This window comes from Vibrio sp. QJM3NY_35, from assembly GCF_057785915.1.
Genome location: NZ_CM173508.1, coordinates 173,015 through 634,387, shown reverse-complemented (window position 1 = coordinate 634,387; position 461,373 = coordinate 173,015). Strand labels below are relative to the sequence as shown.

385 protein-coding genes, 6 tRNA genes, 3 rRNA genes, 8 pseudogenes and 2 riboswitches (1 of these 404 running past the window's edge) are annotated in these 461,373 nt (G+C 44.0%); of the genes and pseudogenes, 212 read left to right on the top strand and 190 right to left on the bottom strand.

All coding sequences use genetic code 11. From position 1 onward, the window contains the following. From uhpT to manA (AC3CH3_RS18210), 5 genes are all read left to right on the top strand, one after another. Positions 1-1,032: the 3' portion of a hexose-6-phosphate:phosphate antiporter UhpT gene (gene uhpT, locus AC3CH3_RS18230; RefSeq protein ID WP_488538921.1), read on the top strand. 363 nt of this gene lie to the left of the window's left edge; 1,032 of the gene's 1,395 nt are visible here — the last part of the coding sequence; the start codon falls outside the window, past its left edge; the stop codon is at positions 1,030-1,032. Between the two features lie 147 nt (positions 1,033-1,179). Continuing rightward, a complete protein-coding gene (gene uhpA, locus AC3CH3_RS18225) occupies positions 1,180-1,788 on the top strand; it encodes a response regulator transcription factor UhpA (protein WP_488538920.1) in 609 nt (202 codons plus the stop codon). After that, the gene (gene uhpB, locus AC3CH3_RS18220) at positions 1,788-3,284 is read left to right on the top strand and encodes a signal transduction histidine-protein kinase/phosphatase UhpB (protein WP_032545281.1); all 1,497 of its coding nucleotides are present in this window, start codon (positions 1,788-1,790) and stop codon (positions 3,282-3,284) included. Before uhpA ends, uhpB begins: the two co-directional genes overlap by 1 nt. Before the next feature lie 8 nt (positions 3,285-3,292). After that, a complete protein-coding gene (gene uhpC, locus AC3CH3_RS18215) occupies positions 3,293-4,633 on the top strand; it encodes an MFS transporter family glucose-6-phosphate receptor UhpC (RefSeq protein ID WP_488538919.1) in 1,341 nt (446 codons plus the stop codon). 295 nt (positions 4,634-4,928) lie between these two features. Next, positions 4,929-6,134, top strand: coding sequence for a mannose-6-phosphate isomerase, class I (gene manA, locus AC3CH3_RS18210; protein ID WP_488538918.1), 1,206 nt, complete (start codon positions 4,929-4,931; stop codon positions 6,132-6,134). Positions 6,135-6,249: 115 nt separating this feature from the next. On the opposite strand, the gene AC3CH3_RS18205 is transcribed toward manA (AC3CH3_RS18210), so the two are convergent. From AC3CH3_RS18205 to AC3CH3_RS18195, 3 genes are all read right to left on the bottom strand, one after another. Further along, positions 6,250-8,931, bottom strand: coding sequence for a hypothetical protein (locus tag AC3CH3_RS18205; protein ID WP_488538917.1), 2,682 nt, complete (start codon positions 8,929-8,931; stop codon positions 6,250-6,252). A gap of 247 nt (positions 8,932-9,178) precedes the next feature. Further along, entirely contained in the window at positions 9,179-9,658 is a 480-nt protein-coding gene (locus AC3CH3_RS18200; protein WP_488538916.1) for a GNAT family N-acetyltransferase, read from the bottom strand. A gap of 146 nt (positions 9,659-9,804) precedes the next feature. Next, the gene (locus AC3CH3_RS18195) at positions 9,805-10,977 is read right to left on the bottom strand and encodes a DUF5666 domain-containing protein (protein WP_488538915.1); all 1,173 of its coding nucleotides are present in this window, start codon (positions 10,975-10,977) and stop codon (positions 9,805-9,807) included. Between the two features lie 84 nt (positions 10,978-11,061). Here AC3CH3_RS18195 and AC3CH3_RS18190 point away from each other — a divergent pair, with 84 nt between their 5' ends. Then, positions 11,062-11,730 (top strand): response regulator transcription factor, encoded by a 669-nt coding sequence (locus AC3CH3_RS18190; RefSeq protein WP_019820159.1) that lies wholly within the window; start codon positions 11,062-11,064, stop codon positions 11,728-11,730. Continuing rightward, on the top strand, positions 11,702-12,979 hold the full coding sequence (locus AC3CH3_RS18185; protein WP_488538914.1) for a sensor histidine kinase: 1,278 nt from the start codon (positions 11,702-11,704) through the stop codon (positions 12,977-12,979). Before AC3CH3_RS18190 ends, AC3CH3_RS18185 begins: the two co-directional genes overlap by 29 nt. Positions 12,980-13,049: 70 nt before the next feature. Here AC3CH3_RS18185 and AC3CH3_RS18180 read toward each other — a convergent pair whose 3' ends face one another. The 5 genes from AC3CH3_RS18180 to AC3CH3_RS18160 form a co-directional block, all read right to left on the bottom strand. After that, on the bottom strand, positions 13,050-13,307 hold the full coding sequence (locus tag AC3CH3_RS18180) for an HP1242/YdcH family protein (protein WP_009846137.1): 258 nt from the start codon (positions 13,305-13,307) through the stop codon (positions 13,050-13,052). Between the two features lie 201 nt (positions 13,308-13,508). Beyond that, on the bottom strand, positions 13,509-14,498 hold the full coding sequence (trhO, locus tag AC3CH3_RS18175; RefSeq protein ID WP_488519465.1) for an oxygen-dependent tRNA uridine(34) hydroxylase TrhO: 990 nt from the start codon (positions 14,496-14,498) through the stop codon (positions 13,509-13,511). A gap of 267 nt (positions 14,499-14,765) precedes the next feature. Further along, a complete protein-coding gene (locus AC3CH3_RS18170; RefSeq protein ID WP_488538913.1) occupies positions 14,766-15,197 on the bottom strand; it encodes a GNAT family N-acetyltransferase in 432 nt (143 codons plus the stop codon). Between the two features lie 75 nt (positions 15,198-15,272). Further along, the gene (locus AC3CH3_RS18165; protein WP_488538912.1) at positions 15,273-15,608 is read right to left on the bottom strand and encodes a 5-carboxymethyl-2-hydroxymuconate Delta-isomerase; all 336 of its coding nucleotides are present in this window, start codon (positions 15,606-15,608) and stop codon (positions 15,273-15,275) included. 154 nt (positions 15,609-15,762) lie between these two features. Further along, on the bottom strand, positions 15,763-16,911 hold the full coding sequence (locus AC3CH3_RS18160; RefSeq protein ID WP_488538911.1) for an aminotransferase-like domain-containing protein: 1,149 nt from the start codon (positions 16,909-16,911) through the stop codon (positions 15,763-15,765). Positions 16,912-17,026: 115 nt separating this feature from the next. Between AC3CH3_RS18160 and AC3CH3_RS18155 the strand changes: the two genes are divergently transcribed. Further along, complete coding sequence (locus AC3CH3_RS18155; RefSeq protein ID WP_488538910.1) at positions 17,027-17,896, top strand: AraC family transcriptional regulator; 870 nt, start codon at positions 17,027-17,029, stop codon at positions 17,894-17,896. Between the two features lie 24 nt (positions 17,897-17,920). Beyond that, positions 17,921-18,163 carry a hypothetical protein gene (locus AC3CH3_RS18150; protein WP_102328116.1) on the top strand — a complete coding sequence of 81 codons (243 nt, stop codon included), beginning with the start codon at positions 17,921-17,923 and terminating at the stop codon, positions 18,161-18,163. A 106-nt stretch (positions 18,164-18,269) separates the two neighbouring features. On the opposite strand, the gene AC3CH3_RS18145 is transcribed toward AC3CH3_RS18150, so the two are convergent. The 3 genes from AC3CH3_RS18145 to AC3CH3_RS18135 form a co-directional block, all read right to left on the bottom strand. Beyond that, on the bottom strand, positions 18,270-21,125 hold the full coding sequence (locus AC3CH3_RS18145) for an FAD-binding and (Fe-S)-binding domain-containing protein (RefSeq protein WP_488538909.1): 2,856 nt from the start codon (positions 21,123-21,125) through the stop codon (positions 18,270-18,272). Positions 21,126-21,287: 162 nt separating this feature from the next. Further along, a complete protein-coding gene (lldD, locus tag AC3CH3_RS18140; protein WP_017083007.1) occupies positions 21,288-22,427 on the bottom strand; it encodes an FMN-dependent L-lactate dehydrogenase LldD in 1,140 nt (379 codons plus the stop codon). Between the two features lie 314 nt (positions 22,428-22,741). After that, positions 22,742-24,436, bottom strand: a complete 1,695-nt coding sequence (locus AC3CH3_RS18135) for an L-lactate permease (RefSeq protein ID WP_012601186.1) — start codon at positions 24,434-24,436, stop codon at positions 22,742-22,744. A gap of 247 nt (positions 24,437-24,683) precedes the next feature. Between AC3CH3_RS18135 and AC3CH3_RS18130 the strand changes: the two genes are divergently transcribed. The 4 genes from AC3CH3_RS18130 (at position 24,684) to AC3CH3_RS18115 (ending at position 31,367) form a co-directional block, all read left to right on the top strand. Beyond that, positions 24,684-25,601, top strand: a complete 918-nt coding sequence (locus tag AC3CH3_RS18130) for a LysR family transcriptional regulator (protein WP_009846145.1) — start codon at positions 24,684-24,686, stop codon at positions 25,599-25,601. A gap of 11 nt (positions 25,602-25,612) precedes the next feature. Next, on the top strand, positions 25,613-27,673 hold the full coding sequence (locus AC3CH3_RS18125) for a prolyl oligopeptidase family serine peptidase (RefSeq protein WP_488538908.1): 2,061 nt from the start codon (positions 25,613-25,615) through the stop codon (positions 27,671-27,673). 373 nt (positions 27,674-28,046) lie between these two features. Further along, positions 28,047-29,387, top strand: coding sequence for a carbohydrate porin (locus tag AC3CH3_RS18120; RefSeq protein WP_488538907.1), 1,341 nt, complete (start codon positions 28,047-28,049; stop codon positions 29,385-29,387). A gap of 198 nt (positions 29,388-29,585) precedes the next feature. Further along, positions 29,586-31,367, top strand: a complete 1,782-nt coding sequence (locus AC3CH3_RS18115; RefSeq protein ID WP_488538906.1) for a methyl-accepting chemotaxis protein — start codon at positions 29,586-29,588, stop codon at positions 31,365-31,367. A gap of 49 nt (positions 31,368-31,416) precedes the next feature. Here the strand turns inward: AC3CH3_RS18115 and AC3CH3_RS18110 are convergent, their stop codons facing one another. Then, on the bottom strand, positions 31,417-31,620 hold the full coding sequence (locus tag AC3CH3_RS18110; protein WP_488538905.1) for a hypothetical protein: 204 nt from the start codon (positions 31,618-31,620) through the stop codon (positions 31,417-31,419). Positions 31,621-31,849: 229 nt separating this feature from the next. Between AC3CH3_RS18110 and AC3CH3_RS18105 the strand changes: the two genes are divergently transcribed. The 7 genes from AC3CH3_RS18105 (at position 31,850) to AC3CH3_RS18075 (ending at position 41,052) form a co-directional block, all read left to right on the top strand. After that, positions 31,850-32,857 (top strand): LacI family DNA-binding transcriptional regulator, encoded by a 1,008-nt coding sequence (locus AC3CH3_RS18105; protein WP_488538904.1) that lies wholly within the window; start codon positions 31,850-31,852, stop codon positions 32,855-32,857. Positions 32,858-32,875: 18 nt separating this feature from the next. After that, a complete protein-coding gene (locus tag AC3CH3_RS18100) occupies positions 32,876-34,123 on the top strand; it encodes an ABC transporter substrate-binding protein (protein ID WP_009846151.1) in 1,248 nt (415 codons plus the stop codon). 66 nt (positions 34,124-34,189) lie between these two features. After that, positions 34,190-35,176: a carbohydrate ABC transporter permease gene (locus tag AC3CH3_RS18095; RefSeq protein WP_488538903.1), complete on the top strand. Its 987-nt coding sequence runs from the start codon at positions 34,190-34,192 to the stop codon at positions 35,174-35,176. Positions 35,177-35,222: 46 nt separating this feature from the next. Beyond that, positions 35,223-36,071: a carbohydrate ABC transporter permease gene (locus AC3CH3_RS18090; RefSeq protein ID WP_016766938.1), complete on the top strand. Its 849-nt coding sequence runs from the start codon at positions 35,223-35,225 to the stop codon at positions 36,069-36,071. Positions 36,072-36,088: 17 nt separating this feature from the next. Next, positions 36,089-37,438, top strand: coding sequence for a GH1 family beta-glucosidase (locus AC3CH3_RS18085; protein WP_488538902.1), 1,350 nt, complete (start codon positions 36,089-36,091; stop codon positions 37,436-37,438). Further along, positions 37,438-38,529, top strand: a complete 1,092-nt coding sequence (locus AC3CH3_RS18080; protein ID WP_372052400.1) for an ABC transporter ATP-binding protein — start codon at positions 37,438-37,440, stop codon at positions 38,527-38,529. Before AC3CH3_RS18085 ends, AC3CH3_RS18080 begins: the two co-directional genes overlap by 1 nt. Positions 38,530-38,637: 108 nt before the next feature. Further along, positions 38,638-41,052 (top strand): glycoside hydrolase family 94 protein, encoded by a 2,415-nt coding sequence (locus AC3CH3_RS18075; protein ID WP_488538901.1) that lies wholly within the window; start codon positions 38,638-38,640, stop codon positions 41,050-41,052. A gap of 155 nt (positions 41,053-41,207) precedes the next feature. Here the strand turns inward: AC3CH3_RS18075 and AC3CH3_RS18070 are convergent, their stop codons facing one another. Beyond that, positions 41,208-42,155, bottom strand: coding sequence for an aldose 1-epimerase (locus AC3CH3_RS18070; protein ID WP_488538900.1), 948 nt, complete (start codon positions 42,153-42,155; stop codon positions 41,208-41,210). Between the two features lie 64 nt (positions 42,156-42,219). Between AC3CH3_RS18070 and AC3CH3_RS18065 the strand changes: the two genes are divergently transcribed. After that, positions 42,220-45,288, top strand: coding sequence for a GH116 family glycosyl hydrolase (locus AC3CH3_RS18065; RefSeq protein WP_488538899.1), 3,069 nt, complete (start codon positions 42,220-42,222; stop codon positions 45,286-45,288). 97 nt (positions 45,289-45,385) lie between these two features. Next, the gene (locus tag AC3CH3_RS18060) at positions 45,386-46,399 is read left to right on the top strand and encodes a LacI family DNA-binding transcriptional regulator (RefSeq protein ID WP_004732795.1); all 1,014 of its coding nucleotides are present in this window, start codon (positions 45,386-45,388) and stop codon (positions 46,397-46,399) included. A gap of 325 nt (positions 46,400-46,724) precedes the next feature. Here AC3CH3_RS18060 and AC3CH3_RS18055 read toward each other — a convergent pair whose 3' ends face one another. Together AC3CH3_RS18055 and AC3CH3_RS18050 are read right to left on the bottom strand one after the other, a co-directional pair. After that, positions 46,725-48,353, bottom strand: coding sequence for an ABC transporter ATP-binding protein (locus AC3CH3_RS18055; RefSeq protein ID WP_488538898.1), 1,629 nt, complete (start codon positions 48,351-48,353; stop codon positions 46,725-46,727). A gap of 12 nt (positions 48,354-48,365) precedes the next feature. After that, positions 48,366-48,860, bottom strand: a complete 495-nt coding sequence (locus tag AC3CH3_RS18050; protein ID WP_488538897.1) for a hypothetical protein — start codon at positions 48,858-48,860, stop codon at positions 48,366-48,368. A gap of 240 nt (positions 48,861-49,100) precedes the next feature. On the opposite strand from AC3CH3_RS18050, the gene AC3CH3_RS18045 reads away from it, so the two are divergent. Beyond that, entirely contained in the window at positions 49,101-51,461 is a 2,361-nt protein-coding gene (locus AC3CH3_RS18045; protein WP_488538896.1) for a Lon protease family protein, read from the top strand. Positions 51,462-51,615: 154 nt separating this feature from the next. On the opposite strand, the gene AC3CH3_RS18040 is transcribed toward AC3CH3_RS18045, so the two are convergent. Then, positions 51,616-52,362, bottom strand: a complete 747-nt coding sequence (locus AC3CH3_RS18040; protein ID WP_019826215.1) for a flagellar brake protein — start codon at positions 52,360-52,362, stop codon at positions 51,616-51,618. A 274-nt stretch (positions 52,363-52,636) separates the two neighbouring features. Between AC3CH3_RS18040 and AC3CH3_RS18035 the strand changes: the two genes are divergently transcribed. From AC3CH3_RS18035 to AC3CH3_RS18025, 3 genes are read left to right on the top strand one after another with little or no spacing between them, the layout of a single operon-like run. Then, the gene (locus AC3CH3_RS18035; RefSeq protein WP_029405707.1) at positions 52,637-52,921 is read left to right on the top strand and encodes a GNAT family N-acetyltransferase; all 285 of its coding nucleotides are present in this window, start codon (positions 52,637-52,639) and stop codon (positions 52,919-52,921) included. An 11-nt stretch (positions 52,922-52,932) separates the two neighbouring features. Next, complete coding sequence (locus tag AC3CH3_RS18030; protein WP_488538895.1) at positions 52,933-54,078, top strand: phosphotransferase; 1,146 nt, start codon at positions 52,933-52,935, stop codon at positions 54,076-54,078. Beyond that, positions 54,068-55,249, top strand: coding sequence for an MFS transporter (locus tag AC3CH3_RS18025; RefSeq protein WP_019826209.1), 1,182 nt, complete (start codon positions 54,068-54,070; stop codon positions 55,247-55,249). Before AC3CH3_RS18030 ends, AC3CH3_RS18025 begins: the two co-directional genes overlap by 11 nt. 107 nt (positions 55,250-55,356) lie before the next feature. Here the strand turns inward: AC3CH3_RS18025 and AC3CH3_RS18020 are convergent, their stop codons facing one another. Then, the gene (locus tag AC3CH3_RS18020) at positions 55,357-56,271 is read right to left on the bottom strand and encodes a DMT family transporter (RefSeq protein WP_019826207.1); all 915 of its coding nucleotides are present in this window, start codon (positions 56,269-56,271) and stop codon (positions 55,357-55,359) included. Positions 56,272-56,504: 233 nt separating this feature from the next. Next, positions 56,505-58,241: an SgrR family transcriptional regulator gene (locus tag AC3CH3_RS18015; RefSeq protein ID WP_488538894.1), complete on the bottom strand. Its 1,737-nt coding sequence runs from the start codon at positions 58,239-58,241 to the stop codon at positions 56,505-56,507. A gap of 91 nt (positions 58,242-58,332) precedes the next feature. On the opposite strand from AC3CH3_RS18015, the gene AC3CH3_RS18010 reads away from it, so the two are divergent. Next, the gene (locus AC3CH3_RS18010) at positions 58,333-59,598 is read left to right on the top strand and encodes an MFS transporter (RefSeq protein WP_488538893.1); all 1,266 of its coding nucleotides are present in this window, start codon (positions 58,333-58,335) and stop codon (positions 59,596-59,598) included. A gap of 87 nt (positions 59,599-59,685) precedes the next feature. Here the strand turns inward: AC3CH3_RS18010 and AC3CH3_RS18005 are convergent, their stop codons facing one another. Then, positions 59,686-60,579 (bottom strand): DMT family transporter, encoded by an 894-nt coding sequence (locus AC3CH3_RS18005; protein ID WP_488538892.1) that lies wholly within the window; start codon positions 60,577-60,579, stop codon positions 59,686-59,688. Positions 60,580-60,702: 123 nt separating this feature from the next. On the opposite strand from AC3CH3_RS18005, the gene AC3CH3_RS18000 reads away from it, so the two are divergent. Beyond that, positions 60,703-61,185 carry a MarR family winged helix-turn-helix transcriptional regulator gene (locus AC3CH3_RS18000; RefSeq protein WP_004732835.1) on the top strand — a complete coding sequence of 161 codons (483 nt, stop codon included), beginning with the start codon at positions 60,703-60,705 and terminating at the stop codon, positions 61,183-61,185. 98 nt (positions 61,186-61,283) lie between these two features. On the opposite strand, the gene AC3CH3_RS17995 is transcribed toward AC3CH3_RS18000, so the two are convergent. Next, positions 61,284-61,724, bottom strand: a complete 441-nt coding sequence (locus tag AC3CH3_RS17995) for a GlcG/HbpS family heme-binding protein (RefSeq protein WP_008220964.1) — start codon at positions 61,722-61,724, stop codon at positions 61,284-61,286. Positions 61,725-61,827: 103 nt separating this feature from the next. Then, a complete protein-coding gene (aceB, locus tag AC3CH3_RS17990) occupies positions 61,828-63,453 on the bottom strand; it encodes a malate synthase A (RefSeq protein WP_488538891.1) in 1,626 nt (541 codons plus the stop codon). A 313-nt stretch (positions 63,454-63,766) separates the two neighbouring features. Between aceB and gcl the strand changes: the two genes are divergently transcribed. The 6 genes from gcl (at position 63,767) to AC3CH3_RS17960 (ending at position 71,384) form a co-directional block, all read left to right on the top strand. Continuing rightward, positions 63,767-65,539, top strand: coding sequence for a glyoxylate carboligase (gene gcl / locus AC3CH3_RS17985; protein ID WP_488538890.1), 1,773 nt, complete (start codon positions 63,767-63,769; stop codon positions 65,537-65,539). A gap of 114 nt (positions 65,540-65,653) precedes the next feature. Beyond that, complete coding sequence (gene hyi, locus AC3CH3_RS17980) at positions 65,654-66,430, top strand: hydroxypyruvate isomerase (RefSeq protein WP_488538889.1); 777 nt, start codon at positions 65,654-65,656, stop codon at positions 66,428-66,430. Positions 66,431-66,467: 37 nt separating this feature from the next. Next, on the top strand, positions 66,468-67,364 hold the full coding sequence (locus AC3CH3_RS17975; RefSeq protein ID WP_488538888.1) for a 2-hydroxy-3-oxopropionate reductase: 897 nt from the start codon (positions 66,468-66,470) through the stop codon (positions 67,362-67,364). A gap of 242 nt (positions 67,365-67,606) precedes the next feature. Continuing rightward, the gene (locus tag AC3CH3_RS17970) at positions 67,607-68,917 is read left to right on the top strand and encodes a glycerate kinase type-2 family protein (protein ID WP_488538887.1); all 1,311 of its coding nucleotides are present in this window, start codon (positions 67,607-67,609) and stop codon (positions 68,915-68,917) included. Between the two features lie 162 nt (positions 68,918-69,079). Next, a complete protein-coding gene (locus AC3CH3_RS17965; RefSeq protein ID WP_488538886.1) occupies positions 69,080-69,688 on the top strand; it encodes a TetR family transcriptional regulator C-terminal domain-containing protein in 609 nt (202 codons plus the stop codon). A gap of 259 nt (positions 69,689-69,947) precedes the next feature. Continuing rightward, positions 69,948-71,384 carry an amidohydrolase gene (locus AC3CH3_RS17960; protein WP_488538885.1) on the top strand — a complete coding sequence of 479 codons (1,437 nt, stop codon included), beginning with the start codon at positions 69,948-69,950 and terminating at the stop codon, positions 71,382-71,384. Between the two features lie 176 nt (positions 71,385-71,560). On the opposite strand, the gene AC3CH3_RS17955 is transcribed toward AC3CH3_RS17960, so the two are convergent. From AC3CH3_RS17955 to uraH, 6 genes are all read right to left on the bottom strand, one after another. After that, positions 71,561-73,957: a hypothetical protein gene (locus AC3CH3_RS17955; protein ID WP_488538884.1), complete on the bottom strand. Its 2,397-nt coding sequence runs from the start codon at positions 73,955-73,957 to the stop codon at positions 71,561-71,563. 151 nt (positions 73,958-74,108) lie between these two features. Further along, entirely contained in the window at positions 74,109-75,347 is a 1,239-nt protein-coding gene (locus AC3CH3_RS17950; protein WP_488538883.1) for an alpha-xenorhabdolysin family binary toxin subunit A, read from the bottom strand. Positions 75,348-76,130: 783 nt separating this feature from the next. Further along, the gene (locus AC3CH3_RS17945; RefSeq protein WP_488538882.1) at positions 76,131-77,495 is read right to left on the bottom strand and encodes an 8-oxoguanine deaminase; all 1,365 of its coding nucleotides are present in this window, start codon (positions 77,493-77,495) and stop codon (positions 76,131-76,133) included. Between the two features lie 176 nt (positions 77,496-77,671). Next, on the bottom strand, positions 77,672-79,123 hold the full coding sequence (locus AC3CH3_RS17940) for a nucleobase:cation symporter-2 family protein (RefSeq protein WP_488538881.1): 1,452 nt from the start codon (positions 79,121-79,123) through the stop codon (positions 77,672-77,674). 225 nt (positions 79,124-79,348) lie between these two features. Further along, on the bottom strand, positions 79,349-80,692 hold the full coding sequence (locus tag AC3CH3_RS17935) for an NCS2 family permease (RefSeq protein WP_488538880.1): 1,344 nt from the start codon (positions 80,690-80,692) through the stop codon (positions 79,349-79,351). Positions 80,693-81,204: 512 nt separating this feature from the next. Continuing rightward, positions 81,205-81,558 carry a hydroxyisourate hydrolase gene (gene uraH / locus AC3CH3_RS17930; protein WP_019824598.1) on the bottom strand — a complete coding sequence of 118 codons (354 nt, stop codon included), beginning with the start codon at positions 81,556-81,558 and terminating at the stop codon, positions 81,205-81,207. Between the two features lie 425 nt (positions 81,559-81,983). Here uraH and puuE point away from each other — a divergent pair, with 425 nt between their 5' ends. From puuE to AC3CH3_RS17885, 9 genes are all read left to right on the top strand, one after another. Beyond that, complete coding sequence (gene puuE / locus AC3CH3_RS17925; RefSeq protein WP_488538879.1) at positions 81,984-82,922, top strand: allantoinase PuuE; 939 nt, start codon at positions 81,984-81,986, stop codon at positions 82,920-82,922. Positions 82,923-82,944: 22 nt separating this feature from the next. Continuing rightward, the gene (uraD, locus tag AC3CH3_RS17920; protein ID WP_488538878.1) at positions 82,945-83,460 is read left to right on the top strand and encodes a 2-oxo-4-hydroxy-4-carboxy-5-ureidoimidazoline decarboxylase; all 516 of its coding nucleotides are present in this window, start codon (positions 82,945-82,947) and stop codon (positions 83,458-83,460) included. Between the two features lie 138 nt (positions 83,461-83,598). Next, the gene (gene alc, locus AC3CH3_RS17915) at positions 83,599-84,585 is read left to right on the top strand and encodes an allantoicase (RefSeq protein WP_488538877.1); all 987 of its coding nucleotides are present in this window, start codon (positions 83,599-83,601) and stop codon (positions 84,583-84,585) included. Positions 84,586-84,599: 14 nt separating this feature from the next. Further along, positions 84,600-85,160 carry an ureidoglycolate lyase gene (locus AC3CH3_RS17910; protein ID WP_488538876.1) on the top strand — a complete coding sequence of 187 codons (561 nt, stop codon included), beginning with the start codon at positions 84,600-84,602 and terminating at the stop codon, positions 85,158-85,160. Positions 85,161-85,174: 14 nt separating this feature from the next. After that, on the top strand, positions 85,175-86,491 hold the full coding sequence (locus tag AC3CH3_RS17905) for a urate hydroxylase PuuD (protein ID WP_488538875.1): 1,317 nt from the start codon (positions 85,175-85,177) through the stop codon (positions 86,489-86,491). A gap of 283 nt (positions 86,492-86,774) precedes the next feature. Next, entirely contained in the window at positions 86,775-87,548 is a 774-nt protein-coding gene (locus AC3CH3_RS17900) for a TIR domain-containing protein (protein ID WP_488538874.1), read from the top strand. Positions 87,549-87,691: 143 nt separating this feature from the next. Further along, positions 87,692-87,931, top strand: a complete 240-nt coding sequence (locus AC3CH3_RS17895) for a hypothetical protein (RefSeq protein ID WP_488538873.1) — start codon at positions 87,692-87,694, stop codon at positions 87,929-87,931. 31 nt (positions 87,932-87,962) lie between these two features. Further along, positions 87,963-88,436 (top strand): GrpB family protein, encoded by a 474-nt coding sequence (locus AC3CH3_RS17890; RefSeq protein ID WP_488538872.1) that lies wholly within the window; start codon positions 87,963-87,965, stop codon positions 88,434-88,436. A gap of 267 nt (positions 88,437-88,703) precedes the next feature. Further along, positions 88,704-89,228, top strand: a complete 525-nt coding sequence (locus AC3CH3_RS17885) for a hypothetical protein (RefSeq protein ID WP_488538871.1) — start codon at positions 88,704-88,706, stop codon at positions 89,226-89,228. Here the strand turns inward: AC3CH3_RS17885 and AC3CH3_RS17880 are convergent. The 9 genes from AC3CH3_RS17880 to AC3CH3_RS17840 form a co-directional block, all read right to left on the bottom strand. Then, the gene (locus tag AC3CH3_RS17880; RefSeq protein ID WP_488538870.1) at positions 89,225-90,106 is read right to left on the bottom strand and encodes an AEC family transporter; all 882 of its coding nucleotides are present in this window, start codon (positions 90,104-90,106) and stop codon (positions 89,225-89,227) included. The genes AC3CH3_RS17885 and AC3CH3_RS17880 overlap by 4 nt on opposite strands. Before the next feature lie 288 nt (positions 90,107-90,394). Beyond that, positions 90,395-91,729: a guanine deaminase gene (gene guaD / locus AC3CH3_RS17875; RefSeq protein WP_488538869.1), complete on the bottom strand. Its 1,335-nt coding sequence runs from the start codon at positions 91,727-91,729 to the stop codon at positions 90,395-90,397. 59 nt (positions 91,730-91,788) lie between these two features. Beyond that, the gene (gene xdhC / locus AC3CH3_RS17870) at positions 91,789-92,670 is read right to left on the bottom strand and encodes a xanthine dehydrogenase accessory protein XdhC (protein ID WP_065206360.1); all 882 of its coding nucleotides are present in this window, start codon (positions 92,668-92,670) and stop codon (positions 91,789-91,791) included. Positions 92,671-92,723: 53 nt separating this feature from the next. Then, positions 92,724-95,129, bottom strand: coding sequence for a xanthine dehydrogenase molybdopterin binding subunit (gene xdhB, locus AC3CH3_RS17865; RefSeq protein ID WP_488538868.1), 2,406 nt, complete (start codon positions 95,127-95,129; stop codon positions 92,724-92,726). Further along, positions 95,122-96,567, bottom strand: a complete 1,446-nt coding sequence (gene xdhA, locus AC3CH3_RS17860; protein WP_488538867.1) for a xanthine dehydrogenase small subunit — start codon at positions 96,565-96,567, stop codon at positions 95,122-95,124. The genes xdhB and xdhA overlap by 8 nt, the downstream gene beginning before the upstream one ends. Before the next feature lie 465 nt (positions 96,568-97,032). Beyond that, positions 97,033-97,767: a GntR family transcriptional regulator gene (locus tag AC3CH3_RS17855; RefSeq protein WP_488538866.1), complete on the bottom strand. Its 735-nt coding sequence runs from the start codon at positions 97,765-97,767 to the stop codon at positions 97,033-97,035. 194 nt (positions 97,768-97,961) lie between these two features. Beyond that, positions 97,962-98,648: a DNA-3-methyladenine glycosylase I gene (locus AC3CH3_RS17850; RefSeq protein WP_488538865.1), complete on the bottom strand. Its 687-nt coding sequence runs from the start codon at positions 98,646-98,648 to the stop codon at positions 97,962-97,964. Positions 98,649-98,864: 216 nt separating this feature from the next. Further along, positions 98,865-99,527 (bottom strand): GntR family transcriptional regulator, encoded by a 663-nt coding sequence (locus AC3CH3_RS17845; RefSeq protein ID WP_341634421.1) that lies wholly within the window; start codon positions 99,525-99,527, stop codon positions 98,865-98,867. A gap of 90 nt (positions 99,528-99,617) precedes the next feature. Further along, positions 99,618-100,202 carry a HupE/UreJ family protein gene (locus AC3CH3_RS17840; protein ID WP_488538864.1) on the bottom strand — a complete coding sequence of 195 codons (585 nt, stop codon included), beginning with the start codon at positions 100,200-100,202 and terminating at the stop codon, positions 99,618-99,620. Positions 100,203-100,419: 217 nt separating this feature from the next. Here AC3CH3_RS17840 and larC (AC3CH3_RS17835) point away from each other — a divergent pair, with 217 nt between their 5' ends. Genes larC (AC3CH3_RS17835) through larB form a run of 4 tightly spaced genes read left to right on the top strand, consistent with a single transcriptional unit; the run spans position 100,420 to position 103,159 of the window. Then, positions 100,420-101,433, top strand: a complete 1,014-nt coding sequence (larC, locus tag AC3CH3_RS17835) for a nickel pincer cofactor biosynthesis protein LarC (RefSeq protein ID WP_488538863.1) — start codon at positions 100,420-100,422, stop codon at positions 101,431-101,433. A 19-nt stretch (positions 101,434-101,452) separates the two neighbouring features. Continuing rightward, positions 101,453-101,698 (top strand): nickel insertion protein, encoded by a 246-nt coding sequence (gene larC, locus AC3CH3_RS17830; RefSeq protein ID WP_488538862.1) that lies wholly within the window; start codon positions 101,453-101,455, stop codon positions 101,696-101,698. Further along, a complete protein-coding gene (gene larE, locus AC3CH3_RS17825; RefSeq protein ID WP_488538861.1) occupies positions 101,685-102,494 on the top strand; it encodes an ATP-dependent sacrificial sulfur transferase LarE in 810 nt (269 codons plus the stop codon). Before larC (AC3CH3_RS17830) ends, larE begins: the two co-directional genes overlap by 14 nt. Further along, the gene (larB, locus tag AC3CH3_RS17820) at positions 102,494-103,159 is read left to right on the top strand and encodes a nickel pincer cofactor biosynthesis protein LarB (protein WP_488538860.1); all 666 of its coding nucleotides are present in this window, start codon (positions 102,494-102,496) and stop codon (positions 103,157-103,159) included. The genes larE and larB overlap by 1 nt, the downstream gene beginning before the upstream one ends. A gap of 90 nt (positions 103,160-103,249) precedes the next feature. On the opposite strand, the gene AC3CH3_RS17815 is transcribed toward larB, so the two are convergent. The 4 genes from AC3CH3_RS17815 to AC3CH3_RS17800 all read right to left on the bottom strand — a co-directional run bounded on the left by AC3CH3_RS17815 (position 103,250) and on the right by AC3CH3_RS17800 (position 107,577). Continuing rightward, positions 103,250-104,557, bottom strand: a complete 1,308-nt coding sequence (locus AC3CH3_RS17815; RefSeq protein ID WP_341634426.1) for a nickel pincer cofactor-dependent isomerase, group 22 — start codon at positions 104,555-104,557, stop codon at positions 103,250-103,252. Positions 104,558-104,624: 67 nt separating this feature from the next. Next, positions 104,625-105,620, bottom strand: a complete 996-nt coding sequence (locus AC3CH3_RS17810) for a TRAP transporter substrate-binding protein (RefSeq protein WP_488538859.1) — start codon at positions 105,618-105,620, stop codon at positions 104,625-104,627. A gap of 189 nt (positions 105,621-105,809) precedes the next feature. Next, positions 105,810-107,096, bottom strand: coding sequence for a TRAP transporter large permease (locus AC3CH3_RS17805; protein ID WP_151417177.1), 1,287 nt, complete (start codon positions 107,094-107,096; stop codon positions 105,810-105,812). A gap of 1 nt (position 107,097) precedes the next feature. Further along, positions 107,098-107,577: a TRAP transporter small permease gene (locus AC3CH3_RS17800; RefSeq protein ID WP_488538858.1), complete on the bottom strand. Its 480-nt coding sequence runs from the start codon at positions 107,575-107,577 to the stop codon at positions 107,098-107,100. 206 nt (positions 107,578-107,783) lie between these two features. Between AC3CH3_RS17800 and AC3CH3_RS17795 the strand changes: the two genes are divergently transcribed. The 6 genes from AC3CH3_RS17795 to AC3CH3_RS17770 all read left to right on the top strand — a co-directional run bounded on the left by AC3CH3_RS17795 (position 107,784) and on the right by AC3CH3_RS17770 (position 112,690). Beyond that, a complete protein-coding gene (locus AC3CH3_RS17795) occupies positions 107,784-108,827 on the top strand; it encodes a C-terminal binding protein (protein ID WP_341634429.1) in 1,044 nt (347 codons plus the stop codon). Continuing rightward, positions 108,824-109,480, top strand: a complete 657-nt coding sequence (locus AC3CH3_RS17790; RefSeq protein ID WP_151417173.1) for a bifunctional 4-hydroxy-2-oxoglutarate aldolase/2-dehydro-3-deoxy-phosphogluconate aldolase — start codon at positions 108,824-108,826, stop codon at positions 109,478-109,480. The genes AC3CH3_RS17795 and AC3CH3_RS17790 overlap by 4 nt, the downstream gene beginning before the upstream one ends. A 2-nt stretch (positions 109,481-109,482) precedes the next feature. Further along, on the top strand, positions 109,483-110,169 hold the full coding sequence (locus AC3CH3_RS17785; RefSeq protein ID WP_050651299.1) for an RraA family protein: 687 nt from the start codon (positions 109,483-109,485) through the stop codon (positions 110,167-110,169). An 82-nt stretch (positions 110,170-110,251) separates the two neighbouring features. Next, the gene (locus AC3CH3_RS17780; protein ID WP_488538857.1) at positions 110,252-111,235 is read left to right on the top strand and encodes a 2-dehydro-3-deoxygalactonokinase; all 984 of its coding nucleotides are present in this window, start codon (positions 110,252-110,254) and stop codon (positions 111,233-111,235) included. Positions 111,236-111,297: 62 nt separating this feature from the next. Then, positions 111,298-112,284 carry a zinc-binding dehydrogenase gene (locus AC3CH3_RS17775; RefSeq protein WP_488538856.1) on the top strand — a complete coding sequence of 329 codons (987 nt, stop codon included), beginning with the start codon at positions 111,298-111,300 and terminating at the stop codon, positions 112,282-112,284. Beyond that, positions 112,277-112,690, top strand: coding sequence for an EamA family transporter (locus tag AC3CH3_RS17770; protein WP_488538855.1), 414 nt, complete (start codon positions 112,277-112,279; stop codon positions 112,688-112,690). The genes AC3CH3_RS17775 and AC3CH3_RS17770 overlap by 8 nt, the downstream gene beginning before the upstream one ends. On the opposite strand, the gene AC3CH3_RS17765 is transcribed toward AC3CH3_RS17770, so the two are convergent. Further along, positions 112,650-113,570: an IS5 family transposase gene (locus tag AC3CH3_RS17765; RefSeq protein WP_488537233.1), complete on the bottom strand. Its 921-nt coding sequence runs from the start codon at positions 113,568-113,570 to the stop codon at positions 112,650-112,652. The two genes, AC3CH3_RS17770 and AC3CH3_RS17765, sit on opposite strands and share 41 nt — an antisense overlap. A 202-nt stretch (positions 113,571-113,772) precedes the next feature. On the opposite strand from AC3CH3_RS17765, the gene AC3CH3_RS17760 reads away from it, so the two are divergent. Then, entirely contained in the window at positions 113,773-114,918 is a 1,146-nt protein-coding gene (locus AC3CH3_RS17760; RefSeq protein WP_488538854.1) for a lactonase family protein, read from the top strand. Between the two features lie 37 nt (positions 114,919-114,955). Here the strand turns inward: AC3CH3_RS17760 and AC3CH3_RS17755 are convergent, their stop codons facing one another. Together AC3CH3_RS17755 and AC3CH3_RS17750 are read right to left on the bottom strand one after the other, a co-directional pair. Next, a complete protein-coding gene (locus AC3CH3_RS17755; protein ID WP_488538853.1) occupies positions 114,956-115,582 on the bottom strand; it encodes an HD domain-containing protein in 627 nt (208 codons plus the stop codon). Positions 115,583-115,767: 185 nt separating this feature from the next. Further along, the gene (locus tag AC3CH3_RS17750) at positions 115,768-116,427 is read right to left on the bottom strand and encodes an HAD family hydrolase (RefSeq protein WP_019821262.1); all 660 of its coding nucleotides are present in this window, start codon (positions 116,425-116,427) and stop codon (positions 115,768-115,770) included. A gap of 411 nt (positions 116,428-116,838) precedes the next feature. Between AC3CH3_RS17750 and AC3CH3_RS17745 the strand changes: the two genes are divergently transcribed. Further along, the gene (locus tag AC3CH3_RS17745; protein ID WP_029405360.1) at positions 116,839-118,167 is read left to right on the top strand and encodes an anaerobic C4-dicarboxylate transporter; all 1,329 of its coding nucleotides are present in this window, start codon (positions 116,839-116,841) and stop codon (positions 118,165-118,167) included. Positions 118,168-118,347: 180 nt separating this feature from the next. After that, positions 118,348-119,412, top strand: a complete 1,065-nt coding sequence (galM, locus tag AC3CH3_RS17740; protein ID WP_488538852.1) for a galactose-1-epimerase — start codon at positions 118,348-118,350, stop codon at positions 119,410-119,412. Positions 119,413-119,430: 18 nt separating this feature from the next. Here galM and AC3CH3_RS17735 read toward each other — a convergent pair whose 3' ends face one another. Beyond that, positions 119,431-120,456: a LacI family DNA-binding transcriptional regulator gene (locus AC3CH3_RS17735; protein WP_019821266.1), complete on the bottom strand. Its 1,026-nt coding sequence runs from the start codon at positions 120,454-120,456 to the stop codon at positions 119,431-119,433. Between the two features lie 212 nt (positions 120,457-120,668). On the opposite strand from AC3CH3_RS17735, the gene AC3CH3_RS17730 reads away from it, so the two are divergent. Both AC3CH3_RS17730 and AC3CH3_RS17725 read left to right on the top strand, forming a co-directional pair. Then, positions 120,669-121,739: a cellulase family glycosylhydrolase gene (locus AC3CH3_RS17730; protein ID WP_019821267.1), complete on the top strand. Its 1,071-nt coding sequence runs from the start codon at positions 120,669-120,671 to the stop codon at positions 121,737-121,739. Between the two features lie 70 nt (positions 121,740-121,809). Further along, positions 121,810-123,198 (top strand): MFS transporter, encoded by a 1,389-nt coding sequence (locus AC3CH3_RS17725; protein WP_488538851.1) that lies wholly within the window; start codon positions 121,810-121,812, stop codon positions 123,196-123,198. Positions 123,199-123,303: 105 nt separating this feature from the next. Here AC3CH3_RS17725 and AC3CH3_RS17720 read toward each other — a convergent pair whose 3' ends face one another. From AC3CH3_RS17720 to AC3CH3_RS17700, 5 genes are all read right to left on the bottom strand, one after another. Further along, on the bottom strand, positions 123,304-123,627 hold the full coding sequence (locus AC3CH3_RS17720) for a DUF4144 domain-containing protein (RefSeq protein ID WP_019821270.1): 324 nt from the start codon (positions 123,625-123,627) through the stop codon (positions 123,304-123,306). Positions 123,628-123,658: 31 nt separating this feature from the next. Then, positions 123,659-123,925 carry a Txe/YoeB family addiction module toxin gene (locus tag AC3CH3_RS17715; RefSeq protein ID WP_488538850.1) on the bottom strand — a complete coding sequence of 89 codons (267 nt, stop codon included), beginning with the start codon at positions 123,923-123,925 and terminating at the stop codon, positions 123,659-123,661. Then, positions 123,915-124,172 (bottom strand): type II toxin-antitoxin system Phd/YefM family antitoxin, encoded by a 258-nt coding sequence (locus AC3CH3_RS17710; protein WP_017061616.1) that lies wholly within the window; start codon positions 124,170-124,172, stop codon positions 123,915-123,917. Before AC3CH3_RS17710 ends, AC3CH3_RS17715 begins: the two co-directional genes overlap by 11 nt. Positions 124,173-124,358: 186 nt before the next feature. Beyond that, on the bottom strand, positions 124,359-125,150 hold the full coding sequence (locus AC3CH3_RS17705) for a CLCA_X family protein (protein ID WP_019821274.1): 792 nt from the start codon (positions 125,148-125,150) through the stop codon (positions 124,359-124,361). 105 nt (positions 125,151-125,255) lie between these two features. Further along, positions 125,256-125,945 (bottom strand): flavin reductase family protein, encoded by a 690-nt coding sequence (locus AC3CH3_RS17700; RefSeq protein ID WP_488538849.1) that lies wholly within the window; start codon positions 125,943-125,945, stop codon positions 125,256-125,258. Between the two features lie 178 nt (positions 125,946-126,123). Here AC3CH3_RS17700 and AC3CH3_RS17695 point away from each other — a divergent pair, with 178 nt between their 5' ends. From AC3CH3_RS17695 to AC3CH3_RS17685, 3 genes are all read left to right on the top strand, one after another. After that, positions 126,124-127,455 (top strand): ferredoxin reductase family protein, encoded by a 1,332-nt coding sequence (locus AC3CH3_RS17695; protein WP_488538848.1) that lies wholly within the window; start codon positions 126,124-126,126, stop codon positions 127,453-127,455. Positions 127,456-127,594: 139 nt separating this feature from the next. Beyond that, positions 127,595-128,002, top strand: a complete 408-nt coding sequence (locus AC3CH3_RS17690; protein WP_488538847.1) for a hypothetical protein — start codon at positions 127,595-127,597, stop codon at positions 128,000-128,002. A gap of 467 nt (positions 128,003-128,469) precedes the next feature. Continuing rightward, complete coding sequence (locus AC3CH3_RS17685) at positions 128,470-129,843, top strand: carbohydrate porin (protein WP_488538846.1); 1,374 nt, start codon at positions 128,470-128,472, stop codon at positions 129,841-129,843. Between the two features lie 134 nt (positions 129,844-129,977). Here AC3CH3_RS17685 and AC3CH3_RS17680 read toward each other — a convergent pair whose 3' ends face one another. Continuing rightward, the gene (locus AC3CH3_RS17680; RefSeq protein ID WP_019821278.1) at positions 129,978-130,964 is read right to left on the bottom strand and encodes a LacI family DNA-binding transcriptional regulator; all 987 of its coding nucleotides are present in this window, start codon (positions 130,962-130,964) and stop codon (positions 129,978-129,980) included. 234 nt (positions 130,965-131,198) lie between these two features. Between AC3CH3_RS17680 and AC3CH3_RS17675 the strand changes: the two genes are divergently transcribed. The 3 genes from AC3CH3_RS17675 (at position 131,199) to AC3CH3_RS17665 (ending at position 135,236) form a co-directional block, all read left to right on the top strand. Further along, on the top strand, positions 131,199-132,638 hold the full coding sequence (locus AC3CH3_RS17675; protein ID WP_488538845.1) for a sucrose-specific PTS transporter subunit IIBC: 1,440 nt from the start codon (positions 131,199-131,201) through the stop codon (positions 132,636-132,638). 196 nt (positions 132,639-132,834) lie between these two features. Continuing rightward, complete coding sequence (cscK, locus tag AC3CH3_RS17670; RefSeq protein WP_488538844.1) at positions 132,835-133,794, top strand: fructokinase; 960 nt, start codon at positions 132,835-132,837, stop codon at positions 133,792-133,794. Beyond that, positions 133,791-135,236 (top strand): sucrose-6-phosphate hydrolase, encoded by a 1,446-nt coding sequence (locus AC3CH3_RS17665; protein ID WP_488538843.1) that lies wholly within the window; start codon positions 133,791-133,793, stop codon positions 135,234-135,236. Before cscK ends, AC3CH3_RS17665 begins: the two co-directional genes overlap by 4 nt. A 142-nt stretch (positions 135,237-135,378) precedes the next feature. On the opposite strand, the gene AC3CH3_RS17660 is transcribed toward AC3CH3_RS17665, so the two are convergent. Both AC3CH3_RS17660 and AC3CH3_RS17655 read right to left on the bottom strand, forming a co-directional pair. Next, positions 135,379-136,821 (bottom strand): AGE family epimerase/isomerase, encoded by a 1,443-nt coding sequence (locus AC3CH3_RS17660; protein WP_488538842.1) that lies wholly within the window; start codon positions 136,819-136,821, stop codon positions 135,379-135,381. 143 nt (positions 136,822-136,964) lie between these two features. After that, entirely contained in the window at positions 136,965-137,612 is a 648-nt protein-coding gene (locus AC3CH3_RS17655; RefSeq protein ID WP_488538841.1) for a glutathione S-transferase family protein, read from the bottom strand. Positions 137,613-137,710: 98 nt separating this feature from the next. Between AC3CH3_RS17655 and AC3CH3_RS17650 the strand changes: the two genes are divergently transcribed. Then, positions 137,711-138,562, top strand: coding sequence for a LysR family transcriptional regulator (locus AC3CH3_RS17650; protein WP_488538840.1), 852 nt, complete (start codon positions 137,711-137,713; stop codon positions 138,560-138,562). Between the two features lie 189 nt (positions 138,563-138,751). Here the strand turns inward: AC3CH3_RS17650 and AC3CH3_RS17645 are convergent, their stop codons facing one another. The 3 genes from AC3CH3_RS17645 to AC3CH3_RS17635 form a co-directional block, all read right to left on the bottom strand. Next, entirely contained in the window at positions 138,752-140,866 is a 2,115-nt protein-coding gene (locus AC3CH3_RS17645) for a methyl-accepting chemotaxis protein (protein WP_488538839.1), read from the bottom strand. 378 nt (positions 140,867-141,244) lie between these two features. Then, positions 141,245-142,738, bottom strand: coding sequence for a cryptochrome/deoxyribodipyrimidine photo-lyase family protein (locus AC3CH3_RS17640; RefSeq protein ID WP_488538838.1), 1,494 nt, complete (start codon positions 142,736-142,738; stop codon positions 141,245-141,247). 109 nt (positions 142,739-142,847) lie between these two features. Next, entirely contained in the window at positions 142,848-144,638 is a 1,791-nt protein-coding gene (locus AC3CH3_RS17635) for a sigma-54-dependent Fis family transcriptional regulator (protein ID WP_488538837.1), read from the bottom strand. Positions 144,639-144,993: 355 nt separating this feature from the next. On the opposite strand from AC3CH3_RS17635, the gene exaC reads away from it, so the two are divergent. Continuing rightward, a complete protein-coding gene (gene exaC, locus AC3CH3_RS17630; protein WP_004732897.1) occupies positions 144,994-146,514 on the top strand; it encodes an acetaldehyde dehydrogenase ExaC in 1,521 nt (506 codons plus the stop codon). 160 nt (positions 146,515-146,674) lie between these two features. Here exaC and AC3CH3_RS17625 read toward each other — a convergent pair whose 3' ends face one another. The 4 genes from AC3CH3_RS17625 to AC3CH3_RS17610 all read right to left on the bottom strand — a co-directional run bounded on the left by AC3CH3_RS17625 (position 146,675) and on the right by AC3CH3_RS17610 (position 150,396). Beyond that, positions 146,675-147,412: an NUDIX domain-containing protein gene (locus AC3CH3_RS17625; RefSeq protein ID WP_488538836.1), complete on the bottom strand. Its 738-nt coding sequence runs from the start codon at positions 147,410-147,412 to the stop codon at positions 146,675-146,677. Between the two features lie 217 nt (positions 147,413-147,629). Next, positions 147,630-148,031: a hypothetical protein gene (locus AC3CH3_RS17620; protein WP_019821298.1), complete on the bottom strand. Its 402-nt coding sequence runs from the start codon at positions 148,029-148,031 to the stop codon at positions 147,630-147,632. Positions 148,032-148,254: 223 nt separating this feature from the next. After that, positions 148,255-149,094 carry an S-formylglutathione hydrolase gene (fghA, locus tag AC3CH3_RS17615; RefSeq protein ID WP_488527714.1) on the bottom strand — a complete coding sequence of 280 codons (840 nt, stop codon included), beginning with the start codon at positions 149,092-149,094 and terminating at the stop codon, positions 148,255-148,257. Positions 149,095-149,247: 153 nt separating this feature from the next. Then, positions 149,248-150,396, bottom strand: coding sequence for an S-(hydroxymethyl)glutathione dehydrogenase/class III alcohol dehydrogenase (locus AC3CH3_RS17610; protein WP_488538835.1), 1,149 nt, complete (start codon positions 150,394-150,396; stop codon positions 149,248-149,250). A 612-nt stretch (positions 150,397-151,008) separates the two neighbouring features. Between AC3CH3_RS17610 and AC3CH3_RS17605 the strand changes: the two genes are divergently transcribed. Next, positions 151,009-151,758, top strand: a complete 750-nt coding sequence (locus tag AC3CH3_RS17605; RefSeq protein WP_016789467.1) for a metallophosphoesterase family protein — start codon at positions 151,009-151,011, stop codon at positions 151,756-151,758. A 258-nt stretch (positions 151,759-152,016) separates the two neighbouring features. Here AC3CH3_RS17605 and mpaA read toward each other — a convergent pair whose 3' ends face one another. Next, positions 152,017-152,727: a murein tripeptide amidase MpaA gene (mpaA, locus tag AC3CH3_RS17600; protein ID WP_488538834.1), complete on the bottom strand. Its 711-nt coding sequence runs from the start codon at positions 152,725-152,727 to the stop codon at positions 152,017-152,019. A gap of 144 nt (positions 152,728-152,871) precedes the next feature. Between mpaA and AC3CH3_RS17595 the strand changes: the two genes are divergently transcribed. The 4 genes and pseudogenes from AC3CH3_RS17595 (at position 152,872) to AC3CH3_RS17580 (ending at position 156,922) form a co-directional block, all read left to right on the top strand. Continuing rightward, on the top strand, positions 152,872-154,497 hold the full coding sequence (locus AC3CH3_RS17595; RefSeq protein ID WP_488538833.1) for an ABC transporter substrate-binding protein: 1,626 nt from the start codon (positions 152,872-152,874) through the stop codon (positions 154,495-154,497). Positions 154,498-154,669: 172 nt separating this feature from the next. Then, positions 154,670-154,982 (top strand): annotated as a pseudogene (locus tag AC3CH3_RS17590) (LysR family transcriptional regulator); the annotation flags it as partial. Further along, positions 154,978-155,208, top strand: a pseudogene (locus tag AC3CH3_RS17585) (diguanylate cyclase domain-containing protein); the annotation flags it as partial. The pseudogenes AC3CH3_RS17590 and AC3CH3_RS17585, both read left to right, overlap by 5 nt. Before the next feature lie 208 nt (positions 155,209-155,416). Continuing rightward, positions 155,417-156,922, top strand: a complete 1,506-nt coding sequence (locus AC3CH3_RS17580) for a putative bifunctional diguanylate cyclase/phosphodiesterase (RefSeq protein WP_488538832.1) — start codon at positions 155,417-155,419, stop codon at positions 156,920-156,922. A 203-nt stretch (positions 156,923-157,125) separates the two neighbouring features. On the opposite strand, the gene AC3CH3_RS17575 is transcribed toward AC3CH3_RS17580, so the two are convergent. The 4 genes from AC3CH3_RS17575 to AC3CH3_RS17560 form a co-directional block, all read right to left on the bottom strand. Beyond that, positions 157,126-158,538: a PTS fructose transporter subunit IIBC gene (locus AC3CH3_RS17575; protein WP_017104538.1), complete on the bottom strand. Its 1,413-nt coding sequence runs from the start codon at positions 158,536-158,538 to the stop codon at positions 157,126-157,128. 13 nt (positions 158,539-158,551) lie between these two features. Further along, positions 158,552-158,992, bottom strand: a complete 441-nt coding sequence (locus AC3CH3_RS17570) for a PTS sugar transporter subunit IIA (protein WP_019826380.1) — start codon at positions 158,990-158,992, stop codon at positions 158,552-158,554. 280 nt (positions 158,993-159,272) lie between these two features. Next, on the bottom strand, positions 159,273-160,490 hold the full coding sequence (manA, locus tag AC3CH3_RS17565) for a mannose-6-phosphate isomerase, class I (RefSeq protein ID WP_019826381.1): 1,218 nt from the start codon (positions 160,488-160,490) through the stop codon (positions 159,273-159,275). Between the two features lie 115 nt (positions 160,491-160,605). After that, complete coding sequence (locus AC3CH3_RS17560; RefSeq protein ID WP_488538831.1) at positions 160,606-162,510, bottom strand: PTS fructose transporter subunit IIABC; 1,905 nt, start codon at positions 162,508-162,510, stop codon at positions 160,606-160,608. A 378-nt stretch (positions 162,511-162,888) separates the two neighbouring features. Between AC3CH3_RS17560 and AC3CH3_RS17555 the strand changes: the two genes are divergently transcribed. After that, the gene (locus AC3CH3_RS17555; protein ID WP_488538830.1) at positions 162,889-163,728 is read left to right on the top strand and encodes a helix-turn-helix transcriptional regulator; all 840 of its coding nucleotides are present in this window, start codon (positions 162,889-162,891) and stop codon (positions 163,726-163,728) included. Between the two features lie 17 nt (positions 163,729-163,745). Here AC3CH3_RS17555 and AC3CH3_RS17550 read toward each other — a convergent pair whose 3' ends face one another. Both AC3CH3_RS17550 and AC3CH3_RS17545 read right to left on the bottom strand, forming a co-directional pair. Continuing rightward, on the bottom strand, positions 163,746-164,519 hold the full coding sequence (locus AC3CH3_RS17550) for a PTS sugar transporter subunit IIA (protein ID WP_017061657.1): 774 nt from the start codon (positions 164,517-164,519) through the stop codon (positions 163,746-163,748). Positions 164,520-164,526: 7 nt separating this feature from the next. Further along, positions 164,527-164,829: a PTS fructose transporter subunit IIB gene (locus tag AC3CH3_RS17545; RefSeq protein ID WP_004732927.1), complete on the bottom strand. Its 303-nt coding sequence runs from the start codon at positions 164,827-164,829 to the stop codon at positions 164,527-164,529. A gap of 314 nt (positions 164,830-165,143) precedes the next feature. Between AC3CH3_RS17545 and AC3CH3_RS17540 the strand changes: the two genes are divergently transcribed. Then, positions 165,144-167,009 carry a fructose-specific PTS transporter subunit EIIC gene (locus tag AC3CH3_RS17540; protein WP_488538829.1) on the top strand — a complete coding sequence of 622 codons (1,866 nt, stop codon included), beginning with the start codon at positions 165,144-165,146 and terminating at the stop codon, positions 167,007-167,009. 110 nt (positions 167,010-167,119) lie between these two features. On the opposite strand, the gene AC3CH3_RS17535 is transcribed toward AC3CH3_RS17540, so the two are convergent. Together AC3CH3_RS17535 and AC3CH3_RS17530 are read right to left on the bottom strand one after the other, a co-directional pair. Next, complete coding sequence (locus tag AC3CH3_RS17535) at positions 167,120-167,704, bottom strand: TetR/AcrR family transcriptional regulator (RefSeq protein WP_488538828.1); 585 nt, start codon at positions 167,702-167,704, stop codon at positions 167,120-167,122. 138 nt (positions 167,705-167,842) lie between these two features. Then, positions 167,843-168,016 carry a hypothetical protein gene (locus AC3CH3_RS17530; protein ID WP_017061661.1) on the bottom strand — a complete coding sequence of 58 codons (174 nt, stop codon included), beginning with the start codon at positions 168,014-168,016 and terminating at the stop codon, positions 167,843-167,845. A 495-nt stretch (positions 168,017-168,511) separates the two neighbouring features. On the opposite strand from AC3CH3_RS17530, the gene AC3CH3_RS17525 reads away from it, so the two are divergent. Further along, positions 168,512-170,491, top strand: coding sequence for a methyl-accepting chemotaxis protein (locus AC3CH3_RS17525; protein WP_488538827.1), 1,980 nt, complete (start codon positions 168,512-168,514; stop codon positions 170,489-170,491). A 121-nt stretch (positions 170,492-170,612) separates the two neighbouring features. Here AC3CH3_RS17525 and AC3CH3_RS17520 read toward each other — a convergent pair whose 3' ends face one another. Next, positions 170,613-171,776: an amino acid permease gene (locus AC3CH3_RS17520; protein ID WP_019826395.1), complete on the bottom strand. Its 1,164-nt coding sequence runs from the start codon at positions 171,774-171,776 to the stop codon at positions 170,613-170,615. A 436-nt stretch (positions 171,777-172,212) separates the two neighbouring features. Here AC3CH3_RS17520 and AC3CH3_RS17515 point away from each other — a divergent pair, with 436 nt between their 5' ends. The 3 genes from AC3CH3_RS17515 to AC3CH3_RS17505 all read left to right on the top strand — a co-directional run bounded on the left by AC3CH3_RS17515 (position 172,213) and on the right by AC3CH3_RS17505 (position 175,256). Next, positions 172,213-173,424, top strand: a complete 1,212-nt coding sequence (locus AC3CH3_RS17515) for an MdtL family multidrug efflux MFS transporter (protein WP_488538826.1) — start codon at positions 172,213-172,215, stop codon at positions 173,422-173,424. Continuing rightward, positions 173,399-174,367 (top strand): HTH-type transcriptional regulator YidZ, encoded by a 969-nt coding sequence (gene yidZ / locus AC3CH3_RS17510; protein WP_488538825.1) that lies wholly within the window; start codon positions 173,399-173,401, stop codon positions 174,365-174,367. Before AC3CH3_RS17515 ends, yidZ begins: the two co-directional genes overlap by 26 nt. Before the next feature lie 340 nt (positions 174,368-174,707). Beyond that, complete coding sequence (locus AC3CH3_RS17505; protein ID WP_171314357.1) at positions 174,708-175,256, top strand: carboxymuconolactone decarboxylase family protein; 549 nt, start codon at positions 174,708-174,710, stop codon at positions 175,254-175,256. Between the two features lie 114 nt (positions 175,257-175,370). On the opposite strand, the gene AC3CH3_RS17500 is transcribed toward AC3CH3_RS17505, so the two are convergent. The 4 genes from AC3CH3_RS17500 to AC3CH3_RS17485 all read right to left on the bottom strand — a co-directional run bounded on the left by AC3CH3_RS17500 (position 175,371) and on the right by AC3CH3_RS17485 (position 180,719). After that, positions 175,371-176,546 carry a MalY/PatB family protein gene (locus AC3CH3_RS17500; RefSeq protein ID WP_488538824.1) on the bottom strand — a complete coding sequence of 392 codons (1,176 nt, stop codon included), beginning with the start codon at positions 176,544-176,546 and terminating at the stop codon, positions 175,371-175,373. 12 nt (positions 176,547-176,558) lie between these two features. Then, positions 176,559-178,022 (bottom strand): Na+/H+ antiporter NhaC, encoded by a 1,464-nt coding sequence (gene nhaC / locus AC3CH3_RS17495; protein ID WP_488538823.1) that lies wholly within the window; start codon positions 178,020-178,022, stop codon positions 176,559-176,561. Between the two features lie 145 nt (positions 178,023-178,167). After that, a complete protein-coding gene (locus tag AC3CH3_RS17490) occupies positions 178,168-179,172 on the bottom strand; it encodes a LacI family DNA-binding transcriptional regulator (protein ID WP_488538822.1) in 1,005 nt (334 codons plus the stop codon). A gap of 119 nt (positions 179,173-179,291) precedes the next feature. Then, complete coding sequence (locus AC3CH3_RS17485; RefSeq protein ID WP_488538821.1) at positions 179,292-180,719, bottom strand: aminotransferase-like domain-containing protein; 1,428 nt, start codon at positions 180,717-180,719, stop codon at positions 179,292-179,294. 124 nt (positions 180,720-180,843) lie between these two features. Between AC3CH3_RS17485 and AC3CH3_RS17480 the strand changes: the two genes are divergently transcribed. After that, positions 180,844-181,743, top strand: a complete 900-nt coding sequence (locus AC3CH3_RS17480; protein ID WP_488538820.1) for a DMT family transporter — start codon at positions 180,844-180,846, stop codon at positions 181,741-181,743. 104 nt (positions 181,744-181,847) lie between these two features. Here AC3CH3_RS17480 and AC3CH3_RS17475 read toward each other — a convergent pair whose 3' ends face one another. Continuing rightward, a complete protein-coding gene (locus AC3CH3_RS17475; protein ID WP_017069797.1) occupies positions 181,848-182,273 on the bottom strand; it encodes a DUF3010 family protein in 426 nt (141 codons plus the stop codon). A 259-nt stretch (positions 182,274-182,532) separates the two neighbouring features. On the opposite strand from AC3CH3_RS17475, the gene AC3CH3_RS17470 reads away from it, so the two are divergent. Then, positions 182,533-184,170 (top strand): methyl-accepting chemotaxis protein, encoded by a 1,638-nt coding sequence (locus tag AC3CH3_RS17470; protein ID WP_029405372.1) that lies wholly within the window; start codon positions 182,533-182,535, stop codon positions 184,168-184,170. 154 nt (positions 184,171-184,324) lie between these two features. On the opposite strand, the gene AC3CH3_RS17465 is transcribed toward AC3CH3_RS17470, so the two are convergent. Next, the gene (locus AC3CH3_RS17465) at positions 184,325-184,597 is read right to left on the bottom strand and encodes a DUF3316 domain-containing protein (RefSeq protein ID WP_488538819.1); all 273 of its coding nucleotides are present in this window, start codon (positions 184,595-184,597) and stop codon (positions 184,325-184,327) included. 210 nt (positions 184,598-184,807) lie between these two features. Here AC3CH3_RS17465 and AC3CH3_RS17460 point away from each other — a divergent pair, with 210 nt between their 5' ends. After that, positions 184,808-185,677 carry a LysR family transcriptional regulator gene (locus AC3CH3_RS17460; protein ID WP_048611669.1) on the top strand — a complete coding sequence of 290 codons (870 nt, stop codon included), beginning with the start codon at positions 184,808-184,810 and terminating at the stop codon, positions 185,675-185,677. A 114-nt stretch (positions 185,678-185,791) separates the two neighbouring features. Here the strand turns inward: AC3CH3_RS17460 and AC3CH3_RS17455 are convergent, their stop codons facing one another. Next, entirely contained in the window at positions 185,792-187,453 is a 1,662-nt protein-coding gene (locus tag AC3CH3_RS17455) for a methyl-accepting chemotaxis protein (RefSeq protein WP_488538818.1), read from the bottom strand. A gap of 275 nt (positions 187,454-187,728) precedes the next feature. On the opposite strand from AC3CH3_RS17455, the gene AC3CH3_RS17450 reads away from it, so the two are divergent. The 12 genes from AC3CH3_RS17450 (at position 187,729) to phnE (AC3CH3_RS17395) (ending at position 201,356) form a co-directional block, all read left to right on the top strand. Next, the gene (locus AC3CH3_RS17450) at positions 187,729-188,241 is read left to right on the top strand and encodes an RNA methyltransferase (RefSeq protein ID WP_017061674.1); all 513 of its coding nucleotides are present in this window, start codon (positions 187,729-187,731) and stop codon (positions 188,239-188,241) included. 87 nt (positions 188,242-188,328) lie between these two features. Beyond that, positions 188,329-189,165, top strand: coding sequence for an SGNH/GDSL hydrolase family protein (locus tag AC3CH3_RS17445; RefSeq protein ID WP_488538817.1), 837 nt, complete (start codon positions 188,329-188,331; stop codon positions 189,163-189,165). 95 nt (positions 189,166-189,260) lie between these two features. Continuing rightward, entirely contained in the window at positions 189,261-190,151 is an 891-nt protein-coding gene (locus AC3CH3_RS17440; protein ID WP_488538816.1) for a LysR family transcriptional regulator, read from the top strand. Between the two features lie 91 nt (positions 190,152-190,242). Next, positions 190,243-191,250, top strand: coding sequence for an N-acetyltransferase DgcN (dgcN, locus tag AC3CH3_RS17435; protein ID WP_488538815.1), 1,008 nt, complete (start codon positions 190,243-190,245; stop codon positions 191,248-191,250). A gap of 57 nt (positions 191,251-191,307) precedes the next feature. Beyond that, positions 191,308-192,294, top strand: a complete 987-nt coding sequence (gene dgcA / locus AC3CH3_RS17430; protein WP_488538814.1) for an N-acetyl-D-Glu racemase DgcA — start codon at positions 191,308-191,310, stop codon at positions 192,292-192,294. A gap of 382 nt (positions 192,295-192,676) precedes the next feature. Then, on the top strand, positions 192,677-194,650 hold the full coding sequence (locus AC3CH3_RS17425) for an ATP-binding protein (protein ID WP_488538813.1): 1,974 nt from the start codon (positions 192,677-192,679) through the stop codon (positions 194,648-194,650). Next, positions 194,647-195,999 (top strand): sigma-54-dependent transcriptional regulator, encoded by a 1,353-nt coding sequence (locus AC3CH3_RS17420; RefSeq protein WP_488538812.1) that lies wholly within the window; start codon positions 194,647-194,649, stop codon positions 195,997-195,999. Before AC3CH3_RS17425 ends, AC3CH3_RS17420 begins: the two co-directional genes overlap by 4 nt. 278 nt (positions 196,000-196,277) lie before the next feature. After that, positions 196,278-197,498 (top strand): glycerophosphodiester phosphodiesterase family protein, encoded by a 1,221-nt coding sequence (locus tag AC3CH3_RS17415; RefSeq protein ID WP_029405371.1) that lies wholly within the window; start codon positions 196,278-196,280, stop codon positions 197,496-197,498. 302 nt (positions 197,499-197,800) lie between these two features. Next, positions 197,801-198,841 carry a phosphate/phosphite/phosphonate ABC transporter substrate-binding protein gene (gene phnD / locus AC3CH3_RS17410; RefSeq protein WP_008216587.1) on the top strand — a complete coding sequence of 347 codons (1,041 nt, stop codon included), beginning with the start codon at positions 197,801-197,803 and terminating at the stop codon, positions 198,839-198,841. A 129-nt stretch (positions 198,842-198,970) separates the two neighbouring features. Next, positions 198,971-199,741 carry a phosphonate ABC transporter ATP-binding protein gene (phnC, locus tag AC3CH3_RS17405; RefSeq protein ID WP_019821358.1) on the top strand — a complete coding sequence of 257 codons (771 nt, stop codon included), beginning with the start codon at positions 198,971-198,973 and terminating at the stop codon, positions 199,739-199,741. Continuing rightward, positions 199,729-200,553 (top strand): phosphonate ABC transporter, permease protein PhnE, encoded by an 825-nt coding sequence (gene phnE / locus AC3CH3_RS17400; protein WP_019821355.1) that lies wholly within the window; start codon positions 199,729-199,731, stop codon positions 200,551-200,553. Before phnC ends, phnE (AC3CH3_RS17400) begins: the two co-directional genes overlap by 13 nt. Continuing rightward, positions 200,553-201,356, top strand: a complete 804-nt coding sequence (gene phnE, locus AC3CH3_RS17395; protein WP_004732994.1) for a phosphonate ABC transporter, permease protein PhnE — start codon at positions 200,553-200,555, stop codon at positions 201,354-201,356. The genes phnE (AC3CH3_RS17400) and phnE (AC3CH3_RS17395) overlap by 1 nt, the downstream gene beginning before the upstream one ends. A 182-nt stretch (positions 201,357-201,538) precedes the next feature. On the opposite strand, the gene AC3CH3_RS17390 is transcribed toward phnE (AC3CH3_RS17395), so the two are convergent. From AC3CH3_RS17390 to hpf, 3 genes are all read right to left on the bottom strand, one after another. After that, positions 201,539-202,318, bottom strand: coding sequence for an HAD-IIB family hydrolase (locus AC3CH3_RS17390; RefSeq protein ID WP_488538811.1), 780 nt, complete (start codon positions 202,316-202,318; stop codon positions 201,539-201,541). Between the two features lie 78 nt (positions 202,319-202,396). After that, positions 202,397-202,552 carry a DUF3012 domain-containing protein gene (locus AC3CH3_RS17385; RefSeq protein WP_017631564.1) on the bottom strand — a complete coding sequence of 52 codons (156 nt, stop codon included), beginning with the start codon at positions 202,550-202,552 and terminating at the stop codon, positions 202,397-202,399. Between the two features lie 240 nt (positions 202,553-202,792). Then, positions 202,793-203,149: a ribosome hibernation-promoting factor, HPF/YfiA family gene (gene hpf, locus AC3CH3_RS17380; protein WP_017061680.1), complete on the bottom strand. Its 357-nt coding sequence runs from the start codon at positions 203,147-203,149 to the stop codon at positions 202,793-202,795. A gap of 420 nt (positions 203,150-203,569) precedes the next feature. Here hpf and AC3CH3_RS17375 point away from each other — a divergent pair, with 420 nt between their 5' ends. After that, positions 203,570-204,154, top strand: a complete 585-nt coding sequence (locus tag AC3CH3_RS17375) for a hypothetical protein (protein WP_488538810.1) — start codon at positions 203,570-203,572, stop codon at positions 204,152-204,154. Positions 204,155-204,569: 415 nt separating this feature from the next. Beyond that, positions 204,570-206,000 carry a YfcC family protein gene (locus AC3CH3_RS17370; protein ID WP_372080399.1) on the top strand — a complete coding sequence of 477 codons (1,431 nt, stop codon included), beginning with the start codon at positions 204,570-204,572 and terminating at the stop codon, positions 205,998-206,000. A 121-nt stretch (positions 206,001-206,121) separates the two neighbouring features. Here the strand turns inward: AC3CH3_RS17370 and glgC are convergent, their stop codons facing one another. Continuing rightward, positions 206,122-207,342, bottom strand: coding sequence for a glucose-1-phosphate adenylyltransferase (gene glgC, locus AC3CH3_RS17365; RefSeq protein WP_488538809.1), 1,221 nt, complete (start codon positions 207,340-207,342; stop codon positions 206,122-206,124). A gap of 401 nt (positions 207,343-207,743) precedes the next feature. Here glgC and ompW point away from each other — a divergent pair, with 401 nt between their 5' ends. Next, complete coding sequence (gene ompW, locus AC3CH3_RS17360) at positions 207,744-208,385, top strand: outer membrane protein OmpW (protein ID WP_019821341.1); 642 nt, start codon at positions 207,744-207,746, stop codon at positions 208,383-208,385. Positions 208,386-208,580: 195 nt separating this feature from the next. Further along, entirely contained in the window at positions 208,581-210,392 is a 1,812-nt protein-coding gene (locus tag AC3CH3_RS17355; protein WP_488538808.1) for a choice-of-anchor I family protein, read from the top strand. Positions 210,393-210,511: 119 nt separating this feature from the next. Here the strand turns inward: AC3CH3_RS17355 and AC3CH3_RS17350 are convergent, their stop codons facing one another. Further along, a complete protein-coding gene (locus AC3CH3_RS17350; RefSeq protein ID WP_488538807.1) occupies positions 210,512-211,231 on the bottom strand; it encodes an SDR family oxidoreductase in 720 nt (239 codons plus the stop codon). 274 nt (positions 211,232-211,505) lie between these two features. Here AC3CH3_RS17350 and AC3CH3_RS17345 point away from each other — a divergent pair, with 274 nt between their 5' ends. After that, the gene (locus AC3CH3_RS17345) at positions 211,506-212,411 is read left to right on the top strand and encodes a LysR family transcriptional regulator (RefSeq protein WP_050643751.1); all 906 of its coding nucleotides are present in this window, start codon (positions 211,506-211,508) and stop codon (positions 212,409-212,411) included. Positions 212,412-212,451: 40 nt separating this feature from the next. Here AC3CH3_RS17345 and AC3CH3_RS17340 read toward each other — a convergent pair whose 3' ends face one another. Next, on the bottom strand, positions 212,452-212,790 hold the full coding sequence (locus AC3CH3_RS17340) for a winged helix-turn-helix transcriptional regulator (RefSeq protein ID WP_004741127.1): 339 nt from the start codon (positions 212,788-212,790) through the stop codon (positions 212,452-212,454). A 105-nt stretch (positions 212,791-212,895) separates the two neighbouring features. On the opposite strand from AC3CH3_RS17340, the gene AC3CH3_RS17335 reads away from it, so the two are divergent. Both AC3CH3_RS17335 and AC3CH3_RS17330 read left to right on the top strand, forming a co-directional pair. Further along, a complete protein-coding gene (locus AC3CH3_RS17335; RefSeq protein WP_488538806.1) occupies positions 212,896-213,663 on the top strand; it encodes an SDR family NAD(P)-dependent oxidoreductase in 768 nt (255 codons plus the stop codon). Positions 213,664-213,798: 135 nt separating this feature from the next. Then, entirely contained in the window at positions 213,799-214,452 is a 654-nt protein-coding gene (locus AC3CH3_RS17330; RefSeq protein WP_372080407.1) for a cupin domain-containing protein, read from the top strand. 77 nt (positions 214,453-214,529) lie between these two features. On the opposite strand, the gene AC3CH3_RS17325 is transcribed toward AC3CH3_RS17330, so the two are convergent. After that, positions 214,530-215,168: an NAD(P)-dependent oxidoreductase gene (locus AC3CH3_RS17325; RefSeq protein ID WP_488538805.1), complete on the bottom strand. Its 639-nt coding sequence runs from the start codon at positions 215,166-215,168 to the stop codon at positions 214,530-214,532. Between the two features lie 154 nt (positions 215,169-215,322). Between AC3CH3_RS17325 and AC3CH3_RS17320 the strand changes: the two genes are divergently transcribed. Then, the gene (locus tag AC3CH3_RS17320) at positions 215,323-216,219 is read left to right on the top strand and encodes a LysR family transcriptional regulator (RefSeq protein ID WP_488538804.1); all 897 of its coding nucleotides are present in this window, start codon (positions 215,323-215,325) and stop codon (positions 216,217-216,219) included. Between the two features lie 129 nt (positions 216,220-216,348). On the opposite strand, the gene AC3CH3_RS17315 is transcribed toward AC3CH3_RS17320, so the two are convergent. Together AC3CH3_RS17315 and ribB are read right to left on the bottom strand one after the other, a co-directional pair. After that, on the bottom strand, positions 216,349-217,197 hold the full coding sequence (locus AC3CH3_RS17315) for a hypothetical protein (RefSeq protein ID WP_488538803.1): 849 nt from the start codon (positions 217,195-217,197) through the stop codon (positions 216,349-216,351). Between the two features lie 341 nt (positions 217,198-217,538). Then, positions 217,539-218,195 carry a 3,4-dihydroxy-2-butanone-4-phosphate synthase gene (gene ribB / locus AC3CH3_RS17310; protein WP_017054827.1) on the bottom strand — a complete coding sequence of 219 codons (657 nt, stop codon included), beginning with the start codon at positions 218,193-218,195 and terminating at the stop codon, positions 217,539-217,541. A gap of 185 nt (positions 218,196-218,380) precedes the next feature. Further along, positions 218,381-218,531: riboswitch (FMN riboswitch) on the bottom strand. Positions 218,532-218,904: 373 nt separating this feature from the next. Here ribB and AC3CH3_RS17305 point away from each other — a divergent pair. Then, positions 218,905-219,648 (top strand): phosphatase PAP2 family protein, encoded by a 744-nt coding sequence (locus AC3CH3_RS17305; protein WP_488538802.1) that lies wholly within the window; start codon positions 218,905-218,907, stop codon positions 219,646-219,648. Between the two features lie 85 nt (positions 219,649-219,733). On the opposite strand, the gene AC3CH3_RS17300 is transcribed toward AC3CH3_RS17305, so the two are convergent. From AC3CH3_RS17300 to AC3CH3_RS17290, 3 genes are all read right to left on the bottom strand, one after another. After that, positions 219,734-220,096 carry an MmcQ/YjbR family DNA-binding protein gene (locus AC3CH3_RS17300; protein WP_019821323.1) on the bottom strand — a complete coding sequence of 121 codons (363 nt, stop codon included), beginning with the start codon at positions 220,094-220,096 and terminating at the stop codon, positions 219,734-219,736. 79 nt (positions 220,097-220,175) lie between these two features. Continuing rightward, positions 220,176-220,901 carry a sulfite exporter TauE/SafE family protein gene (locus AC3CH3_RS17295; RefSeq protein ID WP_488538801.1) on the bottom strand — a complete coding sequence of 242 codons (726 nt, stop codon included), beginning with the start codon at positions 220,899-220,901 and terminating at the stop codon, positions 220,176-220,178. A 224-nt stretch (positions 220,902-221,125) separates the two neighbouring features. Further along, positions 221,126-222,337 carry an MFS transporter gene (locus tag AC3CH3_RS17290; protein WP_048611602.1) on the bottom strand — a complete coding sequence of 404 codons (1,212 nt, stop codon included), beginning with the start codon at positions 222,335-222,337 and terminating at the stop codon, positions 221,126-221,128. Positions 222,338-222,366: 29 nt separating this feature from the next. Here AC3CH3_RS17290 and AC3CH3_RS17285 point away from each other — a divergent pair, with 29 nt between their 5' ends. Then, entirely contained in the window at positions 222,367-222,516 is a 150-nt protein-coding gene (locus tag AC3CH3_RS17285) for a hypothetical protein (RefSeq protein ID WP_488538800.1), read from the top strand. Positions 222,517-222,976: 460 nt separating this feature from the next. After that, positions 222,977-223,591, top strand: coding sequence for a DUF6198 family protein (locus AC3CH3_RS17280; RefSeq protein ID WP_017065874.1), 615 nt, complete (start codon positions 222,977-222,979; stop codon positions 223,589-223,591). 59 nt (positions 223,592-223,650) lie between these two features. Here AC3CH3_RS17280 and AC3CH3_RS17275 read toward each other — a convergent pair. After that, positions 223,651-223,749: pseudogene (locus AC3CH3_RS17275) on the bottom strand (RNA polymerase sigma factor SigZ); the annotation flags it as partial. Next, positions 223,733-224,029, bottom strand: coding sequence for an ArsR/SmtB family transcription factor (locus AC3CH3_RS17270; protein WP_488538799.1), 297 nt, complete (start codon positions 224,027-224,029; stop codon positions 223,733-223,735). The gene AC3CH3_RS17270 and the pseudogene AC3CH3_RS17275, both read right to left, overlap by 17 nt. Positions 224,030-224,262: 233 nt before the next feature. Between AC3CH3_RS17270 and AC3CH3_RS17265 the strand changes: the two genes are divergently transcribed. Further along, on the top strand, positions 224,263-225,363 hold the full coding sequence (locus AC3CH3_RS17265) for a permease (RefSeq protein WP_488538798.1): 1,101 nt from the start codon (positions 224,263-224,265) through the stop codon (positions 225,361-225,363). Positions 225,364-225,466: 103 nt separating this feature from the next. Here the strand turns inward: AC3CH3_RS17265 and trmY are convergent, their stop codons facing one another. Next, positions 225,467-226,066 (bottom strand): tRNA (pseudouridine(54)-N(1))-methyltransferase TrmY, encoded by a 600-nt coding sequence (gene trmY / locus AC3CH3_RS17260; protein WP_488538797.1) that lies wholly within the window; start codon positions 226,064-226,066, stop codon positions 225,467-225,469. Between the two features lie 256 nt (positions 226,067-226,322). Between trmY and AC3CH3_RS17255 the strand changes: the two genes are divergently transcribed. From AC3CH3_RS17255 to AC3CH3_RS17210, 10 genes are all read left to right on the top strand, one after another. Next, the gene (locus AC3CH3_RS17255; RefSeq protein ID WP_019825373.1) at positions 226,323-226,847 is read left to right on the top strand and encodes a DUF3087 family protein; all 525 of its coding nucleotides are present in this window, start codon (positions 226,323-226,325) and stop codon (positions 226,845-226,847) included. Positions 226,848-227,462: 615 nt separating this feature from the next. Further along, positions 227,463-229,017 (top strand): 16S ribosomal RNA (locus AC3CH3_RS17250). A 124-nt stretch (positions 229,018-229,141) separates the two neighbouring features. Further along, positions 229,142-229,217, top strand: a tRNA-Glu gene (locus AC3CH3_RS17245). Positions 229,218-229,219: 2 nt separating this feature from the next. Next, a tRNA-Lys gene (locus tag AC3CH3_RS17240) sits at positions 229,220-229,295 on the top strand. A 25-nt stretch (positions 229,296-229,320) separates the two neighbouring features. Next, positions 229,321-229,396: transfer RNA gene (locus AC3CH3_RS17235), tRNA-Val, on the top strand. A 25-nt stretch (positions 229,397-229,421) separates the two neighbouring features. Then, positions 229,422-229,497, top strand: a tRNA-Ala gene (locus AC3CH3_RS17230). 32 nt (positions 229,498-229,529) lie between these two features. Continuing rightward, positions 229,530-229,605: transfer RNA gene (locus tag AC3CH3_RS17225), tRNA-Val, on the top strand. A 458-nt stretch (positions 229,606-230,063) separates the two neighbouring features. After that, positions 230,064-232,956 (top strand): 23S ribosomal RNA (locus AC3CH3_RS17220). Between the two features lie 87 nt (positions 232,957-233,043). Next, positions 233,044-233,159, top strand: a 5S ribosomal RNA gene (gene rrf / locus AC3CH3_RS17215). Together the 16S, 23S and 5S rRNA genes with 6 tRNA genes alongside form the textbook arrangement of a ribosomal RNA operon. A gap of 71 nt (positions 233,160-233,230) precedes the next feature. Next, positions 233,231-233,321, top strand: a tRNA-Ser gene (locus AC3CH3_RS17210). Between the two features lie 290 nt (positions 233,322-233,611). Here AC3CH3_RS17210 and AC3CH3_RS17205 read toward each other — a convergent pair. Beyond that, positions 233,612-235,195, bottom strand: coding sequence for a sulfatase-like hydrolase/transferase (locus AC3CH3_RS17205; RefSeq protein WP_488538796.1), 1,584 nt, complete (start codon positions 235,193-235,195; stop codon positions 233,612-233,614). On the opposite strand from AC3CH3_RS17205, the gene AC3CH3_RS17200 reads away from it, so the two are divergent. Next, complete coding sequence (locus AC3CH3_RS17200) at positions 235,095-235,949, top strand: glycerophosphodiester phosphodiesterase family protein (RefSeq protein WP_029405604.1); 855 nt, start codon at positions 235,095-235,097, stop codon at positions 235,947-235,949. The genes AC3CH3_RS17205 and AC3CH3_RS17200 overlap by 101 nt on opposite strands. Before the next feature lie 87 nt (positions 235,950-236,036). Here AC3CH3_RS17200 and AC3CH3_RS17195 read toward each other — a convergent pair whose 3' ends face one another. The 6 genes from AC3CH3_RS17195 to AC3CH3_RS17170 all read right to left on the bottom strand — a co-directional run bounded on the left by AC3CH3_RS17195 (position 236,037) and on the right by AC3CH3_RS17170 (position 243,025). Further along, entirely contained in the window at positions 236,037-237,359 is a 1,323-nt protein-coding gene (locus AC3CH3_RS17195) for a CoA-disulfide reductase (protein ID WP_019824651.1), read from the bottom strand. Between the two features lie 77 nt (positions 237,360-237,436). Beyond that, positions 237,437-238,843: a cation:dicarboxylate symporter family transporter gene (locus AC3CH3_RS17190; RefSeq protein ID WP_017102501.1), complete on the bottom strand. Its 1,407-nt coding sequence runs from the start codon at positions 238,841-238,843 to the stop codon at positions 237,437-237,439. A gap of 37 nt (positions 238,844-238,880) precedes the next feature. Continuing rightward, entirely contained in the window at positions 238,881-239,264 is a 384-nt protein-coding gene (locus tag AC3CH3_RS17185) for a RidA family protein (RefSeq protein WP_019824653.1), read from the bottom strand. A 24-nt stretch (positions 239,265-239,288) separates the two neighbouring features. Next, entirely contained in the window at positions 239,289-239,954 is a 666-nt protein-coding gene (locus AC3CH3_RS17180) for a helix-turn-helix transcriptional regulator (protein WP_019824654.1), read from the bottom strand. A gap of 500 nt (positions 239,955-240,454) precedes the next feature. Further along, a complete protein-coding gene (locus AC3CH3_RS17175) occupies positions 240,455-241,789 on the bottom strand; it encodes an MATE family efflux transporter (protein WP_488538795.1) in 1,335 nt (444 codons plus the stop codon). A gap of 261 nt (positions 241,790-242,050) precedes the next feature. Further along, positions 242,051-243,025, bottom strand: coding sequence for a helix-turn-helix domain-containing protein (locus tag AC3CH3_RS17170; protein WP_488538794.1), 975 nt, complete (start codon positions 243,023-243,025; stop codon positions 242,051-242,053). A 92-nt stretch (positions 243,026-243,117) separates the two neighbouring features. Here AC3CH3_RS17170 and AC3CH3_RS17165 point away from each other — a divergent pair, with 92 nt between their 5' ends. Next, the gene (locus AC3CH3_RS17165) at positions 243,118-244,473 is read left to right on the top strand and encodes a serine hydrolase domain-containing protein (protein WP_488538793.1); all 1,356 of its coding nucleotides are present in this window, start codon (positions 243,118-243,120) and stop codon (positions 244,471-244,473) included. 66 nt (positions 244,474-244,539) lie between these two features. Further along, positions 244,540-245,331, top strand: coding sequence for a hypothetical protein (locus AC3CH3_RS17160; protein WP_488538792.1), 792 nt, complete (start codon positions 244,540-244,542; stop codon positions 245,329-245,331). A gap of 115 nt (positions 245,332-245,446) precedes the next feature. Here AC3CH3_RS17160 and ppsA read toward each other — a convergent pair whose 3' ends face one another. Further along, complete coding sequence (gene ppsA / locus AC3CH3_RS17155) at positions 245,447-247,819, bottom strand: phosphoenolpyruvate synthase (protein ID WP_488538791.1); 2,373 nt, start codon at positions 247,817-247,819, stop codon at positions 245,447-245,449. Between the two features lie 178 nt (positions 247,820-247,997). On the opposite strand from ppsA, the gene ppsR reads away from it, so the two are divergent. Beyond that, positions 247,998-248,831, top strand: a complete 834-nt coding sequence (ppsR, locus tag AC3CH3_RS17150; RefSeq protein WP_048661622.1) for a posphoenolpyruvate synthetase regulatory kinase/phosphorylase PpsR — start codon at positions 247,998-248,000, stop codon at positions 248,829-248,831. A 162-nt stretch (positions 248,832-248,993) separates the two neighbouring features. Here the strand turns inward: ppsR and grxB are convergent, their stop codons facing one another. The 3 genes from grxB to AC3CH3_RS17135 form a co-directional block, all read right to left on the bottom strand. Beyond that, positions 248,994-249,626, bottom strand: coding sequence for a glutaredoxin 2 (gene grxB / locus AC3CH3_RS17145; RefSeq protein ID WP_488538790.1), 633 nt, complete (start codon positions 249,624-249,626; stop codon positions 248,994-248,996). A 330-nt stretch (positions 249,627-249,956) separates the two neighbouring features. Continuing rightward, on the bottom strand, positions 249,957-250,118 hold the full coding sequence (locus AC3CH3_RS17140; protein WP_009846296.1) for a hypothetical protein: 162 nt from the start codon (positions 250,116-250,118) through the stop codon (positions 249,957-249,959). A gap of 163 nt (positions 250,119-250,281) precedes the next feature. After that, positions 250,282-251,262, bottom strand: a complete 981-nt coding sequence (locus AC3CH3_RS17135) for a Gfo/Idh/MocA family protein (protein WP_488538789.1) — start codon at positions 251,260-251,262, stop codon at positions 250,282-250,284. Positions 251,263-251,471: 209 nt separating this feature from the next. Between AC3CH3_RS17135 and AC3CH3_RS17130 the strand changes: the two genes are divergently transcribed. Next, entirely contained in the window at positions 251,472-251,954 is a 483-nt protein-coding gene (locus AC3CH3_RS17130) for a GNAT family N-acetyltransferase (protein WP_017064907.1), read from the top strand. Positions 251,955-251,956: 2 nt separating this feature from the next. Then, a complete protein-coding gene (locus AC3CH3_RS17125) occupies positions 251,957-252,730 on the top strand; it encodes a L,D-transpeptidase family protein (protein WP_488538788.1) in 774 nt (257 codons plus the stop codon). A 42-nt stretch (positions 252,731-252,772) separates the two neighbouring features. Here the strand turns inward: AC3CH3_RS17125 and AC3CH3_RS17120 are convergent, their stop codons facing one another. From AC3CH3_RS17120 to AC3CH3_RS17090, 7 genes are all read right to left on the bottom strand, one after another. Continuing rightward, positions 252,773-253,510, bottom strand: coding sequence for a sulfite exporter TauE/SafE family protein (locus tag AC3CH3_RS17120; RefSeq protein ID WP_019824664.1), 738 nt, complete (start codon positions 253,508-253,510; stop codon positions 252,773-252,775). A gap of 159 nt (positions 253,511-253,669) precedes the next feature. Continuing rightward, positions 253,670-254,389 carry a glycerophosphodiester phosphodiesterase family protein gene (locus AC3CH3_RS17115; RefSeq protein WP_488538787.1) on the bottom strand — a complete coding sequence of 240 codons (720 nt, stop codon included), beginning with the start codon at positions 254,387-254,389 and terminating at the stop codon, positions 253,670-253,672. A 56-nt stretch (positions 254,390-254,445) separates the two neighbouring features. Continuing rightward, positions 254,446-255,756: a sn-glycerol-3-phosphate ABC transporter ATP-binding protein UgpC gene (gene ugpC, locus AC3CH3_RS17110; RefSeq protein ID WP_488538786.1), complete on the bottom strand. Its 1,311-nt coding sequence runs from the start codon at positions 255,754-255,756 to the stop codon at positions 254,446-254,448. Further along, on the bottom strand, positions 255,746-256,588 hold the full coding sequence (ugpE, locus tag AC3CH3_RS17105; protein ID WP_488538785.1) for a sn-glycerol-3-phosphate ABC transporter permease UgpE: 843 nt from the start codon (positions 256,586-256,588) through the stop codon (positions 255,746-255,748). The genes ugpC and ugpE overlap by 11 nt, the downstream gene beginning before the upstream one ends. A 38-nt stretch (positions 256,589-256,626) precedes the next feature. Further along, a complete protein-coding gene (locus AC3CH3_RS17100) occupies positions 256,627-257,508 on the bottom strand; it encodes an ABC transporter permease subunit (RefSeq protein ID WP_488538784.1) in 882 nt (293 codons plus the stop codon). A gap of 241 nt (positions 257,509-257,749) precedes the next feature. Then, positions 257,750-259,042 carry an extracellular solute-binding protein gene (locus tag AC3CH3_RS17095; RefSeq protein WP_488538783.1) on the bottom strand — a complete coding sequence of 431 codons (1,293 nt, stop codon included), beginning with the start codon at positions 259,040-259,042 and terminating at the stop codon, positions 257,750-257,752. A 303-nt stretch (positions 259,043-259,345) separates the two neighbouring features. Continuing rightward, positions 259,346-259,948, bottom strand: a complete 603-nt coding sequence (locus tag AC3CH3_RS17090; RefSeq protein ID WP_050621773.1) for a 2OG-Fe(II) oxygenase — start codon at positions 259,946-259,948, stop codon at positions 259,346-259,348. Positions 259,949-260,334: 386 nt separating this feature from the next. On the opposite strand from AC3CH3_RS17090, the gene AC3CH3_RS17085 reads away from it, so the two are divergent. Further along, positions 260,335-261,123, top strand: coding sequence for an MBL fold metallo-hydrolase (locus AC3CH3_RS17085; RefSeq protein WP_488538782.1), 789 nt, complete (start codon positions 260,335-260,337; stop codon positions 261,121-261,123). Between the two features lie 130 nt (positions 261,124-261,253). Here the strand turns inward: AC3CH3_RS17085 and AC3CH3_RS17080 are convergent, their stop codons facing one another. Together AC3CH3_RS17080 and rimK are read right to left on the bottom strand one after the other, a co-directional pair. Then, positions 261,254-261,682, bottom strand: coding sequence for an ATP-dependent zinc protease family protein (locus AC3CH3_RS17080; RefSeq protein ID WP_019824668.1), 429 nt, complete (start codon positions 261,680-261,682; stop codon positions 261,254-261,256). A gap of 32 nt (positions 261,683-261,714) precedes the next feature. Continuing rightward, positions 261,715-262,620 (bottom strand): 30S ribosomal protein S6--L-glutamate ligase, encoded by a 906-nt coding sequence (gene rimK, locus AC3CH3_RS17075; protein WP_019824669.1) that lies wholly within the window; start codon positions 262,618-262,620, stop codon positions 261,715-261,717. A 602-nt stretch (positions 262,621-263,222) separates the two neighbouring features. Here rimK and AC3CH3_RS17070 point away from each other — a divergent pair. Together AC3CH3_RS17070 and AC3CH3_RS17065 are read left to right on the top strand one after the other, a co-directional pair. Beyond that, complete coding sequence (locus tag AC3CH3_RS17070; protein ID WP_488538781.1) at positions 263,223-265,007, top strand: SgrR family transcriptional regulator; 1,785 nt, start codon at positions 263,223-263,225, stop codon at positions 265,005-265,007. 165 nt (positions 265,008-265,172) lie between these two features. Further along, positions 265,173-266,234: pseudogene (locus AC3CH3_RS17065) on the top strand (MBL fold metallo-hydrolase). A gap of 147 nt (positions 266,235-266,381) precedes the next feature. Here AC3CH3_RS17065 and AC3CH3_RS17060 read toward each other — a convergent pair. Next, entirely contained in the window at positions 266,382-266,807 is a 426-nt protein-coding gene (locus tag AC3CH3_RS17060; RefSeq protein WP_017060573.1) for a MarR family winged helix-turn-helix transcriptional regulator, read from the bottom strand. Between the two features lie 97 nt (positions 266,808-266,904). Here AC3CH3_RS17060 and AC3CH3_RS17055 point away from each other — a divergent pair, with 97 nt between their 5' ends. From AC3CH3_RS17055 to AC3CH3_RS17035, 5 genes are all read left to right on the top strand, one after another. After that, entirely contained in the window at positions 266,905-267,396 is a 492-nt protein-coding gene (locus tag AC3CH3_RS17055) for a DUF2798 domain-containing protein (protein ID WP_488538780.1), read from the top strand. Positions 267,397-267,430: 34 nt separating this feature from the next. After that, entirely contained in the window at positions 267,431-267,736 is a 306-nt protein-coding gene (locus AC3CH3_RS17050; RefSeq protein ID WP_488538779.1) for a DUF3861 domain-containing protein, read from the top strand. Positions 267,737-267,931: 195 nt separating this feature from the next. Further along, entirely contained in the window at positions 267,932-268,696 is a 765-nt protein-coding gene (locus AC3CH3_RS17045; protein WP_488538778.1) for a hydratase, read from the top strand. 191 nt (positions 268,697-268,887) lie between these two features. Beyond that, positions 268,888-270,231, top strand: a complete 1,344-nt coding sequence (locus tag AC3CH3_RS17040) for a Na+/H+ antiporter NhaC family protein (RefSeq protein ID WP_488538777.1) — start codon at positions 268,888-268,890, stop codon at positions 270,229-270,231. Between the two features lie 171 nt (positions 270,232-270,402). Then, positions 270,403-271,467, top strand: coding sequence for a helix-turn-helix domain-containing protein (locus AC3CH3_RS17035; protein WP_488539099.1), 1,065 nt, complete (start codon positions 270,403-270,405; stop codon positions 271,465-271,467). Between the two features lie 20 nt (positions 271,468-271,487). On the opposite strand, the gene AC3CH3_RS17030 is transcribed toward AC3CH3_RS17035, so the two are convergent. The 4 genes from AC3CH3_RS17030 to AC3CH3_RS17015 form a co-directional block, all read right to left on the bottom strand. Continuing rightward, positions 271,488-272,501 (bottom strand): alpha/beta hydrolase family protein, encoded by a 1,014-nt coding sequence (locus AC3CH3_RS17030; protein ID WP_488538776.1) that lies wholly within the window; start codon positions 272,499-272,501, stop codon positions 271,488-271,490. 124 nt (positions 272,502-272,625) lie between these two features. Next, positions 272,626-273,822 carry a multidrug effflux MFS transporter gene (locus tag AC3CH3_RS17025; RefSeq protein WP_488538775.1) on the bottom strand — a complete coding sequence of 399 codons (1,197 nt, stop codon included), beginning with the start codon at positions 273,820-273,822 and terminating at the stop codon, positions 272,626-272,628. A gap of 273 nt (positions 273,823-274,095) precedes the next feature. After that, the gene (locus AC3CH3_RS17020; protein WP_488538774.1) at positions 274,096-274,476 is read right to left on the bottom strand and encodes a hypothetical protein; all 381 of its coding nucleotides are present in this window, start codon (positions 274,474-274,476) and stop codon (positions 274,096-274,098) included. 156 nt (positions 274,477-274,632) lie between these two features. After that, positions 274,633-276,345 carry an RluA family pseudouridine synthase gene (locus AC3CH3_RS17015; protein ID WP_488538773.1) on the bottom strand — a complete coding sequence of 571 codons (1,713 nt, stop codon included), beginning with the start codon at positions 276,343-276,345 and terminating at the stop codon, positions 274,633-274,635. 293 nt (positions 276,346-276,638) lie between these two features. On the opposite strand from AC3CH3_RS17015, the gene AC3CH3_RS17010 reads away from it, so the two are divergent. Continuing rightward, positions 276,639-277,091: an NUDIX hydrolase gene (locus AC3CH3_RS17010; protein ID WP_016769103.1), complete on the top strand. Its 453-nt coding sequence runs from the start codon at positions 276,639-276,641 to the stop codon at positions 277,089-277,091. Between the two features lie 17 nt (positions 277,092-277,108). Here the strand turns inward: AC3CH3_RS17010 and AC3CH3_RS17005 are convergent, their stop codons facing one another. The 9 genes from AC3CH3_RS17005 to AC3CH3_RS16965 form a co-directional block, all read right to left on the bottom strand. Then, positions 277,109-277,546 carry a bifunctional diaminohydroxyphosphoribosylaminopyrimidine deaminase/5-amino-6-(5-phosphoribosylamino)uracil reductase RibD gene (locus AC3CH3_RS17005; protein ID WP_171308025.1) on the bottom strand — a complete coding sequence of 146 codons (438 nt, stop codon included), beginning with the start codon at positions 277,544-277,546 and terminating at the stop codon, positions 277,109-277,111. 202 nt (positions 277,547-277,748) lie between these two features. Then, positions 277,749-278,303, bottom strand: coding sequence for a nucleotidyltransferase family protein (locus tag AC3CH3_RS17000; protein ID WP_065205827.1), 555 nt, complete (start codon positions 278,301-278,303; stop codon positions 277,749-277,751). Further along, complete coding sequence (locus tag AC3CH3_RS16995) at positions 278,303-278,590, bottom strand: putative quinol monooxygenase (RefSeq protein ID WP_428783018.1); 288 nt, start codon at positions 278,588-278,590, stop codon at positions 278,303-278,305. The genes AC3CH3_RS17000 and AC3CH3_RS16995 overlap by 1 nt, the downstream gene beginning before the upstream one ends. A 970-nt stretch (positions 278,591-279,560) precedes the next feature. After that, positions 279,561-280,418, bottom strand: a complete 858-nt coding sequence (locus AC3CH3_RS16990) for a hypothetical protein (protein ID WP_017083226.1) — start codon at positions 280,416-280,418, stop codon at positions 279,561-279,563. Then, on the bottom strand, positions 280,418-281,272 hold the full coding sequence (locus tag AC3CH3_RS16985; RefSeq protein WP_488538772.1) for an ABC transporter ATP-binding protein: 855 nt from the start codon (positions 281,270-281,272) through the stop codon (positions 280,418-280,420). Before AC3CH3_RS16985 ends, AC3CH3_RS16990 begins: the two co-directional genes overlap by 1 nt. Continuing rightward, the gene (locus tag AC3CH3_RS16980) at positions 281,269-281,640 is read right to left on the bottom strand and encodes a GntR family transcriptional regulator (protein WP_019824684.1); all 372 of its coding nucleotides are present in this window, start codon (positions 281,638-281,640) and stop codon (positions 281,269-281,271) included. The genes AC3CH3_RS16985 and AC3CH3_RS16980 overlap by 4 nt, the downstream gene beginning before the upstream one ends. Before the next feature lie 223 nt (positions 281,641-281,863). Beyond that, positions 281,864-283,609, bottom strand: coding sequence for an EAL domain-containing protein (locus AC3CH3_RS16975; protein WP_488538771.1), 1,746 nt, complete (start codon positions 283,607-283,609; stop codon positions 281,864-281,866). An 835-nt stretch (positions 283,610-284,444) separates the two neighbouring features. Further along, complete coding sequence (locus AC3CH3_RS16970; RefSeq protein ID WP_488538770.1) at positions 284,445-284,924, bottom strand: type II secretion system protein; 480 nt, start codon at positions 284,922-284,924, stop codon at positions 284,445-284,447. Positions 284,925-285,174: 250 nt separating this feature from the next. After that, on the bottom strand, positions 285,175-287,130 hold the full coding sequence (locus AC3CH3_RS16965) for a putative bifunctional diguanylate cyclase/phosphodiesterase (protein WP_488538769.1): 1,956 nt from the start codon (positions 287,128-287,130) through the stop codon (positions 285,175-285,177). A 692-nt stretch (positions 287,131-287,822) separates the two neighbouring features. Here AC3CH3_RS16965 and AC3CH3_RS16960 point away from each other — a divergent pair. Together AC3CH3_RS16960 and AC3CH3_RS16955 are read left to right on the top strand one after the other, a co-directional pair. Then, positions 287,823-288,512, top strand: coding sequence for a response regulator transcription factor (locus AC3CH3_RS16960; RefSeq protein WP_029405609.1), 690 nt, complete (start codon positions 287,823-287,825; stop codon positions 288,510-288,512). Next, the gene (locus AC3CH3_RS16955) at positions 288,505-289,854 is read left to right on the top strand and encodes a sensor histidine kinase (RefSeq protein WP_488538768.1); all 1,350 of its coding nucleotides are present in this window, start codon (positions 288,505-288,507) and stop codon (positions 289,852-289,854) included. The genes AC3CH3_RS16960 and AC3CH3_RS16955 overlap by 8 nt, the downstream gene beginning before the upstream one ends. Positions 289,855-289,985: 131 nt before the next feature. Here AC3CH3_RS16955 and AC3CH3_RS16950 read toward each other — a convergent pair whose 3' ends face one another. Continuing rightward, entirely contained in the window at positions 289,986-290,522 is a 537-nt protein-coding gene (locus AC3CH3_RS16950) for a GNAT family N-acetyltransferase (RefSeq protein ID WP_488538767.1), read from the bottom strand. A gap of 227 nt (positions 290,523-290,749) precedes the next feature. On the opposite strand from AC3CH3_RS16950, the gene AC3CH3_RS16945 reads away from it, so the two are divergent. Then, positions 290,750-292,015, top strand: coding sequence for an HD-GYP domain-containing protein (locus AC3CH3_RS16945; protein ID WP_048608967.1), 1,266 nt, complete (start codon positions 290,750-290,752; stop codon positions 292,013-292,015). 133 nt (positions 292,016-292,148) lie between these two features. On the opposite strand, the gene AC3CH3_RS16940 is transcribed toward AC3CH3_RS16945, so the two are convergent. The 4 genes from AC3CH3_RS16940 to AC3CH3_RS16925 form a co-directional block, all read right to left on the bottom strand. Then, on the bottom strand, positions 292,149-292,598 hold the full coding sequence (locus AC3CH3_RS16940) for a PTS sugar transporter subunit IIA (RefSeq protein ID WP_017070990.1): 450 nt from the start codon (positions 292,596-292,598) through the stop codon (positions 292,149-292,151). Next, a complete protein-coding gene (gene ulaA, locus AC3CH3_RS16935) occupies positions 292,595-293,851 on the bottom strand; it encodes a PTS ascorbate transporter subunit IIC (RefSeq protein ID WP_488538766.1) in 1,257 nt (418 codons plus the stop codon). Before ulaA ends, AC3CH3_RS16940 begins: the two co-directional genes overlap by 4 nt. 10 nt (positions 293,852-293,861) lie before the next feature. Further along, positions 293,862-294,131: a PTS sugar transporter subunit IIB gene (locus AC3CH3_RS16930; RefSeq protein WP_017064872.1), complete on the bottom strand. Its 270-nt coding sequence runs from the start codon at positions 294,129-294,131 to the stop codon at positions 293,862-293,864. 284 nt (positions 294,132-294,415) lie between these two features. Then, a complete protein-coding gene (locus tag AC3CH3_RS16925; protein ID WP_050645810.1) occupies positions 294,416-294,892 on the bottom strand; it encodes a hypothetical protein in 477 nt (158 codons plus the stop codon). A gap of 613 nt (positions 294,893-295,505) precedes the next feature. On the opposite strand from AC3CH3_RS16925, the gene AC3CH3_RS16920 reads away from it, so the two are divergent. From AC3CH3_RS16920 to AC3CH3_RS16910, 3 genes are all read left to right on the top strand, one after another. Then, positions 295,506-296,714 (top strand): NupC/NupG family nucleoside CNT transporter, encoded by a 1,209-nt coding sequence (locus AC3CH3_RS16920; protein ID WP_017066501.1) that lies wholly within the window; start codon positions 295,506-295,508, stop codon positions 296,712-296,714. A gap of 340 nt (positions 296,715-297,054) precedes the next feature. Further along, the gene (locus tag AC3CH3_RS16915; protein WP_017064869.1) at positions 297,055-297,324 is read left to right on the top strand and encodes a hypothetical protein; all 270 of its coding nucleotides are present in this window, start codon (positions 297,055-297,057) and stop codon (positions 297,322-297,324) included. A 45-nt stretch (positions 297,325-297,369) separates the two neighbouring features. After that, complete coding sequence (locus AC3CH3_RS16910) at positions 297,370-297,987, top strand: class I SAM-dependent methyltransferase (protein WP_488538765.1); 618 nt, start codon at positions 297,370-297,372, stop codon at positions 297,985-297,987. Between the two features lie 109 nt (positions 297,988-298,096). Here AC3CH3_RS16910 and AC3CH3_RS16905 read toward each other — a convergent pair whose 3' ends face one another. Beyond that, on the bottom strand, positions 298,097-299,245 hold the full coding sequence (locus AC3CH3_RS16905) for a DUF3541 domain-containing protein (RefSeq protein ID WP_488538764.1): 1,149 nt from the start codon (positions 299,243-299,245) through the stop codon (positions 298,097-298,099). A gap of 283 nt (positions 299,246-299,528) precedes the next feature. Here AC3CH3_RS16905 and AC3CH3_RS16900 point away from each other — a divergent pair, with 283 nt between their 5' ends. Together AC3CH3_RS16900 and AC3CH3_RS16895 are read left to right on the top strand one after the other, a co-directional pair. Next, positions 299,529-300,884 carry a diguanylate cyclase domain-containing protein gene (locus AC3CH3_RS16900; RefSeq protein WP_488538763.1) on the top strand — a complete coding sequence of 452 codons (1,356 nt, stop codon included), beginning with the start codon at positions 299,529-299,531 and terminating at the stop codon, positions 300,882-300,884. Positions 300,885-301,047: 163 nt separating this feature from the next. Further along, positions 301,048-302,688, top strand: coding sequence for a DEAD/DEAH box helicase (locus AC3CH3_RS16895; protein WP_488538762.1), 1,641 nt, complete (start codon positions 301,048-301,050; stop codon positions 302,686-302,688). 567 nt (positions 302,689-303,255) lie between these two features. Here the strand turns inward: AC3CH3_RS16895 and AC3CH3_RS16890 are convergent. Further along, positions 303,256-304,785, bottom strand: coding sequence for a DUF3612 domain-containing protein (locus tag AC3CH3_RS16890; RefSeq protein ID WP_019823380.1), 1,530 nt, complete (start codon positions 304,783-304,785; stop codon positions 303,256-303,258). 169 nt (positions 304,786-304,954) lie between these two features. On the opposite strand from AC3CH3_RS16890, the gene AC3CH3_RS16885 reads away from it, so the two are divergent. Further along, positions 304,955-305,551, top strand: coding sequence for an aldolase/citrate lyase/malate synthase family protein (locus AC3CH3_RS16885; protein ID WP_488538761.1), 597 nt, complete (start codon positions 304,955-304,957; stop codon positions 305,549-305,551). Between the two features lie 127 nt (positions 305,552-305,678). Here the strand turns inward: AC3CH3_RS16885 and AC3CH3_RS16880 are convergent, their stop codons facing one another. From AC3CH3_RS16880 to AC3CH3_RS16855, 6 genes are all read right to left on the bottom strand, one after another. Beyond that, positions 305,679-306,695 carry a GGDEF domain-containing protein gene (locus AC3CH3_RS16880; RefSeq protein WP_248383965.1) on the bottom strand — a complete coding sequence of 339 codons (1,017 nt, stop codon included), beginning with the start codon at positions 306,693-306,695 and terminating at the stop codon, positions 305,679-305,681. A 354-nt stretch (positions 306,696-307,049) separates the two neighbouring features. After that, positions 307,050-307,262 carry a transcription antiterminator/RNA stability regulator CspE gene (gene cspE / locus AC3CH3_RS16875; RefSeq protein ID WP_004740083.1) on the bottom strand — a complete coding sequence of 71 codons (213 nt, stop codon included), beginning with the start codon at positions 307,260-307,262 and terminating at the stop codon, positions 307,050-307,052. Between the two features lie 358 nt (positions 307,263-307,620). After that, positions 307,621-308,898: a cytosine deaminase gene (locus AC3CH3_RS16870; protein ID WP_488538760.1), complete on the bottom strand. Its 1,278-nt coding sequence runs from the start codon at positions 308,896-308,898 to the stop codon at positions 307,621-307,623. A gap of 9 nt (positions 308,899-308,907) precedes the next feature. Next, entirely contained in the window at positions 308,908-310,146 is a 1,239-nt protein-coding gene (gene codB, locus AC3CH3_RS16865) for a cytosine permease (RefSeq protein WP_032548041.1), read from the bottom strand. Positions 310,147-310,825: 679 nt separating this feature from the next. After that, on the bottom strand, positions 310,826-312,049 hold the full coding sequence (locus tag AC3CH3_RS16860; RefSeq protein WP_019823390.1) for an HlyD family secretion protein: 1,224 nt from the start codon (positions 312,047-312,049) through the stop codon (positions 310,826-310,828). Beyond that, a complete protein-coding gene (locus tag AC3CH3_RS16855) occupies positions 312,043-312,393 on the bottom strand; it encodes a hypothetical protein (RefSeq protein WP_019823392.1) in 351 nt (116 codons plus the stop codon). The genes AC3CH3_RS16860 and AC3CH3_RS16855 overlap by 7 nt, the downstream gene beginning before the upstream one ends. Positions 312,394-312,526: 133 nt before the next feature. On the opposite strand from AC3CH3_RS16855, the gene AC3CH3_RS16850 reads away from it, so the two are divergent. Continuing rightward, a complete protein-coding gene (locus AC3CH3_RS16850; RefSeq protein WP_019823394.1) occupies positions 312,527-313,534 on the top strand; it encodes an AraC family transcriptional regulator in 1,008 nt (335 codons plus the stop codon). 6 nt (positions 313,535-313,540) lie between these two features. Here the strand turns inward: AC3CH3_RS16850 and AC3CH3_RS16845 are convergent, their stop codons facing one another. Then, positions 313,541-314,485: an urea transporter gene (locus AC3CH3_RS16845; RefSeq protein WP_029405525.1), complete on the bottom strand. Its 945-nt coding sequence runs from the start codon at positions 314,483-314,485 to the stop codon at positions 313,541-313,543. 80 nt (positions 314,486-314,565) lie between these two features. Then, complete coding sequence (locus AC3CH3_RS16840; RefSeq protein WP_019823398.1) at positions 314,566-315,225, bottom strand: pyridoxamine 5'-phosphate oxidase family protein; 660 nt, start codon at positions 315,223-315,225, stop codon at positions 314,566-314,568. Positions 315,226-315,315: 90 nt separating this feature from the next. Between AC3CH3_RS16840 and pdxR the strand changes: the two genes are divergently transcribed. Beyond that, positions 315,316-316,776, top strand: a complete 1,461-nt coding sequence (pdxR, locus tag AC3CH3_RS16835) for a MocR-like pyridoxine biosynthesis transcription factor PdxR (RefSeq protein ID WP_488538759.1) — start codon at positions 315,316-315,318, stop codon at positions 316,774-316,776. A 16-nt stretch (positions 316,777-316,792) separates the two neighbouring features. On the opposite strand, the gene yjeH is transcribed toward pdxR, so the two are convergent. After that, a complete protein-coding gene (gene yjeH, locus AC3CH3_RS16830) occupies positions 316,793-318,058 on the bottom strand; it encodes an L-methionine/branched-chain amino acid transporter (protein WP_488538758.1) in 1,266 nt (421 codons plus the stop codon). Positions 318,059-318,312: 254 nt separating this feature from the next. On the opposite strand from yjeH, the gene AC3CH3_RS16825 reads away from it, so the two are divergent. The 3 genes from AC3CH3_RS16825 to AC3CH3_RS16815 all read left to right on the top strand — a co-directional run bounded on the left by AC3CH3_RS16825 (position 318,313) and on the right by AC3CH3_RS16815 (position 320,429). Beyond that, complete coding sequence (locus AC3CH3_RS16825) at positions 318,313-318,774, top strand: Lrp/AsnC family transcriptional regulator (RefSeq protein ID WP_019823402.1); 462 nt, start codon at positions 318,313-318,315, stop codon at positions 318,772-318,774. Then, complete coding sequence (locus AC3CH3_RS16820; protein ID WP_017070979.1) at positions 318,768-319,688, top strand: LysR family transcriptional regulator; 921 nt, start codon at positions 318,768-318,770, stop codon at positions 319,686-319,688. Before AC3CH3_RS16825 ends, AC3CH3_RS16820 begins: the two co-directional genes overlap by 7 nt. A gap of 126 nt (positions 319,689-319,814) precedes the next feature. Further along, positions 319,815-320,429, top strand: a complete 615-nt coding sequence (locus AC3CH3_RS16815; RefSeq protein ID WP_488539098.1) for a LysE family translocator — start codon at positions 319,815-319,817, stop codon at positions 320,427-320,429. A 109-nt stretch (positions 320,430-320,538) separates the two neighbouring features. On the opposite strand, the gene AC3CH3_RS16810 is transcribed toward AC3CH3_RS16815, so the two are convergent. Beyond that, the gene (locus AC3CH3_RS16810; protein ID WP_488538757.1) at positions 320,539-321,702 is read right to left on the bottom strand and encodes an alpha/beta hydrolase; all 1,164 of its coding nucleotides are present in this window, start codon (positions 321,700-321,702) and stop codon (positions 320,539-320,541) included. Positions 321,703-321,750: 48 nt separating this feature from the next. Further along, positions 321,751-321,981 (bottom strand): hypothetical protein, encoded by a 231-nt coding sequence (locus AC3CH3_RS16805; RefSeq protein WP_017061777.1) that lies wholly within the window; start codon positions 321,979-321,981, stop codon positions 321,751-321,753. A 273-nt stretch (positions 321,982-322,254) separates the two neighbouring features. Between AC3CH3_RS16805 and hcp the strand changes: the two genes are divergently transcribed. Together hcp and AC3CH3_RS16795 are read left to right on the top strand one after the other, a co-directional pair. Further along, complete coding sequence (gene hcp, locus AC3CH3_RS16800; protein ID WP_488538756.1) at positions 322,255-323,916, top strand: hydroxylamine reductase; 1,662 nt, start codon at positions 322,255-322,257, stop codon at positions 323,914-323,916. A gap of 111 nt (positions 323,917-324,027) precedes the next feature. Then, entirely contained in the window at positions 324,028-325,107 is a 1,080-nt protein-coding gene (locus AC3CH3_RS16795) for an FAD-binding oxidoreductase (protein WP_488538755.1), read from the top strand. 239 nt (positions 325,108-325,346) lie between these two features. On the opposite strand, the gene AC3CH3_RS16790 is transcribed toward AC3CH3_RS16795, so the two are convergent. Beyond that, positions 325,347-326,783: a glyceraldehyde-3-phosphate dehydrogenase gene (locus AC3CH3_RS16790; protein WP_488538754.1), complete on the bottom strand. Its 1,437-nt coding sequence runs from the start codon at positions 326,781-326,783 to the stop codon at positions 325,347-325,349. Positions 326,784-327,676: 893 nt separating this feature from the next. Here AC3CH3_RS16790 and AC3CH3_RS16785 point away from each other — a divergent pair. Next, positions 327,677-330,241 carry an ATP-binding protein gene (locus tag AC3CH3_RS16785; RefSeq protein ID WP_488539097.1) on the top strand — a complete coding sequence of 855 codons (2,565 nt, stop codon included), beginning with the start codon at positions 327,677-327,679 and terminating at the stop codon, positions 330,239-330,241. Between the two features lie 32 nt (positions 330,242-330,273). Here the strand turns inward: AC3CH3_RS16785 and AC3CH3_RS16780 are convergent, their stop codons facing one another. From AC3CH3_RS16780 to AC3CH3_RS16770, 3 genes are all read right to left on the bottom strand, one after another. Next, the gene (locus AC3CH3_RS16780; RefSeq protein ID WP_019823418.1) at positions 330,274-330,510 is read right to left on the bottom strand and encodes an SMP domain-containing protein; all 237 of its coding nucleotides are present in this window, start codon (positions 330,508-330,510) and stop codon (positions 330,274-330,276) included. Between the two features lie 164 nt (positions 330,511-330,674). After that, on the bottom strand, positions 330,675-331,301 hold the full coding sequence (locus tag AC3CH3_RS16775; RefSeq protein WP_019823420.1) for a D-Ala-D-Ala carboxypeptidase family metallohydrolase: 627 nt from the start codon (positions 331,299-331,301) through the stop codon (positions 330,675-330,677). A 197-nt stretch (positions 331,302-331,498) separates the two neighbouring features. Further along, positions 331,499-331,813 carry a DUF496 family protein gene (locus AC3CH3_RS16770; protein WP_004730049.1) on the bottom strand — a complete coding sequence of 105 codons (315 nt, stop codon included), beginning with the start codon at positions 331,811-331,813 and terminating at the stop codon, positions 331,499-331,501. A gap of 195 nt (positions 331,814-332,008) precedes the next feature. Between AC3CH3_RS16770 and AC3CH3_RS16765 the strand changes: the two genes are divergently transcribed. The 5 genes from AC3CH3_RS16765 (at position 332,009) to luxQ (ending at position 337,213) form a co-directional block, all read left to right on the top strand. Next, a complete protein-coding gene (locus tag AC3CH3_RS16765; protein ID WP_488538753.1) occupies positions 332,009-332,209 on the top strand; it encodes a hypothetical protein in 201 nt (66 codons plus the stop codon). Positions 332,210-332,265: 56 nt separating this feature from the next. Continuing rightward, a complete protein-coding gene (locus tag AC3CH3_RS16760; RefSeq protein ID WP_488538752.1) occupies positions 332,266-332,922 on the top strand; it encodes a YceH family protein in 657 nt (218 codons plus the stop codon). After that, positions 332,923-333,237, top strand: coding sequence for a GIY-YIG nuclease family protein (locus AC3CH3_RS16755; RefSeq protein ID WP_019823424.1), 315 nt, complete (start codon positions 332,923-332,925; stop codon positions 333,235-333,237). It abuts the gene before it with no gap. 308 nt (positions 333,238-333,545) lie between these two features. Then, on the top strand, positions 333,546-334,640 hold the full coding sequence (locus tag AC3CH3_RS16750) for an autoinducer 2-binding periplasmic protein LuxP (RefSeq protein ID WP_136973815.1): 1,095 nt from the start codon (positions 333,546-333,548) through the stop codon (positions 334,638-334,640). Then, positions 334,640-337,213 (top strand): quorum-sensing autoinducer 2 sensor kinase/phosphatase LuxQ, encoded by a 2,574-nt coding sequence (gene luxQ, locus AC3CH3_RS16745; protein ID WP_488538751.1) that lies wholly within the window; start codon positions 334,640-334,642, stop codon positions 337,211-337,213. The genes AC3CH3_RS16750 and luxQ overlap by 1 nt, the downstream gene beginning before the upstream one ends. A 119-nt stretch (positions 337,214-337,332) precedes the next feature. Here luxQ and AC3CH3_RS16740 read toward each other — a convergent pair whose 3' ends face one another. Continuing rightward, positions 337,333-337,992 (bottom strand): PilZ domain-containing protein, encoded by a 660-nt coding sequence (locus tag AC3CH3_RS16740; protein ID WP_488538750.1) that lies wholly within the window; start codon positions 337,990-337,992, stop codon positions 337,333-337,335. Between the two features lie 193 nt (positions 337,993-338,185). Between AC3CH3_RS16740 and AC3CH3_RS16735 the strand changes: the two genes are divergently transcribed. Further along, positions 338,186-338,536, top strand: coding sequence for a HopJ type III effector protein (locus AC3CH3_RS16735; RefSeq protein ID WP_019823432.1), 351 nt, complete (start codon positions 338,186-338,188; stop codon positions 338,534-338,536). Between the two features lie 133 nt (positions 338,537-338,669). On the opposite strand, the gene AC3CH3_RS16730 is transcribed toward AC3CH3_RS16735, so the two are convergent. After that, on the bottom strand, positions 338,670-338,978 hold the full coding sequence (locus AC3CH3_RS16730) for a DUF1289 domain-containing protein (protein WP_019823434.1): 309 nt from the start codon (positions 338,976-338,978) through the stop codon (positions 338,670-338,672). Positions 338,979-339,137: 159 nt separating this feature from the next. Between AC3CH3_RS16730 and yegD the strand changes: the two genes are divergently transcribed. From yegD to AC3CH3_RS16710, 4 genes are all read left to right on the top strand, one after another. After that, positions 339,138-340,490, top strand: coding sequence for a molecular chaperone (yegD, locus tag AC3CH3_RS16725; RefSeq protein ID WP_029405526.1), 1,353 nt, complete (start codon positions 339,138-339,140; stop codon positions 340,488-340,490). Positions 340,491-340,982: 492 nt separating this feature from the next. Continuing rightward, positions 340,983-342,041 (top strand): porin, encoded by a 1,059-nt coding sequence (locus AC3CH3_RS16720; protein WP_488538749.1) that lies wholly within the window; start codon positions 340,983-340,985, stop codon positions 342,039-342,041. A gap of 287 nt (positions 342,042-342,328) precedes the next feature. After that, on the top strand, positions 342,329-342,961 hold the full coding sequence (locus AC3CH3_RS16715) for a fumarylacetoacetate hydrolase family protein (protein WP_488538748.1): 633 nt from the start codon (positions 342,329-342,331) through the stop codon (positions 342,959-342,961). 150 nt (positions 342,962-343,111) lie between these two features. After that, positions 343,112-343,744, top strand: coding sequence for a LysE family translocator (locus AC3CH3_RS16710; protein ID WP_488538747.1), 633 nt, complete (start codon positions 343,112-343,114; stop codon positions 343,742-343,744). A gap of 106 nt (positions 343,745-343,850) precedes the next feature. Here the strand turns inward: AC3CH3_RS16710 and AC3CH3_RS16705 are convergent, their stop codons facing one another. Further along, a complete protein-coding gene (locus AC3CH3_RS16705; RefSeq protein WP_488538746.1) occupies positions 343,851-345,557 on the bottom strand; it encodes a phospho-sugar mutase in 1,707 nt (568 codons plus the stop codon). Positions 345,558-346,010: 453 nt separating this feature from the next. On the opposite strand from AC3CH3_RS16705, the gene coxB reads away from it, so the two are divergent. From coxB to AC3CH3_RS16685, 4 genes are read left to right on the top strand one after another with little or no spacing between them, the layout of a single operon-like run. Next, the gene (gene coxB, locus AC3CH3_RS16700) at positions 346,011-347,213 is read left to right on the top strand and encodes a cytochrome c oxidase subunit II (RefSeq protein WP_488538745.1); all 1,203 of its coding nucleotides are present in this window, start codon (positions 346,011-346,013) and stop codon (positions 347,211-347,213) included. Continuing rightward, on the top strand, positions 347,210-348,871 hold the full coding sequence (gene ctaD / locus AC3CH3_RS16695; protein WP_488538744.1) for a cytochrome c oxidase subunit I: 1,662 nt from the start codon (positions 347,210-347,212) through the stop codon (positions 348,869-348,871). The genes coxB and ctaD overlap by 4 nt, the downstream gene beginning before the upstream one ends. Before the next feature lie 11 nt (positions 348,872-348,882). Continuing rightward, on the top strand, positions 348,883-349,512 hold the full coding sequence (locus tag AC3CH3_RS16690; protein WP_488538743.1) for a cytochrome c oxidase assembly protein: 630 nt from the start codon (positions 348,883-348,885) through the stop codon (positions 349,510-349,512). A 38-nt stretch (positions 349,513-349,550) separates the two neighbouring features. Then, the gene (locus tag AC3CH3_RS16685) at positions 349,551-350,435 is read left to right on the top strand and encodes a cytochrome c oxidase subunit 3 (protein ID WP_488538742.1); all 885 of its coding nucleotides are present in this window, start codon (positions 349,551-349,553) and stop codon (positions 350,433-350,435) included. Between the two features lie 19 nt (positions 350,436-350,454). Here AC3CH3_RS16685 and AC3CH3_RS16680 read toward each other — a convergent pair whose 3' ends face one another. Next, complete coding sequence (locus AC3CH3_RS16680; RefSeq protein WP_017064837.1) at positions 350,455-350,685, bottom strand: DUF2909 family protein; 231 nt, start codon at positions 350,683-350,685, stop codon at positions 350,455-350,457. Between AC3CH3_RS16680 and AC3CH3_RS16675 the strand changes: the two genes are divergently transcribed. The 4 genes from AC3CH3_RS16675 to cyoE are packed head-to-tail and all read left to right on the top strand — an operon-like array spanning position 350,573 to position 354,219. Further along, positions 350,573-351,520: an SURF1 family protein gene (locus tag AC3CH3_RS16675; RefSeq protein WP_488538741.1), complete on the top strand. Its 948-nt coding sequence runs from the start codon at positions 350,573-350,575 to the stop codon at positions 351,518-351,520. The two genes, AC3CH3_RS16680 and AC3CH3_RS16675, sit on opposite strands and share 113 nt — an antisense overlap. After that, a complete protein-coding gene (locus AC3CH3_RS16670) occupies positions 351,513-352,121 on the top strand; it encodes a hypothetical protein (protein WP_488538740.1) in 609 nt (202 codons plus the stop codon). The genes AC3CH3_RS16675 and AC3CH3_RS16670 overlap by 8 nt, the downstream gene beginning before the upstream one ends. A gap of 60 nt (positions 352,122-352,181) precedes the next feature. Beyond that, on the top strand, positions 352,182-353,237 hold the full coding sequence (locus AC3CH3_RS16665) for a COX15/CtaA family protein (RefSeq protein WP_019820262.1): 1,056 nt from the start codon (positions 352,182-352,184) through the stop codon (positions 353,235-353,237). Further along, entirely contained in the window at positions 353,227-354,219 is a 993-nt protein-coding gene (gene cyoE, locus AC3CH3_RS16660; RefSeq protein WP_488538739.1) for a heme o synthase, read from the top strand. The genes AC3CH3_RS16665 and cyoE overlap by 11 nt, the downstream gene beginning before the upstream one ends. Before the next feature lie 133 nt (positions 354,220-354,352). Here cyoE and gbpA read toward each other — a convergent pair whose 3' ends face one another. Beyond that, positions 354,353-355,819 (bottom strand): N-acetylglucosamine-binding protein GbpA, encoded by a 1,467-nt coding sequence (gbpA, locus tag AC3CH3_RS16655; protein ID WP_488538738.1) that lies wholly within the window; start codon positions 355,817-355,819, stop codon positions 354,353-354,355. 72 nt (positions 355,820-355,891) lie between these two features. Next, positions 355,892-355,981, bottom strand: a riboswitch (cyclic di-GMP riboswitch). Between the two features lie 348 nt (positions 355,982-356,329). On the opposite strand from gbpA, the gene AC3CH3_RS16650 reads away from it, so the two are divergent. The 15 genes from AC3CH3_RS16650 (at position 356,330) to AC3CH3_RS16580 (ending at position 376,698) form a co-directional block, all read left to right on the top strand. After that, positions 356,330-356,683 carry a hypothetical protein gene (locus tag AC3CH3_RS16650; RefSeq protein ID WP_017630160.1) on the top strand — a complete coding sequence of 118 codons (354 nt, stop codon included), beginning with the start codon at positions 356,330-356,332 and terminating at the stop codon, positions 356,681-356,683. Positions 356,684-356,783: 100 nt separating this feature from the next. Further along, positions 356,784-357,455 carry a DUF3313 domain-containing protein gene (locus AC3CH3_RS16645; protein WP_488538737.1) on the top strand — a complete coding sequence of 224 codons (672 nt, stop codon included), beginning with the start codon at positions 356,784-356,786 and terminating at the stop codon, positions 357,453-357,455. 12 nt (positions 357,456-357,467) lie between these two features. Next, the gene (locus AC3CH3_RS16640) at positions 357,468-357,710 is read left to right on the top strand and encodes a DUF3820 family protein (RefSeq protein ID WP_488538736.1); all 243 of its coding nucleotides are present in this window, start codon (positions 357,468-357,470) and stop codon (positions 357,708-357,710) included. After that, on the top strand, positions 357,679-359,697 hold the full coding sequence (locus AC3CH3_RS16635; protein WP_488538735.1) for a recombinase family protein: 2,019 nt from the start codon (positions 357,679-357,681) through the stop codon (positions 359,695-359,697). Before AC3CH3_RS16640 ends, AC3CH3_RS16635 begins: the two co-directional genes overlap by 32 nt. 414 nt (positions 359,698-360,111) lie before the next feature. Then, positions 360,112-360,369, top strand: a complete 258-nt coding sequence (locus tag AC3CH3_RS16630; RefSeq protein ID WP_488538734.1) for a hypothetical protein — start codon at positions 360,112-360,114, stop codon at positions 360,367-360,369. Further along, the gene (locus AC3CH3_RS16625) at positions 360,362-361,516 is read left to right on the top strand and encodes an AAA family ATPase (RefSeq protein ID WP_488538733.1); all 1,155 of its coding nucleotides are present in this window, start codon (positions 360,362-360,364) and stop codon (positions 361,514-361,516) included. The genes AC3CH3_RS16630 and AC3CH3_RS16625 overlap by 8 nt, the downstream gene beginning before the upstream one ends. 6 nt (positions 361,517-361,522) lie before the next feature. Then, positions 361,523-362,602 carry a hypothetical protein gene (locus AC3CH3_RS16620; protein ID WP_488538732.1) on the top strand — a complete coding sequence of 360 codons (1,080 nt, stop codon included), beginning with the start codon at positions 361,523-361,525 and terminating at the stop codon, positions 362,600-362,602. A 96-nt stretch (positions 362,603-362,698) separates the two neighbouring features. Next, complete coding sequence (locus AC3CH3_RS16615) at positions 362,699-365,311, top strand: hypothetical protein (protein ID WP_488538731.1); 2,613 nt, start codon at positions 362,699-362,701, stop codon at positions 365,309-365,311. 9 nt (positions 365,312-365,320) lie between these two features. Beyond that, complete coding sequence (locus AC3CH3_RS16610; RefSeq protein WP_488538730.1) at positions 365,321-365,746, top strand: hypothetical protein; 426 nt, start codon at positions 365,321-365,323, stop codon at positions 365,744-365,746. 70 nt (positions 365,747-365,816) lie between these two features. Beyond that, positions 365,817-366,044, top strand: coding sequence for a hypothetical protein (locus AC3CH3_RS16605; protein WP_488538729.1), 228 nt, complete (start codon positions 365,817-365,819; stop codon positions 366,042-366,044). Between the two features lie 67 nt (positions 366,045-366,111). Beyond that, on the top strand, positions 366,112-368,490 hold the full coding sequence (locus AC3CH3_RS16600) for a hypothetical protein (RefSeq protein WP_488538728.1): 2,379 nt from the start codon (positions 366,112-366,114) through the stop codon (positions 368,488-368,490). Positions 368,491-368,612: 122 nt separating this feature from the next. Next, positions 368,613-371,981, top strand: coding sequence for a hypothetical protein (locus AC3CH3_RS16595; protein ID WP_488538727.1), 3,369 nt, complete (start codon positions 368,613-368,615; stop codon positions 371,979-371,981). A gap of 200 nt (positions 371,982-372,181) precedes the next feature. Continuing rightward, a complete protein-coding gene (locus AC3CH3_RS16590; RefSeq protein ID WP_488538726.1) occupies positions 372,182-373,123 on the top strand; it encodes a 3'-5' exonuclease in 942 nt (313 codons plus the stop codon). Positions 373,124-373,288: 165 nt separating this feature from the next. Beyond that, positions 373,289-375,214, top strand: coding sequence for an ATP-dependent nuclease (locus AC3CH3_RS16585; RefSeq protein ID WP_488538725.1), 1,926 nt, complete (start codon positions 373,289-373,291; stop codon positions 375,212-375,214). Beyond that, a complete protein-coding gene (locus tag AC3CH3_RS16580) occupies positions 375,211-376,698 on the top strand; it encodes a UvrD-helicase domain-containing protein (protein WP_488538724.1) in 1,488 nt (495 codons plus the stop codon). The genes AC3CH3_RS16585 and AC3CH3_RS16580 overlap by 4 nt, the downstream gene beginning before the upstream one ends. A gap of 197 nt (positions 376,699-376,895) precedes the next feature. On the opposite strand, the gene AC3CH3_RS16575 is transcribed toward AC3CH3_RS16580, so the two are convergent. Both AC3CH3_RS16575 and AC3CH3_RS16570 read right to left on the bottom strand, forming a co-directional pair. Beyond that, positions 376,896-378,665 (bottom strand): LPD7 domain-containing protein, encoded by a 1,770-nt coding sequence (locus AC3CH3_RS16575; RefSeq protein ID WP_488538723.1) that lies wholly within the window; start codon positions 378,663-378,665, stop codon positions 376,896-376,898. 10 nt (positions 378,666-378,675) lie between these two features. Further along, complete coding sequence (locus AC3CH3_RS16570; RefSeq protein WP_488538722.1) at positions 378,676-379,035, bottom strand: plasmid mobilization protein; 360 nt, start codon at positions 379,033-379,035, stop codon at positions 378,676-378,678. A 481-nt stretch (positions 379,036-379,516) separates the two neighbouring features. Between AC3CH3_RS16570 and AC3CH3_RS16565 the strand changes: the two genes are divergently transcribed. Together AC3CH3_RS16565 and AC3CH3_RS16560 are read left to right on the top strand one after the other, a co-directional pair. After that, on the top strand, positions 379,517-379,906 hold the full coding sequence (locus AC3CH3_RS16565; protein ID WP_488538721.1) for a hypothetical protein: 390 nt from the start codon (positions 379,517-379,519) through the stop codon (positions 379,904-379,906). Between the two features lie 571 nt (positions 379,907-380,477). Continuing rightward, complete coding sequence (locus tag AC3CH3_RS16560) at positions 380,478-383,528, top strand: hypothetical protein (RefSeq protein ID WP_488538720.1); 3,051 nt, start codon at positions 380,478-380,480, stop codon at positions 383,526-383,528. A 696-nt stretch (positions 383,529-384,224) separates the two neighbouring features. Here the strand turns inward: AC3CH3_RS16560 and AC3CH3_RS16555 are convergent. The 7 genes from AC3CH3_RS16555 to AC3CH3_RS16525 form a co-directional block, all read right to left on the bottom strand. Next, complete coding sequence (locus AC3CH3_RS16555) at positions 384,225-384,491, bottom strand: hypothetical protein (RefSeq protein ID WP_488538719.1); 267 nt, start codon at positions 384,489-384,491, stop codon at positions 384,225-384,227. An 85-nt stretch (positions 384,492-384,576) separates the two neighbouring features. Further along, entirely contained in the window at positions 384,577-385,050 is a 474-nt protein-coding gene (locus AC3CH3_RS16550) for a hypothetical protein (protein ID WP_488538718.1), read from the bottom strand. Then, complete coding sequence (locus tag AC3CH3_RS16545) at positions 385,037-385,363, bottom strand: hypothetical protein (RefSeq protein WP_488538717.1); 327 nt, start codon at positions 385,361-385,363, stop codon at positions 385,037-385,039. The genes AC3CH3_RS16550 and AC3CH3_RS16545 overlap by 14 nt, the downstream gene beginning before the upstream one ends. Positions 385,364-385,499: 136 nt before the next feature. Continuing rightward, positions 385,500-386,450 carry a hypothetical protein gene (locus AC3CH3_RS16540; RefSeq protein WP_488538716.1) on the bottom strand — a complete coding sequence of 317 codons (951 nt, stop codon included), beginning with the start codon at positions 386,448-386,450 and terminating at the stop codon, positions 385,500-385,502. A 143-nt stretch (positions 386,451-386,593) separates the two neighbouring features. After that, positions 386,594-386,908, bottom strand: coding sequence for a hypothetical protein (locus AC3CH3_RS16535; RefSeq protein WP_488538715.1), 315 nt, complete (start codon positions 386,906-386,908; stop codon positions 386,594-386,596). Positions 386,909-386,924: 16 nt separating this feature from the next. Then, positions 386,925-387,710, bottom strand: coding sequence for a ParA family protein (locus AC3CH3_RS16530; RefSeq protein ID WP_488538714.1), 786 nt, complete (start codon positions 387,708-387,710; stop codon positions 386,925-386,927). Positions 387,711-387,925: 215 nt separating this feature from the next. Then, positions 387,926-388,855, bottom strand: coding sequence for a hypothetical protein (locus AC3CH3_RS16525; protein WP_488538713.1), 930 nt, complete (start codon positions 388,853-388,855; stop codon positions 387,926-387,928). A gap of 224 nt (positions 388,856-389,079) precedes the next feature. On the opposite strand from AC3CH3_RS16525, the gene AC3CH3_RS16520 reads away from it, so the two are divergent. After that, positions 389,080-389,394 (top strand): hypothetical protein, encoded by a 315-nt coding sequence (locus AC3CH3_RS16520; RefSeq protein ID WP_488538712.1) that lies wholly within the window; start codon positions 389,080-389,082, stop codon positions 389,392-389,394. Between the two features lie 1,385 nt (positions 389,395-390,779). Further along, positions 390,780-391,562 carry a hypothetical protein gene (locus AC3CH3_RS16515; RefSeq protein ID WP_488538711.1) on the top strand — a complete coding sequence of 261 codons (783 nt, stop codon included), beginning with the start codon at positions 390,780-390,782 and terminating at the stop codon, positions 391,560-391,562. Between the two features lie 286 nt (positions 391,563-391,848). Here the strand turns inward: AC3CH3_RS16515 and AC3CH3_RS16510 are convergent, their stop codons facing one another. Next, a complete protein-coding gene (locus AC3CH3_RS16510; protein ID WP_488538710.1) occupies positions 391,849-392,214 on the bottom strand; it encodes a hypothetical protein in 366 nt (121 codons plus the stop codon). Between the two features lie 634 nt (positions 392,215-392,848). Here AC3CH3_RS16510 and AC3CH3_RS16505 point away from each other — a divergent pair. Then, the gene (locus AC3CH3_RS16505) at positions 392,849-395,788 is read left to right on the top strand and encodes a UvrD-helicase domain-containing protein (protein ID WP_488538709.1); all 2,940 of its coding nucleotides are present in this window, start codon (positions 392,849-392,851) and stop codon (positions 395,786-395,788) included. A 90-nt stretch (positions 395,789-395,878) separates the two neighbouring features. Continuing rightward, the gene (locus tag AC3CH3_RS16500) at positions 395,879-396,766 is read left to right on the top strand and encodes a bacteriophage abortive infection AbiH family protein (protein WP_488538708.1); all 888 of its coding nucleotides are present in this window, start codon (positions 395,879-395,881) and stop codon (positions 396,764-396,766) included. 165 nt (positions 396,767-396,931) lie between these two features. Here the strand turns inward: AC3CH3_RS16500 and AC3CH3_RS16495 are convergent, their stop codons facing one another. Beyond that, positions 396,932-398,656 carry a hypothetical protein gene (locus tag AC3CH3_RS16495; protein ID WP_488538707.1) on the bottom strand — a complete coding sequence of 575 codons (1,725 nt, stop codon included), beginning with the start codon at positions 398,654-398,656 and terminating at the stop codon, positions 396,932-396,934. 51 nt (positions 398,657-398,707) lie between these two features. Continuing rightward, the gene (locus AC3CH3_RS16490) at positions 398,708-399,781 is read right to left on the bottom strand and encodes a DUF4297 domain-containing protein (protein WP_488538706.1); all 1,074 of its coding nucleotides are present in this window, start codon (positions 399,779-399,781) and stop codon (positions 398,708-398,710) included. Between the two features lie 206 nt (positions 399,782-399,987). Here AC3CH3_RS16490 and AC3CH3_RS16485 point away from each other — a divergent pair. Both AC3CH3_RS16485 and aroG read left to right on the top strand, forming a co-directional pair. After that, positions 399,988-400,110: pseudogene (locus AC3CH3_RS16485) on the top strand (putative quorum-sensing-regulated virulence factor); the annotation flags it as partial. 313 nt (positions 400,111-400,423) lie between these two features. Continuing rightward, on the top strand, positions 400,424-401,476 hold the full coding sequence (gene aroG, locus AC3CH3_RS16480) for a 3-deoxy-7-phosphoheptulonate synthase AroG (RefSeq protein ID WP_488538705.1): 1,053 nt from the start codon (positions 400,424-400,426) through the stop codon (positions 401,474-401,476). A gap of 112 nt (positions 401,477-401,588) precedes the next feature. On the opposite strand, the gene AC3CH3_RS16475 is transcribed toward aroG, so the two are convergent. From AC3CH3_RS16475 to AC3CH3_RS16465, 3 genes and pseudogenes are all read right to left on the bottom strand, one after another. Next, complete coding sequence (locus tag AC3CH3_RS16475; RefSeq protein WP_488538704.1) at positions 401,589-403,013, bottom strand: phosphohexomutase domain-containing protein; 1,425 nt, start codon at positions 403,011-403,013, stop codon at positions 401,589-401,591. Between the two features lie 15 nt (positions 403,014-403,028). Continuing rightward, entirely contained in the window at positions 403,029-404,564 is a 1,536-nt protein-coding gene (locus tag AC3CH3_RS16470; protein WP_029405293.1) for a mannose-1-phosphate guanylyltransferase/mannose-6-phosphate isomerase, read from the bottom strand. A 106-nt stretch (positions 404,565-404,670) separates the two neighbouring features. Next, positions 404,671-405,276: pseudogene (locus tag AC3CH3_RS16465) on the bottom strand (mechanosensitive ion channel family protein); the annotation flags it as partial. Positions 405,277-405,731: 455 nt separating this feature from the next. On the opposite strand from AC3CH3_RS16465, the gene AC3CH3_RS16460 reads away from it, so the two are divergent. From AC3CH3_RS16460 to AC3CH3_RS16450, 3 genes are all read left to right on the top strand, one after another. Beyond that, positions 405,732-407,012 (top strand): mechanosensitive ion channel family protein, encoded by a 1,281-nt coding sequence (locus tag AC3CH3_RS16460; RefSeq protein WP_171307990.1) that lies wholly within the window; start codon positions 405,732-405,734, stop codon positions 407,010-407,012. A gap of 217 nt (positions 407,013-407,229) precedes the next feature. After that, positions 407,230-407,703, top strand: coding sequence for a hypothetical protein (locus tag AC3CH3_RS16455; protein ID WP_488538703.1), 474 nt, complete (start codon positions 407,230-407,232; stop codon positions 407,701-407,703). Between the two features lie 839 nt (positions 407,704-408,542). After that, a complete protein-coding gene (locus tag AC3CH3_RS16450; protein WP_488538702.1) occupies positions 408,543-409,094 on the top strand; it encodes a hypothetical protein in 552 nt (183 codons plus the stop codon). Between the two features lie 343 nt (positions 409,095-409,437). On the opposite strand, the gene AC3CH3_RS16445 is transcribed toward AC3CH3_RS16450, so the two are convergent. Continuing rightward, positions 409,438-409,641, bottom strand: a complete 204-nt coding sequence (locus tag AC3CH3_RS16445) for a hypothetical protein (protein ID WP_488538701.1) — start codon at positions 409,639-409,641, stop codon at positions 409,438-409,440. A 45-nt stretch (positions 409,642-409,686) separates the two neighbouring features. Continuing rightward, positions 409,687-409,908, bottom strand: a complete 222-nt coding sequence (locus AC3CH3_RS16440; RefSeq protein WP_488538700.1) for a hypothetical protein — start codon at positions 409,906-409,908, stop codon at positions 409,687-409,689. Positions 409,909-410,148: 240 nt separating this feature from the next. Here AC3CH3_RS16440 and istA point away from each other — a divergent pair, with 240 nt between their 5' ends. The 5 genes from istA to AC3CH3_RS16415 all read left to right on the top strand — a co-directional run bounded on the left by istA (position 410,149) and on the right by AC3CH3_RS16415 (position 415,526). Next, positions 410,149-411,168 carry an IS21 family transposase gene (gene istA, locus AC3CH3_RS16435; protein ID WP_488538699.1) on the top strand — a complete coding sequence of 340 codons (1,020 nt, stop codon included), beginning with the start codon at positions 410,149-410,151 and terminating at the stop codon, positions 411,166-411,168. Then, the gene (gene istB / locus AC3CH3_RS16430; RefSeq protein ID WP_046209544.1) at positions 411,165-411,959 is read left to right on the top strand and encodes an IS21-like element helper ATPase IstB; all 795 of its coding nucleotides are present in this window, start codon (positions 411,165-411,167) and stop codon (positions 411,957-411,959) included. The genes istA and istB overlap by 4 nt, the downstream gene beginning before the upstream one ends. A gap of 681 nt (positions 411,960-412,640) precedes the next feature. Continuing rightward, positions 412,641-412,940: a hypothetical protein gene (locus AC3CH3_RS16425; RefSeq protein WP_488538698.1), complete on the top strand. Its 300-nt coding sequence runs from the start codon at positions 412,641-412,643 to the stop codon at positions 412,938-412,940. A gap of 67 nt (positions 412,941-413,007) precedes the next feature. Continuing rightward, positions 413,008-414,717 (top strand): metallophosphoesterase, encoded by a 1,710-nt coding sequence (locus AC3CH3_RS16420; protein WP_488538697.1) that lies wholly within the window; start codon positions 413,008-413,010, stop codon positions 414,715-414,717. Positions 414,718-414,785: 68 nt separating this feature from the next. Further along, positions 414,786-415,526 carry a hypothetical protein gene (locus AC3CH3_RS16415; protein ID WP_488538696.1) on the top strand — a complete coding sequence of 247 codons (741 nt, stop codon included), beginning with the start codon at positions 414,786-414,788 and terminating at the stop codon, positions 415,524-415,526. Positions 415,527-415,966: 440 nt separating this feature from the next. Here the strand turns inward: AC3CH3_RS16415 and AC3CH3_RS16410 are convergent, their stop codons facing one another. Both AC3CH3_RS16410 and AC3CH3_RS16405 read right to left on the bottom strand, forming a co-directional pair. Beyond that, positions 415,967-416,338, bottom strand: coding sequence for a hypothetical protein (locus AC3CH3_RS16410; RefSeq protein ID WP_488538695.1), 372 nt, complete (start codon positions 416,336-416,338; stop codon positions 415,967-415,969). A gap of 124 nt (positions 416,339-416,462) precedes the next feature. Continuing rightward, positions 416,463-416,894 carry a hypothetical protein gene (locus AC3CH3_RS16405; protein ID WP_488538694.1) on the bottom strand — a complete coding sequence of 144 codons (432 nt, stop codon included), beginning with the start codon at positions 416,892-416,894 and terminating at the stop codon, positions 416,463-416,465. Between the two features lie 208 nt (positions 416,895-417,102). Here AC3CH3_RS16405 and AC3CH3_RS16400 point away from each other — a divergent pair, with 208 nt between their 5' ends. Further along, positions 417,103-417,747, top strand: coding sequence for a peptidase M15 (locus AC3CH3_RS16400; protein ID WP_488538693.1), 645 nt, complete (start codon positions 417,103-417,105; stop codon positions 417,745-417,747). Between the two features lie 76 nt (positions 417,748-417,823). On the opposite strand, the gene AC3CH3_RS16395 is transcribed toward AC3CH3_RS16400, so the two are convergent. The 3 genes from AC3CH3_RS16395 to AC3CH3_RS16385 are packed head-to-tail and all read right to left on the bottom strand — an operon-like array spanning position 417,824 to position 419,876. Continuing rightward, positions 417,824-418,162: a type II toxin-antitoxin system RnlB family antitoxin gene (locus AC3CH3_RS16395; protein WP_488538692.1), complete on the bottom strand. Its 339-nt coding sequence runs from the start codon at positions 418,160-418,162 to the stop codon at positions 417,824-417,826. A 1-nt stretch (position 418,163) separates the two neighbouring features. Further along, positions 418,164-419,237 carry a type II toxin-antitoxin system RnlA family toxin gene (locus tag AC3CH3_RS16390; protein ID WP_488538691.1) on the bottom strand — a complete coding sequence of 358 codons (1,074 nt, stop codon included), beginning with the start codon at positions 419,235-419,237 and terminating at the stop codon, positions 418,164-418,166. A gap of 42 nt (positions 419,238-419,279) precedes the next feature. Beyond that, on the bottom strand, positions 419,280-419,876 hold the full coding sequence (locus tag AC3CH3_RS16385) for a tyrosine-type recombinase/integrase (RefSeq protein ID WP_016788355.1): 597 nt from the start codon (positions 419,874-419,876) through the stop codon (positions 419,280-419,282). A 110-nt stretch (positions 419,877-419,986) separates the two neighbouring features. On the opposite strand from AC3CH3_RS16385, the pseudogene AC3CH3_RS16380 reads away from it, so the two are divergent. The 4 genes and pseudogenes from AC3CH3_RS16380 to AC3CH3_RS16365 all read left to right on the top strand — a co-directional run bounded on the left by AC3CH3_RS16380 (position 419,987) and on the right by AC3CH3_RS16365 (position 427,258). Then, positions 419,987-421,685: pseudogene (locus AC3CH3_RS16380) on the top strand (type I restriction-modification system subunit M). Next, entirely contained in the window at positions 421,675-422,973 is a 1,299-nt protein-coding gene (locus AC3CH3_RS16375; protein WP_488538690.1) for a restriction endonuclease subunit S, read from the top strand. Before AC3CH3_RS16380 ends, AC3CH3_RS16375 begins: the two are co-directional and overlap by 11 nt. Before the next feature lie 2 nt (positions 422,974-422,975). Further along, positions 422,976-424,025: a DUF4917 family protein gene (locus tag AC3CH3_RS16370; RefSeq protein WP_488538689.1), complete on the top strand. Its 1,050-nt coding sequence runs from the start codon at positions 422,976-422,978 to the stop codon at positions 424,023-424,025. 8 nt (positions 424,026-424,033) lie between these two features. Beyond that, complete coding sequence (locus AC3CH3_RS16365; protein WP_488538688.1) at positions 424,034-427,258, top strand: type I restriction endonuclease subunit R; 3,225 nt, start codon at positions 424,034-424,036, stop codon at positions 427,256-427,258. 47 nt (positions 427,259-427,305) lie between these two features. Here AC3CH3_RS16365 and AC3CH3_RS16360 read toward each other — a convergent pair whose 3' ends face one another. Continuing rightward, positions 427,306-428,523: a ParB N-terminal domain-containing protein gene (locus AC3CH3_RS16360; protein WP_171307978.1), complete on the bottom strand. Its 1,218-nt coding sequence runs from the start codon at positions 428,521-428,523 to the stop codon at positions 427,306-427,308. Positions 428,524-428,639: 116 nt separating this feature from the next. On the opposite strand from AC3CH3_RS16360, the gene AC3CH3_RS16355 reads away from it, so the two are divergent. Next, complete coding sequence (locus AC3CH3_RS16355) at positions 428,640-429,797, top strand: C-type lectin-like domain-containing protein (RefSeq protein WP_171307977.1); 1,158 nt, start codon at positions 428,640-428,642, stop codon at positions 429,795-429,797. 357 nt (positions 429,798-430,154) lie between these two features. Here AC3CH3_RS16355 and AC3CH3_RS16350 read toward each other — a convergent pair whose 3' ends face one another. From AC3CH3_RS16350 to AC3CH3_RS16330, 5 genes and pseudogenes are all read right to left on the bottom strand, one after another. Next, positions 430,155-431,525: a site-specific integrase gene (locus AC3CH3_RS16350; RefSeq protein ID WP_171307976.1), complete on the bottom strand. Its 1,371-nt coding sequence runs from the start codon at positions 431,523-431,525 to the stop codon at positions 430,155-430,157. Then, complete coding sequence (locus AC3CH3_RS16345; RefSeq protein ID WP_171307975.1) at positions 431,525-432,055, bottom strand: hypothetical protein; 531 nt, start codon at positions 432,053-432,055, stop codon at positions 431,525-431,527. Before AC3CH3_RS16345 ends, AC3CH3_RS16350 begins: the two co-directional genes overlap by 1 nt. An 11-nt stretch (positions 432,056-432,066) precedes the next feature. Then, positions 432,067-434,481: an integrase gene (locus AC3CH3_RS16340; RefSeq protein WP_488538687.1), complete on the bottom strand. Its 2,415-nt coding sequence runs from the start codon at positions 434,479-434,481 to the stop codon at positions 432,067-432,069. Continuing rightward, a complete protein-coding gene (locus tag AC3CH3_RS16335; RefSeq protein ID WP_488538686.1) occupies positions 434,475-436,808 on the bottom strand; it encodes a hypothetical protein in 2,334 nt (777 codons plus the stop codon). The genes AC3CH3_RS16340 and AC3CH3_RS16335 overlap by 7 nt, the downstream gene beginning before the upstream one ends. Before the next feature lie 143 nt (positions 436,809-436,951). Further along, positions 436,952-437,467, bottom strand: a pseudogene (locus tag AC3CH3_RS16330) (mechanosensitive ion channel family protein); the annotation flags it as partial. A gap of 186 nt (positions 437,468-437,653) precedes the next feature. Between AC3CH3_RS16330 and AC3CH3_RS16325 the strand changes: the two are divergent. Together AC3CH3_RS16325 and AC3CH3_RS16320 are read left to right on the top strand one after the other, a co-directional pair. Next, entirely contained in the window at positions 437,654-438,310 is a 657-nt protein-coding gene (locus tag AC3CH3_RS16325) for a potassium channel family protein (protein WP_019820412.1), read from the top strand. A 19-nt stretch (positions 438,311-438,329) separates the two neighbouring features. Further along, positions 438,330-439,697 carry a TrkH family potassium uptake protein gene (locus tag AC3CH3_RS16320; protein ID WP_017065604.1) on the top strand — a complete coding sequence of 456 codons (1,368 nt, stop codon included), beginning with the start codon at positions 438,330-438,332 and terminating at the stop codon, positions 439,695-439,697. Between the two features lie 98 nt (positions 439,698-439,795). On the opposite strand, the gene msrB is transcribed toward AC3CH3_RS16320, so the two are convergent. Next, positions 439,796-440,938 (bottom strand): peptide-methionine (R)-S-oxide reductase MsrB, encoded by a 1,143-nt coding sequence (gene msrB, locus AC3CH3_RS16315; RefSeq protein ID WP_488538685.1) that lies wholly within the window; start codon positions 440,936-440,938, stop codon positions 439,796-439,798. A 201-nt stretch (positions 440,939-441,139) separates the two neighbouring features. On the opposite strand from msrB, the gene AC3CH3_RS16310 reads away from it, so the two are divergent. Further along, entirely contained in the window at positions 441,140-441,538 is a 399-nt protein-coding gene (locus tag AC3CH3_RS16310) for an OsmC family protein (protein ID WP_488538684.1), read from the top strand. 130 nt (positions 441,539-441,668) lie between these two features. On the opposite strand, the gene AC3CH3_RS16305 is transcribed toward AC3CH3_RS16310, so the two are convergent. From AC3CH3_RS16305 to phnW, 4 genes are all read right to left on the bottom strand, one after another. Continuing rightward, entirely contained in the window at positions 441,669-442,733 is a 1,065-nt protein-coding gene (locus AC3CH3_RS16305) for an OmpA family protein (protein WP_019820418.1), read from the bottom strand. A gap of 340 nt (positions 442,734-443,073) precedes the next feature. Further along, positions 443,074-443,892, bottom strand: a complete 819-nt coding sequence (gene phnX, locus AC3CH3_RS16300; RefSeq protein WP_488538683.1) for a phosphonoacetaldehyde hydrolase — start codon at positions 443,890-443,892, stop codon at positions 443,074-443,076. Positions 443,893-443,976: 84 nt separating this feature from the next. Beyond that, a complete protein-coding gene (locus AC3CH3_RS16295; protein ID WP_488538682.1) occupies positions 443,977-445,416 on the bottom strand; it encodes an aspartate aminotransferase family protein in 1,440 nt (479 codons plus the stop codon). Beyond that, on the bottom strand, positions 445,416-446,519 hold the full coding sequence (gene phnW / locus AC3CH3_RS16290) for a 2-aminoethylphosphonate--pyruvate transaminase (RefSeq protein ID WP_488538681.1): 1,104 nt from the start codon (positions 446,517-446,519) through the stop codon (positions 445,416-445,418). The genes AC3CH3_RS16295 and phnW overlap by 1 nt, the downstream gene beginning before the upstream one ends. A 350-nt stretch (positions 446,520-446,869) precedes the next feature. Here phnW and AC3CH3_RS16285 point away from each other — a divergent pair, with 350 nt between their 5' ends. The 6 genes from AC3CH3_RS16285 (at position 446,870) to AC3CH3_RS16260 (ending at position 454,299) form a co-directional block, all read left to right on the top strand. Beyond that, a complete protein-coding gene (locus AC3CH3_RS16285) occupies positions 446,870-447,880 on the top strand; it encodes a putative 2-aminoethylphosphonate ABC transporter substrate-binding protein (RefSeq protein WP_488538680.1) in 1,011 nt (336 codons plus the stop codon). A 119-nt stretch (positions 447,881-447,999) separates the two neighbouring features. Next, positions 448,000-449,421: an FAD-dependent oxidoreductase gene (locus AC3CH3_RS16280; RefSeq protein ID WP_488538679.1), complete on the top strand. Its 1,422-nt coding sequence runs from the start codon at positions 448,000-448,002 to the stop codon at positions 449,419-449,421. 227 nt (positions 449,422-449,648) lie between these two features. Further along, positions 449,649-450,758 (top strand): putative 2-aminoethylphosphonate ABC transporter ATP-binding protein, encoded by a 1,110-nt coding sequence (locus tag AC3CH3_RS16275; protein WP_371694639.1) that lies wholly within the window; start codon positions 449,649-449,651, stop codon positions 450,756-450,758. Positions 450,759-450,778: 20 nt separating this feature from the next. After that, positions 450,779-452,488 carry a putative 2-aminoethylphosphonate ABC transporter permease subunit gene (locus AC3CH3_RS16270; protein ID WP_488538678.1) on the top strand — a complete coding sequence of 570 codons (1,710 nt, stop codon included), beginning with the start codon at positions 450,779-450,781 and terminating at the stop codon, positions 452,486-452,488. A 68-nt stretch (positions 452,489-452,556) separates the two neighbouring features. Continuing rightward, positions 452,557-453,261, top strand: coding sequence for a phosphonate utilization transcriptional regulator PhnR (gene phnR / locus AC3CH3_RS16265; RefSeq protein ID WP_004730140.1), 705 nt, complete (start codon positions 452,557-452,559; stop codon positions 453,259-453,261). Positions 453,262-453,396: 135 nt separating this feature from the next. Then, positions 453,397-454,299 carry an EamA family transporter gene (locus AC3CH3_RS16260; protein ID WP_488538677.1) on the top strand — a complete coding sequence of 301 codons (903 nt, stop codon included), beginning with the start codon at positions 453,397-453,399 and terminating at the stop codon, positions 454,297-454,299. A gap of 133 nt (positions 454,300-454,432) precedes the next feature. Here AC3CH3_RS16260 and AC3CH3_RS16255 read toward each other — a convergent pair whose 3' ends face one another. The 3 genes from AC3CH3_RS16255 to AC3CH3_RS16245 form a co-directional block, all read right to left on the bottom strand. Then, the gene (locus AC3CH3_RS16255) at positions 454,433-455,215 is read right to left on the bottom strand and encodes a siderophore-interacting protein (protein WP_488538676.1); all 783 of its coding nucleotides are present in this window, start codon (positions 455,213-455,215) and stop codon (positions 454,433-454,435) included. 200 nt (positions 455,216-455,415) lie between these two features. Beyond that, positions 455,416-456,894: a peptide MFS transporter gene (locus AC3CH3_RS16250; protein ID WP_488538675.1), complete on the bottom strand. Its 1,479-nt coding sequence runs from the start codon at positions 456,892-456,894 to the stop codon at positions 455,416-455,418. A 414-nt stretch (positions 456,895-457,308) separates the two neighbouring features. Then, positions 457,309-458,679: an L-serine ammonia-lyase gene (locus AC3CH3_RS16245; protein WP_488538674.1), complete on the bottom strand. Its 1,371-nt coding sequence runs from the start codon at positions 458,677-458,679 to the stop codon at positions 457,309-457,311. A 307-nt stretch (positions 458,680-458,986) separates the two neighbouring features. On the opposite strand from AC3CH3_RS16245, the gene AC3CH3_RS16240 reads away from it, so the two are divergent. Beyond that, on the top strand, positions 458,987-459,865 hold the full coding sequence (locus AC3CH3_RS16240) for a YdcF family protein (protein WP_019820443.1): 879 nt from the start codon (positions 458,987-458,989) through the stop codon (positions 459,863-459,865). 4 nt (positions 459,866-459,869) lie between these two features. On the opposite strand, the gene AC3CH3_RS16235 is transcribed toward AC3CH3_RS16240, so the two are convergent. Next, a complete protein-coding gene (locus AC3CH3_RS16235) occupies positions 459,870-459,992 on the bottom strand; it encodes a hypothetical protein (protein ID WP_488538673.1) in 123 nt (40 codons plus the stop codon). A gap of 39 nt (positions 459,993-460,031) precedes the next feature. After that, positions 460,032-460,292, bottom strand: coding sequence for a putative hemolysin (locus tag AC3CH3_RS16230; RefSeq protein WP_017059521.1), 261 nt, complete (start codon positions 460,290-460,292; stop codon positions 460,032-460,034). A gap of 367 nt (positions 460,293-460,659) precedes the next feature. Between AC3CH3_RS16230 and AC3CH3_RS16225 the strand changes: the two genes are divergently transcribed. Further along, complete coding sequence (locus AC3CH3_RS16225) at positions 460,660-461,178, top strand: NUDIX hydrolase (protein ID WP_017059522.1); 519 nt, start codon at positions 460,660-460,662, stop codon at positions 461,176-461,178. The last annotated feature ends 195 nt before the right edge of the window (positions 461,179-461,373 follow it).

Sequence of the window (461,373 nt, the reverse complement as noted above, 5' to 3'; positions counted from 1 at the left end):
AGCTTATTCATGATGGTTGCCTTCTACGCATTGAGTGGTTTCTTCCAAAGTACGGGCGGTCCTTCAAGCTACTCAACGATCACTAAATGGACGCCTCGTAACAAGCGTGGTTCTTACTTAGGCCTTTGGAATATGTCGCATAACGTGGGTGGCGCAGGTGCGGCTGGTGTTGCTCTGTTCGGCGCTAACTACCTATTTGATGGCAACGTGATCGGTATGTTTGTGTTCCCATCAATCATTGCGATTGTGGTTGGCTTTATTGGTATGCGCTTTGGTAATGACTCTCCAGAAGCCTATGGTCTAGGTACGGTTGAAGAGTTGTTTGATGAAGAAGTCAGCGAAGAAGATACGGCTGCTGAAGAAAATCAAATGACTAAGAAAGAGATCTTTGTTGAATACATCCTGAAAAACAAAGTGATCTGGTTGCTCTGCTTCGCGAATATCTTCTTATACATTGTTCGTATCGGTATCGATCAATGGTCTACCGTTTATGCGTATCAAGAGCTAGGTCTATCAAAAGAAACCGCGATTTCAGGCTTCACTCTGTTTGAGGTTGGTGCACTGGTCGGTACGTTAATGTGGGGTTATCTGTCAGACCTTGCGAACGGACGTCGTGCTTTGGTTGCTTGTGTGTCACTTGGCCTGATCATCGTTTCTCTAGAGTTCTACCAGCATGCGACCAGTGAGTTCATGTACCTAGCATCACTGTTTGTACTTGGTTTCCTTGTGTTTGGTCCTCAGTTGCTGATTGGTGTTGCTGCAGTAGGTTTCGTACCTAAGAAAGCAATCAGCGTTGCGGATGGCGTTAAAGGTACATTTGCTTACTTAATTGGTGACAGCTTTGCCAAACTTGGCCTAGGTATGATTGCAGACGGCACACCTATTTTTGGCTTAACGGGTTGGAAAGGCACGTTCGCAGCGCTTGATACGTCAGCTGCTATTTGTATCGTACTGCTGCTATTCGTTGCGGTTGCGGAAGAGAAGAAGATTCGCCACGCTAAGAAAATACACTTAGCGTCTCAAAACGCGTAGCGAGTCTCACGTGCTTTATTGGTTTAAAGCACGTGAGATGATACCAATCGTTAGTTCGATTCAGTATCATCTCTATTAATAAACTTAATTTTAGATAGCTCCTTTTGGGGCTATTTTTCTTTCTTACTCTTAATTTTGGTTAATATCATGATTAATGTTGCGCTTGTTGATGACCACGTCATTGTTCGTTCGGGCTTTGCTCAATTACTCAGTCTTGAAGCTGATATTACGGTCGTGGGGGAATTCAACTCTGCGGCAGAAGCGCGCCTCGGATTGCCAAGTTGTCACCCTGATGTCGTGATCTTAGATATCTCAATGCAAGACGAAAGTGGCCTGAGCTTATTGGAAGAGATTCCTTCTGGCATTGCCAGCATCATGTTGAGCGTTCATGACTCTCCGGCGATGGTTGAGAAGTCATTAGAGTTAGGAGCCAAAGGTTATCTCAGCAAGCGCTGTAGCCCTGATGAGTTAATCCAAGCCGTACACACGAGCGCAAATGGTGGCTGTTATCTCACGCCCGATATCGCTATAAAGCTTGCGACGCCCATGAAGAATAAAGCCTCTTTAAATCAACTCACCCGCAGAGAAAGCGAAGTGTGCCAGTTATTGACAACAGGGCTCGATGTGAAATCTATCGCTGTTGAGCTCGGGGTTAGCCATAAAACGGTGCATGTACATCGAGCCAATGCGATGGACAAACTCAATGTTAAGAACAACGTCGAGTTAGCTAAATTGTTCACACAAGACCAGTACTAATGCGTTCCTATCTAGCCACCTCCCTGTGTGGGCTTTTTATGGCTGGCTGTGCATGGTTCTGTTTATGGGTTATCGCCTTCTATTTCATTAATGACCCTGAGTTAGCCATTCTGCTTTTCCCATTCTCACTTCGATTGGGAATGACGCTGCACACTCGCACCCACTATTGGCCCGCTATCTATATTGCAGAGTGGGGGCTTGCGATTGCTTTAGCTCTGCTACTTGATGAACCTCAATGGCTGACGATACTCATCGCCAGTGGGTTGAGTATTCCTGCCACTCTAATTGCCAAGCGTTATTATTCTGGTGACCAAAATCGTCACTTGTTAGTGATGGCGAGCTTAATCATGGTCACAGCATTTATTAATGTTGCCGTGGTGGGCTCTCATGTACCAGCCGTTTACATGGTGTGGTTAGCGAGTATCACGGGTGGATTGATGCTGGTGCCTATGTGTTATCTGGTCTGGAACTATCTATTCCAAAATAAGTGGGCGCCGCTGAGCTCTTACTTAATCCATAATGTTGTAGAGTTCAAAATCCGCCACATCGCTTTATACAGCGTCTTGTTGGTCGCCAGTATTTTGATACAAACCAGTTTGCCTGATGAACTAAGGCGCTTCGCCCCGTTCTGTATGGCCATCCCTATTATCTTGCTCGCCGTTCGTTACGGATGGCAAGGCGCTCTGCTTGCAACAATGCTAAATAGTGTCGCGTTGATTGCAGCCCACAGCGGAACATCCAAACTCGAAATTACCGATTTGCTTTTGTCTCTATCTGCTCAAACCATCACCGGTATACTGCTTGGTTTAGCGGTTCAAAAGCAGAAAGACCTCAACTCGAAATTGCGAAGTGAACTTTCCAGAAATCAAAACCTTTCACGACAGCTAGTAACAGCGGAAGAGTCGGTTCGTCGTGATATTGCGCGTGAGTTGCATGATGAAATCGGCCAAAACATCACGGCAATTCGTACTCAGGCAAGCCTTATTAAACGCGTCGATGCCGCTGAAATGAGCGTTCGCTGTGCGGGTACCATTGAGTCATTGTCTTTGAATGTTTATGACACCACCAAACGTCTACTTACAAAATTAAGACCTAAGATGCTGGACGATCTTGACCTAAAAGATTCCGTGGAACAGCTTATTCGAGAGATGGAGTTTTCGGATCACGGCGTTGATATCCAGTTAAATTGGCAAGGTGATTACTCGTGTTTGAGTGACACGCTTAAGGTCACTATCTTCAGGCTGTGCCAAGAATCTCTAAACAACGCCTCTAAATACGCCAAGGCGAGCGAGATTAAAATTGAACTGATTTTAGGTGACCAGGCTTACCTTCAGATATCAGATAATGGCGTTGGTTTTACAGCGCAAGATCTTCTCAAGGGAATGGGTGTTCGTGGTATGCAAGAGCGTGTTCAGGCGCTCGGCGGCAAGATGACAATCAACGCTAATGGCTCATCTTCGGGTACCAATATCAGCGTTACATTACCTAAAGTGTGAGAACGAATATGTTTGGATTTCTGCGCTCAACAACGTCAAAGAGTCATGCTCTAACAGATGATGAAGTCAATCAGAGTTATCGCTACTGGCGTCTTCACATCATGATAGGTATGTATGTCGGCTATGCTGGTTTTTACTTCACTCGTAAAACCTTTAATTACGCCGCGCCTGCCATGATCACCGACCTTGGTTTGGACAAAGGCGATATTGGCTTAATTGGCACGCTCTTTTATCTTTCTTATGGCTTGTCGAAATTTATCTCAGGCACGATATCGGATCGTTCAAACCCGCGCTACTTTATGGGTCTTGGCCTAATCGCGACTGGTCTGATAAACATCGCGTTTGGCTTTTCGAGTTCGTTAGCGGCTTTTATCTCGCTATGGGTACTGAATGCATGGTTCCAAGGTTGGGGCTGGCCATCGTGTTCCAAGTTATTGACGACTTGGTATTCTCGCTCCGAAAGAGGTTTTCGCTGGGCAATCTGGAATACAGCACACAACGTTGGCGGGGCGCTAATTCCTATTCTTGTGGGTTATCTAACGCTGCAGTTCAGTTGGCGAGCTGGGTTTATCTGGCCGGGTGTGATTGGCGTTTTTATTGGACTTATTGTCTGCTGGCGTTTACGTGACAAGCCGACCACCATGGGATTGCCGACGGTAGGGAAGTGGCGCAATGATCACCTGGAATTGGCGCAAGAGAGCCATGGGCAAGGGTTAAGCTATCGAGAAATATTGAAAACCTATGTGTTCAGCAATAAGTACATTTGGTTGCTCGCCTTTAGCTATGTGCTGGTTTACATCGTAAGAACGGCGGTCAACGACTGGGGTAACTTATACCTAACCGAAGAACACAATTACAGTTTGATAAACGCTAACGCTGCGTTGTCTCTGTTTGAGATTGGCGGTTTCGTTGGTTCACTTGTTGCTGGGTGGGGCTCGGATAGGCTGTTTGGTGGCAACCGCGGTCCAATGAACATCTTGTTTGCCATCGGCATATTTCTTTCAGTTTCTGCATTGTGGTTGATGCCTTTAACCAACTTTGTGTTTCAAGCGGCTGGGCTGTTTTGTGTCGGCTTTTTTGTTTTTGGTCCTCAAATGCTTATTGGCATGGCGGCGGCAGAATGCTCGCACAAAGACTCTGCTGGGGCGGCGACAGGCTTTGTGGGCTTGTTTGCTTACATGGGTGCAGCACTTTCTGGTTATCCATTAGCGCTCGTTCTAGAAACATACGGTTGGAGTGGGTTCTTCATTACCATCTCTACTTGTGCGGCCGTTATTGGCTTGCTGCTGTTGCCTTTCCTACAAGCTCAATCGCCTCAGAAAAGTGCAGAGGTTCGCTCTGGCTTTTAAGGACTCTTCCCGATAACAAGATAGTCGCTGGTGTTTGTATTGTTGCTTGTATCGCTGCTGTAACCAGTGCGATACAAGCAGCTATCTTATTCTCAGCGCTTTCTACTAGTGATATTCAAATGTGACTCTTTTCACGCTTTTCATTTATCCCCCATGTTTCTAAGAATTTTTCCTAACACGTCTAAGACCTCATCTCATGTGGGTTTTGGTCGCCTTCTGTAGTCTTTCTAATTTATTTACCTTATTAGAATTAGCTCTCTGAATTGTGTTCAAAGGGCTCATTACGGAAAGCGCCATGTCACTCAGCCACTTCTCTGAACACTCATTTTTCCCAATGGAAAACACCATCCAAAATTATGCATGGGGGAGTATTTCTTCGATACGTGAACTGTTTGGCTTTAAGAATGAGTCACAAGAGCCGCAAGCAGAAGTTTGGATGGGAGCGCATCCGAAAGGTTGCTCAATGGTCAAGCTGGACCAACATTTGATGCCACTATCTGAGCTGATTAACAAGAATAAACCGGCTTATTTGTCTACTGATATTGCGCAGGAGTTCGGTGAACTGCCGTTTTTGTTTAAGATCTTGGCAGCAGAAAAAGCGCTGTCTGTTCAGGTCCATCCAAACAAGCACCAAGCAGAAATTGGCTTTGCGAGAGAGGAACAGGCACGCATTCCTCTGACTGCAGGGTACCGCAATTACAAAGACTCGAACCACAAACCTGAATTGGTCTACGCGATCACTGAATATCAAGCGATGAATGGCTTTCGAGAATTCAATGAAATATTAGGTTTGTTCAAAAAGTTAGATTCGAGCGAGCTGGCTGGTTTGGTCGATGAGTTTGGTAACAATCTTGATTCTCTAGGTTTAGAAACGTTTTTCCGTGACCTTTTAACTCTAGATGACCAACATAAACACCGAGCATTAGAGCAACTTCTGACTTATGCAGTCGCTCACCAAGATCAATCTGAATTTGCTTTGGTTGTTCAGCTTAGCCATCAGTACCCGAACGACATCGGTCTGTTTTGTGTTCTGTTGCTGAACTTGATTACATTGAAGCCGGGTGAAGCGATGTATTTGAATGCGAACACTCCGCATGCTTACATTAAGGGAACTGGGCTCGAGATCATGGCAAATTCAGACAACGTGCTAAGAGCCGGTTTAACGCCAAAACACATTGATGTCCCTGAATTGGTCGCCTGCACAGAGTTTACGCCAATTCCGTTTGAACACTTGTTATTAGTGCCCTCCAAGCTGGGTCAATGTGATAGCTATGATATCCCGGTCAGTGACTTTAATTTCAATATCTTTCATAGTCCCAAGCAAGAAGAAGTCATCACAAGCGGCGCTGAAATCTTAATGGCGATAGACGATGATTTAACGTTAATGAGTCAGAAAGGCGAGCACTTAACACTCACAAAAGGGCAATCGGTGTTTGTTCCTGCTTATATTGGTCATTACGAATTAAGCAGCAAAGGACGAGTGGCAAGAGCGTTTAATTAAGGGAGTGGTCAGCTGGAAATGCCATCAAGTTTTGTAAATGGATAGTTTGGCTTAAAGAGCTAGTACGAAAAAGAACAAGCCAAATTCATATTGGCTTGTTCTTATTATCTATCGATTATTGAATAGAAGGTAAGCTAGCTGCTTCCATATTAATCGACATGCTCCAAGATTGTTCCTCTCGAATGGACTTAATTGATCCTCGGTTTGTAAGCCAAGTAGTTTGAGTATCAATAGGTCCGTAGTCTGCGAACTGTGTCTCACTTGTTACTTTACATGCTGCAAAAGTACCTGCAGGTACAGTGATTTCCTCTTTACCTAGGTAAGTTTCTTGGTAGTTGAAGGTGGATAGAAAGTAAGTTTGCGCATCGATAATGTCGCTTAGTGAGGTCTCTACAGAAACGGTTCTTAATCCAGGGTACTCTGTTTCACCGAATTCACCGCTGATCTCGTCATACCAAGAGTCGTATTGTGATGTTAGCGGTGCATTGGTTGAGGTTCCGAAATCTACCATTTGATTGATGATTTTTTGGTTGTCAGCTATTACCGGTGGTAATACGACCTTAGCCGCCCCCCATCCTAATGAGTCATCAGAGTTAAAGCCTTCTTGACCTAGATAGTGATCATCAGAGCTATATGAATACTCATACCCCATTAAAGCACCTTCCGAATCTTTGATATCGATACGCGTTTTTTCTAGGCTACCCGTTAAGTCAGAAATCCAATTTGGGAGTCCGGTGACTAACGTAACGTCATTCAGCCAAGAGAAAGTGTCACCCAAGTAGGTAAACTCATAAGTGAGGTTCTCTGCAACAGGAGCTTCTTCCCACATAGGCGTGCGTTGTACATCGTAAACCGTGACGTCATTAGCTGTAGCAATGAACTCAGCATCCGGTAGCGAGTCAAGACAAGCCTGTAGGTTGAGAGGGTGTAAAGGTTGTGGTGTTAATGCGTTATCCAAAATGAACTGCTTAGTCGCTTCGTCAAAAACATAAGCCTCACTGCCAGCTTCTTCAATCTCTTTGTAGGTAATACGCACAAAGTCTTCGACTACAGAAAAGTAAGCGGAGTTATCTTCTTTTTGGTAATTAGACCATGTCGCTTGCGAGTGGATAGATTCAGGAATCGTAACTTGACGTAATACCTCGCCATTCAAAGATACATCTTTCCATGACCCGAGTTCTGATAATTTAGAGAATGTAGAATCTAAATTCCATGCTCTTGTATAATAAACTACGGTGCCGTTAGAAAGCAGCTGTGCAAATATATCAGCACTTTCCATGCCTGCCATTGGAATTAAATCTGCGTGATTGTTAGACGCTGTGTCATGACGGTCTGATTCATCTTCAGCAATGGTCGATGCTAAAGTGGCAAGCCATGTATCGCTGCCATTCTTAAAGGCGCTAATGCCGTTACACATGTTATTGAGTGCTTCATAGCGGTCAGGGTTATACTCAGCACACCAATCACCTTTGTAAAAGGTATAAATGTTGTCGTTGATGTCTTCTACAGACAATTTGTATGCGGTTGTGTTGTCAGGGAATTTTAAACCTACTGGCATAATGTGAGACCAAACGTTCTCATCATCCGTTTGATCCATGATGGAACGAACATTAAGCCCACTGATATCTAATTGCTTAGCGCTAGCAACTTCACTAAAAATCGAGCTTCTAGATTCTAGAATTAAGCTGCCGTCTTTGTTCGGCTTAATGCTGGTTAAGGTATCATCGCTCGCTTCCCAACCGTTTTGTCCTAACACCATGCTATTTGTGTCAGGTGTATCTTCAAACTCAACAAATTGCTCAGCAAAGTAATCATAAATATAACTGGTATCGGTAACTGAGTTATCTGCATCAGACTTCAATGTTCCATAGGCAACTACTAAATCTTTGCCAGTGTCATTATCGCCGCCAAACCAATTGATACCGTCTGTTTTGATAAGCTTCGCGAGGTCAGCATGCTTAGAGCCTTTATTTGCCTCATTTTCTTTAATTTTATCTTCGAGATTAGAGTCATCAATGGCGATGTGATCGCGATTAATGCTGCCAGCAATGTCGCTTGGGTTGAAGTTTTCTCCAGCTGCTTCAATATTTTTTACGACTTCCTCGAGGACTCGAGTGACTTCTTCATTAATCAATGCGGTGAGTGCTTCGACAGAAATACCGGCGCCCGCTGCTGTTTCTGATAACGCATCCGTGTTCTCTGCCATGACTGAAGCGGTAACTTGAGCAACGCGGTGTAGGTTTTCAAAAGCCGCTTTTTGTGAATCGGCTAAGTCATTATTGTTTTTGGCTTCGATATAATCTTGCGTTAAATCGAGTGTTGTCCCCAACTTCTCTTGAATAGCTGTTTTGGCTTCTTCTAACGAAGAGCCACTCTCGATTTCATTTTGAATGAGAGTCGTTAATGGGCTAATAAATGCGGATTTTGGAGGTGCAGTTAAGCGATAGCTCTTGCTTAGAACGACACCTGGGTTATCGGTATCGATGGTTTGCCCAGCAACCACTTCGATCAACAGAGTACCTTGTTCAAGTTGTTCTTGAGTTAGATTATCAATTGTAAACGAACCATCGTCACCCGTTACGGCACTTGGCTCATCCTTATCACAAACTTTATTGCTGTTTAGATCCAAACACGCATTGGCTCCTACCAAATAGCCATCAGCGGCTTTTGCTGTTAAAGACGCTGAAGTTGCTGTTGAACCGCCAGTATCAGTTGTGGAGCTATTTGAACTGTCGCTACCACATCCTGCTATCCCTAGGGCTATTGCCACTGCTAACAGTGAACGTTGACCATTCATGTTAGTTCTCCTATTAAGTTATTGATAAAAAATTATTACTCTGGAATCAATCGGGAGAATGTCATTGATAAATATGACTATTTATAAATTGAATGCCATTGATGAGAAATGTATCAAAACGGTATATAGCGGAAATAGCAGGAGTGTTTATTCTAGAGACATATCTAATTAGCTGAGTTATATATGCGAGTGATATCTATAGTGAATGTTTAGTGCTTGTAATTTACATACTTATCAATTGTAATTATTATATATCTAGTTGTATTTTATAAACTTTTGTAGCTAAGGTGATAAAGTGAGCATCACTGTGATCAACAATTTGATAGCCAAGTGCCTGATAAAAACTGATGGCGCTGGTGTTACTTCTAAAGCTCGACAGAGTGACTTGGTTTCGTTGTTCTTGATGGGCTTTGTTGTGGATGAGTAACATGGCTTTTTTACCAAGAGACTGACCTTGGTATTGAGGGGAAATGATCAGCAGATGAATATGGTATGTGTTTCCATAAGGCTTAAAGCAGACGAGTCCGACTCTTTCGTTTTTATGGTATATCCAATGAAACCAAGAGGGATGGTAATCGTTTAAAAGTCGCTTACGTTGGAAGTCGTCCTCCCAGCCGAAAACGTTATCTACGTGTATGAAAAGCCCCTGCTTAACAAACGCAAACAGTTCTTCGAATTCGGAACTTGGAACGAGTCGGAGTTGTATATTCTCTTTTTTTATTGCCACTTTACTTCCTTATCAAACGCCTTTTAATAAGCAAACAGTAACATAATTGAAAAGGTAGGCTGCACTTTTAGTGTGGGTTGTTTTGATGCAAAAAAGCCACGCGTAGTGCGTGGCTTCTATACTTAATATCAAGAATGTTCTATGCGTTAGTCGTTGTCTTCTGCTTCGATTTCGCTTGCTATGTACTGGTTATTAACCTTGTAAGCTTCTGCCTCAATACGTTGACCATGTAACGTATCGAAACTTAGACCATCTTCATAGCGAGTATTTTGGTTAACGTAGATAGTTTGATTGCCAGAGAACGTTTGAATAACAAAGCTCAATGCTTCGTCATTGGTGCTCTGAACTTCACCTTCAAAATCAACGTCATTATCATTCCAATCTTGTGAATCATCGTTGTGTTCAAATTCTATTTCGGTAGCAACATTTTCGCCGTTAGATTGTTCCGTTGTTACTTCGACTTCTGTACCTACGGTCAAGTTTGATTGGTTACCATCTTCGTAACGAGTATTGTCATTGATAAAAAAGCGACCTTTGTAGCTTAAATCAAATGATGATTTGTCGTTAGCTACCCAAGTAATAATACCTTCAATTTCTGTATCATTATCGATCTCATCAAAATCTTCGACTTCCACTTCATCTGCTTTCAATAGAGAGCCAGCCATTGAGCCAGTGACTTCAACCCAAAGACCGTTAGATAATCTATTGCTGCTTCCACCGTTGTCGATGTGGGCAATTGAATAATCAACACTTAGATTAGCACCAAGTTTGAAAGTCGATTCATTTAAATCGCTTATTAGCCCTTCAACTTCAACGGATTCTGTCAAGTTAGAGTGCTCAAACTTAACAACAGAAAGTACTTTGTAACCTGCATTCGCTGTTGGTAAAGAAGAGACCATAACCCAATCGCCATTTTCAATTTCACGTGACAGATCTGTAAAGGTCAATGCGATGCCATTGACTTTAAATGTGCCATTATTGTGGTTGGTGTCTGAAATAAGACCAACGATGGTCGGTTCAAGACCAACTTGAGCCCCGCCAGTGTGAGCTGAAGCGCTACGAGCATTAGATGAAATAGAGACCATCATGTTCTTTTCTAAGTCTGCAATAGCCACGTCCTCACCCGCGTAAGTGGCGCTGTCTACTTGATAGCTATAGCCATTCACAACAATGGTGTTGCCAGAAACAGAGTCAATGGTACCTTGAATTGCTGATGGAGCTTGCGTGTTGTTATCGTTGCTTCCATTGCTATTGCTGTCACTACCGCCACAGCCAGTTAGAATTAAACCGACAACCGAAATCAGCGCTAACTTTTTCATCTATATACTCTTTATTTAGTTTATTGAGGGTGTATCTTATAAACTCAAACGTGAAGCACTCGTGAAGAAAGGTGAAATAAATCGATGAAAGTTTTGATCGTTGATGACAGCCACAATGTTGCAGAAACCATTGCCGATTACCTAGAGTTGGAAGGGATGGTGATCGATTGTGCTTATCATGGTGAAGCGGCATTGAAGTTAGCGTCTGAGAATCATTATGACGTGATTATCATGGACATCATGATGCCTAAATTGGACGGCATCTCAGCTGTTAGAAAGTTAAGAGAAGAGGTGCAGTGCCCTACGCCAATTCTATTTTTAACCGCTAAAGATAGGTTGGACGACAAAATCGCTGCCTTTCAAGCGGGCGGAGATGATTACTTAGTTAAGCCTTTCGCCATGCAAGAGCTCAGTTTAAGGCTCAACGCATTGGCAAGCCGAGGACCACGTCAAGGTATTGGAAAGCAGGTTTTTGCCGATATTACTCTCAACTCGCAGACAGACGAGGTATGCCGAGAAGGTAGGCTTATTAAGTTGAGTCGTATTCAGCTTAAGATACTAAAAGTCCTTATGCGCCATGCGCCAGCAATTGTTTCAAGAACTGAAGTGATTGATTCTGTTTGGGGTGATGAGTCGCCAAGCAGTGATGCACTGCGAAGTCATATTTATGGCCTGCGTAACGCGCTCGATAAAGGGTTTGAACATTCACGATTAGAGACTATCCATGGACAAGGTTACCGACTCAAAGCATAACGCCTCAAGACACGGCGATTACCCGAGCATTTACCGAAAAATCCGTCGCAGCTTTGGTTTGATGACCTTGGTCATGTTTGGCCTTTTCTGGACAGTTATTTATATCGCTGAAAACCAGATGGAAGTGATCAGCCTGCACCACTGGCTAGACACCGAAGCTAATCGTTATACGTCTGAATATCAGTTGCTTGGCGAAGATGCGTTGTTGCCGAATGAAAATGAGTTTTCAACCTATTGGAGTGAAAGTGAATTGCCCATTTGGTTAGCTCGCTACAAAGAGCCCGGTTTCTATGAACACTTGCTAGGTACGGAAGATAAACACTTTTATGTCTTTGAGCACCCATCAGGCGAAGGGTTAATGTATATCTTGTTTCAAGATGACGCCGACGACTACCTCGACGAGTATGAATGGAGTCTCCACAATTACACCCTCATACTTGGCGGTTTAACGTCCATTTTTATGGTTTTGTATGGAATCTATGTTGTGCGATCGCTGTCGAAGCCACTCAATCAGATAGAAAAGAAAATTGGGCAAATGCACCCTGAGCAGCCAAGTTTTGAAGTCGAGACGTCTTACTCTGAAACACGACACATTGAGCAAACGCTTTTAGATTCAAAGAATCACATTTCAGGATTTTTTCAGCGGGAAGAGGAGTTCAATCGATTTGCCTCTCATGAACTTAGAACCCCGATAATGGTGATAAAAGGGTCGGCTGATCTGCTAACTAAGGTACCCAATCAACCTCCTGTTGCGTTAAAAGCGATTAATCGCCTGCAAGAAGCGAGTGAACAGATGCGAGTGCTGACTGAAATGTTTTTGCTGCTTGGTAAAGAGAGTATCGATGAGCACCATTTCGGTCACTATGACCTGGAAGTCGAAGTTCGGAATCAGCTGCTTGAAATGGCGCCTTTGTTTGCCAAGCAGGATGCGAGTTATAACCTAGACGTAAAAGGGACTGTCACTGTGTATGCGCCAGAGAGCTTTATTACTATTGTATTGAATAACTTAATTAAAAATGCGTTTAGCTACAGTGTTGGCGATGTTGGAATTGTGGTGACAGGTTCTCAATTAGTGATCACTAACCGTCATGATGGCAATGATACTTACAATGCAGGCTATGGTTGTGGTTTAGTGATTGTGCAACGAATCTGTGAGCGAATGGGTTGGAGTTTTGAAACTCAAGATGATGGACTTCAGTTCAGTACTTACTTAGATTTCTCAGCGGATAAGCAAGCAGGTAACCGGTAGCTTCATTATACAAGAGACCTATCAGAAGGTGAGTAGTGTGGCTAAGTTAGCCACACTAGCATATGAGTCGTTATACGATCTTAAGCGCGTGATGACGCGTGAGCTGTTTGTGTAGCGAGTCTTTTAGCTCCATGCGTTCTACTTTGAGGTTGTGCATGCTGTCGTCATCGATAGGGCTGCCAGAGATTTCTAGCTGACGGATGTCATAGTCGAGTTGGTGGTATTTTTGCATGTCTGCTTTGAATTTTTCGTCGTCGTGGTTGAGCTGAACAATGTCTAATTTAAGATCTGGGAAATCTAAGATAAAGGCATGGTTTTCATTGAGCATTGGCACTTCCTCTCTAGTCGAATTATTAACAGTATAGAAGCAATTTATCGAAAGAAATGTGGTTCAAAACACAAAGCCGTAAAGCGATCAAAAAAGGGCGCAAACTCGAAGAATCATCTTCGAACTTACGCCCTTTTGTATGTATATAGCTAACTATTTGTCGTTACATGTTTAGAACTATGTGTGTTGAAAGCAGAAAGCTTACTTCGCTTTCTTACCAGAACGTTGCTGCTCTTTATGTGCAAGCTTCTCTTTCTTACGTTGATCGATAAGGTGAGCAGCATCGCCACCTACGTGGGTTTCGCCACGAGCATTCGACAGTTGGACTTGCTTTTCACGTTCACGGAAACGCGCTTTCTGCTCGTCGCTGTGCTTATCAATACACTTAGGGCAGCTTACGCCTTTCTCGAAGTGCTCAGAGGCTTTGTCTTCGTCAGTGATTGGCAGACGACACGCGTTACACACATCGTAGCCGCTCTTTTCTAGCTGGTGGTTAACTGCAACACGACCGTCAAATACGTAGCAGTCGCCTTCCCACATGCTCTCTTCTTCAGGTACTTCTTCTAGGTACTTAAGAATGCCGCCTTCAAGGTGGTAAACCTCATCAAAGCCTTGCTCTTTCATGTAGGCTGTTGATTTTTCGCAACGAATACCGCCAGTACAGAACATCGCGACTTTCTTGTGCTTCTTAGGATCAAGATTTTCTTCAACGTACTGAGGGAATTCACGGAAGGTTTCTGTGTTTGGGTTTACAGCATTTTTGAATGTACCGATATCGACTTCGTAGTCGTTACGAGTATCAACCAAAATTACATCTGGATCAGAGATGAGGTCGTTCCATTCGTTTGGTTTAACGTAAGTGCCGACAACGTGGCGTGGGTCGATACCCTCAACGCCCATGGTTACGATCTCTTTCTTAAGCTTAACCTTGGTGCGGTTGAATGGTTGTTCTTCGTTGAACGACTCTTTGTAAACAACATCAGCCAAACGAGAATCTTGTTTGAACCATTGAAGAAGAGCGTCGATAGATTCGCGCTTACCTGCAACGGTGCCGTTGATACCTTCACTCGCAAGTAGCAAAGTACCGCGGATTTGGTTGGCTTCTAACACGTCAGTTAGTGGCTGGCGAATTTCTTGGTAATCATCAAGTGCTACGAATTTATACAGAGCACATACAACATATTGAGACATGGTTTTTCCTTTCTGCGAGCTGGAACGTAAATCCAGAGCGTTGCCTTTTATGATACAGACTGAGTTTAATTCACTCAGGTTTGCCCATATTGGCTTATTAAAATCCGCCGCAGTATAACCAAGCCAAGGAAGGACAAAAACCAACCAAAAGTAGGGCTATTTATCATTTTGATTTGTGTGGTTTTAGGTGTGTGGAGGTGGTAGCTATTTGATAAGCAGTTTTAGCTCAGATAAGTAGTGTTATCTTGTTGCTTATTGAATATTTGGCTACGAACTTATGTTGTATCTCATTTCAATGAGCTGGTGTTCCCCGACGATTTCTACTTCACGAATGAACTCAAAGCCAAACTTTTCATAGTAATTCTTTAGGTACTGATGAGCGTGGATTTCAATTACTTTAGCACCATGTTCAGAGGCATGTTTTAGAAGTGCCATGACAATTTCAGATGCGATACCAGATCCTCGATAAGGCTGTAGAACAGCAACACGCGCCATAGTTGAGTGTCCTGATTCATCAATGTGCAAGCGTGCAGTAGCGACTAAATTATCTTCATCGGTGATGAGAGCATGATGTGAGACAGGATCGAGCCCATCAAGATCCAATATGTGCGGTATGCCTTGTTCAACAACGAATACTTGATGACGAATGGACTGTGCTTTCGTTATCAATTCTGGGTTGTTACCAATCACCAATTCCATTTCATTGCTCCATGCTGCTAACGAATGTTGTGAAAATACCCTATTTGTGAGGGGCTGTACGTTTGTAACTTGTCCTTAAACTAAGGCTTTTGAATAGCTGCTTGTGTCTATGTCGATGATCTCTACGGTCAGTGAAGCATTGGATAGTGGAAGAGCAAGTAATTGATCCAAAATGGACCTAGAGAGCATCGCTTTGACGCTTTCGTTACGCCCAGACAAAATACGCACAGAGACATGCACGAAGTCTTCTTTTACTTCACCTGTTTGGTAATGCTGGTAGGCAATGCTGCGTACTTTGATGTCTTCTCCTGTTGGTGAGAACAACTGAGATTCCATCGCGCCGAGAAACACTTTCTGATTGAGTTGCTGGCCATCAATAGTGGATGAGTGTTCGATAATACAATGAGGCAAAGTGATGTCCTTTCTGTGTTTTATAGCGACCTAAAATTAAGGCCAATGTGACTCTCTTGTTGAGAATGACATTGGCCCTTAATGCTGATTCGTTGCGGCTTTATCGGCAATAAGCCGATCAGGTAATCACCAAAGCGGTCAGTATCGTCAGCGATTACGCTTGGTTCAGTACTTCCGCTAAGCGTTTCACCGCTTCTGTTAATTCTTCTGGGTTAGCGTTAGTGAAGTTTAAGCGCAGTGCAGCTTTAGCTTCATCAGCCTTTGGATAGAATACTGGGCTTGGTACTACCGCGACGCCATTCGATAGCAAAGTCTTAGCTAATTCAAAAGTGTCGTACTCTGGGATCTCAACCCAAATGAACATCCCGCCGTCTACGGCTTTTAACACGCAATCTGCAGGCAGTTGTTTTTCTAGCTCTGAAAACAACACTTCATAACGAGACTTGTACAGTGTGCGAATGTTTTCCATATGTACGTTGAAGTCTTCATGCTTTAGAAGACCAACAAGCAGAGCTTGCATGGGAACACTTGAGTGCAAGTCAGCGCCTTGCTTCACTTTGATCAGTGGCTCAAGGTAGCTGCGTTTGCCTGTTACCGCACCAATACGTAGACCTGGCGATGCAATCTTAGAGAATGAACGAAGAACGATAGAGTTATCAGGGCAGAACGAAGAAACCAACGGCAGTTCCGTACCAGTGAAACGTAGCTCACGGTATGGTGCATCTTCAATGAAGGCTACGTTGTATTTGATACACAGCTCAGCCACTTTTTGACGAGTTTCTGTTGCCCAGCACACGCCGGTTGGGTTGTGGAAATCAGGTACGGCATAGAACATTTTCGGCGCTTGCTGTGCAAAGCACGTCTCTAGTTCATCTAGATTTGGCCCAAATTCTGTTTGAGACACGGTTGCAATGTTTGCTTGAACTAAGCCAAACACTTGCATCGCACCTAGGTAGCTTGGCGCTTCCATCACAACCACATCACCCGGGTCAACATACGCACGCGCAATCAAATCCAAACCTTGCTGAGAACCGGTACAAATCATGGCCGTGTGTGACTCTGGCAATTGGTAGCTTTGTGTTAGGTGATCAAGCAACGGGCCATAACCGGCGGTCGAACCGTATTGGAAAACTTCAGGCATGTTCGCTAGGTTTTCTAGCGTAGGCTTCATTAAATCGATAGGGAATGTTTTCGCATCGGGTAAACCACCGGCCAACGAAATAACATTTGGATCGCTTGCGGCTGCGAGGATCTCTCGAATGTATGAAGATTGAATCTGTTGTAATGACTGTGCGATTTCCATGTGTTGTGTCTCGTCGTTTATCGTTTTTATTCTATCGCTTGATATTACACGGCAATTGTAAAAACTGGCGTGTCCGTTTATGCTGTTAAACATGTCCATTTATGCTATTTAAACGATGTCACGACAACACATATCCCGAATCAATGATGTTTTGTTCCATATTCACCAAGACATCAGTCAGCCTTTGTCGGCAAAAGCGCTCTCTGAGATTGCTGCGTATTCAGAGCAACACTTTCATCGCACGTTCAAAAGTGTGGTTGGGGAGTCGTTGCATCAATACATTCGACGCACTCGAATGGAGTATGCAGCCAATCAATTAATGTTCGATACCAGCTCGTCTGTGGTTGAGATCGCCCATAAATGCGGCTTTAGCTCTGTGTCTTCGTTTAGCCGAGCGTTTAAAGCGACTTTTAATATGTCGCCCGGAGAATGGCGTAAGCATGATTTACAGATTGCAGAAAAACCTTACCTGAAAGATCCCGAAGTGGCGGCGGGTTATTTGAATGTGTCGCAGCGGGAGTTGCCGGAACCTAAAATTGTTGAAGTATCAGACCGAATGGCAGCTTATGTTCGACATACTGGTTATAACCGCTCTATTCGCAACGCATGGTTGATATTGAAAGCGTGGGCGAACTCGGAACAGCGTGACTTTTCGAGCCAATTTGGTTTGCATCACTCAAACCCTGCTTGGGTTGAAATGGATCAGTGTCGCTATGTAGCCTGTGTCGCGATTGATGAGCCGATTAAGTATCGAAGTGTGGTGAACCAAATGGTGATTCCAGGCGGTTTGCATGCGGTGTTTCGACTTAATGGTCGTTATGGTGAGCTGCTACCACAGATCAGTATGGTATTGGAAAAATGGTTACCGGCTTCTGGTTTCAAACAGCGTTCGACTCCTGCGTATGTGCATTATCATCGGAACCATTTTCTTAATAGTGATGAAGTGTTTGAGCTTGATTTCTACCTCCCTGTGAGTTTTTATTAGTAACCCCGTTTTTGAGGAAAAATTATGTATCTCGTTTTGTATTGCCACAATATTGGTATGACCGATTTTTCATTCTTTGAAACAGAAGATTTTGATAAAGAAGAGGGCTATATCGTGCGAGGTAAGTGGCCGAATGAGAAAGCGTTTCGTGATTACTTAACCAAAGAGTTTGGTGACATGAGCGAATTCCAAGTGATCGACTTGATCGCCAAAGGCGCAGAAGCAGAACATTACTTACCAGAAGAGTTGATGCGCCTAGCTCTCTAACCGTTAGCTCAGTAGAACGTTTAAAATCGAATAAAGAAATGGCAGCCTGATTGGGCTGCCATTTTTGTTTTAAGTTAGAGCAAATTGCTCTGTACTAAGAGTGAAGCTACTGCGCCACTTCGTCCACTAAGTACAAGATGGATTGATACGGAATGCCACTGTGATGTGACAAACCGATCTCACAGGTTCGACTGTTGCTGAATCCACGAGTACAGTTGCTCGGCACTTGTTCTTTGAGTGGATGCACTGCCGCCTCATTCAGCTCTGGCGTGGTAAAACCTTTGTCACCCGCCCAACCACAACACTGAATATGCTCAGGAACGATGACCTCTTCGGTACACGCTTTTGCAAGGTTCAACATCGCGCCTTCCAAACCCATTCGACGAGAGCTACAAGTCACATGCAGCATCACGGTTTCTTGCAGCGGCTCAAGTGTCAGGTGTTCAAGCAAGTATTGGTTCACAAACCCTGTCGGCTCTAATACCTCTAACGGTTTGGTGAACTGTTCAATACTGCGTTTAGCACATGGACTGGTGTCCATTAATACTGGGTATTCACCCTGAAGACTTGCTTGCCACAACACTTCTTCGAGCTGTTGTGCTTTAGATTGGGCTAAATCGGTCATTCCTTTGCTGTCGTAAGGCATGCCACAACATTGGTCATCTAGCTTTTTCGGAAGAATAACCTCAAATCCGGCTTTGTTAAGCAAAGACATAGTCACTTCAGTTAGGGGACGTTGGTCGCCCGCATCGCTTTGTTGTCCCATAGTTCGACTGGCACACGAAGGCAGGTAAACCACCTTCTTATGATTGCTTGAGGATTCTGCCGTCGCTGGTGATGAGACTAGCGAGTGACTGTTGGATTGTGGCATCTCCGGCATCCAAACCGGTGTCGCACCTTTAGTTATTGAGCGCAAGCCGTTGGTTAGCTTGCCGACGGTATTTGCGCCTAACACTTTACTCGCCACTTGGTTGGTTTTGAGGCCGGCCTTGGTCAGCTTGGTGGTGGTCGAGAAATGATCCGCTGTCCACTTAGCGATAGGTGTGAATTTCTCGTATTTGGCAATACGAAGCTTCTTAATTAAATCACCGGTGTTGATTCCCACTGGGCAACGCTCGGCACACAGGCCTGTCGCCGCGCAGGTATCAATGCCTTGGTATTCAAAGGTTTTCTCTAGTTCGCTTGCTTCTATTTCCTCACCTGCAGCACGGCGGCGTTGTAACTCACGGTACAACACGATACGTTGGCGTGGCGATAGGGTTAAGGTACGAGACGGACAAACAGGCTCGCAGAAGCCACACTCAATACAGCGATCGACAAGGTCGTCGGCAGCAGGCATTGGCTTCAAATTTGTGATGTGTGAATTTGGATTGTCGTTAATAATAACGCCGGGGTTGAGCAGTCTTTCTGGATCAAACAAGGCTTTGATTTGTTGCATCAAGGCGTAGCCATCTTTGCCCCATTCCAATTCGACATAAGGCGCCATATTACGGCCAGTGCCATGTTCTGCTTTCAGTGAACCTTGGTATTTCACCGCGACCAGTTCGGTAACGTCATCCATGAAACCGCCGTAGCGATCAATTTCTGTTTGGCTATCAAAGCCTTGAGTAAACACAAAGTGCAGGTTGCCTTCGAGGGCGTGACCAAAAATAATCGCTTCACTGTAGTCGTATTTATCGAACAGCTCTTGCAGCTCTCGAATACCATTAGCAAGGTTTTCGACAGGGAAAGCCACGTCTTCAATGATAACGGTCGTACCGACTTCACGCACTGCGCCAACTGCTGGGAACATGCCTTTTCGGATGCCCCAAAGAGTCGCGACTGTCTTTGGATCGGAAGTGAAAGGCACTGATTTAACAATCGTGTAATCAGCTAATGCATCCAAAATTGATTTACATTGTAAATCTAAGTCCTGCTGGGAGCTGGCGTGTGATTCAACTAAAATCGCCGCCGCTTCTAAATCTAAGCTCGGCATAAACGCAGGCATGCCCGGTTTGTCAGCTACTGAACGAAGTGCTCTGCCATCCATCAATTCCACCGCAGCAACCGGCGTTTTTGATAGCGTAGTCACGGCTTTACTGGCTTGCTCTATGTCGGAAAATACTAACAGAGCCGAAGCTTTGTTCGGGTGTTCGATCACCGTGTTGTAGGTAATCTCAGCGATGAAGCCTAGCGTGCCTTCAGAGCCAATCATCAGGTGTTTGATGATTTCAATTGGGTCGTGGTAATCGACCAAGGCATTCAGAGCGTAGCCAGTGGTGTTTTTGAGACGGTATTTGTGACGGATTCTGTCTGCAAGTTCTTGGTTTGACGCTGTCTGTTGATGTAATTCAACAATGCCTTCAAACAGTTCTTTGTGCGATTGCTTGAATGCCTCAACACTTGCGTTATCTGCCGTATCAAGCAGGGAGCCATCACTCAATACTATTTTCATGCTCTCAACGGTGCGATACGAGTTTTGCGCAGTACCACAACACATGCCGCTGGCGTTATTCGCCGCGATACCACCGATTTTACAGGTATTGATAGAGGCTGGATCTGGGCCGATTTTACGCTGGAAAGGGGCAAGGTATTTGTTGGCATCAGCGCCAATCACACCCGGTTGAAGGATGATCTGATTGCCTTTGTCGACGATTTCGTGGCCACGCCAGTCATCGGTCAGTGTGATGAGGACCGAGTCTGAAACGGCTTGTCCTGAAAGGCTGGTGCCCGCGGCGCGAAAGGTAAAATGAATACCGAGTTCGCGACAGCTTTGAATGGTGAATATCACTTCGTCTAAGTTTTTGAGCCTTAGAACCATTTTCGGCACCAAGCGATAAAAACTCGCATCGGTGCCGTAAGCCAAGCGCTTTGCCTCTTGAGTGACAATGCGCTCTGTGTCTATTTTTTGAGCCAGTATCGCTTCAAGCTGCTGATAAGCTTGTGCGTCTATTACTCGCTCATGGTGTGTGGTTGTCTCCATCTTTGCTTCCTTGTGCTTCTTATTTGGCACTGATTTGTTTTTATTTTATTTTCCAGTGCTTAAACGGTGTCACAACGGCAGTGTAATTGCTGTGACACCGATTGAACTTCAGTCTAAGTAGACCAAAGCATTAGTCCGAATCCGAACCTAAGTCGTTGAGGTTTAATCTAGCCCCACTAGGGAATCACGGGTTAAGTCTTTGATTGTCTTGGCGCCAGTTAGAGTCATCGCAACGCGCATCTCTTTGTCATATAGGTCGAGTAGATTCTCAACACCTGCTTGTCCTTGCGCTGCTAACGCGTAGACGAAAGAGCGACCAAGCAAGGTGCAGTCTGCGCCCATCGCCATCATGCGAACTACATCTAAGCCAGTACGAATGCCAGAGTCGACCAGAATCTTAGTGTCGCCTTTTACCGCGTCTGCAATTGCAGGCAGTGCTTTAGCACTTGATAAAACACCATCAAGCTGACGACCACCGTGGTTTGAAACTACGATACCGTCTGCGCCAAATCTCACGGCGTCTTTTGCATCTTCTTCATCAAGAATGCCTTTGATGACCATCGGGCCGTCCCAGAAATCACGGATCCACTCTAGGTCTTTCCATGAAATTGATGGGTCGAAGTTGTCACCCAACCAACCGATGTAGTCTTCCAGTTTGGTTGGAGAGCCGCGGTAAGTAGATATATTGCCAAGATCGTGTGGTTTACCCAAAAGGCCAACATCAACGGCCCAGCTAGGATGACGCATAGATTGAAATACACGACGAATTGCTGCATTTGGACCGCTCATTCCTGAGTGCATGTCACGGTAACGAGCGCCGGGTACTGGCATATCAACGGTGAAGACCAGTGTCGTCACGCCTGCCGCTTTGGCACGTTCCAATACGTTCTTCATGAAGCCACGATCTTTTAGTACGTAAAGCTGGAACCACATTGGGCGCTCAATCTTAGGTGCGACTTCTTCAATCGGGCATACCGATACGGTCGACATCGTAAAAGGGATGCCTTTATTGTCTGCGGCTTTTGCAGCTTGTACTTCGCCACGTCGTGCGTACATGCCTGTTAGACCAACGGGTGCTAAGGCAATCGGCATCGCGAGCTTTTCGCCAAACAGCTCAGTTTCCAAATTCAGATCTGACATGTCATTGAGGACACGCTGCTTGAGCGCGATCTCTGCAAGATCGGCTGTGTTGCGGCGTAGGGTATGTTCACCGTAAGAACCGCCGTCAATGTAGTGGAAAAGAAACGGTGGTAATTTCGCTTTTGCTGCGGCGCGGTAATCAGTCGATGCGGATATGATCATAATTTCAGTCCTAAATTCTTGGGATGTTGCCCTTCTATGAGAGCTTGGCTTGGGCTGCTTTAATTCTTTAAAAAGTAAGCGTTGGTTCTTTCTTAAACAGTGAAGCGATTAACTAGTTAGGCAATTAATCGGTGAAGCAACTAGTCTATGAAGCAAATAAACAGTGAAACAGTGAAGCAATAAAATGGCGTTAATACCCGAGGGTGTTGATGTGTTTTAGTATCCATTCCGAAACTCATCAACTGTCTTATTAGACGGTGTTGCAGTCGGGGAATTGAGTATTAACGCCAAGTGCTTTTGTAACGACTTATGGTTTACATAAGTGCGTCTGTCATTTTGAAACCGTAGATAACCACTAGGCCGATGATTCCGGTCATCACCAAATAGTAGAACGTTGGGATGATAGTCTTACGTAGTGTTGCGCCTTCGCGTCCTAACAAGCCTACGGTCGCCGATGCGGCTACCACGTTGTGAATTGCAATCATGTTACCTGCTGCAGCACCAACGGCTTGCAGAGCAACAACCACTGCACTAGAGATAGACAGAGTTTGTGCTACTTCGAATTGGAATTGGCTGAACATCATGTTTGAAACGGTGTTTGAACCTGCAATGAAGGCTCCTAACGCACCAACCGTAGCACTTAACGCTGGGAATGCGCTGCCGACTAGGTCAGCTGCAAAGTTGGCAGTGGTTACTGGCATACTTGCTAAATCAGCGCCGTTCACGCCAGAGTTAATAAAGATACGAACCATTGGGATGGTGAACACCAACACAAAGCCTGCGCCAATCAGAGTCTTGCTCGACTCACCAAAAGCTTTAGCCAGTGGTGTTGCGCTGCGTGATTGCATTAGAACAGCAACCAGTGCGACGAAGACCAAGATACCGCCAGGTAGATACAGAGGTTGAATCGCTGTGCTTACGCCTGTCTCGCCAAGGATGTTGCTGAAAGAAAGGCTAACGCTCTTAAGCAGGCCTTTGAACTCAGGGCTCACACGGCTTGCAACTAGAGTGACAGCGAGCAGCACGTAAGGTGCCCACGCCATCGCCATGCTCATTTTTTTATGGCTTTGGTTGTTGTCATCAAGATCGATTTTCAAAGAACCTAGCCATTCTGCTGGCCACTTATCTTCGCTTTCGAAATCCCATTTTGATTTAGGTACTAGGAAGCCACGTTTTGCTGCTGTTACAACAATAGCAAGGCCAACTAAACCACCAATCAGTGATGGGAACTCAGCACCTAGGAAAACACCTGTTAGTGCGTAAGGAATGGTGAAAGCGGCACCTGCGAACAGTGCGAATGGCAGGATATCAAGACCTTCAGTCCAGCTTTTGTTCTTACCGAAGAAGCGAGTCAGCATCATCGCCATCAATACAGGAATCATCACACCAACGCAGGCGTGGATGATTGCAACACTTGATGTGATCTGTTGTAGGTAAGCATCCCATGTTGAACCATTGGCAATCAGGCTTTCACCGATGTTGTGCGTATCCAAACCTTTGTTTACGCCAACGATGATAGGTGTACCCACCGCGCCAAACGATACCGGCGTAGATTGAATCATCATGCCCATCAGTACCGCGGCTAACGCTGGGAAGCCAATTGCAACCAATAATGGAGCGGCGATTGCAGCGGGTGTGCCGAAGCCAGACGCACCTTCAATGAATGAACCAAAACACCAAGCAATGATGATCGCTTGTACACGACGGTCTGCTGATATGTCAGTAAATCCGTTGCGGATGGTGGTGATAGCTCCGGTGTGTTTCAAAGTGTTTAATAAGAAGATGGCGCCAAACACAATCCAGAGAACCGACACGGTAATGCCGAAGCCTTGGAATACTGAAGCTAACACGCGAGTGCTAGACATATCCCATGCGAATAGGGCGATAGCAACGGTTAATGCAAATGCCACCGGCATCGCTTTTTTTGCAGGCCAGTTAAGGCCAACCAGCAGAATCGCTGCAACAACTATTGGCGAAAAGGCCAATAAAGCTAGTAGAGTTTCACTCATGGGTACTTCCTCGTACTTGTTTTCAAACGTTCATGTTTGAAGTGAATAACACGTCATTAGTTTTGTAGGTGTAATCTGAATCTCATGGATTCAATTGTTGTAATTAGAGTCGCTTTATTTGTAACCGATGTGATTGCAAAAGCTGTTTTTGTAATTGTTTTGTTAATTTGGCGTGAATTTACCCCTTTATTTTTTATTGATATAGGGAAATAATGAAAATAATTAATTCCAAAATTGGCATAATCAAATGCGAGCAGACGATTTGATCCTGTTTTCACAGGTAGTAGAGCTAGGTAGTTTTAGTAAGGTGGCGGAACAAAATAACCTTACAAATTCGGTAGTTAGTAAGAGAATTGCGCGTTTGGAAGAAGAGATTGGCGTGCAGCTATTATATCGAACCACGCGTAAATTGACCCTGACCGAGGCGGGTAAGGCAATGTTACACGGAGCCAAAAATGTGAAGCAGGCGGCTCAAGAGGCTATGGACGCAGTTTCAGGCTTTGGTGAAAATGTCAGTGGTCATATCAAAATGTCAGTGCCTACTATCTCCGGAGATTTGATTCTCGCAGACGCTGTTGCCGAGTTTTGTAATATGCACCCAGGTTTAACGGTCGATATGTCTCTTAACAATCGATTTGTTGATTTGGTTGAGGATGGTCTCGACTTGGTCATTCGAACCGGTTACTTGGAAGACTCCAGCTTAATTGCCCGTCATATATTGGATTCACAATGGGTGGTATGTGCCTCGCCATCTTATATCGCTAAGAACGGGAAGCCGATGCAGCCCAAGGATTTGGTCGAGCACAATTGCTTGCAATACGCTTATCAAACGACAGGCGCCAGTGAGTGGCAGTTCTTACACAGTAAGGATGGCTGTACCGACAACGACAAATACATCGTGCGTGTTTCGGGTTCATTTTCTACCGACAACGCGACGGCATTAAGAAAAGCGGCGCTGGGCGGTCATGGTGTGGCGTATGTGCCACGTTGTCTGGTGTATCACGATATTCGCAATGGCCAGCTGGTGGACATCTTCCCTGATTTAGTTGGTAAAAAACTGGGTATTTATGCGGTGTACCCCTTTACGCGCCAGCCACCGAACAAGATTAAGTTATTGATTGAACACATCAGAACGCGTTATCTGACGATTTCACATTATTTTTAATAAGGATCACGATGAGCTATTTAAAAGAGTATCAATTTCCAGTCACCAACAAACAGATCGTCAGCGATGACTATTTCGGTCAGATAATCGAAGACCCATATCGCTGGTTAGAAGACGACAGAAGTGATGAAACCGCGCGATGGGTGGCGAGTCAAAATGAAGTCACATTCGATTACCTTGCTCAAATCCCGTATCGCGCAGAACTGCGAGAGCGATTAGCGAAAGCGCAAGACTACAAAAAGAGCTCACAGCCGTTTGTGCGAGGGGATTACACCTATTTCTATAAGAATGATGGTTTGCAGAATCACAGTACTCTTTATCGTCAGAAAGAAGGCATGCAGGTTGAAGTGTTCCTAGATCCGAATACCTTCTCGGAAGATGGCACTACATCACTGGGTTCGGTGTCGTTTTCTAAAGATTACAGCTTAGTGGCATACAGTATTTCAGAGGGTGGTAGCGATTGGCGTAAGATCTTTGTGATTGATACTGAGACTAAACAGCAGCTTGAAACCGAAATCACCGACGCTAAATTTACCGGCATTTCTTGGTTAGGTAACCGTGGCTTTTATTACTCTAGCTATGACAAGCCAGACGGCAGCCAGCTTTCTGCACGTACCGAACAGCACAAACTTTACTTCCATGAGTTGGGTACTGAACAAGCTAGCGACAAAGTGATTTTTGGTGAAGATAGCGCTGAACAACACCGTTATGTGTCGGGTTACACCACCGAAGATGACCGTTACTTGATCATTCTAGGGCGAGAGTCGACATCGGGTAACAGACTGTTCTATATCGATTTAAACTCAGCAGAACAAAAGCTGAATACGCTGATTGATCATGTGGATAGCGACACTTATCTCATCGATAACCAAGATGAGACCTTCATTCTATACACCAATCTTGATGCGCCTAATGGCAAGGTGGTGAGCTTTGATACTCGCGATGGGAAATGGCTCGAAATCATCCCAGAAAAGCCACAGCCATTGGATATCAGCACGGGTGGTGGCTACTTGTTTGCTCACTACATGGTCGATGTGGTGTCTAAGGTTGAGCAGTTGGATTACCAAGGTAATCGAGTTCGTGACATTCATTTGCCTGGGCTGGGAACGGCCAGTGGCTTAGGTGGAAAAAACGAGCAAACTCAGCTTTATTACACCTTTACCAACTATGTAACGCCGCCAACGATTTTCTCTTTTGATGTTGAATCTGGAAGCTCTGAAATCTACCAACGCTCTGAGTCTCCGTTTGAGTCGGATCAATTTGAGTCTAAACAAGTCTCCTATACCTCGAAGGATGGCACTCAGGTTCCGATGCTTATCTCTTATAAGAAGGGATTAGTGTTAGATGGCAATAACCCAACCATGTTGTACGCCTATGGTGGCTTTAACGTTAGCCTAACGCCTTCTTTCTCGGGGACGGTTGGCAGTTGGCTAGAACTGGGTGGCGTATATGCGGTGCCGAACCTGCGTGGCGGTGGTGAGTATGGTAAGGCGTGGCACAAAGCGGGTACACAACAACAGAAGCAAAACGTATTTGATGACTTCATTGCCGCAGCCGAGTTCTTAATCGAAGAAAACTACACCAGCAGTGATAAGTTAGCGATTCGCGGCGGTTCTAACGGAGGCTTGCTGGTAGGTGCTTGTATGACACAAAGGCCAGAGCTGTTCCAAGTGGCTCTGCCTGCGGTTGGGGTGCTAGACATGCTGCGTTACCACACCTTCACGTCTGGCGAAGGTTGGGCGTACGACTATGGTACATCCGCGCAAAATAAAGAGATGTTCGAATACCTGCTTGGTTATTCTCCGGTTCATAATGTGGTGCGTGGCACGGACTATCCTGCGACATTGGTTACCACCGCTGATCACGATGACCGTGTGGTACCGGCTCACTCTTATAAGTTCATCTCAGAACTGCAAGATAAGCATGAAGGCGGTGCGCCCGTGATGATTCGTATCGATGTTAATGCGGGCCATGGTGCTGGAATGCCGCTGAGTAAAGCGATCGATCTCACTGCTGATATCTACGCATTTACCCTGTTCAATATGGGAATAGAGTCCCTAGGTTCAATCTAGAAAATACTTAATTTTAGATAACTGGGTATTTGACTCAGTCCAAAAAGCCTCAAAATCTGCCTTAGATTTTGAGGCTTTTCATATATATGAAAATCAATCAAATTCACATCCAATTCTCTTTGTTTTTCTACACCCTTTTCCGTGATAGCCGCCACCATTACTGATGAAATGAAAGCGATTTCAAGCTGATATATCACGCATGTTTATTCATAACTTATTGATCTAAATGTAGTAGTTTTCCCCGTGAATTTTCTAAAAGTTTCATGACATTTAAGCTGATTTATCAGTGTGAACAGCGACCAACTTTTCAACTCTTTCATTGCTTAATATTTCCCTGTTCGATGAAAACTCAAAAAAATAATAGGGAATTACAATGCAAAAATTTAAGCTTTTGCCAATAACGGTCGCAGTGGCGGCTTCGCTTGCTTCACTCTCTTCTTTTGCTGCAGAGACGGATCTTGCTGCTCTAGAACAACGAATCCTAGAGTTAGAATCTCAAGTTGGGGATATCAAATATGTTGATGACCAACAACAAGCGGTTCTAACGGCTGAAACAAATGTGCCAGATGGCATTGTCTTCTCAGGTTATGCTCGTTACGGCGCTCACTACAAGAGCGGTGATGAACGTTACGTAGACATCGGTACAACAGGTCGTTCTGTCGGTCGTTTAGGTAACGAAGCTAATGGTGGTGAGGTTCAGCTAGCTAAACTTTTCGAAGCTGACAATGGCGCTATCTGGGACATCGTATTCATGGCTGACCACTGGGAAGCTGACGCTTGGGCTGACGACGGCGGCTTGAGCATGAAAAAAATGTACGCTGGTGTAACCAATGTATTTGAAAGCCAACCAGAACTTTACATGTGGGCTGGTCGCGACTTCCATCAACGTCCGCAACAAGGTTTGAACGATTACTTCTGGATGACACACGATGGTCAAGGCGCTGGCTTCAACAACCTAGATTTCGGCGGCGCGAAGCTGGATATGGGCTTTGTAGGCCAAGTGAAAGGCGGCCTCGTAAATGACAACGGTCGATATGCTGTGACTGCAAAACTGCACAGTATCAACGCTGGTATCGGTAACCTAGATCTTTACGCAAACTACGGCTTTGCTTCTGATGAAGCTGATACTTCTACTACGACTGAGTATGTATATAACCCTCTTACAGACAAAATGGAACCAGTGGTAACACCGGGTCAAAAAGTAAGTGATGAAACAGCATATTTAATCGGTGCTACTTTAGGATTAGGCGAGTCTAACAAGTTAGTTATGAAGTACGGTGACGGTGCAGATTCATCGGTATTTGAACTTAAAGGCGACTACCAAACTTTCTACGCAAGTTTAGAAGGTAACTACGCAGCATCGGATAAATTCATCATTGATTACCTAGTGTCGTACAAAGACAACTCTGGTGCAGACTTAGCTCGCGATAACACTGAGTATGCGGGTATCGTTCGTCCACAGTACCAATGGGATGACGTTCATTCTACTTGGTTAGAAGCGGGCTACGGCATGGTTGATTACGATGACGACGGTGAAGAGAACGCATGGAAAGTAACCTTGTCTCAAAACGTTTCTCTAGGTGGCTTACCTTGGAGCCGTCCAATGCTTCGCTTCTACACAACCGTGGGTGATGTAGAAACGAAAGGCAACACAGTGAAGACAACCAATGTTGATACATTGTCGTTCGGCGCAATGTTTGAAGCTTGGTGGTAATCAACAGGTAGAAAGAGCAACGCTTTGAATTAGGCATATTTTCAAAGCGTTCATGTTGAAATAGCCATACGTTACAAATAGTAAGTACATACTGTCCATTTTAGCCCTAAAGGCAGATTGATTAGGGCACGTTAAATAACTCCATTCTTGGGCACATTTTATGTGCCCTTTTTTTCGCCACTAGATCAAGGAATAACGATGAGACTTTCTTCTATTGTGTCTCGAGTTTATTTAGGTTTCTTCACGCTGATCGTGATCATGCTGGGTAGCGCATGGTTGAGTATTAGCAGCAATAAGAACATAACCTCACACATCGAGACCATCACTCAACAAGCCACCCCTTTAATGCTCCAATCCTCCACGCTTACCATCCGTTTTTTGGATATTAACCGAAGCTCCATTCCTTATTTATCAGCGGATTATGTTGATGAGTTAGAGCCACTCAAACAAGTCGTTGTAAACAACATCGAGCAATATCAGCAGCAATTGAATTGGTTTGAAGGCAAGAGCACGGCAGGGTCGTCTCTTGAATCCATACTCCAGAATATTGATGAAACGGGCGTTGCTACCATCGATAAGATAGACCAGACCTTAAACTTATACGTTTCTTATTTGGATACGAAAGACCTCGGTTCGATGGAGCAGGCGCAATTTCAATCGGTAGTGGGCCAGCTCAACAATACCTTGGTGAATCAACTGGCGAGCGCGGGCTCAGATGCAACGCAAAAAGCAGTAGAAGCATTACTGGTTCAATTGAGCTTGATTGCGGCAGAAGCCAATGAGGCTTTTTCACTGCAAACGTCATCGGAAGTTCGTGGAGTAGAGCGACGCCTGCAAAGTCGTCACGAGCGATTTAAAGAAGCTGTTGCTAATTTGGAGGCGCAGGATCCGGCTTTAGTGCGACGGAGCAAGCAGTCTTTGTCACTGCTCGCTTCCCATGCCTTTTCAGCGCCAGGCTCAGTGTCTACGCACATGGAAACCGTTAAGTTGCATGAGTCGATAGCTGAACAAAGAGCTGAAATTGAACAGGCGATTGATGTGCAGCTAGGGTACTTCGACGAACTTTCTACGTACGCCGAACATACCGCAACAAACCTGTATCAAGAGTCGATGGAATCATCCAATCAAGCCCTTTTGATGCAGGTAATTATTTCGATTGTATCGGTTCTGATTGCGCTTTTGATAGGCGTTAATATCGCAAAAGGCATCCGTAAGCCAAGTAAGTTGGTACAAGGTGCGTTAGACCAAACCAATCAAACCGTAATGGTGGCAACGGCGATGGAACAAATCGAATGTTCCGTGACTGAAATAACTCAAGCGGCCAACCAAACACTGACTCTGGTGACATCGGCTGTCACCAGTTCAAGCGCAGGGCAGCAAACCATGGGCAAGAATGTTGACCTAATGGGCGTTTTGGAAAGTAAGTTGGCAGAATCAACAAGCACAATCGACAAACTTGAGAAAGAGAGTGCTAGCATTGGCTCCATTTTGGATGTGATATCTGGGATCTCTGAACAAACCAATTTGTTGGCATTGAACGCAGCCATTGAAGCGGCGCGCGCGGGAGAGCAAGGTCGAGGGTTCTCTGTGGTGGCCGATGAAGTTCGCGTGTTAGCGGCCAAAACCAATGCCTCGACGCAAGAGATACACAACAAGATAGAACAGCTGCAAACCAGTTCTAAATTGGCGGTGGAGCAAATCAATCAATGTGTGGTGGGGATGGTTCAATGTGTTAAGCAAACGGGCGAAGTGAATCACTCAATATCGACGGTCTCTGATCTGCTCAATGAGGTAGAGCAAAGGAGCCATCAAATCGCGACCGCAACCACGGAACATCAAGTGGTTGCTTCTCAAGTCACACAAAACATCAGTCAGATACACACCTTGGCAGAGGACAACTCTCAACGATCTCAAGTTTTGTTTTCTCATGGTCAACAGCTTGAAACCATGTCGCAGCAGCAGTTCTCACTAACTCAATAGTTTAAGCTTGCGGAGCAGTCCGAAAACAAAGTGTAGACACTACTTGAGATTACTCCGTTATTTCACGCCCAGCCTTTGCTGGGTGTTGTTCTTTCATGTTTTTGACAACGGAAAGTGAATTAAAAGTGCCTTGAAATGTTCCCATACAATTTTGTATGACCATTGAAGCAGTAGGGTCAATTTTATCCAGTATATTACCGCCTGCTGGGTAGGCATCCCCGAACAACGCCAGAGATAAATGGAATTTAAGCATGTTTGCACATGCTTTGGGAATCAGTAACCAGACGCTGTCTTTATTAGGTGTGCGGTAATCTCATGAAACAGTTTCATGGCATGAAGTGAATCTGTAAGCGCTTTCATGGTTTCCACAACTGGTCTTTTTAGCCCCAAGTTTAGTGTGATGACACTCACTTCAACTAAAACGTAATTTCTTAATAATCGTTTTGTAAGCGGTTACAAGCTAATGAAGTATCGAGGTTCGAGTGGCGACAATTAAACACGTATCAGAACATGCAGGTGTGTCTCAGGCGACAGTGTCTAGAGTCATTAATGGCACTAGCAGAGTCAGTCATGACAAGAAATTAAAGGTTGAAAAAGCGATCAAAGAATTGGGTTATCGCCCGAACTCTATCGCTCAAGCTTTGGCGTCAAGTCGTACCGGTAGTGTTGGCGTTGTTGTTCCAGAACTTGGCGGTTCTTTCTATTCAGGCATCTTGCATTGCATAGAAGAAAACCTACGCCGCTTTGGTTACCACGCTGTCGTTACAGCGGGTTCGAACACCGAACAAGGGCAGCGCGAGTCGGTGGAGTTTCTGCTGGGGCGTCGTGTTGATGCTTTGATTCTTCATACTCAACTGCTCAGTGATGATTATTTAATTGAATTGGAAGAACAGGGGACCCCTGTGGTTTTGATTAACCGCTTCATCCCAGAAATGGCGATGAGTTGCATTGATATTGATAACGAAGTCGGGGGGCTACTCGCTACTCAATATCTTTTGCAAAAGGGACATACAGATATCGCGTGTATTACCGGGCCTTTAGATAAAGCAGATGCTAGGGGGCGTTTGCAAGGTTATCGAAAGGCTTTGGAAGAAGCGGGTGTGCCATACGATGAAGCTTTGGTCTCAGAGGCGGGGTTTACCGAAGAGACTGGCATCAGCGCTATGAAGAAGTTGATCAACCGCAAGTGTCGGTTCACGGCCGTATTTGCTTCAAACGATCACATGGCATTTGGCGCATTCGAAGTCTTACATCAGGAGGGGTTGTCTGTTCCGAAAGATGTATCACTGGTGGGCTTTGATAACACCATCTTCGCGCGTTATCTGACCCCTAGTTTGACCACCATTAACTTCCCCATTGAAGAGATGAGCATTGAAGCAGTGCAGCTCACTCTGCAAAAGCTAAAGAAAATAAAACATGACGTGAACTTTAAATTGCTGCCGACGTTGGTCACTAGAAACTCGGTATCGGATTTACCAGTTACCCTATAAAAATATTAAGGATAGAACATGAAATTTAAGACCTTAGCGCTTTCATGCGCGGTTGCTTTAGGATTAGGTACAACAGCTGCAAATGCAGCAGACAAAGAAATTCGTTTCGACGGTTTCCCTGATTTCGATAGCAGCCTAAAGGTATTACTGCCTGATTTCGAAAAGGAAACGGGTATCAAAGTTGATTACCTTATGAACAACCACGGTGACCACCACACGAAACTGACAACGAACCTTGCAACGGGTTCTGGTGCGGGTGATGTGATTGTTGTGGACGTTGAGAAAATTGGTCCATTCGTGGGTTCTGGCGGCCTAGTTAACTTGTCTGAAAACTACGGTGCAGATAAGTACGAAGAACGATTCGCACCTTACGCATGGGCACAGGGCAAAGGCGCTGATGGCGATATGTACGGCATCCCTGTCGACCTTGGTCCTGGCGTTATGTACTACCGCACTGACGTGTTCGAAAAAGCCGGCATTAATGTAGAAGACGCAATCAAAGATTGGGATTCATACATCGCTGCTGGTGAAAAACTGAAAGAGCAAAACGTACAACTTATCGCTTCGGCAGCCGATGTGGCACAAGCGATTATCTTCACGACGGTTCCTGAAGGTGAAGGTCTGTACTTTGATAAAGATGGCAACCCAGTTGTGACATCAGAGCGTTTTGTTCATGCTTTTGAAGTAGCAAAAGAGATTCGCGACAAAGGCTTAGACGGCCGCATTCTGGCTTGGTCTAACGAATGGTACGAAGGCTTCCGCAACGGCACATTTGCAACTCAACTTTCTGGCGCTTGGCTTCTTGGTCACCTAAACAACTGGATTGCTCCTGAAACTAAAGGTAAGTGGGCAGTAGAAAACCTACCTGATGGCATCTACGGCAGCTGGGGTGGTTCATTCCTTTCTATTCCAACTCAATCAGAAAACCCAGATGAAGCTTGGGCGCTTATTGAATACATGACGACGGATCGTGAAGTACAGCTTAAACACTTCGAAACGATTGCTGCTTTCCCAGCGAACATCACCACGTATGACGATGAGCTTTTCCAAGAAGAGATGGAATTCCTAGGTGGGCAAAAAGCTCGTCTACTGTTTGCTGAAGTGGCACAGAACATCAAACCAGTATCCCCAGCACAAGGCGACCACGTTGCACGTTCTATTATCTTAGAGAACGCTTTGATGGAAGTACTTGATGAAGGCAAAGACATCAAGACTGCGCTTAAAGAGGCAGAGCGTCTAATCAAGCGTCGCACGCGTAATCTTTAATTTGTTTTTACTTTAAGTAAGTGAGGAAGCGTGGATAACGCGCTTCCTTTTTAAGAGGTCGTTACTATGAATCATACAGCGAGCACAACGATAGAACCTGCGGACAAAAGCCTTTTTTCTCGTCTAAATTTGAAAGCGCTTACACCGTATGGATTTCTTCTGCCGTTTCTGATCATTTTTTCTGTATTTGGGATCTTCCCGCTGTTGTTCTCTGTTTACCTGTCGTTCCACGAGTGGAACCCGGTAAGAGGCATGGATGCGATGGAGTTCGTTGGTTTTGAGAACTATCACATTGCTTTAACGGACCCATGGCTATGGCGTTCATTGAAGAACACGCTTTGGCTAGCGATCACTTCAGGCGTGGCTCAGCACTTAGTCGCTATTCCAGTGGCTTACATGTTGGTTTCAATGGGTGACCGTATGCGTCACTGGTTAACATCGGCGTACTTTCTACCGTTCATTACATCAACGGTCGCAGCGTCACTGATTTTCTTCAATATGTACTCTCCTAACTCAGGAATAATCAACCAAACGCTAATGGCTCTCGCCGATAGCACACTGTTTGGCTGGGCATTCGCTTGGGTTAACGATTTCCAACCAATCCGCTGGCTAGACGATGCCACTATGGTGAAACCGTCAATCGCAATCATGGTGTTTTGGAAATACACCGGTTTTAACATTGTTCTGTACACCACAGGTTTGATGACGATTCCGAAAGACATTTTAGAAGCAGCTCGTATGGATGGCGCTAATGCTTTCCGCCGCTTCTGGAATATCTCACTGCCTATGATTCGTCCGTTTATCTTCTTCGCTATCACAATGACCATCATCGGCAACTTGCAGATGTTTGAAGAACCGTTCGTTTTAACACGTGGTACGGGTGGTACAGGTCAATCTGGTTTAACCATTTCGATGTACCTCTACAAAGTGGGTTGGGAATGGTTAGAAATGGGTACAGCGTCAGCAATCTCTTGGCTGCTATTCGCTCTCATCGCAACGTGTACCTTGGTTCAATTTATATTCTTCGGTAAGAAAGGCTTAGGGGAACATTAATATGTCGACATCAATTAAGACAAATACCTCACCACTAAGTGGCCTAATGCCAAGCGAACGCAGCATGTACATCATGACTAAGATCTTGATGGTTATGCTCGGCATATTACTGGTTGTGTCAGCGATTATTACGGTATTCCCGTTCGTGTGGTCAGCCTTGCTTTCAACACGTGACCGTTCAGAAATTTTTGGCTCGGGCATCAGTTTTGCCATTGGCGATAGCTTAGCGGTTAACTACGCAAAACTGCTGGAAATCATGCCGTTCTGGAAGGCGATGTTTAACTCTATTTACGTGGCCTTCCTAGGCACAACTATCTCGCTGCTGTTCTGTAGCATGGGTGGTTACGCGTTTGCAGTGTTTAAGTTCCGCGGCAAGAACGTGCTGTTTGGCATGTTGGTTGGCTCAATGGCGATTCCGCCTGTGCTTAGCTTGATCCCTTACTTCATGATCGTGAAATTCTTAGGCTTGTTGGATAACCACATGGCGGTATGGCTACCGTTCACTACGACACCATTTGGTATCTTTTTGATGCGTCAGCACGTGATTGCATCGATTCCAAAAGAGCTACTTGAAGCAGCGAAATTGGATGGTGCTGGTGAGTTCAGAACGTACTGGAGCGTGGTACTGCCACTGATGAAGCCTGCACTGGCAACGCTTGCGATTGTTCAGTTCGTTTTCTTCTGGAACATGTTTATGCAGCCTCTCGTGGTGCTAAATAACCCAGATAACTATGTTATTACGCAAGCACTTCGAAGTGTTCAAGGTATTCCGAATACGCCATGGGGCGCGGTAATGCTAGGTACCACAATTTCTATTTTACCGCTCGTGATTACTTACTTGTTCGCATCGAAACAGATGATCAGTGGTTTAACGTCCGGCGCAGTCAAAGGTTAGGTTTAAGGGTTATAACAATGAATAAATATCAACTTCCAAGTGATTCAAAGTTACGCAGTAAGGAATTTGTATTCGGTGTCGCGACATCTTCATACCAAATTGAAGGCGGCGTTGAAGAAGGCGGTCGCACACCGTCTATCTGGGACACTTTCTGTAAGACGCCGGGCAAGGTCGATAACGGCGACAGTGGTGATGTGGCGTGTGACCACTACCACTTGTGGCAACAAGATATCGAGATGATTCAAGGCTTAGGCGTTGATGCTTACCGTCTCTCTATTGCATGGCCGCGTATCCTTCCACAAGACGGTGTGGTGAACCAGCAAGGCCTTGAGTTTTACGGTCAGATTATCGACGAGTGCCATGCTCGTGGCATGAAAGTGTATGTGACTTTGTACCACTGGGATCTTCCGCAATATCTTGAAGACAAGGGCGGCTGGTTAAACCGAGAAACATCTTACAAATTCGCTGAATATGCAGAAGTGGTGAGCAAGTATTTTGGCGATACCATCGACGTATACACCACGCTCAATGAACCGTTTGTGTCTGCGTTCCTAGGTTACCGCTGGGGCGAACATGCGCCGGGTATCAAGGGTGAGAAAGAGGGCTACTTAGCATCTCACCACCTAATGTTGGCTCACGGTTTAGCAATGCCGATTCTTCGCAAGAATGCGCCTCATGCTAAGCATGGAGTGGTATTTAACGCGACTCCAGCTTACCCGCTAACGCCACAAGATCAAGGCGCCGCAGACTACTGTGAAGCAGAGAACTACCACTGGTTTATCGACCCAGTATTGAAGGGTGAATACCCACAACTGGTCGTCGAGCGCCAAGCGATGAACATGCCAATGATCCTTGAAGGTGATTTAGACATCATCAGCGCACCTGTCGATTACATCGGTATCAACTACTACACACGCAATGTCGCTCGCTTCAATGAGAACGGCGATATTGAATCGGTGAAACAAACTGAAGCTGAACACACTTACATCGGCTGGGAGATCAACCCACAAGGTTTAACCGACTTATTGGTCAGACTGGATGCTCGCTACGAAAATATGCCACCTATCTACATTACTGAAAATGGTGCTGCGGGCAACGACGAACGTGTAAACGGCCAAGTGATGGACGACCAACGAGTTCGTTATTTCCAAGGTCATATCGAAGCGGTTCACAACGCAGTTGAAGCGGGTGTGAAAGTCGACGGTTACTTCGCTTGGAGTCTGATGGATAACTTTGAGTGGGCATTTGGCTACTGCCAGCGTTTTGGTATCGTCCACGTTGACTACACCACCCAAGAAAGAACATTGAAACATAGCGCAATTGCGTACCGAAATATGCTTCTAGAGCGCGCTGAGGAGAACAGATAATGGCTAAAGTAGAATTTAAGAACATCAAGAAATCATTCGGTGATGTTGAGGTTGTAAAAGAGTTTGATTTTACGGTTGAAGACGGCGAGTTCGTGGTTTTCCTTGGCCCATCTGGCTGTGGTAAATCGACCACGCTACGTATGCTTGCCGGACTTGAAAGCATCAGCTCTGGCGATATCGTCGTTGGCGGTAAAGTGATGAACAAGGTCGATGCTAAAGACCGTGACTTAGCGATGGTATTCCAAAGCTACGCACTGTACCCACACATGACGGTTTACGAGAACATCGCCTTTGCACTAAAACTGAAAGGCATGCCGAAAGCGGAAATCGACGTAGAAGTGCTAAAAGCGGCCAAAATGCTAGAGCTTGATCCACTACTCAACCGTAAGCCAAAAGAGCTTTCTGGTGGTCAGCGTCAGCGTGTAGCAATGGGGCGTGCGATGGTTCGTACTCCTAAGGTTTTCTTGTTTGATGAGCCGTTATCTAACCTAGATGCCAAACTGCGTGGCGTGATGCGTGAAGAGATCAAACACCTACACCGTGAACTAAAAACCACCACGATCTACGTAACCCACGATCAGATCGAAGCGATGACACTGGCGGATCGCATCGTGATCCTGAAAGACGGTTATGTTGCTCAAGTTGGTACACCAACCGAGGTGTTCCAGCGTCCTGCAAACAAGTTTGTCGCGCAATTCATTGGTAACCCGTCAATGAACATGTTGGAAGCAAAACTGATTGAAAAAGAAGGCGAATACTTCGTTGAAATTGGAGATGTTCATATCCCACTGCCTGAGCGCTTTAAGTCTCTGGCGTCTAAGAACCTAGCGCTGCATTTTGGTGTTCGTCCAACAGACATTCACCTACGTGCCGAGCAAGTTGACCACGACCGCGTGCTGCCATTCCCTGTGAAAATCAAAGACAAGGAATTACTGGGCGCAAGCATTCTTCTGAAAACAGAAATTGGCGGTCAACCGCTGATGGTTGAAACCCAAGCGGCTGAAGTGGATGTAAAAGATCTGACGCTTTACTTGGATTTGGATGCTTTCCACTTGTTCGATGCTCTCAGTGAGAACTCGCTAGCGAGCTAGCCAATTACGATCTAGCCAGTCAACTTAAGTCAGCCATTGAGCTGACACCAACCAACTTACGACAAATTGTTTTGGCTCCTCCTGATTTGGGAGGGGCTAGGGATAGTGATGATGAAATTCGGATATTTTGACGATAAAAACAAAGAATACGTAGCAACCACACCGTGCACACCGATCAAATGGTGTAACTACGTGGGCACATTAGATTTCGGTGGCATTGTAGATAGCAACGGCGGCGTATTGCTGTGTAAGGGCGATCCGGCACTCAACCGCATTACTAAGTACATTGCTCAACTGCCAAACTCAGACTTCAAAGGCTCGACCCTATACCTTAAGGTGCGTGATGAAGCGGGCAACGTAGAGGTGTTCTCACCTTTCTACACGCCAACTTTAAAGCCATTAGACAAGTTTGAAAACCACACGGGTTTGTCATACACCACCATCATTGCAGAAGCCTTTGGTGTGCGTTGTGAAGCGACGTTCTTTGTACCAAAAGCTGACCAAGTACTGCTACAAGACATCAAAGTCACCAACATTTCAGACAAAGCGCTACACGTTGATGTGGTGCCTGTGTACGAATTCACACACTTCGATGCGCTTAAACAGCTACTCAATGCGGACTGGGTTCCACAAACCATGACGCTAAAAGCACACCAACAAGAATCGGGTCATACCGTGCTTGAGCAGTATGCTTTCATGAAGCGTGACTACGCGGTGAACCTGATGACAGCGGATCGCCCTGCGACGTCTTTTGATGGTGATCGCCAATCGTTCCTAGGTAATTTGGGCTACGGTACATGGGCAGCGCCAGAAGCACTAAACAATGATGAATTAGGCAACACCGAGTGTTTGCGTGGCGACAACATTGGCGCACTGAACCTGCGTCTAGGTTGGTTATCTCCAGAGCAGACCGAACGTACGATTGTACAAATCGCGCAAGAACAGAGCCTAGAAGCAGCATTGCCTCTATTGGCTAAATACCGTGACCATCAAGTTGTCGATTCGGCTTTCGCTGAACTGGCTGAACACTGGGATGGTTACCTACAAGCAGTTCAGGTTGAAACGCCAGACCCAGCAATGAACTCAATGCTTAACGTACATAACCCGCGTCAGTGTCACACAACCAAAAACTGGTCTCGTTACTTGTCTCTGTATCAGCTTGGTTATGGTGCTCGTGGCATCGGTTTCCGTGATTCTTCTCAAGATACTTTAGGCGTAATTACTCATATGCCAGAAGAGGCGCGTGAGTTCATTGAGCGTCTGTTGTCTGTTCAGAACACCAACGGTTCTGCGATGCATCAGTTCTTCCCATCAACCATGGAAGCGAACGCGGGTGACTCACGTGAAGAAGAAGATCGCCCGGATTACTACGGTGACGATCATCTGTGGATCATCTATGCGGTGACTCAATATGTGAAAGAGACAGGCAACGCTGACTTCTTGAACAAAGAGATCCCGTTCTATCAAAAAGACAAAGCGGGCAACCCAATCGAAACGGGAGCAGTTTGGAACCACCTGTGCCGCGCGATTGAATTTACCTACACCAATACTGGTGAGCACGGTCTACCGCTGCTAGGTTTTGCAGACTGGAATGACACGGTGAACCTGCCAACGGGTGCTGAGTCGATGATGGTAGCCAACATGTACGGCAAAGCCCTGCTCGATATGCTGGACCTTTGTGAGCTACGTGGCGAAGCGCAACTGACGACTAAGTTTAAAGATCAGTACCAACAGATGCAGAGCACGGTCAATGAGTGCGGCTGGGATGGTGAATGGTTTGTTCGTTACTTTGATGAGCAAGGTTTGCCAATAGGCTCTCACAAGAACGAGCAAGGGCAGATTTACACCAATGGTCAGAGCTGGCCTGTAATTTCAGGTTTCGCGACTCAAGAACGTGCAACTCAAGCGCTAGATTCTGTTTACAACAAGCTGAACACCACCAATGGCATCAAGCTTTCAACACCTGGCTACAACGGCTTTGATCCTCAGCTAGGTGGCGTTTCGACGTACCCACCAGGTGCGAAAGAGAATGGCGGTATCTTTTTGCATTCAAACCCATGGGTGATGATCGCAGAAGCGAAAATGGGCAACGGTGAGCGTGCTTACGAGTACTACCGTCAAATTAATCCGGCTTCGAAGAACGACGATATTGATACCTTCGAGTCAGAGCCATACTGCTACCCACAAAACATTTTGGGCGACGAACATAAACAGTTCGGCCTAGGTCGTAATGCTTGGTTGTCTGGTACCTCATCTTGGACATACGTTGCAGGTACGCAGTGGATCCTGGGTGTTCGACCTGAAGTTGATGGTTTGCTGGTGGACCCTTGTATTCCGGCTGAGTGGCCGGAGTTTAAAGTCCGTCGTCAGTTCCGCGGTGCAACATACAACATTCATGTCACGAACCCGAATAACGTGTGTAAAGGTGTGGTTGAGATGAAGGTAAATGGTGACCTGATTTCAGGCAACAAAGCACCGGTGTTTACCTCTGGCGAGCACACAGTCGAAGTGGTTTTAGGTTAACAAAGAGAAGGGCGCGTTATGCGCCCTTTATTGCGCTTTCGTTTAGTTTCTTTAGTTTGTTTTTTACGTTGTAGTTTTCGTTAGCAATGCGTTCTCAGGGGGGCTGGTTTCACGTTTAGCAGTTGCTTCAGCTTCGTTCGGTTACTTTGGTTGCTTTATTGTGGCTGATAGGCAGCTTGACATTGCCAAGTGAAGGTTTGAGACTGGTTCGGGCTAAGCGTCAATAAGCCAATTTGGTTATTGAAAGCATCGGCAGGGCAAGTCATTGGTTCTATTGCAATACTTTGCTCACTCGTTGGGGTGTACAGCTGAACAAATGGGTAGCTTGCATCTTGTTGATAGTGAATCGCGGCAGATGAATCTGAGCGTGTGAAAGTCAGTTGGTTGCTTGTCTTCGAATCAAATTCAAAGCAGTGGTTTAGGCTTTGATTGGTTAGGGAATCATCCAAAGACAAACGGTCAAAAGCCTGTTTTTCACCATTAGGCAGGTCGTTCTCGTGTATGACCTCAGCACAAGGTGACATGGTAAGCCTACACTGTTTCAATTCAGTGCCAAGAGAGAAATAAGGGTGCCAAGCATCACCGAATGGGAAGGCGAAATCACCACAATTAGAGACGGTTGTCGAGCAAGAGAGCTTGCCTGTGATGTCGATAGTGAAGGCGACTTCAAGGTTAAAAGCGAACGGGAAAGCAGGGTGCAAAGATGACGTTTGATACTGCAGCGTCACACTGGCTGACTCATCATTGGCTGCGCTGTTTGTGATTGAAAAAGGTTGGTTGTAGAGCAGGCCGTGTACGGCGTGATCAGACCAAGGAAAGTTAGCTGGGAGTTGATGGTTTTGGTTATCGAAACTGTAACGACCTAAGTTTAAACGGTTTGGAAAAGGGAATAATTTAGCACTGCGGGAAAAGAACGGATGTTGGTTGATCAGTTCATCATAATTCTGATAACCACAAATAAAAGAGAATGGGCTGTTGTTTACAATATATTTATTGATAACAGAACCAAATCCATTGATTATTTGAAGTTCTATACCATGCTGGTGGCTTATTAATGTGACAGAGTCAATATTTCCAAATTTTTCATTTATAATTTTAAACATGTTGATGTCTCCATTTTAAAAAGATATTAACAAGAAGAAAAAAATATTCAATGGCGGTTTTAAAATGAATAATAAAATTCCATATACAAGCTATTCAGGAAATTCAGAACATCTTTGCAAAAAAGGTGATGCAGTTGAATTTATTCAACCTTGGTACACACCAATTTCTACCACACCAGAAAATACCGGTATGGCGGTGGGCGGTATTGGCAATACATTTACACTGACGCCAAACGGTAACACGCCAAACTTCAGCTTTATTCCAGGTATATTTGTTGACTGTTCAGATCAAGTTATTAATTTTAATGATTTTTATTCTTCAGTTATGGATGTGCCAACCATTGATACCCTTCAGATTCTTAACGAACAAGAGCTCAGTGTTCACCTGAATTTCTACCCGGCATTATTCGATGGCAAGAGAATAGATAATAGTTCGAATGCGATTAACATCATTCGTAGTGCATTAAAAAATTGCAACTTCTATAAAGAAAATAAAGAGAGCTTTATAAAGTGGAATGTTGAGTTTTCTAATAAGACTCAAATGTTAATTGATTCGGATTCATCGTCGATTGTTTGTCAATTATATGTAGCCTTAGATTTCTTTAATGGTTTATTAATAAATGGTGCAACGAGACAGCTATCACTAACTGCGGGAAATAATGGTGATATAGAAAGTGTTAATGGTCGCGATATAGAATATAAGGCTTTATATCCATTAGCTGAATATCAATATAATAGTTTTGACGGTATTAATATCAAGCGTAAGGTTGTTTCACCGATCGTTAAGGACGATAAACGCCTCTGTTCTTTACCGATGCACTGGAACCACTTTCAGTTAACGAATGATTCACAGCAAACTCGCGTGATTACGCTTGCTCAACCTCTGCAAAATCTGATTGGTTCAACTTACCGAAAAGGTCGCGATGGGATCCAAGATTCGGCATGTACCTTATCTCAAAACCCGATAGCTCAGCAGCATCAAGCGGTGAATGTAAACGGTGAAAGCCACAGTTTTACGGGTGTTCAGCTCACTAGTCAGTCTCCGTATCGAAGTGACATTGAGGGTGAGGTGGTGTTTGGTGTCCAAGCGGATAACCACTTGTTGGGGTCTGGCAAGGTATCGGTGTCTGTTAAGCCGACGCTTTATACTTCGAAAGTGACCCAGCAAACAGAGTTCGCACTGAAAACAGGCCGTACTAACACCGAATTTCAAACAGGGATCTACACTGGGCGTGAAGCATTGAGCGCATTGGTTGTGGTTCAGGTTGAACTGGAGCCGGGCGAATCCGTTGATCTGCGTTTCGCTCAAGTAATGGCTCACAGCAAAGTGATGCTTAATGGTTGGCTCTCGGATAAGGCTTACACTCAATTCTACCCGCAAGCGAAACCGGCTCTGCCGATGTTAGAAGATGTTCTGCCAAAGCTCGAAACCATTGAGCAACAGATCGTTAAGCAACAAGAGGCCTTTCTAGAGCAAGCTCAAAGCAAGATATCACAGCCTGAATCAGCACTGCGCTATGCGACGATGGCGATGAATTCATTGTCTTTCCTAGCCGAATCAACGGTATGGGATAAAGAAGACAAGTTCTTGGTGAAAGAGTGTGTCGATTACCCATTCTTTAATTCTCTGGATGTTTATTTCTATGGCTCATTCTCTCTGCTTTATTTGCTGCCTGAGCTTGATGGCTGCGTGATGAAAGAGTTCTCGAAAGCCATTTTGGCGGAAGACTTTACCGAGCGTCGATACTGGGAATACGAAGCGACACCGAATGCTGAATTGATTGATCAGAAGTACCAAGGTGTGCGCGCGATTCGAGGTGCGGTAATCCACGATTTGGGTAGCCCGTTCGACATTCAGCCTGACGCGTATAGCTGGCATAATGTTAAGGAATGGAAGGACTTAGCACCGAAATACATTCTGATGGTGTACCGCCATTATCAAAAGACACAAGATATCTCTGTGGTTGAAGAGTGCTGGCAGGCTGTCACTGAGAGCATAGATTTCTTATCGAATTTGATTGCTGAGGGTGACGATTTACCACTAACCCGTGGCACAGACGATACCTTTGATAACCTCGCGTCTCACGGCATCTCTATTTACTGTGCGAGTCTTTGGGTGGCAGGTCTACAAGCGGCAAGCGAACTTGCAAAATTGATGAATGAAAGCGAGTTAGCCGCGGGTTACTTAACGCGTTCTAAAAAGGCGCTGGCGACAGTTGAGCAAAGCTTGTGGGATGAAAAAGAAGGCTACTACCACTTCTTCGTCACTCCCGTTCAAGCCAAGCATTTAACAGGTAAGAACTATCAAGCACTGGAAATCTTAGGCCTGACTTTGACGGGCGATGCGATTGCTGACAAGAGCACACTCAATACCTATCTTAATGAAACGGATACCTCCATCAACATCAGTAAAGTATCTCAAAGAGTCTCTAAGAAACGCTTTCTGAGTGAGACCGCGCCTCAAGCCTTTACACAAGAATACTTAGATTTAGTGCCAGATTCCGACAACAGCTTTGGTGATGCTTTATTGGCAGACAGTTACTTAAAGCTAATCGGGCTAGAAGGTATTTTCCCACAAGAAAACATCCAACGCGCACTAGACTATGTTTATAAGCACAACTTTGAAATCAACAGCCCTAAGCTAGGGGTTGCGAATATGACGCTGGCCGACGGTTCGCCGCATGAAGCGTTCCAAGCGCAAGACGTGTGGATTGGCGTACAGTTTAGTGTTGCGACAGCGTTGAGTCTAGCGGGTAAATCGCAGCAAGCAGAAACATTAATGGATACCGTGTATACCGCGCTGTATGACTATTCAAAAATTCCATTTGCCGCACCAGAAGGGTTCAACTGTTCTGTCTCTTTCAATGAGCAAGAACTCTCAGAGTATTTTAAATTGCCACAAAATGATGCGAAAAAGTGGATTACTGCGCTTAAATTGCAAAAGTGTGTGCTATCTGACGGTCGAGTGAGTCCAGATCTGACTAAAGACAGTGATAAATTTGTTAGTATGTTGCAAGGTGAAATTTCGGCGGAGCAAGCCATCGTTCTTCATAAATGGCTGTTGAGCACTGGGTTGAAATATACCGCAGGTCGTTATTTCAGACCGGGGATGATCTTCGCCTACATGTATTAACTTAATGATATGAGTTTCAACAAAAGCAGTGGTATGCAGGTTGAAACGGGTGGGGAGCTTTCTGGCTCCCCAGATGTTACTGGATTAGGGTATCGAGATGCGCACTAAAACAAAAAAAACAACAGTATACGATGTAGCAAGACTGGCTGGTGTTTCCCCAAGCACGGTTTCTCGTTTTCTTAATCGAACCACTTATGTGTCGGATGATAAAAGCCAAAACATTGAGCAAGCCATTAAAGACACGGGCTACAAACCTAACTTCCAAATGCAAGAAAACACCAACCGACGCTCGCTCACTATTGGTGTCTTGGTGCAACACCCTGATAGCCCCTACACCAGTCGTATCCTTAACGACATGGAAAAAACGCTGATTGCTCAAGGTTATTCATTAGTGATCGCAACAGGGCATTGGCAGAAAAAGTTAGAAATGCACGCGTTGGAGTATCTGGCGAAAAGTAACGTGGATGGCATGATCATCGTGACAGGAAGCATTACGCAGGAAGAGATTGCTAAGTATGCACAAGACATCCCTATCGTGATGGTTGGCTACGATTTTGTTGAGAATAATGTCCGCTCGATCAATATCGACAACGTGCTGGGTGGCTATATGGCAACCCTACATTTACTGCAACAAGGACATGTGAATATTGCTCATATTAAGGGGCTTTCAAGTCAACCTGATTCGGGAAATCGCTTTGAAGGCTATAAGAAAGCACTTCAAGAGGCGGGCATAAAAGTGATGCCAAAACTCGTTAAACAGGGTGATTTCAGTAGTGAGTCAGGCTACGAGAAAACCGTTGAATTGATAGAGTCGAAGGTTCACTTCTCCGCCTTATTTGCTGCTAATGACCAAACGGCTTACGGTGCGATTAAGGCGCTGTCTGACCACGGTTATAAAGTGCCAGAAGATGTGTCTGTGATTGGCTTTGATGACTTGCCTACGTCTAAGTATTTCACGCCAGCCCTGACGACGCTGAGACAGCCGATTGAAGAGATTGGCGAGGTGTGTGCGCAGTCGATTCTGAACTTACTCTCCGGCGAGAGGCATGAAGCTCGACTGCCACCCATTGATTTAATCGTCAGAGAGTCGACCAAGTCTCTATATCGATAGTTGGCAATGAAATAATTTGATGTCGTGAATGAGATTTCAAGACGAATAATTTCCCTTCAGAAACGAAAAATGTCGCATCCATGCGACATTTTTCTTTTGGCGGCCAAACCAGTTTTGCTATATCCATTCTAGAGTGCAATCCACTCTACTCTTCATACTTGAAGCTGCAGCGTTGTTAACTGCCTAAGTTCACCCTAATCAAATAGAACACCTATGTTCATAGGGCTGAACTTATTTGTTTCCTAGCTGCAACTCCAATTATTTTGAGTAGCGATACATATTCAGAATGTACTTATGAGACGCTGTTAATCTTGATTAGTTCCCTCTAAGCGGCATTTTTTTCCGATTTATTTTCTAAGTCGAATGACGCCGCGATGAGTTTCTTGGTGTAGTCATTTTTCGGTGCATTGAAAATCTCTTCTGCAGATCCCTCTTCCATCACTTCACCTTTCTGCATCACGAGTACGCGATCCGATAGTGCCTTCACTACCGAGAGATCGTGGCTAATGAACAAGAAGCCGATATTGTGCTTTGCTTGAATGTCTTTTAGCAGGTCGATCACGGTCAGTTGCACTGAGCGATCGAGTGCTGAAGTCGGCTCATCTAACAGAATAAAAGATGGCTCAAGAATCAACGCGCGAGCAATCGCGATACGTTGCCTTTGCCCCCCAGAGAACTCATGCGGATAGCGGTTAATTGAATTGGATTCTAAGCGAACCTCAATCAATGCTTTGCGAGCTCGTTCTAATCTTTCTTTCTTGGATAGATGAGGTTGATGTACCGTTAAACCTTCAGTGATGATTTCCCCAACGGTCATGCGTGGTGATAAAGAACCATAAGGGTCTTGGAATACCATCTGTACGTCTTTCTTGAGCTTGTGACGTTCTTTATCGGTTAACAAACTCACATCTTGGCCTTTGTAAACAATACGTCCGGTACTTGGCAGTAAGCCGATCAGTGCTCGTCCTAGTGTTGATTTGCCTGATCCAGATTCACCAACAATGCCTAACGTTTCACCTTGTTTTAGGGTCAATGAGATGCCTTTTACAGCTTCGAAATATTGACTCTTACTCTTAATGAAGTGGGATTTCACCAAAAATTGAACACGGATATCATCGGCACACAGTAGCTCTGGCGCCGATGCTTCTACAGGAACCTTAGCGCCTTTCGGAATTGAGTTGATCAGCATGCGTGTGTAATCGTGCTTAGGATTTTCGAATAGCTCTTGAGTGAGTCCTTCTTCGACCAACTCCCCTTTACACATCACGAGTACTCGGTCGGCAAAGTGTTTCACTACACCGAGATCATGGGTAATGAACAAAATCGCCATGCCCATCTTGCTTTGAATTTCTTTGATAAGAGAAAGCACTTCAGCCTGAACCGTTACATCTAAAGCCGTAGTCGGTTCGTCTGCAATCAGAATGTCTGGTTCATTGATCAGAGCCATTGCGATCATGATGCGTTGTAACTGGCCGCCTGAAAATTCATGTGGGTATTTGTTATATGCCTGTTCTGGCATTGGTAGGTGTACAAGGTCGAAAAGTTCGAGTACACGCTGTTTCGCTTGAGATTTCGATACATTGCGGTGACACATAATGGCTTCCGCCACTTGAGTACCGACACGCAGGTATGGATTCAAAGAGGTCATTGGCTCCTGAAAGATCATGCCGATTCTATCGCCACGAATCGACTGCATTTCTCGCTCAGTTTTGCCAAGAATCGATTGACCTTCAAACTCGATGTCTGATTGCTCATCGATAATCGCGTTATCAGGCAGCAAACGCATCAGCGCGTTGGAAGAGACGGATTTACCTGAACCTGATTCACCAACAATGGCCAAGGTTTCGTTTGAGTTAAGGGTAAAGTTAACCTTTTTTACCGCATCAATGATTCCATCATTGGTTTTGAAACTTACGGAGAGGTTATTAACTTTAAGAATGGCCCGGTCCGACATGATATATCCTTATCAATTTAAGACATTAGGTGAAGATTGAACTTCTGACGTTGTTTTTAGTTGCCCAAAATGGTGATGAGCACGTTGAATTTGTTCTAGTTCGAGCATCCAATGCGAACTGCGCTGAGCACTACAAAAAGCAATCAGGTGATTGAGCAGGTCTTCACTCTGCTTTTCCAATAGTCCATAGGTGCGTTGAATCAGCTCAGTGCTTTCAAGCGAGATAAATTGCATCAGTGCGTAAGACTGGTTCAAGGTATCAAAGGCTTGTTGATGCTGTCCTAAACGGTTGAGAATCTCAGATTGAGCAACGCTTGCGTCTCTTAGCCCTGCAAGTAGGCAAGCAAACTGGCATGGTTTGATATCGCTTTGGTATGCCGCATCTTGGACGTGATGTGGAAGAGAATTGAGAACATCACCATAAAGGCGTTGTGCTTCTGGCCAGTGACCTTGCTCCATTAACTGTTTAGCTTTTAGGTATTGCATCCAGCATCGTTCAATTTCCATGTCCACATCCTCAATTTACAATATCTGAAAATGTTAATGATATTTATTATCAATTGCAAATTAAAATCATTCACATGTTAAGTTGGTGAATTAAAACCCTCGATATTCGTAAAAACGCGCCAAATTGTGCGTTATTTGTTCGGTTGAACAGCTGTGTAGCGTAAGTCACTAAATTTGTAGGAAATTACATCTACACTGATTTTATCTACACCCAAGTAATGAAGGACTAAGGAGGCGGCGATGGCGATGCAAAGACTCAATACAGAACAGCTGTATCAGGTAGCGGATTTAGACAAGCTACCATGTAAGTCGACCAAAGAACTGGCTCCAATTGACGAAATCGTCGGGCAAGAACGGGCACAAAAGGCCGTTGAGTTCGCGATGTCAATCAAGGAAAAGGGTTACAACATTTATGCGATAGGGCGAAATGGTCTGGGTAAACGCACCATGATCTTGCGCTATCTAAACCGACATCCTCAAGAAGTTCAGGAGCTTTTTGATTGGTGTTATATCGCGAATTTTGAAGATATTCGTACACCTAAGGTACTCAAGTTACCAAGAGGTGTCGGCAGCAGCTTAAAACAAGACATTGAAAAGCTGATGCGTAAATTGCTGAAAGGTATGCCTCTTGCGTTTGATAACGAGATGTACTTTAGCCGTGCTGATAGGCTGAAAAACCAGCTGGCAGCCAAGCAACAAGCCGCGTTAGAAAGCATCAGCCGAGAAGCGAAAGAGAAAGGTATCAACCTGACGATCACCACTCAGGGGGATTACCAGTTTGTCGCGATGAATGGCGATGATCTTCATACCGAAGAGAGCTTCGATCTTCTTTCGGAAGAAGAACAAGACCAGTTCGATAAAACCATTGATGCCTTGGAAGTTGGTCTGCGAACCATTTCTCGTGAATTGACGGAACTTGAAGAGACGTACACTGAGAAAATTCAAAAGCTTAATGACGATACGGCGCGAGATGTGATCACTCATTTCATTAAGCAATTGAAGAAGGATTACAGCCAATATCCAGAGATCAAAAAGTACTTAACGGCACTGCGTAAAGACATTGTCGATAACGCTGATATTTTCCTAGAAGAAAGCACAGAGCAAGCCGAAGTTGCAACAGCCTCTTTGGATAAGAAAATGCCGCGTCGCTACAAGGTTAACGTGATTGTGAGCCAAAAGGAGGAGACTCTGCCGATCGTGGTTGAAGAGAATCCTAATTATCACTCTCTGTTTGGCTATGTAGAAACGGCGACGTTCAAGGGCACCGTATTTACTGACTTCTCATTGATTCGCGCAGGTAGCTTGCACAGAGCCAACGGTGGCGTATTGCTGATGGATGCGGTGAAGGTACTTGAGCAGCCATATGTTTGGGAAGGCTTGAAGCGAGCGCTGCGTTCACGTCAATTGAGTTTCACTTCATTAGAAAAAGAGGTGACCTTAACGGGCGCGGTATCGCTTGATCCAGAACCGATTCCATTGGACGTTAAGATCATCCTGTTTGGCGATTACCGAACTTACCAACTGCTGCAGCATTACGATGCAGAGTTTGGTGAATTGTTCCGTGTGACAGCCGATTTCGAAGATGAGATGAAGCGTACTCCCGATTCTGAAATGCATTACGCGCGCTTTATTTCGAGCATCGTGCACGACAACAACATGCTGCATTGTGACCGTAAAGCGATCGCTCGCATCATTGAGCACAGCTCTCGTCAGGCGGGTGACCAAGGTAAATTGTCTCTGCACTCAGCGCACATTGCTAATCTGCTTCGTGAGTCAAACTACGTGGCGAGAGGCTCAAAATCGAATCTAATTCGTGCAACGCACGTCGACCAAGCGTTATCTAACCAACAGATGCGTGTCGGACGACTTCAAGACAGTGTGATGGAAACCTTCACTAACGGAACAACGCTAATCCATGTTGATGGTCAGGCGGTTGGGCAAGTGAATGCGCTTTCTGTACTTAGCACGACGGATCATATGTTTGGTGCACCGAACCGAATCACGGCAACCACTGCTTACGGTGATGGTGAAGTGATTGATATTGAAAGAAACGTAGACCTAGGTGGTAGTATTCACTCGAAAGGTGTGATGATCTTGTCGGCTTACCTTTCTTCAGTATTTGGTAAGACAGCCAAAGTCCCGCTCACTACTAACATCACCTTCGAGCAATCGTATGGTGGCGTCGATGGTGACAGTGCGAGTATGGCTGAGTTCTGTGCGGTAGTATCAGCGTTTTCTAAGCAGCCAAACCGTCAAGACATCGCGATTACAGGCTCGATGAACCAGTTTGGTGAGTCTCAGCCAATTGGTGGAGTGAACGAGAAAATTGAAGGTTTCTTTGATGTGTGTGAAATCAAAGGGCGTTCAAACGAACAAGGGGTGATCATCCCACGTTCAAATGTTCACAACCTGATGCTGCGTAGCGATATCGTGAAAGCGGTTGAAAAGGGCGAGTTTAATATCTGGGCGATTGACCATGTAACAGAAGCGATTGAATTGTTCACAGGCAAAGCCGCTGGTGAAGCAAGTGATGAGGGTAGCTATCCAATTGATACTATCTTTGGTATCGCCCAAGCGAAGCTGAACGCACTGCGTAAATAGCGAATTTGTCTAATATCTAGATAAGCAACCAAAGCGCAAAAGCCATCGATTTTAGAATCGATGGCTTTTTTGATGGTTACGATTTGGGTCGTTAGTGAGCCATTTGTACTTGGTCAGCTTACGGCACTTGGTGAGCGTAGTGTCTTAAGAGACGTTAACCGTTTCTCAAGCAGAGCTTGGTGCCATCGAACTTCAGTTTTGCCAACAAGTGTTTAGCGTTAGCTCGGCCAATATCATCAAATTCCACACCGTATCGAGCATAGTGCGTCGATTTCTGCAGGTTACAGACGATGCCTCTCAATGGCGGAATCAGCGGCCCATTGTAGTTCTCAGGAGTAATCTCAATAGACACTCGATCGGCAATCTGAATTGCTCGCGAGGTTGGCGAGGTCACGAAACGACACCCACTTTTCGATAAGTCTCTTATCTCACAGTTTGCTCGTTGGTCGTTGAAGATGATTCTTGAAGCTAGATTCACTTCATATCGGGTCTCTTTACGCAGCTGAGTCACTTGCATGGTACTTGGTGTAGAGAGCACTAAAATCGGAAAGGGTTCGCCAATCCTATGGTGAATTTGGCTTCTAAAGTGGATAAGCGCCCCTTCACCTCGCAGAGAATACGCACGAGCGGTCATCCAAAAGCCTTCTTGAAAGAAAAAGTTCAGATCTTCATTGGATACCTCGGGAACCTCAACCACAATACAGTTATCACTGTGCGTACCGATAAATTTGGTGGTGGCGAGAAACTTCGTGCCAACGGGAGTCGAGACATTTAATGTCAGTTCACTGCCGTGCTCAATCATGGCCAGCGCATCAGTGCTATTGATAGTGGAAACAGTGCGATTACGAGGGTCTTGAAGTGCCTGATTATGCTCCAAAGGCTTCGTCAGGGGTGCGTTCATTATATGTTCTCCATGCGCCAACATGCGTCTGTTAGTTATATTGGTAACTTGCTAACAAGGGGTTATTACGTGCTAGATTGTGTAGACGTACTCACATAGATTTATAGAGTGCCTTCTATCATTGCTGATTTTATATTAAGCCGATTGCACTGAATTATTTACTGTGTTTGTAAGTACTTAGTTTTATTTATATGCACTTGCGTTAGTCTATTACAAGGAACTCATACTTCAAACTTTAATTGTTTGTCGTATCAATTATTTGCAGGAGTTGAGAATGAAGGCAGTAAAATGGGTTCAAGAAGAGAACCAGATCACAGTTGAGCTAGAACCGAACCAATTCGCGGTTGTTAAGTATCAGAAGGAAGGCGATGTATTGCACATTACCTCGACTCGCATTCCTGATGAACTGCAAGGCAAAGGCTTTGGCAAGGTGATGATGGAATCAGTCTTACCTGAAATTGAACAGGCTGGCTTCAAAATTGTACCAGTGTGTAGCTACGTGGTGCACTACATGAATAGGCAAAAACACTGGTCACATCTTCTATCCGATAAAGCATAGTAACGAGTTATATGTCTCAATCAATACCCTCAAACAACCTTGCTCAACCACAAGCGAGTTCAAGTCAAAGTCAACTTGAGCTTTATCAAAAAATAGCGAACTCACTGGGTTGTCATCAAGGGCTTGATGTTCAAGTTATTCAACGCTTGTGGGGCGGTTACGGCGAGTTAGTTCGCTTGGTCTTTGCTAAAGATAATAGTGCTTCGATGAACAGCGTCATCGTTAAACATGTCGCGTTGCCAGATAAAACTGAACATCCCAAAGGCTGGAACACTAAGCTTTCTCACCAACGCAAAGTTCACTCTTACCAAGTGGAAACAGCATGGTATCAGTCGTTCAGTCAGCAATGGGATGAGCGGTGCCCAGTTCCTGTGGGACTGCACTGTGAATTGAATGAGAACGAATGGCTTATCGTGATGCAAGACTTAGCCGAAATCGGTTTTCCGGTAACTTCTCAGTTTGATGTGCTTGCTGTTTTTGATGCTCTGGCAAACAAAGATACTCAGTCTGATCTGGCGTCTGGTTACACGCGAGAAGAGCAGAAACAACGCGATGCTTGCCTTAAATGGCTCGCTAATTTTCACGCGAAGCACATCAATATCAATCAAGAACAGTCGGCGTCATTGTGGCAAGTCGGTACTTATTGGCACTTAGACACACGTCCTGACGAGCTCAATGCCTTGGCTGATTTACCATTGAAGAACCAAGCCAAGCACATCGACCGTTTATTAAAAGAATGCCCATATCAAACCTTGGTACATGGTGACGCCAAGCTCGCTAATTTTTGTTTTGATTCTGAAAGCGAACGCGCGGCTGCGGTCGATTTCCAATATGTGGGTCACGGCTGTGCGATGAAAGACGTGGCTTTGTTCATGAGCAGTGCTGTTAGGCCGCAAGATTGCGCAGAGCTTGAATCAGAAGTCCTAGATGCTTACTTCCAACACTTGAAAGAAGCATTAGCGAACTATCAACCACAACTTTCATTCGATGAAGTCGAAGCCGCATGGCGACCAATGTTTTACGTAGCGTGGGCTGATTTCCAACGTTTCGTAAAAGGTTGGAGTCCAGAGCATTGGAAGATTAATCCTTATACTGAGCAGTTGACCTTACGAGTGCTCACTCAATTAGACGAACAGGAGTCCGTTAATGTTCGATAGAACCGCGAGCTGGAAAACGCCGCAAAACTTCTTATTACTGATTTCGATTGTTGTCCCTATCGCGTTTTCGAGCTGGATGGCTCTGTTGAATAACTTCGTGATTGAGAAAGCGAACTTTGATGGTGCCGATATTGGCTTGCTGCAAAGTGTTCGTGAGATCCCGGGCTTCTTAGCGTTTACCGTGGTGTTTGTATTGGCCTTCATTCGTGAGCAACGCTTTATGTTGATATCGCTGGCGATGTTAACTGTAGGCACTGCGATTACCGGCTTATTCCCTTCACTGACAGGCCTTTTGCTTACCACTATTTTGATGTCGACAGGTTTCCACTATTTTGAAACGCTGAAGCAGTCTTTGTCACTGCAATGGCTGAGTAAAGAAGAAGCGCCAGAGATGCTAGGCAAAATGATCTCGGTTGGTGCGCTTGCGTCTCTACTCACCTATGGCTCTATTTGGGTGATGCTAGAACAGCTAAAACTCGATTTCGCTTGGGTATATGGCATTACCGGAGGCATTGGTTTCATTTTAGTATTGGTGATGACCTTTGGCTTCCCTGAGTTTCAAACCAAGACCCAACAGAATAAGAAGTTAGTGCTAAGGAAGCGTTATTGGCTCTACTACGCACTGACGTTTATGAGTGGCGCGAGAAGACAGATCTTCACCGTGTTTGCAGGCTTCTTGATGGTAGAAAAGTTCGGTTACTCTGCTGCCGATGTCACGTTACTGTTCTTAGTGAATTACCTGTTTAACTTCTTGTTCGCGAAACGCATAGGACGATTCATCGGTGTGGTGGGTGAGCGCAAGGCGTTGATCTTCGAATATGTTGGTTTGATCGGTGTGTTTGTTGGTTATGGCTTAGTGCAAAGCGCTGAGTGGGCGGCGGCACTTTACGTGGTCGATCATCTGTTCTTTGCTTTGGCGTTAGCGATTAAAACCTACTTCCAAAAAATTGCAGATCCAGCAGACATGGCCTCAACCGCAGGTGTCTCTTTCACCATCAACCATATTGCGGCGGTTGTTATCCCAGTCGCGTTTGGTGTGATTTGGTTATCGTCTCCTGCAACGGTTTTCTACATTGGTGCGGTGATGGCGGCGGTTTCTTTAGCTCTATCTTTAAACATTCCGAAGAAGCCTGAAGAGGGCAACGAAGTACGAGTGTTTAGCTGGCGTTAAATAGGTATAACCCTGACGAAATAAACAAAAAGCTCCAATAGCGATATTGGAGCTTTTTGTTTATGTGGGATATGTATATCTAATCCGCAAAATAGGTTTCACGCGGATCAGTTTCTTACGGTTTTTAATTCGGTACGCAGCTTGAAAATTCCCTTTGGTGCCTTGGTGAGTAAAATGCCGCAAAGTAGGGGGATCATCATAAACAATGATTGTTCAGACAGAACTTCACCGTTGACGTAACAAGATATTAGCAGCGCTACTACCGGGAAAATCAAAAAGCAGATAGACGCTTGGAAAGGGGTCGAAACCTGCCCTAATTTGAAGTAAGCCACAATGCCGCCAACACTCGCGACAAAACCTAGGTAAACGACGGCAGAGATTGAATCCCAAGTGAAAGACTCAACATTCACGTTTTCACCCATCGCCGAAACGGCAAATAAGAACAGAGCAGCAATCAGGCTTGGAACGGCGTTGTAAGTCAGCACTTCAATACCTTTGCAGTGCTTTTGAACTAGCACATACATAACGGCGTGAATTGCAACCGCAAGGCCTAAGCAAACCGTGCCGATTAGGTAGTCATCGCCACCCATCTGCATTTCGTTACCAAGAATTAAGCATAGGCTTATAACCGCAGTAACTAGCCCGAATATTTGATGCTTCGCTAAGCGTAGACCAAGGAACAAGCCCGACATCAGCATCACAGCAACTGGCATGTTGGCGAAGATGATCGAAGCCAAACCAGAAGAGATGTATTGCTCGCCGTAGATCATCAAAGTAAACGGAATAGCGAAATACATCAGTGCCACAATCAGCAGCCATTGGCGTTTACCTTTAGGAAAAAGTAGAGGTTGATTGAACACTTTAGCCAATACGGCAAGTAACGGTGCGGCCAGTAAAAAGCGTAATCCAGTGGCAAAAATAGGTGGGATAGAATGCAATGCCACTTCCATTGCGAACCAAGTGGTTCCCCAAATTAAGCAAACAGAGACAAAAAGCAAGATAGTTAGCGACTTCGAATTCATGGTGACTACTCATTAATAATTATTTTAAATCATAGGCTTGTAGCGTCTTAATGACGTGGCACAGTATAAGGAGGTAGTCGGAGAAAAATTTTGTCTTTTTATCTCTAATTTGAGTTTTTAATGGAAATTAAATCTCTAATATGACCATTGAAAAGTAAATATTTTCATCAATTGATGGCTATATAAAGTCATTGTTCTTTGTGAGGTTTAGTTTAGGTTGAGAATTAACCTATTTAGCGGCGCATAGTGATTTGGTTAAAATCAATCCAACCGTTCGCCAACTGTTCCACAGGGTTCACGGTTTTGGCATAATTGAGCTGCTGTTTCACGTGGAAAATTGGTCGATAGATTCCGAATGTGATCAATTGCGCTTCTATGTCTAGGAAGACAGGTTGTCGTTGTTGGTAATCGGTGATTTTCCAAAGCCGTTCAAGGCTTTCATCTCGCCACTGTTTTTGCTCATCAGTGAGGCACACTTCTAATGCGATAGAACTTTGTAGCCACCCCATCCAGCTGCTATCGAGGTTATCTGAAAACACTTCGCCGCTAATTAATATGTCAGCATCTTTTAGGTTATCTGGCTGACAAAATTCAGGGAACTCGAGCACTTGATATTCGCAGATAAAACCAAGTTCATTTAACAGCTCATAATAGTGGCGAGCCATTTTTATGTGGTCAAACAGCTGATAGGTTAGAATCTTTAACGGTTGTTTTGGCTTGCTAAGCTGGTCAGCGAATTGTCGAGTCATTTGTAATGGGCTTTTGTTATTCGCCGTTTCTATCTTTGGCTGTGTTGATTGATTGGACGTCGATAGCATCCCCCCGGCGTAGCCGACAGTGTCCAGAGGTATGTCTTTCGCGATCCCTAGCAAACGTAGTAATTCACTCAGTGATTTAAGGTGTTGTGGGTTTGATAGCCAAGTGTGTCGATGTGGGTTTATCAAAGCGTACTCGCACCCCTTTTCCCACTGTTCTATTTCGGCAAGCTCGTTGGATATGGATGAGTGTTGGTAATGTGGGTGTGAGTGAACAATATCGCAGTGCATTTCATAGTCTTTGGCTTTATCACCAACATTCCAAATTTCTATACCGTCTACCCAAGGTCGGTGACCATGATAGTGTTTGAATGCTTCCAGTCTGGTTAGCCATTCGGACTGTTCCACTAATTTAAAGCTGCCGCTACCAATAATTTTCCCTCCTACTTCTTTTGCTACACCCGCAGCTGGGCACGATAGCAATGACGGAAGGTAGCCTGTGTTGGCATTGATATCGAAACAGAGGTGAAGCGGATCGATAACAGTAATAGCGGAGATGCATTTAAATTGCTGACTATTGTGATGACTGCTGTCTATCAGACGTTGAAAGTGTGCTTTGACGTCTTGCGCTAGAATCGGTGAACCGTCATGAAAGACTAAACCTTTACGTAGCGTGAAGTGCCAACGGTGCTCTGTTTGGTACCAATCAATGGTAAGATCACCATCAAACGAGTGAGTTGACTTGTTGAAACGTAGTAAGTTACTAAAAAGGTAGCTAGTGATGTGAGCTTCAGTGCGTCGTGTGACTTCAATAGGGTCCAGACTGTGTGTCCCTCGATAAAAAGGGATTTGCAGAATATCTAGTTCAGTCGGCAAGCTTTGATAGCGGCTGATATAACCCAGTAAAAACTGATCCCGTTGTGATTCATCAACCAGATCCAATGCTTGGTCAACTTTATTCTCAGAGAGCAATTCATCTATTCGTATCTCAAGCTCACTGTCCAAGCTTTTTAATAGCGTGAGTGTGGGTAGGTTACCTCTGCCAACTCCCGACTTCCAGTCAACCCAACCTTCGCTGACTAGCTTTTTGATCACCAATTGAGCGTTGCGTCTGGTACAACCTAGCGCATTCGTTATTTCAGTTAAAGAGAGTGAAGTCGGTTGGTTAACGAGTACTCGATAACGTAAAAATGCCAGAGCCTTCCAGTAATGCATAAAGGTGAAATCCTTGTTTAATCTTTCTATTTTTCTTCATCTTTTAATCTCGATAATAGAGTTATTCGGTTGTTTTTAAAAGGAATGAAAAATGGAAAGTGTAAAAGGTGCAGGGGTATCACCCTCTATTTGGAAAAGCTCAAGCTTTATTGTTTTGTTCTCAACGGCGTTCTTTGTTGCCTTTGGAACCAAGATTTATGACCTTGCTTTGCCCTTGTTGGTTTACGAGTTGACAGAGTCTTCAGAGATGATGGGTTGGATGAGGGCCGTTGAATTTTTACCCAACCTACTATTAGCTCTGTTCATCGGTGTTTGGGTTGATAGGTTCAATAAAAAGCAGTGGTCACAATGCATGTTGATCGGGCAAGTGGCAGTATTGGTCGTTTCTTATACTGCAGTGAGATGGTTGCAGAACCCTTTGTACGCACTGTTTCCGTGCGCGTTCCTGATGATGGCGTTTAACTATGGTTACCACAATGCGCGTATTGGGATGATGAAAAATGTTTTACCTCAGCACATGCAAAATACCGCCACCGCGAGAATGAGTTCTTTGTACAGTTTGCTAGAAACCGTTGGCCCGGTTTTGTCTGGGGGGCTGCTTTTATTGTCTGAGTTACATAACGTGTTTTTGCTTATTGCGGGGATGTATGTGCTAGCGTTTTGGCAGCTCAATAAACTGGAATTCAAGCCATCAGCCCCCGTCGCTCAACAGCCAGTGCTGAGTGCGCTTAAAGAGGGGTGGTCGATCTTATATGCGAATAAAAACATGTGGCACATCACCTTAGTCGTGATGGTGATCAATACCACGGGTGCAATTTTCTGGATTCAAGCCATTTATTTTGCCAAAGCGGAATTAGCGCTCAGTCATATCGAGGTTGGTTACTTGATCGCAGCGTCCGGCGCCGGGGGCTTATTAGGTTCTTTTACCGCGGATAAGGTTCGAAAGCGCATTGGGCTTGGCGTGCTACTTATTTTGTCTATTTTGTTAGAGGCGTTTGGATTCTTGTTCCCTGTATTGCTGAGCCAAAGCTATTTATTGCATGGATTGACTTCAGCGCAAATTGTTGTCATTGAAAAAGGCGTATTGATGATGTCGTTCTTATGGGTGAGTGCGATTGGCGTCTACAGCAGCATTTGTATTTGGAGCTATCGACAAGAAGCATTCGAGGAAAAGCATCTTGGTCGTGTTGCTGGTATTACAGGGTCTTTGTTTAAGCTCTTGATGCCATTTGGTTTGGCTGCTTCTGGTTACTTAGTGACGGTGTTTGGTTTACCGGTGCTCTTTGTTAGCTGTTTTGTTGCTCAAGTGTTGGCTGCCTTTGGGCTGATGATGACCAAGGTTCGATATATTGATTAGATTTAGACTTTGGCTTAAGTTTTGTAACGACCATTAATAAGTAACGCGCCAATTTAAGGCGCGTTTTTACAATTTGGTTTGCAGCTTTTACTGCGTAACAGGCTTAACTTGTTTGGACTGTCGGATTGCCAGAATAAGTTGCGGAAGCAACGACATCACGATCATGCCGGTCATTAGCGAGTACTGTACCGCAGTAAAGGATTCGCCCATTAACACCATACCTGTCACGATGCCCGCTACTGGATTGGCGATGCCACCAAAGGTGAAATCAACCACCGTCATGCGTTGCAGTAGCCATACATACATGCCGTAACCCAGCGCTGTGTTTAGCCCAATTACCCAAACCAAGCCCATTGCGTTGCGAGTATCGAAATGAGTCACCGCATTCATGTAAGGCTGCGGGTCAATGAAGGCATGAACGCCAGACGCGACAGACAAAATTGTACCGCCCAAAATTAGCTGCCATGTGAGTACCTTCCACCAGTGCATGCGATTACCCAGTGATTTGGTAATGCTGCTGCCGATAACGATACACATGATCGCGGCAAACATTGCACCCAAACCGATAGGGTTCAATGCGATTTGACTTGGGTTGAATAGAATCCACGCCAAGGTGATTAAGCCAATACCAGAAAGGGCTTGAATCAAATGCGGGCGCTGCTTTTTCACTACCCAATGGAAGATCATTGCGAACACAGGTACAGAGATCATACCCACGCCCGAAATCGCTGAAGGTAGGGTTAATGCCATCACGAAGATCAAACCAAAGAAGGTTGCGATGTTGATAAGGCCTAAAGTGAAAATGATTTGCCACTCGCCTTTTTTCGGCAGTGTCGGCTTTACCGCTAGCAATAACAAACCAGCAGGTAATGCACGCAAAGCACCTAATAATAATGGTGGCCACTCCTGTAGCGTAAATTGCGTCACTGCATAGGTTGTTCCCCAAAAGAACGCGGGGATCATTGCTAATAATATGTTCATCTAAAATATCTTTACATTAAGATAACTGTTGTGTGAACTGTATACTGAGAACTAGTGGTTGTAAAGTATCTTTATGTTAAACTAGTTTAAAGTAATCAGACTAACAACGGAGCGAGATTGCAAATGGATGCTATCGACCGCGTAGTAGAGCAATGGGCAAAGGAAAAGCCTGAGCTAGAAACTGAGCCTATGGCAATGATGGGCCGAATTATGCGTATTGCCAAGTATATGGAGACGCAAGTTGCCGAGCTTCATAAAAAATACGACATGAAATTGGGTGAGTTTGATGTATTAGCCACCTTGCGACGTTCTGGAAAACCCTACCGACTGACGCCATCTGAACTGATCGGATCCATGATGCTGACATCAGGTGCGATGACCAATCGCCTTGATAAGCTAGAAGCTAAAGGGCTGATCAGCCGTGAACACAGCAAAGAAGACAGACGCAGCGTGAGTGTCCAACTAACCAAAGACGGTCTTATTCTGATTGACCAAATGATGACAGAGCATGTCGAAACGCAGAAAAAGCTCGTTAAATCATTGTCTACTAGTCAGAAGAAAAATACTAACCAGCTGCTAAAAACATGGTTGAGTGCTTACGAGTAGTTTTGCTGATCTTCCTTTAGATTCATAAAAAAACCGAAGCTGTCTGGCTTCGGTTTTTTATTCCTGTCTAAGAACTTCAAATACAGCGAGTTGGCTAGTTATGCTTGCAACATCTCATCACTAAACAGCTCTGCGCAGCCAATACCGTTGATGGCGCAGCTTTCATCGATGTCTGATATGTCACCGCTGACGCCGATGGCTCCAAGTACCGTTTTGTCCTTGTCTCTAATGAGTAGTCCCCCAGGTACTGGCACCATGTTTCCGTGTGCGAGTACGTTCACGGCGGAGATAAATGCTGGCCGGTTGTCGGCATCTTGGGCGAGTTTTCTAGAGGAACAACCCAGTGCGAGTGCCCCCCACGCTTTAGCGATCGCGATGTCTGGTCGCATCATGCTAGAGCCGTCTTGACGTTGCAGAGAAATCAGCTTGCCACCGCTGTCTAAGACGGCGACCGTCAAAGGTTCTGTGTGGATTTTGTTTCCTGCTTTTAAGGTTCCATCGATGATGGTTAACGCTTGTTGTAGAGTCAAACTTCCCATGTTATCTCCTAGTTTTTCAAGGGGCATACGTACCAAGCTCAGCCAGCCAATCATTACTCTTGTTTGTGAATATCATTGACTGATTCAGCTCGGTACAAGAGTCCTAACTGGACTCTTGTAGTAGCCCATAGCTGGGTAAAGTTAGGAAGGCAGCGAACTCATCGGCTGTAGAAAGTTGATAGAAAAGATCGGCTGTCTCTTCAAATCGACCAGCTGCATAACGTGAGTCTCCGACTTCATGTTTTATCGTGTCTAGCTCTTGGTAAAGCCAAGAGTGGAACAGTTGTTTGGTAAAAGTTTGGCCGTCATCAAGTGTGACTCCGTGGTGGATCCATTGCCAGATGTTAGCTCTTGAGATCTCTGCGGTGGCGGCATCTTCCATCAGTCCGTAGATAGGTACACAGCCGTAGCCTTGGATCCAAGCCTCGATGTAATACAGCGCAATACGGATATTCTTGCGCACGCCGGCTTCGTCGCGGCTGCCTTCACATGGTTTAAGTAAGGTGTCGGCATTGATGGTGTGTTCAGGGCTTTGGAAATCCATTTGATTCACTTTGCCATCAAGATGCTTGTCGAAGATCGACATCGCTAAATCAACTAGGGCAGGGTGCGCGACCCATGTGCCATCGTGTCCGTTCTGAGATTCTCTTTGTTTGTCTTCAATAACCTTGGCGGTAACACGCTCCATCTCTTGTGGATCTTTTGCTGGAATGAAGGCCGACATACCCCCCATCGCCAGTGCCCCACGAGCGTGACAAGTACGAACCAGCAGCTGGCTGTAAGCGTTCAGGAACTCTTGATCCATGCCGATCCCGTGACGGTCTGGCAAGATACGATCTTTATGATTTTTCAGAGTTTTGATGTAGCTGAAGATGTAGTCCCAACGGCCGCAGTTCATCGCAACGATATGATCACGCATGGCGTACAAGATCTCTTCCATTTGGAAGACGGCAGGTAGAGTTTCAATCAATACGGTCGCACGGATGGTGCCTTTTGCTACGTTGAAATAGTTCTCGGTGAAACTGAAAATGTCGTCCCACCATTGTGCTTCTTCCATGCTCTCTAGCTTGGGAATGTAGTAGTAAACGCCTAAGCCTTGCTGCGCACGTGATTGATAGTTGTGGAAAAAGTACAGCGCAAAGTCCATCAAACAACCAGCGATAGGTTGATTGTTGAATTGAATCGATTGTTCAGGTAGATGGATTCCACGAGGGCGAGCGATTAATAACGCAGGGTCGCTGTTTAGCTGGTAGTTCTTTTGTTTCTTCTCATCAAAATAGCTGATGGTGCCTAAATTGGCATCTCTTAAGTTAATTTGCCCTTCGACCATGTTGGCCCAAGTTGGGGAAGACGCATCCTCAAAACAACACATGAAGACTTTCGCACCTGAGTTTAATGCGTTGATCACCATCTTTCTCTCGATAGGACCTGTGATCTCTACGCGACGATCCAGCAGCTCTGGCGGCGGCGTTGCCACTTTCCACTCTTTATTCTGGCGAATGGAAATGGTGTCTTTTCTGAAATTGGGTAACTCACCCTCGTCATATTGAGCTTGTTTTACGTCGCGGTCACTTAGCAGGGCATGACGACGATCTCCAAACTTATTGACGAGAGCTTCTAAGAATTTTAATGCATCTTTAGACAAGATCTCTTTGTACTCGGAGTTGTCCATCTTCCCAAGTACCTGCATACATTGTACTTCTTCTCTCTCTTTTACGTCATTCATCATTGTTGTCTCCTTTAAACAATACGATGTCACTTTGTATACAAAATGCTCTTTTTAAGGATATTTATATTGTAGAAATTGTAAACAAGCAAACTGTGTTTAACATTTATTTATCATTTAATCTTTTTGTAATTTATTTTCACGTAAAGATATTTTATGTAAAGCAATGAATTGTAAGCTTTTCAGGATGAGTGCGTACTTAATGTGATGGGTTGATGTAACAAAATTGTTTCATTCTGGGGTTGATAAATAGCGAGGATGGTTCATAGTACACAAAAGTTAGTTTAATTGTATACAATCTGAACTGGAGGTTCGAATGGCAATTATGAAAGCGATTGAAGCAGCGGTAGAAGTGCTTAAACGTGAAGGTGTAGACATCGCATTTGGTGTTCCCGGCGCAGCAATAAACCCTATGTATGCGGCTATGAAAAAGCTCGGAGGAATCGACCACGTCTTAGCTCGTCACGTAGAGGGTGCATCCCATATGGCTGAAGGGTACACGCGTACTAATCAAGGCAATATAGGTGTGTGTATTGGTACCTCTGGCCCTGCGGGAACGGACATGATCACGGGCCTTTATTCTGCGTCTGCAGATTCGATTCCAATTCTATGTATCACAGGCCAAGCGCCACGAGCACGTCTTCATAAAGAAGATTTCCAAGCGGTCGACATTGAATCTATCGCTAAGCCAGTGACTAAGTGGGCAACCACGGTACTGGAACCTGCACAAGTGCCACGCGCATTTCAAAAAGCCTTTCATTTAATGCGTTCGGGTCGTCCGGGGCCAATCCTGATTGATCTACCGATTGATGTTCAGCTGGCTGAGATTGAGTTTGATATCGATACTTATGAACCACTAGAACCTTATAAGCCGCAAGCAACCCGAGCGCAGGTTGAGAAAGCATTAACCATGATGTCTCAATCGGAAAAACCGCTGATTGTATCGGGTGGTGGCGTGATCAACGCAGGCGCATCAGAGTTGCTACAGCAGTTTGCTGAAATCACCGGCGTACCAGTGATTCCAACCTTGATGGGGTGGGGTTCTATCCCTGATGACCACGAGCTAATGGCAGGCATGGTTGGGCTACAAACCTCTCACCGTTACGGTAATGAAACCATGTTGAACTCTGACTTTGTGTTTGGCGTTGGTAATCGCTGGGCTAACCGTCATACCGGCTCTGTCGATGTTTACACCGAAGGTCGCAAGTTTGTTCATGTCGATATTGAACCGACTCAAATAGGCCGTGTGTTCTGTCCTGATTTAGGCATTGTGTCAGATGCAAAATCAGCACTTGAGCTAATGGTTGAGGTTGCACAAGAGTGGCGTGATGCTGGCAAACTACCAAATCGAAATGCTTGGGCAAGCGAGTGTCAGGAACGTAAATCGACCATGCTGCGTAAAACCAATTTCGATGAAGCGCCAATGAAACCGATGCGCGTTTATGAAGAGATGAACAAGGCATTTGGTCGTGACACTTGTTATGTGAGCACGATTGGTTTGTCGCAAATTGCTGCCGCTCAGTTCCTGCATGTTTATAAGCCGCGTAACTGGATCAACTGTGGTCAAGCAGGCCCGCTTGGTTGGACAACACCTGCCGCACTGGGTGTACGAGCGGCCGATCCAAGTCGCGATATTGTCGCTATCTCTGGTGACTACGACTTCCAGTTCATGATTGAAGAACTGGCGGTAGGTGCGCAGTTCAACTTGCCATACATCCATGTGTTAGTGAATAACTCTTACCTAGGTTTGATTCGCCAAGCTCAGCGCCAATTTGATATCGATTATTGTGTACAACTGGCGTTCGATAATCAGAACGCACCAGAGCTTGAGGGCTACGGTGTCGACCATGTAGCGGTTGTTGAAGGCCTTGGTTGTAAGGCGATTCGAGTTCGCGAACCAGACCAAATTGCAGCAGCATTTGAGCAAGCTAAAGAGCTCATGAACAAGCACAAAGTACCGGTGGTTGTTGAGCTGATTTTGGAACGTGTGACCAATATATCTATGGGCGTAGAGATCAACGCCATCAATGAATTTGAACCGCTTGCCGAAAGCAGCAGCGATGCACCAACCGCGCTAGCGTACAAGTAATCACGAAGTAATGTGTATCCGTAGAGCGAGATTGAGCTCTACGGAAAGCCTCCAATAGAGCGAGGCTTCACCAAACCACATTAGCTTCATCAAACAAAGAGTAAGGACAGAATCATGGCAAAATTTGCAGCAAACTTGTCAATGTTATTCACGGAAGTTGATTTTATGGATCGCTTTGAAGCCGCCGCAGAGGCAGGTTTTCAAGGCGTCGAATACCTTTTCCCATATGCCTTTGATGCGGATGAGATTAAACAAAAGCTTGATGCTAATAATCTAGAGCAAGTGCTATTTAACTTGCCTGCTGGGGATTGGGATGCTGGCGATCGTGGTATTGCGGTTGACCCAGCACGCGTTGAAGAGTTTCAAGCAGGCGTACCTAAAGCGATAGCCTATGCCAAGAAACTTGGTTGCAAACAGGTGAACTGCTTGGCGGGCATTGTACCACAAGGCGTTACTCCGCAAGACGCTCAGGCGACCTTTGTGATTAACCTTCACTACGCCGCAAATGCGTTAGCTGCAGAAGGTATAAGCTTAGTGATTGAAGCGATTAACACACGCGATATTCCGGGCTTTTTCCTAAACACCACGGAGCAAGCGAAAACCATTATCAAAGAGGTAGGGAGCGATAACCTTTCTATCCAATACGATATCTATCACATGCAAATTATGGAAGGCGATTTGACGCCGACCATGCAACAGAACATTGGCCAAATCGCACACGTCCAACTGGCTGATAACCCAGGCCGACACGAACCGGGTACCGGAGAAATCAATTACCCATTTGTGCTCAATTATCTTGATGAGCTTGGCTATCAAGGCTGGGTTGGCTGCGAATACAAGCCAAAAACAACGACGACAGAAGGCCTTGGTTGGCTACACCAGTACCGTTAATTGCGTCTGGTAACCCTCAAACGTTAAGGAGAACAACATGTCTAAAATTGCATTTATCGGAACTGGCATCATGGGTAAACCTATGGCGAGTAACCTTCAAAAAGCAGGTCACGATTTGATTCTGTCGGATCACTTTAATGCAGCACCTGCCGATCTTGTGGCAGCGGGTGCAACGGTCTGTCATTCACCAGCGGAAGCGGCTGAAGCAGCTGATATCATTATCCTAATGGTGCCGAATACCCCTCAAGTTGAAGATGTCCTGTTTGGCGACAACGGCGTTGAGAAAGGTCTAACGGCGGGCGGTGCAGCTGGAAAACTGGTTATCGACATGAGTTCGATCTCGCCTATCGCCACCAAAGCAATTGCAGCGCGAATCAATGAAGGTGGTGCTTCATACCTTGATGCTCCGGTATCTGGCGGCGAAGTAGGCGCTATCAATGCGGCGCTGACTATCATGGTGGGCGGTGAGCAAGACGCGTTTGATAAAGCTCGTCCTCTGTTCGAAATCATGGGCAAGAACATCACGCTAGTAGGCGACAACGGGGCGGGTCAAACCTGTAAGGTCGCCAATCAGATCATCGTTGCTCTGAATATCGAAGCCGTATCTGAAGCCTTAGTGTTTGCTTCAAAAGCCGGTGCTGATCCAGTACGCGTACGTCAGGCTCTATTGGGTGGCTTTGCTAACTCTAAGATCTTGGAAGTGCACGGCGAACGCATGGTTGAAGGCACATTCGACCCTGGCTTTAGAATCTCACTTCACCAGAAAGACCTCAACTTAGCGCTAACTGGCGCACAAGAGCTAGGGGTTGCACTGCCGAATACGGCTAACGCTCAAGAGCTGTTCGGCGAGTGTGCCGAAATGGGCGGTGAAGGTTGGGACCACTCTGCGCTTATTCAAGCGATTGAGAAACGTTCTGACCACTCGATTCGTTAATCTAGTTAACGGTTTGTCCGTTTAGTGGTTAGTCAATCAACCGATTATCCGTTAATTAATTAGGGTTGCTATCTATTCGTAGCCCAACAGTTTATTTATAAATCGCGTAGTTTCGTCTCCTTTTACACGCGTTCCTGATACGAGGCAGAGGTTGAAGTTGTTCCTTTCCAACTTGATCTTAGCAGGCACCCTTTGGCCTTGTATCGGGGTTCTTTTTTTCTCCGTCAACTAAGGAGTGGCTGATGGACATTGATGCTAAGCAGTTTTTGCAAACCCTTTTCTCAAGTGCTGTTAATCAGGCGCTACCTAAAAATCACATCGAACCTTTTCTTCCTCAAGATATTTTTTATCGCTCTGCTAACCAAGCTGGGCGAACTGTGGTGATAGGAGCAGGAAAAGCAGCCGCATCAATGGCAGCTGAGCTTGAAGTGGTTTGGCAGGCAAAGAAACAACAAGACCTTGCGTTGCGTGACCTTGAAGGTCTCGTCGTGACCCGTTACGAACACACCGCACCTTGCGAACACATTGAGGTGATCGAAGCGGCACACCCCGTCCCGGATGCCATGGGCTTAGAAGTGAGCCAACGTATGTTGGAATTAGTGAACGGCCTGAGTGCTGACGACACCGTTATTTGCCTACTGTCTGGCGGCGGTTCTGCTTTGCTAAGCCTGCCCGGTGGCGACATCAGCTTGGCTGAGAAGCAACAAATCAATAAGGCGCTGCTCAAGTCGGGCGCAGCCATTGATGAGATGAACTGTGTGCGTAAACACTTATCGTCTATCAAAGGTGGGCGACTAGCGAAAGCTGCGTATCCAGCAAGAGTAGTCTCTTTAGCGATTTCAGATGTGCCGGGTGATGACATTAGTGTGATTGCCTCTGGCCCAACCGTACCCGACACCACGACGCGTTTTGATGCGATGGCAATTTTAGAGCGTTACCAAATAGAAACACCACGCTCGGCATTTGAATGGTTAAATAATCCAGAGTCAGAAACCGTTAAGCCAGATGACGTCTGTTGGAAAAACGCAGAGCACCATATTATTGCCACGCCGATGTCGGCATTGGAAGCAGCCGCGGCAGAGGCCGAAGGTTTAGGTATTCCTGCTTATGTGCTGAGTGACTGCATTGAGGGGGAAGCTCGAGATGTAGCGAAGGTTCATGCTGCGTTGGCCAAGCAAGTGGCCAATCACAAGCACCCATTCGAGACGCCTTGCGTGATACTTTCCGGTGGCGAAACCACAGTAACTGTTAAAGGCAATGGTCGTGGTGGGCGTAATTGTGAGTTCCTTTTAAGCTTGTATAACGAGTTAAAAGGGCAGGAAAACATATTCGCTCTGGCGGCTGATACTGATGGCATTGATGGTGTTGAAGATAATGCAGGTGCGTGGATCACGCCTCAAACATGGCAACAAGGTTCGAGCCTGTCGCTTAAAGCGCAAGACTATCTCGATGCCAACAACAGCTACGATTTCTTCAAGCAAGTCGATGTGCTTCTTACCACGGGGCCGACGCTGACCAATGTGAATGACTTTCGCGCAATATTGATTCTTTAACTTGAACAGTTCAAAACACGGTATGGAATGGTCGCTTCTTAACAAATAGAGCGGCCATTTTATTGTTATCAATGCGGTGACCTTGAGTTCTGAGATTATCTTCTGGACTAATGAAGCACGTTGATTACTATGATTTTAGTAACGAGCTGTAAAGGATACAATATGTCTAGGATCAGACAAAAGAATCAAGATTTAATCATCGAAGTCGCGTGTGAACAATTCGCTACTCATGGATATGCCGCAACAAAAATGGCTGATATCGCGAAAGCGGCCGACATCCCTAAACCTAATGTATTCTATTATTTCAGCTCCAAAGATAAGCTCTATAATGCCGTTTTAGAAACCGTCACTCAGCCCTTACTGGAAGCGTCACGTCCGATTGAAGAGCTCAGCGACCCTGTTGAAGCCTTGTCTCAATATATTCAAACCAAGCTGATCATTTCTCGCGATCATCCGCACGCCTCTAAGGTATTTGCTAACGAAGTGATGTCTGGCGCTAAAGTATTGCCGAAAGATATTGGTGACGAACTGTATAAGCAATCCCAGATGATCCTCGATAAGTTCTCAACTTGGTCAGCACAAGGCTTAATGGATGACGTTCCTGCACACCACCTGATGTTTACCATTTGGGCGGCCACTCAAACTTACGCCGATTTTGGCTGGCAGATTTGCAGTGTAATGCAGAAAGATCAGCTCGATGATAAAGACTATGAAGATGCCGCTGAATTCATCACCCAGCTAGTGATTAAAGGGTGTGGAGTGAAAAGCTAACGTTATTTGAATGTTTTTTTGGGTCTGCGATTGCTGGCCTTTTTTGTTTGTGCATGTGAGTGAGCATATGTGCAAAGCTACTTTTGTGACCTGTTGTGCAATAACTTATTTATCTTGAATTTGGCTCGATTAGGTATGCCATTTTATTTAAAGTTAGCGTTATAGTATCGGCAAAAATTCAATTACCTCATTTTTATTAAAGCTAGAAGCTAATATTAGACTTCTATATTTATTACACGCACAACATTAAGGTTTAGCAATGACGCTCAAAAGCTTGGCATGCACCATCAGCGCAGTTCTACTGGCAGGCTGTGGTTCGACGGTCGCGACGCAAACATACAACGCCGATCTGATCATCACCAATGGACAGGTTCTCACGATCAATTCAAAAATGGATGTGATTGAAGATGGCGTTGTAGTGGTGAAAAACGACCAGATCATCGCAGTCGGTAACGAGGATTTAATGACTCAATATCGCGCAGAAAAAGTGATTGATGCTCAAGATGGAATCGTCATGCCGGGCATGGTCAATGCTCACAACCATTTACCTATGATCGCGTTTCGTGGCCTAGGGGAAGAGGGCATCTCGAATCGTCTGTTTGCTTACTTCTTCCCTCTAGAAGCCGAAAAGTTAAGCCGTGAACTGATTTACAACGCGACTAAGCTAGGCAGCATCGAACTGGCACAAAGCGGCGTGACCACTTATGCCGATATGTATTACCACATGGATGAGATGGCGAAGGCGACCAAAGAAGTTGGCTTGCGCGCCGTGTTGGGCGAAACCGTGATTAAGTTCCCGGTGGTCGATGCCAAAGAACCTTACGGTGGGATTGAGTATGCCAAAGGCTTTATCGAGCAGTACAAAAACGATGAGCTAATCACGCCGGCGTATGCGCCACATGCGGTGTACACCGTGAGTAAAGATAAGCTTCAAGAAATTAATAAGCTATCGGCTCAATACGATGTGCCAGTGCTGATTCACGTTGCTGAATTTCCGAATGAAGAAAAGCGTATCAAAGATGAAACTGAAGCCACGTCACCAGTCGAATACATGGATGAAATCGGTGTGCTCGATGAGCGTGTAGTGATTGCTCACGGTATCCACCTTTCAGAGAACGACCAAAAGCTATTGAAACAGGCTGATGCGGGTATCTCATACAATCCAATGGCGAACGCCAAAGGTGCGACAGGAATAGCTCCTGCGTGGAAAATGTACCGAGCTGATATGCGTATTGGTTTGGGAACCGATGGCCCCATGAGCTCAAACCAAGTTGATATCATGCGTACCCTAAGTTACGCAGCAAACATGCAACGATTGAAGCATTCCGATCGCACCATCATGATCCCTGAGCAAGTGATTGAGATGGCGACATTAGGCGGTGCGAAAGCTTTGCACATGGAAGATCAAATCGGTTCTCTTGAAGTCGGAAAGAAAGCAGATATCGTGATTGTAGAGACACAATCAGCGAACATGATGCCAAATTACGACCCATACGCGACTTTGGTTTACCAAGCGAACCCAAGCAATATCGACACCACTATCGTTAACGGTCAAATCGTAATGGAAAACCGCGTGATGCAGACGGTTCAACTGGATGAAATCCGCCAAAGTGTCGATGAGTTTGAAACTGATATCAAAGCGTTTGCCAAAGAGCTTTCTAAGAAGGCGATTAAGTCTAAGAGTTTGATGGACTAAGACGTAAACTTGATTCTAAAATCGAATAGAGTGAATGAATAAGTAAGGCCGACATCATGTCGGCCTTTTTGTTACGAACTCTCTCCAGAACCTTACTCCTTGAACCTCGGTTCTTTGGATGAAATCGACGCTTGGTTAATTAAAGCAAGGCTTCGGCTAACTAAAGTAGTACTTAGCTAATTAGAGCAACTGTTGCCGTTAGGAATACCGCTACCTAAGAACTCGACGCGAATTTGTTCGACATCTTTTAGGTACTGGTTGTTCGTTTGTTCGGTTTTATCAAAGTTGTTGAGCGTGACATTCCATGATGAAAACGGAGTGGGTTGGAAGTAGGCGTATTCGAATTTATTCGCCACGGCACCATCGGTGATGATGCTAACATCGTTGGTGGTTGGATCATCTAGGCGGTAATAGAACGCGCGTGAAACAGGGTTAGAACTGAACTGATAGTCCTTGTTCTCATATCGGTCTAAATAATTACCCGAACTGGAAACTCGTAAGTTGAGTTGCTTGCCATAAGGTAAGTTTTCCCCTTCTAAGAACACTCGTACCGTGGAAAGCCTAACGCGGTCAAACGAACACAATTGGACTTGTTCTAATGGAATAGTGAAGTTTAGTTGTCCGGTTGTTGCAAAGCTCTCTAGTTGCTCGGGGCTAGAAATGGTGTAGTTGTCGATGGTGAAATCTTGTGGTGCTGGTTGGAAAGAAGACAGAGCATTTACATACTCACTTTCGACAGTAGCCAAATCAAATTGGTAGTCCAAGTAGCTTTTATTCAGAGAAGGCGTAACTTCGCTTGGCTTCAATGCCCAATATTCGTACGCCTGAACATAGTTAGACAAAGCAACGAACATCGGACGCTTGAAGTGCATCAATACTCGTGATAGTTCACGTTCAATCGAATCGAAGCTGTCGGTGTCTACTTGATAACCCTCGATCGCATCGTTCAACCTTTGCTGTTGATTGATAGTCACATTATTGGTGAGCAAGAGGTCTACCAACTTCGCTTGCTCGTGAGCAAAGTTAAGCTGCGTGATGTTAATTGCCTTACCGAGCAGAACCTGCTTTTCGAGTTCGAGTAGGTATTGTCTTGCTCCTTTGATACCTAAGCTATCGGCATATCTTAAGTTGCTGCGGATCTCGGTGATCATCAAATCCCACGCCAGATTGCTTTCATTGATGGTTGGGATGTTGAAGTTAAAGCCATCCATAGCTTCAGATACCTTCTGGAGCTTGATGGTTGATTTAATATCCGCGGTTAACTGAGAAATGCCAGAAATCGTTTTGGTCACGCTATCAATAATGCCTGTGACGGACTTGATGTTGGTGACGAGGTTTTTCGCTTTTTCTAATGCTTCAGGTGTTTTAGCCAATTGCTCGGTTAGGTCATTCACACCAGAAAGGTTGCCTGTGAATACCCCACTCACGGCACTTCCAATTTCGGCTATTGCTTTGAATATTGCTAGAGCCACATTGAGTTGTTGTTGGGTTTTCCAATTCTCGACACCAACTAAATAAGTGGTTCTTGAACTGAGAGTGACCAGTTCTTGTGCTTTATATTGGCTATCGACCTCGGTCAGGCTATCGCCTATCTTGTCTATGTTGGATTGGGTTTGTGTGATGATCGAACTCTGAGCGCGTAGAACGTCTTCGATGTTAGCGAGTGCTAACTTGGCGGCTTCAATCTTGTCTTCAATGACCGTGTTTCTATCTTGAATAATGTCCCATTGAGTTTGATACGCGATCATAGCGTTCAAATAGGCTTCGTATTTATCTTGATATAACACCTTGTCGAGATAAGGAACGTAATTGCTCTCTTTGGTGCTGAAGCTAATGAATTGCTTGAACGCGACCGTTTGTAGGTAAAGGTCGGAAAGAATCGGATCGTCTTCAACCACTGAACCTGAGTAATGCAAGCTTTGTTCAATCCAGTTGATGAGGTCGAGGCTAAGCTTTGGGTTGGTATCGTATAAGCTGGCTGCCATATCAAACGAGCGATTAACAATGTCTGTAAAAGGTTCAGTAGCCAGTTTCATTTGCCCAGTAATGTTCGAGTCAATGGTCGTTCTTCGGTAGTGTTCTCCTGCCAATACCACGGACTCGCCATCACCAGTTTTTCCTGTTAGGGCGTCTCGTGTAATGCTGCCATCGCTTTGGAAAGCGAGCACATTAATGGGTGTTTCTATTTCGCCGGCAATCACAGAAATTGAGGCTGCAGAGCCTTGCTGTCCGAGCACAAACGTCGGCGTGCCTTGGCCAACGATTTTTCGCGCAAAAATAAGGATGTTTTGGTTGTTTACAAGCAAGTTGAAATTCTCTGGAATTTCAATGGTATCTGCAAAAACGACGATTTTTGAGGGTTGAGTGACGTAAAGGTTTTGTTCTGCTATCCAATCACTGAGGTTGATGTGTAAATCGGATGTGGAACGAGATAGAACGCCGACATCGGAATAGGCCGATTGAACCCAAGTTGGGTATTCGGTTGAATTGGGTAAATTGTTCAGTTCAAGCCAATCGCTAGAAAAAGCCTGTGGAGAGAATGAAAGAGAAATAATAATAGGTAGAAGTCTCATATTGATGTCCTGTCGAAATTAGTATTTGCCAAATTTTGGGTAGCAGAAGCCAGCACCTTAATTTTGATAAGGTGTGGCTTTCTGTTAGAGATATATTTTTGGCTATTGCGTTATATTTTTTGTGTTTTTATATGATCGAGAGGTCTATGGACTATTCCATTTCTTGGATATATGCATTGTTTGCGAACGCTTTTGCTTTCTCACTAATATTACTCCAGTTACTTTCTGCAACCGTTGTATTGGCAAGAGCGCCTATTGCGCCTAGCATTGCGTCGTCTTTCATGATGTCTGCATTATTCTGGGCTTGTTCTAAGGCAACGAGCAGTGAAGTAAAGTCGGCATTCATTTTCTGCCAATTTAGTTTCAGCTTATTAATATGTGGAATCGCATTTTCTATTTGTTGAGAAATCATATCGATACTCTCTGAAGAGCGATGATAAGAGTTATATATTTTCTGTGTGTAAGTTAACTGTTCTTGAAGCTCTTTTACTTCGTTTTGTAATTCGTTACGAAGCTTACGCGCTTTTTCTGCTTTATCGCCGTATACACCCATGATTGGTCCTGCAACCAGAGGGAACCATGCATAAGTTACTGCGGTAGAGGCGACCGTAACATAGTGAGTGTAGTCTTTGTTGAGTTGAGTGATACGTGCATTGATGTCATTCACTCGTTGTTGAAGCGCGCTGCCATCATCGCTTAGGTAACCGTTGTGAGTGCCTTCTAATACATCTAACTGCAATTTTTGTGTATCTAATGTAGCTGAAAATTCCAATAGGTTACCGCCAACGTCAGACACTTCTTGTTGGTATTTCATGGAAAAACTCTGCAGGCTTTTCAGGTAAGCGATCGCCACCTTTCTATTGCGTTCTACCGCTTCGATATCTTCCGGGAGCGGCGAGAATGCTTTGGCCAGCATTTCATTCAAAGCATCGCTAAGTGGGTTAAGCATGTAGTCTTTAATTTGGACGTAATTGGCCAAGCTTAATGAAAGACCAACGATGCTTGGATAAAGATCTTTTTTCCAATAAAAGGCGGTATCGTGAATATTTGAGTATTGCTGAACCAGTGCTTGGAAATTAGAGAAAGGAATGTCGTTAGGAATACTTAAAGTAGATTTCATACTGGCTTCTGTCAACGGCAGCGCTAAAGCGCCTTCGACATACGCTTGGATTTGATACCACTCTTGTTGCTTAAGAATAAAATTGTCGGTCTCTAGATCGATAAAACCCCCATTTTCACCGATGATCGTGTCGTAGGTGACTTGAGGTATGTTTTGTTCAGCTGACGCTTGGTTGATTTGAACTGGAGCTGCTTGAGAAGTGAGTGCAAAAGAGGAAAGTAGCCCAATCGAAATCGAAGATAATACGAGTGTTTTTGTGATTTTTTTCATTATTTAGCCCTGTTAGATTTGTTATTAGCTTTTTGCAAAGTCAATAATTCCCTACCATTTAGATGGTATTTTTAAATATTTATGAAGGGTTATTGAATATTTTAATATTGTTATTTTTGTGATTATTTTTTGTTCTTTAAAATTAACCTCTTTAATGTGTTTTTTGTTTTTATAAGATTTGGCCAATCTATAGCAGATTTATAATGAAAAGTTCTATTTAGGTCACACATTTGGATTCATATTGATCGTTTGTTGATCTATTGAATTTAATGATATTTGAATCATTAGTTTTGGTTCTTTTGTCAGGCTAGGTATGGAAAGGTCTCGAGAGGTTTTCATTCTATTCATAAAGGTGGTAAGTGATAAAAATATAATTATCGCCATTATTCGTATTATTACTAAATCTGTTGATTAATTTGATGAATATATAAATAGAACGAACGTTTTAAATTTGATCTGTGCCAAATAATGTACGGGTTATTTGATATTTACCGAAGGGGTTATGAGTGATTTTTTATTAGTGAATGTTTTATTAGTCAATCTTATATTAGATAGAGTTAAATTAGGTTTTATTTAATTATTGGCGGTTTATGTTTTTGGTTTATTGAGTCGAAATTATTTAGGAAATAGATTGATAAATAGACTGAGAGGCATCAGGTTTACATTTTTTGGGATGATTTGGGATGATTTGGGGTGTTTTCGAATCATTGCGGACGTTTATGGAGTTTTGCCCATCAAAGCCACTCGCTTTGGCTTGCAGTGTTTGATGGGCAAGTGTTTCAACTAATGGTTATTCATCGCCAATTTACCAAGCTTCATTGCAGCAGCATGGTGGCGGTGCATCAGTTGCTCCATGTCTACGCCAATAACGGCACCATCATTCACTCGCCATTTTCCGGCTACCATCACTTTATCCGCTTGTTGAGCACCACAAAGTAGTAATGCAGCCAGTGGGTCGTGGCTACCAGAGAAACGAATATCATCGAGTTTGAACATTGCGATGTCGGCTTGTTTGCCAACCTCTAGCGTACCAGTGTCGGTTCTGCCCATCGCGCGTGCCGAGCCCGATGTCGCCCAGCGCAGTGCATCGAGGTGTGAAACATTGGCAGAACCGTATTGCAGGCGCTGTAAGTACATCGCCATGCGCACTTCGGCAATCATGTTCGAACCGTCGTTTGAGGCGGAACCATCCACACCCAGTCCGACTTTTACGCCTGCTGCTTCAAGGTCGTTGTTCTTACAAATACCGGAAGCCAGCATCATGTTGGACGTCGGGCAGTGGCTAATGCCAATACCTGCTTTGCCCAAGCGTTTGATCTCTTCTGGGTTGAAGTGAATACCATGAGCAAGCCAAGTGCGTTCGTTCAGCCAACCCACATCTTCGAGATAATCGACAGGGCGCAAGCCAAACTTCTCAATACAGAAGTCTTCTTCATCCAAGGTTTCGCATAGGTGAGTGTGCATCATCACGTTCTCACGCTCACTGATCTTAGCGGTTTCTTTCATTAGATCGGTGGTGACTGAAAACGGCGAACAAGGCGCGAGTGCGATTTGAATCATCGCCCCTTCATCACGCTGGTGGTAATCGCGGATTAAGCGTTCACTGTCATCAATGATGGTCTGTTCGGTTTGAATGGTGTGTCGTGGAGGTAGTCCACCTTCATCTTCCCCAAGGCTCATGGAGCCGCGAGTGAATATCGCTCTCACGCCTAGTTTCTCTGCGGCCTCGACTTGTAAATCGATGGCGTGCTCTAGTCCGTCTGGTAGCAAGTAATGATGGTCTGACGCTGTCGTACAACCTGACATCATTAGCTCAACCAGCGCCAGTTCAGTGGCAAGGCTCATCATCTCAGCATCGAGGTTAGCCCAAACAGGGTAGAGGCTTTGTAGCCAATGGAAGAGTTCTTTATTCAGTGCGCCGGGGTAGGCTCGCGTTAGGGTTTGATAGAAGTGGTGGTGCGCATTGATAAGCCCAGGAGTCACAACATGACGAGAGGCGTCGACGCTGTAATCTACGGGTAAGGTTGGCTCTTTGTGTTTGCCAACCAGCTCAATGATTGTATTACCTTTAATGACAATACCGCCTTCTGCATCAGCCAGTGAGCCAGTGTAGATTGCGAGAGGATTCTTAATCCAGATGGTTTCCATTCATAGTAGTCCTTAGCCATCTCAGCCTTTTCAGGGAAGAGGGTCTTTATTGGTATTTGCTGTTGAAAGATAAATTCGAATCAGGGGGCGTTAAAACGTTCAACGCTCTAATCATTCCCTGATTCTGTGAAAATCGGTTTTACGCTAGTCAGTGAACCAGTTAATTAGGGAATCAGCTAGTTCGTTTTTGGCTCAGGATTTTCTGATGCCGCTTGAACGTCTGCTTCTGTACTTGCTTGTTGAATCTCTAATTGCTCGTCTGAGTGTAGTTCTTCTTCAGCCTGTTCTTTCATTTCTAGCTCAACTTGCGCTTGGCTCTCGGCTAACGCTTCTTGTTCTTCAGCTTTTGATGATTTTGGTAACACAAGGTTTAGCAGAACCGTCATGATGGTGCCTGTGGTAATGCCCGAGTGAAGGAAGTTCGCCAAATCATGCGGTAAGTGTTGCAGCAATCTGGGTTCGAAAGTTACGGCCAAGCCAGACGCCAAACCGACACAGATTACCAAGGCATTTCGCTTGGTGTCTGCGGCCTTGATCAACATGCGGATACCCGCGTAGGCAATCATACCGAACATCACGAAACCTACACCACCCAAAACAGGTTTCGGAATTGTGACGGCAATTGCGGCTAATTTCGGGAATAAACCGCCTAAAATTAGTAAACCGCCTGTTGCAGCCACTACATAGCGACTTGCTACCCCTGTGATACCTACAATGCCGACGTTTTGGCTGAATGACGCCAATGGCATCGCTGTTAAAATCGAAGATAAGGTACTACCAAGGCCATCGCCCAGCAGCCCACGTTTTAGATCTTTACCGCTGACTTGGGTTTGACAGTTGTTGCCCAACGCCATGAAGTCACCCGTTGCTTCGGCGATCACCACGATGTACACCAAGCTCATGCTGATGATGGCACTGGCAGAAAAGGTAAAGCCATATTTGAAGGGTTCAGGTCCGCCAACCCAAGCGGCAGAGCTGATTTGTTCAAGGTCGACCATGCCGAGCGACAGCGCCACAATGTAACCACCAGCTAAACCAATCACGATAGCTGAAGCGGCAACCGCGCCTTTACAGTAAACCGATACGCCAACCACAATCCCCAAAGAGACCAGTGCTAGAAACAGTTTAGGTAGCGTGGCGAATTGTTCGGTATTGGCTGGGGAGTCTCCGACCCAATTCATGGCAACCGGTAAAATGGTTAAGCCGATTAGGGTAACCACAACACCACTTACCACGGTTGGGAACAGCTTCCGAACCTTGTCCATATAGAAGCTGGCACCAATTACGACAAACGAGCCGATAAGCGCCGAGCCCATGATAGCGGCGACACCACCTTCGTTACCGATTGAGATAGCGACACCTAAAAAGGCAAAGCTCGAACCCATAACCACGGGCAGTCGAATGCCAACAGGGCCAAAACCGAGACATTGAGCGACGGTCACAATACCTGACGCTAGTAGCGCCGCATTGATCAGCGAGACGATCTCTGTGTTAGGTAGGCCGATAGAAGCGCCGACAATGAGGGGAACAGCGACGATGCCACCAATCGAGGCGAGCATGTGCTGTAAAGCGAGTAGGAAGGTTAAGCCGTGAGGCGGTCTTTCATTTAGGGTGTACAGAAGTTTCATTTGATATTCCTCTGCCTGCGTTTCCGTTTACAGGCGATTGGCGGTCAAATAATGACTTCTACAAACTGCGTAGGGTCATAAAAAAGATGCACGGAATCGGTAGGGGTTATGCTCTCTCGTCATCAATGCAATTAGCTTTCTTAAAAATCATGTTGTTGCTTGGCTTGCGAACGAGCCAAGCAACGCTGTGAGCAATCAAGAAGCGACTGCTCAGGAGCTATAGGGTTAACCGATGAATACTAGCTTGGCGATGAAGATAGCCGCTAGGAAGTACATCGAAATTGAGATGTCTTTTGTTTTGCCTGTCGCCAATTTCAGCACAGTGTAGGTAATGAAACCCAGTGCGATACCATTGGCGATAGAGAAGGTCAGTGGCATCATCAGAGCAGTAATCGCTGCTGGAGCGCCGTTGGTAAAGTCTTTCCAGTCGACGTGCTGCATGCTGCTCATCATCACGAACGCCACGTAAATCAACGCGCCAGAGGTTGCGTAAGCGGGGATCATGCCTGCAAGTGGCGATAGAAAAATCGCCGCTAAGAACAACACGCCAACCACAATTGCAGATAGGCCAGTTCGCGCACCTGCTGCAACGCCTGCGGCACTTTCTACGTAACTGGTGACTGGCGGACAACCCACACACGCACCTGCCACACTTGAGATACTGTCGGCTTTCAGCGCTTTGCTTAGTCCTTCGATCTTGCCTGTCTCAGGGTTCGTCAGATTTGCACGCTCAGCCACGCCCATCAAAGTACCTGCGGTATCGAACATGTTGACGAAAAGGAAAGCCAAGATAACGCTGATCATTGAAACATCGAGAGCGCCCATAATGTCCATTTTTAGGAATGTAGGCGCTAAGCTTGGTGGAGCCGCGAAGAAGCCGTTGTAATGCACTAAGCCAAGCATCATGCCGACCAGAGTCACACTCAAAATTCCGATTAACACGGCACCAAATATTTTACGCTCACTGAGTACCGCGATGATCAAGAAGGCGATAGCGGCCAGTAGAGCTTCAGGTTTAGTAAAATCCCCTAAAGAAACCAAAGTCGCTGGATTTTCGACGACGATGCCCGCTGTTTTAAGGCCAATTAGACCTAAGAATAGGCCAACACCCGCTGTCATGGCATAACGCAGACTCACCGGAATACTTTCGATTATCCATTGGCGAACCTTGTAGAAACTCATCCCGACGAACAAGATGCCGGAGATAAACACTGCACCCAACGCCACTTCCCAGGTGTAGCCCATTTCGCTTACTACCGTGAATGAGAAGAAGGCATTCAAGCCCATGCCCGGTGCAAGGCCGACAGGCCAGTTCGCAAATAGTCCCATTAACAAACAACCGATCGCAGCACCAATACAGGTTGCGACGAATACCGCCCCTGCATCCATGCCTGACGCAGCCATAATTTGTGGGTTAACGAAGATGATGTAAGCCATAGTGGCGAAGGTAGTCACACCCCCCATTAATTCATCTTTCACGCTGCTTCCGTGGGCCTTAATTTTAAAGAGTTTCTCTAAAATTCCGTTATTCGCGTCTTGGTTGAGTATTTCTGTTTTACTCTCACTCATGTCAGCAAGTCCTTTTATGTTGTGATCCATTTATTGAATACAGCGAGATTTCAATATTAAGTTTTAAGGTTTTTTCCTAGCCGTTATTTCTTTAGTTATCTGTTGTTTAGTCATCAACTATCTAACTAATAACGTTGTTAGTATTTTTATATGAGCGTGTTGAGGGTCTGTTGACCTTTCGCGGTTAAATTTTGTTCGAGATAGAATCGTTTTAGGCGCGGCAAGGAGTATGTAGCCTAGTCACTCTAAGTAAATACTTCTTAACAAAGCATAAAACGATTCTAGCCGAACCCTTCGGGCAGCCTTTGTGGTTCATTTCTACTGCGTTATCGGCTTCTCATGTAGGCTAGCTACACATCAAAGCCTCTGCCTTGTAGAAATTTTCCACAAAGCGCTGCAAAAATCAGCTCGAAAGGCCAACAGACCCTACTGAGCGCGCATCATTTTAGATGCACGCACTAATCTGCTTAATATTTGTCGGTGAGCCTAGTTCAAAGCTCTAGGTCACGAGACTAACTGCCCCGATAGGTTGAGAAACTGTAAGGTGAGACGAGAAGAGGAACGTGATAATGCGCTTCTGGATCATCTAGACCAAAGCGAATAACAACATCGTCTAGGAAAGGCACGCCATCCAATTCCACACCCTTGCTTTTGTAGTAATCCGCTACGTAAAACACCAATTGATATTTCCCCGGTTGGAAATCATTCCCTGCCAGAATCGGCGCATCGGTTCGGCCATCGGAGTTAGTGATCACCGTCGCCAGCTTTTCTGTTGAGTCTTCATTGACCTTATAAAGATCTACTTTGATCTCTGTGCCCGGTAAGCCGTGAGTCGTGTCTAATACGTGTGTTGTTAATCTTCCCATAGTCCTTTAATAGCGCTTTTGGCGCTCCTCTGTTCCGTGGTTTATCTGTCTGTTTCGACCTTGCAAAGAGTGTAACTGGTCACTTTGTTATCACTAACTATGTACGAACTGTACACAATTAGTAAAGAGAATTGTTGGAAAAATGTTAACCATTGTATCGTTTTTTCTGAATTTATAGATCTTGATTATCGTTTTTTTGCGAGTGTTGGTTTTGTTAAGTTATTGTTTTTAATTGGTAACGATGCTCAAATTTAACTTGAATAACAAAATCTTTACATTGAGGTAAATAATTGTATACAATAAATGTACAGGGGTAAGGTTGCTCGGTTTTGAAATAACCAACAGCGGAATCACCAATAGAAGAATCATATTGATGAACCAGCTAAACAGCGGCTAAGCCAACCACTTATGTTAGGAGTACTTGGATGAATAAGGATTATTCAAGAAATTTGATCGGTTACGGAGCGAATCCTCCGAACCCTCAATGGCCAGGTAATGCGCGCGTCGCGGTTTCTTTTGTATTGAACTATGAAGAGGGCGGTGAGCGTTGTTTGTTACATGGAGACGACGAATCTGAAGCCTTTCTCTCAGAGATCCCGTCAGCACAACCGATCAAAGGCGAACGTCACATCAGCATGGAATCCATCTATGAATATGGTAGCCGAGCGGGTGTGTGGCGTGTTCTTCGCTTGTTCGATGAATATGAAATTCCACTGACTGTGTTTGCGGTCGCTATGGCCATTGAGCGTCACCCAGACGTAGCGAAAGCTATGGTCGAAGCGGGGCACGAAATCTGTAGCCACGGTTATCGCTGGATCGACTATCAATACATTGATGAGTCTGAAGAGCGCGATCACATGACCAAAGCGATTGAGATCATTCAACAAGTGACGGGTCAGCGCCCGCAAGGTTGGTACACAGGTCGAACGGGTCCAAATACGCGTCGCTTGGTTGCAGAAGAGGGCGGTTTTCTTTACGACTCTGATGCCTATGATGATGACCTACCTTATTGGCACACCGAGACTGGTCATCCGCAATTGGTGATCCCATACACTCTCGATGTGAACGACATGCGCTTTTCAACCGCGCAAGGCTTCAACTCTGGTGAGCAGTTCTTCCAATACCTAAAAGACACGTTTGACACTCTTTATATGGAAGGCGAAACAGCGCCGAAAATGATGTCGGTTGGGTTGCATTGTCGTCTGATTGGTCGCCCCGGTCGTATTGCTGCATTAAGACGTTTCTTAGATTACGTAAAACAGCACGACAGCGTGTGGTTATGTCGTCGAATCGATATCGCCAACCACTGGCTCCAGCATCATCCTTATCAACCAAATAACGCTATTCATCAACAGCAAAAGTAGCATTGAAGCAAGGAGGCTTAACGTGACAGAATTTCGATCATGCCAACCAACAACCATGGACCGCGATACCTTTGTCGCGCACTTTGCTGATGTTTACGAACACAGCCCGTGGGTTGCAGAAGTGGTGTATGACCAAGGTTTGAATGCCGAAGACGACCATATCGAGAATCTTCATCTGAAAATGGCATCGATCTTGTTAAGTGCAGACCAAGGCAAACAGTTGGCTTTGATCAACGCTCACCCGGATTTAGCCGGTCGAGCAGCAGTAAACGGCGAACTCACCGAGTCGTCGACCAAAGAACAAGCGGGGGCGGGCATCGACCAGTGCAACGCCGAAGAATTTGAAAAATTCACTTCTTACAACAACAGCTACAAAAGTCGCTTCAATTTCCCTTTTATCATGGCGGTGAAGGGAGCCAATCGTTACCAAATTCTTGAGTCGTTCGAGATGCGATTAGGAAATGATAGTGAAACTGAGTTTGCTACGGCGATTCAAGAGATCAACAAGATCGCGATGTTTCGTCTCTGGGATATGTAAGTTAACGGAGTTAACAGCTATCTCAGCCCAGTCTTAGTGAGCCAAGAGCTTTGTTTATCAAAGCCTTATTGAATAAAGCATAAGCCACTAAGTTCTCATTTTATTATTACTTGATTAATTGGATAGGATTACACGGACATGACCCAAACATTTGAACAATTCATAAACCTTGCAGACGAAAAACTCGGCGCAGAAGCTACCTTCGCAACAGACGATTTTTTCGCCGATAAAAGCCGTCTACTCAGCCACGCAGCGCCAGAGTGGAAAGACGACTTATACGACGATAACGGCAAGTGGATGGACGGTTGGGAAAGCAGACGTAAACGTGGCGAAGGTTATGACCACTGTGTCGTTCGCCTTGGCCTAGCTGGCACCATTGCTGGCGTTGATATTGATACCTCATTCTTCACAGGTAACTTCCCACCTTCGGCATCAATTGACGCGTGTTATTCACCACAAGGTGAACCAACGGACGCAACAGAGTGGCAAGAAATTCTGCCTTCAATGGCGCTACAAGGTGATCATCATCATCTTGAAGCGATTGAAAGCGACCAAGTATTTACGCACCTACGTTTGAACATCTACCCAGACGGCGGTGTCGCGCGCTTACGTGTTTATGGCCGACCAAGTGTCGATTGGGAAGCAATAGATTCTCAGCAACAAGTTGACCTAGCATCGGTTGAACACGGTGGCCGAGCACTCGCATGTAGCGATGAGCACTACGGCAACAAAGCTAACATCTTAGGCCCAGGCCGCGGTGAAAACATGGGTGACGGTTGGGAAACAGCGCGTCGTCGTACGCCGGGTAATGACTGGGTTATCGTGGCACTAGGCCACCCAGGCAACATCGAACGTATCGTCGTGGATACTGCTCATTTCAAAGGTAACTACCCTGACAGCTGCTCAATTCAAGCGGCTTACGTGAAAGGCGGTACCGACGACCAAGTAGAAACACAAAGCCTATTCTGGCGCGAACTCTTGCCAGCACAAAAGCTGCAAGCGCACGAGATTCACGAGTTCATTTCTGAGGTAAACGACCTTGGTGCGATTACCCACGTACGTGCAAACATATTCCCAGATGGTGGTATCAGCCGTTTGCGTCTATTTGGTACGAAAGCGAAATAGGTAAGGAAATGAGTATGAGTAATGGAATACGTCGTTTATCAATCGAACCGTTAACCAAGCAGGCTTTTGCTGAGTTTGGCGATGTTATCGAGTCCGATAATAGTGATTTCTTCATGATCAACAGTGGATCAACACGTCGCTACCACAAGTTAGCGACAACGGATGTACAAGACCAAGACGGAGAAGCGATCATCAGCATCTTCCAGGCCACACCGTTGAGTTACCCACTGACCATCAAAATGTTAGAGCGTCATCCACTTGGCTCTCAGGCATTCGTTCCATTACTTGGTCAACCCTATTTAATTGTTGTTGCACCAAAAGGCGATAACCCAACGTTAGCCAATAGCCGAGCTTTCTTGAGCAACGGCCGTCAAGGAGTGAACTATCACAAAGGGGTGTGGCATCACCCAGTTCTCGCGCTCACCGATCAAGACCAGTTCTTGATTGTCGATAGAGGCGGAGAAGGACACAACTGTGATGAAGTTTATTTCGACAGCGACCGAGTGGCATTGCATTTGGACGATCTGCCAAAGGAAAACAACAAGGAAGAGCAACGCTTAACTAAAGCGTTGTGATACAGGAGTTTATTATGGATCCGCATGTTACAGAGTGGTTGAATTTAGCGATTCGCTGGATTCACATGATTGTTGGTGTTGCGTGGATAGGCGCATCATTTTACTTTGTTTGGCTAGAGAACAACCTTAACCGAGTTAACCCTAAAACGGGCCTTTCAGGCGACTTATGGGCGATTCACGGCGGTGGTATTTATCACCTAGAGAAGTACAAACTTGCACCACCAGAAATGCCAGAGCACCTGCATTGGTTCAAGTGGGAAGCCTACTTCACGTGGATTACCGGTGTGTGTCTACTGGGTGTCGTTTACTACCTCAACGCTGAGATCTACCTGATTGCACCGGGCTCTGGCCTTGATTCAACAACGGCAATCGCGATTGGTATTGGTTCATTCGTTGCTGGTTGGTTTATCTACGATTTACTGTGTGACTCGCCATTAGGTAAAACCCCTGTGTTGCTTGGCGTTGTGCTGTTTGTGCTGCTCGTCGCTGCAACCTATGGCCTAACTCAAGTGTTCAGTGGGCGTGGTGCTTACATCCACGTGGGTGCCATCATTGGTACCATCATGGTGGGTAACGTATTCCGCGTTATCATGCCTGCGCAGCGCAACTTGGTGAAAGCGATTGAAGAGAAACGCGAACCGGATCCGGCATTGCCAGCGAAAGGTTTACTACGCTCTCGTCACAACAACTACATGACACTGCCAGTGCTGTTCATCATGATCAGTAACCACTTCCCAAGCACTTATGGCTCGGAATACAACTGGTTGATCCTTGCTGGCTTAGCGATCTTCAGCATCTTGGTGCGTCACTACTTCAACACCCGTCATGGTAGTCAGAAGTTTGCATGGACCGTGCCAGTCGCGGCATTGGGTATGATTACTCTCGCGTTTGTTACCTCACCTTACGCGAAAAAACAGATGACTCCGGTTGTGCAAACGCCAGTGGTTCAAGAAGCGCAAGTGAGCGCGACAGAATTGGCTCCAGAAGAACTTGCTGCGAGCAGCACTGCTGCACCAACGACAGATGCTCAACAGGCTCCAGCACACGCAACGCAATCTGCGAGTGCAGGCGTCAGCTTTGAAACCATCAACAAAGTCATTCAAGAGCGCTGCTCTGTGTGTCACTCATCAACCCCTAGCCATGCTGCTTTTGCTGCTGCGCCAGGTGGTGTGATGTTTGATACGCCAGAAGAGATTAAAGCCAACGTCCCAAGAATTGTTGCTCAAACGGTAACAACTAAGGTGATGCCGCTCGGCAATATGACTCAAATGACTGATGAAGAACGCGCACTTATCGGCACTTGGGTAGAGCAAGGCGCTACGCTTCAATAACCGTACTTTGCAATAACAGTACTCAGCATCCTTTACCTAAGAGCATGAGTCTTAGGTGAGGCTTGGGGAGAGTTTGGTTTACGGGCACGCGCCAAACTCATCCCACCCTGTTTCCCCGGTTCCTATAACCGGGGCTTTTTGTTTTTGGAGCAAAGGAAACGTAGAAATACTATTTAGTTAATTACATATGTGTGTATATGTCACTTAGAGTGTTTTCAGTGTTTGAGTAATAATATGCCAAGCTATATTATATGCAGCTAATTGCTTTTTTAAGGTGTTTTCAATGAGAAAACCTAGAATATTTATAGCGTCTTCAGTAGAAAGTTTGGATGTGGCAGAAGCTATTAATGTCAATCTAGATCATGAATTTGAGGTTACTATTTGGAAAAATGGCACTTTTAAGCTTTCCTCCACTAGTGTTGATGACTTAGTTGCAAAGTCATCTTCTGTTGATTTCGCGTTATTTATTTTTGCTCCGGATGACATTGCTATGATAAGAAGTCGAGAGCAACATGTTGTGCGGGATAATGTGCTTTTTGAAATGGGTTTATTTGTAGGAGCTATCGGGAAAGAGCGTACATTTTTTATTAAACCTCGAAATCAAGAAATGCATTTACCAACAGATCTTCTTGGCTTAATGCCGGCAGATTATGAAGCTAATCGGAGTGATGATGATCTTGTTTCTGCAACAAATAGAGCTTGCTCATTAGTTAAGGCTGAAGTTAAAAGGTTAGGTTTATTGAATAGAGAATCCCTGAAAGCTAACACGGTGTTGGAAGTTAACTCTAAAAACTATCCTATTACTACAGTAGATCTAAAATTCTTATCGGTTGTTCTTTCATCACACACATCTCGCCCTGATGGCTTGGACTTTTTCCAGATTTGTAATGATGTTCACGAGTCAGATAGTTTAATCAGTTTGGCTGCAATTAAATTGGAACGTCTTGGTTATATTGAAAAAACCATCGAGCATGATAGTTGGGGGAATGGCGTATATCAATACTCAATCAATGAAGCAGGGATTGATTTATTATTGGGTTCAGATTTAGCGTCATGATGTTTTAGTTAAGTAATCGTATAATGTACTCAATGTAACCGCTTTGAAGGGAGTTTAACCATAACAGGTATAGTAAAGCTTCTTGGTATGAATCCCTACCCATGGCATTTTCTGTTCTAAATTGATCTTATTTAGGACAGAAAATGGAAGACTTAATAGTTGCGTATTTTAGGGCATTGAGCTCATTCTTTAGGTATCTGCTTCAGTCGTTTTTGATTGAGCTCATTGGTTACGGTTCTGGCTGGATAGTCTGTAAGGTATTCACATTAGGGCGCTTCCCCCCATTGATTCCAACTGAAAAAGAGCGAACCAGAATCTCTTATATCGGGGCGATTAGCATTGCGTTATTTCTAATAACTATCGGTGTGTTCAATAGTTTTTAATGCTCAGAGCCAGCCATAGAAGTGAGGAAGTATGAAATTCTACCCTGCTGAACAATACCAAGCTGCTTGTCATGAAATGTTTGCTCGATATGAACGTGATATTAAGAAGCTACTCCCTACTGCGAGAGTCGAGCATGTCGGCGCATCCTCGATTCCATCGGCAGTATCTAAAGGCGACTTGGATATATTCGTCGGTATTGAATCGAGTGAACTTGAGTACGCCGCTGCACAACTCACGACACTCGGCTTTAAAGAGAAACTCGATACCTTAAGAACGCCAGAACTGTGTATGTTGGAGTCTACATCTGGGGACGATGTGGCGTTGCAAGTGGTCGCCAATGGTTCTGAGTTCGAATGCTTTCTACGGTTTCGTGACAAACTACGTGCGAATCCGGCATTAGTTCAGCAATACAACACCCTCAAAATTGCTTGTGAAGGTTGGCCACAAGATGAATACCGTGAAAAGAAGTCGGCTTTTATCGAGCATGTGTTGGCTTTGAAATAACGACACGTTTTAATTGGATGTTATTCATCCAAATTTTAACTTTTAGTGCTGTTTTTACTTTCCCCTTACACTCTTTTCAAATATCGAACCTAGTATCAATTTACTCTTTGTCATACAGGCAAGTAACTCATTATGAAGCACTTCTTCGATAGCGAACTCATGCTCTCTAGCTCCTTGAATTTCGTTTTGCTATCACTAGGGCTAACGCTCATCTTACATATTCCAATTTGGTGTGGCTTCAACTTGAGCCGACGCAAATGGAAATTGATGGACTATTTATGGCCGCTGCTCGCGGGTATCGGCATGCTGGGTGCAGTGTCTGAGATTCGTGCGAAAGTAGCGGGTGATTGGGTTGAAACGGAACAAACCAGAGCGGTGGCGATTTTAGAATCGGTTCAGCAGTTCTCTTTGGATAAATTAAGAAGCGACATCTGTACAGGTCAGCCGTCTTTGGACTCTCACGGACAGCACCATGAGGCGTGTTTGTGGTATTTGAACACGGCTATCACATTCAAAGATGTCGATTTCACTCTGTTGCCCAACGCCGCTGATTTCACGGTTCCTGCACCTAGCGTATCGCTGGTGGAAAGCGACGCCGTGTGGGTAAGTGGCATGTTGAGTCAGTATGAAAAACAGAAGAACCAATACATTAAAACCAGAGAAGCGCAGGTGAAGCAGCCACTAGAAAGCATCTTCTGGTATGTGAGTCCTTACTTAGTCTGCTTCGCAATTGCGTTGCGTTTGACGAAAGTGACCGCAGAGCTCAAATTGGATAAATGTGCAAATAATTAGTTCGATAAAGACAGCGCGAAAGACAGCAAGATAGGCAAAGTAACCACGCTCAGGAAGTTACCGAACAACACCATAGACGCGACCTTGGGTGGCTCGACATTGAAGCGTTCTGCGAACAGGTAGTTCATCACGGCGGGTGGCAGCATGGTGAACAGCACCATCATTTGCAGGTGCAGTGTTGGTAGCGGAATAAAGAAGTAGATGATGGTAAAGGCGATGGCGCCAGTAAACAGCGATTGGGCCGTACACAGCAAGCCAACCTTTAACCCACTTAGCCTCAAGTTAACCATTTGCGAGCCCAGCGACAATAGCATGATTGGCACGGCAGCTTGGCCAAGTAGCGATGTGGCTTCGTAGATTGGATTCCATACTGCAATGCCAGATAAGTTGAGCGTCATCGCTAATGCGGCGGCTAAGAAGATCGGCATCTTGAGGATCTGCTTGATCGGATTGCCATCGCTTAATAGCGCCAAACCAACACTAATGTGCACACACGCCGACACCACAAACAGCAGTACCGCAGGGGCTAATGCGCTCTCGCCAAAGGTATACGTGAACAGAGGAATCGCGAGGTTGCCACTGTTACGAAACATGTGTGGCGGAGCCCAGGCTTTGAAGTTGAGCTTAAAGATCTTACAGATTGGAATCATCAATAAAGCAGGTACCAACACCGCGACCAAAGAGGCGGTGATGAGTGGCAGTTGTTCTGTGTCGAGAGGCATGGTGGTCAGCGATGCAAACACTAGCGCAGGAATACACACATCCATGTTGATGCGATTGATCGGTTTGAAATCGGGCTTGAGCCAACGACCCACCGCAAAGCCAGCACTGGCTAAAGCAAAAACGGGAAACAGAATGCTGACGACCTGTTCGAACATAGAATTCCTTTCTAGATTGAGTGCTTCCATTTAGCTGAGAAACGAATGTTTTAGAGAGACGCTAAAGTGAAGTATGAAGTCGAAATGTATAAACATTAACCTATCAATATAATGACTTGGCGTCACCGAAGATCGTTGTCTGTGAGCGGTTAATTTATATTTCTTTGAATGAAGCACAAAAAAGACCAGTGGCATCAGCAACTGGTCTTTCAAGGCTAGATAAATCTGGACGGATTATATAATTAACGACGGCTGTCGCTGCCTAGCGATTGTTACTCGGTTTTAAGCCTAACTAACGAGCTTCTTGTAATCTTTGAAGTTCACATCGTAGGCCTTTTCGCCGTAGATGTAAGTCTCGCTAACGGTTCTGTCGTCACCCAAGCTCATTAGTACAAATAGCTTCTCTTCAAGCTTGGTGGTTTGTTCCATTCTAAAGCGCATCAGCTGAGTTGCGTGTAGATCCAACACCACGAAATCCGCTTCTTTGCCCACTTCCAAGTTACCAATCTTGTCTTCTAAATGCAGCGAACGTGCACCGCCTAGTGTTGCCAAGAACAGCGACTTAGCCGGGTGCAACTTCTTATGCTGTAGCTGCATGATCTTGTACGCTTCACTCATTGTTTGCAGGATTGAGAAGCTGGTGCCTGCGCCTACATCAGTACCCACGCCGACACGAATACCGTGATCTTCCATCTCTGGTAATCGGAACAAACCCGAGCCTAAGAAAAGGTTAGAAGTTGGGCAGAAGGCGATGGCAGATTCAGTATCGGCAAGGCGTTTACATTCACAATCAGAAAGGTGAATACCATGAGCAAATACCGAACGTTTGTGCAGCAAGCCATAGTGGTCATACACATCTAGGTAGCTGTCGCGTTCTGGGAACAGCGATTTCACCCACTCGATCTCTTTCTCGTTTTCAGAAAGGTGAGTGTGCATGTACACGTCTGGGTATTCTTCTAGCAGTTTACCGACAGTAGCAAGTTGTTCTGGTGTGCTGGTTGGCGCAAAACGAGGTGTCACGGCGTAAAGCAAGCGACCACGGTTATGCCATTTCTCGATAAGTTCTTTTGAGTCTGCATAGCCTGATTCTGGAGTATCGGTGAGGTAGTCTGGCGCATTGCGATCCATCAATACCTTACCCGCGATCATGCGTAGGTTACGCTTCTCGGCTTCTTCAAAGAACACGTTGACGGACTCTTTGTGTACCGTGCCAAATACGAGTGCAGTGGTGGTGCCGTTGCTTGCCAATTCGTCTAGGAATAACTTCGCCACTTTGTGTGCGTAAACCGGGTTTTTGAAGCGCTTTTCTTCTGGGAAGGTGTAGTTCTCTAACCAATCAAGAAGCTGCTCACCGTAAGACGCGATCATCCCTGTTTGAGGGTAGTGGATGTGCGTATCAATAAAGCCAGAGGTGATCAGTTTGTCTTTGTATTCTTTTACTTCGAGTGTTTTAGGTTGGCGAGCTAATACCTCGTCGGCAGGGCCCAAGTCGACGACATGGCCGTTCTCAACCACTAAAACACCGTCTTCAAAATAGTCGTAAGACTCATCGATACCGACATCTTTTGGGTCGGCGACACTGTGTAAAATACTGGCGCGATAAGCTTTGCGTTGGATTGTCATGTTTACTTCCTTTTAATGACTTCAGCGACGTTATGGCCACTGAAGCTTTGCGACTTGTGTTAGGCGATCTTCTCTTCCAATGGTGGTTCGCCTACGTCGCTTGGTTGACTGTGTTGATCGGTCAAATCCTGATTTTGATAGTGTTTGGTTGGGCGCTTTTGTTCAAGTGCTTGGCCTTGATAGTGTGCGATCAATTCACCTGCAACCGATACCGCAATTTCCGCAGGGTGTTTGCCATTCACAGCGCTAATACCAATAGGGCAAAGCATAGTTTCAATTTGTTCTTGGCTGTAGCCACGCTGCTCTAAGCGGAAGTCGAACTTCTTGCGCTTAGTCAGAGAACCAATCATGCCAAAGTACCGGCTGTCTTCACGGTCGATAATGGCTTTAGTTAGGTCAAAATCGAGCTGGTGGTTGTGCGTCATCACGAGGTAATAGCTGTTCGGTGGCATGTGTTTCACTTCGCCAACCGGATCGTCTGAGACAAGCTTCTTCACACCGTGTGGCAGCGTTTCAGGGAATACTTCTTCGCGTTCATCAATCCAGGTCACACGGAAGGGCAGGGTCGCAACAATGTGCAGCAGCGCCTTTGCCACATGGCCTGCACCAAACAACACAAGGTGATTCTGTTGAGTGCCTATTGGTTCAAAGCTCAATGTAGCCATACCGCCACAACACTGGCCTAAACGAGCACCTAGGTTGAAGCGTTCCACTTTGAGTGATTTTTCGCTGGCAATCAGCATCTCGCGCGCCATTTTAGTGGCCACATGTTCAAGGTGACCACCACCAATCGTAGCGATGATTCGGTCACGAGTGACAAGCATCTTGGTACCCGCATCACGTGGAACGGAACCTCTGTCTTCAAGCACTGTCACCATCACACATGGTTCGTAGTTCTCTTCCAGTTTTGCCAGTTCGTGAATCCAATTATCCTTAAACATATGTCCTCCTAAATCCCTTCTGTATTTCCTACGCTAAACGAGCGATATGAGCCCTAAGCCGTTTCTGATTGAGCATCGACCGAAGTTGGAGCCGTTTCAGTGACTTCCTGAATCGCCATCAGAATGCGTTCTGGCGTTGCAGGTGTGTTGAGCTTAGGAATCGCGCCATCGACAGCGACATAGCTGATAGCATCTTTCAGTGCGCTCCATACCGACATACCCAACATGAAAGGCGGTTCACCCACGGCTTTCGAGTTGAAGACTGTGTCTTCTGGGTTGCTACGGTTTTCCAAAAGGTGCGTTCTGAAATCAATCGGCATATCAGCAATCGCAGGGATTTTGTAGCTTGCAGGGCCGTTGGTCATTAAGCGGCCTTGCTGGTTCCACACCAACTCTTCCGTTGTTAACCAACCGACACCTTGCACAAAGCCACCTTCGACTTGGCCTATATCAATCGCCGGGTTCAATGAAGCGCCCACGTCATGCAGAATATCAACACGCAGAATCTTGTTTTCACCGGTTAGGGTATCGATGATGACTTCTGAACAAGAAGCACCATAGGCGTAGTAGTAGAACGGACGACCACGCGCCTTCTGGTGATCGTAATAGATCTTCGGAGTGCGATAGAAGCCAGTGCTTGATAGCGAAATTTGATTAAACCAAGCCAGTTCAACAAATGAGTTGAAGGTCATGATCTCATCGCGGATCTGCACCATGCCATTCTTAAACACCACCTCTTCTGGGGACACTTTGAAGTGTGCAGAAGCGAAATCGATCAGGCGCTGCTTAATGGTTATTGCGGCGTTTTGCGCGGCCTTACCGTTGAGGTCGGCGCCCGATGAGGCTGCGGTTGGTGATGTGTTCGGAACTTTGTCTGTGTTTGTAGCGGTGATCTGTATACGTTCGACATCGACTTGGAACTCCTGTGCCACGATTTGTGCCACTTTGATGTTCAAGCCTTGCCCCATTTCCGTACCACCGTGATTCAAATGAATACTGCCATCGGTGTAGATATGGATAAGCGCACCTGCTTGGTTCAAGAAAGTCGCAGTAAACGAGATGCCGAATTTCACCGGTGTGATAGCAAGACCTTTCTTCAAGATAGGGCTCTGCTTGTTGAACTCAGCGATTTCTTTACGACGTGCGTGATAGTCACTGCTGCGTTCAAGCTGTTCGGTTATCTCAGGTAAAAAGTTGTCTTCAACGGTTTGGTAGTAATGGGTTACGTTACGGCCTTCTTCGCCGTAGTAGTTCGCCTTACGTACTTCCAAAGGATCTTTTTTCAGGTAACGCGCAATCTCGTCCATGATGTGTTCGATGGTCATCATACCTTGCGGGCCACCAAAGCCGCGGTAAGCGGTGTTCGACGCTGTATTGGTTTTGCATCGGTGACCGACCACAGTTGCATCGCCTAAGTAATAAGCGTTGTCTGAGTGGAACATCGCGCGGTCGACGATAGAGCTTGATAAATCTGGTGAGTAACCACAGTTACCTGCAACGGTAATGTCGGCACCTTGAATCACACCATAGTCGTCAAAACCGACGGTGTATTGGTTGTAAAACGGGTGTCGTTTACCGGTTTGTTGCATGTCTTCGTTACGCAGCAGGCGCATTTTGGTCGGTCGACCTGTAAGGTGGGCAATCACCGCTGCCATACAGGCAGGAGAGGCTGCTTGAGTCTCTTTACCACCAAAACCACCACCCATGCGACGCATATCAATCACGACTTTGTGCATCGGCACGCCAATCACTTCCGCAACCAGTTTTTGAACTTCGGTTGGGTTTTGTGTAGAGGTGTAGACGATCATGCCGCCATCTTCGGTTGGCATTACGCTACTGATTTGAGTTTCTAGGTAGAAGTGTTCTTGTCCGCCGATCTCTAGGTCACCAGAGATCACGTGCTTTGCTTTTGCCAATGCGGCTTTCGAGTCACCACGATGTTGAGCGTGGCTCTCTGTCACGAAGTGCTCTTTTGCCAGTGCTTCTTTGACATCAAGAATCGCTGGTAGCTCTTCGTATTCAATAATGGCTGCGTGCGCGGCTTTGCGTGCAGTTTCTAGATCGTTAGCTGCTACCGCAATCACAGGTTGGCCGTAGTATTCTACTTTGCCATCTGCAAGCAGTGGGTCGCCCGGTAGGATTGCACCAATATCCAGTTCACCTGGTACGTCTTTCGCTTGGATAGCAATTGCCACACCTTCAAATTCGTAACACGGTGATAAATCTATCTTGGTGATGTTGGCGTGTGCTTGAGTGCTCAGGCGTGCGTAAACGTGCAGCTGATTAGGGAACTCTAGGCGGTCGTCAATGTATACCGCTTCGCCCGTGACTTGCTTGGCTGCACTGTCATGTTTAACGCTTTTACCTACGCCAGTTTTTAGGTCTTGTTTTGCAATGGTAACCATCTCTTCGTGAGTCATCGCATTGCTCTTGTGAACAGAGGAATTTGATTTAGACATAAGACGTTACCCTTGTTTCGATTTGGTTGTTTTTGTTCTGTTGTTCAATGAAGTAACGACGCAACATATTGGCCGCCGACAATGAACGGTATTCTTGGCTTGCACGGAAATCAGATAGCGGTTCAAAGTCGTTATACAGTTCCTGCATCGCTAACTTAATATTAGCGTCTGTCCACGGTTTGCCTAATAACGTGTTTTCACAACGCGCCGCGCGCTTAGGCGTTGCAGCCATACCACCAAAGGCGATACGAGCGTAAGAAACCTTGCCATCTTCAATTTGAATATCGAACGCACCACATACCGCAGAGATGTCATCGTCTAAACGTTTAGACAATTTGTAAGCTCGGAAGCTGTCGTTGGTTGGCTTAGGAATGATGATCTGTTCAATGAATTCACTCTCTTTTTGCGCCGTCACTTTGTAGCTGATGAAGTAGTCTTCAATCGGCATGGTACGTGACTCGTCGCCGCAACGAAGTTTGATCTTCGCGTTCAGGGCAATCAGTAGAGGAGGGGTATCACCGATAGGCGAAGCATTGGCTACATTACCGCCGATGGTGCCTTGGTTGCGTACTTGCAATGAAGCGAAGCGATGCAGTAGCTCACCAAAATCTGGGTAGTGCTTTTTCAGTAGTGAGTAAGAGTCACTGATTGGAAGGTTGGCACCAATGATTAAGTCGGTGTCTGTCTCTTCACATACCTTCATGTCTTCAACAAGGTTTACGCTGATCAGTGTTTCAATCTCGCGATGGAATTGCGTCACTTCCAATGCTAAATCCGTACCGCCAGCAACCAGCTTAGCGTTCGGGTGGGCTTGAAAAAGCTTGGCCAGCTCATCGGTGCTTTTCGGGGAAAAAGCTGTGAGGTGACCAAGGCGTAAGTTGGCCTCGGTGTCTTGAATACTTTCTAGCTTCTTGATGGTGTTGCGTTCAAGCTCAGCAAATTGGTCGATTAAAGGTTGGTCTGTTGAAAGCGACATCGCGGCATCAACAATTGGTCGGTAGCCCGTACAGCGACATAGGTTACCTGCCAGTGATTCCATGACGTCTTCTTTGCTCGCATCGGGTTTGTTTTTGCCTAGCGCGAACATTGACATGATGAAGCCCGGCGTGCAGTAACCACACTGTGAACCGTGAAAATCAACCACCGCCTTCTGTACTGGGTGCAATGAGCGATCTCGATTTTGCAGATCTTCTACCGTGATCAGTTGTTTGCCATGCAGCGCTGAAACGAACGTAAGGCAGGAGTTCACCGAGCGATATTGCAGTTGTCCATCAACCACTTCACCGAGAACTACCGTACATGCGCCACAGTCGCCCGACCCACAACCTTCTTTTGTACCCGTTTTATTTATCTTGGTACGAAGGTAGTTGAGCACTGTCATGTTAGGTGACAGACTGTCTTCACGTCTTATTTCCTGATTGAGCAAAAAAGTAATCAAGAGACCTCCTTGTATTTCGACATATTTCCATGTGTATTCTTTTTGACTTCTAGGTCAATAATTATCCATCCTGACCCTGCGGTCAACTATTTATTTACAAAAATGCAACAACATTGCGATATTGTAGATTGTATACAATTCAAATTTATATTTAGTTGTATGTTTTATAAGGGTTTTGGTTGATGGCGAATGGTTTTATGGCGTGAATGAATTGATGGCTATGTATACAAGATAAAGACAAGGTTTATGGTACTGTTGGAAGTGATTCTGTAGAGGCTAAGATCGTTGTTGAGGCTAGAATAGGCAGTGTTTTAGATGGATGTGAGCCGATCGTCGTCTTTATTTTTAGGGGAGAGTGCATAAAAAAGAGAAGTAAACGCAGAGGCTTACTTCTCTTACTTTTTTAACAGGAGATTGTTAAAAAAAAGTTGTTGAATGATGGTTGTTAATCGCTTCTTGAATCGTCTATGACTTACTCTTAAGCAGATCTGAGAACACGACATGCAGATCACTAGAAGCTGTGCTGCTGTCTAGGTTGAGCTTCGAACGAATGTGGCTTAAATGCTCTCGCATTAGGTCAACGGCTTGCTCTTCATCGCCAGACTCTATCGCATCCAGCAATCCTTCATGCTCATCCAAAGAGCAGTTTGAGTGGCTACCGGTTTCATACTGGGCAATAAGCAGAGAGGTTTGCGATACCAAGCTACGTTGGAAAGCCAGCAGTGGCGCGTTCTCAGCCATTTCAGCCAGTTTGATGTGGAACTCACCAGATAAACGTAAGCCAGAACCATAGTCACCTTGGTCAAAGGCGCAGTTCTCTTTCGCGACCAGTTTTCTACACTCGTCGATTTGGGCTTTGGTTGCGTTTTTAACCGCTAGCTCAGTGATAGCAATTTCCATCACTTCACGTGCTTTAAATATCTGCTTGGCTTCGTCTACTGTTGGGGCTGCAATCACAGCACCTCGGTTAGGACGGATCACCACAACTTGTTCTAAAGAGAGACGCAGCAAGGCACGACGGATAATGGTGCGGCTAACACTAAAGATTTCTGCTAAGGCTTCTTCGCTTAATTTGGTGGCTGGTGGCAGCCTTTGTTCTAGTATCGCGTCGAAGATATGGCAGTAAACAACATCGTCTTGAGTCTGGCCTGTTACTTTCGTTTTTACACCTTTGGAGACAGAATTTTTGAGAACTGTCATAGAGATAAGGACCCTTGTTTAGTCGAGTTGGCTTGGTCGAGAATAATTCATGAGTATTACTCTATATTGTATACATTTATCTATACAATGCCACTGGATGAAAGTGCGATGCACGCTTATTTGTTAATGACTTATAACATTTAGTTTGCAGTGAACTGTGTGCAATCTAGAGCTTTAAGTCATTCTTCTCAAAACTAGACGCGATTATCACCGCAGCTGTACGCAACAATCTGGCTTATTTCGCTCAAGCTACGGCCTGATTGTTGTTGCCATTCGTTGAAGGCTTTGCCCGCTGCCAGTTGTGCTCGCTTGGTGTTACGACCGCTATCGACCACATCTGTACTGCGCAGATGCGCTTCAACGTCAGAAGATAGGATAAAAGTATCTTTGCCCATTTGGCGCAAGGTGTAAGCGCCAGTATTACCGCCCAAACGCTTGCCGTGTTTTTTCAGGTAATCCCAGAGTTCTGTAATGCGCTCTGATGGCCACTCGGCAACCATTTGTGAGAATGAATCCGCCTCACGCTTGGCATTGTGAATCATGGTGGCGTTCGCAGGGATGGTCATTACCTTGGTGAGGTGGCGAATAATACGCGGGTCTTGTGCTTTCTGTTCCCACATTTCATTCGGCAGCATCAGCATTTTTTCGATATTGAATTCAAAGAACACTTCTTCAAATTGCGGCCACTTCTTTCTCACCACATTCCACGAAATACCACACTGGAATACCTTCTCAGTAAAGGCTGCAAGCCAACGGTCGTCGGTGATTTGTGATAACTCGGCTTGTGAAAGAGGCGCACGAACAATCTTTTCGAGCTCGGCTGCTCCGCCTTTACGGTGAGCCGCACGTTGGTAGATGGTTGAAAATTTTTCTTGAGTCATGAACATTTCAAAGTGAGCAATAGGTAACCATTGATATTGGGATTAATAACGTAATTTCAAACGGCTAAGGGGATTAACCTATTTTTATTTAAGATATACAAGATAGTAGCGTTGGGCTAAAGGTGTTTAATACTAAGTGAGGGAGCTTTAAAAGGGTACAGCTAGATATGGTGGAATAAGCTGCCAGCTTATGGGCTAAGGGGCAGCTCTAAAAAATTAAGCACTTTTATTTAGTACACAAGCATCGATGATCGATTTTATATCCAATACATGTTGCTGTAAGACTGATTGCGCTTCACTGACGTTGTTGTTGCTCAGTAATTGATAGATTTTTCTATGATCTTCTAGAATGTCGTCAAACGCGTCTTCTGTGCTCGTTAGGTGGCTACGGATAGCACCAATGTGGAATTGGACGAGTTGGTAGCTCTTTCTTAAAATTGAGTTATCACAGTATTTAAAGAAGGACTCGTGAAATTCACCATCTAGTAATAAGAACGCTTTAAAGTCGTTGTTTTTGCGCTTGTGTTCCATCTTAACAATACAGATCTCAAGGCTTTCTAAAAATTCTTGAGGGTTGTTTTTAATAGATTCTGCGATAGCGATAGGCTCTATATAGCTTCGAAAATTACAAAGCTCGACAATCGATTTTTCATCAGGTTTAAAAACAAAGCTGCCTTTTTGAGGGATAATGTCAATCAACCCTTCTTGTTTCAAGATAAACAAGGCTTCACGCACGGGTGTTTTACTAACGTTGAATGTTTCTGATAGTGAAGCTTCCGAGAGTGGCTGTCCGAGTGACAGTTCACCACTCACAATAGAGTAGCGTAAATTTTCAGCCACATTTTCAGTTAAGCTTTTAGGGCGAGTAATACTCTTCAATCTCGTTACCTCTAATAAATTATTTGTTCGGCATTTTACCCGATTGCTTATCACTATACATCAATTAAACAGTGAACAGTAATCGCCATATTAAATAGAAACGAGTGCACCAATTAGCAAATACATGCTGCCTACAACCATCGATATTTTCTTTATATGCGAGTGGTGCATTGTCAGCTTTCCACAAGCAACCCCGAAGTAGTAGATTGCGATGCTTGAAATGCATACCCCAATGATGAATGGCATGCTTCCCACGGAATGAGGAGCTTCTATTAAGTGGGTATAGCCATGAACCATAGCGATGGCTGCCGTACACATGTAGGTAACTTTTTCTAATGGTTTCTTCAGCAGCCCTAACATTACAATGACTCCAGTTATGACAATGGATAGAGTAATTAACGATTCGAAAGCTTTAATAACCCAGCCACCGCTAGCCACTAAACTGCCAACTAACAAAGCGAATACAAGGGTTGCTGCGGTGTATTCTCTTATTCTTGCATTGCTTTTAGCGTTTACTGCAGCGGCAATTCCGATACCTATCATTACTAATGCATGGTCCCAGCCAGTTAGAGGGTGTAACAAACCACTAGCAATACCTGAATGTGATTCGACGACGTGTGCAAACGCTGTAGGGGAAGCTAGTAATAGCCCAAGCAGCGTAAAAATGATCTTCATATATAACGGTTCTATTTAAGTTTTTGTTCATCTAACATATCAGATGTTAGGTGGTTTTTGTAAAGCGATTGCCGACAAGTGGATATGAGTCACAAATGCCATTTTTGGCTTGTTTGGAGTGTGGGAATTCACTCTTATCAAGTTTAGTATGGATGCTAATATGTTAGATATAGTAGAGAGTGTTCTGTAGTAGTACGAGAAGCTCGAGGGAAACAATATGCACATTCACCTAGACTTGATTGGTGGTATCGCCGGCGATATGTTTACAGCAGCAATGCTTGACGCCTTGCCTGAGTTGGAAGTTGATCTGTTTAATGACTTGGAAATCATTAAAGATCAGGCTCAAGTTGAATTCGGTTTAACACCAGCAATGGATAAGGGACTATCTGGAAAGCGATTTAATGTTGAGTTAGCACCATTCCACGATCATAGTAGTCATAGTCATAGTCATAGTCATAGTCATAGTCATAGTCATAGTCATAGTCATAGTCATAGTCATAGTCATAGTCATAGTCATGAACATCGGAGCTGGGAACACATTCGTGAAATGTTAGTTAACTTACCTATAAACAGTGAAGTTAAATCGAATTCTGTAGGTATTTTTGCACTTTTGGCTAAAGCTGAAGCGGAAATTCATGGTAAATCAATTGAAGATGTTCACTTCCATGAGGTAGGTGCTTGGGACTGTATTGTAGATATCCTTTCTGCTAGTTGGTTGATCCATTATTCGAAGGCAGAATCATGGTCATGCTCTTCGATTCCATGGGGAGGTGGAACAGTAAAATGCGCTCATGGTGTCATTCCTGTACCGACACCTGCCACAATAAAACTATTGAAAGGTTTTACTATTGTCGATGATGGTGTCATGGGAGAGAGAGTAACCCCAACCGGTGCGGCAATACTTGCGTGGCTGCAGCCTTCTTTAAGAATTCCTAAGTCTGAAGTGCTATGTAATGGCTATGGGTTTGGTCAGCGAGCTTTACCTGATAGGGCAAACTTGCTTCGTGCTACGGTGCTTAAAACCGATAAATTTGAAGCTTCACCAACTCAAAATTCTGTTACGAATATTCAGTTTGATATAGATGACATGACCAGTGAAATGCTTGCTATTGCACGGGAAGAGATCCGTCTACAGCAAGGCGTTCTAGAAATAACAGAGGTGATTGCTCATGGTAAAAAAAACCGTCATATCAGTACGCTTAATGTACTTTGTGAGCCATTAGCGCCATGAAACTGTAATCGACTTTATTTTGTCTCATACTTCGACAATTGGTGTGAGGTATTGGGAATGTCAGCGTACCGTTTTACCTCGTGCTCATCACCAAGTAGAAGTTGCTAAGCAAAATTATGATGTGAAAACAGTGACTCGACCAGATGGGAGTGTAACCAGTAAGCTTGAGTCTTCTCATCTTGAAGGTTATCAACCGACAAACTACCAACAAAAATTGACGTTAAAAGCCTTAGCAGAAGAGGTTTCTCATCATGACTGCAACTAATAATGACTTAATCAAACTTAGCGACTATCTATTAACGTTAAGCAAGGTAACAGTAGCAACCAGTGGGGGAGTCGACAGCATGACTCTCGCGTATATTGCTCACAACGTGCTAGGAAGTAACGCGAAAATCATTCATTCTTTGTCTTCCGCAGTATCCTCACAAGATACTGAACGTATTAAAAACCATGCTGAGAAATATGGATGGAATTTAGAAATCGTCAAAAGTGGTGAACTCGATGATCCTCATTACCAAAACAATCCAGTAAATCGATGCTATTACTGTAAATCATGCTTATATAGCACTTTGGCGAGTTTTCAATTTGGTGAGCTAGTTTCAGGCACAAACTTGGATGATCTTGATGATTATCGACCGGGTTTAATTGCTGCAAAAGAGTTCAGCGTTAAACATCCTTATGTTGAAGTTGGAATTGATAAAGCAGCAATTCGTTCGCTTGCTACGTATTTGAACTTAGATGAGTTAGCCACTTTACCAGCATCTCCATGTCTATCGAGCCGGATTGAGACCGGAATACAGATAAATGACACCAATCTAGGCGCGGTTCAGAAAGTTGAGAAGTACCTGCGTCAATATTTCCCGAATCAAACGCTACGTTGTCGAGTACAACATAACCAGATAGGTATCGAAATTCAGCAGGATACATTCGCTACACTGTCAGAAAGTGAAGTAACCACAATGACGAAAGAGATTGTTCAATTAGTTCGAGATTCTTTATCAGAGCTTCCGATTCAGTTTATGCCATATAAAATGGGCAGTGCTTTTGTAGGTGCAAAGTAATGGCGGATATTATTATTGATTTTGAACGTCGTGCACGTTGCGGTGTAGAAGAAGCAATTTTCTGTGCTAGCAAATCAATGGATCAAATAGAGAAAATAGTAAGGCTAGGGGAGCAGCAACAAACCTCATTATTGTTTACTCGCCTAGAAAAAAGTAAATACGCGTTACTTTCACCACAAAGTCAGCAGAAGCTGGACTACTGCGCGACCTCGAGGACTGCAATCCTGAATGGAGCAGTAGAAATACCTCGAGTATCAAACTATCCAATTGCCATTGTTTCTGGAGGTTCCTCCGATGCTTCTGTATGTCAGGAAGTTTTGAGAACGTTAAACTATCATGGTATCGGAGCCACTTTATATGAAGATGTTGGAGTGTCTGCACTTTGGCGTTTAACCAATATTTTAGATGAACTGAATAAAGCTAAACTCATCATTGCAGTAGCTGGCATGGAGGCGGCGTTACCAACCGTATTATCTGGGCTTATTTCACAACCGATCATAGCGGTGCCAACCTCTGTTGGGTATGGGGTCTCTGCAGATGGCCAACTAGCGCTGAATGCGTGTTTGGGTAGCTGCGCTGCCGGTTTAATGACAGTGAATATAGATAATGGTTTTGGGGCGGCCTGTGCAGCCATTAAGATGATTAATAGCTTTACGCCACAGTGATAATTTTGATGTAGCCTAAGGCTATCGAATCAACATTTTGGTGGGATAACCCAAGTAAATAATGGGAATCCCACTTACTTATTTTAGTTATTACAGATGTGAAGGTGCACTCCAAGGTAGCAACTTCTTGTTACTATCAAATTGGAACTTTTGGGATTCAGCCTTTAAACTTGCCTGCTCAATTCCTTCTATTACCGATGCTAAGCGTTCAGATACATAGATAGTATCGAGTTCCAGCGTGTTTTTTATCCATACAATTTTTGCTTGACGAATGTCGTGTATTGCGGCTGTTTTTAATGCAAAAACAATTGCTTCATAATCACTATTCATCACCATTGGAATTTTTGCTGTGGCTAACGTACCGGCAGTTGCTGCATTCGTATACATGGCTGAAAGGTCTAGCCCTTGCACAAGTTCTCTTGTTGTAATATCAGCCATGCCAATACCCACTCCGTTACCGTGTGTGGCTTCAGTTAGAGACAGTACAACTGTGCTTCCAATGTTGGGTCCTTCGAAGCCAGACACACCAGAGCCAGGCTTTCCTGTGACGTTTGGGTCCATTCCTTCACCACTGATGTTCTTACCTATTTCCTGGATGATTAACACATCGATATCTGGAACTAGTAGTTGAGCAATGTTTTGTTTAGCTTTTGCGAGGTAGATGGGCTCACAATTCAGAATATCTTGTTGTTCGACAACTTCGATGTCCATCAACTCATCATAAGCATTCTCGATAAGGCCAATTGCAAATGGGACATGAATTTGATCAAGTAGTCTCTTGCCGGCTTCAGGAATCACCGTATGGAAATTATGAAACCCGTATCGATGTAAAGAAGATGCGCCAAGGTGGTTACCCAAGCCAATACATAGCATTTTTAGCAAACCGCTCTCTACTTGCCCTTTAAAATCTGCGTGAGGTTTTATTTTATTGCAGAGAATGATGCCATCGGCATCCATTGCCATTTTATCTAGATAAAGCGGCACACCATCAGGCATTTCGCATACTTTCACTACATTCATGGAAGAGCGAATTTCTGTGCCAATTGATGCTTCAGTAATACCATAGGAAGCAAGAATTTTAACTTGTCCTTCGGCGTTTGCCGAGCCATGGCTGCCCATAGAAGGTACGATAAACGGATGTGCTCCGTGTGACTTTAAAAACTTGACCGTTTCTTGAAGGACAGGAATAAGGCCTGAAATACCACGACTGCCGACCGTTATTGCAAGAGATTGACCAGCAAGTCGTTCTGGGTTTGGGTAAGAGTTCAGAGAGCGTTTCACATGCTCGCTGATATCGTGAATTTTATTGCGTTGAAAGTATTGATGGACTTCCATCATTTGTGGCAATTCACATTCGAAGCCACCATCCAAAGTGAATTCTATTTTTTTTTCAAACATAGCGTTCCCCAATTAGAAAAAGAGAGGACGAACCCTCTCTTTAAAATATGACCGGCTTTAATAAAAATTAGCTTTGTGTCGAATTCTCTTTGATTGCTTTCATCCAAGTATCATACACATCCGCACCAAGCTTGTTTTTGTACTCTTGACGAACAGGTTCTGTAGCATCAATAAACTGTTGTAGGTCGGCTTCTGTTAAAGAGTTAACTTGAGTACCAGACTTTTTGAATGATTCAATTTGAGCTCCTTCCTCTTGAGTAACCAGCTCTTGTTGGTAAATCTCGGCATCGCGCATCGCTGTGCTAATCAGCTGCTGATCGTCTTGTGATAACGAGTGCCAGAACTCAAGGTTCATTGCTGGGATATAGAAAGTGATCACGTGGCCAGTCAGGCTGACGTAATCTTGAACTTCGTAGAAGCGTTGAGAATAGATATGTGCGATTGGGTTCTCTTGGCCATCAACGACACCTTGCTGAAGACCAGAGTACACCTCACCAAAGTTCATTGGTGTTGCTGTTGCATTCAAAGAGTTGAATGTTTTCACGTGAGCAGGGACTTTCATTGTACGAATCTTAAGACCTTGCAGATCTTCTGGAGAGGTAATTGGTCGCTTGCTATTCGACACGTGACGTACACCATTTTCCAGCCAACCTAGGCCTTGCAGGTTCATATTGTTTAGTCTGTCTAGCATTTTATCACCAGCAGCACTATGAACAGTATCGAGTGCGACTTGCTTACTTGGATAGATAAACGGCAGTTCTACAACGTCGAAAGATGAGTCCCATGAAGAGTAAAATGATGACGGTGATACAGCCATTTGTAACATTCCAGATTGAACACCTTCGATCATTTCACGATCCGGTCCCATTTGAGAGCTTGGAAAGATCTGTACTTCAAACTCGCCTTGAGATTTAGTTTCCACATCTTTTTTGAACTTTTCTAAAGCTCGGTGTAAGTGGTAATTCTCGTTGGCACCATGGCCAATTCGGATGGTAGTTGCAGCAAGAGCTGAAGTAGAAAGTGCAAGCATTGATACAGCAGCAGTTAAAACGAATTTGTTCATGATATTCCCTTGTAGGTGTTCAGAGTTCTATTTTTATATGGTCCAACTTCGCACAAATGTTGGTGACATCTGATATGTTAGATATTACATGGTGGCTTTTATTTTGCTGTGAGGGGAGTCACGCTAATTAATAAATATAAAAAAAGCTTCAGAATTAATCCGAAGCTTTATTTAGTTACTCTTTAATATTTACCCCACTAACCGAGTGAGAAATAGTGATAATTCAGGGATAAAAGTGACTGCTAGTAGCAAGGCTAGCATGGAAATTATAAATGGTATCAGGGCTTTAGATATTTTCTCGATACTTACATTAGATACTTGGCTTGCCACAAATATATTTACCCCTAAAGGTGGAGTACAGAATCCAATGGCTAAGTTCACGGTAAGAATTACACCAAAGACAATAGGGTCTACACCTACTTTAACGGCAACAGGTAACAATATAGGCGTCAAAATAATAATTGCTGATATAGTTTCCATAAACATGCCGATAATCAATAACATAATATTAATTAGAAGCAATATAATAATCGGATTGTCAGAGATGTTTACCAATGCTGTTGCGACTGCGGTAGGTATTTGTTCAAAAGTCACTAATCGACCAAAAGCCGCCGCAAAGACCACTAATACTAATATTGTTGCAGAAGTTAATGTAGAGCGTGCAAATATGCTTGGAAGATCAGCAAAGCTGATTTCTTTATAGATAAATAAACCGCAAACAATAGCATATACAACCGCCACAGCACCCGCTTCTGTTGGGGTAAATATACCGCCATATATACCACCAAGAATGATACCAGGAACAATAAGAGCCCAAATGGAATCTTTAAATTGTGATACGACACCAGACCAACTAAATGGAGTGGGTTCTACATCCATAATAGGTTGATTTCGTACAACGATTCGACTCATCAGCATGAATGTTAGGCCGAATAAAACACCCGGAATGATACCGGCTAAGAATAGTTTGCCGATCGATACTTCTGCAGACACACCATAGATAATAAATGGAATACTTGGTGGGATCATGACACCAATCATACCTGCTGACGCAGTTAGTGCTGAAGAAAAGTCCTTTTTATATCCTTGCTGAGTCATTGAAGGAATAATATTTGAACCAATTGCAGCTACAGTTGCTGGTGCAGATCCTGAAATAGCAGCAAAGAACATAGAAGCAATGACGTTTACGTAACAAAGTGATGCGCGGATGTGACCAACTAAAGAATAGGCAAAGCCAATGATTCGTGCAGATAGTCCGCCTTTTTGCATTAAATCACCTGCCAAAACAAACAGTGGGACAGCAATTAATGGGAATGAGTCTGCTCCTGTTACGATTGAACGTGCCATTAAACTGATTGGCGGAGTCCCGTCAACGAAGCTCATTACAAGCAGAGAACTTATACCTAAACTCATCGCGATAGGCATGCCCAGCGCTAAAAGTAGACCTAATGCTACGAATAAAATAATACCTGACATATTACCCCCCTATCGGTAGTGATGTTTGAGCTGGTTTAGCTACGTAAAACTGAATGATGCGGAAAACGGATAATAAAGAACCGACAGGGGCGGAAGCATATAAAATCGCAATTGGAAGGTTCAATACTACCGACTTTTGAGAAAGAACATATGGTAGAGAAATCAACTTATAAGACTGATATGTCATGATAAGTAAGAAGACTATGACAGAGATGTCGATGACTACCTCTAAAGCCGCTTTTGCTTTAATTGGAAGCAAGTCTTGGAAAAAAGTGACCTTAACATGCTTTCGTTCTTTGAAAGCATAAGAAATGCCTATCCAAATAAACCAAATGAATGTCCAGAGCGTAAGCTCTTCAGACCACGATAGTGCGTTTTGAAATACATAACGCATTATTACTTGTACTGTTATTAGAAGAACTACCCCCGCTAATAACGCGCCCCCCAAGGCAGCTTCCAAATTATCATTTAACCATTTCATACTACTTCTCGCTATGGGATGTTGACTGATATGTTAGATATCATAGGGTCAATTATCTTACAAAAGAAGATTTATTAAGCATATTTAGCGTAATTGGTCGGGTTTTAAGGCTTTGATCACAGTTTGGCTCTTTGTGTATTTTCAAAGGGATTTTAGCTGATATGTTAGATCTCAGATGTTAGATTGCGAAGTAAAGGAATAACAGAATGACAGAACAAAAGAAATTCAAAGTCTATGTTTCCGATTTTGATTACCCAGATTTAGACATTGAGAGAAGCGTTTTAGAACCAATCGGTGCTGAAGTTATTGGCCTTAACTGTAAGACTGGTATTGGGCTTGGCGAATTGGCAAAGGATGCTGACGCGATTCTTCAGCAGTACGCGAAAATTCCTAGAAGCACTATTGAGCAGCTGGAAAACTGCAAAATAATCTGCCGCTACGGTATCGGTGTAGACATCTTGGATGTCGAAGCCTGCTATGACCATGGCATCAAAGTATCAAACGTACCGGATTATTGTATTGATGAGGTAGCTGACCACTCTATTTCATTGGGACTAACTCTGTTTAGACGTATACCTGCATACGACAAGTCGACTCATGAAGGGAAGTGGCACTGGGATATTGACGGTCTAGTTCCAAAGCGTTTTCGCTCATCAACTTGGGGACTAATAGGTTTTGGTCGCATTGCTCAAAATATCGCCAAGAAGGTCACTGCATTAGGCTTTAAGGTCGTTGCCTTTGATCCGTATGTTTCTAGTTCATATATGAACACATTCGGTGTTGAAAAAGTGAGCCTAGATACGTTAATCGAAACATCGGATGTGGTGAATGTGATGTGTCCACATACACCAGAAACAGACCGATTAATCAACGAAGAACGCCTAAGAAAAATGAAGCCTAATGCGGTCTTAGTGAATGGCGCACGAGGTAAGGTTGTTGATAATAAAGCGCTTTATAAAGCACTGACGGAAGGGTGGATTGCATCTGCTGGTTTAGATGACCCAGAGGAAGAGCCTGCAAAATTGGATAACTGGAACCCTGCAGATAACCCAATCTTTGGCCTAGATAACTGTGTTGTGACACCTCATGTTGCGTATGTCTCTGAAGAAGCATTTCAAGAATGTCGTCGCATAGCTGCTGAAAACGCTAAAGCGGTACTGCTTGGTGGTAAGCCGTTGGATCCAGTGCAAAGAGTGAAAACGCCTTTGTCTGAACAAGCTAACAAAAAACGAATGGAACAGCCCGCATGATGAGAGAAAAAACACTTGCTGCAATTGAAGAGCATAAAGTTTTTGCCATTGTGCGTGGTATTTCCGTTGAAAGCCTTCGCCCAACAATGGATGCACTTTATGAAGGTGGAGTCCGCCTAGTTGAAGTGACCTTTGACCGAAAAAATGGTGACGAAAACACTATTGCTGCGCTTGAAGTACTTAGTAGTGAATATGCAGACAAACTCATTTTTGGTGCAGGAACAGTAACCACGGTTGAGCAAGTTGAAACTGTAAAAGCAATCGGAGGCAGCTTTATTGTCTCCCCCGATTTCAACGCCGATGTTGTCGTGGCAACACGAAATGCTGAGTTGGTATCTTTACCTGGTGTTATGACCGCCACAGAGGCTGTGCAAGCACATGATGCTGGAGCTGACTTCATTAAGCTATTTCCCGGAGGGCTTCTTGGCCCCGAGTATTTGAAAGCATTAGCTGCGCCTCTGTCTGACTTGAAGTTTATCGCTGTCGGCGGAGTGGATAGTAACAATATTCCTGAGTTTGCCAAAGCGGGTGCTGTTGGTTTTGGAATAGGCTCGAACCTTGTCAACAACACGATTGTTGATAAAAAAGAATTTAACACAATTTACGAAAACGCTTGTCGCTACAGCCAAGCAATACAACTTATTAGGAAGTAAAAATGGAATACGCAAAAAAAATCATTAACCCTCGTCCGCAAGTGAATGAAGAACTAATTGCTAAATGTGCTGAAATGACAGACGTTTTGAGCGTCAGTGCGGTATTTAGTGATGCGTTTAAGCGTGACGGTGTTATGGATCATGAGATCAAATTCCGCTCGTCAAATAAACCATTCATCGGTACTGCACTAACAGTAAAACTTAAGCCAGGCGATATCGTAGATTGTCTACCAATTTTTGATATTGCTCAGCCGGGCGACGTTATTGTTATCGATGCAAACGGCACTCCAAATACGTCAATCTGGGGTGGCTTGATGTCTGGTCTAGCTCGCGCTGCTGGTGTTGTTGGCGCTGTTGTTGATGGTTCTGTACGTGACACTGATGAGTCGAAAGTTCTTGGCTTCCCAATCGCGTCTCGTTCTGTATCACCTCGTGCAGCTCACTCGGCAGAAACTGGTCGTACTGAACCGATTGAAATTAATGTACCTGTAGTGTGTGGCGGTCAAATCGTGAACCCGGGTGACCTTGTTGTTGCTGATGAGCTGGGTGTTACTGTTGTTGCTTACGAGCATGTTGAGGAAGTATACCCAGCAGCTAAACAGTTAGCAGAAAACGAGATGAAGGTTCGTGAAGAGATTCTGAACGGCGCAACGGTAGAACAACTACTTGCTAAATTCGGTCGAATTTAATTGCTCTTCATCGGTAATTTAAACGAATTACCGTCAGTCAATTGAGGGGTAGCGCTGCTGCCCCTATTTTTAGAGAAAGTGTATGATTATTACCATAGATGCAGGAACAACTAATACGCGAGTTTCGCTTTTTGAAGGAAAAAAGCGTATTGGGATCGTTAAGGCGGAAGTCGGTGTGAGAAATACGAGTATTGATGGGAATAACACTCAACTTCTGTCTACTATTTCTCAGGCTATTTCACAGCTTACATTGGAACATAATGTAGCTAACGAAGACATTGAAGCTATTCTTGCTGCTGGCATGATAACGTCAAACTTAGGGTTGGTTGAAGTACCTCATTTAGTTGCTCCCGTATCATTACAGGACTTCTCCAACAATATCTTCAGTAAAGTATTTCCAGAGATATCTGAAACGCCAATTCACTTTGTTCCAGGGTTGAAAAACTTAGATACCAATAATATCAAATCAGTGGAAGGGCTTGATATTATGAGAGGTGAAGAGGTAGAGGCCTTAGCAATAGCAGAGTTATTCGACATTAACCATGACGCAATTATTGCGCTACCTGGTTCTCACTCTAAATTTATTTCTATTAGTGCTTCACAAGCTATCAATGGTTGCTGCACAACGTTAGCTGGTGAGTTGAATTCAATTATTACTCATCACACAATATTAACGAGTTCACTACAAGATAAATTTGCTAATGAACTGTGCAAATCGTCGCTTTTAGCTGGTTATGGTGCTGTTGAAAAATACGGTTTAGGCCATGCTCTCTTTACTATTCGATTGAAAGAGCAGTTTGGTGGAGAAAGTCATCAACAATTAGCAAATTACCTTGTTGGTATTATTTTACATTCTGATATTAAAGCGCTGAAAAGTGCCCCTCAATTAAAGTTTACACCTGATACTCCAATATATATTGGAGGGAAAGGGTTACTGTGTGAGGCTACTGGTGCGCTAATTCGTTCCTTATATCCAGATGTTAAAATTACACATTGCAATGAAGTTGAAGACCTTTCTGCGATAGGTGCAATGTATGTAGCTCGACACTCCGGGCTGATTCATTAACTTAGTCGTCAATAAAAGCTTCCCTAAATTCGTGGAAGCTTTTTTATCATAGAGATATAAAAATGAAAGCTGTTGCTTATAAATCAAGCAAGGATGAGTTTTCTTTGTGCCAATTACCTGCGGTTCAACCAACAAGCGATGAAGCTGTTGTGAAAGTGTTGGCTTGTGCGCTCAACCCCGTTGATACAAAAATAGTTAACTGGCACGAGAGTGCTCCAGAAATGAGTAATAGTTTTGTTGTAGGGTTAGATGTTGTTGGCGAAATAGTACAATTACCGCAAGCTCCATCCGAATGGAAAATCGGCGATAGAGTTCTTTTTCATGGTGATATGCTGCGTCAATATGGTGGGCTTTCTGAGTATACGGTGCAGCGAGTTGATGCTTTAACGCACTTACCTAATGTTCCAATTGATGTTGCGGCATCCACGCCCTGTGCAGGGTGGACTGCATGGCGAGCACTTGTTGACAGGCTGAATATACAAACAAAAAATTCTATATTTATTGCAGGCGGTGCAGGAGGTGTTGGAAGTTTTTCCATCCAAATTGCCAAACATTTTGGTGTTAAGAATATTATTGTTTCGTGTTCAGGTAAAAACACAGAGTACGTCAAGAGTTTAGGGGCTACCCATGCCATTGACTATAATAAAGCAGATATAAAACAAGAGGTTTTTTCTATAACAGGTGATCTTGGTGTCGAGGTTGCGCTTGATTGTGTTGGCGGATCTTCAGAGCAAATATGTGCAAACGTGCTGGAATATGAAGGTCAGATGGTTGAATTGGTAGAGACCGCTAATCTTACTACTTATGAGTCCGCGAAATTGAGAGGCATTACCCTCCATCAACTCAGTTTAGGTGCAGGATATCGAAATGGAGAGCAAGGTATTCAAGGAATCGTTAAGGCAGGGAACGCATTTAATTCATTATTGAATTCGAAAAGCATCCAAGCCCCTAAGATTACTCATATCACTTTGGAGGAAGCTGGCGACGCATTAATGAAAATGCGAGACCAAAGAACCGTGGGTAAAATCGTCGTTATGTTTGATGAATAGCACTATGCTGAGCCGTGTACGGGGGGAGCTCTATTTACTGTTTGCCACATTATGTGCTGTGGTCGGTTGGCTAGCGTCAAAGTTTGTTTTACAAGAAATCTCTAGTGGGGCGTTTATCGCTGGTCGCTTTATTCTTGCGAGTCTATTGCTACTGCCTTTCTGTTATAGGAAGTTAAGAGCACTACCTTCAATATTACTGGTTAAAGCAGCCTTGGTTGGGTTACTGCTCGCTTCTTCTATACATCTTTGGGTTTATTCTGTACGTATAACAAATAATTTGTCTGAAGGGGCTTTTATCATGAGCTTAGCGAGGCTTTGTTGCGTAATTAAATTTATAGATAGAGCTACCCCATTTCGTGTGTTTCTTAGTCAATACGACAAGTTTCAGGCATACCTAACCCAGTAAGCTTGTTCAACGCTTTTATCATCGCGTAAGTCTCACCCACCTGCGCATTGTAATGTCTTAAGCTCAATCGTCCTCCTAGTAACTGTTTAACTCGATACATCGCTGTTTCTGATAGTGAACGTCTGTGGTACCCATACCGCTCTTTCCAATACTTATTTGAGCCGTATAACTTCTGGCAACCCACGGCGAGGTTTCGAGGATGACCACGCTCCCAGAAGGCTGCCCCTTCTCTTGGGGGAATAAGCGCAATGGCTCCCTTAATCTTAATAGCAGCATGACACAATCTCGTGTCGTAAGCTCCATCACCAGACACCTCAAGGATACTTCGGCGTGTTTGTTTCAGTAAGTTCGGGAGGACTTCTCCATCTGTAACCGTCGATAAACTTAGCTCGGCTGCGATAATTTCATGAGTGCTTGTATCAACGGCAATATGCAGCTTTCGCCAAACTCTACGCTTACCATCTGTCCCGTGTTTTTTGACTTTCCATTCACCTTCGCCATAAACCTTTAGGCCAGTTGCATCAATGGCCAGGTGCTGTATTGCTCCTCTCGCTTTAGTCTTAAATGAGACCTCAACTTGCTTTGCTCTACGACTGATGCAGGTGTAATGCGGACAACTTAATGGAACATGGGCAAGCCTAAATATTGAGTCGATAAACCCTTGCAGAGCTCTCAGTGGCATAGAAAAAACTCGTTTCACCATGAGCGCTGTCGTGATAGCTAAATCGCTGAACCGACGTGGCCTCCCGCGCTTACTCTGTTTGCTTTGCGCCCACCCGTTTATTGCCTCTTCATCAATCCAAAAGGTCAGAGAGCCACGGTTAATAAGTGATTGGTTGTATTGCTTCCAGTTGGTTGTTTTGTAACGAGGTTTAGGCATAGAGCTACGAGAAGGAGTGAACGTAGCTGATCAGATCGTAGGCTCTTGATTTAGTTCCATTGAATTACGCAACAAAGCCGACCAACTCAAATGAGAATAAAGGCACAGAACTAAAATCTGTTAAAGCATAGGCTTTGAACTTACACCCGAGCCACTCATCAGGTTCGGGTGTTTTCAATAATTTTTGATAAATGGCTCTATTATGAATAATCAGTACCTTTACGTAGCAAGCTACACTTACCCTCACTTTGCACCAGGTGCCGCTAGTGTTAGTGAAGCGAAGGGAATTTCAGTCTATAAGATTGAAGCCAATGATTTATGCTTAATACAAGTTATGGAAACGCCAAATCCATCATTTATAACCACTAATGCCGACAAGTCGATGCTTTACTGTGTAAATGAGTTGGGTATTGACGGCTCAAGCCTTGATGGGCGAGTGAGTGCTTTCCGCATTGACCGTGAAACCGGGGAGCTGAGCTTTGTTAATACCCAATTGACGAACGGGAACTGGCCTTGTCATTGCGAAGTGAGTACTGATGGGCGTTATTTGCTTGCTGCTAATTATGGCTCAGGAAACTTTGTTTCATTGGAGATTAATACTGACGGTTCATTGGGGGAAATTGCCGATCAGTATTACAACGAACTTGAAGGGTGCCGAGTTGAGATAAACAGGCAGTCTGCGGCACACCCACATATGATTTTGTCAGCTTCTGATGGGAAGTATGTTTTCGGTGTTGACCTAGGAAATGACCAAGTGAACTCATGGTCTTTGACCCCGGAGGGTAAGTTTGTGCCGGCGGAAGTTCCTGTTGTAACGGTTGCTGCTGGTTGTGGGCCAAGACATATGGTTTTTGCCCCAGATAATCGCTATGCATATGTTCTAAATGAATTATCTTCGTCAGTGGATTGCTATAAATTTGACAATGAAAGGGCGTCATTCATTTGGGGGCAGACACTGTCTTTATTACCAGAAGGTTCTATTTATTCCCTACCTGAATTTGATCCAAATAATCCAGGAAAGGTTCCTGAAGGTAGCAATACCGGCGGTGAAATTTGTATGAGTTTTTCAGGGGATTATTTATACGCAACAAACCGAGGGATGAATGCTATTGTCACTTACTGTGTTGACAAAGTAACAGGCTTGTTGAAAGCCATTGATTGGATATCGACAGAAGGCAGAGCGCCTAGAGGAATGGCTTTGGATCCAACAGGGCGCAACTTATACGTTGGCAATCAAGATTCGGATACGATTGTCCGTTTCAATATTAGTGAGGATAACGGAAGGTTGTCAGAAGCTTCGAAATTAGTGACAAATTGCGCTGTACCAACTGACTTTTCATTTGCCTAATGCTTATTAGGCAAGTGAGCCCTTAAGTTGCCTGCCGTTAAACTTCGGCGCCCAATTGTTCAAGAAAGCCACGCATGTAGTCGGTGCGATTGTTCGCTTCCAATTTGGCGGATTCTGTATTCATGGTTTCAGCGAGCTTGAACAGCTTCACGTAGAAATGGTCGACGCTGTAATGCTTGTCATTCAAGTCTCGATGTTCAGCGAACGGGTCTTCGTGGTTATAGAGTTCGGCATTGAAACTTTGACCAACGTATAGACAGCGTGCAATGCCAATCGCACCGAGAGAATCTAGGCGGTCAGCATCTTGAACAATCTGTGCTTCCAAGGTTTCTGGTGTGATGTTGGCGCTGTAGCTGTGCGTGACAATCGCATGATGGATCTCGTCGAGATAAGACGCCGGATACTCGATAGATTTGAGGTAAGAGATCGCCTTGTCTGCTGCCATTTGCGAGCTTTTGGCTCTGTCTGGGTGATTCTTAGGAAAGGTGAAGCAGTCATGAAGATAAGCGGCAGGCAGAACGACTTCAAGCTTAGCTTGTTCTTGAGTACATAAAGCCTTGGCAGTTTTGACTACGCGCTTAATATGGCTGATGTCGTGCGCTGCATCTTGTGTCATCTCTTGCTGTGCAAAATCAAGCAGTTGGCTTTCAAATTTTTCTATCACGCGTCTCTTTCTCCATTATCAATATTGCTTCTCGATTTCCATCGTTTCACATCGACTTTAACAGTTTCAAGCGCGAGTTTTTATCTTTTATAAAAGGAATACCCACAAAAAAACCGACTCTGTGAGTCGGCTTAATAGAAAGGTTATTCTGTGTTGATTAAAGCGTTATCAACGGTAATCAGAGCTTATGCGGCGGCCTGTTGTAGCTGCGCCAATACATGATGCAGCGATGGGCTGATCGTGTGGCCAAGCGCTTTTACTTCTTCGCAAGGTTCAACCAAATCTGGAATTTGGAAGCTGATCATGTTCGCTGCCATTGATGCACGAATACCGTTGTTTGAGTCTTCAAACGCTAGGCAGGTTTCAGGTGCAACACCTAAGCGTTCTGCCGCTAGCAGGTAGATCTCTGGGTGAGGCTTTCCGTGAGTCACTTCGCAGCCTGTGCTTAACGAGGTGAAGTACGAATCTAAGCCAGCCAGCTCAAGTTTCTTCTTTGCGATATCAAGCTGAGTGGAGGTCGCGACCGCAATTGGAATGCTGTTTGATTTTAGCCATTCAAGCAACTCAATCACGCCGTCTTTTACCGGGATTGCTTGGTTTTTAACGATTGCACTGTAGCGCGTGCGCCATTCGTTATTCAGCGCTGGGTAGTCTAGGTTTTCACCGTAGCCATTTCGAAAAATCTGTTCGATGGTTTTTGCGTTACAGCCAATGATGCCTAGGTAGACATCTTGCAAAAACGGAACACCTTGCGCGTGACATGCTTCTTCAAAAACCTGCATACAAAGTCGCTCGGTGTCGAGCAGCAGTCCATCCATATCAAAAATAGCAGCTTGAAAATTCATATACGTGGTTCTTTCTGTGTTGTCGTCGTGAGGGAGGGTATTTTGACATAGTGTCTAGTGATAGGCGAGTCAGCGTTCAGTAAGAATGTATCCAATCGGCTCGGTAATATGCTTCTGAATGACTTGAAATGTGATTGGTTGTGGTTGGAATAATATCGTCCAGTTATGAGCCTGATATTTTATAGGCCATCTAGATCTAACAGAAACAATTATGATTATTCCACATAACAAACCGAGCTTGTGTGTCTTGCTTCTTATTACATTTCATAAACTTACAGGTCGGTTTGCGTGACCATAATCTTATAAAAAACAATTAACGGGAGCCTGCAACCATAGTGTGACCAATCAATAAGTAAATGGCTGAGCTTAGGGAGAAAATAACATTAGTCCACATTTTTAGCAGGGTTGCTTATGTTGTATTTTGAATTTCTATTTTTATTAGTCGTCCTTTATATCGGGTCTCGGTATGGCGGTATTGGCTTAGGTGTTGTTTCTGGTATTGGTTTGGTCATCGAGGTGTTTGTCTTCAAGATGCCACCAACGTCTCCACCGGTCACTGTAATGTTGATCATCCTCGCTGTTGTTACTTGTGCCTCGATCCTCGAAGCGGCTGGTGGTTTGAAATACATGTTGCAAGTCGCGGAAAGGGTACTGAGAAAGAACCCGAAACGCGTCACCTTGATAGCACCGTTCGTGACTTACTCGATGACTTTCCTATTGGGTACTGGCCACGCGGTTTACTCAATCATGCCAATCATTGGCGATGTTGCGTTGAAGAATGGTATTCGTCCTGAGCGTCCAATGGCAGCGGCATCAGTGGCGTCTCAGCTAGCGATTACGGCTTCTCCAATCTCGGCTGCAGTGGTGTATTACCTCGCGCAACTTTCCGATGTCCAACACTCCATTACTCTGCTTTCCATTTTGATGGTGACGGTTCCTGCAACGCTGTTCGGCACACTTTTACTTTCTCTGTATAGTTTGAAACGTGGTAAAGAATTGAACGACGATCCTGAATATCAAGCGCGTCTAAAAGATCCTGAGTGGAAAAAGCGCATCGAAAGCACCACTGCGACGTCTTTGGATGAAGTGCTGCCAACTTCGGCTCGTAATGCCGTGTTGATTTTCCTGTTGTCGATTGTCGTGATTGTTATCGTGGCGATGGTGCCTGAGATCAGAACCATCGTAGACGGCGACAAACCAATCAAGATGTCGGTGATCATCCAAATGATGATGCTCTGTTTCGGCGGTATCATCTTGCTGGCAACCAAAACTGACCCACGTGATGTGCCAAACGGCGTGGTATTCAAATCGGGTATGGTGGCGGCGATTGCTATCTTCGGTATCGCTTGGATGTCGGATACCTACTTCCAATACGCAATGCCTCAGTTCAAATCTGGCATCGTGGAAATGGTGACCAACTACCCATGGACGTTCGCGCTAGCGCTATTCATCGTATCAGTTGTGGTGAACTCTCAAGCCGCTACTGCACGTATGATGCTACCGGTTGGTCTTGGCTTAGGACTAGACCCAGCCCTGCTTATCGGCTTGATGCCAGCGGTTTACGGCTACTTCTTCATCCCGAACTACCCATCAGATATCGCAACGGTTAACTTCGATGTCTCTGGCACCACCAAGATTGGTAAGTGGTACTTCAACCACTCATTCATGTCGGTGGGTTTAATCGGTGTAGTAGGTGCATGTTGTTTGGGTTATGCGCTAGCACAGATTTTTATCGCTTAATGTATTAGCTAAATAACAAACAAAAACAGCGCCTGAATTGGCGTTGTTTTTGTTTCTGACGCTTGAAAAGGTATGTGAATTAAGTAAAAGGCAACTTAGATCAAAATATTAGCTAATATTATTAGTTGCAAGTGGGGTAGTGGTGATATAACGCTATTTTTGTGAGACGAAGAGGCACTAATGATTACTAACTTTGAGCAATTAGAGCAAGACATGGCATCCACTCCATCGTTTGATGGTCAGTTAGCTAAACTGGTCCACCTCAAGAACAGCAATGGAATGAGTGTATCCTTCATGGATATTGGAGCTACTTGGCTGAGTTGTTCTATGCCAGTGAATGAAGTAGCTCGAGAGGTGTTACTTCGCTCACCCAATATGGCTGAACATATGGAGCAGAGCTCTTATTTTGGTGCGATTGTTGGGCGTTTTGCAAACCGTATCGCTAAAGGCCAATTCGAACTTGAAGGGAAGCGCTACCAACTCGGGGTTAATAATGGTGAAAACTCATTACATGGTGGAGTAGAGGGCTTTGATAAAAAGCGTTGGAGCATTGTTGAACAAAGTGCACAAAAGGTAGTGTTTACTCTTCATACCAAAGATGGTGATCAAGGGTATCCGGGTAATCTTGGTGTCAAAGTTACCTATTCTCTAACGGATGACAACCAAGTATTTATTTCTTATGAAGCCAATACTGATAAGACTTGCCCCGTTAACTTAACCAATCATGCTTACTTTAATTTGGCTGGTGAGGCTTCTGGTTCGAAAAGCTTGGATCATGTATTGCAGTTGAGTTCAGGCCATTATTTACCGACAGATCAAGGCTTAATACCAACGGGAGAAATAAAGGCGGTTAAGGATACGAGTTTTGATTTTTCACACGCAAAGCTCATTGGGCGGGATTTTCTGACTGAGTCGGACCAGAAAATGGCTGGTGGCTATGATCATGCTTTTGTGTTTCAGCCTGAAGTGACCGATGGAGAGTCGGTTGCAGCGGTTCTGGTTGCACCTGCAAAAGAAGTCGTGATGAAGGTAAAAACGACGAAGCCTGCTATTCAGTTTTATTCGGGTAACTTTCTAGCAGGGACGCCTGGTAAGAGTAAAAATTATGAGTTGTACGATGGTCTTTGCTTAGAAACCCAATATTTTCCAGATGGTCCTAATAAGCCAGAATGGGGACCTAACCGCGGGCTCCTGAAGTCTGGAGAGCTTTATCAACATCAGACGGTTTATCAGTTTAAGTTTTAGGCCCTAACTATTGGTGGGCTATGTGCCCACCTTATCCGATGGTGTTGAGGATGTACGAATAATCAATTCTCCTTCCACTTTTCGTCTACTGGATAACAAAGGCTGAGCCTCAATTTGCGCCATTAAGGACTCAATCGCTAGCTTGCCCATATCTGAGTAAGGTAATTCAACGGATGTTAACGCAGGAAAACTTTCCGATGCGATTTGTTGGTTATCGTAGCCAACGACCGCGACATCTTGAGGGATCTTAAGCCCTAGTTCAGACAGTGCTTGATAGCACCCCATCGCCATGTAATCACTGCCACAAAAGATAGCTTCTGGTGGTTGAGCTAACTTAAACAAAGCTAATGTCTGCTGATGTGCTTCTTTTAATGACCAGTTGGCCTCTGCTAAGTAATTGCTGTTCGGGACAATATCGGCATCAATTAGTGCCTGACGGTAGCCTTCACTGCGTTGTTGGCTCGCAAGCATCCAGTTTTCGCCCGTGAGCATAGCAATACGACAATAGCCTTGTTGGATAAGGTGAGAGACCGCTTTGTAAGCACCGATCATATCGGCAGGTAAAATGCTTGGTGCATCGCTATTGCTTTCGTTTGTGCAGTTTAGGAGCACGGTTGGCAGAGGCATATTGACCCGTTGTTGTTCAAGTTCACGAGTCATGCTCGATGCGTACACCAAGCCTGCATAATCTCCGCTGTTGATTTCCACTTCAATTTTGCTCGCTAGCACTTCATCGTGGCTGTAATTGAAGATCACTAAAATAAAGTCGTTCGCCCAAGCCTCTTCACGCGCTGAGTTTATAGCATCAATAAAAGGGTCATAACTCGATAACCCGTTGACAACCAGTGCTATTTTATTAGGTCGACCCAGCGCATGAGCGACTTTCTTATTTTTGTAGCCAAGTGATTCGGCGGTATCGAGCACTTTACTTTTTGTGGTGTCTGCAATTTTTACAGACGTTGAACCATTAAGTACCAGTGATACCGTTGATTGAGACACACCTGCCGCTGCAGCAATGTCACTCATAGTGATTTTTTTAGCCATCGTAAATTTCAACCCAACTTAGTTAGCTAAAGATATTAGCTAATTATCAGCTTTCGATCACCTGTTAAAGATGGGGATCACAAAAAGTTGTCCGAGCAGTCTGATAGTTGTGATTGCTCACTCGTTTTTAATCTTAGATAGTAGCGATAAAAATGCAGCTCATTATATTAGCTAATATTATTAGTTAATAATTTAGTTTCAAGGTGAGTAAGATGAAAAGATGGTCTGAAGACAAAGCGTGGCAATGGCAACAACAACATGGATGGTTACGTGGATTTAATTACTTACCAAGGACGGCTGTAAACTGGAACGAAATGTGGCAAGCCGACTCATTTTCACCAGAAATAATGGAACAAGAGTTGGCTTGGGCGAGAGAGGTTGGCTACAACACACTGCGTACCAATTTGCCTTTCATTGTGTGGCAAGTCGACCGCCAAGGACTGCATGAGCGCATTGATCATTTCTTAGATATTTGTGAACGAAACCAGATTAAGGTGATGATGACCCCAATGGATGATTGTGGATTCTCCGGTGACCATCCGTATCTAGGTCAACAAAAAGCCCCTGTCCCTGACCTGCATAATAGCCAAGCTGCGGCCAGCCCAGGTCGTAATGTTGTAATGGATAAGTCACAGTGGGGTGACGTTGAAACTTACATCCGTGACATTATCTCGACTTATAAAAACGACCCGCGTATTGCGATTTGGGATCTGTACAACGAGCCAACCAACCGTATGATTTTTACCACCACTGGTGAGCTAGCTTACGATGAAGAAATGGAGATGTTCAGCCACGAGTTGATGGAAAAAGCGTTTGAGTGGGCGCGCGATGTGAACCCGACTCAGCCCCTAACGGTGGGTGCATGGCATTGCCCTAGTATTCTCGACCGTAGTTTGCCTATTTTTGAGCATCCAACCGATCGCCGAGCGATGGAGCTATCGGACATTATCACTTTCCATGCTTATCTTCCGTTGGATTTGTTCCATGAAGCGCTGAAAGTTGTGCAAGCGCACAATCGCCCGATGATGTGTACCGAGTGGTTAGCACGTCATGCACAATCTTCCTTACATGAACAGCTGCCAATTTTTAAAGATAAGAATATTGGCTGCTATCAATGGGGATTAGTGAAAGGTAAAACACAAACGCACCTTCCTTGGCCTGAAATTAAACGCAATGACGTTAACTATGCCAGTCAGTGGTTCCACGATCTGCTTGATGAGCAAGGACAGCCATATGATGCAAGCGAAGTACAGTTGATTCAAACACTCGCAGAGGTGGAATAACTGTCATTTAGCCGGCCTAGAGAAAAAGGTCGGCTTCTAAACTAGAATCAAATCAACCGAGACGTGAACAATGACTACTATAAAAAATAGATTGAACAATAGAGAGCTGATTTCTTATTTCGGCTATGGCGTGGGCCAATGCTTTAGTTTTGGCTTGGTTGGCTCGTTCATCTTATACTTCTACACCGATATTCTCGGTATTTCGCCGATTGCTGCGAGTACCATATTTCTTATTGCACGAGTGTGGGATGCTGTTAATGATCCGTTGATTGCTGGCTATATGGATACGTTAGAATCTCGCTTCGGTAAGTTCCGTCCCTACATGTTGTTTACTCCATTTTTGATTGTATTGGTGACCATCGTTGCCTTCTATAATATCGATGCGGACATGTCGACTAAAGTGATGTATGCAGGTATCACTTATATTCTGTGGGGTACTCTTTATACCATCTCTGATGTGCCATTTTGGTCAATGTCGTCGGTGATGACTGATGAGCCTCAAGAGCGTGCCAAAGCAGCAACGTGTGCCATGTTAGGTGTTAATGCTGGTATTGGCGCAACGCTGGTTATTTTTCCTAAATTAAGCGCATTTTTTGCTGATGGTCGTGCTGATCAAGGTTACTTACCTGCTGTTATCGTATTGATGGTGGCAGGTCTGCTGTTTATGCTGAACGGTTTCTACAATACCAAAGAGCGTATTTCGACGGCGAGCTGTGAAAAAGTAACACTGAAAGATACTTTTCAAGCGGTACGTAAAAACAAGCCATTATTCTTCATCTTGGCTGCATTCTTTATGAATGTGTTCTTCAATCTAGTTAATGGTTTATACATTTTCTTTTTCACCTACAACATGGGCGATGCAGGTTTAGTTTCATTGATTGGTACTATCACTTTAGTCAGTGCTATCGCGTGTTTAGCGACGCCAATCCTAACTAAACGTTTCAAGAAGAGAGATATCTTTATTGCTCTATGTGTGTTGGAAATTATCGCACGTGTTGGTTTTTATCTAACAGGTTATGACAACACAACGGTGGTGATGATGTGGCTGGCAGTAGTAACGGGGCTCTTTATGATGACTAACCCGCTTATTTCAGCGATGATTGCAGATACTGTTGAATACTCTTACTACCATAGTGGTAAGCGTACAGCAGCGATAACTTTCTCTGGTCAAACATTTACAGGTAAATTATCCGTTGCGGTAGCAGGTGGTTTAACAGGTCTGATCCTGACAACTATTGGTTATGTTCCAAATGCGGACCAAACAGAAACAGCATTGAATGGCATGTTCTTTTGTATTGCTTTACTGCCGGCTTTAGGGGCTTTGGTACGTATATTTATTATGTCTCGTTATACCTTTACTGAAGACCAGCATGCAATTTTACGCGAAAAACTTGAGCGTGGTGAGTTTGCTGAAGGGGTTGTTGATAAGTCAGGAATTACGCACAAAGCGACGTCTTAGTTGTTGAGGTTATTACCACTCATTGCACCCTAGAAAACAGCGTCTAAATTGGCGCTGTTTTTGTTTGTTCTGATTCGAATATAGGTTTCGAATTGATAACCAATATTAACGAGGCTCAAACGCCAAAGATTGAATTGCTTCTTCAATCGTCAGGAAGTGGATCTTCATCAGGCACACTTCTGCTTTTTGGAACTCGTGATTTCGAATCAGTTTGGTCACGCTTTCAACCGAATACTGGTTGGCTCGTTTAGCTAGAGACAGTTGGTTAGAACTCGATTGAAGCGAATAGCTGTCGCCAACTGAATCAATCAGGTAATCATCTTCACCTAAGATCATCTCTGAGCATTCCGCTTGAAAATCTTGTTCGGACGCGACGTAAATAAGCTCATCGTCACCGTCGAGTTTTACCAAAGATGGCCAACTGATCATCACTGCCCTTTCTATGTGCTGCTTACTGCTTTTAATAGTGGTGACGACAAGCAATTATGTAAAAGTTATCGTCATCTGCTTTATACACTAATCGATTCTTGTCATCGATTCGTCTTGACCAAAAGCCAGACAGGTTGCCGACTAGTGGCTCCGGCTTTCCAATCCCTTCAAAGGGCATTCTTTTGGCGGCTTCGATCAACTTATTTAGTTTCTTGAGCGTTTTCTTGTCTTGGGTTTGCCAGTATAGGTAATCTTCGCAAGCATTATCTGTAAATACAATTTTTCGATCATTCGTCATTATTCAATTCTCGAACGGTTGTATTTCCGGCTTCGAGTTGAGCAATGGATTCAGCCAATCTTTCAGCGTTTTTAGGCGAGCTCATTAGGTACAAGGTTTCTTGCATTGAATTAAAATGATCAAGAGACATGACAACTGCATCTTCTGAATCGCGTCTGGTTATTACCGTAACATCAGAATCGTCTACCACTCTATCGAGCACAGACTTAAGGCTATTTCTGGCCTCAGTAAAAGAAACAATATTCATTACTTATTTACCCTGTTGTTTTTGGATATGTTTAATCTTTCTATATACACAGAATAGTTAATCATTCATGAATTAACTATTCTACATGTTCTGCTTGTTGTACATGTTATATCAGAGGTTACACATGATCAACTTATGGTACATGTCATTCATTGTAAATATGCAGAGAGTTACTGACTCAAAATGTTATTTACTCAAAGATCGCCCTAATGGTGCGAAGTAACCTTGCAGGGCTTGGTATATCTGTTTGCGATGCGCCATATCAGGATACACGGGGTACATATCAGGCTTGGTTGTGCCATCCACTAGATAAGCGTTCTTGATATCGGAACACGATTCAATCACGGATTCAAAAGCGCGCGCCATCATCTCTGTGGGTAGTGAGAAGTAACGGGCAGACATCGCTTTGTCGGCAATAACACTTCGCGCCACATAATCGTGTTTGTCCAAGTTATTGTCGCTAAGCAGTGTGGCATCAAACAGAGACATCAAACTTTCGTTTAATGGATGAGGTCGCACCTTTCTATCGTGCAACCAACAGTCGCTGGCGAACAGGATCTGCTTGCGAGGGCCCGAGGTATCGCCGATTTCAAACGCTTTCTCTGCGATATAGTGGTCAAACGCATGCCAAAACTCGTGTGCGAGCGCGCCAGCTCCAGCGTTCTTGGCGAGGGCTAATTCTCTCTGGTTTGGGGCGTAGTGTGCTTGTACGCCTTTTCTGCCACCACTGCCAAACGCTAAGCCTAATGTGCCACGAAGGCCAATTGCCTCTGGTGGCAAAGCCAAGATGTAAGCCAAGTCGGCTAGCGAGTCGAATATCAGATTTGCGGCCAACTCTTTTTCTTCTTTCGTGACCCAAGCCCCCACACGAATGCTGCCCATACCGAAGGTCTGTTTGATGTCCATAAAAGACACCTGGTCGCCGTGCCGGTAGTCTGGGCCTTCGCGCGTTTTGTATTTAAAGTGAGTTAACTTCAAAAGGGTCCTTGGAAACAGACGTAAGAATGAATGGGGTGCTCAGCGAGATGCATCTCTTGGAATTAAAGGACGTTAGCACTTTTGATAGCAAATTGCCGAACAAAATTAGTCTAGATTAAGTTCGAACGCTTCCCATGAGGTTGGGTTACCTTCGCGAGTGAGTGGAAAGAGTGGCTGTTGTGGTTTTGCATAGCTTAATCGGTGCAGTCTTTGAGTTACGTGGTAGCTATCAAGCCCTGATACCGTGACCAAATCCAACGCTTCTAAATCAAGGTAGCCATCCGGCATCACGGCGCGTTTGGGTGCGTGAATCGTTATAACTTCACCGATCAACATTTGCGTTTGATTGCTTTCGATTGTGATCTGTTCTTTGAACGCTAACCCTATCTTTAAACTGCTCTCCAAGACGAAGGGAGCGGGGAATTTGTCGTCATAATAGGCCGTTAAGCCGACCGCGTTGAATTCTGAGACTGGTTTAGGGTAGCGAGCCGAGGTTTGATGGGCCTTTTTAACAAAGTCAGCACCAATGCTGTTAACGGTGAAGTACTTTGTTTCTAGAATGTTTTCTAGCGTATGACGGCGGCTTTTATCTGGGCGAACAATAAAACCAAGCAGTGCCGGATCAGACCCTAGGTGAACCACAGAGCTCACCACAGCAAGATTTTCTAACCCTTGTTTGTCACAGGTACCAATCAGGTTTGCGCTCTTGAACCCCGATAAGGAGTTAATTAAGCGAGCGCGCTCTCGCTGATCCATCGCTTGTATATCTTTTCTTGAAAGGGTCATGTCCTTCATATCTTCTCTTCTTCTCATTTTTGTTTTCGACGACTTGTTCACTAACCAAATCATATTTACGCGGAAGCCCCCTCTAACGATCAGCTGAGCGTGTGCCTTTGCATAGATTTACGTATGTTGACGTCCCTTTACATCACGCAAGCTAAAGTAATGATGTCGTCTTTATGAGTGTTAAAAAATGAAAACAGTCCGCAATATCATCTGGGCAATGATTGCCACAATGTCAGCCTTTTGGTTTGCGATGGAACCGCAACTTTTCGCTTCAAACAATGTCTTTGAATGGCGCTCTGCCATGATTCAGTACTCGGGTATGTTGTCTCTGATGTTAATGTCCATCACCATGATCTTGGCGATGCGTTTGCCTATGGTTGAGAATTGGATCAAGGGTATGGATAAAGCGTATCGAGTGCATAAATGGCTCGGTATCGGTGGTGTGGCGCTGGGTGTCACACACTGGTTGTGGTACCAAATCCCTAAGTCACTGGTGACGTCTGGCGTATTCGATAAGCCTGTTCGACACGATGGTTCAGGGACACAAGCGGTGCTGACTGGCTGGGAATCGTGGGTCAATGAACTGCGCGGTATTGCGCAAAGCATCGGCGAGTGGGGTTTTTACTTATTACTCGTTCTACTTGTGGCGTCACTATGGGCGGCAGTGAAATACAAACCGTTCAAATTGTCACATCGCCTGATGTCGGTCGCGTACCTGTTTATCGCTTTTCACTCGGTAATACTGCTCAAACATGCCTATTGGGGACAGCCTATTTATTACCTAACGGTGGCATTTGCTTTAGTTGGGTCTATTGCAGCGATTTACAGTTTGTTGGGTTTGGTTGGGCGTCGTAATCGGCATTCTACTTCCGTTGTATCCACTCGCTACTTTCCAAAAGCAGAAGTGATGGAGTTAGTGTTAAAGCCAAGTACATCATGGCGAGGCCACGAAGCAGGGCAGTTTGCGTACTTGCGTTTCGGTAATGAAGACCCGCATCCGTTTACCATTGTTTCTGGCAGTAAAGACTCAGAGCTACGCTTTTTGATCAAAGAGCTGGGTGATTTTACTAATGGCCTATATGAACGAGTGAAAGCGGGCGATGCGGTTACGGTTGAAGGACCCTATGGTCGACTTGATTTTGACCTAAGCAAGCCACAAATTTGGATTGCTGGTGGTGTCGGGATAGCGTCGTTTTTTGCAATACTTGAAGCGCTCAAAACAGAACGAGATCATCCTCGTATTGAACTGTTTTATTGTACTCGCGGTGTTGATAAGCAATTAATCGATGAGTTGTGGCACCTTGCACACGCGGTTGGTGTGAAGTTGACCGTGATAGACACCTTACATTCACCTCAACTGAACGCCGGAAGAATTGTCAATCAATGTGGCGACCTCAACGAATACGAGATGTATTTCTGTGGGCCGGAGTTGTTCTCTACATCACTGAAAAAAGAATTAGACACCTATCAATTTGATATTGAAAAGCACTACCACGAAGAGCTGTTTGTGATGCGTTAAAGCCAACTATTGGAGCTGTGATTGTTAAATTAGTCAATCGGCACAGTGTAAAAAGGCGTAAAGTCACTCAATTTGTTATTGCAGCGGTTTGCTATTGAGCGATACCATATAAGGCTGTTTCTTTGGTAAAGATGTAATTATGTCAGATGAAAAACTCGCACTCGAATGGATGCGCCAACAAGCTCATAAAGTTGACCCCTACGTTATCGATCCATCGTTTGATGAATGCGTTGAGTTGCTTGATCCTGCCTTCAAGAAAGACAAGAGTGTTGCTCAACTCAAGTATCTGTTATCAGAAGCCGATCGCCGAGCGGGCGCGGCCGAGCGTAAGCATGCAGCCTTAAAGTATGCCAAAGAAAAAAGCCCAAATGCTGGTCAGATTCTGCGTCTGCAAAGCAAACTTCAACAAGTCCAGCTTGCACTAAAACTCGCGACTGGCGACAACAACATGACCATCTCTCAGTTCTGTTCAGAGTATGACGTGACCAAGCGTGACGGCAATACGGCATGGAATGAAAAGTTGGTGGAGCAAGGGAAGAGAAAGTAGTCTTTTAAACGCTTTACTTTTCTAAAACTGTCACGTTAGTTAGTGTCATACACTTTTCGAAAAACGACCTATTGTTACCAACGAACGCCTTTTAAAGCCTGAAAAACCGCTTCTCAGGCATTAATTTTTATAGCCAACCCGTTGCATTTTTAGCGCATTTCTTATTTATCGTACTGGATTTTGTCTCTATTTTTCTGAGAGATCTAATGTGCGCGAGACACAGTTTTTCGCCCATTAATCAATTTCACTTGTGACAAAGTTATCAGAATTATGTATTTTCGGTAACGTTCCCGAAATTATCGATCTATCATCCACTCAGATACAAAAGTGAAGTAATCAACACGACTGATTTCTATTTCTTCTTCGATATAGAGCTTATACATCAAAATCATAAGCCGAAATGCGCTTACGAATTATTTTGGGAACGTTTGCAAACAATCCAAAACAATTAACGTGAGAACATAAGAATGAAACTACACACTTTAGCGGTTGCTGTAACAATGGGGCTAATGACTACATCGGTATTAGCAAGTGAAGACGTTGCAGCATTAGAGCAACGTATTAATGAATTAGAACAAAGAGTTGCACAAACGGAGCAGGTTTCTACCGAAGCCAATGAAAAGGCTTCTTCGTTTGAGTTTCACGGCTATGCACGCTCTGGGTTATTGATCAACGACGACCTAAACGGCGCGACAGGTACTGGTCCTTACATGACAGCGGCGGGTGCGATTGGTGCACCAGTTGGACGACTTGGTGTGGAAGATGATCATTACGTTGAAGCGAACTTGATTCATAAGCGCTTTGCGGATGATGGCTCTAGTGCCTTGTTTCGTATCATGTTAGCCGACAGTACTGAAACAAATAACGAATGGACAGCCAGTGAAAGCCAGTTGAATGTACGACAAGTGTATTCAGAACTGAACGGTCTGAGCATGTTCTCTGAATCCGAAGCGTTTTCTGAAGCAACGTTTTGGGCGGGTAAACGATTCGATCGCGACAACTTTGATATTCACTTTTTCGATTCGGATATTGTCTTCTTATCAGGTACTGGTGCGGGCGTTTATGACGTTCAGATGAGCGACAACTGGAAAGCGAATTTCTCTATTTATGGCCGAGATTTTGGTGAGATTGATAGCTCGTCAACAGATGTAGAAAACTACATTGCAACCATGAATAACCGTATTGGCCAATGGCAAGTGATGTTGAGCGGTATGACCTCAGCAGACAACGATAGCCGCCTAAATGGCGCAGCTGAAAGCGGTGTACACGCAATGTTTGCATACCATGGAGACAACTTCTTTGGTCTGAGCGAAGGCTTCTCTAAAACGGGTATGTTAGTGGGTAGCGGCCTAGGTGCAGAGCTAAAAGGCATCGGTTCAAATGGTGATCTACTGGATGACGCGAAAGCCGTTCGCCTGTTTAGCTACGGTGTCACTCGCATTGGCGACAACTGGCGCTTAGCACCTGCATTAATGGCAGAGCATAGCCAAGACCGTCTGAAGAAGAATGACGAGTTCACATGGGCTTCTTTAAACGTTCGATTAGCTCAAGAGTTCTCAGAAAACTTTGAGATGGTTTACGAAGGTTCATTGCAATACATGGATTTAGACAACTCGACAGAGCAAGCGAGCGGCGGTTTCTACAAAGCGACAGTTGCACCAACACTCAAGCTTTCAACTAGCACTGGTTTCTTTGACCGACCAGAACTGCGTTTCGCTGTGAGCTATGTGGATTGGAGTGAAGACCTAAATGGTTACTCGATCAGCACTGAAGCAGATGCTGCAACGATGGGAGAGGGCGGCGAGGTTCTGTTTGCACTGCAGATGGAAACTTGGTTCTAATTGCTTGATATATCGTTTAGATAGAGAGTGTTACTCATGATGTGATAGTCGCATCACCAAATGCCAACCTTATCGTTTCAACTCGAAGGTTGGCATTTTTTATCTTGGGATAACCTGATCTCTGAAATAAATCGCTAGCAAGACTCTCGGTCAATAGTAGTGAAGGTCAACACCATCTTGCTCATTTCAAAGCCTTTTTTCTCAATACGGTCGAGTAGCAGCTTGGCTCCATTTTCTCCCGCTTTATCAAATGCATAGTTAAACGTAGACAGCGTTGGTGTGCATACTGAAGCAAGTTCATCATCACCCACACCGAGCACCAAGACATCCTTTCCTGGAACGAGGCCCGCTTCTTGAATGGCTCTGATCGCACCGATTGCGATACGGTCAGTTGCGCAGAACAGGCCATCGAGCTTGGTGTGCTCTTTTAGAGACTGTTTAGCCAGTTGGTAACCTGACTCTATGGTGAAGTCGCCACGGGCGTGAAATTGCAGTGTGAGGTCGTTAAATTGAAGCGATTGAGCGAAGCCTTCCGATCTCATCTTATCAACCGCAATATCATCACCTTGCACACCGATGAATCCCATATGTTTACAAGCTTTCGCTATGAGGCGATTACCCGCTTCAAACCCTACGCGAGTGTCGTCGTGCACAATACTTGGGATGTTAAACATTGACCCGTCTTGACCCACCAATACCACCGGCACAGCAGAGCTTTGAATCGCTTTGACCAATTGGTTGTCGAGGTGGGTCGCGTACAGGATGATGCCTTCAACGCGCTTTTGGTTAAATATCTGAATATATTCAAGTTCTTTGTGGTGTGTTTGGTGTGTGCTCGCTAATAAAACATGCTTGCCCGCTTGCTCTAAGACTGCGGTTAAACCGTCGACACCTTGAGAGGTAGCGTGGGAAGAAACCCTAGGGACAATCACACCAACGAGATTGGTTTTCTGAGATTTCAAGTCTTTAGCGACTTGGTTTGGGAGATAGCCACACTCTTCGACCGCTTTACGCACCTTCACCTTGGTCGCGTCTTTTACGCCATACTCATCGTTGATTACTCTAGAAACCGTCGACTTGGAAACTCCAGCGAGACGAGCGACATCATGAAGACTAGCCATTATTCATTATCCAATTGTAATTTTGGTTTTGGGATTGTTTGCAAACAGAGCATCAAATTTACCTGTTACTAGGGGATTTTAACCCTGTATTCTTATCCTAGGGAGATAATTTGAAGATCATTCTCACACTATTGAGCAGTTATCTTTGATCATTTGTTATTTCTAGGCAAAGATTTGTTTTGCAAACGTTCCCGAAAATTCAAAAGCTCAAATGATAATCCAATGGGGTATGTAATGAATTATCCAAAAATAGCAAAAGAGCTGCTTTCTCTATTAGGTGGTAAAAGTAATATCACCGCACTCGCACACTGCGCGACTCGTCTGCGTCTTGCGGTTGCAGACCAAGATAAAATTGATGAACAGGCGATTGATAACCTAGAAGGGGTTAAGGGCCAGTTTAAAGTGGCAGGTCAATATCAGATCATCTTTGGCTCAGGCATCGTAAACCAAGTTTATGCTGAGCTGGCTAAGCTGACTGAAATGACGGAAATGTCGACCAACGATGTGGCGTCTGCAGGTGCTGACAACCAAAATATTCTGCAACGCGCAGTGAAAGGCCTGTCTGATATTTTTGTACCAATCATTCCGGCGATTGTTGCTGGTGGTTTGTTGATGGGTATCTACAACCTATTGACGGCTCAAGGTTTATTCATTGATGGCAAATCTTTAATCGACGCTAATCCGGGGTTGACCGACTTAGCAAACATGATCAATACATTTGCTAATGCTCCTTTTGTGTACTTACCTATTTTATTAGCATTTTCAGCGAGTAAGAAGTTTGGTGGTAACCCATACCTTGGCGCGGCTTTAGGTATGTTGATGGTTCACCCAGACTTGCTTAACGGCTGGGGCTTCGGTGGCGCATCGGTTTCGGGCAGTATTCCAGTTTGGAACATTTTAGGTTTCGAAATCGAGAAAGTGGGCTATCAAGGTTCAGTACTACCCGTTCTTGTTTCTGCTTTTATTCTAGCGAAAGTTGAGCTTGGCCTACGTAAAGTTATTCCTTCGGTTCTGGATAACTTGCTAACGCCGCTACTGGCTATTTTCGTGACTGGCTTACTGACATTCACGGTTGTGGGGCCATTTACACGTGACATCGGCTTCTTACTGGGTGACGGTCTTAACTGGCTATACAATAGCGCTGGCTTTATTGGTGGTGCGGTGTTTGGTTTGATTTATGCGCCGTTCGTTATTACTGGTATGCACCATAGCTTTATTGCTATTGAAACTCAGCTGCTTGCGGATATCGCAACGACTGGCGGTACCTTCATCTTCCCTATCGCGGCGATGTCTAACGTGTCACAAGGTGCAGCGGCACTGGCGGTTGGTTTCATGAGTAAAGATAAGAAAATGAAAGGTATCGCGATTCCTTCTGGTGTGACCGGTTTGCTTGGTATTACTGAACCTGCAATGTTCGGTGTGAACTTGAAGCTTCGCTATCCATTCATTGCTGCGGTTTGTGCAGCTGCGGTTTCAAGCGCGTTTATCACGATTTTCAATGTGAAAGCACAAGCACTGGGTGCGGCGGGTATTCCTGGCATCATCTCAATATCACCAGAAAAAATTGGCTACTACGTGGTAGGTATGATTATCGCGTTCGTGACTGCCTTTGCTCTGACCGTTGTTTTAGGTCTGCGTGAGCGCAGCAAGCAAAACATTAAAGCAACAGCTTAACGTTTATCCCTAGAAGTGAAGCCCCCCTTTTCACTTCATTTCCTAAGCTTTGGGGTGCTAGCTAGGTGATTTGGCTTAGCTAGCCTTTTTTATATTTTTACATGACAGCGTGAAGTGTCACCTTGCTTTCGGTTGCTACTGCTTTCGATTGCTATCGCTCTCGGTTGTCATGATTTTCAGTTTTAAGGTAAGAAAGATGAATCAAGTTTGGGTAACTGGAGACGCCGTCGTCGACCTCATTCCGGAGACTGACGCGACATTATTGAAATGTCCGGGCGGTGCTCCTGCCAATGTCGCGGTAGCGATTTCTCGCCTTTTAGGCAAAAGCGCATTTTTCGGCCGAGTGGGTAACGATCCGTTTGGCACTTTTATGGAAGTGACTCTGCAAAAGGAAGGTGTGGATACCGAGCGTTTGGTGAAGGACCCTGAACAACGCACATCAACCGTGGTGGTTGATCTTGATGACCAAGGCGAGCGCAGTTTTACGTTTATGGTTAAGCCAAGTGCCGACCAGTTTATGTCTGTTGAAGACATTCCCGAATTTAAGAAAAACGAGTGGCTACACGTCTGCTCAATCTCTTTGGCTAATGAACCAAGCAGAAGCAGTACCTTCGAAGCGATCCGACGTATGAAAGCCGCGGGCGGTTACATCAGCTTCGATCCAAACCTTCGTGATGAAGTGTGGCAAAACCCATCTGAAATTAAGTCTGTGGTCATGAAAGCGGTTGAATTGGCTGATGTGGTTAAATTCTCAGAAGAAGAACTGGATTTCTTAACCGATTCAACTTCGGTGGAACAAGGTTTGGCTAACATTGCAGATCTTAACAACACGCTTGTTTTGGTTACGCAGGGCGCGAAAGGGGTTTGGCGAGTATTTGAAAACCAAGGTGTGTTGATTTCAGGTCGCTCAGTGACGCCAGTGGATACTACAGGCGCAGGCGATGCTTTTGTTGGCGGCTTACTTGCAAAGCTTTCTCAACATGAAGAGTGGAATAATCAACAAGTCGTTGACTCTGCAATCCAGTGGGCAAATGGCTGTGGTGCATTGGCAACCACGCAAAAAGGTGCGATGACTGCACTTCCAACGCAAGAGGCTCTCACTCAGTTTATTCAAAAAGACTCTTCAAATACGAATGCCGCAGAGGAGAGTGTATGAGTTTGAATTCGAACTGGACAGTAGAGCAAAGGTACTGTCGCGTAGAGCAGATTTCTCAAGACAGTATGGATGCGATGGTAAAACAGCGTAAGCAAGATTCTGGATACCCTAGTTACCATATTGCTCCCAAATTTGGCTTGCTGAATGACCCGAATGGTTTGTGTTACTTCAACGGCGAGCATCATATTTTTTACCAATGGACGCCGGTTGGCCCTGTTCATGGCATGAAGTATTGGTATCACCTGTCTACAAAAGATTTTGTTCACTTCGAAGACCATGGCATTGGCTTGCACCCAGACCAAGATTACGACTCTCACGGTGTTTACTCTGGTGGTGCATTGGTTGAAAACGACAATGCATTGTTGTTCTTTACGGGCAACAAGCGTGATGAAAATTGGTTGCGAGTGCCAACTCAATGTTTTGCCAAGATGTCTGTCGACGGCAAAATAGAAAAGCACGGCGTGGTTATCGAAAACGATCACTACACCGAACATTTCCGCGACCCAAAAGTGTGGAAACAGGGCGACGATTATCTGATGGTTGTGGGTGCTCAAACGCCTCTAGAGACTGGCTCAATGGCGCTATATCGCAGCCGAGACCTGATCAATTGGCAGCATAAAGGTCCAATTCAAACTCGTTACAACGATCTTGGCTATATGTGGGAATGCCCAGATTTCTTTGAAATAGACAATCAGTCGGTGATGTTGTTTTCTCCACAAGGTGTGTCTAGCGAAAACCCATACGATTTCAAAAACATTTACTCGGTGGCTTATATTGTCGGTGACAGCCTAAATCTAGATTCGGTAGAACTGGAAAACCATCAAGATATTGCGCAGCCAGATTATGGCTTCGATTTCTATGCACCACAGACTTACTTAGATGATAAAGGTCGCCGCATTCTGATTGCTTGGATTGGTCTGCCTGAGATTGATACACCATCTAATGAGCATCAGTGGGCGGGCATGTTGTCTTTACCACGCGAGCTTCACATCCAAGATGGCTATCTGGTGCAGTGGGCTCTACCTGAATTGAAAGCGCTGCAAGGCGAAGCGGTTACGGTTGAGAGCGTTCTTGAACTGGGTACAACCAGCTTCATGGTTCAGCTTGAAACGGAAACGGACGAGTTTGAGTTAACGCTTGCAAATGCTGCGGGCGAGAATATCGTGTTCAGTGCTACAGAAACGGAGTTCATGCTTGATCGCAGTCAGATGTCTCAACTTTACGCGGAAGAGTTTGGCTCAGTGAGAAAAGCACCGAGGTTGAGCACCAAGCAAACCATCGAAGTTTATGTCGATAAGTCAGTGATCGAAATCTTTATCAATGGCGGTAAGCACACAATGACCAGCCGTTTCTTCATTGATGACTTGAGTTCATTGTCGATGACTGGTGACGTGAACACCGTTTATCACTCGATGAACCCAATTAAAGGGTTGGACGACTAACCTCCGCTTATCTCCATCAAGAAAGCCGCTGATCAACAGCGGCTTTTGTTTGGTCTGCGACATCACTATTGTGTTAGCTCTTTGACCTTGTCCATTCCCCGTTGCCCTACATCTCAAGTCCATTTAGAGCAAACAACCAACGCTAAGGTCGAATGTTATTAAAGCTGACCTTCTGCGTACCATCTCCAGTGTTATTCAACTTAACCAAATCCCCTTGATAGTAGTAAGGCTCCATTGGCATCTTGCTGTCGGTTGGCCTTGCGTAGTGAAGTACAGCGGGTTTACCTTCCTCTTGTCGAGCATATAAATAGCCAATCAAAGCGTGTTCAAACTGATGGTAACCGTTGCCCCAATGAAAAGCCTTGGTGCGCTTAGGTTCAAGCCCTACACCACCATACTGATGATCGACCCATACATCATGAAACGTCGGTAGCGTGTATTGCAGGACTTCTTTCATTGAATCATCGACAAGCGATACCGTCATCGCAGCTTGGTCGAGCTCTGCCCACTCCCATGACGAAGCCCAGTTCGTGTTTGGCCTGCTTTGCCAGCCCGTAATCTCTTGTCCTTTCCACGCTTGTTGAAGTTCTTCGCCAAAGTATTGGGATACATCGACGAACTCTTTTTGATATTGAGCTTGGTCTAAGGTGTGCTTCATCCCTTTGATGCCAAACTCTGTCCATTCAGAGTTATTCAATGCTTGGCCTGTAAGGTAAGTCATCCAATACGCTTTGATAGTGTGCCCAAAATCGTTGTGATTGGCATTCGGCATCATCGCTGCTTTGTAGTGAATTGCACCGTAGAAGCGATGTTCATCTTCAGAGTGATAGTGATCAATCATGGCTTGTGTGAGCCAGTGTAAGTCATCAAGCCATTTTGATTTAACAGGCTCTTGCAGCAAAGGGGCGACTAACAACATGTAGCCGTTAATTTGATCAAGTTGTGCGACAAGCTCGCGTCGTTCTGCACTGCCATCCTCACCGTCAGCAAGTACCCATGCAAGACCACTGTTGTCGCTAAGTCGATATTTATCAAAGATAAAAGCTTGTTGGGCGATGAGTGCCTGTTCTACCTTTTTGTCTTGGGTTAGGTAGTAATACATCGCGAGTCCAACCAACGCATACGCTTGATCTTGAGAGGTACGTTGCTGCCAATTCTGACCTGCTTTGCCCTCTTTTATGTAGCCAATAAAGCCACCATTTTGCTTATCTTCTAGTTGATCAATGAGGTAGTAGGCGCCTTGTTTGGCAAGCGCTAAAGCCTGCTTGTCTCCGGTAAGGTGGTAGAGCACGCCATAGGCATAAGTTTGACGTGATTTCATGCGCGTAAACTCTTTGCCGAAGTGGGGAGTGATCCAGCCTCTGTCTAATTCAGGACACACATCAGAAACATCGAGCAAGGTACCGTCATCACAACGAAATGTCGGGAAGTTGCCTATCGGTTCTCCCTGAGCACTAGGCATTAGCCAGTAAGGTGCCAGCCCTTCAGAAGCATGATTGATCCAGTCTTCTCCAGAAGGAAGAGGGGCGTTGGCAGATACGGCGAAGCTAGTAATACTGAGTAATGCGATCGTTGCTCGTAACATGATGTTTATCTTAACTATTTGAATTTCTTTGAATATAAACAATCACATCTGCACATTGTGATTAGGCGATCACAATCGACCAAATTAATAAGGTTTAGATAAAAGCTCACAGACTAGTGAGCCTTGGAAGGGTGTCTTGTATTTTATACTGGCTCACCCGCCTCATCTTCTTCAACTACATCGGTTTCTAAGCTTGCCTCTGTTAACCATTTTTGTATTGATGGGCTGTTGAGTACGCGTTGCTGGTATTGTTTTGCTTTTTCTGAAAGCTCTATTCCATAAGTTTCTACACGCAACGCCACAGGTGCAAACATCGCATCGGCAATCGACCATTCACCAAACAACCATCCTTCAGGGTATTGTTCCATTTGTGCTGACCATATTGCATCAATACGTGCGATGTCTTTCAATGCGTCTTCACTGAGTGTGAGCTTTCTTTTGGCGCGGCAGTTCATCGGCATTTCATTTCTGACGGCAAAGAACCCAGAGTGCATTTCTGCGGAAATTGCTCGGGCATGGGCGCGTTCTTTCACTGAACTGGGCCATGCTGCGCCGTTCAAGTGGGCGTCGTTAACGTATTCGAGAATGGCCAATGAATCCCACACTGCAACGTCACCATCAACTAGGGTTGGAACCTTAGCCGTTGGCGTCACTTTCGCCAGAGTGTCGTAAAAATCAGAGGTGAATAGCTTGAGTTTGATGACTTCTGCATTGAGGTTGTAGTTGTCGAATATTAGCCATGCACGCAGTGACCAAGTTGAGTAGTTCTGGTTTCCAATATAAAGCTGCATCCTTGCTTCCTTGCGTTTAGTGAGTATGCATTTGAGCTTAGGGGATTGTATTGCGGCGCACTAACGGATAATTTTGATGCAATACATTAATAAAAACGATGGGTGGTGATTTCAATATGGATATTGATGCTTTGCGAGGTTTTCTCGCGTTCGTAGAAACCAGTAGTTTCACACGTGCAGCGAAACAGATAAATCGCACCCAATCGGCATTCAGTGCGCAGATGCGTAAGTTGGAAGAAGAGCTCAACGTGACTCTTTTCCAAAAAGAAGGACGTAATTTAATACTCACTGAAGCAGGTTTGGCGCTGCGTTCTCATGCCGAACAGTTGGTCGCGCTCCACAATACAGCCCTCAAGCAAGTAAAGCGTTACGAAGACAAACAACCTCTGCGACTCGGCTGCCCTGAAGACTACAACGATACTATTCTGCCGAAAGTGATTCGCCTGTTACAGCAAGCAGAGCCTACCTGTTCTATTCAAATATTTAGCCTGCCCAGCACTACGCTCAGAGAGTGGCTGGATGATGGTCGTTTAGATGCCGCGATTGTCACTAGAGCGCCCGATAGTGAAGAGGGTTACTGGCTGACTCACGATACCGGAGTATGGATAAGCAGCCCTGATTATGTGTTTGATGAGTCTAAACCCGTCCCATTAGCCTTGTTTCAGACCGATTGTAAGTATCACGCTGCGGCAGTGAATGGTTTAACCAAGCAAGGCACGCCTTATCAGTTGTTGGCGTGTAGCAATACGGCTTCTGCACAACGTGCGATCGTTAAAGCCGGATTAGCCATTGGCGCGATAGGTAAGCTGAGCGTGACTTCAGATTTGAAAATTCTTGATGATATGCCGCCGTTACCCTCGGTTGATATTGTGCTGATCTTAGCGAGCAAGCATCATCCCGTATTGGACAAAGAAGTGCTCAATCAACTTGTCGAGTTGGACTCTGATTAGCTTGTTTGTTGGGATAGTTTATTTAGAAAGTTTTGTTAGGCGAGCTTGGTTCCGTAAAATTTAATAGATGAGCTGCAATCGATGAGTTTGAAGTTGAGTGGGGATTAAGAAATGAATAGGCCGAGAACATTACGTTTCTCCGAAAACATGGTGTTTCTCGGCCTAGTTGTTGTGAGACGTTGTTGGTAATTAAGAAAGCTTAAACTTGCTTAACTCACCGTGCAAATCTCCAGCTTTTACGGTCAGTTCGTTACTGATTGCTACTGATGATGTCATGGTGTCCATCACTTCCACAGCGGTGTCATTGATGATCACTACATTGCGGTTAATCTCTTCTGATACTGAGCTTTGCTCTTCGGCAGCCGAAGCAATCTGATTGTTCATGTCGTTAATCACTTCAATTGCTTGGTTGATTTCAGACAAGGCGAGGTGTGCAGCTTGAGTTTCGCCTTTGGTATCGTTCGCTTGCTTCTGGCTTTGCTCCATCAATATCACGATAGATTGAGTCTCTTGCTCTAGGCGAGCCAGCATCGAGCGAATCTCTTCTGTCGAGCCTTGAGTGCGATTTGCGAGGTTACGTACTTCATCTGCCACGACAGCAAAGCCTCGTCCTGCTTCACCCGCACGGGCTGCCTCAATAGCCGCGTTAAGCGCAAGTAAGTTGGTTTGTTCTGCAATGCCACCAATCTCGCTCAAGATACCCTGAATAGCGGTGCTCGAATCGACCAAATTTTGTGTTTGTTGCTGTGCGTCATTGACCTGAACAGCCAAGCTGTCTACCGCGCTGGCGGCATTGTCCATGCGTGTCATGCCATTAAGGCTGTTGCTTTGTACTTGGCTTGCTGCTGCGGCTGCTTGAACGGCTGAGCTTGCCACTTCTTGCGCAGTCGCACTCATTTCATTAATAGCAGTGGCAAGTGAGTTTACCTCGTTAACTTGAGAGTTCAGTTGATCACGAGAAACCTCAGCACGTGCCTGGCCTTCAGAGGCATTTTTATCGACTTGATCGGCCGTTACCATGACGGTAAGTAGCATCTCTTGCATACGAGATAGGAAGGTATTGAACCAGTGTGCAAGCTGCGCGGTTTCATCTTTTCCTTTCACCTCTATGCGATAAGTTAAGTCGCCTTCACCTTGTGCTGCATCTTTAAAACGCTCTACTAAGTTGTTCAGAACCTTGCCCAGAGAGTTGGCAATGAATGCCATTGAGGCAATACCTAGAATAGCTGCGATGATCCCCGCCCACACACCTTTTTCAAGCGCTTTCGAATTCTGAGCATCACTCCATTGTGTGTACTCGTCGACGCTTTTTGTAAGGTGACTACTGGGAACGGACACCATGACTACCCATGGTGCGTCACTTGTCTCGATAGCCGTAATCGCGTATTCATCGCCACCGAAAGTGACAAGGCCAGCGCCTTGGCGTTTAGCGATAGATTGAATCTTCGACCATTCTTTTTCTAGCTCTGGTGAGACTCTCTTACCCACCATGTTTCCAGCACTGCTGTTGGCTAGTGTGATGCCTTTCCATGAAGTGATAAGGATCTTACCCTTGCCATCAAATAGGTTACGTGCAAACAATTCACTCTGGCTTTGCAGTTCGAACAAAGACAAATCAAAGCCAATTGAGCCAATGATTTCTCCGTCTTGTTTGATTGGTTGGCTGATAGTGGTGATGAGCTCTTGTTTACCTCGAACCGGATAGAAGTACGGTTCCATAACAAATGTCTTACCGGTTTGGTAAGGCATTAAGTGCCAGTCGTCTTTGCGCTCTCCGTTACTATTTAGTTCTGTATTGCTAAAGCTTTCCATTGCAACGGCATCAAAGCTATTTTGGTCATTTGGAGAGAAGAAAGGCGCAAGGTAGCCCTGACTGTTAAAACCTAATTCTGTGTTAAAGCCAAGCTTGCTGTCCAATTCAGTTTGTTGAGGCCATGTCTTATTTTCCCAAACCATGTAACCTGCAAATACAGCTTTGTTTTGTGCTTCCAAGGCGGCAGTAAACTGTTTAACGATAAGGTCTGCGCTTGCGTTGTTTTCTGAACTTAGCTCGATGATTGAGCGTGCTTGTTTTAGGTTTGCTAGCACAGGATCAAGTTGGTTAGCGATATTTAAACCCTGTTGAAGGGCCGTGTTTTGTAAGTCCGTTGTAGTGGCATCCGTTAGCTGCATTTTTACTTTTTCAGTAACTTGTTTGTTCACATCGGTAAATGCGTTGGTCGTCATCCCCATTGCGATCAATAGAGTGAAAGCCATCGCCCCACCCGCACTCACCGCAATTCGCGTGCGTATACTGTTAAACATAAGATCCCTGTAACCAAATAGAGGTAGTTTTGCAGAGATTTTAAACAAGATAAGTGAATGGAAAATTCAAGATAATGAACACAAAAAGAATAGGGAGATCAAAATTATAAATAGGATTGCATAACGTGTAGTTTTGGCTTTGGTCGCAACGTTTAGAGGAAGATGAAAATTATCATTTATCAATTGCTAACCTTTTGTATTTATTGGTTTTAATGATAATTAGGACAGCTTGATGTTTTCCTAAGGCTGCGATTCAGCTTTTCTAGTTTGTGACCGTGTGTCGATTACTCATTATATGACAACGGTCACAATTAATTTTATTTAACCTAATGAATTACCACTCTTTTTGTAAGTGATTTAAAGAGGGGACACGTTGTATTAGCTCGCCCGTGTCGATTTGCTTTGCTTCTTCGATGGCCTGACATGGCGAGCCAAAATACGGCTTCGTTCTTGTTTCACTTCCGTCTGCTTTCTCCATGACCATAAACGCACTCGTGCCTCTTTAGCGCTAGCTTCAAGATCGACGACTGGATTAAGGTAAGGGGATTCTGGTTCAAGCTCATGCATCATGACTTCCATAGGCGTCATCTTCCAAGGCTCAAATAGAAGTGGAGTGGGTATGTCTGAAAGTTCTGGTACCCATTTTCGGATGAAGTCTCCTTTTGAATCGTGCTCTTGGGCTTGTTTTGTTGGGTTGTAAATTCGGATTGTGTTGATGCCTGTTACCCCGGCTTGCATTTGAAACTGTGGGTAATGAATGCCGGGCTCAAAATCGAGGAACAGTTGCGCTAAGTGTGTGACACCATCACGCCAGTCCATGTTCATATGGTGAGTGAGAAAGCTCACCAGCATTGAGCGCATGCGGAAATTAATGTACCCCGTATGATGCAGGCAGCGCATACAGGCATCGACCAATGGCACGCCTGTCATACCCATCTTCCATGCCTGAAAATGTGTGGGATCTTTTACCGTTTCTTTTTGTAAGAGCGCTTCGTAGGCGTGATTGATACAGCGATATTCCATCGCGCATTCCGATTCAAACTTCTGCATGAAATGACAATGCCAGTGAAGCCTTGAAGAGAGCGCAATCAAGCTGCGACGAAACCCTGCGACTTGCCAGTGCCCCAATAGGTGTTGATAAACCTCACGCAGCGATATGTTGCCCCAAGCTAAATATGGAGATAGACGTGTACAGGCATGTCGCGAGGCTTCTGGGCTTGAGATACTGCGGTAGTAATCTCGACCACGGCGCTCAAAGAAGTCGTGTAACGTTGCCCATGCCAGTGCACTTCCGCCCGTTTGTATGCCGTTACCTTTGGTTAACCATGCTTCTGGAGGTTCCATAGCTAACTTAAGCTCTTCAGTATCGAGGGTATACAGTGATTCCGTGGTCAACTGACTTTTTGCTATGGGCGTGCGCATGACACTGTTCCAGTGCTTGTCCCAACCGATTCGGTCTTTTGACCCTCTCACGACAGCACCCTGAGCGGACTCTTGCCAATGGATGTTGTGTTCTTGAAACCATTCAGAGATTTGCTTGTCACGATCGAAAGTACAATTTAAGCCTACCTCTTGATGGGAGAATACATTTTGGATGTGGTAACGAGATTGGACCGCTTCGAAGCAGTCGATAGCGTTACCATGGAGTACTGAAACCTGATGCCCGTATTCTTTCAATGACAGGTTCATACACTGGAGTGACTGCCAAACAAATCGCCAATGCCGCTCAGAATAGTGGGCATTGTTTAACAGCATGGGTTCGAAAATGTAGAGCAATATCGTTGGGTGTTTATCAGATAAAGCATGTAGTAAAGGTGCGTGGTCGGTGAGTCTTAAATCTCGCTTTAGCCACACTATGTTGATTGTTTTCATCTGAGCCCTCGATTGTTTTGAAGCATTACGAATCAGAGGGCAAAATGTCTCACTGGAAGTGAATTTTATTTATTGATAACGCAGGGCAGTCGCAGATCGTCAGTGGTGATTACTGAAGAATCCCCAAGCTTTTCAGCTTTCGATAAATGGTATTACGGCTGATGCCAAGTATCCGCGATGTCTTGCTTATATTACCTTGGTTAGCTTGATAGGTTTGTAGCAAGGTTTCTTCAACGGTACTTCTTAAATCGGACTTTGGCCTACCTTCGATAGCATTGGTTGTGATGAACTTATGATGATCATCTTGCGCTAATGACGTGAGGTGTTGAGCAAGATGGCTAGGTACATGTTCTAGCGTGAGTATTGCTTCGTCACTGGCGAGTAGGGCGGCGACCTTAAGTAAATTGTCTAATTCACGTATGTTGCCCGGCCAAGAATAGGCGCACAGCAAAGTCATTAAGTTCGGGCAGATTGTCTGTTCGACTTCTGCGTATTTACGATGAATGTGCTCGATTAAGGCGTGCTTGTCTTGTCGGTGTTGCAAACTTGGCAGAGTAAAGGCCAAGCCATTCAGGCGGTAAAAGAGATCTTGTCGAAACTCTCCGGTTGCGACTAACTGTTCTAGGTTTTTATGCGTGGCAGCGATGATCTGACAATCGACTTGGTAACTCTGATTTGAACCTACTGGCACCACGGATTTGTCTTGCAGAACATGCAGTAATCGGCATTGAGCTTCCAAAGGCATGTCGGCTATCTCATCTAGAAATAAGATCCCTTTATCTGCCTGGCGGATCTTGCCTTGGAAACCTTTGTGACTGGCGCCAGTAAAAGCGCCCGGCGCGTAGCCAAACAGTTCTGATTCGATAAGATCTTTCGGTAGTGCACCGCAATTTACTGCTACTAAGGGTGAAGATTTACGCTGGCTTTGCTTGTGCAGTGCCTTAACAAATTCGCCTTTTCCAACGCCCGTTTCACCTAGGATTAACAGGCTGACCCCTTTATCGATAACTTTATTAGCTTGCTGCCAAGCGTGTTCTATCTGTTGTTCGCCATGGTGCAAATCGCACGATGCTGAAATGGAACGCATACGCTTGGTAGTAGTTCGTTTGAGATGCTGTTTCTCAAACACAAAGGGCGTGTCTAATGAGGTTCGGTTGAAGAGAGTGTCGATGCACTCGCCGACGATTGAGGTTTGATCCAGCAGCTGAGAGGCAACTTGATTGTGCGCCACTACCTCACCAGCTTCATTGGCTATCACTATCCCTTGCCAACCACTGTGCAGTAGTGATTTCTCACACGCGAGGTCAATACGAGTGGTACCTTGCGGGATGTGACTCAGTAGCTGGTTCTCAACAAGCTGAACCATATTTTGAACCAGTAATTGGACGGAGCTGTCGTGTTGTTGCTGCTCGCTGGTGATGTCCAATATGCCAACCATTTGACCTTGATGGTCGAACACAGGGCTTGCTGAGCAACTGATAAATCGGTGCTGGTGGATGAAGTGCTGTTCGCCAATGATGGATACGGGCTTGGCTTCAACAATGGCGGTGCCAATCGCGTTAGTGCCTTTCAGTTGTTCCTGCCAACATGCCCCAGAGCTGAGTGCAATTGACGTCAGTTTCTCTTTAAACCGCTCCTGTCCCCAACTTGCCAGAATTACACCCTCAATATCCGTCAGAATCAAACGACTGTCAGTGCGTGCAAACATCTGATTAAACAGAGGTAGAGCATTACGTTCGACGATTTTAATCAAGTCAGACGATTGATGACGTCGCTGTTTAAGTATCGATTGTGGCAGGCGAATGTCTTCGGGAAGTCGTCTCTGTTTTAGACCTGCTTCTGTGCTGCGGTGCCAAGAAGACGAAAGCCAATCTGAGATGTTTGCTTGTTGAAGGTGCATGACTGTTCCATGTCGTAACAGTGAGGGTGTACCAATTTGGAACAGTTGAACACTGGAGTGGTTTCCATACGGCCGTTCAATGCCAACTCACTTTGGGTTGTAAACGTCTGGTAATCATAGTTTTACAATTTATTAACAACAAGTTTTGAAGTTCTGGCGTGTGATTTGCGTTGTTACTGTTGTGAAGAAAACACGAAGTATCAGTGTTTTAAACAGAAAGCATAAACATGGTGGCTCTCTTCTTACGAGCTTTCTTCTCACGAGATCTGTTCTCAAGGGAAGTCGCCATGCTAGCTCGACAACATAAGCTTAATAAAGAATAAACAACGACTAAAAATCAAAGAAGGATCTAACTATGATTTACGCACAGCCGGGTAGTGATAACGCAGTGGTGAACTTTAAAGCGCAATACGATAACTTTATCGGAGGCGAGTGGGTGAAACCTGTTAGCGGCGAGTATTTTGATAACACTTCCCCAGTGAATGGTCAGGTGTATTGCCAAGTGGCACGTTCAACCGAGGCGGACATTAGCTTGGCACTCGATGCAGCGCATGCCGCTCGTGCTAGTTGGGCTGCGACGAGCGTTACTGAACGTTCGAACATCCTGCTTAAAATTGCCGACCGCATTGAAGCAAACCTGGAAGAAATCGCAGTCGCTGAGACGTGGGAAAACGGCAAACCTGTACGTGAAACCTTAGCGGCCGATATCCCGTTGGTTGTCGATCACTTCCGTTATTTCGCGGGTTGTATTCGAGCGCAAGAAGGCAGCGCAGCAGAGCTAGATTCAAACACGGCAAGCTACCACTTTCCTGAACCAATTGGCGTAGTAGGGCAGATCATTCCTTGGAACTTCCCGATTTTAATGGCGGCTTGGAAGCTGGCACCAGCACTGGCAGCAGGCTGTTGTGTGGTGATGAAACCCGCCGAACAAACACCAACATCGATCTTAGTGATGATGGAAAAGATCGCCGATCTTCTACCTGCAGGCGTCGTCAACATCGTGAATGGTTTTGGTAGCGAAGCAGGCCAAGCATTAGCAACTAGCGATCGTTTGGCTAAGTTAGCATTCACAGGCTCCACAGAAGTTGGGCATCATATTCTGAAATGTGCGGCTGAAAGCTTGATTCCATCAACGGTTGAGCTTGGCGGTAAGTCTCCAAATATCTATTTCCCAGATATCTTTAACCATGAAGACGAATACCTCGATAAGTGTGTCGAAGGCATGCTGCTTGCGTTCTTCAACCAAGGTGAAGTGTGTACCTGTCCATCACGTGTGTTGATTCATGAATCGGTCTACGACAAGTTCATCGCCAAGGTAGTTGAGCGTGCTCAAACCATTAAACAAGGTAACCCGTTAGATACCGATACTCAGGTTGGTGCACAAGCTTCTAAAGAGCAGTTCGATAAGATCTTGAGCTACCTAGAAATCGGTCGTCAAGAAGGTGCGAAAGTGCTAACAGGTGGTGAAATCGCGCAGCAACCAGATGATCTCGGCAACGGTTACTACATTCAGCCAACCATGCTGGAAGGACACAACAAGATGCGTGTGTTCCAAGAAGAGATCTTCGGCCCAGTTATCGCAGTAACGACGTTTAAAGACGAAGCAGAAGCACTAGAGATCGCTAATGATACCGAGTATGGCTTGGGTGCTGGCGTTTGGACGCGTGATGCAAACCTAGCGTATCGCATGGGGCGCAACATTGAAGCGGGGCGTATTTGGGTGAACTGTTACCACGCGTACCCAGCACATGCCGCGTTTGGTGGTTACAAGAAATCGGGCATTGGCCGTGAGACACACAAGATGATGCTCGATCACTACCAAAATACGAAGAACCTGTTGATCAGCTACGATACGAATCCGCTGGGCTTCTTCTAATACAGGTTTGTTCTAAGACGGATTAGCTTTAAGTGTTAGATAGTTGAGGGAGTGAAGAATAACTAACAACGCAGTCGGCTTAATCAAGAAAAATAAAAAGTGAAAGCAAAACCAAAACGCTCAATTCATTTGAGTTGGGCGTTTTTATATCTGAATCGTTCTAGCTTTGTGAAAAGAAGATCTCTGGCTTGTGGACAGGGCCATAGTTGCCTTCTAGCTGAATGAGTTCCAAACCTTGCTTTTCTATCAGAGAACCAACCAATTGGCGGTTAAACGGGTAGCTGTCGGGGTTGTTAATATACTCTTCAACATCAATCCATTTAGCTTCTGCAATTTCATCAGTGTCTTGAATCGCGATATTTTGAGTTTGAGCGATAAGGTGACAAATAAAGTAGAGGTTTGATTTACCGAATTGATACGGGTGTCTTGTCGCCATGCCAACCACAGAAACGAACGTTGCCTCGATACCGGTTTCTTCCAATGTTTCCCGAACTACCGATTCCTCAATACCTTCACCCAACTCAATATGGCCGCCAGGTAATTTGTAGCCTGTCATACCGTGCTCTTTAATCATCAGCACTTGATTATGTTCGTTGGTGATCAATGCGCCTGCGCCCAAGGTGTGGGTCGGAATGAAAGGCACAAACTCTACAATCTCGGATTTGTGGATCAGCGTAATCTCGTCTTCTAGACAGTTGTGAAACACAAAGCCAAGTTCAGTCGCCACTGGAATAAGGTGCGAGAGCGAAATAGGCAAGCTAATCCAAATTATGCCTTTGTTATTCTGCTTTGAAAATTCGGTGATCTCGCTGAGTTCGGCATTGAAAGAGTCAGCATCGTGAGGGGCTGTTGCTGGGTCGATGATGATGCCGTTAAATTTGTCGAGCGTAAATTCCACGGGTGATCCTTTATTATTTTTGATTTATTGGGAGTCGAGCATAGGTGGAGCTTATCGTATCTTAAGGGCTTATAAAACCTGCTCTGCTTGTAGCATTTTTAGAGTACGGCAGTCGTGGGTAAAAAGTGAGGGAGAGTGTAAAGCGGGCGGCTTGAAACAAAAACTGCGCTTGGAAGCCAAAGCGCAGTCTGAAGATAAATCTTATCTAAGGTTTACACTAACGAATATAGTTTGCATCAACACTTACGTACCAGTGCTGAAGCTTGCCGTCAGATTTTTTGATCCACAAATCGTTGGTGTAGCTCTCGATCTTACCGTTAACCGTTAAATTGAACGTGTTCTCGTCGAATTCGCCAAGCTTCACGAACTGGTCTGTGGTAATCAAAAACGGGTCCATGTCGTCCACGCCAACCACATCAGAAATCACATAGTAGTGGTAAGTCAGCGGCTTGCTCGCGTCATTCGGATTGCTGCGATACGCCACAAGCTTGAATGGTTCCGTTAATGGAACGTCGAGCGTTTGTTTGTCCATGGTCGCTGGAATCGGGATAAACAGCCAAGCGGTAAATAGACCGCTTAATAAAACCATTAGGAAGAAAAGAGTCTTAATTGCTTTCATAGCAACCTTCAAAATAGGTGATGTTGAAGGTTGCTATAATAACAGGTTTGATTTGCTGATTGTAAGAGTATGAATAAGTGAAGGAGATACCTGTCTGTTAGGAAGTTTGAATGAATTGACACACTGTTCACAACCCTTGGTTTACATTGATCTGTGCGAGTAATGAACAGGCATAAAAAAGCCCGCACCTTGCGTTTACAAGGTGCGGGCTAAATTCATCTGGCTACTTGTTTAAGTAAGCCGCGTGGAACTCAATGTGCTCATCAATAAAGCTAGAGATGAAGAAGTAGCTATGGTCGTAACCTGGCTGCATACGTAGCTCTAAATCGGCATTGGTTACCTTAGCCGCTTCGACTAATTGCTCAGGTTTAAGCTGCTCAATCAGGAAGTTATCGGCTTCACCTTGGTCAACCAACATTGGCAGCTTAGTGCCTTTGGTTTTCAAAAGCTCAGAGGCGTCGTACTGTTTCCATTCTGCAATATCTAAGCCTAGATATTGGTTGAATGCTTTCTGTCCCCAAGGGCATTGCATTGGGTTGGTGATTGGGCTGAATGCCGAGATAGAACGGTAGCTATCTTCGTTCTTGATGCCAATCGTTAGGGCACCGTGTCCGCCCATGCTGTGACCAGAAATCGACTTCACTGAAGTCACAGGGAAGAAAGACTCAATCAAGGCTGGAAGCTCTGTTACCACGTAATCGTACATGTGGTAATGGCTGTCCCATGGTGCTTGAGTGGCATTCACATAGAAGCCTGCACCTTGGCCTAAGTCGTAGCTTTCATTGTCGGCAACACCTTCACCACGTGGGCTAGTGTCTGGTGCGACAATCGCGATACCTTGTTCAGCCGCAGCTTTGAACGCGCCAGCTTTTTGCATGAAATTTTCATCGGTACAGGTTAAGCCTGATAGCCAATACAAAACAGGAACTGGGTTTTCTTTGCTTGCATTTGGCGGCAAGAAAATCGCAAAACGCATGTTGCAGTCAAGCGTTGCAGAAAAGTGGGTATATTGTTTGTGCCAACCACCAGCAACCTTTGCTTGGCTAATGTTTTCGATTGTCATCTATTGTGCTCCGTTAGGTTGATGGCTTTGGGGAATAACATGTCTATATCATTTAAAGTTTCACCACCCACCGGGCAGGAGGTGGTGAAGACAGTTTGTTGCTTTTCATTCATAGCTTTGGCCTCGACACCTAAGTATCGAGACCAAGGAGAATTACTTATCCATATGTAGAACAGTACGGATAGATTCACCTTTGTGCATTAGGTCGAATGCTTCGTTTACGTCTTGCAGACCCATAGTGTGAGTGATGAACTCTTGAAGACCAAACTCACCTGCCATGTAGCGGTTAACGATTTCTGGAAGCTCAGAGCGGCCTTTAACACCACCGAAAGCAGAACCACGCCATACACGACCAGTCACTAGTTGGAATGGACGAGTTGAGATCTCTTGGCCTGCACCTGCAACACCAATGATGACTGATTCGCCCCAACCTTTGTGACAGCACTCAAGCGCTTGACGCATCACGTTTACGTTACCGATACACTCGAAAGAGTACTCAACACCACCGTCTGTCATCTCAACGATAACGTCTTGGATTGGTTTGTCGAATTTAGTTGGGTTGATGCAGTCAGTCGCGCCAAGCTGTTTTGCTAGCTCGAATTTGCTCTCGTTGATATCAACACCGATGATGCGGTCAGCACCAGCCATGCGAGCACCAATGATTGCAGATAGACCGATACCGCCTAGGCCGAATACAGCAACGTTGTCGCCTTTTTCAACTTTAGCTGTGTTTAGTACAGCGCCCATACCTGTTGTTACACCACAACCTAGAAGACAAACTTCTTCAAGAGGTGCTTCTTTGCTTACTTTCGCTAGAGAGATCTCTGGAAGTACTGTGTACTCAGAGAAAGTCGAGCAACCCATGTAATGGAAAATTGTTTCGCCATTGATAGAGAAGCGGCTTGTACCGTCTGGCATTAGGCCTTTACCTTGCGTTTCACGAACCGCTTGGCATAGGTTAGTTTTACCAGATTTACAGAATTTACATTCGCCACACTCAGCTGTGTAAAGTGGGATAACGTGGTCGCCAATCTCAACACTTGTCACGCCTTCGCCAACCATTTCAACGATACCGCCACCTTCGTGACCAAGAATAGAAGGGAAGATACCTTCTGGATCGTCACCTGATAATGTGAATGCGTCAGTGTGACAAACACCAGTCGCTACGATACGAACAAGAACTTCACCTGCTTTTGGCAGTTCAACGTCAACAGTTTCACGTTTTAGAGGCTCACCCGCTTTCCAAGCGACCATAGCTTTAGATTGGATATGAGTTTGACCAGGTTTAATTTCGATTGTCATTGGATGTTTCCTATATATGTCAGTACAGCGGATAACCGTGCAATTAAATTCAACCCGTTAAGCGTAGTTGAGCTTAATTGTTTCCGCTCTCTCGTTTTGTTGGAGCTAGTATAGGTGCGAGTACATTTTTTGATAATCCCCTTAAATAGAAAATGATTATTACGTATTTGTAATAATTCGCGTGTTCAGAGGAGTTCGGAGAGGGGGAGTTACTCAGAAAATGTAAGAACATTCTGGGTAGCTTTCTATGGAAGGCACTAATTGGAAACAAATGGGGAGTAAGTTAATAGCCTATGTGACTTGGTATGGTGGTCATCAATTTGTTTTCGAAGTTTGTGGGTCACTAGGATCTCTAACTCATTTCTGCCCCTTTATGAGTTTGCGCAACAGAACGCTGGTAAATCCTGCCAGAAAATAGCCCGACTTTTATTAATGACAGACCGCGAAACACCGATGCGCGGAATCTCCCAATTCCGAGCATATAGCACTCGTTTTCTCAGATAACATCACTTCACATAACTATGCATTGGGTTCGTAATCACTTCGGGCTTCATTGTCTAGGGTTTAACCTGTAAGATATTGATTTATGGTAGTCAGGAGCAAGGTGATTCTATGGAAAAATATGCAGTGTTATCAGACATACATAGCAATGTATGTGCGCTAAAAGCTGTTGTTGAAGATGCACGGTCAAAGGGAGTGACCAAGTTCGTCAACCTTGGAGATATCTTCTATGGGCCACTTGCTCCTAGAGAGACATATGACTATTTATGTGGGCTGGACGCTATCACTATATCTGGAAATCAAGACAGACAAATTTACCAATCCTCCGCATCAGAGGTTGCGTCCAATCCTACAATGCAATTCATTCTTGATGAGCTAGGCGAAGCTCCCCTTGAATGGATGAGGGCTCTTCCATTTGATTTAGAAATAACGGATGAGATTTACGCTTGCCATGGCACACCAGATGATGATCTTATCTATTTATTAGAAGATGTTACCAGCGGACATGCCTCGGTAAGAACCGAAGTGGAGATTCGTGGACTACTGGGTCAAGTATCCTCAAAGATCATTTTGTGTGGTCATACTCACACACCTCGTTGTGTGGAGCTATCTACCGGACAAATAGTAATAAATCCCGGAAGTGTTGGACTACAAGCATATGCAGATGATGAGCCAATTCCTCATATTATGCAGAACTATACACCTAGAGCCTCTTATGTGATTTTGGAAAAACAAGACAGTGAAGTGTGGGATATTTCATTCTGTAGAGTTAAGTACGACGTAAATACTGCGATTGAGCAAGCCAAAGCAAGAAACCGCACTGACTGGGTTACATATCTAAAAACTGGTAGGTGTGAATAGCCTAGCTGATGCATGTTTGCTATATCTGTAAGCACATTTCAACAGATTGTGATTGAATATGCTGTTTCATGAGATATAAATTGATGCTGTAAGCTGGATATGTCGTATTGTTGATGACAGCTTTTGTCCATTTCCGTTCACGGACGGCACCTTATCAAGCGGTGCCGTTCTGTGTTTTAAAATACCAGAAGTTATCCGAAGGGTAGATTTATCCCGTTGCGCCAAACTCGTTTGTGTCCAAAAATGAGTTAGTAATCTTTAAACAACCCCCTCACACCCCAACACCGCCACAAACGCATCTAAATATTGCTCGATAGTCAGATCCGCAGAAACAGGTGGTAGCTCCACGGTAATACACGGCAGGTTTCTTTCTTGGCACCATGTACCGAATGAACCTGGGGTTTCGTAATCCACGTCTTCGACGAGTGGTAGGTTGAACTGCTTGCCTAGCCAAGAAGCGAGTTCCGATTGGGTTGGGTCGTCGACCATGGCGAGTGGTTCGTGGAAAGATATGACGAATTTGGGTTGGCGTAGTTCAATGAGGTTGATGAGCGACTGCACTTCCGGTTCAAGTAGATCGGCTTGTCCCGTTTTCACTTTTACATCTCTGACTGGTGTGTGAGAGCTCCAGCGATAAACGGTGCCATTTGCTGTCCAATTTTGAGTTGGGAAAGCGCGGTTGAGATCGACTTGGTTAGCGTTGGCACGGGTACCTAACTGATTACCATCTGGGTTCATCGACAGAATCACATCGTGTCGCAAGTTAGCTGCTGGCAAGCTTCTTAGCGCGCACGACAAACCTGCGATAGACGCGGTTTCATCGCCGTGTGTGCCTGCCAAGATTAGACCTCGAGATTCGCTTTCTACTTGCGCGGGGAAATAGAGCAAGGGTGCGCCCAATACCGAATTTCCATATGGCAGCGGCTTTATTGAAAATGCAGCTCTTTCCGTTCTTGGAATTAAACTCACCTTTATCTCCTGATTGATCAAGTACTATCAAGTATTAACGATTACACACACCTACTTAAATAAACTAAAGCGTTAAAACTCGTCAACCGTCGCATTGTTAATTTTATTACTTGCTTCAAAGATAGGCTAGGAGAGCAAAAACATATGGATTTTAAGAAACATTCAACGGCTTTACTCATTTCATCTCTATTGACCCCTTTTATCTCAGTAACTGCCGTTGCTGACACATTGCCTGCGGGAACTTCTCTGGCGAAAGAACAACACTTAGTGCGCGCGAATGATGCAGAGGCTGCGACACTAGACCCTGCGAAAGCTGAAGGCCTGCCAGAAATGCACATTCTACGTGACTTGTTTGAAGGTTTAGTGATTCAAGATCGCGATGGCAATATCACCCCAGGTGTTGCGGAATCTTGGGAAACCGAAGACAACCAGACGTTTGTATTCCATCTGCGTAAAGACGCGAAATGGTCGAATGGCGATCCGGTGACGGCCGATGACTTCGTGTATGCGTTAAGACGTGCGGTCGACCCGAAACTCGCTTCTCCAAACGTGTGGTACCTCAAGCTCACCAAAATCAACAATATTGCTGACGTAGCAGAAGGTAAGAAGCCCGTTGAAGAGCTCGGTATTTCCGCTGTCGAGAAGCACACGGTGAAGTTCGAGCTTGATAGCAAAGTGCCATACTTTGTGGCGATGACGGGCCACACATCCATGATGCCTGTTCATAAGGCAACGCTAGAAAATAGCGATAAACCGTGGAGTAACCCTAAGCAGTTTGTCGGTAATGGCGCGTTTGTTTTAGACGAATGGGTGGTTAACGAACGTATTGAACTGAAGAAGAATCCTAACTACTGGGACAGTTCAGATACTAATCTAACCCAAGTGACTTACATTCCGTTTGAAAACCAAAACGCTTCGATTAACCGTTATGCGGTGGGTGAGGTGGATATCACGTCTGATGTGCCGACACACATGGCGCAGCAGCTGAAAACAAAGTATCAAGACGCTTATACCGCCGTCCCTCTACTGTGTACTTATTACTACGCATTCAATACCACACGACCTCCGTTTGATGACGCGCGAGTGCGTAAAGCGGTGTCGTATTCCATGATGCGTGACGTGATCACCAATGGTGTCACTCAGGTGGGTAACCTACCTGCTTATACCTTTGCTCATGAGTACACGGCTGGCTTTGATGCGACTCAGCCTGAATACAGCACATGGACTCAAAAGGAACGTGACCAAAAAGCAAAAGAGCTACTGAAAGAAGCGGGGTACGATGCAGCTAACCCATTGGATTTCAAATTGCTCTACAACACCAGTGAGTCGAACAAGTCGATTGCAGTGGCCATCGCTTCAATGCTCAAAGGCAACCTAGGCGCGCAAGTTGAGTTAGAGAACCAAGAGTGGAAATCTTACCTAGTATCACGTCGCCAAGGTGATTTTGATGTAATGCGAGCGTCTTGGTGTGGCGATTACAATGAAGCGTCGACCTTCTTGAGCTTATTGCGTTCTGAGTCTTCGGGTAACTTTGCCCGTTACAACAACGATAAATACGACTCTGCAATGGACAGCGCACTGTCAGCAACCAACGAGCAAGATCGCCAAGGTTTCTATGATCAAGCGGAGCAGTTACTGGCTGAAGATATGCCTATCGCGCCAATCTATTACTACATGCAGGCTCGCCTAGTGCGACCAAGTGTGGGTGGCTTTGCAAAGAACAACGTGGAAGGGCGCATCTATTCTAAGGACCTCTACATCAAAGAATAGATAGGCCGGATGCGAGTTCAGGCCTAACGCATAGATATAAGAAATAGAAGAAAAGGGACGTTGATCATAAATATTTGATCAATGTCCCTTCGTCATTAATCTGTAACTGGAACCGCAAAAAACTGAAACCTGATTGAAGTATTTTTCACTTTTATTTCAATCAGGTGAAGCTATGTTACCCCCTCTACGTGCTCTTGTTGCGTTCGAAGCTGTTGCTCGTCTTGGTTCCATTGGCGCGGCAGCCCGAGAGCTTTGTGTCACGCAAGCGGCGGTGAGCCAACAGCTCAAAAGTTTACAAGCTTTTCTCGCCTGCCATCCTTCTATAAGAAATACCCTTTATCAGGCTCGATATTCAGTTGGTGGACTGGCCATCAACCAACACTTGCCTGAATGTCGATATCGAACTGACTAACGGCAAGGTCGAAAGCGAAGACACTCATTGCGAGCGACTGTTTCAAGAACATTGGCAGTTTGTGTGTAGCCCTTTCAGAGAAATTACGCTCAGCAATTCAGAAGATCAAATTTGAGCAACAACCAACTCTAACAATTACGTCTAGTTTTGGTATTAGCTTGCTATCAGAAAATGAAAAGTGGAAAGACTGTGTCGTTCGCGCTGATAGGGCGCTTTATCAAGCAAAGCTTAAAGGACGAAATACAATTGTAATTGAAGAGTCATACCCGGCATCAACAAAAGCGATTGGCAGCTCTTAGTTTGGCTAGAGCTAATATTCTCACAAATTGTTCTTGGCATGTTTTAGCCTTAAAAGGTTTTCGTCGCGCAGAGTGATGACGAAAATCGGTAAACAAAAGTTAAAAATAAAAACGCGAGTGGTAGATTGCGATTTATGTTGGTGCTACGTTATGAGCAATTTATAACATATAAGTCATGACACATTAGACTGAGAGATAGCAGCTAAAGATGAACAAGACAAAAAGATATCCGGCCAACATAGTATTCAGTTACTTAATACTGTCATCTTTATGGGTTTTATTTTCTGATCTCGCGGTCGAATCACTATCAAATGACTTGCGAGAACACGCCTTAGCACAGACAGTCAAAGGCCTGGTATTTATCATTCTAACGTCTGCTTTGTTATGGGTAATGGTTCGGAAAAATAATCGAGATTTAGAGAGCGCTAACGATCTTGATAGTGTCACTGGGCTTCATAGCCCATCAGTTTTTTATCGATATTTAAACAAAAGGCTAAAAAAGTCCCAGTCCAGTGACCATTATGTCCTCTTCTTACTCGACATTGATAACTTCAAATCTGTAGCTGATCAGATTGGGTTCGAAAATACGAATTTATTTTTAAAAGACATCGCCCGATCGATTGAACTTCCTATTGAGCATCAACCACTTTCTTCACGGGTACATTCCGATGGTTTCGCATGTTTAGTCAAACTCGATGATAAGGAAGATATTGAATCCTACATTGCTCTCGTACATCGTAGATTTAACCAATGTGCTTATCGTTATGATATCAACGCCACTTGTTGTATTGGCGCGGCTCTATTCCCCTCTGATGGAAATAATGCCAAGCAACTTATGGCATCAGCAACCCACGCCTTAACTGAAGCAAAGAAAAGCAAGAATACGATTGAGTTTCATGACCCAAAGCTCACTGAGCTTGAACGTCAACGTCAAGAGATGGTGCAAGAATTACGTAAAGCGATTGATGACAAAGCGATTGATATTGTGTTTCAGCCTAAATACAACATTGAAAGTAAATTTGTCGCTGGCGTGGAAGTGTTGTCTCGTTGGACGCATGAGCGCTATGGTGTCGTTTCACCGGATATCTTTGTCGCGCTAGCAGAAGAGAATCATTTTTGTCGTGATTTGACTGCGTTAGTTCTAGAGAAGACTGCGTCACAACTTAGGGCTAATGGCTTGTTAGGGAATGCGCTTAATAGTGTCTCGGTCAATATTTCAGCGGTAGAGCTAAATAGCGTTGATGACATGAACCATCTGGATGAATATCTACGAAAGGATCCCGAGTTTGCTCGCTTACTTTGTCTTGAAATCACTGAAACCGCTATTTTGAAAGATATAGATCAGTGTGCAATCGCTGTTCAGAAGTTAAAAAAACAAGGGGTATCCTTTTCGATAGATGATTTCGGTGTTGGCTACACGTCTTTTGGTATATTTAGCAAATTAGATGTAGATGAAATCAAAGTCGATCGCAGTTACATCAATGGGTTAGAAGATGATTATCGTTCTAGAGCCATAACGTCTGGTATTATTGATATCGCGCGAGGGTTTGGCATTAATGTCGTGGCTGAAGGGGTTGAAAATGCTCAACAGTTGTCAATTTTGAAAACGTTAAATTGCGAACAAGCCCAAGGTTATTATCTGGGCTACCCGATGTCCTCCAAACAGTTAAAAGTAAGTCTTACCCCTGAAAAAGAACCATGTTCAACAACATAACGTAATATTTTTTCATCTAAGCGACAGGGATACAGATGACTTGTATCGAGAAGGATACTGTTAGCCTAACTATAAAAAATCCCCATTCGTTGATAAACGAATGGGGATTTTAGTTACTAGGGGGTAGTTACTTTATCAATAGTGAGCATTCACTAATTTATTGATTCTTTTAGATAGCTTTTGGCTTTAGATAACCTTTGGCTTTAAATAGCGACCATAGTCGCGGCTTTCTTCATCGCTTCCTTAGTCGAGCATTCAATCACGTTCGCGTTAGCAAAGCGGTGTGCGTCTTTTACTTGAATATCGTGAGCCAAGATAACCAGCCTTGCGTTAGCCACATCTAGGTCGCTGATGCGGTTCTGAATGCCGTTTTGACCTTGTGTTTCTACCTTAATCTTAAGGCCAGCTGCTAAGCCTGCTTTCTCTAGTGCTTTTGCCGCCATGAAGGTGTGTGCAACACCAGAAGGGCAACATGTTACGGCTACGATGTCGTACTCGCCTTCGCCTGCTACAGGAGCTGTTTGAGCTTGTACTGGCGCTTCAACCATGTCTTCTTCGGTTTCAACCGCTACTGGCTTCCAGAAGCCAACGATAACCGCCGTAGTTAGTGAACCTAGCGCAATACCGACGACGTACATTGGAATATTGCTTGATACTGGCGCAGTGATTAGGCCGCCCCACGGTGCGTGCAGTAGAACGTCTGTCATGAAGCCGAATACACAACCCACGATACCACCGGCAACGATTGAAGGAAGTACGCGCATTGGGTCGTTCGCTGCGAACGGGATAGCACCCTCAGAGATACCGATAGAACCCATGATTGCTGCTGCTTTACCTGCTTCTTGCTCTTGTTTAGAGAACTTGTTTTTGAATAGGAAAGTCGCCAGTGCCATGCCTAGAGGTGGTGTACAAATTGCGATGCCTACGCCGCCCATTAGCCAAGGTTGCGTGTCTACTTGAGTTTGAGCAAATAGGGTCGCTACTTTGTTGATAGGGCCGCCCATATCAAACGCCGTCATACCACCAAGGATTGTGCCTAGAACCATCTTAGATGCGCCAGCCATTGAAGCTAGGAACTCGTTCATTGAAGACATGAACAGTTTGATTGGCTCACCGATGCCCCATAGTACGATACCTGCAGAGATTAACGTGCCTAGAAGCGGGTAGATGAAGTAAGCACCCAGCGCCGTCATGTTTGCAGAAAGCGGGATCTTCTTAAGCTGGAACACCACGCCACCGGCGATAAAGCCTGCCACGATACAACCAAGGAAGCCGCCGCCCATGTCAGCCATGATGCCAGAAGAGATCATCGCAGGTGCTAGTGCTGGTTTATCTGCAATGGAGTAACCAATAAAGCCGCCGAGAATGATTGGGAAAAGAACAAGGCCTTTGATACCGATATTAGAGATGTCTGCCAGCAAGCCGTCTGCTGGTACTGCACCTTTGCCTGATGCCATGACCGCTAACGCCAATAGAACACCGCCAGCTACGATGAAAGGCAGCATGTGTGAGGTTCCGAAAAGCAGGTGGCCTTTCATGGTACTAAGGATTTTTTTAAAGTCGCTACTACTGTTTTTATTATTGGTATTCGTAGCTTGAGTTGTTAGGGTGCTCATAATTTTCTACGCCTTATGAATTAATTAAAATATTAAGGATCTGTTGTTCGTCTTTTGCGTTATGGATATCTTGAATAAATTCATCGCTGAATTTTCCAAATAGTTCTTGTAGTACATAAATATGATGGTCAGCACCGTTATCGGGTGAGGCAATCATAAAAAATACGGTTGGGTTAATGCCGTCTTCGTCGCCATACTCAATACCTTCACGTTTAACACCGACTGCAATTGCCGGCTCAGTGACAGCCTTGCTTTTTGAGTGTGGGTAAGCGATGCCGTCCATCGAGGTAATGCTTTGAGATTCACGAATTTCGATATCTGCCAAGAAGGCTTCTTTATTACTGATTCGGTTGTTCTCAAATAACATGCCTGCCAACTCTTTAAACAGCTCTTTTTTATTATTCGCTTGAAGGTTGTTATTAATTAAGTTGACGTTAGTTAGCTGTGTGATCATTTATTAACTCATTCACTATTGAAGTTCTTGAATTAAAATTAATGGATTAACCCGATTCGCGAAATAGCAAATAAAAGCCCTCCACTGTACATTTGTACCAAGCAAAATTAAGTGTGATTTGCATCATTCATCCAGTGTGAGATGAGTCATATTTAATGGTGTACTTCGGTGTTGAAATAACTTTCTGTAGGAATAAAAAAGCTGTCGGAAGAAAAGAGCTATAGAAAAAAATGCCCCGCATGAGCAGGGCATTAAGACTTTGTACTGATTTGTGAGGGAACTAGCTGTAAGCGCGCGCTACGCGTCCAACGCAATCCAGTTTGTAACTCTCAGCATAAGCCGGAATGAATACCGACTGGCCTTTCTCTATCACGCAGGTTTCGCCACATTGGTGAGTGAGCACCATAGACTCGTCGAGCGGAAGCAGGATCTCTGCCCCCTCAGTGGTGATCTTTCTTTGATGTGAGTTTTGCACGATAGAGAACTTAAAGTCCTCAACTGGAATTTGGTATTCCATCACATCACCTTGCTCAATCGGGCTGAGCAGTAATCTATCCGCAGGCTTTTCATTAAATCGAGTACAAGAAACCAGTTCATTCACGTCCATGTACTTAGGCGTTAACCCTGCACGCAGCACATTGTCTGAGTTCGCCATGATTTCTAAGCCCGTCCCTTTGATGTAAGCGTGGGGTGTCTCTGCATCTAGATACATCGCTTGCCCAGGCTTTAAGGTGATCACGTTCAATAACAGCGGTGCAAACAGGCCTACATCACCTGGGTATTGATCTTCCAGTTCTGAAATCAATTGGAATACACGTTTATCAGAAAGCTTGGCCTTCATCAGCAGCATGGTTAACGCCATGCCTTTTTGCTCGCCTTCCAGAGACAACAAGCTTGCAAAGAAGCAGGCTAATCCATTAGGCGTTTGGTCGCCCGTGAGGTCGTTGACCATCGAATGCAACTCAGGAATGTCGAGGTAATCAAAATGCTCAAGGATCTCACTGATCGACCTAAAGCCATTCATCGCTGTGTAGTCGGTTAGGGCGTATACCAGTTCTGGCTTGTGATTAGGATCCTTGTAGTTGCGGTTGCCCGCTGTCATCGGAATACCTTGCTGCTCTTCAAGAGCGTAGCCTGATTCTGCTTGTTGCTTGTTTGGGTGAACTTGAACAGAGAGTGCTTTCTCTGCTGCTAATACCTTAAACAGATACGGCAGCTCACCAAAACGACTCGCCACTTTCTCACTTAGAAACAGGTTTAGGTTCTGAGAGATCAAGCTCGATAGGGTGGTCTGCTGCCCGTTATTGTTCACCATAGAACAACCATTGGGGTGAGCGCCCATCCAGATCTCCGCTTGCGGCTCACCAGATTGGTTATCAATACCAAACAGTTGGCTAAACGAAGAAGGGCTACCCCATGCGTAATTCTGAATCACGTTGGTCATAGGGTAGAAAAAGCGTTGCACGAACGAGTCGTTCGCTAAAGAAAAATCAGACATCGAAATCACCATGAAGGGAAACATGGCTTGAGCTCTATTCGGCCTATTTGCAACTAAAGTATTAGCTACTAAAAAAGTAGAGTAGAGGTGCTCAAGCCATTGGAGTTGAAATGGCTTAAGCCGCTGCTGTCGTTAGCTTGGCTTTGCGTAGATTTTTAAGCGCGATACAAGTAACCGCAGTTACGCCCGCACCCGATACCATGCATAGAAGAGCGAGCATTGGGTAGTTCATTGCGCCTAGTAAAGCGACCACTGGACCACCGTGGGCAACGCTGTTGGTGATACCAAATGAGAACGCCATAACCGCTGCCGTCATTGAGCCAAGTACATTGGCAGGGATAACCGACATCGGGTCTTGAGCTGCGAAAGGAATCGCACCTTCAGAGATGCCCACCAAGCCCATCGCACCTGCTGCCTTACCCGCTTCAATTTCAGAAGATTCGAATAGGTCGAACTTACGGCCAAGTCTGGTTGCGATAGCCATACCCAGTGGAGCAACAGGAATTGCACACGCCATCGCACCCATGAATTGAGTTTGACCGCTGGCAATCATGCCGACCGAGAATAGGAATGCCACCTTGTTGAATGGACCGCCCATATCGAAACCGGCCATACCACCAAGGACAATACCTAACAGAACCACGTTACCTGTGCTCATGCTGGTTAGCAGCGCAGTAAGGGCATCCATCAGCCCAGCGATAGGTGCGCCAATAACAAAAATGAACAGACCTGCGATGAACAAAGAGCCAGTGATCGGAGCGATCATGATAGGCACAAGTGGTTGAACGAATTTGTGGTAGTTAAATGAGGTAATCCATTTAACGAAGTAACCGACTAACAAGCCTGCGATGATCGCGCCAATGAAGCCAGTACCTGCGTCAGCACCATAGAAAGAGCCGTTGTTAGCAATCCAACCACCGATAAGGCCAGGGGTTAGGGCTGGACGGTCAGCAATCGCGTAAGCAATGTAGCCAGCCAAGATTGGAATCATCAGGGTGAAGGCAACCACACCGACTTCTAGAATTTGGTTCCACATGCTGCCAGCAGGAATTGCCATGCCAGATTCACTTGGTTCGCCGCCAATCGCCAGTGCAAGGGCAATCAATAGGCCGCCAGTCACCACGAATGGAATCATGTGTGATACGCCATTCATCAAGTAGCGATAAAGGTCAGAACGCGCTTGTGATGCTTTCTCTACAACAGATTGATTGGTCGGTGTTTGTTCGGCTTGGTAGCTAGGTGCGTTGAGTGCTTGTTTAATCAAGCCTTGCGCGTCTTTGATTGGCGCTTTTACGTTGGTTTTGATCACGCGCTTTCCAGCAAAGCGAGCCATGTCGACTTGTTTGTCACAAGCAACAACGATAGCGTCCGCACGTTCGATTTCTTCTTGAGTTGGGCTGTTTTTAACCCCGATAGAACCGTTGGTCTCTACCTTGATGTCGTAGCCAAGAGCCGCCGCGCCTTTCTCTAGTGCTTCGGCTGCTAAATAAGTGTGTGCAACGCCAGCAGGACAGCCAGTCACGCCAATGATGAAGCCTTGCTTCTCAACGTTGGTTTCGGTTGCTGATGGTTCAGGTTTGGTAAGCAGTAGCTCTAACGCCGTTTGTTCAGAGTCAGCATTCATGAAGTTTTCGATAAAATCTTCTTCAATCAGTTGTGAAGAAAGCTCTGCCAGTACTTCAATGTGATGGTTGTCGCCGCCATCGGGAGACGCAATCATAAAGAACAGTTTTGATGGTTGACCGTCATCGGCACCGTACTCTATGCCCTGCTTGTGGACACCGATAACAACCGCGGGTTTGATCACCGCGCTGCTTTTTGCGTGTGGTAGAGCAATGCCTTCTTCAAACCCGGTATTACCTTGCTCTTCTCGCGCTTTAATGTCGGCAAGAAACTGTGCTTTGTCTGAAATTCGACCTTGTGCGTACAGCACATCTATCAGCTCTTTAAATACGTCTTCTTTGGAATTGGCGCTAAGCGATAGCTTAATCAAACCTTGATTGATCAGTGTTGTGATCATAATGAACCCCTACTCTGTTTTTATTCTGTTAGGGGTATTCTGGAATCTACAGCTTGCCTTCTGTAGTGAAGAAAAAATGCATTTACTGGATGATTGTTGCCTTCTAAATGGAGTGTGACTTTGATCGGTCGAGTGGTCGTTTTTAGGATGGTGTTGACAGACTTTAAGATGTGTTGAGGCTTTTATTTATAAGGGCTGTAGCGTATTTTTTTATCCAGTCAGGAACATGCTAGGTCAGTTTCGTTACTGGAAATTTATTTCCATGACTGGATTTTTGTAACCTAGATCTCAAATTGTGATTTTGCTCAATAGCGCTATGTTTCACTAAGGGGTATATCTATTCTCGTAGCCTTATTGCTGCCCACTAGAGTTCGAATAATGATATTTCATGACTTAATCTCGTCTGTATTAAATGAGCGAGAACCGTTTCATAACATCTGGTTTGCGGGAGATTTCCATACGCCTTCAGCATGCAGTTATCAGGTGAACTTTCCACGTTTAGAGTTAGTGCTAGACGGAGAGTATATAAATGAAATGGAGAGTCATGATCGTAAGATCACCAACGTTATCGCCAAAGCAGGGGATGCGATTTTCATTCCACCGAACTGTTGGAATAAGCCGAATTGGGATACTGACTGCTCAGTGCTGAGCATGCTGTTTGGTCGTCGTCAGCTTGGTTTAAGCTTGGTGAGCAAGCACAAAGGGGAAGAGAGCTTTTACGACATTCAAAAGCACAGTATTCAGACTCGCTCGGGTTTTGCGATAGATAACATTCTAGAGGCGCTTAGCTCGTTAGCGCGCGAGAGTAACAAGCAGCCGATGGATGAACTGCTACTACAAGCGCTGCTGCAATACAGTAAGACGATGTTGGATGCGCCTGTCGAGAAATCTCACAGCCGCGTGCAGGATGTGTATCAAGGGATTTGTATCTACATTCAAGAGAATTTCCACCGTCAAATCACCCGAGACAGCATTGCCTCACGCTTTAGCATTTCATCCAATCACTTGTCGCGAATGTTCCGTCAACAAGGCCACATGACGCTGGCAGAATACATCACCCGTGTTCGAGTCGACCGCGCTAAGTTCATGCTCAAAAAGTACAACTTCAAGCTCAATGAAGTGGCATTACGTTGTGGCTTTAAGGATGTGAATTACTTCTGTCGCGTGTTTAAGAATCGCACCGGTAGAACGCCGACTGAATATCGAGGATCCATCTAGAACTAACGAGCTGGTAATCAAATCAGGCGTGACGAGATGTACATCAACAGAGCTTGTAGGTCGACACTGCTTCGGGTCTTTTGCAGACGCTCATTGACCTGATCGTGAAGGAGGTTTCTAGTTAGGTTGGTCGCCGCCACAATGTGCTCTCGTTGTGGCTTGGTTGGTAGAACAAGAGCAATTGCGACATGCACTTCGCCGATACGTGATGCCCAGTCAATCGGGTCGTCACTGACGATAACCGCAATCGAGAGATCTTGAGTCGATTCAAACATCACATGCGGCAGTGCGATACCCGGTGACACGCAGGTTGAAGAGCGTTCCTCTCGTTTAATGAATGCCAGAATCAGTTCATCTGGATCTTCTGGATAAACAAGGTGAGCGAGCCCTTTTAAGCACTCAAATTTGGTCAGTTGGGTTTGCGCCTTAGCGTGGTGCCATTTGATATCACAAGGTGGGCATATCTGTGGCATTCTCTGGATCAAATCGCTAGAGAATTCATGGTTCACTTGCGAACCAACCATGTCGTAATGTTCTGCAATGACGTCTTTGAGAACGAAGCAGGCAAGCTCCGCATCAATACCAACCGCGGTTATCTGACACAAATCACCACGAAGTAAACCTACTTGCAGCATCGCGACGGATTTTGAGAGATCAGCGGTTCGATTTTGAGTGATGTTGATAATGCGGATGTTGCTTTTGAACTTCTTCGCTAAGCGAGTCAGCGGCTGCGCGACATGTGAGTTCGCGGCAGGATCGTTAACGAAGAAGGTGATCTGGTATTCGTTCATCAAAAGTTTAAGTTCGACAATGCTTAATAAAGACTTTATCGACACTCAACAACACCTCTTCCATTGGAATAAATACGGTTTTAGCTGGGTCAAATCGGCTTGGTTGTTCGATGTCGATGTCAGAGACGATCAACACTTTGTCTGCGAGGGTAATATCTTGGGCGGTCAGTAAGTTTTCAATACCCATAGCGCCTTGCGTCTCAACCTTGATTGAAACGTTGAACTTAGGGGCTGTTTTATTTAGAGCATCAGCTGCCATATAAGTATGCGCAATGCCTGTAGGGCACGCAGTTACCGCTACAATTCTCATTATTATTCTCGGCTTAATCTCATCCCTGTTACGTTACAAAAGCTACCTTGGAGAAGCTATCTTGCATGGAAAATCCAGTATAGAAAGCTCGCATGGGGGAGGGACGATATTGTTATGGGTTCTGTGGATTTTATGGATTGGCGTTTTTTATTCCAAGGTGAAAGTCACACTCTGAGTTCTTGGTTACAATAATCCAGTTAATGCACCTTTCGTCCTATATATTGAGTGCCTTCACACCGTTAATCTTTTCATCTTATTAACCTTATCACTTACGTAATTACTTCAGTCTGAAATCAGGCGAGGCAGAGCAGCATATGGATATCACCAACATTATCGAGCCCGAGATTATCTGCTTAGATTTGAAGGCAGACTCTAAGCAAGCGGTATTTGAAGAGCTTGCTGAGATGCTTGATTCAGCAGGAAAGCTCTCCAGTAAAAGTGATTTCCTTGTTGATTTGTGGAAGCGAGAAACCATAGGTAATACAGGTTTTGATGATGGTATTGCGATTCCACATGCGAAAAGTTCTGCTGTCGCTAAACCAGCAGTGGCGGTTGGAGTTAGCCGGTCGGGTATTGATTATGGCGCAGACGGCGGCGAGCTGTCGGATGTGTTCTTTATGCTCGCTTCACCAGACAACAACGACGATCACCATATCGAGGTACTGGCTCAGATTTCGACCAGACTTATCGAAGATGGCTTTGTTACAAAATTAAAGGCGGTGGAGTCGGTCGAGGAAGCTCAAGAGCTGTTTCTCGAAGCCAATTCTGAATCTTTCGATAGTTACGCCTCTAGCCATCATGAAGTGTATGTCGAACCACTAAGCCCTTGGGCACAATCTCTTAATCGCCTCAAAGAACACTTATTATACGGCACCTCACACATGATTCCTTTCGTGGTTGCAGGTGGTGTGCTTTTGTCTTTGTCGGTGATGATGTCTGGCCATGGCGCAGTACCTGAAAGCGGTGTTCTGGCTGACATCGCACAGATGGGCATCGCAGGCTTAACCCTGTTTACTGCCGTACTAGGCGGCTACATCGCCTACTCAATGGCCGACAAACCGGGTTTAGCACCCGGAATGATTGGTTCTTGGGTTGCGGTCAATCAATACAACACTGGTTTCCTTGGTGCGATTGTGGTCGGCTTTTTCGCGGGCTTTGTGGTTAATTTACTCAAGAAGATCAAACTGCCAGACAGCATGATCTCGCTGAGTTCTATCTTTATCTACCCCTTAGTTGGCACCTTCATTACCTGTGGCGCCGTGATGTGGGTGATAGGTTCTCCTATCGCGTATGTGATGCTTGAGATGAACCAAATGCTCACTGGCATGGCGGGCTCAGGGAAAGTGGTGTTGGGCAGTATTTTAGGGGCGATGACGGCCTTTGATATGGGCGGCCCAATCAACAAAGTGGCGACGCTGTTTGCTCAAACGCAGGTAAACACTCAACCTTGGTTGATGGGGGGCGTCGGTATTGCCATCTGTACGCCACCGTTAGGCATGGCTCTTGCCACTTTCATATCACCTAAGAAATTCAAACGAGACGAACGCGAAGCCGGAAAAGCGGCGGGTATTATGGGAATGATTGGCATCAGTGAAGGTGCAATCCCATTTGCAGCGGCTGATCCTGCACGTGTTCTGCCTGCAGTGGTTGCTGGTGGCATTGTCGGTAATGTGGTTGGCTTTATGTTCCATGTTATCAACCATGCACCATGGGGCGGTTGGATCGTATTGCCAGTGGTTGATGGCAAAATTGGCTATATTGTCGGAACATTAGCGGGCGCGCTGACAACAGCCTTTATTGTGATACTACTGAAAAAGAATGTCGTTGAAGACGAGTCGCGATTGAATCGAACAACAGGTGGTTCAGTCACGGAAGAAGGGTTGGCTGATGTGCTGGCTGTTACTTCTTGTCCATCTGGTGTTGCCCATACGTTTCTAGCGGCGAAGTCTTTGGAAAAGGCGGCTCATCATCTCGGGGTTAGAATAAAAGTTGAAACGCAGGGCGCCAGCGGGATAGGCAATCGCATCACACAAAAAGATATTGAACGGGCGAGGTTGGTGATCTTCGCTCACGACGTGGCGATCAAAGAAGTCGAGCGCTTTGCGAACGTCAAAACCTTAGATGTCAGCACCAAAGAGGCGATGCTCAATGCGCAGGCGTTGATTATGAGGAAAGTATAAAAGCAATCGGCTTTAAGATTGGCTGAAAAGCGATAAATAAAAAGACGCCCAAGTATTAGAGTAATACTTGGGCGTCTTTTTGTAGGTCTGAGCTTATATAAGCTCAGCTGCTAAAAAGGGTGGTACTTGAAGATGTCTTCAACCATTGAGTTGAGTAGTTCTGTGTCATCGCAGGTTTTTGCATAAGTGCGTAGCCCTGCAATTTGAACCTGAACGTGGCGAGCAAGTTGAGCGGGTTCTCGATCTTTACTTATCTCACCTAAATCTTGCGCTTCGGCAATCTGTTTGGCGAACTCGCCTTCCATTATTTTGAGTGATTTCTTTGCTTCGCCCAATAATTCTGCGTGTTCATCCGTCAGTTCAGCAACGGTTTTAGCCAGCATACACATGCCGTTAGGCGCACTCTGTTTAGATTCAACCACCGCGCGTTTGATAAAGCTTTCAAGCGCTTTAATTGGAGAGCCTGTCTCACTGCGGAAGCGGTTCAAATTGAGAATGCCGAGTTCGGTATAGCGAGCCAATGTCTCTTTAAACAAGCCTTCTTTGCTGCCGAACGTCGCGTAGATGCTGCCCGGGCGCATATCAACCACGTCTTGCAGGTTACGCATAGAAGTCGCATGAAAGCCCTTTTCCCAATACAGGTTCGTTGCTTTATCTACTACGTCTTGTCTATCGAACTTAGCGGTCTTAGCCATAACATCTACTTCATTAATCTGAACATATGTTCAATATTTTATGCTGAACGCCCGTTCTAGTAAAGGTGTGTTTGGCTGCTTTGCACAGGCTTAGTACATAAAAGAGTTAATAAAACGTCTCGATCATCAGGAAATCTCTTAATCATCAATAACTTCTACGGTCTTGTGCTGAGCGCCGTAGTAAGTGCCTTCATCGATGGTGTACATCAATGTTGCTTCGCACTCTGGACAATCGAATTCCTCATTGGGCTCAATGGCCGCTTCTTCTACCCATTCCCAACCGATATGTTCTTCGCAAGCGGGACAATCCATACAATGTCTCTCAGTTTTTGTCGCATATTTATTGCGAATCTCTACTTTAATAATTCGGCATTATACATATTTAGTTAACGAGGAATAGACAGTTAATCAGCGCAGAATAGGGAGTTGGCTAGTTGTGAGTCAATCGCTGGTGAGCGTTGAATCTATATTTAGTTCTGAATATATCGTTTTCTCTGAGCACATAATTGGTGCGGAATTACCCCTTTTGGGTAGTTAAAATGTGTTATATTTCAGTCGCTTGCGTCAATTAAATGTTGTTGCGCGTGTTTTTGTTATCGTTAGGTCGCTTAGCTAACAGTTTTATCGGTAAGTCAATGTGTTTTGTAAAGTTAAATGTTACCTTCATCGCATCGCGATCTGTGTGGCACGGTAATTGATGCACATTGATCAAGTTGAATAATTATACAGTCACAATTGAGGCGCATCTTATTAAGGATGTGCGAGTTAGATGACTGAAAAGATTTGTTAGCTGCTAGGGAAATGATAATGAAATTAACCGATATGTCTTTTAAGCAAAAAATCATTGCTTTGCTTATTTTACCGATCTTGGGATTTCTATGGCTTAGCGTTTCTGCGATTTCGAAAGGCGTAGAAACCACCAGTGAATTGTCTTCATTAAACCAACTTACCCGTTTGTCGGTTGTGTACAGTGAACTTGTGCATGAGTTACAAAAAGAGCGTGGAATGACGGCTGGGTTCATCGGCTCACAGGGCACTAAGTTTGTCAGTGAACTACGTGCACAAAGAGCCAGTGCAGATAATAGACGTAATCTGAAAACCGAATACTGGCAATCTGCTGAAATCGATTTACCGCAGATCACTCGGCTGAACACTGAAATAAGCCAAAGCCTAAATCAAATTACTTCTATTCGAAATCGAGTCGATTCTCAATCGATTCCTCTGTCTGAAGCTTTGGGTTACTACACCAAACTCAATGCAAAGCTGCTGAGCGTATCGGCGTTAATTGCTGAGCTTAGCTCTGATGCTGCCATCACCACTGAAACCATCGCTTACTACAACTTTTTACAAGGTAAAGAGCGAGCAGGTATCGAGCGTGCTGTCCTAAATAATACCTTCTCTAAAAATGAATTTGGCCCAGGCATGTTGGTTAAATTCATCTCTTTGGTGACTGAGCAAAATACGTACTTCTCAAACTTTGAGGTATTGAGTAACCCAGCTAACGTTCGTTTCTTTGAACAGCAATTGAATGATCGTTCGGTGGCAGAAGTAGAAAAGCTACGTGGTTTGGCTGAATCTAAGATGAGCGGTTTTGATGTTGATCCTGTGTACTGGTTCTCGCAATCTACCGCGCGTATTGTTCAGCTGAAGAAAACTGAAAATCACCTAGCACAGTCACTCATCGCACTGACAGAGACTAAAATGTCAGAGGCGCAGTCTACGATGATGATGAGTATTGGTCTGTTTGTTTTGATAACCTTGTTCGCGACCTTTGTGAGCTATAAGGCGATCAGCGACCTAACGATGAGAGTAAAAGACCTTACAGTGATGTTGTCTAAGGTTCGTAATGACAACGACTTAACAGTTCGTGCTAAGTTCGTTGGCAACAGCGAGCTTGGACTGATCTCTTCGGCACTCAACGAAACGCTAGAGAAGTTTTCGAATGTCATCGATAACTTGTCTCAATCGAGTTTGACCTTGGCTTCTGCCGCTGAAGAAACATCACAAACCTGTCACTACAACTCGAATACATTGGTTCAACAACAAGACCAAATTGGCTTGGTTGCAACGGCGACAGAAGAGCTATCGGCTGCGGTGAACGAAGTCGCGGCGAAAACACAGCAGACAGCAAGCTCCGCTAAAATGGTCGATGAGCAGTCGCAAGAAGGTTTGAGCACAGTCCAAGACTCTTACCACTCGATCGAGAAACTGGCATCTGAAATTAATGACCTAGCTGAAAAGATCACGCACCTACACGAAAGCAGCAACAACATTAACAGTGTGATTGATGTGATTAAGTCCGTCGCTGAACAGACTAACTTGTTAGCATTGAACGCGGCAATTGAAGCGGCTCGTGCGGGTGAGCAAGGCCGCGGATTCGCGGTAGTGGCTGATGAAGTTCGCACGCTAGCACAGCGTACTCAACAGTCGACAGCTGAAATTGAAGGTTTCATCAGCTCGCTACAGTCTGATGTGCAAACCGCGTTTAATGTGATTGATAACAGCAAGAAGATGTCGTCTAAAGCGGTTGAGGATTCAAAAGAGGTCGAGCACACTTTACAAGGAATCTCAGTATCGGTAAGCGAGATCTTTAGCATGACTGAGCAGATCGCAACCGCGACCGAAGAGCAAGCGGTAGTGACTCAAGATATTGCTCAAAACGTTATGGCAGTAGAGCAGAAGTCGACAGAATCTACGACAGGTGCAACGCAAATAGCTGCAACAGCCAAAGAACAAGCTCAGTTAGCAGCTTCATTGAAAGATATTGCGAGTACGTTTAAGAGCTAACTAGCAAGCACTCCAATAAGAAGTAAAATGCCCGTTAGTCTCTACTTTTAATAGCAGGACTAACGGGCTATTTGTATCTGCTGTCTTCTAAATGGCAACAGATAGTCCATTCAATTGGGATCTACCCCATAAACCAAGACACGAAAATCAAAGCGCCAAAACCGAATGTTGCCATTAGTGCTGTGTCGCCACCAGCTGCTGTGTAGCTGCCCTCGGTTTGTAGGTGAGGGAAGTCAGGCCTACGAACTTTAACTACCATTGCGAGTGGCCCCCAAATAGCTAGGAACACCAGCACCATGCCTGCATAGTCGAGCATGCTGACGAATTGGCTAGCAAACAATTCAGCCAATACCAAAGGCAGTACAAAGGTCAGAGCGTAAGCCATTAGCTTGTTGTTGGTTACCGCGTCTTTGTTTTGGTCATACAGCGCCATAGACACGCCGAGGAAAGAAGTCACCAAGGCTAAAGCAGAGAACAGCGCAATCACCACTTTCAACCAAGCAGATTGGCCGCTGAACGCAGAGATCAACTCAGAGATATTGTGGAACTGGCTGATCGCGTCTGTGCCGAGGTTGCCGATAATCGCGAACAACCAAGTTAGGTAGCAAATTAATGGAATCACTGAGCCAAGCAGAATCATATTGCGGATCTGCTTTTGAGTCGCTTCACGGTTGTAGATAACCAGTGACGGGATCACCACCATAGAGGCAAAGCTAGTAAAGATAACTGCGCTGTATTGCACTACGTCGTTGGCCGTGTATTGGCTGGTTTGAGTTAGGTAATCAAGGCGAATGTTGCTAAATAATGACGCGATAACGATAAACAGCATCACGACCATCAAGATGAATAGCCCGCGATTCAGTTTGTCGATATAAGACTTGCCCGAGACTACGATAGCACCCATCAATAGGCTGAAAATGGTATACGCAACAGATGCTGATACATCGACACCAACGTCGAGCAGTAGCTTATGAATGATGTCACCGACACCCAAGATATAAGCGATCAACATGCATACTAGCAACAGGTAAAAGAGTGCATTGATAAAGTGTTTACCTTTGCTGCCCAGAGTGAGGTAAGCAACACTGCTCATGCCACTGTTGTCTTTAGTTTTAGTGCATGCTTCTGCCAGGAGGAGTGCAGAGTATGTGGTGCCGATAAAGATAAGTAGCATCAGCACTGAGCTGATCATGAAGCCAAATTGGGCCAACACCATTGGGATAGCCAACATGCCAGCCCCTAATGCAGTTCCTGACAGAATCAAAGAACTGCCGAATAATTTCATATTCAAGAAAGCAACCTCAAAGTGTCCAATTAATTTTTTGTTGGATTGTAAATATTTGTTGCCAAGCCTAACAAATTACTCAGTAAAGTTAGGGGTTAATTTCTAATAAATTTTGAATTTTTCTAAAAAATTTAAGCAGGAATTTCTGGTGTATATGTGTGGTTGGTTTAAGTATTCACCGAGTGACTGATTTTAGCGTTCTGATAACTTTTGTAAATTGATCACCGAGTAATATTCTGTGGTTTATAGCTGATAAATCGGTGTCTTAATTTCAGCCGAATTGAGTCAAAACCTTGCTTATTTCGTTAATTCTTGTCTATCGCCTTTTCCACATACTGAGGGTTTGTCGTAAATGGAAATATCCGTTGTCGCAGAAGCCACTCGGTAGTTTGGCGTTTCGCTCTTATTATCCTCACACCAATTATGTGGGGTTTTTATGTATCGTTTTCTGTTTTGTAGTTTTGCGCTTGTTCTTTTGTATCCAACGGCGATTGACTTGTATCTGGTTGGCTTGCCCCAAATTGCAGCGGATTTGAATGCCTCTGAGGCGCAGCTTCATGTCGCGTTCTCTATTTATCTCGCAGGAATGGCAACCACCATGTTGTTTGCCGGCAAATTTGCCGACAGTGTAGGAAGAAAGCCTGTCGCGATTTTCGGTGCGATTGTCTTTGCGATCTCTTCGATGTTAGGCGGAATCGTCACTAGTGCGGAACCGTTTCTTGCGGTTCGTTTTTTCCAAGGTGTTGGCGCGGGGTCTTGTTATGTGGTGGCATTCGCCATACTGCGAGATGTGTTAGACGATCAAAAACGCGCTAAGGTGTTGTCGATGATGAATGGCATTACCTGCATCGTACCAGTACTTGCTCCTGTGATTGGCCACCTAATCATGACGGTTTACCCGTGGCCCAGTTTGTTCACGACAATGGCGAGCATGGGAGTGGTGGTGTGTGTGTTGTCGGTGCTCGTGCTAAAAGAGACTAAACCGAAGGTTACAGAGTCGGTGTTAGTAAAAGCTTCCTTATCTGAGACATCTCAATCAACTTCAACCGAAACGTTTAGAGACCCGTTGTTTATCAGTCGTGTGATCATGACCAGCTTAGGCGTGACGGCTATTCTGACTTACGTGAATGTGTCTCCAATGCTGATCATGACAGAGCTTGGTTTCGACCGAGGTCAGTATTCTTACACCATGGCACTCACCGCTTTGGTGAGCATGTTGGTTTCCTTCTCAGCTCCGTTTGCTTTGAATGTGTTTAAACAAAAGAACCTGATGCTGACTTCACAAGCGTGCTTCGTTATGGCGGCCATTTTGTTGTTTGCGTCGATTGATGGCGGCTTAGGCCATTACGTCACGTTGTTGGGTTTTGCTTTCGTGTGCGGCGGTTTCTCACTGGGTTTTGGTGTTGCGATGAGCCAAGCGTTGAGCTGCTATTCACAAAGAGCAGGAGTAGCAAGTTCGATACTGGGCGTTTCTCAGGTGTGCACGTCGGCACTGTTTATCTGGTTGATGGGTGTTATCGGGCTAAGTGCATTGAATATGTTGGTATTTATATTGGCTGCTGGTGGAGTTATCAGTATTGCTCTAATACTATGGGTAGATCCTTCCCAAGTTAAAAGTGATTATGAAGAAGCCACTAGCTCGTCTTGATCTAAATCTGTTGTTCACTCTGCAATTGCTGCTGCAGGAACAGAGTGTTTCGAAAGCTGCCAAAAAGCTCAACGTCACGCCGTCAACGGTGAGCAAATCACTTACTAAACTTCGAGATTGGTTTGATGATCCTTTATTTGTAAAGACACCAAGAGGTTTAACACCAACGCCACTTGCGCTGAGTATGGCGAAAGATCTTCAAGACTGGCTGCAGATCGGTAGTCAAATATTGACGACACGTGGTGACGATGCCCCAAAAGATCTGCGTTTGAATCTAGAAGCAGAATCTCCTCTGTCGCTAATCATGCTCAATGAGCTGACGCAAAGCGTGTATCAACGCTACCCAGACGCGAAAATCAAAATGCGTAATTGGGATTATGATTCGATTGATGCCATCGTTCGCGGTGAATCTGACATTGGGTTTTCTGGGCGAGAAAGCCATCCGCGTTCGAAAGAGTCCTTAGACGCGCTGCCATATTTCATCGACTTCGAGGTTCTGTTTCACGACTTGCCAGTGGTGTACTTGAGAAAAGATCACCCAGCGTTACAAGAAGAGTGGAATCTTGAGGCTTTCCTTAAATATCCTCACATCAATATTGTGTGGGAGAAAAGCGAAACATTGGCGCTGGATGAAGTGCTTACCGACTTACAACTAGACCGAAATATCGTACTGACTTTAGCTGGCTTTGAGCAGTCACTATTTATGACAGCTCAATCAAACCACACAATGACTACCGTGGCACCGAATTACTGCCGACGTTACGTTGAACAACTTCATCCTAATCTTACTTGTCTGCCTATTCCTCTAGATGAAGAGAACGCCAAAAAGCTGCTGATCCCGTTCACCATGATTTGGCATAAACGCAATGCTTACAACCCAATCGTTCTATGGCTAAAAGACACGCTTAGAGAGCTTTACCAGTTTGAAGGGAAAGCTCTCTAACCTTGTGATGAGATTAAATGTGATTAGGCGACCTGAAGGTTTGTACCGTTAATATTGATCGTTGATTGAAATAAGAATTCAGAGTTAGAAGCGAGCCCATCAGATGTTGTCTGATGGGTTTTTTATTTAAATCATACGGATAGGGTCAGAACTTCTCAAATGAATACGGTTATTTCTTAATTGTTGATTCGATAAATAGCGTTAATCTGAACGATTGTTCAAATTAACGCTTGAACGGTCGTTCTATTTTGATCTATATTGTTTTCACGCCAACGGAGAACAGTCATATATCACTCCGATTGTGAATCAAATTAGTATAAAGAATCGAAAGGAATAGAACATGAGCAACTTTAAAATTCACTCAGTAGAATCAGCACCAGAGCAAAGCAAACCCATTCTTGAAGGGGCTGTAAAACAGATGGGTCGAGTTCCTGGTCTTTTTGGGGTGATGGCTGAATCACCTAATACTCTCAAAGCTTACACGCAGCTTCATCAAGCATTTAGTGATTCGTCTTTTGATGCTGATGAGTTAACCGTGGTATGGCAAACCATAAATGTTGAGCACGAGTGCCATTACTGTGTGCCTGCGCATACTGGCATTGCACATTCAATGAAGGTTGATCCTGCAATCACCGAAGCACTTCGTAATCGCACCGCACTGCCAACTGAAAAACTGCAAGCATTGCACGACTTCACGTTAAGCATGGTACGTAATCGTGGCAATGTGCCTGAAAGTGAAATGGCAGCATTTTTCGAAGCGGGCTATGGTCAGCAACAGGTATTAGAAGTGATTCTTGGCTTGTCTCAGAAAGTGATCAGCAACTACGTAAACCGCGTTGCCAAAACGCCAGTAGACAAAGTATTTGAACAGTTTGCTTGGGAAGGTTAATTCCCATTGAACTAAGTAAAGAGTAAGAATAATCAAAGCCCCATTCGGTTGAGTGGGGCTTTGTTGTATTGGTTGGGTTACGTTTTCTAATTACTTATTTATCTATCTATTTATTTATCTATCTATGCCTAATGCCGCTTTGAGTCGCACCAAAGCGTCTGATAATACTTTTTCAGGACACCCTAGATTCAAGCGAATAAACCCTGAACCTTCCTCGCCAAATGCACAACCCATGCTCGGTACAATGCCGGCTGCAATGAGTTTACGTTCTAGCTCTGCATCGCTCAGTTTCATTGCACGGCAATCTAGCCAAGCAAGATACGTCGCTTCGGGTTTTGTGAAACGAATATGAGGCAATTCTGCTTTTATGAATCCGTTCAGCGTTTCTATATTGTCTTGCAGATAGTGTTTTAAGTCTGTCAACCAAGTTTCACACTCTTGATACGCAGTGGTGGCCGCTGACATTGATAGGCTGTTGAAGCAATCCATGCCATGAGCATCCAAACGACGAACAAACTGATCCTTCAACTGCAAATTAGGGATGATAAAGTTCGAAATTCTCAATGACGACAAACCAAAGGTTTTACTGGCCGCTGTTGCGACAATAAGTTTGTCGGTTAGTGAACTTGGCAATTTCAATGTGGAGTGAAATACATTGGGTGCCAGTGTTAAATCGCTCCAAATCTCATCACTGATCAGCCATACATCATGTTTTTTACAAAGCTCGGCAACTTGCGTTATCTCTTGCTCATTCCAGGCTCTTCCTGTCGGATTATGAGGATTACAGAAGATCAAAGCCTTTGCGCCACTGGCGAAACAATCTTCCAAATGTGCAAAATCAAGCTGGTAGTGACCATCAGATTCAATCAATGGGTTGTTTAGAACTCGGCGATCATTGAGTTCGATGATCTTACGAAATGAACCGTAGCCTGGGCTTTGAATAACTATCTGATCATTCACTTGTGTGAGCATTTGTAATGCCATAGCGATACCGGGCAATACACCATGTATTGTCGTGATCCACTCTTTTTCGATCTCAGTGTTATGTTGGCTTTTGAACCAATCAATCACAGCTCGGTAATAGTCATCCTGACGTTCTGAGTAACCAAAAATACCATGCGAGATATCTTGCGCTAAACGGTTGAGCACTTGCTGAGGTGCTTGGAAGTCGTAGTCAGATACCCACATTGGCAGTAAGTCAGATCCTTCCAACCCTAGTTTCTGCTCCATAAAGTCCCACTTTACCGACCCTGTGTTTCGGCGGTTAATCGTATTGTCGAAAGAATTCATAAGATGTGAGCCTTACTTAGTGCTGTGAGCTAGAGATGTTTCTACTGAGTCTTCTAACTGTTCAGGCTTTGCGCGTGCAATGCCAAACCCAGTGAAGCCATAAATCAGAGCGAAAACGACACCGGTGTAACATTGGATTGCCCAAGGTAGGTAATCTAGCGTCGCTACACCTAGTGTGCTTGCCATGTAAATACCCGCAGCAGTCCAAGGAACCAGTGGCTCAATAATCGTGCCCGCGTCTTCGATGGTTCTTGATAGGTTTTTAGTATCTAGCCCCATTTTACGGTAAGCGTTTTGGAACAATTCACCTGGAATAAGAAGAGCTAGTTTGCCATCTGATGTCGTGAAAACTACGGTAATAGTCGCGATCACTGTTGATGCGATAAGCTGCCCTGTTGAGTGGATAAGATGCAGGAAACGACCCAGTACCACATTTAACGCGCCCGTCAGGCTTAAAATACCAGCGAAAGAGAAGGCACAGAACACCAGTAGAATGGTGCTCATCATTGAGGACAGGCCACCACGGTTAAGCAGTTTTGATACGTCTGGGATTAGCCCATCAGTCACTGTTCCTTTTGCTTCAAACAATGAAACATTGAAGCCGTCGACATAAGCTTGGAAGCCTTGTTGTAGAGAGAACCCTTGTAGAACCATTCCCAGTACAATCGCTAGTGCTGAAGCTCCTAACATTAGTGGTAGAACGGGTTTCTTAGTTAATGCACCCCAAAGAATCATAACTGGCGGAATGATAAGGAAGATGCTGAAGTTATAAAGGCTATCTAGCCCCGCAAGGATTTGCGTTACTTTTTCCGGTTGACCAATGTTTGCGACATCAGCGCTTTGTCCTGCAAAGAAGAAAACCACAGAAGCAATCACAAAGCCTGGTAGCGTCGTGTAAAGCATGTGCTGAATATGTTCGTACAGTGTGGTGCCCGAGACAACAGGCGCAAAGTTTGTTGAATCAGAAAGAGGCGAGATCTTGTCGCCAAAGTAAGCACCAGAGACAACAGCACCAGCTGCGGCTGCAAGTGATACATCCAAGCCAGCAGCAACCCCCATAAGTGCCACACCAACCGTCCCCGCAGAGCCCCAAGAAGTACCCGTACATACCGATACAATCGAAGTCACAAAGAAGGCGGCGATGAGTATGTATTCAGCACTGATGACTTTAAGCCCCCAGTAAACCATGTATGGGATGGTGCCGCTGATCATCCAACTGGCAATGAGGCCGCCTACGGAAACTAAAATCAAAATGACGGGCATGGCTTTAGCAAGTTTCTCAACAATGGCGTTGATGATGTCATCCCAGTTATAGCCCATTTTCCAAGCAATGCATGCAGTGAAAGTTGCAGAAATCAGTAGTAGCACTTCAATGCGAAGTCCTAAAACACCGTATCCAATAGCAAGCAACGCAAACATAACGGCTATAGGTGCTAGTGCTAATCCGAACGATGGTAGAGGCTTTGAGTTATTCATATTAGTTGTCCTCAGGTTAGTGTAGGGTTTGTTCGGAATGGATAATAAGCGCGCTCTGAAATCGAAAGTGCGACTTCAACACTGTTTTCATGTAAGCGGTTACATGAGGTGCATACATGAGATTTTAGTCACATTTTGGCTGATTTTAGTGCTTGATTGGCGTAACTGTCTGTCTTTCGACTAAGGTTGCTTCGAATTTATGTTGTTTCGGTGGGGCGTATCCAGCTGTCTTCAACTTGATGGCGAGGTTAGCTGCGTAGGTCGACATTTCATCAATGGGGTTGTGCATTGTGCTTAATCGAGGGTAGAGATAGCGAGCGAGCAGCACATCATCAAAGCCGATCACTGAGATATCATTTGGTACAGAGATACCTTGATCATGCAGGCTAGTCATTAAGCCTGCAGCCATTACGTCATTAAAGGTGACAGCGGCTGTAACCTCTGGGCATTGGCTTACCAATATATCACCGGCGGCTTCACCACCAGACTCGCTGAAGCTTTGGCTGATGACCCAGTTAGGTTGTACTTCGATGTTGGCTGCTTTCATTGCATCTTTGTAGCCTTCTAACCGATCGGTTCTGTCTTGGATGGGAAGATCACTGGAGACGTAAGCTATTTTTCTGTGTCCAAGCTTAATAAGGTGTTGCACCGATACCTGAGTGCCTAGTCTATTGTCTACCCATACTGAGCGATTGGATACTTGAGCGATGGTGCGGTTGAGCAATACCATGGCGGGCAACTGAGCTGTGTAACGTAATAGCGTAGCGTCATCGAGCATTTTCGAGTGAACGACCATTGCCTCACAGCCTTGGCTGATTAGGAAGTCGAGGCCTTCTTTCTCTCGCTGAGCATTGTGCCCGCCACTCACCACAACCAGCTGGTATCCGTTTGTTCTCGCGACTTCTTCAACGCTCTTGGCAACAAGCGCAAAGAAAGGGTCAGCTAAGTTGCCCGTCAATAAGCCTAACGTGTTGCTACTTCGACTTGCTAAAGCCGTAGCACGTGCGTCTCGGTGGTAGTTGAGTTCTTTGATTGCACGTTCTACGCGCTCCAACGTGATAGGTTCGACATAGCAGGTACGGTTCATTACTCGTGAAACGGTTGCTGTTGAAACTCCGGCAAGTGCCGCTACATCTTTGATAGTTGCCACGTCGAACTCCGCTAGGCATAGAAAGGCTGCGAGTGTAGCGAATCTTTGCTGTTGAAAATGTTAATAAGGTCAAAGCTTGTTAACGCCAATTCTATGAGTTTAGCTAGGTCTAGCGATATTTAGCACGTATGTTTGGCGATTATCTGAGCTAACATCACCACGCCTTCTTTCCACTCTTTACTCTCTTCTATGTTTGCTACGGTGAAACGCAAACAATTTTTATATTGGTCATTCGTCCCAAACACGGTGCCGGGTAAGATCCCGAGCTTATGCTTCAAACAATCTTGATAGACCGCATAACTGTCGACCGATTCTGGCAGTGTTATCCAGTTGAGAAATGAGCCCTCCGGTTTTGACAAGTGGTAGCACCCAACAAGGTGTGGGTAGCTATCCAGAGCTTGTATTAATAGACTTTGGAATTGTTTTTGATTGGTTTGATAGAGCCGTTTCATCTTAGATAAATGACTGCGGTATTTACCTGTCGTGAGAAACTGTCCGACCGCCGATTGCATCAGATTGGAACTGCCCATGTTGTCGCAAAGTAGATACTTCTCGACTAAGGGCTGATAGCGCCCTGACAGTAACCAACCGATTCGCAAGCGTGAGTCTAAAGTCTTAGATAGCGAGTTCACGTAGATCACGCGATCTTGGTCATCAAGCTCTTTGAGGCTCGCGATTGGTGTATCGAATGCCAAGCTACCGAATACATCGTCTTCGATAATCGGTAAAGATCCGGTGATCTCCAGCAAGGCATTTCGATTAGCTAGAGGCATTCTTGAGCCAGTCGGGTTGGTAAAGTTTGGTGTCAGCAGCAGCGTTTTCACTTCCCATTTGTCCAACGCACTCTGTAGTGATGGAATATCGATTCCGTGGCTAACACTGCTTGGTATTTCTAGGGCTTGCAAACCAAGTGATTCGAGTAAAAGTAAATTGCCGAAGTAACACGGTGACTCTACGGCCACGATGTCACCCGGTTTGGTGAGTGCACGTAAAGCCAAACTGATCGCCTGTTGAGCACCGTGAGTAATCGCAATCTCTTTCGATCCCGCGGGAACACCTAGATCATGGGTGATCTTTAACAATTGCTTTACTAATTGCTCGTCACCGGGAGGGAGTTGATAGTAGCCCGGAAGTTGAGTTTGCAAACGGCTATGGCGACCGATTTCAGCGTACAAGCTACGAATCGCAGGATTGTTGATGTTCGGGTGTGCAGAGCCAGCGAGTAGCTTCAAGCGACCTTTCGGACGAGAGAGTACAGATTTGGTGACCGACAAGAGGTCGACTTTTTGAGGTTGGCTGGGCGCATCCCAACTTGTGGTGTTGGGTGCTTTAACGCGATAACCCGACTTGGGAACTGAGTACACCCAACCTGTCGCTTCCAATTCTTGATAGGCGCGAATCACGGTGTTCTTGCTCACGCCAAGTTGTTCGCTCAATTGACGAATTGAGGGAAGGCGATCGTCTGGATGAAAGAGTCCTTTATCTATCTGAGCCTTAATATGTTGTTCGGTAGCAAGATATTTATTGCCGCTGAGTTCTGCTTCCACGTTGTTTTCCCTCGTTGCTCATTTTTAATCTGTAACCATTTAAAGTGTTATATCTGTATCTTTATTAGTTATCTGTACCCAACTAAGGTAACAGCATTGATGAAGAGTTGACCAGAGGTTTGTAATGCTGATTAAAATGATTCCGTTCGTGTTTGTAATATTGTGGTCGTCAGGCTTTGTTGGCGCACGTCTTGGCGTGGAATACGCCGAACCCGCAACGTTGCTTTCACTTAGGATGGTAGCCAACGTGGCGCTGTTCTTAGTTTTGATTGCCATTCTTAAGCGTCGTATCCCTCGTGGTCGAGCATTCTTCCACGCTAGTGTGGTCGGCATCTTGATTCATGGTTTCTACCTTGGTGGCACCTATCTGGCGATTGATATGGGTATGCCCGCCGGGCTGAGTTCTCTACTTGTTGGCTTGCAACCGATTCTTACCGCATTGATTATGATCAGCTGTACTTCGCAGCGTTTTAATTTTGCACAGTGGTTGGGATTAGCGCTTGGTTTTGCGGGTATCAGTTTGGTGTTGATGGGCAATATTGAATGGCAGTCAGACGACCAAAAAGGCTTGGCAACATTATTGTGTTTGGTTTCTTTGGTGGGTATTACCTGCGGAACTTTGTATCAGAAGCGCTTCTGTCAGGGGACAGATATGGTCGGCGGTGCGATGGTGCAATACTTGGCTTCTGCTGCGCTGTTTCTACCGTTCGCAATGCGTTACGAAACTATGCAAGTGAACTGGACTGTAGAATTCACGTTGACTCTTACCTGGCTGGTGGTGGTTCTGTCTTGCGTTGCCATCCTCTTGCTGCTTTACATGGTAGAACACGGTGCATCTTCAAGTGTGGCCTCAGTGTTTTACTTAGTTCCACCTACGACAGCAATTCAAGCTTGGCTTATTTTCGGTGAGTCGTTCGACATTTATGGCGCGATGGGCTTCGCCTTGTCTGCCGCTGCGGTTTATTTGGTGGTGAGAAAGCCAGAATGGATTAAGGCTCGCAGACGAACAGTGTTAGAGCGGTAGTTTGTATACCAAAACTCATTCTACTTAAAGCTGATGACTAGAAACAAAAAAGAGCCTGAATATTCAGGCTCTTTCTGTATCAAATATTGGCTAGCGACTTTTGATTAGCGCTTCATCAAGCAAGCGTATGCCGTTGTAAACGGTGCTTCTTGGTATTGCTTAAGGCCAGTTTCTTTGAACTTCATCATTAGAGGATTACGCTTAAGGCTCTCTTTGATGTCTGCAGGTGATACAACGGTTACGTCTAGGCCGTCGATCAGTTGAATTGCTGCTTCTAGTTTGAAACCAAAGCCACCGCCAGCAAATTTGCCTTTAGTTTGGCGTTGACGAATCACAACTTTGTCTACTTGGTAATCTTCCATTAACTTTGCAAAAGAGAATTGAAAGTCTTTCATATTCTGTGTGTCGTTTGCGTCGCTAATTGAAACTTTAGAAACTCGGCAATCAGGAATGTTAAATACACCATCTGATAGAGAAAGAAGACAGATGACTGCATCGTTACCTTTGATTTCAACACCACAAATTTTCATGTTCTTACCTACTTATTTTAGAGCCCTACATTATGGTGCTATTTCTCACACTTCTCCAGTATTTGCACGTATCAGCGGCAAATAAGTCTAAATAAGAGAGTATTTTAGTCACCGAAAGTTAACCTTTGATTGAAAAAACACCACACGAATTTACGGTATCGTTTGCTATGAGATGAAGCTCACAAAAGCTTAGCGGGATTTCATATGTGTGCTGTATATTGCGCGCGCATCCCTATTTGAAGTGTGGTTATTAATCCCAATGAATATCAATAATCTTTCGATTAAGAGTAAAATCGCGATCCCGCTGTTGGTGATTGTGATTGTTTTTTCTACCGTTACTGTGCTCAACGTTATCAGATCAAATGCTCAAGCTGCGATTAATAATGAGCTCAATAATGTGGTTCAGCCAGTGCTAGATAACCTAGAAGATGGTTACCGAGATATTTACCAAATTATCGCTTCGGCACAAGGCCTGTTACTTGCTAAAGACCAAGCGGCAATTGAGTACCAAAAGTTTGAATTTAAAGACAACGCTTACAAAGCGGTTCCTCGTTTTGAAAGTGTCGAAACCTTGTATCAAGCGGGCGTGTTGGATCCATCTTCACGTGGCGAGTTAGCAAAGCTTGTTAACGCGATGAGTAAGTGGGTGGCACTGCACGAGCCAATGTTCGCTGATCCAGCAAACGCAGACCAATACAATATTGATTACTCACCAGCGCTTGACGCAGAGTTTGCGATCATTCGCACTCAACTGCGTGATATTCGAACTCTGATCGAACTGAAACAGAAAGAGCTTCGCCAGCAAGCCGGTGACTCTATTGAATCGAGTAAGTTGATCATTGAAGTAGGTATGGCCGTTGCTGTTTTCGCTGCACTTTTCGCTATGTGGTTATCAAATCGCTTTATCGTTCAGCCAATCCAGAACGTAGAGAAAGCGATGAATGAGATCGCATCGGGCGACGGTAACTTGTCTCAACGTATGAAGGTCGAAGGTAATGATGAGATTGCTCGTTTAAGTTCTGCTTTCAACCAGTTTGTTGGCAAGATCCATGTCACCGTGGAGCAAGTTATTCTCACATCGAACGCAGTACGTGGCGAGATGGAAAACATCAAATCACTCACGCAAAGTGTTGCTGAATTCTCGTCTAATCAACAGCGAGAAAGTGAAGTGGTCGCGGCTGCAGTTCATGAAATGCAAGCAACCAGTGAAGTGGTGAGTGGTAACGCATTAGATGCGGCAACCGCAAGTAACGTTGCAAACCATGAAGTGGAATCGGCTGATACTACGCTTGGCTTAACTGTTACTTCGATTGAACGCCTTGCGCAAGATATCGAGAACGCAGGTGGTGTGGTTCAAGAACTAGATACAGACGTGAAGAACATCGCCTCAATCCTTGGCGTGATCAAAGGTATTGCAGAACAAACTAACCTACTTGCTTTGAATGCGGCGATTGAAGCGGCACGAGCGGGTGAACAAGGTCGTGGCTTTGCGGTTGTGGCTGATGAAGTTCGTGCGCTTGCGAGCAAAACTCAAGACAGCACTGGCGAAATCCAATCAATGATAGAACGCTTAGAAGTGGGTGCTAAACACGCGGTTGGTGTGATGACTGAAAGCAAAGTGAGTGGCGAGAAAACCATAGTTCAGGCAGGAACGGCGGCGTCTTCATTGAGTGAGATTCGCAACTCAATCGGCAAGATGAACGACATGAACACGCAAATCGCTACAGCCGCTTCTCAGCAGTCCCAAGTGTCTGAAGAAGTGAATAAGAATGTTCAACGCATCGCAGAAAGCACCATGCAAATGGTTGAGATGGCGAGCAGCGCAGAAAATGCATGTATGGCATTGGCAGAGCAGTGTGAAGCGCTTGATAGCCTGGTATCTCAGTTTGAAGTTTAATCTTCAAAAGTAAGCAGACGAATATGAGCTGATAATGGTTGCTCGTTTTGGGCTCCATTAATCAGCGCTTAACAAAAAAAAGCCCGTGCTCTATGAGTGCGGGCTTTCTTTTTGAACGTGTGATCGGTTTTTGGACCAAATCAATCATTCAGTGTTAGCTGCTGCGACCGTCTTTGTATGTGTAACGGTAGTCAACTTTTACGTTCGCTTGGTAATGAACATCGCCGTTCATGTTAGTGATTTTTTTCACTTCCATGTTCGCGTCATCAATCTTGAACGAATCGTATTTTGTTGTTTGTTGGAACTGTGGCAGTTCTCTAGAAAGCTCAAATGGTGTCTTTGCGCTTAACTCATCCATAAGGTTAGTTCCTGCAAACGCTGTGGTGCTGAGTACAAGAGTTGATGTAAGTATGATTAACTTCTTCAAAGGGGATACCTTACTTTGTTGTACCAGTGTTTTCGAGATTCTCACCCTAGCAATAGGGGATGAGGTTAATGTTAGGACAAAAATATGGTTCTGTAAGGGAATAACTATGGGTGCCGAAGATTAATGCACAGCGCATATCAAGCAAGGTGACACTGATATCTAACTTCAATACACTGTATGGGTAACCAAAGTTCAGCATAAGGTAAAGGCATGGCCAATTGGGAAGGGGTAAGTGAGTTTGTTGCAGTTGCAGAGCGTGAAAGCTTTACTGGTGCGGCGCAGAAGCTTGCTACGTCGGTGGCTCAAATCAGTCGTAGGGTGGCAAACCTCGAAGAACGACTCGCAGTGAAACTGCTCAATCGAACGACTCGAAAGGTGTCTCTTACAGAGGCTGGGCAACTCTATTATCAGCAGTGTAAGTTGCTGGTCGAAGGTTTAGAAATTGCTGAGCTTGCGGTCACGCAGATGCAATCCACACCAAAAGGCTTACTGAAAGTCACTGCGCCTGTGACTTATGGTGAGCGCCAACTCGCCCCAATACTCCATCAATTCTTAAAGCTTCACCCACAAGTAGAGCTTGAGCTGATGCTGACCAATCAAAAGCTCGATCTCATCGATTCTGGTGTTGATGTTGCGATTCGTCTTGGCCGCTTGGAAGACTCAAGCCTTGTGGCAAAGAAGCTGTCTCAACGCCAACTTTATGTATGTGCAAGCCCTGAATATATTGAACGTTATGGCGAGCCGCATACATTATCAGAATTAAATAATCACCAATGTTTAGTCGGTGGATTTGAACATTGGCGTTTCAAAGAAAATGGACGCCCTCGCTCAGTTCGTGTTAATGGACGCATTAAGTGCAACAGTGGTTTAGCTTTGTTAGACGCCGCTAAGCAGAGCATTGGCTTGGTGCAGTTGCCTGAATACTATGTGAGTGAAGACCTTGATTCTGGTGAGTTGGTTGAGGTGCTGTCCGATTATCGAGATGACAAAGAAGGGATCTGGGCGCTTTATCCTCAGAACCGCAACTTATCTTCAAAGGTTCGTTTGCTGGTGGACTTCCTTTCTGAGCAATTGGATTAGTGTATGGCTTAAAGCCTCCACCGATAAAAACGGGCTTCAGAATAGAGATTCTGAAGCCCGACGTGTTTTAGGGTTAAGTCGCGTTTGGTTACAGCTTACTAAACCGAAAATGTATTAGACGGTGAAGCGATCTACCAAGTGATACAGCTCATTTGCACGACTGTTGAGGTTTTGGCTACCTGTACGGTTTTGATTCGCGAGTTCTGCCGATTGTGAGCTTTGGTCAGAAATCACCACTATGCGTTGAGATATCTCTTGTCCTACAATATTTTGCTGTTCAGTGGCTGTCGCAATAAGCGAGTTCATGTCCATGATGGTATCAATCGACGCTTGGATCTTCGCCAGTGCTTCGGCTGCGGCATTCGCTTCTTCCACGGTTTGCGCACTTCGGCTTTGACTTGAATCCATTGCTTTCACAGCAGCATCTGAGGCAGCTTTAAGTTGCTCTATCATCTTGTGAATGTCGCCAGTGCTCTCTTGAGTTCGGCTTGCTAGTTTACGAACCTCATCGGCAACCACAGCAAACCCACGCCCTTGTTCACCTGCACGCGCAGCTTCAATCGCGGCATTCAATGCGAGTAGGTTAGTTTGCTCTGCAATGTCTTGAATCACCGTCAGTGACGACGAAATGTTTTGTACATCACCCTCTAATCTAGATACCACTGTGTTGGCTTCTGACACTTCGCTAGCAAGACCAGCAACAGAGTTGGCAGCAGCGTTCACTATTTGTTGAGCTTCTTTGGCATTACCCTCTGCAAGCTTCGCTGAGTCAGCCGCCTGGCTTGCGTTACTTGAGATCTCGTGTGCTGTTGTTGTCATTTCGGTCATTGCTGTTGCAACTTGTTCAGTCTCTTCACGCTGACCAGTGGCAATTTCATCAACCTGAGCGGCGCGAGAAGACATACTGCTGGTTTCAGCGACAACTCGCTGGCCTACATCGCTTACGCTGCGAATGATGGTTTGCAGGCTTGCTACAAAGGCATTGAAGTTCTCGCTGAGCTTAGTGAATTCGGGCGCTTTGAAGGTTTCCATTCGAGCGGTTAAATCGGCTTCACCACTTGCGAACGCGCTGATTGAACGGTCAAACTGTTCAAGTGGCTTCATAATGGTGCGGTTCACTGCGACTGCAAACACGGCAACCACAAGAGCGATTAAGCCACAGAAAATAGCGATGGCAGTGAGTGAGCTTTGCAGTGCAGCGTTCGAGCTCTCTTTCATTTCTGCGATGACCGCATCAATGTCGTCAGTATAAAAACCAGTGCCTAGCATCAAATCCCATTGTGGGATGAATATCGAGTAGCTGAGTTTAGGTAGGGCTTCAGATTGACCAAGTTTTGGAAAGTAGTAAGTGGTGAATTCACCAAGTTTTGAGTTCTTTATGAGGTCACGAATCAGGTAATTGCCTTTCTTATCTTGCAGATCGTAATAGTTTTTACCAATGCCATCGTTGTTTTGCCCGACAACGACTCGAACACCTTTCGAGTCATAACCAAAAATATAGCCAGACTCACCATATTCTAACGTTCTTAATGTTGGTAAGGCTTCTTCTAAAGTTGCACCTCTTTCCAAGAACGGGCTGATAGAAGATTGAGCCATTTGCAGATACGCTTTGAGTTCCTTTTCTTTCATCGCCATCATATTGCTACGCGTCGATTCTACTTGTTGTGCGGTTAGCTCGGTGCTCTTCATATACGTCACGCTCATCATCCCGATTGCCATCAATAGCAGTGGAATGAAAGAGAGAATATAAAGGCGGTTTTTGATGGTTAGGGTCATGTCACGCTTCCTGTGTGATTGTCTCATGCAATTTTCAACACATTATTAATGTGGTTTCAAAATGTAAATGGGCTTGTTGTTTAATTGTTACCCTAGAGTGTTTTTGTTTTATAAATATGATGGCGGTTAGATTTTTTTGGTGAGAAGCCTTGCAACTAGAGGCTTAAGCACGAAAAAGTGAGTTTGTATCGATGCTTTTGAATTCGACGCTGCTTTGTTAGAATGCGACGCTTTGTAGCACCCTGCTATGTCTATTCGTTAAGTGAGAAAGATTCATGAACAAAAGCCATGTGACTATTGGTTTAACTAACCCAAAGAGCCCGACAAACGTTGGTGCTGTTATGCGTGCGGCTGGTTGCTACCAAGTCGACGAAGTTAAATACACAGGGCAACGCTACGAAAAAGCAGCAAAATTTCACACCGATACCAAGAGTGCTGCACGTACTATCCCGTTGACCGGTGTCGAGTCGTTTTTAGACAATCTTGATCCAGAAACTAAGATCGTTTGTGTGGAACTAGCAGAAGGTGCAACACCACTGCCACGTTTTAAACACCCAGAGAACGCTATCTATATCTTTGGCCCTGAAGATGGTTCGATTTCTCAAGATGTTGCGGATAGAGCGGATCACGTTGTGTACGTTCCAACGGTAGGTTGCATGAATTTAGCGGCAACAGTGAATGTGCTGCTTTACGATCGCCTTGCAAAATCTGATGAAATGGATGAGAGCAACGAGCTGATTAAGAAAAGCCGTGATAACCGTAATCATCTGCTAATCAAAGAAAAGTAAATCTCTGCTTCTAGTGTTATCTATCCCGTACGCAATCGGATATTATCTTGAGTTCATTACTAGATAACTGAAGGGTTAGATAACACCATGGAAGACAAGCAATTACTTGCCGCGCTACAACAACACCCTGTTCTCGATCTCTATCAGTTATTCCAAGAAGTTGGTCAAAACCGCTCTCTGTATGCATTACTAGAGAGGTTATCTTCCCTTAAAGAACATCATCAACTGAATACTCGTCTTAGCCCTTTTAAGCCTCATATCGAAGGATTGCTGGCTCAATTCGATAGCACCACACCGGATAGCGAAATCCTCAAGGCAGTTGCTCTTCAGTCTGAGATTCAGCAACGAGGCCACAGCATGAGTCGTTACATCATGACATCAGATAATCATCGTCATTTTTCACCTCAAGCGGATTTGGTGATGTTTGGAGACTCGATCACTGAGTGGGCGCCGTGGGCTGATATTTTCCGTGATATTTCTATGGTTAACCGCGGCTTGGCTGGTGATACCACAACCGGCATGTTGCGACGTATTGACACCACGTTAAACGTGAAACCAAAGCTGGTATGTTTTATGGCAGGGATAAACGATTTAGCGCAAGGTTACAGCGTTGACCATATCTATCAGAACTATATTGAGATGCTTACAACATGGAGAGCTCAAGGTATTACTATTCTTGTTCAATCAACGCTGCACGTAGGCAATAAACTGCAAGGTTTAAATCCGTCGGTTGAACTGCTCAATAGCAAGCTAAGCGAGTACTGTACACAGCAAGGCATTGCGTTCTTAGATGTGAATTCAGTATTGTCACCTAATCAGCTTCTCTCGAACGAATACTCGTGTGATGATCTGCATTTGAATGCGAAGGCTTACCAAGTTTGGGCAGAGGTACTTCAACCAACGATAACAGAGCTACTAAAATAAACTCAGGCAAAAAGCTAGCTAGACCGATAAACAGCTTAGCCAATACCAGAGAATCCAAGCTCTAGATTTGTTTCGTGAACCATAAGGACATCAATGTGAACCTCAGACAATTGGAAGTCTTTTACGCCATTATGCAGACCGGAACCGTATCTGGAGCCGCGCGCAGCTTGCATGTGTCGCAACCAAACGTGACCCGTATTCTGGCGCACACTGAGCAACAACTCGGGTTTGGTTTATTCGAACGAGTTAAAGGGCGCCTAGTACCAACGGTTGAAGCGAAAACCTTGCTGCCAGAAGCTGAAAAGGTCTATCAGCAACTGGGTCAATTTCGTTCTTTGACCAACAAAGTCAAGCAAGGACATCAGCATTTACGCATTGGTGCGCCACCGATTCTGGCGACTAAATTGCTGACTCCGGTGATCGCTCAAATGTCTCGCGAGCAAGAACTCTCTTTTGAGTTGCTGACCGCAAACCGAGATGAGTTGTGTGAAAGTTTACTCAAGCATGAGCTTGATATTGCTATCGCGTTTGGCGATGAAACGCCGCCTGCTATATTAAGTGAAACGCTATTAACCGAATCACTAAAGGTTTTGGTGCCATTCAACACGGTTGAGCAGTTACCCACAGAATTAACGCTAGATGATTTGATCAATTATCCGCTGCAAATCATCGGGCTTGATAGCCGCGATCCATTAGGCCTGCTGTTACACCGAAGCCTTATTGCGCGCGATCAGCATTACCACCACCCTATATCGGTACGTGGGTATAGCGCGGCGGCGGAACTGGTCAAGCACCAAGCAGGTTTTGCGATTGTTGATCCGTGGACGGCAGAGCAGTACAAAAATGACGATTCGGTTTGTGTGTTGCCACTTCAACCAGATATCCAATTCTCGGTCTCGATGCTTTGCGCAGAGCACACCCCTCAGTCGATTTCCGTTAAGCAATTTATCGCTTCATTGAAAACCCATGCTCACCCTATAACTTAAGGTTATAGGCACGCGATAAATAAGCATTCGGCAGCTACCAAATCCTTAATTAAAGTAAATCCATACAAGGACTTATTAATTAGGAATGCTCATGTCGATCGCTCAACCTTACCTTCTTTTTCTAGGGGATGTTACTGACCCACTCGCTGCAAAAACAGCTCGTGGTATTTACCAATGGCGACCAGAAATCTGCCTAGGTCAACTGCGTTTAACGGGTGATACCGTTTCACTGGGGTTAACGGACATGACCCTGCAAGAGGTGCAAGCGCAGGGTGCGAAGACGCTAGTGATTGGTACCGCAAATCCGGGTGGTGTTATTCCTGATTCTTGGCAGTCAACTATTATGGCCGCTGCAGAAATGGGATTTGAGATTGCATCTGGCATGCACCAACGATTGAGTGAATTTTCACCGCTTGCTGACATGCAGCAACAAGGATTGACTAAGCTTCATGATGTACGCCATTTTGACGGTGTTCTTAATGTTGGTAACGGAAAGCCTCGTCAAGGTAAGCGCCTGCTTACTGTCGGATCAGATTGCTCAGTAGGCAAAATGTTCTCGGCATTAGCGATTGAAAAATCGCTTAAACTTGCGGGGACATCTGCTCAGTTTAAAGCGACAGGGCAGACCGGTATTTTGATTGAAGGCAGCGGAATTTCGATTGATGCTGTGGTTGCGGATTTTATTTCCGGCGCGGTTGAAGCGATTAGCCCCGAATTTACCGACCATGATTGGGACATCATTGAAGGCCAAGGTTCGTTGTTCAATCCGTCTTTTGCAGGCGTGAGTTTGGGGTTATTGCATGGCGCGCAAGCCGACGCTTTGGTGTTGTGTCACGAAGTAGGGCGACCACATATTCGCAACCTTCCTCATGCGCAATTACCAAGCATAGAACAGACGATTGAAGCGAACTTGCAAGCCGCGCGATTGACGAATCCAGATGTGAAATTGGTTGGTATCTGCTTGAACACGTCGGCAATTAGCATTGAAGACGCTGAGACATTATGCCAAGAATGGACCACACTCTATCAAGTGCCCGTGACGGACCCTGTGCGTTTTGGTGTACAACACATTACTGATCATTTGCGACATTCACTTTAACGACTACATCATTTCTACGTTTCCATTTGTTAAAGCGAACATCAACCGAGTGAAATTATGAAGATTACAGCAGAACCCATTACTATCGCGATGCAAACGGCTTTTCGCATCTCTCGTGGCAGCCGAACCGAGTGTCACGTTGTTCGTGTTTACATTGAACATGATGGCAAACAAGCTCAGGGCGAATGCACGCCTTATCCACGATACGGCGAGTCATCGGAGTCTGTGTTAGCGCAAATCCAACAAGCGTCTAATGCACTTAAAGCCATGTTTGAACGCGGCATTACCGATCCGGCAGAGTTAAGAGATCATCTTCAGTCTTTATTGACCGGAGGGGCCGCGCGAAATGCGGTCGATTGTGCGCTTTGGGAGCTTGAAGCTCAGCAGAACGACCAGACCTTTCCTAATAGCTTGTTTGAGTTGCCTGCTCAAATCGTGACTGCAATGACCGTCTCGATTGGCACACCAGAAGCGATGGCGACTCAGGCTCGAGACTATGTCGCGAATGGTGCGAAACTTCTGAAAGTGAAGCTTGATGGTGAACAAGTAGTAGAGCGTGTGTGCGCGGTACGAGAAGCCGCGGCAGATGTTCAAATTGTATTGGATGCCAATGAAGCATGGACAGGACTGAATCTCGAAGAGTTGTTCGATCAACTGACAGAATTTGATATTGCGATGATCGAGCAGCCGTTACCCCAACAGCACGATGCCTCACTGGCGCACATCAAGCACCCGATACCATTGTGTGCTGATGAAAGTTGTCATACTACTTCACAGCTCTCATCGCTGTTGGGCAAGTATGAAATGGTCAACATCAAACTCGATAAAATGGGCGGTTTGACTGAAGCATTGATACTTGCAGAAGAAGCACAAAGGCTCGGTTTTACTCTGATGTCTGGTTGTATGCTTGGTACTTCTTTGGCGATGTGTGCAGCTCTGCCTATCGCCGTTCAATCTGAAATCGTCGACCTTGATGGCCCAGTCTTACTTGGCCAAGACGTTTCTCCTGCTCTGACTTATCGCGATGGGATGATTATTCTCTAAGTTCGTTGAGCCTCGGGTTAGTCGATGGACATGGCATAAATGAAATCGCATGAGTGAAAGCTTGTGCGATTTTTTAGAGCTCTAGTCCTTAACTTATTAAATAATCAAAGGTTTTTGCTGCTTGATTGAGCGTGCTATTCATATAATTTACGGGTTTATTGATAAAGTAATCACGTTTCTGTCGGTGCGGTCACTTTCTATCATCGCAAAACAGACAGCTCAAGTTTTATAAAACAATTGTTATGATATCTTATGTGAAATGTTAATGATTACTCTTCATTTAATAGTTTCACTAAAGCTATTCGATGCAAACCTAAGTAAGGCTCACACCCTAACTAATTGAATCATTGACAGTTCCTGTTGATTATTTGATGAGAAGAAGGTGGGGCGAGTGAGTAGTCATGTCTCCGAGGTTGTAGAAAATAAGGATAGTTTCGAGCGCCCGTTCTCGATCAAAATCCCACGTCGTAAGTGGTTTGGTTGGAAAGGTATTGAGCTGCGCTTGGTACTTGCGTTAGCCATGCTATCGATGACTACTATCTTCCTCTCGGTTGTCTCCAGCTTTACTTTCGATGATTTAAACCAACGTCTTGTTGAGCTAAAGGAGAGTGAAATCCCGGCCTTAGATAATGCTGCACGCCTTAATGATATGGTGCGAGTGATTATCACAACATCTTCTCAGCTCAGTGACGCTGAATCGAATTTAGAGCGCAAACAGGCGATGCTAAAAATCGAAGACGCTATTTCCGTGATGAATAGCGTTATGGTTCAGTTCCCGGACTATCACTCCTATTTTAAAGATCTTATCGCTCAAGTTAATAACAGCCTTAGCTTGTTGTATCAAAGTGAAATTGAGTCAGAACAGCTCAACCAAGAGCTTCGTAATTTGCTCGAAGGTTTTTACCCTCTATTGCAGCAAGCCAGTGACTCACTCGATAACTTGCCAGAGTCTGCCAAAGATCAAATCCAGTACACACAGCTCAAGTCTCTGCTTTATTACCAATTAGGCTTGGTCGAAAAGCTGTATAACGACTCCAGTTTTAATGAACTGGATTACACCAGTTTGCGATTAGAGCAGGTAGGGGAAGAGTGGTGGAAGCTCTGGGTCAGTGGTGATTTAAGAAGTGATTTTCCTCAATTAGATCATCAACTCACGGTGATTTATAACCTTGCCTCAAGCGATAGCAGCTTGTATGGAATGAAAAACAAAGCGCTCGATCATCTTTATCAAGAGCAATACTTCCTGCAAAACAGCCGCGAGCATTTGAACCAATTAACCGTGCAGATCGAAAGCAACACCAGCAAGGTGAATAGCAATATTGACCAATCGATTCAGCAGGCGCAGCAATCTTTGCAATCTAACCAGCGTCTTTCTCTCTTCCTTTCTCTATTTAGCGTGTTGGCTGCCGCTGCTATTTCATGGTTCTACGTGCGTAAGAGCATTTTGGAAAGACTTTTACAGCTTAAAGACAACATGTTTGCGATTTCTACCGGCCATTTAGATACCGAAGTGTCCATTCGTGGCAAAGACGAAGTGACGCAAATGGCCAAGTACCTAAAGGTATTCCAAACCACGGCAAAAATCGTTAAGCAAACCAACCGAAAATTAGAAGCCGAAGTGGAAGAGCGAACCCTAGCCGAAGCCAAGCTGCGAGTGACTCAAGATGAGTTAATCCAAGCCGGAAAACTGGCTGCATTGGGGCAACTCAGTGTTGGGATCACTCACGAGATCAATCAACCTCTGACGGCTGTGAATAGCCACGTTCGAAGTGCTCAGCTTTGGCTCGGTAAAAATAGACCAGACAGAGCACAAGAGAATCTTAAAAAGATCGAAGTCCTGCTAGAAAAGGTGGCTGCGATTACTCGTCACTTAAAAGCCTTCTCACGTAAGAGCGATGGCAAGATTGATAACGTGGAACTAGAGAAGGTGATTGGTGATGCGATTGATCTGTTTGAAACCAGACAAAGCTCAGTATCGATTCAGTATTCGCCCCAAAGCGACCAGATGGTTCGAGCCAACAGCATACGCTTGGAACAAGTGCTGGTGAACCTCATCAGCAATGCTCTGGATGCCATTGAGCATAAACAGCAGCCTCAACTTAGTATTGCTACGCAAGAGCTTTCGAACACCATACAGATTTTGGTTAAGGACAATGGACTGGGCATACCTGAAGAAGATATCCCGTATTTGTTTGACCCATTTTATTCGAGCAAAACAACAGGTAAGGGGCTCGGGCTCGGCTTGTCTATTGCATACAACATAATAAAAGACTTTGGCGGCTCGATTCACGTGGAATCGGTTGAACACCAAGGCACCACCTTTATCGTCACTCTACCAAAAGGCACAGGTTCATGATTTTAGAAAAACACATAGTTCTTATCGACGATGAAATAGATGTCGTCGAAGCCGTGAGCGAAATGTTAGAGCTAGAAGGGTTTAGTGTCACCACCTTTACTGATCCTAACCTTGGCCTAAAGTCGCTTAAAGCGAACAGTCAGTCGGTTGTGTTGTGTGACGTGCGCATGCCGAAAGTGGACGGTTTGACGTTGTTGAGCTCAATCCAACACCGTGCCCCGAATGTGCCCGTTTTATTGATGAGTGGTCATGGCGATATCCCAATGGCGATCGAAGCGATGAAGCTGGGCGCTTTCGACTTTCTGGAAAAACCGCTTAATTCGAGTGAGCTGGTGGAGAAGCTTGATTTGGCGATTGCCCAGTGTCAGCACAGTTGCCCGTCAACCTCGGATGGCGATGGGCAAGAGGATTTACCGATTGAATCTGTGGTTATTGGCCAATCAAAAGCGATGGATACGATGCGTAAGCAAGTGCTCGCTTTAGCGCATACCGGTGTCGATACTATCATCAACGGAGAAACGGGAACGGGCAAAGAGGTGATAGCTCAAGCTCTGCATCAATTCAGTCGTCGTAAGACTAAGCCATTTGTCGCGATTAACTGTGGTGGCATGACAGAGAGCATTATTGAGAGTGAGTTGTTTGGCCATGAAGCGGGTTCGTTTACTAGCGCGAACAAGAAGCGCATTGGCAAAATAGAACAAGCCAATGGCGGTACTCTGTTTCTCGATGAAATTGAGAGCATGCCGATTGCGGTACAAATAAAACTACTGCGTGTGATTCAAGAGCGAATGATTGAGCGTGTTGGTGGTAATGAGTTGATACCTGTCGACATCGTCGTGGTCGCAGCCAGTAAAGCCGATCTTGTGAGCTTGAGTGAAACGGGTGAATTCAGAGCCGATCTCTTCTATCGCCTCAATATTGCTAGCTTAAACCTTCCCGCACTGCGTCAACGCAAAGAGGACATTCAGGTGTTGTTCCGCCACTTTGTGATTCAAGCGAGCCACAAATACAAAACACGCCCATCAACGATTTACCCCGAGCAGATTCAGCAACTATGCCGACACGAATGGCCGGGTAACGTGCGCGAATTACGCAATGTCGCTGACCGATTTGTACTGGGTATTGTTGGTGATGGCTTCGATCTTCAGTCACCGATTTGTGAGTCGTCCGGAGAAGATTTTGCCTTTGAAAAACAGATGGAGCAGTACGAACGAAATGTTCTGACTGAGGCGCTTATTGAAAGCGCAGGCAATATCAATGAGGTCTCTAGCAAGCTGAACCTGCCACGCAAAACGCTTTATCGAAAAATGAAGAAACATCAATTGGATAAAGAGAGTTTCAGGGCCTAGCTGGTTCAGTTGTTTGTTAAATGGAAAACCAAAACTAAAAGAAAAAGCACAAGACAACAATGACCCATTTAACTTTTAGTCGAATGGCTAACCGTTTCAAGTAATTGTAATAAAAGGGCTTTAACATTTGGCACAATGCGTGCAATCACTACATTGTGGCATACGTTCACATGAGATTATTCGGTGTTGAGCCCAAATTTATATGACGGTTATCCAACACTGAATGACCGAATAAAGGAAGTTAGAAAAATAATTGCTTGTTGCAAGGAGATACAAACATGAAGCAAATACTGAAAGGTTCGATTGCTCTGATACTCGGCGTTAGCTCAATGACAGCATGGGCGGCTACAGAGTCAGCAAACCTAGGACCTCGTCCCCTCTTTTTAGTCAACAATATGGACGAGAGCCCTTTGAAAACCAAGCTGCTCAGTTGTAGCGAAGGACCATTTCATCGTAGCGATTTTTCTATTGGGCATCGCGGAGCTGCAATGCAGTTTCCCGAGCACACTAAAGAATCTTACTTAGCGGCGATTCAGATGGGAGCGGGTGTCGTAGAGTGTGATGTAACCTTTACTAAAGATAAGGAATTGGTGTGTCGGCATTCTCAAAGTGACCTGCACACCACAACCGATGTTTTGGCGCATCCCGATCTCGCTAAGAAATGTTCAACACCGTTCACGCCGGCTAACCCAGCGACAGGCGAAGATGCCCAGGTTGAGTGTCGTACCTCTGATTTCACGCTAGCGGAGTTTAAGACTCTTAAAGGGAAAATGGATGGTGCGAATCCAAAAGCCACCACGGTTGAAGAGTACATGAACGGGACTCCAGGTTGGAGAACCGATCTCTACAGCCAAAGTGGGACATTGATGACACACGCAGAAAGTGCGGCATTGTTTAAAGAGCACGGCGTGAAGGTCACACCTGAATTGAAATCGGCAGCAGTAGACATGCCTTTCAATGGCTTTAGTCAAGAGATGTACGCGCAAAAGTTGGTGGATGAACTGAAACAGGCGGGCTTCGAGCCTTCTGATACTTACCCACAGTCATTCAACTTGGATGATGTGAAGTACTGGATCAAAGAAGCACCGAAGTTCGGCAAACAAGCCGTTTATCTTGATGACCGTGTTTACGAACAAGCGGACTTTGTCGCGTCCGTTGAGAATATGAAAGAGCTGCACGATGCGGGTGTGAATATCATCGCACCACCTCTGTTTGCTCTGGTTGATTTAGACGAAAACAACGAACTGGTTGCGTCTAACTACGCCAAGCTTGCTAAGGATGCTGACCTCGACATTATCGCATGGACATTGGAACGTTCTGGCCCATTAGCGCAAGGTGGTGGTTGGTACTACAAGAGCGTGAAAGACGGTATCAACAATGACGGCGATATGATGAAAATGCTTGATGTGCTGGCACAAGATGTTGGTGTGATGGGCGTATTCAGCGATTGGCCTGCAACGGTAACTTATTACGCAAACTGCATGGACAGCGACGCTTAGGTTCTTCTGAGTGCGCTGTTACGCCCGCTAATTATGGCGTTTGTATAGAGAGCGCTAAACTAAAGAATAACAAAAGAAAAAGCAGTGAACCAAAGAGCCTTCGGGCTCTTTTTTTAACCACTGAAATCGACGGGACAGAAATGACCCAAATGATGGGTTTTGAGTTGGACACGAATGACTCAAAAGTAATTTTAAAGTGAGGGTTTTTATTTAAGTTGCTGAAATTAAAGATATAAAAAGGTGGCACAAAGGCTGCAGTAGTGAAGGTGACTTTCAACAATAAGTAAAAGTAAGGTTTGAATATGAAAATCAGTGTTAAAGGACTGTTAATCGCTAGCTCATTGCTACTTCCTTCAATGGCTATGGCAAGCGACTGCTCTAGCCGTGGTGTGTTAGACGATCGATACTGTGATGAAAACCAAGATTTGGTGGCCGATTCACCAAAGAACCCAGATGAGTGGAACGACCCAAGTACGCTTGTATTTACCTACACGCCAGTAGAAGACCCTGCGTTGTACAAAGATGCGTTTGCGGATTTCCAAGCTCACCTAAGTAAAATCACGGGTAAGCGAGTGATTTACTACACAGTTCACTCGAACTCTGCGCAAGTAGAAGCGATGCGTTCTGGTCGATTGCACGTTGCAGGTTTCTCTACGGGCCCAACAGGCTACGCAGTTAACTTAGCAGGTTACGTTCCAATTGCGGTGAAGGGCGATGAGTCTGGCTTCCAAGGCTACAACCTAATCACGATTGTGCGCAAAGACAGCGGTATCAATACTATGGCTGATCTAAAAGGCAAAAAGGTTGCACACACTTCTGCATCTTCCAACTCTGGCAACCTAGCTCCACGTGCGTTATTCCCAGCGAAAGGTTTAGTGCCAGATGAAGATTACAAAGTGCTTTACTCAGGTAAGCATGACCAATCGATTCTAGGTGTCTTCAATGGAGACTATGACGCAGCACCGGTGGCATCAGATGTTTACGATCGTATGGTCGCTGCAGGTCGTGTCGACGATTCTGAGCTGAAGATCATCTACCGTAGCCCGCGTTTCCCAACATCTGCTTTCGGTTACGCTTATAATTTAAAGCCAGAGCTTGTTGAGAAGATCAACGAAGCTTTCTTCAGCTACCGCTTTACTCCAGAGATGAGTGCATCATTTAAAGGTGCAGACCGCTTCTCACCAATCAGCTACAAAGAAGAGTGGGACGTGATTCGTGATATCGCCCACGCGACAGGTACGGCTTACACCAAAGCTGGTCTTAAGAAGCTCGCTGAAAAAGATGCGGCTAAACGCGCAAAGAAAAAAGCAGCTGAGCTAGCAAAACAAGCAAACAACGGCTAGTTCTTCACTCAGTTGGAAGGCTAAGTTTTAGAAAGACTTAGCCCTTTAAAAACATTTACCTCAACTAAGAATCTATGCCCTCGCGGGTAGGGCATAGATCATTCCAAAATTCGCACAAGGAAATGCAGTATGGCCGTAGCAAGCTATGAAGGAATAAAGATAAACAACCTTTTCCACGAGTACGTCGCAGGCAAGCCAATCCTTAAAGGCATTAATATAGACATCGGTGAGCCTGGCATCATCGCGATTATCGGCCCATCTGGTACCGGTAAAAGCACACTTCTACGCTGTATAAATCGCCTTAACGATCCAAGCCAAGGTGAAATCATTTTTGATGGCGCAGACCTGACTCAATTAAAAGGCCAAGCGCTACGTAAACAACGTCGACACATCGGCATGGTGTTCCAAGAATATAACCTCGTGGAACGTTTAACGGTTATCGAGAACGTGTTAAGCGGCCGTTTAGGCTACATGACGGCTTGGAATGCGTGGCGTCGTAACTATTCTCCACAAGATTTAGCAAAAGCGTTTGAGTTACTTGAATTTGTTGGCCTGCAAGATTTTGCAAACCAACGTGCCGACAGCTTGTCTGGCGGGCAAAGACAGCGTGTCGGTATCGCTCGTGCGGTGATGCAAGACCCTTACATTCTTCTTGCTGACGAACCGACGTCATCACTCGACCCGAAAACCGCGGTTGAGATCATGGAGTTGATGGAAACTTTCGCTGAGCAGAAAAATATTCCTGTATTGGTGAACATTCACGATGTGAACTTAGCTAAGCGTTACGCCAAGCGCATCATCGGTATGTGTAATGGCAAAGTACATTACGACGGTAGCCCTGAAGGTATTTCTGAGGAAGATCTAAAAATTATCTATGGGGGTGAATCATGGCTGGATTAAACCCAAGTTCATCGCCAAGCGTACCGTCAAATCAGGCGTCAGCAAAGCATGAAAACCCATTCAAGGTGTCATGGACAAACCGTGCGATTATCACTGGGATCGTGGCTTATCTGTTTTACAGCTTCTCGACGCTAGGGCTTACCTTTGATCGTTTGATCATCGGTTTTGGTGAAAGTGAGCGGTTACTATCTCGAATGTTTCCGCCTGATTTCTCGCGAACCAGTTTACTACTGAGTGGGTTAGCGGAAAGCTTACAGATTGCGATTATCTCAAGTTTCTTTGGCATCGTTATTTCACTGTTTTTAGGCTTGCTAGCCGCGAGAAATATGATGCCTTCAATCGTATCAACGCCCATTCGTGGATTTATTGCATTGTGTCGCTCTTTTCACCCAGTGATCATCGCCATCTTGTTTGTGAAAGCGGTGGGCTTTGGTGCTCTGGCAGGGATATTGACCTTGGTATTCGCATCCATTGGCTTCATCGCTAAGCTGTTCGCTGAAGCTATCGAAGAGATCTCTTTTAAACCGGTTGAAGCGATTAAAGCAACCGGTGCCAGTTTTATCAGCGTCATTTTGTATGCGGTAATGCCTCAGGTATTCACGCGTTTTATTGGCTTTGCTAGCTACCAGTTGGATTCGAATCTACGTAACTCAACCATGGTTGGCATCGTGGGGGCGGGTGGCCTTGGCGGTACATTGTTCTCGGCATTCCAACGTTTTGACTACGACTTCGTCGCGGCTATTTTGATCACCATTATCGCACTGATTCTTGTGGGTGAATTTCTTTCCAACATTGTTAGGAGAATCTTCTAATGACAACTGCATCTATCGATAAAGAGTGGCAGCGTTTTACACCAAACGAACGCGTAGCTCGATTTGCCGTTTACCTGAGCTTAGTGTGTGCGATTGTTTGGTCTTGGCAGACGGTTGAAGTAATTCCAGAGTTCCTATACGACGCGCCAGCGCAGTTTGCTGATATGTTCGAGCGTATGGTGCCAGTGGACTACGCTTTCTATCCTGAGTCGATTCACGCAGCGATGATTGAGACACTGCACATCGCGACGTTAGGTACCTTGTTTACCTTGATATTTGCGATTCCATTGGCGTTGTTGAACGCGCCAAATATCACACCTAATAAAGCGCTGAACTGGGTGGCTCAATTCTTTCTGGTGTCTTCACGTTCTGTGAACTCATTGGTTTGGGCTTTGTTGTTTATCGCACTGTTTGGCCCCGGTGTTCTCGCAGGCATTATGGCAATTGCTATTCGCAGTATCGGCTTTGTGGGGAAGCTGTTAGCGGAAGCGATTGCCGAAGTGAACATGGGGCCTATCGAAGCTCTGCGCGCAACCGGCGCTTCTTGGATGAGCATCTTGCTTAAAGGGTATTGGCCGCAAGTTATGCCCGCATTCTACTCCATCGTGTTGTTCCGTTGGGACATCAATGTGCGTGAATCTGCGGTATTGGGGTTAGTGGGCGCTGGTGGTATTGGCGTGGTGCTAAACGATGCGCAGAACCTTTTTGAGTGGCAAAAAGTTTCGATGGTATTAGTGAGTATCTTCGCAGTGGTTATCGTTGCAGAAGCAGTGGTGATCCACATCCGTAACAAACTCATATAAACATATAGTGAAATGCAGCGTGTTTTGTGTTTTGTGTGATGTGTCGAAGTTAAGAGCTTATCTAGCATTTTGAAGCTCAAACGACCCTAGGTACTTCGGTCTACCTAGCGGTCGTTTTTTATGTCTATTGAGTGACTTAAGACCTTGTTAGAAGTAGAAGGGCGTGACTCGTTTTTAAGTGTCTAGCTTTTAACTGCCAGCAGCGAATCCACAAATTCTGCAAACCCATAGCCACCAGGCTGCGACATGACCCTGCTTGGATGATGCTCTAGCTTATCCCAATAATGTTGAATGTTTGCCACGCCAACGGTAAGTGGAAGTGATTCGAACATCTGCTGATCATTCATTGAATCGCCGACATAGCAGGCTTGATTGTGGATTTGCTCAAGCGATAAGCCTTTATTAGCAAGGAAACGGTGCACGGCGTTTTTCTTTGAGTGTTCGCCGTACCAAGCGTTGATATGAATCGAACTTGCCGTCGCGTGTGCGCCTAAAGCGTGTATTCTTTCGAGTACCGCTTGAACAGTTTCAGGATCAACAGGCTTACGGTTTTGGCCGATATCAATCGCGACCTCACACAAGCGGTAAGATTGATCCAAAGTTAGCGAAAGGTCGGGGTAACTCAACAAGATCGCTTCAACTTCTTGTTTTAGCTTTGCTTGGTTCTGACGCACTTGTTCTAGCGGTGTTTCAGATGAGAGTTGTAATGCACCATCTTGCTTCTCTAGTAAGAAGGCGCCGTTCTCTCCTAGCACGGCATCGACAGGCCAAAGCTGCGCAATATGGTCACACCAACCAGCACAGGCTCCCGTTACAGCGACCACTTTGATTCCACTGTCTCTCAGCTTTTGTAACGCAATTAGGGTTTCTGGAGGCAATGAGCCTTGCCAAGTGAGCGTGTCATCGACGTCGGTTAATACCCATTCGATGTGCTTCCAGTTGTTGTCTAGTTGGTGTTCCATTAAAACTCACTTATGCCATGGATTGTTCTACACAGAGCGTATTAATTCAGCTCAATGTAGAATTAGAAGCTAACGTGATTAGAAAATACAGTGCTTGGCAAAATCGCCCGCTTCATTAGCCGTCCAGTCACCTTTAGGCTTTTCTTTCATATCCGCACACCAAGCTTCACTACCAACCTCGGTACAAGCCATTAATTGAGTAGCAAGGAAAAGGATCAACGCGACTTTCTTCATAATAAACATTCCGTTGTGGTCTAAATTTCTGTTTATAACTGTATCAAATCCCACAAGTGATTGTTATAGCTGCTAAGAACTTAAGGGCGTTTAAAATGATGTGGGTTTGAGCTGTATTCGAGAGGCAGTAAAGAAGGGAAGGTTTCCTTGGATTTAAGATCGAAAAAGCCAGCGACATGTGCTGGCTTTGAAATTCTTAATAAGTGTCTATTCGTTATTTCGCTTTAACTACTTATCGATTTATACCAATTTCATCTCTTGGATGATGTCCGAAGCAATCTCTGGCTTCGTGCTTGTTGGTTTCTCGTGTAGGTCGGCTTTCAATTGTCCCTTACGGTTACTTAGGCCCGCTTCAAGTTTCTTAAGTGCTGCAGCGATAGCTGGGTACATAACATCATCTGTCGATTTTGCTGTTACTCGTACACCTTCGTAGTTGGTGAATACTTCAACCTGATGTTGACCGTGTTCTTTAGTAATGATGATGTCGCAACTGATCAGTGATGGGAAATGGTTAGATATCTTCTCGAATTTACCTTCGATGTCTTTGCGTGACTCGTCGTTAATTGATACATGATGTGTTTGAACATTTATTTTCATAAATCATACCTTTCCAATGACTGTGTCATTTAAACGTAGCAAACATCGGATAGATTAACCAACTGAGAATTAGCACATGTGTGATTGACTTCAGTGTTATCAAATATTCTCTTGTTACTCCCTTGAAAGTCCGATGAACTGATCGCATATTATGTTTCGTGAATTTCAAACGTGTTTAAAAATCCCTCACCTTTGAAGTATTACTCCAATTCACTCTTTCAACTTAGTTTTTATCGCCCTAATCACGCATTACTCCAAATACTTATTCTAGTCTTCTTTTATAAATCCACATCCATTTTAGTGAACAAAACATATCTGCTCTGTCGATATCACAATTACTGATATAAAGAACAATGATATATTGAGATGAATTTTAGTACGGGATACTCTAACGGCTTCGTTAAACTTGGATTTATTAACATGAAAATGCCTGTTAAATTCGCTGTAATCGCAGCTTCCCTTTCTTTCGCTTTTAATGTTTTTGCTGCCCCAGTTGAATTTCAGAAGATCCCTGAGATCATGCAGCAATTTGAAACGGCAGAACTGTACGTTAAGAAGTCGGTCACCTTAGGCCGTTTACCAGCCGAGTCTGAAATTGGCATTGATTTTCCTACTTATGTTTCGGATGGAAAGGGCAGTTACAGCCTAGAGACAAACAACGTAATGACAGATTCTGTTGTTATCGCAAGCATGCCGAAAGCGATTGTTGATGATGTTTTCAACCAATGGCTAGTACCTAAAGATACGTGGATCAGCAGCTACGGTTCTTTGCCAACCTCGACCACTGAATTTAAGCCGTTTAAGCGTATTAAAACCATCAAAGCCATTAAGATTGATGCAGAAATGCTGAAGCTGTTAGGCAGTGAAGATGGCAACACGGCGATGATCAAAGTGAGCTGGGATGAGAAGGGAATGAAGGTCTATAAGGATGGCTACTTAGCAGATTATGAGTACGGGATTGCCCCTCATGAGATGCAAGAAAACTACGAATTAGCACCTAAGTAACTCGATTCGATTGCAGAAAAGCGCCTTGCTTATTAGTGGGCGCTTTTTTGTTGCTCACCAAAAATATGACGAAAATCACACTTTTCTGACAATTAATGACTCGTTGTGCTAGTATGCGCCGCTTGTCTTTGTAATTGATAAAAAACGCATTACCAAAACAGACTTTTCTGTTTACCTGCTTGTAATGACCTCATTCAGTTTGGCCTGACTTGGCTAAACATCTGCATTTTGCTCGGACGCAAAGAGAGTAGTACTCACTACTTCACTATGTACATTTGAGAGCACCATCTATCAAAGGCCTTTTTGAAACAGCCTAAATTAGCGCGAACTTAGTTCAGCGTGAAGGGTTTCGTTTTTCCAAAAATCCCTCTCGGTGGCTAAGTGATCCTTAGTTGCTGACAAATAAGGAGTCTATATGACGACTACGGTATCTACATCCGTACCTACATCTCAAGCTGGTAACGCAGCGCCGACGGAGAAAGAAGTAAACCACCCGTTTCTCTCTTTGGTTATCATGGTGATCGTTGCTGCAATCGCAACTTACTTCATCCCTGCTGGTGAATTCGAGCGAGTGGTCATGAATGGCCGCACGGTTATCGACCCAGACAGCTACACACAATTGACCAGCAACCCAACAACATTAGCCTCTTTTTTCGAATCATTTTTTAAAGGCTTCAAATCCGCTTCTGGCGTGATGGGCGTTGTGGTATTTGTGGGTGGTGCTTTTGGCATTATCAAACACATGGGCTTGTTAGACGCATCCGTTGTTGCATTAACCACTAAGCTAAAGAAGCAGGGCTTGTACGTGATTGCACCTGTGATCATGACGGCGATCTTCTTCAACGTTACCTTCACCGGTATGCGTGAACTTGATGTCATCTTTATCTCTTTGATGATCCCGATCTGTATCAAGCTTGGCTATGACGCGATCACGGCACTTGGTGTTGTTTTACTGGCAAGTTGTGCCGGTTTCGCCGCGGCTTTGGCTAACCCATTCTTTACGGGTATCGCACACACAATCGCTGAACTGCCTATGTATTCAGGCATGTGGTATCGCTTTATTGTTGGCATGTTCATGTTACTAACAGGTGCTTGGTATGTACTTAACTACGCGCGCAAAGTTAAGCAAGACCCAACCAAAGGCTTGTTGCACGGTACGGGTTATCACTACGAATCTAACGTTGAAGCGAAAACACTGACCACACGTGAAAAGCTTGCGGGCATCGCGTTCTTGGGCGTGTTCGCATACATGATCTTCGGCACGTTGACGATGGGTTTCGGCTTCACTGAGATTGCAGGTGCATTCGTGGCGATGGCGATTATTCCAGGTTTGGTGGCGGGCTTATCTCCGAACAAGATTTGTGAGTACTGGACCAAAGGTGTTAGCGATGTATTGGTTGCGGTACTGATCATCTTCTTTGCTCGTTCAGTGCTAACCATTATGGAAGACGCGAAGATTGTTGATTCTATTATCTTCTATCTTGCACAGATCATTTCTGGTAGCTCTAAACTTGTGGCAGCAGCAGGGATCTACTTCTCGCAGGCTGCGATCAACCTATTCATTCCGTCTGGCAGTGGCCAAGCGGTGATTACCATGCCTATCATTATTCCGTTGGCAGATATTGGTGAAGTGACTCGTCAAGTGGCGGCACTGGCTTCTCAATTGGGTGATGGTATCTCTAACTATATTTACCCAACCAATGGTGGCTTGTTAGCGGTATTGGCTATTGCAAAAGTGCCTTACACCAAGTGGGTTCGTTTCTTCTTGCCGTTGTTCTTGTTTTGGTCGGTAGGCGCTTTGGTTTCCGTTGTGATTGCTCAAATGATTGAGTTAGGGCCTTTCTAAGGTTTCTGTTTAATCGAATACATGGACAGTTAAGGCTTAACTGAAGCTGTGTGATTAAATAAGAAGGCAGCGAATTCGCTGCCTTTTTTCGTTTAAAGCAAAGCTACGCCAACGTTAAAGGTTACTCTTCAAATTGGTAAGAAGAGGGCACCACAATCACGCCTTGTTTTGATATGTGGAAGCGCTTGGCGTCGGCAAGGCTATCTATGCCAATTTGAGTCCCATCTGGTACTCTAACGTTCTTATCGATGATGCAGTTTTGTATGTGGCAATTTTTTCCAATCTCAACATCTTCAAACAAAATACTATCAATCACAATTGCGGCATTACTGACTTTCACTTTAGGGAAGAAGATAGAGTTTTGCGCCGAACCACCTTCAATCACTACCCCATTCGCGATCATCGAGTTGATGAATATCCCTTGGTTCCCCTCTACAGAAGCGATGGTTCGCGCTGGTGGCAGTTGCTGGTCATAGGTGCGAATTGCCCAATCAGGTTGATATAAATCGATAGGCGAAGCTGGTTTTAACAGGTCCATGTTGGATTGGTAATAAGAGTCGATAGTACCAACATCTCTCCAGTACGCATCTTGGGTCACTCGGCCTTCTTCATCCCCAAACTTGTATGCGTAAACACTGTTGTTGCCGACCAATTTAGGAATGATGTCTTTACCAAAATCGTGGCTTGAGTTCGGATCTTCTGCATCCGCCAATAGTGCTTGAGTCAGTACTTCCTTATCAAAGACGTAAATACCCATTGAAGCCATGCTTCGAGTTGGCCTACCAGGTACACATGCAGGGTAACGTGGCTTTTCGGTAAAGTTATTGATCTCTAGAGATTCATCTATCTCCATCACACCAAACTCTTTGGCTTCATCAATCGAAACCTCCATGCACGCCACAGTTAGGTCGGCCTCGTTCTTTTTGTGCTGCTTGAGCATTGGTGCGTAATCCATGCGATAGATATGGTCACCGGATAACACCACCACATGCTTGGCTTCACTGCGCGAAAGTAGGTACAAGTTTTGATAAATCGCATCGGCAGTACCGCTGTACCAGCTATCACCCGTTCGCATTTGTGGGGGAACATTGGTGATGTATTCGCCGAGCTCGGGGTTAAGCACCGACCAACCATCTCTCAAATGTTTTTGCAAAGAGTGAGACTTGTACTGAGTCAGCACTAAAATTTGGCGTAGCCCAGAGTGTAAGCAGTTCGCGAGAGTGAAATCGATGATTCGATATTTGCCACCAAAAGGTACCGCAGGTTTTGCACGGTTATCGGTGAGAGGGGAAAGCCGAGAGCCAACACCGCCGGCCAGAACGATTGTTAGAGTGTCTTGCATGATCAGAACCTCAATGTATTTATGATTATGAACATAGACTTGCAAGCACTAAGCCAAATGTAACTCATTGAATATTATACGAGGCGAGATTGATTCTTGTTGTTCTGCACCAAAATGATGCGTGCGAGATATTGGCTTGCTCTATTTTGATCCAAAAAAGATCCGAACAAAGTGAAGGGATTGGATTAACAAAATGACGCACGGAAAAGCTGCATTACAAAACTGTCAATAAAATGAAGGAATAAAGTGATCGGGTCGATATAAATTTACATAAATAATCACAACTTTTCACAAATTGATTTCCATCAATAAAGTAGGGTTATTCTATGATACCTTGCACGCAAAATAAGAAATGATTACTCATTCACCAACAAAGATTAAGCCCCCAAAAGGAAACTATAATGAAAAAAACAGTATGTGGTATTGCGGTTATTGCGGCTCTTATGTCAACCAATGTTCTTGCTCATAAAGAAGGTGATTTCATCATCCGTGCAGGTGCAGCAACGGTATCTCCAAATGATAGTAGCGGTGCTGTGTTAAATGATCCGAATACAGAGTTCTCTGTAGATTCAAACACTCAGCTTGGTTTGACTTTCGGTTACATGTTTACTGACAACATCAGCCTTGAAGTACTAGCGGCAAGCCCATTTTCTCACAACATTTCTGCTACTGGCCTAGGTGAAATTGCTGATACAAAACACCTACCACCAACGTTCATGGTTCAGTACTATTTTGGTCAAGCAAATAGTGACTTCCGCCCTTACGTAGGCGCAGGTATCAACTATACGGTATTCTTCGATGAGTCATTGAACCAAGGAGCGAAAGATCTAGGTTTAAGCGATTTATCTCTTGATGACTCTTGGGGTCTTGCTGCAAACATCGGTATGGACTACATGATCAATGAAGATTGGTTCTTGAATGCATCGGTCTGGTATGCAGATATCGGTACTACTGCAAAATATAAGTTTAACGGTCAACAGTTCTCAACAGACGTTGATATCGACCCATGGGTATTCATGATCGGTGGCGGTTACAACTTCTAATCCACGATTCAGTTTACTAAGGCGCTCAAGCACCAGCCAGCTTGTGCGCCTTTTTTTATTGTTAATGAATTAGTCACTGTAACGCTTTGTTGTTATGGGTAAAGTAGACCTATTGTCGTCATCTATTGTTAACAAAACAGAAAGATAGCTGTCATAACCACCTCATAAAATCGCGATTCAAATTATGGAGGATATATGAATCGTAAATTTAATAAGCTGGCATTATTACTGCCTATCGCGGTAAGTTCTGCTCTAGTAGGCTGTTCTCAACCAACATCACCAACGACTGCTACGCCATCTCAAACATCACTTGATGCTTTTAGCCTTCAATGCCAATCCATCGAGCAGCCAAGCGCTTCCAATGCTGAGGTAACTGGAATCAGCCTAGTTGGCCGTTCAATTGCCGACGCCCCGTTTGATACTTCTGCAGCCGAAATCGTCAGCTACGATTCATGTACCGACAAGCTTTATGTTGTGAACGCTCAAGCTCAGAAAGTTGATGTGTTATCGATGGACTCTGACAGCGCACCAACATCTGCGGGTTCTATTGATCTTCAATCAGCGGCTGCAGCTTCTGGTATTGATATTGGTGCAGCGAACAGTGTGTCGACTCATCAAGGATTAGTTGCTGTCGCGATTGAAAATGCCGACAAGCAACAAAACGGCATCATTGCACTTTATCGTTCAGACACGTTAGAGCTGATCACTACTTATGCGGCTGGTGCATTACCGGACATGGTGAGCTTCTCGAAAGATGGTCGCTACATTGCCTCTGCAAATGAAGGTGAGCCGAATGCGGATTACAGCATTGATCCTGAAGGTTCAGTAACGCTGGTGGATTTAACCAATGGTCCTTTGCAAGCGACAGTCACTCAGATTGATTTCAAGGCATTCAATCAAGGTCAGCCTCGCCATGCAGAGCTAACCGATAAGGTTCGAATCTCTGCGCCAAATGCAACCATTGCTCAAGATCTTGAACCGGAATACCTAACGTTTGCGGATAACGGAAAACTCTACGTTGCCCTTCAAGAGAACAACGCTTTGGCCGCGATTGATGTGGCGAGTGCACAAGTGGATGCGATTTTTGGTCTAGGCGGAAAGCCTTGGGATAACGCTAAGCTAGACGCGTCAAACAAAGACAAAAACATCGGTAATCTACAAAATTACGCGATGTTAGAAGGTCTTTACATGCCAGATAGCATCACTAGCTACAGTGTTGAGGGCAACACCTACATCGTGACTGCGAACGAAGGTGATGGTCGTGAATATGGCATCAAGACCACGCAAAAAATGTGTGATGAGAAAGGTTTCGAGTGGGATGGCGATGACTATCAAGGCACCGAAAACTACGCCACGGAAAAAGACTTTTGTATCGCGTATGTCGATGAAGTACGCGGCAAGAAGTTAGACGTTGATGCTAACCACCCATTAGCTGGAGCATTGATAGACAACAAGCAACTTGCACGTCTTAAGGTGATTAAGCCACAAGGGACACTCGCTGCTGACCAAAAGGTTCAAGCATTCGGCAGCCGCTCGTTCTCTATCTGGGATGAGTCAGGAGAGTTAGTGTTTGATAGCGGCGATGATTTTGCTCGAATCGTACTTGATCAAGATCCTGCAAACTTCAACAGCACCAATGATAACAACCAAAGCGGTGACGATCGCAGCGATGATAAAGGGGTAGAACCTGAAGCTATTGAAGTCGCTGAGATTAACGGTAAGCACTATGCTTTTATTGGTCTTGAGCGCCAAGGTGGCATCATGGTTTACGACGTGACACAGCCTGAAAGCGCAAGTTTCATCAGTTACTTGAACAACCGAGACTTTACACAACCAGTGTGTACCAAAGTTGATGAAGACGGTGATTGCGACAACGATACTTACAACTCGAAAGCGGGTGACCTAGGTCCAGAGTCAATCAAGTATTTCACTCGCTCTGATAACCACTTTATTGCGGTGGGCAACGAAGTGAGTGGTAGCACGTCAGTTTACCGAGTTGAGTTCTAATCTCGCTTATTGCTAACAATTTGATTGAATCAAAACAAAAGCGCCACGACTTGTTAAGTCGTGGCGCTTTTTTATTTCATCGCTTATTTCATCGTTGATCTAGTCGCGATAGCAAAGGCCTATGGCTGTTGCTTAGTTGGTGCTAGAGCGATTTCACGGATACATACGTTCTGTGGTTGTTGGTAAGCGAATGATACAGCGCGTGCAATATCGTCAGCTGCCAATACACCGCCCATGTCTTCTTTCCAAGAATCGTAACCGTCTTTGATCTCTTGAGATGTTGTGTGAGACAGAAGTTCAGTCTCAACAGCACCCGGTGCGATAGTAGTAACACGAACGTTTGAAGCGGCAACTTCTTCACGAACGTTCTCAGAGATTGCGTGTACCGCGAACTTAGTACCACAGTAAGCAGCGTGGCTTGGGAATGTTTTCTTACCCGCAATTGAGCTGATGTTGATGATAGTACCTGTATTGCGTCCCATCATAGGAGCAAGTACAGACTGCATGCCGTTTAGAAGACCAATTACGTTCACATCGAACATTGTCTTCCATTCTTGAGCGTCTTGAGTGTCGATTTGACCAAGAAGCATTGCACCTGCGTTGTTGATAAGCGCATCGACAGGGCCAAACTTCGCTTCACCTTGTGCGATTGCCGCATCAAAAGACGCTTTGTCTGTTACGTCTACTTTCACAGATAGAGAGTTTGGTAGGTTAAGCGCTTCAAGGCGGTCAACACGACGAGCTAGAAGTAGCAGAGGGTGACCTTCATCGCTTAGACGACGAGCGATTGCTTCACCAATACCAGAGCTTGCACCTGTAATTACGATTAGTTTTTTCATTGTATTTCCTCTGTACTTTAATTGCGTCGGTTGGCTACGACGTATTGTTTAAGTGCATTCGAATCAAGTGCTTGTTGCCTTGCTTCGTTGCGATGGAGGTATATTAAGGAAAATAGCATTGTTGATATATAGCGCTTTACTTGAAACACTGTTGCTGTGGTGCAACAATAAAGGTGTTCACTTTATAGCTTTATAGCTTTATAGCTTTATAGCTTTATAGCGTCATAACTCTATAGCTTCATCATCTTTAAATTTCACAAGCAAGCTGGCGACCATGCTCAATCAAATTAACCTGTCTGATATTCGTTCTTTCGTGCTTATCGCTCGTTTAGGTAACTTCACTAAAGCGGCGGAGGAGCTTGATGTGTCGCGCTCCCACGTTTCACGCCAAGTAAGTAGCCTAGAAAAACAGATGGGCGTGACATTGTTTATCCGCACTACTCGAACCTTGAGGTTGACTCACGCAGGGCAAGATCTGTACGCGAGATGTGAACAAGCTTTAGATAATATAGACCAAGCCTTGATTGCTGCTGTGGACGATGTCGAAGAAGTGCGCGGCGACATAAAAGTAAACTGTGTCGGCGGCTATTTGGGTGAAGTGATCATCGCGGATCTGGTCAATGAGTTCATGCAGCTCTACCCAGACATCAGCATTAGCCTTGATTTCAGTAGTAACCGAGTTGATTTGATTGAAGATGCTTTCGATATCGCTTTTCGCATGGGAAGCCTAGAAGACGCGGGCTTTATCGCAAGAAAGCTGTTGGACATAGAGATGGGGACACTGGCAAGCCCTGAGTATTTCGCTCGCAAAGGAAAGCCAAATCACCCTAAGGACCTTATCCATCATGATTGCTTAACAGGCTCGGTGCGTAAGTGGAGTTTTCAAGCGTTGGACGACACCAAGAAAACGGTCGATGTGCATGTTACGGGCAGGCTGCAATGTAAAAATGGCCGAGTGTTGGTGCAAGGTGCGAAGTCGGGTAACGGGATTATTCGAGTTCCCACTATCTATTGCTTACAAGAGCTCAATGACGGACAACTAGAGCAGGTGTTTGATGAGTGGGTGGTGCCAAAAGTGGACTTTTCAGCGATCTACCATCGAGACCGCTATCAACCAAGTCGAATTCGAACCTTCATTGATTTCGTAAAAGGTCGCTTTGAGCAAATGCCCGTGAGCTAAGTGTGTTTGCTGTTTCTGCTATCCGTTTGACTGGTTTGCGCTACATCTCGTCGATTTCGTTTTGTAGACTTTCCAGTTGATCCAGAATCAGTAAGAACTTCTCACCAAAGGGCGTCACTTGATACTCAACTCTTGGTGGGAGTTCGTTGAACATTTGCTTGTCTAAAATCCCGAATTCCACATTTCGCTTCAAACATTCATTCAGTACCTTGGTCGATAACCCTTCGACCGAACGCACCATTTCACCGGGGCGATTTATGCCATTTGCCAGTAATTGGTAAACCGTTAGTGACCATTTACAGCCGTAGATGGTTTCGACCATGCGAGCGGAACGCTCTGGCGCCGATTTTCTTGAAAAAAAGTTTTCCTGATTTTTCATAAAGATGTACCAATAAGTACCTACCTAACCGATTTGTACTTACTATTCATAGTGTTAGTTCAAAGCCTAAGATTACCACGTTCACATGACTTAGGAGATAACAAAATGAACTTCACTAAAAATGGTATTGCAGTCGTAATTGGTGGCACAAGCGGCATGGGCTTTGAAACAGCGAAGCAGTTAGTCGCTCAAAACATCCATGTGCTGGTTGTTGGCAATAACCCAACTAAGTTAGATAAAGCGGTGTCAGAGCTGCAATCACTAGGCCACGCTTCAGGCTGGCAAACTAACCTTTATGATGATGCCAGTGTGTCTCGCCTTATTGCGCATTTAGAGTCGCTCGAAGAAGGTATTGGTTACCTTGTTAATGCGGCTGGTTACTTCAACCCTAAAGCGTTTATTGATCACCAAGAGTCTGATTACGAGCAGTACATGCAGCTTAATAAAGCAACCTTCTTCATCACTCAAGCTGTCAGCAAGTTGATGATCAAGAACGGCGGCGGCAGTGTAGTTAACGTTGGTTCTATGTGGGCGAAGCAAGCAATCAAAGCGACACCATCTTCTGCCTATTCAATGGCTAAAGCTGGCCTGCATGCATTAACACAACACATGGCAATGGAACTGGCTGAGCATAACATTCGTGTGAATGCGGTGTCTCCGGCTGTGGTTAAAACACCGATTTACGAATCTTTCATTAAACCTGAAGAAGTGGATCAAGCGCTAGAAGGTTTCAACGCGTTCCACCCGATTGGTCGAGTAGGTCTACCGAAAGACATCGCCAATAGCATCTCTTTCTTACTATCAGACAGTGCTGATTGGGTAACGGGTGCCATCTGGGATGTTGATGGCGGTGTGATTGCTGGTCGTAATTAATCAGGATTCTTTTTAGGTGGCTATCGCGCAGGCAAAATAGCAGCGAGATGGCCTCTTTGATCAGTATTCGCGTAGAATAGAAACGAGAAAGACAACAATAATAATTAAAACGATAACAAGAATAAGGTCGGCATTATGTTCAACATGGACTTTTCAAAGAGACTGGTTATAGAAACCGACACACTAGATTGGGTCGCAAGCCCTGCTAAAGGGGTTTGGCGTAAGCCACTTGAAAGAGAAGAGAAAGAATCGGGCCACACGACCAGCGTGGTGAAGTACGATCCTGAATCTTCGTTTTCTGAGCACCCACACCCACAAGGCGAAGAGATCTTTGTATTAGATGGCGTGTTCTCAGATGAAACGGGTGATTTCCCTGCTGGCACTTATATCCGTAATCCGCCGGGCAGCGCGCATTCCCCATCCAGCAAAAATGGCTGTACGATCTTGGTTAAGCTCAACCAGTTTGATGCGAGAGACTTAACTCAAGTTCGCATCAATACGCTAGAAACGGAATGGTTACCTGGTATTGGTGGCTTACAAGTGATGCCGCTGCATGAGTTCGAACACGAGCATGTCGCGTTAGTGAAGTGGCCAGTTGGTGAACGTTTTCAGCCGCATCGTCACTTTGGCGGTGAAGAGATCTTTGTGTTGTCTGGCACCTTTAAAGATGAACATGGCGAGTATCCAAAACACACATGGATGCGCAGCCCTCATATGAGCGAGCATTTTCCATATGTGGAAGAAGAGACCGTTATCCTCGTGAAAACGGGGCACTTGCCATTGGATTAGAGGAATGCTCCATATAAAGATGAAAAAGCCGCATTGCTTTGAGCAATCGGCTTTTTCAATTTTCACATATGGGCAGACTAGTAAGCGACACCAATACGTTGACGCGGGAACTTGCCAGCTTCTAGTTCATCAATCATCGCAATGGCGTAATCGCTGACGGATATTTTGCTGTTGCCATCTTCGTCGGTGAGCAGTTGATCACCACCAGTGCGGTAGGTTGATAGCTTATCGCCCGGGAAGATTTCTGCTGCAGGGCTAATGAACGTCCAGTTAACTTCGTTATCAGATTGTCTGAACACTTCAAGCGCTTCGCCCTGTGCTAGCGCTTCGTTTTTGTAATCCGCAGGGAAGTCAGGAACAGTAACTAACGGAATGTTTGGCGCCACTTCTAATGAGCCTGCACCGCCAACCCAAAGTAGGCGCTCGATACTAATGCTCGGTAATGTTTCCAGCAATTTAGTCGCAGTGTTTTTTACGATGTCGTGATTGCCCAAAGCACGTCCGCCAATCGAAGTGATTACTGCATCAACGCCGGATAGTGCGCTTGCTAGATTTGCTGCTTCATCTTGTAAATCAAATGAACGAACCTCAACATCGCGGATTTCTACACGGCTTGCATCTCTTACAACAGCAACAACCTCGTGTCCGCGAGCTTTAGCTTCTTGAGCGATGTGACTACCAATCCAACCTGATGCGCCTAATACTGCAATTTTCATAATGTCTCTCCAATTATCTCATTTATTGAGTCTGTTTCTCGACAGCCATTGCAGTCTAATAGCTCACTATATTGCGATAAATATCGTAAAATGATGTAGATTGTATCTATATAGTTATCTAATAGGCTTAGTTCAGTGGATAAGGAAAAGTGTGATGGATAGATTGACGGCGATGCGTAGCTTTGTTGAAGTCGCAAATTGTGCCAGCTTCACTCAAGCAGCTGAGCATTTGGATATGAGCCGTTTACAGGTTTCACGCCATGTTCAAGAGATCGAAGGGTGGCTAAAACAGCGGTTGTTGCACAGAACCACTCGTAAGGTGAGTTTGACCGCGGCAGGAGAGATTGCCTTACAGCGCTGCGAGAAAATACTCCATGAAACGGCGGAGTTAGAAGTGACCGCACTGAATCAAACCGATGCTCTTTCAGGTGTGATTCGAATTGCTGCTCCGATTGGTTTAACTCAGCACATGTTATTGGATGTGGTTGAACAGTTCACAGAGCTTCATCCCAATATCACGGTAGAACTTTTTGCTTCTGACCGTTTTGCTCAGCTGGTGGACGACAGAATCGATATTGCGCTGCGCTATACCGATCAACCTGACGATAGTTTGATTGCTCGAAAGCTAATGGAAATTGATTCGGTGGTGTGTGCATCGCAAGCTTATTTAGATAAACATGGTCAACCTAAAACGGTCGACGAGCTTCGACAGCACAATTGTTTTCGCCATTTGAGTGTTTCTAAGTGGGATTTCGTTAAGGATAATCAGCATTTTTCGGTCGAGGTGTCTGGCACTATCAAAGCCAATGATGTTGGAGTATTAACCCGCGCTGCACAGCATGGTAAAGGGGTTGTTCGATTGCCCTGTGATTTAGCCAATCCACTGATTGCGGATGGCAAATTGAAACGAATTTTGGATGATTTTGTTTCACCGAGTAGTGTGCTGTGGGCGGTGTATTTGTCTCGTAGTTATCAGCTGCCGGTTGTGCGTCAGTTCATAGATTTTGCTGCCGAGGTTTGGTCTAGCGATATCAAGTCTGGGGATGTTTGAAACTTCATAGGCAATGATATAGCAATAGAATTTTTAAAACTCATAAATACAAAAATCCGATATCAATGGTGATATCGGATTTGAACTCAATAATTCAGAGTTCCAGCACGCTCTCCTCTCACGAAGTCTTTACATGTAATGATGTACGGATAATCGGGTATTTATCACCTTTTCGTTTACGTCTGGTAAAGGCTGATACAAGTTTCTAGTGATGTCGGATAATACTTGGTCGTAAACTTGCGATACCACAGTAGATATATCACTGGTTAATTCGTACATGCTATCTGCTGGTTGGGTTGCTTCAGTACTTGATGCGATCTCGGTGAGTGCATGCATCGCACGTGTGCAAATGGGAGATCCACTGCTGATAGGGCAGATAATCGATAATTGGTTAAGTTTGCGGTGTGTTTGAGATGCGTAGAATTTGAATCTCGCGTACTCCTCAGGTTTCTCCATATCAGGTATGCACATGCGTAACTTGGTCAGGATCTCCATGCAGTCTAAGATCTGTTGCCAATTCATGTGATACTCACGGCTCATGTCTTCTCGTTCAGACTGAATCAGCCAGATGATCATCACTTCATCCATTAAGAACATGCTGTGACGTATCGTTTTGCCATGAATCGATTGGTTACGCACCAAGCTACGGTTTTGCCAGTCACTGTGCATGGCGATGAGCTTGAGGTGATAGATGCGATACATAGGGCGGCTATCAAACGACACATGGGACTGAAGCAGCTCAGAGACTTCAAGTATGTTGTCGTAAATCTCGTTCACTTTGCGAATCGACTCACTAGACAATTTATATGCTAGAGCGTAATGCGTTGCTGCGCGGTGTTTGCGTGATAACAACAATAATTCTCTAAGCAGAACTAAGGTTTCAAACCGGTGTGATAGCGCTGTTTGTCTCTTCCTTGAGAAATGAAACAGGGCCGCAAGTACTAATACGGATAAACCCACTGAAATAACTACAAACATATTCAACTCCTAATATTTGTATACCTACTTAGTGGTAGTGCAGGCACCGTGCCAAAATAAATAAATGTTATATTTCAGTTGCTTATGATTTATCTATAATTATGGATGATCAATTATGGTGCATGAGTTCACCATTCGAGTGAATGTTTCTCATGTTTTGCAGGATTTTTTGAGAGGTTAGTCGCCGGTGGGGAGATGGAACTTAGATTTCAGTGTAGGAAATGAAGAAGGCCTCACCCTTTATATACTTTTAACTAGAAAAAGCAGTAAGAGTGAGGCCTTTCAATGTTCATTTCTGAGTTTCGTTAGCTTAAGTGCTAAGAAGCGTTTAGCACTAAACGTTACGCAAGCTTAAGATCGAACTCAGTGCGGTACATCACCATATCTTCAATGGTCAGTACTGGCATGTTGTGTAGTTTGCCGAAAGCAACGATCTCTGGCGCTTTTGCCATTGTGCCGTCTGGGTTGGTTACTTCACATAGTACGCCAGCTGATTGAAGACCAGCCATTTGCATAAGATCCACAGTACCTTCTGTGTGACCACGGCGAGCAAGTACACCACCTTTACGCGCGCGTAACGGGAATACGTGGCCAGGGCGAGCAAGGTCAGTAGGCTTAGCTGTTGGGTTGGCAGCTGTCTTGATCGTTGTTACACGGTCAGCGGCAGAAACACCTGTTGTTACGCCAACTTTTGCTTCGATAGTGACGGTGAACGCAGTTTGGTTTGCGCTGTTGTTATCAACAACCATAGGTGGAAGTTCAAGTTGGTTTGCTTGCTCGTCAGTTAGACACAGGCACACAATGCCGCTGCATTCACGGATCATAAGCGCCATTTGAGCATTCGTCAGGTGTTCTACTGAGTAGATGATGTCGCCTTCGTTCTCACGATCTTCATCGTCAAGTAGCAGTACGCCACGACCTTCGCGTAGAGCTTGCAGTGCGTTTTCAACGCGAGTGATTGGTTCGCCAAATTCGGCAAGTAGTGAAGACTGATTCATGGTTAAACTCCTAAAATATCACCAGAATCAGGGCTGTATGAGGGATCTCAACCGAGCACGACAAAGCCTACTCATTACAAGAGGCTTTAGCTCATTATGGTTTTATCCAAAACGAAATGCACCCGTCTGAGTTGGAGGCATCAACCCAATAGATAGGTGCGCCTTTCCAACTTAAACGAGTGTGTTTCCATTCTCTCTCATCCGGACTATAACCGTCGGCTCTGGCATCTCACCAGATCTGCTGACCTCGACGAATCGAGCGCTCGCGGGCTTATCTTTAGATTTTGTTAAGGACATACCGCCGGTGGGGAATTTCGCCCCGCCCTGAGAATAAAAATTAATAATTTGTTTTGCTTTGAAAGCAGACCAGATGGTAATCCTTTCGATAGTGGATTTAAAGGACTGACAGCAAAGTTTTTCAGATTCTGCCTTTATAATCAGGTAAGTGTTCACTTTATCGGCAGACCTTGGCGTGTGGTGTTTAGCCGGGCGCAGGTTATGTTTAGTGGGTTTTGATGTCTATATGTGCACAAGTGGATGGTCTGTATTATTGGTGATGAAGTGACAGTTCATCAGCTCAATACTCAAGAGGCCCCTTAATCGATTATTGTTACACCATGACGGCTTACTGACCGTTTTGACATAAAATTGATATTGGCGATGCTAAGCTGCGATAGCATCCGACCACTTTATCTCAAAGATCTTAGCCATGACTTCTCTGTTCTCTAACAAATCCAAAGGCTTATTACTGCTCGTTTTAAGCTTGTATTCTCTAGTACCCTTTTTGATCTTTGGATCTGACTTCGACCTTGGAAGTGCTGTATTGCCTTTCTATGGTGCTGTGATGACATTCGTGACTTATTCAGCGGGTAACCAAGGGTTCCTAATCACACTCGCGACTCTCTCTTTGTTGGTCCTGACATTAAAGTTCTCAAAAGCAAAGCTAGTGAGTCTTTGTTTGCAGCTTGGTATTTTATTGGTGTTAAGCTTTGCAGCAAAGACATTCCTTAAATCATCAACGGAGAGTCCACGCCCATATACTGAGTACTTAGTTACCCAAGAAGTGGTTGATATGCCGGAGTTGTTTTATGAACTGCCACTAGAAGAAAAGAACGTGGCCATTGAGTCAGTAAAAGATAAGGTCAGCGAGTGGCGAACTCGTCATTGGCATGGCGAAACAGACTATTCATTCCCGTCTGGACACATGATTTTCGTGGGTGTTTGCTTGGCATTCTTTGGTGGGTTGTTCTTAGAAGCGAAGCGTTTTTACCTTGTAGGTGGCATGTTAGCTTGGGCTGGTGGTGTAGCGTATAGCCGTGTTTGGCTTGGTATGCATCGTCCTGAAGACTTAGCGGCGTCTATCGCCTTTGCGGGTTTAATGTATTTATTGGTGCCACTGATTCCAACGCAAAAGATAGAACCTTTATTGCCCAAGTTTTTAAGAGTCACCTAAGTTTTTAAGAGAGGCTTAAGGTTTTAAGAGCTGCCTAAGTTTTTAAGAAGTGCATAATTCTATATTTAACAAGCAGAGATTCTGGCTACTGATTGAGCCCGAGTTCTGCTTGTTTCTTTTTGGTAAGCCCCAAAGACACAATTCTGTGTGACTCAGTGAGGTAGTATCTTAGTTCCTCATCCCTTTCTGATGTGCTCTCAAAAAGCTGAATCCACTTCATGCCACGAGAAGCAAAGTAGGGTGCGGGTTTATAGCCCGGCTCTTCTTTGAGAAAGTCGAAATTCTGATCGGATGCCTTGAAGATAAACGCAGGCTCATTTTTCGGCCCCCAACCACCAATCGCAAACACCTTGCCGCCCACTTTCCAAACGTGAGAGTTATTCCACTGCATCACATAGCTGGTTGCAGGCAGTGATTCACAGAATGCATTGAATTCGTCGTAAGTCATAGAACGTCCTTTTATCTATTGGCTGTTTGATCTGTGGTTTTTAAGATGTCTTTTTTCTTCCAGTCTTTATCGCCAATAACTAGCCAGCGAACCCCTGCCAAATTGCCGTAAAGCCACTGATAGAACATAGCAGTAATGAACCAATGCGTATCTTCTCTTTAGGGATGCTTTGTGTCGTCATCAATGCCACTTTGTAACCCAACCAAGCAGCAGGCAGCAAAGGTATGGTGATGATTAAGTGGTGCATGGTGAAGAAGCCAATTGGGATTTGAATAATCAACGAGATGATCGAACTAAACACGAAAAACGCAGAAAGGTTACCACGAAGCTGATTGGCATCTTGGTGTTGGAGCAGCAGTGCCATCGGCGGACCACCAATACCCGAACTGGTGCCAAAGAACCCAGAAAAGAACCCCGCAATACCCATCTTAGTTGGGGTTGGTTCGAGTCTAAAGGGCAGTAGGCTAACAATCACGGCAAATACCACCAATAAGCCCAACCATAGTGATAACACGCTCGTTGAAACCATCACCAACAAAGCCCCGCCTGCTAGTGAGCCTGGAATGCGGCCCAGCAATGCGATTTTTAATCCGCCAATAGAGATATTTGCTCGATGTTTAAAAGCGTTGAATAACGAGATAAACAGACCGATTAAACAGATAGGCGCAGGTACATAATCTGGAGAGACCAAAAACAGCAGTGGGGCTGCAACAATGGCCAAACCAAAGCCGATTGCGGTTTGCACAAACGAGCCGACAAAAATGAGTGCCATTGCGATAAGGACAGTCTGATCTATGTATTCCATAAGCCTGCGGATTAGTTTTAAAGGAGCGGGTGGATACTATAAATGAAAACCAAAAGAATAGTCTTATTATTCAGTGAGGTTTATGCCAGTTTCGCTAGTTATAATTTCTATTATAACGACCAACAAAAAAGCGAGTGAGTATCTCAGGATGCTTCCTTTCAATACTCACTCGCTTTATTGGAACGACTTGTTGTTTACGCTAGTGGGGGAGTCAGCATAAAACGTTAAGCCATTGCCAATTTCAGTCGCTCAATGGGCTTGTCATTGATTGGTAAATGGATAAGTGCTGCTGCAAATGCCAGCACCACCGTTGACCACCAGATTGGCTCGTAAGAACCGTAGTAATCGTAAATACGACCACCCACCCAAGCGCCTAAGAAGCTACCCACTTGGTGAGTAAAGAACACCAAACCGTACAACGTTGATAGGTAACGGGCACCGAAGATCTGACGAACTAAGCCAGACGTTAGCGGTACTGTACCCAACCAACAGAATCCAATGGCCGCACCGAAGATAGCCGCAGTTGACTCAGTCACAGGCAGAGTCACAAACGCACCGATAACCACAGTACGCACTAAGTACAGTGCAGACATAACGTGGCGTTTGCTGAATTTGTCACCCATTACGCCCCAGAAGTAAGATCCGAAGATGTTGAAGATGCCAACGTAAGCCAGTGCCATCGCAGCGCTACTCGCTGGTAGGTCTTTGTCTGCTAAGTAGCTCGGTAAGTGCGTTGCGATAAACATTACGTGGAAACCGCACACGAAGAAGCCCGCGTGAATCAACCAGTAACCTTTGTGAGCAAACGCTTCAGACAGCGCTTCTTTCAGTGTTTGATTCTCTTCAGCTTGCGCTTGTTTGTTTGAGGCTGCTTTAGGCGCTCGCATAAACAGGGCAAAAGAGATCATCAAACAACACAGTACGCCAAACACTTGCATCGCACTTTGCCAATCAAACTCGTTCAGCATGTATTGTGCGCCCGGAATTACCGCGAACATACCAAATGAACCTGCAGCTGTGGTTAAGCCAAACGCCTTAGCTGCGTGCTCTGCCGGTACAACTTTCGCCACTGCACCAAGCACGATCACATAACTTGTCGCACTTAAGCCAAGGCCAACGAGTGCACCCAATGAAACGTAAAGCATGCTCGATTCGGTAGAAATTGAGGTAAGAAGCAAACCCAAACCGTAAGCACATGCACCCGCGATAATGATGCGTCTTGCTCCCCATTTGTCAGCAGCCATACCAACAAAAGGTTGGAACACGCCGAACAATAGGTTTTGTAGCGCAATCGCAAAGCTGAAAAACTCGCGACCTGTACCGAAATGCTCTGAAATTGGCATCATGAAAATGCCGAATGATTGTCTGATCCCTAGACTGATAATAAGTGTGCCTATCCCTAGCCATACCAGTAAAGGAAAACGGAAAATGCTCATTCTAATACTCTTAAATTAATGGTGGTGATGTGAGTGGTCTTGCGCTGACATGTGTTGGTCAGTCATCTCATGGTGATGTTCGTGTCCAGAATGCTCATGCGCTGATTGCTGGTGGCAGCCACTGCTCACGGCATGCTGAGCCAAGAGATCAATCAATGGCTGACTGTGATGCACAATAACCAAACTAATGACGAGAAATAGCGTCATTCTGGCCAGTTGGGCAAAAAGAGATTGTGAAAACATACGGTGTTGACATGCGCTCAATGTTGTAAGAAGTCGCGCATCATAGTGATGAGTAGGTTATGTATCAAATGACCATTTGTGATGTAGTCTATGTGTTTTATGCATAGATTATCGCTTGATTGGAATTGGGACAAAACGTGTTCAATAAATAAGAAAACTTGAAGCTCGTTGGTTAATACAAACAACTATCTAATTAAGAATGAAAGCCTAAATTAAGGTTTATAACTAGCTGTTTAATTTAAGTTTTCACAAAGCTGTAAAAACTAATATACAAACTAATCACTAAGCAACATTGCTCGTTCACTCGACTTATCTGTCAAACATCGTAAATTTGGTCATAAATCGTTTCAAGACTACTGAAACACGATGTTAAAAGATTCAGGGAGAGTCATTCACATGGATAAAGATCATAACCTTCGCGAAAACTTACTGGCACTGATCTTAGGTAGCGCACTGGTTTCACTCGGCGTTATCTTTTTCAACCAAGTCGGTTTGCTCACCGGAGGCACGGCTGGTCTAGCGATCTTCATTACCAAAGTAACAGACCTAAGCTTTGGCCAAGTATTCTTCGCACTTAACTTACCTTTCTATATTTTGTCGGTTGCTCGTATGGGCTGGCGCTTCACCATCAATACGTTTATCGCTGTTTCGATTGTTTCGTTCGCCGTGGATCACTTGTATCACGTGATTCAAATTGCCGAAATTCATGCATTGTATGCAGCTTTACTTGGCGGTGGCTTGATTGGTACCGGCATGCTGGTGATTTTCCGACATAAGATGAGCTTAGGCGGCTTCAACATTCTGGCGTTGTTCTTACAAGAACGTTTTGGGATTCGAGCGGGTAAGGTTCAGATGGCATTAGACTGCACGATTGTTGTGCTTTCTCTGTTCATTGTTGATGTGTCATTGGTTCTTCTGTCTGTGCTTGGTGCGATAGTCACCAACTTGATTCTAGCAATGAATCATAAACCGGGGCGCTATCAACCTGTGGTTAAAGCAGAAGCAGCATAGTTCGGTTCGATCAAGCACTCGATTCGCAGATTATGAAAACAACAAAGCCAGCATCAATTGCTGGCTTTGACCTTTGAATGCAGGAATGACTTTAATGCTTGCTGGTACTTGGCCCAGACTTGTTCTAGCTTCAAAGGTGCATTAGTTGCACTGTTCATTTACGCAACACTCGTCTTGTAAGAAACCAATAACCCCTTCTAGGCATTCATATTCTGCGACACAAAAGAGAGTTCTGCCTTCACGTCTTTGGCTTATGAGGCCTGCTGATGCAAGGCTTGATATGTGGTGAGATAAAGTAGAACCGGGGATACCGAGTTCTTCTTGTAGGCCGCCAACCGCAATGCCTTGGTAGCCAGCTTTAACGACACTTTTATAGATACTAAGGCGAATAGGGTGGCCCAGCTCTTTCAGTGCTTTTGCTACGACTTCTAAGTTCATATTAACTCCTCAAGATTTAATTTCGATAATAGTCGAAATGACGATCGAATTCAAATATAAAAACAGTGAATACGTAAGTCATTGAAAGTTTTTTGATTTGAAAATTAATTCGATTTTTATCGAAATAAAACTTGATCTGTAACTATTTATTTCTATAATTCGAGAATGTTCGAAATTAAGGGTCGGGTACTTTCCTCATAGAGTTCGACCTTCAATCCTGTTTGGAGTTAATTATGAGCAATGAAATGTTAACAATGCTAAAAGACGCGCTTGATATGTTTGCTTTCTTAGCAGTAGAGCTAATCATCCTTTTCTTGGCAATTAGCTACATTGTTGGGATTCTGCAAGAGTTCCTTACGCCTGAGAAGATTCAATCTATCTTGAGCTCACGCAACGGTAAGGGCTATGCGATTGCCGCATTACTGGGTGCGATTACACCTTTCTGTTCATGTTCGACCATTCCTTTCCTAAAAGGATTGCTGCGTGCAAGAGCGGGTTTCGGTCCAATGATGGTGTTCCTATTTGGTAGCCCGCTATTGAACCCAGTGATCATTGGTTTGTTTGTGATTACCTTCGGCTGGCAAGTTGCTGTGTTCTACTTCCTTGTAGCAATGACGGTGTCTGTAGTGGCTGGTTACGCTCTTGAGAAGCTTGGCTTTGAGCGTTACGTAAAACCTGAAGCGTATGAATCAACAGCTTCAGCTTCAAGCTGTGGCACTAGCTGTGGTGACTCTGCTCCTAAGAAAGCAGCACCGTTTAAAGCGGAATCTTCATGTGGTACAAGTGCATGTGGTGAACCTGCACCCGTAATGGCGAAAGAGACATCTTGCTGCGATTCTAAAAAAGAAGAGCCACAAGTAACGGTTTCATGCTGTTCAGCGGATGGAAGCGCAACAGCTGAAATCGTAGAGAAGAAAGAACCTAGCCGTTGGATGAGAATTTGGTTCTCAACTTGGAAAGACTTTAAACAAGTTTTCCCTTACCTAATGATGGGTATCGCGATTGGTTCATTCATCTACGGCTTCATTCCTACAGACCTCATTGTACAGTACGCTGGTGACGGTATGTGGTATGCGATTCCAGTAGCAGCCGTGATTGGTATTCCACTGTACATTCGTGCTGAAGCGGTAATCCCACTAAGTGCAGCTTTAGTACAAAAAGGTATGGCGTTGGGTTCAGTAATGGCATTGATCATTGGTAGTGCAGGCGCAAGTTTAACGGAAGTTATCCTGCTTAAATCAATCTTTAAGAATCAAATGATTGCAGCATTCCTATTCGTTATTCTAAGCATGGCGATGGGGGCAGGCTTCCTATACAGCTTCATCTTTGGTTAATCAGGTCTGATTTCGAGATAACACCGTTGACATCAAGAGATAGATAATAAAAAAGAGCTCACTTAGTTGAGCTCTTTTTGCGTTGAGACTATTAGTTCGGAGATTAGAAACCGCGAATATCAAGCTCATTGTTGATCAACACCACACACTGAGAAGCGAACAGCATGTTCGGACCTAAACTGATTTTCTCTGTTCCTAAACGCTTTAAGCTGTTGTAGCTTTTCTTTGGCATAGGGATGTGGTCAGTTAGAAGGAAACATGGGTTTTCAGCAATCGATGCGTCACGGATAAAGTCGCCTTTCTTATCCATCATGTACAGTTGGTGGTCTTCAGCTAGCTCTTTAACCAGCTTTTCAAAACTCATAGTACGAACAGTGATGCCCGGCTCAACCTGACGCGCCTGTTCTTTTGTCATACCTTGAGAAGCGTCAACCGCTCTTACTACCGCTGATAACAATGCAGACTCATGGAAGCCGCCAATGTTGGTGATCTCGTTTGAATCAAATGTAATCGTACGTGAAAAGTCTTTAGTACTTTCTAATACAAGGTGCACGGTGACATTCTCACGGTGAGATTGAGCAACGAAGATCGTGTTCATCAGGGTATGAGCCAGAATCTCAGTATGAGCATCTTGCCCAACACCTTCTAAGATAAGTTTGCTCTCTGTAGGGGCTGCGCGAGCGCGTAATACAAATGAACGCATGGAATGTACCTTGTCAGTATGTGATAAAGCGAAACGGACTTTATCAACATGAATTGATGAATAATCAAAATTGTGGCGGTATGTAACTCTTTTCTATTAATGAAGTCAAATGGAGTTGCACTTAGCACCAACCCGCGAACTTTGAGTATTAAATAGAGAATGACCACATTACAAGACGGTAAGGGTTGAAGCGAACCAATGTTTACATAGATAGTATGCGCAAAATTATAAAGTGACTTACATAAGGAAGTTGTCGGTGAAGTTACAGAAGATTAATAAAGAAGAATATAGAAAGAAGATGAACCTGTTGTTGGTGTCATTAGTTGGGTCACTTGCATTGTTTGCCATTGTATTCGGCACCATTCTGATCGAATTGTTTGGCTCGGCGACTTCAATTACTGGTGAATCGACAGGGAACTTTCATTTGAACGTACTTGGGGTGATCTTATCTGTCGCTTTGAATGCGTTTATCGCAAGCCGAGTGAAAGGGCATGAGTATTTCAAAGAAGCGCTTTATGTTTGGAACCTGAAACAAATCCACAATCAAATCTATCGTAAGCTCAAGCGCATTCAGCCAAAAGCGGAACAAGGCGACCGAGACGCGCTGACCATTCTTTACTTCTATTACACTACGCAAAAACAGGTATACGACCTAGACAATAATACGTTAACGATAAAAACGGTTCAGCAGTCGCTAGATAACATCGTAGAACTGAGTGATAAATGGAGCATTGAACTAGATATAGAGGTATTTTCGAAAGATCTAGTCGCGAAATATTAAGTGATATGCCTGTAATTGTATGAGCTTTGACCTGTGAAAGAAGCTTTTGACGTAAAAGTAGACGCTTAAGCAAATTTTTTGAATTTTTATCAAAAAAGAGGTTGCCATGTTTTCGATGATCTCTATAATGCCGCCTCACTGACACGGCAGACGCCACAAGGCCTCAGCGGTAATCAGTAAGACGGAAAGTTCGAAATAAATTAATTTTAAAAAGTGTTTGACACTTAAGATTAAATCGCTAGAATTCACGTCCGCTTTCAAGGGTTTCTTTGTAAAAAGAAAGTTTCGATAAGCAAAGCTCTTTAACAATTTAAACCTATCAATCTGTGTGGGCACTCGTTGATGAATATCAAAACGTTATTGGTTCTTTTTCGAAAGAGCGTAATAACAGTTACTTCGGTAACAAATTGATTTCAATGAACTGAGTGACCAATACGAATAACTACTTTCTCTTGTAGAAAGAAGGTATTTGGCACAGTCAATTCATTACCATTCTGTTCCTATTTATTTAAGAAGAGAGGGGTAATAGCTTTAGAATTACATGTTCATCAATCTTTTTTGAAAGAGCAATGAATATTAGTTTTGAAGTCAGTATTCGTTGAGTCACAAAATCTTAAATTGAAGAGTTTGATCATGGCTCAGATTGAACGCTGGCGGCAGGCCTAACACATGCAAGTCGAGCGGAAACGACACTAACAACCCTTCGGGTGCGTTAATGGGCGTCGAGCGGCGGACGGGTGAGTAATGCCTAGGAAATTGCCTTGATGTGGGGGATAACCATTGGAAACGATGGCTAATACCGCATAATGCCTACGGGCCAAAGAGGGGGACCTTCGGGCCTCTCGCGTCAAGATATGCCTAGGTGGGATTAGCTAGTTGGTGAGGTAATGGCTCACCAAGGCGACGATCCCTAGCTGGTCTGAGAGGATGATCAGCCACACTGGAACTGAGACACGGTCCAGACTCCTACGGGAGGCAGCAGTGGGGAATATTGCACAATGGGCGAAAGCCTGATGCAGCCATGCCGCGTGTATGAAGAAGGCCTTCGGGTTGTAAAGTACTTTCAGTTGTGAGGAAGGGGGTAACGTTAATAGCGCTATCTCTTGACGTTAGCAACAGAAGAAGCACCGGCTAACTCCGTGCCAGCAGCCGCGGTAATACGGAGGGTGCGAGCGTTAATCGGAATTACTGGGCGTAAAGCGCATGCAGGTGGTTCATTAAGTCAGATGTGAAAGCCCGGGGCTCAACCTCGGAACTGCATTTGAAACTGGTGAACTAGAGTACTGTAGAGGGGGGTAGAATTTCAGGTGTAGCGGTGAAATGCGTAGAGATCTGAAGGAATACCAGTGGCGAAGGCGGCCCCCTGGACAGATACTGACACTCAGATGCGAAAGCGTGGGGAGCAAACAGGATTAGATACCCTGGTAGTCCACGCCGTAAACGATGTCTACTTGGAGGTTGTGGCCTTGAGCCGTGGCTTTCGGAGCTAACGCGTTAAGTAGACCGCCTGGGGAGTACGGTCGCAAGATTAAAACTCAAATGAATTGACGGGGGCCCGCACAAGCGGTGGAGCATGTGGTTTAATTCGATGCAACGCGAAGAACCTTACCTACTCTTGACATCCAGAGAAGCCAGCGGAGACGCAGGTGTGCCTTCGGGAGCTCTGAGACAGGTGCTGCATGGCTGTCGTCAGCTCGTGTTGTGAAATGTTGGGTTAAGTCCCGCAACGAGCGCAACCCTTATCCTTGTTTGCCAGCGAGTAATGTCGGGAACTCCAGGGAGACTGCCGGTGATAAACCGGAGGAAGGTGGGGACGACGTCAAGTCATCATGGCCCTTACGAGTAGGGCTACACACGTGCTACAATGGCGCATACAGAGGGCAGCAAGCTAGCGATAGTGAGCGAATCCCAAAAAGTGCGTCGTAGTCCGGATTGGAGTCTGCAACTCGACTCCATGAAGTCGGAATCGCTAGTAATCGTGAATCAGAATGTCACGGTGAATACGTTCCCGGGCCTTGTACACACCGCCCGTCACACCATGGGAGTGGGCTGCAAAAGAAGTGGGTAGTTTAACCTTTCGGGGAGGACGCTCACCACTTTGTGGTTCATGACTGGGGTGAAGTCGTAACAAGGTAGCCCTAGGGGAACCTGGGGCTGGATCACCTCCTTATACGAAGATACTTACGATGAGTGTCCACACAGATTGATTAGGTTTAAAAAGAAAAAGAGATGAAGAACTCCCAAGGTTCTTCAAAGTTTGTTTCTGCTTTTTAAAGTGGAGATAAATTAGCAGTGTCCCGTTCGTCTAGAGGCCTAGGACACCGCCCTTTCACGGCGGTAACAGGGGTTCGACTCCCCTACGGGATACCATTGGGTCGTTAGCTCAGTTGGTAGAGCAGTTGACTTTTAATCAATTGGTCGCAGGTTCGAATCCTGCACGACCCACCATTTCCTCCCAAGGAAATAAAATTTGGGGCGATTAGCTCAGTTGGGAGAGCACCTGCCTTACAAGCAGGGGGTCACTGGTTCGAGCCCGGTATCGCCCACCATTTCCTCCCAAGGAAATAAAAATATGGGGCTATAGCTCAGCTGGGAGAGCGCCTGCCTTGCACGCAGGAGGTCTGCGGTTCGATCCCGCATAGCTCCACCATTCTTTCTCCATGAAGGAATCAAAACTATCATGGGCGATTAGCTCAGTTGGGAGAGCACCTGCCTTACAAGCAGGGGGTCACTGGTTCGAGCCCGGTATCGCCCACCATCTTTAAGCATTCTTTGGTGACAATAGTCTAATGAGAGTCTTTAAAAATGGTTTTGAAAGTTTAAAACTTGAAAAACTCTTGCTCTTTAACAATTTGGAAAGCTGACTGATTACTTAATTGGTTTTCACTTTAAAAAGTGAAATCAAACAGCTCAAGGCTGTGATTAAGTTAATCAAATTTAAAAGTTCTCAATGTTTATCTGCTCTTATTTATTAAGAACAGTATAAACACAACAAACACATTCAAGTGTCTTGTATTCGAATGATCAGAAATGATTGTTCATTTTTTGATTCTACTTTTTATTAAAAAGTGGAAACAAAAAGTAAATTGAGTCCGGCAAACAGTTATCAGGAATTAACCCTTCTTGATGACAACCAAAAACCTTGGTTAGTTGCCATACTAGTTTGTTTTCGCTTTTCAAAAGCGAAAGTAAAACAGAAACCCTTTCGGGTTGTATGGTTAAGTGACTAAGCGTACACGGTGGATGCCTTGGCAGTCAGAGGCGATGAAAGGCGTAATAACTTGCGATAAGCCCAGATTAGGTAGTAATAACCTTTTGAGTCTGGGATTCCTGAATGGGGAAACCCACTTACATAAGTAAGTATCCTGTTGTGAATACATAGCAGCAGGAGGCAAACCGGGGGAACTGAAACATCTAAGTACCCCGAGGAAGAGAAATCAACCGAGATTCCGAAAGTAGCGGCGAGCGAAATTGGATTAGCCCTTAAGCTTTTAATGATGCAGGTGAAGAGTCTGGAAAGTCTCGCAATAAAGGGTGATAGCCCCGTAACCGACACATCATAATCAGTGAAATCGAGTAGGGCGGGACACGTGATATCCTGTCTGAATATGGGGGGACCATCCTCCAAGGCTAAATACTACTGACTGACCGATAGTGAACCAGTACCGTGAGGGAAAGGCGAAAAGAACCCCTGTGAGGGGAGTGAAATAGAACCTGAAACCGTGTACGTACAAGCAGTAGGAGCACCTTCGTGGTGTGACTGCGTACCTTTTGTATAATGGGTCAGCGACTTAATTTTAGTAGCAAGGTTAACCGTTTAGGGGAGCCGTAGGGAAACCGAGTCTTAACTGGGCGTACAGTTGCTAGGATTAGACCCGAAACCAGGTGATCTAGCCATGGGCAGGTTGAAGGTTGAGTAACATCAACTGGAGGACCGAACCGACTAATGTTGAAAAATTAGCGGATGACTTGTGGCTAGGGGTGAAAGGCCAATCAAACCTGGAGATAGCTGGTTCTCCCCGAAAGCTATTTAGGTAGCGCCTCGGACGAATACTACTGGGGGTAGAGCACTGTTAAGGCTAGGGGGTCATCCCGACTTACCAACCCTTTGCAAACTCCGAATACCAGTAAGTACTATCCGGGAGACACACGGCGGGTGCTAACGTCCGTCGTGGAGAGGGAAACAACCCAGACCGCCAGCTAAGGTCCCAAAGTATAGCTAAGTGGGAAACGATGTGGGAAGGCTCAGACAGCCAGGATGTTGGCTTAGAAGCAGCCATCATTTAAAGAAAGCGTAATAGCTCACTGGTCGAGTCGGCCTGCGCGGAAGATGTAACGGGGCTAAGCTATACACCGAAGCTGCGGCTACGTACCTTAGGGTATGTGGGGTAGGGGAGCGTTCTGTAAGCCGTTGAAGGTGGTCTGTAAGGGCTGCTGGAGGTATCAGAAGTGCGAATGCTGACATGAGTAACGATAAAGGGAGTGAAAAACTCCCTCGCCGGAAGACCAAGGGTTCCTGTCCAACGTTAATCGGGGCAGGGTAAGTCGACTCCTAAGGCGAGGCCGAAAGGCGTAGTCGATGGGAAACGGGTTAATATTCCCGTACTTCTTACAATTGCGATGGGGGGACGGAGAAGGCTAGGTGGGCCTGGCGACGGTTGTCCAGGTTCAAGTACGTAGGCGGAAAGTTTAGGTAAATCCGGACTTTCTTAACGCTGAGATACGATGTCGAGCTACTACGGTAGTGAAGTCATTGATGCCATGCTTCCAGGAAAAGCCTCTAAGCTTCAGATTGTAAGGAATCGTACCCCAAACCGACACAGGTGGTCGGGTAGAGAATACCAAGGCGCTTGAGAGAACTCGGGTGAAGGAACTAGGCAAAATGGTACCGTAACTTCGGGAGAAGGTACGCTCTTATCAGTGAAGTCCCTTGCGGATGGAGCAGACGAGAGTCGCAGATACCAGGTGGCTGCAACTGTTTATTAAAAACACAGCACTGTGCAAAATCGTAAGATGACGTATACGGTGTGACGCCTGCCCGGTGCCGGAAGGTTAATTGATGGGGTTAGACTTCGGTCGAAGCTCTTGATCGAAGCCCCGGTAAACGGCGGCCGTAACTATAACGGTCCTAAGGTAGCGAAATTCCTTGTCGGGTAAGTTCCGACCTGCACGAATGGCGTAATGATGGCCACGCTGTCTCCACCCGAGACTCAGTGAAATTGAAATCGCTGTGAAGATGCAGTGTACCCGCGGCTAGACGGAAAGACCCCGTGAACCTTTACTACAGCTTGGCACTGAACATTGAACCTACATGTGTAGGATAGGTGGGAGACTATGAAACCGCGTCGCTAGATGTGGTGGAGTCGTCCTTGAAATACCACCCTTGTAGTTTTGATGTTCTAACGTTGGTCCCTGAATCGGGATTACGGACAGTGCCTGGTGGGTAGTTTGACTGGGGCGGTCTCCTCCCAAAGAGTAACGGAGGAGCACGAAGGTGGGCTAAACACGGTTGGACATCGTGTGGTTAGTGCAATGGCATAAGCCCGCTTGACTGCGAGAATGACAATTCGAGCAGGTGCGAAAGCAGGTCATAGTGATCCGGTGGTTCTGAATGGAAGGGCCATCGCTCAACGGATAAAAGGTACTCCGGGGATAACAGGCTGATACCGCCCAAGAGTTCATATCGACGGCGGTGTTTGGCACCTCGATGTCGGCTCATCACATCCTGGGGCTGAAGTCGGTCCCAAGGGTATGGCTGTTCGCCATTTAAAGTGGTACGCGAGCTGGGTTTAGAACGTCGTGAGACAGTTCGGTCCCTATCTGCCGTGGGCGTTGGAAAATTGAAAGGGGCTGCTCCTAGTACGAGAGGACCGGAGTGGACGAACCTCTGGTGTTCGGGTTGTCATGCCAATGGCATTGCCCGGTAGCTAAGTTCGGAATCGATAACCGCTGAAAGCATCTAAGCGGGAAGCGAGCCTTGAGATGAGTTTTCCCTGGCACTATAAGTGTCCTAAAGGGTTGTCGTAGACTACGACGTTGATAGGCAGGGTGTGTAAGTGCTGCGAGGCATTGAGCTAACCTGTACTAATTGCCCGTGAGGCTTAACCATACAACACCCAAGGGGTTTTGTGGACTCAAAGACAGACCTTGAATGAGTTTGAAGAGAATTTAACAGCTTTCCGAATTTTAAAATTTGCTTGGCGACCATAGCATTGTGGACCCACCTGATTCCATGCCGAACTCAGAAGTGAAACACAATAGCGCCGATGGTAGTGTGGGGTTTCCCCATGTGAGAGTAGGACATCGCCAGGCTTTAAATATCGTTACCTGTGTATACATGTAACAACATCTACAGTGTACAAATCTGTTGATGACAATTTGTTGGAGGGATGGCTGAGTGGTCGAAAGCACCGGTCTTGAAAACCGGCAACCGTTAATAGCGGTTCTAGGGTTCAAATCCCTATCCCTCCACCACCTTTGAAAAGCCCGCTGAGAAATCAGCGGGCTTTTTTCTTATCTGTTTCAAATCATTATGTATCATCCAAATATTTACACACGCACTTAATTCACTTGCGGATACTGTCAGAGCTTCCTAAATCATCTCATTAGGCTGTTTGCTAACAAAGTTAATGAAGCTCTTGGATAAGTAAAATCGAGCTGATATCAGCTTACATAGTGATAAATAAGAGACAACTTGATGTGCGGAGAAGGTTGCTTACTAAGTAACTTTATGGTGTTCAGAACCTTCTGTGCCAGTTGTTCGCTTAGTCGATTTTTTTTATCTTAAACTCACTTGTTAGCACTGAGTCGTACTCTTTTCCTGTGTACTTGGTATTGAAGATACTTTTGTTTTGCTCTGTCTGTTCTGAAGATATTCCTATCCATTGTGCAAATGTGTCTGAAAAGTCTCTCAGATTGTATTTGACCGAATGTATTTTCGTTTCTTGTGGGTCATTACTCATTGCTATGAAAGGTACTTCTACTGCCTGCCTAGAAAAATGTGAGCCAGTACCGTGAATTAGATACGGTGGAACGTTTACAGACGTTAGGCCATGATCCGAAAAATAAATGATTTTATATGTTTTATCATGCATCGTGAGTAAGTCTCTAAGCTTCTCTATAAAAGCCACGCCATAAGCCACTGATTTTGAATAGCATTCTAGGTATTTGTTATCTGAGGGTTTTAGTGAAACCTCCTCATCAAATCTCTTACAAAAGTCATAGTGTGACCCCATGGTATGAATGAAAATGACTTTCGGTTTATTAGTTTCTTCACGAATCGCCTTGATCACTTCTGGTAGGAGAATATTATCGGGTTCAGCTTTATCATAAGACGTATTTTTATAATATTGGTAATGAGCCCTACTCGCGATTGCGGATACCTGTGTCTCGTATTGCCCGATCTTAGCTTGATTTGATATCCAATAAGTTTTCATTCCAGCATCATTAGCAAGATCTATCACATTTAAGCCTTTATCATGCCTGTTTACATCTAGGCTCTTTGATAATATTCGAGGAACTGAAAAATATGTAACAACGGATGGGGAAATAACACCATTAAATATGGCCGCTCCTTTTATCTTTCCATTCTCTTCGTTATACGATGGGTAGTAATTTTTAATAACAGATTCACCAATATTTACGATATAAATATCCTTTAATATCTTATTTGTATGGACGTTCTCCCATTTTGAAGAGATTATTGATTTTCCTCCTTCGAGAAGAGATAGTTCATAATATAAAGAAATAGGTTTAATAACTGTAATTAGTCCTAAAAAACTAAACCACACTTCATGATGGATTGTTTTTAAGTATTCTTTATTAAGGTATGTCGTCTTTTTATTATCATGTAAGCTATAAAATTTTGTGATTAATATGCTGGAAAATAATATTAACATAATTAATGAAAATGACTTACCAACCTTTCCTAAGGTAATGTTAAATGATAAAAAAAGTAGAATGGAAAATATAGTAATCTTTACATATGTTATGACGCTAATGATTTTTATATGTTCAAGTGCTTCACCTCGATTAGACTCTAAAACCGAACCTAAGACACCTAAATCTAAGCTGAGAGAGTTTAACCTTAAGTAGAAGTCGAAAGTCATTATTACCGTGAGAAGAAGAAATACAAATCTATTACCGACAAATGCTATTATAGTTGCTATAAATAACATGTTTAAACTCAATATTGACAGGGTAAACCATACATTATCATCAGCCCCAGTTCTCAACAGGTAAAATGTCATGATACTTAAAGGAATCAGAGTCTTAATATCAATATTTTGTCTAGTTCTCATATGTTCTTGGGTAGCTTTTTTTATCGGCCCTTCGATGAGTGTAGTCATTGATGTATGGAGAGGCAACGTAAAGGCATATCCAAATACGCACAATAATATCTCCAATATTATCGTTAATTCAGGCAGTTTGATTGCACATGCCGGCGGGGGAATCGATGGTTTTAAATATACAAACTCCTTAGAGGCTGTAGAGAAGTCGATAGAAAGTGGTTTTAAGATGATAGAGCTAGATCTTCTTGTATCGTCGGATGGAAAGATCGTCGCTGTTCATGACTGGAACTCTTTCCATATGATGACTAATTCTAATAAAAATGGTCCTATTGCTTCAGAAGAGTTTGAGTTAAAAACAATTAACGATAATTATCACACTTTAAATATTTCAGAGGCGATTGAAATTTTAAGTGAGAATGAGGTTGTATTAGTTACGGATAAAATAAAAAATCTTGCCTTGCTTTCAAAAAATATAATAGATAAAGATAAATCTATTATCGAAGTGTTCAGTATAGATAAATATAATGAAGCAATAGAGTTAGGTTTTAATAACGTCGCATTAAATATAGATCTAAATACACCATTTATTCTTGAGTGGATTGATTTAAATAAAATTAGGGCTGTGACGTATCGGGGTGATAACCTTGGCTCGCTTGGGAGTGAGTATAAGAAGGCGATAGAACTAAGCAACATGGGGGTTTCTTCCATGATCTATTCGACAAATGATTTAGACTTGGATGGTATTAAAGCTTCTGGAATCGGAAATTTTGCGTTATATGTCGACTTTGTTCTTCCATCAGATGAACTATAAGATCGTAGGTTATCTAAAAAGCAGAGCTTAATCGCTCTGCTTTGATGTTGAAATGAATATTCTTTGGGACTAGTACAACTAGCTCGCTTACTTAGCGACGTTACCTGCCACGTTCAGAGCATCCCATGTACGTGAAAATGGGGGGGCGTAACAGAAATCCATGTAGCCTAATTCTTGTGTGGTCATTTTAGCGGTTATAGCTACCGCTAGTGCGTTAATACGGCCAACCGCTCCTTTCTTACCTACGATCTCACCACCTAGAAGAACCTTGGTCTCCGGGTGATAAACCAACTTCACCTTAATGTCTTCTTGGCCTGGGTAGTAATCGGTTTGGTTCTTATCTGAAATCGTTGATACTTTCACATCCAAGCTGTGTTCTTTCGCCAGAAGTTCATTCACGCCAGTACATGCCAGTTCGTAATCGAGCACTTTCAAACAAGATGAACCCAAGAAGCCCGACATATAAGTATCTTTACCTGCTAGCTTGTCTGCCATCATGCGTGCTTGCTTGTTGGCAGTAGTTGCTAGAGGAACATAAACGGGTTTGCCTAGTGCCATATGATGGACAACGGCACAGTCGCCGACAGCATGGATGTAAGCATCTTCAGTGGCACCATATTCATTCACCAACAGAGCGCCGTTTGCAGCTTTTGGTAGTTCGAATGCTTCAGTATTTGGTTTGAAACCGAGTGACAGGATAACGATATCAGCTTCTACATTGCCGTTATCTGTTTCTACGATGTAACCACCTTGCTCGGCATCGCGAATCGCAGACACGCTGCAACCGGTTTTTAGCTCTGCACCGGATTCACGAATTGCACCTTCAACCACTTCAATGATCTCAGGGCTGAACTGACGGCTCATGATGTGTTGCTCACGTTCGATAATCGTCACGTGCTTATCCAAGCCATGTGCTGCATCAAAGACTTCCAGCCCTATAAAGCCAGCCCCAATAACACACACACGCTGCTTGTTACTATCCTTTAGCGCTTCCTTAACCGCCAAGCCATCTTCCATACTTGTTAGTGTGTATACGTGTTCTGGATTGAATTCACCGAATGAAGGCACAATTGGACGTGCGCCTGTCGCAATCACCAACATATCGTAATCGATAGTGCTCTCTACGTTTTGGTGACGCACCGTAATCTGTTTTTCAGTGCGGTCGAACGACACCATTTCCGTTTCTACACGTACATCTAAACCAGATTTGATGGCTTGCTCTGGTGTACGAGAAATCATTCGTTCGGTGTCATCAAACATGCCGCCTGCAAAGTAAGGTAAGCCACAGGCTCCGAAAGAGATGTAGCTACGCTTATCTAGAACGATGACTTCGTCTGATGGCTGATTACGTTTGTACTTTGCTGCGAAACTCATACCCGCGGCGCTACCGCCTATAACAACAACTTTCATATTTACTACCTAAATAACCTGAACTCAGGAAAAACAGAAGAGCACTCACGTGGAGTGCTCTTAATTAAGTTTGAGAATTATACTGCTGCTTCTTTTGATACTGTCGCTGTAACGTCAGCGTCGTATTGTTCAGTATCCAATGAGCCATTCTTCTTCGCTGTAAGAACGCCTGACAACATAGAGCCTGAGATGTTTAGCGCTGTACGAGCCATGTCAATTAACGCTTCGATAGACACTAGAATCGCGACTACTGTGATGTCTAGACCCATGATGGTCAGTACCGCTACTGCTGCGAACGTTGCACCACCACCGACCCCTGCGATACCGAATGAAGCAATTGCGATAACAGCGATCAGTTGTAGGATGAAGCTCAAGTCTACAGGCATGCCCATTACTTGTGCCGCCATGATTGCTAGCATAGCTGGGTAGATACCTGCACAACCGTTTTGACCGATACTGGTACCAAATGTTGCTGACATGTTTGCTGTTTCTTCGTCTACACCTAGGCGTTGAGTTTGTGTTTCAACGTTTAGCGGGATAGCTGCCATGCTTGAACGAGAACCGAAGCCGAACACCAATACTGGCCAGATTTTCTTCATGAACTTAGCAGGAGAAAGACCGAACATTGACACCATCACGAAGTGGATGCCGAACATAACGCCAATTGCAACGTAGCTTGCTAGAAGGAAGCGGCCCATCTCTGCAAGTGCGAACAGGTCGTTTGTCATCATGAACGTGGTCATCAGAGCGAACACACCGTAAGGCGTTAGCTTCAGAATTTCACGAACCATTGAAAGCACCACTTCTTTTGCAGAGTTGATAAAATCAACGAAGTTTTGCACTTTTTCAGGCTTACGGTTTTTCACTTGAAGGATACAGTAACCAAGGAACATACCGAACAGTACAGTTGATAGCGTAGAAGTACGTTGAGAACCCGTTAGCATGTCAAAGATGTTGGTTGGAATGATAGACAGAGCCATACCTGACAGACCACTGCTCGCCATTGCGTCTTGTGTTGCTACCAGTGAATCACCGCGAGCTTCAATCGCACTGTTTGTGCCAATTGTGCTTACTAGTGCGTTCGCATCGATACCAAATAGGTAAATACTTGCGATACCAACGGCTGCTGAGATTGCACAAGTGAAAAGTAGAATACCGATGATTTTTGGTGCGATACGAGATAGCGCGCCGCCGCCTTCCACGTTCATGATCGAAGAGATCATCGCCACAAACACAAGTGGGATAACAATCATTTGTAGAAGTTTGATGTAGCCTTTACCGAACACTGAAATCAGTTCAGCAAAGCCAGAGGTCGCAACGTTGCCGACACCGAAAACAAGTTGAATTGCGCCACCGAACAACAAGCCAGCAGCAAGCGCACTCAGTACGCGGAAGTTAAAACTTTTCTTTTGCTTTTTGAAGTTCGACAGCAGTGCGTAGAACCCAAAGAACAGTACGCTTAATGCGATAAATGAAACGCTCATGAGAATCTCCTATGATACCCATTAATACCTAAGTCGGTTATTTTTTGTATGCGATGGCTTCAACTTCAACCAGTGCGTCTTTTGGTAGTCGTGCTGCTTCAACACAAGAGCGAGCTGGTGCGTTTTCTGTACCAAACACTTCTGTGTACACTTCGTTAAAGGCAACGAAGTTCTCCATGTCAGATAGGAAGCAGGTTGTCTTAAGCACTGTGTCCAGTCCCGCATTACTCGCTTCTAGTACAGCTTTTAAGTTTTCTAGCGACTGACGAGCCTGCTCTTTGATGCCGCCCTCAACAAACTGCATGGTTTCTGGAACGAGAGGTAATTGACCTGATGTATAAACTATGTCGCCGTAAGACGTACCTTGTGAGTAAGGGCCGATAGCTGCAGGTGCTTGTTCAGTGGCAATGATCTGTTTCACGATGTAACTCCTAAATTATTGGTTTTATTCTGATTTAAATTCACGGATAAACTTGTAAACCGCCTGTCGGCTGATCCCAAGTTGCTCTGATACTTGTGTAGTCGTCTCTTTTAGCTCAAATACGCCGTTATCAAATAAACAACGAATGATGGCTTTATTGCGACCTTTGGAAGAAACCGACTCGTCTTGGTCAACCTCGTTAACTGCTGAACTCAATGCTTGTTGAATCACGTCGTTTGCATTGTTGCTGAATGTTTCGCTGACAATGGCTTGCGGCACATTGCACTGCGGCATCAGTGTTTTGACGATTTCTGGGAATGGGAAAGATAAGTTCATGTTGATACACAGCATGCCAATCGGCTTTTGTTGTGGACCAGCCAATACGCAGGTAGTCGATTTCAGTAGGGATCCGTCTGCTGCATTGGTGAAATAACTCTTTGGAGAAACTTCGCCAGTCTTCTCGAATGCACTCCACATGCGTAAACCTAAATCGGTGATCGGTGAACCAATTTCACGCCCCGTATGATGACCATTGACGATCTTCACGACTGAGTTTTCTAAGCTCTCAAAGGAATGGATGACTACTTCACAGTAGGGACCAATCAAATCGGCAATTGTGTCTGCTAAGCGGAAGTAATTGCTTAAGCATTCTCTGTCTTCATCGGTGAATCGAACTTGTTTTACATTCATGATTTCGGTTTACATTTTTGAACTCAATGACTGAAATCTACTCCTTTGGTGGTATTTCCACAATACGCAGTAAACTTCTGTAAACCTGACGTAAACGTCTAAAACATCAACAAATCGTAAGTTTTAGAGCTAAATCACGAACGAAATTTGAACGTGATCACTCGAAATAGGTAAATCAGGTTTAATTTCTTAAACTTCATCAAGATTTACATATTTAAAACCAAAGGTTGCGTTATTGAATGTTTTGATGATCTAGGACAAGTTCTAAAGGGCGCTTAGAATTGGATTGATTGATGTTTTAGATGAGTGTGGATTAAGCATTCGCTCTGAGAATGAGATGACGGTTGATTGGAATTTTGTTCAATTGAAAGCAAGGTTGGGTTAGAGAGGCTATATTCGTGAAAGAGGTTCATCGGAGGGATGTAAATTAGAACTTAGGTATTAAAAAAGCAGCCTAAGTGGCTGCTTTTTCGTTCGTAACGCTCTAGCTGTTCAATTACCTATTTGGCTAGCTTGGCTTCTACTTGCCCAAGAGCGCGTTGGTACATAAACCATGCACAAGTGCCGGCAAGTACATTACCTACCATGGCACCCCAGAATAAGCCTTCAATGCCAGCAAGCTGAGAGCCAACCCATAGGCAAGGTAAGAAGAAAGCAAACAGGCGGAGTGCTGATATCGTCAAGGCAGTATAAGACTTGCCTAAAGCGTTAGAGATAGAAACCATCAACATACAGATACCCAAAGGCCCTAAACTGATAGGAACGATAAGTAAGTGGTAGTTCAAAATCGTTGAGACTTCGCTTTCACTGGTCATTAGGTTTGCCAGTCCGCCTGAAAACAACCAAGTTACTAACGCTACCACCAACTGGAAACTCAATACGAATATCACTGCAATCTTAACGAGCTTGCGTATGTTTTCGAGGTTGTTCTCTCCTAACATGCGGCCAATCATTGGAGGCATCGACATAGTCAGTGCTAACACGGCAACAATGGAGAAAAACTCAAAACGAGAACCCAACGCCCAAGCTGCAACGGCTGCAGTCCCATAGCCAGCAAGTAGCTTGGTTGCGAACATTGATGAAATGGGTGGTAGCAATTGACTGATCATGGCAGGTCCCATGATGTTACCGATTGAACGAACACTCTTGCCGATATCAAGATCGTGCCAGTCGAATGTAATCCAATGCTTCTTCGTCACCTTAGGAGCAACGATAAAGATACCCGCACCGAACGCCAAGATGGTCGCAATCGCGGCTCCGTTGATGCCCATGTCGAGCGTGAATATGAAAATCGGGTCCAATATCAAGTTGATGATGCTGGTCGCGATCATCATCGAACCGGGCAGCATGGTATTACCATTGGCACGACACACACTGTAGAAAAAGTAGAGCAGTGCGCCTGTCCAAGAGCTTACCAGCCAATAGAGCCAGTAAGAATCAATGATCGGCAGTACCGTCGGTGGTGCATCGAGGAGTTGTAAAATAGGACCACGCAACAGATAGATGATGACCGAGAACAGCGCGACACTCACACTGCCCATCGCAACGACTAATCCGCCGAGCTGTTTGGCATAGCGTATCTCGTTAGCCCCAATAGCTCTCGCGATCACAGCCGTTGTCGCGATGCCTAGTCCGACTTGAATCCCGATAATGATCATCTGAATTGGTAGCGTGAAGCCTTGAACCGCGAGCGGCAGTACGCCTAACTGGCCAATAAAAGCACTATCTACAAGTTGGAAGCTCATCAGGGAGAGCACCCCAAACAGCATTGGCCATGTCATTGTATAGAGTTGTCGGCCAAGAGAAGGCGAGGGAGTTGCGGTCGTAGAATTCATAACACTCTTATCAGTCTTGAAGGTAGGTTTGTCGTAGTGACAATCCACTCAATGAAGAATTGCGTAAAGGATAACGTAACGTTAGCTCGATACCAATAAATGTCATTAAATCTATCGATATTACCTTTGCACAGTTTCATCGGTATGTGGGCATTGTGCAATGCAACTTTATGCGCTCGCTTATTGAAATTTAAGGTGTCGTATCTTGTTTCTGAGTTTTATATTGCGGATTGGGTCTAAAGGTTTTCCATTCGACTATTTCTAATGTTTCGCTTTATCCCGATAACTTGGTGGTGTGACTCCAACCCAACCTTTGAATGCGCGATTGAAATTACTTAAGTCGCTGTAACCTACTTGCCAACTGATGTCTTGAACAGAAAGGTCGGTCTTTTCAAGTAGCTGTTTTGCCTTAGCCTCCCGAACTTGTTCTTTGGCTTCTTTAAAGAGAATGTTTTTGCTCTTCAGGTTTCTCTGCAGCGTTCGTTTTGTCATGCCGAGCATGGTCGCAAACCACTCAATATTGAACCAAGGTAGAGTCGCATAGGTGTCTATTAATGTCTCGACAGCGTGATGCCAATCTTGGGTACTATTTCGTTCTGAAATGGCACGATAATCATCGGGCAGCGGAATCGAGAACGCACCGTATTGCTCTTCAAACTGAATATCAGAATCAAAGAAATGCTTAGGTAATTTACGTGCGCTGTTGTGCTTAGAGACCAACTTGGCGTGTGATGGTTGCCAGCGACTGTCAATGAACTTACGGCATAGGCTAATCACCGTCAGGGCGCGAAACCATTCGGCTTGTTCAAAACCTGAGGTTGATGGGTGATAGCAACTTCGATGACACAGCCACCACAACCCATCGCTTTTTTCCGTCCATATGGTGACGTGATTACTTAAGGTCGATATTTCAGTAATCAAGCAGCGTACAGCTTGCTCTAGTGAAGTGCATTGATCAATTTTTCGGTCTAGCTCAGGTGATAATTGCTCTAGAGAGGCCCTACGTCCAACCTCAATCCCTATCGAATAACCAAACTTCCGCTCAAGGCCGTGAATGAAGCGAATCACGTCTTGTGTAGGAAGCCATTGATTGGATTGTGTTAGCTCAATGGGTAGACCGCACGCATCGGCGACGGTGCGCCAATCCAGTCTATGTTTGTCACAATACTGAATATATGGAGCAATGTTACTGGTCGAAGTGAGCAATATGCTGGTGGTGTTCGATGATGCTTTCATTGTTTTGTGCCTACCATTAAATGTCACCAAGTGACCTAATTAAGTGTAGCGCATCTCCCTATACTTCTCCTAACCCAAACAGGAGAACAATTATGAAACTTAAACACATTGCCGTTCTAGTATCGTTAGCAACCGCATCATCATTTGCTCTTGCAGCAAACCCAGTTGAAGAAGCTCTGAAAGTTGAAGGTGCTCAAGTTACCTTGACCGTGAAAGAGGCGAGCACAGCATTTACCCCAAGTTTTACTGATTCTGCTCGTGAGTTATTCAATAACTTTCATTGGCAAATGGGCGGCGACCACAGCGTTTACTACAACATGCACATGAGTGAGTTTCTACCAACGGCACTGGCGGCTCCAAACGAAGAGTACAAGCCTTTAGTCAAAAATATCGACCCACGACTCGCTGCACTCAAAGTTAATACTGAAAGCAAAGGTCAGTTGACAATGGATGAGTACTTGGCGGATGAACAGTTCCGTACCCAAGGCTTTATGTTGATTCACAAAGGGGAGATCGTTTACGAAGCTTACCCAGGTATGAAGCCGACAGATACGCACGTTTGGGCATCCACAGCAAAAACCACGGTTGGCACTGTGATCGCGATGTTAGTGGAAGAGGGTAAAGTCGACCCTGAAAAAGAGATCGCTGAGTATGTTTCTGAATTGAAAGGAACGAACTGGGATGGCATCACAGTACACCAAGTTCTGAACATGTCGACCGCTCTAGACAATGAAGAGACATTAGAGTCTATCTTGAACCCAGACTCTGATGTGGTGCGTTTCTTTGCTGCATCGTTCAACTCACCTCGTGCAAAAACGGGTGAAATGGAAACTTGGATGGAAGTGGCTCAAGGTGCACAGAAACTGGAAGGTGAACAAGCAGGTGACCACTTCCGTTACGCATCTATCAACACCATGGTGCTGACTAAGTTAGTTGAAAACGTTGAAAACAAAACCTGGACTCAAGTGTTCGAAGATCGTGTTTGGTCAAAAGTGCACGCACGTCAACCAATGCAATTCAACTTAACACCGGATGGCATGGCGATCGCGGTTGGCTTGGTTTCATCAACTGTAGAAGACATGGCGCGCTGGGGAACACTATTTACACCTAGCTGGAAAGCGGTGGCTGATGAGCCAGTGGTGTCACAAGTTGTGATTGATCGTATCCGCAACGGCGGTGATCCAAAAGCATTCGTAGGTACTAGCAAAGAGAGCAGTTCACTGCACGCATACAACGAAAAAGCGGACTACAACGCATACCAATTCGACTATGTGTTCAATGACGGTGCGATGTCAAAAAGTGGCAACCTTGGCCAGTTCATTTACATCGATCCGGAACGTGACTTTGTAGGTGTGATGTTCTCAACCAACCCTTACCACTCAGGTTTTGGTGAGAATAAAGGCCCTGCACTAATGCGTTCAGCAGCAAAACTACTTGCTGACAAGTAATCTATTTATTGCCTAACAGGATGTTCCAGGCTTCAAGGAGGAAGCAAACGACTTTCGAGAGATATAATGAAAAAGTTTGCTCTATTAATCCCGTTGAGTTTAGGTCTAGCCCTTCCTGCTCATGCCGATTCTGATTCCGAACGTGTTATCGATCCTGCTGATGTCACTAAAGTTTATACTCAAGCTGCATTGATGTTTAATGGTAGTTCAGATATCCAATTTCAAGGGCAAGTTTCTGGCGGTTTAGAAAACGGTCAACAGTTTGCCCTACTGGCTGAAGGGACGTTTGTCGATGAAAGCAACACAGCGCTTCGCGATCCAGACAAATTCGGTACAGAGTATAGTAACTCTAGAATCCAGTACTTCCATGTCTTTGAAACGGGGACGAAAGCTACGCCTAAAGTGGGTCTTTCTTTAGATTATATTAATACGCGTAACAGTATTAAAAATGACTTATTGTCGGTTGGCGGTGTTGTTGCGATTAATCCAGCTTATACCGGTGGATTCCTTGTGTTTCCAAGAGCAGGGCTGATGACAGGTAGCATGGAGATCCCTGGCGTCACTTCATCTAAAGATGATTTAACGGGATACTCGCTTGGTTTGATTACCGCGAAGCATCTCGGTGACTCTGGCGCTTATGTGTCTTTAGTCCCTGAGTGGCAGGATCTTTCTGGTGATGATATCGACATGCAAAACTTCTCATTTAAAACATCGTTAAATGTGCCGATGAACACTGCAAGAACTTGGTGGTTGAATACGCGCTATGACATTACCAAAGCGGATGTTGATGTGAAAGGTGTGTCAATGCCGAATGGTTGGCAAACCGAGGCTTGGGTTGGTGTGAGATACTACTTCTAGCGCTTTAGCCAGCTAATTTGCAAAGAACCTAAAAAAGCCAGTCAACGTGACTGGCTTTGGTCGTTTAGGTACCGCGTGAAGCGTTGCTTATTTACTTATTTACTTATTTATTTACTTATTTATTGGCAACGTTACCTAGCTTCAACCACGTATCGATAACCGTATCCGGGTTTAGTGAAACAGAGCTGATGCCTTGCTCCATTAACCACTCTGCTAGGTCGTCATGGTCTGATGGGCCTTGGCCACAAATACCCACGTATTTACCCGCTTTGGTTGCAGCATCGATCGCCATTTTCAGCATTGCTTTCACGGCTGGGTTACGCTCATCGAAGAGGTGTGCCACATCGCCTGAATCTCGGTCGAGGCCAAGTGTCAGTTGCGTCATGTCGTTTGAGCCGATAGAGAAGCCATCGAAGTACTTCAAGAACTCATCAGCCAAGATTGCGTTAGATGGTAGCTCACACATCATGATCACTTTCAGACCTTGGTCGCCACGGCGAAGGTCGAATTTAGCCAGAATGTCGATAACCGATGCCGCTTCGCTTGGAGTACGAACGAATGGGATCATGATTTCAACGTTCTTAAGGCCCATTTCGTTGCGAACGCGTTTGATCGCTTGAGTTTCTAGCTCGAAACAGTCTTCGAATACTGGTGAGATGTAACGAGATGCACCACGGAAGCCTAGCATTGGGTTCTCTTCATGCGGTTCAAACGTTTTGCCGCCTACAAGGTTGCTATACTCATTCGACTTAAAGTCAGACATACGTACGATCACACGCTTAGGCCAGAATGCAGACGCGATAGTCGCGATGCCTTCTGTTAGCTTGCTTACGTAGAAGTCGATAGGATCTTTGTAGCCGCGAATACGTTCGCTGATTTCTGCTTTTAGCTCGTCAGTTTGTGCATCGAAGTTCAATAGGGCTTTCGGGTGAATACCGATCATCTTGTTGATGATGAATTCAAGACGAGCAAGGCCAACACCTTCGTTTGGAATCTGTGCAAAGTCGAATGCGCGATCTGGGTTACCCACGTTCATCATTACTTTGGTTGGCAGCATTGGTAGCTCATCAACTTCAGAACGTTTGATCTCGAAGTCAAGTTCGCCGTTGTAAACGTAGCCTGTTTCGCCTTCTGAACATGACACTGTCACGGTATCGCCATCGTTTAGGCTGCTTGTTGCTGTACCACAACCAACGATTGCTGGAATACCTAGCTCACGAGCGATGATTGCTGCGTGACAAGTACGACCGCCACGGTTTGTAACAATCGCAGAGGCTTTCTTCATCACAGGTTCCCAGTCAGGGTCTGTCATGTCTGTTACCAGTACGTCGCCTTCTTGAACCAGTGACATTTGGTCTAGTGAATCAACCAAGCGAACAGGACCAGAGCCGATACGTTGACCGATCGCACGGCCTTCAACTAGCACATCGGCCTTGTTGTTCAGCTCGTAACGCTCGATAACGTTTTGGTCGCTTTGAGAACATACCGTCTCTGGGCGAGCTTGAACAATGTAAAGCTTGCCATCGATGCCATCTTTCGCCCACTCAATGTCCATCGGACGTTGGTAGTGCTTTTCGATGATCATCGCTTGTTTTGCCAGCTCTTTGATCTCTTCGTCGTTCAGTGAGAACTGATTACGCTCTTGCTCATCCGTATCAATGATGTCGACTTGCTTACCGATCTCTTGGTTGGTTGAGTAGATCATCTTGATCAACTTAGAACCAAACGTCTTCTTAACGATAGGGTAGTGACCCGCTTCTAGCATTGGCTTGTGAACGTAGAACTCGTCTGGGTTCACAGCGCCCTGTACCACCATTTCGCCAAGACCCCAAGAAGAAGTGATGAACACCACTTGGTCGAAGCCAGACTCTGTATCAAGTGTGAACATCACTCCTGAAGAGGCTTTGTCTGAACGAACCATGCGTTGAATACCCGCAGACAATGAAATGCCACGGTGGTCAAAGCCTTGGTGTACACGGTAAGAGATAGCGCGGTCGTTAAACAGTGACGCGTAAACGTGCTTGGTTGCTTCGAGTACAGCGTTGATGCCTTTTACGTTAAGGAAGGTTTCTTGCTGGCCTGCGAAAGAAGCATCTGGAAGATCTTCTGCGGTTGCCGATGAACGAACCGCTACAGACAATTCTTCGTTGTCTTCAATTAGCTCGCGGTAGTTCTCACGGATGTCTTGCTCTAGTGACTCTGGGAAGGGTGCATCTAGAACCCATTGTCGAATCGTTGCACCTGTCTTACGCAGTGCGTCAACGTCTTCAACATCAAGTTCATCAAGTAGTTGGTGAATGCGCTCATCAAGACCTTTGTAATCAAGAAAGTCGTTAAACGCATAAGAGGTGGTAGCAAAACCATTAGGTACAGAAACACCAGCATTGGACAGGTTAGAAACCATCTCGCCCAGTGAGGCGTTCTTACCGCCGACTTTGTCGACATCTTCCATGGATAGGCCATTGAACCATAGGGTATTATTTTGCATTTATTTCTCCAGAAACATAGCGAGCATTGTAGGGATTTAAAGGCAAACGATTACGTATCAGTTTAAAAAAATGTAAATTATTTTTTAAAGCTGTGGGGGACGTAATAGTCAGCAGGGTTTTGTTATATATATTATGGTTCCCATCCTACTCAAAATAATTTTAAACATTAAATAAAAAATGCAAATTGATATTCAAAGTCGTGATGTATTCTATGTTTCTGATGGAACGGCCATAACATGTGAGACTTTAGGACATGTTGTTCTAGGTCAATTCCCTTTCAAAGCCAATGAAAAAACCTTTCCGTTTGTGGAAAGTGAGGACAAACTTTCTGATTTATTAAAAGAGATCGAAATTTCGTATCGCGATAATGGAGTCGAACCATTGGTGTTCTTTTCAATCGTGATTCCAGATATCAAGGCTAAGCTGCTTGAAGCGCCAGCACACTGTTATGACGTGTTGGAAAGTATCGTTCAGAAGGTTCAGGATGATATTCAGATGGCTCCTGTGCCTAAACTGCAACGTTCACGCAGTGTGAACAAAGACTCGGTTAAGTATTTCGACCGTATTGCTGCGATTGAATACACACTCGCACACGATGATGGCATCACGCTTAAAGGGCTGGAAGAAGCCGACATCATCTTGTTAGGTGTATCTCGAAGCGGTAAGACACCAACAAGCTTGTATATGGCGATGCAGTTTGGTTTGCGTGTAGCGAACTATCCATTCATCCATGACGATTTAGCACGCTTGAAGCTGCTGCCTGAGTTTGAGATTTACCGACATAAGTTGTTTGGCTTAACCATTGACGCAGAAAGGCTGACGGAGATTCGTGAGAACCGTTTAGCGGGCAGTGAATACGCGAGTGATTCGCAATGTTTGTATGAGCTACAAACAGTAGAGGCGATGTTCCGTCGTGAAGCGATACCTTACATCAACACGTCTTCATTATCGGTTGAAGAGATCTCGACACGAATCTTAGAGCGAACTGGTTTGAGAAGGCGCCTGTTGTAGTAACAAGATCTTGGTGTAACAAGAGCTTGGCGTAAAAAAAGGCTTAGTCAGATCGAAATAATGGGCAGCTAAAAGAACATCGAAGCTAGCAGGGCAGTACCTGAGAGCTTCGATTTTTTGTTTGTGCTCGTTGTAATCGCGCTAGCGAATCAAAGACAGTTTTTAGCGAAGTAAAGAGAGCTTAAGCGTTTCGCTTTGCTTTTCTAACCAACGTTCTAGCGCTGGTGGCCATGTGAGGCTTGGCTCTACGCAGAAACCGCGCAACATAGAGAAGTACACCGCTTGGTCGATAAGAGGCAGTGACGACTCACCATTTTCTAGGTTCAGAGGTAGCTCTGCATCTTTCAGAAGCGGGTTAATCTGTTCAACAAACTGCGGCGTTTGCTCAATCAGCTTATCGAAGTTTAGTTCTTCGGTTTCTTTGGCTGCGCGCCACGCTTCTTTGCTTGCTGGTGATTGGTATTCAGCAAGATCCAGTTTCCACCAACGTGGCAAACCGATGCGCTGGCTTAGTGGGAATGCGCGAGTTTGGAACACAGTGACTTGCTCTGATGGTACACGTTGCTCGTCACTTGATTTTAAGTCCATAAAGTACGCGATGATATCTAGGCTCTCAGCCATGATAGAACCGTCGTCTTTTTGTAATACAGGCACCATCTTTTTACCGATCAGATCGATAAGCGTTTGGGCGTCATCATAATCGACAGAGACAAGCTCGATGTCCAAGCCTAGAGATTGAGCAATGTAGGCTACTCTTGCACAGAAAGGGCAGTGGTCGTAAATATAAAGCTTCATAGCTTCCCTCAGTTCAGGTCATTATAAATATAAGATAATGCTAATGTACCAGAAAGTCTTGCGAATACTAAGCGTCAATAAACGCTAAGCATCTATAAACCGTAGGCATCAACAGACAATAAGTACTTGGTGTACATACTTTTTGATTGATTCTATTGTCTGTTGGATTCGGTTTTACTGCAACGAGTAAAGTAACGGGAAGGCTGTTAAGGAATTGCAGGCATAAAAAAGGCCCTGGCTGTTCACTCTAATGCAGAAGAGTGAAATCAGCCAAGGCCTCAATTTTGTTACCTTTAGCAGAGTGACTACTAAAAGAGCGGAGTGGTTAAACTATGCTTTTTTAAGGTCTTTTGCAGGGTAAGTAAGCGTCATTATTGCGCCTTCTACTGTTGTAACGTGAACGTAGCCGCCACCAGCACTTAGGCCAATTACAACCATTTCACCTAGCTCAACACCTTTTGTTGCTACAACGCGATCATCAACTGAAAACACTTTACACACCTTCAATAAATTAAATTAATACGATAGATATCGAACGCGGATTTAAACAGATGGTACCCTAATCGACTAATCCGGTTGTTTGTCGTAAAGATTAAATTTAGTTATGTATAAATCGGTATTTGTTAAAAATCAGCTGGTTAACCTAATGGTGATGTTATTTATCGACTGGATAAACGACACCAACTTGCTGGCGCATCTCTGTAATTAACTTGGCAACGGTTAAAGCGCGAAGTTTGGCTTGAGCTTGAGTTTCTTTATCACCCTCAATGCAACCTCCAAAGGCTTGTGCTTCGTAGCTCATTGAGTTTTCGCTTTGTGCTTGAGTGAGACTTTCAATGCTGCCATCACGGTAGCGGATCTTAACGTCGGTGCACTCTGCGATGTGATCGATAATGATCGCTCCCTGTTCACCTTGGATCTCGCTTGGCGCATAAGAGTCGCTGACTTTAGAGTGCGCTAGGGTTACGTCAAACTCAGGGTACTGGAAGATCGCGCAGCCATGCGCATCCACTCCTGAATCAAGCAACTTTGCAGAAGCTTGAGCATTTTCAGGCTTACCGAACAGAGCAACCGTTGCAGCTACACAGTAGAAGCCAATATCAACTAATGAGCCGTTCGAGAAAGCTGGATTGAAAGTGTTCGGGTTCTCGCCGTTCAGGTATTTCTGGTAACGCGATGAATACTGACAGTAGTTGATGTGCGCTTTGTGTACCTTGCCGATTTTTTCTAGGCCGAGTTGAACTTGCTTAAAGTTTGGTAGGAATTGAGATTTATACGCCTCAAACAACACCACACCGTTTTTCTCAGCCACTTCGAACATGCGTGTTGCTTCATCAATGTTTGATGCAACCGGCTTTTCACAGATAACGTGTTTACCGTGCTCCATCATGAAGATGGACTGTTCGCAGTGCAGTGAGTTTGGTGAAGCGATGTACACAGCTTCGACCGTGCTGTCATTGGCTAAGGCATCGAGTGAATCGTAGGTGTTTTCAACACCAAATTCTTGTGCGAATTGTGCAGCGCTCTCTAGGTTTCGTGAATAAACCGCAGCCAACTGCATCGATTGTGATTCATGTGCAGCTTGAACGAATTTTTGTGTAATCCAATTGGTTCCAATTACAGCGAACTTAATCATAGAGGTATCCAGTCGTTAGTGTATTGATTCTGCAGAGATAGTAGCACTCAAAGGCTGGCAATGTGCCTGAGATTTGCGGAACAATTACCCCAAACTTAGTGCCTAATATTAATAACCTGCCTTCACAGAGCATCTGAGTCGACCAGTGTAACGGTGCACAACTAAGCCATTTTTGCTAAGGTGTTATTGAATTCAAACAAGGTGATGATATGCAAATTCGGACAGCCAAGGTAACTGATATTAACGCGATCTTAGCGCTCTCTGAGCAGATAAACCGTCAACATCATCTTGGTGCACCTATGGTATTTGCGCCAGCGTCACAAGGTTTGGCCGACAGTGAAGAGTATTGGTTAGGCTTGATGCTTGACCCACTTGGCGCTTTCTTGGTTGCAGTCGATGACAAGCAAGTCGTCGGCTTTTTAGCGGGTAAGGTAACGCAGAACAAAGGCGTCAGTTTTATTCAGCCGCACAAGGTGGCAAGGGTGAATACGATTGTGGTGAACGACCAGGTTCAGAGTAAAGGTGCTGGTCGAGCGTTAATGAAGTCGTTTAATCAATGGGCTCAAGCGAGAGGTGCGATAGAACTTAGGTTAGAGGTAATGGAGTTTAACCAACAAGCTCAGGGTTTCTATGAGTCTTTAGGAATGGAAACTCAATCACGAACCATGTCTATGCGTTTTGAGGAGATCTAAAGGTGCGTCTGTTTTTGCCTTTATCACTGTGTTTACTGTTTATGGCTTCGAAGGTGAATGCTGAGCAGGTTGTGGTCGAGAAAATAGTTTCTGACGCGACCGCTATCGAAACCATCGTATTCGAGTCTGCACCGGCTCATTCTCAACGTGTCTCAACGTCTTCATCTAACTCAACCTCTTCCACCAGCTCAAACTCCAAGCATGTGATTATTGTCGATGATGTTCTTAACAGTCGCTCTGATGAAAAGGTTGCTCAGCTTTCTCAAGGGGCATCGAAACGTCCACCTCAAAGTTCCTCTCGACAGTTTTACAACGTACCAGATAGCGCTTCTGAGATAGATTTGCTGTCGCAAGTGGTCACCTTAGTTAAAGTCGATAAATCGAAACGTAGGATGTATCTGCTTAAAGGTGAGGAGGTAATTCAGGAGTTTCGCATTGCGCTAGGCAAACAACCGAAAGGGCATAAACGCTTTGAAGGGGACAACCGAACGCCTGAAGGGAAATACCAGCTCGATTATGTGATGGAAGAGTCGGACTTTTATCGCTCAGTACATATTAATTACCCGCAACCTTCGGATATGCAATGGGCAGAGCAAAATGATCTGGATCCTGGAGGGAACATCAAAATCCATGGCATCAAAAACGGAGAGCACCGTTCACCGAGCTTTATTCAAAGCTTTGATTGGACGGATGGGTGTATCGCATTAACCAATCAAGATATGGATGAGTTTCTCCAACTTGTAAAAATGGGTACCCCTATCCATATCGAATGGTAGGTATCGGTACCCAATTTTCCTGAACAGCACCGCTAGAGCCAGTTACAGCAAGACTCGACCTGCACTGAATATCGCAATCACGATGAGCAGGGCAATGGTGACTGGTTTGAACTTCGCTCCGCCAAATCTCTCGAACAGTTTAGAACCGACATAGCCGCCAAACATGCTACTTGGTAGGAGTGCTAGAGTAAGCCAGACCACATCACGGTCGACTAACCCCGCGATAGATGCCGATACAAACGCACTGGAATCTGCCAACACAAAGAACGCAATCAGGCCTGCTCTGGCAATGTGGGGTGCGACTGGGCTTGCCAATGCATGCGTGCCAATCGGAGGCCCTGACATTGAAGCCGCGCCGTTCATTACACCCGCAAGGCTGCCCAGAATATAGGGAGCAAATCTAGGTTCACTTTTGTACTGGAACCCTTTGTAGATCATAAGTGCAGACGCAAAAATGAAGGCACTAATGATCAAAATTATTGTATCTTGGCTAACAGACTTGAGCAGAAGTAAGCCGACCGGAGTGAAGGCTAGACAAGGGATAAACACCTTTGAAACCCAGCGCCAGTTTACGTGTTTTCGAACCTTCGGTAGCAATTGGATATTGCCCAATAGGTCGATAAGCATGAAAACAGGAACCAGTTCGATAACGGGTACGAATAACGCACTCAACGGCAATGCCACTAAAGTGAAACCGAAACCTGAGAAGCCACGAACGATAGCGGCAAAAATGAAGATTGCACCCAAAATTGGGAAAGTTGGACTAAAAATGAGATCCATAAATTAAGTAACCAATAAAGCTGCCTAAATAGTGCGAGCTAATGAAACCAAGTGAGCAGCGGAATGTACTCCTACTCACTTGTGTTTGCTACTTAATTTTAAGGTTTATCGAGGTAAATTTTCCCGTCTTAAACGTTTACTACTTTGGTATTTGTTTGGTCAATTTTTCGCGCTAAATCTATCTGGAAAATCAGTGAATATCGCATCGACGGTGGATAGGAATTTGAACTTAGACGGATCATTGACGGTGTAGCACCATGTTTGAATCTTTGCTTCGGCAAGCGTATCAAGATCATCCTGATTGACGTTTTCGTAATTCATATGACAACTGAACGCTTTCACCTGATCAATAAGCAAAAGATCGTCTTGAGAGAGCTGCTCTGTGATCACACCAACGCGGAATCTTGGTAAGTGGCGAGCCATTTCTGCAACAACTTCATGGCTGAAACTTGAAAGCAGCACTCTATCGGTGTCTATGTTTGAGCGGATCAGCTCGCTGTGTAGAAGATCAACGACATGAGGAGCTTGGTGTCGGCTATCGACTTTTATCTCTAGGTTAACGCTGAGGTTATGTTCTTCAACAAGTTCAAGTAACTCGCTAAGTGTGAGTATTCTTTCTCCTTCGAACTGTTCTGACTTCCAGCTACCAAAATCAAGCTGACGCAGCTCTGCCAATGTGTGTTCATCAACACGGCCCTTGCCATCACTACAGCGCTCGAGAGTGTGGTCGTGGCAAACGACAAGCTCATCATCCTGAGTTTGCTGAATATCGACTTCAATCCATTTCAAGCCAAGTTTAGCGGCTTGTTCAATACTTGCTTTGGTGTTTTCTGGGTGAGTACCCGCTACACCACGGTGACCTACGATGATAGACGACATAATTAATCCTTCTTAAAGACGCACCGTAAAAACGCATTAAATATCAGTGTACTCGATTAAGCGAGAGCCGTCGTTATGCTTGTCGTCTCTTCGCGTGACTCTTGTGAAGTAAAGTTATTCGGTTGAATACGCTTCCCACTACTGTCGAAAATATGCAGGTTGGATTTATCAATGCTTAATCCGAGTGGCAGTACTTGGCATAGTGTCGTTTCTGGCGTGACGGCGATAAAGGGTTGGTCGTTCACCAGGCCATGAACCAATTGATTCGGCCCCAACGGCTCAACCACATTGATACGCAGTTCGAGAGGCAAGGTGTTCATCTTTAATTCGGAACAAACCTCAGAGTGTTCAGGGCGAATGCCAAGCGTGATAGTCGCGTTCTTAACGTGCGCGTACTCTGGCAGATACATTTGTTGATCGCCGATTTCAAGATAGCCATCATCGAGCGTGGCAGTTAAGAAGTTCATCGCGGGGCTGCCAATGAAGCTTGCCACAAAGGTGCTGGCAGGCTGGTGGTAGACCTCTCTTGGTGTGCCGACTTGTTCAATTTGGCCTTTGTTGAGAACCACAATTCTATCTGCCAGTGTCATGGCTTCGACTTGGTCGTGGGTCACGTAAACACTGGTTACGCCTAGCTCGCGCTGCAGCTTTTTGATTTCTAATCTCATGTGTGCGCGCAATGAGGCATCTAGGTTAGACAAAGGCTCATCAAACAAGAACAGTTGAGGGTCGCGAACGATCGCTCGCCCCATGGCAACACGCTGGCGCTGACCACCTGAAAGCTTGGCTGGCTTGCGGTCTAAGTACTCTTCGATTCTTAGTGTCTTGGCGACTTTCTCAATCTTCTCTTCAATCACGTGTTGGCTGACACCTCGGTTCTTTAAACCATAAGCGAGGTTTTTGTATACCGTCATGTGAGGGTAGAGTGCGTAATTTTGAAAGACCATTGCGATATCTCGCTGAGCGGGCTTTTCGTTATCAACACGGCGGCCACCCAAGTGAATCTCACCGCCAGAGATGCTTTCCAGCCCCGCAATTGAACGTAGGATAGAAGATTTGCCGCAGCCCGATGGGCCAACCAATACAAGAAATTCACCCTTTTCGATATCAAGCGAGACATCTTTCACTGCACGATGACCATTCTCATAAGTCTTTACCAAGTTTTTGATGCCTAACATGGTAGGTGCTTTGTGCGTATGGTTGTGAGTGGCTTGGGTGTGCCCTAACGTTTGTTTTAACTTTGGCATCGGGGTTTCCTCTGTATTTTTGTGGATAGTTTGGTGAGAAGGCAGGTGAGACATCTTGTACTCAGCGAGTGATTGAATGCGGTTATCGTTCATTTGATTTGTGTCGTTATTATTTTTCACTTTCTACTAGCCCTTTTACAAACCAACGCTGAAATAAAACCACCACTAAAACGGGTGGCAACATAGCTAAAATCACCATGGCAAAAACATAGTCGTAGCGCGGTAAACTGGTTTCATTGATGTTGTTGAGTACTTGTTTGATGCCCATCACGATCGTGTTGTAGCCTTCGTCCGTGGTCATCATGATTGGCCACAGATATTGGTTCCAACCCACCACAAACATGATGATGAAGATTGCTGCGATCATGGTTTTAGACAGTGGCAGTAAGATGTCGACAAAGAATCGAAACGGACCTGCGTTATCTAGCTGAGCGGCTTCTAGCAATTCATCGGGGATGGTTTTGAAGAACTGCCTAAAAAAGAACGTCGCGGTGGCTGAGGCAATCAAAGGCAGAATTAAACCTGTGTAGCTATTAAGAAGCCCAAGCCCAGCGACAACCTCATAGGAAGGGATAATGCGCACTTCTAATGGCAGTAAAAGCGTCACGAAGATCAACCAGAACCAAGCTGTAGCATAAGGCAATCTGAAGTAGACCAAAGCATACGCGGCCATCATTGAAATGATGATCTTACCGATCGCAAAACCTAGCCCCATGATCATTGAGTTGGCGATCATTTTGCTGGCGGTGACTTCGCCACTGAAGCCCATGCTTTTGTTCCAAGCTTCGCTATAAATGGCCGTAAAGTTATCGCCTGGAAGCCATTGCAGGCCTTCGCTGATAATGGTGTTTGGGTTATGCGTCGAGCTGGCGAAGATTAGCCAAATAGGGACCAACATAAACAGCATCCCAGCAATTAAAATTAGGTGGTCAGAGACCTTATTACTTTTCATAAATAACTCCTGTCGCGTTAAAATCTAGCTGTAGTGGGCTAGTAATGAACACGCTTTTCTACAACGCGAAACTGGATAAATGTAAGAGTGAGTACTAGTAGCAACAACACAACTGACTGCGCAGAGCTGCCGCCTAAATCTGCGCCAACAAACCCGTCTCGATACACCTTGTACACCAACGACGTTGTGCCACCACCCGGGCCGCCATTGGTCATGGTGTCGATCACGCCAAAGGTTTCAAAGAACGAGTAGGTGAGGTTGATGACCAGAAGAAAGAAGCCTGTAGGTGCGAGTAGCGGGAAAGTAATGGTCCAGAAACGTTTTGAGTCGCTGACGCAATCGAGCATCGCCGCTTCTTTTACGGCGTAAGAGATCGATTGAAGTCCAGCCAGAAAGTAGATGAAATTCACCGAAACCTGTTTCCACACTGAAACCAGAATCAGAGCAAACGTGGCATCCACAGGGTCGGTTTGGAAGCTAAAGTCCCAGCCTATAACCGCAAATATCTCGGTAAACACGCCAATGTGTGGGTTAAACAAGAAAGCACCGATTACGCCTGCAATCGCAGGAGCAACCGCGTAAACCCAAGTAAGAGTGACCTTGTAAGCGCCTTGTCCGTGAATGATGTTGTCGGCTTTTACGGCGAGCAGCAGCGCTAAGGCAAGCGATAAGAAAGAAACCACAATCGCGAACATTAAGGTGAAGCCAATCGAGTTCAGATACTCGCTCGATTCGAATAGAATCTGATAGTTTTCGAACCACACGAATATTGATGAGGTGCCCCAAGGGTCTTCTAGCATGAAGGACAGGTAAACTGCCTTTGCTGCTGGGTAGATAAAGAAAACCGCAATGATGAGTATCTGAGGCGCCAAAAATAGGTAAGGCAGCGGAGAGTGAAAGAATTGCTGACGTCGTTCCACAGGGTAATCCCCAAAAATTAGTGACTGTTATCACTGTTAGTTACGGTGAGCACTAGCGCGATATCAAGGAATGCATCCAGTTGAGTTGTAGTTTTTGGAGCAAGAAATGGCGCTAGTGATGAATCTCCTCACTCCTTGCCATTGCGTTTTTAATGACGCAGTGACAAGTGGTGAGGAGCAATGAACGGCTTTGGGTTGTTAAGCCTTTAGCTCAGTAATCTGCTTTGGTTAAAAAGCTAAATTAGTTCATCGTACGAGCGAAGCGTTTTAGCAGTTTGCTGCTCTCATCTTCGACTTTATCTAGGCTGTTCTCGACGCTAGAGCGGTCGGCGAAGATATTGTCGAATTCACGATGCATCACTTCACGAATTTGAGGGTAGTAACCTAAGCGGTAGCCCTTAGTCCACTCGCCCGATTTTAGGCTTAGCTGCTTTACGCCCACTTCTGCGTCTGGTTGTTCGTTGTAGTAGCCAGACTCTTTCGCTAGCTCATAGGCAGCTGTTGTTACAGGTACATAGCCAGTGGTTTTGTGCCAGTAAACTTGAGTTTCAGGCTTAGTCAGGTAGTCAAAGAACGCTGCGACACCTTTGTCTTGTTGCTGGTCATGGCCATTTAATGCAAACAGAGCGGCACCACCAATGAAGGTTAAGCCAGCATCAGGGTTAACCGAATTCCAGTATGGAAGGTAAGTTGTGCCTAGCTCGAAAGGTACGCGGTTACGTAAGCCACCGAATGAACCTGAAGAACCCATCCACATTGCCACTTCTTGACGCTCGAAAGGCGTTTGGTTTGCATCCCAGTCGCTGCCGTAATACTTGTAGTAACCGAGATCTGACCACTCTTTCATCTTGCTAACGTGCATCATCATGTCTTTGGTGTTGAACATGATCTTAGTGGATAGGCCATCGTAGCCGTTGTTCTGGTCAGAGACTGGCAGGTTATGGCGAGACTTGAAGTTCTCGAACATGATCCATGGCGTTAGAGATTGAGAAAACGCAATGTGGCCTTCTGCTTTCAACTTCTTGGCCACCACTTCTAACTCTTCATAAGTCTTAGGCGCGTCGGCACCTACTTCCGCAAGAAGGTCTTTGTTGTAGTAAAGAACTGGGGTCGAACTGTTGAAAGGCATACCAATCATCTTGCCTTGGCTGTCTGCATAGAAGTTACGAACGCCCGCTAGGTAGTCGTTCGAATTAAAGTTGTAGCCAGACTCAACCAGAATATCCTGTACCGGTTTGGCGACGCCTTTAGCGTTCATGATGGTTGCAGCACCGGCATCGAAGACTTGTAGAATGTTAGGAGCTTCGCCTGCTCGATATGCTGCGATACCCGCTGTTAAGGTCTCTGTGTATGAACCTTTGTAGATTGGCGTGATCTCGTAATCATCTTGTGACGCATTAAAGTCGGTCGCAATTTTGTTTACTGTTTCTCCAAGCTGGCCGCCCATTGCGTGCCACCAAGTGACTTGAGTCGTTGCGAACGCTGGCATTGCCGCTGTCGCAGAAAGAACGCCTGCCAAAATTAGCTTATTCATCTTCGTTTCCTTTTGGATGAAATCGATATTGATGTATTGGATTAGAGTGTTAACGAGACGGTAGGGGTGTCGTTTGAAGCTATCTTGAACAGGGCGTATTTCACTTACGTGGCTAAACCGTTTCACTGATATGAAAGATTCATTTCGATTTTATTTAAGAAAAAAGTTATTGATGATTTTGATATTTACTAAGTACGGTTTTTGAGAGGTTTGTTGTTCGACTTTGCTCAATACTTGGTCAATAAAAAGCCTCTCGCAGGAGAGGCTTTGAATAAGCTAGAGCTTGTAATAATCGGCTTTGTTCTAGTGTGCGATATCGAGTTGGTTGTCTTTTACGCCGTTAATGCGGAACCAACCTGCAATACTGAATCGCTCTGTGTTGGTTGGCAGTACCTCGTGTGGGAACTGTTCAGATAAGAACACAAACAAACGGCCGGACTTTGGTGGAATAGTCGCGATATGGTTGTCTTTTAGGTCGTAAACCACAAGTTCACCTGCGTCGTCTTCTGTCCACTCGTCATTCATGTAGAACACAGTAGTCAGGCGGCGGTTCTCATTGCCCTTGAAGCAGTCTAAGTGCTTCTGGTAGAAGTCGCCTTTTTCGTATTTAGCAAAATGCGCTTCGTACTCGAACAGACCCAAAAAGAACGCTTGGTTTGCCGCTAAACGAATTTGTTCCATTTTGTCTAGAAACAGAGATGCTGGCTGACCCATATCGCGGCGCACCCATTGAATCTTGTCGCTACGGATGGTCGACTCTCGGGTTACTTCATCGTTACGGCCAATCCTAGCCTTTTTCCAGTTCTCTGGAATGCAATCCCTCAATGCCACCACTTCTTCTTGAGTTAAGAAGTCATCCCAAACGAAATAACCTTGGGTAGAAAGAGCATCGATTAATTGGTTCATGTATAGCACTCAGACAATAAATTAGAGGCGCATGTATAGTCCTAATAACTCAGGTCAACAAATCACATGTTTTGTCGTTACGATAAATGGTGCTGGAGGCTTGAATCACAAGGCCTATAGAGCAAGGTTTACGGCAATGCGGGCATTCGATAATGCTGAAAATATCGGATGCAATTGATCCTCATTTTTGTAATGTGTCTTCATTGTTCTGAGTTTAATTGGATTTGAGTAATATTGGATTTGAGTAATTTAGTGGATACAAATGGAAATCTAGATTCGAGCTTTCTATCTGGTTTTAGATTGTTGTTTTTAACAAAATGATCACAATTGAAGGTGAGTTTGCTATTGTGTAGGTCTGACCAGTTGTTTTATCACAAGGAGCGGTTTTGCAGCTGCATACTATCAAAGGCTATATCCAAGACATGTATCTCGTAGAGTATCCCGATAGGTTGCTGCTACTTGATGGTGCGTGCCGTGCGGATATACCCCATCTTAGGGATTTCATTGAAGATGAGCTTGGCCGTGAATTCGGCGACCTACACACTGTGGTTGTTACACACATGCACCCCGATCATGCAGGGGCAGCGCATACGCTCAGAAAGCTCACTAATTGTCATTTGGTGGCAGCAAACCGAGATAAGGATTGGTACCACGGCCTCGATGGCATATTGATGCATTTGACCGATCTGGCATTGGCTCGGTGGATGGCGAATCGATTGGGCAAGCCCAAAGCAAACCTGTGGTATTCAAGAAAGTTGAAGCCGGACTACAAGCTTTCAGATGGGGATAGCATTCCGGGGTTTGATGATTGGTTGGTTCTAGAAACGCCGGGCCATACCGACCGTGATCTCTCTGTCTATTGCCCATCACACAGCGTTGCTTATGTGGCCGACTTGATGGTCGAGGTCAAAAAGAAGCTGATTCCGCCTTTCCCAATTTTTCATCCCAATAAGTATCGAGCGTCAGTATCACGTATTTATGACATGCAGCTCGATACCTTGCTGGTGGCGCATGGTGGGCAAGTCGATTTCAGTCAGAAGGCTTTTAAACATCTCTTGATGAGTGCACCAAGAAGGCCTGTTACTCATTGGCGAGTGACGAAAATCAAAACCAAGAAATTACTGTTATCGATTTGGCGATTTGGTTTTCAATCTCATAGTAAATCGAAGAAATAGATCAGAAGTCTGAATGCAAAGTCGTGTATTCAGAGCTGAAAGTAGAAATAGAAAAATAGATAGCAATAAGGCCAGTCATGAGACTGGCCTTATTTAGTTATAACCTGTGGAGCGGTTACGATGACTCTGATTAGTGAGTCAGCAGGAATTCACCCGCTGGATCAACAATCACTTTGTCACTCATGCCTTGACGACCAAGCAGCATCATATAAGTCATATCTTGACGGTTGCTTAGCGTAATATCGATAGGCCATTCCTGACCGCCGATTTTTAGCATGGTTTCAATCACACAACGGTGTTCAACTTCGCCGTTCGATGATTTGATTCTTTTACTTGTTTTCAGCTTTGCTTTGCAGCGCACTGTCTCTTCTAGGTGGTAAACGTCTGGGTGAAGATCGAATTCAACGAAGTTCTCACCGTCTGTTTTTACACATAGTAGATTGTCTACGTGTAGAGAAGAGGTTTTAGCCCCTGTATCAACACGTGTATGTAGTCCAGTTATCCCTAACTCTGGTAAGCAAAGTGCTTCTGTATTCCCTATGATCATTTTATTGTTCATGTCATTTCCAATCATGAGTTAACGGCGTTAAATCAGCCTTTGCCACGAGTACGGTTAGCGTTTGGTTTTGCATTTTTTTCGATGAATTCGAAAATCATGTCTGCTACATCTTTACCTGTCGCTTTCTCAATACCTTCTAGGCCAGGAGAAGAGTTAACTTCCATTACAACAGGGCCATTCTTAGATTGTAGAATATCAACACCACATAGGTTTAAACCCATGATTTTCGCAGCATTGATTGCTGTAGCGCGTTCTTCTTTGGTTAGTTTAACCAGTTGAGCTGTACCGCCACGGTGCAGGTTAGAGCGGAATTCACCCTCACCAGCTTGACGCTTCATCGCTGCAATTACTTTGTTGCCAACAACAAAACAACGGATGTCTGCGCCATTTGCTTCTTCAATGAACTCTTGAACCAAGATGTTCGCTTTTAGGCCCATGAATGCTTCGATAACGCTTTCTGCTGCTTTGTTTGTTTCAGCTAGAACCACGCCGATACCTTGAGTACCTTCAAGAAGCTTGATAACCAGTGGCGCGCCACCTACGTTTTTGATCAAGTCTTGAATCTTATCTGGGCGGCTAGCGAAACCTGTTTTTGGTAAGCCAATGCCTTTGCGAGACAACAGTTGTAGTGAGCGCAGTTTGTCGCGAGAACGACTGATTGCAACTGACTCATTGATACAAAAAGTGCCCATCATTTCGAATTGGCGAACAACCGCAGTTCCGTAAAAGGTAATGGAAGCGCCAATACGTGGAATAACAGCATCGTATTGAGGTAGCTCTTCACCCATGTAGCGAATCTTCGGATTGTTACTCGCGATATCTATATCACAGTGCAGCGTGTCGATAACATCGACCTGGTGACCACGTGCTTCTCCAGCCGCTTTTAAGCGAGAAGTAGAGTATAGATTTTCGTTGCGAGAAAGAATTGCGATACGCATGGCGTTTCCTTAGTTAATACCTGATTGGTAACTGCAAATAAATGAGTTGTTAGCTGAGCTTTCAGTTTTTCTGAGGCTCCTTGCTTGCTTCGGGGCGAACCTTAAGGCTTTTCGTTTAACTAAGAAAACGAATTAAATTTGTCGAGTCGACAACAGAAATTTATCGAATGCGTGAGCGATTGGTACAACTGGGTTGGGAGGGGATTTGGAATGGAAAAGCGAGTTGAGACCTAACTCATATTGGGGGTAGGAGCCTATTAGGTTGTGCTCAACTCGCGTTAACTCGGTGCTTAAAAGTGTACTAATAACGCCAGTTACATAGCTCTATAAGTGTTCGTAGTGCTTCTCTTTCGAGCTTGCTACAGGTGCTTTTTAGCTTATTAAGATAGTATTTTCTCATGATGATTACTTCTCTTGTATTAGGCTTTGGTGGGAACTCAAAGTTCCTTGCTGACCCATTAATTATGTCCATTTAACAGGAAGTAATAAACAGACGGTTTTTTTGTAAGTTGTTCCTGTTTTTGTCTTTTATCGTCACTTAAAGACAAATGTGTTTTACAATCGGCTTTATGAGGAAGGGTTGTTTCTAAAAGGTTCATTATTTGTCTGATCTAAACATGATGCGTTACTACACTCGGCTGGATTCGTTCGAGCCTAACCTCTCACATTCGGTTACCTTAACTGAGGTCGCAGATAAGCTGTTCACCAGCTTGCGCCATGCACGAACTTTGTTAGGCAAGATGCATCAGGCTGAATGGGTGGTGTGGGAGCCAAAAGTCGGCAGGAATCAACGTTCTAACCTGACATTGCGCTATAGCAATCAAGAATTGACTCAACATGTTGCTAGTAAACTGATAGAGCAGGGCAAATACGAAAAAGCACTCTCAATTCTAGACAATGACCGCGCTGTATTTGGCTCTCTCCTCCAAGAAACCTCTGGCGCGACGATGCGTGAAGGGCTGCTGCACGTTCAATTAACCTATAAACGTAAGTTCGAAGATCTGTTCCCGCACCATATTCATCGTAGTAGTGAGCGATTTTTGATCAGGCAAGTGTTCAGTTGTTTAGTGACTTGTAATGGCAAAGGCGAGTTGAAGCCTGAACTGGCGCATCATTGGCAATATGATGCTGAAATGCTCGTTTGGACTTTCTATCTGCGCCCGGGACTTACTTTCCATGACGGACAGCCTGTGGATGCTAAGCAATTAGTTTCGATGTTTTCTGCGTTGCAAACCTTACCTTTCTATCAGACAGAGCTCGCCCATGTCGCTTCAGTTTACAGTGAGCAGCCATTGAGGATCAGCTTTCAACTCACCAAAGCAGATACCGGCTTTGCTGGTTTACTTGCTGGCGTTAAATATTCGATTCAACCCGCAGCGCAAGTCACCCGTGAACCGTCTCCATTAAGTTCTGTGTCCCATGCTGTTATTGGTACCGGTCCATTTAAAGTGGTTGAGACCAACAATGAACGAATCAAACTCGCCGCATTTGAACACTATTATGGTTGCCGCTCGTTAACCGATGAGGTGACCATCTGGCAGTTTGAAGAATCAATGTCGGGCAGTGCTCGTTTTGATGACAGCCAAATGCAAGTCTCACCTTATGAAGACTCGTCTTGTTTTCATCAACTCGGAAAAAGCGATGCGGAGCTGGTGTCTGCAGAGACTGATGGCCTTCGTAGTCGGGTCGAAGATGGTTGCTTGTTTATCCTGTTCAATCAGAATTCAACGGCAAACTCGTTAAGCGATGAGCAGCGTAAATATCTCTCCGGGCTCGCCAATCCGCAAGCTATTTTGTCTCAATTGGAACAAAATCAAGGGTTGTTCAGCGTGTCTTTAGCTCAGAATATATTGCCAAGCTGGCAAAAGTTGTATCGAACGCCGTCGAAAGAAGTTCAATTACCTAAAAAGATGACCATAGCCGTTTACAATTACTACGCCCTATATAGATGTGCTATCTGCGTGTCAGACATACTCAAACGATATGGTGTGGAAGTTGAGGTGAATACGTATAGCTTTCGAGAACTGGCTCAGCTATCTCAGAGTGGTGACCTTAAAGAAGACTTGGTGTTGTGTAACCTCAATCTCGATGACAATGCACCTTCTTCACTGTTCTCGTGGTTGATGAACGATCCTGTTTTGCACTCTGCACTAGGAGAGATGAACAGCGATTGGCTGAAGCAGCGCTTAGATCATCATAAGGCATCGGTTGAACTGCCGAATTACTTGGCAGAGTTGGAGCCCGTTGCATCGACGCTGATCTCGGATTATTGGTTAGTGCCTATGTTTCATCACCTACAAACCGTGCGTTTCCAAGGTATTCTGAAGAATGTAGCCATCACGAACTGGGGTTGGCCAGATTTCAAGAATGTATGGTCTGCGGATTAATATTTCTAACTAAATAGATTCACTATTCTTTTCTAGCCGATCTCGGTAGGTCCACATATAGCTAAAATATAAATTACACTAACCGGTTCACTTTTTCGTTTTGCTATGTAAACTAATCAGTGTAGTTTTTGCGTTGGGATAGACCCAATGATTAAAGAGATACCAATGAAAAAATATCTATTACCGATTTTAGGAGTACTTGCCGTGGTCGCTATCGTAAGCCCAGGTTCACAATCAAACGACAATCTAGATAAGCTTCCGAAGAAGTTTGCTAACAGTGAGTTGGAATACAAATTGGGTATGTCTGATATTTTTTCAATCTTGAAAGCTTACGTGACTGTGGAAAGAAACGAGCCAGTGCCGCGCGCTGCATTGCCTCTGATACCGATGACAGCCGAGCAGCTGATCGAAGAACAAGACGATGTCGCTTATCGCTTGGGTCACTCAAGCGTGATGATGAAGCTGGATGGCAAGCTAGTGATGACTGATCCTGTGTTCAGTGATCGCGCATCGCCAGTGCAATGGATGGGGCCAAAGCGCTTCCATCCAACACCAATCTCATTACAAGAACTGCCTGATATTGATGTGGTAGTGATCAGCCACGATCACTACGACCATTTAGACAAAGGTGCCGTAAAGGTATTAGCCGGCAAAGTAGGGACATTTTTGGTGCCACTCAGAGTCGGTGCTCTACTAGAAAAGTGGGGCGTGGATAAAGCAAAGATCATTGAGTTGAACTGGTGGGAGTCGGCAACCGTTGCTGATATCGAGTTCACTTTGACGCCGACACAACATTTTTCTGGGCGTGGCTTACTTGATCGTGACCAAACACTGTGGGGGAGCTGGGTCATTAACGCTTCAGATAAGAAAGTCTTCTTTAGCGGTGACTCTGGTTACTTCAGCGGTTTTAAAGAGATTGGTGACCGCTTCGGGCCGTTTGATTTAACCATGGTTGAAACGGGCGCGTATAACTCACTTTGGGCGGATATTCATATGTTCCCAGAGCAGAGTGTTCAGGCGCACATTGATCTGCAAGGTAAGGTGATGATGCCAATCCACAACAGTACCTTCGACCTTTCTATGCACGATTGGCAAGATCCAATGGAACAAGCACTGGCGATAAGCAAATAGCGAGACGTGCAAATGGTGAGCCCTGTGATGGGGGAACGCCTAGTGATCGCAGAGCCAGTCCCCGTTCAAGCGTGGTGGAAACTAGCATCGAATTAGAGCTGTTACCTAATTAGAACTGGCATCTAATTAAAACGGTCATCTAAGTTAGAGGTAGCCATACCGCTAATCTATATCAAATCAGCTCATACAAAAAACGCCACCGATCTTACGATTCGGTGGCGTTTTTTCGTTTTATTTTTAAGATCAGCTTTCTAAGTTCTGCGCCATTTTCTTCGCAATTTTTCTGAATTGTTCTAACTCGTCTTCGGCCATGCCTTTGGTCATTCTCTTCAGCATGTCTCGATCGATATCCGAGACCTTACTCATGATCTCTTGACCCTTATCAGTCAGAACCAATAACTGGCTGCGCTTGTCTTCCGGGTTCGGAGACTTCTTCACAAGTTCCTGATTGATCAAGGCATTAATGAGCCGAGTGACCTGTGCTTTATCACGATCTAAGAAGTGTGCGATATCGATAGCGGTACATGGAGACTTCTTAGTAATGATCTTCATGACACGAATGTTCATAGGTGCGATCTCTGAGTCTAAGCTCTCAATCTGTTCGCTCATTTGACGTTTCAAAGAGTGCACTAAACGAAAGATAGACTCTAGCGATGTGTTATCAGACATAAACGATCCTTAGAAATATAGTTGACACTATCAACTACTTTATTTATAGTTGACATTATCAACTTAATTGTTCGTAAATTCAAGGCAGGAAATAGATATGACGATTCAAGCAACTCTAACGCCAACTCTTCCTGAGCAAAAAGGCACACCGGTTTTATACAAAATTTTGGTCATGTTGAGCTTAATGCTGACGATTGGCGGCAGTTTAACGGCCGTGATGACCTACATGAATGTCGGATTCGGCGAGGCATTTATTGGCAACTGGCTTTCTTCGTTAGCCCTTGTTGTCGTGATTATGATGCCAATCGGCATGGTGATGATGACTTTGGTGACTAAAGTCACTGCTAAGGCGTTGCCCAATTACGGCGAGAAAGCTCGCAACCTAATCGTGGGATTGATTATGGCTTTTATCATGGAGTCCATCATGGCATTTGTAACAGCGGCAAATAATATTGGATTTTCGGATACATCGGCGTTTACCAGTGGATGGTTTAATGGATTTATTGCTGCGCTTCCTATTGGCCTTACGATCATGGTCGTGATGTCGATGACGGTTAAACCTAAGCTCGAACGATTCATGAAGAGCTAGCCAAAACACTTTTTAAGCATTGTAGGAGATCCACATGACAGCATTCACAGGCAAACACAATAACTACCGTATCACTATCGAAGAAGTGAACATCAAAGAAGATCGTGAACTGCAAACCATGCAGTTTGAAATTGAAGACAGAGAAAACATGTTCGCGATTGTTGAGAAGATCAAACAAGACAGCGGCTTAGACGACCAATCAGCAACGCGACTAGGGGTGAGCATTCGATTACTCGGCCCAATGATGATGCAAGATAGAAAGCACCCTCTGTTTGTTGATTTCATGCCTCACTTCAGAAACTTCATGCAAAACCTGAAGAAGACGTTAAAAGGGCAGTAAAGCCTAATCATCAGTAACACACCGAAAAACCAGTAATGAATTTACTGGCTTAAATCAACATAGTTTCAGTTGTTTGCGTCTAGAATATGCGGAAATTAATGGCTGAATTTGCGGTGTTGCTTCGTTGCTTAATTGTCTATTCAAGCTTCAAGAAATCCGATACTATACTGGTCATAAAAATAAAGGTGGTATTATATGATGAATGTATTTAAGCAAGCAGCTGAAGAATTGCTAAGTCGCCGCGTTGCGGGAACCAAAGCACCAAGATTGGACGAACAGTACCGTCCGAATAACTTGGAAGATGCGCTAAAGATCCAATCATCAATGATCGATCTCAAGAGCGACAAGGTCGGTGGTTGGAAGTGTTTGCTTCCTTTAGCTGAAGACAAGTTCATTGTTGCGCCTATTTTCTCGGGTAGTGTTCAACAAGGCGAGGTTTGCGAACTGTTTGCAGACAACGACGTAGTACGTGTTGAGCCTGAAATTGCATTTACACTTACTAAGAGTCTGCCTGCAAGCCAAGAAGGCTACAGCGAAGAGCAAATCAACGAAGCGATCGGTTCTTGCCACATGGCACTTGAGTTAATGCAATCTCGCTTTGCTGATGACAGTGGTGCCGAGTTCTACGAAAAGCTTGCTGATGGCCTAGTAAACCAAGGCCTGTTCATTGGCCCAGAGATTGACCGTGAAAAAGCGTTCACTTCTGCTGAGATCAACATTGAAGTGACTCAAGGCGAACAAGTTCAAGCATTCGCAGGTAAGCACCCAAATACATTACCGCTAAGCCCAATCTACTGGCTGATTAACACCATGACTCGTCGTGGCGTAGATTTCCAAGCAGGTGAAGCAATCATCACGGGTTCTTACTGCGGTGTCGTAGAGATGGGATTCGATAAACCAACAACCTTCCACTACGAAGGCATTGGTGAATACCAAGTGACGTTCAAGCAAAAGTTATAAAGCTTGTTATCTACTTGATCTGTTATCTAAAGGCTGCTTACTTGGTTAGTAAGTAGCCTTTTCTATTATGTGATGTTCAATGGCGTGCTTATTACTTTGCATTAAATTGGGCGTTTAGACGTCTAGACGTTGACAAGCTCTAAGTGTGACATTAGTCTGCTCACCTTCCTGTTCTATTGCGTTGATGTTCCATGTCCAATTCGAAAAATTCTAATGCTGTAATTGCCCCTTCTGCAGTTGCGCTTATCCCTCTGATCGTGTTCCTAGCGCTGTTTATTGGCGTAGGTACGTACTTGTCACTGCAAGGCGTCGATTTTGCTTTCTATCAGCTTCCAGCTCCAATTGCAGCTTTGCCTGCTGTGATGTTGGCGTTGTTGCTAAGCAAAGATAAGTTGAACCGCGCTATCGAGCAATTCTTGGGTGGAGTTGGTCACAAAGACATTATCGCAATGTGTATGATCTACCTATTGGCGGGTGCTTTTGCGGCTGTGGCTAAAGCCTCTGGTGGCGTTGACGCGACCGTAAATCTTGGCCTATCGGCTATTCCGACAAGTATGATTCTACCGGGTATCTTCCTTATTTCTGCTTTCATCGCGACAGCAATGGGTACGTCGATGGGTACCATCGCTGCGGTTGCCCCTGTTGCGCTAGGTATTGCTGACTCAGCTGGTATGAGTATTCCTCTGACTGCCGGTGTTGTTTTAAGTGGCGCGATGTTTGGTGACAACCTGTCTATTATCTCTGATACCACGATTGCCGCGACACGTTCGCAAGGCTGTGAGATGAGAGACAAGTTTAAAGAGAACATCCGCATTGCACTGCCTGCTGCTCTTATCGCGATCGTCATCTTTGCTTTCAACAGCACGGCAACTCAGGTTCCTGAAACAGGCTCAATCGAGTGGCTAAAAGTACTGCCGTACATCACCATTCTGATTCTTGCGGTATCGGGCATGAATGTATTCGTTGTGCTGACGATTGGTATCTTGCTGGCGGGTGGTGTAAGCCTAGGCTCTGTTGAGAACTACGGTTTGACGGATTACGCTCAAGATATCTATGCAGGCTTCGGTAATATGCAGGAAATCTTCCTACTATCGATGCTGATTGGTGGTTTGAGTGAGCTAATGCGTCGTCAAGGTGGATTGGCGTTTCTGACTAACTTGGTAAGTGGTGTGATTCGTGCGTTTGGCTCTTCACACTCTAAGCAAGCGAATGGTCGTGCGAGTGAGCTAGGTATTGCTGGCTTGGTGTCTATGGTGAACCTATGTACGGCAAACAACACGGTAGCGATCATTGTTTCAGGTAGCGTGGCTCGCCAATTGGCAGAAGAGAACAACGTGTCTCCGCGTCGCTCAGCAAGCTTGTTGGATATTTTCTCTTGTGTGATTCAAGGCGTGTTGCCTTACGGTGCGCAGGTATTGCTATTAGGTTCGGTATTTAACCTATCGCCTTTGGATATTGTAGCCAACTCGTACTACTGTTTTGCTCTTGCAATCGTGGCTGTAGTCGCTGTGTTTATCAAACATCCAGCACGTTAAGTGGCTAACGCTTAGTAGTAATTGACCAAACTCAGTCGTAACTGGCTTTGATAAGAAGGCTCCTTAATAGGAGCCTTTATTACATCTGATGAATGGATTACCATGAATTCAAGTTGTCATCGATATCTATTGAATTATCGAGGCTATGTACTCAGTTATTTAAATGGAATTTTGATGCTCGCCATTCCCCTACCATTTATTGCAGCTCTGCTGTTATGCGTCACGGCTGTTTTGCTTAGATATCGTTACCCACAAACAAGCCAAAAACCGTTTTGGTTTATTATGTTGTGTGCGTTGATGATTACTGTTGTTGGGCTACGTTGGACGTTTGATATTGCGTTGTTCCGTTTCTTACAACCGGTTCTAGGGGCAAGTGTACCTGTGGTGGCATGGCTCTGCTTTGCGGGAGCTCATCGAAGTCAACCTTTGTCTCTTTTGCATTGCTTAGGCCCAGTGGTTGTTCTAGTTGGCTCCTTTTCTTATTCGTATATTTGGGGTGGAACGATTGATCTATTATTGATCTCGCTATATCTCGGCTATGGCTGCTTGTTGTTGAAATCATCGTTTAACTTCCCAGAGCACGTCAGGCTGAGTGATGTATCGAATGTTTTGTATGCTGAGCGTACGGCAGGTATAGCCTTACTGTTTTCGGCTCTAGTGGATAGCATTATCTCGTATGATATTTTGCTGCTTAACGCACAACACACCGACTTAATTCTGTCTATTGGTTACCTAGTTCTTATTCCCGCAATTGTTGGGGCTGTGGTCGTTGTCAGTACCAGTACGTCTCCGACTCCGAAAAAAAATCAACAACAGAGCGAACTTTCAACGCTAAATAGCATACAAGACGAAGTTGAGGCATTGATACCAACGGTGAGCTTAGACGAAGACAAAGAAGTCACGCAGATCGTCGCTAAGTTTGATGCGTTAATGAAGGATCATCAGGTGTTCAAAGATCCTGACTTGTCCCTGAATCGAGTGGCGAGAAAGCTAGGTATCCCAGCTCGAAAAATATCGTCTGCGGTTAATCAAACTCACCACCAGAACATTTCAAAGGTGATTAACGCCTATCGAATTGAGCACGCTAAGACTCTCCTGATGCAAAGTGATGAAGCGATAACTGATATCTTCCTTAGTTCAGGCTTTCAGACCAAGTCCAATTTCAATCGCGAGTTTTCAAGGATAACTGGGCAAACTCCGAGTGAGTATCGAAGTTCGCCGCAAGTGTTAGATTGAGTGTGTTTGCTTTCCGTTTATCAATTCAGAAAGCTAACGATGTCGTTTAAGATCAATTGATGTAGCTGGTCGCGTGATGTACCAACGCCATCTTTACAAATAATGCCATCGCCTGGCACTTCTTCTTCAAGCATCGGTACTGCCCCAGCTTTGCAACTTTGAATGAAGCTGAAATGGGTAGCGCTTTCGTAGACCTTATAGCGTCTTAAATTAAGAGGCATGTGCTCAGCAATGTAGCCAGATTCTAATGCCTGAGGTAGATCCCCAATATCAATTCCAGCCGCCAATATTAAGGTTGGCACTGTAACGTCATTTAAGCTGCCGACTGAGAAGCTGCGAGCAAGCCCCAAATCAAGGCTAACTAAACGTTGAATTCGAGGGTCTGATAGGTCTTTTTCATTTGGTTCAGCTGGTTGGGCTTGTGATAGCCCTAATTCATCAGACAGCCCACAGGTACGCGGGTTAGGGTATATAAGACACTCGGCTTCAAAGGTCGCTCTATCTATTTTCGCTCCTGCCAATTGCATCACTGTCCAGCCTCCTAGCGAGTGTCCGATTGCAGTGATATTGTTGGCGTTAACAGCTTGCTTCCATTGAACTTCGCTTAACAGGTAATCGATGGTTCGAGTGATATCTCGCGGCCTCTCCCACCACTTGGCCGCTTGCTCTGGAGATTGGTCGAAAGAGGTGGTTCCCGGATGGTCAGTGGCCGCTACGATGTAGCCACGACTCGCAAGTTCGGTCGCCAACCAGTTTTGGTTTCGCCAGTTTCCTCGGTAGCCGTGTGATAGTAGTACAACTGGAAAAGTGCCTGATTGAATCTCTCCATCTTTGATGACTTGCGTGCCGAAGAAGGCTGGGTTATCGGCAATCAAGGTTGTGTCTGATGCATCTAGTGTGGGATACCAAATGGCAGTGTTTAGCGGGCGATTAGGATCGTCAGTTAAGGTGACTTGAGTGAATCCGACATCGGAAGCGATGACAGAAGAACTAAGGAAAAGTAGGGATGTGAACAGTAAATGTGTCCATTTCATAGTTTAACTCCAATTTAGGTGATTGGAGCCAACATGCGCTAAAGCCAGTGAGGGCGAGACCTAAAACACGATCGAGGACGCCCTAAATCGTGTTTGAGTACAAACTTAGTTATTTTGGATGCGCCTAATTCAGCTTATTAGTCACGAACTCTTTGTTTCTGACCATTAGCCACATCAGGCCGCCTAACGTACCGACGGATAATTGAATAAAGCCTAGGTTTTCAATCAGTGAATCTGGGCGGATTGAAACCAACACCATGCCAAGCGAACCACAAATCATGCTGAAGAACTGTATCAGTGCGACGGCAGAGCCCGTGTCATGATCTTGTTGATTCAACATCAAGTTGGTACCCGGTACTCGCATGATGATCGCCATTAATGTCGCTGGTGCAGCGATGAACATGAAGAACCAAGGGGACAGGTCGCCAATGGTTAGAGTGAAGATTCCCGCAAGCGCTAATAAAGCAAAACATCCTGAGATGACCTTTTGAACCGGCATTCGGTAGGACAACTTCATGTAAATTGTTGGACCAAATGAGGCGCACAATGCATTGAATGCGAACGCGTAACTAAACTGTTGTTCGGTCAATCCAAAGTGATCGATGTAGATATAAGAACCCGCTGCAAGAAAGCCCATCAACGCCATCGGTATGATAGAGAAAATGACCAGCAGCTTGACGAACGAGCGGTTTTTCATGACCACGCCCATTCTTCCCCATGAGCGGAATATGGAACCTTGGTATTTGTTTTCGAGTGTTTCTTGGTAGCAGCAAGCTAATACTGACGCAAATGCACCAAAAATGGCGAGCGTGACAAACATCATTCGCCAAGAAGCAATTTTCAGTAAAAAGGCGCCAAACACAGGCGCAACCATTGGTGCGATGATCACCAGTGACATGATAGTCGCCATGATCTTTTCACGTTCTCGGCCGTCATAAAGATCTTTGACAATGGCAGTCGCGATAACGGTGATGGCACTGCCCGCAAAGGCTTGGAATACACGAGCACCAATCAACTGTTCGATGCTATTGGTCATCGCGCACAATATGCTCGCGACCATATAGCCCGCTAATCCAATCAATAGGATCGGCTTACGACCAAATTTTTCGCTGAGCGGCCCCCAGAACAAAAGACCGATGGCGTAAGTAACGAAGTAGCTGCTCAGGGTTAGGTTGACCATGGATCGATCAGTATTAAACACCTCGACCATCTGCGGAAGCGCAGGTAAGTAAAGGTCGATAGTCAATGGAGGGAAAGCACTTATTATGACGAGAAAAAATAGCATACCGGTCTTTCCCAGTACTGGTTGTGGTCTCTTCAAGGTGGCTCTCCGTTGTCCAAGGTAGGTTTTTAATTGATGTGATATTGATATACAGAAGGCTAGGCACGTCAGACAAGAAGGATAGAGTCGTTCAAGAATATGGTGAAAGTATCGATGAGCTTATCTCTATGAGTTCGAATCTACGAAGTCGGTCTGCGCACTGAATTGTATTACAAAACATTATTACTTTTATAGCTAACGAGTTCAATCAGTTAGTAGCAGGGTGGCTTGTGATCGCCAACGACACATTGTAATGATTATCGATTTGGCTTGTTATCTTTTCTTTGGGCGTTTTTCGACTAAACCGTTACGCTCTAAACCACGTCGAACGCTGCTGCAAAGCTTACCAAAGCGGCGCAGTTCCTCGAAGTTAGGGCCTCGGCCAATGGAAATACTGTGCTCCCAATACATTAACTCACTGTCGACCATCTCTAGTAGTTTCTTAGAGCAACCCGAGCAGTTTCCTTTTGGCCCACAGATAAACGTCTCCGATTCGTAAAGTGGGAGTTCGTTTTTAACTTCTTCAATTAAGCTTAGCATTGCCAAATTTAGATTAGGCTTTTTGGTTGCTAGTGGTTTCAAGCTTGGTGCTTGCGCAGTTATCAAAGAAGAAGTTTGTGTGTTGTGGTGCAAATTCAAAGCAGCTGATGACATATCAAAGGCCTCAAGGAGAGAAGAAGGTGGGCATGCTACTCTTCACAACAAAGTGAATCTTGATGTAGTGCAATAAGCGTGGAGATATACCCAAAAGAGGTAGGAGCCACAAGCGGTTGTGACTCCTTTTTTAAAGCTCGGTACTAATGAGATATTTTAGAATTCAGCATCGAACTGGAATTCCATCCACTCTTTGGTGATTGGGTGGTGCAGTGCGAGCCTTTCTGCGTGTAGGTGAAGACGGTCAGCTTTGTTGCCATACAAGCCGTCACCGACGATAGGCATGTTAAGGCCTTCTTCATGTGAACAGTGAACACGCAACTGGTGTGTACGCCCTGTTTTAGGGTGCAGGTAAACCTTAGTGGTCTGCTCGTTTCGCTCAATCACTTCCCACTTTGTTTCTGCAGGCTTGCCGTGTTCGAAGCAGACAATCTGACGAGGGCGGTCATACAAGTCACCACGCAATGGTAGTCGAATATAGCCTTCATCTTGGTCTAGCACACCTTCAATCATTGCGACATATCGCTTCTCAACTTCACGAGTAATGAACTGCTTCTGTAAGCTTTTGTTCGCACGTCGTGTTAAAGCAAATATCAGAATGCCAGAGGTCGCCATATCCAAACGGTGGATAACAAATGGCCCTTCAACATCTTGGTGCATTTCTTGAACGCGTGTGTAGGCCGAGTCTTTAATGTTTTTACCCGGCACGGATAGAAAACCTGATGGTTTGTGTACTACAACAATGTGCTCATCTTGGAACAGAATATCCAGCTCTTTTCCTTCTGCTGGGTTCTCTAGCAATGGGTTTGGATCGACTTCTAGACCTTTCATCATATGGCCTAAAATCGGTACACACTTACTTTGGCAAGAGGCGTAGTATTTCTTGTGTTTGCGAATTTCAGATTTCGGTGAACGGCCCCACCAAAACTCAGCCAGTGCCAGCGGTGTGTATCCGTTCAAATACGCATATTGCAGAAGTTTTGGCGCCGCGCATTCACCAGAACCGGCTGGTGGAATCTTGTTTGGCGTATTTTCAAAGATCTGGTTAAGGTCTTCGACATTGCCTTCCGCATTTTGGAAAGCGTATTGTGAAAACAACTTGTGTTGGAGCTGATGAGAGATGCGTGCTCTTTGCTTTTTGAGTTCCGCTATTTGAGTCGTAAATACGTCAACTTTACCTTGAAGCTCATTCAGAGTTTGTTCCCAGTTGAGTTTAAGGTACTTCTGCTGATTCTTGTCGGCAACACTGGCTTTGTTTAGTTCGTTATTTAGCTCTTCGAAAGCTTGCTCATCAAGGTTTTCTTTGCCTTTTTCACGTTGTTCTTTACGTATTTTTCGACCTTCTATAATTAATAAACGCTGAGCTTCAATCTCTTGTTCAGCTTGTGCTTTCTGTTGTGCTAATTGTTCACACAGTTCAAGGTAATCAGCGTTTGCTTGCAGCGCTTTAAATTTCGCATTAACAGCCATCATGTCGGCCGTGTCTTGATGGAAAAAACTGTCGCTGCTGAGCATGTCGAAGACTGGCGGTACAAAGTGAGGTAATAAGTTTTGATCGGCGATTTTACCAGAGAAAGCAGAGAAGTAACCCAATTCACCTTCTGGACTTCTTACTAACAACACACCAAACATTTTGCCGCGACCAGCGTCAGAATCCAGTCCGAAGTCATGCTGCCAGTCGGTTTGAGTTTCTAGATATTGTTGAAGCTGATGAGAAGCGATTTCACACAGTGCGTGTGGTTCGTAATAGAACGGGAAGGTGAAACGCTCAGGCAACGAATATGACTCGATCGGCTGTTGAAAGCGAGTGAAGCAATGCTCAGGTGTGTGGCTGTTTTCTGAGTCGTGCGTTGGTTTGGATGAGTGCATATTGTCGTCTTACTACTTATATCGTGGTGATAAATGGTTGTGAGTCTACTGTGTATGTTTAAAGGCTTTAAACACAGTACAAGGCGGCGATTCTACTCTTTATCGAAAAGCGCCTCAAATAAGAAATGGTTCTATTACTGGATAGCTAAGCGAGATGGTTAACATTGAACCCATGAGCTATGGCTTGAACTTCATTAATTGATGAGTAACTTCTCGTTTTTAATCATAGAAAACAATTTAACAAACGAAGGGTGGTAGCCTTGCCGCCCTCTTGTTCAACCTAAGGTAACGTTATGATTCCACTCAATACTTCGATTGTATCTGGTGTCGCTATTTCAGAGATCGACGGACAAATGAAAATGCTACTTATGAAGCGTGTGAAGGGCGAGTTTTGGTGCCATGTCGCAGGCTCGATTGAAGCAGGTGAAACAGGCTGGCAGGCTATCGTGCGCGAGTTTGAAGAAGAGACCCAAATTAAAGTGGAAGCCTTGTATAACGCGCAGTTTCTGGAGCAGTTTTACGAGGCTCACGTTAATGTGATTCAGCTCATCCCTGTGTTTGCGGTGCTATGCCCACCCAACCAAGCGATTGAACTGAATGACGAGCATACGGAGTACCGTTGGTGCAATTTAGAAGAGGCAAAAGCGTTAGCGCCATTCCCCAACCAACATGCTGTCTACGATCATATCTGGTCGTATTTTGTCGATAAGCCAGTCAACCCGCTTTACCGAGTGAAATTGAACTAATACTGGTTGTTTAAGATCTAGGACCTACCAAGGTAAGGGGATAAAAAGGCGCTCACTTGTGTTTGGCATAACCCCACATCCACCTTCACGCCGTGCGATTCAAGGATCGCAACACCACGACCATTATTACGAGGGTCTGGGTCTAGCATCGCCACCACTACGTGTTTAACACCGGCTTTAACCAATGTATTGGCGCAAGCGGGTGTTCTGCCTACAAATGAACATGGCTCTAAAGTTACGTAAGCGGTAACCCCTTCCATTTCTCCGTCCAATCCGTCGTCATAGCTATTGAGCGCTTCGACCTCGGCGTGGTTTCCGCCGACTTTTTGCGTGTACCCAACAGACACCACCTTATCGTTCTTAACCAAAACACAGCCCACTGGCGGGTTTGGTTGACAGTCGGGTAGGGCTTGGCGCGAAGCTTCAAGAGCTTGCAGCATGTATTGTTGGTTCATGGTCGTTACTCAGTATGACGAGAGAGCGCAGCAGTGAGTGACCGCGCGCGGTTGATGACTTGGTTAGTTACTAACTTACTAAGCTAATAAGCTAAGCAAGTGGGGGCATGTTCGATCTGATTGGGCTTTTAGTCAATGGTTTTCATTTTGAATCTGGCTGCTAGTTGACTGTAGCCGCTCATTAACTCACTGTGGTTAATCGTTAACTGTGACCAATCGCTAATTTGGGCCAATGAGTTAACCAGTTCTTAGACTGAACTCGTTGGTCAAACACGTCTTTGCTGCGATTGGGGTTCGGTGTGATCTTCAAATCAAACAAACTCTCTAAACCAAAAGATGAAATACACTCGATGTCTCCATTAAGATTTTGCTTTACGGCGACTGCGGTTTCTTTCTCTGGCCAGTAACTCATCGCATCCAATGAGCCTTGGTAAGGTTCATCTCCATTTCTAGTGTGCATGCAGGCTTGATTGCGAACTTGCCAATGCAGTTCGGGTAAGCATTGTTTAAGCTGAGCCTCGTATCTAAAATCCGATTCGTAAGAGGTATCAATGGGATCAAAGTAGATCACATCAATATCATTGAGTGGAGTCGGGGAGGCATAGCCATGTAGGTGATCCCAAACGAGGTTTCTCACAAAGCCTGCAGCAACATAACACTGCGGTAAATCCAACTGAGAGACACAGTCTAAAACCTGCATTCGTAAGGGATCCTGTTTGATCAACGTGACGATACTATTGGCAAGCGGATGTATCATTATGATGTCGGAACATCGGTGACTTGATAATGACGAGTCACGTTCTTGGAAAGATCACCCCATTCAGACGTTTTTACTCGCTGTTGGTGCGCTTCGAATGCTTCTCGGCTAGTGAATTCTTCATACACTTCAAAGCGATTAGGTTGAAGCGTGCTTTGACTGACTCGAAACACGATACAACCAGGTTCTTCCAATGTCAGTTCTTTGTGTACAACCAAGGCTTGTGTGACGGCTTTTAGGTCGTTGTCTGGCACTAGAATATGCCCTTGCAGAATTACTTTACTCATAATTACGTCCATTTAATTTTATTCACTACGGCTTTCTTCTATAAAAAGCTCTACCCATTACAAACATAATCCCATTTTGATGTTGTGACGTATAGGCTGATGTGGCGATTAATTGTTCACATTGAAGATAGGCTTGGTTACGCTGTAACTTTTAGGGTAAGGTGAGTAATAAAAGATAGGATGTTGGAACTAAATCCGCGTTGGTCCGGTCTATTAAGTACGTATCATTGAACTGTATTGATACTGAAATGAATTTGTCATCTGAGATAACTAATCTAAATTTCGAACAACGGCTTAAGATATTAAATTGAGCCATAGTTGATAGCTAGGTCATACTTTGATGTAAATGGTACTCAAAACTCTATAAATTTTGTGATTTGTATCATTGATCTGGACATCAAACACCGTTAGATTCGAATGGTTGGCAATAAAAATAGCTCATGAAGAGCAGTTAAAGAAAAGGAAATATCCCTTATGAAAAAAATGAGAAGAGCACAGCTTCATCGCGTTCGTATCCAATACTGGAAAGACACGTCAAAAGAAGCATCAAAGAAATAAGCTTTAAATCGTAAAGCTTTAAAAGCTAAAAAGCTTAATCAAATGTAAAACGCAACAAACTGATTTCATTAGCACTCTCAAGGACCTTCATCTGGTCGGCGACTAACGAAATCATCCCCAAAGAGCTGGCAGGCATCAACAACAATGCAATTCAATGTCAGCTCATTAATACCTCCTCTAAGTTTATCTTCGTTTGTTAAATCTATTCCCCTAAACTAAAACTGTTTGTTTCTTGTTTCTTGTTTCTTGTTTCTTGTTTCTTGTTTCTTGTTCCTTGGTTTCGCACCCCTGTATTCGTTAAAGTCCTGATAATAAAAAAGCTCCTGATTTCTCAGAAGCTTTGATTTAGATTTTGATATCTGATGTGGTTACCTGCTCGGGAGAGATAACACCAACGTCAGCAGCTAATGCGTTAACGTTGGAAGAGCGTCTTCAAACTGACATCATCGGTTCGGTTCAGCTTTAGGCTCAGAAGATAGCCACCAACACCAATCAGTGCGTAAATACCTAGAGATAAAATCGGCGCTTCTGCAATCGCACTTAATGGGTTGCTTGCTATGAGCACATTCATTGGTAATGACGCGATGAGAGATAGGAAGTCATTGATGCCATAGAACCCAAACACGGCGACAGAGAGGAACTTAATCGCATAGCTTGAGATGAAAATGACAAGCAATGGAGAGTTCACCAGCTGCGAAATAGCTAGAGTGACAGTTGCCAGTGGTAATAAAACCAGTGCAACTAACATCATTCTTCCAAAAAACACGACCCAGTTACTCAGCACATAAAACAGAGATTGCTGCTCAACCAATAGCGCCAGTTGTTGCTCACTTGAGACGTTCAATATCCAGAATAGAAAATCTGCGAACAGCACTAACAACGCACAGATAGCCGGAATAACCACTAAACCGAAGCCTAGCTTCACGCCGTGAGTCATTGCGTTGGATACCGGCATACTTCTCCAAAACATTGAACTGCCTTCTTGGCGTTCTTTACGCAGCGTTTTAGGGATGTAAAGCGTCGACAGGATCAGTGAAATAAGGCCCGCGCCAAAGTAGATCACTGAGTTGAGATCTTGTGCGAACTCTCTGTGAATGTCGCTCACGTCACCGTTCACTTGCATTTCGAAGAAAAATTCATGTTGCGCTGCGCCATTAAAGAACAGACCAACGAACAGTAAGAAACCACATAACGCGACAAACAGAGGCAATCGAGTGTTAACTTTGTGCTCGATGAGTTCTTTTTCTAGCATGTAAAAACTTGGATGCATTATGCCTTCTCCGTCTGTGTTGCAAGGAATAGGTCTGCTAGACCAACGTTATAGATGTTACCCAGTGATTCAACCTGCGCTTTGTATTGACCTTCTAATAGCCACTTAGTCGTCCCTAACCCAGGCTGAGAGGTGAGTGGGTTAAGTTTCTGTATCTTGCTTGAATGGTTGTTTGCGACTTCGATAATGAAGTAGTCGTGCTCGATGTCTTCCATGCTTTTTTGCAGGACACAATGACCTTGCTTCAAAATCAGTACATCCGTTAATAGGTGTTCAATTTCTGAAACCTCATGGCTTGCAATGATCATGGCGCGTTCACCGTCGTGGAACCATTCTAGTAGGTGGCGATAAAAAGTATCGCGGTACAGCAAATCTAAGCCCAGCGTTGGCTCATCTAATATCAACACTTGAGTGTCAGTCGCGATGATGATCGCGAGATGAAGTTGTACTTTCATCCCTTTAGAAAGCTGTTTGATCTTAGAAGAGAGCTTAATGTTGGTGCTGCTTAACGTGTGTTCTGCTTTTTGTTTGTTGAAGCTAGGGTGAACACCTTGTGTGTATCGAAGCAGTTGTTTAACGGTCATCCACTCTGGTAACACGTTAACATCTGAAATATACGATAAATGCTGCATGAGCTCTGCGTGCTGGTGGATAGGGTGGTAGCCGTTTACTTCAATCTCACCTCGATAGTTGTGGCCACCAAGCAGTGATTTGATCAGTGTCGATTTGCCCGCGCCATTGTGGCCCAGAAGCCCAAGTACTTGCCCTGGCTTTAACTCGAAGTTGATGTTCTCGACACCCACTTGATTTGAATAGGTTTTGGTTACGTTTTTCACGGAAAGTAAAGTACTCATGACTTGTCCTTTATATGTTGTGCTAGCTGTTCCACGAGTTCTTCGACACTCATATCAATGATGCTTAGCGTCTCAGCGATGGCTGGGATCTGTGTGTTGATGAATGATTGGTGTGCAGACTCTTTCAATTTTTGAAGTGCCCCTTCGGCCACATACATACCTTGGCCGCGTTTTTTCTCTACCAAGTCTTCATCTACCAGTAACTGATAGCTTTTCATGACAGTAAGGTGGTTGATCTTGAGATCGGCAGCAACCGCACGCACAGAGGGTAATGCTTGTTGCTCTAACCAAACACCTTGAAGAATTTGGTCACTGATCTTTGTGGCAAGTTGCCTAAAGATCGGTTGGTCGTCTTTCCATTCGGTCATAATTAAAACTGCATGGTGATATATATGTGTATAACACTAACCTTTTTATACGATTTGGCAAGGGTTTTATGAAAATGGATCGGATATCTTTATTTTTGGATAAAGCATGTTTGGCGGGGAGGGTACTTGAAGCCTACGTCCTTGTGGGCTTTCAAGCAGCTGTATGAGCGATGATTATTTGAATAGGCAATGGTTGCTCATCAAGATTTTTATTAGGCAGAGCCTATTGCTCCTCTGAGTCATTGGGCCGGCTATATAGGTAGCCTTGATGTAAGTTGTAGCCTAGCTGACACAAGATGTATTGCTGCCTGCGCGTCTCGACACCTTCATAAATCATCGTGATATTTGATAAGCGTCCAATCTCAGAGATATTAAGCAATACACCCTGATGATGCTCTCCTGACTCGATATCCTTAACAAAACAACGATCCAGTTTTAGATAGGCCGGAGAGATAACATTGATGATTTCGATGTTGTTATTGCCTGTACCAAAGTCATCCAGAGCGATAGTGATACCAAGCTTTTTGATATCCTTAATGTTATCGATAACCTCGCATCCATAGCCAATGTTCGAATATTCAGTAATCTCGACGACAAATTCATTCGCTTCCATCGCGGCCAAATGCTCTCTGAGCCTTGCGAAGTTCGACCCCACCAAAGCGCTCGGACACACGTTGACACCATAGATCTCATGGCTGTTGTGTAATTTGGCTTTTCTGACCGTCTCGATGAGCAAGATAGTGTGAAAGGTGAGTAAATTGGTGCGTCTCATGGTGTTGATGAAGCTTAAAACGCCAACGTTACGAACTCGAGATAACAACTCGTAATACAGGACGCTGTTGTCTTCGGTGTTGATGATGGGCTCTTCTTCAAAGGAGATGTGTTTCCAACGAAACAGGTAGATCATAAAGCCCAGAATATAGGAGCGATAAAGCAGTGTGGCGAGAATCAGAGAAAGCGCAGTCCACAGTACGACAATATCGTCACTGTAAAAGGTAATGGTTGCGCCGGTTGGCAGTGGTGTTTGATAGATAGCTTTACTTTCTTCACCAAGTTTCAGAATGTAATAACCATTCTTCTGGATCGAGACCGAGTCGACTAACAGAGGCAATAGTGAGTTTTTGTATCGAGCTTCAATAGAGCGTGTAGAAATACGCACCGTAAGGTCAATGTCATGCTTAGTGTCTGCGAAGCGTGAATAAGCGAAATCGGCACTATCGTAAAAGTCATCAACTTGATCAAGGTCTACCATTTTCGATCGTGTTTTGGAGATATAACATGAACCATAAGACGTAGTCATGATGACAGAATCCAGGTTGAGCGAATGCCTTAATGAGTGCACAGCCCCTTGGTTATCGCAACCATAGAGCATGATTTCTTCAACAATATGTTTGGTGTTTTCGTTGTATTCATCTGCAATCTTCGTCGTATAAAGGATTTGGAAAAAGTAGACAACGAATAGGAAAAAGGAAGAGATGGTGAACACGGCTATCAGAGCCTTGAGCAGCTCTCGATGATAGGTGTTGAACATCAGTTTCAACATCCCGAACTGGCTGGGCTTGAACTGGTTGATGTCGTACTTAGGTGCGATACGGTTGGTTGAGCTTTTATCGAGATCGATAAAGTAACCTACCTTATAAAGGTTAGAGATAAGTTCGCTATTATTATCTACCTTCGCTTTTTTACATAAGATTCGATATTTCTTTCTTATAGAAGCAATAATGTTTTTTAACGCGTATAAACTAAACTCTTCATCAAAGTGTAATTTAAAAGACTCTTCAACATCTCGTGCAGATTGAGGGTTTGATATTGACGAGTGTTCAATAAGGTATTTGAAAACAAAACTCTCTTTATTATTAAGAGTTTCCTCTGATATCTTATTGCTGTCTCTTTTTATGTATATCTTTTCTTCATTGTAGATCAGTTGCAAGCTCTCATTATTGTTATTTATATTGAAAGAACAGTGCATAGCTCAACTCCTAAGCGATAGTTATTATATTTGTGTGATGGATATGTGATGGCTGGGATTGTCATTCAACACAAGAGTTCGATCTAAATAATATAACCAAAATGTCACCATTTTCTCTTAAGATGTTGATACTAATCGCAGAATTTGGGCTTTAACGAAAGGTTATGGAGATGTTCACCCAAAAGTTGAATTTATAAATGAAAGCCAATGATTTACAAGGGGTAAAGGGGATTTATCCATTTGTTTTGGTATTTATCCATTTCACAGCTTCTACGCGGTAGGTTTAGCGACTGGATTTAGAGGTTTCTAATGTAGCTTCTGATGGTATTCATTCAGATTATCGATGTGTCAGATTTATCAGAATTTTTCAGGATAAAATTAAATTATGTCAGTTTATGTGATATTAATATAATTTAAACGGCTTATTGTTTTTGTGATTTAATTAAATTAATCAATGATAGAATTAATTATATTTGTTGAATAATTGACTTTAATTTATTCTATTACGAAGTTTAAATAATGAAACTTTAAGATGGGATATTTAAAATAGGGAAAGGGTGATGTTTATCATGAGGTGTTGATTAAAGGATTTTAATGGGATTATCATTGACATATGTATCAAATATGTGTGCATGTAAATATTCATCGGCTAGTGATGAAAATAAGATATGAATGAGGTTGGTGTTATACCATGAGCACTGCCTAAAAGTGTAAGTAGCAACAAGTTAGATCAATTCGTGTTATTTTTGAGCAAATGTTAGCATAACCACATGATATTCAAAGATCTGTTGCGGTGGCTTTGTGTTAACTATGAAAGCGTGCAATCGTTGAGTATTTAACATGCACCATCAAGCACCACGATTTGCGGTTCTTTTTCTGGCTGGTAAAGCACCTGACAAAAGTCTCCTTCTGGCGAATAGGTGTAGTTTTTGGTGTCGAAAGAGATGGCAGCTACTCTTTCTGCATTGCTGCCAGAGTCTACTTCTTTGTTGATGACATGAAGCTCTGTTGCGTCGATATTGAGTAGTCTTCTTAGTGAGTCAACATAGGCGATTGGATAGCCGTGGCAGACGTAGTAGGTCTCAATCTCCGTCTTTTCAACATAGTTGCATTCATCCTCAACGCCAGCAATCGCTGACTTCGCGTAGATCATATCGATACCCGTGCGAAGGTTACCAGCCACATCGTGTATTTTACTCGCACGAGCACTTCCTTGAACGTCTAAGAACTTGACCATAGCTGTCGCCGAAACGACCGATAAAATTAATACAGAGATGATGAGTTCTAAAAGAGTGAAGCCGTTTTGTCTGTTCATGGTTACCGATTATTTGCTCTGCTAAAGGGACGGAATGAGGGTAATCTAAATACCAAAGTCATTACAGTTAGTGGGTATAATAGTTTGGTGTTTTATTGTTTGAGTTTCTAAGTAATTTTCTTTATAAACAATAATTTAATTGTTTTTACTTACTGTTAAACGCTATGTAAGCATACGTAAGCGTGCACACCCACAGCAGCCGATTGTTTAGGAAGCATTCAAACGACTTAATTTATTGATAAATAAGTCTTTAATTGTAGATTTGTCGACAACTCAAAAACTGACTTTCGACTTCATTTGAGGGAATTGGTTTACTAAATAAAAATCCCTGAAGATACTGGTATCCACAATCGATTAAGAACGCTTTTTGCGTTTCGGTTTCGACACCTTCAGCAACCACTTTTAGCCCCAATTTTTCACAGATAGCATGGGTGGCTTGGACAATCGCTTTGCTCCCTTTGTGTGAACCGTGGACAAAGCTTTTATCGAGTTTTACGGTGCTAATCGGTAAGTCATGCAACATCGATAGTGACGAGTAGCCTGTGCCAAAGTCATCAAGGTGAAGTTCAACACCTAATTTAGAAATATCGCTTAATGCTTGCCTGACTTCACCGTGCTTGAAAATCATCGAAGATTCGGTGATCTCAAGGGCGATGCTTTGAGGTTGGATATTATAGAAGTTCAACATTGCTAATAGCTGCTCGGCAAAGGTGGCGTGCATCTGAATACTCGAAATATTGATACTCATCATCAACTCACTATCAAACTCACGTTGCCATATAGATAGCTGTTTGAGTGCAGAGTTAAGAACCCATTTGCCGAGCGGTACAATCTGCCCTGTCTCCTCCGCTAAGCTAATAAACTCATCAGGGCCGATGTTACCTAGCTCTTTGTCCGACCATCGAAGTAAGGGTTCAAACCCTTTTACCTTGTCGCTGTTGGTGTTCATGATCGGTTGGTAGTGAAGGTTGAGATCGTCGTTTTCGATGGCGCGTGCCAGTCGGTGGCGGATCTCCACTTTGCGATGCAGGGTTTGTGCTAAGTCTGGGGTAAACGTTTGGAAGCGGTTTCGACCATTCGCTTTTGCAAGATGCATCGCCATACCCGCTTGCTTTAGCAATGTTTCTTGGTCAACCGCGTTATCAGGGAAATGCGCGGTACCTATGCTGCAACCGACAGATAAACTGCCGATGCCTCTGATATGGAAACTTCGGTTTAAGGCATCAATGATGCGAGAGCAAAGTAGTGGGATATTTTGATTTCGGCAGGTGTGGGCAATCACAATGAATTCGTCGCCACCAAATCGCCCTATCATGCATTTCTCATCAACCAACTGTTTAAGGCGTTCACCAACCTGTTTGAGTAGTTGGTCTCCGACAGTGTGCCCATAAGTGTCATTAACTAATTTGAAGCCATCAAGGTCGACAAACATCAATTCAAACGGTGAGCGATAGGCAATGCTGGTTTCTAGAAGGTTGCTGATCCCACGGCGATTATAAAGCTCCGTTAAACAGTCGTGTTCTGCGTTGTATCTGGCTTTTATCAGTTTCTCTTTTTGCTTTGTTGTACAGGTTAGGTTTAACAGCAGTTCGCTTTTATCAAAGAGCCACTTTCCTTGCACATCAAAATGGTGTGTCTTGCCATCTATTTCGCAGCTGACTTCTTCTAATATCTCTCGGCCTTTGCGCACGGTAAACAGCCATTGTGCTGCTGTCTCTTCACTTGAAACGAAGTCGGATAGGGTGCTAAACGGTGAGCCGTAGTTGTGAAAAAACGCGGAGTTAGCACTTACTACGCTTCCCGACTTATCAAATAGAAGGGAGAGGTTTGAACCATCAGAGCAAGCGAGGTCGTGCCTTAAACTGCCTTCTTCAGCGACGACTTGTACCAACATACCCGTTCGACCATCGTGCAATGGGATCCCAGAAAACAGACATAATGCACGCTTCGAAATGTAGTTGGGAGTGAAGTTCCACCATGTCTTGATGCTTTCGTTGCGTAGAAATTGCCTTTGGTACTCTTCCAATGTCGCTTCGATTGCTTTTGACATCTCGACACTAAAGTCACGTGATGTCAGCTCAAATAGAGATTCAGACTCCCATAGAGGAAGGGCGCTGCTGTTTGCCCAAGTTATTCTCTTATTATCAATGTCATATATCCAAATTGGACACTGGAGATGCTCGAAAGGTTGATAACTTGTCATCATATTGAACTCGGTGAACTGATATTTTGGTCGAACAGCGATCACCGAAATCGTGTGTTCGGTTGTCGCGCATCAAATTGGATTCTGGTTTCTAACCGTCAGTAGAAGACGATATTGAAATTAAAGCGGTGGTGGTCAATAACAGTGAAAGCGTTTTATTCATCTTAAAATAGGCCCTGTGGAAGTAATTATTGCGTAATATTGAATCTATTTATTAATGGGGTGAATGTTACTTTAATAAGGTATTGCTTAACAGAGTCCACCTCACGATGAAAAATGGAAAGCTCTGAGCGTAGGATTAGGTAATCGATTACCTTTGCTTGTAAGTCTATCATATTGAATTTTCTATCCAGTAAATTGAGATTTTTCAGTATTATTAACTGTTATATCATTGGTGTATGGATAGTTGGTTTGATTGGGTTTTGTAAACGCATCAAATGTAAGTGCGCGTAAGAAAATAAAGCAAATGTAAGCGGGTGGTAGGCGATTAAAACACAGCAAATAATGTGCTCTGAAGGAGGAAACCTTGATAAACCAAGGCGCACCGGTTGTTGGTTCTCTATTCTGTAAACGTGTATGTACAAAAGTGATTACTATGTTTTGCGTACGGTAAATGTAGGGCTCTGATTCCAACATTGATGATCTATGACCAGTATATATACTGCCTTCGCTTTTAATAAATACTGGTGATAGGAATGTCGAAAACCAAAGTGCTCATTGTTGAAGATGACCAAGAGATAGCTCGTCTAACGACGCTTTACCTCGAAGCTGAAGGTTACAATGTTAGCGTTGTTCATGAAGGGAACTTGGCACTTGAAGCGATCCGCAGTATTGAACCTGATTTAGTGCTGTTGGACTTGATGCTTCCAGGGATGAGCGGCGCGCAAATTTGCCGTCAAGCCCGTGAGTTTTACAATGGAATGATTTTAGTGCTAACGGCTTCCGCCGATGAAATGAGCGAGGTCAGCTTGTTTAAATTTGGTGCGGACGATTACGTTGCCAAACCGATTCGTGGCCATGCCTTGTTAGCGCGAATTGAAGCGTTATTGCGTCGAGCGACTCCCGTAACAACTGCGCAAGAAACTACGGCTGAAAAACAGTGCGATATTGTAATCAACAGCTCTGCTCAAAGTGCCACGCTCTACGGCCAAAACCTTAAGCTTACTTCTGCTGAATTTGAAATCTTAAACCTTCTCGTTAATAACATCTGTCAGGTCGTGACTCGAGATCAGTGCTGTCAGTTATTTAGAGGGATAGATTACGCGTTCAACGACCGCTCGATTGATATGCGAGTGTCTGGTTTGCGCCGAAAGCTACGTATTCACGCCAAAGACAAACAGTTGATTCGTACGGTTCGCAACAAGGGGTACATGCTGGTTGCGTAAGTTCATTGCTACGAAGCTTCGCTCGGTTTCGATGTTTGCTCGCTTATACCTTGGGATTGTGACTGGGATGTCGGCAACGATATTTTTGTTCTTGAACCTTGGTGAGGGGCACATGCGACGCACCGAGATCGAAACCTTCCTCAATGATGGCATCTACTTTGCGGAGCAGTATGTTCGTCAACACAATCAAGAAAACTCACTCTATAAAGAGCTCGATAGAACAGGCTACCAACAATTTTATATCTTCAATTTGCGCCTGTTGGAGAATTGGTCGGGCGAGGCGCCTTGCCAACAATGTGAGTTATACACAACCTTAAACGGTGTGCCGATATATCTAAGTGATGACAACCTCTATTCGGCCGTGTTTCAGCTACCAAACTCTAAATTCAGTTTTGGGTTCAGTGAGGTAGGGGACTTTTTCTCTCATGACATTGAATGGTACGAAGACTCAGAACGACACTTTTTGTTAGGGCTGTTGTTGGCTGTGATTGTGGCGATTGGAGCAAGTGTTTACTTACCTGTGAGGCGTTTTCAAGAAAGAATAGAGTTGCTCGTCGAGAAGCAGAAACAGTTTGGTAAGGGCAAGCTTAGTACTCGATCTGACATGGACGACATCCATCCTGTTTCTGATTTGGCCAGCAGTTTTAACTTCATGGCTGAAGAGATCGAAAGCAAAGTAAAACAAAGTCATATTTTCGCTCAAGCTATCCCACACGAAGTACGAACTCCGCTAAGTCGTATTCAACTGGCGACCGATATCCTAAGAAGGGGAGCCCCCGATAATCATCAGGTTCTTTTCGATGACATTGATACCTACATTGAGGATATCAACGAGCTCACGTCAGAAATCATCATGCTGTCGAAGTTGAATGTCATGGATAACTCTTTCTTTGAGCTCGTTAAAGTGACCTCCGATCTTCGTGAGTATTGCCTAGACCGAATTCGTTACTCGAAACTAGACAATGCCACCTTTGAATCTAAAGTACAGCTAGAGTGCAAGATTAAGTGTGATTGCTCAATGGCACGCTTGGTGTTCGATAACGTTCTCAAGAATGCGGGTAATTACACACAAGACCAAGTGTGGATGACGTTAGATGAGAACTCAGAAAACTGGCTGGTGGTGATTGAAGACAATGGTTCTGGAATACCAGAGAATAGGCGTGATGAGGTATTCCTTCCGTTCTCTCGACTAGACTCAAGCAGAACGTCGACCACCGGTGGATTGGGGTTAGGCCTCGCGATTGCTCTATCGGCGGCTAAAAAGCTTTCTTGGGATATCAAAATCGACGACAGCAACCATGGTGGTGCCAAATTCAGTATCGTGATTCCTAAGATCGCATAAGCTGGAGCTTTAAGAGCTTTTCAGGCTCGTCAAATAACAAAGCCACGGACTTATGCCGTGGCTTTTTCATATTCCGATTCACAAGCGAGTGACTTCTTAGTTACTACTGCTTAGAGCTTAGAGCTTAGAGCTTAGAATTTAGAGCGATGAAGGCCATAAATAGCGTGGTCAACGATGCGACCATTCAAGTTCTCGTTACGCGTGATGATACCTTCTAACGTGAAATGTAAGCGCTCACAAACCTTACGGCTGCTTTGGTTACCAGTTGCGGCTGATATCTCGACCTTTTCCATATCTAACTCATTGAAAGCAATATCAATCAGCTTCTGGACAACGCGCGTCACAATCCCCTTTCCTTGGTATGTCTCAGATAACCAATAACCTATGGTCACCTTTTGCTTATCATGATCAATGGTATTGAAACTGCAGTTACCGACGACCTTGTCTTGATACACGATTGCACAAGTCATGCTCTTCCCTTCCGCATAATCGTGTAGCGAGCGTTGGATGAAGAGCCTAAAGTCTTGCTCGGTTTTACAATGTGGCGGCCACACGAGCCATTGGCTTAGGTACTCACTCTGGCTTTGTGAGATTTCCGCGTAGTGAGAAGCGAAGCTCTCTTCAACCAATGCGATGGAGAGTTCGTTGTCGATAACCGTTTTAAACATGTCTTTCCTTTTCTTATGGCTGCTTAACTTAAGCGAATCTTAGTCGGCAGGCTATAATGTCGCATGATTTTTAATATGCAACCACTTGTAGCACGGATTTTTCGTGATACGTTAGATCTATCACGAAACTCATTAAACCTTACAATAGTTGTGTATATAATCATTAGCTATGCATTAGTATTAACGGCCTAAATATATAAAAACTATAAAAATGCTAGGCTTAAATAATGAATCAACATTGCCAGGACGTGACCGTGGACCTAAGGAAGGCTCTATTCGGTATTGCTAAGGCGCTTGATAACGTCGGTTTCGAAAGTAAAAATCATGGACAGAGAGTGGGCTACATCGCGTATCGATGTGCTCTGAGTGTGGGGTGGGAAGAAGAGCAAGCGCAGCTCGCGTTTTCGTTAGGCTTGATTCACGACTGTGGTGTCTCGCAAATTGATGAACAGCTCAGTTTAACGTCTGGGTTTGTACCTGACTCAAGCTATCACCATTGTCAAAAGGGCTACCAAATATTAAAAGAGTGTCCAGTTCTTTCTATATTCGCTAAGCCGGTTCTTTATCACCATACTCCGTGGTCTGAGCTAAAGGCTATTCATATCAGCGAGTTAGAAAAAGAGTTAGCAGCTATCGTGATGCTTGCTGATAGAGTGGATTATCTATACGGCATAACTTCTTCTGATCGTTATGGAAACCTAACACCCGATGGCAAAGCGAGCATCATTGAACGTTTGACTGAACAAGCCGATGAGATGTTCGAAACCAACCTTGTTCAACACATGTGTGAGTTGGTCGACCTAGATGATTTCTGGTTTTCTATGGAGATCCCATACATCGAGAACATGAGGGATAATTTTGAGCCTGTGCCATTCTTCTCTCAACAGATGTCGTTGGATGAAACAGTGGCCTTTGCCGAATTTATTGCCAACGTCGTTGATACCAAAAGTTCGTTTACCTTTAAGCACTCTTTGAAGGTTGGGCAGCTTTCAGAATACCTCGCCAAACAGCTGGGTTATTCATACACCACTCAGCGTAAACTCTATCTGGCTGGGTTGGTTCATGATATCGGTAAACTGCAAACCCCTAATGACATTCTGCATAAGCCGGATTTACTTACTGAAGAAGAGTATTGCTGTATTAAACGCCATGCAACGGACACTCGATTCGCATTGCAGGAGTTGTTCAGTTCACCTCAGGTTTGTCAGTGGGCATCTAATCACCATGAAAGGTTAGATGGTTCGGGTTACCCAATGGGCAAAACGGCTGAAGAGTTGGATCAACCCAGTCGAATTGTTGCTGTAGTGGATGTGTTTCAAGCGCTAACTCAGTCTCGCCCTTATCGTGCAGGTATGACATTAGAAGAAACACTCGCTATTTTGACGGACCACGTTGATAATTTTAAGTTGGATCGAGAAGTGTTTGAGTGCCTTAATAAACACGCGCAATATTGCTTTGAATTATCAACAGATAAACGAATGTACGCGTTTTAACGCCATTAAATGTTTTCGAGGTGTGATGCCTAAATTCATACTCGGTCGAAATGACGAAGCACCAGAAACAGAAAAGCGATAGCCGAGGCTATCGCTTTTTTCATGGGGGCTTATCAGGATCTTTAGATCGAGATTAGTATCGCTTTAAGATCTCGATGATCGCTTGCTCAGTTTCCGCTGCGATGATGGCATCAATGTCATCATCATTCTGGAACAACTCTGATAGCGCCATAATCGTATGGATGTGGCTATCTGAGTCCATCGCTGCCAGAGTAATCGAAAGGTAAACGTCACCGTTGTCTTCTGACTCTAAATCAACACCCTTCTTGAATACCGTTACTTGCAGTGATGCTTCGTTCACACCATCTTCAGGGCGAGCATGAGGCATCGCAATCTTTGGTGCTAGAACATAGTACGCGCCAATGTCCTTATGCTTTTGCTTGATAGCTTCAACATAGCTTGCTTCAATTTTGTTGCTCGCTAGCAGTGTTGAACAAGTCACATCAATTGCCGCATCAACCGTTAGGTTTTCTTCAGAGTTGATGATAACGCCTTGGTTACCAATTAAATCGAATAAGCTCATGAAACAATCCACCCTAGGATAAGACCAACAACACCGAAGTCGAAGTCAGCAAACGTTGTCGCTTCAAGACCAAGGCCACCCAGTACTGGAAGCAGTAGCATTGGTAGGAAAGAGATACACAGACCTTGCGTGAATGAACCAAGAACTGCACCGCGTAGACCGCCTGTCGCATTACCGTAAACGCCTGCTGCACCACCTACGAAGAAGTGTGGAACAACGCCCGCTACAATGATTGTCCAGCCAAGCGCGCCTTGAACTGTCATTGCTAGTAGACCAGCAGCGAAAGAACAAAGGAAACCGATAAGTACCGCGTTTGGTGCTACAGGGAATACCATAGGGCAGTCTAGAGCAGGTTTTGCGCCCGGTACGAGTTTGTCAGAGATACCTTTGAATGCAGGAACGATTTCAGCTATCAGCATCTTCACACCTTGCAGTACGATGTAAACACCACCGGCAAATACAAGAGACTGCATGAAGGTGAATACTACCCAGTTTTGACCGCCTGATACTGTTTCAACAAAGTCACCGCCAGCAACAATTGAAGCAAACATAAAGAAGATGGCCATTGTTGTTGCTACAGCAACGGGCGTATCACGCAGGAACATTAGGCTCTTAGGTACGTTGATGTCTTCTGTTGATTTTGAAGTGTCACCAAACTTGCTACCAATGTAACCCGATACTAAGTATGAGAACGTTGAGAAGTGACCCATCGCCAGCTGATCGGTACCCATCACTTTCTCTGTGTATTTCTGAGCAAGTGCAGGCATGATAACCATCAGTGAACCTACAATGATCGAGCCGATTGCGACTAGAGCAGTGCCTTCGATGTTAGCTGTAGACAGGATTACCGCTACCAGCATAGACATGAACATTGTGTGGTGACCCGTTAAGAAAATATATTTTAAAGGAGTAATACGAGCCAATAAAATATTCACAACGAATGCGAAGAACATAATTAGAGCCATTTCATAACCGAATGCTTCTTGTGCTAATGCAACAATTGCTTCGTTATTTGGAATAACACCACTTACGCCGAATGCTTCAGTAAATACAACTGAGAAGTTATTTAGTGCGCCAACAAGAGCACCAGCACCAAAACCTAAAATTAGGAAACCCATTACGGTTTTAATTGTGCCTTTTAGAATGGTAGAAACATCTGCTTTTTGTGCAACTAGGCCAATAAAAGCAATTAAACCTACCATGATCGCCGGCTCTTTTAATAAGCCGAGCATGAACTCGAAAAAGTTTTGCATAATTTTGACCTTACATGAAAGTTTTTAGTTGTTCTTCAATTGATGCTTTGTCAAAAATATTTTTAAGGCTGATGATGTTCTCTTTACCAGCGTCTTTTAGTTGGTTTGCAACGTCTGTTGCTGCAACCCAAATATCCGCATTGCTTGATGCTGCAGATGATAGATCTTCGTGATCAACTTCTGCTTCGAAACCGATTTTTTTAGCGACTTCTTTTACTGCCATTTCCATCATTAGAGAAGTACCAAGGCCGTTACCGCAAACTACAAGAATCTTTTTCATAATATTTGTCTCAATTGGATTTTAGGGGTTGAGAAACTTCGTTCTCTTATTGTGTGAGAGCATAGTAATGGAAATATTCAGATTTCAATAAGATCTTCATCACAAAGCTAAAATGAGATTGTGATGGAGATCTCGTTAATTTGTAGTAAAGATCCAGAGTGAGACTTTGATCAAATTTAACTTTTCACTCGAATATGCAACGTATTTTATTGAGAAAGGCGGGCTTAATTAATTTTTATATCAGAATATAAATCTATAGAGGCTTTATTGTAGAAAATAGAGAATTAATCGTATCGACCGTAGTCAGTAAGCATTTTCTTAAGCATGCTATTAACGTCTTTGGTCTTTTTATTTCTTTTAGTCAGTTGGCTAAGAGAGGTTGGTTTTGGCGAGGTAACATTTTCACTGTCAACTTCTTCAGTTTTATCTTTCATTTTCTGTACGGCAGGCAATAACATTCTAATTTCTTCGTTATTGGCATTGGTCAGGACGACAATATTTTCAGATTCAACTTGGGTTATGGTTAATATCCCGTGTTTAACCGATTCAACCTTTTCACCAATCATAATTGATTCAGGCGCAACAGAACGATCGGTGAGTTGACCTGTACGTAATTTTGCCGCACTAATAGCGCGGATATTTCCGGTATTTTCAAACGCGACAATAACAGTATAGGTATTATAATATTCAACTACTGTCACATAGCCGTGTCTATTTGTTTTGAATCTAGCTCCATTGTTCATGTCGTGCGGAGCTTCCATTTTCTTCACGTGTTTCCTCTCTTAGTCTCGATGGCTGTTATATCTAATCAGCTCTATTGGTATTTTATAGATAATTATTTGGTGAGATCACACAAAGTATATACGCATCTAAACTTAAGATGAATCTTGAAGTCTCGGGAAATGAGGCAGAGCACAGAAAAGCAGTAAGAATCACACAGAATTAACCGAGAGGTTACGCTCACATACTTAAAGACTTAACATTACAAATTCAACTCCCTACAGATTGTTTACAGTTTTGAAGCACGGAAATGACGACAAACAATGTATTTTGCTTAATCCTTGACCGCGCGATCGTTTGCGTCAAAAAATGTGATGAAAGTCTCACTTAACTGTTTATACTTCTTTTCCGGTTTTAAGCCGGTGCTTAGCCAATACAAGCCGTCACATGGATATGTGAATGACCCCACGGACCGGACCAGCTACGTTCCACTGCTTGTATAAGGTGATTTTTTACATGAACAACTCGTTGTTACATTCGCTAACCCTGTTAGCTCCTTCATCGCGTAGCGTTTTGCTTGCGGTTCTTTGTCCTGTTCCTTTGATGTCATTTGCTTGGCTCATGCTCACTCTTTAAGGATTACTAGGACACATTATGAATATTCTATTTGGTTTTGTCGGTGTTCTTGCACTGATTGCTTGCGCGTACCTGCTATCTGAAAGTCGTTCTTCAATTAACTGGAAAACGGTCTCTCGTGCACTATTACTTCAAATCGGATTTGCAGCCTTAGTATTGTATTTCCCATGGGGACAATTGGCGCTAACAAGCCTAAGTAATGGTGTTTCTAGCCTGCTTGGTTTTGCAGACGTTGGTATCGCATTCCTTTTCGGTGACCTTGCTACTGAAGGCTTCATTTTCGCGGTTCGCGTGCTTCCAATCATTATCTTCTTCAGTGCTTTGATTTCTGCGCTTTATTACTTAGGCGTTATGCAAAAAGTGATTCAAATCTTGGGCGGAGCGGTGCAAAAACTGCTGGGTACAAGTAAAGCTGAATCTCTGGTTGCTACAGGTAATATCTTCCTTTCTCAGGGTGAGTCTCCTCTCCTTATTCGTCCCTTTTTAAAGTCTATGACTCGTTCGGAACTGTTTGCTGTAATGGCCGGTGGTATGGCGTCGGTAGCGGGTAGTGTACTTGGTGGTTATGCTGGCCTTGGTGTTGAGCTTAAATATCTTATCGCTGCAAGCTTTATGGCGGCTCCGGGTAGTCTGTTAATGGCAAAGATCATTGTTCCTGAGCGCAGCACACCAAGTGACTACGATCATATCGAACTCGATAAAGCTGACCAAAGCAACGTGATCGATGCACTGGCAAGCGGCGCAATGAACGGTATGAAGGTAGCGGTAGCCGTTGGTACTATGTTGATTGCATTCGTGAGTGTGATTGCGATGGTGAACACGGGCCTAGAAAGCTTAGGTGAAACGTTTGGTTTTGCGGGTATTACGCTGCAAGCTATCTTCGGTTACCTGTTCTCACCACTAGCATGGCTGATCGGTATCCCGAGTGATGAAGTATTGATGGCGGGTTCTTACATTGGTCAGAAGATCGTAATGAACGAGTTTGTTGCTTTCATCGACTTCGTTGAGAACAAAGCATTGCTATCTGAACACAGCCAAGTGATTGTGACGTTTGCTCTATGTGGCTTTGCTAATATCGGCTCTATTGCGATTCAGCTGGGTTCTATCGGTGTGATGGCGCCAGAGCGTCGTGCTGAAGTTGCTAACCTAGGTTTGAAAGCGGTAGCTGCTGGTACGCTAGCAAACCTAATGAGTGCATGTTTAGCGGGTATTTTCATCTTGCTTTAAGCTAGATTCAGCTAAAGCGCCTAAATTGAGTAAAAGCGGATATCTTGCTTACGGAGTTAACGTGAGGAGGGGGTCCGCTTTTTTGTGCCTGTTAATCAGGCTAAATCTGGTTTTGGCTGTCGACTGTGATTTGTCTATAGTGAGTAAAAGCTCACTCGGAAGAGTAATAGAGCCACGTTCTTTTATCCGATATACTTGAATATCATCAGGTTGCGTTTAATAGCATTCGGCTTCAATTAAGAAAATCCGGTTTCTATTAAGAACACTCGGTTTCGATTAAGAATATTCCGTTCCGACTAATAGTACGGCAACCAAGATTAAATTAACCAAGGGTCTCTCCATGAACATTCGCGTTCTCATCGGTCTTATTGTTACCTTCATTGGCTTGTTTGCGATGGTTTACCTAATTGCTGGCGGCGCTCAGTTTCCTATCTACCAGTGGCCAAAAGAGGCTTATCTCGGTTTGGTGTTCAGTGTCGTGTGGGGGGCAGGTGTCGCAGCGTCTGTAGCGTATTTCTTCTCGGCATTGGTATTTGTCACTGTTGCCGTGGTTTGCTATGCGATCGGTTATAAAATTGGTGGGCTCTTTTCTTCAAGTTCTAAAGCTTAATCTTATCAAGGTGTGCTGATGTTCATTGAAGTAGGGCTGATTTGAATGCACTGGCTCGATCGTTGGAAGGTGTATCGCTATCATCGAAAACAGACTAACCGCTCGAATGGCGACAAGGCTAAAGCTTTAGGTTGGACTAGCGAAGAGAGCCAGTTGTGTCGCTTTGAAGTCATTGCACGGTCGACTGATTTTGAGAAGAAGAGTGTTTTGGATCTGGGGTGTGGCTATGGAGAGTTGTTTGAACTGCTCGATAGCATTTACCACATTCAATCATACACAGGCGTTGATCAACATGCCGATTTTCTAAAACAGGCCAAGCAAAACTACACGGAAGCTCGCTGCAAGTTCATTGCGGGTGACATGAGTAATATAAACCTAGAAGCACATGATGTGGTTATCGCCAGTGGCTCATTGAATTATATCTCTCGCGACTCGGATTATCTGACAAACATGATTACTCGCATGTATGAATTGGCGAATCAGACGGTGATTTTTAATCTTCTCGACTCAAGCCAGTATCCTTCGCGTAATACCTTGATGAGTTATCACCCTCAAGGTGTCTATCGTTTCTGTAAAACGCTCTGCGATGATGTCTATTTAATGGAGGGCTATGCAGAAGGGGATTTCACGATAGTGATGAACAAAGCCGTGTCAGGAGCTTGATGGATGGCTGTTCTCGGTTTTGAACATATATTATTAATAGACATCAAAAAGCCGCAGGCCTCGAAGGGTATGCGGCTATTTTGTTCTATAGAGACCCAGTTAGGTGTAACTATTTACTCAATGGCTGGTTTTCAATGAGCCCGTAAGGAATCGTTGTAAATACTTTTGGGTTGCCCTTGAACGTCGGTGCTTCGTTCACTTGTTGCCAATCGAGCAACATGATCGCAAGCACGTTGCGGTGTTCACCATACTCCAGGTCAAAATCGCCAGCAATTGAAGGGATCATGCCTTGTTTCTCATCGATAGATGCTTGAATCGCGAGTCGAGTTTTCTCTACTACTGGATCATCTTCTAAACCTGCCAATAAGAAGATTAATCCAACCTCGGCAATCACATCTTCTTTCGCTCGAAGCAGAATCGTATCGATATTTTCCCTAAAGTAATCGTAGATCCATTGATGATCTTGTTCGCTTACTTGATGCTGATAGTATTCAGAATCGCCAAAGATGACGTGTGTCATACCATAGATCTTGTTGCCGAATTGCTGGCTTGAGAGCTTTTTATCTTTATCGTCTGGGTACGCTTTCTTGAAGGTATCGACGAAATCATCAACGACATCCTGTTCACCTAGCTGGCGCAGCCAGTATACCTGATTAGCTAATTGAGCCGCCCACGCTTTCACCATGTCTTCATTAGTCACGTATCGTGAGAAATCATAGCGACGAATGATTTCGCGCAGCTTGGCATCGTTTTTGTGCTCTAAACCGTACTCATTGGCACGCGCCATAGAGCCAAGAAGATCAACGCCAAGGTAGAGGTATTCTGGCATGTGCTTGGTGATGTTGTAGCGTCGAACACTGCGCTCATCGCTATCGCCAACATAAGATGCAACGCGCTTTTCTGAGTAGAGTACGATTTGTTCCATGGTTTGAACGTCATTCGACAGGGCGTTGAGCTTGCTTGCCACTCGTGCCATGTCACTCCATACCGCAGCAGAATACTTATCATCTAATGTCTGGCGATACATGCGTAGTCCGTAGTGACCCTCTTTGAATGCAGGCAGGGTGTAAAGTTGGCTTTCGTAGGTAGCGCGAATGAGGTCAGCTGATTGCTTGAAAGATTGTTCTTGAGAATTGAGCGAATCGGCTTGGGATTGAATACTCGATACATTTGTCGCCAGAGCGTTCTCTTGTGCGTGAACAGCGACCGTAATTGAGGCCGATAGTAATGTGCACAGTGTAATCGTTTTTAGCTTCATGTCGTGAGGTACCAAGCTGATTAATAGTCTATGTAAAATAACATCGATGAATCCTTTAATGTAAGGTTTGAGTCAATACAATGTAAGCTTTATAAGGTTTACTAACCCTTTTTGATTAAGTAATTAGTATAGTTAACAGGCCTGAAGTGATGAATGGCACAATATTTGATAGATAGTAGACGTTAGTATAGATTTTTAGTGACTTAGCGGCATACTGGAGCAATAAGCCAGAAATGAGCCGTTATAAGGCAGTATATAGAACAAAAGTGTTAGAGGTTCGTAAATGCCAAGTGGTTCTAGCAAGCAGTGGTCTGCCAAAATAGTATCTTTTCTTTTTTTCCTTACGATAGTAGGCGCGATTGAGTTTTTTCACGCCAAGCAATTAACTTTTCTTAAAAACGAATCGTATTCAGAGGCAAAAAAGCAACTATCCATTATTCGTTCTCGGATTGAAGTCGCGATCGTGTCGGATATGTATATCCTCAATAATTTCTCGACTTTAGTGACCATTAACCCTGATGGTGAAGTGAAAAACTGGGACAAGATTGCTGAGAATATCATTCAAGATGGCTTCCATATTCGACTTATCGCACTCGCCAAAGACGACATTCTAAATTTTGTTTACCCTCTGGAAGGTAATGAGCAGGTCCTAGGTATTAATTATCGCGATCACCCAAACCAATGGGAGTCTGTAGAGATAGCTCGTAATCTTGGCAATACGTTTATTGCGGGTCCCTTTGAGCTGTTTCAAGGAGGGCAAGCTCTTATTACACGTACTCCGATCTTCCGAGATCCGCCTTTCAATCAAGATTACTGGGGTGTATCCAGCGCTGCTATTGGCTTAGACGAGCTGTTTGAAGATGTCGGAATCGGGAAGATCGAGAACAAGTATCAACTTGCGATACGTGGTAAAAACAGTTCAGGTAAAGATGGCGCTGTCTTTTATGGTACTCAGGATGTGTTCGATAATGCGTTTGCCACCGAACAGGTAAGTTTCCCATATGGTGGTTGGTACCTTGCTCTTTCTGGTAACGAACATGTATTAATGGATGAACCTTGGTACCGAATCCAAGCGGTAAGGCTAGTAGGTTATTCCATAATGATAGTGCTGGCGTTTGCCTTCTTTACTATTTATCGCCTGTACCGCATTGCAGATAGCCGCTCAATGCATGATGAGCTAACGATGTTACCGAATCGTCGATACTTCATGTATAGCCTCAAGCAGGCCTTTAAAACTACTCAAAAACAGCGATCGAGAACGTTTGCCGTTGTAAATATCGACCTCGATGGGTTTAAAGCGATCAATGACACTTATGGTCATGCAGCTGGCGATCAGGTATTGATCGAGTGTGCAAACCGAATTAGGAGTGAACTACGAGTTTCAGATATCGTCGCAAGGATAGGCGGTGATGAGTTCTTAGTTTTATTGCCACGCATCATTGATGATCAACACGTATCGTCGATCGTGACTAAACTACGAAAGGCGATGTGCGCGGCGCCAGTTGTGTACGAAGCGCACTCTATTTATCTCAGAATCAGTGTGGGTTGGGTTATTCACAATAGTAACTACAATAATGTCGATGCGCTCTTGAAAGCCGCTGATGAAAAAATGTACGAACAGAAGCGACAAGTTATCTAGGTTGAATTTTAGCTGCGATTAGAATTTAGTTGCTGAATGGGGGGAAAAGCCTCAGAATACCGCGCTTTGCTCCGTATCAATGTATTTGATGAGCAAAAGCTGAAGCAACGCACTTTTTAACGTGTTGCTCATACTAAATGTTATTCAACTGAGAAAATAATCTATGAGTTTTACCTCCCTTGGCCTTTCTGAACCGATCCTTAAAGCTATTGAAGCACAAGGTTACGATAAGCCATCACCAATACAAGAGAAAGCCGTGCCAGCTGTCCTAACGGGCAAAGATGTTATGGCCGCTGCTCAAACAGGTACAGGTAAAACTGCAGGCTTCACGCTACCTATTCTTGAAATGTTATCGAAAGGTACTCGCGTACGTCAGAACCAAGTTCGTGCGCTCGTGCTAACGCCAACTCGTGAGCTTGCTGCGCAAGTGAATGGCAGCGTAGTGAAGTACGGTATTAACTTACCGCTGACTTCGACGGTAGTGTTTGGTGGTGTGAAGATTAACCCTCAGATGCAAAAACTGCGTAAAGGTAGTGACGTGTTGGTGGCAACACCTGGTCGTCTACTTGACCTATACAACCAAAATGCAGTGCGTTTTGACCAACTAGAAATCCTAGTGTTAGATGAAGCGGACCGCATGCTAGACATGGGTTTCATCCGCGATATCCGTAAGATCTTAGCTTTCTTGCCTAAGAAGCGTCAGAACCTACTGTTCTCAGCGACGTTCTCTGATGATATCCGCAGCTTAGCGAAAGGCTTGGTGAACAATCCTGTTGAGATTTCAGTAAGCCCTGCAAACTCAACGGCAAAAACGGTTGAGCAAAGCATCTACCCAGTAGACAAAAAGAAAAAGAGCGCAATGCTAGCGAAGCTAATCAAAGATAACGATTGGCGACAAGTGTTGGTGTTCAGTAAGACGAAACACGGTGCTAACAAGCTTGCTCGCTTCCTTGAAGAGCAAGACATCACTGCGGCACCTATCCATGGTAATAAGAGCCAAGGTGCACGTACTAAAGCCTTAGAGAACTTCAAAACAGGTAAGGTACGAGTACTTGTTGCAACTGATATCGCCGCTCGTGGTATCGATATCCCGCAACTGCCTCAAGTAGTTAACTTCGATCTTCCTCATGTATCAGAAGACTATGTACACCGTATCGGTCGTACTGGCCGTGCTGGTGAAGTAGGCAAAGCGATTTCATTGGTTTGTGCGGATGAAGTGGGTGAACTGTTTGGTATCGAGCGTCTTATTCAACAAGTGCTAGAGCGTCGTGAACTGGAAGGTTTCTCTCCAGTAAACAAGTTACCTGAGTCTCGCTTGGATTCACGTCCAATCAAGCCTAAGAAACCGAAGAAAGCAAAACAGCCACGTGAGCATGCTGATGGTCAACGCTCTGGTGATAACGCTCGCGGGCACAAGCCAGCAGGTAAGAACAAGCGTCATGTAGCTGGCAATGGCTCAGCGCCAAAACGTAAGCCAACATCAGGAAAGAAACCGGCTGAAAACAACTCAGCTGCGACAGGTGAAGATAAATCAGTAAGAAACAACGGTAGCAACTTTAAGCGCGGTAGTGCGGGCAATAAACCTGCTGCAAATAACGCGGATTCTCAGAACACTCTGAGCAAACCAAGCGGTGCGGGTAAATCTAACGGTACTGGTAAGCCAAACAACGCGGGTAAACCTGCAGGTAAGCCGAAGAAGTCTGGTTACGGCGGTAGTTACGGCCCAAGCAAGTCGTCAAATAAGCCGACAGGCAACAAGCCTTCACCGTCGAGAGGCCGCTCTAAGCCAACTCCTCAGAAGTAGAGTCTATTCGATAGACCATAGAGGTCGAATAACGAGAATGTCTCAAAGGAGAGTTCTCGTTGATTAGTTAATTTCTACTATCTAATTCAAATAAGCGCGAATATTGAATTTCAATGTTCGCGTTTTTTTATGGGCGTTGTTTAGGGTGTTGTGTATGTTGAGTAGCCGTTTATGTTGAGTAACCTAGGAGAGGTTTATTGCTTGTTTAAAGTGATTGAATCTAAGGGAAATATGGCATTTCGGGGAAGTGTAATGAATCTTTAATGATTTATTAATAACAACATAATCACTAGCGTTTTTGTTGAATTTCGCAATTTGCAATTCCAGTTTGCAAAACAAACAAGGATATCAGGCTAATACGTGTCCAGATGCGTAGTAAATACGTGTTTTAAAAGTTGGCACGTATGCTGCATTAGTAGTGGTGACCCTTCTTAAGCCGAGGGTCACCTAGCCAACTGACGTTGTTAGTGAACCTTTTTTGTTCACACAAAATATATGACCAATCACCCGTTTTGTGATTGGTTTTTTTTTGCCTGAATTTTAGGTTCTATTTTTTGTTATTACTTTTTACTCACCACACTTCGAATAACAGCTTGGTTGACGTGGGCATTCTCCACCTCTGGAGCAGATAAGCCTCGCCTCTGTCTCAATCCCACGTTCAATCCAATTTATATTTAGAATCTTGGCTATTGTCGTGAGATCTTTTTTGATGTTACGCGGAATTGCCACAGAGCCACCATTGTTAACGCATGACGCTTTAAGCTGCTCTGCTATGTCTCTTGAATTACCGCCTTGAGCATCAATCGCAGGGTTGAGATCTATACCAGCACACAGCACACGATTGTTACCCGCAGGATCTGTCATATTGATGGATTCACAGCAGTAGATTCTTGGTTCATCACCCACGTTCAAAATGGAGATTTGAGCCGAGCTTCCCGCTCGAGGTTCTGATAATCGACGGAACACAGCCCAATGTTGACATGGGTCAGCGACCGTTCTCATATTTCCCCAAGGCAGTGGAATCCCGTTTCCGCGATATACCGCCTTGAGTTTCCCCGGCCCATAAGCATCAAAGTAGTGCCAGTGAGGGTAGGGCGATACTACAGTCATTCGACGCATCGCAACAGAGGGGGAAACCCCTGCTCTTTTGTGAACGTCGATTTCGTAACCAGTGCGGTCGAGTAGCTGTCTAAACGGAACTTTCGGACACAGAAGTGCGCCAGCAAAGAAGCTAGATTCAAAGTCTCGCCATGCTTGAAGAATATCTTGGGAGTTGAGCTGTGAAGATCCCGATACCTGGTTGTCGTCCCACGTGTTGTTGTTACCGACCGACAACACACTCTTTAGACCTTCTTTGCTGTGCAGAATGCAATGACCGATATAAACCGAAAGGTCGTATTTCAGACGAGTTGGATACTCTTTAAGAATCTCGTTTAAGAAGATTGTACCGGGAGGCTCAAAGAAGGAGGTCACTAACTGCTTAGCGTTAATTCCGAGCTCATCGACGACGTCTTGCGGCGTTCGCGTTACCCAGCGGATGTTGATTCCTAGGCTTCTAGCGATGTCTATCAGGTCTTCGACGCTGAGGTTAAGACGTTTTAAGCCGACTTCCTCCGCAGCGCGCTCAAGGTCAGGGAAGTGGTTCTGATTGCTCTCTTGGTGTGCTCGAATCAAGAGGTGAGCAAACTGGCGGCCTGAAATGCCCGTTTGTGACAGCATCTCAGGAATCGCAATTTGCAGGATGTCGTTGGAGAAAAGGAAGCTTGGCTCGAGTGCCATGCCACTTATCCCACCACGATTCCCTTTATCAGGAGCAATGGCTTGTTGTTCAGATTCGTCATCGAGGAACCACGTCGGATTCTTCTGAAAGACCTGTGCAATCACTTCCAGCATATCGATACTTGGAACTCGCTTTCCCCGTTCAATCATTGAAAGGTAAGAAACGGAAGGTGCATATTCTGGGTTGATCCTAATACAACGCGCAGACAGATCTTCCATCGTTAAATGGTTACGTTTTCTTAGGTTACGTATTTTCGTACCTAGGAAATGTGACTGACGAACTAAACTTTTTGACAAGGCCATATTTGTAAAATTCACATTGTAAAATTTTTGTTGTGAAATTGTATGTAAAAAAGCGCTAATCTACAAACTAAGCAATTCACAAAATGACAAATAAATTAAACGTTAGTTTGGAATAATTGCTCTAGGACACATTTTTGCTGTAGAAATCGGTGGTTATCACCGGACTGGTCAAGAGGGAAAGACTATGAATATGCTTACATTCGATAAAACAGAAATCCAAAAACAATCAAAGCCATTTATCGCTGAAGCTGTCTTTGCCGTGGAGACAATCAGTGCCAATCAGCAAACTGAAAAGCAAGTGAAAGCAAAGCAGCTGCTTGATCGACTATTCCCACTAGAGAATGGCTCGCATCAAGACGTAACCAGCTACCTAGTCGATTACCGTCATATTATGGCTTACTTTAAAGATGGTCAGCACAGCGGTTTGAAGCACCCTAAGCAGTTTGTAGCTTATATGGGTGAGAAGAACGACCCAGACTCTATCTTGTTCCGAGATGGCAGTGGCAGTCACCTAGAGGTGATGTTTGGTTGCCATAAAGGGACAGGTTGTATTGAGCTAGTAGAAATTGATGATATTCAGTTGGAATCATGTACCACGTTTGGCCAATCACCAATGGAAGCAACAACCACAATGCGTGAAGAGACCATTGCAGCGATGCGCCACTGGATCAGTTTGATTCAAGGTGACGCAAAGGGTAAACCAAAGGCATGCAGTGAAGATAAAGAGTTCAGAGCAAAGAGTGGTGAAGACTACTGCCTGAATTATTGCTTCCAGATCTAACGGTGAAACCTAGGTAGCTAAATCAATTTACACAACTAAAGAAAAAGCCCCGAAGATAATGTCTTTGGGGCTTTCTAGTTTAAATACGAGCCGACTAATATGTCGATAAGAGCATTGTTGGTGTGTTTTACAAAGGCATGACTCGGTTACGGCCAAGTGATTTCGCTTCGTAAAGTAGCTTATCAGCACGCTCGATCAGCGATTGAGCTGATTCACCGGGTTCAAGTTCAGCGACACCAAACGATGCAGTGATACTGCCGACTTGTTGACCACTGCGGCGATCTTTGATCGACAGCTTTTCTAGAGAGCGACGATTGGTATCAGCGAGTTGACGAGCAATACGCAAAGACTTGTTAGGCACAATCAGCGCGAACTCTTCACCACCAAATCGATAGGCAGAAATACCTTCACGGCAACTTAACTTCAGCTTGCGAGCGATCCCTTTAAGCACCATATCGCCAAACAAGTGGCCATAGGTGTCGTTGAAATTTTTAAAGTGGTCGATATCGAGAAGAATCAGACACAAAGATTGTTGTGCTTCACACAGGGTTTCTATGTCACGGTCGAAAGAGCGACGGTTATAGAGTGTGGTTGTACTATCGAAGAGCGCATCTTTCTGCACTTCTACCAATTGAGTTTTCAGCTTGGTGATCTCTGAGGTTGCAGAGTTTAGCTGAGAGTTTAAAAACTGAGTAGAGTGACGAATATGACGGGATTCAGACACCAGCTGTCGAACTAAGGACATGACTTCATCAATAGATAGCCTTTCATTATCAACACGAGCCAAGTCCTCGAAGCTTTTATCGATCATGTCAGAAAAAGCGGAGGTGTCGGTCAGGGTGTCATTCATTGAATTGGAAACTTCAGAAACTAACAGTTCCAAATTAGCGCGAAGGTCATTGATATTGGTTTCGGATTTGCTGGCAACATAATTGTTGTATAGCTGCTCACCAACGGCAGGAGGACAAATACCGTAGTGTTCTAAAACACCATCCATGTCTTGAGTCAGCTGGGGAATAGCGTTATCGACATAGGTGTACCAAAGTGCGTAATTTGCAGGTGTCGTTGACACCCTGTTCTTCATCATAAGAGGCACCGCTTTTTTTAGATTTGCGGTGGATTTCTGAAATTCGTCTTTGTTCATTATTTTTACTGCAGATACCAAAACAACTAAGCCACTTGCGAACAAGGTTAGCGGATTTCGAACGTCTTTGCTTTAAAAATTATATGATTAGTGGATGAGGATTGGATAAATGACTCATTTTTATTATGAATATCGATTGCGTATTCATAAGTGTAATCTAATGGATTGTTCTTTAACCATATTTGGGCTTATCAAACTTTCGAAATAGAGTGGGTTCGTATCAAAACATTGCTGAGAAATGACTGTTGTTGTCTAGGGGAAGCTTGTATCGAGAGGGGAAATGTTTATAAGCAGGCATAAAAAAGCGCCGATAAAAATCAGCGCTTTAAAATTCTTTTTAGCTATAAGAGCTAATTATTGAGCAACAACGTTTGCTGCTTGTAGGCCTTTTTGACCGTTTTCAACTTCGAAAGAAACCTTTTGGCCTTCTTTCAGAGTTTTGAAGCCTTCAGAAACGATTGCACGGAAGTGTACGAATACGTCAGCGCCGCCGTTGTCTTGAGAAATGAAGCCGAAACCTTTCTCTTCGTTAAACCATTTTACAGTGCCAGTATTTGTGTTAGACATAATTTGTCCCTTATTCATAAATTTTCTAAGTTGTTGATTGCATTTAATGCAATGCGCTGATAATTGAATTATTTAATATTGCTAAGAAATAAGGAAAAACTACTTACAAAAACGGGTAACGATTTTACATGTCAATTTTTTACTATTCATCTAACTTAAATAACTCCGGCTAACAGAGCGAGAGCATGGTAACACAGTCTTTTGAGATGTACACGCATTGCTTTAGAAATTTGTGCTTTTTTTGTCATACCGTGCGAATGTACAAGATTTACACTGATTTAGTGATAGTTTTGTCGCTTCGTCCAACACAACAAAAGGAAGCATCTCAGCTTCCTTTTGATCATTAGTATAGACGATATTAACGCTTAAAGTTGATATCTTCAGTTTGATCTAAATTTATTTTTGTTTTCGCTGGTTGAGTCTCTGCAATCACCTTACCGTGGCGTATTGAGTACTGCACTGGTACTTGGCGGCGCACTGCATCAAAGCCATTGTCAGCAGGAAGAATCAGCAAGCTACCTGGCTTACCTTCTTCGATGCCGAAGTTGTCTTGGATGTTCAATGTGCGAGCAGAGTTCTTGCTGATTAAATCAAGTGAGTTGTTGATTTGGTCGTAGCCCATCACCTGTGTCACATGGAGTCCCATGTGCAGAACTTGAAGCATGTTCGCTGTGCCCAGTGGGTACCATGGGTCAAACACATCATCGTGGCCAAAACAAACGTTGATGTCTGCTGCTAGCATCTCTTTAACGCGCGTTACACCGCGGCGTTTCGGGTAATCGTCGAAACGGCCCTGTAAGTGAATGTTCACTAGCGGGTTTGCCACGAAGTTGATACCTGACATCTTCAATAGACGGAACAGGCGAGATGCGTAAGCACCGTTGTACGAACCCATTGCAGTGGTGTGGCTAGCAGTTACTTTCTCGCCCATTTCAAACTTATGAGCAAGGGCTGCTAATGTTTCCACAAAGCGAGATTGTTCGTCGTCGATTTCATCACAGTGAACGTCGATCAGACAGTCGTACTTGCGTGCAAGCTCGAACACGTAATGCAGAGATTCAACACCGTATTCACGAGTGAATTCGAAGTGAGGGATAGCACCGATAACGTCAGCGCCGATCTTCACTGCTTCTTCAAGCAACTCTTTACCGTTAGGGTATGAAAGAATGCCTTCTTGAGGGAATGCAACGATCTGGATGTCGACCCACTCTTTCATCTCTTCACGAACTTCAACCATCGCTCTTAACGCAACGAGTGTTGGGTCAGACACATCAACGTGTGTACGAACGTGTTGAACACCGTTAGCTATCTGCCATTTCAATGTTTGCTTGGCACGAGACTTTACGTCTTCGATTGATAGCAGTTCTTTACGCTCAGCCCAACGCTCAATACCTTCAAACAAAGTGCCAGAGATGTTCCAGTTAGGCTCACCAGCAGTTTGAGTAGTATCAAGGTGGATGTGCGGTTCACAGAAAGGAGTAACTGCAATGCCACCTTCAGCATCAAGGATGTCGCCTTGATGATTGATTTGCACGTCATTATCGAGAATGCGAGAAAATTGACCATTTTCAATCAGAATCTGTTTCAAGCCCTCTTGGTCTTGAAGTTTCGCGTTCTTGATTAATAAGGTTGTCATAGTGTGTCCTTAAGCGGCCTGAGATTTCAGAGCTTTTTTGTTCAATAGAGGATTAAGCACGAGGTAACTGATTGCACCACCTAACACTGCGTTCAAAGGAACAACGCCAGGTAGGAAGTGACCAGCGGCTACGCCTGTTGCTACCGCGATAATGCCAGCCCAGTTAACTGTTTGGAACTCTGCATTTGCAAAATCTTTGTAACGTTTACGGTTCGCGAAGAAGTCGGCGATGATTACGCCACCAATTGGTGGAATCGCCAGCGAAAGGAAGGTTAACCAACCAACGAAGTTGTTGTATAACCAAAGTGCGAAAATCGTACCGATAATGCCGTTAATGATAGACATTGTAGTACTTGAGCGACCAGTGATGTTAGATAAACCAAGGCCAGATGCATAAAGTGCGTTTTCATTGGTTGTCCAGATGTTCAAGCCAAGAACGATGATTGCTGGAAGCAGTAGTCCTTGTGCAATCATCACATCTGAAATGTCTGATTGGCCTGTTGCTGCTGCACCGGCTGCGCCAAAGATAAACATCAGCGAGTTACCGATGAAGAATGCAACCATTGTGATTAATACTGCGCTCGCTGGCTTTTTACCAAAGCGAACAAAATCGGCCGTTAGCGTACCTGCACTAACAAATGAACCTACAACCATTGCTAAGGCCATTGAAAAGTCCATTGGAGTTTCTGGCTTAATCAGTTGTAGCTGTTCTAGTCCGCCAACGCTGTCTACCGCAGTCAATACTGAGTAACCACCTAGAATTGCAATCGCTGGAACCGCAATCGCTGAAAGCACCATTAGCGCTTTAATACCGAAGTACACCGTACCTGTCATCAACAGGCCTGACACAATAATCAAAGTGTTGGTATCAATGCCCGTTGCTTTTTGTACTGGAATAGCAAACATCGCAACACCCACACCAAACCAACCGACTTGTGTACCACCAAGTAAAGCAGAAGGAAGCCATGAGCCTTTAGTACCGAAAGAGAAACGAGCAAGAAGGTGGGTAGAGAGGCCAGTAGATGAGCCGATGTAGCCAAGAAAAGAAGTGTAAATACCGAGGATTAGGTTACCGATGAGAACGGCGAGGAAGAAATCGTTGAATGAAAGACCTGTCCCGAGTGAACCACCTGTCCACATACTTGCAGAGAAGAAAGTGAGTCCAAGCATTACCATGGTGAGTGAAGCGACTCCTTTCCTAGCCGATGTAGGAACCGGCCCTAGACTGTAGTTATTATCAGCAGCCATTTTTTACCTCCGCAAATGATCAAAATTAAAATTAACGGTCGCCGTATTGCAGGCAAACGTGCGCATTATGGTGATATAAATAACATAGTCAATGCTAATTTTGTCAATAAGGGCCCCTAAAAACCAGTTATTGCAGTAATTGTCTTGTAAAACATAGGATTATTTTCTGCCTTTATTTTAAAAAAATAAATAGAAAACGTTTTCTATAACGGGTTAGTTATCTGCTGTTCTTGGTTGGCTATGAATGCTTATTATTATACGTCTGAATGGGTGTCTGTATCGAAAAAGAGGGCGGTTGGCCAAACTGCAGGCAAAAAAATAGCCAATCGCAATAATCGCAATTGGCCTATATATTTTGTGAACAAGAATAGGTTCACTAACAACGTCAGTTGGCTAGGTGACCCTCGGCTTAAGAAGGGTCAATATATACATTGCAGTTAGTGTGCCAACTTTTAAAACCACGTAAAACGGCAGTTTTATAGCAATCTGGTGCGTATTTGAGCGCTTAATTTGCGTTTTGGCAGTGCCAGATTGCAAAATGCAATTGCGATTTGCAACTTTAGAGTGTTTATTCGTTTTTCGGGTTTGTGTTCTTTCTGGCACGAATGGTGAAATAAACAAAAAGCCCGTGCGATCTAAGAGCGCACGGGCTTGGGTATAGCTTCACCAGTGGGGGGTATTAGATGGAGTAGAAGAAGTACAGTTGAGACTTCATTCTAATGATGATCCCGCGTATTACGTCTAGGAACGCCATAAAGCTGATAGGCTTCTCACCGCTTACCCACGCTAATCCGACAGAGCCAACAGGAATATCGTAACCCTCTGCCTCATCAATTTTTAAACGAACAAAGTGGTGCTTGTTCTGAAGGTTTCGACCTGTGGTGACACGCACCTGTTCATCGATACCGAGTAAGCTCGCCTGTGCCTCACCCGTCGCCTCGACAATGCCTTCTACGGTTGCCGAGAATATCTTGCCAGGGTAAACCGCCGTCGCAAATTCTGCAGGTTGACCTACTTTGATGTTACGAATCGCTTGGTGGTTTACTCGCATCAACACGTACTTCTCTTCAGTGTACATTTGAATACGAGGCATCATTGAAACGCGCTGACCTTCACGAAGAATAAAGTTAGTCACAAAGCCATCTGTAGGAGCGGTGACTTTAGTACTGTTAAGATCCCATTGTGCTTGAGCCAATGTTGCCTTCGCTGAATCCACCTCTGTTTGCTTTTTACTAACGTTAGTTTCGGCTTTGTGAATGTCGAGCTTCGCATTTTCTGCATCGACTTCTTTCTTGCTCAGTTGAGATTCCAGCGTAGTCACATTGTGAGTCGCTAAATCTACCTTTGCTGTTTGTTGGTCGATGTCAGTTTCGGTGATCGTGTGTTGTACGACACTGTTTTGTTTCTGGTAACGATCAAGCGTTTTAGATTGCAGTACTAAGTCGGTTTTCGCTGACTCTATTTGTGCAATTGAAGCTTTGATGTCCTCTAGCGCTGAGCGATAGCTTACTTTAGCAATGCTGACTTCTTGACGAGCTGTGTCTAACGCGACCTCAGTTGACTCAAGTTGAACACTTGCTTTGTCTCTTGCAATCACATATTTGGTGTCGTCAATCTCATAAATCAGTTGTCCTTCAGCCACATCTTGGTTGGGATGGATATGGACTTTCGTTGTTTTACCCGACACATTGGTTGAGTCTGGACGCAATTGAATGTGCGGAGACTGAACAACCGAACCGCCCGATAAATCCATCGGAGTAAAGTTGAGTAGGCCTACCCACACAAACAACAACCAAGATGTGCCACCGAGGTACGCAAACGCTTTGGTGCCTTTATTCCAAGGCATACCAACCAGTCTGAGTAAATAAATGAACAGTGCCCAAATGGCTAAGCCTTCTAACATGCTTGGCTCTCCTCATCTTGCTTGTCGGTCGTCGACTGTTCCTTCGGTGCAGCTGGAGATTTCCATGTATCTCTTAGGTTGATGATGGCTTTTTCCATATCAACAAATGCCAAGATTACTGCGAGTACCCATACCCAGTGCCATACGAAGCCAATCCATGTTAATGCGGTAATCAAACCGAGCTGGTGATGATCTTTACTGTGAGCTTTATTGATTGGTAATTCATGCACACGCCAGAACCCGTAACATGCTGCCGCGATGGTTGCGACCAAAACTACGCCAGCCACTACGTGTAGTGCAGTATCTGCGCCTGTTCCGACAAATGGGACACTAAGTAAACTCATTGACAAACCCTAGGTTAAATTGAGCACCGAGTGTGATTGATATCAGATTTATAGGTTGCAAATTTACTAATTACTTTAATAATGAGTTTTATATGATTTGATCTGTAATTTGGATTTCTAGGCGTAGTCGCAAATGAACAATTGTAACTTCCTAAGAGCATTAGGAATTTTAGGTGTATATCAGTATGCAGCGGCCAATCGTGACTTAGATATGGACTCTTTGGGCATTCCAAAGTCAGTATTTGCTAACGCGATGAACCTGATTCCAGTGAATGAAGTGGACCAATGGTATGGCTTACTCGAACAGAAAACCCGCGATCCCGACATTATTTTGAAGCTGGCTGATAGGGTGGATATTGAAAAGTTAGGGCCACTTGCGAACTGGTTTTTCTCTGGTCATGACCTTGCTTCTACGATTCGTCGAGTCAATATCGGGTTGCACTGTTTACAGTCGGGGGCTTTCTTATATGGCGCGCAAGTTGGGACACTCATTAAATGGTGTTATGACAACCCTGAGTATTCTGAGGTTGGAAAAGTACACGATTCCGTGCGTATCGCGATTTTTATGATGAAGATCCTAAGGCGTTACCTAGGGCCCGACTTCAAGCCAGCAGCCGTATCCATTGCAGGCTATCGTGAGAATACTGAGCTTTATCACGAGTACTTTGGGTGCAATATCCAGTGGGGACAACCACGTACAGAGGTTTGGATTCCTAGTAAGTCGAGGTTATCGATTAATCAATCACCAAGCGTCGGTAAAATGGGTTTGGCGATGAATTTTCATGATTTAGACAATTACCTCAACATGCCAGATGCAGGTGATGAACATAAGGTGACCTATGAGATGATCAACTATAGTCGTCACTTTGGCCTTCCTACGTTACATAAAGTATCCAGTTTATTAGGGCTTTCTGAGCAGCAGTTTCAACGCCGTTTGCATAAGTTGGGCGTCAACTTTTCAACCATCATGGGTTATGCACTGAGCAATGTGGCAGTGGAACTGTTGAGCTATAAACTCCCGGTCGAAGAGGTCGCGAAACGTTTAGGCTACACCAATGTGGCAAGCTTTAATCGAATGTTTAAAAAGCACCGTGGCTTAACGCCTAAGCAATATGTTGAACGATTTTGGACGGATCTATAGGTTATTTTAATAGGCCAAGCTTCGCTTTTGTAATAAGCCTGATAAGTAAACCGCAGCCCAAGTGCTTAGAATGAAAGGTGCTGTTAATGGCAGCAGTGCCAAGGTGTGAAAGCCTAGAGTAATAAGGCAACTCAACAGAATACCTAAGATGACGAATGGCCAAGCTATTCTTGGGCAAAGCACCAAAGCTAAGGTTGCAAGAATCGCGTTGTAACCATAAAGACCTTGCTTGATCAGTTCGTTGTCAGCACTAATCAGAGAGCTAAATAGGGTACTGATCAACACCGCAAGCAGCATCCAAACAGCGTGCTTTATGCTGTACAGTGCGATTGCGACCAAGATAACCAATCCGGACAATTCATTATTGATAAAGCTGACTTGGCTGATCCCTTTTAGCATGGTCACCACAAACGTTGGTAAGTCGGTTTCTGCATCTGTACCGATATCAATGAGTGGCATTAACGCAATGCTGGATGTTGAAAATGCAGAAAGCTCGAAGGTTGACTGGACAACATAAATTCCCCAAGAGGTGATAACAAAGGCACTGGTGTAACCGCGGTACTTTTTAAAGCTAAACACTATCTTAGCGATTGGAACGGTGAGTAGGGCACCGAAGACCGTCACAACAGCTAGTATTGGGGTGACTCCAAAGAAGTTACCAATGAACAACCCGATCAGTGCGCCATTTAAGGCATACATACCACTATTAAGATCATGAGTTGTTTTTCTGTTGGTGTTAATGCTGTTGGTGTTAACACTGTTATGGATAAAGCGAGCTAATGTGTAACTGCAACTGGCACCAAGTAAAGTAAGACAAGCCAGTGGAATGGATTCAATAGAGATAGCTAACAATAACAGAAGGGATGTTACGACAGATGGTGTGAAATAGACTTGCCCAATACCATTGAGCAAGCCTTGAAGTGGAAGAGTGTCCTTATTTGTGTTCATCATCTGGCGACAGAATTTCATTATGTTAAATTTTTGATACGCCAGATTGTATACAACTATTCTTGGTTGACCATCTTCGTGTGTTAATTCTGATACCAACGTTCACCATAGGCTTGTTGGTAATCTGGCTTTTCAATGATTCCTTCCTGTTCTGGTACTGTTTCTAGTGGCCCAACAACGGTTCGGTAAGGCAATACGCCTGCCCAAACGGGAACGTCCATATCAGCTTTGTCATCATTCACACCATGCTTTCCAATTTTTACCGATGCTTCGGTTAGTGGAATCGCCAATAACTCGGTGGCGGTGAGCTCTTTTTCGTTACTCAGCCTAACCTCATCGGTTCTTCCCGGTGCTATCTGCTCAATGAAGATGTTCAACAAGCGATCCTTTTCTTGGTTGTCATCAATGACTGAAAAAGAGCCGAGTACCACTGCAGAACGATAGTGAGCACTGTGATGGAATGCAGAACGAGCCAACACCCAACCATCGAACAGAGTGAACGTTAAACAGGTTGGTTCTCCTTTCTTTAAGCCCTTCAGCAAGCGGCTGTTTTTGGCGCCATGAATATAGACCATGTCATCCACTCGCCAAGCAAGCATAGGGATAACCATCGGGCCGTGTTCGCCTTGCAATGCGATGTGTGCGATTAAGCTTTCATCAATGATCTGATGCAGTTTCTCTTGTTCAAATACGGCTTTGTGAGCCCCTTTCTTAATCGTGGTTCTTTTCGTGTTAGATAACATAATCGCTCCTTAATCATTGCCTTTTGATCAATGTAGCGATTAACTGGTCTATTAAATAGAGCCACTTTTAAACACTACTTGGATCCAGTTATGCAGCCTATTGATGTCGGTGACCTACAGTTAGATGGACAAAACGACACGCGCCAAACCGCCTTGTTTCATGCGATCCGAGAGAAGATCGTTCGAGATTTATGGAGCAAAGGCAGTAAGTTACCCTCAACACGTAAGTTGGCCGTAGAACTGTCGGTAAGCCGAAATACGGTGATCTATGCGTACGAACAGTTGGTCACGGAAGGCTACATCGAGAGCAGACAAGGCTCAGGCTTTTACGTGTCGGTTGAACAGCCGGAGCATTTTCTCAGTTTGTCTCAGTCGAGCCATATTCAGAGTTCACATGACTTGAGTACAGAGGCTGATACACCAAGTGGCGCAAGAGTGACCCCCAATGACATTAACCGAAGTTTTGCGCCGGGTGTCCCTGATCTGGATGCATTCCCGTTTGCGAAATGGCAGAGGCTGCTGCAACGCCATTCTACACGTCAGAACATTGCGGGTAATCAAGAGGTTCAGGGAAGCTTGGCCTTGAGGGAAGCATTGAGCGGGTATCTTGCAAGCAGTCGTTCAGTTCATTGTTGTGCCGACCGAATCATCATCACCGCAGGTGCGCAGCAAGCCATCTCAATCGGATTAATGGCAACGTTAACGATGGGCGACAAAATCCTTGTAGAGGAACCCGGTTATCGACAAGTACATAAAATTATCGATCTGTTGAGACTAGAGTTAGACGGTGTAAATGTGCGTGAAAAGGTGGGGCTAGATATTGAGAAAGTGTTGGCCAGTAATGCTAAGGCTCTGTATGTCACACCGAGTAACCAATACCCAATGGGCACGACTTTAAATACTGAACAACGCCTTAAACTGATCGACTGGGCCAATCAACATCAGTCATGGATCATTGAAGATGACTATGACAGTGAGTTCCAGTTTGCTCATCGCCCTTATACCAGCATGCAAGGGTTAGCGGGAAAGTTGGGGTTCGATGATCGCATCATCTATGTCGGCTCTCTGAGTAAGGTTATGTTCAATGGCCTTCGATTAGGGTACTTAGTGGTGCCAGAAAGTCTGGTGGCGAAGTGTCTTGAGATCAAAGACGCGTTAACGGGAGACACGGCGTCCCACACGCAGGAAGCTTTGGCGGATTTTGTTCGAGAAGGCGATTTGCTGCGTCATATTAGAAAGATGCGTCGGTCATACAAACTCAAGTATGAAACCATGATAGAAGCGATTGAAAGCGAGTTTAACGGTGATCTTGAAGTGATCAGCCAAGCGGCGGGGCTACATGTGACCGTGAAGTGGTCCAATGGAATATCTGAAACTGAATGGAGTCGTAGAGCTGAGCTTGAAAATATCATCATTCGTCCGTTTGATTTTTATGAATATGGATCAAGTGATGCTCGTGATTGGAGTGGGGCGGTGCTAGGGTTTGGAAATATCCGTTTGGCTGAGATAAAGCCGAAGATCAAACAGATCGCTCGGCTTTTTTATCAGTGATATTGGTAGGTATCGTTTACAGCTTGTCGACAGAAACGGTGGGTTTACCCAACCACTTTCGCCAAGGGAGTGACAATGTCACAAAAATAGTCACGGCATAGAGCATCGACCAACTTAAACAGATAAACACCAAGGTACAGATGACCAATGAAAGCATGGCTGTGTATCTAGATGCGCCTGTTAGTAATCGGCAAGCGGCTAACATTGCGAGCAGATAAACCAGAACAAAAATACCGTTGGCGAGCTTGAGAAAGAACTCAAGGTCTAAATTAGACAGCTCACCAATCACACACGAAATAAGCACGACAAAGCCAATTGCTAACGTTGGGTAAAGCGGTACGCCGTGGCTGTTCAGTTGAGCCATTCGACTTGTAGGGCTGTGTTGGCGAGCTTGAGCCCAGATCATTCGTGATAGGCTTTGTGTGTAAAGGTTTAGGCTGGCAAAGCAAGCAAAGAACCCCAGTACGCTGATGACAGTTTTGAAGCCATTGCCAAACAGTTGTTCTGTTACCCAAGGGATGGATGTGGCGTCGAATTCAGGTGAACCGTAAGCACCCAGTTTAAGAATCACCACTGAACAAGCCCAGTACACTAACCCCGCAACAAAACAGCCTGCAATGATGGCGATTGGGAAGTCACGTTGTGGATTTTTGAACTCCTCTCCCATGTGAGCAAAAGCTTCTATTCCGACAAAGCACCAAAACATGACAGCCAAAGCTGCGCCGATAGACCACATCGAATCGGACGAGATGGCTGGAAGAGCAACATCGGCTACCGTGATGTCGGCTTTCCAAACAAAAGCGCTAACCAAGGCAAAAATCGACAATGCGATCACGGTTTGCAGTCGGCCAGAAGATTTACTGCCCATCAAATTGACGGCAATAAGCAGGGCGACAGTAAAGGATTGAGCACCCAGAGTAGTGTCGAGAGGTGCGGGTAACAATTGTTGTGCAAAACCACCAGCCAGTGCAATGGCCGCTGGAATACCGACAGGAATAACACTCACAAACAACCAAGCCACGCTTGTTTCTAATCGCTCGCTAAACGCCTGACGCACAAAATAGGCAGTACCACCTGCATTCGGGTAGCGTTTTCCTAATGCTGCGAAGGTCAATGCAATCGGGCAAATAGCGATAAACAAGATTAACCAAGCGAGTAGAGACAGCTGACCTGCAATACCTGCTGCGATCGCAGGGATCATAAATAATCCCGTGCCTAGCAAGGTCGTCGAGAGTTGTCCGATTCCTGAAATAAGCGTGATTTCTTGTTTGAGTTGTGTCATTCGCTCTCCTAGCTATTTGATTCTGGTCACGGTCTTCCAGTAACTTTCTTCTGGTGTGTGTGAAGTTATGAATGAGAGCATACATTGTCGACATCAATAATACAGCTAGCGAAACGTCTTAAGACACCGTCATTTTAACGGTATTAATCCGATTCAGCGTGAAAGTGTCGGCTGTCAGAATGGCTGTTATAAGTCGGAAAGTTGTGTCAAATTAGGCGTTATAAATAGAACAATAAATGGAAAGAATCAGAAATATGGATAAATTTGATCGCCAGATTTTGGATATTCTAAAAACCAATGCACGATGCTCAGTGAGTGATATCGCCCGAGATGTCAGCCTCTCGCGCTCGGCAGTGAACGCCAGAATCAAGAAACTGGAAAGCGACAAAGTGATTACGGGCTACTGCGCTCAAGTGGCAGAGCCTAACCATACGAAGAATGTGTGCGCTTATATCTTGTTGAAGTTCGACATGTCGAGTAGTGACCATAGCTGTGAGTCTTACGCGAAACAAATCCAGAGTATTGATGAGGTGCAATGGTGCCACTCGATTAGCGGTGAGACCGATATGATGCTTTATGTTGAAGTGGAAAGCATGGAGAGCTTGAACCGAGTTCGCGATCAGCTGCAAAGATACCCAGATCTTCGCCACTTAATGACTCATACGGTTTTGGCCGAGTTTTTCAACAAACAGAATGCGACGGTGCATTCATGTTAGGCAATATCAACTTAAATCTACTGCGCTCACTGCATGTACTTCTTGAAGAGTGTCATGTGAGCCGTGCCGCCCAACGTTTGCATATCACACAATCCGCAGTGAGCCGCCAGCTCAGTCAGTTACGAGATTTATGTGGCGACCCTTTACTAGTCCGTGACGGCAATAAACTGGTGCCGACCAACCGTGCATTGCTACTCAAAGGCAAACTCGACGACTTGCTTGGCGAGTTTGACCACCTGTTAGATGATAAACCCTTCGAACCGCAAGACTGGCAGGGTGAATTGGTGTTGTCTTCGAGTGATTATGTGGCTCAGTATATTCTTCCTGTGATTGTTGCAGAGGTGTCCGCTGAAGCGCCGAACATCAATTTGGCTTATCGATTGTGGCAGCCCAACTACCTTGAAGCACTGAACGAGTCGGGGATTCATTTGGCTTCCAGTATGTTTCCCACAAAGCCTGAACATGTCTCAAGCATCAAACTTGGCGAAGATAAGTCGGTGTGTTTGATGCGCAAGTCGCACCCATTGGCTCAACAAGCGGTTTTGAGTGCAGAAGATATTGTTCACTATTCTCACATCAAAGTGACGGGTGGCGGAGATAAAGACAGCTACGCGGACATAGCATTGAAGAAGCAAGGGCTGAAGCGAAGAGTGGCTTTGCAGGTCCCGTTCTTTTCATCCGCTGGCACTGTGCTAATGCAAGACGACTACTTGATGATCGTGCCAGAACATATCGCTTACAACCTAGGTCGACACCTCGATACTACCTACTTTTCGTTGCCATTTGATACGGAAATGCATACCTATTGGTTAATGTGGCACCCTAAATATGACAACGACTCTGCCCACAAATGGGCGCGAGAAAAAGCATTCCAAGCCATGCAAAAGTCGAGTTACAATATCAGTATGACTTGAAATCATAAGTATGATGATAATCTTTGATTTCAAATAATACCTCCTGCGGATTATGGTAAGTGCCAAGTATTGAGTATTAAGCGTAGAGCGTTCAGCTGGAACGCTTTATTTATTAGGAATGGAATGATGACAGTAACAATTTGGTTTTCTTTATTAGCGATTTGCTTGTTGGGGGCAATGTCTCCGGGCCCAAGTTTGGCGATGATCGCTAAACACAGTTTGGCTGGTGGCCGTATGAACGGGCTTATCGCAGCTTGGTCACACGCTGCTGGCATCGGTATTTATGCGTTCGCAACCATTGTTGGTTTAGCTGTTGTGCTTGAGCAATCCCCAATGTTGTTTAAAGGTATTAGCTTAGCGGGTGCTGCTTATCTGCTTTATCTCGGCGTAAATGCGTTGCGTTCGAAAGGTGGTGTTGCTGCGAAATTAGAAGCGGGTGAAAAGATGAGTTACATGCAGTCTGCTCGTGAGGCTTTCTTGATCTCTATCTTGAGCCCAAAGATCGCATTGTTCTTCATCGCTCTGTTCAGCCAATTTGTCGCATTGGGTAATGAGCTGACCAATCAGGTTATCATTGTCTCAACGCCACTGATTGTCGACGGCCTTTGGTACACCTTTATCACCTTGGTACTGTCTAGCCCGTTGATTATTGAACGTATTCGCTCGAAAGCTCAGTTGATTGATCGACTATCTGGCGTGGTGTTGATCTTGCTTGCTGTTCGTGTGGTGTGGACGATATAGCAGTCGCTCATACTAAGACAAGATCCTATATACATAAAAAAGGCTCACTAGACGTTATCTAGTGAGCCTTTTTGAGTTCTATGGATTGGTTTCGAAAGGCTTGAGCTTATTAGCCTTCAGAGTTCAGCACGGCATCTAACTTCGCCATCGAGTCTGAGAAGTAGGGGTTATAGGTCAAACGCGCATGGTTCTTCCCTTCTTCACGATATCCCCATGCTGAGTACCAAACTTCACTTGTCGCGTTACACTCGGCTTCAAAGCCTTCAGCCTGACCATTAGAACAGATCTTCTCGCTACCATTGATCCCGTAGTACGGGTTGCTTGGCGAGAACAATAACCCCATGTGAGAGCCGTTCGAGATACGTTGCTCTGGAATCTTCATGCTGTATTGAACCGCGCGAGGATCGTCGAGTGTGGTCTCTCCTTGCCAAACCAACACATTGTTTGGGTTTGGCATAGACTCAGTAAACGCTTGTTGCACGAAGCTGGTGTCAATGACACTGTCGCCTTCACTCATCATAATAAACACCGGCTTATCGAAGTGTTTATCTTGTAAGTCTTCGCGAACCACTTCCGATGTCTCGTAGTAAACCGAGGCGCCATTCATTGGTAGTGAGTTGTAGCGAAGCACATTGTCTTCAGGATCTTGATCGGCCCACGTAACGAAGTAACTTGCTAGCCCTGCATATTGAACCGCAGACGAACTCGGTTGGAACGCAGGAGAGAACAGCAGTAACCCAGAGATCTTAGGGTCGTTCATCGCCTGTGAAGTCACTAGGTTCGCGCCTGTTGAATAACCGCCAAGCCACACAGAATCATATTCTTGCTCTAGCAACTTAGTGTGGTGAGCTACCACGCCCTGCCAATCTTCTAAGTTTGGCTGCATTAAGTCACCAACACGGCTGCCGTGACCGGGTAGTAATACCGTTCTCACTAGATAACCTTGTTCGGCTAAATGTGTCGCGATGTCTTTAAATGAGTAGGGTGAATCCCCCAATCCATGAACCAGTAGGACAGCCTTACCGTTCGGTGTTGCAGGTTGGTATTCGGTAGGTGAATTGAGTTGAATCTCTAGTTGCTTGTCTTTGGTCATGAACACACGGTTTTTCAGTAACCAATCTTGAGTGTCGTTCACGTAGGCGTCAAAGCTGTCTTGCTGATAGCTAGGTAAATCTGGAGAAGTTTTGTAAGCGGGTGCAGTGGTCTCGTTGGAGCAACCAACGAGACTTAAAGTCGTTAAAGCAATGAGCGTAATAATGGTATTTCTGGTCATTATTTAATGTTGTCTCTATCGTGTTTTATCTTCAAGCAAAAGCTTAAACTATTTTTTGCTTGAAAGGTCTTCGTATTCACCTTCAATAACACCGGCATCATTGGTTGATGACTGACGCGTGTTCATATGAGCTGCGAAACCTTGTTTCTTCATTTGATTCTGAATGCGCTTGCCAGTAATTAAAGCTGCAATAGCCAAAGGAATAGCAAGAATCAAGCTTGTGAATAGCGCCAAAAGGCCAGTAAACAATGCAACAATCGTAACTAATATATTTTTCATATTCATTCCTCTCTTTCTATGTTGTTACTTTATCGCTTCTATTCTGAACGAAACATGAACGTCGTTAAATATTCTTCAAGAGTCACTATGACACAGGTGTGTGTGGTTTGCGGGTTTATATGTAGTCATAAACACGCACTAAAAATATGGAATTTAATCAAGTCTTTTAAAATCAACAACTTAAAAGTTGGCACGCTTGATGCTCTATAGGGTTTGGAATAAGTCACTGTAAGCAAAGTACTTACAGTTAATAAAAATTACTGGAGCCCTTATATGTTCTGTATTCAATGTGAACAAACAATTCAAACCCCAACCGTAAAAGGCTGTTCTTTCGCACAAGGTATGTGTGGTAAAACTTCGGAAGTATCCGACCTTCAAGACGTGTTGGTGCATTCTCTTCAAGGTGTTTCTTTTTGGGCAAATTTAGGTCGCACTTGCGATGTTATTGATACTGAAATTGATGAGTGGGCGCCAAAAGCGTTTTTCGCAACTCTCACCAACGTTAACTTCGACCCTGCTCGTATCATCGAATTTGCACAGCAATCTCACGAATTCAAACAGCGTTTAGAGCAACAGGTACGTGCGGCTGCTACATTGATCGGCTTTGAAATCCCAGCACTTTCGGCTGCTGCGCAATTCGATCTTCCAACAGATTCTTCAGAGCTATTGGCACTTGCACCTCAAGCTGCGGTAAACCGTGGTCACGACTCTCAACATGAAGATGTGATTGGTCTTCGCCTTCTTTGCCTATACGGTCTAAAAGGTGCGGCAGCATACATGGAGCACGCGCGTGTTCTTGGTCAAACTGACAATGCTATTTTTGCTGAATACCACGAAATCATGGCTTTCTTAGGTACTGATCCATCTGACCTAAAACAACTGCTAGATACATCTATGCAGATTGGCTTGATGAACTACAAAGTAATGGAAATGCTGGATAAAGGTGAGACAGATACATTTGGTCACCCTCAACCAACAACCGTGAACGTGAAGACTAAGAGAGGTCACTGTATTCTTGTTTCTGGCCACGACTTGCATGATCTAGAAAAGATCCTTCAACAAACGGAAGGCAAGGGTATCAATGTTTACACTAACGGTGAGATGTTACCTGCACACGGCTACCCTGAACTGAACAAGTACCCACACCTTGCGGGTAACTACGGCAGCGCTTGGCAGAACCAGCAAAAAGAGTTTGCGAACTTCCCTGGTGCTATCGTAATGACATCTAACTGCCTACTTAACCCAGATGTAGGTTCTTACGCAGACCGTCTGTTTACGCGTAGCATCGTAGGCTGGCCGGGTGTTGCACACCTTGAAGGCGACGATTTCAGCGCAGTAATCGACTGTGCACTGGCGCAAGAAGGTTTTAAACACGACGAGATCGAGCAAATGATCACTGTCGGTTTTGGTCGTAACGCATTGATGGAAGCGGCACCTGCGGTTGTTGAGCAAGTGAAAGAAGGCAACATCAAACATTTCTTCCTAGTCGGTGGTTGTGACGGTGACAAATCTGAACGTAGCTACTACACAGACTTCACAGCTCAAGCGCCAGAAGATTCAGTCATCTTAACGCTTGCGTGTGGTAAATTCCGCTTCAACAAAAATCAATTCGGTGACATTAACGGTATCCCACGTCTGCTCGATGTAGGTCAATGTAACGATGCTTACTCAGCTATTCAGCTTGCTCTAGCACTGTCTAAAGAGTTTGATTGTGGCATTAACGAACTTCCGTTAACGCTGGTTTTATCTTGGTTCGAGCAAAAAGCGATTGTTATCCTGCTTACTCTGTTCGCTCTTGGTGTGAAAGGTATTTACACGGGCCCAACAGCGCCAGCTTTCCTAACAGAAAATCTACTAAAGATTATTCAAGACGAGTTCGATATGCGTTCTATCTCAACGCCAGAACAAGATCTTAAAACAATCTTAGCGGCTTAATTTAGGCCAACTCAAAGCCCCGTTGTTGTGACGTTTTTCTAAAACAGACAACGGCGGGGTTTTTTAGATTTAAATCTTTAGTCATTTAATCATTAGCAAGGTACACGAACTATGTATGCATGGTCGGATAGCGATTCAATCAATTTAGTGTGTTTAAAGAAATGGCACGAGACGCCAGATACGGTCAGCTTTGAGCTTGGCCGCATTCCACAAGACTTACATTTCAACTTTAAGCCAGGGCAGTTCATTACCTTGGGTTTGGATATGCCGACGAAAACCGATTACCGTGCCTATTCTGTAGCATCTTGTCCTGAAGATAACCGCCTGAAGCTGACGGTAAAGCGTGTGGAAGGTGGTTTGGTTTCGAACTTTATTGTTGATGAACTTGATGAAGGTGATGAGGTTTCTGTATTGAAGCCAGCAGGTACGTTTAACTGTATTGATTGCATGCCAACGGCAACACAGAAAGTAACGCTAGTGAGTGCAGGTTGTGGTATCACACCTGTGATGGCGATGGCAAAGTATTGGTTGGCTCAAGGTAGTGATATTGAAATCGATTTTGTTCACATGGCACGTAATCGACGCGAGACCATCTACTTTGAAGAGCTTAACCAACTTGATGAGACACATGCGAACTTCAATTTAAGATTACTGCTGAAAGACAGTGAAGGAACAAAGGCTCCTCAAGGCCGATTAGATAAGAATTGGTTAGTGAAACTGAGCCCAGATATCTTAGATAGAACGGTTTATCTGTGTGGGCCTGTAGGCTTCATGCAAGACATAGAAAACTACCTGAAAGAACTTGAGTTCAACATGGATAACTTTTATCAAGAAAGTTTTACTCCAGCGACTCAAACTAATGATTCACTAGCCAATAGCAATACTGCTTCAGAAGAATCACAAGCGGAAGCGTCTGCGGATTCAAATGGTGCTGTTAAGGTGTTTGTTCCTGCATTTGGTAAAGAAGTGGAAGCTGATGTGGGCACCCCGTTAGCTGATTCACTAGAAAAAGCAGGGGTTCCAATTATTATCGCTTGTCGTAATGGGATTTGTGGTTCGTGTAAGTGCAAAGTGACCAAAGGATCTGTGGAATCAAGCAGCCAAGAAACATTGACGCCAGAACAGATTGAACAGGGCTACGTGCTCGCATGTTCAAGTTCGATTCAGTCAGATGTTGAGGTGGAGTTATAACAGACGCGAAGCTGTGCAAGAGTGATGAAGACAAGGTCTTGTCATAGCGATAAAAGTTAGAGCGCTAGATGTAAAAAGGCCACCTAGATCAGTTAGAGAGAGCAGATCTAAGTGGCAACCCTCTTGTTTATACGGGGGAGCAAAACAAAAGGGGTTGCGAAGCCCATACAGACTTCGCAGATATAGTTATTATGTTGTGGAGCTTGTCGCGATGGACGTATCTACAAGAGCGAAGTTTATTAAACTTCTGGGTATGTCTTGTAGCGTACACCCATCATCTGTTCCATACAGTGAACAACTTGGCAGCTGTAGCCAAACTCGTTATCGTACCAAATGTACAACACGGCACGGTTGTCTTGTGCGATAGTCGCCACACCGTCAACCACGCCTGGGTGACGAGAGCCAACCAAGTCCGTAGATACAATCTCAGTCGAGTCTGTGTAATCGATTTGTGCAGACAGAGTAGAAGATAGCGCCATTTCACGCAGGTACTCGTTCAACTCTTCTTTGTTTGTGCCTTTCTCAAGGTTTAGGTTCGCAACTGCCATTGAAACGTTTGGCGTAGGTACGCGAATCGCATTGCCTGTTAGCTTACCTTCCATCTCTGGCATCGCTTTTGATACTGCTTTAGCAGCGCCAGTCGATGTCAAAACCATGTTCAGTGACGCAGCACGACCACGACGATCACCCGAGTGGAAGTTATCGATTAGGTTTTGATCATTGGTAAATGAGTGCACCGTTTCGATGTGACCAGACAGCACGCCAAACTTGTCGTGAACCGCTTTCAATACTGGCGTGATTGCGTTAGTAGTACAGCTTGCTGCAGAGATGATGGTGTCTTCTGGCTGAATAACATTTTCATTTACACCAAATACCACGTTCTTGATGTCGCCTTTACCGGGCGCAGTCAGTAGAACTTTCTTCGCACCGTTACACGCAACGTGCTGGCTCAGGCCTTCCGCGTCACGCCATACGCCTGTGTTATCAACCACAAGTGCGTTTTCAATACCGTAAGCCGTGTAATCCACGTCTTCTGGTTTGTTTGAGTAGATAACTTGGATGAAGTTACCGTTAACGATGATCGCTTTGCGTTCTTGGTCTACAACAATGCTGCCGTTGAATTGGCCGTGTACAGAGTCACGACGAAGCAGGCTTGCACGTTTTTCTAGGTCGCCATCTTTGCCGCCACGTACAACGATTGCACGTAAACGCAGTGGGTAACCCGGGCCACTTTTCTCGATCAATAGACGAGTGAGCAGTCGGCCAATACGACCAAAGCCGTATAATACAACGTCACGAGGTTCTGTCATGGCATCGCCTTCAAGCGATTCAATGAGTGCAGTTTGTAGGAAATCATCCAACCCGTGTGTGTCTTCGCGATCTTGCCAAAATGAATGCGCAAGGCGACCAACATCAATACGACATGGAGACAAGTCCATAGAGAGAAGGTGTTGAATGATAGGTTGAGTCTGTTCTGCTGTAAGAGGAGAACCAGTGTAACGTTTTGCGATGCGGTGAGCTTTGATGATGTCGATAGTTGTCGCGTTAACTAAGGTCTTACCAAAGAGGATAACTTCTACGCCTTTTTGACGGTATAACTGACCTAAAGTTGGAGCGATGGATTCAGCAATGGTTTGACTAGTTTGCCAATCTAGGAGGTGCTTTTCGGGACTCATCTTTACTCGGGACCTTTCACGTTAAGTTTCTGCATTCATGGCGGTTGTAGGGAAGCCAATCAGCATAGGGGATTTGAGGCATCAGGCTGTGGTCTTTATTGCCACTTAAATGTGCTGATATGCCTTGTGTGTAACTTGTAATTTTTATGTGGCAGGATTGTAAGGTACGACGGGTTATTCTGCTAGGAAAAATAAATGCAGACAAAATATCTTTAAATTGGCTTGACATTAGCCATAAATCAAGATTTGAACGTCGATAAAGACTATTGACTTTAACAATCTGTAGCACTTATTTTTCGTCAAAAAATACTCAATTCAAAAGATAATATGTAATACGGGTAATATTGAACATTAAAGGTGTGATCGCTAACTCAGGTTACACGTAAACAGTAAACGACAAATAAGGGAATTAACCAGTATTGTTGTTCGACCTTTGAATAAGTCTAGTTTGAGCGTGAAAAGTGCATCACGCAAACGATTGGATGTCACAATTTTAACCTAACTATCCGCTTTGTTAGCGCGCAGAGTCATTATTCACAGTCTAGTTGAGCCGCGAAATGTGGCCGTTCACTTGTTATGCGGGTGATAATAACTGGAGAAAACGTCTTTTGTATACATTTTGCTCACTGAAACCTCGCTTGTTTAAACCAGTCTTAATAAAAGCACGCCTTTCCGCTTTAAAGCACTTTTCTGGATACCAGTTGGCTTTAATTTTTCGTTCTGGGCTCAGAGTATCGTTTGTTCATATCCAATTTGATCAATAACCCTCTGTTAATGTCCTATTCTTAATTTGGGCTAGGTAAATTACTTTCGGGAAGGGAGTCGTTATAAAAATGATAAACATGTCAATTAGATGGCGTCTTATTTTTCTTTCCACGGTTTCTGTACTCATTATGTTCGGGTTTACAGTGAATGAAGTGCTTAAGAACGATGAGAAGATGAATCACCTTGAAACAACGCGTATTAAGGTTGAAGCGCTTCAATCTTTTAATACGGTTTCAAGTGATGCTTATCGATGGTTGATGCTGTCTAATGATTCCCCTGAGAAAGGTCAGTTGCTTTTAACACTGCAATCAGCGCTGGATAGACTGACTCAGTATGGAATGCGACTTCAACAGTTTGACAGCAATTGGAGCATTGATCCTCAGTTAGCTGAATTGAAAAAGCTGTTGATGAGCCTAGCGAGTGCGCCTGAAACCACAGACAACAGACAATTGACAGAGCGCGCTTTCGACTTGTTAAAAGACGTGCTGATGGAGCTGTCTGAATATCGTATGGCCTTAGTCGATGAAAATATCGGTCAAGCGGAAGCGATGTTTATCAATCTTACGCATTATGTGTTTTGGACTCAGAGAGAAGCGTGGTTAAGCTTCAGTTTGTATCGCTCCCCAGAGTTTAAAAACCAATACTTGCTTAGCTATGTCGGTGCTCTAGAGAGGCAGCAACAGCTATTAGATACCGTTTTCCGTTCGGATACGCGTTCTCCAAACATTAGACAGTTGTTAAACGCTGTTGCTAAAGATGAATTCCAAGACAAATTTACATCTCGAATCCTCAAAGGGGACTTTTCATCACCCGAAATCTATCAACACTTGAAAAGCTTAGAGATTAAAAAACGGGCGATTTCAAACGCGATTGGCGCTTACACCAATCAAATACAGTTTGAACTGACCAAGAATATCGCGTTGCAGAAAAGGCAAACCTTGGTCATGACGTTGCTTATACTCATCGCTTCTGGTGTTTTGATGTGGCTTGGGGTTGCGACATCTCTGCGCTTAAACAGAAACCTGTCGATTATCTTGAAAGGTGTGTCGGAATGCGCTGATAGCTACGGCCAGCCAAAGGTGATTCGTATCCAAGGGAACGATGAGCTTGCCGAGTTCACTGAAACCCTAAATCGAGTGATGGAACGCAACTATCTGTACAACAAAGAGTTGATAACAGCAAAAGAAGACGCGATTTCGGCTAACAAAGCCAAAAGCGCATTCTTAGCCAATATGTCACATGAAATACGCACGCCACTTAACGGGATCATTGGCATGGCTGAGATCTTATCTCAAAGCCAACTGAGCCCAAATCAACAAGAATTACTGGGGGATATCGAATCGTCCTCTCACTCTTTACTGGTGCTGCTGAATGACATACTCGACCTGTCTAAAATCGAGTCGGGTAACTTGATGTTGTCACCACACAATGTTGATTTGCGAGAAGCGGTTTATGACTCTGTGAGTGTGATTCAGTCGAAAGCGATAAGTAAGGATATTGAGCTCGACATCAATATCGATTATCAAACGCCGTCACAACTGTTTTTCGATGAGTACCGCGTGAGACAGGTGCTGACCAATCTGCTTTCTAATGCCATCAAATTTACGTCTAAGGGCACGATTACTACGGACATTGCTTATACACCTATGTCTATGGGCAGGGGCAAGCTTGAATGCAGTGTGTCTGATACTGGAATTGGGATTGAGCCAGAGAAGCTAGAGTCCATATTTGAACCTTTCACTCAAGAAGATGGCAGCATTACCCGCCAATTTGGTGGTACGGGGCTAGGGCTTGCGATTTGTCGACAGCTTGTTGATTTGATGGGTGGTTACATTACCGCGCGTTCAGTGAAAGGAGAGGGCTCTGCATTCACGTTTTGTTTGTATGTCGATATTGTAGAAGCGCCTGTTCAAACTTTTGATAACCTGAGCCGAGCGACCATCATATCGAACTCTTTCAATTACCTTGATCAACTTGTTAAAGAGTGTGAGCGTTTGAATGTTCGAACTAATGTGGTGTCATCCATTGCAGCCCTGAGTGAAAGTGTCAAAGAAAGCGACTTCATACTTTATTGTCATACCTTGCATCACTCTATGGAGAAAGATCTTGCGACGTTGAAGGCGATATATCCTTTGGCTCGCGTCATCGTTTGTCAGCATCACCTATTTAAAACCAACCTAATCAGAGAAACGGTCCACTCGACTCATACCTTGCCATTCTTGGGCCGACGTTTCTTAACCAGCTTACAATCTCTCGATGTCGGCGAAGAGCAAACGCCTCAAGTGGAAGCAAAAGATGAAGAGGTTCGCTCTCTGAATCGACGAATTTTGATCGTTGAAGACAATCTGATGAATCAAAAAATAGCGAGCTTCTTCCTTGAGCAAGCGGGTTATGAATATTTGATTGCCAGTAATGGCCAAGAAGCGGTGGATGTCATTACCCAGGGAGCTCAGTTTGATGCCATTTTGATGGACTGCATGATGCCTGTTATGGATGGTATAACGGCGACTCGTGCGATTCGTCAGTGGGAAGCCGATCAACAAGTCACACCATTACCCATCATAGCTTTAACCGCCAGTGTTCTAGAAGAAGACATCAAAGATTGTTTTGAAGCCGGTATGAACGCCTACTTACCTAAACCCTATAAATCTCACCAGCTGTACGATCTTTTCAGTAGCCTTGATATTGTCTAAGGGCTCCCTTATCAAGGCTAGCGCGACGCTACTTAACGAACTTCCAATCCAAGGTTGTATTGTGCAAGGCAACGACCGACATAGCTGATTTTCAACAAGGCTGCGACTAAGATGGTGCTGATGTGGGCGACGATTTGAATTGGCAGTGAGAAGTGATCGGCCATTGGATAAGCAACGATAATACTGAGAAGCATAAACAAGGTTGTGATAGCTAGACTGAAGTTTGAAACAGAAAGCAGAGTTTGAAAGCGTTGAGTCATCATCTTCATATTGAATTCCTAATTGCTATTAATAATTATGATACTTGTTATTAATAGCAATTAGCGTTCCAGTTTTAATTTAATCATTAAATCAAGTGGTTAAAGTGTTCTGTTAACTGTGTGAGTCATAATGACTTTATTGGCTATCATGTCTTTATGACTCTGTGGTGTGGTTACCACTGTCTAAATCCGCAAGTATCGATGTGGAATCGAACACCAGAATACAACCCCAGCCCAACGTTATTTTTTTGCCCAAATTCAGCATGAACCTTTTTAAGTTTCACGTGCAGATCTTCGCGAGTAATATTATTCGCAGGAACTAAGTCTAAGGCGCAGAATTCCAAGTGTTTACTTCGCAGTGCACCACCAGCTTGTTGATTGTAGATATTGGTTCGCTCTCCGGACACAGGGATAACAACACCGATTTCAGGCTCAATATATTGTTGTATGTACTTCAGGGTATTGATCATGTTTGGCACATGTTTCTTATTTGGGAGGGTAAACAAGGTTGTATTACTCATTGCCCAATCCGTCCCTTGCAATAGAACGAGATGCAGAGGCATGCTCTGAGTGACGCCATTGTCCTTGAGTTGTTGTCCGATCGCTCTCACTTGGTCTTGAGCGTGATTGAGGAGCATCCAACCTCGAAATGCTGATCGGGTCGGAACCTTGTAGCCATGAACATCGACCACGAGATCGTCATAAGTGATTTCGGTTTCTTCGGTATAAAGTTTCTCAAATTTTTCAGGGTAAGGTTGTGTCGTTGATAACGCCAAGGTAATCAGAATACTTCCGTACATAAAGTCTCTCCATCGCTAGTGTACACTCGTTATTTAGTTTGATACTGCTGTTGAGTTTCATTCATTTTGCTTAGGTACGCTTAAGTCTAGACGGTTAGGTTTAGACGCTTAAGTATAGACGCTGGAGTTTAGGTACAAAAAACCCACTACTAAGAGTGGGTTACTAACATTGTTACAAGTAAATTAGCGAAGTTAGATTACTTCTTACCTTGAGTTTGCTTGTCTTCTTCTGTCAGTTCACGAATGCGACGGCTGATGTCACGGCGAGCTTTAGAAATCTCAGCGCTCTTGATGATGTGGTCATCAACACGGTCTTCGTAGTCAGCTTTCATATTTTTGATAATGCCTAGGATTTCGTCGTGAGTCATCTCTGGCTTGATGTAATCAAGTAGGTTATCAAGAAGGTCGACACGCTTGCGGTTGTCACGAACTTTCTTTTCGTTGTCTAAAAGTTCACGCTTAAGTTTGTTCTTACGTCGTGCTTGGTTAACAATTTCAAATACGCTGCTCATAGATTCCTTTTCCTATTCGTCAAATACGTTGTCTGGTTCTGATTAAAGCACATCAATTGATGATGTAACAGTCTTTAGATCAAAGCAAAAGTAAGGTTGTTTAATTATTCGTCACTCTCGCTGATGTGTGATTGTTTTTATCTTGCCGTTCAAGTTAGTATCCCATGTAGATACTGCATTGATACGAAATGTGAAATGAATCAACAACAATTGGAAAACGACGAATTGGACGACAATGTCACTGAATCTTCAGCAGAACAAAACAAGCTTCGTGATGCGTATGTACAAGAGCGTACTTATTTGGAAGTCGTGGAAATAGAGCTAAACCGTTCTAAGATCATAATGATTGATGAACAGGGCAGAAAGAAACGAGTACCAATTTTGTCTGAACACTAGTTACTGCATTGTTAGGTGTTGAGATGGAATTATCAAAATAATAAAAAGGAAAAACGATGAACACAGTACTTTCCCCAATTGAAGCGAGAATTATCGGTTGTTTGATCGAAAAAGAAGTCACTACTCCCGATCATTACCCACTGACACTGAACAGTTTAACCACGGCATGTAATCAAAAGAGTAACCGTGAACCTGTTCTCTCTCTTTCTGAGTCAGATGTTTTAGATGCGGTTGATGGTTTAATCGGACGTCGCATGGTGAGTGATGAGAGCAGCTTCAATAGCCGTGTTAATAAGTATCAGCATCGTTTCTGCAACACTGAGTTCGGTGATCTGCAATTTACAGAGCAAGAGAGTGCAATCATTTGCTGTATGTTACTGCGCGGCGCGCAAACGCCTGGTGAACTTCGTACTCGAACGGGTCGCCTTGCAAACTTTAGTGATGTGAAAGAAGTCGAAGCAACATTAGACAAACTCGCTGCAAGAGAAGCAGGTGCCTTGGTTGTGAAGCTGCCACGCGAAGCGGGTAAACGTGAATCACGCTACCAGCACTTGTTGAGCGGTGAAGTGGATGTTGAAGCGTTTGCGACGGCATCAGTAAGTGCGGCTGCCCCCTCTGCAACGAGTGAAAAGTTTGAAGAGCTTGAGTCTGAAGTTGCAAGCCTACGAGCAGAAGTGGCAGAGCTTAAGGCTCTGGTTGAATCACTGCTTTAAATGTCAGATGCTGATAAAAATGCGGATTGGGTCGTGTACTTGATCCGCAATCGTCACAATGCCCTTTATTGTGGCGTGACGAACAATCTAGAACGTCGATTTGAACAACATCAAACCGGTAAAGGCGCCAAAGCTTTAAAAGGTAAAGGCCCGCTAAAGCTGGTTTGGAGTTTTGATGTTGGCTCAAAAAGTGAAGCATTGAAAACCGAATATGCGATTAAGCAATTGCCCAAATCCCGCAAAGAAAAACTGGTATCACTCAAACTGATTATTGAGTGGCAAAAAGACAAAATTCAATATATCGAAGTCTCATAATTCATAGCCAAAATGTTTGTTATTGATTAAATCTTAATAATGTAAAGGACTATAATAAATCAATCTAAGCTTTTGAATTTAAAGGTTAATTAATTCTAATGTGAATGGGCTGAAATCATGATTGAACTGGTCGTTCTTAATCTCCATTCCAAATTAATATATTGCTCATTTAGAATGTCGTTCTAATTAGTGTTAGACGCTATCATTTATCATCGTTGTCCTACATAATATCCATTAGCCATACAAAGAGATGGTGTCATGCTAGGTTAAAAAATGAGCCAAAGTAGCTCATACAAAACGAGAAAAATATGAAACGTTTACTGATGTTGTTTGGACTTGCCGTATTTTCTGCGTCCGCTCTCTCCCATGGTACTCATGTCCTCAATGGGTACTGGGAATACCAAGATTATCTTTCCACTTTTCCAGAACAAAGAGCATTGACCGATAAAATGGTCGAGGCTGTACAAAATCACCCTGTGCCATTGAGAAGAATCCAAGACGAACCAATTACGATTTCCGTGGTGTATCCGGGCCAACAGATCTCGGATTACTGGGTTCGTAATATTCAAGCTTTTGAGAAACGTCTCGATAGGCTGAAGATCCGCTACCAAATAAATCAAGTATTTACCCGTATTAATGCCGATCTCGCGCAGCAGAGTATTTCGTTGCAAGAAGCGATTGAAAACAAGACGGATTATTTGATTTTCACGCTGGATACCACGCGCCACCGCAAGTTTATTGAACACGTGTTGACCTCTACTGACACCAAACTGATTCTTCAAAATATCACGACGCCAGTGCGAGCTTGGGCAGATAGACAGCCATTTATGTATGTGGGTTTTGACCATGCGACAGGCAGCTTAAAGCTGGCGGACTATTTTAAACAAGTAAGTCCACCAGACAGTAAGTATTCTGTTTTGTATTACTCACAAGGCTATATCAGTGATGCGCGTGGGGATACTTTTATCCATGAAGTGAATACTGATACCAACTTTACCCTTAAGTCTTCGTTTTACACAAAATCAAACAAAGACAGTGGCTACCAAGCGGCTAAAATCAGCATAGAGAACGATAAGGATCTAGACTTTATCTATGCATGTTCAACGGATGTCGCTCTCGGTGCAATGGAAGCGATTCGTGAATCGGGCCAAGACATCTTAGTGAATGGCTGGGGAGGCGGCTCTGCTGAACTTGAAGCCATTGCAAGGGGCGACCTAGATGTTACTGTCATGCGTATGAACGACGATACAGGCATTGCAATGGCAGAGGCGATCAAGTGGGATCTAGCCGGTTTGGAAGTGCCTACCGTTTACTCTGGTGAATTTGAAATTGTCACCAAGGAAGATTCCCCAGAACGTATTTCAGAACTTAAACAGCGAGCATTTAGGTACTCAGGTCACTAATGAAGAAAAGCTACGCCAGTACACCTAGAAACACTTTAGCTAGACTCATTACGCGTATCGTTATTTTGGTGATAGGCGTGATGGCACTTGGCGTGCTTATTCATAATTATGAAACCAGCAGTAATATCGTACAGCAAGAGACGAATCGAACGGTTCAGCAAACCTCAAGCCTGATCCAAAACATGTTTGATTATCGTTTGTCGGTGCTGCAAATCCATCAAGACAGTAGCTCACACAGTGAAACTCTCAGAGAGTATTTTGATACGGGTAATGACGAGACTCTGAGCTACTTTTTCTTTGGTGTTGACCAACGTGAACCGGATCATGCACCAGATTTACGCTTTGTCTCAACCCACGATGGTTTGGCTTGGGAAGACGGCAACAGTCAATTTTATGGTTTGGATGAGTCCAACTTAAAGCATATTTCTGATGAGGTTTCGTTCAGCAGTAATTGGCATTTTATTAAACTGAGGACAGATATAGGTAAGCGTCACTTGTTGGCTCGCCGTACCCCTATTGTTGATAACGCTACTGGGGAAGTCCTTGGTCAACTCTATATCGCCATTGTGCTTGATAACAACTTCTCTTTGGCTGAGTCAATCCAACAGGGCAGTAATAGCGAAAATATCGTGATTGAAGCGCACGGTACACCGGTGACATCGACATTCAGTGGTGATGAAAGCTACACCATTACTGACATCCTCAATTACCAAATGTACGAACAGTTGCCGCGTCATTTCGTTACCATCGCAACCATTAAGATTAATGCTGTTGAAACTCCTTTAATCATTCGAGCTGTTCAAAAAAATAATAATTTCATTGCGTTAGAAGAGAATTATCAGCGTGCGATCATCGTGGTGATTGTGGTGATCATATTGATGTCTTTTTTTGCTCGAACTTGGATTCAAAAGAGAGTCTCAGCCGAGCTTGATAAGCTAATGGACTTTACTCGTTCGGCAAGTGCTAGCGAAGAGTACAACAAGTTCGATGGCTCTAACATTTTCGAATTTCATCATATTGGTTGTACTCTTGAAGACACCTTTGAGCGCTTATCTGAACAGAATCAAAAATTCCAAGATCTCTTTAACTTTGCTCATTCGCCTATCTTAGTTTGGTCTGAAAAAGGCGATTTGATTCAGATGAACCCCGCCGCTCGCATGGCGTTGTTCGATGCTGATGACAATTATGGTCCAATTGCCCAAGAGTTTGAGCATCGAATGCTACCTAATATGCAAATGGTGGTTCAGGGTTCTAAACTGACGGGTATTAACGTACCCATTGGTGAAAAGGTGTTTCGTTGGAACATGTCTGCTATTCGCGTGGAACACGGCATCACAGGAGTGGTGGTACAAGGGCAAGATATTACTAAGCTTATCGAGGCGGAAAGACAGGCTGATCGAGCAAGAGAAGAAGCTGAGCATCTTGCGAATGTGCGAGCAGACTTCCTAGCTAAGATGAGTCACGAGATTCGCACGCCGCTCAACGGTATTCTCGGTGTGTCTCAGCTGCTGAAGCGCTCTATGCACAATGAAGATAATCGCGAGCAGGTGGATGTACTGTGTAATAGTGCGGAACATTTACTGGCGGTACTTAACGATATCTTGGACTTCTCAAAAATTGAGCAAGGGCAGTTTAATATTCAAAAGAAAGACTTCCGTTTAGGGGAGTTAGTTAATACTTTAGACAGCATCTATCGACCGCTGTGTGAAGATAAATCCGTCGAATTTACCATTGTGAATCACTTGGTTGATGACATTGAAATCAATACCGACCAAGTACGCCTCAATCAGATCATGTTTAATCTGTTGAGTAATGCTTTTAAATTCACTCATCAAGGCGGTATCTCCGTCAGCTTTGAGCTCGAGAGCATCTTTAACTCCGATCACGCCAGCTTAATCGTGCGAGTGCAAGATTCCGGAATTGGTATTGATGAAAGTAAAATTGATGCTGTTTTTGAACCCTTTGTTCAAGCCGAAGAGACCACCACTCGTGAATATGGTGGCACTGGTTTAGGACTTACAATTGTAAAAAATCTGGTCGATATGCTAGAAGGGGACATTCAAGTCCGCAGCGTGATAGGTCAAGGCTCAGAGTTCACGATAGAAATTCCAGTGGTCGTACACGCCAAGCCGCTATTAGTCGATGCTAAGCAACAAGCTGAAGTTGAGCCAGAGGCGTTGTTTAGTCGACCTTTGAATGTGTTGCTGGTGGAAGACAATCACACCAATGCCTTTATTGCTCAGGCTTTCTGTAAGAAATATGGCATGGTCGTCACTTGGGCAAAAGATGGCTTAGAAGCGATAGAGATGGCTAAGACGATTACCTATGACTTGATCTTGATGGATAACCAGCTCCCTAATCTTGGTGGTGTTGAAACCACTCAGCAACTAAGAGGTGAAATTGGTGTGTCTGCCCCTATTTATGCGTGTACCGCAGATGCTCAAGAGTCAACTAGAGACAGCTTTATGGCCGCAGGGGCGAATTACGTGATTGTAAAACCGATTAAAGAAGAGTCGCTGCACCAAGCGTTTGTTCATTTTAAAAACTCATACTGGAATCACACAGAGCACTAGGTTTTAACTTAGCGCTCTTAAACGGACTCTATTGAAGAGGCGTGGCTAACTTGTTGTCGCCACACAAATCCTGATGAGTATATATTTATATAGAACCTGTTTTTATATCGAGTCTGTCTTTATATAGATCCTGAGACAAAGGCTTGTTCCAATAGCAACGTTTTCAACTCATCACTCATATCTAGGTGTTCAGGAAATTGGATACCTAACAGCCAGCCTTGTCTTTGCCTTTTCTTACTCACCACTTTGTAGACCAGATCGTCACCTAAGTACTCATTTAAGTCGGAATTAACTTTTATCTTCCAGCCGACATCAATATCTGATTGCTGCGTAAGATAGATACCGCAGCCTGACGCTGAAAAATCGATCAGTGTGGCATCCAGCGACAAGGTATCAAAAGTGACTTCACAGCTGAAACGTACTTTATACCTTTCGTGTTCACGAATAGGCTTGGTTGCAAAGTTTGAGGGTGGGCGAAGGAAGATTAGATGTGCTGGTGAGGTGATATGAGCCAGTAAATTGGTTTTGAACGCGACAATGTGCCCAAGTTCGGTGTCGGTAATCGCACGAACAATAATATCAACGTTTGTGAGCTTTCTCAGTGTCAGTGCTTCTGTCGCTTTTTGCGTAAGCTCTAAGATAAGGTACTGATCTTCTTTGTGTCCGATATAAAGTGTACTGATCTGGATTGAGTCGTCTGGGCCAAATTCCAATACACCTGCTGTTTTTGTACCTGGCTTTAGGTATCTGAACAGTTCTAAGTTTTTATCTTTATGCATATTCGTTACTGAACAATGTTAATCGTTTGATAAAATAATATAACGTCCTGATAAAACTATGTCATTAGTTTCATTGAGGTAATTAGCAGCGTACAACAAAAAATGAATCGTTATCTCAAGTAAACAACGGCTTACTCTTGTCGTAAAACAAGATACACTGCTGACAGATATATACTTGATGGAGAAATAGTAAATGGAACTGGAAACCTTATTGAATACTCTGGCTGAAACGCCAGAAGCCGTGCAATTTGAAGATACAATGCAAGTGATCGAAGCTCACTATGATTTTTGTGAGCGCGAATTTCGCAATGGTGAGGTCGTGAATGCAGCAGGGCAGAATAATGGTTCGTGTAAGATTTTTGCTTTTGGATTAGAGCAAGGCCTATCAGCAGAGCAAACTCTTGCTTGTTTTGGTCAATTTTATCGTAACGACGTGCTAGGTTTTCCTGAGAACAGCGACCATCAAAATATTCGTAACTTTATGGTTCATGGCTGGAATGGTATCCAGTTTTCTCAGCCTGCGCTGGTTGCAAAAGCGAAGTAGACACTAACCAGGTAGCTATCAGGTCGAAACTTAATCTCAGTATTTTGAAGCGAGAAAATAACCTCTCGCTTTTTTGTCTGCGTTGCACCAGCTTGTAACTTGTTAACTAGTAACGAGCTGAATAGGTTCTAAACTACTGAACAGGCAGGGCAGACAAGCACTTGCGGCATAGACATGCTCCAGCCTTTGGAATATCGCTAGTATCTCGTTTTTCTAGGTCAAAACACCAACACGTCTCTTTGCCCGCACTGATATCGCATTGAGCTAGCTCATTACACTGTGGACATTGGTGAGTCGAACTCTCGCCACTAAGGTTATCCATGACTGACGTTCGTTCGTTTTCAGATAAGCCTTTCCAGCCTATAATCTCATCCATTGTTCGAAAGCAGCCACTACACATTCCGCCATTATTTTTACAAGCCGCTCGGCAAGGTGTTTTCATTTATCTAACCTGTGATTCATTTGGGCTGAAATGTAGCATATTTGTTTCTTCTTGAAGAGCCGTTAGGCTAAGAAATTACTCAGTTAAATTTAGAAATGACCTCGTAATTTTTAGGCTTTTCATGTAGCATCTCGCCCCTTTTGTTGAGTGGGGGATATTATGTTTATTGGATTTGATTATGGAACAGCGAACTGTTCTGTCGCGGCGATGGTTAATGGAGAGCCAAGCCTGTTACCGCTCGAAGGTAACAACCACTATATTCCCTCAACCGTGTTTGCGCCTACCCGTGAGAGTGTTTCTGAACACCTCTTCCGCCACTTGAATATCAAGCCGAGTGATGCGATCGGTGAGCAAGTACTACGACGTGCAATTGCGCAGAACAGAGAAGAGAGCATCGACCTAGTGCCAGAAGACATGGCATTTGGTCAGGCTGCATTGGACTTATACTTAGAAGACCCTCGTGATGTTTATTATGTTAAGTCTCCTAAGTCTTTCCTTGGCGCAAGTGGGTTGCATGATGTTCAGGTGAGTTTCTTCGAAGATTTAGTGTGCGCCATGATGGCAAATATTAAACACCAAGCTGAGCGCACTACTCAAGAGCAGATCAAGCAAGCTGTCATCGGTCGACCAATTAACTTCCACGGTCGAGGTGGTGAAGAGGCGAACAGACAAGCTGAAGACATCCTCACTCGTGCAGCTAAGCGTGCAGGCTTTCTTGATATTGCGTTTCAATTTGAGCCAGTAGCCGCAGGTCTTGATTATGAAAGCACCTTAACTGAAAACCAAACGGTATTGGTTGTGGATATCGGCGGTGGTACCACCGATTGCTCATTATTAGAAATGGGACCAAGTTGGTCTGGGAAGGCAGATCGTACTCAGAGTTTACTTGCGCACAGCGGGCAAAGGGTAGGAGGAAATGACCTCGATATCTACCTTGCTTTTAAACAACTGATGTCGCCTTTTGGTATGGGCAGCAAAGGCATTTCGGGTATCGATATGCCACTGACTCAATTCTGGAATCCAATTGCGATTAATAATGTTGAAGCTCAAAAGAATTTCTATTCAAGAGAAAACCTAACAGCATTGAAATTACTTCGCAAAGAAGCGTCAGAGCCTCAAAAGCTAGAACGTTTGATGAAGGTTTATCACGACACTTTGGGCTACGGTATTGTGCGTAGAGCGGAAGAAGCCAAGATTGCGCTAGCAGAATCCTCTCAATATCGTGCTGCGATTAATGTTGCCTCCGAACTGGTCGAGGTGGATATCTCAATCGAACAGATGGTTGAAGCGATTGAAACACCAAAGTCTAAAATGATTGAGTTGGTTAAAGAAGCGATTCAACAAGGCCAGAAAAAGCCAGATGTCATCTACATGACGGGTGGTTCTGCACGTTCGCCTATCCTTCGAGAAGCGGTACAACAAGCTGTACCGAATGTGCCTATTGTGAGTGGTAATTACTTCGGTTCAGTAACCGCAGGTTTAGCTCGTTGGGCTGAGGTTTGCTTCAAATAAGAGTCCAATGATGAGTTATGAAGGGCAACCAGTCGCTGATTGGTTGCCCTTTTTTTGTTTTTTCTCTAATGAACTTGCTATTGAGCGATTTTTCCTAGCTCAAATTGGGATTTGTTTCGCAAAACTAAATATTTCAGTTGAGTTCTATGTGTTACAAAATGTTTCAAGGTTAAAGGTTCACCTCTAGATGGTCTGATGAGTTATCTTGGATTTGGATTTTTAATGCGTTTTTAGTGATTATAAAATCAAAAAAAATCAAAATGATTATCTCAAAGAATGAAAAGAATCACCAGTTATTTTCGGGTTATCTACTTGTTTTTAAATGATTTTTTGTTTTTTATGGTGCAATTTTTTTTATTTTATATATTTTAATGCAACTTTCTTGTCATTCGTATATTAGGGTTTCTCTACTTGTTAAATGCAGGTAACAACTTCTCCGTAAGCACGAGGTTGTTAGTGAATAACTCACCCAGTTACATAATGGATATGACAATGAATAAGAAACTTTTAGCGCTAGCAATTTCTGGTGCAGTATTTGGTACACAGGCAGTTGCAGTAGAACTTTACAACGAAGACGGCACTGCATTTTCTGTAGGCGGTCACGTTTCAGTAAACGTAAACGGTTCTGAAAAAGATGATGCTTCAGTAGGTACAAACTCTCCACGTATCAACTTCAACGCTACTCAAGAATTGGGAAATGGCTTTACAGCTGACGCTAAAGGCGAATGGGCACTTAACTACCTAGATGGCGGTGATGATACATTTACTACTCGTCTTGGTTATGTAGGTCTAACTCATGATGAGCTTGGTCGCGCAGTTGCTGGTACTCAGTGGGCACCATACTATGATGTAGCAGGTTCTACAGATATGCCAATCGCTTTCGCGAATGATTTCCTATACGACAACCACGGTGCTCTTGGTACTGGCCGTGCTGACAAAATGTTAAGCTACCGCAACGCATTTGATCTGGGTGAAGCTGGCGAATTTAGCTTTGGTCTAGGTTGGCAAGGTGATAACGATGTTACTACTGAAACAGAAACGGTTGGTAACAACGGTGTAGTTATTACAACGCGTTCAACTGCATCTTACGGTGATCGCGTTCAAGCAACTCTAGGTTACTCTATTGCTGGTGTTAAACTAGGCTACGCGTTCAATACTGGTGACTTCACTGAAGGTGGTGTTTCTAAGACTGCTGAGTCTCACCTAGTATCTGCTGCATACGGTTCATACGGTTCAGGTTTATACCTAGCGGGTATCTACGCTTCAAACGAAAACATGAACGTAGGCCTTGAAGAAAGCACTGCGTACGAATTGCTAGCAGCTTACGCTCTTGCAAATAGCCTAAACCTAAGCGTTAACTACGAAGTAGTTGAAGGTGAAGCAACGAAAGGTGCTGCTACACAGACAGACCGTGAAGAGTTAGCTCTACAAGCTGAATACAACTTCACTAGCAACTTTGTTGGCTACACTGGTTATCAGTTCGATCTAAACGACGAAACTGGTTACAAGTCTGACGACAAGTGGACTCTTGGTGCTCGTTACTACCTGTAAGCCGCTAACTAATTTAGCATAGTGTTTACTCCTTAAGTTTACCTTTTAGGATACTGTCCTAGACACCATGCTAAGCCCTCTCAAACCTTTTGGTTGGAGAGGGCTTTTTTCGTTTAGAACTTTTATCTGGATTGTTATTCGTACTGCTGCGATCTTCGGATAAAAGTATTTAAATCATTGAATTGAGCTCAAGATCAGAATTTAGATATTGGTAACCATCTTGTCGAAGACTCTGTTTTTATGATGCGTTAAACTCTGCACTCCAAAAAATAGTTCAGGGATAAACTATGAGCAGCGTTGTAGGGCAGGAACAATTGATGAATTCGAAACGAACCGCAACACCAACTAAAGTGTTGTGTGTTGGACGTAATTATGTCGATCACATCGAAGAACTCAATAACGCAATCCCAGACTCTATGGTGGTTTTCAATAAACCGAGCACCAGTGTTACGTCATCTCTCTCTTCTTTTCACCAAGAAGCCCTGCACTATGAAGCTGAAATCTGCTTCATCGTTGAAAATGGTCAATACTCAGCGGTAGGTTTAGGGTTAGATCTTACCAAACGTGAATTGCAAAGTAGCTTAAAAGCGAAAGGCCTGCCTTGGGAACGCGCCAAAGCGTTTGATGGCTCAGCCGTGTTTAGTCGCTTTGTTCCAACAGATAACCTAGATATCACAGACTTAAATCTGGAGCTGTTTATTAACTGTGTTCGCGTTCAAAAAGGCCACGTTGAGCAGATGCTATATTCCCCACAAACTATCCTCGAAGAGCTATCTTCTTACACGACCTTGCTTGATGGTGATGTTGTCATGACAGGCACACCCAAAGGTGTTGGCGAGGTGCATCGAGGTGATATCTTCCTCGGTCGTCTAAAGTGTGGTGAAACGACATTGATTGAGATCGAGTGGGTAGCGAGTTAATTAATACTCTATATTCAGTTAATAAGTTGGTGTAAGTGGTTAAAGTTGGTTTTTAATTCGAATATATATCCTCCTTACAACTAATTGCATCTGGAAGGGTGTTGGTAATTGATATAAAATCCGCCTCCGTTTTTATCAATACTGAACCCCATGATCGACTTAGCCATCTTACCTGTTTACCTAACTGCTGTTGTTGCCCTTCTTCTTTTGCCTGGCCCTGATATGTTACTCATTGCGAGCTCGAGTATGAGCTACGGCCGTAAGGTTGGTGTGTTTGCAAGTTTAGGTAATGCGACTTCTGGAATCATTCTGACAGTATTGGCGGCAATGGGTGTTTCAGCATTGATTGCGATGAGCCCAATAGCTCTAAATGCCCTTCACCTGTTAGGCGGTACCTACTTATTGAAAATGGGGTGGGATTGCCTTCGAACAGAACAGGGTAACGCGCCTGAGTTAAGCGATAACTTTGCAGCAAAAGCCTACTACCAAAGAGCGTTAATCAGTAACCTGCTTAATCCTAAAGCGCTGGTTTTCTTTGTGATGTTTTTGCCACAGTTTGTATCGACGAACATTGAAGCGACTTCTGGTGAGCAGATGCTTGTTCTAGGTTTATTGTTGAATGTTCTCGGCTTAACGTTCAACTTTTTGCTGGTGGCTTTAGTGGGTACGATTGGTAAGTCTCTCGTAGAAAACGCAAAGTTTCGTACCTATCAACAGAAAGTGATGGGTGGAGTCTTCATCGTGTTGGCTATCTGGATGTTGTCGTCTTTCTTTACTTCGTAGACGAATCAAATCAGACATATTCTCGTGGTTAGCCGCTGAGACAAAAATGGACGCTTCGAGCGTCCATTTTTTATATTTAACCGTTATATGTTGAACGCGCTAACTGCTATGAATTTAACTCTTGTTGGTGCTGTTCAATCAGTTTCTCCATGTACTTCTCACCGCGCAGGCGAGTGTCTTCATAGGTTTCTGTCCCTTCAAACTTTGTCACCGTTTCATAATAGACCTTCACTTTTGGCTCTGTGCCTGAAGGTCTTACGATGATGCGTGAACCGTCTTCGAGATGATAAATGAGTACGTCACTCGCGGGCAGGTTAATTGCCTCGGTAGCCCCACCGACAATAAAGCGCAGAGAAGACTGCAGATCTTCAATCACAGAGATAGCGACACCGTTGATTGCTTTAGGCTGCGCTGAGCGGAGCTTAGAACCAATCGATGGTGAATCTGGGTCTAGGGCAATACTTCGTTGAGCGTTGGTGTGAACCCCATGTTCAAATGAAATCTGAGCGAGGAGATCCCAAACCGTTCGGCCTTGAGATTTTAACTCCTCAACCAATTGAGCAAACACGACAATAGCCGATAGCCCATCTTTGTCTCGTACCTGAGTGCCAATTGTGTAGCCTAACGCTTCTTCATAGGCGAACAAGAGCTCGTTCTGCTCATCTTCTAATTGCATGCCAATATTCGCTAACCATTTAAAACCTGTCAGCGTTTGGAAATAAGTCGCTCCATGAGATTGAGCCACTTTTTCAAGCAAGGTTGAAGATACGATACTGTTACCAACTAATTGGTTTTTGGTATGCGGCTTTGAGAGTAGATAATGAGCGAATAGCACGCCGACTTGGTCACCTGTTAGCATTTTGTATGAGCCATCATCTGTTCTCACTGCAACCGCAAATCGGTCTGCATCTGGGTCATTGGCACAAGCAATGTCGGCATCGACACTTTTTGCTAAGTTAACCACCAGATCCATCGCGCCTTTTTCTTCCGGGTTCGGGAAGTTGACGGTCGGGAAGTTACCATCGGGCTCTCTTTGCTCGGCGACGCTGAATACCTTATGGAAACCAGAATCATGAAGTAGATCCTCAGCCATTTGTGCGCCGACACCATGCATTGCGGTATAGGTGATAGTGGTGTTCGCCGATTCGATCTCTTTACTCACGTATGGGCTCTGATTGATCGCAGCGCGGTAGGTTTGATAATAGCCTTCAGTTAACCACACCAATTTTCCTTGCGTTTCAGCGTCACTTAGGCTCATTAAAGGGAGCGGCTTGGTTGATGCGATATCGATTTCAGCGGCAATGCCTGCATCGTGAGGAGGAATGATTTGAGCGCCATTCTCCCAGTACACTTTAAAACCATTGTATTCCGGTGGGTTGTGGCTGGCCGTCACCACAACGGCAGCGGCGGCGTTGAAGTGTTCAATACCAAAGGCAACGATAGGGGTCGCTGCGACATTCGAGGTTAGGTAAACCTTAATGCCTAAAGCCGTGAGCACGGAAGCGGTATCAATCGCGAACTGCTTGGAATCTAAACGGCCGTCATAACCGACGACCACACCGCGGATGGTCGCATTGGCGACATGTTCGATTAAGTAGTGGCCGAGCCCGGTTGCTGTTTCCTGTATGACTAAACGGTTCATTCGATTTGGGCCGCATCCAACTTTTCCTCTAAGCCCTGCTGTTCCGAACTCTAATCGTTGGGTAAAGCGGTCTTCAAGTTCGTCGTGCATTCCCTCATCGATGAGGTGTTGAAGTTCTTCACGAGTTCTTGGGTCTGGGTCTCTCGCTAACCAATTCATTGCATCTTGCATAATCACTAAACCTTTTAATGTCTGTATGACTTACTGTTGATTTAATTTAAGTGATATTGATTATCATTTCTATGAAAGCAATCGTAAAACTCGATATAAAATAAATTCCAACGGCAAGAGGGCACGTAGATTAAGCCACTTCAAATAATTGACTGTTTAGTAAGTAAACTTACCTTGAACAATTGGATATCACTAACTAGCCTTTTACATAAATATAACAAAATTTAACAAATTCGCCGTTTTTGAATCTTTCATGGAAACCTCCAACGCTTTTGAACTGTATTAGTTCTTAGGTGATGTGAGGTCAGCAGTCCGCTTACAGGCCATTTCCATGTGAGTTGTAGATTGAGATTCAGCCTTTTCATGTGTAGCCGGAATAACAATGAATGTTGTCCAGCTCGCAACGACATTTAGGTCGCAAGTATCCAATTAGGAAGGATAAGGAGAGCTCTTTTGAAAAGATTACTGGTTAGGCTAGCGTGGCTTTTGAAGAGTTTTGTTGTGCTTTTAGTATCGCCTTTAGTGCACGCAAGCAGTGATTACAACATGACTCAAGGCGTCACTGAGATCAGTGGTAAGGTGTATGAACTTCATATGCTGATCTTCTACATCTGTTGTGCGATTGCCTTTGTTGTTTTTGGTGTGATGTTTTATTCGATTTTGAGGCACAGGAAATCGAAGGGCGCAGTTGCTGCCCATTTTCATGAAAGCACGAAAGTCGAAATTGTTTGGACCATCATCCCTATCATCATCCTCATCGCTATGGCGATACCCGCCACCAAAACCTTGATCGCGATGGAAGATACCTCCCAATCAGATCTGACCGTTAAAATCACTGGTTCACAATGGAAATGGCATTACAGCTATTTTGGTGAAGACGTCGAATTTTTCAGCCTTCTAGCGACCAGTGATAAAGAGATTGAAGGCCTCGAAGTGAAAGGCGCGCATTACTTGCTAGAAGTTGATAAGCCGCTTGTACTGCCTGTTGACCGTAAAGTTCGTTTCTTGATGACTTCCGATGATGTGATTCATTCATGGTGGGTGCCAGCATTCGCCGTTAAGAAAGATACCATTCCGGGTTTTATCAATGAGGCTTGGACTAAGATAGATGAGCCTGGTGTCTACCGAGGGCAGTGTGCAGAGTTGTGTGGTCGTGCCCATGGCTTCATGCCAATCGTGGTGCACGCCATGGAAGAAGATGAGTTTGACGCATGGCTAGCGGAGCAGAAAGAATTAGCGATAGCTGAACAACAAGCCGCGAAAGATGCATTAGATGCGTCACTTTCCTTGGCGGAGTTGAATACCATCGGTGAAGAGGTTTACAAAACTCGATGTGCGGTTTGTCACCAAGCAAACGGTGAGGGCATTCCCGGAGCATTCCCTGCCATCAAAGGAAGTCCTATAGCCCTTGGTGATGTGGATGTTCACATCGACACCATTGTTTATGGTCGTGGCGGTACGGCGATGCAAGCGTTCGATAATCAGTTAACTGAGAAAGAGATCGCGGCGGTAGTGACTTATCAACGAAACGCTTGGGGTAATGACACCGGGGATATTGTTCAGGCTTCAGATATCAACGCTTATAAGGCGAAGCAAGAAGGCAGTTCTGAAAGCTCAACGGATGATGCACAAAATGATGCTAAGGATCAGTTATGAGTTCATCAATCAATAAGCCGGTGAAATCGGCTCCAGCAGAAGATCAAGTACTGAGCCATTCTGCGGAAGGCACCTTGGGCAATAATGATTTGCCTGTTGATGATCACGATTCACATGCGGCACCTAAAGGTTGGGCTCGTTGGCTGTATTCAACCAATCATAAAGACATTGGTACACTTTATTTGTGGTTCAGCTTTGCAATGTTCTTAACGGGCGGCGCCATGGCGATGGTGATCCGTGCGGAGCTATTCCAACCGGGTTTACAACTTGTTGAGCCAGATTTCTTCAATCAGATGACTACAGTCCATGGTTTAATCATGGTATTCGGTGCCGTAATGCCTGCATTTACGGGTTTGGCTAACTGGATGATTCCGATGATGATCGGTGCACCAGATATGGCGCTGCCGAGAATGAACAACCTCAGTTTCTGGATCTTGCCTTTTGCGTTTCTAATCTTAATCGGATCTTTGTTTACAGAAGGGGGCGGCCCGAGCTTTGGTTGGACCTTTTATGCGCCACTCTCGACAACTTATGGCCCAGACAGTACCGCGCTATTCGTATTCTCAGTTCATATTATGGGGATCAGTTCGATCATGGGGGCGATTAACGTGATCGTAACCATAGTGAACATGAGAGCGCCGGGTATGACTTGGTTCAAGCTACCGATGTTCGTATGGACATGGTTAATTACCGCTTTCTTGCTGATAGCCGTGATGCCCGTGCTCGCGGGGGCTGTGACTATGGTACTGACCGATAAATATTTTGGGACTAGCTTCTTTGATGCCGCTGGTGGTGGGGACCCGGTGATGTTCCAGCACATATTCTGGTTCTTTGGGCACCCCGAAGTGTACATCATGATCTTGCCATCTTTTGGTATTGTCTCAGCCATCATCCCTGCATTCAGTGGTAAGCGCCTGTTTGGTTATCACTCGATGGTTTATGCGACCTGTAGTATCGCACTGTTGTCATTCTTGGTTTGGGCACACCACATGTTCACCACGGGTATGCCAGTATTTGCCGAACTGTTCTTCATGTATTGCACCATGTTGATAGCGGTGCCGACCGGTGTGAAAGTCTTCAACTGGGTGGCGACCATGTGGCGGGGTGCTTTGACCTTTGAAACACCAATGCTGTTTGCGATTGCCTTCATTGTTTTGTTTACGATTGGCGGGTTATCTGGATTGATGCTCGCTATCGTGCCAGCTGATTTCCAATACCACGATACTTATTTTGTGGTGGCTCACTTCCATTATGTTCTGGTAACCGGTGCCGTGTTCTCGATTATGGCTGCTGCCTATTATTGGCTGCCTAAGTGGACCGGACATATGTACGACCACAAGCTCAGCCTGTGGCATTTCTGGACGTCGGTGATTTCAGTCAATGTACTGTTCTTCCCGATGCACTTTTTAGGGTTAGCGGGTATGCCGCGTCGTATTCCTGATTATGCGATTCAGTTTGCTGACGTTAACCAAGTCGTGTCGATTGGTGGTTTTGCGTTTGGATTGTCTCAGCTAATTTTCTTATGGCTAGCGATTAAGTGCGTAAGAGGGGGAGAGCCTGCGCCAAGTAAGCCTTGGGATAGAGCTGAAGGTCTTGAATGGACAGTACCAAGCCCTGCGCCTCACCACACCTTTACTCATCCGCCGAAAGTGGATTAGAGGGCAGAAACATGAGTGATAAGCAAAGCGATCCCAATCAAGATAAAAAACAACCTAAGCGCCTGTCTAATAAGCGATCGACCAAAAAGCTGACGGGCTACTTGGTGTTGAGCGTGGTTGCGATGTTTGGCTTCGGTTTCGCTTTGGTGCCGCTCTACGATGTGATGTGTGAGGCCTTAGGCATCAATGGTAAAACTAATACTGTTTCAGCGGTGCAACCTCAGGGAATGCAGCCAGACTACTCTCGTACGGTTCGAGTCGAATTCATGTCCCACATCAAGCCAGATATGCCATGGCAGTTTTCGCCTGAGGTTCGAGTGTTAGAGGTTCATCCTGGCGAGGTGGTTCAAACTAACTACATTGCCAGAAACCTTTCTGGAGCTTCACTGGTTGGCCAAGCCGTACCATCGGTTTCTCCGGGAATGGGAGCGACCTATTTTAACAAGATGGAATGCTTTTGCTTTAATCAGCAACCATTGGACGGGCACAAGAGCGTCGAAATGGGTTTGATATTTTACATTGAGCCAGATATTCCAGAATCGATACATACGCTTACGCTCTCTTACACGTTATTCAATATCACGAATGAGGTGGGTGCAGCGGCCAATAAACCTGAGCCTAACGTACTCGCAAGTAACTAGGGATTTACAGAACCAGTATCAACATAAGGAGTTGAGCGATGAGTTCTAAAAAGGAAGTTTATTTCGTTCCACATCAAAGTCACTGGCCATTAGTGGGTGCTGTAGCACTGTTTTTGGTCGCGGTTGGCGCTGGCTTGACGGTGCAAAACATGGGTACCGACGCCGCAGGTGGTGTGTTTGGCAAAGCGGTGTTGTTAGTCGGGTTTGCAGTGCTGCTTTACATGCTCGCAGGCTGGTTTAGTAATGTGATCACGGAATCATTAAGTGGAGTTTATTCTGAGCAGATTTCTCGTTCTTTTAGACAAGGAATGAGTTGGTTTATTTTCTCTGAAATCATGTTCTTCGGCGCTTTCTTCGGCGCGCTTTTCTATGCTCGTATGATTTCTGTGCCTTGGATAGGTGGTGCGGGCAATAATGAAATGACCCATGAAGTATTGTGGCCTATGTTCCAATCAATATGGCCACTAACGACTACCCCTGATGGCGTAACGACACAAGCCATGCCTTGGCAAGGTATCCCGCTTAAGAACACCATTATTCTGCTGCTTTCCTCTGTGACGCTGCACATGGCACATATCAGTCTTGAACAAAATAAGCGTATGGCCTTGATCGTCTGGTTGGAGATAACCATTGTTCTGGCTGGCTTCTTCCTGTTCTTCCAAGTTGAAGAGTATCTTCACGCTTATCAAGAGATGGGGCTGACACTTCAGTCTGGCATCTACGGTAATACCTTCTTTTTGTTGACTGGGTTTCATGGGTTACATGTCTGTTTAGGGACGATCTTTTTGATTGTGTTGCTGGCAAGGGTTGCGAAAGACCATTTCAATCCGAAAGACCACTTTGCGTTCCAAGCGGGCAGTTGGTATTGGCACTTTGTTGATGTGGTTTGGTTAGGGCTGTTTGTGTTTGTTTATGTGCTTTAACGGTTGAGCCTATAGGGGATTAATAGGGGCGAGGGTTGGGAGTTATCACTCCTGATCCCAAAGCAAGTAATAAAAGTAGCACGACAACGGCTGACCACATGACACGACGCCCCAAGAAGTGACTGAGTCTTTTTCCATTGTGTTTACCTGAGGCGATTTGGATTAGACCTTTCATCAAATTGAAAGCGATAAAAAACAGCAAAGCGACCAATACGACTTTAAATAACAGAACAAAGGTAGATGACGCCATAGTGATAACTCCAAACCGATTGATTGATGATGAACACAAGTTCCGCAGTAAAGGTTTTTGGATAGCGGTTGTTTTAACTGTGGTTTCAGTCGGCGCTTTAATCAAGTTGGGTTTGTGGCAGTTAGATCGAGGTAACGAGAAATTACGTTATGAACAGCAATTAGTTGAGAGAGCACAGCTCTCGTCACAACCTTTAGGTGTCGTTATTTCTGAGTTGCGAGAGCTGGATTTATCTGGTCAAGAGTCATTAAATCCTCAAACCCTAAACGGGTTAAAGGCTGATGTTGAATTAGTCAATACGAGCGGCTTGATGCTCTTGTTAGACAACCAGATAAACCAAGGAACGGTAGGGTATGTAATTTACATGTTGGGTGAGGTTCGCTTTGAAGATGGAAACCAGTTCTTAGAGGCTGAAAAACAGTTGTTGATCGATCTTGGGTTTGTTCCGGCAAGTAATGACAGAAGAGAACTACCGCAATTAGGAAGTATCACTGTACCAACCAAAATGTCAGGGCACTTGTATACACGCTCGGTGAATCCTTTAAGTCATGAGTTGGGTTTAGAAAATACGACACCGAATAGAATCCAAAACCTAAACATAGCAGCGCTATCACAGTATACAGGACAAGAAGTGCTGCCCTTTGTCTTTCAACCTCAGAGTTTAGATTCATGGCCCTATGAAATGTTATGGCGTCCAACGGCGATGAAATCTGAGAAGCATTTTGGTTACTCATTTCAATGGTTTGTTATGGCTGCGGTACTTTTGTTTTTGATGTTGTTGATTGGCTATCGGTACCTAAAAGCAACACCTATCACGAGGAATAAGGATGGATAAATCTCAAGCACAAGTGAACAGGGAAATTACCGAGGCAAACATGGCTGAGCTCAGAAGCCGTCGTACTAAAGGGCGCTTGGTATTAATTGGACTTGTTTTAATTTTCGCTTTGCCAGCCATTATCGCCAAAGCTGTGCTGGACCAGAATTGGTACACATCAGGTGTCACTAACTCGGGCGAATTGGTCGAACCAAGAACTACACTAGCGGATTTCGGCGTAACGGTACCCATGGCTGGAGAGGGTTGGGTTGTGGGGTATATCGCGCCGATAGAGTGCGAAAGCTTGTGTGAACAACAACTCCATTATTTGAATCAAAGTTATTTAGCGTTAGGGAAAAACAAAGAGCGAGTGACGGCCGTTGTTTTTGTATCTGAGGGTAACTCGTTATCGGGTTCGCTTGATAAGCCGGATTTGTCTTTGTTAGCTGGTGGAGATCAGTTAAGTACCGAGTTTGCGCCGGCTTCCATTGTCATTATTGACCCGCTAGGACAGCTGGTTATGGAGTACAAAAGCGTTTCGGAACCGTCGCAGTTAGTCGGGCAATCCAAAGGTATGATTCATGATTTAAGAAAGCTACTTAAGCTGTCACGAGTTGGGTAGTTGATGGCGAAAATGCTTGAGCTTAAGCAGCGAAAGGGAATAAGTATAGGGAGATAAGTGATGCAGAATAAAGCCCCTGATTTACTGATGCTTGTGATGAGATTAACTATCTTGTTAACCCTTACCGTGATTGTTCTCGGAGCTTATACACGCCTGTCTGATGCTGGCCTTGGCTGTCCTGACTGGCCGGGTTGTTACGGTAAGATCACCGTTCCGTCTGATGCCCAAGCGGTGAATCAAGCCAATCTGCAATTTCCCGAGCGAGCTCTCGAAGCAGACAAAGCGTGGATAGAGATGATACATCGCTACTTTGCAGGAACATTAGGCCTGCTTATCTTTGTTGTAGTCGCTTGGTGTATTAAAAAGAATATTACTTCGATTGGGCTTCCTTTGCTTATTTCAGCCACTGTGATCTTTCAGGCTTTGCTTGGAATGTGGACGGTGACTCTCAAGTTGATGCCCGTTGTGGTTATGGCGCATTTGATGGGGGGCTTCACGTTGCTGTCACTGTTGTGTCTGCTCTATTGTCGTTTGTCTCAATTCCAAAGCCGTTTTGGCGAGGCCTCTTATTCTCCAACACTTAAATTTTGGGCGCTGTTTGGGTTACTTATTGTGGTTGGGCAGATACTGCTTGGTGGTTGGACATCGTCAAACTATGCCGCTTTGGTGTGTACCCAATTGCCTATTTGTGAAGGTAACTGGATGAGCTACCTTGATTTCAAAAATGCGTTCGATTTTGCTCAACACGGCCATGATAACTATGAGTTTGGTGTGTTGGAATATCCCGCGCGATTAACTATACATGTCATGCACCGGTTCGGGGCTATCGCTGCCACACTTACGGTGTTGATGATTGTTTATCAGCTTTGGAAGCTTGAAAAAGGACCGCAAAGAAAGCTGGCTGTCACTTTGGCGATAGTGTTGTTTGCACAGGTCAGTTTAGGGATCAGCAATGTATGGTTTCACCTACCGATCTCGGTAGCCGTTTTGCACAATTTGGTGGCCGCTCTGTTACTTGTCACCATGGTTGTTACAAACTTTGTGGTTTGGCAACGTCAACCGAGTGAGTACTTGATGAAGAACGATGTATTACAAGGAGGTAATCATGGTCACTAGAACATCAACACAACATGGAGTGGTGGTTCAAGGCGCAGCTTTAAGTCAAGATCTCGCTGCCAGTCAAGAGATAGCAACCAACGGAGAAAGTACTCCAAAAAATGAGCTGGCCTCGAAAAACAAAGCTACTTGGAAGGTCTATTTAACGCTGACCAAACCCAAGGTAGTGGCTTTGATGCTGCTGACGGCCTTAGTGGGTATGTGTTTAGCGGTGCCTAACGGATTACCTTTACAGCAAACTCTTTTTGGAATGATCGGAATAGGGTTGATGGCAGGCTCAGCGGCTGCGTTTAATCATTTGATCGATAAAAAGATCGATGGGCAAATGACTCGCACAAACCGACGCCCTTTGCCGTCAGGAGAACTCAGCAGCGTACGGGTGTTCAGCTTTGCTGCAGGCATTGGTTTACTTGGCTTTGTCACATTAGTGGCGTGGGTTAATCAACTGACCGCTTGGTTAACCTTTGCGAGCTTATTAGGCTATGCGGTGATTTATACCATGTACTTGAAGCGAGCAACGCCGCAAAACATCGTAATAGCAGGGATTGCAGGCGCGATGCCGCCGTTATTGGGTTGGACGGCGGTCACCAATGAACTGCACTCAAACGCTTGGTTGTTGGTGATGATCATCTTTATTTGGACACCTCCGCACTTTTGGGCGTTGGCGATTCATCGTCGTGACGAATACGCTAAGGTGAACATCCCGATGTTGCCTGTGACGCATGGGATCGCCTACACCAAAACATCAATTCTGCTCTATACCTTGTTGCTTAGCATCGTATGTATATTGCCGGTGTTGGTTGGCATGAGTAGCTGGATATATCTGAGTGCTTCTTTGGTGTTAAACGGCGGGTTTGTTTATCACGCTTGGATACTTAAATATCGTGATGAGCCTAATATGGCGATGAAGACTTTTAAATTCTCCATTTATCATCTCATGATCTTGTTTGTCGCTTTGCTGGCTGACCACTATCTACTTTGATAACTGATGTTTCCATTTTAATAACTGGTGTTTCTACTTTTACTGAATAAGAAAACGGATGCTCTGGGCATCCGTTTTTTGTTTTGCTGATTACTAGCACGTACCTACTAGAAAGTAAGTGGCTGGCTAGTAATTAGTCAACTTTGTTCCAAGCATCTTGCCAGTGTGAACCAACACCTGGTTCGTATTGAGTTGCTGTTGGAGTCCATTGAACGCAGTAACCAGAGTATGGGAACTCTTTACACTGATAAACGCCACCATCGCTGCTCAGTACCTTAGTACCTGCTGTGTAAGACTCGATGCTCTCAGGAAAAACGAAGTCGTAATCGCCTTCGGGTGGCGGTGTTTGCTCGTCCATTAGGTGGAAATCAAGCGTGTTCTGATCCACTAAGTTACCTTGCTCATCTTTAGTCACAACCACAAGCATGTGGTGGCCAGCCTCCGATTTAGACAGAGTGAGTTGAACATCTTCAACTTGTCCGTCTGCCAGTTCTGATTTTTGAGAAGCAAGTGCTTCGCGGTGATGGTTGTACACCGTCAGTTCTGCTTGAACATCGCCGGTTGCTTCTAAAGTTAGATTAAGCTGTGTTGGCTGATTTTCGTCAATAATGTATTCAGACTCTAAGCCAGTCACTTCTAGCTCATGGTCTGGTTCTGGAGTATCAATCTTGTAGCCGATCTCTACGCTGTTAAAGCCTGAACCTGATTTTAAGTAAATAGGGTTCGAACCGTATACAGGAGCGAAATCGCCTTGGCCGTTTAATTGACCTGCTTTGATTTGCGTCTGCTCTTGGTTGATCTTTGATGCCAATGCATAAGACCAGTTGTTTGCTTTGCCTTGCTCGTTGCTTTCAATCACTAGCTCAGTGCTGTATGAAGCGTTCTCACCAGACTGATCGAAGACACGAGTGTAAACCGCATCACCAACGTTCAGATCTTGAGTTGGGTTGATCTGACCGCCTTGATCCCAATCCGGGATGATAGGGCCGTCACCATCAAATTTCACATCGATAACGTTGTAGAAAGCTGCAGCAGTGTCACCCACATCCCATACAGCAAGGATCACTTGATAACCTTCGCGCTCTGGAACATTACACAAGTGGCTTACTTGCATCGGTGGCTGTTCCATATTGCCTTCAACAACACAGAATGGCGTTAAATCAAAAGAACTGCGTGCCAAAGGCTGGTTTGGGTTCCAGTCAGGTTGCGTAATGTAGTATTTCCAATCGCGGGTCTTGTGGTTAGCTGTGAATGTCCACTCGAAGTATTGAGAACCAGACTTGATAGGGCGTTTAACCCAGCGGTCTGCGGTTTGTTCGTCTAGTGCTGCTGCTAAAGAAGATTGCGCACTGGCAATTTTTCCATCAGCAGGGCCGACTTCCGGGAAGCCTTCAGGGCCTTCTACACTTTGTGGTTCGTATTGGATACCACCACAGTTGGTGTTTTTCTCTTGCGTATCACTCGCAGGGAACTTACATAGGGCAACACGGCTCTCAGCTATGCCATTGTTGTATGCCGAGACATAACCGTGACCGAAGCTTGCACCGCTTACGCTAAGAAGCGATAGCGCGATGAGTGATTTTTTTGGGAGTTGTTTCATTATTTGTCCTTACTGTATTTGGCCGACAAAAAAGAGAACACTCCGGCATGCATTGACACTTAAATCCTATTAAGTGGCGGCCCCGCTATCATAGACAGAATATTTGTCGACAGACCGGTGGCTTTGCGTCCTATTCTTTCAAATAGTTTGCCAGAAGTGCGTTTGAGCAACCGAAATGTAGCCAACCAGTTTTATAAATGCGAATCAATAGATTGAAATGTGGAATGCTAATCTCGAACTTTTAATTCTTAATACAAATTAACTTGCTATATGTTTCGTTAGTTAACGTATAAATTATTGATATAAATAAAGAAAGTATTTAATCTTAATTGCTTTTGTGAATGCTTTTGTGAATGCTTTTGTGAATGCTTTTGGGTTTTTGTGTTCTGCTCTGTACAACAATTGCACTCATATCAAAACCAAACCTTTGGTTTCCATTAACCGAACCCTGACATGTCGTGTATGAAAAAACGGACAATTGATTGGTATGAATTATATAAAGGAGTCGGTATGGAATTCACAGAACAAGACAGAGATGCGTTGTATCAAACGTGGATGTCACAAAAATCGCGAATGCGAATTACGCAGATGGAGTTTTCAAAAAAGCTAGGAATGAACCAGCTTGATTTCTCTAGAGTGTTAAGAGGGGAGACGCCATTGACCATGTCTTTCATCAGTCACTTTTGCCGTTTACTTCATTTGGAACCAAGGAATGTATTCCCTTCGCTAAAAGAGGGTAATGAATCGGGCCCTAAAGTGGTCTACCTGAAAAGTAGAATGAGTGTTGATGGTGAGATCCAAAATGCTTATATTGAAGGAAATCAAGTGATTGTAGAGTACGCTCACACTGTTCAACATGATTAATTTTAGAGTTAGCTCTAATTTTTAACCCCTTTTTTCTACAACCTTCTCACATAGGGTATGGCATACTTAGTTAGGTTCCTTAATTTTAGCTAAGTGCGTTATGAACTCTTTAAAAGTCCTTTTGCTTGTTGCAACCAGCATTTTCTTGTTTGGTTGTGCAGGCGGCCCAATTAGAACAGCTACTAAATTTACCAGCTACGAAGATTTTCAGGCTGGGCCTGTCGGAGGCGTCGACTTGGTTTGGGCAAGGGGTGGGCTGCGTGACACACAGCGTTTGAAATCCAAGTTAGATGATTACGACTCTGTAGTGATCGACCAAATTTTTGTTTTAGCAGAAGAAGGTTCGTTGGATCAGGAAGAGATTCAGGAACTTACTGAGCACATGGTTTCGCGCTTGGAAGAGAAAATATCGCCTCATAAAACGATTGTCGATGAACCGACAGGAAAAACGCTCCGCTTGAGTATCGCTCTGAGTAACGTTGAAACGCCTAATCCGATCTTAGCTGTAACGAGCAGCGTTCTGCCATTTGGCCTTGCGATGTCAACTATTTCTAAGGTGACAACTGGCCAACACACCAATGTTGGGAGTGCGAGTGTAGAGTTATTGGTCAGTGATGCTCAAGAGGGCACACCACTGTTTGCAGCCATCGACCGTGAAGCGGGTAACAAAGATTTTTCAACCATGATTGATTCGCTGGATGATGCCAAAGACGCGATCAACTATTGGGTTGAACGTTTAGGTGATACTCTACACAACATAGATGACGCATAGAAAGAGCGAATAATGCTAGAGAAAGAGAACTTGATTAAGTTGGCTCGAATGCAGATGCCATTTGGAAAGTACGCGGGTCGTACACTGATTGACCTGCCTGAAGAATATTTGCTGTGGTTCGCAAGAAAGGAACAGTTTCCTTCGGGAGAGATTGGTGATTTAATGAGGTTATGTTTAGCCCTCAAGGTTGAGGGCTTAGATTCTATAGTGAAGCCTCTTAAGAATGAGAACTATCCCAAAACCAAAAATCTATAATTATGCTCGCGTCAGTACCACTAAGCAGCTAAAGGGCGTTGGTCTAGAAACACAGCAACAGAGGAGTGTTCTTGAACGTTTATCGCAAGAGCATAACCTTCCTATTCACGACGAGGACTTCGTCGACGAGGGGTTAAGCGCCTACCATGGCAATCACAAAGACGGTGAGTTTGGGGCTATTATATCTCGCGTTGAGAGTGGTGAAATAGCTCATGGGAGTATTCTAGTTGTTTTCTCTCTCGACCGTATTTCCAGAGAAGCTACAAATGTCGCAATGGCTCAGCTACTGGACTTCATCAATAAAGGCGTAAGAGTGTATACGCACATCGATGACAAAATGTACGATTCGAGCAGCAAACTTCTTTTCATAGATCTTATGTATTCCTTTTTGACAATGGAGCGTGCTAACGAAGAATCGAGAAGCAAGTCGGTGCGTATAATCAGTGGTAAAAAAATTGCATTGGAACGCTGGTATGCAACCGGAGAACCGCAAGGTGCATTAGGGCGATGTCCATTTTGGATAGATCAACCTACTAACTCGTTTAACATCAATGCTGATGGAGTAAAAAAGGCCATTGAAATGAAGATTAATGGTTACGGCGACCGAAGAATTAAAAAATTTCTTGATGCTAACTATCAGTACAAACCTATCAGAACAGGCAAAATACACGACAAAAAAAATTCGTGGGGTATTGGTTCTATATACCAGTTGTATCACAAACATTTACGTGCCCTGATTGGACATAAAGTCTGTACGGTAGATGGAAAAGAACATGTCCTTGAGAATTATTATCCGCCGTTGATTGATGAGAATACATATCGACAATTAAAATTACTCAGCAGGGTAAAGGAAGGTCGCAATGCAGCTACTGGGCGCATATCTCTGCTCAAGGGCATTTCTAAATGCGGTATTTGTGGCGCGGCAATGAGTACTGCTGAAAGAAGTGAAAAGCTTAAGCGTTACTATTGTAACCAGTCTGGCAAAGGTGAACATGGGGGCCAGATCTTCAATGCTGATGTTTTGGAGATACTAACATTGTATATTTGTCGTGATGCATATCTCGTTGAATCAAACAATGTAGATGACACTGATTTGGAACAGCAGAGGCTGAAACTGGAGATTGAGCTGTCTGAGCAAAGAGCTAGCCTAGAGTCGCTACGCGAACGCTACAAAAAGAAACCTAATAACACATATTTTGACCTCATTGAGGACTGCGAGGATAAAATTACGGCTTTTGAAGAGGATCTAGATGCGCTGAATACTGATAGTGTTGAGTTTACTGAGGATGAACTATCAGGTTTGTCAGAAATCTTTTGTGATGAACTTATTGCTAATCATCGTAACCCTAAACGGCTTGAAATAAAAAAATTATTACGTCGATTTATTTCCTCAATTGTATTTAACCGAAACAAATTACCGTGTGATCACAACAAAACTGGCATGGCAGAGTGCATTGATATCACATGGAATTTCAAAAATGGTCAAAAACGACGTTTAGCTATGCTGCCATTTGAATACACTAAAACCCATGGTGGTAGCAAAGAGCTTTACCTCCCGTTTGTATACACATATGGCTGTAACACTCCAATGGATGTTAATCTTGATAAAGGGCTTATTTATGCAGCAATAGAGAGGTTACATGCTAATAATTTGACTAGCTACCTATATCCATCGAGAGGACGCTATCAATGGGAGGGGCTGAATTTAGTTCAGGGTGTGCCTTTTTGGGCACCTCTTGATTCTGCGTGGTTTCCTTCGGGAAACACCTCTTTTTTTACCGACAAAATTAGCAGTAGCGATATATCCCTATTGTTAAACTACTGGCCTACTGGTGAGGGCAATTCCGATCTTCCAGAAAGCCTATTTAATGACCTATCTACAATATTCGGGTTTTCTGAAGGCCCTGATTTTTTTGAGGTTCTGAGATGTCATTATCTTGATCAGGAGCTTAGTGTCGCTATTGAGGATGGCCTGTTTTTATCTTGATAAGAATGGGTGATGATTTGTCCTCCTTTTCAGCACGCCGTTGAACTAACCCTATCAAAACCTGTGTCAGCGAAAGCTGGCACTTAGATCAGATCTTAGGTGTGGTCGATAGTAGCCACACCTATAGATATATTAGAAATATTAGAGACGTTTTTTCGATTATGCTCGGATGCCCCGTTGTTATTGGGCGGAGCAGGGTTTTTCTTAGGTGTTTTTTGTCCCTTGTTTTCGGGAATTTGTCCCTTGTTTTCGGGAATTTGTCCCTTGTTTTCGGGAGGTATATAAAGCTGGTTTAGTATTAAATTGGTTTGATCACATTTTTAAAATAATTAGTAAAAGCTCTTGATGGGCGTGAAAATAGTTATTACCATTTTCACAAGAGCGCAGAATTGTGCACGAATTAAAAGTTTTATAATGAAGAATGAAATCAATTGCAGGGAGCTTAAGCCTTTAGTTAAATTAGGGCTTATTGAAAGCGTTATAGTTTTCAATTCGAATGTTCATCACAGAAGAGTAAGTATTAAAATTAATTTAACTTTTGATAATGATTCATATTTTCTAGTTGGTATAAATGACAGCAAAGAAATAGCATTTAGTAACACTAGAGCTTTAGTTAAATACCTTAAAGACTTAGGTATATCAAAAATAGAACTAGGTGATGGTGATGAATAATATTGAGTTCCAGTTTGAGCTTATTAGTGGGTCTGACCACATATATAACTTTAAAAACAACTATGGTTCAATAGTTGTGAAAATGCCTAAGTTTCTAACAGAGTCATTTAAAAAATTCTTTCCTGAAGCTACGTACTCACAAAAAGCAGGGGCGTGGCTACTTGCAGATAGCTATCAATCTCGATTAATTCAGTGGGCTACAGCTATCAATGATTCAGCTAATGAGCGTCATATTGAGTTGGCTGGCGAGCTGAGTAGTAATGAGCTTAGTTCTATAGCCTCTTCGGTTACTAGAAGTACAGAATTTAAGCTTAGAAAATCCCTGACGTCTCCCGAATATTTGGAACAAGAGCCACCTAAAATGGATTTTGTGTTTGGTGGTTTGCAGGCTGGTACTGTTGCATCTTTGGTTGGCGGAGGTGGTACTGGCAAAGGGTTTTTCTGCATGAGTCTGCTGTTAGATTTAGTTACTGGAATTGATTGTTTGGGTCTAGATATTGAACGTAAATCAGAGCGTTGTGCATTTATAACCTACGAAGACAACGAGACAGCTTTATTTAACCGACAAGATCCATTGATGAAGAGTATTGAAAGCCATCCAAGCGTAGCTAGTTACAAGAAATTTTGGAGTCAGTGGGTGCATATAGAGTCCATGGTAGGCGAAACTCACCATCTGATTGATTCAGAGGGGGTTAAGAACGCGAAGCTGATTGAGCAGATGATAGATCAGCTTATGGGATTTCGATTAGTGATATTGGATACCTGCTCTTTGATTCACGATGGTGATCTAATGAGTGACTCCGATATGAAAAATTTCATTTCGGCATTGGGAGATATAGCTAGAGGGACTGGTGCTGCCGTTATTTTCACTCACCATGTTAATAAAACCTCATTAACTAATGGTAGTCATGCATCAACAACTGCGTCTAAAGGGTCGGCTGTTTTATCTGATAATGTTAGATATCAAATAAATGTGAGTAAAATGACAGATGCTGAAGCGGAGCGCTTCGGTATTAATAATGAGTTCATGGATGACTATGTACGCTACAGTGTACCGAAGGAAAATTATACTAAATCAAAACCTAATCATTGGCTTAAGCGCCATGAGGGAGGGATTTTAAAAGTTGTAGATATAGAAAACGAATAAATAGCGATGAAGTCTAATAATGAATCACCTAAAAACAAATTGAAGACAGAAAAATTTACGAGTTATCCAGTGAGTAAAAATTGCCCTATATTTCATCAGCTATCTGCTATATTTAAGCCTGCTATTAGGCGGGAGGCTATTTCTACGAGTGATACGGCTGCTATTGAAACTTTAAAGACAGTTGTTGAGTTTGGTCTTGGTACTTTTTCTGTTGAGTCGGATGAGCACATAAATAATATTGATCTAGATGTGTTTCTCGCAATATCGGCTATTGCACGAGACGATAACCGCAGATTAACAGCCCAGTCCGATGATTTACTATCTCCTTTTTCTAGTATTCCATCAAAAAAAGGGGCTAAAAAGAACCTAATAAATCCAAAGGATGAAAACTCACATGTAGAGGACTCCACCCCTGCGACTATTGAGATTTGCGCCAGAGAATTAGCTAATGAAACACTAGCAAGTGGAGGGAATCAGTTACAGATGCTCAATCAGGCCATAAGGAGGCTAGCAAATGTTAGAGTTGAGTTTGATGGCAAGCGTTGGCAAGGCGTCTTTAACCTGCTGAGCTACTTTTATTGCAAAGATTCGCAGATCTATACGATTGCTATCAACCCAATTTTCTCATACACGATATGCAGCGACACAGCAACCTATAAGCTTGTTGATAGACGAGAACGCAACAGGCTAAGTCAGACAGCGAAATCTCTGCATCACTATCTATGTGGAGTTATGTTCCAAGATGAAACCCGCTCAAATCTGTGTATAGATGACATCATAACTAAGGTGATCATAAGCGATAGAACAAAGAAAATTCTTGAGGATACTCAGCTCAAAAAAACGAGCAAAAAACGTCATTCAGAGTGTGAATCAGATGAAGAGCGAGAGGAGCTTATCAATGTACAGTCACTGGTGCGTAACGCAGAAAAGGAATTTCGGACAGCCAGAAGTAAGGTCGTCTCAGCCCTAGTTTCAGAAATCAACTATTTAGATGGTTGGTCAGCAACAGTTTCGGGCAGGGGGGCAAAACTTAAGGCCACTATAACCCGACCACCCTCAAGAAAAGCAGTAGAGAAAAGGAGCTAACAGGCTCTTTTTTTATTATTAAAACTTAATAAGGTTATGAATGAAATTTGTACAAGCGTATTTTAAAATATATAATTTTATTAAATAACCTGTTTAATGAGTTTTATTCCCCGCCTTTTTGTTTTATTTGCGTTAGCAATGTCCTTCGCTACCCCTTCAGTGGCTCAAGCCACTACAAATGGGCAGTGTGTTGTATCTGACTTTACTCGAATAGAACAGAAGTACATATTAGCCACGCTAGGAAAAGAGGCGGCTAAATATTTCACATCCAGCGATAAAGTGAAGCAACAGGTTGCTAACTTGACGGCTGAGCAGGTTAAGGGTTGTGTCGACGATATCCCTTCTGTTTCTAGTTCAGCTACAAAAAACTTACTGATAGCAACAGTTTTGCTGTCATTAGGATTGTCGGGTCTCATCATTTATTCAACACTTGGGAATGCTTCACTGGGAATGATGTCTGAGACATCATCTAACCCCTACAAAAAAATCCCTCAGCATACGCTGGTATTTTTAGCTATTGTTTTGAGCATTCCGTGGGGTGCGTTGAGTTCAGATCGTCACGATGATTCTGATATGTCTCGTTATTACTCACCGTTAAACCATTTGATGTTTTATGCCTTCGGTCAGGCAGCAGAAGTTGCCTCTAGAATCGATTCATTATTTGTTTCTCCAGCGCAAGCGACTATGCCTACCTACATTACTCCTGACGCCTCATTTTTGGCATTGCGCAGCAGTGAGATCAACGATTGGGGCTATGAGGAAAACGCTACGTCTCAAATCCTGAACTATGCAACATGTCTTGTTTCAGAGGTGGATGGCACGAGATTGAATAATATCGTTGATGAGGCTAACGTCACCTCATTAGCATCCACGCTAAAAATTGAACTGGGTAATACAACTAACGGCTGTTATTTCTCATCTACGATGCCAAGAAACGAGTACACAGTAGGGCAAATTCAGAGGCTAGAAGGCTCGGTGGCGGCAGAGCGCTATCAAACAGAGGAATTAGAGGCATTTAGGAGTGCTGTATTGTCTGCTGTCCAACAAGCGATTAACTACAAGATTGCACAATACAACGCTATTGGTCGCGCCTATTTTATTAAAGATCGGGACTTAATGGTTAATGTTGCGGCTGATTGGTGGGAGTCCTGCCCCTCAGAGCTAGCTGAGATAGTCGCCACTAACAATGATGATTTTAATATCTCATCGTTGATTTCGAGTGACCGACATGCTGAATTGTGTTTATCCAAGCAGTTGGTGTCTAAGTTTTACCCTGTTGATTTTGAATTCAAGGGTCGGAGAGTTCCTTATCAACCAACTCCAGACGGAGAGACGTTGGCTGAGATAGCACACAACGCTTGTACTATTGAATCGAGTGCAGATCAAGCGGCATTATTTGATTGTGCAGTGGCAATGGAGTTGTTTGCTACTGATGAACATCAAGCTTATATAAATGAGTTAGGGTGGGCTGTTAAGCCCCTGAATGTACTAACACTACTGAAGCAAGTACAACCACCGATTGAACCTCAGGCGAGCCTTGCTAACTGGCAATTTGAGAGTGGTGTTTATGAGTCAGACTCATCGAGCTATTCCTCTGTAAATCGCGAAATTAGAGAGCGATTTTATGAAGCAATAAACAACACAAGTGTAGGGCGCACAGCATTAAGTGATTTGTTGAAACGAGGTCAAGAGCAATCAGATTCGTTGGTCACAGACCTCTTAGGTGTGGTGGATTTTAAGACCTGTTTAACGACTCCCAATCAGTTGATATATGCCAATGATGGTAGCGTTAGTCAGGTGTGTGGAAGTCCGTTAAGTACGTTGAATTCACTAGGTGACGAAATGATAAAAATGTATGTGGCCTTACAGGCTGGGCACCATCTCATGCCGATGATTAACAAGGGGGTTAGCAAAGTTAAACCCCAAAAAGGTAAGAAAAATGATGGGAAACTCTCAGATAAAAAGTCATCAGGTGGTGTCCTAGCCGCACTGTCTAGCGTGGCAGGTGCTAGCGTTATGGGGATTTTAGCGCTAGATATATTTAGCTCAGAGCCAGTATTGGAGCCGTTCTCATACACAGCAAGTGGCAATTTGATGATGCTCAGTAGCACTGCGGCCTTTATTATTGGGGCAGGTGCAACGGAGGGGGTTGTTAGTATGTCGTCATGGTTATTGTTAACTGGTCTATTTTTGAAATTTGGGACTCCAATGCTCTTTGTTTTTCCGTTCTTTTTGGCGCTTATAAAGCTCCTTTTAAGTGCTATGCAGCTTACTATGCAGTTAGTGTTGGTGGTTCTTCAGCCACTCGTGGAAAACAGGGGTATAACTGAAAAATATCTATCGCTTGTTAGTAGGGTTGCATTACTGGTGTTAAGTCTGTGTTGTTTACCTCTATTCTTCTACCTGTCGGTATTAAGCACCGAGCTGATTTTGCCAGTTTTATTATCTACGGTTTCACCATTAGTGGATAATGCCACCTCAGGAACAGGGTCAGTGAGCGCAATCGTATTTTCTGTTTTAATTTACAGCCTGTTGTATATGGGGTTTGTTATCGTCCTGTTTTACAAAGCAATAGACGTTCAAAAAACGGGCTATGAGGTAATTAAATCTATATTCACTGACAGTGGAGCCTCAAACCTTGATGACAATATCAGTCAACAAGGCACTAACGAATCGAAATCGATAATGAAAGATATAAGTAAAAAATAAACAGTATATATGAAACTAATTGAGATAAATCACTACATAAGTGAGCTAGAAAAATCTAAACCTATGGCGGCTCTAGAGAAGGCAAGGAGGTTAGGTGTGAGCTATCGTGTTTTACGCTATAGGTTAAGCTCGGAGAATCCAATTTACATTAACCCTGAAACGCTGACACATTACACAGCAAGCGGTAAGTATCTATCCCTGTCAGTATTCCATGGAGTAGAAAAACCAAGGGATGCTGTTATTGAATTAAAAGAGCTTAATTGGGTAATCAATAACCAAAAGCCAAAAAATCTTAGCGTATCGAAACTGGCGATCAAATCAGGGTTTAAGCGCTCAGCATTTGCCTCTATGTTAAAGATATCGGGGCGTGATTTGTGGGTATGTGTTTCTAGTGGAGAGATTTTTACGCCAATAAAAACCAGAAAAAGCAGCTAAACTTCAGGTCTGATATGAATGTAATATGTACAAATTAACTTTAAGTTGTTATAATTAAAGAAGTAAAGCTATGAAAAATATAAGTAGAGGTTTCGGTATGGTTGGAACATGGTTAGCAGAAAAAAGAGCAGAGAATAGAGCTAAGCCCGTAAAACGCATGGGGTTAGGATCAAAGATCCTGCTTGTGCTAGTCCTTTGGTCGCTAGGTTGGTTTATTAATGGGTTTAATGGCTCTAGCTTCATGAACTCAATGAGTTATGCATGGGAGCTATTCCTAGATGGAAGGTTAACATGGTGATAGTGATTGCATACAAAGGGTATTAGTGTCCACCTAATAAAAATTTCAAAAAACAAAATGAGAGGAGATGAGATATGTAGTTTGTTTGTTGTCTGCGTTATTGTTTGCGCTACCAGTGAGTGCGAGCGATTCTGCGAGTAACGCTGATAAAATTGAATTTAATGCTAGTAATGATGTCATCGTCGAAATGATGCGAGGTATTTTTCCGCGCCGCGCTGATGTTGCGCTCGATTTCATACCTTATTCATGGCTAGATACATTTAGTGACAATGTAACAGATACTTCACCTCACATTGTTTTAGATTCCCATTCCCACACCTATTACAAAACAAAACAACATCTAAGACCTGAAAACCTCCCTCAAAACCCGAACACTGTTGTTGAGTCCCTTTATGATGCGTTAACTGATTGGAGTATAAAGATAATCGCATTATTAATGGTTTGCATTCTTGCGCTAAAAACCTACGAGGCGAATAGATTGATGGCCTCAAATTCAAATCGAAGCAAGGAAAAAATAACGAAAGCTTACCTCAAAACCATAGGCTGGGGTTTTATTCTGCTGTTTTTGCACCCTTCTGTTGGGGGCGGTGTTGCTCTATTTACTGTGGTGCCTCTTATTGTTGGGTTCTTCGCTGTCTTTACTTGGTCAATATTATCCGTGAGTAATGATTCTGGCTTATCACTGCTTGCTGCAATGGAAGTCGATGAGAGCGCCTATAGTAATAAGATCGACATAGGTTTGAGTAGATTACACAGAGATATCTATGAGGTTGTCGCATCTAAAAATATACACGACGCCTTACTTGATACATCAATCAAGAGAAATCAGTTTAAAGGTGGTGGTGCGATTGCCTCAAATACAGCACTTCTCGCTATCGGTCAGGCGCAAATCAACCTAGAAAAAGCGCGTGGCCTAACCTCTTTCTCAAAACAGGATTGCCTGCTTGTTGATAACTGGTCTCAAGAGGCATACACAAATCCTAAATGTGCGTGGGTTTTAGAGCCGTCAACAAACAATGGGGTTATCGATGCGAGTCTCAGAGTAAACTATCAAAAGCCAATTGCTTATGAGTCACTGTCGAAAGAAGAGCAGTATATCCATTCAAAAATCGCTGAGTTGATTAATCACGAGATAGCAAATATGACTGCCTACAAAAAAGCCGAGCAGTGTGTTGGTGTCCATGGGGTTAAAGCGCATATTCGTGATTTAGAAGATAGTTTTTTTTGTGCCAAGCGAACTGGTTCTAACTACATCGATGAGGGGAAATTTTATGGGTATGAAGCTACAGATGGGGGTTATTACAGCGCAATTTCTGAGTTTGATAAGGTCTCTGATAGGTACAGTTTTGAGGATTTTGATAATGAACTAGGTGCCGTTATTAAAGATCTTTACGATCACTTTGCTCTAATTGAGCTGGATAACGTCAGAGGTTCTATGATGGAGCAATACAATCGTGGCGCAATGCTAAATACTGCCATATTGTCACAGGTAAGAGATAGTAAGCGGAAGGAGTATAGAGCAGCATTTGATATCGCAACAGGTAAAGTGGATGAATCCTTAAAGAATGTTTATAGATACATTTTGTCATACCATGCAATGCATTCTAAAAAACTCACTAACTTTAATGGTTCAAGGGATGATGTAGATAATTATCTGTTAAAGTATTTTCCATACGCTAGAGGAGCTTGGTTTGATAATGAAAATATAGTTGATGCTTCAATTTTTAATATTATTAAATCTGAAATTCCAAAAGTTGACGGCTCTGGTATAACAGGAGAAATTCTCTCCTTTGCCAAAACATACATAGTGTTAGGGGCGGTGTTGACTATGGTTGATTTTATCTCTGAAGAGCTATTTGATAAGGAGTTAATGTTTGTTGGTCAGGCAGGATTCATTTCTATATTTTTAGGGTTGTTCGCAATAATGGTTTATCTGTTTTTGTTCTTCGCTTTTATATTTAAGGTTGTGAATCAACATATTGTTTTGCGAGCGCTGCTTGCACCACTACTGTTTGTGTTGAGTGTTATTAACTCATTGATAGATGAAATTAAAAACTTAGATAATGATGCAGAAGGCGCAGATTTCGTCGGCGCTGCGTTTGTTCGCGCAGAGGTATTGAACCCCCTACTAAAGCTAGTAACAGCCTTTGTCGCTTATTCGTTATGCTTTATATCACTGACACCTATCGCGTATGTTTCTCAGCAAATGATTAGTATTATGCCGTGGTTTGCGGGTGAAGGCTTGATGACTCAAATATTTTTAAATGTGGGTATATATCCCTTAGTGTTTTGTATCCTTGGTTATTTTATGTGTTATAAAGCTCCCATATTTATATATAACTGGATTTCTTCTCATATTGACGACCCTATGGGTGATGTTGAAGAGGGAACTGATACACTTATCGGGTTGTATAAAAAAACAAAAATAAAAAATGTAATGAAGTAGAAAGAAGCCCACAAAAGTGGGTTTCGTTTATTAATGTAGGGGTATGAATATATTTAAATGTGAATGAAATTTGCACAAGTGTAATGTCATTATTTATACTTAGATTAAATAATGATTAAAATATGCGCTACATACCCACCATTAATAAGTTGCTAATTAAAGCATTTATATTGACCATCCTGATGATTTTTTCCGTCAGTGCTTCAGCATCTTCAAATTGTGAAAATGTGTTTGATGAGAATAATAAGGTGGTTATTGATGGCGTTTGCAAAGACGATGTTTTATTAAACTCTTTGAATATTTTTTCCTCACATTTGGTTGAAAATAATGAGGCAGCAAGCAGTGTCTATCAATATATAATTAATGATGAAATCATTCCCGTTTCTTACAGCGCTAAGGTAATCGGGGAGGTTGTTTATAACCTGATGTATGGTATCTCGCACATAGGAATGATCATACTTGTAGTGGTTGTGTTGTGGCGAGTTTTCTGGTCTTTTTCTGAGGCTATGAGAGAGGGTGGACGCTCGAATTTTTTAGAGTTTGTTTCCCTAAAAGACTTGTGGATACTGGTTGCAGTCCCACTGGTTATACCTTGGGGCGGTATTGGTATTTCTGTTTTAGCTCTATTTGCAGGACTTCTATTTTCAATTCTATGCAGTGTTTATATTGCTCAGTTTGGATGGTCGCTAGCGCTACCAGCGTCAGCAAATTTAGTTGATGGTAGTGAGGTTGAAATATTTGCTCCACAGGCAGAGGAGTATGCTGTTAGCCTTGTCAAATCACTATCGGTTGCTCAAGATAGCGCTGTGTATGGTTCTTTTTTGTCGGTTGAGCCTGAAAATGCCTTATTGTTAACGGGTGAGTCCTCCACTGCTCAAGGTTGGTTTGGTGGGATATGGAGATTCTTCAGTAGGGAAGAGCGTGACCCCACTTTTGAAGAGGTTTACACGGGCTTATTTAGTGACAATTCATTTACGATGAAGATGTCTGCTCCCCGAGCTGGTAAATCATCATTAACCAATGTTGAGCTGTACAGTGGTAAACCAACAGAGGAGAACACAACCCAATCACCACTCTTTGTTCAAGAGCATACTCTAAACCAGATCTTTAAAGCCGCTAACGCTTTTTCAATAACACATACTGCTCCCGAGTTATCAAAGGCTGCATTTAAAAGTATCGCGAGTAGCTCTAGATTAAATAAAATTGCCAATGGGGCACTGATAGCGGGTGACGACATGGAAGCGGTTAGGAAGGCTTCTAAAGCGGTTTCTCAAGAGGTTTACCTCTTAGTTAACGAGATAATAGAGGAACACCCAGAATCTCACCCTGCTGCTGTAGTCAATGGGTTACAAGGTTTTTTAATGGGTAACTACTCTGTCCGTGCTACGCAAAACGGGTGGGGTCATGCGAACTATAATTTTAAAGCTTTTGAGATACCTGAACCAAAAGAGGATGAACCATTTTTCAATATCCTTCAGTTGGTCGGTAACGTTTTAGAGACAGCAAGGCGAGTTCAGTGTATTCGATTTTTACCAGACGCGGCGAGCGAGATAGAGTCATTTTATAGACTGGCTGAGCGCGGTGGTGATACTGGTATAGAGTTTAGAAAAACATCGGGTGTGGGGCATGTTTTCCCTATCTGTGTTCACCCAAATGGCTCTGGTACTCCAAAGCTACTATTGAGCCAAGAGTCTCAAGATCATGCGTTTGCGATCTACAAGCACCACACATCAGGCAATGACGCCTCAACGCTATCTCAAAGGCTGGCTGATTTAAAACGCGAGCTAGAGCATGGTAGAGAGCTGGGCGATACTCCAGAGGTTGATTTACTTATTGCTCAAGCCAATGAGGAATTGGCTGTCGTTAAAAATTACTTCTCAATTCTAGGTGCGTCATCAAGATTTGCTGTCGCAGAATACCTAGCAGGTAAGGATTCTGAGTTAAATTATGAAGTGGACTCGGGTATTGTCAGAAAAGGTGCGCTAGGACTGCCAATGGGGTTTTTATCGACTGGGCCTAGGCTCAACGCTTTTTTTGATGGATTATCGAGCGCAGAGCCGAACATATCCATTAGCAACAATAGCGAGCAGGAGACGAACTGGATAGCTCGTCGTGAGCTAAGCCAGCATGTAGATCGTCAAATGTCAGCGGTCAATGTCAATCGAGACATTGAATTGTTATTTACTGCTAATGCTGGGGAAAGATTGGCAACTCAAGGAGCGGGTTCAGCCGCAGAGGAGATCAGCAGCTTTTTTGTGCTGAACGCTTTAGAGCATTTGATACCTAACAGTGAAAAATTGGCTACCGCTCTTGATTTGAAGGCTGATAATTTGGCAGCGGGACTTGTGGGGTGTAGCACTACTCAAACGTGCATAGGATTCCAAGGCCACCCTCTTCATGCTGTTCAGGAATTCTCAGTTGGGCTATTTAATGGTGCAATAAATGTGCTAATGCTAGATGCAGTCATGCAGAACCTCAAGGGTTTGATTTCAACCCTGACAGGTAGTGGGGAGGTCGATGGTGGTTTAACTGATCAACTGATGAGTCACGCTAAAAAGCTGATCAGTAAGGCGATACCAGTAGTTTCCGCTATCGAGATGTTTGTTAATATTGCGGCAATGATAACATCGCTGTTGGCTAAGGTTGCAATTCCTGCGTTGGTCGTGGCAGTTGTTGGATCAATAGTGATCACAGTTCAGGTGCTTTATTCATACCTAAAACTTGTGCTGGAAGGTATTGTAAGAGGAGTCTCTACAATGCTAATGCTACCAATCATGATCGCGCTGAGTGTTATTCAGATTGATGGGAGACCATTGTTATCCCCAGTTGTTATTCTGAAATGCTGTTTGAGTGCTATGTTGTCAATTATATTGATCCCTGTGTCGGTGATTATCTTTGCATACACCAGTATGGCGGCAGTCTTCATCGCTAACACAATTGGGGGTGTATTGATGCTGGGCGTGATGCAAATGGACAGTGGCGATCTAGTTGTTGCGTTGGTTGCGATAGTTAGTACGATAATATGGCTTCTGCTCGTACTATTCGCAGTTTATGCCTCGCTAAAAACAGCGGTATCTTCAATTTCCTACTCGTTAAAAATGCTGCAACTCGATGATATAGGTACTCAGATCACTGATGACCTTGGTTCGATTATTGCGATAGGTGCATTGTCTCATAAGACTCGCGAGGTACATCATGTATCTAAAAATATTGGAGCTGACATAAAGAAACGTAAATCGGAGCAGGCCAGAACACCTAACGGATCATCGAGAGCAGAATCATCGGTAGAGAGAGGTATTGCTCAGGTTAAGAAAAATACTCAGCCAGAGCCTTCTAAAGTGACTAGCTCTGAAGCGGTTAAGGGTAAATCGTCAGAGATAAAAAATCAGGATGAAACTCCGAGTGAAATACTTAGCAAATCGTCAACACCAGAGACTAAAAAGTCAGTAGAAGTCAAAGGTTCGGATACGGCTCCGCAAAGCGATACATAATCAAAATTCTTATGGTCAAAACTCCTCCGATTGGGGGAGTTTTTTTGTGCCTGAAAATGGCAGTTGTGTGAAAGAAATAAACTTTTTGATATTAATATATAAATTAATTTATATATTAATATCAGTAGCTTAGGTGTGGGTTTTGCAGTTGACAGGGGATGATCTCAGTTGTTAGCTTTCACTAAAATAACGGTGAATTTATGAACGCTATCGACTATTACAACGACAAGATTAAAGGCTTCGAAACGATGAGTTTTGAGGAGCGCAGAGAACAGGTTAAATCTCTCGGTTTGGATGATGCAAAGGCGCACACTAAATCAACTCTAAAGGGCATTTTTAGGGTCAAGCCAGCTAAAGATGCAACACCATGCAGTAGCTATAAAAATGACTACAAAAAGATCGTCAATCTTTACTACCTAAATCAATGTATCCCCATGAAAGCACTACCTCAAAAACCACGTTCTGAAGCCCAAAAGGCTGCAACACAAAAAATGGTCAGGGCTAATGCTGAGAACTCCCCGAGAGGTAAGGCGATCAGGCTATGTAAATCACTTATTGAAGATCGTGCAGTCGTGATAGATACCGAGACAACGGATCTCAATGGTGTCGTGATTGAGGTTTCAGCGGTGTGCTGTGCAACGAGGGAAGTTTTGTATTCAACCCGAGTCTACACCAAGCGCACCATCAGCCAAGGGGCGTTTGATGTGCATGGTATTAGCTCTGACATGCTGAAAGATGCACCTAAGCCTGATGAGGTTTATCGAGAGCTAAAACAAATCTGTGAGGGGCGTAGGATAGTGGCCTTCAATTCTGAGTTTGATTTCTATGCTTGTAAACGATCATTTCTACCACGCGCAAAAACACCTGATCTGACGGGGCTAGCATTGTTACAGGCGCACAGAGAGCAGAGAGAGATTAACGAAACGTGTGAGTTACTCGGTGGTAGTCATGAGCGTTGGGTTTGCGCTATGTATGATATAGCCTCACCTATACTCGGTTCTACTAACAGACACGGGAGCATCAACCTAGCTAGAGCAACTGAGCTTGCTAAAGTTCGCTGGGAGGGTGAGGCTCATAGTAGTGATGCTGATGCATTAGCAACGGTTGATCTGATTAGAGCATTAGCTGGGTGTGAAATTTAAGGGAACTAGTTTAAATACAATCTATCAGCTCCGTTCCCACGATGTAACTAGAACTGGCAAGTTATCATAAATCGCTCTGCCCCATTTCGTATAGAGTAGTTGTAAGTAACAATTAGAGAACGCCCTGATTGACCTACTTTTCCTAATGCTTGTATTATGCATAGAGTGGATATTGCATTTGTAGCTATTCACTCTGTTGATTCGTCTCTTTGTTGTGAGGAAAGATTAGTGCATATATGTAAGTTAACAGCTAAGAATTATAGATCTCTCAAAGATTTCGCTATTAATTTGAAACCAACAACATTAATTATTGGTGAAAATAACATAGGGAAAACTAACCTGTTGAGTGCCTTATCTATAATTCTAAATAATGAGATTGTTAGCTACATAAAAAGAGGGTTATCCATAGATGACTTTAATTATGATACATTGCGGGATTTCCAGAAATCGGTAGCTAATACTGCTATTGAACCGAAGGAAATAAACTTTCCTTCAATTATTATTGAGGCAACTTTCACAGACTTCCAAAATGATGATGAAGAGGCTTTAGTTAGTGAATGGTACGAAGATGATACTCATAAGACTGCAACGTTAAAGTACGAGTTTTACTGTAATCTAATAAATAAAGAAAAGTGGGTGAAAAGTGTTAGAGAATCACTTCCAGCACTGAATGATGAACTAGATTACAAAGAGAAATTAAAACTCAATCAGTTGAGATTAGATAGCGTTGAGCTGCCAGTTAAAGATTATAAGTACAGAATTGAGGCGGGATTAGGTGGAATCAAACCTGATAGCTTTCAGCTTGCCCCTATCAAAATAGACTTCCTTGATGCACTAAGAGATGCAAAAACTGAATTATCTTCGTCTAGAGAAAATCGACTTCTGTATAGGATACTTAATAATCGAAATGATGATGAGTATACTGATATAAAATCGAGCGCAGATAATCTTAATAAGTCGATAAAGGCTGATAAAAATGCACTTGCTTCAATAAAAAATGATATTACTACACTTTTGGATGTGCTTTCACTAGAAACAGATCCAAGTAAAAATAATATTAACTTCAGCTTTTCAAATCTAAACTTAAGTGAACTGCTGAAAAAGATTAGTTTAGAATACGGTGATAAGCCAATAACTGTTGAAAATAATGGCCTAGGTAGGAACAATCTACTCTATATGGCTCTTATATTATCTCATATACAAAGTAAAGCGGATGCTCCTGATTTTAGGCTTGTTGCAATTGAGGAGCCGGAGGCTCACATAAGCCCAATTTTGCAAAAGCACTTTGCTGAGAGTGTTACTAGCAATGGTTTTTTTAATGAAAAGTCTAACAGACAGATAATTTTAACTAGTCATTCAACTCATATCTCATCACACTTAGATCTAGAAAATACAGTTGTTATGTTTAGTAATAATGGGAAGCTTGACTCCCACTACCTCCTTGACGGAGTACCCAATAATGCGGCTGGTAAAAGAACAAAAAACTATTTAAAAAAATGGTTGAACGCTACAAACTCAATAATGTTCTTAAGTCGGCGGGTGATTTTTGTTGAGGGTATCGCTGAACAGATACTTATCCCGAAGCTTTTTGAAATGCACTTTGGATCAAAACCAGAAAAAATGAACTGCCAAATAGTTAACGTCAATGGAGTTGCGTTTCGAAACTTCTTAGAAGTGGTCAAGAATGGGTACTTTATTAAATCTACAGTGATAACTGATAGCGATGCAGAAAAAAAGACTAAAGATCGCGCTATAGATTTAAAACAAGAATTTGACAGTGATTATATTAAGGTCTGTATTTCAGAGGAAACTACCTTTGAAAAAGACCTTATATCGACTAATTCTACAGGTGCGGGCAGGAATAGAATTAGGGATGCAATTAAAAATACACGTCCAAATAAGTCAAAGGAGCCTGAAATTGCGGCGAAATTCAAACGAAAGCTCGTTGCCCAAGATATTTTTGAATTGATTGATGAATATAAGTCTGAATTTGCATTTGATTTATTTAATGAGCTAAACGAAAATAGCAATTTTACAATTCCCACTTATATCATAGATGCCTTTGATTTTGTAGTAGGAGATATTAATTGATATCAGTTACTTATGCTGGCGCTGGTGGTGGTAAGACAACTAGTATGGTCAAATCCATCATCGAGAAAGTGTCTGATTTAGATGCAAATAGATTTTTGTGTGTGATTACATATACAAATGATGCTACAGCAAGTATTAAGAGCAAGCTTTCAGAAGAAATTCAAGTACCTCCAAATATCTTTGTTGGCACTATTCACAGCTTTTTATTTCGGTTTGTTTTCAAACCTCATTTCCCTAATGGTTCAGCTTATGCAATAGTTTCTGGATTACCTAAGAAAGAAGATGAAATTTCTGCATATATAGCGTGGGCAAAACGAAAGATAGAAGACCCCGTCCATCGTGAACGAGTGATAGCTAAAAAATGGAATGGCCACAAAGAAAAAATCTACAAAAAACTCGATGAATCGAACTTGATCACTAATGATCTTCTAGTAAAGAAATCCAAAGAGCTAGTATCAAAATCTAAAATTCGCAAAGCTTTGTCTAGAAAATTGCAGTATATATTTGTAGACGAGTATCAAGATACATACAAATGGTTGCACGAAATCTTCCTTAATATATATCGTGGGGGTAACACAGAACTGCACGCTATTGGAGATCCTAATCAATCTATCTATGGGTTTTCCTATGGAAGTTCAGAAAATGGTGCTCAGAGACCAAAATCATTCGAAGATTTTCCATTATGTCAGTTGAAAAATACTTGTGATAACTATGCAAAAAAAGACATAAACTATCGTTCTTCTACAGAAATTGTAACTTTAGCTAATATATATAATAAATCATTTCAACAAGAATCTGACAAAGGCTCTTTTAGCTCAGTTTTCGCTATTGAAAATAATGAGACAGCTCAGATACTTCAGCTATTTTATGAAAAAAGAAGGTATTTAGGACTATCTGGAAGTATCTTCTTTCTATCAACAAACAACAACTCCTTGTTGCCTTATGAAGAGAGTCTTAAAAATGACTTAGGTTATAAAGATAGAAAATGTATTCGTACATTTGAGAAATGTATAGCTCAATATGTTGGCCTTAGTATTACAAATATTTGTTCTGAAAATAAAATTACTCGTATTCAATTTCGATCTCTAGCGATCACCTTGAGTAAAGAGAGTAAACTAGATCTAGAAAAAATCAAACTGGCCTTTAAATTAAAGTTTGGTGAAAAATTAATCTACTCGAATCAGAATCTGGAAAAGCCATCTATACAGGTTCAGAACTTTAGTGATATATCAAGAGCTTTAACTATCCATAAAAGTAAAGGACTGGAAGCAGAATCTGTTTTGGTGTTATTTAACTCAAACAATCATATAAATAAATCATTCAATAAAAAGGAACTGATGGAGTCTGCAACGGATGACGATTTGCGATTGATTTATGTCGCAATCACGCGAGCACAAAAGCTACTTGTTGTAGGTTGCAAGGAAAAAATATCACAAGAGTCGAAAAGGCTGCTAGAACAACATGATATTCATTTTATCGATTGAGCTTAATAAAAACACCCACTTCACAAGAACTTTTTACTAAACCAAGCTAGAGCAGAGTTTCTAGCTTCCCACTGTATAATTGTGAGTTACGATACCAGAACGCCGACTGCAACTAATCATTAGATGCGTATGGGTGAGTATGAGTCACTACAACTACATCTAAAGGCAGCTAGGCTTCCCCAAGCCTAGCTGTCATTTTATAACTTTGGCCTATTGCTATTTTTAGGCTCTGGTTTGTGTGTGTTCGTATTCGCGCCGCGCGATTTTTCAAGCTGCCTCATCGCCTCATCAAGTTTGTATCCACCAAGCTTGGTTAGGGCATCTAAGCCGTTGAACTTCTTACCTTTAATGATGAATACGGTATGACGTTTTTTATTGGTCGTTACATGCGAAACACTGATTCCTTTCTTTCGCAGAAGCTCTATCACAAGGCGCTGGTTAACATCGCGCTTCAACCTGTCAATCTGAGCCTTGGTCTTGGTTATCCGTTCCTTAGAATGAGGTGGTTGGGTGAACTTATCGGTTGGATTAGTTTTGATTACGACTTGTTTTCCTGTCTCGCAATTAGGCAGTGAGCGTATCACTTTCTTACCTGCTGCAAGCTCGCAAATTCGCCTAGCCCTTTGGCGCTCAGCAACCTCTAGAAATTCACTATCACCACTAAAATTTAGTGTATCTAAAGGCCAGCCTTTGGCCTCCGCCATCTCAAGCATGAGGTGGACAGCGGCAAGGCGTTTTGCGTCTGTGTTTAAGTTGTCTGTAGTGATTTTTTGACCGCTATCTACAAGCCTTACCTTGTGTTCTGGCTGCCAGATAACTTTGTGCTTAGTATCACGGTCAATAAAGCACTTAGAATCACCTAACACATCAGCTCTGAGCGACACTGAATACAGTCGATAAAACGCACGTTGAGTGTTTGTTGTATCGCTAAGATATTGCTCGACCTCTTTGATATAGTGATCGGATTTTCGCCAAGCTGCGGTACTCTCCGTAAGCTGTGTTGGGTCATTTTTTTTGTACTCAGAATTCTTGCCTTGCTTGATAAAGCGTTGGTGAGATTTCTTGAGAAATGACTCCCTAAACTTTTCATCGTCTCTGATACGTTCTAGATCGGCCTTGAGTTGTTCTCTGCGAGTTTTGTACCCTTCAGTGTCGATATCTAGGTTAAACTTATCAGCGTAAACTGGTTCCAAGCACCTAAATTTTGGCCCATTCAATCTTATAGAGTCCATGTCTTTTATATTTGTTTTCAGGGTTAGATACTTGTTCTTACCTGAACCTTCTCGGAAGACTCGCAACTGCACATCATGATGCTCATTATACTGATCGATTACGTCCAGAATTTCCTCGTAGTTATCAGGCGGGTTACTCTCAAATTGAGTAGCTAAAGCCTCAGCAATCTTACCTCTAGCTGACAGCTTTTTGGTCGGCTTAGGTGTGTCCCAATTGATGTATGTGATCGGATCATCTAACCCATATTTGGCACATATTGCTGACTGTCGGGCAGCATTTTCTCGCTGAATATTTGGCACAGAGATCAGGCGATTTCCTGTCCTAGGATCAAGGTGGCTCAGCCCACAATGGAAATGCATAAAGTTCTCAGAGTCATCGTTGTATTTGACCTTTGGTAAATGACTTTCGATGTACATAGTGAGTTCACTTGGCGAGCGGTGCGGATACAGTAATTGCAAGTAGTCGAATGTTATGTCCTGCATCAGTTTGATTTGCTCATCAGGTGCAAGGCGCTTCACTTTTTTTTCATCATTTCCTGAGAACGAAAAGGTTATATGCTTGTAGTGAGAACTCCAATTTTGACGGTGCTTTCTAGTGAAATTCACAGCCTGCTCGAACTGGTTGATATCGCCGTAAACAGGTGTTCGAATGTCTTTTTCGTCACGTAGTCCGCCTTTCCCACGGCGGAGGTAATTTGGTAAACCTTGGGACTTATTTGAGAGTTTAATATACATATAGCTGAAGTTAATCTTTTAGATACTTGTCTTTTTCAATAGCTAGTTCATGAACAATCATCTCATTCATAGCTGATATCTCATGCAAAATCTTAGCTGCTAAAGTGTCATTTATCTCTCCAGCTAAAGCCGCTGAGTTTAGTCTATGCGCTAGTTGGTTTAGATTGTTTCCGTGACGACCAATGATGTGAATTCTTGCTCGGTCTAGTGCTTCATTTCTTGGTCTTAGTTTGATGATTTTTACGCCACTTAATGCCTTTCTGCAAAGTTCAGAAAATGATATTTCTGAATCGCACTGAAGTTTAAAATTTTCGTATTCATCTAGCGGCAATCTAAAATTAACCACTTTGTCTTTTTTGTCTATCTCCATTTGTTTTTATTTTAGTTTGAATCTTTATATAGCGCCGTAGGGCGCAACCGAATTTATTCGGCGGGTATTTAGGGTGGAACCCTGAAGGATGCCCCTGTTTGGAGCCGATTTATCGAGCGTAAGACAGGGAGGGCGTCCCTATACTTAATAGTTTACTAAACGCTTATTGAATTCGCAATATTAAAGACTCTTATATAAGTTGAAATTTATTTTACGCAAGTTAAACGAACTGAATATTGAGCTAATTTAAGCTTCAATCAAATTAAACATGCTGAACTTAGTCATTAAGCACCCTGAATTCAACTATTCACGAGTTGAAAATTCAATTTCAGACTAGCTAAACAAAGTGAAACTTCCTGATATATCGAAATTTAATAAGCTTTACCGTTTGTTTTACATTAAGCTAAATAAGTTGATAACCATCTTTAACCTACCGTTGAACAAGCTGGAATTATTTATTAACCTTTAAATAAAAGCAATTATGGAAAACGATAAAAGCAATAAAGATGAGGCTGTATCAATAACCTCTCTAGATCTTGAGCAAGAAAAAAATGCGAAGGGTGTTAGTGACGCTTTCATGAAAGCTCTCGATGAACAAATAAAGATAGATCGCGAGACTAAGAGCGGAAAGAAGACTAGGCACGATTACTGGTGTGAGAAACTTAACACTATTAGGGATGTTGTAGTGAAGGCGGTTAGTGAGGGGTATAGCGTTAGAGCTATACAGCAGATATTACTAAATGGATTTATTAACCCTAAAAACAACAAGCGCTACATATTAGATGTGCCTTATCAACATTTGCGAAAGTATATTAACAACCTACCAGAGAGAAAGGTAAAAGATAATTACAGCAAAGGAGTTGAGCAATGACTTAACAATGGCAATAAAAAATATTAAACTTATAAAAAACAATCACGAAAATGAATATGTTAAATAGTGAGTCGAGCCTGGTTGATAAGATATCAAATCTTACATCTGAGAAAATAAAGAAGCCAAATGCGCAAACTACTAGGGTTAGATATATAAAAGAAAATATCGAACTATATTCTAGCATAGTAAAGGCAATAAAAGCGGGTGTATCCAAACAGGCGATAACTAAGCTTCTTAACGAAGAGAATATACTAATTGATAATAAGTCGGTGAAGTTTGAAGTGAGAGACTTAACGAAGGCGCTAGAGGCCGAAAGAAGCATTAAAAAACAATCTCGCAAGAAATGAAAAAAACAATTTTAAACGACCTCTCCCTTAGTGAGCAAGAGAAGTTAAGCTTGCATGTGAAAAATGAGTGCTCTGAGATTCAAGATAGAATATCAGAACTAGAGGCTGCAAATTGCAGACTTAAAATTGTTATTAAAGCTAATGGTTTAGTAATTGAGTCTTATAAGCATACGTTGATAAAACTAAATGAGGCGACTGACGCCTATAAAAATAAATAAGGAGCCATGAGAAAAGCATTATCACGTTGTTTGATCGTTTTATTAGTGGCTTCTTGCGGAATAGCGACAGCGGCTGATAATAATCTCAAAAGCAGTATAGAAACATGCGCATCAGCATTTCACCAAGATGGTGAGAGGTTAGCTGTTAAGCCATTTGATTCAACTTTATGCGGTGAAGATCCGCTGGTGCGGTTTATGTTTCAAGTATTCCCTGTGGCGAGCGAATTTGTATCATCCCCTGCGATATTTAATTTAGAAAATCGTGAGGTATTCATTGAGCACGCTTTGAGAGAGAAAGAAGAGCGAAGCTATTCAGTTAGCCTATCAGCGGTTGAGCAAAGCAGTGTGGAGATCGGTGAACTATTTCGAACTCTTGCTAAGTTCGTTTTCGCATTCTTTATTGTTGGTGGTATGTACAAAGCGATGGTGGCTGGCGGTACAGTTAGCGACCTCAAGGGGTATGTCGCTGTATCATGCATTTGTTTCATCCTAACCTACCCGATTTCTTTCGGTGGACGTATAAATCCTGAGGGGAAAAGTAGCATCGTGGCAGCCTCAACAGTAGGTCTTACATTTGCGGCATCGGGTTTTAGCAATCAGTTGATTAGTTCTGTCACTTACCTGATGAGTGTTCGCGGCCTAGAGCATGAGCTGGCAAAAGGTGTAGCTATTGAACCAGACTTAGCCGAGCCTTACGCGCAAGCGAGAGAATGGACTGAGCAAGCAATGTGTTTAGACAGTATCGCCATCAGTGATGTTTACCGTTCTGCCGATCAAGAGCGCATGCCAGCTAGGGCGAGTATTATGAGAGGTGGTCAGCTTGAGGTTATTGGTTTTAAAGGGGGTGGTGTCAGCTCAAGGTTTAAAATTGATGTTGACAAAAACATTATAGAAAGTGGGTGGAGGCTTGATGATGATGAACACAGATCTTTATGTGTGAGTCAAAGTTTAACGCCCCCGAGCGTTAATGTTGAGCCTGAGCTTGCTAAGTTAGCTGTTGAAATAGTGGACAAAATCGCTATAAACGATCTTAAGCGTGGAAATTTAACTGGCGCTTGGGGAGAGCTTATTTCTCATATTGATGATGAGGCTTCACCCGCCGAAAAGCTTAACGCCTTAAACTACTTATTTTCTCGCGTGCTATGGAGATTTGATGGCGGAGATGTCTCTACTAATGAGCAGTCGCGCCAGCTATTTAATAGAAAGGCTGAGTTATCATCGAGCCTCGCGAGAGAGATCCGCGCTAGTCAATGCTATACAAATTACCGTGGATTTCAGGATTCAGAGCTAACAATCAAAAAAATGAACAATGGTAGTGTTGGTGGCTCAGAATTTTCTCTTGAATGTGCAATAGTCCGTGATTCTAAACTCCAACCAATATTTGATGGTGACACTAGTAGTGCTCAAGACTTTGCAAACAACGGGTTAGTTTTGATGAGTGAGCACCCGTACAAGACGGTAGAGATTCACGAGGCGCTGATGGACACATTTAAACCTGAGGCATTAGTAAAGCAAGTGCTGGTCAGTCTCCAAGCTGAAATTTTGGTAGAAAATGCCATTAGTGAAACAAATGATAATGGGTTTTATGACCGTGCGATTGAGACTCGCACACAGGGTGTGATGATGTTTGGGGTTCGGGGTATAAGGCTCATGGAGTCTTGGTTGAACGCAAAGGGGGTGTTGTTAGATAGCCAACCGCCGACGGTCAATATCGAAAGCTCTATCGCGAAAAACAGTTTTTATGTGGGCGAAAACGGTTTTTTACCCCGCGATACTGACATGACAATGTCAGAGATAATAATGCCTGCTTTTATTTATCATGTTCCTAGCTCAACAAACAGCAACAGTGCAGCCGTGTCACTAGTTGAGAGTCAGTTAAATGCTCAATTTGACGGTGGACAGGGTGGTACAGCCGCGAGCAGCATTGTAAAAAACACAGGGCAGCTTTACGAATCGGTAGGAGCTGAGACCACAAGAACGCAAGCCGAAATTCTTGATGAGAGCGCAGCTACGATCATTGACTCAATGGCTACAACGACAGCGCTAAAAATCACTAGCTCAAAGGGGCTGACCGAGGGAGAGTTAACTAGATTAACCTATGAAATGTGTGTTAACCCTAGAACAACGGCGAGTGATATCAGCGCTCTGGGGATAACAGCAGGTGAATACAACGCTCTTTGTAAAAAGAACTCGATGTTAGCCATCTCTCGTTATAAGGAGCTTGGCTACACAATGGTTGATCACACTGCGGCGCTGATGATTGTGGGGACTTCAGCTATCGCTGGTAGTAAAACTCTAAAAGCAATAAAGAGTAAAAAGTCCGATAAGGGCGCTAATATAAACAACTCTGATTCTGATGGGAGTATTTTAGGTTCAACGTTACCTAAGGGTGCTTTACCAAGTGGAGTAGAGGCTAAAATACTAAGTGCTGTTGCAGCTCTGGTTAACACTAGCTGGGTTCAATACATTGGATCATTGTTAGTTGGGCTGAGCCTAATTTTTGCCACGGTGACGACAACTATCTATCTGTTACCTAGCCTGCTATACAGTTTCGGCATGGTATCGCTTGTGTTTTTCATGGTTATATTTTGCGTTTTGAGTCCTGTTGTTTGTTGTGCTCTAGTCATGTTGGGAGGAAGGTTTGATCAGGTTAAAAAGCCCATAGCGTCTGGGATTGCGAATCTCCTTCTGAGGCCAATGCTGATGGTAGTGATGCTTTATGTTGCGGTGGGCGCGGTGCAGTTAGCTGATTTGCTTGCAAACCTTGTTAGCGTGAATGCGATGGGAGAGAACGGAAAAGGGTTGGGGTTCGCAGGGAGCCTAGTATTTAATATGATTTTCCCTCTGATTAATCTCATGTTTGTATTTTGGTTGCTGAGATCCGCTATTAGCCAGTCTTATCAAGTTGCTGATAGGTTAGCCTCGACCATGGGAGCTACAAAAATGGGCGGTAATGATGAGCAAGCAACTAACACAGCAATCGTTGCAGGGGCTGAATCAGCACAGCAAAAAACGAAGGCGGTTGGAGATGCTATTGCCAGAAATGTAACTAAGTGATGCCTATTTGACAAGTAAAAAACCCAGCAGAAATGCCGGGTTTTTTAATGTCTGGTGTACGGCTTTATGGCTTTGAAAGCAAGGCTATCGTTGAGTTAATTTTGCACTAATCTAATAAAAAGTATCATATTGTCATGGCTTTACTCGCCCAGACCCACCGCTTAACATGATGGTAATGAACGGATAATTCGTAGGTTAACTATGTATATTAAAAAATTTATAAATGAGGCGGGTGAACTGTTGGTTAAGATCCCTAGGACTCTAGAGAGAGATTTTAGTCAGCGATTTCCTAACGCTAGATTCAATCGATTGGGGAAATTCTGGGTAGTTCCTGTCGAGGAGTGTGAATTAGCGCAGAAATGGATTAATGATGTAAGAGAGCGCCAATAGAAGATGAGGCGTTAGCGCCTCATCTTTGGGTTAGGCTGAGGGGTTGGCTTATTGATGCTGAGCTTAGTTACATCTTCAGGGTTGTGAAATACGAATGCATCATCTACCTTTGAGCACCTTGATGATGGGGTGCCGCTTTTCGTTAGTTTCGGTGAGTCGGTTGCTGTGATAGCAACCTCCTCTCCTACTTTTGGGATAATCATGATTATCGATTTTAACGCCAGCCTCTTGAACTGTGATTGCCATGACAGTCACCATGGCAATCCACGTGGCAGTGACCTCCGATGCCTGAGCCGCTAGAGCGGGTTACACTAGCGCCCCTTGTTGGCTACTCTGAAACCCACTTGAAAACCCATCCATCAATACTCTTGAGCTACCGCCTGTACTAACAGCATAGGTTTGGAGGAGAGAGACTTCCTCCTCTTTGATGTTTTTAATCAGTTGGTCAAAGCTGCTATTGATCATGGCTTTGGCTGTTGGTGTGTTTACTAATGCGTTGACCTCATCAAGTCGATCTTGGTTTACATTGTCGAGATCGATTAGGTTTTTTGTTTCGATTTCTGATGTTGTCATCGCGCTTACTGTGGCGCTTAATATAGCTAGATTAATCATGTAGTTATGTTTTATTTTTTTATTTCTTTCTTTTTTTTGTAGCACCCTACTTTAGAGAGAGCTTAAACACTAGTGTTGTAAACACATGAGGTATAGAAAACCCAAGCATTAAACCTAGTGTTGAGGAATCAACTGTTGCTGATGTTGCAAAATTCACAATGAAGAGAAGAGCAAAACAGGCTAATCCAATGTAAGCCACTAACCTAAAAACACTCGGCGGTTCAAAAAACTGCTCGAAGCATGGGTAAGCATCAGTCTCTTGCGGAGATCTTCTTCTTTTCAAGGGGAGTAAAGGTAAAATCAAGGCTGTTGCTAAAGCTGCATAAATCAACCAAGCAAGGTACGCTGTGTATGGGTATGAGACCGCCAGACCGAGTAGTATTACTGCTATATAACCCACCGAGCTTAAAGAGATTAAGCTGTAGTACGGATACTCAGATTGAAAAATTGTTTGGTGTGTGGCTTTAGGCTTCGTAAGCCCTCCCTTAGTTAATCCATTATGGCTGTTAAGTGTTGTCATTTTCTCTGTTTTTTAAATTTTTAATCTTTTGTTTTGCCTCTTGTTCCGATGTTAATAACACAAATGAATCTCTTACATATAGTGGCGTGAGGCCATAATAAGCGAGAGCATCCTGTTCACTAGAAAACGTTTTAGTTGGTGGCGAGGCAACCAGCAAAAACTCAATCAGGCTATCAATTTCGGGCTGAATAAACTCTGGAAGCTCAGCCATAATAGGATCGCCGCCATGTTGTTCTAAAAAGGTTTTAGCTCTCGTCGATAGGTGATCCAACGCAAGCGCTTGAATAACACTGTAGTAATAGCTGTTTTCCATTTGTCTTTTTTCTTTTTATACATTAAGTGTACAAATTAATTTCACATTCTCAAAGGGAGTGAGTGAAATATCTTATAAATCATACATATAATAATAACTCCCTCACCTCCAAATGTAGGCAATACATATGTATTGCCTACGAGTATGTATAGCCATTTCTGTACGGTTTTAGTATCCCAACTTGATGTAAATCACTTAGCACATCTGAAATCACATCTCTTTGAGCTGTAATTTTGGCCTGCACTCCCCTGATGCTTGGGATCGCCTTTCTTGAGACAATTAACTCTTTGATGTCGATTTTCAACTGCTCATCACAACGTGTTTTGGCTGCAAAAACTTCACTCTCATTTTCTAATTCGACTGCTCCTGAGTGTGTGTTGGCTGTATCTAAAGTTGACTGCGAAACCACGTCAGCACAAGGGTTTGAGCACTCATTTTTGTGAGTGTGTTTGAGTGTGTTTAACTGTGCAGACAACGGTTTTTTAACTGCATGCATTACTAAAGTCAGAAAAACTGAAACTAACTCAAGGCACAAACTTGCGACTAAAGAGATCTCCTTACCGTAGCGATCAACCACAGACTCATCAGGCGAAAGGTTAGCTAACTGAACCGTCAAGCTAGCCACTTTAGCGTTAAGAGGAGCAATCTTGTCTAGCGTAGATGAAGAACGTGATATCAGGTTTGCGTCTTGTTGCCTGCTCGCGAGTGTGCGCAAATCATCAATTTCTCTCTCGTAGCTCTCTATTTGAGAAGATAGGGCAATATATTGCTGAGAAGTTGCTTTTGCAGCTTGTACACCGTTGTCGATTGCGCTCATTGAAGCAACAAATGAAACTGTTGATAATGTAAGTCCGAGTGCGCCACCGAACAATGCAGACAAGAACATTTTTTGTCGCCAGAGGAAAACAACGAATATAGGGCATAATGTTTTGCAGGCATCGAGGATTAGTCCCATCGAGGCCATTGTTTTTGGCTGATTGAATTCTTTACCTAGATTTTCCATGAACTGGAAAGTAAGCAGGGCAGAGAGAGATGCAGCAGCAACTGCTAAGAGTAGGGATGTGATTTGTACAAAATGATTATTCATAGAAGTAGTGTTTTTAGTTTATGTATTACATGTGTAATACATAAATAATTAGCAGTCCACCCCTAACGAAAATAAAAACAAAAAAAAGTGTATTACATATGTAATACACCATCAAATAGAGAAAAATACTGTCAATTTATCAACTACATTTCATCAATGAGCTTTAACAATGCTTCTTGATCGATATCATCTTTCATTTCAGTCAATGCTCTCATGAGTTTAGCAGGCGAGACTTTACGCTTACTGTCTTTCTGTAACTCTTCTACCCAACGATTTACAGCCGCTTTATCTTGTAATGATAATCTCATGGTTAGTGGGCTGACCTTGTAAGTTGTCGTAGTTTTCTCGTTAACAGTCGTGAGACGGCGCTCTTTTTTACTATCTGTTTTTTGTTCATCAGATTGTTTTGAAAGATTAGCTAATGATGATTTAGCGCCTCTCGATTTAAGTTTGTTCATAATATTTATTCTAGTTTTATATACTTAGTATTGATTTTAGCTCAGTGGCTAAAGCGCGGTAATCGTTGTTAACAATCGAGCCTTTCTTAAACAACCGAACGGGCATGGAGCAAGCGTTCGCTTTACCGACATCTTCGCTTCTGCGAATTTGGGCTTTAAGCAAGTTTTGACTAATAGATTCTAACTCACCATCAATAAACTCATTGATAATCGAATTCCGAGAATCAACCTCATTGCGCAAGACTCGGTATTCAAAATCATCCAATATTTCCTCCGTCGCTTCTAGCAATGGCGCTATACCATCTAGAGAGAACGCTCCCGAATCAACTGTGATAAGAAGCAAATTTGAGGCTTGAATAGCGTTGAGAGTTGTAAGAGAAAGATTTGGTGGAGTGTCAAGGAGAATCACATCAAAATCTTGCTCTAGCTTACCTAACGCTCGCTCCAAGATTCTTTCACGATTGATTTTAGTGAGAGATGTTTCGATGATTCTGCTGAGTTGATAGTCGGCAGGTATAACAAAAAGATTCTCAATTTCCTTTTCATCGACAAGGGCAGGGCGCACCAACTTGTTGATATCGGCAACTTTTGGCTTATCAAACAAATGAGCAATTGTCTCCTCAAACTCAAATGCCCCTTTACCACCGAGCAATGTTTTTGAACAGTTGCCTTGTGGATCTAGATCGATGATTAAGACTTTTAATTTTCTTGAAAACTCAGAACCGAGGTTTACACAAGTACTTGATTTACCAACACCTCCCTTCTGGTTGGCTACTGGGATTACTACATTTTTCTGTTTCATGATATGATTAATCTGTTGTGTATTACTTATGTATTACATATAGCAATTAATAATCAAACATGCAACTCTAGCCATCCATTCCGAGCAAAAAAGCCCTACAGTTTTAGCTGAGTAGGCTCTTTGTGTACTTAGGGATAAATCTAAGCTGTTTAATAAGTTTGCAGCAGCATAAAACATAAGGGGCGTTAGCCCCTCTCTTTATAGCAACAAAACCTCTATAAAAACTTCTCAGCAATCGCTTTCTTTCCCTTGGGATCAGACGATTCCAAACGGTCTTTTTCTGGATAATAGTAACCCGTAACCGAAAGATCATAATCTCCAATATCTACTCTAATCGAAAGCTCCGTACCATCTCCCCACGTATCGCGTACTTGTGATTTACAGATCTCACCATGTAACTCAAACTCGAATTCGCCTTCTTGTTTTCTATAATTAGTGAGTGCAGCTTTTAACAAGGCTTCGGAGATTTTTTCTCTTTTTTTCTTAGAGAACATCTCTAGGCTCCACTCCTTGATTGGGCCATACATACCGCTTGCGTTAAGAGCATCGAGGATTTTTCGCATATGCCCACCTGTGAACTGATTTACTAGTAATGATGAGCGTGAGCCATGGGGACTACCCAGTAAACAACTCCTTAGGTTCCACCATGTTTCGGCAACTTGAGCATCTCTAGCGTTCTTAGCCAACTCTTGAACACACCACGCCAGCGCATCTCGACTACGTATAGTGCCATCACCCTCTAACTCGACATCAATTGCCTCAACAATCACTGGGTAAGCATGGTCACTGTATAGAGCAACATCTGTACGATAGGCATGTAGACCAACTAATTGATTAGCTTCACTCACCAATTTATTGGCAGCCTCCTCTGAGTAGGGGCAGGTCACAAAACCTCGGACAAACGAAATAGTGTGGTCAGCACCTCTGTACAGTTGATTTAGTGAGCTATCTGAGGTTGATTTTGCATCTTGAGGGATCATTAGTATCGGATGCCAATCAGGATAATGATCAATTGAGTTACCAAGGCGTTCCAACAACCGACTTAGTTCAGCTTGCGCTTTGTCTCGGTCACTTAAATTTTTTGTTAAATACTGTAGTGCTGCTGCATTTGACTCTGCTGCAGCAACGGGAAAACGAAATTCCATACAATCACCATTTACGTAAAGTTCATTACTTACGTAAAATGTATCAGTAGCGGTAGTGCGTTGCAACACGTAAAGTATAATATTTACTCAATAGTGTTTTAAGGGTATACCTCTATAACACCAATAATAGAAACCAAGCCCAAAAGAAACTGACAAGTTGATCAAATGTGGCGAGGGTGGTTAGGGAGAAAAACAGTGTTACCTACAAAAAATCGGTGTGGTTTATGACAAATATGAGCGAGCTAACAAAGTATTTTCGTGAAGAGCTAGATGATGATGCGCTCTACGAATATCGTATTGATGATTTATCGATGAAGGGGGAGCGAGTTGATTTTTTGCTAACCATAGTCTTGTATGATGAGCACCACCTGACACCGCTGAGTAGGTGGCGGATCACTTGTAAATATTGTTGTGGTGTTTATATCGACAAGTGCGAAATTCATAGAGATTTTCGCCTAAAATATGACCTGTTGATGATTGGTCGGTCATCATTTAAAGGCAGCCATTTTAGTTGCGTGAGACTAGGAGATTTATCGTGACATTGTTCGGTTTCTGGAAAGTGGTCTCTTGGCTTCACTCGTACCATCACTAGCCAACCTATATTTCGGTACTTAGAGTCATAGGTAGGGTAACTTTTCTTTATTAAAAACGTATGCACTAATCTAAATTAGAGTATTTAAGTCTACTTAAAACAATAGCTTGCGACTAAGTTTTAGTCCCGTATACTCATGATTGCCACTCATGGTAATGTTTCAAACGGCGTACATAGCTGACTATAATACACAAAGCTAAAAAGCAATGGAGGTTATCGATGCAAGTTGAGTTGACTAAGGAGCAAGTAAACACGATCTTATTTCTTATTAGAGCAGAGATGAATGGTATTTGTGGCGATATAGGGTACTCCGAGCTATCAAAAATCAAGAGCGTTCTTGAGCAAGAACTAGCTTGCTCAAATTCGACCTCTTTAGATGATTCCGCGTAGACGTTGAGGTGCTATGGCTTAGAATGGAATATCTAAGCCGCTTCTATCCCTGAGATAGTTATGGCCTCTCCTCTAGGAATGCACATCAGGGCTAGATAACCTAGAATTGTTACGTAACGAACCTAACCCTCGTTGAAGTTAACCAATTGAACCATTGCCCTGTTTAGCCAAAATTTAGTGGATTAGTTATGTCTCATGATTATGATAAAGGCGACACTGCAATAGTCGCAAAGGCTCTTTTGAGGATGCTTACTCTTTGGGGGCTGGATGATTCGACTCAACTCAAGGTGCTTGGGATGCCAGTTAGTGATAGCACAATGTTACACGACATGAGGGATGGCATTCATGGCCTACCGGATGATCAGGATGTCAGGTCACGAGCAAGACACTTACTAACAATACATAAGCGCCTCAGAATACTCTACCCACGAAATAGAGAACTGCTCTATGGTTGGGTTAACATGCATAACAAAAAACTTGATGAACTAACACCTATTGATGTAATGATATCTGGGGACTATCAGAGGGTGATAAAACTGTTGAATCAACAGGTTCAGCGTTAACGCCTCGGGGGGCTATGTTAACTGCTGATCTAATCTACATTGGCAGAGATATTATCCAGTATTAAATTCCTGAACTGAACAACACCAAACTTACGATTTGTCTTTATATCTGGAACTTATGTTATGAATATAAAGGGCCAGTGCAACAAATTGCACCTAACTGCAAAAAATAGACAGAATAAGCTGGAAGGGCATTATATTACCACACACTAAGCAGCTACTAACTGTAATTATACTTCCCCATAAACCCTTGTAAAGTCAGATTTTAATAACATAAATTAGACTTCAGTATCAAATCATAAAATACACTCTCAAAAACATCATTTATAACCCATTAGCTCAGTTATAGTGACAGCTCTACTAAATTACAGGAGCAGAGATGAGCCATTATAATGAGTTGGAAACACATCAGGAGTTCATCGATATGGGTAACTACGGTGGAGCCACTCCCTTCAGTGCACCCATACAAGAATTATTGTGTGGCAAGGTTATTAACCACTTCCAACTGTTTCAGTCATGTGGGGATAGCCCAAACTCCACCGTCCACATTGGGCAATTTGAACTATTGGATAAAACTACTAATCAGATCTTATTGAAAATTAGATTTGGTGACCCACTTAATCCTGAACCACCACTGGTAGGGCGCGGGTTGTACGTAGAACATGTTCATAGCGATGTTTATGCGCAGGGTATCCTTGTGGGTATTGTCATAAATCAACTATTCAAGCAGTGTTCAGACCTTATGTTCGTTAGAATCTCTCGTTCTATAAATCTGTCGAGATATTCTTGTACTTTAAACAGTTATGAGCATCGATTTTTTACACGACCCAACACTCGCACTGTACAAGATTATATTCCTGATGACATGCGGAAATTAACGAGGGTTAATGCTCGGGAGTTATTGATTGCGTGGGGAGCTACTGATGTTCAGATTCACGACATTACTATGAATGACGATATGAAGGCTCTCAGCGACATTCAAGCGATTCAGGATATGTTAGATGTAACATTTAATAACCCAACAAATCGGAATGGATTTATGTCTATGACTAATCGCAACCCGCCATTTCATGGTCTTACTCCTATCGAGTATCTAACAAAAAATCCAGCTAGAGCGATAGAGATTGCAGAGCACATTCGCTCAATAGGAATACCATGGTAGTCGGAGTGGAGAACTACATATGAATGAGTTTATATTTGAACACTTACCAGCTTTTTTTGGGTTGGGCTTGGGGTTAGCTGTTGGTATGCCATTAGGAATGGTACTAACGCTCCGCAACTTTAAGAAAAATAGAGGAAAGTAAGCTCCTTAATCAATCGTCATTTTGCCTGACTATTGAACGTTTTGAATGATAGTTATAAGATTACTGTGTTGGCGGGGATTATTGGAACGGCTCCCAACTCCGCGACGCCTAATGAGGCTCAGCCGATAGGAAAACCTAGCATAACTACGTGCTAGGTTTTTCATTATCATCATACCACCCCATTTCCTGATCAATTTCTGATAATTCGGCGAGAGACTCTAGTCGTAACTCCCGAACATCAGCCTCAAAACCATTTATAGTGTCCTCTATTGAACGTGTCGTATTGCCAGCCCCTTGATTTAGGCCAATACCATGACGTAGACCTATTGAAAGGAATTCATACAACTCATTGAGCGCTTGAACACTGGCTGATTCACATGGAATAACCCTACCGATGAGTTCAGCTAAACCCATTGGCTCCACCTCATCTATGCCTTTTGCCTCAAGAGCAAGCAACAATCTATTTAGGTTATTACGAAACTCTCTCAAACTGATGTTATCTGGTCGCATATCTATCTACCTGCCTTATGTTTATGTGCAACAAGAGTTTAACAAAATCTTAGGGGAATGTATTGCCGAGCAGCCTGTTTAACTAAGGGGTTATAATTTTTATTCTCAGGGCGTTTATCAGTGATAAGGAACCAGCTTATAATGCATACCGCTCTGGCGTTACGTTTTGCTTTGGGATAAAGCGTTAGGAGCTATACTTTATAGAAATTTTGCCCCCTTTCCCTTTATAGTTTTCAGCGTTAACATGTGCGTTCCAAGATACTCGAAATTTACCCAAATCTTGAGCATGTGACGATAACAGGACTCATGCAGTGAAAATGGTTTTTTAGGCTGGTTTGCTCGCTTCGAGACAGTAGTGAGGTAGATACAACTAGTCCAAAACGTTTGCGCCCAAAGGTCTGTTGTTGGGGCATATAGTTTAGGAGTCCCCGAAAAGTGTGTTGAATCATACTTTCAGAGGAAATAATCAGAATCTACTTTTGGAATACGTTAGCCAATAACTAAGCTCTTTATGCCAGTTTTGCCGAAATTAAGGTGTCAGTCTTTATATCAACTTAGTTGAGTGTGAGTTTTTGTTCATTGCTTATGCGTTCTATGGCATCATACTTGTTTTGTAGTGGTACAAGAATATTGAATGCCTCAGAAGATCATAAAATCAAGAGTAAGCCTGCTTGGTAAGTACAAAGGAGTCGTGTTCGGGAAGCATTCCCTAAAGGTGGTAGATAAGTCATCATTGAGAACAATCAAGTACTCTGACATCCTCGGTTTCTGTACTATAAAACGTTCGATTTTGGGTTACAACCTTCGGGTCGCTACTGACGACGGTGTGGTTGTTATTGGTGGTCTGAGCCATAAAAAGACCATTACGCAATTCAACGCCATTAATCGAGCAATTCAAGTAGCAATCGAATCCAAAATAACGAAGACCTACACTCGCTTTTCAAAAGCCGCAGTTGGTCAATATCTGCGTGAGTCGACTATCCCTGATGTTCAAGCGATCATTGAACCAATAGTTCGGTTGTTCAACAAGACACCTGATGCTTGGGAGTCACACCTATCAGGTGAATCACTACAAAAGATTAAGAAGCTATCTGAGTTAAGCCCAATCTCAAGCTCTGCAAACTATCTGAGAGAGTTGCACGTTGGTAGAGTGCTAAGTGCCCGTAAAAACTTCTACGATAGCATTGAGAGCAATCCACTTACTGAAGAACAACGATTATCAGTAGTTCAGCACGATGACTTTAATATGGTTCTTGCTGCTGCTGGGACAGGCAAGACTTCCGTTATGGTCGCAAAGACAACAGATATTCTTGAAAGAAAATTGGCTAAGCCTGAAGAAGTAATGGTGTTGGCTTATGGTAATGCCGCTGCAAAAGAACTTCGTATTCGCTCAAAAGAGCGACTAAAAGCAGCGAATATCCACCACTATGACCTCGATAAGCAAATTTCTACGTTTCATAGCCGTGGCTTTCAGATTATCGCCGCAGCACAGAAACAATCGGTGGAACAGTTCCGTAAGTTGAACATGAGCTGGTTAGTAGAAAAGCCTGCATTGCTTGAATTCATAAATAATTGGCTCGTCACTTTCATCGAAGAGAATGAGGAAAACCTTAACACTTTCATTGAGACTGTATATTACGCATACAACCCATTCCTATCCGAGTCTGAAGAAGCCCACCAAGAAGCATTGAAAGGCAAGAAGTACATCACGCTGAATGGCGTTGAGGTAAAAGGTTATCAAGAGGTACTTATAGGCAACTGGCTATTCAAGAATGGGATCGAATACGTGTATGAGCCTGATTACAGCAATCGTCTTGGTATCAATATTGGTTTTCCATACCGTCCTGATTTCTATGTAAAACCTGTTGAGGGAGCAATCAGCGATCAGATATACATTGAGCACTTTGGTATTGATAGAGAGGGCAATACGAGAGCTGACATCAATAAAGCTAAATACAATCAAGGAATCAAAGACAAGAAAGATCTTCACGAACGGATGGAAACTGAGCTGGTGGATACTTATCACTATGACTGGTGTGAGAGTAATCTTGAGACGGTGCTGGAAGCGAAGCTGAGGGCATTAAATGTAGTCCCTAAACCAATATCGAAAGAAGCGATTCTTGAGGCTGTAAGAAAGCAAGACTTCATTAAAAATGCTGTTAATGAGCTTTCCGAAACGCTATCAGCGGTTCGTTCAGAGGCGATAGAGGGGTATGAAATCCAACGTCGCTTGGAGGTCGCAGAAATCCAAAATGCCCGAAGTCACATGGAATTGATTGAGGGGTTGAGACAAGCCTATGTAGGTGAGTTGCGCAGCCGAAACCAGCTTGATTTCGACGACATGATCCTTTTGGCAACGCAGTATTTGCAAAAGGGCATGTTTAAGCCTGAGTGGAAATACATTTTAGTTGATGAGTTTCAGGATATCTCTGTGTCTAGGTGGAACCTCTTGATGGAGTTGTTGAAAGCATCAGGCTCAAGTCTCACTGTAGTAGGGGACGATTGGCAGGCTATCTATGCGTTTGTTGGTGGTAAGCTCGAATACACGACTAGATTCCAAAATAACGTTGGTAATCATGCCCTGACCAAACTACAAAAGACATTTCGATATAACAATAGTATTGCTGATACTGCTGGTGGGTTTGTAATGAAGAACCCAGAGCAATACCAAAAGCAGATCGTCACTCATACCCAAGCTGAATCATCAGAAGTCTTTCTGATTGACAACTATGATGCCAATGAAAAAGATCCTACTGAAGCTACTTTGAATGCTGTTGACAAAGCAATAAAGGAAATCTTAAGAGAGGATCCTGATGCTTCAATTGGTATATTGACTCGCTACCGAAAGAGCAAAACAGCAGCCGCCCAACGTTTTACCAAGAAGCGTGGGTTCAAGAATATGAAGTTTTGGACGTTGCACGGTTCGAAAGGCTTGGAGGCGGATTACTGCTTTGTTCTGGATTTAAACCAAGGATACTTCGGATTCCCGACTGAAAGGAAAGAAAACGAGATTGTAAGTGCGTTGATGCCAACAGTTGATATGTATCCACATGCCGAAGAACGACGCTTGTTTTATGTAGCGATCACTCGTTCGAAGAAGCGTTGCTATCTGGTTACCGACCCGAAAGAACCATCAGAATTTGTCCTTGAGTTACTAAGTCCAGAATATGACATCAATATCGTGTCGGAACACTTCACTCCAGAGAAATTAGCTGCAAGGAAATGTCCTAACTGTAAGACAGGCTATCTCAAACCAAAGAAAGGTGAGCGTGGCACTTATGTATGTTCGACAGGGCTAGGCTGCCTTACTGAAGCGGTTGACTGTGAATGCTGTTCTGATGGCCTAGCAGTTAAGAAATCGAGACATGGTGAGTGCCTAATTTGTAAGTCTAATTTCCAGCTATGCCCTCGTTGTAAATCCCCCAAAATTACGAGACTAGGTAGATATGGTGTTTATGTTGCCTGTTCTGGTTACAAAGGTGAGGAAAATGAAGATTCATGCAAGTTCAGGGGCAAGCTATCCCCTAAGTTGAAAGGCAAGATTGGGGCGAACGAGCGTATCCCTTACTTTTGAGTTTTGTGGGCTAATCATGAGATTAGGTGATTATTGCTTGGTGTAATATGCAACTTGTAACTTTGAAATAGTATCTGTAGGAGTATTGGCGTGACAACTTTAGTGATAATCGGTAATGGTTTTGATATTCAGAATGGATTACCAACAAGTTATTGGCACTTTCATCGAGATCACCATGATGACCTAGACGAGCATTTTGTCTTTTTCCCTGATTTTTACGATGATCAAGAATGGTCTAACTTTGAAGAAAATTTAGGTGTTTTCAATGAGGATGACTTCAGCGAACAAGCAGTGTTGCAGCCAAGCTTAGATGAACTGGCGGACTCTTCCAGTAGCTTGCTGTATGGCTATGAAGATGAGATATCTATCAAAGTAGATGAATTGGTGGATGCAGTAACAAATACGTTCAATACTTGGATAAGAGCAATAGATATAACTACAGCCTCGCAATTATTTGAATTTTCAAATGGTTCTAAGTTCATTAACTTCAACTATACATCTACTCTTCAAGACATATATTCAGTTCCTGAAGAAGATGTACTGCATATTCATGGTAAAGCCAGATGGAACGTCATATTTGGTCATGGAATCGGAAGTGGCAACCAATCTACATCAATGCCTTGGAATGAAGAGGAGCCTTGGTTCGATGAGTCTCATAGAACAGTTGCTTCAGTAACAGATAAGTTTCACAAGCCAGTAGCTGAGATATTAGAAAGTCATCGTGCTCAGTTAGAAGGCTACGGAGATGTTTCAAAAATCATTGTGATAGGCCATTCGATAAATGAAATCGATGTTCCTTACTTTAGATGCCTCTTGGAGGCCTATCCTGATGCTGCTTGGGAAAACTGGAATTATGGAGATGGTATATCGTATACCCATGACAAGCTACTAACACTAGGTGTGCCAGAAGCTAGACTGACTTCATTATCGTCTAGTGATCTTGGAACAACTTATCCGATAACTGGGCGGACGAGGTAGTTGGTGAGTGTATTCAGCTTGTTATGTGAATTAGTTTGAATGTAATCTGTCGGTTTCGCTTCCACGATGTAACTAGAACTGACAGGTTGCCCTAAATCAGTTCTGCCCCAAAACGATTTAGCTAAAGGTTCTAAAAAAAAAAGCTACCCGAAGGTAGCCTTTTCATTAGCTGTTGCTTAAAACGACTTGCTCATATTCAGCGCGAAGTTGGGCATAATGCTCATGTTGCAATAGACGGTTGTCGCCTAGCTCAATGATATGAGCATCCTGTTTATAGGTGGATAAGGCGTCGTTGTCCATAGCACATAAAATCACTTGATAGCCATTAGGGATATTCTCAGTGACAACATCCATGACTTGCTCATATCGATGCTTTGCCTGCTCTTGTTGGTTAGGAGTATCGATAACAAACGGAGCTAGTTGGCAATGATTAGCATGATTAATCTGGCGAAGAACGGCTAGCTGGTAGGCTAGTGTACCTCGTGTTCCTTCTGCTGCACCGCCACCAAGGATTTTTTTATAATCCATCGGTGCCTTGACATCACTTAGGTTAACTCCAGTAGCTGATAACGCGTTGATGCTTTCGACTAAGTTGCCCATAAATAGCTCGTTCAGCTCGTCCTTATCTTTCTTCTTAACAAGCTTGCGTTGCTCTTTCTTTATGTCTTTCTGCTTGTCCTTAGCATGTTGCGATTGAAGTAGATAGCTTTCTTTTTTCTGAACAACGCTACTGTTGACTTTCTTTTGGGAAACAGCATGAAGAGCTTGCTCAAACGCCTGTTGTTCATTGGATTTATCTTCAGGGGCATCCTCTTTTAAATACTTTTTATTGATTCGCTCGATTTCAGAGGCTACAAAAATCAACTCTTCTGCTAACTCTGCACGTTGTCGATATTTAGATTCAAGTGCAGCCTTAATGCTATTTGCTTGTTGCTCTAAGCCTTCCTTATCAGCTAAAAGCCCCGCACGACTTAGCAGGGAGTTATCGTGTTCAACACCACATAAAGGGCACTCTAGAGAATCTGATGGCACGTTCTCTACTGCGAAAGTGTAATCTTCGTCAAGCTCTCTTGCAGAAGTGCTAGCGATAAGGTGTTGTTGTTCTAAATCATGGATTTCATTTGCTAGCGCTGATTGTTGCTCAAACAGCTCAGATTGGTGAGCAGAAAACGCTGTTAAATCTTTTTCAATCTCCTGCTGAATAGACTCTAATTCTGCTTGAGTAACAGCAATAGTCGGCTCTGGCGCTACCTCTTCAAGGACACTAATTGCGTCTGCAATACGACCTACTTGTTGATTAGCTTCTTGTTCTATAGCTTTTTGCGCAAATACATCTTCTTCGAGATCAAAGTGCTCACTTGGCAAGTAACCACAGAAGTACTTGATTAAGGTTTTTTTGAAATTACTGTATTGACCAAGCCCTTCAAACCCATTCCATGGTTCATCCCAACTTTTCTTTTGGTCGATGTAGAATGGTAGGAAGTAAAAAGCAGGAGGAGGGCAATCAAGGCCATCTTGCCTATTTGCGAGCATAAGATCAAAACCTACTTCTTCTGCGAAATCTTCAGCAAATTGACCTGTTACTTTAGAGTACTTCGTTAATGCAGTACCTTTACGGCCAAAATAAATACCATCTGCGTAGCGGCTAACAATGTATTCCTGTTGATTTACCTTGAAGTACAAGGTGGCCTTAACGTCATTTGAGTTCCACTCTTCGTCAAAATGAGGCTCGCAACCAATGGCCCAGAATAGATTTTTTACTAGTGTTGATTTGCCAATACTATTGTCGCTTCCGGTAACGAGATTGAGTCTCTTCGGAAACGTGAATTGATTCGCCAGTCTTTTCGAATCGGACAGTAGAACTAGACGTTGAAATTGCAAGCCTTTCATTTTTATGCTTCCTAAGATTTCTAATCAATAATTTGTAATTATTTTGCATCATTAAGCCTTTAATAAGCAGTAGATGACTTCTAACAACAGTTCATCTTGGTCATTAACCTTCGAAAGTAAGCCATTGAAGATGGCTTGTTTGCTTAGAGCTTCAAGATAAGTACTATCGTCAGCATAGTTATTTTCATCGACCTTGCTATGAGATTGTTTAAATACGTTCGTAATCTCAATATCTAGTGCGCTCATAAATCCAGCTCTTCGTAGTGCTAGTAAAGCAAGTTTACTCTTGAAAGTGCGCTTTTGTTTTGCTTTCCAACCTAACTCTCTTGCTAAGTCGTCAAAGTCACTTTTTAAATCATCGACACATGGGTGAGTTGTATGCTGAGTGATCACGTTATGTACTTCAGTGGAAGTGAGAGATTTCTTCTCGATAAGTCTTGCCCAATCTCTATAGTCATATTCTACGCGGCCAATTCGTCCCATCTCATCAACAACAGAGCGATAAATGTTTACAGGGTTGCAAAATGCTCCGGGGAACAGCGCATTTACGAGACGTGCAAAGTGAGACAAAACATAATCTTCCTGATTCTTTAACTGTATATCAGGGACAATAAACTGTAAGTGCTCAGGTAGCACTTTAATTCCTAGCTCATTATCAATATCTTGAGTCAAACTTGCCAAATCACTTTCGGCAATGTCTCCAACCTTGATCACGTCCAGCTTCAACCCTTTATCAAGGTTTAGGCTAAACCCGCTTGAGGAGACCAACCCAATAGTTGTAATTCGGTCTTCATATTCTGTATTGATGCAAGAGCTAAGTAACTTCCCTAGAACCGAGTTCTTAAGAGTATCATTAGCACCTTTTTTTCTGTTGGTCAGAGAAGCTGGCGTATACTTAGCCTTCTGGTTTTTTACTTGGTAAAATTCAAATTGAGCTTCATCTGCATCTAAGCTATCTGCAATTACAACATCCTCATGATGCTCAATTAGTAATGCATACTCTTTCTTGTTCTTGTGCTTCTCAATGATCTCGCACAACGCCCAATGAAATTGGAAATTATACTTACCAAAGGTGCTTGCCCCTGCGGATTCTCGCTGAGCTTCTGCGAGTGGATTGTCTGCCATATGACCTAAACCAACTAAAAGTGATTTGTACTTTTAATATGCATGTTAGCATACAATATATTTCTAAATCATTTTATCTCGTTGAACTAGCTCATGAATTTCAAACTCACCTCTTCAAAAGTGAAACCAAACTCATTATGTCCAATAGTGAGCTAAAGTAGATCGACTCATGTTGTGAAGTGTGTCGCACCTCCAGAAGGCAACTGTATTTTTTTTGGTTCGATAAAAAGGGATTCCCGTCTGGTGAACTCGGCGATTTATTAAAACTGTGTCTTGCTCTGAAGATTGAAGGGCTTGATAGTGTCGTCAAGCCATTGAAAAGAATGTAATTAAATAAAAGCTCACGCTGATCACGTGAGCTTTTTTGTTTTTAAGTTCGACACAATTTTACATACATGATGTAGCTTGAATAATGGCTCTTCGTATTTTCTTATAAAATACGCAATCAATAGTGTGTAAATAATGGTATACAGGGTGTTTTAAATATAAAACACAAAAAAAATTGCGTTTATTTTTAATTAGTGATTGAAACTAGAGTTTTTACTAGTTAAGTTACAGGGAACAAGAAGATTAGTGCTGATAGAAAGTGACGTGAGACAACGTACATTCAGCTCAAGGATAGAAAAAAGGAAGAAGTAAGCAATGTTCCAGACTGATGATGTAAGAATTAACAAAGTAAAAGAGTTATTACCCCCTGTTGCTGTTTTAGAAAAGTTTCCAGCGACAGAAGTTGCTTCTTCTACAACCTTTGAAAGCCGCAAAGCGATCCACAATATTTTAGAAGAAAGCGATGACCGCTTGCTTGTTATTGTAGGCCCATGTTCTATTCATGACACAGAAGCTGCTCTTGAATACGGTAAACGTTTGAAAGTGTTGCGCGATGAACTTGGTGATAACCTTGAAATCGTAATGCGTGTTTACTTTGAAAAGCCACGTACAACAGTTGGTTGGAAAGGTCTAATTAATGACCCGTACATGAACGATACGTTCAAGCTAAATGATGGACTTCGTCTAGGTCGTAAGCTACTGCTGGACCTAACTGACATGGGTATGCCAACGGCAAGCGAATTCCTAGATATGATCACGCCTCAATACGTTGCTGACCTAATCAGCTGGGGTGCAATCGGCGCACGTACTACAGAATCTCAAGTTCACCGCGAACTGGCTTCTGGCCTATCTTGCCCAGTTGGATTCAAGAATGGTACTGATGGCAACATCAAGATCGCAACAGATGCTATTCGCTCTGCTAGCGCTTCTCACCACTTCTTATCGGTAACTAAGTACGGTCACTCAGCTATTGTTGAGACAGCAGGTAACCCTGATTGTCATATCATCCTACGTGGTGGTAAAGAGCCAAACTACAGCGCAGAACATGTTGGTAAGATTAAAGAAGAGCTAGCAGCTTCTGGTCTTCCACAAAAAGTGATGATCGATTTCAGCCATGCAAACAGCTCTAAGCAGTTTAAGCGTCAAATGAACGTATCTGATGACGTAAGCGCACAAATTTCTGGTGGCGACAAAGCTATCTTTGGTGTGATGATTGAATCTCACCTTATTGAAGGTCGCCAAGACTTGGTTGACGGCAAAGCTGAAACTTACGGTCAATCTGTGACTGATGCATGTATTGGTTGGGAAGATACTGAGACAGTACTTCGCCAACTGGCAGACGCTGTTGAAGCTCGCCGTAACAAGTAATCTAATTATTACAGCCAGTCACTAAGCGGCTGAAAATTTAAAGCCCTTATTAGCAATCGCTAGTAAGGGCTTTTTTGTAATTCTTAGTTATAAACTGAAAGTATCAGTATTCTTAAATGAGAAAAGACAGTAACTCGTCGACTTTAAGTGACAGTAAAGTTCTATCTTGCTTGGTTTCCACGTTGAGGCGTATTAATGGCTCGGTATTGGACTTTCTTAAGTTGAAGCGCCATGTGCCCATATTGACGCTGATCCCGTCTGTGTGAACGATTTCAACGGCATTATCTTGGTAGTGCGATAACACGCAAGCCATGACTTGTTCTGGATCTGAGACTCTTCGATTGATCTCCCCAGAAGAGGGGAATCTATCTATACTGGTACTCGTTAATTGGTGAAGAGATTGTTGAGTTTTACTAATCAACTCAATCACTAACAGCCAAGGAATCATTCCCGAGTCGCAATACCCAAAATCACGAAAGTAGTGATGTGCACTCATTTCTCCACCGTACACCGCATTCAGCTCTCGCATTTTTTCTTTGATGAGCGCATGCCCAGCTTTGACGCCAATAGCGTTTCCACTAAGCTTGTTAGCAACTTCAATCGTGTTCCATGTCATACGCATATCATGCAACACAGTGGCGTTAGGCTCTTTAAGTAAGAATGCTTCGGTGAGCAGACCAACGATATAGTAACCCTCAATGTAATTACCTTGTTCATCAAAGAAAAAGCATCGGTCGAAGTCTCCATCCCAAGCAATTCCAAGGTTGGCAGAATGCTCTAAAACGGCATCTCGAGTGGCTGCTTGGTTCTCTCTAATCAAAGGGTTTGGAATACCATTTGGGAAGTTTTCATCAGGGTTATGATGAACTTTGATGAAGGTGATAGGGACACCGAGTTCGTTAAATTTATTCTCTAAAGCATCAATGACATGTCCTGCAACGCCGTTTCCTGCGTTAACAACAATCTTCATCGGTGACAGCTTTGATGGGGTTATGTACGAGAGTAAGTGGTCTACATAAGGAGTGAGAATGCTGGTCGATCGGCTAGAGTTATTTGATTGTACATGACCGACAGATAAATCACTGTTCAGCTTTTGATTCAATACTTTAATGCGTAGTTTGATTTCATCTAAGCCACTGTTTTTACTTATTGGGCTAGCGTCCAAGCCGACCAATTTCATTCCGTTGTAATTGATTGGGTTATGACTTGCCGTAATTTGGGTTCCGCCAATGGCGCCAAGGTGGCGAGTTGCAAAGTAGACTTCTTCAGTCCCTGTCATTCCAAGGTCAACGACGGTTATTCCAGACTCGATTAAGCCTTTGGTCATGGCTTCTTGTAATGAAAGGGACGTTTCTCGGTTATCACGACCAATCACCACTTGAGCCAAGCCATCGAATGGGGTTTCAGGCGCAGCAGACAGGACGTATTCGCCAAATGCCTTACCGAGCAGGTAGGCTAGTGGCTCATTGATTTGTTTACCAATGACGCCGCGGATATCGTTGTTCTTAAAGCAGCTCAGGTCTAATGTTGGTTTCATCGATTTGTCGCTGCTTTATTTCGTTTGGTTGTGCTTTGATGACTGGACTTGTTGCTTGCGCACGTCTCGCCCATAGCTGTCTTGATATCGAATGATGTCGTCTTCACTTAAATGACTGCCTGTTTGTACTTCAATCATCTCGAGTGGGAGATCCCCTGGGTTTTCTAGGCTGTGAATATGGCCTAAAGGGATGTAAGTGGATTGATCTTCTTCAACCAGATAGGTTTTTTCATCGTTGGTCACTTTCGCAGTACCCGCCACTACTACCCAATGTTCCGCTCTATGGTGATGCATTTGTAACGACAACTTGTGACCGGGTTTTACGGTGATACGTTTAACTTTGTCGCGTTTGCCTAGATCGATTACATCGTATTTACCCCAAGGTCTAAACACTTCGCGGTGATGAACATGTTCTGTGCGATTTGCTTGATTCAGCTGGCTGACAATCGATTTCACGCCTTGAACTTTGTCTTTATTCGCAACCAATATAGCGTCTTTGGTTTCGACAATAATCAGGTTATCGACGCCTACCGTAGCAACCAGCTTATTTTCAGCATGGATGTAGTTGTGTTGAGAGTCGACGGTCAACACATCACCTTCAATGACGTTATTGTGCTCATCTTTTTCGCTTACATCCCAAATAGCAGACCATGAGCCAATATCGTTCCAGCCGGCATCCATCGGGATCACTGCGGCGTGTGAGGTCTTTTCCATCACGGCATAATCGATAGAATCACTCGGACTGCTTTTGAATGCTTCAGCGTCTATACGGATAAAGTCGAGGTCGGTATTTTGCTTTGCAAGAGCGAGTTTACAAGCCGCTAATATCTCAGGGTGGTGTTCGGCGAGTTCTTCAACATAGCGTGATGCCTTAAACATGAACATGCCACTGTTCCATAGGTATTGTCCCGAATCAATGTACTGCTCTGCAGTTGCTAGGTCGGGCTTTTCAACGAAGCACTCTATGGCGTAGGCGTGATTGATTGGCTGCTCTGTCCTATTAGTATCAGTTTTAACACTGGAGGAAAGAGGCTCTCCCTGCTTGATATAGCCATAGCCAGTCTCTGGGGCGTCAGGTGTTATACCGAATGTCACCAGTGTGCCTTGTTTTGCATAATCAACACCACGACTAATCGCTTGTTGGAATTCAGAGGTTTTCGCGATGTGATGATCAGCAGCCAGCACTAGCAAGATAGGATCGTATGCGCTTTGTTCTTTAAGCGCTGGTTTACTTAATGCCTTTAAGGCGGCAAGCGCAATAGCTGGGGCTGTGTTTCTACCGACTGGCTCTAACAGTATTCCACTGTGTTGGATATTGGATGCTCGAGCTTGTTCAGCGGCAATAAAGCGATGTTCTTCATTACAGATAATGAAAGGGGCATCGCATTTACTATCCATCAAGTGCTCTTCAAGACCTTGCAGGCGTTGAAGCGTTTGCTGAAGCATTGACTGCTCACCGGCTATATTGAGAAATTGCTTAGGGTAAAGCTCGCGAGACAGTGGCCAGAGACGACTTCCGGAGCCGCCGGCTAGAATGACAGGTAAAATCATAGCGTGGTAATTGGGTGCTTTAAAATACTGGCGCCATGTTACCACGCTTCACTCTTTTTCATTATCGATAACCCATTTAGTTACCTATAAACAGTAGATACGCTGCTTATTGATGACCTGATGGATTTGAAATAGCCATATCTTGAACTTCGCTAAAACCTTGCGGGTCGATTTTGAGTGTTTGTGTTGGGAAAGCGATATCTGCATTGTGCTTGTGAATGATTGCTAGCACCTGCAGTAGCACATCTTGTTTCACTTCATGGTATCTCACCCAGTTGACCGTTTTGGTGAAGGTATAGATAAAGAAGTTCAGCGTTGATGGGCCAAACTTGTCAAAGTTAACAATGAGCGTTTGCTTAGCATCGATATCTGGGTGCGTTTCAAGCATGGCTTTTACGTCATCCACGATAGCAGCTAACTTGCTCGCGTCTTCGTAACGAAGCCCAAAGGTTTCATTAATTCGGCGGTTTAGCATTCGCGATGGGTTTTCCACCACAATGTTACTGAATACTGAGTTTGGCACGTACAACGGTCGTTTATCAAAGGTGCGAATAATGGTCATGCGCCAGCCAATACGTTCGACAGTACCTTCGATTTGACGGTCGGGAGAGCGAATCCAATCACCGACTTTAAAAGGTCGGTCGAAGTAGATCATCATGCCACCAAAGAAGTTCGAGAGTAGATCTTTTGCTGCCAAACCGACAATCAAACCTTTTCCTAATACTGAGTTTTACTTAGAAATGTTGTCAATTGGATGTTGGTAGTTCTGTCCTAACTTGTGAAGCATATCGACTCACATGCTAGTTAAACGATAGGAGGCTCATTGGCACATATGGTTGTTCAATTACTTATGTCACCTCCTCAATTTTACTTTCTAGGCTAGTTCCTTCTTATGAATGTATATTCAGTTATTCACTATGTTGGAGGTTTATCGGTGATACTTTACTGCCATTACAGGTATAGTTTATTTCCCCCGTTTACCTTATCCAATCGTTCATTTTTTTACTTGATCTCAAATCATGAAACAAAGCATTTCTACGACGTTTTATCTGAAGAAAAAATCATTAACAAAATAAATAGTTATAAGCATAAATTCTTACATGTACCAGTCGTAGATTTATAAGTAACATATGGTCCACGTATCAATAATTTAAAGTTGAGATTTCAATGTCTAAGTCGTTTGAAGATTGGCTCAGTCAATACAACATTCAGCTATCGCTCTTAATTCAAGTTGCAGAAGCATTTGGCTTAATCTTATCGATTGCCATTGTGATTCATGTCGTATTACACCGTGTTGTCGTGGTTTGGTTGAAGAGTCGTGCTTCTAAATCTGAGGCTTTTTGGCGTCATGAGCTATTCAGTGGTAATTTATTCAGTCAAATAGCTTTGCTTATTCAAGGGGTAGTGATCGGTATTCAGGCCAATTTATGGCTCTCACAAGAAAGCGCTCTTCGTGAAATGTTAATTATAATAGTCGAACTATGGGTAGTTCTTTATGCCATGTTATCGATATTCTCACTACTCAATGTGATCGATGCACTACTCAGTCGCACTCAGGTGGGGCGTAACATGCCAACTAGAGGCATCATCCAGAGTATTAAGATAATTATATTTGTGATTGCAGCTCTGCTATTTACCTCCATTTTAATCGGAAAATCACCAATTATATTGCTAAGTGGTTTAGGTGCCATGACAGCAGTAGTTATGTTGGTATTCAGAGACCCAATTCTTGGTTTAGTAGCAGGAGTTCAGCTCTCTGCCAACAAAATGTTGAGTGTAGGGGATTGGCTCGAAATGCCGAAATATGGCGCAGATGGTGATGTTATTGATATCAGCCTCACCACAGTAAAGATACAGAACTGGGATAAAACCATCACCACAGTCCCAACTTACGCTCTGATTTCAGACTCATTTAAAAACTGGAAAGGGATGACAGAGTCGGGAGGGCGACGGATTAAACGTAGCGTGATGATAGATGCAACAAGTGTTCACTTTCTCAATGAAGTTGAGGTGTCAGAGCTAACCAAAATACAATTATTAGAACCGTATATCAGAGGCAAAGTAGAAGAAATTACGCTCTACAATAATCAACACGATGTAAACAATACCAGATCTATCAATGGTCGCCGACTGACTAATTTGGGTAGCTTCCGCGCGTATCTAGAGCGCTATTTACATGCACATCAAGAAATTCATAACGATATGACTTTAATGGTTCGTCAACTAGCGCCAACGCATGACGGTATTGCCATGGAGGTTTACTGTTTTACTACCACAACAGTATGGGGTGATTATGAGCGTATTCAATCAGACATTTTTGATCATTTGTATGCAGTTATGCCAGAATTTGATTTGCGTGTATCTCAGACTCCAACGGGTAGTGACTTTCGTCAGTGGAATCAAGATAAAACTAATTTAGCTTCATCAGGTCAAGTTAGTAATGGCTAGTTTAAATGAATAATGGTGGGTAATTACTTGCCCGTCATTTTTTCTTTATTAAAGCTTCAAAAATACTTAAATCACTATGGAACAAGAGCTACTTAGTGCTACTACCCTAAAGCGTTTCCGCCCCTAACTCTGTTATCGAGTGGTTTACTGCGTTTTGCTGGTAACTCATAATGCTATACATGAGCTGAAAAGACAGGGTTATGTAAAGTGAGGATGAATGAAGAATACAACCCCACAATCTATCGTCCCTAATTTGGATAAGTGGCCTGTTGGCTCGCATGAGCGTCTAATAAATGGGTATTGGGAGTTGGGTATGATGAGGTTTCATACTTTCACCAATGACTGTGGAGAAGACCTCCAGAATACATACAATTGCATCAACAATCGATTAGGGGTTCAAACGATCTACATCGACCTTCTCTCACTTGCAGGTGAAGATTACAGAAACAAGTCGCAAATCATGGATATCATTCGAAGTGACAAGCCAACGTGGATCTGGTTTATCAATTGCGAGACGCTTCTAAATGGTTCTCTACCTAGCTGGCTGCGATCAATCCTCACCACATACAATGCAGATCATATTCGAGTTACTTTTGTGCTCGATAATCAAGAGCAGTTCAGCAGTATATTCCAGCGCTATTCTGCGCCACTATATCAATCGACTATAGCTCTCGATCTTCAGAGGAGCTAGCTCAGAATTGTCCAGAGACGTGCTTGACCTCTACGGTGATAGCACTCATTGGGACAAAAGCGCCTTAGCTGTTATGCTCTAACCCGTGTTTTAAGCGCTTACACAGTTATGATAAACCACTTCTTAATATTAGAAGGGGATCGCACTTAGAAATTGAATTTTCAGGTATGGTATGGGTTTATCTATATGATTTTTATAAAGATATTGGCTAGAGGCTAAAGTGAGAAGAATTTACATCATAGTAATGTTGACCTTACTTATGGGTTGTGCAGGAAGTCAAACTCATTTGAGAATATTAGAATCTGGAGGGGACATACGAACGGAATTATCGGATACAGATGAATATGATTACAAAGTATATATAAAAAACACTATAGACTTTGGTTGGGATGGTGGTGACGAGAAAGATCGGTTAAACGCTGTTCAAATGATGTTTAAAGACTCGTGCCGTTCTGTAGATGTTCTAGAACAAACACCGATTCACCGAGGTGAGTACGGAATAGGCAAAGAAGCTATAACTTGGGTCATGAAAGTAAAATGTACAAGATGATTGAACACTAGAAGTACGGCTCGATAAATCGAAGTGTAATGGGGGTAGTGAATTTGACCAATAAATCAAACTCTCGTAAGTAACTAATTAATAAGGTTAATTTAAGTTTGGCAAAGTTACTGACTCACAATGGTTCAGAGGCGTGTTATTACGCTATGCTTAGGGACCAACTGGGGAGGGAGAGCTTCCAACTCAGTTTTTAAGACCGATTTCAGTCAGTTCGAACAATAAAGGCTCTTACTTCCATCCTCTGGAACGTTTCTCGTCATATTTAAATGGAAGTGACAATATGAAAAAGATTATTGGATTAATCACTCTTGCTTTGGCTCCATCAGGCTTCTCCAACACGAGCCTTGAAGGTGTGGTCATTATAGATTTTGACAACAAACGAGGCTCGCAGTTTGCCTCCGTCTACCCAAATCATAAGAGTCTCACGCTATTTGATTTTAGGGCTAAGCCAAGACAAGGCTCAAGCATGACCCTGAAGCCAAGAGCTAAAGGCGAAGACATAACCTACTTGACCTACATATCTCCTCACCCGCAGAAAAAAGGCCAAAAGACCTTGATGATCATGCTGCCCGAACACTGTGATGACATTGAAGCTAACGGCCTATATGACGGAATGAGCATAAAAACAAATAATCAGAATGTTAGGTACTCGTACAATTGTCATGAGGATACCCCTTACTTGTGGCCTTTCTCTAATCAAGGTAATGAATTCGTGATAGATGCATTCAAAAAGAGCGCGAACGTTTCCTTTGAGTTCCCGCACCAGTTTTTGTTCTTCTCTGCGCATGGTTTCACCAAAGCTTGGGCTGAGTTTGGTGGTAATGCGCTCTAGATCGTCAAACCTCCAAACAAAAGGCGCTTGATGGTGGGGCTTTCGGTCCGTATTTTGTGAAATATTAATTTAAGAGTTTGTGTAGCTCATTTAAGTCGAAAGACGTGCTTTTTCTCCCCAGTGATAGCCTTCCTTGGGGACAAGATCAATTTAGTGCTTTTGATCTAAGTTGGTTCAGCCCCCAAAGTATATGCGCCATTTCTGAAAATGTGTTAGATGCTTCAACACACCGCCAAGAACCAGATTGAGTAATGTAATAGAAGAAGCTTTGAATCGTTATTACAATTCAAAGCTTCATAATTCATCCAGCCTATTGTATGCCTATATCTGTGGTTTCAAAGAATCACTTTAATGTATCAATATCTTGTTTTTCTTCAAATGATGGGATATATGGACCTCCTACAATCGGAGGTTGACTGACATATAGCTCACAAGCTTGTGCTGTTGCTGGACCAAAAATAATCTCATCGGAAGGGCTTAAGATTGAATCTACTTTTCCTATTCTTAAGTTAGCATCATTTTCCTTCTGGTATACAACATAAAGCATACTTATCTCCTTGTTTACTTCATCTGAACAGGTCTTGTCCCTGCCTCAGGTGGTGCACTCATAATTTCTGCCTCGCGTTTTTTTTTGAGCTATGAACTCATCATATGCTGCTTTAGCTGCTGAAGGGTTGGTTTCATTCATTTTTACAATCAATTCAGCAGTTTCTTTGTCTCGACCATAAGAATTTACGTCTTGTATTATGGTGCCCATATTATCTAAAGCGGCATTATCCATTTCTTCTCTACAACCATGGTTAATAGCAGACATGACATTTTCCTTCATTAGTGTGGGTAATATTTAAAGTTACATAATTAAAGATAGTGCCACGCTTAAGATGTTGTTCAAAAAAAGAAGATAAAGTTGATATTTATCAATTTCTTGTGATGCATTGAAATGCTGATTGTGCAGTTATGTCAGCGCCGATGTAAAAATGACCCACTAACGCCGATTTAAAATTGACCCACTTGAGGCAAACTATCCGTTCGTAAATGGACAAAGCGGCGGATTATGATCAATCAGGAGCAACTAGTGGAAATACATGTTTTACATCAGCAAGGGTGCAGCATCCGCCGTATCGCCAAGGATTTGGGTATCTCAAGGAATACCGTTCGTAACTATCTCCGTGATAGAAGCAAAGCCCTCGTGTACCCCGAGCGTCAATCGCGACCAACTAAACTTCAGCCATACCATGACTACTTGCGTACTCGCATTGACGCAGCAAAACCGTATTGGATACCAGCAACAGTCCTACTTCGTGAATTAAAAGCGCTTGGCTATGAGGGCGGTATAACGATGCTCAAGGAGCACATCAAGCAATACAAACCTAGCACGCCAGTCGACCCTGTGGTTCGATTCGAGACAAAGCCTGGTGAGCAGATGCAGGTCGACTTCACTACCATCACGCATTACGGCGTACGTGTTAAAGCCTTCGTTGCAACGCTTGGTTATAGCAGAGCGACCTTCGTTCGCTTTTGCGAGCGAGAGCGACAAGAAGACTGGGTTGAAGGTCTTGAAGAAGCGTTTGAATACTTCGGTAGCGTACCCAAAGAAGTTCTCTTCGATAATGCAAAAGCCATCATGATAGAACGAGATGCTTACGGTGAAGGTGAACACCGATGGAATCCTATGTTGCTCACTGCCGCTAAGAAGTACAACTTCAAACCAAGAGCTTGCCGCCCTTATCGCGCAAAGACCAAAGGGAAAGTGGAGCGATTTAACTCTTACTTGAAAAGTAGCTTCGTTACTCCGCTTGCAGCGACACTCAAACAACACGGACTTAAAGTCACCGTCGATGTTCTTAATGGGCATATCGGCGCGTGGTTAGAAACCGTCGCTCACCAACGGATCCACGGTACGACGGGTACAAAGCCTCAAGTTCTCTTAGATGAAGAGCGCTTTACACTTCAACCCCTCCCGTCACCGACACGCCTAATGGTACCGCTAACAATGGGTGATAATGTAATGCCAGTTGAGAGCTTCCAACACCCACTCTCAACCTATGACGCGCTGTTGGAGGTACGAGTATGAACCTTCAAATGAATCGCATCGAAGCGGCCTGTGCAGCGCTGAAGTTACAAGCTATAGGTCAGGACTGGCCAAGACTGGCAGAAGTCGCTAATAGTCGTGAGTTCAGCCTAGCCGATTACTTAGAGTCACTTCTCAACGCAGAGCTTGATGCGAGAGCTGAACGCACAAGAGCCACGCTGACCAAATTCGCCAGCTTCCCTATGGAGAAAACATTCGATGACTATGACTTCAAGTTCGCAACAGGCGCTCCAAGAAAACAGCTTAAGGAGCTAACAGGGTTAGCCTTTATTGAGCGAAAGGAAAACGTGATATTACTTGGCCCAAGTGGCGTTGGTAAAAGCCACCTTGCTGTGAGCCTTGGTCAAATAGCGGTTCAAAAGGGTCTAAAGACACGCTTCATCACAGCAGCAGACTTAATGCTTCAACTGTCTACAGCAAAAACTCAAGGCAAGCTTGAAAGCTACCTGAGACGAAGCGTGCTCGCTCCAAAGCTTCTTATCGTCGATGAAATCGGATATCTACCGTTCGGCAGAGAAGAGGCGAACTTGTTCTTCAACGTCATCGCTAAAAGATACGAGCAAGGCAGCATTATCGTGACCAGTAACTTGCCGTTCTCTCAATGGTCAAATGCGTTCGCCGACGATACGACACTGACGGCGGCGTTACTGGATAGACTTCTTCATCACTCGCACATCGTACAAATCAGTGGAGAAAGCTATCGATTACGAGGAAAGAAGGCGGCTGGAACCATACCAACGGTTCTAGAGAATCTATCTGAAAGTAGAAGTTAATTACGTGGGTGGGTCAGTTTTACTTCGGCGATAACGTCGATAAGTGGGTCAATTTTAAACTGGCGTTGACAGTTAGGCTGAGTTAGATTCAAACATCTACGAATAGTACACATGAACTGCTATGTGGCTATGCAAAAAGCGTGGGGGTCCTTCTGCAACCTCAAAGGTAATCGAACATGTTAGTCACAAATACCGTTACCACCAATGTGACCAACGCCCAACGCTTATCTAGTACAAGAAGAGCCATGTCAAAATGACAACAAGCATTCATGCGGATGAAGGTAAAATTGGGTACTTATAATGATGGTGGCTTTAAAATATTTCTATCAAGAACCTTCTTGCAGTTCCCAGACTTGAAAGTTCCGGCTGTTCCCTCAAGGCATCGCAGACACAATCTGGGACAAGAGCGCCTTAGTGCTATTGGTCTAAAACATTTCTGCCCCAAAGCTTGCTAGCATGTACAACTATCGTGATTGACTCTCATAGCTTTTCAACAAAAATAGCTAATCTCAAATTACTAGAGGTTCTATGCGAATTTTCCCCGTACTTTCTTTTAGACTGACCAACCAGAGTCACACAAAGCGTTGATAGCTGTTGAGTTTTACAATCAATCTCTGCAACCTAGATAGGATAAACTGTTTACAAAAGACATCCCCTCGCACCGTGAAACAAGGAAGCATGATGAGCAATAAAAAAAGAGCCAATAAAGCCCGACTAAATCAAATAGAACAAACAGAGCAACCATTGCGAGAGATGCACAGTGAGCTATTCCCCGAGGAGTATGACCACCTTTACGACAGTAATATCGAGGTCAAAGCGCGCAATCGAGGTGAGAACCCAATGAGTGAAGATTACCAACGAAAAGTGAATCTGCGCCGTTTCGCTATGGGAGTTGAACCTTTTGGCGGCTGTGTTGGTATAGAAGCAACTGAGGGCTTAATTACTAGTTGGCAATATTGCGAAGATAAAATCGCACAATAAATAGTGGGTAATGCAATATTGCCCCCATAATTCGATAATCATCAGTGCCAGTAGTAGGAGTAACCCCTTGGCTTTTATTGAAACCAAATATATCTCAACCCTGTTCAGCGAACTAAACCATTATAGCCTGCGTGGTAACAGCGCGTTATGGCAGGCATTACAGGTAGAGCTAACTACCAATAACATTTCATACACAGCAGAAGCACTGCTCAATAGGGTTGATGAGTATGTGGCAACGTTGCTAGTGAATGGTTGCGACTCTGAATATAGCAGTGATGTAATCTATATTGAATCTCTTAATCAAGGTGGTATGTCGGGTGGGCAGTTTGATGTTCGTTATTGGCAAGAGGTAATGCGCCCAACGCTTCAGAAGCGATGTCAACAACTTGAAAATGGGCTATGCTTTAAGGCTGATAATGCGCTTGAAAACCTATTCTTCATTGGCGATCTTCATGCCCAGCAAGAAAAGCTAACCGCACTACTCGACAGCCAAGGCATAGAAGCATCGGGTAAGGAATCAGACACTACCCTTATCTTCATCGGTGACCTCATTGATAACAGTCCCCATTCAGCAACAGATCATATCGCTACATTGAACTTGGTTAAAAATTTAGTCGATAAGCAACAAGCGTTTTGCTTATTAGGAAATCATGAATTTAATGCAGTGGGCTGGTATCTAAAAGATGCTAACGGGAAGCACCTTCGTGATCGCAGCAAAGTGGGTAATCAAAAACAACATGCTCGTTTTCTAGCTCAGGTTGGTGAGGATTCACCATTACATAAAGAATGGGTCGAGTGGTTTATGACCTTGCCTTTGTATATTAATTGCGGGGATATACGCGCAATTCATGCTTGTTGGCATGAAGAGAGCATTGAACGTTTGAATGTGTACCTCAATGCCGATCGCTCTCTAAAAGTTGAACACTGGCCTAATGCGTTCGATCCTGATCACGAACTGTATGATTTGATTGAAATCTTACTGAAAGGCCCAGAAGTGATTCTTCCATCTGGCTGCAGCTTTTATGATAAAAACGGTATTGAGCGTAAACATATTCGGGCTGCTTGGTGGAAAGATGAATATAGCGTAGAGACTTATCGTGATTTAGCCGTGGTACCAACGGGCCAAGCCGATGTTATCCCAAATGTGGCATTGGAACGGTCTGCCAAGGTATTTATGCAACAGCCGCTACTATTTCCAGTAGTCGTTGGGCATTACACTTTAGCCCCGACACCGTTTCCTGCATGTCTAAGCGAGCAGGTGGTGTGTGTGGATTTTAATGCCGCGAAGGAAGATAACCCTTTAGTGGGGTATAACGCTTATCTACCTTATTGGGATGAGTCACCAAACGAACTCATCGATGACAATGCTTTTGTGAGTAACGATGAGTTAAATAGCGTTGAGGTTGTCGCTAGCGGTATCACTCAAATACTAAATACAATGCTCGCAGCGCTACCTGTGCCAAAAGTTGACGAAAGATTTTCTCGAATGGTCAATGAAGTACTGTTAACTGAGTGGGACCCAATTGGTGTTTATGACCCTTGTGGTGACGAGGAGTTAGCAATTGAATACGTTGATTATGAATCTCCAGTCGTACAATTAGCACAGGCGGAGAACACTAATAACCTAGCGGCCTATTTACTACTTGTAGAGCGCCATGTTATTGGTATTGAAAGAAGCAATTGCGAACACCAATGCGCTAAAATCGCACATAAGCTAGTTTGTTGCTGGCAAGATCAGCAAGTTAAAGGGAGTGATGATTTTTCAGGTGTGTTCTAAATAATGGGATATTGTACATTTCGATATCGTTAATATCACCAGAGTAGATTTTTTTAAAAAGGCAAAGCATGACTGATAAGCACGACATTCTATACATAATGCGCTCGGTTCATATTGATGGGCGAATTTTTGTTAACGACAAAAAGGTAGGTGTCACAGGCAAGGGGAATGCAACGTTAAAAGCGCGGATTTCACAGCTTTCAAGCACAAAAAATAACTTTGGGGCGCAATGCATAGCGGCATGGAGGGTACACCCTAGAGACAATAACTCAGCTTTGCATTATGAGACACAGATACACAAGGAGTTGATCAACCAAATGGTACCTTGCTCATTTGGGTCTAAGACAGAGTGGTTTTATGACGACGGCGAAAATCAAATAGATGTAGTACAGTTCGTAGTCGACTTCGCGGAAAGGAATAATCTACAAGCAGTAGATGTTGGCAGGCTACAAGATGAAAATGCAAAAGCATTATCAAACAGAGCAATGAAAGCTTGTTTTAAAAATGTGTACTCTTTGGTAAGTGCATTTTCAACAGCTCAAATATCAAGTCATAACCTGACGTCGGAGTGTGTACGCATAACTACATCTGATGGTCGCTCGTTTCACATAAATGTTAGAGCTGACCTAAACAAGCAAAACATTAGCATTAGTAAAACAAAGCACGATATTGAGCGGTACAGTGCACTATGCAAAGAGGAGTCATTTGTTTTTGTGATCTCTAAACGAAGTGGCAACATTAAGATATTCGTTAAGACTCCACGTCAAATAGCAAGAGTAATTGATGCTTTCTTTCATGAGGGGGTGTGATCTTAAGCTGTGACCAATCAGCCACTGGATCTGTTCGCATTATGCAAGTTTCGAAATGAAAGAGTAAGGCTGCCTTAACCATCAAAACTGGATATGAAACTAAGTAATTTTGCCAAATCTTTATTAACTCGTGTTTCGTTAGTGATCGGTATTTCCAAACTCATGCTGTCCAGAACTGGTACAGTCGGCACGTTTAAAATCGAAATTGGACACCTACGAGCTTGCTGCTCAGTTAACGCATTTTTGCCCCATTACCCGCTTCGGACAAAATGTTATTGTTCGTAAATAACCAGAATTTGCCCAAATAGAGCTTATGTGGTGACAACAAGGCTCACATCGCAAAAGTGATTTTTTACGTTGGTAAGCTCGCTTTGGGACAAAAGCGCCTTAGATCACCTCCCTATATTGACCAGAAGGCAGCCTTTGTTGAGCTAAGTGCGCTAAAGGTTAATGATGCTACAAGCACCGTAGTCATATTGATGCATACTATAAATCGCACCATTATAGAACTCCACTTCTCGATACATTAATAGACCTGAAGCTGTGTTTATCCAATAGGTACTTTTTCGATCAAATGGAGTGGTATTGGATGGCGATCTAGGGTATCCATCAAAAGTCAGGTAGAGGTTACTATCACGTGATGCAGCCTTAACTATCACAGCTTCTTGAAGTGCATTGTTAGCATGCTTCTCCAAAGTATTAGTTGAGCTGTCAAACCTAAACATGTAGGTATTAGGACAACTTGCAATCCAACTCGCGTATGAATTCGCTGTCAGAACAATCAGAGGCAAAGATAATAAATAACGTTTCATGTGGCTCTCGTAAATGTGATACAGGCATTCTCTAGTGTATCTACCTTGTAAGTCGCTGTACAACCCCAGTGCTGAGCCTGACATCAGGAGATAATAGGGTGTATTGGTATGGGACAAAAGCGCCTTAGAGTGATCGCAGAGCTTCAGTTACGCTATCCACAGTAAGAACGTTGCAGTAAACCCTCGATGTCGAGTCTTTGTTGCTGTAGAGCTGGACTTTACAGTTGCTATTGTTAAAGTCCATTTTTACACCCCAAACATCTCCTGAGTGAGGGCGATTATCCATCAATTCCTCTGTAATTAGGCTTTTGATGTCAGAGAGTGTTATCAGGATAAACTGGTCAGGCACCACTCTTACTAAAAGGTACGCACTTGTAGATAGACGGTCGAGATTGACCTTACGTAAATCAAACCAATAACCACCAGTGCTATTTTGAGCAACTGATGGTGATATGACGCTTATTGCCTCTTTGAAAAATACAGTCGTATTTGAGAACTGCCTGAAACCATTATTTGTAAGCACTTGGATGTTGTGATGTCTTGTAGACTCAGTCATCATTTCCTCCTTGTTCAAGCTGAGATAGTACCTCTTCAATCGACACAAGACCTTGAAGTTGCCTTAGTTTAGATATGGAAATTTGGTCTTGTCCATTATTCAGCAGAGGCTTCCCTGCGAAATTTTCGAAAATTCTAGCTCCAGAATCATTATAGACAGGGCTTCACCTTCGCAATAGGTCTAAGCTCATAGTTTTAGGAGGTCAATAATGAAATCACCAACGACAGTCAGAAAGCTAGAAGATTTGGGGCGAGTCCAACTTTCAGAAAGCTACTTCATGCGCGATTTTTTATATTCTGAAATTTCGCAGATAGAAATGATACCTAACACCCCCGACTACCCAGACGTTGCAATTGAAGCTGGAAGAAACCTATGTTCTCAATTACTTGAACCTATCGAAAAGGCATTCGGTCGGATTTCGATTCGTTCTGGTTATCGCTCTCCTTTAGTCAATGCCAAAGGTGCCGAAAATGGTAATCAATACAGTTGCGCCAGTAATGAAAAGAACTTTGGTAAGCATATCTGGGACTATCGGGATAGAGATGGTTGTTTAGGAGCGACAGCTTGTATTGTGGTGAACTCGTTTACTCCTTATTACGAACGTACCAACCATTGGCAAGCTTTGGCTTGGTGGATTCATGACAATATACCTGAGTATTCAGAAATGTATTTCTTTCCGAAGTTAGCTGCCTTCAACTTAACTTGGAGTGAAAGTCCAAAGAAAGTAATAAAAAGTCACATTACTGGTTCTCGGGGAGTTCTTACTAAACCCACAATGGCAAACTTCAAAGGCAGTCACGCTGACGAATACGCCAAACTTCTAGAAGAGCTACAAAATGAGCAGGCTACATGAAACCGCCGTGCTTTGGGTTGGCGGTTTGGGACAAAAGCGACTTAGGAGCAGTGAAGATAAGTGGACAATCGCCCTACTAGGAGAGGATTGATGCTGCTAAGTAGTTAGGGTTTTGCTCGAAATAAGTTGTCTGTAGAAGCTTTAGGTCTTCGTATAGATCGGAGTTGTTAGTTTCTAAGATTTTGTAAGTATTTCTGACAAGTTTCCTCCCATTAAATTCCATCGTAATAAAACGATTCCATTCATCACCATTAGAGGAAAGAAGATCAAAAACCACTAGTTGGGATTTAGGTCCAACTTTACTTGCCAGCTCTAATGATATATCAGACAGGTTAGACAACGGGCTTTCGAAACTCGTAGCTGTAGCTAGAGTCAATGCCTTGTTCTTTAGTCGTAGCTGTCTGATTGATATCATATTATCTATACATCTCTATTATCAATTCATGTGCATTTTTGGACAATGCGATTAATTGTTCGAAGTTCCCCAGCAAGCGACTGCCTTCAGTTATATCAGTCATGTGAAACAACCCATGACGATGTTTGTGATACCAACTATAGGCATCTCCTAGTTTTGAGCGTACTGCGGCATCAGGAACATTCTGTGAATAACCTGCACTTAGAGCATAGCTCCCGGGTGATAAATAGCTAAAAAAATCGCCTAATTGACGCCCATCGATTTCAACACCGCTGTTAGTGAGCCTATCTTTCACAGCACCCTCCAAGGAGCGAAGGTCTGGGTATAGGAGTAAGGAGTAGTCAGGTAGCACAGGGGTCGCGAGTTTAACACATATGCTTGACAATAGTAATTTCCGTATTGTCTGGGGAAGTTTTTCGCTAACTTCTCCAAACTCACTTTCGAGAAATTGCTCCGCCATTTCAATACGCACTATTTCTGCTCTACTATCATCTTGGCGAACTAGCACTTTGTCTAAACACGATAAGTCCAGAAGTTCACTCAAAAAGTAAATGAATTCCCGATAACATGATAAGGGTTTCCCCTGAATCTGGAGCTTATGAGTCCCTTTATGGTGAGTTACTGTGATTGAATCTTGATAAGTGTTCGAGGTTAGCTTTGACACTCTTCTTGAAGAAATATCTTCCTCAATGATTCTTTCTACATGCTCAGATTGTTCGAGTAGCTCTTCAAATACAGGTTCGATATCTTGCTCGTAGATTCCTATCAAAACCAAGTTAACAGTTTGAAACTCATCAGGGTGGATGGTTTCGTATAGAGTATCAGCTATTGCTTTACCTAACTCTTGGTTCTTGCCAATCTTATACTGTAGGGTACAAGTACCACACTGATTAAAATGAATATCTAGTGTTGAGTTTTCGAGACCGACTCTACCTACTACGGCTCTGCGACCATTACCACCCGGTCGCTGATCGAGGTGCCTTACCTCTAAAGAATTTGCTTCCACAAACTGTAGAATCGTAGCGTCAATGATTTCCCGGTTCAGGTTAATTCTTTGATAGTTTCTTTCTTCCATTGCTCTGCCAATTTTTCAAATATGGGGGAAGGGATAGTTTTATTACGTCTCACAACTCTCTGAAATCCTTAGTGCATCTTCAATCTCGACGCCAAGGTATTCAATCGTACTTTCTAACTTAGCATGACCAAGAAGTAATTGAATAGCCCTAAGATTCTTGGTTTTGGCGTAGATCAAAGAAGCCTTGGTTCTGCGCAGGGAATGTGTGCCGTATTGGGTTTTATCTAAGCCAATATCAGTAACCCATCGATTAACCATGGTTGTGTAGTAATGGTACGAGATGGGCTGCCCTTCACGGCGTGGGCTTGGGAATAAATAGTCTGTTGGCTGTAATGAGTTTTGAATGATCCACTGCGACAAGGTCTGTTGAGTCTTGGGGGTGATCTCGAAGTGTACTTCCTGTTGGGTCTTCTGCTGTTTAACGATAGTTCGTGACATAACACAACCACTGCGACTGACATCTTGGACTTTCAAGTTACGTAAATCACAGGATCTCAACTTGCAGTCGATGGCTAGATTGAACAGTGCCAACTCAAACAAGCGTTCCTCCAATTCAAGTCGAATACGGATGCGCCAAATGTCTTCTAGCTTGAAGGCTTTCTTCTGACCTACACGCTTTCCTTTATTCCAAGCTTCCATAATGTGCTCCTTACTTCATAAAAATGCTCTTTAAGTAAGGCAGAAATCAAAGACAATGCTGCATCCAGTGGTATGATTGACGGAATATTTCTATAACAAGAAAACTTCCAATGAATCAAACAGAACAACAGTATTTGAAAGAGCTTGAAGGCAAGCTTTGGAACGCAGCAGACAAGCTACGCTCAACGCTAGACGCAGCGCAGTACAAACATAGGTCTAATCTTCGTTAAGTACGTCTCTGATGCGTTTAAGCTGCGTCAGGATGAGATCAAAGCTGACATCGCTAACCCTGAGCACGAATACTACTTAGATCCTGCTGACTTCTCGGAAGAAGAACTAGCAGAAGAGATTGCTATTGAACTGGAACAACGTGACTTCTACACAGAGAAAAATGTGTTCTGGCTACCGACTGAATCACGTTGGCAGTTCCTGCAAGATAACGGCCCTGTGGTGATTGGCGGTGCTGATCTTGAAGTGGACGGTAAGACTAAGAAGATTACTTCTGTTGGTCATTTAATTGATAACGCACTTGAAGGCATTGAACGTGAAAATCCTAAGAAACTTAAAGGTGCTCTCAATAAGTCATATTCTTCATTAAAGATTGACCAAGCTAAGCTCAATGAGCTTATCAACCTGATTGCGACAATCCCGTTTGTTCATGCTGATCTAAACAGTAAAGACATCCTAGGTCATGTATACGAATACATGCTTGGTCAATTTGCACTGGCTGAGGGTAAGCGAGGCGGGGCTTTTTATACGCCAGCCTCTATCGTAACGCTGATCGTTGAAATGATTGAACCGTTTGAAGGCCGTGTCTATGACCCTGCAATGGGTTCTGGTGGTTTCTTTGTTCAATCAGAGAAGTTCATTGAACGTCATGCGAATGAGAAGAAAGTCGACGCACTAACGCAGAAACAGAAGATCTCTATTTACGGTCAAGAGTACAACCATACAACGTGGCAGCTAGCGGCGATGAACATGGCGATCCGTGGTCTTGATTACGACTTCGGTAAAGAGCCTGCAAGTACCTACACCAACGTACAACACCCAGATCTTCGTGCTGATTTCATCATGGCGAACCCTCCATTCAACATGAAAGAGTGGAACACTGGTGTTGATGATAACGACCCTCGCTTCAAATACGGGCAACCGCCATCAGGTAATGCTAACTTCGCATGGATGCAGCACATGCTTCATCACCTAGCACCTGAAGGCTCTCAGGCGCTTCTGTTGGCAAATGGCTCTATGAGTTCAACGACCAACAATGAAGGCACTATTCGTCAGGCATTAATCGAGAATGACTTGGTTGAATGTATGGTAGCGCTTCCCGGTCAACTGTTTACCAACACACAGATCCCTGCCTGTATTTGGTTCTTAACCAAGAACAAGAACCCTCGTGTTGATAAGGCTGGTCGTAAGTTGCGTGGTCGTAAAGGTGAAGTTCTGTTTATCGATGCCCGTAACCTTGGTTTCATGAAAGACCGTGTATTACGTGACTTCAGCTTTGATGACATTAAGAAAGTAGCTGACCTATTTCATGCATGGAAAACAGGTGAAGAAGTTCATGGCTTAGCTTATGAAGATCAGGCAGGTTTTTGTAAATCTGTAACGCTAGAAGAAATTACTAAGCATGATTTTGTTCTGACTCCCGGTCGTTATGTTGGCGCTGTTGAGGAAGAGAGTGACGGTGTTCCTTTTGCTGAGAAGATGGAAAAACTGACCTCGAAATTAAGTGAGCAGTTTGTAGAATCGGCAACGCTAGAAGCAGAGATCAAGATGAACCTAGCGGGGTTGGGCTATGAGCTGTAATTGGCCTCAGGTGAAACTTGGAGAACTTGTTGAAATCACTTCAAGTAAACGGGTCAAAATGGCTGACTACGTTGAAAAGGGAGTTCCTTTCTTTCGCTCTAAAGAGGTAATAGAGCGTTACAAAGGAAATGCGATAACTACCGAATTATACATAACGGAAGAACACTACCAAACTATCAAAGATAAATTTGGAGCGCCTGAAGAAGGTCATATATTACTTACATCGGTAGGCACTCTTGGTATACCTTATCAAGTACAGGCGAATGATAAGTTTTACTTTAAAGATGGAAACTTAACTTGGTTTAAAGAATTTGCCGATGCCATCGATGCGGAGTTCTTATTTTATTGGTTAACATCTCCAATAGCGAAAAGAAAGTTTGATGAGATAACAATCGGCTCAACACAAAAAGCACTGACCATTGTTGCCCTTAAAGGGATTGAAATTGATTTGCCACCCAAAAATGTTCAAAAGCAAGTGGTGCAAATAGTTAAATCTTTAGATAAGAAACTCTCAAACAATCGTGGTGTTAATCACACTCTAGAACAAATGGCTCAAACCATTTTTAAATCGTGGTTTGTCGACTTTGACCCTGTGAAAGCTAAGATGAATGATGCGCTACCAGAGGGTATGGATGCTGCTACTGCCTCGCTATTCCCAGAAAAGCTCGTTGAGTCTGAGTTGGGTTTGATTCCTGAGGGGTGGGAAGTAAGCACCTTATCAAGCTTGATTCAGCTTACTGGTGGCGGAACTCCAAAGCGTTCGGAAGAAACATATTGGAATGGTGATATCCCTTGGTTCTCAGTTAGAGACGTACCATCGGGAAGCAATGTATTTGTTGTTGATACCGATGAGAAGATTACCGAACTTGGTTTAAATAAATCCTCGACTAAGTTGCTTCCGAAAGGGACAACAATTATCACAGCTCGTGGTACGGTTGGTAAACTAGCCCTCGTCGGCACTGACATGTGTATGAACCAGTCTTGTTATGGCATTCGAGGTAAAGAGGTTGGTGATTTCTACAATTACTTTAATTTGAATGAGGCGGTAAGCACTCTTCAACGCAATACTCACGGGGCTGTCTTTGACACGATCACCACCAAGACATTTGATACCTACTCAATGGCATTTAGTGGAGCAGAGCTTGCTAATCAATTTGACACATTAGTGGCTCCTCTTCTTCAAAAAATTGAGGCAAATGTACGCCAAAACATAGAGCTTGCAGCGCTACGCGACACCTTACTTCCTAAATTGCTTTCCGGCGAAATCGAGTTAGGTGGCGAGGGCTGATAATGATAGATGTGTATCAGTGGGATGAGATAAATGCCGATTACTCAGGAGGAGCGATAATACTTGGTAACGGCTCTAGCATGGCGATATCTAGCCAATTTGGTTATGGCTCATTGTTTGACGAAGCAAAGCGAAAGGGGTTTATTTCTACTTCGGTTCAAGGAGTATTTGATAAATTTGATGTAACAGATTTTGAATTAGTATTACGTCGCCTCTGGCAAGCTAAACAGGTTAATGATGCTTTGGGTATTGAGCATGGGTTGGTAGAGGATTCGTATCAGCAGGTTCGGTCTGCGTTAATAGAAACAATCCGCGCTACACATGTGATATATGAAGATGCAGAACCCCACTTAGAGCATATCTATAAGTTTTTGAAGCAGTTTAAAACTGTAATTTCTCTGAACTACGACCTGATTGTTTATTGGGCGGCTATGTATGGAAACCGAGAGTTAGGTCGTTGGTTTAAAGATTGTTTTGTACCTAATGTATTTAGCGATGACTGGGACACTTATAGGGAACCATATGGTGCTGATGGCGCAACTCTATATTTTTATCCTCATGGAAATTTAGTTTTGAAGAGGAATGGCTTTTCAAGCGCAAAAAAAATTAGGGCAGGCAGCGAAAAAAATTTACTTGAGAGCATTCTTTCTAAATGGGAAGAACAAGACTTAGCCCCTGTGTTTGTCTGCGAGGGTACTAAAGAGCTAAAAGAAAATTCGATTGCTAGTTGTGATTATCTAGAGAAAATTTATTACGAAGTGATGCCTAATCTCGAATCGACTTTGGTTATTTATGGCTGGGGTATCTGGGAGCAAGACGAACACTTACTTAAACAAATATCGAAAGCTAAACCAGCTAAAGTTGCAGTGTCCGTATATCAAAATGATCAAACATATATGGGGCGAGTTCATAAACAGCTAGTCGACATCGGCGTTTCAGATGTTGTCTTTTTTGACTCGGAAAGTTCTGGTGTTTGGAATCAGCCATCGTCTGAATACCTTGAGAAAAAAAAGGTTGAAGAAGAAGCTGTTCAACGCTTATTTAAGAGGTAGGGATAAATTTGATCACTGAAGACCAGTTAGAACAAGAATGTATTAGATGGTTCGCCGACCAAGGTTACCTGTATAAAAATGGCTATGACATCGCACCTGATGGAGATTCTCCAGAGCGTGATGATTACCATCAAGTTGTTTTAAAGCAACGGCTATTAAATCAATTAGCAATCATCAACCCAGAGCTTCCGATAGAGGCACTGAATGATGTGGTTAACACGGTATCTTCCCCCGATACGCCAATTCTGATTAAAAACAACCGCGCCTTCCATAAGTTTGTGATTGAAGGGGTGCCTGTTGAATACACGGCAGTTGAAGATGGCGAATCGAAGACAAAGCATACTCACGCTCAGTTAATGGATTTTACGACGCCAGACAACAATGAGTTCCTTATCGTGAATCAGTTTACGATTACAGGAACAAAAGGTAATCGCCGTCCTGATGTTGTGGTGTTTATTAACGGACTACCCATCTCTGTTATTGAGTTAAAAAACCCAGCCGATGAGCATGCCGACATTTGGAATGCCTTTAACCAGCTTCAAACCTACAAAGATGAAATTTCAGATCTATTTGTTTTCAATGAAGCGTTGATTGTTAGCGATGGCTGGACGGCTCGTGTTGGTTCATTGACTGCAAATAAAGAGCGATTCTTACCTTGGAAAACCGTCGCTACAGAGGACGATAGACCGTTATTAGAATTTCAATTAGAGACGATGGTTCGTGGCTTCTTCAAGCAAGACCTATTACTCGATTACATCCGTTACTTTATACTGTTCGAAACTGATAACGACAAAATTATCAAGAAAATTGCAGGTTATCACCAGTTCCACGCGGTGAGAGCGGCAGTTGAGGCGACGGTTCGTGCCGCCAATACCTCAGGTAACTTTCTTGAGAGCACAATACCTGCCCTAGAAAAGATTAAGCAAGGTAGCGGTAAAGCTGGCGTGGTTTGGCATACACAAGGCAGTGGCAAAAGTATATCTATGGTTTGCTACGCAAGTAAGCTGTTACAGCAAGCATCCATGAATAACCCAACGATCGTGGTGGTGACTGATCGAAATGATCTCGATGGTCAGCTTTACAACACCTTTGGGATGGCGCAAGAGACGTTAAAGCAAATACCTCAGCAAGCGGACGACCGAGGTGCGTTACGTGAACTGCTTTTAAATCGCCAATCTGGCGGCATCATATTCACGACGATTCAAAAGTTCGCTTTATTAGATGAAGAGACAGAGCACCCTAGGCTATCTGAGCGAAGTAATATTGTTGTCGTTTCTGATGAAGCGCACCGCAGCCAGTATGGCAACAAGTCAAAGATGGTTGAAGTGAAGGACAAAAACGGCACTGTAACGGGTCACAAGTACGTTTATGGTTATTCCAAGTATATGCGTGACGCATTGCCTAATGCTTCATTCATAGGCTTTACAGGGACACCTATCGCTATGGATGACAAAGATACGCGTGGTGTTTTTGGTGAGTACGTCTCTATCTATGATATTCAAGATGCCGTTGATGATGGTGCCACTGTGCCTATCTACTACGAATCTCGCCTCGCTAAGCTTGATATTAACCAAGATGAAATTGAGCAGCTTAACGATAAAGTTGAAGATGAAATCGGTGAAGATGAAGAAGCGGCAGATCGTGAAAAAGTAAAATCAGAATGGGCAACGCTAGAAAAGTTGGTAGGCGCAGAGCCTCGCATTGAACAAGTAGCAAAAGATCTGGTTGAGCACTTCACTACTCGAACATCGACATTTCCCGGCAAGGCAATGATTGTCTCGATGAGCCGAGAAATCTGTGTCGATCTTTACAATGCTATTGTGGCAATTAAACCAGAGTGGCATCACCCAGATACAGATAAAGGTGCAATCAAGATTGTGATGACTGGCTCTGCATCAGACAAAGAAAAGATGCAGCCTCACATCCATGATAAGAAAACCAAAAAACTATTCGAGAAGCGTTACAAAGATACTGAAGATGAGCTTCAACTCGTTATCGTTCGAGATATGTGGTTAACAGGATTTGATGCGCCTTGTTGTCATACCATGTATATCGACAAACCAATGAAAGGGCATAACCTGATGCAAGCTATTGCCCGAGTAAACCGTGTCTTTAAAGACAAGCCCGGTGGTTTGGTTGTCGATTATATCGGTATCGCTAATGAACTTAAAAATGCGCTAAAAACCTATACCAACAGCCAAGGTAAAGGACAACCCACCGTCGATACGGCAGAAGCGTTTTCAGTCTTGATGGAAAAAGTTGATATCATTCGAGGTATGTTCGCAACACCTGTTGATACAAAGGTATTCAATTACCGTCCTGACTTTGAAACGGATGCATTGCGCTTGTTACCGGGAGCAGTAAACCATTTGTCGGGTTTATCTCATACTGATGCTAATGGCAAACAAGTCAGAGGTGGTAAGAGACGTTTTCTTGATGTAATGGCAGCGTTAACTAAGGCGTATTCTCTATGTAATACCATGGATGAAACTCAAGGTTATAAGAACGAAATTGCCTTTTACTCTGCGATTAAGACGGCTTTCATCAAGCATTCAACGGTAGACAAAAAGCGCACCGATGAAGAACGCAATACAGCGTTAAAGCAAATTCTAAATAATGCAGTTATAGCTGATGGCGTTGATGATATTTTCTCTATGGTTGGGCTTGATAAACCAAACATTGGGCTTCTGTCTGAAGAGTTCTTAGAAGATGTAAAGAACATGAAAGAGAAGAACCTCGCAGTAGAGCTGTTAGAAAAGCTACTTCGTGATGAGGTTAAATCTCGCATGAAGAACGACGTCGTTCAGGAGAAGAAATACTCTGAACGTATTATGTCTACGCTTCAAAAATATCATAACCGCAGTATTGAAACGGCTCAAGTTATCGAAGAGTTGATTCAATGGGCGAAAGAGATGCAAGAAGATGGAGAGTTACTAGATAAGCTCAACCTTTCTGTCGACGAAATTGCCTTCTATCGTGCTTTGGTCGACAACGAGTCCTCGGTTAGAGAACTGGGTGACGACAACTTACGTAAGCTTGCTATTGAATTGACTCATCAACTGCGTAAGTCTGCCACGGTAGATTGGCAAAAAAGGGATAGTGTTCGTGCTCGAATGCGTAATCTAGTGCGTAGATTATTGCGCCGTTGGAAGTATCCGCCAGATGCTGCTGAAGAAGCAATTAAGCTTGTGCTTGAGCAAGCTGAAGTGCTGGCAGATGGGTGGTATAAGTAGCCAGAAATAAGAAGGGTAACACTTAAATGCCGTTACCCTTTTTGTTTTTACATCATCTGAATATTTGCTTGGTCTTGAATGCGCTTAGGCGTTGCTCCCTTGGCTACACACGGGATCGTAAAAGCTTCGTTGATATTACCCGCACCCGGTAAAGGGAATTTATTACCATCTTCATCTTTTTTATAGCGAGCGACGCGCTTAACTGAGACCTTGTTGCCCACGATAGGAATGTTTAAGTAGGTATTCCAGCCTTTGAAAATTGAAGAAAGACGGCACAATAATGAATAAGATGTTGATTCATGAACCAACGATTGAAGATATTTTCGCACCTGATACTCGATATCATTCTCAGATTCTAAGCCAATTGAAGAAATCAAGCGTGTTAAATACAACTCTGGTGTGATTGGCAAGTGCTCTAACTGAGACTCTTGCAACTTCAACTTAATCAAGTAATGTGCAAAAGCGTAGATTGGTTCCGATGCTTGGCTCTCCTGCTTGTTTCTTTTTAGCACTTTTGAAACAAAATCTACAGACAGGGCGAGTTCATGGTTCTGTTCAACGTATTTAAGAATCTCTTCAGGCTGAAATGATGTGCCTTGAGTGCCTCGGAAAGCAAAAGGATTCGGCATCGTTTCAAAAGCTTTGGCTAACATTGCAACACGAGAAAGAGACGCCGCATTCACTTCCACCCCTGCCATTTCGAGAACTTGTGCACGACTTCGTGTGTTGCCTACATCAATGTTGGCAAAACTTCGTTCATCAATAACATCGTATGTCACTGTTGCAATAAAGCCGACTTGAGCTTCACAAGCTGCCTCTAGCCTATGGTGGCCATTCAGAATTTCACCCTCATGGGAGATGATTATAGGCTCTCCTGTGAGGCACCATTCTCCTTTTTTCATAGCTTCTGCGTATTTGTTCACTTTGGTTTTGCTTAGTCGACGATTTTTATTGTTTGTATTTATCACGCCTCTTCTAGAAAACTGGAGCATATCACGAGCCAAAGAAGGGCTTATGTAAATATGAATATGCTTTAACCCTGTTTCAACAGATCTTAATCCACTGTAATACTTGGCTTTAGACTTAAATATCGCTTCCGTTTGTTGAGCGGTTAAGTTTTTCCCTGTCGTCTCCAATAGCTTGGTCGAGCTGGCGAGGTAGCTTCTGGAAGTCACTTGATCGTAGTGATCTACAAGTTTATTAGTGATGGACGCTTCTATTGAACAATCAAGTGCATCATTTGCAATCGGGTGCTTATCGCTCATATTGAATTCTCGTGTTTTTTCTTGGTCTTGCTAATCATTGATCAGACGATTGGTCTGATCAATGATTATTTTTATTTTACACTACAAAGCTACATGTAATTAATGAGATTGGTTCATTGTCTAAGGTCAAGTTAAAGGGGAAGGTGATTTCCTATGGAAGTCAGCCAATAAAGGCTCTTGTAACCTTTATTTCTGTAATTGAATTAAGTAGTTACGTTGAAACAGCTAAGCCACATGAAGCGTTGAAAATGTTGTTCAATGCAGCGCAAAACGCAACCAATAAGAAAAAAACACTCACCCTTCAGGGGGATATAAAAAATGAGGTTCTATCTGGTGAATTAGGAGTTCCTCTATCGTTGACTGTTGTCGTTAGTGGTGACAGTGAAGTGCGCGAGAATAAATTTGCTACTGAAATTGAATTCGAAAGAAGTAAAGCATTCGTAATTGGTAATCTATTGACATATAACGCACTCCTTAATCTGACAGGCTTAAAAGCCCCGTTGTTTTCATCTAGGGTCAGCTCAAGTGACTTGCAAAAAAATAGTGTTTTTCGACAACTACTAGCGACTCAAGATCTGATGTTAACCATTGTTTTTAGCGAAAATGGTTTTAGTGAAGATGACGTGAAGTCGTTATTCTTCAAACATAATAGGCGAGAGTCGGAAGTTCATTTAACGCAGTTCGCAGATACGGATTCCTTTCCTTTGCAAAAAGTAGTGTCTCAGTTAGGTAAAAATCTAGCCTTAGATGACTTCGGCGGTATATCTAATCAGACAAAGCATGTACGAGCTTCAGAAAAATACATAACGACGGAATATATTTTGTTCAAAGTACTCGTTGGTTCTGTATGTGGTGAGAAAGCTCAAGAGCGGGCTAAAATGTCAGATGATATTACTTTGAAAGATTGTGGTATCTTTGTTCAGGCTTATTCAGATATATACCAACAGTACGTGGAAACCTTTTTTAGAGCATGGCTAAGTCCGATTAACGAAAACCATGAGTATAACAGGCAAGGTTTTAGGTTATCTGCTCAGATATGGCAAGCCTTATCATTGGTTATTAATGAGTTAGCCTTGGAAGGGAAGACAATAGATGAAATATCATACGCAGGATCGCAACTAGGCAAGCTTGATTACGGAAAACGAGCGAAGCACTGGGAGAATTGTGACGTGATGCAGTTAGATTCCAATGGCAGGCTTTTTAAAAACGGCGCGAAGTCCACACGTGAGTTTAAGTTAGGGTTGAAAGACTACTTCATCAAAATAATTGAGTGAGTAGCTAGCCCACTATCTAAGAGTTGTTACCTTGTTGAATGCTGCTAATGTTCGCTTTATTATCTGAATGCATAAATATGCGCTGGTCAATTCTTCAGTGCTTTTTATGAGCCTAACAACATGCACCACTTTTACAGTCAACAGCTAGTTTAACATTAGTTTCATGCTCCGTGTTATACGTGGAAACTTGATAAGAAACGGAGGGATGAGATCAAAGAGAAGCTTGCAAAATCAAGGTTAGACGTAACTGAAAAGAAACAGTTGGGGTAATTTGCCGGGTACATGTCTACGTTAATCCCAATGCCGCTTTTTACCTGTCATTATTGGTATCAGGCTAAATAAGCCCAACATTGTGAGCTAACTGCTAGAGGATGGATTGATGCTATCCTCAATATCCATTTCGAAACTATCTAGCAACCTCTCAAGCTCGACAATTGCGACCGTAGCTGTAAGCTCTTTACTCGAAATTTGCCCTTTTAATACTTCTACATTTCGCTTAACAAGTTCTACACTCGACTTTAGAGATACTGCATTGTAAACCTTTGTATAGCCATTAATTTCAGCAAATGCGAGGTTAATATAAATATCCAACGAAGAGAGATTAGTGTGACCTGTCCACTGCTGTAGTTGTAGCTTAAATGTATGTGTATGAAGGATATGTTTTCTAAAATCGTCCTTATCGTTCACCTCTTTCGTAGTCAGAATAAGTTCTTTTAGTTTGTCAGTAATAAAGGCGTGTCGCCATAAGTGAGGGTGAACTTCACCCTTAATATTTAGCTCCTTCTTCCATTGATTCATATACGTTGTCCATGAATCAGGAGAGAGACGTTGACCAGAGGTTAAGCTGATAAATAAAAAGTCATGTTGCACCTTCTTTTGTCTCATAATCTTCTTTCGAGTCTTAATGTATGGTGCAACCAAAGATAGGAAAACGTGCGGCACAGGGATCGTTCGAGAGTTGTTACCATCCTTGCGTTTTAATGTGGGTATCTTCAACATACCACTACGCCTAGCGGCCTCATAATCACTCAATTTAATTAAACAAAGTTCACTGACACGAGCGCCTAATTGCTCCATAGCGCTGTAGAGCGCCATATCCCTACGTCTTCTGTCCTTACTCTCTTGTCGTGATACAAAATCCCAAACACGAAGGGCATCATTTACCGAAACAGGGTGTCGCCTTACAATATCATCTTTTGTTGGTATCGCTGTGTGGGAGACTTTAACGCCCTCGATAAACCCATTATCCCCTCCCGATCTACGCTTATAGACCTTCTCTTGTAATTTAATCGAGTTCTCTTTACCCTTGCCGATAAAGTGGCTCAAATCATGAAAATCCTGCACAAACTGTAAGAATTCAAGGCAAGTATGAGCAATTTTTATCACTGAGTTGTTCTTGCGTTTTCGTTCACCTAGAGGGGTTCTTTCCGCTTGTAATGAATGCACAAAAAGCGTGAATGTAGAGTTGTTTAATTGGCTGAAATGATTTAAAAACGGTTGTGTTTCAACGTATCGAACAAGGTGAATAATATCGTGGGCGTAACCACGAAGCGTACCTTTTTTTAGACCTCTCGACATAAGCATGTGTATATAGGCATTAGCCTCGTAGCAAGGCGTATGATTACTGTAGGTGATGAAAGGCATATCGACAGGCTTTCGAAAAACCAGCCTCCCGTCTAAACCAAGATGATCCCACAGTTTAAAATCTTTAAGCTCACGAACAGCCATTACACCTCTCCATCTAACGTGTAGCTCATCTTAGCTTGAAGTTTTAGGTTGTAGGTTCTATAAAGCTCTTGACGCTCTTTTTGATCACCCTCATGCATTGCTAATTGCTTTAGTTTGGAGCGCATTTCCATAACTATATCGGTCAGCAAGGCGTTACTACATTGCGCAGTATCAAGTTGAGCTTCAAGTTCGGAGACTTTAAGTTTTAAACCGATAGCTGTTTGTTTATTACCTTTAATAGATTTTTTATCATGAAGAACGCCCTCAATCGCCGATTTAGCGTTGATGCGAAGTTCATCAAGGGCTAAGAAACCTCTCTCTAAAAGCGCTTCTGAATTACTTTTTAGGGTATTTAGAGAGCATGACGCAATATTTCTCTCTGGATTTTCGTATTTAGCAATGCCAGATTGAGAGGTTAATGCCTTTAGCAACTCCGCATCGCCCTTGAACTCAGTAGGTGAGGTGATTATTTCTCGCAAGAACGTCTCTGTTTCAAGTATCTTCGTTTGATTTTGCTCTAAAACTTTCATTCGCTAAATCCTTAATCTAAGTCTTTTATTTTTAGTAAGAGGTTGAAGTCCTTAACTTCCTCTCCGTCAACGCCCTTTACTGTGAAAAAGTCTGGCTCTAACGTAATTAAACCTTCATCAAGAAGTGTAAGCACCTCAGATTCAACATCCTGTTCTTTTTGAATCTGGCTAATAGTAGGAACGGTTGAATAAGACTCATCATCGTAATCCTCTGCCGCTTCACTAAGTGTTAGGATTGTTATCGGGGTTGAGGCGTCACCCGTTAATCGCTCAGCAATTATCTCACGAAGCTCTTCAATACCATCAAGATCGGCAATGTCTGATTCTGGGTCAACGATGCCACGCACAATCACACTTGCCTTCGCTCCGTTTAGTACCTCGCCCGTCTCGGATTCAGATATGTAACGGTATAGATGTTCCATATCGGTATGTGCAAGCATCCAGCGAAGCGAGTCCATGCCGTCAAAGCCTTTCGACCAGAAGAATGCCATCGCAAAAAAGCGTCTGAATTGGTGCTGACGCACGTAGTTCCTGCGATACTCCCCATCAGGGTATTGAACTAAATCCGTTTCGAAAAAATCACATGCAGCATCAAGATATCCATTAAATGTGTCTACGGCGATAGGTGATAAATGACAACTCTGGGAATCTAAAACATTGAAGAGAGACAGTTTTTTGTGATCTAGCTTTAAATCCATTGCTTTTATATTGAACTGCTCAAGACGCCAAATGAGTCGAGCAATAGAGAGTGGAATCGGTCTTTCTATAGTGGCGTTCTTTTCACTGTCGCCCGACTTCTTAACCTTGAATACTAAATTATATTCAGATTGACTTCCTTTTTCTGAAAAGGGGTCAATATTAGGGGAGAGGTTTTCATGCGATTTCAGATTGACTAATTCATCTTGTCGCCTTGCCATGATTGCACCTACGAGTATCTGTATTGCACCTTGGAGTACCGAAAATAGATCAAAGAGACTTTCATTGTTTCTTATTTTACCGTAGCGACTTTCATCACTTAGTGTGAAGCGTTCGATTTGTTTAACCCCTTTTTCTTGGTAATCACTGCTCAAGCAATTTACCCCGCCAGCTTGAAACCAGTAGCCCCGCTCTTTAGAAGCCATATTTCGATGTCGGGCTTCATCAAACGCTTTGGTACCTACAATAGGGCGAAGTCGGTTGGAGTTCGCTACTATTGATTTATCTTTCCCCTCTGAAAGTTGAGTTAGTGTTTCATCCAGTAGATTAACTGTGCTTGTACCTTCGGGAAGGTGCTCCATTGCAAATTCGAAGCACTGCTTAATTAAATTAAATACGAATTTAGGCGGTAGTGTTCGTGTTCGTCCTGACTTTTTGATGTCAACCAATAATCCAACGCTACGACTATTAAGCTTTTGGGACATTAAAGGTGGCTGAGCAGCATCCTTACGTTCAAGGCTGGTATAAATCAGGTTCAGTGAAGAGAGATAGGCTGAAATACCAACCTCGCTCATGCCTGATGAAGTATCAGCATTTTCAACCGCACGGTACTCAGTTATTTGCGCAGTCCCTTTAATGTGCAGTTCTGGATAACTTCTCAACCCAATAATATCGTGATAAAGCGCTTTACCCTCAAATAACAACGCGATAAGCCTTGCGATATTGCCGCCGTATATATAACCTCTGGCAGTTGTTTTATAAAAACCCTGCTTAAAAAGCCACGCACAGGCTTTTTGGCGATGCTTTAAAGACAAGCGAGTGTCATCGTAATGAGTGGTTTCTAATATATGTGGGTAGCTATCTTGAAATTGTTGAACTTCGTCGTCTGAAATCTCATCACTGACTTGATTAAGAAGAACTTCGGCTCGCTTATCAAAGTCATACACACCATCAATGCGATTCTCGGCTAATTTCATTAGGATATTACGCCAGAAATCTTCGTTCACATTTTGTAGTTGGTATTCCGCAAGTTTTAACGCTTTGGAGTTCAATAAGATAGCGTTGATAAAAAGGATAACCCGATTAAACGCACCACTGGCTGTCGCGTTCTTTACTAGTTGACCACCATTTTCAAAGGGGTTACCAACCGCCAAAAGCCAGTATTTAAAGGCATTTAAGAGCTTTTTATGGGCTTTATCAGTCAGATTCTTCCCGTCATCCAAATAGACGCTATCCCAATATATGGTTCTAGGTTTACTCTTGAACTTGACTACCCATTGCGCGTCTTCAAAGCTCGACTCTAACCACTTAGGCTTTTTTTCGTCATAGTCGTAAATGCCAGTATGCGAGTTCGCTAGGATGTCTAGCACTCGGTAGTCATCGTTGAATGCTGAATAATTGATAACATCTCTAACCACATCAGAATCCAAACCATCAAGAAGGGAGTGGTCTAATACAATATCCTCTATCAGTTGAGCTGTTTGGTTATTATTAATGTTGACATTTAACATACTAACGCTCCACTGATTAAGTTGGTGTCTATTTTATTGTTGGATGCAATTTCGTACATATCCATCAGCTCCGCATCACCTTGATAATTACTGCTGGTCATTAGGGAGTCAGTAACGAACACGGCTGACTGATACCAATGAGAAACAACGTCTAAAAAATTCACCTCGTCATCAGAGTTTTCAACAATAAAGCGAATTGCCATTAACAACTGTAAGAGTGATGTTGAAATTGTGTACGCAACCTCATTAAAAGCCACATCAGCATTGTTGTGGCCTGCTGCCTGTTGCCTGAAACCATGATCGAAATGCTCTGGAACACCACTCAATCCATGATTCTCTAAAAATTCTTGAATATCTTCTGCGCTCATATTTACGGCTTGCAGCAAGTGTTTAGAGTCCTTTAAAGCTTCGAGTAGAATCGCATTTTGGAACTGTCGCACCCATCTGGCATTAAAGAAGTCCATCAAAGGTTTAGGTAAGTACGAAGCAAGTAATTTCGGATCTTTACTCTTATGCCCTAATGCTTCGGCAACAGCGTCCATTGATTGACTTTCAAGATAGATTTGAAAACCACGATGCCTTCTCACGGAGCGCAATGAGTAAATTTCCGTAATCTCTATGGCGTCTAATGGGGTGATGTTCAAATTTTCATCCATCAATTTTGGTTCACGCAACCAATCGGGAAACTCAGTATTATGAATCTTAGAGTTATGGATGTAATGGATAGGTAATACAGAAATTGGTGTCGCAGTGAGCATCATTTTTCGCCACCCTTTTCCCCCTTGGTTTTTCAAATAATCACGAGCCATCTGAGTATGCTGTATTAAAAACTCAACCACCGACTTACTGAACTCATTAAGTATCACTGTTTGCTGTGCGTCATTTGTTCCTTTACGAGACTTATAACTCACCGCAACATACTGACCGTTCATTTCCTTGTAACCTGTTTGATTGCCATTTTTATCAAACAGACACCACTTATCAATCCAGCTAGGCGTAATTAGAGGGTGCTCCATGATAAGTAATGTCAGCAGCACATGAAGTGTTGATTTAGTAGGGATATTCAGTTCTTTTATGAGTTGCGGCGTATTGCCTTTAAAGCCTAAGAACCGTAGGTACTCCGCCCTTCCTTTAATCCCATAATGGGAGAACGTAGCAATAGTATTTTCAAGCTCATCCTCACCACAATAACCATAATAATCGGAGTTGTGTTTAACACTTACAGGCTTCACTGAGCCTATTTTCACGTACTCTTGGTTTCTCGCTTCACGCTCTATAAGTTCTTTAAACTTTAATTGGCACACATGCTTGATATGAGACATATCCCTATCCAATCGCTGCGTGATAATTTTAATGGTTTCTTGGTCCTTGATTTTTAAAGGGATATTCGCGAACCAGCGAAGAGCTTCTTCTTTTTTTGGCTCTCCGCCAATAGAAAAGGTGGGTGCTTTGCCCATTGGATCTTTCCACGCAGGGATAATGAAGGGCTTAAGTGGCTCATCGAAAATGCCCGTGTCGATAAAGCACTCTTTATAGATGCCAATTGTATTCTTCCATTTATTATGGAAGGACTTGGGGCTGAGCTGAGAAGCTTGAGAGAGAGCCAAATTGATTTTATATATCTTATGAAAGAAGGCTTGGGTGTGATTTCGACTGAGACAGGTTTCTATCGTAAAGCCGTTGCGTTTGGTATAGGCACTCGCCATGCCTATGAATAGATTCTTAAGGTTAGTGATGCTACCTCTAAGTGTTGTACTATTCTGCTTAAATGCGTAATTGTTAATGGCCGAATGAATTTTATCCGTAAAAGACTCCCCAAATGCAACATAAATAGCGTCTAGATGAACTTCCTGCTTATTGCCTTCTTTTGATTCAACGCTCCAACCGTTCAGATATTTCGCTTTTGTCTGATCAACCTTAATCTCACAAAACTGTTCAATACAATTTGAGATATCCTCTGCAACTTTAACAGTAGAAAAATTGATGTTATCAAACGTTAATTGCTTATCCTGTGCGATGCGCTCAAATACTTTTTTATATTGCAGGCAGTAACCGTATTTTCCTCTTAACGTTAACCTGTCGTTTGAGTAGATGAGACCTACTAATAACTGAAAATGTTGATTGAGCATTTTCGAGTCATTTAAAATATCCAAGCCTGAGTAATTACCTTGTTTCATTAAGTAGCAGTAGGCTTCATAAATATGCACTAATACTGACTTACTTTTCCCACATTCTACAGCATCAATTACAGACACTACATAGGTAGAGTACCCAGTCGATAACGCCCCTTTTATTAGTGAGAGTTCAGAAAGTATCGCAGTATTCATTTTCTCACCATAAATTTGACAACTAAATTGATACTATCTGTCACTCTGACAAGTGTCAATGTGCCTTTGGGTGGTTTTTATCTATTTTATCTTTCAAATTTAAGGGTTTAGATAATAGTGATAATAATTTAGCATCAGGATTACAAGCCACCCACACCACCAAAGGTCAGAAGGCCAGACAGGCTGAGACCGAATGCTTGCATGATCGTAAGGCCGCCCATCACCATAAAGAACAAGCGAGCGACTTTCGCTATAGCTTGTACTGTGGTTTCGTCTCTGGTTTTTTGCTCTAAGACATAGGCTTCTGTGTTAGTGATCATTCGTAAGGTAAACCAAACGAAGGTACAGATAATTAATATGTTCTTAAGTGTTTTTAACCAGTTGATTTCATTGCCAAACTGGTCTTGAAGGATGAGCCCGACAGATACAGTAGCAGGCCAACACCAAAGTAACGTGCTGACAGGGGTTTTTAGTGCCTCTAGCAGTAGATCGTCCCAGTGAAATGGGGTTTTCTGAACCAGAATTTCTAAGCGATTATGGATAATTCGCCAAGCTACCCAAGCGAGAAAACTCGCAATAGTGATGAATAGGACGCTGTTTGCCCAATCACTATGGCTCTGGTTGATGTAGGTTTGTACTTGGGTTATGAATTCATTCATTGTGTGTGCTGCCGCAGAAATTATGAATTGGAAATTAGCAGAAACTCGAGTTGTTCTCTACCTTTATAAATCAAGCGATTATGACAATAGTATAACCTTATTCTTGCAGAACTAACTTTTTTTGAGATAGAAACTAATGTAGGTTTGGCTATCCCGTGTAATTAAAATTTCTAAACAGGATTTCAAATGAGCGACAAACAATATGCAGTTATCGGTTTAGGGCGATTTGGTTTATCTGTTTGCAAAGAGCTACAAAGTTCAGGCGCACAGGTACTCGCCGTCGATATTGATGAAGAGCGAGTGAAAGAAGCGGCGGCTTTTGTTTCACAAGCGATTGTTGCGAACTGTACAAGCGAGGAGACCGTCAAAGAGTTAAGACTCGACGATTACGACATGGTGATGGTGTCGATTGGCTCTGATGTTAACTCAAGTATTCTGACTACTCTGGTGGTAAAAGAGTCAGGCGCAAAAGCTGTTTGGGTAAAGGCGAACGATAAGTTTCACGGCAAGATCCTTTCTAAGATTGGTGCCGACCATATCATCATGCCCGAGCGCGATATGGGTATTCGTGTTGCGCGCAAGATGTTGGATAGACGCGTTCTTGAGTTTATCGATCTTGGCAGCGGCTTGGCGATGACGGAGATTGTTATTGGTTCTAAACTGTTGGGTAAGAAACTTGGCGACCTTAAGCTGTGTAAAGAAAATGGTGTTGAGGTACTTGGCTTCAAGCGAGGACCGAACCTCACTAAAGCACCAGAATTGGATGTGAGTTTAGAAATTGGGGATGTGGTGATCATCGCTGGGCCGAAAGAGACCTTATCTAGAAAGCTACGCAATTGGTAATTGGCAATAAGGTAACAGTATGAATTCGTTAAAACGAAAAGGTACTTTCTACACGCTTAAGAGTGATAAAAAGCCGCGTAAAGGCTCTGAACCTAAGATTATCCTTACGAGTTTCTTAGGCGTACTTATCCCCTCTGCAATATTGTTGACGATGCCTGTATTCTCCGTGACAGGCCTAAGCTTTACGGATGCACTGTTTACAGCAACCTCGGCGATCAGTGTGACAGGTTTGGGTGTTGTCGATACGGGTGAGCATTTCACCTTGGCGGGCAAAATCTTACTGATGTTCTTGATGCAAGTCGGCGGGTTAGGGCAGATGACCTTATCTGCAGTACTGCTATACATGTTCGGTGTTCGGTTAAGCCTTAAACAACAAGCACTCGCGAAAGAAGCGCTTGGCCAAGATCGTAAGATTAACCTTCGCAAATTAGTTAAGAAGATCATAATCTTTGCATTAGTGGCTGAATTTATCGGTTTTGTATTGCTCTGTTTCCGCTGGGTGCCTGAGATGGGATGGTCAACGGGTAGCTTTTATGCACTTTTTCATGCGATATCAGCATTCAACAACGCAGGTTTTGCACTGTTTTCAGACAGTATGATGAGTTTTGTTGATGATCCATTGGTGATCTTCACGTTAGCTGGTTTGTTTATTTTCGGTGGCTTAGGCTTCACAGTCGTCGGCGACCTATCGAGTAACTGGCGTAAAGGTTTTCGACATCTTCATTTACACACCAAGATTATGCTAACCGCCACTCCGACTCTATTGTTGGTAGGTACGGTATTGTTCTGGCTGTTGGAAAGAAATAACTCAGCAACCATGGAAGGATTATCGACTCAAGGGCAGTGGCTAGCCGCATTTTTCCAGTCGGCTAGTGCTCGTACTGCTGGCTTTAATAGTGTGGATTTGTCTCAGTACACTCAGCCTGCATTGTTGGTAATGATTGTACTGATGTTGATTGGTGCAGGTTCTACCTCAACAGGTGGTGGTATTAAGGTTTCGACCTTTGCAGTCGCTTTTGTCGCAACATGGACCTTCCTACGTCAGAAAAAGCACGTGGTGATGTTTAAGCGCACTGTGACTTGGCAAGCGGTAACAAAGTCGTTGGCCATTATTGTGGTAAGTGGGGCGCTATTAACCACCGCGATGTTTTTGTTAATGCTTACTGAAAAGGCAGCGTTTGATCGAGTCATGTTTGAGGTGATTTCTGCCTTTGCAACGGTTGGTTTAACGGCTGGCTTAACCGCAAACCTGACTGAGCCCGGTAAATACATCATGATTGTTGTTATGGTGATTGGACGTATCGGTCCTTTGACCTTGGCTTATATGCTAGCTCGCCCAGAACCTTCCTTGTTGAAATATCCAGAAGACACGGTGTTGACTGGTTAATTAGGTTCACGGGCTGATAAATAAAGCTCTGTCAATAAAAACAAAGCCAGCGATATGCTGGCTTTGTTGTCGTAGGCTGACCGTTAATTGCTGAATGCTTAGCCCTCAAACATCTCAACGTATTCTTCGTAGCCTTCTTCCGCTAATTTATCCGCAGGGATAAAGCGCATTGCGGCTGAGTTCATGCAGTAACGTAAACCTGTAGGTTTAGGGCCATCTTTAAATACATGACCTAGATGAGAATCACCAAATTTACTGCGGACCTCGGTTCTTGGGTAAAGCAACTTGTAGTCGGTAGTGGTTACGACATAAGCCTCACTGATTGGTTGCGTGAAGCTCGGCCAACCTGTACCTGATTTGTATTTGTCTTTTGAAGAGAACAACGGCTCACCAGTAACGATGTCGACGTAGATACCTTCCTGTTTGTTATCCCAGTATTTGTTATCAAACGGGCGTTCTGTCGCGTCATCTTGTGTTACATCGTACTGCAGTGCGGTTAGCTTCGCTTTGATCTCTGCATCAGACGGCTTGACGTAGGTCTTAGCATTAGCTGTCGCATTTTTGCTGTCGATGATCTGACGGATAGTTTGTGGATTCTCTTTTCTATCGTCCCCGAAGATTTTATCTAAGTACTGGTCACGACCTGATGCGTAGCGGTAGTAGTTATAACGAACTTTACTCTTCTTGTAATAGTCTTGGTGATAGTCTTCCGCTGGCCAGAATTTTTCAAATTCAATCAGTTCTGTTTTTAGTGGTTCACCAAAGATATTAGCTTTGTCGATCTCCATCATGAAGTTCTGAGCAACATCTTTTTGTGCTTGGTTATGATAGAAAATAGCTGGTCGATATTGAGGACCTCGGTCTACAAATGAACCTTTGTCATCGGTTGGGTCGATGTGTCTGAAGAATTGGTCAAGAACCTGTTCATAGCTAACAACATCAGGGTTGTAAGTCACGTTGATCACTTCGATGTGACCAGACTTGCCTGAGGATACTTGTTTGTAGGTTGGGTTTTCTAGTTTACCACCAGAGTACCCAGAGATAACGTCAGTGACGCCTGTCAGCTTTTCTAGGTCGGATTCTGTACACCAAAAACAACCACCAGCCAGTGTCGCGATTTCACTTTTACCTGAATTAGCTGTTTTATCCATTGTATTGGCAGTGCCAGTCTGGCTTACAAACAGCGAAATCAGTGGTAGCGCAACCACGAGTGATACCAATATTTTAGATAATTTATTCATAGATACCTCATCTTGACGTTCTTCTCATTCGATTTTGAATGTACGAATAGAGACAGGTTTTAGATGGAAAAAATTGCATCATTCATGAAAAAAATATGTCATCGAGAAAATCTTGCTCATAAATGCCGCCAGTAGTAGGGTGTCGGTACTAACAATAAATAATAGACAGTGATGGCGGTTATCGGTCATCTAAGGAACTGTATGCAAGCAGAAGTTAAATGGGTCGAAGGCTTTAAATTCTTAGGTCAATCTCAATCAGGTCACTCTGTCGTGATGGATGGAAGTGGTGGTGCTACTGCGCCAAGCCCGATGGAAATGGTGTTAATGGCTGCTGGTGGTTGTAGCTCTGTTGATGTGGTTGATGGTTTGAAATCTGCAGGCCAGAACATCACAGGCTGTAATGTAAAGCTGGATACCACACGTAGTGAAACCGCGCCAAAAATCTTTACTGTGATTAACATTCACTTTGAAGTATCGGGTGACAACCTTGATCCTGAGTTAGTTGCAAAAGTATGTGCTGACTCGCTAGAAAAATACTGTTCAGTATGTCTAATGTTAGGTGCTGGCGTAGAAATGACTCACAGCTGGGAAATCGTTTAGTTTTCGGATTGTACAGCTTGGCTTTGGGCCGTTACTTTACGGCTTACGGCTTATTAGAAAGACAGATAAAGAAAAGGGCGGAGCATTTTGAGTGCTCCGCCCTTATTATTTCGGCTAAGGTAGAGTGCTGTTATTCAGCAGTTTCTACGATAACTTCTTCAACTTGTACTTCTTCTTGGTATTCGAAACCAGGGATCGTTGCGTCGACACGACGGTTTTGAGCACGACCCTCAGCAGTATCGTTTGTTGCTACTGGGTTTTCTTCACCTTCACCTGTAGCAGTAATACGGTCTGCTTCAATACCTTGCTCTTCGATGTATGCAGCTACAGCGGCAGCACGTTTCTTAGAGATCATCATGTTGTACTCAGCTGCACCTGTTGAATCGGTGTGACCAACTACATTGACTGACGATTGAGGGTAAGTTTGCAGCACTTCTACTAGTGGCATTAGAGCAGTTTCACCCTCAGTTGACAGTTCAGTGCTGTTTGTCTCAAACATGCCTTGAGAGAAGCTTTCAGTTTGCGCTTTAATTACAACAGTCTCTTCTTCAACCACAACGGCTTCAGGTTCTGCAATTGGTTCAGCTGGAGCCTGTGTTACTGCTGCTGCAGTAGCTACTGTTGCTGCTGAAGCTGTCGTGTTACCTGTACCGAAATTGTAGCTTAGACCAATGGTAACAAGGTTAGAGTTAAGGTCTTGGATAATCTTATCGTCAAAATCATCGAAGTATTGATATTCAACTCTAAGCGCCCAATCGTCTGAAAGCTGTTTCTCGGCACCGATACCTAAGGCTAAAACAACGTCGTCTTCGTCATCGTGCATGATGTAAGCAGGACCTGCTTTAAAGAAGATATCAAACTCTTGTTTAATCGCTAGTCGATACATTGGGCTTAAAGAAATGGCTACGATAGAATCGCTGTATCTTTGAGTCGCTCCGTTGTTGTTAAAGCTGGTTTCATAATCACCTAAGTAATCTGCATTCAATTCTAGAGCAATGTTATCGGTAAAGTTGTAACCACCGTAAATACCGCCCGCCACTGAATCATCTTCACAATCAATGTTGTCGATACAAGCGCTATCTAGCCAACCCATGCCAACTTTTGCGCCTACGTATGTCGTTGCGGCAATTGATGGAGCAGCAGCGAAACCTGAAGCAGCTATCACAGCACACATGATTTTTGACAATTTTTTCATAATCTTATCCTTGGATTAACTCTTATTGTTATCTGAATGAGCCTTTAAAGCGACGACTTACTGATTGGGACACTGCAACAGTAGATCGTTCAAGGCGTAGATTCAGGTCGAACCTATCTTGGAACTGTTATTACATTGTTAGTGCAGTTGCTTATTATGGTCAATGAAATTGTTAAAATTTATATATTTAAGGTGCTATTTACAGAGGTTTTTGTCAATTAATTGTTGTCTCAAATATTGGAAACAAAGAAACCTCGTATCATTTTTAGGTGATACGAGGTTTCTTTTTATGTGTGCGGATTATTGGGCTATAGGCCCTGATTTGAAGAAGTTACAGGAGTTATGGGCGCTCACCTGCCAGCAAACGCTTTTCAATATCTGCAATGACACCTGGTAGGTCTGCAATGGTATCGATTAGGTAGTGAGGGTTTGACTTGTTTAGCTTAAGGCTCGCTTTTTCTCGTGCTGCTGCCAGTGTTGTTTCGTCTGCATCTAAGTATTCTTGATACGTTAAGCCTGCTTCGTTGCCTGATAACACAAGACCTACCGTCCACATGCCTGCGTTGTGACCTTCATCAATGCCCGGGGCTGCATCATCCACTTTCACACAGGCTGCAACGTTTGTTACGCCTAGGTCAATCACGTTTTTAAGTGCCATGAATGGTGCAGGGCGACCGCCTTGCGGTAAGTCATCAGTCGCTACTACGTTGTCTGGTCGATAGCCGTAATCTGCTGCTGCAGGGATGAGTACATCCATTACTTCACGGGGGTAACCAGAACATGAACCGATTTTTACGTTCTTCTCTTTTAGGTTATTCACCACTTCAATCGCGTTTAAAATTGGCGCTGCGTGGTCAGCTACTTTCGCTTTTTGAAGAGGCATAAATGCCGCATAGATTGCATCAACGTCTTCACTGGTCATCGAGCGCCCAAATTGGGCATTCCAACGCGCATCAACAGCCGGGATTCGACCCACTGCTTGGATGTGGTCCCATTTGCCGATCCCCATAGGTTCACGCGCTTCTGCTAAGTCGATATCAAAGTCGAAACCTTGTCTGAATGCTTCAACGAAAATACTGGTTGGAGCAAATGATCCAAAATCAACGATAGTGCCAGCCCAGTCAAAAATAACCGCTTGGATAGGTGATGTTGTGTTCATAGTCGTGTCCTATTTCTGTTCTCTCCCGGCTCAGGTTGTTCTGGGAGACGAATGATTGTTTTAAGTTATTGGTTAGATGATGGTTTAAAGGTATTCAAAGTCTTTACAGACTTTTGCTATCGCTTTTTCGAATACAGACAGAGCGACTTCTAGTTCGCTGCGGCTGATGATCAATGGTGGGCTCAACTGAATCACATTACCTTGTGACACCTTGAAACTCAGGCCATCGTTTAGACATTGGTACAGCACTGCTTCTGCTTCATCGAAAGCTCGGGTTTTGGTTATGTGGTCGGTGACCAATTCAACGCCCCAGAGTAGACCGATGCCGCGAACGTCACCAATGACTGGGTACTTCTCTTTCATTTGAAGCAGTTGTTCACGCACGAATACGCTGTCCGCTTGTACTTTTTCAAGTAGGTTTTCTTGCTCAATCACTTCCATGGTCGCGAGTGCTGCCGCGCAACCGATTGGGCTTTTCTCATGGGTGTAGTGACCAAGAGATACTTGCGCTGCCGTGTTGTATTTGTCTTTTGTGATCATGGCTGCAATTGGAACCAAGCCACCGCCAAAACCTTTACCGATACATAGGATGTCAGGTTCGATATCAAACGCTTGGTGTGTGAACCATTCACCGCTGCGACCCATGCCGTTTGGAATGTCATCGATGATCAACATGACGTTGTGTTTGTCACATATCTCACGGATACGCTTCCAATAAGCCTGACTTGGCACTTGAACATCTGTGTTACGAACCGCTTCTGCAATGAAGGCGCCAATACCGCCTTCTTTTTCAATCACATATTCTAGGTAATCGGCGTAGTGCACATCACATGCAGTCTCGTTTGAATCGCTAGCGTTATTCCCACTTAACGGAAAACTATCGTGAAGCGGGAAAGCACCGCGATAAGAGACGGCTGGTGGAATACGTTCTACGCCTGCCATTAACGGTCCCATGCCTTCGCGGAAACAGGCTTCACCGCCGACAGAGATAGCATCCAGCGACGCGCCATGGAATGAGTCCCATAGCGACACTACTTTGAAGTTGTTAGTGATATGTCGAGCCAGTTTGAGCGCCATGCCGATCACCGATGTACCACCGGGAGCAAACAACACGCGATTCAAATCACCACCGCAGATCTGTGTCAGCTTTTCAGCGCACTGAATGGCTGCTTCATTGGTAAAGCGACGCGGTGAAAACGGCAATGACGCCATTTGCTGAGTCACTTTATTAATAATATGTGGGTGGCCATAACCTAATTGGTGAACATTATTGCCGTGAAAGTCCATGTATTTCTTGCCGGTCGCATCTTGAATATAGATGCCTTCTGCGGCTTCAAGTGTGTCTAGACAAGGCGTTGACATCGCTTGATGAAGAAACACGTCAGAGTCACGCTTTAACATCGCTTGTGTTGCATCATCGTTTAGCGACTCATTCCATTTTTCACGCGCTGGTGTGGTGTTCACATCGCCTTCGCTTCGAAAGTGTGTCGCCTTTAGAACGGGCTCTTGATTGGTCGTAGTCATTATTTGATGTCCCAGTACATAGCGTTTTTCACCGCGCCAATTAGGTCTTCAATGTCTGACGGGTAAACTTCACCGATGTTACCGATACGAAAGCAGTCTGCGTTTGAAACCTTGCCCGGGTAAATCACAAAACCTTGCTCTTTCAAACGGTCATAGAACGCCTTGAATTGGTAATCGCTATGTGTTGGAGAGTAGAAAGAGGTGATGATAGGTGAGTGAAGGTCATCATTTAGCAGAGGTTCAAAACCAAGAGAGCGCATGCCAGCAACCAATGTGGTTTGGTTGGTTTGGTAGCGATTATGACGAGCTTCGATGCCGCCTTCTTGTTCCAATTCAAGCAAGGCTTGGTAAAAAGCGCGCACTGTGTGAGTCGGCGAGGTGAAGCGCCATTTACCATGGTTGCTTTCCATGCAGTGCCATTGGTCAAACAAGTCAAGGCTTAAGGAGCGAGCTTGGCCTTTACACTTCTCGAGATCTGATTGCTTAGCAATAACAAAGCCGAATCCAGGTACACCTTGAATGCACTTGTTTGCTGAGCTGATCATGTAATCGATACCCAAGTCAGCAATATCCATAGGGATACCGCCAAAGCTCGACATCGCGTCAAGAATGACGGTTTTGTTGTGCTGTTTTGCCAATTTGGCAATGTCTTCAATTGGATTCAGCATGCCGGTGGTGGTCTCACAGTGCACAATTGCCACGTGAGTAATGTCTGAATCCATGGCCAATGCCGTTTCCATTTCGTTCAAGTCAGGCTGTGATGTTTCACCTGGAGAAACGACAAGGCATGGAATGTTTAAATAGTCTGCGATTTGAGCAATACGAGCGCCGTACGCGCCGTTATCAACAACCAGAAGCTTACCGCTGTTAGAGATAACACTGCCAATCGTAGCTTCAACTGAAGCGGTGCCGCTACCTTGCATTAAAACGCTTGTGTATCCCGCTTGCTTAGTCGCCAAAGTCACTAGCTTGCTACGAATCACTTCAACAACGTCTTTGTTGTATTCATCATCCCAAGTACACCAGTCTTTTAGCATCGCTTGGCGAACGGTTTCAGAAGTAGATAGAGGACCTGGTGTCAGTAGTAAGTATTCGTTTCTCATGTTCAACTCTCGTGATTTGCGTTTTGGACTATACCAATATTTGCGATTACTTTAACAACCAATTTAAACGGTCGTAAATAGCCCAAACGTTATTTTCACAAAAGCTTCATATTCAAATTTGTCACTTGTGTTGAGAAATTTCCCGATCTTTAAATTGCCATTTTTTGTTCATTTAATCGTCATAAAAGCCAGTTAGCTTAATACTCGAAATCTGGTACATACCAATGTGAGGGTCTGTGCTAATAACCTAAATGAATTTATGGATATAGAAGCCTCTAGATGGAGCTTCTAGCCTTAACAACTTTAACCTTGGCAATTCCTAACCTTGGCATCGGGCCTGACTGGAGAAAATGATGAAAAACCGTTTTATGAAAGGATCACTTGCAGCATTAGTTACTCAACTAGCTGGTAATGCTTATGCAGCACAGGAAGTGACGGTTTACACAGCTTTTGAAACTGACATTTTAGCGAAATACAAAAACGCATTTGAAAGTGAAAACCCAGACATCAACATCAAATGGGTTCGTGATTCAACAGGGATCATGACGGCAAAATTATTGGCCGAGAAAAACAACCCTCGTGCAGAAGTCGTATGGGGTCTTGCGGGTTCTTCAATGGCTTTGCTTAAAGAAGAGGGCATTCTTAAGCCTTACACTCCTCAAGGTGTAGAAGCGCTGCGTGCAAATCTTAACGACCCGCAATCTACTCAAGCTTGGTATGGCAATGACGCATTCTTCAATGCGGTTTGTTTCAACGAAGTAGTTGCTAAGCAATTGAACCTACCTGCACCTAAATCTTGGGATGACCTAACGAAGCCTATCTACAAAGGCCACATTGCAATGCCAAACCCAGCGTCTTCTGGTACGGGCTACATGCAGGTTTCGGCTTGGTTACAAAACATGGGTGAAGACCAAGGTTGGAACTACATGCAGAAGCTAGATCAAAATATTGCTCATTACACGCACTCCGGTTCGAAGCCATGTGTTCAAGCGGGTATGGGTGAAGTGGCTATCGGTATTTCTATGGCGAGCCGCGGCGCGAAGCTGAAGACTCAAGGCGCGCCACTTTCTGTGATTACACCGGAAGGCATCGGTTGGGAATCTGAAGCGGTAGGTCTTGTTAAGCCTTCAGATGCAGCACAGCGTGTTATCGATTGGTCTATCTCTAAAGCAGCGAATGAACTTTACATCGAAATGTACCCAGTTGTTGGCCACCAAGATGTCACAGGTAAAGCAGAAAACTTCCCGAACGTAGAGAAGAACATGGCAAAAATGGGCTTCGCTCGTATGGGCAGCGAACGTGCAGATGTTCTGAAAACATGGTCTGAGAAGTTTGACGCTAAATCAGAGCCAAAATCTTAATCTGACGACCTATTCAGTTAATTAACTATTTAGCTCATTAGAAGTTAGGAATCAGTAAAGGAAGGCTTCGGTCTTCCTTTTTTAGTTTACGCCTTTAGGTTTTAAGTAAGGTACAACAAATGACAAAGCACTACTCATATTGGTTCAAGCAAGCGTTGGAACAAGAGTTTGGCAACATCAATGCGGGGCTAGATTCGGCTAAGCCGCTCCAAAAAGACGTCAACTGTGATATCGCCGTTGTCGGCGGTGGCTATACGGGTTTATGGACGGCGATTTTAATCAAACAACAGCAACCCGAAAAACATGTTGTGGTGATTGAAAAAGGCCTATGTGGTAGCGGTGCTTCTGGAGCGAACGGCGGTTGCATGCTGACGTGGTCAACTAAGTATCCGACGCTGAAAAAGCTCTACGGAAAAGAACAAGCGAAATGGTTGGTTAAGGAATCGGAAAAGGTTATATACGAGATCGAAGCCTTCTGTAATGAACACAAGATTGACGCGCATCTATATCGCAGCGGAACTTACTACACGGCGACCAATGAAGCTCAAAAGGGGGGAATGGAACCTGTTGTTAATGAGCTGGTTAAGCAGGGAATCAATAGCTGGAAGAAGTGCGACAATTCTTTGGCTGATAAAGCGGGATCTGAACGCCACATTGAGGGTTACTACTCAGAAGCTGCGGGCAGTGTTCAGCCAGCGTTATTGGCTAGAGGTTTACGCCGAGTCGCGCTCGAACTGGGTGTCGAAATTCACGAAAACACAGAGATGACATCACTCGATTATGGCTCCCCAGCTCGAATTCAAACCAAAGGCGGTTCCGTATTTGCGGATAAAGTGATTTTGGCACTCAATGCGTGGATGCTCGATCACTTTAAAGAGTTCAAACGCAGCATAGTGGTAGTCTCTTCCGATATGGTAGTGACCAAGCCTATCCCTGAAAAGCTCAAGCAGTTTGGCCCAGAAAAAGGAGCAGCGGTGGTGGATTCGCGTATCTTTGTCCACTACTACCGAGATACCCAGGACGGGCGAATCATGCTGGGTAAAGGTGGCAATAAGTTCTCGTTTGCAAATCAAGTTGAAAGCATGTTTAACCAAACGACTGATTACCTGCCGATTCTCAATCAATCATTCCAAAAGCTGTTCCCTAAACTGGAGCAAAGTGAATTCGATTACAACTGGTCAGGCGGCTCAGATCGTTCGGTCACCGGATTGCCATTTTTCGGTAATCTAAAAGGCCAAAGTAATATCTATTATGGGCTTGGTTACTCTGGCAATGGCGTTGCTCAAACCCGTATAGGCGGGAAGATTTTGTCAGCAATGGTACTCGGAACCGATAATGCTTGGACGTGTTGTGGGTTAACCAAAGGACCGCTTGGGCATTTCCCACCTGAGCCATTCCGCTGGGTAGGTGCCATGATGGTGCGTGATGCGGTAAGAAGAAAAGAGAACGCGGAAGATTCGGGTAACACGCCATTGTGGCTAGATAAACAGTTATCCAAACTCGCAGGTGCGGCGGGCAAAGCCGACAAGGTTGAATCATAGATCAATCTAGCGTTTAAATTGGAAGTTTGCATTGAGGCTCTCAGTGATTTATGGGCAAGTCACTGAGGGCTTTTAACGTTGAACGAACTGTTAATGCAGAACAAATAGCAATCTTTAATGCTTATTATATCTGCAATATAACTGTCATTTAGCTACTATAAATTTGTCACTCAACTGCAATATTCTCAGTTTAAATTTGGTATATACCATATGAAGAGTGCTGTAGTATGAGCAACCAAACTTATTTGAATATTGAAAACGTTGTAAAGCAATTTGGTCAATTTACAGCGTTAAAAGACATCTCCCTATCGATAGATAAAGGTGAGTTCGTCTGTTTCCTTGGCCCGTCTGGCTGCGGTAAAACGACACTACTACGTGCGATTGCAGGACTGGATTTACCGACCTCAGGCTCGATTGAGCAGAACGGTAATGATACGACCTTCTTGCCACCAGAAAAGCGTGACTTTGGTATCGTGTTTCAATCTTATGCTTTGTTTCCCAATCTCACAGTGGAAGAAAACATTGCGATTGGTCTGAAGAATCAAGGGATGTCGACCAAAGAAGCTCTGGAAGCGGTAGAATCTTGGTTGGAGACCATCGGTTTACCAACTTCTGGTCAAAAGTATCCGAATCAACTGTCTGGCGGACAACAGCAGCGTGTTGCTTTGGCTCGCGCATTGGCCTTGTCTCCAGGTTTGTTGCTACTTGATGAACCGCTGTCTGCATTGGATGCGAAGGTAAGAACACACCTGCGTGATGAGATCTGTCAATTGCAGCGTAAGCTAGGCATTACCACCATCATGGTGACCCATGATCAAGATGAAGCCTTAACAATGGCCGATCGCATTGTGGTCATGAATCATGGTGTTATCGAGCAAGTGGGTGCTCCGCAAGAAATCTATCAAAATCCAGTTAGCCGCTTTGTCGCTGAATTCGTTGGTAGCATGAACTTCATTCAAGCTTCTGTTGCTGCGAAAGGCAAAATGCGCATTGCAGAGTCGATGTTAGCGTTGCCAGTTTTAGATAATTTGACACCAAAGCATGGCGATCGGTTTGATATCGCGGTGCGTCCAGAACAAATTCAGTTTGTTGATCGCTTTAACGAGTCTTTACCCGTCAGAATCATATCTAGCGAGTTCTTAGGGGCGTTCTATCGAGTTGAGTGTGAGCTGCAACATGACTCAACGGCTAAAGAGATCATCGTTGATGTGTCAGTTAAAGAGTTCAATCGATTGAAACTGCGTCGCAGCGATATTCGTTACGTAGCGTTTGATGAAGAAGGCCTTAGAGCTTACCCATCTGAAAGCCTGCAAGTGATGAAAGACGAGGCGGCGTAACAATCATGGAATCGACTCAAATGATGCAATCTAAGCTGCTAATTCAACGACGAGTAACGCCTTTCCTTGCTCGGTTAAGTAAAGACAACGTAATCCTATTCGGGCTTCTGGCTTTTTTGTCTGTGGTCATGACGCTATTTATTCTGATGCCACTGTGGGCAATGTTGAAAAAGAGTGTTCAGAATGCAGACGGAGAATTTGTAGGACTACAGAATTTCGCAACGTATTTTGCTTCGCAGAGCCTCTGGCAGTCGGTAGGTAACACGTTTACGCTTGGGCTGTTAGTAACGGTTGTCGTGGGCGTCTTGGCGTTTGGTTATGCCTATGCGCTAACTCGTTCATGCATGCCTTTTAAAGGACTTTTTCAAGTACTGGGTTCTGCGCCTATTCTTGCTCCGTCACTGCTTCCTGCAATCAGTCTTATCTTCTTATTTGGTAACCAAGGTATCGCTAAAGAAGTCTTGGGGGGCAACTCGGTTTATGGTTTGATTGGTATCTCACTGGGCTTGATATTTTGGACGTTTCCACACGCCTTGATGATTCTGACCACCTCATTAAGAACCTCTGACGCTCGTCTGTATGAGGCAGCACGTGCACTCAATACTTCATCGTTAAAAACTTTCTTTATGGTGACGTTACCTGCGGCAAAATACGGCTTGATCAGCACCCTGATTGTTGTGTTTACGCTGGTGGTTTGTGACTTTGGTGTGCCAAAGGTGATAGGTGGTAGCTACAACGTGTTATCGACTGACATCTTTAAGCAGGTGGTTGGTCAACAGAATTTCTCTATGGGTGCGGTAACCAGTATCTTACTGCTATTGCCTGCGTTGCTTGCGTTTACCGTTGACCGCTGGGTTCAAAAGAAACAGAAGAGCTTGTTTGATACTCGTTCTGTCGCGTACCAACCTGAAGCTAGCTCACTACGTGATGGCTTATGTTTCTTTTATTGCACCATCATCTCTGCTGCTGTGGTTATCGTGCTAGGCATGGCGATATACGGTTCAATGGTCACGTTCTGGCCTTGGAACAAAGCACTCACCTTGAATAACTACAACTTCGCAGAAATGAGTACTTATGGTTGGACGCCGTTCTTCAACTCTCTAACGCTGGGTGCATGGACTGCTATTATCGGTACAGTGCTGATTTTCTTGGGTGCGTACTGCATCGAGAAAGGCAGAGCATTTGGTCCAGTTCGTCAAGCGATGCAAATGCTCAGCGTTGTGCCGATGGCGGTTCCGGGCATGGTGTTAGGTTTGGGATACATCTTCTACTTTAATGACTTGAGCAACCCACTTAACTTTTTGTATGGCACGATGGCGTTCTTGGTGATCAACACCGTGGTTCACTACTACACGGTAGGGCACATGACGGCGTTAACGGCATTGAAACAGCTGCCTTCTGAAATTGAAGCGACGGCGGCTTCGGTAAACTTACCGCAATACAAGTTGTTCTTTAAGGTGACGGTACCTGTTTGTCTGCCGGCGATTTTAGATATTGCGACATACCTGTTTATTAATGCACTTACCACGACATCTGCGGTAGTATTCTTGTATTCTACCGATACGATACCTGCGTCAGTTTCAGTACTGAATATGGACGATGCGGGACAAACCGGTGCAGCAGCAGCCATGGCAGTCATGATCATGATATCGGCGGCAAGTGCGAAGTTGATTCATATGTTAATCAACAAGTTATTTGAGAAGCGCACCCAAGCTTGGCGCAAACGCTAGCGAACCACTTTATATTGCAGTTGGCCAAGGAGTGGCTGACGACAAGAACAAGAATAAAAGGAAATGAAGTGCAGTACGTAAAAATCAAAGATGTCATCGTAGAGCAGATAGAGTCGGGGATGTTAACGCCACGACAGAAGCTGCCTGCGGAGCGCAAACTGGCTGAATCGTTTGATACAACACGGGTAACGTTGCGTGAAGCGCTGTCTTCACTTGAAGCTGAAGGGCGTATTTATCGAGAAGACCGCCGTGGTTGGTTTATCTCTCCAGCGCCACTGCGCTACGACCCAACGCAAACGCTGAACTTCACTAATATGGCTTTGTCGCAGAATCGTAAGCCGAAAACAGAATTAGTGGCAGCGAAAGGCATGTTAGCAACCAAGGAAGCAACTAGGCTTCTTGAGCTGCAACCTTTTTCGGATGTTTATCGAGTAGACAGAGTTCGTTACCTTGAAGACCGGCCGGTTGTGTATGTGACGAACTACATTCGACCAGAGTTGTTTCCTAACTTGCTCGATTATGACCTGTCTAAATCACTGACAGACATTTACCGTGAGCACTTTGGCGTGGTGTATCAGAAGATCCGTTACCGTGTAAGCACAACGTCTCTGTTGGGAGAAACCGCACAAGCATTGCGTGCAACTTCGGGTTCTCCTGCAATGGTGGTTGAGCGTGTTAACTACAATCAAAATGGCGATTTGATTGACTGTGATATTGAGTATTGGCGTCATGACGCGATCAGTATCGAGTCGATAGCGCAGTTAGAGCGTTAGTCGAACGTTAGAACACTTGCACACCTCACTTTGGGGATTTGCCCAACTGGAATGATCAAAGGTCTCTTATCTGGAGGCCTTTTTTATCCCCTGTTTTCAGCGACTGCTCTTATCAGTAAATAAGTTAGGAATGAAATGGAATTCTCTGCCATCATCATCGTGATTATCTCGGCTCTGTTGCATGCGGGTTGGAATGTCCTCGGTAAATCAAATCAAGGCTCTGGCTCATCTTTCTTCTTAGCGTCTGGCTTTGCCGCTGCCGCGATTCTGACTCCTTATTTGATTTGGTATGTCTACAGCGTCGGCTTTGCGAACATCACAATTCCATTCTGGCAGTTGCTCTTCTTGAGTGGCATTTGCCAAATCATCTATTTAATTGGCTTAGGCATCGCCTATAAACAGGCTGATATTGGTGTTATCTATCCAATGGCACGAGCGCTGCCTGTGTTAATGGTTGGTTTGGGAACCGTATTGATTGGCTATGAGTTGTCATTGAATCAATGGATTGGCTTTGCACTGATCACGTTAGGCTGTTTGTTTGTTCCACTGAAACAATTCTCTGAGCTGAGGCTGAAGGCTTACCTGAACCTTGGTGTGTTTTGGGCGCTCATCGCAGCCATCGGCACTACGGGTTACTCCATTATTGATAAAGAGGCGATGCTCTTATTAGAGCCTTTAAGCACGCCTAGTATTACTAATAAACACACGGCGATTTTCTACTTGGGTATTCAGTTCTGGGCGATCGTGATTCCGCTGAGCCTGTGGTTACTCGTGTCGAATCAAAGAATAGAATTTCATAACGCTTGGTTACTACGTAAAAGAGCGACACTTGCTGGCATCATGATGGCTTCGACTTATGGTTTGGTGTTATTTGCGATGACTATGACAGAGAACGTCAGCTTGGTTGTGGCACTTAGGCAAGTAAGTATCATCTTCGGCGTAGTGATGGGGATCTACTTTTTAAAGGAAAAGTGGCACGCGACTCGCGGTGTAGGCGTCTCTCTAATTATTGCTGGCTTAGTTATCTCATTGACTTAAAAGCTCGCCGGAACGATTGGATATTTGTGCAGAGGCATCTATATTAAGCTAAATCAAAAACGCCCTTAGCGATACAAACTTCGTCAAGGGCGTTTTCTCTTTATCTAGTAAGAAGCTGTAGGTAGTAAAAGACTTAACCCGCTAAAGCTTGAGCATCCTGTTGTTTCAACACTTTGTGACCATCTTCAGTGACGCCACGTTTCCAGTAGCTGCTGATGTAGATGTTCTCTTTTGCGATTTCTTTTTCGTTGCGGAAGTATTGTCTCAGCTCGCGCATGCTTTCAAATTCACACGCTGTCCATACTGACACTTGGCCTTCTAACCACTCTGTGTTGCGCACGGTTTGTGCAAGTGACTCTGAAGTTTCATCTTCAACCAACCAGGTTACTTTGATGCCTTGAGGGGTTTCAAGTGCTTGTTTATCTGCCGCTGAGTTGATCTGAATGACAGCGTGCCCCGTTGCTGTTTCTGGAAGCGTTTTTACTTTTGCAGAAAGCGCAGGGAGGGAAGTCATATCTGCAACTAAGAAGAACCAGTCTGACTCTAGATTAAGACCTTGAATTAAACCTGGGCCAGCCACTGAAACCGTGTCACCCACTTTTGCATTCATTGCCCATCGAGCCGCAAAACCACATTGCAAATCTGTAGTGATATGGCGAACAAAATCAACTTCAATCCATTGTTCTACAGGATTGTACTGACGAATGGTGTAAGTGCGCATGGTTGGGCGCTCACCTTCGTTTAGTTGGCTTAAATCAGTCGTGCCTAGTGGCGAGAATAGTAGCTTGATGTAGCCGCCTACACATTCAGCAGGGTACTTACTTAATCCCTCACCGCTAAACGTAATACGCTGCATGTTTGGAGTAATGGTTGAGGTTTGAGTAACGGTTAATGTGATAGGGCTAGGCTTGCTCATATAAGGATCTCTTAGATTTTGATTTCCACATCATAATCCTGAACTAAAAAACACTCAATACTAATAGTTATCATTTACTTTGATTTACACATGTACTACCTACTTATACGACAGATCCTATTAAGAAATAGAACCGACAAAAAAAGAGCCCTTTAGAAAACTAAAGGGCTCTTAGGATTAGTTTGGCTCAGCGAACAGAATTAGTTGTTTGCTTGCTCTAGTTCAATCGTTTCGTCAGCGGCTTTCGCAGCTTCTAGCATCTTACGAATAATGAACGATGCTGCCATTGCGATACCTACCATTACGACTGCAAGAACAGTCAGCATTTGGAAGTAATCACCGTAAACGGTTTGCACGATCTCTTGTGTGATCTCTTGACCTTTCTCTAGTGCAATAGACGTTGAGAATACGGCACCAACAATGCCTGATAGTGCGATAGCAACAGAGAACAAACTTACTGAGAAGTTCTCGATGTGCTTAGGTGCGACAGACAGAATGAACGCCACAACCATAGAGCCAACAATTACTTCACCAAATGCTAGGAAGAAGTGGATTGCTAGGAATACTTCAGGGCGAATCAGAACGTCTTCACCAACTGTGGTCACTGCCATTGTCAGGATACCGAAAGCAATAGCCGTTAGAATGAATGAGAAACCGACTTTGGTTGCGGTAGAGAAGTTAATGTTTTTCTTTTCTAGGTTAGAGAAGATACCTGCGATGATAGGGCCTGCAACCATACACCACAGTGGGTTCATTGCCATTGACGCCTCTGGTGCAACAGGAATGAAGCCAAATAGGTCACCACGCATGGTGTTGATTGCTACCATTGTCATCGATGTCATCATTTGGCCGTAGTACACGAAGAAACATGTAGTCAGGAATGTGATGATTAAGATGGTGCCCATTTTCAGCATGTCTGATTTCTTTGATTTCACCATCAAAGAGACAAAGTAGATAATGGCTGCAGCACCGATCGCGTAAACGATGTTTTGGCCAATATCCATGTTAGAGAACATGAAAAATACTAAGCCGATCATTGCTGCAGATAAGCCTAGGAAAGCAGCCCAGTTTTTAGTGCTTACTGGTTGCTGGTCGATTTCAGCACTTGCTTCAACAAGGCCTTTACGAACAAACAACATCATCAGTAGTGCCGCGCCTGCTAGAACAGCAGACAGAAGGAAGCCACCGTGGAAGCCAACAACAAGCACTAGCATTGGGAATAAGTACTGACCTAACAGTGCACCAATGTTGTTTACTGAGTAGTTGATAGGGTAGCAGTTTTCAAAATCTTCTTGTGTTTTGAACGTGCGTTTGTAGAGACTTGGGTAAGAAGGAGACATCAAACCACGTGCATAACTTGCTAACGCAATACCACATAATGCCATCGGAACATTGGTTGCTGCTGCACCAAGTACCAGTAGAACGTAACCACTTGCGAACCCTAGGAAGGCAATGGTTAAAGATCGGTAAGCGCCTAAAAACTTGTCGGCGATAAAGCCACCTGCGATAGCAAATAGCGGTCCGATTGCAGAGAAAGCACCAACAACCATCATGGTGTCGGCTTCATTGTAGTTCAGATCTTCAAGGAAGAAACGAGTCAAGATCACCATGACGCCATAGAACGAAAGTCCAAACATCATCTGGCAGAACATCATTGATTTGTTTAATCTATTCCACATTATTTTATTCTCACATTTGTATTAATATGTAGTTTAATTACCCGATTATAATACCATTGCTAGTAATACATAAACTGAAACATCTGTCTCAAACAGGACTTTGCTCGATATATCTTTTCTTATGAGTGCATTCATATTTCTTATGAATGAAATTTGCAATGTTAGATTTTGCTAGTGGATGCATAGCGGTGTGAAATGCAGCCATCATCACTTGCGGCTAAGTAATGAACTAATAAAGGGAAAATTAGAGGTGGCCATTCTGTAAAGGTTTTGAGTGAGTATCACTTTCAATTGGCTGCTGGGATTTAGCCAATAAAAAAGCCAGCTTGGTGGCTGGCTTTGTTGAGATATTGAAAACTAAGTTTACACGAATGCCGTCTCTATAGAGGCTTTCTCTACTCGTGTTCCTGTCTGTTACTCACACGGGGGTGCCATGTGAATCACGGCCAGGCCGCCTAGAGAAGTTTCACGGTACTTCTTGTTCATGTCTTTACCTGTTTGGTACATGGTCTCGATAACCTTGTCTAACGAGATAAGACACTTGCTGGTACGTTTCAATGCCATGCGCGATGCATTAATTGCTTTCATTGCACCCATTGCGTTACGTTCGATACATGGCACCTGAACAAGCCCGCCGATCGGATCGCATGTCATGCCCAGTGAGTGTTCCATCGCGATCTCAGCGGCAATACAGATTTGCTCGTTGCTACCACCACGTAGGGCAGTTAGGCCAGCAGCAGCCATTGATGAAGATACGCCAACTTCACCCTGACAACCTACTTCTGCACCAGAAATCGAAGCGTTGGTTTTGTATAAGATGCCGATAGCACCAGAGACTGCCAAGAAGTCCTTAAGCTGCTTAGTGTCTAGCTCTTTGATGAAACGATGGTAGTACATCAAAACTGCAGGAATAACGCCAGCAGCACCGTTGGTCGGTGATGTGACAACCTGACCGCCCGCTGCGTTTTCTTCACTCACGGCAAAGGCAAACAGGTTAATCCAATCCATGATTTCCATTGGATCGTTTTCAATTGAGGCATTCGCTTCAAGCTTTTTCAAAAGAGCAGGTGCTCGACGAGTGACTTCTAGGCCGCCATCAAGGATGCCTTCCGTGTCAAAGCCACGCTGCATACACAGAGACATCACCTTCCAAATTTGGTCGGCTTTCTGGTCAATCACATCCATACCTTGGAATGAAACTTCGTTACGTAGAATTAAGCCACCAAGGCTCAGTCCTTGTTGTTCGGATAGTTCAAGCAACTGATCAGCAGAAGAGAAAGGGAACTCAACTTGAATTTCTGCTTCCTGTTTGCCGTTTTGTAGCTCATCAGCGGTTGCGATAAAGCCACCACCAATCGAGTAGTAGGTTTCCATATCCAGAAGGCTGCCGCTTTCGTTAAAGGCAGAGATAGTCATACCATTTTCATGCAGCGGAAGGTTGGTCTTGTGGAAGAGCAGATCGCTTTCTACATCGAAATAAATTTCATGGTTACCGCTAACCAATAGAGATTTATCTTCAATCGCCTTACGCATTGCTTGGTTAGCACTGGTGATTTTAATGGTGTCGGGGCGGTTACCTAGCAAACCTAACAAGGTCGCTCTGTCTGTGTGGTGACCAATACCCGTCAATGATAACGAGCCGTATAAGTCGATTTGAATACGCTTCACTTGCTTAAGCTGAGCATCAATTTTTTGGGTAAAGTTAAACCCAGCGATCATTGGTCCATTTGTGTGGGAGCTGGATGGTCCAACCCCAATTTTGTAGATATCAAAAATAGACAGCATAGTAACTTCCTGTGAAGACGGTTCGATGGACGAACTCTGTGTAAAATTTGTATTTTGTTCGTTTCACTTATATATGTGAAAGCGTTCTCTGTTTAAAACTAACGCTAACCAGCGTAGCCCTGTGGACCCTATGATCGTGCTATTGTGCTTTTAAGCTGCACTTTGATTGTCGAGTACCTTATTGTGTTGCTTTGCAATAGTGAGCATTATTGCGAGCAACTTATAAGAATTTCAAAATACTTTTGTTCACAAGTATTGTATACATAATTCACTCCATCTAATCCCCAAAACGAGACTTGAACATAAAATGAGCATTAATAACCTCCTTATTGTGCTGGGTAAACGGCTTAATGAGAATGAATTGACTGAGGAAGGAATCAGTCGAGTTGATGCTTTGGTGAAGTATCTGGCGGAGTCCTTGAACGCAGAGCCTCGCTCGTCCACAGCGGTCGCTTTTTGTGGTGGGGTAACCAAAGGGCAGAGTGTTTCGGAAGCTGATGCGATGCACCGATACTTTCGAGAGTTGGAAAGCCTCCGCGAAGTCCCGTTTACTCTGGGAGCGATTTTATTAGAGCAGCATTCAACCAATACTGTAGAAAACATCCAAAATTTAGCTGCTGAGATGATAGAGAGTGGTCTATTTACTCGTGGGCAAGGTGTAAAGATAACGTTTGTGTCGAATGACTATCACTTGCAACGAATCTTTGAGATTCAAACGCTAATGGACGAGCAAGGTTTGCTTAAAGTGCTTGTTGACAGGTGTTCCGCGCTTGGTGTGGATTTGCAAATAGATCGTCAGTTAGAGGCTCATGTGGCGGTGCCATATCCTCATCAAGGCCCTCAAGGGCAATTGTTTTTGCTCATGGATGTACTGACCACTTATCGAGTTTATCTTGAAGGTGTCTGTGCGGGCACATTTAAGCGAGATTTGGAGTTGGTTAGACAAGAGCCAGAAAGACTGTCTTTGGAAGCACTGATAGCCGTAAAGGAACTCGTTGGGCGTTCATCTGACTTTGACATTGTGGAGAGTTTACTCCCAGCATTGGAGCGCTGTATCCAGCAGACTTCAGTGGGTAGCGATGTAAAAAAAGTCAGGGAATACCTAGCTCTACTAGATACTAACCTGACTTTATTGAATCGTTATTTAGATCCGGAATCGGGTCACACACATCGCTGGTGGCGATAAATCGTTATTTTTTTTTGGTGATGCCAAGAACTGTTTTTAGGCTAGCAAACGCAATTAAGCAGTAGGCGAGTAGTTCTGTGCCTTCTTCTGCAATGTTTTTAACGGCGCGAACGTAATCATCGCCCATAACATTGTGCCAGAAGGCTCATGTGTTTTTTTACAGTGATTAACTTTGGTTTTCTGAATCTTGCTCATGGTTATTGCGGTAGTACTCCCACTGTTCAATGCGCTCGCCGTCATCGAATACACAGTAAGTTGTACGCTGATTGTTTTCAGTAACCGTGTCTAATTCACCGTCCTGTTGAACACAATAAACCGCTGCTGGGTTAGCGACTGAAACACGTTGGCCTTCGCTATATTCTGCATAGTCGTTTGCACAACCGCCTAATACAACGGCACATACAGCCATCAAACCAATTTTCTTCATGTTTATCTCCTACGTGATAACTCTATAGTTGAATACGTTAAGTTCTACAGAACCCAATTAGAAGCTCTATCAAATGAGTATATTTTAGATTTCAGAAAAGGTTGTTCTAATTTGGTCAAGATATTGAAATAGGTTGATATTTCGCCATGTTTAGCTGCTTTTTGAGGGCTAGATCAAGCTAAGCTAGCCGGGTTATAGAAGGGCATTAATTGTTGAGTGAAGGCTTTCAGAGGCTATGTGATGTTTTCTTACTTCGTCGGTTATGAGGTACAAAGTTAGAAGGTGTGTTGATGTGAACGGCTATGAACCTCGAATCTATGAATGATTATGATATGATGCCGCCAAATTCAGTTGAGCAGTTAGAGCCATGAGACACCTAAAAACAACCATCCACCCTGATATCGACCATCTAGACAATAAAACGGTCTACAAACGCAACGCTGCCCGTGCCATTGTGTTAGATGGTGAAGACATTCTGATGCTGTATACAGAGCGTTATCACGACTACACCATTCCTGGTGGTGGTTTGGATGAAGGGGAAGATGTGATCGCAGGTATGGTTCGTGAACTCGAAGAAGAGACTGGCGCGAAGAATATCCATAGCATCAAGCCGTTCGGTATTTTTGAAGAGTTTCGTCCTTGGTACAAAGACGATGCAGACATGATGCACATGATTTCTTACTGCTACTCATGCAAGATTGATCGTGAGCTTGGCGAAACGGCTTACGAAGATTATGAAGTGAAAAACGGGATGAAGCCGGTGTGGATGAATATCCATGAAGCGATCGCTCATAACGAAAAGACGATGGCAGAGAGCCCTAAAAAGGGCATGAGTATTGAGCGTGAAACCTTCTTACTTCATCTCATAGCAAAAGAGATGCTTTAACACTTAGCTATATAGATCAATATCTAAGCTACAACTTTGCCGCCATTAGAGCGGCAAAGTTGTTTCTTGTGGTGCTAAAATATAACACTAATAGCGAATAATTAAATATGGTTGATATTGTCAACTATGTGTTTTTGATGTATCTTTACCTCTGCGATGTTCCATCTTGCCGGATAACACCATCACATCGCTGTG

What these genes read in the sequence shown, in the direction of transcription:
- AC3CH3_RS17730 (WP_019821267.1), top strand. Translation starts at nt 120,669, where the DNA reads ATGAAAAGATGGTCTGAAGACAAAGCGTGGCAATGGCAACAACAACAT.
- AC3CH3_RS17575 (WP_017104538.1), bottom strand. Translation starts at nt 158,538, where the DNA reads ATGAGCACCCTAACAACTCAAGCTACGAATACCAATAATAAAAACAGT.
- AC3CH3_RS18035 (WP_029405707.1), top strand. Translation starts at nt 52,637, where the DNA reads ATGAAGGCAGTAAAATGGGTTCAAGAAGAGAACCAGATCACAGTTGAG.
- AC3CH3_RS17610 (WP_488538835.1), bottom strand. Translation starts at nt 150,396, where the DNA reads ATGACAATCGAAATTAAACCTGGTCAAACTCATATCCAATCTAAAGCT.
- AC3CH3_RS16445 (WP_488538701.1), bottom strand. Translation starts at nt 409,641, where the DNA reads ATGCTTTATGTTGTATACCAGAAGGAAAATGATGCTAACTTAAGAATA.
- AC3CH3_RS16900 (WP_488538763.1), top strand. Translation starts at nt 299,529, where the DNA reads ATGCCAAGTGGTTCTAGCAAGCAGTGGTCTGCCAAAATAGTATCTTTT.
- AC3CH3_RS17945 (WP_488538882.1), bottom strand. Translation starts at nt 77,495, where the DNA reads ATGGAAACCATCTGGATTAAGAATCCTCTCGCAATCTACACTGGCTCA.
- AC3CH3_RS16665 (WP_019820262.1), top strand. Translation starts at nt 352,182, where the DNA reads ATGCAGAATAAAGCCCCTGATTTACTGATGCTTGTGATGAGATTAACT.
- AC3CH3_RS16325 (WP_019820412.1), top strand. Translation starts at nt 437,654, where the DNA reads ATGAGCGACAAACAATATGCAGTTATCGGTTTAGGGCGATTTGGTTTA.
- AC3CH3_RS16240 (WP_019820443.1), top strand. Translation starts at nt 458,987, where the DNA reads ATGAGCATTAATAACCTCCTTATTGTGCTGGGTAAACGGCTTAATGAG.
- larB (WP_488538860.1), top strand. Translation starts at nt 102,494, where the DNA reads ATGGCGGATATTATTATTGATTTTGAACGTCGTGCACGTTGCGGTGTA.
- AC3CH3_RS17970 (WP_488538887.1), top strand. Translation starts at nt 67,607, where the DNA reads ATGGACATTGATGCTAAGCAGTTTTTGCAAACCCTTTTCTCAAGTGCT.
- AC3CH3_RS16880 (WP_248383965.1), bottom strand. Translation starts at nt 306,695, where the DNA reads ATGAACAAAGACGAATTTCAGAAATCCACCGCAAATCTAAAAAAAGCG.
- aceB (WP_488538891.1), bottom strand. Translation starts at nt 63,453, where the DNA reads ATGATGAATGACGTAAAAGAGAGAGAAGAAGTACAATGTATGCAGGTA.
- AC3CH3_RS17265 (WP_488538798.1), top strand. Translation starts at nt 224,263, where the DNA reads ATGAGCAATGAAATGTTAACAATGCTAAAAGACGCGCTTGATATGTTT.
- AC3CH3_RS17005 (WP_171308025.1), bottom strand. Translation starts at nt 277,546, where the DNA reads ATGAACCAACAATACATGCTGCAAGCTCTTGAAGCTTCGCGCCAAGCC.
- AC3CH3_RS17580 (WP_488538832.1), top strand. Translation starts at nt 155,417, where the DNA reads ATGAACAAGACAAAAAGATATCCGGCCAACATAGTATTCAGTTACTTA.
- AC3CH3_RS18065 (WP_488538899.1), top strand. Translation starts at nt 42,220, where the DNA reads ATGAATAATAAAATTCCATATACAAGCTATTCAGGAAATTCAGAACAT.
- AC3CH3_RS17715 (WP_488538850.1), bottom strand. Translation starts at nt 123,925, where the DNA reads ATGACGAATGATCGAAAAATTGTATTTACAGATAATGCTTGCGAAGAT.
- phnD (WP_008216587.1), top strand. Translation starts at nt 197,801, where the DNA reads ATGAAAATCAGTGTTAAAGGACTGTTAATCGCTAGCTCATTGCTACTT.
- AC3CH3_RS16250 (WP_488538675.1), bottom strand. Translation starts at nt 456,894, where the DNA reads ATGTGGAATAGATTAAACAAATCAATGATGTTCTGCCAGATGATGTTT.
- AC3CH3_RS16460 (WP_171307990.1), top strand. Translation starts at nt 405,732, where the DNA reads ATGTCTAAGTCGTTTGAAGATTGGCTCAGTCAATACAACATTCAGCTA.
- AC3CH3_RS16975 (WP_488538771.1), bottom strand. Translation starts at nt 283,609, where the DNA reads ATGCACTGTTCTTTCAATATAAATAACAATAATGAGAGCTTGCAACTG.
- cyoE (WP_488538739.1), top strand. Translation starts at nt 353,227, where the DNA reads ATGGTCACTAGAACATCAACACAACATGGAGTGGTGGTTCAAGGCGCA.
- AC3CH3_RS17415 (WP_029405371.1), top strand. Translation starts at nt 196,278, where the DNA reads ATGAAGCAAATACTGAAAGGTTCGATTGCTCTGATACTCGGCGTTAGC.
- AC3CH3_RS16595 (WP_488538727.1), top strand. Translation starts at nt 368,613, where the DNA reads ATGCGCTACATACCCACCATTAATAAGTTGCTAATTAAAGCATTTATA.
- AC3CH3_RS17115 (WP_488538787.1), bottom strand. Translation starts at nt 254,389, where the DNA reads ATGTCGTCTATCATCGTAGGTCACCGTGGTGTAGCGGGTACTCACCCA.
- yjeH (WP_488538758.1), bottom strand. Translation starts at nt 318,058, where the DNA reads ATGACACAACTCAAACAAGAAATCACGCTTATTTCAGGAATCGGACAA.
- AC3CH3_RS17605 (WP_016789467.1), top strand. Translation starts at nt 151,009, where the DNA reads ATGGAAAAATATGCAGTGTTATCAGACATACATAGCAATGTATGTGCG.
- AC3CH3_RS17175 (WP_488538795.1), bottom strand. Translation starts at nt 241,789, where the DNA reads ATGAATTCTACGACCGCAACTCCCTCGCCTTCTCTTGGCCGACAACTC.
- AC3CH3_RS16605 (WP_488538729.1), top strand. Translation starts at nt 365,817, where the DNA reads ATGAAAAATATAAGTAGAGGTTTCGGTATGGTTGGAACATGGTTAGCA.
- AC3CH3_RS16780 (WP_019823418.1), bottom strand. Translation starts at nt 330,510, where the DNA reads ATGAAGATGATGACTCAACGCTTTCAAACTCTGCTTTCTGTTTCAAAC.
- AC3CH3_RS17080 (WP_019824668.1), bottom strand. Translation starts at nt 261,682, where the DNA reads ATGAACAATAAAATGATCATAGGGAATACAGAAGCACTTTGCTTACCA.
- trmY (WP_488538797.1), bottom strand. Translation starts at nt 226,066, where the DNA reads ATGCGTTCATTTGTATTACGCGCTCGCGCAGCCCCTACAGAGAGCAAA.
- AC3CH3_RS16705 (WP_488538746.1), bottom strand. Translation starts at nt 345,557, where the DNA reads ATGCAAGATGCAATGAATTGGTTAGCGAGAGACCCAGACCCAAGAACT.
- AC3CH3_RS18110 (WP_488538905.1), bottom strand. Translation starts at nt 31,620, where the DNA reads ATGCTTAAATTCCATTTATCTCTGGCGTTGTTCGGGGATGCCTACCCA.
- AC3CH3_RS18090 (WP_016766938.1), top strand. Translation starts at nt 35,223, where the DNA reads ATGCCAAGCGAACGCAGCATGTACATCATGACTAAGATCTTGATGGTT.
- trhO (WP_488519465.1), bottom strand. Translation starts at nt 14,498, where the DNA reads ATGTCTCAATATGTTGTATGTGCTCTGTATAAATTCGTAGCACTTGAT.
- AC3CH3_RS17995 (WP_008220964.1), bottom strand. Translation starts at nt 61,724, where the DNA reads ATGGGAAGTTTGACTCTACAACAAGCGTTAACCATCATCGATGGAACC.
- AC3CH3_RS17290 (WP_048611602.1), bottom strand. Translation starts at nt 222,337, where the DNA reads ATGAGCATTTTCCGTTTTCCTTTACTGGTATGGCTAGGGATAGGCACA.
- AC3CH3_RS17890 (WP_488538872.1), top strand. Translation starts at nt 87,963, where the DNA reads ATGAAATTCTACCCTGCTGAACAATACCAAGCTGCTTGTCATGAAATG.
- AC3CH3_RS17940 (WP_488538881.1), bottom strand. Translation starts at nt 79,123, where the DNA reads ATGAAACTTCTGTACACCCTAAATGAAAGACCGCCTCACGGCTTAACC.
- AC3CH3_RS16400 (WP_488538693.1), top strand. Translation starts at nt 417,103, where the DNA reads ATGAAATCACCAACGACAGTCAGAAAGCTAGAAGATTTGGGGCGAGTC.
- cspE (WP_004740083.1), bottom strand. Translation starts at nt 307,262, where the DNA reads ATGTCTAACACAAATACTGGCACTGTAAAATGGTTTAACGAAGAGAAA.
- AC3CH3_RS18075 (WP_488538901.1), top strand. Translation starts at nt 38,638, where the DNA reads ATGATGAAATTCGGATATTTTGACGATAAAAACAAAGAATACGTAGCA.
- AC3CH3_RS17335 (WP_488538806.1), top strand. Translation starts at nt 212,896, where the DNA reads ATGAACTTCACTAAAAATGGTATTGCAGTCGTAATTGGTGGCACAAGC.
- AC3CH3_RS18055 (WP_488538898.1), bottom strand. Translation starts at nt 48,353, where the DNA reads ATGTCGGACCGGGCCATTCTTAAAGTTAATAACCTCTCCGTAAGTTTC.
- guaD (WP_488538869.1), bottom strand. Translation starts at nt 91,729, where the DNA reads ATGACAATCCAACGCAAAGCTTATCGCGCCAGTATTTTACACAGTGTC.
- AC3CH3_RS17725 (WP_488538851.1), top strand. Translation starts at nt 121,810, where the DNA reads ATGACTACTATAAAAAATAGATTGAACAATAGAGAGCTGATTTCTTAT.
- AC3CH3_RS16760 (WP_488538752.1), top strand. Translation starts at nt 332,266, where the DNA reads ATGAACACAGTACTTTCCCCAATTGAAGCGAGAATTATCGGTTGTTTG.
- AC3CH3_RS16375 (WP_488538690.1), top strand. Translation starts at nt 421,675, where the DNA reads ATGAGCTGTAATTGGCCTCAGGTGAAACTTGGAGAACTTGTTGAAATC.
- AC3CH3_RS16350 (WP_171307976.1), bottom strand. Translation starts at nt 431,525, where the DNA reads ATGGCTGTTCGTGAGCTTAAAGATTTTAAACTGTGGGATCATCTTGGT.
- AC3CH3_RS17750 (WP_019821262.1), bottom strand. Translation starts at nt 116,427, where the DNA reads ATGAATTTTCAAGCTGCTATTTTTGATATGGATGGACTGCTGCTCGAC.
- istA (WP_488538699.1), top strand. Translation starts at nt 410,149, where the DNA reads ATGATCAATCAGGAGCAACTAGTGGAAATACATGTTTTACATCAGCAA.
- AC3CH3_RS16405 (WP_488538694.1), bottom strand. Translation starts at nt 416,894, where the DNA reads ATGACTGAGTCTACAAGACATCACAACATCCAAGTGCTTACAAATAAT.
- AC3CH3_RS16570 (WP_488538722.1), bottom strand. Translation starts at nt 379,035, where the DNA reads ATGGAGATAGACAAAAAAGACAAAGTGGTTAATTTTAGATTGCCGCTA.
- aroG (WP_488538705.1), top strand. Translation starts at nt 400,424, where the DNA reads ATGTTCCAGACTGATGATGTAAGAATTAACAAAGTAAAAGAGTTATTA.
- AC3CH3_RS16905 (WP_488538764.1), bottom strand. Translation starts at nt 299,245, where the DNA reads ATGAAGCTAAAAACGATTACACTGTGCACATTACTATCGGCCTCAATT.
- AC3CH3_RS17690 (WP_488538847.1), top strand. Translation starts at nt 127,595, where the DNA reads ATGTCAGATGAAAAACTCGCACTCGAATGGATGCGCCAACAAGCTCAT.
- AC3CH3_RS16990 (WP_017083226.1), bottom strand. Translation starts at nt 280,418, where the DNA reads ATGCATCCAAGTTTTTACATGCTAGAAAAAGAACTCATCGAGCACAAA.
- xdhB (WP_488538868.1), bottom strand. Translation starts at nt 95,129, where the DNA reads ATGTCTAAATCAAATTCCTCTGTTCACAAGAGCAATGCGATGACTCAC.
- AC3CH3_RS16785 (WP_488539097.1), top strand. Translation starts at nt 327,677, where the DNA reads ATGTTCGGGTTTACAGTGAATGAAGTGCTTAAGAACGATGAGAAGATG.
- uraH (WP_019824598.1), bottom strand. Translation starts at nt 81,558, where the DNA reads ATGGGAAGATTAACAACACACGTATTAGACACGACTCACGGCTTACCG.
- AC3CH3_RS17120 (WP_019824664.1), bottom strand. Translation starts at nt 253,510, where the DNA reads ATGGATCTCATTTTTAGTCCAACTTTCCCAATTTTGGGTGCAATCTTC.
- AC3CH3_RS17815 (WP_341634426.1), bottom strand. Translation starts at nt 104,557, where the DNA reads ATGTTTGAAAAAAAAATAGAATTCACTTTGGATGGTGGCTTCGAATGT.
- galM (WP_488538852.1), top strand. Translation starts at nt 118,348, where the DNA reads ATGATTACTAACTTTGAGCAATTAGAGCAAGACATGGCATCCACTCCA.
- AC3CH3_RS17130 (WP_017064907.1), top strand. Translation starts at nt 251,472, where the DNA reads ATGCAAATTCGGACAGCCAAGGTAACTGATATTAACGCGATCTTAGCG.
- AC3CH3_RS16590 (WP_488538726.1), top strand. Translation starts at nt 372,182, where the DNA reads ATGAACGCTATCGACTATTACAACGACAAGATTAAAGGCTTCGAAACG.
- AC3CH3_RS17515 (WP_488538826.1), top strand. Translation starts at nt 172,213, where the DNA reads ATGTATCGTTTTCTGTTTTGTAGTTTTGCGCTTGTTCTTTTGTATCCA.
- AC3CH3_RS18125 (WP_488538908.1), top strand. Translation starts at nt 25,613, where the DNA reads ATGAGCTATTTAAAAGAGTATCAATTTCCAGTCACCAACAAACAGATC.
- AC3CH3_RS17910 (WP_488538876.1), top strand. Translation starts at nt 84,600, where the DNA reads ATGAGTAATGGAATACGTCGTTTATCAATCGAACCGTTAACCAAGCAG.
- AC3CH3_RS17650 (WP_488538840.1), top strand. Translation starts at nt 137,711, where the DNA reads ATGGGTGGTGATTTCAATATGGATATTGATGCTTTGCGAGGTTTTCTC.
- AC3CH3_RS16370 (WP_488538689.1), top strand. Translation starts at nt 422,976, where the DNA reads ATGATAGATGTGTATCAGTGGGATGAGATAAATGCCGATTACTCAGGA.
- AC3CH3_RS17695 (WP_488538848.1), top strand. Translation starts at nt 126,124, where the DNA reads ATGAAAACAGTCCGCAATATCATCTGGGCAATGATTGCCACAATGTCA.
- phnW (WP_488538681.1), bottom strand. Translation starts at nt 446,519, where the DNA reads ATGAGAAACGAATACTTACTACTGACACCAGGTCCTCTATCTACTTCT.
- AC3CH3_RS16520 (WP_488538712.1), top strand. Translation starts at nt 389,080, where the DNA reads ATGACAAATATGAGCGAGCTAACAAAGTATTTTCGTGAAGAGCTAGAT.
- AC3CH3_RS16575 (WP_488538723.1), bottom strand. Translation starts at nt 378,665, where the DNA reads ATGTATATTAAACTCTCAAATAAGTCCCAAGGTTTACCAAATTACCTC.
- AC3CH3_RS17810 (WP_488538859.1), bottom strand. Translation starts at nt 105,620, where the DNA reads ATGAACAAATTCGTTTTAACTGCTGCTGTATCAATGCTTGCACTTTCT.
- AC3CH3_RS16305 (WP_019820418.1), bottom strand. Translation starts at nt 442,733, where the DNA reads ATGAAAAAATTGTCAAAAATCATGTGTGCTGTGATAGCTGCTTCAGGT.
- fghA (WP_488527714.1), bottom strand. Translation starts at nt 149,094, where the DNA reads ATGACAATCGAAAACATTAGCCAAGCAAAGGTTGCTGGTGGTTGGCAC.
- yegD (WP_029405526.1), top strand. Translation starts at nt 339,138, where the DNA reads ATGTTTATTGGATTTGATTATGGAACAGCGAACTGTTCTGTCGCGGCG.
- AC3CH3_RS16310 (WP_488538684.1), top strand. Translation starts at nt 441,140, where the DNA reads ATGCAAGCAGAAGTTAAATGGGTCGAAGGCTTTAAATTCTTAGGTCAA.
- AC3CH3_RS16360 (WP_171307978.1), bottom strand. Translation starts at nt 428,523, where the DNA reads ATGAGCGATAAGCACCCGATTGCAAATGATGCACTTGATTGTTCAATA.
- AC3CH3_RS17450 (WP_017061674.1), top strand. Translation starts at nt 187,729, where the DNA reads ATGAACAAAAGCCATGTGACTATTGGTTTAACTAACCCAAAGAGCCCG.
- AC3CH3_RS17780 (WP_488538857.1), top strand. Translation starts at nt 110,252, where the DNA reads ATGATTATTACCATAGATGCAGGAACAACTAATACGCGAGTTTCGCTT.
- AC3CH3_RS16565 (WP_488538721.1), top strand. Translation starts at nt 379,517, where the DNA reads ATGGAAAACGATAAAAGCAATAAAGATGAGGCTGTATCAATAACCTCT.
- AC3CH3_RS16390 (WP_488538691.1), bottom strand. Translation starts at nt 419,237, where the DNA reads ATGGAAGAAAGAAACTATCAAAGAATTAACCTGAACCGGGAAATCATT.
- AC3CH3_RS18005 (WP_488538892.1), bottom strand. Translation starts at nt 60,579, where the DNA reads ATGAACATATTATTAGCAATGATCCCCGCGTTCTTTTGGGGAACAACC.
- AC3CH3_RS16970 (WP_488538770.1), bottom strand. Translation starts at nt 284,924, where the DNA reads ATGAACAGACAAAACGGCTTCACTCTTTTAGAACTCATCATCTCTGTA.
- AC3CH3_RS17325 (WP_488538805.1), bottom strand. Translation starts at nt 215,168, where the DNA reads ATGAAAATTGCAGTATTAGGCGCATCAGGTTGGATTGGTAGTCACATC.
- puuE (WP_488538879.1), top strand. Translation starts at nt 81,984, where the DNA reads ATGAATAAGGATTATTCAAGAAATTTGATCGGTTACGGAGCGAATCCT.
- AC3CH3_RS17455 (WP_488538818.1), bottom strand. Translation starts at nt 187,453, where the DNA reads ATGACCCTAACCATCAAAAACCGCCTTTATATTCTCTCTTTCATTCCA.
- ribB (WP_017054827.1), bottom strand. Translation starts at nt 218,195, where the DNA reads ATGAATCAGTCTTCACTACTTGCCGAATTTGGCGAACCAATCACTCGC.
- hyi (WP_488538889.1), top strand. Translation starts at nt 65,654, where the DNA reads ATGGCAAAATTTGCAGCAAACTTGTCAATGTTATTCACGGAAGTTGAT.
- AC3CH3_RS17660 (WP_488538842.1), bottom strand. Translation starts at nt 136,821, where the DNA reads ATGTTACGAGCAACGATCGCATTACTCAGTATTACTAGCTTCGCCGTA.
- AC3CH3_RS17795 (WP_341634429.1), top strand. Translation starts at nt 107,784, where the DNA reads ATGACAGAACAAAAGAAATTCAAAGTCTATGTTTCCGATTTTGATTAC.
- AC3CH3_RS17950 (WP_488538883.1), bottom strand. Translation starts at nt 75,347, where the DNA reads ATGAAAAAAATCACAAAAACACTCGTATTATCTTCGATTTCGATTGGG.
- AC3CH3_RS17665 (WP_488538843.1), top strand. Translation starts at nt 133,791, where the DNA reads ATGAGTTTGAATTCGAACTGGACAGTAGAGCAAAGGTACTGTCGCGTA.
- AC3CH3_RS17900 (WP_488538874.1), top strand. Translation starts at nt 86,775, where the DNA reads ATGAGAAAACCTAGAATATTTATAGCGTCTTCAGTAGAAAGTTTGGAT.
- AC3CH3_RS18190 (WP_019820159.1), top strand. Translation starts at nt 11,062, where the DNA reads ATGAAAGTTTTGATCGTTGATGACAGCCACAATGTTGCAGAAACCATT.
- AC3CH3_RS17965 (WP_488538886.1), top strand. Translation starts at nt 69,080, where the DNA reads ATGTCTAGGATCAGACAAAAGAATCAAGATTTAATCATCGAAGTCGCG.
- exaC (WP_004732897.1), top strand. Translation starts at nt 144,994, where the DNA reads ATGATTTACGCACAGCCGGGTAGTGATAACGCAGTGGTGAACTTTAAA.
- AC3CH3_RS17855 (WP_488538866.1), bottom strand. Translation starts at nt 97,767, where the DNA reads ATGACAGTTCTCAAAAATTCTGTCTCCAAAGGTGTAAAAACGAAAGTA.
- AC3CH3_RS17200 (WP_029405604.1), top strand. Translation starts at nt 235,095, where the DNA reads ATGATACTTAAAGGAATCAGAGTCTTAATATCAATATTTTGTCTAGTT.
- rimK (WP_019824669.1), bottom strand. Translation starts at nt 262,620, where the DNA reads ATGCGTATCGCAATTCTTTCTCGCAACGAAAATCTATACTCTACTTCT.
- AC3CH3_RS17090 (WP_050621773.1), bottom strand. Translation starts at nt 259,948, where the DNA reads ATGAACCAATTAATCGATGCTCTTTCTACCCAAGGTTATTTCGTTTGG.
- AC3CH3_RS17355 (WP_488538808.1), top strand. Translation starts at nt 208,581, where the DNA reads ATGAATCGTAAATTTAATAAGCTGGCATTATTACTGCCTATCGCGGTA.
- AC3CH3_RS16630 (WP_488538734.1), top strand. Translation starts at nt 360,112, where the DNA reads ATGAAGAATGAAATCAATTGCAGGGAGCTTAAGCCTTTAGTTAAATTA.
- nhaC (WP_488538823.1), bottom strand. Translation starts at nt 178,022, where the DNA reads ATGAATAACTCAAAGCCTCTACCATCGTTCGGATTAGCACTAGCACCT.
- AC3CH3_RS17165 (WP_488538793.1), top strand. Translation starts at nt 243,118, where the DNA reads ATGAAACTTAAACACATTGCCGTTCTAGTATCGTTAGCAACCGCATCA.
- AC3CH3_RS16840 (WP_019823398.1), bottom strand. Translation starts at nt 315,225, where the DNA reads ATGTTATCTAACACGAAAAGAACCACGATTAAGAAAGGGGCTCACAAA.
- AC3CH3_RS17520 (WP_019826395.1), bottom strand. Translation starts at nt 171,776, where the DNA reads ATGAAATTATTCGGCAGTTCTTTGATTCTGTCAGGAACTGCATTAGGG.
- AC3CH3_RS16425 (WP_488538698.1), top strand. Translation starts at nt 412,641, where the DNA reads ATGAGCAATAAAAAAAGAGCCAATAAAGCCCGACTAAATCAAATAGAA.
- AC3CH3_RS16450 (WP_488538702.1), top strand. Translation starts at nt 408,543, where the DNA reads ATGAAAAAGATTATTGGATTAATCACTCTTGCTTTGGCTCCATCAGGC.
- AC3CH3_RS16925 (WP_050645810.1), bottom strand. Translation starts at nt 294,892, where the DNA reads ATGGAAGCTCCGCACGACATGAACAATGGAGCTAGATTCAAAACAAAT.
- AC3CH3_RS17320 (WP_488538804.1), top strand. Translation starts at nt 215,323, where the DNA reads ATGGATAGATTGACGGCGATGCGTAGCTTTGTTGAAGTCGCAAATTGT.
- AC3CH3_RS17850 (WP_488538865.1), bottom strand. Translation starts at nt 98,648, where the DNA reads ATGACTCAAGAAAAATTTTCAACCATCTACCAACGTGCGGCTCACCGT.
- AC3CH3_RS17280 (WP_017065874.1), top strand. Translation starts at nt 222,977, where the DNA reads ATGGATAAAGATCATAACCTTCGCGAAAACTTACTGGCACTGATCTTA.
- AC3CH3_RS16765 (WP_488538753.1), top strand. Translation starts at nt 332,009, where the DNA reads ATGAATCAACAACAATTGGAAAACGACGAATTGGACGACAATGTCACT.
- AC3CH3_RS17535 (WP_488538828.1), bottom strand. Translation starts at nt 167,704, where the DNA reads ATGGCTAAGACCGCTAAGTTCGATAGACAAGACGTAGTAGATAAAGCA.
- AC3CH3_RS17770 (WP_488538855.1), top strand. Translation starts at nt 112,277, where the DNA reads ATGAATAGCACTATGCTGAGCCGTGTACGGGGGGAGCTCTATTTACTG.
- AC3CH3_RS16545 (WP_488538717.1), bottom strand. Translation starts at nt 385,363, where the DNA reads ATGGAAAACAGCTATTACTACAGTGTTATTCAAGCGCTTGCGTTGGAT.
- AC3CH3_RS16850 (WP_019823394.1), top strand. Translation starts at nt 312,527, where the DNA reads ATGAACAATTGTAACTTCCTAAGAGCATTAGGAATTTTAGGTGTATAT.
- AC3CH3_RS16710 (WP_488538747.1), top strand. Translation starts at nt 343,112, where the DNA reads ATGATCGACTTAGCCATCTTACCTGTTTACCTAACTGCTGTTGTTGCC.
- AC3CH3_RS17095 (WP_488538783.1), bottom strand. Translation starts at nt 259,042, where the DNA reads ATGAATAAGCTAATTTTGGCAGGCGTTCTTTCTGCGACAGCGGCAATG.
- AC3CH3_RS17620 (WP_019821298.1), bottom strand. Translation starts at nt 148,031, where the DNA reads ATGAAAGCAATTAAGACTCTTTTCTTCCTAATGGTTTTATTAAGCGGT.
- phnE (WP_004732994.1), top strand. Translation starts at nt 200,553, where the DNA reads ATGACAACTGCATCTATCGATAAAGAGTGGCAGCGTTTTACACCAAAC.
- AC3CH3_RS17805 (WP_151417177.1), bottom strand. Translation starts at nt 107,096, where the DNA reads ATGTCAGGTATTATTTTATTCGTAGCATTAGGTCTACTTTTAGCGCTG.
- AC3CH3_RS17330 (WP_372080407.1), top strand. Translation starts at nt 213,799, where the DNA reads ATGTTCAACATGGACTTTTCAAAGAGACTGGTTATAGAAACCGACACA.
- AC3CH3_RS18050 (WP_488538897.1), bottom strand. Translation starts at nt 48,860, where the DNA reads ATGGAAATTGAACGATGCTGGATGCAATACCTAAAAGCTAAACAGTTA.
- ctaD (WP_488538744.1), top strand. Translation starts at nt 347,210, where the DNA reads ATGAGTTCATCAATCAATAAGCCGGTGAAATCGGCTCCAGCAGAAGAT.
- AC3CH3_RS16770 (WP_004730049.1), bottom strand. Translation starts at nt 331,813, where the DNA reads ATGAGCAGCGTATTTGAAATTGTTAACCAAGCACGACGTAAGAACAAA.
- AC3CH3_RS17645 (WP_488538839.1), bottom strand. Translation starts at nt 140,866, where the DNA reads ATGTTTAACAGTATACGCACGCGAATTGCGGTGAGTGCGGGTGGGGCG.
- AC3CH3_RS16690 (WP_488538743.1), top strand. Translation starts at nt 348,883, where the DNA reads ATGAGTGATAAGCAAAGCGATCCCAATCAAGATAAAAAACAACCTAAG.
- AC3CH3_RS16720 (WP_488538749.1), top strand. Translation starts at nt 340,983, where the DNA reads ATGAATAAGAAACTTTTAGCGCTAGCAATTTCTGGTGCAGTATTTGGT.
- ppsR (WP_048661622.1), top strand. Translation starts at nt 247,998, where the DNA reads ATGCAAATTGATATTCAAAGTCGTGATGTATTCTATGTTTCTGATGGA.
- AC3CH3_RS16475 (WP_488538704.1), bottom strand. Translation starts at nt 403,013, where the DNA reads ATGAAACCAACATTAGACCTGAGCTGCTTTAAGAACAACGATATCCGC.
- AC3CH3_RS18160 (WP_488538911.1), bottom strand. Translation starts at nt 16,911, where the DNA reads ATGGAAATCGCACAGTCATTACAACAGATTCAATCTTCATACATTCGA.
- AC3CH3_RS16560 (WP_488538720.1), top strand. Translation starts at nt 380,478, where the DNA reads ATGAGAAAAGCATTATCACGTTGTTTGATCGTTTTATTAGTGGCTTCT.
- AC3CH3_RS18085 (WP_488538902.1), top strand. Translation starts at nt 36,089, where the DNA reads ATGAATAAATATCAACTTCCAAGTGATTCAAAGTTACGCAGTAAGGAA.
- AC3CH3_RS18025 (WP_019826209.1), top strand. Translation starts at nt 54,068, where the DNA reads ATGTTCGATAGAACCGCGAGCTGGAAAACGCCGCAAAACTTCTTATTA.
- AC3CH3_RS17050 (WP_488538779.1), top strand. Translation starts at nt 267,431, where the DNA reads ATGACAGCATTCACAGGCAAACACAATAACTACCGTATCACTATCGAA.
- AC3CH3_RS16820 (WP_017070979.1), top strand. Translation starts at nt 318,768, where the DNA reads ATGTTAGGCAATATCAACTTAAATCTACTGCGCTCACTGCATGTACTT.
- AC3CH3_RS16245 (WP_488538674.1), bottom strand. Translation starts at nt 458,679, where the DNA reads ATGCTGTCTATTTTTGATATCTACAAAATTGGGGTTGGACCATCCAGC.
- grxB (WP_488538790.1), bottom strand. Translation starts at nt 249,626, where the DNA reads ATGAAGCTTTATATTTACGACCACTGCCCTTTCTGTGCAAGAGTAGCC.
- AC3CH3_RS17505 (WP_171314357.1), top strand. Translation starts at nt 174,708, where the DNA reads ATGAGCAACTTTAAAATTCACTCAGTAGAATCAGCACCAGAGCAAAGC.
- AC3CH3_RS17480 (WP_488538820.1), top strand. Translation starts at nt 180,844, where the DNA reads ATGCTGATTAAAATGATTCCGTTCGTGTTTGTAATATTGTGGTCGTCA.
- AC3CH3_RS18045 (WP_488538896.1), top strand. Translation starts at nt 49,101, where the DNA reads ATGGCGATGCAAAGACTCAATACAGAACAGCTGTATCAGGTAGCGGAT.
- lldD (WP_017083007.1), bottom strand. Translation starts at nt 22,427, where the DNA reads ATGATCATATCCGCATCGACTGATTACCGCGCCGCAGCAAAAGCGAAA.
- AC3CH3_RS18185 (WP_488538914.1), top strand. Translation starts at nt 11,702, where the DNA reads ATGGACAAGGTTACCGACTCAAAGCATAACGCCTCAAGACACGGCGAT.
- AC3CH3_RS16230 (WP_017059521.1), bottom strand. Translation starts at nt 460,292, where the DNA reads ATGAAGAAAATTGGTTTGATGGCTGTATGTGCCGTTGTATTAGGCGGT.
- AC3CH3_RS17470 (WP_029405372.1), top strand. Translation starts at nt 182,533, where the DNA reads ATGAATATCAATAATCTTTCGATTAAGAGTAAAATCGCGATCCCGCTG.
- AC3CH3_RS17880 (WP_488538870.1), bottom strand. Translation starts at nt 90,106, where the DNA reads ATGTTCGAACAGGTCGTCAGCATTCTGTTTCCCGTTTTTGCTTTAGCC.
- AC3CH3_RS16980 (WP_019824684.1), bottom strand. Translation starts at nt 281,640, where the DNA reads ATGACCGAATGGAAAGACGACCAACCGATCTTTAGGCAACTTGCCACA.
- AC3CH3_RS16270 (WP_488538678.1), top strand. Translation starts at nt 450,779, where the DNA reads ATGATGCAATCTAAGCTGCTAATTCAACGACGAGTAACGCCTTTCCTT.
- AC3CH3_RS17370 (WP_372080399.1), top strand. Translation starts at nt 204,570, where the DNA reads ATGACGACTACGGTATCTACATCCGTACCTACATCTCAAGCTGGTAAC.
- AC3CH3_RS17525 (WP_488538827.1), top strand. Translation starts at nt 168,512, where the DNA reads ATGAAATTAACCGATATGTCTTTTAAGCAAAAAATCATTGCTTTGCTT.
- AC3CH3_RS16940 (WP_017070990.1), bottom strand. Translation starts at nt 292,598, where the DNA reads ATGAGCTTATTCGATTTAATTGGTAACCAAGGCGTTATCATCAACTCT.
- AC3CH3_RS16495 (WP_488538707.1), bottom strand. Translation starts at nt 398,656, where the DNA reads ATGAAAGGCTTGCAATTTCAACGTCTAGTTCTACTGTCCGATTCGAAA.
- codB (WP_032548041.1), bottom strand. Translation starts at nt 310,146, where the DNA reads ATGGCTGCTGATAATAACTACAGTCTAGGGCCGGTTCCTACATCGGCT.
- AC3CH3_RS17020 (WP_488538774.1), bottom strand. Translation starts at nt 274,476, where the DNA reads ATGTCATCAGCTGCTTTGAATTTGCACCACAACACACAAACTTCTTCT.
- hpf (WP_017061680.1), bottom strand. Translation starts at nt 203,149, where the DNA reads ATGAAAATAAATGTTCAAACACATCATGTATCAATTAACGACGAGTCA.
- AC3CH3_RS16815 (WP_488539098.1), top strand. Translation starts at nt 319,815, where the DNA reads ATGACAGTAACAATTTGGTTTTCTTTATTAGCGATTTGCTTGTTGGGG.
- AC3CH3_RS17160 (WP_488538792.1), top strand. Translation starts at nt 244,540, where the DNA reads ATGAAAAAGTTTGCTCTATTAATCCCGTTGAGTTTAGGTCTAGCCCTT.
- AC3CH3_RS16730 (WP_019823434.1), bottom strand. Translation starts at nt 338,978, where the DNA reads ATGAAAACACCTTGCCGAGCGGCTTGTAAAAATAATGGCGGAATGTGT.
- AC3CH3_RS17760 (WP_488538854.1), top strand. Translation starts at nt 113,773, where the DNA reads ATGAATAATCAGTACCTTTACGTAGCAAGCTACACTTACCCTCACTTT.
- AC3CH3_RS17955 (WP_488538884.1), bottom strand. Translation starts at nt 73,957, where the DNA reads ATGAGACTTCTACCTATTATTATTTCTCTTTCATTCTCTCCACAGGCT.
- AC3CH3_RS16775 (WP_019823420.1), bottom strand. Translation starts at nt 331,301, where the DNA reads ATGTACGGAAGTATTCTGATTACCTTGGCGTTATCAACGACACAACCT.
- AC3CH3_RS16285 (WP_488538680.1), top strand. Translation starts at nt 446,870, where the DNA reads ATGATGAAAAACCGTTTTATGAAAGGATCACTTGCAGCATTAGTTACT.
- AC3CH3_RS17655 (WP_488538841.1), bottom strand. Translation starts at nt 137,612, where the DNA reads ATGCAGCTTTATATTGGAAACCAGAACTACTCAACTTGGTCACTGCGT.
- AC3CH3_RS17710 (WP_017061616.1), bottom strand. Translation starts at nt 124,172, where the DNA reads ATGAATATTGTTTCTTTTACTGAGGCCAGAAATAGCCTTAAGTCTGTG.
- AC3CH3_RS17345 (WP_050643751.1), top strand. Translation starts at nt 211,506, where the DNA reads ATGCTCAATCAAATTAACCTGTCTGATATTCGTTCTTTCGTGCTTATC.
- uhpA (WP_488538920.1), top strand. Translation starts at nt 1,180, where the DNA reads ATGATTAATGTTGCGCTTGTTGATGACCACGTCATTGTTCGTTCGGGC.
- AC3CH3_RS16345 (WP_171307975.1), bottom strand. Translation starts at nt 432,055, where the DNA reads ATGAAAGTTTTAGAGCAAAATCAAACGAAGATACTTGAAACAGAGACG.
- dgcA (WP_488538814.1), top strand. Translation starts at nt 191,308, where the DNA reads ATGAAGATTACAGCAGAACCCATTACTATCGCGATGCAAACGGCTTTT.
- AC3CH3_RS18135 (WP_012601186.1), bottom strand. Translation starts at nt 24,436, where the DNA reads ATGAGTGAAACTCTACTAGCTTTATTGGCCTTTTCGCCAATAGTTGTT.
- AC3CH3_RS16470 (WP_029405293.1), bottom strand. Translation starts at nt 404,564, where the DNA reads ATGATTTTACCTGTCATTCTAGCCGGCGGCTCCGGAAGTCGTCTCTGG.
- AC3CH3_RS16685 (WP_488538742.1), top strand. Translation starts at nt 349,551, where the DNA reads ATGAGTTCTAAAAAGGAAGTTTATTTCGTTCCACATCAAAGTCACTGG.
- AC3CH3_RS18010 (WP_488538893.1), top strand. Translation starts at nt 58,333, where the DNA reads ATGGAAAGTGTAAAAGGTGCAGGGGTATCACCCTCTATTTGGAAAAGC.
- AC3CH3_RS16530 (WP_488538714.1), bottom strand. Translation starts at nt 387,710, where the DNA reads ATGAAACAGAAAAATGTAGTAATCCCAGTAGCCAACCAGAAGGGAGGT.
- AC3CH3_RS17055 (WP_488538780.1), top strand. Translation starts at nt 266,905, where the DNA reads ATGACGATTCAAGCAACTCTAACGCCAACTCTTCCTGAGCAAAAAGGC.
- phnX (WP_488538683.1), bottom strand. Translation starts at nt 443,892, where the DNA reads ATGAACACAACATCACCTATCCAAGCGGTTATTTTTGACTGGGCTGGC.
- AC3CH3_RS16275 (WP_371694639.1), top strand. Translation starts at nt 449,649, where the DNA reads ATGAGCAACCAAACTTATTTGAATATTGAAAACGTTGTAAAGCAATTT.
- AC3CH3_RS16535 (WP_488538715.1), bottom strand. Translation starts at nt 386,908, where the DNA reads ATGAACAAACTTAAATCGAGAGGCGCTAAATCATCATTAGCTAATCTT.
- AC3CH3_RS18130 (WP_009846145.1), top strand. Translation starts at nt 24,684, where the DNA reads ATGCGAGCAGACGATTTGATCCTGTTTTCACAGGTAGTAGAGCTAGGT.
- AC3CH3_RS16950 (WP_488538767.1), bottom strand. Translation starts at nt 290,522, where the DNA reads ATGTTTAAAACGGTTATCGACAACGAACTCTCCATCGCATTGGTTGAA.
- AC3CH3_RS16510 (WP_488538710.1), bottom strand. Translation starts at nt 392,214, where the DNA reads ATGCGACCAGATAACATCAGTTTGAGAGAGTTTCGTAATAACCTAAAT.
- AC3CH3_RS17550 (WP_017061657.1), bottom strand. Translation starts at nt 164,519, where the DNA reads ATGAACGAATACCAGATCACCTTCTTCGTTAACGATCCTGCCGCGAAC.
- AC3CH3_RS17960 (WP_488538885.1), top strand. Translation starts at nt 69,948, where the DNA reads ATGACGCTCAAAAGCTTGGCATGCACCATCAGCGCAGTTCTACTGGCA.
- uhpB (WP_032545281.1), top strand. Translation starts at nt 1,788, where the DNA reads ATGCGTTCCTATCTAGCCACCTCCCTGTGTGGGCTTTTTATGGCTGGC.
- AC3CH3_RS17460 (WP_048611669.1), top strand. Translation starts at nt 184,808, where the DNA reads ATGGCCAATTGGGAAGGGGTAAGTGAGTTTGTTGCAGTTGCAGAGCGT.
- AC3CH3_RS16755 (WP_019823424.1), top strand. Translation starts at nt 332,923, where the DNA reads ATGTCAGATGCTGATAAAAATGCGGATTGGGTCGTGTACTTGATCCGC.
- AC3CH3_RS17720 (WP_019821270.1), bottom strand. Translation starts at nt 123,627, where the DNA reads ATGATCAGTTGGCCATCTTTGGTAAAACTCGACGGTGACGATGAGCTT.
- AC3CH3_RS16525 (WP_488538713.1), bottom strand. Translation starts at nt 388,855, where the DNA reads ATGGAATTTCGTTTTCCCGTTGCTGCAGCAGAGTCAAATGCAGCAGCA.
- AC3CH3_RS16855 (WP_019823392.1), bottom strand. Translation starts at nt 312,393, where the DNA reads ATGAGTTTACTTAGTGTCCCATTTGTCGGAACAGGCGCAGATACTGCA.
- AC3CH3_RS16440 (WP_488538700.1), bottom strand. Translation starts at nt 409,908, where the DNA reads ATGTCTGCTATTAACCATGGTTGTAGAGAAGAAATGGATAATGCCGCT.
- alc (WP_488538877.1), top strand. Translation starts at nt 83,599, where the DNA reads ATGACCCAAACATTTGAACAATTCATAAACCTTGCAGACGAAAAACTC.
- AC3CH3_RS16845 (WP_029405525.1), bottom strand. Translation starts at nt 314,485, where the DNA reads ATGATGAACACAAATAAGGACACTCTTCCACTTCAAGGCTTGCTCAAT.
- AC3CH3_RS17475 (WP_017069797.1), bottom strand. Translation starts at nt 182,273, where the DNA reads ATGAAAATTTGTGGTGTTGAAATCAAAGGTAACGATGCAGTCATCTGT.
- AC3CH3_RS17840 (WP_488538864.1), bottom strand. Translation starts at nt 100,202, where the DNA reads ATGAAGATCATTTTTACGCTGCTTGGGCTATTACTAGCTTCCCCTACA.
- manA (WP_019826381.1), bottom strand. Translation starts at nt 160,490, where the DNA reads ATGTCTGATTTTTCTTTAGCGAACGACTCGTTCGTGCAACGCTTTTTC.
- AC3CH3_RS16885 (WP_488538761.1), top strand. Translation starts at nt 304,955, where the DNA reads ATGAATATGCTTACATTCGATAAAACAGAAATCCAAAAACAATCAAAG.
- AC3CH3_RS17270 (WP_488538799.1), bottom strand. Translation starts at nt 224,029, where the DNA reads ATGAACTTAGAAGTCGTAGCAAAAGCACTGAAAGAGCTGGGCCACCCT.
- AC3CH3_RS16645 (WP_488538737.1), top strand. Translation starts at nt 356,784, where the DNA reads ATGAACTCTTTAAAAGTCCTTTTGCTTGTTGCAACCAGCATTTTCTTG.
- AC3CH3_RS17190 (WP_017102501.1), bottom strand. Translation starts at nt 238,843, where the DNA reads ATGAGCGTTTCATTTATCGCATTAAGCGTACTGTTCTTTGGGTTCTAC.
- AC3CH3_RS17300 (WP_019821323.1), bottom strand. Translation starts at nt 220,096, where the DNA reads ATGACTTACGACGAATTCAATGCATTCTGTGAATCACTGCCTGCAACC.
- AC3CH3_RS16600 (WP_488538728.1), top strand. Translation starts at nt 366,112, where the DNA reads ATGAGATATGTAGTTTGTTTGTTGTCTGCGTTATTGTTTGCGCTACCA.
- AC3CH3_RS16635 (WP_488538735.1), top strand. Translation starts at nt 357,679, where the DNA reads ATGAGAACTATCCCAAAACCAAAAATCTATAATTATGCTCGCGTCAGT.
- pdxR (WP_488538759.1), top strand. Translation starts at nt 315,316, where the DNA reads ATGCAGCCTATTGATGTCGGTGACCTACAGTTAGATGGACAAAACGAC.
- AC3CH3_RS18060 (WP_004732795.1), top strand. Translation starts at nt 45,386, where the DNA reads ATGCGCACTAAAACAAAAAAAACAACAGTATACGATGTAGCAAGACTG.
- AC3CH3_RS17500 (WP_488538824.1), bottom strand. Translation starts at nt 176,546, where the DNA reads ATGAATTCTTTCGACAATACGATTAACCGCCGAAACACAGGGTCGGTA.
- AC3CH3_RS16395 (WP_488538692.1), bottom strand. Translation starts at nt 418,162, where the DNA reads ATGATATCAATCAGACAGCTACGACTAAAGAACAAGGCATTGACTCTA.
- AC3CH3_RS17385 (WP_017631564.1), bottom strand. Translation starts at nt 202,552, where the DNA reads ATGAAGAAAGTCGCGTTGATCCTTTTCCTTGCTACTCAATTAATGGCT.
- AC3CH3_RS17790 (WP_151417173.1), top strand. Translation starts at nt 108,824, where the DNA reads ATGATGAGAGAAAAAACACTTGCTGCAATTGAAGAGCATAAAGTTTTT.
- AC3CH3_RS17685 (WP_488538846.1), top strand. Translation starts at nt 128,470, where the DNA reads ATGAAACTACACACTTTAGCGGTTGCTGTAACAATGGGGCTAATGACT.
- AC3CH3_RS17975 (WP_488538888.1), top strand. Translation starts at nt 66,468, where the DNA reads ATGTCTAAAATTGCATTTATCGGAACTGGCATCATGGGTAAACCTATG.
- AC3CH3_RS17745 (WP_029405360.1), top strand. Translation starts at nt 116,839, where the DNA reads ATGTTGTATTTTGAATTTCTATTTTTATTAGTCGTCCTTTATATCGGG.
- gbpA (WP_488538738.1), bottom strand. Translation starts at nt 355,819, where the DNA reads ATGAAACAACTCCCAAAAAAATCACTCATCGCGCTATCGCTTCTTAGC.
- AC3CH3_RS16930 (WP_017064872.1), bottom strand. Translation starts at nt 294,131, where the DNA reads ATGAAAAAGATTCTTGTAGTTTGCGGTAACGGCCTTGGTACTTCTCTA.
- AC3CH3_RS16255 (WP_488538676.1), bottom strand. Translation starts at nt 455,215, where the DNA reads ATGAGCAAGCCTAGCCCTATCACATTAACCGTTACTCAAACCTCAACC.
- AC3CH3_RS18095 (WP_488538903.1), top strand. Translation starts at nt 34,190, where the DNA reads ATGAATCATACAGCGAGCACAACGATAGAACCTGCGGACAAAAGCCTT.
- AC3CH3_RS17570 (WP_019826380.1), bottom strand. Translation starts at nt 158,992, where the DNA reads ATGATCACACAGCTAACTAACGTCAACTTAATTAATAACAACCTTCAA.
- AC3CH3_RS17735 (WP_019821266.1), bottom strand. Translation starts at nt 120,456, where the DNA reads ATGGCTAAAAAAATCACTATGAGTGACATTGCTGCAGCGGCAGGTGTG.
- AC3CH3_RS17700 (WP_488538849.1), bottom strand. Translation starts at nt 125,945, where the DNA reads ATGAAGGACATGACCCTTTCAAGAAAAGATATACAAGCGATGGATCAG.
- AC3CH3_RS17675 (WP_488538845.1), top strand. Translation starts at nt 131,199, where the DNA reads ATGAATTATCCAAAAATAGCAAAAGAGCTGCTTTCTCTATTAGGTGGT.
- AC3CH3_RS16860 (WP_019823390.1), bottom strand. Translation starts at nt 312,049, where the DNA reads ATGTTAGAAGGCTTAGCCATTTGGGCACTGTTCATTTATTTACTCAGA.
- AC3CH3_RS18015 (WP_488538894.1), bottom strand. Translation starts at nt 58,241, where the DNA reads ATGCATTACTGGAAGGCTCTGGCATTTTTACGTTATCGAGTACTCGTT.
- AC3CH3_RS17170 (WP_488538794.1), bottom strand. Translation starts at nt 243,025, where the DNA reads ATGAAAGCATCATCGAACACCACCAGCATATTGCTCACTTCGACCAGT.
- AC3CH3_RS17560 (WP_488538831.1), bottom strand. Translation starts at nt 162,510, where the DNA reads ATGATCACAACACTGATCAATCAAGGTTTGATTAAGCTATCGCTTAGC.
- AC3CH3_RS16620 (WP_488538732.1), top strand. Translation starts at nt 361,523, where the DNA reads ATGAAGTCTAATAATGAATCACCTAAAAACAAATTGAAGACAGAAAAA.
- phnE (WP_019821355.1), top strand. Translation starts at nt 199,729, where the DNA reads ATGGCTGGATTAAACCCAAGTTCATCGCCAAGCGTACCGTCAAATCAG.
- AC3CH3_RS16610 (WP_488538730.1), top strand. Translation starts at nt 365,321, where the DNA reads ATGAAACTAATTGAGATAAATCACTACATAAGTGAGCTAGAAAAATCT.
- dgcN (WP_488538815.1), top strand. Translation starts at nt 190,243, where the DNA reads ATGTCGATCGCTCAACCTTACCTTCTTTTTCTAGGGGATGTTACTGAC.
- AC3CH3_RS16385 (WP_016788355.1), bottom strand. Translation starts at nt 419,876, where the DNA reads ATGGAAGCTTGGAATAAAGGAAAGCGTGTAGGTCAGAAGAAAGCCTTC.
- AC3CH3_RS17340 (WP_004741127.1), bottom strand. Translation starts at nt 212,790, where the DNA reads ATGAAAAATCAGGAAAACTTTTTTTCAAGAAAATCGGCGCCAGAGCGT.
- AC3CH3_RS17885 (WP_488538871.1), top strand. Translation starts at nt 88,704, where the DNA reads ATGGACTATTTATGGCCGCTGCTCGCGGGTATCGGCATGCTGGGTGCA.
- AC3CH3_RS16515 (WP_488538711.1), top strand. Translation starts at nt 390,780, where the DNA reads ATGAGCCATTATAATGAGTTGGAAACACATCAGGAGTTCATCGATATG.
- luxQ (WP_488538751.1), top strand. Translation starts at nt 334,640, where the DNA reads ATGAAGAAAAGCTACGCCAGTACACCTAGAAACACTTTAGCTAGACTC.
- AC3CH3_RS18120 (WP_488538907.1), top strand. Translation starts at nt 28,047, where the DNA reads ATGCAAAAATTTAAGCTTTTGCCAATAACGGTCGCAGTGGCGGCTTCG.
- AC3CH3_RS16260 (WP_488538677.1), top strand. Translation starts at nt 453,397, where the DNA reads ATGGAATTCTCTGCCATCATCATCGTGATTATCTCGGCTCTGTTGCAT.
- AC3CH3_RS16985 (WP_488538772.1), bottom strand. Translation starts at nt 281,272, where the DNA reads ATGAGTACTTTACTTTCCGTGAAAAACGTAACCAAAACCTATTCAAAT.
- AC3CH3_RS16540 (WP_488538716.1), bottom strand. Translation starts at nt 386,450, where the DNA reads ATGAATAATCATTTTGTACAAATCACATCCCTACTCTTAGCAGTTGCT.
- AC3CH3_RS16870 (WP_488538760.1), bottom strand. Translation starts at nt 308,898, where the DNA reads ATGACAACCTTATTAATCAAGAACGCGAAACTTCAAGACCAAGAGGGC.
- AC3CH3_RS17555 (WP_488538830.1), top strand. Translation starts at nt 162,889, where the DNA reads ATGATATTTCATGACTTAATCTCGTCTGTATTAAATGAGCGAGAACCG.
- AC3CH3_RS16895 (WP_488538762.1), top strand. Translation starts at nt 301,048, where the DNA reads ATGAGTTTTACCTCCCTTGGCCTTTCTGAACCGATCCTTAAAGCTATT.
- AC3CH3_RS16280 (WP_488538679.1), top strand. Translation starts at nt 448,000, where the DNA reads ATGACAAAGCACTACTCATATTGGTTCAAGCAAGCGTTGGAACAAGAG.
- AC3CH3_RS16960 (WP_029405609.1), top strand. Translation starts at nt 287,823, where the DNA reads ATGTCGAAAACCAAAGTGCTCATTGTTGAAGATGACCAAGAGATAGCT.
- AC3CH3_RS17895 (WP_488538873.1), top strand. Translation starts at nt 87,692, where the DNA reads ATGGAAGACTTAATAGTTGCGTATTTTAGGGCATTGAGCTCATTCTTT.
- AC3CH3_RS18030 (WP_488538895.1), top strand. Translation starts at nt 52,933, where the DNA reads ATGTCTCAATCAATACCCTCAAACAACCTTGCTCAACCACAAGCGAGT.
- AC3CH3_RS17305 (WP_488538802.1), top strand. Translation starts at nt 218,905, where the DNA reads ATGACTTCTCTGTTCTCTAACAAATCCAAAGGCTTATTACTGCTCGTT.
- AC3CH3_RS17030 (WP_488538776.1), bottom strand. Translation starts at nt 272,501, where the DNA reads ATGAAATGGACACATTTACTGTTCACATCCCTACTTTTCCTTAGTTCT.
- AC3CH3_RS17635 (WP_488538837.1), bottom strand. Translation starts at nt 144,638, where the DNA reads ATGCACCTTCAACAAGCAAACATCTCAGATTGGCTTTCGTCTTCTTGG.
- glgC (WP_488538809.1), bottom strand. Translation starts at nt 207,342, where the DNA reads ATGCAAGACACTCTAACAATCGTTCTGGCCGGCGGTGTTGGCTCTCGG.
- AC3CH3_RS16490 (WP_488538706.1), bottom strand. Translation starts at nt 399,781, where the DNA reads ATGGCAGACAATCCACTCGCAGAAGCTCAGCGAGAATCCGCAGGGGCA.
- AC3CH3_RS16945 (WP_048608967.1), top strand. Translation starts at nt 290,750, where the DNA reads ATGAATCAACATTGCCAGGACGTGACCGTGGACCTAAGGAAGGCTCTA.
- AC3CH3_RS16805 (WP_017061777.1), bottom strand. Translation starts at nt 321,981, where the DNA reads ATGAAAAATATATTAGTTACGATTGTTGCATTGTTTACTGGCCTTTTG.
- AC3CH3_RS17935 (WP_488538880.1), bottom strand. Translation starts at nt 80,692, where the DNA reads ATGAGTGAGAGTAAAACAGAAATACTCAACCAAGACGCGAATAACGGA.
- AC3CH3_RS16640 (WP_488538736.1), top strand. Translation starts at nt 357,468, where the DNA reads ATGCTAGAGAAAGAGAACTTGATTAAGTTGGCTCGAATGCAGATGCCA.
- larE (WP_488538861.1), top strand. Translation starts at nt 101,685, where the DNA reads ATGACTGCAACTAATAATGACTTAATCAAACTTAGCGACTATCTATTA.
- AC3CH3_RS17775 (WP_488538856.1), top strand. Translation starts at nt 111,298, where the DNA reads ATGAAAGCTGTTGCTTATAAATCAAGCAAGGATGAGTTTTCTTTGTGC.
- AC3CH3_RS17800 (WP_488538858.1), bottom strand. Translation starts at nt 107,577, where the DNA reads ATGAAATGGTTAAATGATAATTTGGAAGCTGCCTTGGGGGGCGCGTTA.
- AC3CH3_RS18070 (WP_488538900.1), bottom strand. Translation starts at nt 42,155, where the DNA reads ATGTTTAAAATTATAAATGAAAAATTTGGAAATATTGACTCTGTCACA.
- AC3CH3_RS16995 (WP_428783018.1), bottom strand. Translation starts at nt 278,590, where the DNA reads ATGAGTAAAGTAATTCTGCAAGGGCATATTCTAGTGCCAGACAACGAC.
- AC3CH3_RS16615 (WP_488538731.1), top strand. Translation starts at nt 362,699, where the DNA reads ATGAGTTTTATTCCCCGCCTTTTTGTTTTATTTGCGTTAGCAATGTCC.
- AC3CH3_RS16320 (WP_017065604.1), top strand. Translation starts at nt 438,330, where the DNA reads ATGAATTCGTTAAAACGAAAAGGTACTTTCTACACGCTTAAGAGTGAT.
- AC3CH3_RS16225 (WP_017059522.1), top strand. Translation starts at nt 460,660, where the DNA reads ATGAGACACCTAAAAACAACCATCCACCCTGATATCGACCATCTAGAC.
- AC3CH3_RS16235 (WP_488538673.1), bottom strand. Translation starts at nt 459,992, where the DNA reads ATGGGCGATGATTACGTTCGCGCCGTTAAAAACATTGCAGAAGAAGGC.
- AC3CH3_RS16735 (WP_019823432.1), top strand. Translation starts at nt 338,186, where the DNA reads ATGGAACTGGAAACCTTATTGAATACTCTGGCTGAAACGCCAGAAGCC.
- ompW (WP_019821341.1), top strand. Translation starts at nt 207,744, where the DNA reads ATGAAAAAAACAGTATGTGGTATTGCGGTTATTGCGGCTCTTATGTCA.
- AC3CH3_RS16810 (WP_488538757.1), bottom strand. Translation starts at nt 321,702, where the DNA reads ATGACCAGAAATACCATTATTACGCTCATTGCTTTAACGACTTTAAGT.
- AC3CH3_RS18000 (WP_004732835.1), top strand. Translation starts at nt 60,703, where the DNA reads ATGGATGCTATCGACCGCGTAGTAGAGCAATGGGCAAAGGAAAAGCCT.
- AC3CH3_RS16550 (WP_488538718.1), bottom strand. Translation starts at nt 385,050, where the DNA reads ATGACAACACTTAACAGCCATAATGGATTAACTAAGGGAGGGCTTACG.
- AC3CH3_RS16715 (WP_488538748.1), top strand. Translation starts at nt 342,329, where the DNA reads ATGAGCAGCGTTGTAGGGCAGGAACAATTGATGAATTCGAAACGAACC.
- ugpE (WP_488538785.1), bottom strand. Translation starts at nt 256,588, where the DNA reads ATGAAAAGTAATAAGGTCTCTGACCACCTAATTTTAATTGCTGGGATG.
- AC3CH3_RS17530 (WP_017061661.1), bottom strand. Translation starts at nt 168,016, where the DNA reads ATGGATTGTCCCGCTTGCGAAGAACATATCGGTTGGGAATGGGTAGAA.
- AC3CH3_RS16625 (WP_488538733.1), top strand. Translation starts at nt 360,362, where the DNA reads ATGAATAATATTGAGTTCCAGTTTGAGCTTATTAGTGGGTCTGACCAC.
- AC3CH3_RS17905 (WP_488538875.1), top strand. Translation starts at nt 85,175, where the DNA reads ATGGATCCGCATGTTACAGAGTGGTTGAATTTAGCGATTCGCTGGATT.
- AC3CH3_RS17390 (WP_488538811.1), bottom strand. Translation starts at nt 202,318, where the DNA reads ATGGAACACCAACTAGACAACAACTGGAAGCACATCGAATGGGTATTA.
- AC3CH3_RS18080 (WP_372052400.1), top strand. Translation starts at nt 37,438, where the DNA reads ATGGCTAAAGTAGAATTTAAGAACATCAAGAAATCATTCGGTGATGTT.
- AC3CH3_RS16670 (WP_488538740.1), top strand. Translation starts at nt 351,513, where the DNA reads ATGGATAAATCTCAAGCACAAGTGAACAGGGAAATTACCGAGGCAAAC.
- AC3CH3_RS18100 (WP_009846151.1), top strand. Translation starts at nt 32,876, where the DNA reads ATGAAATTTAAGACCTTAGCGCTTTCATGCGCGGTTGCTTTAGGATTA.
- AC3CH3_RS18155 (WP_488538910.1), top strand. Translation starts at nt 17,027, where the DNA reads ATGTCACGACAACACATATCCCGAATCAATGATGTTTTGTTCCATATT.
- AC3CH3_RS18170 (WP_488538913.1), bottom strand. Translation starts at nt 15,197, where the DNA reads ATGGAATTGGTGATTGGTAACAACCCAGAATTGATAACGAAAGCACAG.
- AC3CH3_RS17350 (WP_488538807.1), bottom strand. Translation starts at nt 211,231, where the DNA reads ATGAAAAAACTAATCGTAATTACAGGTGCAAGCTCTGGTATTGGTGAA.
- AC3CH3_RS16750 (WP_136973815.1), top strand. Translation starts at nt 333,546, where the DNA reads ATGAAACGTTTACTGATGTTGTTTGGACTTGCCGTATTTTCTGCGTCC.
- istB (WP_046209544.1), top strand. Translation starts at nt 411,165, where the DNA reads ATGAACCTTCAAATGAATCGCATCGAAGCGGCCTGTGCAGCGCTGAAG.
- uhpC (WP_488538919.1), top strand. Translation starts at nt 3,293, where the DNA reads ATGTTTGGATTTCTGCGCTCAACAACGTCAAAGAGTCATGCTCTAACA.
- AC3CH3_RS17545 (WP_004732927.1), bottom strand. Translation starts at nt 164,829, where the DNA reads ATGAGAATTGTAGCGGTAACTGCGTGCCCTACAGGCATTGCGCATACT.
- gcl (WP_488538890.1), top strand. Translation starts at nt 63,767, where the DNA reads ATGGCAATTATGAAAGCGATTGAAGCAGCGGTAGAAGTGCTTAAACGT.
- AC3CH3_RS16555 (WP_488538719.1), bottom strand. Translation starts at nt 384,491, where the DNA reads ATGACAACATCAGAAATCGAAACAAAAAACCTAATCGATCTCGACAAT.
- yidZ (WP_488538825.1), top strand. Translation starts at nt 173,399, where the DNA reads ATGAAGAAGCCACTAGCTCGTCTTGATCTAAATCTGTTGTTCACTCTG.
- AC3CH3_RS16795 (WP_488538755.1), top strand. Translation starts at nt 324,028, where the DNA reads ATGTATGCATGGTCGGATAGCGATTCAATCAATTTAGTGTGTTTAAAG.
- AC3CH3_RS16410 (WP_488538695.1), bottom strand. Translation starts at nt 416,338, where the DNA reads ATGAAACGTTATTTATTATCTTTGCCTCTGATTGTTCTGACAGCGAAT.
- AC3CH3_RS16825 (WP_019823402.1), top strand. Translation starts at nt 318,313, where the DNA reads ATGGATAAATTTGATCGCCAGATTTTGGATATTCTAAAAACCAATGCA.
- AC3CH3_RS17595 (WP_488538833.1), top strand. Translation starts at nt 152,872, where the DNA reads ATGGATTTTAAGAAACATTCAACGGCTTTACTCATTTCATCTCTATTG.
- AC3CH3_RS16340 (WP_488538687.1), bottom strand. Translation starts at nt 434,481, where the DNA reads ATGTTAAATGTCAACATTAATAATAACCAAACAGCTCAACTGATAGAG.
- AC3CH3_RS17000 (WP_065205827.1), bottom strand. Translation starts at nt 278,303, where the DNA reads ATGATACATCCGCTTGCCAATAGTATCGTCACGTTGATCAAACAGGAT.
- AC3CH3_RS17765 (WP_488537233.1), bottom strand. Translation starts at nt 113,570, where the DNA reads ATGCCTAAACCTCGTTACAAAACAACCAACTGGAAGCAATACAACCAA.
- AC3CH3_RS17205 (WP_488538796.1), bottom strand. Translation starts at nt 235,195, where the DNA reads ATGACTACACTCATCGAAGGGCCGATAAAAAAAGCTACCCAAGAACAT.
- msrB (WP_488538685.1), bottom strand. Translation starts at nt 440,938, where the DNA reads ATGAATAAATTATCTAAAATATTGGTATCACTCGTGGTTGCGCTACCA.
- AC3CH3_RS17015 (WP_488538773.1), bottom strand. Translation starts at nt 276,345, where the DNA reads ATGCACTCATCCAAACCAACGCACGACTCAGAAAACAGCCACACACCT.
- AC3CH3_RS16680 (WP_017064837.1), bottom strand. Translation starts at nt 350,685, where the DNA reads ATGGCGTCATCTACCTTTGTTCTGTTATTTAAAGTCGTATTGGTCGCT.
- AC3CH3_RS16295 (WP_488538682.1), bottom strand. Translation starts at nt 445,416, where the DNA reads ATGACTACGACCAATCAAGAGCCCGTTCTAAAGGCGACACACTTTCGA.
- AC3CH3_RS18195 (WP_488538915.1), bottom strand. Translation starts at nt 10,977, where the DNA reads ATGAAAAAGTTAGCGCTGATTTCGGTTGTCGGTTTAATTCTAACTGGC.
- AC3CH3_RS18040 (WP_019826215.1), bottom strand. Translation starts at nt 52,362, where the DNA reads ATGAACGCACCCCTGACGAAGCCTTTGGAGCATAATCAGGCACTTCAA.
- AC3CH3_RS17785 (WP_050651299.1), top strand. Translation starts at nt 109,483, where the DNA reads ATGGAATACGCAAAAAAAATCATTAACCCTCGTCCGCAAGTGAATGAA.
- AC3CH3_RS17060 (WP_017060573.1), bottom strand. Translation starts at nt 266,807, where the DNA reads ATGTCTGATAACACATCGCTAGAGTCTATCTTTCGTTTAGTGCACTCT.
- AC3CH3_RS16415 (WP_488538696.1), top strand. Translation starts at nt 414,786, where the DNA reads ATGACTGATAAGCACGACATTCTATACATAATGCGCTCGGTTCATATT.
- hcp (WP_488538756.1), top strand. Translation starts at nt 322,255, where the DNA reads ATGTTCTGTATTCAATGTGAACAAACAATTCAAACCCCAACCGTAAAA.
- AC3CH3_RS18115 (WP_488538906.1), top strand. Translation starts at nt 29,586, where the DNA reads ATGAGACTTTCTTCTATTGTGTCTCGAGTTTATTTAGGTTTCTTCACG.
- AC3CH3_RS16920 (WP_017066501.1), top strand. Translation starts at nt 295,506, where the DNA reads ATGAATATTCTATTTGGTTTTGTCGGTGTTCTTGCACTGATTGCTTGC.
- cscK (WP_488538844.1), top strand. Translation starts at nt 132,835, where the DNA reads ATGAATCAAGTTTGGGTAACTGGAGACGCCGTCGTCGACCTCATTCCG.
- AC3CH3_RS16505 (WP_488538709.1), top strand. Translation starts at nt 392,849, where the DNA reads ATGCCTCAGAAGATCATAAAATCAAGAGTAAGCCTGCTTGGTAAGTAC.
- AC3CH3_RS17045 (WP_488538778.1), top strand. Translation starts at nt 267,932, where the DNA reads ATGATGAATGTATTTAAGCAAGCAGCTGAAGAATTGCTAAGTCGCCGC.
- AC3CH3_RS16455 (WP_488538703.1), top strand. Translation starts at nt 407,230, where the DNA reads ATGAAGAATACAACCCCACAATCTATCGTCCCTAATTTGGATAAGTGG.
- AC3CH3_RS17180 (WP_019824654.1), bottom strand. Translation starts at nt 239,954, where the DNA reads ATGAATGTAAAACAAGTTCGATTCACCGATGAAGACAGAGAATGCTTA.
- AC3CH3_RS17445 (WP_488538817.1), top strand. Translation starts at nt 188,329, where the DNA reads ATGGAAGACAAGCAATTACTTGCCGCGCTACAACAACACCCTGTTCTC.
- AC3CH3_RS18205 (WP_488538917.1), bottom strand. Translation starts at nt 8,931, where the DNA reads ATGAATGGTCAACGTTCACTGTTAGCAGTGGCAATAGCCCTAGGGATA.
- AC3CH3_RS18145 (WP_488538909.1), bottom strand. Translation starts at nt 21,125, where the DNA reads ATGGAGACAACCACACACCATGAGCGAGTAATAGACGCACAAGCTTAT.
- phnC (WP_019821358.1), top strand. Translation starts at nt 198,971, where the DNA reads ATGGCCGTAGCAAGCTATGAAGGAATAAAGATAAACAACCTTTTCCAC.
- manA (WP_488538918.1), top strand. Translation starts at nt 4,929, where the DNA reads ATGTCACTCAGCCACTTCTCTGAACACTCATTTTTCCCAATGGAAAAC.
- AC3CH3_RS17040 (WP_488538777.1), top strand. Translation starts at nt 268,888, where the DNA reads ATGTCCAATTCGAAAAATTCTAATGCTGTAATTGCCCCTTCTGCAGTT.
- AC3CH3_RS16790 (WP_488538754.1), bottom strand. Translation starts at nt 326,783, where the DNA reads ATGAGTCCCGAAAAGCACCTCCTAGATTGGCAAACTAGTCAAACCATT.
- AC3CH3_RS16915 (WP_017064869.1), top strand. Translation starts at nt 297,055, where the DNA reads ATGAACATTCGCGTTCTCATCGGTCTTATTGTTACCTTCATTGGCTTG.
- ppsA (WP_488538791.1), bottom strand. Translation starts at nt 247,819, where the DNA reads ATGCAAAATAATACCCTATGGTTCAATGGCCTATCCATGGAAGATGTC.
- larC (WP_488538863.1), top strand. Translation starts at nt 100,420, where the DNA reads ATGCACATTCACCTAGACTTGATTGGTGGTATCGCCGGCGATATGTTT.
- AC3CH3_RS17195 (WP_019824651.1), bottom strand. Translation starts at nt 237,359, where the DNA reads ATGAAAGTTGTTGTTATAGGCGGTAGCGCCGCGGGTATGAGTTTCGCA.
- AC3CH3_RS17540 (WP_488538829.1), top strand. Translation starts at nt 165,144, where the DNA reads ATGGATATCACCAACATTATCGAGCCCGAGATTATCTGCTTAGATTTG.
- AC3CH3_RS17680 (WP_019821278.1), bottom strand. Translation starts at nt 130,964, where the DNA reads ATGGCTAGTCTTCATGATGTCGCTCGTCTCGCTGGAGTTTCCAAGTCG.
- AC3CH3_RS17420 (WP_488538812.1), top strand. Translation starts at nt 194,647, where the DNA reads ATGATTTTAGAAAAACACATAGTTCTTATCGACGATGAAATAGATGTC.
- ulaA (WP_488538766.1), bottom strand. Translation starts at nt 293,851, where the DNA reads ATGCAAAACTTTTTCGAGTTCATGCTCGGCTTATTAAAAGAGCCGGCG.
- AC3CH3_RS17135 (WP_488538789.1), bottom strand. Translation starts at nt 251,262, where the DNA reads ATGATTAAGTTCGCTGTAATTGGAACCAATTGGATTACACAAAAATTC.
- AC3CH3_RS16335 (WP_488538686.1), bottom strand. Translation starts at nt 436,808, where the DNA reads ATGAATACTGCGATACTTTCTGAACTCTCACTAATAAAAGGGGCGTTA.
- AC3CH3_RS18150 (WP_102328116.1), top strand. Translation starts at nt 17,921, where the DNA reads ATGTATCTCGTTTTGTATTGCCACAATATTGGTATGACCGATTTTTCA.
- AC3CH3_RS18020 (WP_019826207.1), bottom strand. Translation starts at nt 56,271, where the DNA reads ATGAATTCGAAGTCGCTAACTATCTTGCTTTTTGTCTCTGTTTGCTTA.
- AC3CH3_RS17375 (WP_488538810.1), top strand. Translation starts at nt 203,570, where the DNA reads ATGAAAATGCCTGTTAAATTCGCTGTAATCGCAGCTTCCCTTTCTTTC.
- xdhC (WP_065206360.1), bottom strand. Translation starts at nt 92,670, where the DNA reads ATGTTTAAGGATAATTGGATTCACGAACTGGCAAAACTGGAAGAGAAC.
- AC3CH3_RS18180 (WP_009846137.1), bottom strand. Translation starts at nt 13,307, where the DNA reads ATGCTCAATGAAAACCATGCCTTTATCTTAGATTTCCCAGATCTTAAA.
- AC3CH3_RS17010 (WP_016769103.1), top strand. Translation starts at nt 276,639, where the DNA reads ATGATTCCACTCAATACTTCGATTGTATCTGGTGTCGCTATTTCAGAG.
- AC3CH3_RS16740 (WP_488538750.1), bottom strand. Translation starts at nt 337,992, where the DNA reads ATGCATAAAGATAAAAACTTAGAACTGTTCAGATACCTAAAGCCAGGT.
- AC3CH3_RS16910 (WP_488538765.1), top strand. Translation starts at nt 297,370, where the DNA reads ATGCACTGGCTCGATCGTTGGAAGGTGTATCGCTATCATCGAAAACAG.
- AC3CH3_RS16650 (WP_017630160.1), top strand. Translation starts at nt 356,330, where the DNA reads ATGGAATTCACAGAACAAGACAGAGATGCGTTGTATCAAACGTGGATG.
- AC3CH3_RS17295 (WP_488538801.1), bottom strand. Translation starts at nt 220,901, where the DNA reads ATGGAATACATAGATCAGACTGTCCTTATCGCAATGGCACTCATTTTT.
- AC3CH3_RS17640 (WP_488538838.1), bottom strand. Translation starts at nt 142,738, where the DNA reads ATGAAAACAATCAACATAGTGTGGCTAAAGCGAGATTTAAGACTCACC.
- AC3CH3_RS16965 (WP_488538769.1), bottom strand. Translation starts at nt 287,130, where the DNA reads ATGATGACAAGTTATCAACCTTTCGAGCATCTCCAGTGTCCAATTTGG.
- AC3CH3_RS17315 (WP_488538803.1), bottom strand. Translation starts at nt 217,197, where the DNA reads ATGTTTGTAGTTATTTCAGTGGGTTTATCCGTATTAGTACTTGCGGCC.